This window comes from Paenarthrobacter ilicis, from assembly GCF_016907545.1.
GTDB classification, from domain to species: domain Bacteria; phylum Actinomycetota; class Actinomycetes; order Actinomycetales; family Micrococcaceae; genus Arthrobacter; species Arthrobacter ilicis.
The window spans coordinates 3097458-3551923 of the sequence record NZ_JAFBCD010000001.1 but is presented as its reverse complement, the minus strand read 5'-3'; the positions used below and the strand labels follow the sequence as shown (position 1 = coordinate 3551923).

At 63.2% G+C, this 454466-nt stretch carries 423 protein-coding genes, 2 tRNA genes, 3 pseudogenes and 3 riboswitches (2 of these 431 cut by a window edge); of the genes and pseudogenes, 209 read left to right on the top strand and 219 right to left on the bottom strand.

The features are described 5' to 3' along the window. The 6 genes from JOE60_RS16225 to xylA form a co-directional block, all read right to left on the bottom strand. Positions 1–119, bottom strand: partial view of an L-ribulose-5-phosphate 4-epimerase gene (locus JOE60_RS16225; protein ID WP_167267671.1) — the start only. 589 nt of this gene lie to the left of the window's left edge; 119 of the gene's 708 nt are visible here — the first part of the coding sequence; the start codon lies at positions 117–119; its stop codon lies beyond the left edge, outside the window. Next, on the bottom strand, positions 116–1909 hold the full coding sequence (gene araB / locus JOE60_RS16220; protein ID WP_239528892.1) for a ribulokinase: 1794 nt from the start codon (positions 1907–1909) through the stop codon (positions 116–118). The genes JOE60_RS16225 and araB overlap by 4 nt, the downstream gene beginning before the upstream one ends. Positions 1910–2114: 205 nt before the next feature. Continuing rightward, on the bottom strand, positions 2115–4085 hold the full coding sequence (locus JOE60_RS16215) for an FG-GAP-like repeat-containing protein (protein ID WP_167267669.1): 1971 nt from the start codon (positions 4083–4085) through the stop codon (positions 2115–2117). A 75-nt stretch (positions 4086–4160) separates the two neighbouring features. Further along, the gene (locus JOE60_RS16210; protein ID WP_167267781.1) at positions 4161–5147 is read right to left on the bottom strand and encodes a LacI family DNA-binding transcriptional regulator; all 987 of its coding nucleotides are present in this window, start codon (positions 5145–5147) and stop codon (positions 4161–4163) included. Between the two features lie 69 nt (positions 5148–5216). Then, positions 5217–6641 carry a xylulokinase gene (gene xylB, locus JOE60_RS16205; RefSeq protein ID WP_167267667.1) on the bottom strand — a complete coding sequence of 475 codons (1425 nt, stop codon included), beginning with the start codon at positions 6639–6641 and terminating at the stop codon, positions 5217–5219. A gap of 84 nt (positions 6642–6725) precedes the next feature. Next, the gene (gene xylA / locus JOE60_RS16200; protein ID WP_167267665.1) at positions 6726–7913 is read right to left on the bottom strand and encodes a xylose isomerase; all 1188 of its coding nucleotides are present in this window, start codon (positions 7911–7913) and stop codon (positions 6726–6728) included. Positions 7914–8048: 135 nt separating this feature from the next. On the opposite strand from xylA, the gene JOE60_RS16195 reads away from it, so the two are divergent. The 4 genes from JOE60_RS16195 to JOE60_RS16180 all read left to right on the top strand — a co-directional run bounded on the left by JOE60_RS16195 (position 8049) and on the right by JOE60_RS16180 (position 11224). Beyond that, the gene (locus JOE60_RS16195; RefSeq protein ID WP_167267663.1) at positions 8049–9260 is read left to right on the top strand and encodes an ROK family transcriptional regulator; all 1212 of its coding nucleotides are present in this window, start codon (positions 8049–8051) and stop codon (positions 9258–9260) included. A 141-nt stretch (positions 9261–9401) separates the two neighbouring features. Further along, positions 9402–10496: a YihY/virulence factor BrkB family protein gene (locus tag JOE60_RS16190; RefSeq protein ID WP_167267661.1), complete on the top strand. Its 1095-nt coding sequence runs from the start codon at positions 9402–9404 to the stop codon at positions 10494–10496. A gap of 14 nt (positions 10497–10510) precedes the next feature. Further along, entirely contained in the window at positions 10511–10720 is a 210-nt protein-coding gene (locus tag JOE60_RS16185; RefSeq protein ID WP_167267779.1) for a hypothetical protein, read from the top strand. Positions 10721–10774: 54 nt separating this feature from the next. After that, the gene (locus JOE60_RS16180; protein ID WP_167267659.1) at positions 10775–11224 is read left to right on the top strand and encodes a group II truncated hemoglobin; all 450 of its coding nucleotides are present in this window, start codon (positions 10775–10777) and stop codon (positions 11222–11224) included. A 243-nt stretch (positions 11225–11467) separates the two neighbouring features. Here the strand turns inward: JOE60_RS16180 and JOE60_RS16175 are convergent, their stop codons facing one another. Genes JOE60_RS16175 through JOE60_RS16165 form a run of 3 tightly spaced genes read right to left on the bottom strand, consistent with a single transcriptional unit; the run spans position 11468 to position 14690 of the window. Next, positions 11468–12310: a sugar phosphate isomerase/epimerase family protein gene (locus JOE60_RS16175; protein WP_167267657.1), complete on the bottom strand. Its 843-nt coding sequence runs from the start codon at positions 12308–12310 to the stop codon at positions 11468–11470. Continuing rightward, positions 12307–13521 (bottom strand): dihydrodipicolinate synthase family protein, encoded by a 1215-nt coding sequence (locus JOE60_RS16170; RefSeq protein ID WP_167267655.1) that lies wholly within the window; start codon positions 13519–13521, stop codon positions 12307–12309. The genes JOE60_RS16175 and JOE60_RS16170 overlap by 4 nt, the downstream gene beginning before the upstream one ends. Beyond that, on the bottom strand, positions 13521–14690 hold the full coding sequence (locus JOE60_RS16165; protein WP_142937728.1) for a Gfo/Idh/MocA family protein: 1170 nt from the start codon (positions 14688–14690) through the stop codon (positions 13521–13523). The genes JOE60_RS16170 and JOE60_RS16165 overlap by 1 nt, the downstream gene beginning before the upstream one ends. 217 nt (positions 14691–14907) lie before the next feature. Here JOE60_RS16165 and JOE60_RS16160 point away from each other — a divergent pair, with 217 nt between their 5' ends. Beyond that, entirely contained in the window at positions 14908–15945 is a 1038-nt protein-coding gene (locus JOE60_RS16160) for a substrate-binding domain-containing protein (RefSeq protein ID WP_167267653.1), read from the top strand. Then, positions 15942–16688 carry an alpha/beta hydrolase gene (locus tag JOE60_RS16155; RefSeq protein ID WP_167267650.1) on the top strand — a complete coding sequence of 249 codons (747 nt, stop codon included), beginning with the start codon at positions 15942–15944 and terminating at the stop codon, positions 16686–16688. Before JOE60_RS16160 ends, JOE60_RS16155 begins: the two co-directional genes overlap by 4 nt. On the opposite strand, the gene JOE60_RS16150 is transcribed toward JOE60_RS16155, so the two are convergent. Together JOE60_RS16150 and JOE60_RS16145 are read right to left on the bottom strand one after the other, a co-directional pair. Beyond that, complete coding sequence (locus JOE60_RS16150) at positions 16685–17458, bottom strand: sugar phosphate isomerase/epimerase family protein (protein WP_167267647.1); 774 nt, start codon at positions 17456–17458, stop codon at positions 16685–16687. The two genes, JOE60_RS16155 and JOE60_RS16150, sit on opposite strands and share 4 nt — an antisense overlap. Before the next feature lie 184 nt (positions 17459–17642). After that, positions 17643–18497, bottom strand: coding sequence for a LysR substrate-binding domain-containing protein (locus tag JOE60_RS16145; protein WP_167267645.1), 855 nt, complete (start codon positions 18495–18497; stop codon positions 17643–17645). 178 nt (positions 18498–18675) lie between these two features. Between JOE60_RS16145 and JOE60_RS16140 the strand changes: the two genes are divergently transcribed. Further along, positions 18676–20061: an MFS transporter gene (locus JOE60_RS16140; protein ID WP_167267642.1), complete on the top strand. Its 1386-nt coding sequence runs from the start codon at positions 18676–18678 to the stop codon at positions 20059–20061. Positions 20062–20111: 50 nt separating this feature from the next. Here JOE60_RS16140 and JOE60_RS16135 read toward each other — a convergent pair whose 3' ends face one another. The 4 genes from JOE60_RS16135 to JOE60_RS16125 all read right to left on the bottom strand — a co-directional run bounded on the left by JOE60_RS16135 (position 20112) and on the right by JOE60_RS16125 (position 23182). Then, positions 20112–21269, bottom strand: coding sequence for a Rossmann-fold NAD(P)-binding domain-containing protein (locus JOE60_RS16135; protein WP_167267640.1), 1158 nt, complete (start codon positions 21267–21269; stop codon positions 20112–20114). Continuing rightward, on the bottom strand, positions 21266–21400 hold the full coding sequence (locus JOE60_RS18520; RefSeq protein WP_011776304.1) for a hypothetical protein: 135 nt from the start codon (positions 21398–21400) through the stop codon (positions 21266–21268). Before JOE60_RS18520 ends, JOE60_RS16135 begins: the two co-directional genes overlap by 4 nt. A 153-nt stretch (positions 21401–21553) precedes the next feature. Beyond that, positions 21554–21627 (bottom strand) — tRNA-Gly (locus tag JOE60_RS16130). Positions 21628–21715: 88 nt separating this feature from the next. Continuing rightward, entirely contained in the window at positions 21716–23182 is a 1467-nt protein-coding gene (locus JOE60_RS16125; RefSeq protein WP_167267638.1) for a M15 family metallopeptidase, read from the bottom strand. A gap of 218 nt (positions 23183–23400) precedes the next feature. Between JOE60_RS16125 and JOE60_RS16120 the strand changes: the two genes are divergently transcribed. Continuing rightward, positions 23401–23844, top strand: coding sequence for an SRPBCC family protein (locus tag JOE60_RS16120; RefSeq protein WP_167267635.1), 444 nt, complete (start codon positions 23401–23403; stop codon positions 23842–23844). 3 nt (positions 23845–23847) lie between these two features. Here the strand turns inward: JOE60_RS16120 and JOE60_RS18425 are convergent, their stop codons facing one another. Then, a complete protein-coding gene (locus JOE60_RS18425; protein WP_338112576.1) occupies positions 23848–25833 on the bottom strand; it encodes a CAP domain-containing protein in 1986 nt (661 codons plus the stop codon). Positions 25834–26042: 209 nt separating this feature from the next. Here JOE60_RS18425 and dcd point away from each other — a divergent pair, with 209 nt between their 5' ends. Continuing rightward, on the top strand, positions 26043–26618 hold the full coding sequence (dcd, locus tag JOE60_RS16110) for a dCTP deaminase (protein ID WP_011776299.1): 576 nt from the start codon (positions 26043–26045) through the stop codon (positions 26616–26618). Between the two features lie 13 nt (positions 26619–26631). Here dcd and JOE60_RS16105 read toward each other — a convergent pair whose 3' ends face one another. The 3 genes from JOE60_RS16105 to JOE60_RS16095 form a co-directional block, all read right to left on the bottom strand. Next, on the bottom strand, positions 26632–27831 hold the full coding sequence (locus JOE60_RS16105; RefSeq protein WP_167267633.1) for a cation:proton antiporter: 1200 nt from the start codon (positions 27829–27831) through the stop codon (positions 26632–26634). Positions 27832–27836: 5 nt separating this feature from the next. Further along, complete coding sequence (locus JOE60_RS16100; RefSeq protein WP_167267631.1) at positions 27837–28319, bottom strand: cation:proton antiporter regulatory subunit; 483 nt, start codon at positions 28317–28319, stop codon at positions 27837–27839. A gap of 65 nt (positions 28320–28384) precedes the next feature. Further along, positions 28385–29788: an MFS transporter gene (locus JOE60_RS16095; protein WP_167267629.1), complete on the bottom strand. Its 1404-nt coding sequence runs from the start codon at positions 29786–29788 to the stop codon at positions 28385–28387. Between the two features lie 205 nt (positions 29789–29993). Here JOE60_RS16095 and JOE60_RS16090 point away from each other — a divergent pair, with 205 nt between their 5' ends. The 6 genes from JOE60_RS16090 to mnhG are packed head-to-tail and all read left to right on the top strand — an operon-like array spanning position 29994 to position 36287. Next, positions 29994–33011, top strand: a complete 3018-nt coding sequence (locus JOE60_RS16090) for a Na+/H+ antiporter subunit A (protein WP_167267627.1) — start codon at positions 29994–29996, stop codon at positions 33009–33011. Continuing rightward, on the top strand, positions 33008–33502 hold the full coding sequence (locus JOE60_RS16085; RefSeq protein ID WP_167267625.1) for a Na(+)/H(+) antiporter subunit C: 495 nt from the start codon (positions 33008–33010) through the stop codon (positions 33500–33502). The genes JOE60_RS16090 and JOE60_RS16085 overlap by 4 nt, the downstream gene beginning before the upstream one ends. After that, on the top strand, positions 33499–35067 hold the full coding sequence (locus tag JOE60_RS16080; protein ID WP_167267623.1) for a Na+/H+ antiporter subunit D: 1569 nt from the start codon (positions 33499–33501) through the stop codon (positions 35065–35067). Before JOE60_RS16085 ends, JOE60_RS16080 begins: the two co-directional genes overlap by 4 nt. Further along, positions 35064–35630 (top strand): Na+/H+ antiporter subunit E, encoded by a 567-nt coding sequence (locus tag JOE60_RS16075; protein ID WP_167267621.1) that lies wholly within the window; start codon positions 35064–35066, stop codon positions 35628–35630. Before JOE60_RS16080 ends, JOE60_RS16075 begins: the two co-directional genes overlap by 4 nt. Continuing rightward, positions 35627–35905, top strand: coding sequence for an MrpF/PhaF family protein (locus JOE60_RS16070; protein ID WP_167267619.1), 279 nt, complete (start codon positions 35627–35629; stop codon positions 35903–35905). The genes JOE60_RS16075 and JOE60_RS16070 overlap by 4 nt, the downstream gene beginning before the upstream one ends. Then, positions 35895–36287 (top strand): monovalent cation/H(+) antiporter subunit G, encoded by a 393-nt coding sequence (mnhG, locus tag JOE60_RS16065; RefSeq protein WP_167267617.1) that lies wholly within the window; start codon positions 35895–35897, stop codon positions 36285–36287. Before JOE60_RS16070 ends, mnhG begins: the two co-directional genes overlap by 11 nt. 72 nt (positions 36288–36359) lie before the next feature. Here mnhG and JOE60_RS16060 read toward each other — a convergent pair whose 3' ends face one another. After that, entirely contained in the window at positions 36360–36620 is a 261-nt protein-coding gene (locus JOE60_RS16060) for a DUF4235 domain-containing protein (protein ID WP_167267615.1), read from the bottom strand. Between the two features lie 36 nt (positions 36621–36656). Then, positions 36657–37334: an NUDIX hydrolase gene (locus JOE60_RS16055; RefSeq protein WP_167267613.1), complete on the bottom strand. Its 678-nt coding sequence runs from the start codon at positions 37332–37334 to the stop codon at positions 36657–36659. A gap of 153 nt (positions 37335–37487) precedes the next feature. After that, positions 37488–37624: riboswitch (TPP riboswitch) on the top strand. A gap of 74 nt (positions 37625–37698) precedes the next feature. On the opposite strand from JOE60_RS16055, the gene JOE60_RS16050 reads away from it, so the two are divergent. From JOE60_RS16050 to JOE60_RS16040, 3 genes are read left to right on the top strand one after another with little or no spacing between them, the layout of a single operon-like run. Further along, positions 37699–38319 carry an ECF transporter S component gene (locus JOE60_RS16050; protein ID WP_167267611.1) on the top strand — a complete coding sequence of 207 codons (621 nt, stop codon included), beginning with the start codon at positions 37699–37701 and terminating at the stop codon, positions 38317–38319. After that, positions 38319–39881 carry an ABC transporter ATP-binding protein gene (locus tag JOE60_RS16045; RefSeq protein WP_167267609.1) on the top strand — a complete coding sequence of 521 codons (1563 nt, stop codon included), beginning with the start codon at positions 38319–38321 and terminating at the stop codon, positions 39879–39881. The genes JOE60_RS16050 and JOE60_RS16045 overlap by 1 nt, the downstream gene beginning before the upstream one ends. Then, positions 39878–40672 (top strand): energy-coupling factor transporter transmembrane component T family protein, encoded by a 795-nt coding sequence (locus tag JOE60_RS16040; RefSeq protein ID WP_167267607.1) that lies wholly within the window; start codon positions 39878–39880, stop codon positions 40670–40672. The genes JOE60_RS16045 and JOE60_RS16040 overlap by 4 nt, the downstream gene beginning before the upstream one ends. A 15-nt stretch (positions 40673–40687) precedes the next feature. Here JOE60_RS16040 and JOE60_RS16035 read toward each other — a convergent pair whose 3' ends face one another. Further along, positions 40688–41302 (bottom strand): GNAT family N-acetyltransferase, encoded by a 615-nt coding sequence (locus JOE60_RS16035; RefSeq protein ID WP_167267604.1) that lies wholly within the window; start codon positions 41300–41302, stop codon positions 40688–40690. Between the two features lie 33 nt (positions 41303–41335). Next, positions 41336–43459 carry a penicillin acylase family protein gene (locus tag JOE60_RS16030; RefSeq protein WP_167267602.1) on the bottom strand — a complete coding sequence of 708 codons (2124 nt, stop codon included), beginning with the start codon at positions 43457–43459 and terminating at the stop codon, positions 41336–41338. Positions 43460–43560: 101 nt separating this feature from the next. Between JOE60_RS16030 and JOE60_RS16025 the strand changes: the two genes are divergently transcribed. Further along, on the top strand, positions 43561–44301 hold the full coding sequence (locus JOE60_RS16025) for a siderophore-interacting protein (protein ID WP_167267599.1): 741 nt from the start codon (positions 43561–43563) through the stop codon (positions 44299–44301). 53 nt (positions 44302–44354) lie between these two features. On the opposite strand, the gene JOE60_RS16020 is transcribed toward JOE60_RS16025, so the two are convergent. Together JOE60_RS16020 and JOE60_RS16015 are read right to left on the bottom strand one after the other, a co-directional pair. Further along, the gene (locus tag JOE60_RS16020) at positions 44355–44852 is read right to left on the bottom strand and encodes a hypothetical protein (protein WP_167267596.1); all 498 of its coding nucleotides are present in this window, start codon (positions 44850–44852) and stop codon (positions 44355–44357) included. After that, the gene (locus JOE60_RS16015; protein WP_167267594.1) at positions 44849–45814 is read right to left on the bottom strand and encodes a DUF6973 domain-containing protein; all 966 of its coding nucleotides are present in this window, start codon (positions 45812–45814) and stop codon (positions 44849–44851) included. The genes JOE60_RS16020 and JOE60_RS16015 overlap by 4 nt, the downstream gene beginning before the upstream one ends. Before the next feature lie 209 nt (positions 45815–46023). On the opposite strand from JOE60_RS16015, the gene JOE60_RS16010 reads away from it, so the two are divergent. Then, on the top strand, positions 46024–47547 hold the full coding sequence (locus JOE60_RS16010; protein ID WP_167267592.1) for a UDP-N-acetylglucosamine 1-carboxyvinyltransferase: 1524 nt from the start codon (positions 46024–46026) through the stop codon (positions 47545–47547). Between the two features lie 104 nt (positions 47548–47651). Here the strand turns inward: JOE60_RS16010 and JOE60_RS16005 are convergent, their stop codons facing one another. The 4 genes from JOE60_RS16005 to JOE60_RS15990 all read right to left on the bottom strand — a co-directional run bounded on the left by JOE60_RS16005 (position 47652) and on the right by JOE60_RS15990 (position 50563). Then, positions 47652–48476, bottom strand: a complete 825-nt coding sequence (locus tag JOE60_RS16005) for an endonuclease domain-containing protein (protein WP_204814949.1) — start codon at positions 48474–48476, stop codon at positions 47652–47654. A 210-nt stretch (positions 48477–48686) separates the two neighbouring features. Beyond that, positions 48687–49895 (bottom strand): O-succinylhomoserine sulfhydrylase, encoded by a 1209-nt coding sequence (locus JOE60_RS16000; protein ID WP_167267587.1) that lies wholly within the window; start codon positions 49893–49895, stop codon positions 48687–48689. After that, positions 49896–50306, bottom strand: a complete 411-nt coding sequence (locus JOE60_RS15995; protein WP_167267584.1) for a rhodanese-like domain-containing protein — start codon at positions 50304–50306, stop codon at positions 49896–49898. Continuing rightward, positions 50303–50563, bottom strand: a complete 261-nt coding sequence (locus tag JOE60_RS15990) for a DUF1737 domain-containing protein (RefSeq protein ID WP_167267582.1) — start codon at positions 50561–50563, stop codon at positions 50303–50305. The genes JOE60_RS15995 and JOE60_RS15990 overlap by 4 nt, the downstream gene beginning before the upstream one ends. Before the next feature lie 13 nt (positions 50564–50576). Beyond that, positions 50577–50690, bottom strand: a riboswitch (SAM riboswitch). A gap of 165 nt (positions 50691–50855) precedes the next feature. On the opposite strand from JOE60_RS15990, the gene JOE60_RS15985 reads away from it, so the two are divergent. From JOE60_RS15985 to JOE60_RS15970, 4 genes are all read left to right on the top strand, one after another. Further along, positions 50856–52184 carry an NtaA/DmoA family FMN-dependent monooxygenase gene (locus JOE60_RS15985; protein WP_167267579.1) on the top strand — a complete coding sequence of 443 codons (1329 nt, stop codon included), beginning with the start codon at positions 50856–50858 and terminating at the stop codon, positions 52182–52184. Then, positions 52184–53731: an aromatic amino acid ammonia-lyase gene (locus tag JOE60_RS15980; RefSeq protein WP_167267577.1), complete on the top strand. Its 1548-nt coding sequence runs from the start codon at positions 52184–52186 to the stop codon at positions 53729–53731. The genes JOE60_RS15985 and JOE60_RS15980 overlap by 1 nt, the downstream gene beginning before the upstream one ends. Positions 53732–53841: 110 nt before the next feature. Continuing rightward, positions 53842–54843 (top strand): PLP-dependent cysteine synthase family protein, encoded by a 1002-nt coding sequence (locus JOE60_RS15975; RefSeq protein WP_420851416.1) that lies wholly within the window; start codon positions 53842–53844, stop codon positions 54841–54843. A 78-nt stretch (positions 54844–54921) separates the two neighbouring features. Next, positions 54922–55404, top strand: a complete 483-nt coding sequence (locus tag JOE60_RS15970) for a carboxymuconolactone decarboxylase family protein (RefSeq protein WP_167267574.1) — start codon at positions 54922–54924, stop codon at positions 55402–55404. Between the two features lie 133 nt (positions 55405–55537). On the opposite strand, the gene JOE60_RS15965 is transcribed toward JOE60_RS15970, so the two are convergent. After that, positions 55538–56986, bottom strand: coding sequence for an amino acid permease (locus JOE60_RS15965; RefSeq protein ID WP_167267572.1), 1449 nt, complete (start codon positions 56984–56986; stop codon positions 55538–55540). A 226-nt stretch (positions 56987–57212) separates the two neighbouring features. Then, on the bottom strand, positions 57213–58148 hold the full coding sequence (locus tag JOE60_RS15960; RefSeq protein ID WP_167267570.1) for an aminodeoxychorismate lyase: 936 nt from the start codon (positions 58146–58148) through the stop codon (positions 57213–57215). A gap of 85 nt (positions 58149–58233) precedes the next feature. Here JOE60_RS15960 and cls point away from each other — a divergent pair, with 85 nt between their 5' ends. Continuing rightward, entirely contained in the window at positions 58234–59709 is a 1476-nt protein-coding gene (gene cls / locus JOE60_RS15955; RefSeq protein WP_167267772.1) for a cardiolipin synthase, read from the top strand. Positions 59710–59722: 13 nt separating this feature from the next. Here cls and JOE60_RS15950 read toward each other — a convergent pair whose 3' ends face one another. From JOE60_RS15950 to JOE60_RS15940, 3 genes are all read right to left on the bottom strand, one after another. After that, positions 59723–61750 carry a chorismate-binding protein gene (locus tag JOE60_RS15950; protein ID WP_167267567.1) on the bottom strand — a complete coding sequence of 676 codons (2028 nt, stop codon included), beginning with the start codon at positions 61748–61750 and terminating at the stop codon, positions 59723–59725. Further along, positions 61747–62307 (bottom strand): low molecular weight protein-tyrosine-phosphatase, encoded by a 561-nt coding sequence (locus JOE60_RS15945; RefSeq protein WP_167267565.1) that lies wholly within the window; start codon positions 62305–62307, stop codon positions 61747–61749. The genes JOE60_RS15950 and JOE60_RS15945 overlap by 4 nt, the downstream gene beginning before the upstream one ends. A gap of 77 nt (positions 62308–62384) precedes the next feature. Further along, positions 62385–62990, bottom strand: a complete 606-nt coding sequence (locus tag JOE60_RS15940) for a TetR/AcrR family transcriptional regulator (protein ID WP_167267562.1) — start codon at positions 62988–62990, stop codon at positions 62385–62387. A gap of 100 nt (positions 62991–63090) precedes the next feature. Here JOE60_RS15940 and JOE60_RS15935 point away from each other — a divergent pair, with 100 nt between their 5' ends. The 4 genes from JOE60_RS15935 to JOE60_RS15920 all read left to right on the top strand — a co-directional run bounded on the left by JOE60_RS15935 (position 63091) and on the right by JOE60_RS15920 (position 65224). Further along, positions 63091–63402, top strand: a complete 312-nt coding sequence (locus tag JOE60_RS15935; protein WP_167267560.1) for a putative antibiotic biosynthesis monooxygenase — start codon at positions 63091–63093, stop codon at positions 63400–63402. Positions 63403–63707: 305 nt separating this feature from the next. Next, complete coding sequence (locus JOE60_RS15930) at positions 63708–64040, top strand: hypothetical protein (RefSeq protein WP_167267557.1); 333 nt, start codon at positions 63708–63710, stop codon at positions 64038–64040. Between the two features lie 126 nt (positions 64041–64166). Further along, positions 64167–64493 (top strand): hypothetical protein, encoded by a 327-nt coding sequence (locus tag JOE60_RS15925; RefSeq protein WP_167267555.1) that lies wholly within the window; start codon positions 64167–64169, stop codon positions 64491–64493. A 101-nt stretch (positions 64494–64594) separates the two neighbouring features. Beyond that, positions 64595–65224 (top strand): hypothetical protein, encoded by a 630-nt coding sequence (locus JOE60_RS15920; RefSeq protein WP_338112575.1) that lies wholly within the window; start codon positions 64595–64597, stop codon positions 65222–65224. Positions 65225–65262: 38 nt separating this feature from the next. Here the strand turns inward: JOE60_RS15920 and JOE60_RS15915 are convergent, their stop codons facing one another. The 9 genes from JOE60_RS15915 to uriH all read right to left on the bottom strand — a co-directional run bounded on the left by JOE60_RS15915 (position 65263) and on the right by uriH (position 73485). Further along, positions 65263–66249 (bottom strand): sensor histidine kinase, encoded by a 987-nt coding sequence (locus JOE60_RS15915; protein WP_167267553.1) that lies wholly within the window; start codon positions 66247–66249, stop codon positions 65263–65265. Continuing rightward, entirely contained in the window at positions 66242–66916 is a 675-nt protein-coding gene (locus tag JOE60_RS18545; protein ID WP_167267550.1) for a response regulator transcription factor, read from the bottom strand. The genes JOE60_RS15915 and JOE60_RS18545 overlap by 8 nt, the downstream gene beginning before the upstream one ends. Positions 66917–66921: 5 nt before the next feature. Continuing rightward, on the bottom strand, positions 66922–67545 hold the full coding sequence (locus JOE60_RS15905; RefSeq protein WP_167267548.1) for a DedA family protein: 624 nt from the start codon (positions 67543–67545) through the stop codon (positions 66922–66924). Then, positions 67545–68168 (bottom strand): phosphatase PAP2 family protein, encoded by a 624-nt coding sequence (locus JOE60_RS15900; protein WP_239528889.1) that lies wholly within the window; start codon positions 68166–68168, stop codon positions 67545–67547. Before JOE60_RS15900 ends, JOE60_RS15905 begins: the two co-directional genes overlap by 1 nt. Before the next feature lie 231 nt (positions 68169–68399). Further along, entirely contained in the window at positions 68400–68804 is a 405-nt protein-coding gene (locus tag JOE60_RS15895) for a GNAT family N-acetyltransferase (protein WP_167267546.1), read from the bottom strand. Positions 68805–68926: 122 nt separating this feature from the next. Beyond that, positions 68927–69793 (bottom strand): GyrI-like domain-containing protein, encoded by an 867-nt coding sequence (locus JOE60_RS15890; protein ID WP_167267543.1) that lies wholly within the window; start codon positions 69791–69793, stop codon positions 68927–68929. A 262-nt stretch (positions 69794–70055) separates the two neighbouring features. Continuing rightward, the gene (locus JOE60_RS15885; protein WP_167267541.1) at positions 70056–71033 is read right to left on the bottom strand and encodes a ribokinase; all 978 of its coding nucleotides are present in this window, start codon (positions 71031–71033) and stop codon (positions 70056–70058) included. Further along, a complete protein-coding gene (gene uriT, locus JOE60_RS15880; RefSeq protein ID WP_167267539.1) occupies positions 71030–72472 on the bottom strand; it encodes a uridine transporter UriT in 1443 nt (480 codons plus the stop codon). The genes JOE60_RS15885 and uriT overlap by 4 nt, the downstream gene beginning before the upstream one ends. After that, on the bottom strand, positions 72472–73485 hold the full coding sequence (gene uriH / locus JOE60_RS15875; protein WP_167267766.1) for a uridine-preferring nucleoside hydrolase UriH: 1014 nt from the start codon (positions 73483–73485) through the stop codon (positions 72472–72474). Before uriH ends, uriT begins: the two co-directional genes overlap by 1 nt. A 211-nt stretch (positions 73486–73696) precedes the next feature. On the opposite strand from uriH, the gene JOE60_RS15870 reads away from it, so the two are divergent. Then, positions 73697–74734: a LacI family DNA-binding transcriptional regulator gene (locus JOE60_RS15870; RefSeq protein WP_167267537.1), complete on the top strand. Its 1038-nt coding sequence runs from the start codon at positions 73697–73699 to the stop codon at positions 74732–74734. A gap of 18 nt (positions 74735–74752) precedes the next feature. Here JOE60_RS15870 and JOE60_RS15865 read toward each other — a convergent pair whose 3' ends face one another. Beyond that, positions 74753–75376: a LysE family transporter gene (locus JOE60_RS15865; RefSeq protein WP_167267535.1), complete on the bottom strand. Its 624-nt coding sequence runs from the start codon at positions 75374–75376 to the stop codon at positions 74753–74755. A 171-nt stretch (positions 75377–75547) separates the two neighbouring features. Here JOE60_RS15865 and JOE60_RS15860 point away from each other — a divergent pair, with 171 nt between their 5' ends. Beyond that, positions 75548–76621 carry a DNA polymerase IV gene (locus JOE60_RS15860; RefSeq protein WP_455650726.1) on the top strand — a complete coding sequence of 358 codons (1074 nt, stop codon included), beginning with the start codon at positions 75548–75550 and terminating at the stop codon, positions 76619–76621. 51 nt (positions 76622–76672) lie between these two features. On the opposite strand, the gene JOE60_RS15855 is transcribed toward JOE60_RS15860, so the two are convergent. From JOE60_RS15855 to JOE60_RS15825, 7 genes are all read right to left on the bottom strand, one after another. Then, entirely contained in the window at positions 76673–77656 is a 984-nt protein-coding gene (locus JOE60_RS15855; RefSeq protein WP_167267533.1) for an aldo/keto reductase, read from the bottom strand. Between the two features lie 75 nt (positions 77657–77731). Continuing rightward, the gene (locus tag JOE60_RS15850) at positions 77732–78049 is read right to left on the bottom strand and encodes a hypothetical protein (protein ID WP_167267530.1); all 318 of its coding nucleotides are present in this window, start codon (positions 78047–78049) and stop codon (positions 77732–77734) included. An 83-nt stretch (positions 78050–78132) separates the two neighbouring features. Beyond that, positions 78133–79545, bottom strand: coding sequence for a C40 family peptidase (locus JOE60_RS15845; protein ID WP_167267528.1), 1413 nt, complete (start codon positions 79543–79545; stop codon positions 78133–78135). A 179-nt stretch (positions 79546–79724) separates the two neighbouring features. Next, positions 79725–80903, bottom strand: a complete 1179-nt coding sequence (locus tag JOE60_RS15840) for a DUF6596 domain-containing protein (protein ID WP_167267762.1) — start codon at positions 80901–80903, stop codon at positions 79725–79727. A 45-nt stretch (positions 80904–80948) separates the two neighbouring features. Next, positions 80949–81308: a YciI family protein gene (locus JOE60_RS15835; protein WP_167267526.1), complete on the bottom strand. Its 360-nt coding sequence runs from the start codon at positions 81306–81308 to the stop codon at positions 80949–80951. A 122-nt stretch (positions 81309–81430) separates the two neighbouring features. Further along, positions 81431–82249 carry a methyltransferase domain-containing protein gene (locus JOE60_RS15830; RefSeq protein WP_167267524.1) on the bottom strand — a complete coding sequence of 273 codons (819 nt, stop codon included), beginning with the start codon at positions 82247–82249 and terminating at the stop codon, positions 81431–81433. Positions 82250–82311: 62 nt separating this feature from the next. Continuing rightward, a complete protein-coding gene (locus tag JOE60_RS15825; protein ID WP_167267522.1) occupies positions 82312–82869 on the bottom strand; it encodes a MarR family winged helix-turn-helix transcriptional regulator in 558 nt (185 codons plus the stop codon). A gap of 164 nt (positions 82870–83033) precedes the next feature. Between JOE60_RS15825 and JOE60_RS15820 the strand changes: the two genes are divergently transcribed. Beyond that, complete coding sequence (locus tag JOE60_RS15820; protein ID WP_167267520.1) at positions 83034–85208, top strand: MMPL family transporter; 2175 nt, start codon at positions 83034–83036, stop codon at positions 85206–85208. A gap of 51 nt (positions 85209–85259) precedes the next feature. Here the strand turns inward: JOE60_RS15820 and JOE60_RS15815 are convergent, their stop codons facing one another. Both JOE60_RS15815 and JOE60_RS15810 read right to left on the bottom strand, forming a co-directional pair. After that, entirely contained in the window at positions 85260–86117 is an 858-nt protein-coding gene (locus tag JOE60_RS15815; protein ID WP_167267519.1) for a prephenate dehydratase, read from the bottom strand. Between the two features lie 73 nt (positions 86118–86190). Then, the gene (locus JOE60_RS15810) at positions 86191–87603 is read right to left on the bottom strand and encodes an aldehyde dehydrogenase family protein (protein ID WP_167267518.1); all 1413 of its coding nucleotides are present in this window, start codon (positions 87601–87603) and stop codon (positions 86191–86193) included. A 162-nt stretch (positions 87604–87765) separates the two neighbouring features. Between JOE60_RS15810 and JOE60_RS15805 the strand changes: the two genes are divergently transcribed. After that, the gene (locus tag JOE60_RS15805) at positions 87766–88407 is read left to right on the top strand and encodes a LysE family transporter (RefSeq protein ID WP_167267517.1); all 642 of its coding nucleotides are present in this window, start codon (positions 87766–87768) and stop codon (positions 88405–88407) included. Positions 88408–88409: 2 nt separating this feature from the next. Here the strand turns inward: JOE60_RS15805 and JOE60_RS15800 are convergent, their stop codons facing one another. Both JOE60_RS15800 and JOE60_RS15795 read right to left on the bottom strand, forming a co-directional pair. Continuing rightward, positions 88410–89036: a DUF4230 domain-containing protein gene (locus JOE60_RS15800; protein ID WP_167267516.1), complete on the bottom strand. Its 627-nt coding sequence runs from the start codon at positions 89034–89036 to the stop codon at positions 88410–88412. A 172-nt stretch (positions 89037–89208) separates the two neighbouring features. Then, positions 89209–89799, bottom strand: coding sequence for a TetR/AcrR family transcriptional regulator (locus tag JOE60_RS15795; RefSeq protein ID WP_167267515.1), 591 nt, complete (start codon positions 89797–89799; stop codon positions 89209–89211). Between the two features lie 123 nt (positions 89800–89922). Between JOE60_RS15795 and JOE60_RS15790 the strand changes: the two genes are divergently transcribed. Together JOE60_RS15790 and JOE60_RS15785 are read left to right on the top strand one after the other, a co-directional pair. Next, positions 89923–91893 (top strand): primary-amine oxidase, encoded by a 1971-nt coding sequence (locus JOE60_RS15790; RefSeq protein WP_167267514.1) that lies wholly within the window; start codon positions 89923–89925, stop codon positions 91891–91893. 18 nt (positions 91894–91911) lie between these two features. Continuing rightward, positions 91912–92370: a hypothetical protein gene (locus JOE60_RS15785; protein WP_167267513.1), complete on the top strand. Its 459-nt coding sequence runs from the start codon at positions 91912–91914 to the stop codon at positions 92368–92370. Between the two features lie 31 nt (positions 92371–92401). Here JOE60_RS15785 and JOE60_RS15780 read toward each other — a convergent pair whose 3' ends face one another. Continuing rightward, positions 92402–93310, bottom strand: a complete 909-nt coding sequence (locus tag JOE60_RS15780) for a sigma-70 family RNA polymerase sigma factor (protein WP_167267510.1) — start codon at positions 93308–93310, stop codon at positions 92402–92404. Between the two features lie 17 nt (positions 93311–93327). Then, complete coding sequence (locus JOE60_RS15775) at positions 93328–93786, bottom strand: carboxymuconolactone decarboxylase family protein (RefSeq protein ID WP_167267508.1); 459 nt, start codon at positions 93784–93786, stop codon at positions 93328–93330. Between the two features lie 94 nt (positions 93787–93880). Between JOE60_RS15775 and JOE60_RS15770 the strand changes: the two genes are divergently transcribed. Then, positions 93881–94918 carry a zinc-dependent alcohol dehydrogenase family protein gene (locus JOE60_RS15770; RefSeq protein WP_167267505.1) on the top strand — a complete coding sequence of 346 codons (1038 nt, stop codon included), beginning with the start codon at positions 93881–93883 and terminating at the stop codon, positions 94916–94918. 24 nt (positions 94919–94942) lie between these two features. Here JOE60_RS15770 and JOE60_RS15765 read toward each other — a convergent pair whose 3' ends face one another. Together JOE60_RS15765 and JOE60_RS15760 are read right to left on the bottom strand one after the other, a co-directional pair. Then, positions 94943–96169, bottom strand: coding sequence for a pyridoxal phosphate-dependent aminotransferase (locus tag JOE60_RS15765; RefSeq protein ID WP_167267503.1), 1227 nt, complete (start codon positions 96167–96169; stop codon positions 94943–94945). A 75-nt stretch (positions 96170–96244) separates the two neighbouring features. Then, positions 96245–97222 (bottom strand): AraC-like ligand-binding domain-containing protein, encoded by a 978-nt coding sequence (locus JOE60_RS15760; RefSeq protein WP_204814947.1) that lies wholly within the window; start codon positions 97220–97222, stop codon positions 96245–96247. Positions 97223–97420: 198 nt separating this feature from the next. Between JOE60_RS15760 and JOE60_RS15755 the strand changes: the two genes are divergently transcribed. Continuing rightward, positions 97421–98947 carry a GMC family oxidoreductase gene (locus JOE60_RS15755; RefSeq protein ID WP_167267501.1) on the top strand — a complete coding sequence of 509 codons (1527 nt, stop codon included), beginning with the start codon at positions 97421–97423 and terminating at the stop codon, positions 98945–98947. Between the two features lie 11 nt (positions 98948–98958). Here the strand turns inward: JOE60_RS15755 and JOE60_RS15750 are convergent, their stop codons facing one another. Further along, positions 98959–100548: an alkaline phosphatase D family protein gene (locus JOE60_RS15750; protein ID WP_167267499.1), complete on the bottom strand. Its 1590-nt coding sequence runs from the start codon at positions 100546–100548 to the stop codon at positions 98959–98961. A 99-nt stretch (positions 100549–100647) separates the two neighbouring features. On the opposite strand from JOE60_RS15750, the gene JOE60_RS15745 reads away from it, so the two are divergent. Further along, the gene (locus JOE60_RS15745; RefSeq protein ID WP_239528888.1) at positions 100648–101094 is read left to right on the top strand and encodes a hypothetical protein; all 447 of its coding nucleotides are present in this window, start codon (positions 100648–100650) and stop codon (positions 101092–101094) included. Here the strand turns inward: JOE60_RS15745 and JOE60_RS15740 are convergent. From JOE60_RS15740 to JOE60_RS15730, 3 genes are all read right to left on the bottom strand, one after another. After that, the gene (locus JOE60_RS15740) at positions 101079–103523 is read right to left on the bottom strand and encodes an HAD-IC family P-type ATPase (RefSeq protein ID WP_167267497.1); all 2445 of its coding nucleotides are present in this window, start codon (positions 103521–103523) and stop codon (positions 101079–101081) included. The two genes, JOE60_RS15745 and JOE60_RS15740, sit on opposite strands and share 16 nt — an antisense overlap. A gap of 82 nt (positions 103524–103605) precedes the next feature. Continuing rightward, positions 103606–104415, bottom strand: coding sequence for a CPBP family intramembrane glutamic endopeptidase (locus JOE60_RS15735; protein ID WP_167267495.1), 810 nt, complete (start codon positions 104413–104415; stop codon positions 103606–103608). A gap of 107 nt (positions 104416–104522) precedes the next feature. Continuing rightward, entirely contained in the window at positions 104523–105455 is a 933-nt protein-coding gene (locus JOE60_RS15730) for an NAD-dependent epimerase/dehydratase family protein (RefSeq protein ID WP_167267493.1), read from the bottom strand. A 142-nt stretch (positions 105456–105597) separates the two neighbouring features. Here JOE60_RS15730 and JOE60_RS15725 point away from each other — a divergent pair, with 142 nt between their 5' ends. The 7 genes from JOE60_RS15725 to JOE60_RS15695 all read left to right on the top strand — a co-directional run bounded on the left by JOE60_RS15725 (position 105598) and on the right by JOE60_RS15695 (position 112283). Then, positions 105598–106359: a TetR/AcrR family transcriptional regulator gene (locus JOE60_RS15725; protein ID WP_167267491.1), complete on the top strand. Its 762-nt coding sequence runs from the start codon at positions 105598–105600 to the stop codon at positions 106357–106359. Between the two features lie 17 nt (positions 106360–106376). Continuing rightward, positions 106377–107162 (top strand): oxygenase MpaB family protein, encoded by a 786-nt coding sequence (locus JOE60_RS15720; RefSeq protein ID WP_167267489.1) that lies wholly within the window; start codon positions 106377–106379, stop codon positions 107160–107162. Then, complete coding sequence (locus JOE60_RS15715) at positions 107155–108045, top strand: DUF817 family protein (RefSeq protein ID WP_167267756.1); 891 nt, start codon at positions 107155–107157, stop codon at positions 108043–108045. The genes JOE60_RS15720 and JOE60_RS15715 overlap by 8 nt, the downstream gene beginning before the upstream one ends. Before the next feature lie 199 nt (positions 108046–108244). After that, the gene (gene dnaK, locus JOE60_RS15710; protein WP_167267487.1) at positions 108245–110107 is read left to right on the top strand and encodes a molecular chaperone DnaK; all 1863 of its coding nucleotides are present in this window, start codon (positions 108245–108247) and stop codon (positions 110105–110107) included. A 2-nt stretch (positions 110108–110109) separates the two neighbouring features. After that, complete coding sequence (locus tag JOE60_RS15705) at positions 110110–110769, top strand: nucleotide exchange factor GrpE (RefSeq protein ID WP_167267485.1); 660 nt, start codon at positions 110110–110112, stop codon at positions 110767–110769. Positions 110770–110860: 91 nt separating this feature from the next. Continuing rightward, positions 110861–111844, top strand: a complete 984-nt coding sequence (locus JOE60_RS15700) for a DnaJ C-terminal domain-containing protein (RefSeq protein WP_167267484.1) — start codon at positions 110861–110863, stop codon at positions 111842–111844. 10 nt (positions 111845–111854) lie between these two features. Then, positions 111855–112283: a heat shock protein transcriptional repressor HspR gene (locus JOE60_RS15695; RefSeq protein WP_167267481.1), complete on the top strand. Its 429-nt coding sequence runs from the start codon at positions 111855–111857 to the stop codon at positions 112281–112283. A 1-nt stretch (position 112284) separates the two neighbouring features. Here JOE60_RS15695 and JOE60_RS15690 read toward each other — a convergent pair whose 3' ends face one another. The 3 genes from JOE60_RS15690 to JOE60_RS15680 all read right to left on the bottom strand — a co-directional run bounded on the left by JOE60_RS15690 (position 112285) and on the right by JOE60_RS15680 (position 113965). Then, on the bottom strand, positions 112285–112683 hold the full coding sequence (locus JOE60_RS15690; protein WP_167267116.1) for a flagellar basal body-associated FliL family protein: 399 nt from the start codon (positions 112681–112683) through the stop codon (positions 112285–112287). Between the two features lie 113 nt (positions 112684–112796). Next, positions 112797–113213 carry a hypothetical protein gene (locus tag JOE60_RS15685; RefSeq protein ID WP_167267479.1) on the bottom strand — a complete coding sequence of 139 codons (417 nt, stop codon included), beginning with the start codon at positions 113211–113213 and terminating at the stop codon, positions 112797–112799. 101 nt (positions 113214–113314) lie between these two features. Beyond that, a complete protein-coding gene (locus JOE60_RS15680; RefSeq protein ID WP_167267477.1) occupies positions 113315–113965 on the bottom strand; it encodes a CG0192-related protein in 651 nt (216 codons plus the stop codon). Between the two features lie 106 nt (positions 113966–114071). Here JOE60_RS15680 and JOE60_RS15675 point away from each other — a divergent pair, with 106 nt between their 5' ends. Continuing rightward, a complete protein-coding gene (locus tag JOE60_RS15675) occupies positions 114072–114416 on the top strand; it encodes a hypothetical protein (RefSeq protein ID WP_167267475.1) in 345 nt (114 codons plus the stop codon). A 99-nt stretch (positions 114417–114515) separates the two neighbouring features. On the opposite strand, the gene JOE60_RS15670 is transcribed toward JOE60_RS15675, so the two are convergent. The 6 genes from JOE60_RS15670 to JOE60_RS15645 form a co-directional block, all read right to left on the bottom strand. Continuing rightward, positions 114516–116270: a glycoside hydrolase family 35 protein gene (locus JOE60_RS15670; protein ID WP_167267473.1), complete on the bottom strand. Its 1755-nt coding sequence runs from the start codon at positions 116268–116270 to the stop codon at positions 114516–114518. 17 nt (positions 116271–116287) lie between these two features. Next, positions 116288–116995, bottom strand: coding sequence for a DUF624 domain-containing protein (locus tag JOE60_RS15665; protein WP_338112574.1), 708 nt, complete (start codon positions 116993–116995; stop codon positions 116288–116290). A gap of 5 nt (positions 116996–117000) precedes the next feature. Then, on the bottom strand, positions 117001–117939 hold the full coding sequence (locus JOE60_RS15660) for a carbohydrate ABC transporter permease (RefSeq protein ID WP_167267469.1): 939 nt from the start codon (positions 117937–117939) through the stop codon (positions 117001–117003). Beyond that, positions 117939–118865, bottom strand: a complete 927-nt coding sequence (locus tag JOE60_RS15655) for a carbohydrate ABC transporter permease (RefSeq protein WP_167267467.1) — start codon at positions 118863–118865, stop codon at positions 117939–117941. Before JOE60_RS15655 ends, JOE60_RS15660 begins: the two co-directional genes overlap by 1 nt. 8 nt (positions 118866–118873) lie before the next feature. Beyond that, complete coding sequence (locus JOE60_RS15650; protein ID WP_167267465.1) at positions 118874–120154, bottom strand: ABC transporter substrate-binding protein; 1281 nt, start codon at positions 120152–120154, stop codon at positions 118874–118876. 61 nt (positions 120155–120215) lie between these two features. Then, positions 120216–121229, bottom strand: coding sequence for a hydroxyacid dehydrogenase (locus JOE60_RS15645; protein WP_167267463.1), 1014 nt, complete (start codon positions 121227–121229; stop codon positions 120216–120218). A gap of 161 nt (positions 121230–121390) precedes the next feature. On the opposite strand from JOE60_RS15645, the gene JOE60_RS15640 reads away from it, so the two are divergent. The 4 genes from JOE60_RS15640 to JOE60_RS15625 all read left to right on the top strand — a co-directional run bounded on the left by JOE60_RS15640 (position 121391) and on the right by JOE60_RS15625 (position 127328). After that, the gene (locus tag JOE60_RS15640; protein ID WP_167267461.1) at positions 121391–123367 is read left to right on the top strand and encodes a heparinase II/III family protein; all 1977 of its coding nucleotides are present in this window, start codon (positions 121391–121393) and stop codon (positions 123365–123367) included. Further along, entirely contained in the window at positions 123360–124508 is a 1149-nt protein-coding gene (locus tag JOE60_RS15635) for a LacI family DNA-binding transcriptional regulator (protein ID WP_167267459.1), read from the top strand. Before JOE60_RS15640 ends, JOE60_RS15635 begins: the two co-directional genes overlap by 8 nt. After that, positions 124508–126403: a DUF2264 domain-containing protein gene (locus tag JOE60_RS15630; RefSeq protein ID WP_167267457.1), complete on the top strand. Its 1896-nt coding sequence runs from the start codon at positions 124508–124510 to the stop codon at positions 126401–126403. Before JOE60_RS15635 ends, JOE60_RS15630 begins: the two co-directional genes overlap by 1 nt. A gap of 124 nt (positions 126404–126527) precedes the next feature. Next, positions 126528–127328, top strand: coding sequence for a GNAT family N-acetyltransferase (locus JOE60_RS15625; RefSeq protein WP_167267455.1), 801 nt, complete (start codon positions 126528–126530; stop codon positions 127326–127328). Positions 127329–127396: 68 nt separating this feature from the next. Here JOE60_RS15625 and JOE60_RS15620 read toward each other — a convergent pair whose 3' ends face one another. Then, the gene (locus tag JOE60_RS15620) at positions 127397–130897 is read right to left on the bottom strand and encodes a discoidin domain-containing protein (RefSeq protein WP_167267452.1); all 3501 of its coding nucleotides are present in this window, start codon (positions 130895–130897) and stop codon (positions 127397–127399) included. Between the two features lie 272 nt (positions 130898–131169). On the opposite strand from JOE60_RS15620, the gene JOE60_RS15615 reads away from it, so the two are divergent. Together JOE60_RS15615 and JOE60_RS15610 are read left to right on the top strand one after the other, a co-directional pair. After that, entirely contained in the window at positions 131170–131844 is a 675-nt protein-coding gene (locus JOE60_RS15615) for a GntR family transcriptional regulator (RefSeq protein ID WP_167267450.1), read from the top strand. Further along, positions 131841–133016 carry an MFS transporter gene (locus JOE60_RS15610; protein WP_167267449.1) on the top strand — a complete coding sequence of 392 codons (1176 nt, stop codon included), beginning with the start codon at positions 131841–131843 and terminating at the stop codon, positions 133014–133016. Before JOE60_RS15615 ends, JOE60_RS15610 begins: the two co-directional genes overlap by 4 nt. A gap of 93 nt (positions 133017–133109) precedes the next feature. Here JOE60_RS15610 and JOE60_RS15605 read toward each other — a convergent pair whose 3' ends face one another. Further along, on the bottom strand, positions 133110–136556 hold the full coding sequence (locus tag JOE60_RS15605) for a DEAD/DEAH box helicase (RefSeq protein ID WP_167267447.1): 3447 nt from the start codon (positions 136554–136556) through the stop codon (positions 133110–133112). A gap of 164 nt (positions 136557–136720) precedes the next feature. Here JOE60_RS15605 and JOE60_RS15600 point away from each other — a divergent pair, with 164 nt between their 5' ends. Beyond that, a complete protein-coding gene (locus JOE60_RS15600) occupies positions 136721–137566 on the top strand; it encodes a DMP19 family protein (RefSeq protein WP_167267445.1) in 846 nt (281 codons plus the stop codon). An 87-nt stretch (positions 137567–137653) separates the two neighbouring features. Here JOE60_RS15600 and JOE60_RS15595 read toward each other — a convergent pair whose 3' ends face one another. Continuing rightward, positions 137654–137857, bottom strand: a complete 204-nt coding sequence (locus JOE60_RS15595) for a hypothetical protein (protein ID WP_167267113.1) — start codon at positions 137855–137857, stop codon at positions 137654–137656. 201 nt (positions 137858–138058) lie between these two features. Between JOE60_RS15595 and JOE60_RS15590 the strand changes: the two genes are divergently transcribed. The 3 genes from JOE60_RS15590 to JOE60_RS15580 all read left to right on the top strand — a co-directional run bounded on the left by JOE60_RS15590 (position 138059) and on the right by JOE60_RS15580 (position 140361). Beyond that, entirely contained in the window at positions 138059–139000 is a 942-nt protein-coding gene (locus JOE60_RS15590) for a hypothetical protein (RefSeq protein ID WP_420851415.1), read from the top strand. A gap of 201 nt (positions 139001–139201) precedes the next feature. Further along, on the top strand, positions 139202–139699 hold the full coding sequence (locus JOE60_RS15585; RefSeq protein WP_167267441.1) for a sigma-70 family RNA polymerase sigma factor: 498 nt from the start codon (positions 139202–139204) through the stop codon (positions 139697–139699). Further along, positions 139696–140361, top strand: a complete 666-nt coding sequence (locus tag JOE60_RS15580; protein WP_167267439.1) for an anti-sigma factor family protein — start codon at positions 139696–139698, stop codon at positions 140359–140361. The genes JOE60_RS15585 and JOE60_RS15580 overlap by 4 nt, the downstream gene beginning before the upstream one ends. Here JOE60_RS15580 and JOE60_RS15575 read toward each other — a convergent pair. Genes JOE60_RS15575 through trmB form a run of 3 tightly spaced genes read right to left on the bottom strand, consistent with a single transcriptional unit; the run spans position 140358 to position 142161 of the window. Further along, positions 140358–140840 (bottom strand): type II toxin-antitoxin system RatA family toxin, encoded by a 483-nt coding sequence (locus JOE60_RS15575; RefSeq protein ID WP_167267437.1) that lies wholly within the window; start codon positions 140838–140840, stop codon positions 140358–140360. The two genes, JOE60_RS15580 and JOE60_RS15575, sit on opposite strands and share 4 nt — an antisense overlap. Before the next feature lies 1 nt (position 140841). Further along, the gene (locus tag JOE60_RS15570; protein WP_167267435.1) at positions 140842–141234 is read right to left on the bottom strand and encodes a hypothetical protein; all 393 of its coding nucleotides are present in this window, start codon (positions 141232–141234) and stop codon (positions 140842–140844) included. Between the two features lie 21 nt (positions 141235–141255). Beyond that, on the bottom strand, positions 141256–142161 hold the full coding sequence (gene trmB / locus JOE60_RS15565) for a tRNA (guanosine(46)-N7)-methyltransferase TrmB (protein WP_167267433.1): 906 nt from the start codon (positions 142159–142161) through the stop codon (positions 141256–141258). 71 nt (positions 142162–142232) lie between these two features. On the opposite strand from trmB, the gene JOE60_RS15560 reads away from it, so the two are divergent. The 4 genes from JOE60_RS15560 to JOE60_RS18415 all read left to right on the top strand — a co-directional run bounded on the left by JOE60_RS15560 (position 142233) and on the right by JOE60_RS18415 (position 144280). Further along, positions 142233–142637, top strand: a complete 405-nt coding sequence (locus tag JOE60_RS15560; protein ID WP_167267431.1) for a VOC family protein — start codon at positions 142233–142235, stop codon at positions 142635–142637. Continuing rightward, a complete protein-coding gene (locus JOE60_RS15555) occupies positions 142634–142912 on the top strand; it encodes a winged helix-turn-helix transcriptional regulator (RefSeq protein ID WP_167267429.1) in 279 nt (92 codons plus the stop codon). The genes JOE60_RS15560 and JOE60_RS15555 overlap by 4 nt, the downstream gene beginning before the upstream one ends. Before the next feature lie 68 nt (positions 142913–142980). Beyond that, positions 142981–143667, top strand: coding sequence for a hypothetical protein (locus JOE60_RS18420; protein WP_239528887.1), 687 nt, complete (start codon positions 142981–142983; stop codon positions 143665–143667). Then, positions 143648–144280 (top strand): FG-GAP repeat domain-containing protein, encoded by a 633-nt coding sequence (locus tag JOE60_RS18415; protein ID WP_239528886.1) that lies wholly within the window; start codon positions 143648–143650, stop codon positions 144278–144280. Before JOE60_RS18420 ends, JOE60_RS18415 begins: the two co-directional genes overlap by 20 nt. A gap of 12 nt (positions 144281–144292) precedes the next feature. Here the strand turns inward: JOE60_RS18415 and JOE60_RS15545 are convergent, their stop codons facing one another. Next, the gene (locus JOE60_RS15545) at positions 144293–144775 is read right to left on the bottom strand and encodes a hypothetical protein (protein WP_167267427.1); all 483 of its coding nucleotides are present in this window, start codon (positions 144773–144775) and stop codon (positions 144293–144295) included. Between the two features lie 11 nt (positions 144776–144786). Further along, a complete protein-coding gene (locus tag JOE60_RS15540) occupies positions 144787–147507 on the bottom strand; it encodes a carboxypeptidase regulatory-like domain-containing protein (RefSeq protein WP_167267425.1) in 2721 nt (906 codons plus the stop codon). A gap of 117 nt (positions 147508–147624) precedes the next feature. Between JOE60_RS15540 and JOE60_RS15535 the strand changes: the two genes are divergently transcribed. The 3 genes from JOE60_RS15535 to JOE60_RS15525 all read left to right on the top strand — a co-directional run bounded on the left by JOE60_RS15535 (position 147625) and on the right by JOE60_RS15525 (position 149769). Next, a complete protein-coding gene (locus tag JOE60_RS15535; RefSeq protein WP_167267423.1) occupies positions 147625–147864 on the top strand; it encodes a DUF1272 domain-containing protein in 240 nt (79 codons plus the stop codon). Next, on the top strand, positions 147861–148421 hold the full coding sequence (locus tag JOE60_RS15530) for a pyridoxamine 5'-phosphate oxidase family protein (protein ID WP_167267421.1): 561 nt from the start codon (positions 147861–147863) through the stop codon (positions 148419–148421). Before JOE60_RS15535 ends, JOE60_RS15530 begins: the two co-directional genes overlap by 4 nt. 70 nt (positions 148422–148491) lie before the next feature. Next, positions 148492–149769 carry a CynX/NimT family MFS transporter gene (locus tag JOE60_RS15525; RefSeq protein ID WP_167267419.1) on the top strand — a complete coding sequence of 426 codons (1278 nt, stop codon included), beginning with the start codon at positions 148492–148494 and terminating at the stop codon, positions 149767–149769. A 76-nt stretch (positions 149770–149845) separates the two neighbouring features. Here JOE60_RS15525 and JOE60_RS15520 read toward each other — a convergent pair whose 3' ends face one another. Next, complete coding sequence (locus JOE60_RS15520; protein WP_167267417.1) at positions 149846–151138, bottom strand: MFS transporter; 1293 nt, start codon at positions 151136–151138, stop codon at positions 149846–149848. Positions 151139–151169: 31 nt separating this feature from the next. Beyond that, positions 151170–152387 carry a M20 metallopeptidase family protein gene (locus JOE60_RS15515; protein WP_167267415.1) on the bottom strand — a complete coding sequence of 406 codons (1218 nt, stop codon included), beginning with the start codon at positions 152385–152387 and terminating at the stop codon, positions 151170–151172. Between the two features lie 140 nt (positions 152388–152527). On the opposite strand from JOE60_RS15515, the gene JOE60_RS15510 reads away from it, so the two are divergent. Then, positions 152528–153565: an Lrp/AsnC family transcriptional regulator gene (locus JOE60_RS15510; RefSeq protein WP_167267413.1), complete on the top strand. Its 1038-nt coding sequence runs from the start codon at positions 152528–152530 to the stop codon at positions 153563–153565. On the opposite strand, the gene JOE60_RS15505 is transcribed toward JOE60_RS15510, so the two are convergent. Both JOE60_RS15505 and soxR read right to left on the bottom strand, forming a co-directional pair. Beyond that, entirely contained in the window at positions 153562–154275 is a 714-nt protein-coding gene (locus JOE60_RS15505; protein ID WP_167267411.1) for an SAM-dependent methyltransferase, read from the bottom strand. The two genes, JOE60_RS15510 and JOE60_RS15505, sit on opposite strands and share 4 nt — an antisense overlap. Before the next feature lie 27 nt (positions 154276–154302). After that, positions 154303–154776 carry a redox-sensitive transcriptional activator SoxR gene (soxR, locus tag JOE60_RS15500; protein WP_167267409.1) on the bottom strand — a complete coding sequence of 158 codons (474 nt, stop codon included), beginning with the start codon at positions 154774–154776 and terminating at the stop codon, positions 154303–154305. Between the two features lie 66 nt (positions 154777–154842). Here soxR and JOE60_RS15495 point away from each other — a divergent pair, with 66 nt between their 5' ends. Further along, positions 154843–156246, top strand: coding sequence for an MFS transporter (locus tag JOE60_RS15495; protein ID WP_167267407.1), 1404 nt, complete (start codon positions 154843–154845; stop codon positions 156244–156246). A 351-nt stretch (positions 156247–156597) separates the two neighbouring features. Continuing rightward, positions 156598–158319 carry a DEAD/DEAH box helicase gene (locus JOE60_RS15490; RefSeq protein ID WP_167267405.1) on the top strand — a complete coding sequence of 574 codons (1722 nt, stop codon included), beginning with the start codon at positions 156598–156600 and terminating at the stop codon, positions 158317–158319. Between the two features lie 68 nt (positions 158320–158387). On the opposite strand, the gene JOE60_RS15485 is transcribed toward JOE60_RS15490, so the two are convergent. The 5 genes from JOE60_RS15485 to JOE60_RS15465 form a co-directional block, all read right to left on the bottom strand. Further along, positions 158388–159038 (bottom strand): MBL fold metallo-hydrolase, encoded by a 651-nt coding sequence (locus JOE60_RS15485; RefSeq protein WP_167267403.1) that lies wholly within the window; start codon positions 159036–159038, stop codon positions 158388–158390. A 4-nt stretch (positions 159039–159042) separates the two neighbouring features. Beyond that, positions 159043–160047 (bottom strand): aldo/keto reductase, encoded by a 1005-nt coding sequence (locus JOE60_RS15480; protein ID WP_167267401.1) that lies wholly within the window; start codon positions 160045–160047, stop codon positions 159043–159045. A gap of 207 nt (positions 160048–160254) precedes the next feature. Beyond that, positions 160255–160632 (bottom strand): DMT family transporter, encoded by a 378-nt coding sequence (locus JOE60_RS15475; protein ID WP_239528885.1) that lies wholly within the window; start codon positions 160630–160632, stop codon positions 160255–160257. Between the two features lie 2 nt (positions 160633–160634). After that, positions 160635–160949 (bottom strand): DMT family transporter, encoded by a 315-nt coding sequence (locus tag JOE60_RS15470; RefSeq protein ID WP_167267399.1) that lies wholly within the window; start codon positions 160947–160949, stop codon positions 160635–160637. Positions 160950–160959: 10 nt separating this feature from the next. Then, positions 160960–161025, bottom strand: a riboswitch (guanidine-III (ykkC-III) riboswitch). Between the two features lie 57 nt (positions 161026–161082). Further along, entirely contained in the window at positions 161083–161703 is a 621-nt protein-coding gene (locus JOE60_RS15465) for a HutD/Ves family protein (protein WP_167267397.1), read from the bottom strand. Positions 161704–161798: 95 nt separating this feature from the next. On the opposite strand from JOE60_RS15465, the gene JOE60_RS15460 reads away from it, so the two are divergent. Continuing rightward, positions 161799–162395, top strand: a complete 597-nt coding sequence (locus JOE60_RS15460) for a phosphoribosylanthranilate isomerase (RefSeq protein WP_167267395.1) — start codon at positions 161799–161801, stop codon at positions 162393–162395. Between the two features lie 127 nt (positions 162396–162522). Further along, positions 162523–162924: a YccF domain-containing protein gene (locus JOE60_RS15455; RefSeq protein ID WP_167267393.1), complete on the top strand. Its 402-nt coding sequence runs from the start codon at positions 162523–162525 to the stop codon at positions 162922–162924. Between the two features lie 15 nt (positions 162925–162939). Here the strand turns inward: JOE60_RS15455 and JOE60_RS15450 are convergent, their stop codons facing one another. From JOE60_RS15450 to JOE60_RS15440, 3 genes are all read right to left on the bottom strand, one after another. Then, positions 162940–164604: an exo-alpha-sialidase gene (locus JOE60_RS15450; protein ID WP_167267391.1), complete on the bottom strand. Its 1665-nt coding sequence runs from the start codon at positions 164602–164604 to the stop codon at positions 162940–162942. Between the two features lie 64 nt (positions 164605–164668). Continuing rightward, the gene (locus tag JOE60_RS15445; RefSeq protein ID WP_167267389.1) at positions 164669–165538 is read right to left on the bottom strand and encodes a DUF4031 domain-containing protein; all 870 of its coding nucleotides are present in this window, start codon (positions 165536–165538) and stop codon (positions 164669–164671) included. A 131-nt stretch (positions 165539–165669) separates the two neighbouring features. Continuing rightward, the gene (locus JOE60_RS15440) at positions 165670–167004 is read right to left on the bottom strand and encodes an FAD-binding oxidoreductase (protein WP_167267387.1); all 1335 of its coding nucleotides are present in this window, start codon (positions 167002–167004) and stop codon (positions 165670–165672) included. 262 nt (positions 167005–167266) lie between these two features. On the opposite strand from JOE60_RS15440, the gene JOE60_RS15435 reads away from it, so the two are divergent. The 4 genes from JOE60_RS15435 to JOE60_RS15420 are packed head-to-tail and all read left to right on the top strand — an operon-like array spanning position 167267 to position 170373. After that, positions 167267–167677, top strand: coding sequence for a TOBE domain-containing protein (locus JOE60_RS15435; protein ID WP_167267385.1), 411 nt, complete (start codon positions 167267–167269; stop codon positions 167675–167677). A gap of 23 nt (positions 167678–167700) precedes the next feature. Then, positions 167701–168492 carry a molybdate ABC transporter substrate-binding protein gene (gene modA, locus JOE60_RS15430; protein ID WP_167267383.1) on the top strand — a complete coding sequence of 264 codons (792 nt, stop codon included), beginning with the start codon at positions 167701–167703 and terminating at the stop codon, positions 168490–168492. Between the two features lie 7 nt (positions 168493–168499). Continuing rightward, entirely contained in the window at positions 168500–169309 is an 810-nt protein-coding gene (locus JOE60_RS15425) for an ABC transporter permease (RefSeq protein WP_167267381.1), read from the top strand. Beyond that, on the top strand, positions 169306–170373 hold the full coding sequence (locus tag JOE60_RS15420) for a sulfate/molybdate ABC transporter ATP-binding protein (protein ID WP_167267378.1): 1068 nt from the start codon (positions 169306–169308) through the stop codon (positions 170371–170373). Before JOE60_RS15425 ends, JOE60_RS15420 begins: the two co-directional genes overlap by 4 nt. 24 nt (positions 170374–170397) lie before the next feature. On the opposite strand, the gene JOE60_RS15415 is transcribed toward JOE60_RS15420, so the two are convergent. Continuing rightward, positions 170398–171015: a pyridoxamine 5'-phosphate oxidase family protein gene (locus tag JOE60_RS15415; RefSeq protein WP_167267376.1), complete on the bottom strand. Its 618-nt coding sequence runs from the start codon at positions 171013–171015 to the stop codon at positions 170398–170400. A 147-nt stretch (positions 171016–171162) separates the two neighbouring features. On the opposite strand from JOE60_RS15415, the gene clpB reads away from it, so the two are divergent. Continuing rightward, positions 171163–173820, top strand: a complete 2658-nt coding sequence (gene clpB, locus JOE60_RS15410; protein WP_167267374.1) for an ATP-dependent chaperone ClpB — start codon at positions 171163–171165, stop codon at positions 173818–173820. A gap of 22 nt (positions 173821–173842) precedes the next feature. Here the strand turns inward: clpB and JOE60_RS15405 are convergent, their stop codons facing one another. Then, positions 173843–174796 (bottom strand): septum formation family protein, encoded by a 954-nt coding sequence (locus JOE60_RS15405; RefSeq protein WP_239528884.1) that lies wholly within the window; start codon positions 174794–174796, stop codon positions 173843–173845. 241 nt (positions 174797–175037) lie between these two features. On the opposite strand from JOE60_RS15405, the gene JOE60_RS15400 reads away from it, so the two are divergent. Together JOE60_RS15400 and JOE60_RS15395 are read left to right on the top strand one after the other, a co-directional pair. After that, entirely contained in the window at positions 175038–175262 is a 225-nt protein-coding gene (locus tag JOE60_RS15400; protein ID WP_167267372.1) for a DUF3073 domain-containing protein, read from the top strand. 187 nt (positions 175263–175449) lie between these two features. Next, entirely contained in the window at positions 175450–176220 is a 771-nt protein-coding gene (locus tag JOE60_RS15395) for a VOC family protein (protein WP_167267370.1), read from the top strand. Between the two features lie 79 nt (positions 176221–176299). Here JOE60_RS15395 and purM read toward each other — a convergent pair whose 3' ends face one another. Together purM and purF are read right to left on the bottom strand one after the other, a co-directional pair. Next, complete coding sequence (gene purM, locus JOE60_RS15390; RefSeq protein ID WP_167267369.1) at positions 176300–177448, bottom strand: phosphoribosylformylglycinamidine cyclo-ligase; 1149 nt, start codon at positions 177446–177448, stop codon at positions 176300–176302. After that, the gene (gene purF, locus JOE60_RS15385) at positions 177445–179073 is read right to left on the bottom strand and encodes an amidophosphoribosyltransferase (RefSeq protein WP_167267367.1); all 1629 of its coding nucleotides are present in this window, start codon (positions 179071–179073) and stop codon (positions 177445–177447) included. Before purF ends, purM begins: the two co-directional genes overlap by 4 nt. Positions 179074–179231: 158 nt before the next feature. On the opposite strand from purF, the pseudogene JOE60_RS18410 reads away from it, so the two are divergent. Together JOE60_RS18410 and JOE60_RS18405 are read left to right on the top strand one after the other, a co-directional pair. Then, positions 179232–179696, top strand: a pseudogene (locus tag JOE60_RS18410) (SRPBCC family protein); the annotation flags it as partial. Positions 179697–179726: 30 nt separating this feature from the next. After that, on the top strand, positions 179727–180173 hold the full coding sequence (locus tag JOE60_RS18405; protein ID WP_239529111.1) for a VOC family protein: 447 nt from the start codon (positions 179727–179729) through the stop codon (positions 180171–180173). A gap of 1 nt (position 180174) precedes the next feature. On the opposite strand, the gene JOE60_RS15375 is transcribed toward JOE60_RS18405, so the two are convergent. The 4 genes from JOE60_RS15375 to JOE60_RS15360 form a co-directional block, all read right to left on the bottom strand. Further along, a complete protein-coding gene (locus JOE60_RS15375; RefSeq protein ID WP_167267363.1) occupies positions 180175–180507 on the bottom strand; it encodes a hypothetical protein in 333 nt (110 codons plus the stop codon). A 91-nt stretch (positions 180508–180598) separates the two neighbouring features. Then, positions 180599–180940 carry a hydroxyisourate hydrolase gene (gene uraH, locus JOE60_RS15370; protein ID WP_167267361.1) on the bottom strand — a complete coding sequence of 114 codons (342 nt, stop codon included), beginning with the start codon at positions 180938–180940 and terminating at the stop codon, positions 180599–180601. Next, the gene (uraD, locus tag JOE60_RS15365; protein WP_167267359.1) at positions 180937–181446 is read right to left on the bottom strand and encodes a 2-oxo-4-hydroxy-4-carboxy-5-ureidoimidazoline decarboxylase; all 510 of its coding nucleotides are present in this window, start codon (positions 181444–181446) and stop codon (positions 180937–180939) included. Before uraD ends, uraH begins: the two co-directional genes overlap by 4 nt. A gap of 155 nt (positions 181447–181601) precedes the next feature. Continuing rightward, positions 181602–182438, bottom strand: coding sequence for a phosphatase PAP2 family protein (locus JOE60_RS15360; RefSeq protein ID WP_167267357.1), 837 nt, complete (start codon positions 182436–182438; stop codon positions 181602–181604). Positions 182439–182631: 193 nt separating this feature from the next. On the opposite strand from JOE60_RS15360, the gene JOE60_RS15355 reads away from it, so the two are divergent. Further along, positions 182632–183726, top strand: coding sequence for a pyridoxal-phosphate-dependent aminotransferase family protein (locus JOE60_RS15355; RefSeq protein WP_167267355.1), 1095 nt, complete (start codon positions 182632–182634; stop codon positions 183724–183726). Positions 183727–183841: 115 nt separating this feature from the next. Here JOE60_RS15355 and JOE60_RS15350 read toward each other — a convergent pair whose 3' ends face one another. The 14 genes and pseudogenes from JOE60_RS15350 to JOE60_RS15285 all read right to left on the bottom strand — a co-directional run bounded on the left by JOE60_RS15350 (position 183842) and on the right by JOE60_RS15285 (position 197547). Continuing rightward, on the bottom strand, positions 183842–184105 hold the full coding sequence (locus tag JOE60_RS15350) for a hypothetical protein (RefSeq protein ID WP_167267353.1): 264 nt from the start codon (positions 184103–184105) through the stop codon (positions 183842–183844). Between the two features lie 8 nt (positions 184106–184113). Further along, positions 184114–185199 (bottom strand): C2 family cysteine protease, encoded by a 1086-nt coding sequence (locus JOE60_RS15345; protein WP_167267351.1) that lies wholly within the window; start codon positions 185197–185199, stop codon positions 184114–184116. An 88-nt stretch (positions 185200–185287) separates the two neighbouring features. After that, positions 185288–185629: a hypothetical protein gene (locus tag JOE60_RS18400; protein ID WP_239528883.1), complete on the bottom strand. Its 342-nt coding sequence runs from the start codon at positions 185627–185629 to the stop codon at positions 185288–185290. A gap of 396 nt (positions 185630–186025) precedes the next feature. Beyond that, positions 186026–186445, bottom strand: a complete 420-nt coding sequence (locus JOE60_RS15335; protein ID WP_167267347.1) for an ATP-binding protein — start codon at positions 186443–186445, stop codon at positions 186026–186028. Next, complete coding sequence (locus JOE60_RS15330; protein ID WP_167267345.1) at positions 186438–186770, bottom strand: STAS domain-containing protein; 333 nt, start codon at positions 186768–186770, stop codon at positions 186438–186440. The genes JOE60_RS15335 and JOE60_RS15330 overlap by 8 nt, the downstream gene beginning before the upstream one ends. Then, positions 186760–188736 (bottom strand): glycosyltransferase family 2 protein, encoded by a 1977-nt coding sequence (locus JOE60_RS15325; protein ID WP_167267343.1) that lies wholly within the window; start codon positions 188734–188736, stop codon positions 186760–186762. Before JOE60_RS15325 ends, JOE60_RS15330 begins: the two co-directional genes overlap by 11 nt. A 19-nt stretch (positions 188737–188755) precedes the next feature. Continuing rightward, entirely contained in the window at positions 188756–189862 is a 1107-nt protein-coding gene (locus tag JOE60_RS15320; protein WP_167267340.1) for a PP2C family protein-serine/threonine phosphatase, read from the bottom strand. 178 nt (positions 189863–190040) lie between these two features. Next, the gene (gene bcp / locus JOE60_RS15315; RefSeq protein ID WP_062068067.1) at positions 190041–190508 is read right to left on the bottom strand and encodes a thioredoxin-dependent thiol peroxidase; all 468 of its coding nucleotides are present in this window, start codon (positions 190506–190508) and stop codon (positions 190041–190043) included. A gap of 81 nt (positions 190509–190589) precedes the next feature. Further along, complete coding sequence (locus JOE60_RS15310) at positions 190590–191360, bottom strand: winged helix-turn-helix domain-containing protein (protein WP_167267338.1); 771 nt, start codon at positions 191358–191360, stop codon at positions 190590–190592. A gap of 11 nt (positions 191361–191371) precedes the next feature. Further along, positions 191372–192721: an allantoinase AllB gene (gene allB / locus JOE60_RS15305; protein ID WP_062068064.1), complete on the bottom strand. Its 1350-nt coding sequence runs from the start codon at positions 192719–192721 to the stop codon at positions 191372–191374. Next, entirely contained in the window at positions 192714–193883 is a 1170-nt protein-coding gene (locus tag JOE60_RS15300) for a glycerate kinase (RefSeq protein WP_167267336.1), read from the bottom strand. Before JOE60_RS15300 ends, allB begins: the two co-directional genes overlap by 8 nt. 24 nt (positions 193884–193907) lie before the next feature. Continuing rightward, positions 193908–195683, bottom strand: a complete 1776-nt coding sequence (gene gcl / locus JOE60_RS15295) for a glyoxylate carboligase (RefSeq protein ID WP_167267334.1) — start codon at positions 195681–195683, stop codon at positions 193908–193910. A gap of 133 nt (positions 195684–195816) precedes the next feature. After that, positions 195817–196698 (bottom strand): annotated as a pseudogene (locus JOE60_RS15290) (2-hydroxy-3-oxopropionate reductase); the annotation flags it as partial. A 45-nt stretch (positions 196699–196743) separates the two neighbouring features. Beyond that, the gene (locus JOE60_RS15285; protein ID WP_167267330.1) at positions 196744–197547 is read right to left on the bottom strand and encodes a hydroxypyruvate isomerase family protein; all 804 of its coding nucleotides are present in this window, start codon (positions 197545–197547) and stop codon (positions 196744–196746) included. 229 nt (positions 197548–197776) lie between these two features. Here JOE60_RS15285 and JOE60_RS18395 point away from each other — a divergent pair, with 229 nt between their 5' ends. The 4 genes from JOE60_RS18395 (at position 197777) to JOE60_RS15275 (ending at position 201717) form a co-directional block, all read left to right on the top strand. Further along, positions 197777–197941, top strand: coding sequence for a hypothetical protein (locus JOE60_RS18395; RefSeq protein ID WP_239528882.1), 165 nt, complete (start codon positions 197777–197779; stop codon positions 197939–197941). 42 nt (positions 197942–197983) lie between these two features. After that, complete coding sequence (locus JOE60_RS18390) at positions 197984–198337, top strand: hypothetical protein (protein WP_239528881.1); 354 nt, start codon at positions 197984–197986, stop codon at positions 198335–198337. Further along, the gene (locus JOE60_RS18385; protein WP_239528880.1) at positions 198334–199173 is read left to right on the top strand and encodes a hypothetical protein; all 840 of its coding nucleotides are present in this window, start codon (positions 198334–198336) and stop codon (positions 199171–199173) included. Before JOE60_RS18390 ends, JOE60_RS18385 begins: the two co-directional genes overlap by 4 nt. 261 nt (positions 199174–199434) lie before the next feature. After that, a complete protein-coding gene (locus tag JOE60_RS15275; protein ID WP_204814946.1) occupies positions 199435–201717 on the top strand; it encodes a hypothetical protein in 2283 nt (760 codons plus the stop codon). Between the two features lie 681 nt (positions 201718–202398). Here JOE60_RS15275 and JOE60_RS15270 read toward each other — a convergent pair. The 4 genes from JOE60_RS15270 to JOE60_RS15255 all read right to left on the bottom strand — a co-directional run bounded on the left by JOE60_RS15270 (position 202399) and on the right by JOE60_RS15255 (position 207094). Continuing rightward, positions 202399–204087: a GmrSD restriction endonuclease domain-containing protein gene (locus JOE60_RS15270; protein ID WP_167267326.1), complete on the bottom strand. Its 1689-nt coding sequence runs from the start codon at positions 204085–204087 to the stop codon at positions 202399–202401. 232 nt (positions 204088–204319) lie between these two features. After that, the gene (locus JOE60_RS15265) at positions 204320–204967 is read right to left on the bottom strand and encodes a DUF3223 domain-containing protein (RefSeq protein WP_167267324.1); all 648 of its coding nucleotides are present in this window, start codon (positions 204965–204967) and stop codon (positions 204320–204322) included. Between the two features lie 210 nt (positions 204968–205177). After that, complete coding sequence (locus JOE60_RS15260) at positions 205178–205984, bottom strand: abortive infection family protein (RefSeq protein WP_167267322.1); 807 nt, start codon at positions 205982–205984, stop codon at positions 205178–205180. Between the two features lie 246 nt (positions 205985–206230). Then, entirely contained in the window at positions 206231–207094 is an 864-nt protein-coding gene (locus tag JOE60_RS15255; RefSeq protein WP_167267320.1) for a TIGR02391 family protein, read from the bottom strand. A gap of 387 nt (positions 207095–207481) precedes the next feature. Between JOE60_RS15255 and JOE60_RS15250 the strand changes: the two genes are divergently transcribed. The 9 genes from JOE60_RS15250 (at position 207482) to JOE60_RS15210 (ending at position 216292) form a co-directional block, all read left to right on the top strand. After that, on the top strand, positions 207482–207763 hold the full coding sequence (locus JOE60_RS15250; RefSeq protein WP_167267318.1) for a hypothetical protein: 282 nt from the start codon (positions 207482–207484) through the stop codon (positions 207761–207763). A gap of 124 nt (positions 207764–207887) precedes the next feature. Continuing rightward, positions 207888–208334, top strand: coding sequence for a hypothetical protein (locus JOE60_RS15245; RefSeq protein WP_167267315.1), 447 nt, complete (start codon positions 207888–207890; stop codon positions 208332–208334). Between the two features lie 551 nt (positions 208335–208885). Then, on the top strand, positions 208886–209881 hold the full coding sequence (locus JOE60_RS15240) for a LacI family DNA-binding transcriptional regulator (protein ID WP_167267313.1): 996 nt from the start codon (positions 208886–208888) through the stop codon (positions 209879–209881). Positions 209882–210081: 200 nt separating this feature from the next. Continuing rightward, positions 210082–211398, top strand: a complete 1317-nt coding sequence (locus tag JOE60_RS15235) for an extracellular solute-binding protein (RefSeq protein ID WP_167267311.1) — start codon at positions 210082–210084, stop codon at positions 211396–211398. A gap of 2 nt (positions 211399–211400) precedes the next feature. Continuing rightward, positions 211401–212330 (top strand): carbohydrate ABC transporter permease, encoded by a 930-nt coding sequence (locus JOE60_RS15230; RefSeq protein WP_167267309.1) that lies wholly within the window; start codon positions 211401–211403, stop codon positions 212328–212330. Further along, positions 212327–213226, top strand: a complete 900-nt coding sequence (locus JOE60_RS15225) for a carbohydrate ABC transporter permease (protein ID WP_167267307.1) — start codon at positions 212327–212329, stop codon at positions 213224–213226. The genes JOE60_RS15230 and JOE60_RS15225 overlap by 4 nt, the downstream gene beginning before the upstream one ends. Before the next feature lie 37 nt (positions 213227–213263). Continuing rightward, positions 213264–214367, top strand: a complete 1104-nt coding sequence (locus tag JOE60_RS15220; RefSeq protein ID WP_167267305.1) for a Gfo/Idh/MocA family oxidoreductase — start codon at positions 213264–213266, stop codon at positions 214365–214367. A 1-nt stretch (position 214368) separates the two neighbouring features. Beyond that, positions 214369–215118, top strand: a complete 750-nt coding sequence (locus tag JOE60_RS15215) for a ThuA domain-containing protein (RefSeq protein ID WP_167267303.1) — start codon at positions 214369–214371, stop codon at positions 215116–215118. A 4-nt stretch (positions 215119–215122) separates the two neighbouring features. Beyond that, positions 215123–216292 (top strand): Gfo/Idh/MocA family protein, encoded by a 1170-nt coding sequence (locus JOE60_RS15210; RefSeq protein WP_167267301.1) that lies wholly within the window; start codon positions 215123–215125, stop codon positions 216290–216292. 10 nt (positions 216293–216302) lie between these two features. Here the strand turns inward: JOE60_RS15210 and JOE60_RS15205 are convergent, their stop codons facing one another. Beyond that, positions 216303–216740, bottom strand: a complete 438-nt coding sequence (locus tag JOE60_RS15205; RefSeq protein WP_167267299.1) for a hypothetical protein — start codon at positions 216738–216740, stop codon at positions 216303–216305. 203 nt (positions 216741–216943) lie between these two features. After that, a complete protein-coding gene (locus JOE60_RS15200) occupies positions 216944–217258 on the bottom strand; it encodes a hypothetical protein (RefSeq protein WP_239528879.1) in 315 nt (104 codons plus the stop codon). 253 nt (positions 217259–217511) lie between these two features. Here JOE60_RS15200 and JOE60_RS15195 point away from each other — a divergent pair, with 253 nt between their 5' ends. From JOE60_RS15195 to JOE60_RS15135, 14 genes are all read left to right on the top strand, one after another. Beyond that, positions 217512–218396 (top strand): TY-Chap domain-containing protein, encoded by an 885-nt coding sequence (locus JOE60_RS15195; RefSeq protein WP_167267296.1) that lies wholly within the window; start codon positions 217512–217514, stop codon positions 218394–218396. Positions 218397–218590: 194 nt separating this feature from the next. Then, positions 218591–219607 (top strand): daptide biosynthesis RiPP recognition protein, encoded by a 1017-nt coding sequence (gene mpaB / locus JOE60_RS15190; RefSeq protein WP_167267294.1) that lies wholly within the window; start codon positions 218591–218593, stop codon positions 219605–219607. After that, positions 219607–220896, top strand: coding sequence for a daptide-type RiPP biosynthesis aminotransferase (gene mpaD / locus JOE60_RS15185; RefSeq protein ID WP_167267292.1), 1290 nt, complete (start codon positions 219607–219609; stop codon positions 220894–220896). The genes mpaB and mpaD overlap by 1 nt, the downstream gene beginning before the upstream one ends. Then, positions 220893–222104: a daptide-type RiPP biosynthesis dehydogenase gene (mpaC, locus tag JOE60_RS15180; protein ID WP_239528878.1), complete on the top strand. Its 1212-nt coding sequence runs from the start codon at positions 220893–220895 to the stop codon at positions 222102–222104. The genes mpaD and mpaC overlap by 4 nt, the downstream gene beginning before the upstream one ends. 4 nt (positions 222105–222108) lie before the next feature. Next, on the top strand, positions 222109–222252 hold the full coding sequence (locus JOE60_RS15175; protein WP_167267289.1) for a daptide-type RiPP: 144 nt from the start codon (positions 222109–222111) through the stop codon (positions 222250–222252). 45 nt (positions 222253–222297) lie between these two features. After that, the gene (locus JOE60_RS18505) at positions 222298–222423 is read left to right on the top strand and encodes a daptide-type RiPP (RefSeq protein WP_275588146.1); all 126 of its coding nucleotides are present in this window, start codon (positions 222298–222300) and stop codon (positions 222421–222423) included. A gap of 43 nt (positions 222424–222466) precedes the next feature. After that, positions 222467–222604: a daptide-type RiPP gene (locus tag JOE60_RS15170; protein WP_167267287.1), complete on the top strand. Its 138-nt coding sequence runs from the start codon at positions 222467–222469 to the stop codon at positions 222602–222604. An 80-nt stretch (positions 222605–222684) separates the two neighbouring features. Then, a complete protein-coding gene (mpaM, locus tag JOE60_RS15165; protein WP_167267285.1) occupies positions 222685–223500 on the top strand; it encodes a daptide-type RiPP biosynthesis methyltransferase in 816 nt (271 codons plus the stop codon). A gap of 59 nt (positions 223501–223559) precedes the next feature. Next, the gene (locus JOE60_RS15160) at positions 223560–224711 is read left to right on the top strand and encodes a YcaO-like family protein (RefSeq protein WP_338112572.1); all 1152 of its coding nucleotides are present in this window, start codon (positions 223560–223562) and stop codon (positions 224709–224711) included. Continuing rightward, positions 224708–226387: a daptide biosynthesis intramembrane metalloprotease gene (gene mpaP, locus JOE60_RS15155; protein ID WP_208381522.1), complete on the top strand. Its 1680-nt coding sequence runs from the start codon at positions 224708–224710 to the stop codon at positions 226385–226387. Before JOE60_RS15160 ends, mpaP begins: the two co-directional genes overlap by 4 nt. After that, positions 226384–227094 (top strand): ABC transporter ATP-binding protein, encoded by a 711-nt coding sequence (locus tag JOE60_RS15150; protein WP_167267280.1) that lies wholly within the window; start codon positions 226384–226386, stop codon positions 227092–227094. Before mpaP ends, JOE60_RS15150 begins: the two co-directional genes overlap by 4 nt. Further along, positions 227091–227828 carry a hypothetical protein gene (locus tag JOE60_RS15145; RefSeq protein ID WP_239528877.1) on the top strand — a complete coding sequence of 246 codons (738 nt, stop codon included), beginning with the start codon at positions 227091–227093 and terminating at the stop codon, positions 227826–227828. Before JOE60_RS15150 ends, JOE60_RS15145 begins: the two co-directional genes overlap by 4 nt. Further along, complete coding sequence (locus JOE60_RS15140) at positions 227829–228437, top strand: hypothetical protein (RefSeq protein WP_167267277.1); 609 nt, start codon at positions 227829–227831, stop codon at positions 228435–228437. Between the two features lie 210 nt (positions 228438–228647). After that, complete coding sequence (locus JOE60_RS15135; RefSeq protein WP_167267275.1) at positions 228648–229271, top strand: NUDIX hydrolase; 624 nt, start codon at positions 228648–228650, stop codon at positions 229269–229271. A gap of 52 nt (positions 229272–229323) precedes the next feature. Here JOE60_RS15135 and ggt read toward each other — a convergent pair whose 3' ends face one another. The 5 genes from ggt to JOE60_RS15110 form a co-directional block, all read right to left on the bottom strand. Further along, positions 229324–231168: a gamma-glutamyltransferase gene (ggt, locus tag JOE60_RS15130; protein ID WP_167267272.1), complete on the bottom strand. Its 1845-nt coding sequence runs from the start codon at positions 231166–231168 to the stop codon at positions 229324–229326. Between the two features lie 152 nt (positions 231169–231320). Further along, complete coding sequence (locus JOE60_RS15125) at positions 231321–231764, bottom strand: hypothetical protein (RefSeq protein WP_167267269.1); 444 nt, start codon at positions 231762–231764, stop codon at positions 231321–231323. Positions 231765–231803: 39 nt separating this feature from the next. Then, a complete protein-coding gene (locus JOE60_RS15120) occupies positions 231804–232757 on the bottom strand; it encodes a hypothetical protein (RefSeq protein WP_338112571.1) in 954 nt (317 codons plus the stop codon). A 64-nt stretch (positions 232758–232821) separates the two neighbouring features. Next, positions 232822–233724, bottom strand: a complete 903-nt coding sequence (locus JOE60_RS15115) for a diacylglycerol kinase catalytic domain-containing protein (protein WP_167267267.1) — start codon at positions 233722–233724, stop codon at positions 232822–232824. Between the two features lie 9 nt (positions 233725–233733). After that, positions 233734–234750 (bottom strand): SPFH domain-containing protein, encoded by a 1017-nt coding sequence (locus JOE60_RS15110; protein WP_167267265.1) that lies wholly within the window; start codon positions 234748–234750, stop codon positions 233734–233736. A gap of 103 nt (positions 234751–234853) precedes the next feature. Between JOE60_RS15110 and JOE60_RS15105 the strand changes: the two genes are divergently transcribed. Further along, positions 234854–235585: an NUDIX hydrolase gene (locus JOE60_RS15105; RefSeq protein ID WP_167267262.1), complete on the top strand. Its 732-nt coding sequence runs from the start codon at positions 234854–234856 to the stop codon at positions 235583–235585. Positions 235586–235598: 13 nt separating this feature from the next. On the opposite strand, the gene JOE60_RS15100 is transcribed toward JOE60_RS15105, so the two are convergent. Further along, on the bottom strand, positions 235599–236258 hold the full coding sequence (locus JOE60_RS15100) for a nucleoside/nucleotide kinase family protein (RefSeq protein ID WP_167267260.1): 660 nt from the start codon (positions 236256–236258) through the stop codon (positions 235599–235601). Between the two features lie 350 nt (positions 236259–236608). Here JOE60_RS15100 and JOE60_RS15095 point away from each other — a divergent pair, with 350 nt between their 5' ends. The 7 genes from JOE60_RS15095 (at position 236609) to JOE60_RS15065 (ending at position 243622) form a co-directional block, all read left to right on the top strand. Then, complete coding sequence (locus JOE60_RS15095; protein ID WP_167267257.1) at positions 236609–236767, top strand: hypothetical protein; 159 nt, start codon at positions 236609–236611, stop codon at positions 236765–236767. After that, a complete protein-coding gene (locus JOE60_RS15090) occupies positions 236764–237033 on the top strand; it encodes a hypothetical protein (RefSeq protein WP_167267254.1) in 270 nt (89 codons plus the stop codon). Before JOE60_RS15095 ends, JOE60_RS15090 begins: the two co-directional genes overlap by 4 nt. Before the next feature lie 183 nt (positions 237034–237216). Continuing rightward, positions 237217–237591, top strand: coding sequence for a hypothetical protein (locus JOE60_RS15085; protein ID WP_204814945.1), 375 nt, complete (start codon positions 237217–237219; stop codon positions 237589–237591). A 117-nt stretch (positions 237592–237708) separates the two neighbouring features. After that, positions 237709–238221, top strand: coding sequence for an SRPBCC family protein (locus tag JOE60_RS15080; RefSeq protein ID WP_167267249.1), 513 nt, complete (start codon positions 237709–237711; stop codon positions 238219–238221). A 129-nt stretch (positions 238222–238350) separates the two neighbouring features. Beyond that, positions 238351–239832: a CYTH and CHAD domain-containing protein gene (locus JOE60_RS15075; RefSeq protein ID WP_167267246.1), complete on the top strand. Its 1482-nt coding sequence runs from the start codon at positions 238351–238353 to the stop codon at positions 239830–239832. A gap of 77 nt (positions 239833–239909) precedes the next feature. After that, the gene (locus JOE60_RS15070) at positions 239910–241658 is read left to right on the top strand and encodes an ABC transporter ATP-binding protein (RefSeq protein ID WP_167267244.1); all 1749 of its coding nucleotides are present in this window, start codon (positions 239910–239912) and stop codon (positions 241656–241658) included. Continuing rightward, a complete protein-coding gene (locus JOE60_RS15065; RefSeq protein ID WP_275588144.1) occupies positions 241655–243622 on the top strand; it encodes an ABC transporter ATP-binding protein in 1968 nt (655 codons plus the stop codon). The genes JOE60_RS15070 and JOE60_RS15065 overlap by 4 nt, the downstream gene beginning before the upstream one ends. Positions 243623–243792: 170 nt before the next feature. Here JOE60_RS15065 and JOE60_RS15060 read toward each other — a convergent pair whose 3' ends face one another. Beyond that, positions 243793–244365 carry an MOSC domain-containing protein gene (locus JOE60_RS15060; protein ID WP_167267242.1) on the bottom strand — a complete coding sequence of 191 codons (573 nt, stop codon included), beginning with the start codon at positions 244363–244365 and terminating at the stop codon, positions 243793–243795. Between the two features lie 181 nt (positions 244366–244546). On the opposite strand from JOE60_RS15060, the gene JOE60_RS15055 reads away from it, so the two are divergent. Beyond that, on the top strand, positions 244547–245326 hold the full coding sequence (locus JOE60_RS15055; protein WP_167267239.1) for an alpha/beta fold hydrolase: 780 nt from the start codon (positions 244547–244549) through the stop codon (positions 245324–245326). Here JOE60_RS15055 and JOE60_RS15050 read toward each other — a convergent pair. Continuing rightward, complete coding sequence (locus JOE60_RS15050) at positions 245323–245922, bottom strand: TetR family transcriptional regulator (RefSeq protein ID WP_167267236.1); 600 nt, start codon at positions 245920–245922, stop codon at positions 245323–245325. The two genes, JOE60_RS15055 and JOE60_RS15050, sit on opposite strands and share 4 nt — an antisense overlap. A gap of 80 nt (positions 245923–246002) precedes the next feature. On the opposite strand from JOE60_RS15050, the gene JOE60_RS15045 reads away from it, so the two are divergent. After that, positions 246003–246782 carry an SDR family NAD(P)-dependent oxidoreductase gene (locus JOE60_RS15045; RefSeq protein ID WP_167267233.1) on the top strand — a complete coding sequence of 260 codons (780 nt, stop codon included), beginning with the start codon at positions 246003–246005 and terminating at the stop codon, positions 246780–246782. Between the two features lie 3 nt (positions 246783–246785). On the opposite strand, the gene JOE60_RS15040 is transcribed toward JOE60_RS15045, so the two are convergent. Further along, on the bottom strand, positions 246786–247256 hold the full coding sequence (locus JOE60_RS15040; protein ID WP_167267744.1) for an NUDIX domain-containing protein: 471 nt from the start codon (positions 247254–247256) through the stop codon (positions 246786–246788). A 361-nt stretch (positions 247257–247617) separates the two neighbouring features. Between JOE60_RS15040 and JOE60_RS15035 the strand changes: the two genes are divergently transcribed. Then, on the top strand, positions 247618–248862 hold the full coding sequence (locus tag JOE60_RS15035) for a hypothetical protein (protein WP_239528876.1): 1245 nt from the start codon (positions 247618–247620) through the stop codon (positions 248860–248862). Between the two features lie 103 nt (positions 248863–248965). Here the strand turns inward: JOE60_RS15035 and JOE60_RS15030 are convergent, their stop codons facing one another. From JOE60_RS15030 to JOE60_RS15005, 6 genes are all read right to left on the bottom strand, one after another. Continuing rightward, on the bottom strand, positions 248966–249139 hold the full coding sequence (locus tag JOE60_RS15030; RefSeq protein WP_167267231.1) for a hypothetical protein: 174 nt from the start codon (positions 249137–249139) through the stop codon (positions 248966–248968). A 7-nt stretch (positions 249140–249146) separates the two neighbouring features. After that, positions 249147–250277, bottom strand: coding sequence for a glycosyltransferase family 2 protein (locus tag JOE60_RS15025; protein ID WP_167267228.1), 1131 nt, complete (start codon positions 250275–250277; stop codon positions 249147–249149). A 251-nt stretch (positions 250278–250528) separates the two neighbouring features. Beyond that, complete coding sequence (locus tag JOE60_RS15020; protein ID WP_208381520.1) at positions 250529–250699, bottom strand: hypothetical protein; 171 nt, start codon at positions 250697–250699, stop codon at positions 250529–250531. A 260-nt stretch (positions 250700–250959) separates the two neighbouring features. Then, a complete protein-coding gene (locus JOE60_RS15015) occupies positions 250960–252180 on the bottom strand; it encodes a metal-dependent hydrolase family protein (RefSeq protein ID WP_167267223.1) in 1221 nt (406 codons plus the stop codon). 1 nt (position 252181) lies between these two features. Next, entirely contained in the window at positions 252182–252682 is a 501-nt protein-coding gene (locus JOE60_RS15010) for a GAF domain-containing protein (RefSeq protein ID WP_167267221.1), read from the bottom strand. An 11-nt stretch (positions 252683–252693) separates the two neighbouring features. Next, positions 252694–254088, bottom strand: a complete 1395-nt coding sequence (locus JOE60_RS15005; protein WP_167267218.1) for an MFS transporter — start codon at positions 254086–254088, stop codon at positions 252694–252696. Positions 254089–254196: 108 nt separating this feature from the next. Here JOE60_RS15005 and JOE60_RS15000 point away from each other — a divergent pair, with 108 nt between their 5' ends. After that, positions 254197–255075 (top strand): SIS domain-containing protein, encoded by an 879-nt coding sequence (locus tag JOE60_RS15000; RefSeq protein WP_204814944.1) that lies wholly within the window; start codon positions 254197–254199, stop codon positions 255073–255075. Between the two features lie 16 nt (positions 255076–255091). Here JOE60_RS15000 and JOE60_RS14995 read toward each other — a convergent pair whose 3' ends face one another. The 4 genes from JOE60_RS14995 to JOE60_RS14980 all read right to left on the bottom strand — a co-directional run bounded on the left by JOE60_RS14995 (position 255092) and on the right by JOE60_RS14980 (position 258546). Next, entirely contained in the window at positions 255092–255796 is a 705-nt protein-coding gene (locus JOE60_RS14995; RefSeq protein ID WP_167267213.1) for a glycosyltransferase family 2 protein, read from the bottom strand. Positions 255797–255831: 35 nt separating this feature from the next. After that, entirely contained in the window at positions 255832–257196 is a 1365-nt protein-coding gene (locus tag JOE60_RS14990; RefSeq protein ID WP_167267210.1) for a bifunctional PIG-L family deacetylase/class I SAM-dependent methyltransferase, read from the bottom strand. Continuing rightward, positions 257190–258290, bottom strand: coding sequence for an acyl-CoA dehydrogenase family protein (locus JOE60_RS14985; RefSeq protein WP_167267208.1), 1101 nt, complete (start codon positions 258288–258290; stop codon positions 257190–257192). The genes JOE60_RS14990 and JOE60_RS14985 overlap by 7 nt, the downstream gene beginning before the upstream one ends. A gap of 100 nt (positions 258291–258390) precedes the next feature. Beyond that, entirely contained in the window at positions 258391–258546 is a 156-nt protein-coding gene (locus JOE60_RS14980) for an FG-GAP repeat domain-containing protein (RefSeq protein WP_275588143.1), read from the bottom strand. A 179-nt stretch (positions 258547–258725) separates the two neighbouring features. Between JOE60_RS14980 and JOE60_RS14975 the strand changes: the two genes are divergently transcribed. Beyond that, positions 258726–261017, top strand: a complete 2292-nt coding sequence (locus JOE60_RS14975) for a SulP family inorganic anion transporter (protein WP_167267206.1) — start codon at positions 258726–258728, stop codon at positions 261015–261017. A 227-nt stretch (positions 261018–261244) separates the two neighbouring features. After that, positions 261245–261841, top strand: coding sequence for a DnaJ family domain-containing protein (locus JOE60_RS14970; protein ID WP_167267203.1), 597 nt, complete (start codon positions 261245–261247; stop codon positions 261839–261841). A gap of 114 nt (positions 261842–261955) precedes the next feature. Here JOE60_RS14970 and JOE60_RS14965 read toward each other — a convergent pair whose 3' ends face one another. Together JOE60_RS14965 and JOE60_RS14960 are read right to left on the bottom strand one after the other, a co-directional pair. After that, complete coding sequence (locus JOE60_RS14965) at positions 261956–263284, bottom strand: ammonium transporter (protein WP_167267201.1); 1329 nt, start codon at positions 263282–263284, stop codon at positions 261956–261958. A gap of 176 nt (positions 263285–263460) precedes the next feature. Next, complete coding sequence (locus JOE60_RS14960; RefSeq protein WP_167267740.1) at positions 263461–264696, bottom strand: MFS transporter; 1236 nt, start codon at positions 264694–264696, stop codon at positions 263461–263463. Positions 264697–264868: 172 nt separating this feature from the next. Between JOE60_RS14960 and JOE60_RS14955 the strand changes: the two genes are divergently transcribed. Then, complete coding sequence (locus JOE60_RS14955) at positions 264869–265600, top strand: glutamine amidotransferase (protein ID WP_167267198.1); 732 nt, start codon at positions 264869–264871, stop codon at positions 265598–265600. Positions 265601–265674: 74 nt separating this feature from the next. On the opposite strand, the gene JOE60_RS14950 is transcribed toward JOE60_RS14955, so the two are convergent. Both JOE60_RS14950 and JOE60_RS14945 read right to left on the bottom strand, forming a co-directional pair. Then, positions 265675–267720, bottom strand: a complete 2046-nt coding sequence (locus JOE60_RS14950; RefSeq protein ID WP_167267195.1) for an FG-GAP-like repeat-containing protein — start codon at positions 267718–267720, stop codon at positions 265675–265677. 156 nt (positions 267721–267876) lie between these two features. Next, positions 267877–270060 (bottom strand): transglycosylase domain-containing protein, encoded by a 2184-nt coding sequence (locus JOE60_RS14945; protein ID WP_167267193.1) that lies wholly within the window; start codon positions 270058–270060, stop codon positions 267877–267879. A gap of 219 nt (positions 270061–270279) precedes the next feature. On the opposite strand from JOE60_RS14945, the gene JOE60_RS18380 reads away from it, so the two are divergent. After that, positions 270280–270768: a DUF5956 family protein gene (locus JOE60_RS18380; protein WP_338112569.1), complete on the top strand. Its 489-nt coding sequence runs from the start codon at positions 270280–270282 to the stop codon at positions 270766–270768. Next, entirely contained in the window at positions 270765–271268 is a 504-nt protein-coding gene (locus tag JOE60_RS14940; protein ID WP_204814942.1) for a DUF6301 family protein, read from the top strand. The genes JOE60_RS18380 and JOE60_RS14940 overlap by 4 nt, the downstream gene beginning before the upstream one ends. On the opposite strand, the gene JOE60_RS14935 is transcribed toward JOE60_RS14940, so the two are convergent. From JOE60_RS14935 to JOE60_RS14925, 3 genes are read right to left on the bottom strand one after another with little or no spacing between them, the layout of a single operon-like run. Next, positions 271262–272056: a methyltransferase domain-containing protein gene (locus JOE60_RS14935; RefSeq protein ID WP_167267188.1), complete on the bottom strand. Its 795-nt coding sequence runs from the start codon at positions 272054–272056 to the stop codon at positions 271262–271264. The two genes, JOE60_RS14940 and JOE60_RS14935, sit on opposite strands and share 7 nt — an antisense overlap. Positions 272057–272069: 13 nt before the next feature. After that, entirely contained in the window at positions 272070–273029 is a 960-nt protein-coding gene (locus JOE60_RS14930) for a methyltransferase (protein WP_167267186.1), read from the bottom strand. Beyond that, positions 273026–273799 (bottom strand): hypothetical protein, encoded by a 774-nt coding sequence (locus JOE60_RS14925; RefSeq protein WP_204814941.1) that lies wholly within the window; start codon positions 273797–273799, stop codon positions 273026–273028. Before JOE60_RS14925 ends, JOE60_RS14930 begins: the two co-directional genes overlap by 4 nt. Positions 273800–274016: 217 nt before the next feature. Between JOE60_RS14925 and JOE60_RS14920 the strand changes: the two genes are divergently transcribed. Next, positions 274017–275429, top strand: a complete 1413-nt coding sequence (locus tag JOE60_RS14920) for an MFS transporter (protein ID WP_167267180.1) — start codon at positions 274017–274019, stop codon at positions 275427–275429. Between the two features lie 23 nt (positions 275430–275452). Here JOE60_RS14920 and JOE60_RS14915 read toward each other — a convergent pair whose 3' ends face one another. The 10 genes from JOE60_RS14915 to JOE60_RS14870 form a co-directional block, all read right to left on the bottom strand. Further along, complete coding sequence (locus JOE60_RS14915) at positions 275453–276121, bottom strand: hypothetical protein (protein ID WP_167267178.1); 669 nt, start codon at positions 276119–276121, stop codon at positions 275453–275455. After that, positions 276118–276459 (bottom strand): PadR family transcriptional regulator, encoded by a 342-nt coding sequence (locus JOE60_RS14910; protein ID WP_167267175.1) that lies wholly within the window; start codon positions 276457–276459, stop codon positions 276118–276120. The genes JOE60_RS14915 and JOE60_RS14910 overlap by 4 nt, the downstream gene beginning before the upstream one ends. 77 nt (positions 276460–276536) lie before the next feature. Next, positions 276537–277292 (bottom strand): hypothetical protein, encoded by a 756-nt coding sequence (locus tag JOE60_RS14905; protein ID WP_167267172.1) that lies wholly within the window; start codon positions 277290–277292, stop codon positions 276537–276539. 42 nt (positions 277293–277334) lie between these two features. Then, positions 277335–277835, bottom strand: a complete 501-nt coding sequence (locus JOE60_RS14900; protein ID WP_204814940.1) for a sensor histidine kinase — start codon at positions 277833–277835, stop codon at positions 277335–277337. 152 nt (positions 277836–277987) lie between these two features. Further along, positions 277988–279562: a carbohydrate-binding domain-containing protein gene (locus JOE60_RS14895; RefSeq protein ID WP_167267170.1), complete on the bottom strand. Its 1575-nt coding sequence runs from the start codon at positions 279560–279562 to the stop codon at positions 277988–277990. A gap of 26 nt (positions 279563–279588) precedes the next feature. Beyond that, positions 279589–280377: a polyphosphate polymerase domain-containing protein gene (locus JOE60_RS14890; RefSeq protein ID WP_167267167.1), complete on the bottom strand. Its 789-nt coding sequence runs from the start codon at positions 280375–280377 to the stop codon at positions 279589–279591. Then, complete coding sequence (locus JOE60_RS14885; RefSeq protein ID WP_167267164.1) at positions 280374–281060, bottom strand: DUF4956 domain-containing protein; 687 nt, start codon at positions 281058–281060, stop codon at positions 280374–280376. Before JOE60_RS14885 ends, JOE60_RS14890 begins: the two co-directional genes overlap by 4 nt. After that, the gene (locus tag JOE60_RS14880; protein WP_167267161.1) at positions 281057–282214 is read right to left on the bottom strand and encodes a GtrA family protein; all 1158 of its coding nucleotides are present in this window, start codon (positions 282212–282214) and stop codon (positions 281057–281059) included. The genes JOE60_RS14885 and JOE60_RS14880 overlap by 4 nt, the downstream gene beginning before the upstream one ends. After that, complete coding sequence (locus JOE60_RS14875; protein ID WP_167267159.1) at positions 282211–283191, bottom strand: phosphodiester glycosidase family protein; 981 nt, start codon at positions 283189–283191, stop codon at positions 282211–282213. Before JOE60_RS14875 ends, JOE60_RS14880 begins: the two co-directional genes overlap by 4 nt. Before the next feature lie 85 nt (positions 283192–283276). Next, a complete protein-coding gene (locus JOE60_RS14870) occupies positions 283277–283864 on the bottom strand; it encodes a DinB family protein (RefSeq protein WP_167267157.1) in 588 nt (195 codons plus the stop codon). Positions 283865–283937: 73 nt separating this feature from the next. Between JOE60_RS14870 and JOE60_RS14865 the strand changes: the two genes are divergently transcribed. After that, positions 283938–284246: an MmcQ/YjbR family DNA-binding protein gene (locus JOE60_RS14865; protein WP_167267154.1), complete on the top strand. Its 309-nt coding sequence runs from the start codon at positions 283938–283940 to the stop codon at positions 284244–284246. Between the two features lie 10 nt (positions 284247–284256). Further along, a complete protein-coding gene (locus JOE60_RS14860; RefSeq protein WP_167267152.1) occupies positions 284257–284568 on the top strand; it encodes a hypothetical protein in 312 nt (103 codons plus the stop codon). Between the two features lie 72 nt (positions 284569–284640). Here JOE60_RS14860 and JOE60_RS14855 read toward each other — a convergent pair whose 3' ends face one another. From JOE60_RS14855 to JOE60_RS14840, 4 genes are read right to left on the bottom strand one after another with little or no spacing between them, the layout of a single operon-like run. Continuing rightward, the gene (locus JOE60_RS14855; protein WP_167267149.1) at positions 284641–285453 is read right to left on the bottom strand and encodes a bifunctional allantoicase/(S)-ureidoglycine aminohydrolase; all 813 of its coding nucleotides are present in this window, start codon (positions 285451–285453) and stop codon (positions 284641–284643) included. 14 nt (positions 285454–285467) lie between these two features. Continuing rightward, on the bottom strand, positions 285468–286730 hold the full coding sequence (locus JOE60_RS14850; RefSeq protein ID WP_167267146.1) for a DUF6986 family protein: 1263 nt from the start codon (positions 286728–286730) through the stop codon (positions 285468–285470). Then, on the bottom strand, positions 286730–288343 hold the full coding sequence (gene aceB, locus JOE60_RS14845) for a malate synthase A (protein ID WP_167267144.1): 1614 nt from the start codon (positions 288341–288343) through the stop codon (positions 286730–286732). The genes JOE60_RS14850 and aceB overlap by 1 nt, the downstream gene beginning before the upstream one ends. A 34-nt stretch (positions 288344–288377) precedes the next feature. Beyond that, entirely contained in the window at positions 288378–289778 is a 1401-nt protein-coding gene (locus JOE60_RS14840) for an NAD-dependent malic enzyme (RefSeq protein ID WP_167267141.1), read from the bottom strand. A gap of 220 nt (positions 289779–289998) precedes the next feature. On the opposite strand from JOE60_RS14840, the gene JOE60_RS14835 reads away from it, so the two are divergent. Further along, positions 289999–290754, top strand: a complete 756-nt coding sequence (locus tag JOE60_RS14835; protein WP_062071662.1) for an IclR family transcriptional regulator — start codon at positions 289999–290001, stop codon at positions 290752–290754. 128 nt (positions 290755–290882) lie between these two features. Here the strand turns inward: JOE60_RS14835 and JOE60_RS14830 are convergent, their stop codons facing one another. Both JOE60_RS14830 and pucL read right to left on the bottom strand, forming a co-directional pair. Next, the gene (locus JOE60_RS14830) at positions 290883–292400 is read right to left on the bottom strand and encodes a nucleobase:cation symporter-2 family protein (protein ID WP_204814939.1); all 1518 of its coding nucleotides are present in this window, start codon (positions 292398–292400) and stop codon (positions 290883–290885) included. A gap of 173 nt (positions 292401–292573) precedes the next feature. Beyond that, on the bottom strand, positions 292574–293488 hold the full coding sequence (gene pucL / locus JOE60_RS14825) for a factor-independent urate hydroxylase (protein WP_204814938.1): 915 nt from the start codon (positions 293486–293488) through the stop codon (positions 292574–292576). A 370-nt stretch (positions 293489–293858) separates the two neighbouring features. On the opposite strand from pucL, the gene JOE60_RS14820 reads away from it, so the two are divergent. Both JOE60_RS14820 and JOE60_RS14815 read left to right on the top strand, forming a co-directional pair. Then, complete coding sequence (locus JOE60_RS14820) at positions 293859–294035, top strand: hypothetical protein (protein ID WP_167267136.1); 177 nt, start codon at positions 293859–293861, stop codon at positions 294033–294035. A 505-nt stretch (positions 294036–294540) separates the two neighbouring features. Then, on the top strand, positions 294541–296091 hold the full coding sequence (locus JOE60_RS14815) for a hypothetical protein (RefSeq protein ID WP_239528872.1): 1551 nt from the start codon (positions 294541–294543) through the stop codon (positions 296089–296091). Positions 296092–296184: 93 nt separating this feature from the next. On the opposite strand, the gene JOE60_RS14810 is transcribed toward JOE60_RS14815, so the two are convergent. Then, positions 296185–297531 (bottom strand): 8-oxoguanine deaminase, encoded by a 1347-nt coding sequence (locus JOE60_RS14810; RefSeq protein ID WP_167267133.1) that lies wholly within the window; start codon positions 297529–297531, stop codon positions 296185–296187. A 411-nt stretch (positions 297532–297942) separates the two neighbouring features. On the opposite strand from JOE60_RS14810, the gene JOE60_RS14805 reads away from it, so the two are divergent. From JOE60_RS14805 to JOE60_RS14785, 5 genes are all read left to right on the top strand, one after another. Next, a complete protein-coding gene (locus JOE60_RS14805) occupies positions 297943–298437 on the top strand; it encodes a nucleoside deaminase (RefSeq protein WP_167267131.1) in 495 nt (164 codons plus the stop codon). Positions 298438–298451: 14 nt separating this feature from the next. After that, a complete protein-coding gene (locus JOE60_RS14800) occupies positions 298452–300014 on the top strand; it encodes an NCS2 family permease (protein ID WP_167267128.1) in 1563 nt (520 codons plus the stop codon). Positions 300015–300349: 335 nt separating this feature from the next. Further along, positions 300350–301651 carry an XdhC family protein gene (locus JOE60_RS14795; protein ID WP_167267732.1) on the top strand — a complete coding sequence of 434 codons (1302 nt, stop codon included), beginning with the start codon at positions 300350–300352 and terminating at the stop codon, positions 301649–301651. After that, positions 301633–302562, top strand: coding sequence for an FAD binding domain-containing protein (locus tag JOE60_RS14790; RefSeq protein WP_167267126.1), 930 nt, complete (start codon positions 301633–301635; stop codon positions 302560–302562). The genes JOE60_RS14795 and JOE60_RS14790 overlap by 19 nt, the downstream gene beginning before the upstream one ends. Continuing rightward, positions 302552–305356: a molybdopterin-dependent oxidoreductase gene (locus tag JOE60_RS14785; protein WP_167267123.1), complete on the top strand. Its 2805-nt coding sequence runs from the start codon at positions 302552–302554 to the stop codon at positions 305354–305356. The genes JOE60_RS14790 and JOE60_RS14785 overlap by 11 nt, the downstream gene beginning before the upstream one ends. A gap of 31 nt (positions 305357–305387) precedes the next feature. Here the strand turns inward: JOE60_RS14785 and JOE60_RS14780 are convergent, their stop codons facing one another. The 3 genes from JOE60_RS14780 to aceE form a co-directional block, all read right to left on the bottom strand. Next, positions 305388–305855 (bottom strand): GNAT family N-acetyltransferase, encoded by a 468-nt coding sequence (locus tag JOE60_RS14780; RefSeq protein WP_167267121.1) that lies wholly within the window; start codon positions 305853–305855, stop codon positions 305388–305390. A 9-nt stretch (positions 305856–305864) separates the two neighbouring features. Next, positions 305865–306503, bottom strand: coding sequence for a nicotine blue oxidoreductase (gene nboR / locus JOE60_RS14775; protein ID WP_167267118.1), 639 nt, complete (start codon positions 306501–306503; stop codon positions 305865–305867). A 112-nt stretch (positions 306504–306615) separates the two neighbouring features. Continuing rightward, complete coding sequence (aceE, locus tag JOE60_RS14770; protein WP_204814937.1) at positions 306616–309381, bottom strand: pyruvate dehydrogenase (acetyl-transferring), homodimeric type; 2766 nt, start codon at positions 309379–309381, stop codon at positions 306616–306618. A gap of 292 nt (positions 309382–309673) precedes the next feature. Between aceE and JOE60_RS14765 the strand changes: the two genes are divergently transcribed. The 4 genes from JOE60_RS14765 (at position 309674) to JOE60_RS14750 (ending at position 314604) form a co-directional block, all read left to right on the top strand. Continuing rightward, positions 309674–311242 carry an NCS1 family nucleobase:cation symporter-1 gene (locus JOE60_RS14765; RefSeq protein WP_167264120.1) on the top strand — a complete coding sequence of 523 codons (1569 nt, stop codon included), beginning with the start codon at positions 309674–309676 and terminating at the stop codon, positions 311240–311242. Between the two features lie 72 nt (positions 311243–311314). Continuing rightward, entirely contained in the window at positions 311315–312073 is a 759-nt protein-coding gene (locus JOE60_RS14760) for an aspartate/glutamate racemase family protein (protein ID WP_167264118.1), read from the top strand. A 33-nt stretch (positions 312074–312106) separates the two neighbouring features. Further along, complete coding sequence (locus tag JOE60_RS14755; protein ID WP_167264116.1) at positions 312107–312874, top strand: SDR family oxidoreductase; 768 nt, start codon at positions 312107–312109, stop codon at positions 312872–312874. 242 nt (positions 312875–313116) lie between these two features. Continuing rightward, entirely contained in the window at positions 313117–314604 is a 1488-nt protein-coding gene (locus tag JOE60_RS14750; protein ID WP_167264114.1) for a cation:dicarboxylate symporter family transporter, read from the top strand. A 62-nt stretch (positions 314605–314666) separates the two neighbouring features. Here JOE60_RS14750 and JOE60_RS14745 read toward each other — a convergent pair whose 3' ends face one another. Then, entirely contained in the window at positions 314667–315071 is a 405-nt protein-coding gene (locus JOE60_RS14745; RefSeq protein WP_167264113.1) for a sterol carrier family protein, read from the bottom strand. 24 nt (positions 315072–315095) lie between these two features. Continuing rightward, positions 315096–316112 (bottom strand): asparaginase, encoded by a 1017-nt coding sequence (locus tag JOE60_RS14740; protein ID WP_167264111.1) that lies wholly within the window; start codon positions 316110–316112, stop codon positions 315096–315098. A gap of 118 nt (positions 316113–316230) precedes the next feature. Here JOE60_RS14740 and purD point away from each other — a divergent pair, with 118 nt between their 5' ends. Both purD and JOE60_RS14730 read left to right on the top strand, forming a co-directional pair. After that, entirely contained in the window at positions 316231–317541 is a 1311-nt protein-coding gene (purD, locus tag JOE60_RS14735; protein ID WP_167264109.1) for a phosphoribosylamine--glycine ligase, read from the top strand. A gap of 2 nt (positions 317542–317543) precedes the next feature. Next, positions 317544–318482: a phosphoribosylaminoimidazolesuccinocarboxamide synthase gene (locus tag JOE60_RS14730; protein ID WP_167264107.1), complete on the top strand. Its 939-nt coding sequence runs from the start codon at positions 317544–317546 to the stop codon at positions 318480–318482. 3 nt (positions 318483–318485) lie between these two features. On the opposite strand, the gene JOE60_RS14725 is transcribed toward JOE60_RS14730, so the two are convergent. Continuing rightward, positions 318486–319754 carry a helix-turn-helix domain-containing protein gene (locus JOE60_RS14725; protein WP_167264106.1) on the bottom strand — a complete coding sequence of 423 codons (1269 nt, stop codon included), beginning with the start codon at positions 319752–319754 and terminating at the stop codon, positions 318486–318488. Positions 319755–319879: 125 nt separating this feature from the next. Between JOE60_RS14725 and JOE60_RS14720 the strand changes: the two genes are divergently transcribed. Together JOE60_RS14720 and JOE60_RS14715 are read left to right on the top strand one after the other, a co-directional pair. After that, complete coding sequence (locus JOE60_RS14720) at positions 319880–320095, top strand: hypothetical protein (RefSeq protein WP_167264104.1); 216 nt, start codon at positions 319880–319882, stop codon at positions 320093–320095. A 228-nt stretch (positions 320096–320323) separates the two neighbouring features. Beyond that, a complete protein-coding gene (locus JOE60_RS14715) occupies positions 320324–320704 on the top strand; it encodes a helix-turn-helix domain-containing protein (RefSeq protein WP_167264102.1) in 381 nt (126 codons plus the stop codon). 9 nt (positions 320705–320713) lie between these two features. On the opposite strand, the gene JOE60_RS14710 is transcribed toward JOE60_RS14715, so the two are convergent. From JOE60_RS14710 to JOE60_RS14665, 10 genes are all read right to left on the bottom strand, one after another. Further along, entirely contained in the window at positions 320714–321583 is an 870-nt protein-coding gene (locus tag JOE60_RS14710; RefSeq protein WP_167264100.1) for a nucleotidyltransferase domain-containing protein, read from the bottom strand. 19 nt (positions 321584–321602) lie between these two features. Beyond that, entirely contained in the window at positions 321603–322475 is an 873-nt protein-coding gene (locus tag JOE60_RS14705; RefSeq protein ID WP_167264098.1) for a nucleotidyltransferase, read from the bottom strand. Continuing rightward, positions 322475–323389: an S-4TM family putative pore-forming effector gene (locus tag JOE60_RS14700; protein ID WP_167264097.1), complete on the bottom strand. Its 915-nt coding sequence runs from the start codon at positions 323387–323389 to the stop codon at positions 322475–322477. Before JOE60_RS14700 ends, JOE60_RS14705 begins: the two co-directional genes overlap by 1 nt. Beyond that, the gene (locus JOE60_RS14695; RefSeq protein ID WP_204814936.1) at positions 323386–326166 is read right to left on the bottom strand and encodes a restriction endonuclease; all 2781 of its coding nucleotides are present in this window, start codon (positions 326164–326166) and stop codon (positions 323386–323388) included. The genes JOE60_RS14700 and JOE60_RS14695 overlap by 4 nt, the downstream gene beginning before the upstream one ends. Beyond that, positions 326150–328132 carry a site-specific DNA-methyltransferase gene (locus JOE60_RS14690; RefSeq protein WP_167264095.1) on the bottom strand — a complete coding sequence of 661 codons (1983 nt, stop codon included), beginning with the start codon at positions 328130–328132 and terminating at the stop codon, positions 326150–326152. The genes JOE60_RS14695 and JOE60_RS14690 overlap by 17 nt, the downstream gene beginning before the upstream one ends. 646 nt (positions 328133–328778) lie before the next feature. Then, positions 328779–328855, bottom strand: a tRNA-Pro gene (locus JOE60_RS14685). Positions 328856–328953: 98 nt separating this feature from the next. Then, a complete protein-coding gene (locus tag JOE60_RS14680) occupies positions 328954–330783 on the bottom strand; it encodes an ABC transporter transmembrane domain-containing protein (RefSeq protein ID WP_167264093.1) in 1830 nt (609 codons plus the stop codon). Continuing rightward, complete coding sequence (locus tag JOE60_RS14675) at positions 330780–332579, bottom strand: ABC transporter ATP-binding protein (protein ID WP_167264091.1); 1800 nt, start codon at positions 332577–332579, stop codon at positions 330780–330782. Before JOE60_RS14675 ends, JOE60_RS14680 begins: the two co-directional genes overlap by 4 nt. Before the next feature lie 341 nt (positions 332580–332920). Continuing rightward, positions 332921–333859 (bottom strand): metallophosphoesterase, encoded by a 939-nt coding sequence (locus JOE60_RS14670; RefSeq protein ID WP_167264089.1) that lies wholly within the window; start codon positions 333857–333859, stop codon positions 332921–332923. 4 nt (positions 333860–333863) lie between these two features. After that, positions 333864–336119: a transglycosylase domain-containing protein gene (locus JOE60_RS14665; RefSeq protein ID WP_239528870.1), complete on the bottom strand. Its 2256-nt coding sequence runs from the start codon at positions 336117–336119 to the stop codon at positions 333864–333866. A gap of 37 nt (positions 336120–336156) precedes the next feature. Here JOE60_RS14665 and JOE60_RS14660 point away from each other — a divergent pair, with 37 nt between their 5' ends. Genes JOE60_RS14660 through JOE60_RS14650 form a run of 3 tightly spaced genes read left to right on the top strand, consistent with a single transcriptional unit; the run spans position 336157 to position 337780 of the window. After that, positions 336157–336312: a Sp36 family protein gene (locus JOE60_RS14660; RefSeq protein ID WP_011775990.1), complete on the top strand. Its 156-nt coding sequence runs from the start codon at positions 336157–336159 to the stop codon at positions 336310–336312. A gap of 2 nt (positions 336313–336314) precedes the next feature. Next, entirely contained in the window at positions 336315–336851 is a 537-nt protein-coding gene (locus JOE60_RS14655) for a RidA family protein (protein ID WP_167264085.1), read from the top strand. 17 nt (positions 336852–336868) lie between these two features. Beyond that, entirely contained in the window at positions 336869–337780 is a 912-nt protein-coding gene (locus tag JOE60_RS14650) for an NUDIX hydrolase (protein WP_167264083.1), read from the top strand. A 145-nt stretch (positions 337781–337925) separates the two neighbouring features. Here the strand turns inward: JOE60_RS14650 and JOE60_RS14645 are convergent, their stop codons facing one another. Next, positions 337926–338603 (bottom strand): Crp/Fnr family transcriptional regulator, encoded by a 678-nt coding sequence (locus JOE60_RS14645; RefSeq protein WP_011775987.1) that lies wholly within the window; start codon positions 338601–338603, stop codon positions 337926–337928. Between the two features lie 231 nt (positions 338604–338834). Between JOE60_RS14645 and JOE60_RS14640 the strand changes: the two genes are divergently transcribed. Then, positions 338835–340019 carry a MarP family serine protease gene (locus tag JOE60_RS14640; RefSeq protein WP_167264082.1) on the top strand — a complete coding sequence of 395 codons (1185 nt, stop codon included), beginning with the start codon at positions 338835–338837 and terminating at the stop codon, positions 340017–340019. 128 nt (positions 340020–340147) lie between these two features. Then, on the top strand, positions 340148–340612 hold the full coding sequence (gene aroQ / locus JOE60_RS14635) for a type II 3-dehydroquinate dehydratase (protein ID WP_167264079.1): 465 nt from the start codon (positions 340148–340150) through the stop codon (positions 340610–340612). A 309-nt stretch (positions 340613–340921) separates the two neighbouring features. On the opposite strand, the gene JOE60_RS14630 is transcribed toward aroQ, so the two are convergent. The 4 genes from JOE60_RS14630 to JOE60_RS14615 all read right to left on the bottom strand — a co-directional run bounded on the left by JOE60_RS14630 (position 340922) and on the right by JOE60_RS14615 (position 346592). Further along, positions 340922–343114, bottom strand: a complete 2193-nt coding sequence (locus JOE60_RS14630; protein ID WP_167264077.1) for an alpha-galactosidase — start codon at positions 343112–343114, stop codon at positions 340922–340924. Positions 343115–343270: 156 nt separating this feature from the next. Further along, positions 343271–344626 (bottom strand): ABC transporter substrate-binding protein, encoded by a 1356-nt coding sequence (locus tag JOE60_RS14625; RefSeq protein WP_167264076.1) that lies wholly within the window; start codon positions 344624–344626, stop codon positions 343271–343273. A 70-nt stretch (positions 344627–344696) separates the two neighbouring features. Beyond that, positions 344697–345623: a carbohydrate ABC transporter permease gene (locus tag JOE60_RS14620; RefSeq protein ID WP_167264074.1), complete on the bottom strand. Its 927-nt coding sequence runs from the start codon at positions 345621–345623 to the stop codon at positions 344697–344699. A 9-nt stretch (positions 345624–345632) separates the two neighbouring features. Further along, positions 345633–346592: a carbohydrate ABC transporter permease gene (locus JOE60_RS14615; protein WP_204814935.1), complete on the bottom strand. Its 960-nt coding sequence runs from the start codon at positions 346590–346592 to the stop codon at positions 345633–345635. A 207-nt stretch (positions 346593–346799) separates the two neighbouring features. On the opposite strand from JOE60_RS14615, the gene JOE60_RS14610 reads away from it, so the two are divergent. Both JOE60_RS14610 and JOE60_RS14605 read left to right on the top strand, forming a co-directional pair. Beyond that, a complete protein-coding gene (locus JOE60_RS14610; RefSeq protein ID WP_167264072.1) occupies positions 346800–347999 on the top strand; it encodes a Gfo/Idh/MocA family protein in 1200 nt (399 codons plus the stop codon). Between the two features lie 14 nt (positions 348000–348013). Next, positions 348014–349033, top strand: a complete 1020-nt coding sequence (locus JOE60_RS14605; RefSeq protein ID WP_167264070.1) for a LacI family DNA-binding transcriptional regulator — start codon at positions 348014–348016, stop codon at positions 349031–349033. A gap of 28 nt (positions 349034–349061) precedes the next feature. Here the strand turns inward: JOE60_RS14605 and JOE60_RS14600 are convergent, their stop codons facing one another. From JOE60_RS14600 to acs, 4 genes are all read right to left on the bottom strand, one after another. Next, complete coding sequence (locus JOE60_RS14600) at positions 349062–350432, bottom strand: FtsX-like permease family protein (protein ID WP_239528869.1); 1371 nt, start codon at positions 350430–350432, stop codon at positions 349062–349064. Next, entirely contained in the window at positions 350425–351207 is a 783-nt protein-coding gene (locus tag JOE60_RS14595) for an ABC transporter ATP-binding protein (protein ID WP_167264068.1), read from the bottom strand. The genes JOE60_RS14600 and JOE60_RS14595 overlap by 8 nt, the downstream gene beginning before the upstream one ends. Positions 351208–351291: 84 nt before the next feature. Next, positions 351292–352080: a DeoR/GlpR family DNA-binding transcription regulator gene (locus JOE60_RS14590; RefSeq protein WP_167264066.1), complete on the bottom strand. Its 789-nt coding sequence runs from the start codon at positions 352078–352080 to the stop codon at positions 351292–351294. A gap of 153 nt (positions 352081–352233) precedes the next feature. Further along, a complete protein-coding gene (gene acs, locus JOE60_RS14585; protein ID WP_204814934.1) occupies positions 352234–354237 on the bottom strand; it encodes an acetate--CoA ligase in 2004 nt (667 codons plus the stop codon). A gap of 472 nt (positions 354238–354709) precedes the next feature. On the opposite strand from acs, the gene JOE60_RS14580 reads away from it, so the two are divergent. From JOE60_RS14580 to JOE60_RS14570, 3 genes are read left to right on the top strand one after another with little or no spacing between them, the layout of a single operon-like run. After that, positions 354710–356002 (top strand): ribosomal eL19 family protein, encoded by a 1293-nt coding sequence (locus JOE60_RS14580; RefSeq protein ID WP_167264064.1) that lies wholly within the window; start codon positions 354710–354712, stop codon positions 356000–356002. An 11-nt stretch (positions 356003–356013) separates the two neighbouring features. After that, entirely contained in the window at positions 356014–356808 is a 795-nt protein-coding gene (nth, locus tag JOE60_RS14575) for an endonuclease III (protein ID WP_167264062.1), read from the top strand. Then, positions 356805–357482, top strand: coding sequence for an NUDIX hydrolase (locus JOE60_RS14570; RefSeq protein WP_167264060.1), 678 nt, complete (start codon positions 356805–356807; stop codon positions 357480–357482). Before nth ends, JOE60_RS14570 begins: the two co-directional genes overlap by 4 nt. A 9-nt stretch (positions 357483–357491) precedes the next feature. Here JOE60_RS14570 and JOE60_RS14565 read toward each other — a convergent pair whose 3' ends face one another. Then, complete coding sequence (locus JOE60_RS14565; RefSeq protein WP_167264059.1) at positions 357492–359177, bottom strand: bifunctional 3'-5' exonuclease/DNA polymerase; 1686 nt, start codon at positions 359175–359177, stop codon at positions 357492–357494. Positions 359178–359279: 102 nt separating this feature from the next. Between JOE60_RS14565 and ssd the strand changes: the two genes are divergently transcribed. The 7 genes and pseudogenes from ssd (at position 359280) to JOE60_RS14530 (ending at position 364489) form a co-directional block, all read left to right on the top strand. Further along, positions 359280–360455, top strand: coding sequence for a septum site-determining protein Ssd (gene ssd / locus JOE60_RS14560; RefSeq protein WP_167264057.1), 1176 nt, complete (start codon positions 359280–359282; stop codon positions 360453–360455). Between the two features lie 5 nt (positions 360456–360460). Continuing rightward, positions 360461–361753 (top strand): TadA family conjugal transfer-associated ATPase, encoded by a 1293-nt coding sequence (locus tag JOE60_RS14555; RefSeq protein WP_167264217.1) that lies wholly within the window; start codon positions 360461–360463, stop codon positions 361751–361753. Positions 361754–362037: 284 nt separating this feature from the next. Next, positions 362038–362577: a type II secretion system F family protein gene (locus JOE60_RS14550; RefSeq protein ID WP_239528868.1), complete on the top strand. Its 540-nt coding sequence runs from the start codon at positions 362038–362040 to the stop codon at positions 362575–362577. Next, positions 362577–363191 carry a type II secretion system F family protein gene (locus JOE60_RS14545; RefSeq protein WP_167264053.1) on the top strand — a complete coding sequence of 205 codons (615 nt, stop codon included), beginning with the start codon at positions 362577–362579 and terminating at the stop codon, positions 363189–363191. The genes JOE60_RS14550 and JOE60_RS14545 overlap by 1 nt, the downstream gene beginning before the upstream one ends. Positions 363192–363417: 226 nt before the next feature. Then, positions 363418–363573 (top strand): annotated as a pseudogene (locus tag JOE60_RS14540) (DUF4244 domain-containing protein); the annotation flags it as partial. After that, positions 363570–364094, top strand: a complete 525-nt coding sequence (locus tag JOE60_RS14535) for a TadE family type IV pilus minor pilin (RefSeq protein WP_420851399.1) — start codon at positions 363570–363572, stop codon at positions 364092–364094. The pseudogene JOE60_RS14540 and the gene JOE60_RS14535, both read left to right, overlap by 4 nt. Next, complete coding sequence (locus tag JOE60_RS14530) at positions 364091–364489, top strand: Rv3654c family TadE-like protein (RefSeq protein ID WP_338112516.1); 399 nt, start codon at positions 364091–364093, stop codon at positions 364487–364489. The genes JOE60_RS14535 and JOE60_RS14530 overlap by 4 nt, the downstream gene beginning before the upstream one ends. Before the next feature lie 44 nt (positions 364490–364533). Here JOE60_RS14530 and JOE60_RS14525 read toward each other — a convergent pair whose 3' ends face one another. Together JOE60_RS14525 and JOE60_RS14520 are read right to left on the bottom strand one after the other, a co-directional pair. Continuing rightward, positions 364534–366876 (bottom strand): DEAD/DEAH box helicase, encoded by a 2343-nt coding sequence (locus JOE60_RS14525; RefSeq protein WP_167264051.1) that lies wholly within the window; start codon positions 366874–366876, stop codon positions 364534–364536. 93 nt (positions 366877–366969) lie between these two features. Then, a complete protein-coding gene (locus JOE60_RS14520; protein ID WP_167264049.1) occupies positions 366970–367665 on the bottom strand; it encodes a GNAT family N-acetyltransferase in 696 nt (231 codons plus the stop codon). 138 nt (positions 367666–367803) lie between these two features. Between JOE60_RS14520 and trhO the strand changes: the two genes are divergently transcribed. Beyond that, positions 367804–368700 carry an oxygen-dependent tRNA uridine(34) hydroxylase TrhO gene (gene trhO / locus JOE60_RS14515; RefSeq protein WP_167264047.1) on the top strand — a complete coding sequence of 299 codons (897 nt, stop codon included), beginning with the start codon at positions 367804–367806 and terminating at the stop codon, positions 368698–368700. An 8-nt stretch (positions 368701–368708) separates the two neighbouring features. Here trhO and JOE60_RS14510 read toward each other — a convergent pair whose 3' ends face one another. Together JOE60_RS14510 and JOE60_RS14505 are read right to left on the bottom strand one after the other, a co-directional pair. Further along, entirely contained in the window at positions 368709–369239 is a 531-nt protein-coding gene (locus tag JOE60_RS14510) for a hypothetical protein (protein ID WP_167264046.1), read from the bottom strand. 62 nt (positions 369240–369301) lie between these two features. Continuing rightward, positions 369302–369745 (bottom strand): hypothetical protein, encoded by a 444-nt coding sequence (locus tag JOE60_RS14505; RefSeq protein WP_167264212.1) that lies wholly within the window; start codon positions 369743–369745, stop codon positions 369302–369304. A gap of 93 nt (positions 369746–369838) precedes the next feature. Here JOE60_RS14505 and JOE60_RS14500 point away from each other — a divergent pair, with 93 nt between their 5' ends. The 7 genes from JOE60_RS14500 to proC all read left to right on the top strand — a co-directional run bounded on the left by JOE60_RS14500 (position 369839) and on the right by proC (position 378707). Beyond that, the gene (locus JOE60_RS14500) at positions 369839–371485 is read left to right on the top strand and encodes a DUF7059 domain-containing protein (RefSeq protein WP_167264044.1); all 1647 of its coding nucleotides are present in this window, start codon (positions 369839–369841) and stop codon (positions 371483–371485) included. A gap of 59 nt (positions 371486–371544) precedes the next feature. Further along, complete coding sequence (locus tag JOE60_RS14495; RefSeq protein ID WP_314326477.1) at positions 371545–372183, top strand: helix-turn-helix domain-containing protein; 639 nt, start codon at positions 371545–371547, stop codon at positions 372181–372183. Between the two features lie 125 nt (positions 372184–372308). Beyond that, positions 372309–375032 (top strand): type I DNA topoisomerase, encoded by a 2724-nt coding sequence (gene topA, locus JOE60_RS14490; RefSeq protein WP_167264040.1) that lies wholly within the window; start codon positions 372309–372311, stop codon positions 375030–375032. An 85-nt stretch (positions 375033–375117) separates the two neighbouring features. Continuing rightward, a complete protein-coding gene (locus JOE60_RS14485; protein ID WP_167264038.1) occupies positions 375118–375552 on the top strand; it encodes an SseB family protein in 435 nt (144 codons plus the stop codon). Between the two features lie 77 nt (positions 375553–375629). Beyond that, positions 375630–376757: a Ppx/GppA phosphatase family protein gene (locus tag JOE60_RS14480; RefSeq protein WP_167264036.1), complete on the top strand. Its 1128-nt coding sequence runs from the start codon at positions 375630–375632 to the stop codon at positions 376755–376757. Between the two features lies 1 nt (position 376758). Beyond that, positions 376759–377589, top strand: a complete 831-nt coding sequence (locus JOE60_RS14475; protein WP_167264034.1) for a sugar phosphate isomerase/epimerase family protein — start codon at positions 376759–376761, stop codon at positions 377587–377589. A gap of 287 nt (positions 377590–377876) precedes the next feature. Then, positions 377877–378707: a pyrroline-5-carboxylate reductase gene (gene proC / locus JOE60_RS14470; protein WP_167264032.1), complete on the top strand. Its 831-nt coding sequence runs from the start codon at positions 377877–377879 to the stop codon at positions 378705–378707. A gap of 20 nt (positions 378708–378727) precedes the next feature. Here proC and JOE60_RS14465 read toward each other — a convergent pair whose 3' ends face one another. Both JOE60_RS14465 and JOE60_RS14460 read right to left on the bottom strand, forming a co-directional pair. Then, complete coding sequence (locus tag JOE60_RS14465) at positions 378728–379414, bottom strand: potassium channel family protein (protein WP_167264030.1); 687 nt, start codon at positions 379412–379414, stop codon at positions 378728–378730. Beyond that, positions 379407–380840, bottom strand: coding sequence for a TrkH family potassium uptake protein (locus JOE60_RS14460; RefSeq protein ID WP_167264027.1), 1434 nt, complete (start codon positions 380838–380840; stop codon positions 379407–379409). The genes JOE60_RS14465 and JOE60_RS14460 overlap by 8 nt, the downstream gene beginning before the upstream one ends. Before the next feature lie 103 nt (positions 380841–380943). Here JOE60_RS14460 and JOE60_RS14455 point away from each other — a divergent pair, with 103 nt between their 5' ends. The 3 genes from JOE60_RS14455 to gdhA all read left to right on the top strand — a co-directional run bounded on the left by JOE60_RS14455 (position 380944) and on the right by gdhA (position 384338). Next, the gene (locus JOE60_RS14455) at positions 380944–382170 is read left to right on the top strand and encodes an acetoin utilization protein AcuC (protein WP_167264025.1); all 1227 of its coding nucleotides are present in this window, start codon (positions 380944–380946) and stop codon (positions 382168–382170) included. Between the two features lie 86 nt (positions 382171–382256). Then, a complete protein-coding gene (locus JOE60_RS14450; RefSeq protein WP_167264022.1) occupies positions 382257–382793 on the top strand; it encodes an ArsR/SmtB family transcription factor in 537 nt (178 codons plus the stop codon). Positions 382794–383000: 207 nt separating this feature from the next. Further along, on the top strand, positions 383001–384338 hold the full coding sequence (gene gdhA, locus JOE60_RS14445; RefSeq protein ID WP_167264020.1) for an NADP-specific glutamate dehydrogenase: 1338 nt from the start codon (positions 383001–383003) through the stop codon (positions 384336–384338). An 82-nt stretch (positions 384339–384420) separates the two neighbouring features. On the opposite strand, the gene JOE60_RS14440 is transcribed toward gdhA, so the two are convergent. Next, a complete protein-coding gene (locus tag JOE60_RS14440; protein WP_167264018.1) occupies positions 384421–385749 on the bottom strand; it encodes an alpha-hydroxy acid oxidase in 1329 nt (442 codons plus the stop codon). Positions 385750–385840: 91 nt separating this feature from the next. Between JOE60_RS14440 and JOE60_RS14435 the strand changes: the two genes are divergently transcribed. Next, positions 385841–386539, top strand: coding sequence for a FadR/GntR family transcriptional regulator (locus tag JOE60_RS14435; RefSeq protein ID WP_167264017.1), 699 nt, complete (start codon positions 385841–385843; stop codon positions 386537–386539). A 68-nt stretch (positions 386540–386607) separates the two neighbouring features. On the opposite strand, the gene JOE60_RS14430 is transcribed toward JOE60_RS14435, so the two are convergent. Further along, positions 386608–387639: a LacI family DNA-binding transcriptional regulator gene (locus JOE60_RS14430; protein ID WP_167264015.1), complete on the bottom strand. Its 1032-nt coding sequence runs from the start codon at positions 387637–387639 to the stop codon at positions 386608–386610. 180 nt (positions 387640–387819) lie between these two features. Between JOE60_RS14430 and JOE60_RS14425 the strand changes: the two genes are divergently transcribed. Genes JOE60_RS14425 through JOE60_RS14405 form a run of 5 tightly spaced genes read left to right on the top strand, consistent with a single transcriptional unit; the run spans position 387820 to position 393757 of the window. Beyond that, entirely contained in the window at positions 387820–389250 is a 1431-nt protein-coding gene (locus JOE60_RS14425; protein ID WP_167264013.1) for a Gfo/Idh/MocA family protein, read from the top strand. A 29-nt stretch (positions 389251–389279) separates the two neighbouring features. Beyond that, positions 389280–390278 carry an NAD-dependent epimerase/dehydratase family protein gene (locus JOE60_RS14420; RefSeq protein WP_167264007.1) on the top strand — a complete coding sequence of 333 codons (999 nt, stop codon included), beginning with the start codon at positions 389280–389282 and terminating at the stop codon, positions 390276–390278. Continuing rightward, positions 390275–391180, top strand: a complete 906-nt coding sequence (locus tag JOE60_RS14415) for a 5-dehydro-4-deoxyglucarate dehydratase (RefSeq protein WP_167264006.1) — start codon at positions 390275–390277, stop codon at positions 391178–391180. The genes JOE60_RS14420 and JOE60_RS14415 overlap by 4 nt, the downstream gene beginning before the upstream one ends. Then, the gene (locus tag JOE60_RS14410; protein WP_167264003.1) at positions 391180–392325 is read left to right on the top strand and encodes a mandelate racemase/muconate lactonizing enzyme family protein; all 1146 of its coding nucleotides are present in this window, start codon (positions 391180–391182) and stop codon (positions 392323–392325) included. The genes JOE60_RS14415 and JOE60_RS14410 overlap by 1 nt, the downstream gene beginning before the upstream one ends. After that, entirely contained in the window at positions 392306–393757 is a 1452-nt protein-coding gene (locus JOE60_RS14405) for an aldehyde dehydrogenase (NADP(+)) (RefSeq protein ID WP_167264002.1), read from the top strand. The genes JOE60_RS14410 and JOE60_RS14405 overlap by 20 nt, the downstream gene beginning before the upstream one ends. 90 nt (positions 393758–393847) lie before the next feature. Here JOE60_RS14405 and JOE60_RS14400 read toward each other — a convergent pair whose 3' ends face one another. From JOE60_RS14400 to JOE60_RS14390, 3 genes are read right to left on the bottom strand one after another with little or no spacing between them, the layout of a single operon-like run. Beyond that, positions 393848–394969, bottom strand: a complete 1122-nt coding sequence (locus JOE60_RS14400) for a M24 family metallopeptidase (RefSeq protein ID WP_167264000.1) — start codon at positions 394967–394969, stop codon at positions 393848–393850. Next, complete coding sequence (locus JOE60_RS14395) at positions 394966–397029, bottom strand: DUF6807 family protein (RefSeq protein WP_167263998.1); 2064 nt, start codon at positions 397027–397029, stop codon at positions 394966–394968. Before JOE60_RS14395 ends, JOE60_RS14400 begins: the two co-directional genes overlap by 4 nt. Then, positions 397026–398210: an acetylxylan esterase gene (locus JOE60_RS14390; RefSeq protein ID WP_167263997.1), complete on the bottom strand. Its 1185-nt coding sequence runs from the start codon at positions 398208–398210 to the stop codon at positions 397026–397028. The genes JOE60_RS14395 and JOE60_RS14390 overlap by 4 nt, the downstream gene beginning before the upstream one ends. 369 nt (positions 398211–398579) lie before the next feature. Between JOE60_RS14390 and JOE60_RS14385 the strand changes: the two genes are divergently transcribed. The 3 genes from JOE60_RS14385 (at position 398580) to JOE60_RS14375 (ending at position 402016) form a co-directional block, all read left to right on the top strand. Beyond that, positions 398580–399524 carry a carbohydrate ABC transporter permease gene (locus JOE60_RS14385; RefSeq protein ID WP_167263995.1) on the top strand — a complete coding sequence of 315 codons (945 nt, stop codon included), beginning with the start codon at positions 398580–398582 and terminating at the stop codon, positions 399522–399524. Further along, positions 399517–400452, top strand: coding sequence for a carbohydrate ABC transporter permease (locus JOE60_RS14380; RefSeq protein WP_167263993.1), 936 nt, complete (start codon positions 399517–399519; stop codon positions 400450–400452). The genes JOE60_RS14385 and JOE60_RS14380 overlap by 8 nt, the downstream gene beginning before the upstream one ends. A gap of 202 nt (positions 400453–400654) precedes the next feature. After that, complete coding sequence (locus JOE60_RS14375; RefSeq protein WP_167263992.1) at positions 400655–402016, top strand: ABC transporter substrate-binding protein; 1362 nt, start codon at positions 400655–400657, stop codon at positions 402014–402016. An 87-nt stretch (positions 402017–402103) separates the two neighbouring features. Here JOE60_RS14375 and JOE60_RS14370 read toward each other — a convergent pair whose 3' ends face one another. Next, positions 402104–404122 carry a beta-galactosidase gene (locus JOE60_RS14370; protein WP_167263990.1) on the bottom strand — a complete coding sequence of 673 codons (2019 nt, stop codon included), beginning with the start codon at positions 404120–404122 and terminating at the stop codon, positions 402104–402106. A gap of 238 nt (positions 404123–404360) precedes the next feature. Between JOE60_RS14370 and JOE60_RS14365 the strand changes: the two genes are divergently transcribed. From JOE60_RS14365 to JOE60_RS14340, 6 genes are all read left to right on the top strand, one after another. Further along, positions 404361–405653 carry an ABC transporter substrate-binding protein gene (locus tag JOE60_RS14365; RefSeq protein WP_167263988.1) on the top strand — a complete coding sequence of 431 codons (1293 nt, stop codon included), beginning with the start codon at positions 404361–404363 and terminating at the stop codon, positions 405651–405653. Between the two features lie 35 nt (positions 405654–405688). Continuing rightward, positions 405689–406639, top strand: coding sequence for a carbohydrate ABC transporter permease (locus tag JOE60_RS14360; RefSeq protein WP_167263986.1), 951 nt, complete (start codon positions 405689–405691; stop codon positions 406637–406639). Continuing rightward, positions 406636–407556: an ABC transporter permease subunit gene (locus JOE60_RS14355; protein ID WP_167263984.1), complete on the top strand. Its 921-nt coding sequence runs from the start codon at positions 406636–406638 to the stop codon at positions 407554–407556. The genes JOE60_RS14360 and JOE60_RS14355 overlap by 4 nt, the downstream gene beginning before the upstream one ends. Positions 407557–407568: 12 nt before the next feature. Further along, positions 407569–408213, top strand: a complete 645-nt coding sequence (locus JOE60_RS14350) for a Poxvirus protein I5 (RefSeq protein ID WP_418789521.1) — start codon at positions 407569–407571, stop codon at positions 408211–408213. A gap of 60 nt (positions 408214–408273) precedes the next feature. Continuing rightward, the gene (locus tag JOE60_RS14345) at positions 408274–409566 is read left to right on the top strand and encodes an MFS transporter (protein ID WP_167263982.1); all 1293 of its coding nucleotides are present in this window, start codon (positions 408274–408276) and stop codon (positions 409564–409566) included. Positions 409567–409704: 138 nt separating this feature from the next. Continuing rightward, on the top strand, positions 409705–410997 hold the full coding sequence (locus JOE60_RS14340; protein ID WP_167263980.1) for an ABC transporter substrate-binding protein: 1293 nt from the start codon (positions 409705–409707) through the stop codon (positions 410995–410997). Positions 410998–411043: 46 nt separating this feature from the next. Here the strand turns inward: JOE60_RS14340 and JOE60_RS14335 are convergent, their stop codons facing one another. Together JOE60_RS14335 and JOE60_RS14330 are read right to left on the bottom strand one after the other, a co-directional pair. Next, on the bottom strand, positions 411044–414142 hold the full coding sequence (locus JOE60_RS14335) for a family 78 glycoside hydrolase catalytic domain (RefSeq protein ID WP_167263978.1): 3099 nt from the start codon (positions 414140–414142) through the stop codon (positions 411044–411046). Further along, the gene (locus JOE60_RS14330; protein WP_167263976.1) at positions 414139–416181 is read right to left on the bottom strand and encodes a DUF6807 family protein; all 2043 of its coding nucleotides are present in this window, start codon (positions 416179–416181) and stop codon (positions 414139–414141) included. The genes JOE60_RS14335 and JOE60_RS14330 overlap by 4 nt, the downstream gene beginning before the upstream one ends. Positions 416182–416345: 164 nt before the next feature. Here JOE60_RS14330 and JOE60_RS14325 point away from each other — a divergent pair, with 164 nt between their 5' ends. From JOE60_RS14325 to JOE60_RS14310, 4 genes are all read left to right on the top strand, one after another. Further along, the gene (locus tag JOE60_RS14325; RefSeq protein ID WP_167263974.1) at positions 416346–417353 is read left to right on the top strand and encodes an acetylxylan esterase; all 1008 of its coding nucleotides are present in this window, start codon (positions 416346–416348) and stop codon (positions 417351–417353) included. A gap of 221 nt (positions 417354–417574) precedes the next feature. Beyond that, positions 417575–418711, top strand: a complete 1137-nt coding sequence (locus JOE60_RS14320; RefSeq protein WP_167263972.1) for a 3-deoxy-7-phosphoheptulonate synthase — start codon at positions 417575–417577, stop codon at positions 418709–418711. Between the two features lie 185 nt (positions 418712–418896). Then, on the top strand, positions 418897–419109 hold the full coding sequence (locus JOE60_RS14315; protein ID WP_167263970.1) for a helix-turn-helix domain-containing protein: 213 nt from the start codon (positions 418897–418899) through the stop codon (positions 419107–419109). A 165-nt stretch (positions 419110–419274) separates the two neighbouring features. Further along, positions 419275–419373 carry a 30S ribosomal protein bS22 gene (locus JOE60_RS14310; protein ID WP_003792170.1) on the top strand — a complete coding sequence of 33 codons (99 nt, stop codon included), beginning with the start codon at positions 419275–419277 and terminating at the stop codon, positions 419371–419373. Positions 419374–419510: 137 nt separating this feature from the next. On the opposite strand, the gene JOE60_RS14305 is transcribed toward JOE60_RS14310, so the two are convergent. Together JOE60_RS14305 and JOE60_RS14300 are read right to left on the bottom strand one after the other, a co-directional pair. Further along, positions 419511–420476, bottom strand: coding sequence for a DUF559 domain-containing protein (locus JOE60_RS14305; RefSeq protein WP_167263969.1), 966 nt, complete (start codon positions 420474–420476; stop codon positions 419511–419513). Between the two features lie 241 nt (positions 420477–420717). Beyond that, entirely contained in the window at positions 420718–421536 is an 819-nt protein-coding gene (locus tag JOE60_RS14300) for an HAD family hydrolase (protein WP_167263967.1), read from the bottom strand. A 189-nt stretch (positions 421537–421725) separates the two neighbouring features. Here JOE60_RS14300 and JOE60_RS14295 point away from each other — a divergent pair, with 189 nt between their 5' ends. Both JOE60_RS14295 and JOE60_RS14290 read left to right on the top strand, forming a co-directional pair. Next, complete coding sequence (locus tag JOE60_RS14295) at positions 421726–421980, top strand: glutaredoxin family protein (protein ID WP_167263965.1); 255 nt, start codon at positions 421726–421728, stop codon at positions 421978–421980. 76 nt (positions 421981–422056) lie between these two features. Beyond that, on the top strand, positions 422057–422764 hold the full coding sequence (locus JOE60_RS14290) for a redox-sensing transcriptional repressor Rex (RefSeq protein WP_167263963.1): 708 nt from the start codon (positions 422057–422059) through the stop codon (positions 422762–422764). Positions 422765–422830: 66 nt separating this feature from the next. On the opposite strand, the gene JOE60_RS14285 is transcribed toward JOE60_RS14290, so the two are convergent. The 3 genes from JOE60_RS14285 to JOE60_RS14275 all read right to left on the bottom strand — a co-directional run bounded on the left by JOE60_RS14285 (position 422831) and on the right by JOE60_RS14275 (position 425319). Further along, the gene (locus tag JOE60_RS14285; protein WP_167263962.1) at positions 422831–423577 is read right to left on the bottom strand and encodes a hypothetical protein; all 747 of its coding nucleotides are present in this window, start codon (positions 423575–423577) and stop codon (positions 422831–422833) included. A 264-nt stretch (positions 423578–423841) separates the two neighbouring features. Beyond that, positions 423842–424552, bottom strand: coding sequence for a hypothetical protein (locus JOE60_RS14280; protein WP_167263960.1), 711 nt, complete (start codon positions 424550–424552; stop codon positions 423842–423844). 215 nt (positions 424553–424767) lie between these two features. Further along, entirely contained in the window at positions 424768–425319 is a 552-nt protein-coding gene (locus JOE60_RS14275) for a YceI family protein (RefSeq protein WP_167264208.1), read from the bottom strand. Between the two features lie 207 nt (positions 425320–425526). Here JOE60_RS14275 and JOE60_RS14270 point away from each other — a divergent pair, with 207 nt between their 5' ends. The 5 genes from JOE60_RS14270 to ccsB are packed head-to-tail and all read left to right on the top strand — an operon-like array spanning position 425527 to position 430340. Then, positions 425527–426192 (top strand): histidine phosphatase family protein, encoded by a 666-nt coding sequence (locus JOE60_RS14270; RefSeq protein ID WP_167263958.1) that lies wholly within the window; start codon positions 425527–425529, stop codon positions 426190–426192. Positions 426193–426195: 3 nt separating this feature from the next. Continuing rightward, positions 426196–426804 (top strand): TlpA family protein disulfide reductase, encoded by a 609-nt coding sequence (locus JOE60_RS14265; protein WP_167263956.1) that lies wholly within the window; start codon positions 426196–426198, stop codon positions 426802–426804. A gap of 4 nt (positions 426805–426808) precedes the next feature. Beyond that, positions 426809–427564, top strand: a complete 756-nt coding sequence (locus JOE60_RS14260; RefSeq protein WP_017199149.1) for a cytochrome c biogenesis CcdA family protein — start codon at positions 426809–426811, stop codon at positions 427562–427564. Next, positions 427564–429273, top strand: coding sequence for a cytochrome c biogenesis protein ResB (gene resB / locus JOE60_RS14255; RefSeq protein WP_167263954.1), 1710 nt, complete (start codon positions 427564–427566; stop codon positions 429271–429273). The genes JOE60_RS14260 and resB overlap by 1 nt, the downstream gene beginning before the upstream one ends. After that, on the top strand, positions 429273–430340 hold the full coding sequence (gene ccsB, locus JOE60_RS14250) for a c-type cytochrome biogenesis protein CcsB (RefSeq protein WP_167263952.1): 1068 nt from the start codon (positions 429273–429275) through the stop codon (positions 430338–430340). Before resB ends, ccsB begins: the two co-directional genes overlap by 1 nt. A 72-nt stretch (positions 430341–430412) precedes the next feature. Here ccsB and JOE60_RS14245 read toward each other — a convergent pair whose 3' ends face one another. Further along, the gene (locus tag JOE60_RS14245) at positions 430413–430829 is read right to left on the bottom strand and encodes a PLD nuclease N-terminal domain-containing protein (protein WP_167263950.1); all 417 of its coding nucleotides are present in this window, start codon (positions 430827–430829) and stop codon (positions 430413–430415) included. Positions 430830–430917: 88 nt separating this feature from the next. On the opposite strand from JOE60_RS14245, the gene JOE60_RS14240 reads away from it, so the two are divergent. Further along, entirely contained in the window at positions 430918–431229 is a 312-nt protein-coding gene (locus tag JOE60_RS14240) for a DUF4229 domain-containing protein (RefSeq protein WP_167263948.1), read from the top strand. 15 nt (positions 431230–431244) lie between these two features. Here JOE60_RS14240 and JOE60_RS14235 read toward each other — a convergent pair whose 3' ends face one another. From JOE60_RS14235 to JOE60_RS14210, 6 genes are all read right to left on the bottom strand, one after another. Beyond that, a complete protein-coding gene (locus tag JOE60_RS14235) occupies positions 431245–432126 on the bottom strand; it encodes a 1,4-dihydroxy-2-naphthoate polyprenyltransferase (RefSeq protein ID WP_167263946.1) in 882 nt (293 codons plus the stop codon). Between the two features lie 61 nt (positions 432127–432187). After that, on the bottom strand, positions 432188–433318 hold the full coding sequence (locus JOE60_RS14230) for an AMP-binding protein (RefSeq protein ID WP_167263944.1): 1131 nt from the start codon (positions 433316–433318) through the stop codon (positions 432188–432190). Positions 433319–433326: 8 nt separating this feature from the next. Then, positions 433327–434277 (bottom strand): 1,4-dihydroxy-2-naphthoyl-CoA synthase, encoded by a 951-nt coding sequence (locus JOE60_RS14225; protein WP_167263942.1) that lies wholly within the window; start codon positions 434275–434277, stop codon positions 433327–433329. A gap of 21 nt (positions 434278–434298) precedes the next feature. After that, complete coding sequence (locus JOE60_RS14220) at positions 434299–434736, bottom strand: VOC family protein (protein ID WP_167263940.1); 438 nt, start codon at positions 434734–434736, stop codon at positions 434299–434301. Positions 434737–434858: 122 nt separating this feature from the next. Then, on the bottom strand, positions 434859–435587 hold the full coding sequence (locus tag JOE60_RS14215) for a CPBP family intramembrane glutamic endopeptidase (RefSeq protein ID WP_167263938.1): 729 nt from the start codon (positions 435585–435587) through the stop codon (positions 434859–434861). Positions 435588–435633: 46 nt separating this feature from the next. Continuing rightward, positions 435634–436884, bottom strand: a complete 1251-nt coding sequence (locus JOE60_RS14210) for an Nramp family divalent metal transporter (RefSeq protein ID WP_167263936.1) — start codon at positions 436882–436884, stop codon at positions 435634–435636. A gap of 281 nt (positions 436885–437165) precedes the next feature. On the opposite strand from JOE60_RS14210, the gene JOE60_RS14205 reads away from it, so the two are divergent. Then, entirely contained in the window at positions 437166–438629 is a 1464-nt protein-coding gene (locus JOE60_RS14205; protein WP_167263934.1) for an amino acid permease, read from the top strand. Between the two features lie 170 nt (positions 438630–438799). On the opposite strand, the gene JOE60_RS14200 is transcribed toward JOE60_RS14205, so the two are convergent. Further along, entirely contained in the window at positions 438800–439669 is an 870-nt protein-coding gene (locus tag JOE60_RS14200) for a DUF1295 domain-containing protein (protein WP_167263932.1), read from the bottom strand. Between the two features lie 50 nt (positions 439670–439719). On the opposite strand from JOE60_RS14200, the gene JOE60_RS14195 reads away from it, so the two are divergent. From JOE60_RS14195 to paaZ, 11 genes are all read left to right on the top strand, one after another. Then, on the top strand, positions 439720–440199 hold the full coding sequence (locus JOE60_RS14195; RefSeq protein WP_167263930.1) for a MarR family winged helix-turn-helix transcriptional regulator: 480 nt from the start codon (positions 439720–439722) through the stop codon (positions 440197–440199). Beyond that, complete coding sequence (locus JOE60_RS14190; RefSeq protein WP_167263928.1) at positions 440196–442064, top strand: AMP-binding protein; 1869 nt, start codon at positions 440196–440198, stop codon at positions 442062–442064. Before JOE60_RS14195 ends, JOE60_RS14190 begins: the two co-directional genes overlap by 4 nt. Continuing rightward, positions 442061–442483 carry a DUF2177 family protein gene (locus JOE60_RS14185; RefSeq protein ID WP_167263926.1) on the top strand — a complete coding sequence of 141 codons (423 nt, stop codon included), beginning with the start codon at positions 442061–442063 and terminating at the stop codon, positions 442481–442483. The genes JOE60_RS14190 and JOE60_RS14185 overlap by 4 nt, the downstream gene beginning before the upstream one ends. A 48-nt stretch (positions 442484–442531) precedes the next feature. Continuing rightward, positions 442532–443185: a pentapeptide repeat-containing protein gene (locus JOE60_RS14180; protein ID WP_167263924.1), complete on the top strand. Its 654-nt coding sequence runs from the start codon at positions 442532–442534 to the stop codon at positions 443183–443185. Between the two features lie 130 nt (positions 443186–443315). Then, positions 443316–444542: a thiolase family protein gene (locus JOE60_RS14175; protein ID WP_167263922.1), complete on the top strand. Its 1227-nt coding sequence runs from the start codon at positions 443316–443318 to the stop codon at positions 444540–444542. Continuing rightward, positions 444542–445354, top strand: a complete 813-nt coding sequence (locus JOE60_RS14170; protein WP_167263920.1) for an enoyl-CoA hydratase/isomerase family protein — start codon at positions 444542–444544, stop codon at positions 445352–445354. The genes JOE60_RS14175 and JOE60_RS14170 overlap by 1 nt, the downstream gene beginning before the upstream one ends. Further along, positions 445351–446232, top strand: coding sequence for a 3-hydroxyacyl-CoA dehydrogenase family protein (locus JOE60_RS14165; RefSeq protein WP_167263919.1), 882 nt, complete (start codon positions 445351–445353; stop codon positions 446230–446232). The genes JOE60_RS14170 and JOE60_RS14165 overlap by 4 nt, the downstream gene beginning before the upstream one ends. Positions 446233–446258: 26 nt before the next feature. After that, a complete protein-coding gene (locus JOE60_RS14160; protein WP_167263917.1) occupies positions 446259–446855 on the top strand; it encodes a GNAT family N-acetyltransferase in 597 nt (198 codons plus the stop codon). A gap of 126 nt (positions 446856–446981) precedes the next feature. Then, positions 446982–447716, top strand: a complete 735-nt coding sequence (locus tag JOE60_RS14155) for a tyrosine-protein phosphatase (RefSeq protein ID WP_167263915.1) — start codon at positions 446982–446984, stop codon at positions 447714–447716. 42 nt (positions 447717–447758) lie between these two features. Next, positions 447759–448760 (top strand): glycosyltransferase family 2 protein, encoded by a 1002-nt coding sequence (locus JOE60_RS14150; protein ID WP_167263913.1) that lies wholly within the window; start codon positions 447759–447761, stop codon positions 448758–448760. 253 nt (positions 448761–449013) lie between these two features. Further along, positions 449014–451113 (top strand): phenylacetic acid degradation bifunctional protein PaaZ, encoded by a 2100-nt coding sequence (gene paaZ, locus JOE60_RS14145; RefSeq protein WP_167263911.1) that lies wholly within the window; start codon positions 449014–449016, stop codon positions 451111–451113. 299 nt (positions 451114–451412) lie between these two features. Here paaZ and JOE60_RS14140 read toward each other — a convergent pair whose 3' ends face one another. Genes JOE60_RS14140 through JOE60_RS14130 form a run of 3 tightly spaced genes read right to left on the bottom strand, consistent with a single transcriptional unit; the run spans position 451413 to position 453852 of the window. Then, positions 451413–452012, bottom strand: coding sequence for a TetR/AcrR family transcriptional regulator (locus tag JOE60_RS14140; protein ID WP_167263909.1), 600 nt, complete (start codon positions 452010–452012; stop codon positions 451413–451415). Positions 452013–452036: 24 nt separating this feature from the next. After that, positions 452037–453383, bottom strand: a complete 1347-nt coding sequence (gene paaK, locus JOE60_RS14135) for a phenylacetate--CoA ligase PaaK (RefSeq protein WP_167263907.1) — start codon at positions 453381–453383, stop codon at positions 452037–452039. Positions 453384–453390: 7 nt separating this feature from the next. Next, complete coding sequence (locus tag JOE60_RS14130; RefSeq protein ID WP_167263905.1) at positions 453391–453852, bottom strand: hotdog fold thioesterase; 462 nt, start codon at positions 453850–453852, stop codon at positions 453391–453393. 108 nt (positions 453853–453960) lie between these two features. Between JOE60_RS14130 and JOE60_RS14125 the strand changes: the two genes are divergently transcribed. After that, positions 453961–454466 carry the 5' portion of a GNAT family N-acetyltransferase gene (locus JOE60_RS14125; protein WP_167263903.1) on the top strand. 64 nt of this gene lie beyond the right edge of the window, so the window shows 506 of its 570 coding nt (coding positions 1–506); the start codon lies at positions 453961–453963; its stop codon lies off the right edge, out of view.

Here is a 454466-nt window from a genome sequence, read left to right as displayed (position 1 = left end):
GGGATCCTGGCCGATACGTTGCCGGCGGTCCACACCACCAGCTGGTACCGGGTCAACTCGGCGTGGAGCTCGCAGACGTCCTTGCGGACCTTGGCGATGGTGTCCAGAAGCTGGCTCATGCGGACACCCGCTCGGCAGTGTCGGAGCCGGCAGTGTCGGAGCCGGCAGCGCCGGAGGAGGAGTTCGACGCCGGTTGGGCGGCACCCGCGCTGGCGCTGGTTGCAGGGCTGGTGCCGCGCGCCTGGCGCTGGATCGACTTCAGGCGGTGCATGACGTTGTTGGTTCCCCGGCCGAAGTAGTCGTGCAGTGTCTTGTATTCCTGGAACAGGACCTCGTACGCTGCCACGTTTTCGGGAATTGGGGTGTAGACGGCACCGGGAGCGGCGGACATGGCGGCAGCGGCTTCGCGGATGTCCTTGTACTTCCCAGCAGCTACTGCGGCGTGGATCGCGGAGCCCAACGCAGGACCCTGTTCAGAGCCGATCGTGGAAAGCTGCAAACCGGTGATGTCCGCGTAGACCTGCATGAGGAACGTGTTCTTCAGCAGCCCACCCGCCACAATGAACTCCTTGACGGGGACGCCGGAATCGCGGAACGCATCCACAATGGTGCGTGTGCCGAACGCGGTCGCTTCCAACAGGGCACGGTAGGTGTCTTCAGGTTTGGTGGCCAGAGTCTGGCCTACCACCACCCCTGACAGTTCGTGGTCCACCAGCACCGAGCGGTTCCCCGAGTGCCAATCCAATGCGATCAGGCCGTGCTCGCCAATGGCCTGTGTCCTTGCGAGATCCGTGAGGTACTCATGGATGCTCTTTCCCTGCTTTTTGGCAGCCTGGTGATATTCGGGCGGCACACCGTTTTTGGTGAACCAGCCAAAGATATCTCCGACGCCTGACTGGCCGGCCTCGTAACCCCAGAGTCCGTCCACGATTCCGCCGTCCACAACCCCGCACATGCCGGGTACTTCGCGCAGGACATCGCCGTTCATGACGTGGCACGTGGAGGTGCCCATGATCGCAACGAGTTGTCCCGGCTCAACGGCGTTCGCTGCGGGTGCACTGACGTGGGCGTCCACGTTGCCCACGGCTACCGCGATACCAGCCGGGAGGCCTGTCCAGGCAGCAGCTTCCTCTGTGAGGTAGCCTGCGGCGTCACCCAGCCGACCAATGGTGTGCTCCAGCTTTTCTGCGACGAACCCTTGGAAATCAGGGTTGAGGGCTGCAAGGAAATCCTCTGACGGGTACTTGCCGTCCTGGTAAATGCCCTTGTAACCCGCGGTGCAGGCATTGCGGACGTAGTTGCCGCTCAGCTGCCAGACGATCCAGTCGGCCGCTTCAACCCAGTGGTCCATGGCGGCATAAACTTCAGGATCTTCCTCAAGGAGCTGCAGTCCCTTGGCGAACTCCCACTCAGAGGAGATCAATCCGCCGTAGCGGGGAAGCCAGGCCTCGCCACGTTCTTCAGCCAGCTGGTTGATCCGGTCAGCCTGCGGCTGCGCAGCGTGATGGCGCCACAGCTTCACGAAAGCATGGGGTCGGTCAGCGAAACGCTCCAGTTCGTTCAGCGGAGTTCCGTCGGCCGTTTCAGGGACCATGGTGCAGGCGGTGAAGTCGGTGGCGATGCCCACCACGTTCTCCGGGTTGATCCCGGCTTCGGCGACGGCGGCCGGTACGGCATTGCGCAGGACATCGCGGTAGTCGTTGGGTACTTGCAACGCCCAGTCTGCGGGGAGGCGCAGCCCGCTGCCGGGGAGCGTGTCAGCCACCACTGCGTGCGGGTATTCAAACACGCCGCTGCCGAGCTCGGCGCCATCCGAGACACGCACAACGACGGCGCGCCCGGACAGGGTTCCGTAATCCACGCCGATGACAAACTGCTCATCGAGCGGGAGGTTTTCAGAGGTATTCATGGGGTCTCCATCCGGCTGGCCAGGGCCTCATTGCCGGGGGTCGGGGTGGAAAAGTGAAGGACGTCTGTAAGCAATTGTTAGCGCTCACAACTTTGATGTCAAGAGCGCCAATGTGAAAGGCCGGATGCCTTCAGCGCTATGGCAAGTACATAGCGGCGAAGGTATCCGGCCAGCCCTTAGGTTCGATTGGGTGTGGTAGGTGACCCTAGATGAGGGCGGTCATTACATTCCAGCCTTGGCCGATCTGGGACCTGGACTTCCATCCACCGCGACCATCGCCCGGATAGAGCCACAAATTGCCAGCCAAGTCCCTGCCCATAACGTCAACATTGCCGTCGCCGTCGAAGTCTCCTGGACTCGTCATCGAATTCATAATGTTCCAACCTGAACCGACCTGAGTTCGCGCGTTCCAGCCGCCCTTACCGTTGCCGGGATAAAGCCACAAGGTGCCGCTGCTGTCCCGGGCCAGGACGTCGGAGTGACTATCACCATTAAAGTCACCTGTGCCGGTGATCGACGTCATAACGTTCCAGCCCTGACCAATCTGGGAGCGGGGATGCCAGAAATGGTCATTGTCACCGGGATATAGCCAAAGGCTTCCGTTTTCTTCGCGTGCCAACACGTCAACCGAGCCATCGCCATCAAAGTCTCCGGGAGTAACCAGGGCATTCATGACATTCCAGCCGGTTCCAGCAGGCCATGGGATTGCCCAACCATCCGCTGTTCCGCCATATTGCCAGAGGCTGCCCTTCGCATCGCGGGCCATCACGTCTGACCATCCGTTTCCGTTGAAGTCCCCGGGGCTGATGATCGCGTTCATCGAATTCCACCCCTGGCCGACTTGGCTCCGTTGTTGCCATCCGCCCTTTCCATCTCCGGGATACAACCAGAGTCGGCCGTCCGCATCCCGCGCCAGGACGTCCGACTTATGGTCACCAGAGAAGTCTCTCGAGGGGCGGGTTGCCGCCACAGTGATTGCAAGCTGAGGGGATACAGAATCGGTTCCTACCCCGTTGCTGGCAGTGATTCTGAAGGTAAAAATACCCTTGGCGTTCAGTCTTCCCGAGAGCAGTCCCGTTGTTGGCTCCAAGGCCAGGCCGGGCGGCAGCGACCCGTTGGTTACAGCGAAGCGGGGAGCAGGTGACCCGGTTGCAGTAAAGCGCTGTGAATAGCTGTCGTCAACCGATGCGTTGGGAAGGCTCCCCTGTAGGGTCAGCTTAGGAGCAGATGATGGGGCGCCCTCCCGAATGACGGAAATTGCACCTGTTTGCTCACTCGCGACAAAAACATTGCCGCTGCTGGTATCGACGGCGATGCCCCGAGGCTGAGCAGCCACCGGGAGGGTAGAAACCACGGCATTTCCCCGGAGCATGGCGACGGTGCTCTCTCCGGCGTCAAGTATGTAAGCAGTATGCGAAGAAGGGTCCAGTGCGATGTCCGCTGGGGTATACCCCAAAGGTATGGTCGCCGCAATACTCATTCCATTTACGATCGAAATTGCGTTGTCGTCCATGCTGGCAACGTAAAGAGAGCGTGTCGCCTGATCTACTGCGAGAGCAGTCGGATTTCCGGGAACCTTGATCGTACCCACGACCTCGGACCCGTTCAGAACCGTCACCGTTTTCGTCGAAAAACTCGCAACGTAGGCTGTGCCCGTTGATGAATCCACGGCAACATCCGTGGGATCCCCATCGATGATGACAGTGGAGGTGACCGTGGTGCCTTGGATGACGGAAACCGACCGCCCAACGGTGTTCGTCACGTAGACGGCGTGGGTCTTCGAGTCGACTGCGACGCTGAAGGGACGCAGGCCAACGGGGATCGTTGCCGTTACCTTATTGTCCCTAATGACGCTTACGTTATTGCTGTCCATGTTGCTGACGTAGGCAGTATGGGTTGCCGGGTCAACGGCGACGTCCCATGGGCGCTCGCCCACTGGAATTGTGGCCACCACCGAAGTTCCGCTAACGACGGACATTGTGTTGGTCCAGCTATTAATGGCGTACAGCGTTTGAGTGGTCGGATCAACCGCCACAGACTTTAGGCCTTGGTCAAGAAGGATGTTGCTGACCACCGCTGGTGCGGCGGTTGCAGGGGACGGCGAAAGTGGTGACGCTGCAAGCACAACGGCCAGTGCGACGGCCGCCGTGGCGCTGCGAGGGGTAAGGGTGCGCATGAAACCAAAGACTAACGCCAGGCGTCTGACATCTTGCCATCCAACTACCGTTTTGGCGGCGAAGCCTTGGCTGGCTTACTTGGTGGGAGGCTGGGCCGTGGTGGAGCGCACCACCAAGTGGGGAGTGACGGTCGCGGCCTCAACGGTTGTCCCACCGTCGAGCCTGTCCAACAGCAGCCGTATGGAGCGCTGCCCCAACTCCTCGAAGTTTTGGGCCACTGTTGTCAGGGGTGGGATGAAATAGGCCGATTCGGGTTGGTCATCGAAGCCCACCACACTGATATCCTCCGGAACCCTGACGCCGGCTTCGTGGAAGGCACGGAGCACACCCAGGGCCATCTGGTCGTTGGCCACAAAAAGCGCGGTCACTGTGCGGTCGCGGGCAATGGTGAGCCCTGCCCGATAGCCGCATTCCGCGCTCCAGTCGCCCTCGATCAAGGTCTGCGGCTCGAATCCAGCGTCCGTCAAGGCCTCCCTCCAGCCCTCGATGCGGGCTGCGGCATCAATCCAGTCGGCCGGTCCGGACAAGTGCCCGATGCTGCTGTGGCCGTGGTCCAGCAAGTGCTGAACGGCCAGGCGTGCCCCCTCGCGCTGATCCACTGTGGCACCACTCAGCTGCTCATCACCGCTGGAACCCACCGCCACCAATGGCACTTGGGCGGCAATATCCCGGAGGACTTCAAACGTTCCCGGGTGCGGCACGGTGACCACAATGCCGTCCACGCCTTGATCCATGAAGTGGGCCACGGCGTCTTTGATGGTCTCCGGAGTGACTTCCCTCAACCCGGCAACACTCACAAAATACCCTGCGTCCCTCGCTGCCTGCTGCACGCCCAGGAGGGTGTGGGATGGCCCGTACTGGGCCATCTCACTGCCCAGCACACCTATGGTTTGGGACCGCCGCGTGACCAGGCTGCGGGCGGCTGTGTTGCGGCGGTAGCCAAGCTCAGTGATGGCATCTTCCACGCGCTCGCGGGTCTTGGTGCTCACGTTGGGATGGTTATTGAGCACCCTGGAGACAGTCTGGTGAGACACCCCTGCCACACGGGCTACGTCTTCCATGACGGGCGGGCGGGCTGATGTGGATTGTTCAGAGCTCACCCTGTCACGATAAAGCACCCAGGCCCCTGATCAGCCAGCGGCTACCTTCGCGGCGTAATGACGGTAGGTTCCCAAGAACGCTGCTGGCTGCTCCGTACCCCGCGCCTGCACGTTGACGCCCTCCAGCTGCCAGTCGGGCAAGTGACCGGTGAGGACGGCGGCTGCCTGCCGGGCCGCACCATCAGCAACGTATTCGCCGGGCGTGGGCACGAACACCGGCAATCCGAACGCTGCCGCTGCCACAGTTTGCACCGCTTGGGACTGCGCGCCGCCGCCCACCAGGATGACGCGCCGGGCTGTGACGCCTTGACGTTGAAGTGCCGCCAGCCCATCAGCCAGGGAACACAGCACACCTTCGATTGCTGCCCGGGCCAGATTGGCGGGAGTGTAGTTGGACAGTGTGAGTCCATGAAGGGAGCCCGTGGCATCCGGGAGATTGGGCGTCCGTTCGCCTTCGAAGTAAGGGACCAGGGAGAGGCCGTCGGCACCTTCCGGGGCCGACAATGCGAGCTCTCCCAATTCCTTCAGTGACACTCCCAGCAGGGTTGCCGTGGCATCAAAGATCCGGGTGGCGTTAAGGGTGCATGCCAGGGGAAGGTAGTTGCCGGTGGCGTCCGCGAATCCCGCCACCAGGCCGGTTGCATCCTGCGCGGGCGTGTCCGACACCGCGAACACGGTCCCGGACGTGCCGATGGAAATCACGACATCCCCGACGCCGGCGCTCACGCCAAGACCTGCTGCTGCGTTGTCACCGGCCCCTGGTCCTATTAAAGCGCCGCCCGGGGTCTTGGCAGCAACGTCCATGGGGCCAACAACGGCTGGAAGAACAGGAACGTGGCCGAGGGTGTTTTCCAGGACGTCCGGCAGGTATTCACCCGTACTTGCCGAGAAGTACCCGGTGCCTGAGGCGTCGGAGCGATCTGTCCGCAGCATGTCCAACGAGCCGGTCCCGGGACCGTGGCCGGCCAGACGCCATGACAACCAATCGTGGGGGAGGCACACCGCCGCTGTCCGTTGCGCGCTTTCCGGTTCGTTCCGCGCCAGCCAGTGCAGCTTGGTAGCGGTGAGCGAGGCCACGGGGACAGTACCCGTGGTGGCGGCCCAGAAGGATGCTCCCGCTGCGGCGTCACCATTGCCGGCGTCAAGAATCAGTTGCTCCGCATCGGGTGCGGAGCGGGTGTCGTTCCACAACAGTGCGGGCCGAACCACTTCCCCGTCCTGGTCCAGGCACACCATGCCGTGCTGCTGGCCGCCCACGGCCAAGGCATCTACATCATCCAAGCCTCCGGCCTGGGCAATTGCTTCCTGGAGTGCGGCCCACCAATGTTCCGGATGGACCTCGGATCCTTCCGGGTGGGACGCGCGGCCTTGGCGGACCAGCGCGCCGGTATCAGAATCCCTGATGACCACCTTGCATGACTGGGTGGAACTGTCGATCCCGGCTACGAGAGGCATGAATATTCCTTTGGGACGCGGGTGGGCGTGCTACGGGATGAGCCCGGCACGCCCACCAGCGGTGTTATGGCGGGTGGATGCAGACTAGCGCGAGCCGAGCAGGTGCTCGATGGCCAGCTGGTTGAGCCGCACAAAAGCGAAGGAGCGCTCCGCAGCCTGATCGGCGTCGAAGGTCTCAAAGGCGGTGGCGTCGGCCAGAAGGTCGGCAGTGGTCTCGCCGGCGTTCAGGGTGGGCTCACCCAGTTCGAAGACGCCGGAGGTGGCCAGTGCTTCCTGGACCTCGGGATCCGCACGGAAGGCCAAGGCACGTTCCTTGAGCAGCAGGTACATGGACATGTTGGACTTCGCGGATTCCCACACGCCGTCGTAGCCATCGGTGCGGGAAGGCTTGTAGTCGAAGTGTCGCGGGCCGTCGTACGTGGGTCCGCCGTTCGGGAAGCCGTTCTCCAGGAGGTCCACGGTAAAGAAGGCACTGGTGAGATCGCCGTGGCCGAAAACCAGGTCCTGATCGTACTTGATGCCGCGCTGGCCATTGAGGTCAATGTGGAAGAGCTTGCCGGCCCACAGGGCCTGGGCGACGCCGTGGGTGAAGTTCAGGCCTGCCATCTGCTCGTGGCCGGTTTCCGGGTTGAGACCAACAATGTCGCCGTGTTCCAGTTGCGCGATGAAGGCAAGGCCATGACCCACCGTGGGAAGGAAGATATCGCCGCGGGGCTCGTTTGGCTTGGGCTCCAGGGCGATCTTCAGCCCGTAGCCCTTTTCCTTGATGTAGCCCGCAGCGGTGTCCACGCCCTCTTTCATGCGGTCCAGCGCTGCGGACAGATCCTTGGAACCGTCGTATTCGCTGCCTTCGCGGCCGCCCCACATAACAAAGGTCTCGGCTCCCAGTTCGGCAGCGAGGTCGATGTTCCGGAGGATCTTGCTGAGCGCAAAGCGGCGAATGGAGCGATCGTTGGAGGTAAAGCCGCCGTCCTTGAAAACGGGGTGGCTGAAGAGGTTGGTGGTGACCATGGGGGTCTTCAGGCCGGTCTCGGCCAAAGCGGACTTGAAGTTCTTCAGAATCAGATCGCGCTCGGACGCCGTGGCGTCGAAGGGGATCAGATCATTGTCATGGAAGGTGATGCCGTAAGCGCCAAGCTCGCTGAGCTTGTGGACGGCTTCCACGGGATCCAGCGCCGGACGGGTTGCTACGCCGAAGGGATCGGCACCTGTCCAGCCGACAGTCCAGAGGCCAAAGGTGAAGCGATCCTGGGGGGTGGGCTGCGGGGTCATTTTGCTCCTTTGCAAAGCACTGGGGGCGAAGGGCAGATAAGCGCTTCAATTAGTTTTCAATCTGAACTATATGGGGGATGATGGATCATGGTCAATGGAAGTCGGAAAGTTTTTCAGAACCCGGGAAGGGGTCCCATGCCTGTGAACGAGCCCCACTCTCCGGGTCGCGTCGGTGACGTCCGTCGTCGGAATCTCTCGCTTGTCCTGGACTCCATTGCGCGGACCGGGGACGCCAAACCCAGTCGGGCGCAGCTCGCGGCAGGAACCGGCCTGACCAAGGCGGCTGTTTCCAGTCTGGTGGCAGACCTGGTGGAATCCGGCCTGGTGTCGGAAGTGGGCCTTTACCGCGATGGTGAGCGGGGCCGGCCCGGGCAGGGTTTGGAGCTGAGTACCCGTCGTGGCGTGGTTGGCATGGAAATCAACGTTGATTACTTGGCCGTTGGCCTGGTGGAGCTCGGCGGGACGCTGAGGTTCCACACGCTGGTTGAGTCGCCCAATAGAGGATTGTCTCCCGAGGAAGTCATGAAGCGGCTCGGAGTCCTGGCCGTGCAGGCCAAAGCAGCTGCGGAGGACCATGGCATCGCGATTCTGGGCGGCGGTCTGGCAGTGCCGGGGCTGGTGGATGAGGACAGCCACACGGTGTTGTCCGCCCCCAACCTGCAATGGGAGCGCGAACACTTGAACCCTGGCCGGCTCTTGGACGGCGCGCCCTTGGGGGTCAGGCTGTCCAATGAGGCGAACAGTGCCGCCCTCGGAGAGCTTTGGTATGGCGGCGGTCCCTCCGATTTTCTCTATGTTTCCGGTGAGGTGGGCGTAGGTGGTGGCGTGATCATCGGCTCCGAGCTGTACCTGGGGCCGGGCGGGTCGGCCGGTGAACTTGGCCATATTGTGGTCCACCCCGATGGGCCCCCATGCTCCTGTGGCGGACGGGGCTGCCTGGAGACCTTTTCGGGGCAGGAAGCGATCTTCGAAGCTGCCCGGATTCCTTCGGGAACGTTGGCGGAACGGACAAGTCTTCTGTTGGCCGCCTTGGCGGCCGGGGAGCCCCTGGCTAGTCAGGCAGTTCACGACGCCGGAAGGTACTTGGGCGTGGCGCTCGCGTCCTCGGCACGCCTCATGGACATTGAGGCCGTGGTGCTGGGCGGGCATTTTGCCATTCTGGGCGAGTGGCTCAGGCCCGCCCTGCTGGAGAGCCTGGACAAATACGCGCCGGGTCTCCTGGATCCGGCCAATTTGACGGTGTCCGCGCTGGAGCACTCCGGGACCATTCTTGGTGCGGCCGGGCAGGTCATCCGGTCCGTCATCGAGTCGCCTTTCGAGTTCCTGCTGGCCACCAAACTGGCGTAGCGTGTAGGCGGCCCGGGGCGCCAACGCGGGCTCTGGAGGGATTTGGGCCGCAAACTTGCCGAGGAAGCTTCGCATAATTGATCAGCATGCTTACCATTGAGTGATCAGTTGTACGTACCCTCCGAAACGAGCGAGTGCCCTATGGCCACACAAGACTCAGCCCACACCAGTACGGCAAAAGCGCGCACGGCGCCTACTCCGGAGGACTCCCGGAAGCCGGACAGTCCCAACGATCTCGCGAAACCCACATGGACGTACATAGCAAAAAGGACGCTCCGCGAGTTCATCAAGGATCAGTGCCCTGATACCGCTGCCGGCCTCACCTACTACGGAGTCCTGGCGCTTTTCCCCGCACTTCTGGCTCTGGTCTCCCTGCTGGGGCTTTTCGGTGATGCCGGAAAGACCACCAGCGCCCTCCTGGACATTGTGCAGCAGTTCGCCCCGGGCCCCGGTGTGGATACCATCCGCCAGCCGATCGAGGAACTGACCAAGTCCAGTGCGGCCGGCTTGACCTTCGTCTTCGGCCTGGTAGTGGCACTGTGGTCCGCATCCGGTTACGTTACGGCCTTCAGCCGGGCCATGAACCGCGTTTACGAAGTGGATGAGGGCCGTGGTTTCGTCAAGCTGCGCGGCACCATGCTGGCCGTTACCGTCGTCGCCGTTGTTGGTGCTGCGCTGGTTGCCGCCATGCTGGTCCTCAGCGGTCCCGTGGCCGAGGCAATCGGCGGCGTCATCGGCCTGTCCGATACCTTCCTCACCGTCTGGAACATCGCCAAGTGGCCCGTCCTCGTCATCATTGTTGTGGCCATCATTGCGGTGCTTTATTACTTCACCCCCACTGTGAAGCAGCCCAAATTCCGCTGGATGAGCATGGGCTCCCTATTCGCCCTGGTGATATTCGCGCTGGCTTCCTTGGGCTTTGGTTTTTACGTAGCCAACTTCAGCAACTACAACAAGACCTACGGTGCGCTGGCCGGCGTGATCATCATGCTGCTGTGGCTCTGGATCCTGAACATGTCCCTTCTCTTCGGCGCCGAGTTCGATGCCGAAATGGAACGGGGCCGCCAGTTGCAGGGTGGAATCAAGGCTGAGGAGAGCATCCAGCTGCCGCCGCGCGACACCAAGAAGAGCGACAAGATGCAGGAAAAGGAAGACCAGGTCATTCGGGACGGCGAAGAAATCCGCGAGACCCACGGTGGCGAGACCCACGGTGGCGAGCCGAAAAGGAACAAGTAGTGAAGGTGGCCGCGATGAGTGCCGGCATGCAACAGAAGAAGCTCAAAGCCGTCAAGGGCGGGGATAGTCTCCGGATCGGTGGCCAGACTTTCCGGGTCAACTCCGTGGAACCCCAAGAGGGTTCAGGCAACATCAGGCTTGAACTGGAAGGGCGCGACGGCGGCTCCGTCACCTTTATCGGACTGCCGAAGGCCAAGGTGCACCTCGCTGCACAAGCCTCCTGAATTCGGCAGCGCTGAAGCTTCCCGTCCGGGCTGAACTCGTGCCATGGTTTCACCATGCAAACGGTGTACGAGGCGGCTGGCGGTACGGACTTCCTTCTGGGTCTGGCTCAAGCGTGGCACGTCAGGGTGGTTGAGGACGAGGTGGTGGGCCATGCCTTCCGTCACGGGGTGCACCCTGAGCATGTCCAGCGTCTGGCGGCCTACTGGGGCGAGGCTTTGGGTGGTCCGCGGCTGTACTCGGGAAACTACGGTGACCAGACCTCTGTTGTGAAGATGCACAGTGGAAACGGTCCTCATGAAGAGATGAATAGGCGGGCGATCGAGTGCTTTGACCAAGCGCTGACAGATGTAGGAGTGACAGCTGACCCGCTCCGCGAAACCCTTCATGACTACTTCGCTTGGGCCACCAACAACAGCATGGCCCGCTACGAGCGTTCTGCTGACGACGTCCCGTCCGGGCTGCGGATACCCCAATGGTCGTGGGGCGGTCTGGTTCCAGGCTGAAGCCCGGATCCCTCCCCAACAAGGGTGTGCCGCCACCACCTTGTTTCAGCCTTCAACCCGGGAGAAGCACCCTCCCAGCGGCGTGTCTCCTCAGTGGGGACGTCAAAGTGGGTGGTGGCGGCACGCCCTTGGCAGCTCCCGGGCACCAAAAAGCGGGCCCCTGCCGTGACCTTGGCAGGAACCCGCTGGTTTTTGGAGCGATCCTCCCGCGGAGCTTAGGGCATCCGCGGGAGGATCACGTTGTTAGGCGAACGGGAGGACGAGCTCCGCGTAGCGCTGCTTCATGGTTTCCAGGACGGTATCGCCATCGGCGTCCCAAATTTCCTGGTTGAAGATTTCAACTTCAATGTCTCCCTTGTATCCGGCGTCCCTGACCCAGGTGCCGATAGTGGCGAAGTCAATGACGCCGTCGCCCATCATGCCGCGGGACAGCAGTGCATCGGCTGCGATCGGCAGGTTGAAATCGCACACCTGGTAGGAGGCAATGCGGTTTTCGCGGCCGGCACGTTCGATCTGCGCCTTCAGTTCCGGGTCCCACCAGACGTGGAAGGTGTCGACGGCGACGCCAACAGCCTTCACGTCGTACGGCGCGGCGAGATCCAGGGCCTGGCCAAGGGTGGAGATCAATGCGCGGTCCGCGGCGTACATCGGGTGCAGGGGTTCGAGCACCAAGCGGATGCCGTTTTCGGAGGCGAAGGGAACGAGTTCCTCGAGCCGGTCCGCCACGCGCTGGCGGGCAGCCACCACGTCCTTCTCTCCGGGAGCAAGCCCGCCAACCACCAGGAACAGTTCCTGGGTGTCCAGCGCTACTGCTTCGCGGACGGCCTCAAAGTTGTCGGCCAAAGCGGCGGCCTGTCCCTCGGCGTCCGCAGCGGTCAAGAAGCCACCGCGGCACAACGAGGAAACGCGGAGTCCTGCGTCCTTGATGAGCTTGGCTGCCTTATCCAAGCCAGCTTCGGCCACGCGGTCACGCCACGGCCCGATCGCGGGGATGCCAGCGCGTGCGCAACCGTCAACGGCTTCGGCCAACGTCCACTTTTTGGTGGTGGCGCTGTTCAGGGAGAGTCGTGAGAAGTCCGTGCTCATGCGCCTACTCCGTTGATCCGCAGGAAGTCGGACATGCGGAACGCCGCCAGCGAGGGATCCTTCAGCAAGCCCGCCTGGTCTGCCAGTTCGAAGGTCTTGGCCAAGTGCAGGACCGATCGGCCCGAGTGGAGGCCACCCACCATCTGGAAACCGGGCTGCTTGCCGTTGAGCCAGGACATGAACGCGATCCCGGTCTTGTAGTAGAACGTGGGTGCGCTGAAGATGTGCTTTCCGAGCTCGCGGGTGGAGTCCAGGATGGCGCGCCCTTCGGCGCCCTGGCCGGCGTCGTACTTCTGCAAAGCAGCTGAAGCGGCCGGGTAGATCGCAGCGAAGATGCCCAACAGGGCGTCCGAGTGGTGCGTCTGGTCGCCGTCGATCAGTTCCGGGTAGTTGAAGTCGTCCCCGGTGTACAAGCGCACACCGGAAGGCAGGGCCGCGCGGAGGGCTACCTCGTGCGAGGCGTCCAGCAGCGAAACCTTTACGCCGTCAACCTTGTCCGAGTGTTCGCGGATCAGGCTGAGGAACGTTTCGGTGGCCACAGAGACGTCGTCGGAGCCCCAGTAGCCTGCCAGTGCGGGGTCAAACATGGTGCCGAGCCAGTGCAGGATGACGGGCTGGTCAACTTCGTGCAGGAGTGTCGAGTAGACGTGCAGGTAGTCGTCGGCGCCGTTGGCAACCTTGGCCAGGGCGCGGGATGCCATGAGGATGACCTTGGGACCGGCCTCGCTGACCACCGCGATCTGCTCGCGGTAGGCGTCGATGACAGCCTGGATTCCTGCGGCCCCGGAAGGGAGGGTGGCGATGTCCAGCTGGTCCGTGCCGGCGCCGCAGGACACGAGGTCCCGGACGGACTTTCCGGCGATGGCGGCGTTGCCCGCTGCCACGACGGAAGCGGCCTCGGTGCCGGTCCGCTTGATGAGCTGCTGGGTCGCGGCCCAATCCAGGCCCATGCCGCGCTGTGCGGTGTCCATGGCATCGGCAACGCCCAAGCCATAGGACCACAGCTCGTGCCGGTACGCCAGGGTGGCGTCCCAGTCGAGCTGGGCCGGGGCGCCGGGGGTGTTGTCCGCGGAAACCTCAGGGATGACGTGCGCTGCGGCATAGGCGCGGCGGGCCGTCAAGGGAGCAGTCGGCCTGGCCCACGATGTGGCCGCCTGAAGGCGGTACTCGCGGGTGCCGCCGTCGTTAGTGGGAAGAATCAGTGACGTCATTAGAGGGTGATCTCCGGGATGTCGATGGTGCGGCGTTCAGCCGAGGACTGCAGGCCGAGCTCGGCCAACTGCACACCACGGGCTGCGGAAAGCAGGCCGAAGCGGTGCTCGCGGCCGGCGACGACGTCGCGCAGGAACTCTTCCCACTGCAGCTTGAAGCCGTTGTCCAGTTCAGCGTTGGCGGGAACTTCCTGCCACTGGCTGCGGAAGGATTCCGTGACGGGCAGGTCCGGGTTCCAAACAGGCTTGGGGGTGTGGGCGCGCTGCTGCGCAACGCACTTGTTCAAACCGGCGACGGCGGAACCGTGCGTGCCGTCGATCTGGAACTCAACCAGTTCGTCGCGGTAGACGCGAACGGCCCAGGAAGAGTTGATCTGGCCGATGACGTCGTCGCCGCCAGGGGTTTCGAGTTCGAAGATGCCGTAGGAAGCGTCGTCCGCGGTGGCCTTGTATTCCTTGCCGGCCTCGTCCCAACGTGCGGGGATGTGCGTGGCGGTCTTGGCGTTGACGCTCTTGACCTTGCCGATGATGCCTTCAAGGACGTAGTTCCAGTGGCAGAACATGTCAGTGGTCATTCCGCCGCCGTCTTCCTTGCGGTAGTTCCAGGAGGGGCGCTGTGCAGCCTGGACGTCGCCTTCGAAGACCCAGTAGCCGAACTCGCCGCGGATGGACAGGATGCGGCCAAAGAAGCCTTCGTCCACCAGGCGGCGGAGCTTGACCAGGCCGGGGAGGTACAGCTTGTCGTGCACAACGCCTGCGGTGACGCCGGCGTCCTTGCCGATCTGCGCGAGCTCGATTGCCTCTTCCAGGGTCTCGGCCGTGGGCTTCTCGGTGAAGATGTGCTTGCCGGCGCGCATGGCCTTCTTCAATGTGGCGGCGCGGAGGCTGGTCATGGAAGCGTCGAAGATGATGTCAACGGTGGGATCGGCGATGACGGCGTCCAGGTCGGTGGTCCATTCGGAGACCTTGTGGAGCTCGGCGAGTTCGCGGATCTTGGCTTCGTTGCGGCCCACCAGGATCGGTTCAACCTGAACCTTGGTGCCATCTTCCAGCGTGAAGCCACCGGCATCGCGGATGGGCAGGATGGACCGCAGCAAGTGCTGGCGGTAGCCCATACGGCCGGTGATGCCGTTCATGGCGATGCGGATCGTCTTTGTTTCGAAGCCCATGTTTTCTCCAAGTGCTGGGTTGTGCCTGCCGCTACGGTGCAGCAGTAGATGCCGAGTGTGTGGGAAAGCGCATTCCCATTGCTAAAGATCATGCAACACGGCGGGGCGACTTGGCAAGCGCTTTCCGGAAAAGAGCCAGGGAACTGCGATAATTTCTTCAAGCGCCAGCCTCGACGCGTTCGCAGCGAAGGAGGCGCTCGCAGAAAAGGAGGGCCGCGTGGCCGCCAGCACACTCAGTGAAGTAGCCCGTTTGGCAGGAGTTTCCCTGGCCACGGCGTCCAGGGTCCTCAACGGGTCCTCCCGAAAGCCGGCCGAAGGCATTGCCGAGCGGGTACGGGAGGCAGCCGACAAGCTCGGCTATGTGCCCAATGCCCAAGCCCAAGCCTTGGCAAAGTCCAGCTCCGGGCTCATCGGCCTGATTGTCCACGACATCGCCGATCCCTACTTCTCCGCGATAGCACGTGGCGTGCAGGAAGCTGCCCGCCAGCAAAACCGGATGGTGCTCTTGGCCTCCACGTCAGGCGATCCGGCGGATGAGCGGGAAGCTGTTGCGGCTTTCGCGGCCCGCCGTGCAGACTCCATTGTGATTGCCGGATCCCGTTCAGAACGCGCGGAGGATCAGCAAGGAAACGCCCTCCTGGCCGCGGAACTGGACCGGTACTGCCGCAACGGCGGGCATGTGGGCGTGCTTGGCCACCCGGTTGTAGGTGCGTCCGCAACCGAGGGGTACCACGTGGTGAAGGTTCCCAACGAGGAACTCGCTTCCGGTCTTGCCTCTGAGTTGGCCGCCTCCCACGATGGCGATTTCCTGATCGTTGCCGGGCCTGAGGGCTTGTATACCTCCGATGACAGGGTCCGGGGGTTCCAGCGCGGGCTCGCAGATGCCGGACGTCCAGCGGCTGAGGTGGTCCGGACCGGCTTCAACCGGGCCGGAGGTTACGAAGCCGGCAAGGCCCTTGCCGCGCGGATCACGTCGTCCAAGCGGCGGCTTTGCATCTTTGCCGTCAATGATGTGATGGCCATAGGAGTCACAGCGGCATTGCGTCCGGAAGGCGTGTGGATTCCCCGCGACGCCACCATCGCTGGCTTTGACGACATTGAAACGCTCCGGGACTTCCGCCCGGCATTGTCCACGGTGCACCTTCCCCTGGAGGACCTGGGCCGGCTCGCAGCGGGTGATCCGGACACTCCACCAATGAGCGGCACGGTCAAGCTCCGCCGCAGTACGGAAGCCCCGGTGGAATCGCAGGCATGACAGTGCCGCCCCTCACGGCGCCCCGTGGACTTACGGTGATTCCCGCCGTCGGGCGTTCCGGCAAGGCGGCGCCAGCGGTCCTGGTACTGCCCGGCGGAGGCTACGCGAAAACGGCTGACCACGAGGCCGAACCCGTGGCAGAGTGGCTCGCTTCGTTGGGCATCCATGCCTTCGTGCTGCGGTATCCGGTGGCGCCGCATCGGCATCCGGCGCCGCTGGCCGCCGCGAAGCAGGCCATGCTGTGGATCCGGAGTGGCGCTCACGGAGTCACTGTGGATCCGAATCGTGTGGGCGTCCTTGGCTTTTCTGCGGGCGGGCATCTTGCCGCTGCGTTGTCCGTGGGGGTTGCCGTTGGCGATGCCTCACTGGACCTTGCCGGGGCTCATCCGGACCTCAGCATCCTCTGCTATCCGGTCATTTCCTTCGTGGACGCGGTTCATCAGGGGTCGGTGGACAACCTGGCCGGCGCGGATGCAGCCACGGATGTTCTGCAGGCGTTGTCTGCCGAACTGCACGTCACTCCGGCAACGCCCCCGGCGTTCATCTGGCACACGGCCGACGACGAATCCGTCCCCGTCAGCCACAGCCTGGCCTACGCAGGAGCGCTCAGCAGGGCAAGGGTTGCCGCGGAGCTGCACGTGTTCCCGAACGGCATCCACGGCATCGGCCTCGCGGCCGGAACTTCCGGTGCAGATCAGTGGACCGCGCTCTGCGCCGCGTGGCTCGGGCGGATGTGGGCTTAGTCCTCGCCCAGGGTGATGGTGTGCAGGAAGGCAGCATCGTTGAGCACGTTGTCCGGAAGGTCGTCCTCGACGAATTCCAGCATGATGTCCATGTCCGTGCCGTTGCCCCGCAGGACATCGGTGACGGTCTGCCACAGCAATTTCCGGTTCCTCAAGGGGAAGCGCTCGGCTTCCGGCCCCCAGGAGAAGCAGTGAATGCCCACCACATGCGGCAGGACCTGGTGGAGGGACTCCAGCGCCTGCTGGTCGGAAAGTCCGACGGCGGGCTGCCAGTACGTGCCGACGTTGGGGTGGTTCACCCGGTCCAGCAAGTCGAGTGTGGTTCCGGGGGAGTCGGTGAGGGTGTTCCCGTGATACTCGAAAGCAACCGCCACTCCGCGCTGCCCGGCCAGATCCGCAATGCGTCGCGCGTCCGCCACTACGGCATCCCAATGATTCTGATCCGCATCAGCTGAGCCCAGTTCCCCGGCCCAGACGCGGACTCTGGGTGCTCCCGCTGCGACGGCCAGGTCCAGCTCGCGCTCGAAATCGCCGGATGACCCGACGCGATAGTAAGTGCCCAGGGAGAGGACTTTCATCCCGGCCTCTTCGGTGGCCTTCCTCGCGTGCGCTGCTGATTCGGTATCGCTGACGTGGACGTCGGTGCCCCATTCGATTCCCGCCAGGCCTGCCTCCGAGGAAATTCGTACCACCTCGTCGATTCCCTGTGCGCGGAGGGTGACGGAACAAATGCCGGGCGTGAGGTCAGCCAGCGTGGTGAGGTCGATCATGCTTCACAGGATACCGGGAATGCGCTTACCCGGTAAGGGTGTATCAATTGGTGGGCGGACCCGACGCCCCCCTTTCCGCCGGGCGCGCCCGTTGCGCGCCGGCACCGCACCCTTTCGCGCCCCGCGCACCCGAGGTTCATGGTGCAAATGGCGGAAACGGGTGCGGCAGGCCGTCCGGCAACCACTAGTTCGACTTACTCAGTGTCCGGCCCATGATGGCCTGGGTGAGGGCATCGATGACTTCGGCGTTGGCCAGCGGGTTGCGGATCAAGGTGAAGTCGACATCACCCACTGGCGGGAGGCCGAACCGCTGGGTGATCACTTTCAGGTCCTCGGGCACCAGGGACGCCGGCATCACAGCTACTCCGATGCCCGCCCGTACTGCTGCAAGTACTCCGCTGATCTGCTTGGTGCTGCACGTAATACGCCACGTTCTGCCCTCGGCCTCCAGGGCGTCGATGGCCAGTTTTCGGCTAAGGCTGGGCGCCGGGTAGGCGATGAGCGGGACCGGGGCTCCGGGCTCAAGGATGGTTTGCTCGACGCCCACCCACGCAAAGTTGTCGTGTCGGACCACCGTGCCCTCCTTGGCTCCGGCCACCCACTTCACGAACACCAGGTCCAGCTGCCCGGCATTGAGCCGCTTGTAGAGCTGGTCACTCTGGCTGACGGTGAGCTCCAGGTTGATTTGCGGGTACAACTGCCGGAATTCGCGGAGAATCCGGGGGAGGCCGGTGATGGCGAGGTCGTCGGCGGTGCCAAAACGGAGCCGCCCGCGCATGGCTGAACCGGAAAAGTAGCGGGCGGCGGAGTCGTGGGCTGCCAGGATGCTGCGGGCAAATCCGGCCATGGCATCGCCGTTGTCGGTGAGCCTGACTTCACGGGTATCGCGCGCCACGAGCACGCGTTTGGCGGCGGCTTCCAGCTTGCGGACGTGCTGGCTGACGGTTGGTTGCGCGAGTCCCAGGCGTTCCGCCGCCTTGGTGAAACTCAGGGTTTCTGCGACGGCAAGAAAGGAGCGGAGCTGGACAGGTTCGAACACGATACTCCTAAAGCGCAGGTCAGCGCCGGGCCGGAGTACTGCGCCGCTTCCCCTTGTGCTGCAGGCAGCCCATTGCATTCCGCAATGCTAGTTATAGGCGCAATACGCTTCCATAATTGCTGCTGGCAACCATAGCGTTAAACGCATCCCACCGAAACTCTCAATCCGAGGACTACTTTTGGCACCCCCACCGCCTGCAGCGGCAAACGTCAGCCAGCCCGTCATCGATTCCCTGTCAGCACCTCAGCCTGCCGACACCGTCACCCAGCCACTCGCCGTCGTGAGCGAAAAGCTGCCCTGGCGGCACACCTTCATCTCCCTGAAGGTCCCCAACTTCCGGATCTTCGCGATTGGCCACTTCATCGCCGTGATCGCCATCTGGATGCAGCGCATTGCGCAGGACTGGATGGTGCTCCAACTTTCCGGGTCCGTCACCGCCGTAGGAATTACGGTGGCGTTGCAGTTCATGCCGTCACTTTTCCTTGGCCCGTGGGGCGGCATGATCGCCGACCGCTTCGCCAAGCGCAAGATCCTCATCATCTGCCAATCGGCGGCCGCGGTACTCGCCGCCCTCCTCGCGGTGCTGTCCCTGAGTGGCCGCGTCGAGGTATGGCACGTCTACGTCATCGCGCTTGCCCTCGGCTTCGTGACCGTGCTGGACCAGCCAGCCAGGCAGGTGTTCGTCAACGAGCTCGTAGGACCCAAGTACCTGCGCAACGCCATCAGCGTTAACTCCACAACGTTCCAGCTTGGAGGCCTGATTGGGCCCGCCCTGGCCGGTGTGCTGCTCACGGCAGTTGGTGCCGGGTGGGCGTTCGCCGCCAATGCCGTGGCGTGCTGCTCCACCGTGGCGATGTTGCTGATCCTCCGCAAGGACCAGCTGCACCTCAGCCAGCCCACGCCGCGCAAGAAGGGCATGCTCCGCGAAGGACTCAACTACGCGCTGAGCAAGCCCACCATCTACTGGCCATGGTTGATGGCCGGCTTCGTGGCAGTTTTCGCCATGAGCCTGCCGGTTCTGCTGGCCGCCTTCGCGGACCACGTGTACGACGCCGGTGCCGGAGGCTACGGCCTGCTGAATGCCATGGTTGCGCTCGGTGCACTCGCGGGAGCGGTAGCGTCCACGCGACGCCGCCAGTTGCGGTTGCGCTCTGTAGTGACGTCGGCGGGTCTGTACGGCCTGATGCTCTGTGTGTCCTCATTGATGCCAACCATGGTGTGGTTCAGCGTCACCATGGTCCTGGCCGGATTCTGGTGCCTGATGTTCCTCACCGCGGCCAACCAAATGGTCCAGACCAGCTCTAACATGAGCATCCGCGGCCGTGTGATGAGCCTGTACCTGGTGGTGCTCATCGGTGGACAGGCCATTGGCGGTCCCATGATGGGGTGGCTGGCCGAGCACTTCGGTCCGCATCTGGCCGTCCTGGTCTCCGGCGGTGTGCCGGCCATCGCAGCTGCGGTAGTCGCCGTCGTACTGGCCCGGAAGTCGTCCCTGCACCTCAAGGTGGACCTGCGCGACCGGCGGCGCGTGCTGCGGATCGTGGACCGGGCACAGGCAGCTTAAACGTAACCAGCGCCTGCGGTAGGACCGCGGGCGCTGGTTTGAGGGCTTCGTCAGACCGCCGGCAAGTGCGGATACTCCGCCGAGCGTCCTTGGAATTCCAGGATGTCCGGGTTGCGGATCACGCCCTCGCGGATTTCGATGGCGCGGGAGATGGTCTCGTTGCCATCCCATTCGCCCGGTCCCGCCACCACTGTTTCCAGGAAGGGGAGCAGGGCCTCGCTGATTTCCCAGCTTGCCGAATTCCACAGGTAGGACGGGCTGTGGTCCACGGCGTAGTAGTTCACGTGCCCGCCCACCCGGAACATGGGCTCATCAAAGGTGGTGGTCCGGGCCCAGCTGAACCCCATGCCCTCGTCGCAGGAAACGTCCACAATGAGGCTGTCCGGCTTGAACTCCGTCAGGTCCTCGGTCCGCAGATAAGTCAGCGGTGCATTCGGGTCCTGCAGGGTGCAGTTCACCACGATGTCCGCCGCTGCCAGGAACGGCGCAAGGGGTTTGCGGCCCTTGTCCGTGATCACTTCGCTGAGGAACGGCGCCTTGCTGTCATGGTCGAACTGCACGATCCGCACGGAGTGGATCGGAGACCCGACGGCGGCAACGCCACGGTTGGTCAGGACCTGGACGTCGTGGATGCCGTGGGCATTCAGTGCCGTCACAGCGCCCCGCGCCGTGGCCCCAAAGCCAATGACGACGGCGCTGAGCCGGCGGCCGTAGTCGCCGGTGGAACCAGTGAGTGCCAAAGCATGCAGCACGGAGCAATAGCCTGCGAGCTCGTTGTTCTTGTGGAACACATGCAGGCCAAAGCCGCCGTCGCCGGCCCAGTGGTTCATGGCTTCGAAAGCGATGAGCGTGAGCTTCTTGTCGATGGCCAACTGGGTGATGGCGCGGTCCTGCACACAGTGCGGCCAGCCCCATAAGGTTTGGCCGTCGCGGAGTTCGGCCAGATCCTGGGCCTGCGGCTTGGGCAGCAGAATGACGTCGCTGCCTGCAATCAACTCCTGGCGAGTGCCGAGCCCGCCCACCAACGTTTCGAGCTTGCTGTCCGGGACACCGAAGCGTTCGCCGTAGCCGAACTCAAAGCGCAGTTGTCCGCGAACCTCCGGAGCAATGCGCTCCAAATGCTGCGGGTGGATCGGCAGGCGCTGCTCGTGGGGTTTCAGCGAGGAAGCGAGGACGCCGATGCTCAGCTGGCCGGTTGGCGCGGTCACTTCTTGTTGCCGGTAGAAGGCTTTGCGGCCTCGGTGGCGGAGGACTCGGAAGCCCGCTTATCCGCACGTTTTTCCTTGATGGATTTGCTGGATTTCTTCGACGCGGTTTGGCGCGGTGATTTGTCGCCCATGATGGCTCCCTTAGAGCGGAATCGAAATGACTCCTGACTCCTGACCATACACCCCCACAGGAGGCGCGGTGCCGGGCTGTCAGGTGAGTACCGTCGTCGGGCATTCAGTGCCTTGACGCAAAGAACCCCGGATCGCTGGATCCGGGGTTCCCTTGGAGCGGGCGACGGGAATCGAACCCGCGTATCGAGCTTGGGAAGCTAGCGCTCTACCATTGAGCTACGCCCGCACTGCCCGGTAAGAATCCCCCGAGCGAGTCCTAGCTTAGCGCAGATGCGGAGGCCCTCATGACAGGCACACCGCCCGCAGGAGCCAGCCTATTTGAAGAGCTTCAGACTGTTCCATCCCGAGCCGACCTGGCTGTAGGTAGTCCACTGGCCACGGCCCAGACCGTAGTTGTACAGATTCCCGTCGGCTGTCTGGGCAGTGATGCCACGGGTGCCGGCACCGGTGAGCCCAAAGCTGGGGGCCAGGACGCGCATGTACTGCCAGCCCGTGCCCACCGTGGTGGCCGGACCGTAGAAACCAGCCCAGCCATCGCCGCGGTAATTGACCAAAGAACCGGAGGGAGTCCTGGCCAGGATGTCGTTGGCGCCATCGCCTTCCCAGTCCGCGATGGTCAGCTCCAGGCCGTTCCAGCCGGTGCCAATGGTGCGGGGATTGCTCAAGGCTCCACCAAAGGTGTTGGGGTAGTAGCGGAGCACACCGTCCGGGAAGTACCCGACGACGCCGGGCCGGCCGTCCGCATGGGTCCACTTGCCCACGGTGATGGTCATCCGGTCCCAGCCGCCGTTGCCCACGATCACCTGGTTGGCAAAGCCCCCGCCGGGAAGGCCGCGGAAGACGCCCAGGGATCCGTTGTTCCACTGCGCCAGGAGGTCATAGACACCATCAATGTCCCAGTCCACCACGAAAGCCTGCTTCAGGCCGGTCCAGCCCGATCCGATCTGGACCGCGCCCATGTAGCCGCCGGCCGCCGTCGCCGGGTACCTCAGCAGACGGCCGGAAGCGTCTGCCGCCACCAGGTCGGCGCCGGATTTGATGCTGGCTGACACCGCCGTGTTGCCGGCAAAGTACTGCTCCAGGGTGGGGAAGCCGCGGCGGTTCATGTCGGTGGCCAGGGCGACGCCCACGTAGCGCAAGTGCCATGGCTCGTAGCTGTAGCCCGTGATACCGGTGTAGCCGTTGGGATAGCGGACGATGAAGCCGTACTTGTGGGCATTGGCCGCGACCCATTTACCAGCGGCAGTGTCACCAAAGCAGGTGCTGAGGCCGCAGGAACCGGCTGCGTTGCCGATGTCCATGGCCAGGCCTGTCTGGTGCTCGCTGTAGCCGGGGCGGGCGGAAATGGTGTCCGCATACGCCTGGCCGTAAATGCTGACGTAGTACGCATAGACCTGTTGCTGCTGGGCGTAGGAGCGGTAGCCGCTCACGATCGACAAGCCGCCGGTTCCGGCGTCTGCCGCGCCTTGGAACAGGCCGTTGAGCCACGCGGCAGCTTCGGCGCGCATGTACTGGCCCGAGCCACGTGCGTTGACAAGGTCCGACGGCGCGTAGCTGGCAGGGTTCAATGGCCGGGATTTGTTGACCAACACCGAGTAGTTGGTGGGGTCGCCTATGGGGTCCACGCTGGGAAGGGGATTAACCGTGGCTGGGACGGCAGCCGCCGTTGCGGGAGCTGCCGAAACAGCGCCGCCAGCCACTGCAACGGCCAGGAATACCGCACAAGCGGCCACCCGCCGTCGGAATTTACCTCTACGCCCTTGGCGATCCTGACCCTGCATGACGTCCCCCCACTTTTTTCGTTTTTCCAACCGGAGGCACTCTACCGTGTGCCCGGGCAGGTGTCAGCGGTGACTTTATTGGTACGTCAGATAACCATTCGGTCAAGGCTCGCTTCCAGGGGACCCAAGCGAAGTTCTGCTGGCTACGCTGAAGGTGTTAGCTGCTGTGTAGGGGGAACCGGGCTACGTCACTGATCCGTACGCCGAAAGAGGTTTCCATGGCCTTCGCAGACCATGAAGTGGTGATTCACCGGGACGCCATGACCATTTACGCCTTCCTGATGGACGGACTGAACAACTCACTGTGGCGCTCGGGGATCCGCAGTATTTCCCTCCGATCCGGCAGCCGCGGGCAAAAGGGCGCCCTCTACCAGCAGACCATCAACGGTCCAGGTGGCCGGCCCGTAGCAGCGGACTTCCAGATCACCGAAGCACGGCCCGGGGCCGAAGTGCGGTTTGCCGTGGTGGCCGGACCTGCGCGGCCCACCGGCGGTTACTACCTCAGCACTGAAGGTCAGAGCACGCGCCTGCGGTTCGCCCTGGAGTACCACCCCAAGGGGCTCCAGAAGCTGATGAACCCCATGATCCAAAAAAGCATGGAACAGGAAGTGGCACAGTTGGAACAGCTGAAAACCGTGATGGAATCGCGGTCGGTGGCCTGAGCCCTACTGGGCCAGCCTGAAACCGCCCCAGCCGCCACCCACTGCAACAGGCGTGGTCAGCCTTCCTGACGTGAGATCCCAATATTCCAGGACCCCGTTGGTACCCAACCCGGCCACACCGGAGGTGCCCGCTCCATTGACTCCTTGCAGGGAACGCAGCCCGGAGTAATCCGTCCACGCCGCGCCCACCACCGGCCGGGCCTCCTGCTTGGGAGTACCCAGGCCGCTGCCGCGATACAGCCGCAGGTAGCCGTTGGGTTCAACGGTCAGCAGGTCCTGGAACCCGTCCGCGTTGTAATCCACCATGCTGAGCCTGACCGCCCTGTTGCCCGTGCCGATCGCTGCCTGTGAACGGATGAACGTGAGGCCCGCATTCCTGTACAACCACAAACCACCCGAGGCATCCATGGCGACAATCTGCGGCAGGCGGTTGTTGGCACACCAGTTGCCGATGGCAAGGTTCAGGGACTGCCACCCCTGGCCAAGAACGCCCGGGGAACCAAAGCCGCCGCCTACCCTTCCCGGGTAAACGAGCAGCGCGCCATCGGTTCTTTGGGCAATCAGATCGAAGACGCCGTCACGGTCCCAGTCGGAGACGAACAACTCCTTGAGGCCCGTAAAGCCGACACCGATCTTCTTCGCGGCACCGTATTTGGCGTTCCCCAGGGACGGATACGAGTACACCGTTCCGTCCGGGCCCACAGACACGAGGTCGGCAGCGCTGCTGATGGAGGCCGCACCCAGGTTGACCGTAGGGGGCTGATGCTTGTCTCCGGGCTGGCAAACTGCCACCGGATCGGTGGGCGGTGTGGGCGTGACGGTCCCGCCGCCAGGGGAGTTGGTGGTCCCGGCAGGGAGTGTGGTGTAGCCGAAGAAGTTCACCACACCCCAGATGGTGAACCTGTTGGGCGTGGTCTGCCAGTTCCCGTCAGTGTAGGTAATGCCGATGCCCATGACGTTGAACCGCGGATCCCGCAGGAGGGCATCGTGGCCCGGTGACTGTTTCCACCATTCCACAAGCTGTGCGGCATCGCGGTCCCACCGGACGGCGATGACTTCACCAGCGCCGTTGTTCGGGTTCAGCGCGCGGGGGTCCGTCCAAAAGTTGGGCCGGTGCTGGATGACTTCGCGGCTTGCGATGTTGTTGGACCAGTCCTGCGCCAAGCTGGCCACCGTTGCGTGGTACTTCACCGGCGCCAGGCCCAGCGATGCCCGGTAACTGTTGATGGCGTTGAAGACCGTGAGGATCGCGGCCGCGTTGCTGTCAGGGAGGAGGGCAAGCGAGCCGTTGTCCGGAGCGGTTTCCTTTTGGGGCGTCTTGCCGGGGAAAGGCGCGGAGGGTGTGGGCGTCGTTGTTGCTGTGGGGGTGGCGGTTGCTGTAGGCGTAGGCGTGGGCGTTGCGGATGCGGTCGGCGTTGGCGCAGCGGAGGCGCTGGCTGATGTCTCGGCCGGGGACGGCACTGTTGCCCCCGCCTTCGGATCCTCCTGCTTCGAGTCCGCCGCCTTCGCGGTGGCCTCCGACGACGGTGCAGGCGCCACTGCGGCAGAGGTGTCCTTGGGGGCCGGTGCCGGTTCAGTCACCGCAGGATCGCTTGTGCCGGGAGTCGGCGCTGAGGGGTCGTCGGGTCCCCACGAAGGGCCGATATTGGGAACCGGTGGGGGAGTCTCATAGGTGGGGTCGACGGCGATTGGTCCCGTTCCGGGGCCCGTCACCTCCGGTTCCGCAGTGCCGGGAACCGGTGCCGGTTCCACGATGGGTTCCGTGGTGCCGCCTTCTGAAGCGGCAACTGACGGTGCGGTACCCCCTGAAGTGGCCGGAGCCGGCGTCGTGGATTCAGTGGGCCCGGTCAATGCGGACGGAACCCCGGCGGAGGAACTGGTGCCGCCGGGGACCGCTTGGTTCGAGGGGATCAGCTGGCTGGAAGCGGCCACCCCAAGAGCCAGCACTCCGGCCAGCACAATAGCGGCAGGCGCTGCCAGTTTTTTCACAATTACCCCGCGAATGCTCGTTGCCCCCACCTACGGGCGCGGTTGTATATGTCCGGGACTATAGTCGCACGCGTCGGTCCGGACAATGGAAGCCGATGACTGCATGGTGTCCTCGCGCGTTGGCGCATGGGTCCGCTGCGCTGGCGCACAGGTCCGCTGCGCGTCGGCGCATAGGGTCCCGGTGGGGTCCATGGGGTATTTTTGATGCTGTGCTGATCTCTGACCGCGATATTCGTGCCGAAATAGACTCCCAACGGATTGTTCTTGAACCGTACGACCCCGCGATGGTCCAGCCGTCTTCCGTGGACGTCCGGATTGACCGGTTTTTCCGGCTCTTCGACAACCACAAGTACGCCCACATTGACCCGGCCGAGGAACAGCCTGAGCTGACCCGGTTGGTTGAAGTTGAGGGCGATGAGCCTTTCATTCTGCACCCTGGTGAGTTTGTGCTCGGCTCGACGTACGAGACCGTCAGCCTGGCCGACGACATCGCGGCCCGGCTCGAAGGAAAATCCTCCTTGGGGCGCCTGGGCCTCCTGACCCACTCCACCGCCGGGTTTATTGATCCCGGCTTCTCGGGTCACGTGACCCTGGAGCTGTCCAATGTGGCTACCCTGCCCATTAAGCTGTGGCCCGGCATGAAGATCGGCCAGCTGTGCTTCTTCCGGCTGACGTCCTCGGCCGAGCACCCCTACGGTTCCGGCGAATATGGAAACCGTTACCAGGGCCAGCGCGGTCCTACCGCCAGCCGCAGCCACCAGAACTTCCACCGGACGTCCATCTAGGACTGCCCAGCGCCTAAGCCGGGGCCCGCTCCGGTGAACGCGGCGGCGCGCCGGGGGACTTGCGGAGGGCCTTGACCACGGGCTCCACGAAGCGTGCTGCCAGCGGACCCAAAATGGCCATGATCAACACGTAGGCCGTGGCCAGCGCTGCGAGATCGTGGGGGACGACTCCCGAAGCCACGGCCAATCCGGCAATGACAATGGAGAATTCTCCGCGGGCAATCAGCGCGGCACCTGCACGGAAGCGGCCTGGAACGGCAATGCCGGCTCGTTTGGCTGCCCAGAACCCCGTGATCATCTTGGTGATGGTGGTGAGGACGGCCAGGACCAACGCCCAACCCAGCACCGGTGGGATGGAGGTGGGGTCCGTGTTCAGGCCGAACGCCACAAAGAAAATCGCTGCAAAAAGGTCCCGGAGTGGCTCCAGGACCCTTGTTGCGTTGTGGGCAGTTGCTCCTGAGATGGCGATGCCCAACATGAACGCACCCACAGCGGCGGATACCTGCAGCGCGGAGGCAATGCCGGCTACCAGCAGGGCAAGGCCCAGCACGTTGAGAAGGAAGACCTCGGAGTTCTCGCTGTGCACCGCTTGGGAAACCCGGTGTCCGTACTTCAGCGCTATGACCAGGACTACCGTGACCACTGCCAGGGCGATGCCGACGGTCTGGAGCCCGCCCAGGAAGCCCACCCCCGCCAGGATGGCTGTGAGGATGGGGAGGTAGATGGCCATGGCCAGGTCTTCGAAGACCAGGATGGACAAGACCACCGGGGTCTCACGGTTACCGATCCGGCCGAGGTCCGTGATGACTTTGGCGGCAATCCCGGAGGAGGAAATGTAGGTGACGCCGCCCATGACGATTGCACCCACCAGCCCCCACCCAAGGAGCACCGCTATGCCGGCCCCTGGAATGAAGTTCAGGACGAAGTCCAGGACACCGGCTTGCCACGACCTGCGAAGGCCGGTGACAAGCTCGGATGCCGTATATTCCAATCCGAGCATCAGCAGCAGGAGGATAACGCCGATTTCGCCGGACAGATGGGCGAACTCGTGCATGCCGTCAAGCTTGACGAAGCCGCCGGCTCCGAAGGCCAGCCCACCCACCAAGTAGAGAGGGATGGGTGACATGCCAATACGGCCCGCCAATCGAGCCAGGAGGCCGAGGCAGAAAACGACGGCCCCCAGTTCAACGAGGGCTAGAGCTAGCGGATCCATTCCGCTCAGCCGTTGCGAAGGATGCCGGCTGCCGAGTCAAGACCTTCCTGCGTGCCGACTGCTACGAGCAAATCACCAATGTGGAGAACGACGTCGGGTGCAGGCGAGGGGACAACCTCACCTTCGCGCATGATCGCGACGATGGAAACACCACTGCGGGTACGGATCTGTGCCTTGCCCATGGCCTGGTTCACGAAGGGCGAGTCAGGGGTAATGGAGAACTGCCGGGTAACGATCCCGGGAATCTCCCGGTGGGCTTCCGCCAACTGCATGGCCAGGATCTGACCGCCCAACAGGTTGCCCAGGGCCGTCGCTTCGTCGGCAGTCAGGGGAATGGACGCCTGGCAGGTATCGGGGTCATCCCAGGTGGAGACAAAAAGCTGGGTCTCGCCTTCCCTGAGTTCCACGACACCAATGCGGCGGCCCGAGGCCGTGACGAAGTCCTTGCGGACGCCCAGGCCCGGGAGTTCGGTTTCTTCCACGTTCATTGCTCCACCCTAACTCTGATGGACCGGAGTGCTACGGCGTTCCGTACGCATGGGGTCCTATGTAGTTAACGCTCCGGTACCACAGCTATTTCCGTTCGGGCCGGTGGTTTTACCGGCAGGATCACCAGGAGCCCCGCCAACAGCACCACCATGATCCCCAGGATTCCCCAGCGCTGGGCCTGTCCTTCGGCAACCAGCGGTGCGGCGATGGTGATGCACAGGGTAAACAGGGTGGGTGCCAGGAAGCTGACTGCCCGTCCAGTAGTGGCGTACAGGCCGAACAGTTCCCCGGACTCTCCGGCGGGAGCCAGCCGTGCCAGGTAGGCGCGGGAGGACGACTGGGCTGGGCCCACAAACAGGCAGAGCATCAGGCCGAAGATCCAGAAGGTTGTACTGCCCGGCCACTCATTGCCGAAAAATACGTAGTTCCCGTTGCCCAGGACCAGAATGAACGTTCCGGCGATGAGGAGTCCGATCAGGGAGAGGACAATGACCGCCTTGGGTCCGATCTTGTCGTCAAGGAATCCGCCGATGATTGCGCCGACCGCCGCCACCACATTGCCGAAGATCGCGAAGAAAATGACGTCTTTCAACTCAAACCCGAACGTGCCGGCGGCAATGACGCCGCCGAAAGTGAAGACCGCTGCCAGCCCGTCACGGAAAATCGCGCTGGACAACAGGAAGTAGATGGTGTGGGGACTGGTTTTGTAGATGGCCCGGATCCGTCGCAGCAGCAGCTTGTAGGAGGCCAGGAAACCCAGGTGGGCCCCTTCCTTCTTCACGGAAACCTCGGGAACAGCGAACATCACGGGGAGGGCAAAGATGAAGAACCACAGCGCTGAGAAAATCGCGACCAGCCGGATGTTGAGGGAATCCTGGGTGGACGCCCCAAACCAGTCAAAGGATGGCTGCACGAACAATTGGAGAACCAACAGAAGCGCCACAATGCCGCCCAGGTATCCCATGCCCCAGCCGAAGCCACTGACCTTGCCGATGTTCCTGGGGGTTGAGATCTGCGCCAACATGGCGTTGTAGTTGACTCCGGCGAACTCAAAGAAGATATTGGCCAGGGCAATCAAGCAGACCCCCAGCAGGAGGAACTCCGGCCGGGGAAAGACGAAGAAGCAGAGCGCAGTGAGCACGGCCGTGGCGGCGGTGTTGACGCCAAGCCATAGTTTCCGCCTTCCGCCTGCGTCCGATCGTTGGCCCGTGACCGGCGCCAGCAAAGCGATGGCCAACCCGGCAACGGCCAACGCCGCCCCAAGCGCTGCCGATGCGGCATCCTCTCCTCCGAAGGCGTTGGAGGTCAGGTAGACGGTGAAAACGAAGGTGGTCATCACGGCATTGAAGGCTGCTGATCCCCAGTCCCACGACGCCCACGCCAGGATTTGCCCCTTCTTGGAAGCGGCAGGCCCGGAGGCGAGCTCAGAGGTTGGATGGGTGGCTTCGGGAACAGCGGCCGCGTTCATAGCTCGATGCTATAGGGGCAGGTGGAACGTTGGGGTGGTCGACAGACCGCTATGTGGAGAACACAGTGGTTGAAACGTGACCTGCGCTGTCAGCGGAAGGCCAGATTCGGTGTGACCGTCTTGATAAACTGGACGCACCGAACCCAACGTAAGACCCGCCGGCTCCAACTTTTGACAATTCATTCCTGACTTTGCGGAGATAACAGTGCTCTCAGTTCTCGCCATCACCTTTGTAGCGGCAACTGTGGCGCCCTTGATCTTCAACAAGCTGGGCCGGAACGCGTTCTACGTGCTGGCAGCAGTTCCGGCGGGGTCCTTCATATGGTTGGCCCTGCAGTACCCGGCGGCATATTCCCCGAACGGCATGGAAGAAACTCTGCCGTGGATCCCCACACTCCAGCTGGAACTGGCCTTCCGGATGGATCCGCTGGCTTGGTTCATGTCCCTGCTGATCCTGGGTGTCGGATCCCTGGTGCTGGTCTACTGCGCACGGTATTTCAAGAACAAAGATGCCAACCTTGGCACGTTCGGAGCCCAGCTCCTTGCGTTCGCCGGGGCCATGTTCGGTTTGGTGACGTCCGATGACCTGTTGATGTTGTTCATCTTCTGGGAACTCACCACCATCCTGTCCTACCTTTTGATCGGCTACGCCCGCACCCGTCTGGCCGCGCGCCGCTCCGCGCTGCAGGCACTCATGGTCACCACGGCGGGCGGTCTTGCCATGCTGGTGGGCCTCATCATCCTCGGCCAGGCTGCCGGAACCTACCGCATCTCCACCATCGTGGACCAGGCCGGGACGCTCATGACCGGCCCCATGCAGGGCGCCGTGGCTGCCGCCGTCGTGCTTGTCCTGTCCGGTGCGATCACAAAATCAGCCTTGGTTCCGTTCCACTTCTGGTTGCCGGGCGCCATGGCTGCGCCCACGCCCGTGAGTGCGTACCTCCACGCTGCGGCCATGGTGAAGGCCGGTATCTACCTTGTGGCCCGCTTGGCTCCCGGGTTCTCGGAATCGGAGTTCTGGCTCCCGCTGGTGCTGGGGCTCGGACTGGCCACCATGCTGGTGGGCGGCTACAGGGCGCTGCGGCAGACCGACATCAAACTCATCCTGGCCTACGGCACGGTCAGCCAGCTCGGATTCCTCACCATGGTGGTGGGGTTGGGGCGTCCGGATGCCGCATTGGCCGGGCTGGCGCTGCTCCTGGCGCACGGGCTGTTCAAAGCCACGCTGTTCCTGGTGGTGGGAATCATTGACCACCAATCAGGTACCCGTGATATCCGCAAGCTGTCTGGCGTCTTCCGCTCTTCCCGCGCCTTGGGCGTAGTGGCCGCGATTGCTGCCGCCTCCATGGCCGGGGTTCCGCCGCTGGCCGGATTCGTTGCCAAGGAATCAGTCTTCGAAGCGTTTGTCCACTACGGCACGGGCCACGACGCCCCGGCCTGGGGCATCTGGATTCTGGTGGGACTGGTCATCGGTTCCATCCTCACCTTCGCGTACAGTGCGCGCTTCATGTGGGGTGCCTTTGCCGTGAAGCCCGGGGTGGAGACCACCCCGTTCAAGCCCATCAAGCCGGCCTTCCTGGCCGCGCCGGCCATCCTGAGCTTCCTGACCATCGTTTACGGCTTGTGGCCGACGCCGGTGGACACCTGGGTGCAGCCGTACGCAGCGCTGTTTGCCACCAAGCCGGACGCGGCGGACGCCGGACACCTGGCTCTGTGGCACGGCATCACGCCCGCGCTGGGCCTGACAGCCATCACGTTCGCGATTGGCGCCGCCATGTTCTACGGACGCAACGCCGTGGCCCGGATGCAAGGACGCGTTCCGGACTGGGTGGATGGGGACCGCGCCTACCAAAACACCATCGGTGCGCTGGATGACGTAGCCGTGTGGATCACCGGCCGCACCCAGCGTGGTTCGCTCTACTTCTACCTGGCCGTAATCCTCACAGTAGCCTTCGCCGTTCCGGCGACTGCCTTGATTGTTGCCAACAAGCCATTGCCCGACGGCATCTACCTCATTGACCCGAACTCGCCGCTGCAGATTGTTGCCGGAATCGGCATCGTGGTGGGCGCACTGGCCGCAGTCCGGGCCAACAAGCGCTTCCTGGCCGTGCTGATGGTGTCCGTCACCGGGTACGGAATCGCACTGATGTTCGCGCTCCAAGGCGCACCGGACCTGGCCCTGACCCAGATGCTGGTGGAGACGATCGTCCTGGTGGCGTTCGTGCTGGCCATGCGCAGCCTGCCCGCAGAACTGCGGGACAGGACCGGCGGCCGCCTCCGGGTGATCCGCGTCATCATTGGCGCCGCATTCGGCATCACCATGATCTTCGTTGCCATATACGCCATGGGCGCCAGGGTGGCAACGCCCATTTCCCTGGATTTCCCGCGCTTGGCGTACGAGGGCGGCGGTGGCCTGAACGTGGTCAACGTGACCTTGGTGGACATCCGCGCCTGGGACACGTTTGGTGAGATCTCTGTCCTTGCCATTGCTGCCACCGGTGTTGCCAGCCTGATCTTTGTCCGCAGCCGCGGCGACCGGATCAAGACTTCGGAAGAGGTTCCGGAGGGAAGCGTGGGGCGCCGTCCCGGCGTCGAGCCTGATTCCCGCGCCAGCGTCACGCTGGCCGTAGCCAAGAAGTTCACCGACGTCAGCCGCGATGCGTGGCTGGTGGCAGGCCGTACGCTGGCGCCGGAACGGCGATCGATCATTTTCGAAGTCGTGACCCGGTTGATTTTCCACTCAATGATCGTTTTCTCCATCTACCTTCTCCTGGCCGGCCACAACCTTCCGGGCGGTGGCTTCGCAGGCGGCCTGACGGCCGGCCTTGCCCTGACCATCCGATACTTGGCCGGCGGCCGTTTCGAACTGAGCGAGGCTGCCACCATCAGTGCGGGGACCCTGCTGGGGGCAGGACTCGCGACGGCGGCAGCGTCCGGTTTGGTGCCTCTGTTCCTGGGCGGCCAGGTGTTCCAGAGCGCCATCATCGAGTTCTGGCTGCCGGTGTTCGGTGACATCAAGTTCGTCACGTCCACCATCTTCGATATTGGCGTGTACATCGTGGTGGTGGGGCTGGCACTGGACGTCCTCCGCAGCCTCGGTGCCGAAATCGATGAGCACTTCGACGGCAAGGGAGCGCCCCTGGCCGAAGAGGACGCCGCGATGCTGGCTGGCGAGGCCGCTGAATCCTCCGCGACTGTTGCGGCCCCGAAAGGCACATCATGAGCATCAACCTGACCCTCCTCATTGTCATGGGTGTGCTCTACGCCTGCGGTATCTATCTGATCCTCGAACGCAGCCTGACGCGCGTGCTGCTGGGCTTGATGCTGCTGGCCAATGCCACCAACCTCCTGATCCTGTGCACAGGCGGATACGCGGGACTGGCCCCGCTGTTCAGCAAGGAAACCAACCCCGAGGCCTACAGTGATCCCCTGCCGCAGGCGCTGATCCTCACCTCGATCGTGATCTCCTTCGCTGTCACGGCCTTCATGCTGGGCATCATCTACCGCACCTGGGTCTTGGCCCGCCAGGACGAGATCCAGGATGACCTTGAAGACGTCCGCGTGGCCAAGACACCGAGCTTTGATGCCGAAGATGACGCGATTGTTCCGTTGGAAACCTCGGAATTCGCAGTCACTCCGGTTGCCACCACCGACCGGAACAGCCCGGAAGCCACCGAAAAGCCGCACACCACTCCGGAAGGAGGCAGCGCGTGAACCTCGCAAACCTGTCGCCGTTAGCTGTCCTCCTGCCCATCATGGGTGCTGCTTTGGCGTTCCTGCTGATCCGGCACCAGACCGCCCAGCGGGTAGTGAGTATCAGCATCCTGAGCGCCACGTTGCTGTTGGAGTGCTTCCTCCTGATGTCCGTGTGGGACGGGGGCACCACGTCCGTGACCCTGGGCGGTTGGTTGCCGCCGTGGGGCGTTGTCCTGGTGGTGGACCAGTTCTCATCCCTGATGCTGGTGGTCTCCACCGTTGTGAGCCTGGCCGTCCTGATCTACGCCACAGGACAGGGAATGGCCGACGGCGACCATGAAGCGCCTGTCTCCATCTTCCACCCCACCTACCTGATCCTGGTGGCGGGTGTTTCCAACGCCTTCCTCACCGGAGACCTCTTCAACCTTTACGTCGGCTTCGAGATTCTGCTGACGGCGAGTTACGTCCTGATGACACTGGGCGGGACAGGTCCGCGTATCCGGGCCGGTGTCACGTATGTGGTGGTGTCAGTGGTTTCCTCCGTGCTGTTCCTTGTGGCCATCGCCATGATTTACGGCGCTACCGGAACAATCACCATGGCGGACCTCGCTGTGAAATTGGCTGATCTGGACCAAGGCACGCAGAACCTACTGCACGTGATGCTCCTGGTGGCCTTCGGTATCAAGGCTGCCGTCTTCCCGCTGTCGTTCTGGCTTCCCGACTCGTATCCAACAGCCCCGGCGCCGGTCACTGCCGTGTTCGCGGGCTTGCTCACCAAAGTGGGCGTTTACGCCATGGTCCGCACCGAAACCCTCCTGTTTCCGGGGGACACCCTCAACGTTCCGCTGATGGTGGTGGCGCTGCTGACAATGGTGGTGGGCATCCTGGGTGCCCTGGCCCAAAGCGACATTAAACGTTTGTTGTCGTTTACCTTGGTGAGCCACATCGGGTACATGGTGTTCGGACTGGCCATGAGCTCTGTCATGGGGTTGGGGGCTGCCGTGTTCTACGTGGCCCACCACATCACCGTGCAAACAAGCTTGTTCCTGGTTACCGGGCTCATAGAACGCCGCGGGGGCAGCTCCTCGATCGACCGTTTGGGTGGATTGGCCAAGTTGTCGCCCTTACTGGCGGTGTTGTTCTTTGTCCCTGCCATGAATCTGGCCGGCATTCCGCCGTTCTCCGGGTTCCTGGGAAAGCTGGGACTCCTTCAGGCAGGCGTGGAGCTGGGCACACCGTTGGCCATCACCCTGGTGGTGGGCGGAGTAGTCACCAGCCTGTTGACCCTGCTTGCCATAGCCCGTGTGTGGAACAGGGCCTTCTGGCGTAAACCTGAAGACGCCGAGTATCCGGATCCTGCCCTGCTGGCCACCAAAAACGTGGGCGTGCTGCCGCGGACCATGGTGGGCTCAACCGCTGCGTTGGTGGTGTTCGGCGTTGCACTGACCGTCTTTGCCGGCCCGCTCTTCCACATGTCCGACGGTTCCGCGGAGATCATGTTGGACCGGTCAGCCTATATCCACTCGGTCCTTGGCGACTCCGTCCAGGTTCCGCCGCCGGTGCAGACAGGGGGTGCCAAATGAGCCGCAAGCCGATCTCGTTCCGTACAGAACTTCCGCTGCTCATCTGGTTGGTGATCGTGTGGGGTGCCCTGTGGCGGGACTTCAGCCCGGGAAACCTCCTGTTCGGCGCGATCATTGCCGTAATGGTGGCCAAGTTCTTCTACCTCCCTCCCGTTGAACTCAGCGGCAGGTTCAACGTCCTTCGGGCTTTCGCTTTCGCCATGATGTTCCTGGGCAAAGTGGTGGCAGCGAGCTTCCTGGTGCTGTACCTGGCCACCGTCAAAGGACCAAAGGTGCGCAGCGCCGTCGTCGCGGTTCCGTTGCGCAGCCGCTCCGATCTGATGGTGACGGCCACCGGCCACGTCATCTCGCTGATCCCTGGTTCGCTGGTGGTGGAAGTGGACCGGTCAACGTCCACCCTGTACCTTCACGCGCTGAACATCTACACGGAAGCTGACATCGAGGAGATCCGTCAGGAAGTGCAACGCATTGAGGCAGGATTGATCCGCATCATGGGCACCCATCAAGAAGTAGAGGAACTCGGAAAAGAAGCCCCTGCGGGCACGGAAGGGGCAACGCTGTGAAGGACTTTGTTCTGATCGCGACGGCGGTGATCCTGGGTTTGGCCGCTGCCGGCGCCATTGTGCGGATCGCCATTGGCCCGTCCCTGCTGGACCGCGTGCTGGCATCCGATGTTCTGCTGGCCATCCTCGGCGCGGCACTGGCTGTGGACATGGCCGTGAACCGGCACCTCAACAACCTGATGCTGCTGGTGGCGTTGGCCGTGATTGGTTTCATCGGATCAGTGACCGTTGCCCGCTTTGTGGCCGAGCGGAGGGAACAGAACAATGAGTCCTGACGCCACCGGAATCGATGTTGTTATTGACGTGGTCACCGCTGTTTTTCTGGTGGTGGGAGCTCTCATGAGCCTGGGTGCGGCCGTGGGTTTGCTGCGCTTCCCGGACCTGATGAGCCGCATGCACGCCGCCACCAAGCCGCAGGTGCTGGGTTTGTTCCTGATGTTGTCCGCAATAGGGCTCCAGATGCGGACCTGGTGGGTGTGGCCGGTCCTGGTGGTGGCGTGGATCTTCCAGTTGCTCACGGCGCCGGTGTCCGCCCATATGGTGGGGCGCTCGGCCTACCGCACCAAGCACGGGCACCGCGAAATGCTCACCAAGGATGACTTGGAAGCCGTCGTCCAGAGGGCAGCTGCCGGGCAAGAGCCTCACTCTGACGTTTAAGGACAACGCGGGGTCATTCAGGGCCCATCCCAACTGCTGGGATGGGCCCTGAATGACCCCGCGTTGTGTTTCTTAGACGATGTCCTGTGACTTGGAGAAACGGGAAATCGCGCGCTGGGTGCCCCTGCTGGCGAGCACCTGGATCAGCGAGCTGACGATGGCAGAAATCAAAGCGAACGTCAGCGCGGAGCGCAGGCTCGATTCCATGTCATCGTTGCCCATGGGCGGCTTGTTGCCAGTGGCTTTTTCCCACCCTTTATTGACGAGTTTGGTTCCAACGAAGCCTGCTCCGAGGCTCACTCCGGCACCGATCAGCTTGAAGAAGAGATTCATGACCCAAGCCTAGCCGTACCAGCAAGCCCCGCCGCGCTACTCCCGGTTTTCGCGCTCCTTAAGGAAAGCAGCCAGGGAACCCGGCGGTCCCAGGACAGGCGCTACGGAGTGCTGGGCGGACCACACTGCATCCACGCTGCTGAAGCCTGCAATTTCCTTCAGCAGGTAATACGTGGGTGGCATCATCTTCAGCGATCCAGTGGCCTCCGCTTCCAGGATCCCCGCCACAGGCATCCACAGTGACTGCCACGCCTCAGTGGTTTGGTGCTGCGGTTGGTGGCTGGACAACGGCCTTGCCACATAGAAGAAGGTATCGAACCTCTTGGGCATGTCCACCGGAGTGATCCAGTTGGCCCAAGGGCGCAGATCCTCCGGCTCGATGGTGAGCCCCGACTCTTCCTGGACCTCCCTGATGGCGGCTGCCAACACGGTGCCGGCGCTGACATCCGCCTGCCCAGGATCTGCGTTGAGTGAAGTCTCCTGCCAGTCCGCGGCGTGACGCTTCAGGAGGTCCGCCGGATAATCCCACCCGGAACTGTCCGCCGGATCAACCCGCCCGCCGGGAAAAACCACCATGCCCGGGGCGAAGTCCATGGTGTTCACCCTGTGCTGGACGAAGGCTTCCAGTCCATGGTTGGCGTCGCGGAGCAGGATCACGCTGGCGGCCAGGCGCGGCTCGGCCGCTGCGGGCTGGGAATCGGCAAGGTCTGTCATGAGGCCATTCTCTCAGGTGCGTTGTGAGGCCTGCTCTGCGCTCCACGCGGCGTGAATAGCGCGTAGAGCGGGCCTCGCAACGGATTTATGACCAACCCCATGACCCCTGAAACCCCGTCAGGTGTAAACTGAACCCGCCCACAAGGGCAAGATTCATAACGACAGGGGAGCGCCGCCGTCGGACCTTGCAGCGATGCAGGTGACGCGAGGGCGCTGAGAGTGCGGACAGCCGCAGACCCTCGAACCTGATCCGGTTAGTACCGGCGCAAGGGAGTCGAGCTTCTCAGAGTGTCCGGATCAGGGCTGCGCAGGCAGTTGCGATCCGGGGAGCACTTTCCCCTCCTGTAACCTCAGGAGGCAGAAGATGACCACGGTAAGCGTGAAGAAGACCAGTTATAACTGGCGTGTAGTAGACATTGTGGTGGCGGCCTTGATCGCGATCGCCGGCGGCGTGATTTTCTGGGCCTGGTCCCAGGGTGCAGCGCTTGTTTCCATTCCCCTGAACGCCACGTATCCGCCGCTGACCGGCTTGCTTGCCGGTGGTTGGATGATTCCCGCAGTGCTGGGCATGCTCATTATCCGCAAGCCCGGCGCGGCGCTGTTCTGCGAGGCCGTGGCAGCTACAGGTGAGCTGATCATGGGCTCCCAGTACGGCACCACGGTCCTCATCTCGGGAATCCTGCAGGGCCTGGGCGCCGAATTGATCTTCGCGGCGTTCCGCTACAAGAAGTTCAACCTGCCCACATCCCTGCTGGCCGGTGCCGGTGCCGGGCTCTTCTGCGGCCTCAACGATTCCTTCCTTCCTTGGGGTTGGAACATCGCCTACGAGGCAATCGACAAGCTCACCTACATCACCTTCACCACGGTGTCCGGCGCGATCATTGCTGGCGGACTGTCCTGGCTGGCCACCAGGGGACTGGCCACCACGGGTGTGCTCAGCTCCTTTGCCTCGCGCAAGGCCGCGACGGAGCCAGCCTTCCGCTGATGCGCGACACCACCACCAGCGGTAACCCTGCACGGCCTGCCGCCATCGCCGCCGAGGGCTGGGGATGGCGGCACTCCGGCCGGTCCCAGCCTGCCATCCACGGCCTGGATCTGCGCATCGAACCGGGGGAGCGCGTCCTGTTGCTGGGCCCCTCCGGTGCCGGCAAGTCCACGCTCCTGCATGCCCTGGCCGGGGTACTGGGGGACGAAGAAGACGATTCCGACGAAACCGGCACACTGCTGATCGACGGCGGGGCGCCGCGCGGGCAGAGGGGCCGCGCCGGCCTCATGCAGCAGGACCCCGAGACGCAGGTGGTGCTCTCCCGCGTTGGCGACGACGTCGCGTTCGGCGCCGAGAACCTCGCCGTTCCACGGGACGAAATCTGGGCCCGCGTGCACGAAGCGCTCGACGACGTCGGGTTGCGTACCGCAGCCGGCGTCGGTGTGGCCCTGGATCACCCGACGGCGGCACTCTCCGGAGGGCAGAAGCAGCGGCTGGCGCTCGCCGGCATTTTGGCGATGCGTCCAGGACTCCTCCTGCTGGACGAGCCCACGGCCAACCTGGATCCGGCCGGGGTTCTGGAAGTCCGTGACGCGGTGGCCCGTTGCCTGGACAAGACCGGTGCCACGCTGGTTGTGGTGGAGCACAGGGTCTCCGTGTGGAAGGACCTGGTGGACAGGATTGTTGTCCTGCAGCCGGGTGCCCAGGGCGGCGGTGTGTTGCTGGACGGTCCGCCTGAACAGGTGCTGACCGAAGCCCGGACCATGCTGATGTCCGCCGGGGTGTGGGTTCCGGGGTACGTCCCCACGACCCGTGCCCGCAGCAATGAATCCGTCACGGCGCCGCTCCTCCTGGCAACCCAGGATCTCGCGGTGTCCAGGGAGAAACCACGCCGCAAGGGTTTCAAGACCATTCCTCCGGTTCCGGTTCAAGCCGGCATCAGTGCCCAGGTCCGGGAAGGGCGTGCCCTCACCATCACGGGTCCCAACGGTGCGGGAAAATCGACGTTCGCGCTGACGTTGGCCGGCCTGCTGGCACCCGTATCCGGCACGGTGAGTGCCGCCGTCGAGCTGTCCGCGGGCGCCGGAATTGACCCGTATGCGTGGAAGGCGAAACAGCTGATCCCACGGATCGGAACGGTGTTCCAGGAGCCGGAGCACCAGTTTGTCACCGGCAAAGTGCTGGACGAGTTGATGTTCGGACCCAGGCATCTTGGCCATGGCCAGGAGCGCGTGGACGAATTGCTGGAACGGCTGAGGCTCACCCACTTGGTGGATGCCAACCCGTACACCCTGTCCGGCGGCGAAAAGCGTCGCCTAAGCGTCGCCACGGTGCTGGCTGCCCACCCGAAGGTTCTGGTGTTGGACGAGCCGACGTTCGGCCAGGACGCCAACACTTGGGCCGAGCTGGCGTCCTTTCTGTCCGAGTTGCTGGATGCCGGAACGTCCGTGGTGTCCGTAACCCACGATCAGGAGTTCAGCGCGGTGCTGGGCGGAACCGAATTGCGGCTGGGACCCCTGCGGCTCACTGAAGCAACACCCCAGGAAGCAGGTGCGGCATGAGGGATGCCTTGAACCTGCGGGGTAACCACGCCCTCCTGACCCGAGCCAACCCCCTGGCCAAGTTCGCGGCGGTTTTCCTGATCTCCCTGGTGCTGGCACTTTCCATTGACTGGGTGTCCGCGTCCACGGCGCTGGTGGCGGAGCTGGCCCTGTTCCCACTGGCCGGATTGACGTTGCGGCTCTTGTGGCAGCGGGCCTGGCCGCTGATCATCGCGGCAGCCATCGGTGGCTGGAGTACAGCGATCGTGGCAGCTGACAGCGGTGCTGTACTGCTCGACGTCGGGCTCTGGTCCATCAGCGAAGGTTCCCTTCAGCTGGGGCTGGGTTTCATGCTGCGCGGTTTGGCGATTGCCCTTCCGGCCATCCTCCTGATGACCTGTACGGATCCCACGGACCTGGCCGACGCGCTGGCCCAGAAGGCCAAATTGCCGCACCGGTTTGTGCTGGGATCCCTGGCGGCGATGCGCCTTGTGGGCCTCATGGCTGACGAATGGCAGACGATCGGCATGGCGCGGAGGGCCCGGGGCGTCGGGTCCCACGGCGGGCCCTTGCAACGGATCAAAGCAACGCTGGGGCAGAGCTTCGGATTGCTGGTCCAAGCTGTTCGCCGGGCGTCGCGGCTGGCGGTGACCATGGAGGCACGCGGTTTTGGCGCTGGTCAGCGGACCTGGGCGCGCGAATCGACGTACTCATTCCTGGATGCGTGGGTGCTGCTGGGCGGGGTGGTCATTGCCGCGGGTGCCGTGCTGACCGCAGTGGGTGCCGGGACCTGGAGCTTCGTCTGGCGGTAGGCCCCGGCATTGGCCTTATTGCTTTGCCTGAACCTCATCCTGCTTGTCCTGGACTTCGTCGAACCCCGCACGGGTCAGGAATCCCAGCTGGGCTTCCTTGTCCGCGAGCTGGATGATGGGCCCGAACTCGAAGCAGGTGGCTTCCAAACGGCGGAGCGCTTTGGCGTTGCGGGAATCGGGCTCCACCACAATCCTGTCCTTGCCGGGCAGGGAGAACATGTACTTGATGAGCGAGGTTGCAAGCCGCGGCGTGAAGTGCGGAATGGGACGCGTGGCCGGAGCCAGCAGCAGGTGCATCCCTATGTCTTCTTCCCGCGCGGGGTAGGCCTCGCCCACGGGGTCGTGCAGTGGCTCGTACGTTTGGAACAGGGCCAGCGGCTCGCCATCGAGGACCACCAGGAAGGCGTGGTGGGTTTCCAGGGAGTCCAGGAACTCGTAGATTTCCTGGACGTGTTCGCGGGTGTGTCCGGTCATCCCCCAGAACTTGGCCCGGGGCTGGGTGACCCACTCGTAGAGAAAGTGGATGTCCTGGCTTGGATCCAAGGGCACAAGCCGCAGGGAACCCCAGCCCTCCAGCTCATCGGAGTAAACGGGTGTGCGGACAGAGAAGTCCGGTGCTGTGGTGTTCATGTTTCCTTCAGGTTCTTTCCGGGGGGCGGGTGGTCAGGCTTTGGTTAACCGGGACCAGTCGGTCATCACAGGGATCAGTTGGCCGGTGGTCCAGAGCGGCAACTGATCGGTAAAATGCTTGTCCCCTGGCGTCCCTGCGGCGCCGAAAGGAACGATCCAGCGGCTGTTGGCACGGTCAGCCAGGTCCCAGACGTAGCGGGCCACGGGGCCCCGGAAGTTGCGGTCGTCCACTCCGGGAAGGCTTTCGGTGCAGAGCACGCAACCGGTGTCTCCGCTGAGGGATGCGGTTGGCGCTGCGCTGGCCAGTGGTACTGGAAGGTCATGGATGGGGAGCAGCTGATGCCGTTCGCCCCATCGCGCAGGGGCAGCTGTTCCGGCGGCAGCCTCCAAAGCAGCGACCACCTCCTCCTGGACGTTGATCCCCACCTCTTGGCCCCGCTGCAGCAGCGTCTCCAATGCGAAACCCACCCTGGATGCCACGGACAGCCACGGGCCAAAGAGCGACGGGTACCCGGTGGGCCGGTCCAGCCCCGCCAGTGCCGGGTGTGCAGCAAACCGCTGCACCAACGCGCCCCTCCAGGCAGCGAAGGCTGACGCCTGTTGGCTGCCGGCATCCATCCGGCCGTCCCAGGCCAGCAGTTCGGTCCGCAGGGCTGATGCTGCGGGGGACAGGATGCCCGGTGCGGTGTTGGCCGCCAGGGACCGGAACAGCGGCCATGGTCCCAGCCCGGTGTCCATGTGGATGGCCTGCATGGTCTCCACACCAACGGGTCCTTCGGCAGCCTCAAGCAGGGTCCGGATCCGAAGTGCGCGGTGGGCCGGTGCGAACTCCATGGCGATTGCGTCGCCGCCCCCGGACGCCCGATCGTTGGCACTGACCGCAAACCCGTTCACCGTGGCAGATGCGAGGGGCACGTACTCCTGATTCCTCGAGGGCGCAGGCTTCCCCGAGTATGCCGGCTCCCAGGCCGGGACGGGCAGGCGACGGTTCTCCGGATTGCGCGCAGGAACCAGGCCGGCCACCAGGTGCCGGACCGAACCACTCGAATCCCCGGCGATCACGCTGTTCACCGGCTCAACCCAAGCCCCCAAAGCTGCCTCGACGTCATCCACGTTCCGGCTCCGCAACAACGGCAGGAGCGACTCAAAACCCAAACGCCCCTCCACCGCCGCCGGGAAGCGCAGACTCAAGGCGCCGCCGTCGGGCGTCCTGGAAATGACCGGACCCCGCGGTGTCTTGATCACCTCCACGGGGACGTCGTCACCATGGCGGACGCGGATAGTGTGATGGCTGACGACGACGGTCTCCCAGCCTGTTCCTCCCCGCGCCTCCACGCGTTCACCCGCGGAGTCCTGGACCCTGCGCAATTGTTCGTTGAAGAGGTCCTGGTAGTCGGCCATGGCGTTGGTGATGGCCCACGCGGTGTGCCCGGTGTGGGCGAAGTGCGGGAGGCCTGGAACTCCGGGGAAGGCAAAGCCGATAGCGTCGAACTCGGGACATGCCAACCGCACCTGCTGGTAGACGCCGGGCAATTCCATGAGTCGGTGCGGATCTCCGGCAATCAGGGGAAGCCCGCTGGACGTCCGGGACCCGTGGGCGGCCCAGGCATTGCTTCCGGACCACACCGGAGCCTCGATGCTGAACAGTTGCACGGCGTCCTCGCCCACTGTCCGTTGCACGTGGGCGCGGAACAATTTGTTGGGGAACGTGGAGAACAGGATGTGGTGGACCAGGAAAACCCCCAGAGGAGTCCACGGATTCCACGGTTCGGGAAGGCTGCTGGAGGCCACAAATTCGGGGCTGTTGCGGAGTCCTTCCTCCAGGGCCCGGTTGATACCTGCAACATAGTGCCCGCACCATTCCTGCGTCCCGGCGTCGAGGTTGTCAAAGCAGCGGCGGGCGGTGTCATCCAGCAGGGCCTGCCGGGCAAAGCGATCCCAGGTGACGGCCTCCTGTCCCAGTACCTCGGCTGTGCGGCCCTCGGACCGCCACCGTTCCATTTCAATTTGCCACGACCGGTCAGTGGCAGCGTTGTGGCCCTGGAGGAAGGCAAGCTGGTTGGCGGATTCGGCCCACAGGTGCGGTATTCCCCAACGGTCCCTGTACGTTCCTGTGCCGCCTGCCGGGGCGGTGTGCTGCATAGGGGCAGGCGTCATATTTCCGGGTCACTTTCGGACTTAGGTTAGGCTTACTTAAGCTCAAGATAAATGGCTTTGGCCCGGTTCACAAATCGCGGCCGTTCGTGAAGGAGTGTTGCTTGAAGCGCAATTGGGAAGGCGTCGTCCTCAAAGTCATGGGCGCCCGCGACTTCACCCTGGAGGTCACGGGAAAGGAGGAAATCACCCCCGATTTCCTGCGCGTCCATGTCCGCGACGGTGGCCTCCTGCAACGCAGTGGCCTTCATCCCACCATGTGGATCCGCCTGTGGTTTGACGATTCCGGCAAGGCCCACCAGCGCGCCTACACCCTGGTCAACGCCGACCCGGCAGCAGGAACGTTTAGCATGGACTTCGCCATGCACAACGGGGTAGCGGCGGACTGGGCGTGGGCCGTGCAGCCCGGAGAGACCATCGAGGCCACCGTCCAGGGCAGTTCTTTCACCTTTCCCGCGCCGGCTCCACGCCGGATGTGGGTAGTGGGCGATCCCGCCTCCATCCCGGCCATCAACTCGTTGCTGGACGAGCGGGAGCTCACCGCAGCGGGCGCGGCCCCCGTGACCGCCTGGCTCGAATACCAGCACGACGCCGATCCCTCGCTGGAGGTGCGGACGTCAGCGTCCGACGTCGTCACCTGGGTCCCGCGCAAACGCGACGGTGCCGCGTTGGTGGAGGAAGTCTGTGATGCGCTTACTGCGGACAGCGTGTCCGTGGACAACGACTTCTTCTGGGTGGCCTGCGAAGCTTCCAGCACGCGGGCCATCGTCAAGCATTTGCGGAAGACGCTGGGCGTGGACAAGCGCAGGATCGATGCGTTGGGGTACTGGCGCGTCCAGGAATGACGGTCGCGTCCGTGAACGTGTGTGTGCCGCGGTGTTGCTGGGGGCTTGGAGGCTTACTCGCGCCAGTTGAGGAAGCCCTTTTTTCCCTCCGGCGGGGTGAGGACCACGTCACGGCCGTATTTCCTTTTCGCGTCGGCGCCGAAGAAGGCATCCGGGACGATGCGGATGGCCTTCGCCACCTTTCCGTCCTTCAGGAAGACGAACAACGCTGGCGAGGCCGTGTAGCGGTTCTCCTTGGTCAACGGCTCGCCGAAGGCTGCTTCGATGTCCTTGGCCGGCGTCCCCTCCGTCACGAAACCGGCTTGGTCCCACTCGAAGTCCGTGGCGTCAGCCAGCTTCAGTGCCGTCCCGTTCTTCGCGGACTCAAGCACCTGGCTGTTGAGCTTCTCGTTCGATTCGGGCATGACGGATCCTCCTAGTGAGCAGGCGGCCAAAGCGCAGGCCAGGATGACAGCGAGCAGGCCGGCCAGGGTGGCGCGGCCCGCAAAAGTAGTGCGGGCGCCGGACGTCCCCGATCGTCGTCGAGCCTGTTTTTGGTGTTGGAACTTCACGAGGTGGTCCTGGACTCGTCGTTGAACTCCGGGTCTTCGCCCGGGGCGGGCTCGGCATTGTTGGCGTCGCCGGTCTGGTCCATGGGGACCTCATTGGACGGGTGGGGCAGCATGTCCTGTCCCACCACCACGGTGTCGCCGTTGTTCACAGCTTCCTCGATCAAGTCCGCAAGCTCCTCAGCGCTGGCATCCGGATTGGCTATGGCCACGTTGCGGCCCACTTCATTGTTGTACAGGTCCATGGCTTCGCGGGGTGCGGGGTTGCCCGGGAGTTGCTCGTGGGCAGTGGCGTAGTCCTCCGCCCAGTCCGCGCCGAACTCCTTGACCATGAGGGCATTCCAATACGCGTGCCGGAAGGCGTCGTTCTGGTCATCGTTGCGGTCGGCACTGGGGAAGCGGTCATCGGCAACGCTGAAGGCGTCATCGTGGATGCCCTTGAAGGCGTTCATCTCGAAAGGACCCAGGCCGTTGAGGAGCTCTGCTTCCTTTTCGGTGACCTCCCTTTGGTCAACAATGAAGCGCAGTGGGTCCCAGTCTCCGGGCCACATGGTGGTCTCGGCGTCGCTGACCTGGTAGTTGTCCAGGATCTCCTGCGGGGTCGGCTGGCCGGGATTGGGATTGGCTGCGGTCTTGGCGGTGGCGTCGTTCCCTGGGCCACCGGAACTGCCTGGGCCGCCGCCTTCCGTGGAGGTGGAGGACTGCTGGTCGGCATTGGCAAGCGCGGACTGTGAAGCCTCTTCCAAGCCCCGCGTGGTCCGATCCAGCAACGGCCTCAGGCGGCCCTGCCAATCCGCTGCAAAACGCTTGGCATCCTGGCCCTGCCAGCCGCCGCCTTGGCCGGTCAGTCCTTGGCCGATCAACGAGTCGAGCTCCCGGGCGCGGCTGGTCAGCAGTGACGCACCGTTGGCCAGGGCCTTGGAGAGCGCTTTGAGTTGGTTGACGTCGGCGCCGTAGAAAGGCATGTTTCCCCCTGAGCTTTCCCTCCATGCTTGGGTATTGTTCCCCGGACCGCAATGGGCACTTCTGCCCGTCTCCGAATGGGGAAGGCCACCACCCGTGGCGACAAGCCGCCGTCGCCCCTTATATCTCACGGAACGGGTATGGTGTGACTTTTGCCGCTCCATACATCGAAAGCTGGCCACTCATAGCTCACCTGTGATATTTCTTGGATATGACTCAAGCTACGCCAGAACATGTAGGCCTTTTGCTCCGCGATGCGCGGGGCGAGAAAGGCTGGACGCAAGGGCAGTTGGCAACTGAGCTGGGAACCAGCCAGAGCGCAATCGCCCGGATGGAGCAAGGTAAACAGAACCTCAGTCTCCGGATGATCGAGCGCCTCGAGGGGATCTTCGGGCGCTCCATCGTGAAGGTGGGCAAGCCTCAGATGACCCATCTCCGGGTTGAAGGCGGACGCACTCTCTCCGGCGAAGTGGATGTCAACAGCAGCAAAAACGCGGGTGTGGCGCTCCTGTGCGCCAGCCTCATCAACCGAGGTACCACCACGCTGCGCCGCCTGGCGCGCATTGAAGAAGTCAACAGGATCGTGGAGGTCCTCACGTCCATCGGCGTGGAGTGCACCTGGCTGAACGGCAGCGATCTCCGCATCCGGCGGCCCGAGGTCCTGGACCTCGAATCCATGGACGTGGACGCCGCCCGCCGTACCCGCAGCGTCATCATGCTCCTGGGCCCTCTTCTGGACGAGACCAGCGAGTACCTGCTTCCGTACGCCGGTGGCTGCGATCTGGGTACCCGCACCGTGGAGCCGCACATGCAGGCACTGCGCGAGTTCGGCTTGTCCGTGGAAGCCAAGTCAGGCTTCTACTCCGTGGAAGCACCGCCGGCAGACGCGGACCACCGTTCCTTCGTCCTGACAGAACGCGGGGACACTGTCACGGAAAACGCCATCATGGCGGCCGCGCACCGCAAGGGCACCACCGTGATCCGCAACGCCAGCCCCAATTACATGGTCCAGGATCTCTGCTTCTACCTGCAGGGCCTGGGTGTGGAGATCGCCGGAGTCGGCACCACCACGCTGAAGATCACCGGACGGCCGGCGATTGACGTGGACATCGAGTACTTCCCGTCCGAGGACCCCATCGAGGCCATGAGCCTTATTACCGCCGGCATTGTCACCAATTCCGAGGTAACCATCCGCCGGGTGCCCATAGAGTTCATGGAAATCGAGCTCGCCACCCTGGAGCAGATGGGCCAGAAAATGGAGATCTCCGGCGAGTACATGGCCCGCAACGGGCGGACCCGGTTGGTGGACGTGACCACCAAGCCCTCCGAGCTCAAGGCACCGCAGGATAAGATCCACCCGATGCCTTTCCCCGGGCTGAACATCGACAACTTGCCCTTCTTCGCTGTGATCGCTGGCAACGCCGAAGGCCAAACCATGATCCACGATTGGGTCTACGAAAACAGGGCCATCTACCTGACGGAGCTCAACAAGCTGGGCGCACAGGTTCAGTTGCTGGACCCGCACCGCATCTACGTGAACGGGCCCACCAAGTGGCGTGCTGCGGAGATCGGCTGCCCGCCAGCCCTCCGCCCTGCCGCCTGCCTTCTCCTGGCCATGCTCGCCGCACGCGGTACCTCCGAGCTGCGCAACATCTACGTGATCGAGCGCGGCTACGAGGACCTGGCCGAGCGGTTGAACACCATCGGTGCCAAGATCGAGTACTTCCAGGACTAAGCTCCAGCCCTTTTTGCTGGATCATCGGCCTACGCACGTGGTGGAACCCCGGAACTCCGGACTCTCCTCTTGCTGCCCTGGCCGATGATCCAGCAGAAATTCGTTCAAGCCCGCGCCTGCGGTTTTCCTCGCGCCAAGAGCCTGCGGATCTGGGCCATGACCTCGTCCGGAGAATTCCAGATCTCTTCCGGGGCAAAGGCCAATGTTTGGAATCCCAGGGCCTGCGCGGCGTTCAATCTGCCCATGTCCTTTCTCCACGCAGCCCTTGAGCTGTGAAACTTATAGCCGTTGACCTCCACGATCAACCAGTCGTCCACCAGCGTGTCCACCCGGCCCACGCCTGGGATGCGGACTTGGCGTTTGAAGGAAAGTCCCTCCGCTTCGAACAGTATTCGGGCGCTGATTTCCGGGACGGATTCGGACAGGCCATCGGCCATGCGCAACCTCCTCCTCGCATTTCCGAAGTAGTTGGCTGTCAGCTCACTTTCAAGGACGTCCCGGGCAACTCCGCACTTTTTCATCGCCGACTCTGCCATTGCAATGGCATCGACGTCGGACAGGCAAGTCAAGGCATGGATGACAGTGTCTTCCAAGGAGGCGACGGGCAAGAGTCCCTCCGAACCCAGCCGCAGGCCACCATGCCGTATGAATCCACCGCCGCGGTTATGCCTTGTTGCCAAGTGGAGACGTGTTGGCTGGTCTTTGAGCCAGAGCCCATAGCGGACGGCCGCACTGGCGCACGTGAGGTATCCGTTGTGCACAAGAGCAGAGAGATACTCCTTATCCGCGGAAGGTAATGCCCAGATGCCGTGCCGGGGTTGGTACGCTCCGTCCATCTTCCGGAGTTCCGCTGGTCCGTAACCGTGTCCTCTAAGGAGACTGACTTTTGCCACTCCACCCACTGAAACCAAGAATTCGTGTGCGTCCATAGGGACAGCCAGCCACGGCGCGAGACTGTTGGGACCGGGGAGCCTGTCTTATGTGGATAAGGTCATGGCAATTTCTGCTGAATCATCGAATTCCCCACTTGGTGAAACCCTGGAAGCCCGTGCTTCCGCCCCACTGTCCTAGGCGATGATCCAGCAGAAAGTGCCGCGTTGGCCTACCGATGCCCGGCGAACCACACCATCGTGGCGGCCCTACACCTGTTTGAGGGCTTTTTCCAGGTCCAGAATCAGGTCCTCAACGTCCTCAAGGCCCACGGACAACCGCACCACGCCATCGCTCAGCCCAATTGCTGCGCGACCCTCCGGGCCCATGGCGCGGTGGGTGGTGGTGGCCGGGTGGGTGATGAGCGACTTGGAGTCACCCAGGTTGTTGGAAATGTCGATGACCCCCAGGCCGTCCAGCAAAGCGAAGGCGGCTTCTTTTGCGGAACGCCCGGAGGACGGGGACAACTCGAAGGTCAGCACTGTTCCGCCGGCCTTCATCTGCTGTGCCGCGAGCTCATATTGCGGGTGGGACTTCAACAGCGGGTACTTGACCCAGCTGATGGCGGGCTGCTGCTCCAGCCATTCCGCGATCTTCAAGGCGGAGGCCGAGCTGTGGCCCACACGCAGGCCCATGGTCTCCAGGCCCTTGGTCAGCACCCATGCGTTGAAGGCGGACAGTGCGGGGCCGGTGTGCCGCATGAGCTGCTTCACGGGCCCATCGATGAATTCCTTGGTACCCAGGATTGCGCCACCCAGGACGCGTCCCTGGCCATCAATGTGCTTGGTCCCCGAGTACACAATCACGTCAGCGCCCAGGTCGCCACAACGCTGCAACAGCGGCGTGGCAAACACGTTGTCCACCACCACGGTGGCTCCGGCAGCATGGGCCAACGCGCTGACCGCTTCAACATCCACGATTTCCTGCATGGGGTTTGACGGCGATTCGAAGAACACCGCAGTGGTGGGCTCAGCCAGGGCTTCGCGCCACTGGTCCAGGTCCGGGCCATCAACAAACACCGTTTCCACGCCCCAGCGCGGCAGGATTTCGTTCAGGATCACAAAGCAGGAGCCAAACAGTGACCGGGCGGCCACCACACGGTCGCCTGCTGCCAACAGGGCACCCAATGCGGTGAAGACCGCGGACATGCCCGACGCGGTCGCAAAGCAAGCTTCGGTGCCTTCCAGCAGTCGGAGGCGCTCCTGGAAGGTGGCCACCGACGGGTTGCCGTATCGGGAGTAGACGAATCGTTCGTCCTCGCCCGTAAAAGCGCGCTCGGCTGCTGCCGCGGATTCGTAAACGAAGCCGGAGTTCAGGAAGACGGCCTCGGACGTTTCCTGGAAATTGGTACGGTCAAGTCCACCGCGTACGGCCTGGGTGTCGGGGCTCCAGCCGGCGGCGTCGGGATTGAAAGTCATTTAGTTGGTCCCCAGGTTCGTCGGCAGGCCGCGGTTTTTCCAACCATTGACAGTGCGCTCGCCATAGCGGTCCGGCTCACCTTCAAAGCCTTCAAGAACGTTGTAGGCGGTGAAGCCGGCCTGCGTTGCTGCCGTGGCGGCGGAGATTGACCGCTGCCCTGAACGGCAAAGGAACACCAGTTCGACGCCGTCACCCTCCGGAGCCTGCTGCTGCAGGTCCTCGATGAAGCTGGGGTTGGGGATTCCTCCGGCGAGGTTCCACTGGATGAACAGGGGATCGTTCTCCGTTGCCTTGGTGTCCGGGATGCCGATGTGGGCCCATTCGGCTTCGGTGCGGACGTCCACCAAAATGGCGCCCTCCTCAAGCTTGGCCCACGCATCCTGCGGGTTCAGGTCACCTGCGTAGCTCATGCGTGTCCCTCGAATGCTTCGTCGTCGCCTTCCAATTCGTCGACGGCGGTTGCCACCGCGGCGTCGGCACTCGCGATGGCGGCGGGCAGCACAACGGCTTGGGCAACAATGACCTGGGCACCGTTGAACGTTGCTGCCGGGCTGCCATGGAGGACGTAGCCTTCAGCCAGGGCCGCGCTGATGCGCTCGCAGAATTCGCGGTTATCCGGGCCCGTTATCAGGCGGTAGGAAAGTTTTTCTTCAGTGGGTTCAGGCATAGCTGGTGCTCCTCAGTCACGCTTGCAGTTCGAATTTGTCCGATACGCCGAGTAGTCACCTGAGGCACCCCGCCGGAGAGAGGGTTGCCGACCAGCAAGTCAGGGCTTCGCGCTGGTACTCATTACTCAAGAAAAACGTAGCATTTCGCAGCGCTTGGGCGCACTTGGAGGCAGAATCACCACCGTCATGTTGCGTAACCGGCAATGCCTTGGGCTGGGTCCTTTTGTGACCTCCCGGGAGCATAATTGACGCAGTACGTCCCCCTGTAACTTCGCAAGAAATCAGGTCGCGGTGAACGGACAGAGCAGTTCTACACTCGAGCCCATGCTGCATTTTGGATGGTTTGTAGGCCACGGATTTGGCGTCCAGGGCTGGGGAACTCCGGGCTACAGCCTGGGCTATGACTGGAAGAAGCCAGCCCTGTACCAGGAGGCGGTGCGCGCGTTCGAGCGATCCGGCCTGGACCTGTTCATCATTGAGGATTCGCTGACTGTTCCGGACACCTACGGGGGCACGGCCGAGGTTTCCCTGGCCCACGCATCCTTCGCGCCCAAGCACGATCCTTTGGCGTTGGTTCCGTACCTGCTCTCAGCCACCCAGCACCTGGGCATTGTTCCCACCGTCAGTGCTTCCTTCTACCCGCCGTTTACTGCTGCACGGCTGCTGGCCACCCTGCAGCACTTCTCCGACGGCCAGTTGGGCTGGAACGTGGTGACCTCCGGCAGCGACCTCGCCGCGCAAAACTACGGGTTGGACCAGCAGATCGAGCACGACCTACGGTACGAAAAGGCTGAGGAATTCGTGGACGTGGTCAGGCAGCTGTGGCGTAGCTGGGAACCTGACGCGATCCGTGAGGACAGCTCCGCCGGCGTCTTCGCCGATCACAACAAAGTGCATCCCATCCATCACACCGGTGATTTCTTCTCCGTCCGGGGCCCGCTGAACACTGCACCCCTGCCCGAGGAGCCCGTGCTGGTTCAAGCCGGCGCCTCTCCCCGCGGCAAGGCTTTCGCAGGTGGGCACGCGGACGTGGCCATCGCCTTGGCCCGCGGTGTGGACGGCATGAAGGCCTACCGTGATTCGATCCGTACCGAGGCCACCAAGGCAGGAAGGGATCCCGACGCCGTCAAGGTACTTTTTGTTCTGAAGCCCACCGTGGTGGGAACCACCGCTGAAGCCCGGGAACTCCGTGCCCAGCGGCGGGAACTGACCCAGCGCGACATCGACAGCCAGCTGAATTCCATCTCCTATCTTTCGGTGATCGACTTCAAGCAATTCGACCTGGACGCTCCGTTGCCGGAATTGAGCACCAACAGCAATCAAGGCACGCTGGAGCACTTCGCCAAGGCGGCTCCTCCCGGGTCCACGCTCCGGCAGATCCTCCAGGCCCGCAGCGGCGGCGCTGGCGATTCGATCATTGGCACCGCGGAGGAGATTGCCGATTATCTGGAAGAAACGGGTGCTGCCGTGGGCGGCGACGGTTTCCTCTTCTCCGGCTTCGTGGATCCCGCCACAGTCCACGGCGTTCTGGACAAGCTCACCCCCGAGCTGCGCCGCCGCGGCCTGTTGAGGAAGAGTTACGGCAACGGTGGCTTCCGCCAGAACCTCCTGGATTTCTGATGGCGTCACATGACACTCTCCTGCTGGGAACGGCACATGTCCGTGCTGGGGATATTGCCCGGGCTGCGTCCGATTCCCTAGCACGGGTGGAGCTCACCCAGGACGTCCTGGCCCTCATTGGCCGATCCCGTGAAGTGGTGGAGCGCGCTGCTTCCTCCGGTCAACGCGTCTATGGGCTGAACACCCTGCTGGGGTCGGGCCGGGATACGGCTGTGGAGGAGAAGTCACTCCTGGCCTATCAGGTCCAGGTGGTCAGGTATCACAACAGCGGCGTGGGCCAGTACCTGGACCGCGCCGCCGCGCGCTCCATCATCCTGGCCCGCCTGGTTGGATTCAGCCGCGGCGGTTCGGGCGTCCGGGCCAGCACCGCCCGGTTTTACGCCGAACTCTTCAACCGCGGAGTCTTCCCCGCCATCCCGCGCGAAGGATCCGTGGGCTCGTCCGACCTCACCCAGCTGGCCGCCGTCGCCGCCGTTGCGCTGGGTGAGGGGCAAGCCTTCCAAGCCGATGGCACCGTGGTGCCCGGGGCCAAAGCTCTCGCCGACGCCGGCCTGCAGCCCCTGCAACTCGGGGCCGGAGAAGCGTTGGCACTGGTGAGCGCCAACGCGTACTCCGTAGGTGCGGGGACGCTCGCCCTGGTGCGATTGCAGCACCTGGCCGGGTTGGCCGACGTCGCACTGTCACTCTCGCTTGAGGCGATCGCCAGGTACGACGACGGCGGCAACCTCAGCCCGTTCTCGCCCGCCATCCAGGCGGCCAAGGCGGTGGACGGACAGAAGGAGTCGGCTGCGGCGGTGCGGCGGTTGCTCAGCGGTGGGTGGTTGGAGGACGTCCGTCCGGAAGTTTCCGTGCAGGACCCGCTGTCCTTCAGGGCGGCGCCGCAAACCCACGGCGCCTTCCGGTCCCTGGTAGCCGGGCTCGAACTCGCCTTGGAGGTTGAGCTCAATGGCCGGGGCGACAATCCCTTGGCGGACGTGGACTCCGGGGTGATGGTGTCCGGCGGGAACTTCCAGCCCCTGCAGTTGGCGCTTTCCTTTGAAGGCCTCCGGCTGGCGGTGGCCCATGTGGGGATCTCCAGTGAGCGGCGCATTGCCAAGCTGTACCCGCCGCAGCGTGCCATCCGCGCAAAACTCTTGGGGGAGGCGGCAAAATCCGGTCTGGTCCAGGAAGAATTACCTGGCTTGCTCTGGTATTCGGCGGCCGGTTTGTTGGCTGAACTCAAGTTCCTGGCAGCCCCGGCAACCCTTGGCGCTCCCACCTTGTCGGCCGACGTCGAGGACCATTCAACCCTGGCGCCGCTGGCTCTTCAGTACCTCGAAAAGTCCTTGGATTCGTTGGAAAAATTGCTGGTTATCGAAGCGCTGACGGCGTCGTACCTGCTGATCGGGGCCAAAGATGGGCGGCCGCTTGGCCAAGGGACCGGTGCGGTGGTGGGCAGGCTGGCCGATCTCCTGACTGATCGTCCCGCAGCAGCTGACCTGGTGGAACGGGCGCGCGCCTTGCTGCGGGAGGCAGCGGCCGGGCTGGAAGGAAAGTGGGAACGGTGAGCACAACAACCGGTAATCGCGGCAGGCATGCTGCAGAGTTTGCCCCGGACGGGTTCCGTGGTGCGGTGCCGGGTGGGGCTTCAGAGGACAGGGCGGTTCTAAACAAGTCCATCCTGGAAAGCGGGTCCATCCTGGAAAAGGTGGGCAATACGCCCCTGGTGAGGTTGGAGGCCCTGGGCCGCGGGCTGGGCAGCTCCATCCACATCAAACTGGAGTCCGAGAATCCCGGCGGTTCCATCAAGGACCGTACGGCCCTGAGCATGGTCCGGGCGGCCGAGGAATCAGGGGAATTGCGGCCAGGGGCCACCATTGTGGAGAGCACCTCCGGCAATACCGGGATCGGGTTGGCTCTCATTGGCCGGCTGACGGGACATCCCGTGGTGGTGATCACCGGCGACACCATCTCCAAGGAGAAGCTTGCGGCGCTGCGCAGCTACGGAGCCCGGGTGATCCTGACGGATTGGAATGCGCCGCCTGAATCGCCGGAGAACGCGCGAGCTTTGGCCGCCCGCATCACGGCGGAGACGCCGGGAGCCTGGCGGGCCATGCAGTTCGACAACCCGGCCAACCCGCTGGCTCATTACAGAACCACCGGCCCCGAGATCTGGGAACAGACCGGCGGTACCATCACGCACTTCGTAGCCGGCATTGGAACAGGGGGGACCATCAGCGGCAACGGGCGTTATCTCAAGAAACAGGTGGCGGCGACCCGCCCCGGCGGGCATATTGAGGTGGTGGGAGCGGACCCTTACGGGTCGGCCTACAGCGGAGGGCATCCCGGCGAGATCCTGGTGGACGGGGTAGGCAATTCGTGGCCCGAGTCCCAGTGGCCCCAAATCTTTGACCGCTCCGTGGTTGACCGTTTCCTCCGCATTCCCAATGACGAGGTGTACACCACCGTGCACCGGCTCCTGGACGAGGAAGGCCTGGCACTGGGGCCGTCTTCCGGGCTGACCGTTGCGGCTGCAGTGCGGGTTGCCCGTGCTGCCCCGCCGGGCTCTGTGGTGGTGGCCATAGCGCCCGACGCCGGGACGAACTATCTGAGCAAGGCCTTCAACCCGTCGTGGCTGGCCCGGCACGGCATACGCCTGGCCGCCGACACCCCGGACTGACCCTCTCTCACATCCCGCCGCCTTTTTGGCGTCCCTCTCTCACATAACTGCCCACGGGGGGTGCGTTAAACTCCAACCATGCCCGAACAGGAAACAAAACCGCGCCTCGCCGGTTACTTGGACAAGCAGCAACCTGATCTCTACGCGACCCTCAGCCACTATTCACATCAGCTGGTGGAACAGGCTGACAGCGTGGGAATCCCGCGCCGGACCCTTGAACTCATCAACTACCTTTGCTCGCAGATCAACGGGTGCGCTTTCTGCTTGGATCTCCACCACCGGAGGGCACTGAAGTACGGGGAAACGGAACAACGACTGTCCTTGGTGGCCGTCTATCGCGAGGTCCAGTTGTTTGAACCTGCGGAGGTGGTGGCCATGGAGATCGCCGAGCAGATCACGCGCATGTCCTCATCCAGGCCCAGCCCGGAACTCTTCGAGACGGCGCGCCAGCACTACACTGACCAGCAAATCAGCGTGTTGTGCATGGCAGCAATTGGAATCAACGCCTTCAACAGGTTGTCCATCCTGAGCGAGCACCCGGTCAGGGCCGCCAAGAACTAGCCGTACCCCGCGTCACGGCCGGGCCGGGTGTGCCGCCGCCACCCACTTTGGTTACATTGACCGGCGTCGTACATCTTTGAGACGGCGTGTCGACGGCGGGTGGTCACCAAAGCAGGTGGCGGAGGCAACCGGGTCAGTGAACCTCAGCGTCCGCCCGCGTGAGCGAGCGGCGTCGCCCGTATTTGAAGTAGAAGAATGCGTAGCACGCCCCCACGAACGGAACGCCGAACAGGAGTGCCGCCACCTGGTTGGGATCAAAGGCGATGCCAATCAGGGACACCAGGCACAGCGCAAACGCCAGGATGGGAACCAGTGGGAAGAGCGGTGCCTTGTAGGGGAGGGTGGAGAGATCGCCGCCGTTCCTCACGAAGGTCCGCCGGTAGATGAAGTGTGAAGCGACGATCGACATCCACACCCCAACTGTGGCGAAACCGGCCACCGAAACCAGGACCAGGTACACGGTTGCCGGTGCCACCACACTGCTGATCAGGGATGCCAGCCCACCCACCATGCTCACGCAGAGCGCGATCAACGGGATGCCGCGCTTGGTCAGCTTCTTGAAGGCCTGCGGCGCGTGTCCCTCGTCCGCCAGGGAGAACAGCATGCGCGCGCAGGAGAACAGTCCGCAGTTACCGGCCGAAAGCAGGGCCGTGATGATCACGAAGTTCATGATGTCAGCTGCGTACGGGATGCCGAGCATGGAGAACACCGTGACAAACGGGCTTTCGTCCACACTGACTTGCTCGTAGGGGATGGTGGCGGCGATGACCACAATGGCGCCCACAAAGAAGATCATGAGGCGGATCACCGTGGTCCGCATGGCCTTGGGGATGTTGGTCCCGGGGTTGGCGGTTTCGCCGGCGGCCACACCGATCAGCTCAGAGCCGGAGAAGGCATAGAAGACTGCCAGGCAGGTGACAAAGACGCCGGTAAACCCATGGGGAAACAAGCCGTCCGGCGTCATGAAGTTCTCCCCGAACGAAGGGAAACTGCCCGGTGCCAGGGGGTGGAAGCCGGCAAGTGCCGCGCCGCCCAGAATGATCAGGCCGACGACGGCGGCGACCTTGATGAGCGCGAACCAGAACTCCGATTCGCCAAATACGCGCGATGAGATGGCATTCAGTGTGAACAGGACCGTGGCAAACACAAAACACCAAATCCAGACGTCCACACCCGGGAACCAGCGTTGCATGAGCAGGCCGGCGGCTGTGAATTCGGAACCCAGTGCTACTGCCCAACACAGCCAGTACAGCCACGCCGTAGCGAATCCGGTAGCTGGACCAAGGGTGCGGGCGGCATAGATGTGGAATGCGCCTGAGACGGGGAACGCAACAGCGAGTTCTCCGAGGCAAGCCATGACCAGATAAACAACAACTGCGCCGATGAGGAACGCAAGGACTGCTCCGAGCGGGCCAGCGGTGGCAATGGTGTAACCGGAACTGACGAAAAGGCCTGAACCGATCACGCCACCCATGGCGATCATGACCAGGTGCCGGGCCTCCATGGACCGGCGAAGTCCTTTGTTTGAGGCTTCTGCCTCAAGTGCCGATGCTTCGGCTTTTGTGGGGGAGCTCAGTCCCATATTCCCTCCGGGAAGTTAGCCAGCAAAGTCTGAAGTCATGCCAGTGGACGTGATCCAACTAACACGAGAACAAGGTTCATCACACGGGTGATGTCCAGTTCAAGGAGAGTAAGAAATCGCGGTTGAGCGCAGGGTAAGTACCGGCTGGAGCCTAAGCGTTTCTTATCTATAGGTAACGCAAGCAATTTGATTACTTGCGGCCTGCTATGTTCCTTCCGGAGCGGATTTACTCGATGCCCGCGAAGAGCTGGTTCAACTCGGCCGTCAGCTGCTTCCGGACGGACGGCGTGCCTATTTCCTGGCCGTTGATGTGATTCACGGGTGCTATCAGGCGGATGCTCGAGATGAGCCACACTGCGTCAGCGTCGAACAGGTCCTGCGGAACAAGCGGGCCATAACCAAGTTCCCAACCGGCGGCTTTGGCCGCGGCGAACAGCGCGCCCTGGGATGTGCCGGGAAGAATGCCGCTGTCGTGCTGGGGAGTGATGAGCCGGCGGACGGTCTTTTCCGAGCCGTCGTCCGACTTTTCGAGATGTGCCAGCAGCACTGTTGACGTTGGCCCCTCAAGGACCCTGCCATCGGTGGAGGTGAAGATGGCGTCATCGGCACCCTGTTTGTGGGCGTAGCGCAGCGCGGCCATGTTCACCGCATAGGACAACGTCTTTGCACCCAGGAGCAACCAGGGAGCGCGCTCGCCGGCCTCGGTGTCAAAGCCACGGTCCAGGAGGACGACGTCGATGCCCGTCTCCCGCTGGCGTCGGCTTCCCGCGGGTGATGGCGACGCCTGGACCCAGCACGTGGGGGTGGTTGCCCCTTCAACGCCGCGGGTAACGATCAGCTTGACCACTACCTCGTCCTCTTCGGGCGACGGCGCCGGATGCACCTCACGGAACTCGTTAAGGGCGGTGTCGATTGCCTTCCGCCACACGTCCTGCTCCGGAAGTGCCAAATCCAGGGCTGCTGCGGAACTGCCCAGCCGGTTCAGGTGGGCTTGGACCTTGCGGGGCCGTCCCTGGACAGCCAGCAGTGATTCGAAAACACCATCGCCCCGTGTGGCACCAAGATCGGTGGCCATGAGCTGGGGTTGGCTGGAGTCCGCAACGCGGCCGTTTTCAAAGGCAGGGTCAAGGAAAACCAAGACCGTTGGAGCAGGTGACGTCATGCCCCCAGCTTAGTGCTGGACCGCTGATTCCGGGTTTGCCGGATAGGCTGTGGTCACTGTTGTTCACGGAATGCGGGGTTTGTCGGTGCTCTTTCCTTTCCCTTTTGGCCAGGAATGGACCTGGTGGTTGGGCGTCTGGGCGATCGTGGAAGTCATCATGCGCATCGTGCTGCTGGGAGTCATCCCCGGTAACCGTCGCCCCACCACGGCCATGGCCTGGCTGTTGGCTGTGTTCCTGATCCCGTCTGTGGGCTTTGTGCTGTTCCTCCTCTTCGGCAATTTCAAGTTGTCCCGCCGGCGCAGGGAGCAGCAGGAAGAGGTCAACCGGCGCGTCCGGGCGGTGACCTCCGATCTTTCCGACCCTGTGAGCGTCTATTCCGGCCCGGAGTGGGTGAAATCGGCGGGGGAGTTGAACCATCGGCTGGGTTCCTTGCCTATGGTGGACGGAAACAAGGTTGAGCTGATTCCGGGCTATGAAGAGTCCATCAAGGCCATGGCAGAGGCCGTCCGGGGTGCCAACACCTACGTCAACGCCGAGTTCTACATCATGAGCAGCGACTCTGTTACCAATGAGCTGCTGACGGAGCTGGAAAAGGCGGCTGAGCGTGGAGTTACGGTCAGGTTGCTCTTTGACCACATTGGAACCCTGCGGGTCAAGGGCTACCGACGCCTGATCAGACGGCTCAAGGCAGGCAAAATCCAGTGGAAGCGGATGCTCCCGTTGCTGCCCATCCACGGTCAGTGGCGACGCCCGGACCTCCGGAACCACCGCAAGATCATGGTGATCGACGGCCTGGTGGCTTTCACCGGCTCCCAAAACCTGATTGAACCGTCTTACAACAACCCCAAGCACCACAAGGTAGGACGCAAATGGGTTGAGCTCATGTCCCGGCTTGAAGGTCCCATTGTTGCCACTCTCAACGTGGTGTTTGCAACGGACTGGCTCAGTGAGACGGACGAGTCGCTGGAGGATCAGCTTCGCATTCCCACCCAGCCGACGCCACCAGGCAAGGTCACGGCCCAGGTTGTCCCGAGCGGCCCTGGATTTGCCACCGAGAACAACCTGCGGCTGTTCAACACCCTCATTTACTCGGCACAGCACAGAATTTCCATCTGCAGCCCGTACTTCGTACCGGACGACTCACTCCTGTATGCCATCACAACGGCAGCCCAGCGCGGCGTGGACGTGGAGCTTTTCGTCTCCGAAAAGGGTGACCAGTTTTTGGTGCACCATGCTCAGCGCTCCTACTACGAGGCACTCCTGGAGGCTGGGGTCCGGATCTACCTCTACCGGGCACCGTACGTCCTCCATGCAAAGCACTTCACCATTGATGACGAAGTGGCGGTTCTTGGCTCCAGCAACATGGACATGCGCTCCTTCTCCCTGAACATGGAGGTTTCGGTGATGCTGCTGGGTGCCGAAACCGTGAACCTCATGCGGGCCGTGGAGTCCACGTACCGCGAGGTGTCCCGTGAGCTTATGTTGGAGGACTGGACGGACAGACCCCCCTTGGCCAAGTATGTGGATAACGTGGCCAGATTGACCGCAACGCTCCAGTAACCCTCAACAGGGCTTACTCGGGGAATGCCGATCCCAGTGTGGACAGGACGCCAAAGGCCTTGGTCCGGATTTCGTCGTATTCGTCATCTGCGGTGGAGTCGGCTGTGATCGCGCCGCCCACGCCCAGACTCAATACCTTGCCACCACCATCGGCGGGGCTCACCACCAGCGTCCGGATCACCACGGCAAGATCCGTGGCGGCGTTCAGTGAGAAGTAGCCGATGGCGCCGGAGTAGAGGCCCCGGGGCCCAGCCTCAAGCTGGTCCAGGATGCCCATGGTGCTGATTCTTGGCGCACCGGTCATGGAACCGGCAGGAAAAGCGACGGCCACTGCCTCGGCCCTCGGCGCTCCCGGGATCAACTGCGCGTCAATGGTGCTGACCATTTGGTGGACCGTTGCGTAACTCTCAATGGCACAGAGCCGACTGACTGTCAGGGATCCAGGGACGGCGAAATGGCTCAGATCGTTGCGCAAAAGGTCCACGATCATGATGTTCTCGGCGCGGTCCTTCAGGGACGTCTCCAGATCGTGCCTGAGCGTCAGGTCCTCGTCCGGATCAGCAGCCCGGCGGCGGGTGCCCTTGATGGGCTCGGCGCGCATACCGCCGTCGGACGCTATTCTGAGGAACCGTTCCGGCGAGGTGCTTGCGGCAACCAAGGGGCCGAATCGCAGAAAGCTGGCGAACGGAGCCGGGTTCCGGCGTCGAAGTTCCAGGTAGGTGGCCCAAGGGTCCAGGCGGTCGGCGGGGGCCTGGAGCATGGTGGTCAGGCAGACTTCGTAACTGTTGCCCTGGCTGATCTGGTGTTGGGATTCGGCGATCTTGCGCTTGTAATCCGTTGCGGAATCGCGGCTGGTGAAGCCAGGGCCCGGCAACGGCTGTCGGCCGTCGTGGCCTGGATCGACGGCGGTGCCGACGGCGGTGCGCGCCTCCTGCAGCCAGGCGTCGGCGTCGGGGGCTTCCAAGGCCAGGAGCCACACCGCCTTTTGGTGATGGTCCAGCACCACCGCGCGGCCCGCGAAGAGCAAGGCTGCGTCCGGTGTGGGGGCCTGAACGTCGCTGCCGCCGGTTTCACGTTTGAGTTCGTACCCCAGGAAGCCCAGCCAGCCCAGGGTGAACTGGCATTCGTAGCCCTGGGGAGCCCGGACGGCCCGCCGGCCCCACGCGGAATCGAGCCACCGGAAGAACGGCCCGGGGATGCTTGCGGTGGCCGTCCCGACCGTGACCCCAGTGGAGCCGGAACTGTGGGTCGCCACCTGGCCGTACGTGCCGCCGTCGTCGGCCATGATACTGAAACGGCTCCGCTCTGCTGCCTGGGCCGATCCCATGACGGCCGCCGCGTTGGAGGAATCGAGCCACACCGCGTTGCTGGACGTGCCGTACAGCGATTCGAAGAGCGTCGGAGCATCGGGGGTGGCCTCGAGTCGTTCCGCACGCAGTTGCACGCCGCGGCGGTCGCTGAGTTCGGGAGCCAGGACCGCCGTCAACGCAGGCAGGTACTTGAGTGCTTGCAGGACGTGATCCGGGGCGTTTCCGTCGGCACGGTTCAGCACCCGGACGTCGGCCGCGGACGCCACCGGATCCTCCGCCAGCCACGCATCTTCCTGCGCCGCCCAACTGTCCCAGTAGGGTTCGTAGGTGCTGCCGTCGCGCATTAAGGCTCGACGACGGCGATCGTCGCCGGAAGCCTCCACCCACACCACGGCGTCGAGCATGGGCCGCGCAGCTTCAGCGGCCGCTCCCACGCCCTCAACGATGACAATTTCGGCGGGCAGCGTGACCCGGGACCCGCCGTCGTAGTGTTTTTCCCAATCCCAGCTGGTCCACTCGGCGGCTTGGCCTGCGCTCAAGGGCTTGAGGACCGTGGCGACGTACCGTTCAATGCCGGGCATGAGCCCGTTCCATCCGGGATAGATGTCCTCAAGATGAAACAGGGAAACCCTGTGGTGCTGCCGCAGCCTGGCTGCCAGCTCAACGGCCAGAGTGGTTTTTCCTGCACCGGACCTGCCGTCAACAGCGATGATCACGGGTGCAGGGTTCATGTCATAGAGGTTACCTGCTGGGGCTGGGGGGTTTCGGTTTCGTCAGCGTCGCGGATCGCCGTTTTCACGGACTCCACGATTCCCGGAATGGCGGCATGGATCAAGGTCCAGGTGGCATCAAAGTCTGCGTGGCCGCCGTACCATGGATCTTCAATACCCAGGTCCAGTGAGCTGCGGCCTGCCGTGCCGGGATCGAAGCTGCGCAGCATCCTGACCTTTTCCAGGGCCCTGGAGTCGGGAGCGTTCTCTTGCAACCAGCCAAAGTGGTCAACATCCAACGCCAGGATCAGGTCCCTCCCGGCGAACCATTCCCTGCGCCACTGACGGGCGACATGGTCCTCGGAGGGTATGTGTTTGGCGGTCAGAACGCGCGCGGCCCGGGGATCTATGGGCCGTCCCACCTCATACCCGGTGGTACCCGCCGAATCCACCACCACGACGTCGCTGAGCCCTTCCGCTGCGAAGGCTTCGGTGAGCATGAGGGCTGCCATGGGGGAGCGGCAGATGTTTCCTGTGCAGACCGTAATAATGCGGTATGGGCTCGACGTTGAGTACATGAGGCAAGCATGGTTGATGGCACCCCCTCTTGGCTAGGGGCTACTTCACAGCCGAGTCACTTTAGGTGTCAAACCTGTCACAAAGGCGCTGTTTGTGCCGCTTCGGCGGCCAGCGCTGCGGCCATCAGGTGGACGGTGCGTACGACGGCGGCGCGCCGCCTTTCGGTGCGGCCCGGGTTGTCGCCGGCCATCAGCCCGTCCAGGGCCGGCAGTACGGGAGCGGAATCGCACAAGCTGACGATGGTGATGAGGAGATCGCCCGCATCCTCCCGCGAGATGCCGGGGAGGGCTGCGATGGTGCTGTTGACCTTTGATGCACAGTTGGCCATCCGCTTGGGCAGTCCAACAACATCGGTCCCGCGTTCCAACCCCTCCCAGAACAGCAGCCGGGGAGCAGTGGCATCCACTTGGTGGTGATCGAACAGGCGGCCGGCGTAGTCAGCCATGGCTTCCGGGCCCGAGCCCTCGATTGGCACCTCGTCCATGAGGTTGCTCAGCGCCGTGACAATGACGGTGTCAAACAGGGCGTTCTTGTTGCCGAAGTACTGGTAGATGCGCTCTTTGTTGACGCCTGCCTCAGCTGCGATGCGGTCTATGCGGGCGCCTGCCAGGCCGCGGGTGCAGAACTCAGCGGTGGCTGCTTCCAAGAGCAATCCTTTGGTGCGTTCCGTATCCCATGCCATGCGGTCATATTAGCATTTCCCAACCATCTGGTTGTAATTTTCCGGCGAGTGGGGTTATGGTGAATCCAGTCAATTGCAACTATCTGGTTGGAGAAACATCATGGCCACTCCTGAAACGGCCCCGCCCGCCCTCGCCGAGCCAGCTGCGCCCATGCCCCCGAAAGCCCCCTCGGTCCACATGCGCGCCCTGATCACATGGCTGGCGATCTTCCCGCTGGTTTCCATCGGCATGATGCTGCTGGGGCCCCTGATGGAGCCATTGCACCCGGTCCTCCGCGCCTTGATGCTGACGGCTTTGGTCGTCCCCGCAGCGGTGTATGTTGTGGTTCCGCGCCTCATGGCCGGGCACGGTGCCATCAGCCGGAAGGCAGCAGAACGGTCCAGCCAACGCGCTGCCCGTCGGTCCGCCTAAGGAGTTTGGAGCGGGCTCTATCGCCTGAAAGACCTCGTCTCGACGGTTCATCGCCAGCCGCAGGGCCTCGAGGATCATCAACTCTTCCCTCATGTGCCGCTCATGCTCGCTCATTCCGAGATTGTTGCATGGCAGGGGTGATGGTGCCTGCACTACCCCGTGACCAGCGAAGCTAAGCTGGCCGGGTGGGCACGGAGGTTGGAAAGAGCAACGACAAGTACGAATGGCAGGCCTGGCCAGCCGATTCGCTGGAGGGTATGCCTCCGAAGCGGCGGCGACTCGTTGTATGGGGACTGTGGTTGTTCATGTTGCTGAGCATTGTGCTGAGCAGTGTTCTGGAGGCCGCCGATGTGCCGGAACCGGGACGTTCGTTAGTGGTTCTGGTCGGTGTCGCCGCCTTCTTCGGTCCGCTCCTGCGGGGGGCAATAATGGAGACCCGCCAGCTGCGCACCGAGGGCATCATCCTGCCGGCTATTTCAGTGACCCGTAAAGTGCTTGTTTCGGCGGCCGTCATGACGACAGTTCTTTGGATCTTTTTCGTCATCCTTGGAGCTATCGGCAGACCCATGAATCCAGTGGTGCCCCTGGTAGGAACGTTGTGGTTGGCATTCCAGTTGCTCCAGCGAAGGTCTGCATGAAATAAAGGCGACTGGAGAAAATCAGGTCTCGTGACGGTGCCACGGTTGCCGCACTTGAGTAACGCGGCCTTTCCGCCAAAAATACGTTCTTCCCTGATAGAGCCCAACTCTCATTATTGTGGGCACATGGGGCCTACGTATGTGCGCGACGTGAAACTGCTCATCAAACCCGTTTTTGAATCGATGTTGAGCGAAGCTGAGCTCCGCACGCTGACGTGGCGCGTCGAGCGGATAGCTGACTATCCCGCCGGGGCTGACCTGCCCGGCGACGCCCTCGTCCGCTCCAACGAAGAGTGGGTCCGGTGGGAGGTGCGCGGGGAATCCGGTGGGACCGGCAGCCTTCGCCTGGAGGAGGGCCCCGACGCCCTTGTCCGGTTCGTGCAGAGCGAATTTCAAGATTTCATCGCTGAGAGTCGATTCGGGTGGGGTGAACTTCGCGCGTTTCGCGCATAGGGTTGTGGTTGCCTGGGATGGACCCGTGGCCAGTTTTTGGGGGACTTGTGCGGAACACGGCTTTACGACGGCGGTACCACCGTCTGCTTTCGGCTGCGGCGGTGGTGGTACTCGCCGCAGCCTCGGCTGGCGGGCTTGCCGGGTGCCGCGTCGTGAAGCGACCCGCCCCGCCATACCCGGCGGTGGAGTGGCAGGGCGGCGCTCCCACGGGGCCACTGGAGGCCGATCCTTGGATACAGGCCACAAGAAAGTTCCTTGAGGCAGAAGCAGTCGCCCGCAATCTCAATGATTTTTCGATTCCAGAACTGGTCAAGACGGCCAGTCTGGATGTTCGAAGCCGCGCAGCCAGGCCCGCATTCAACGACGTCAAGCAGAAACGGCGGCCGGATATTTTCCCTGGGCCGACACCTTTCATGCCCCTGTCCGTGGCGCCCAATTTCAGGGGCAGCCCCGACCGCGCCGCTGTCAGGGGATGCAAGGCAACACGTTGGTCCTCGGAAGAGGGGGGAGTGCCTGCCAAGGTGAAGGGCTACGGCGTTGAGTACCGGATGGAGCGCCTGCCTGACGGAACCATGAGGGTAGAGTCCACGGCGGGAGTTCCGAGCCTGAAATGCTCTGGCGTAACGCTCCCTGTGGCCTTGTTTGTCCCAGCGCCCGAGCCCTCCGACGTCACGGACGTCAAGGACATCGTTATTGCTGAACGCAGCGAACTCGATCCTGCCGGCAAGTAATTGAAGTGCCCACGCCGGCTGATTGCCGCGTGCAGTTCCTAGGTGGTGGCCGAGGGCAGCGTGATCCTCATGCTGGTGCCGGTGGGCCCTGTAAAAGCGACGTCCGCGGAGCCGCCAGCAGCGATGGCGATCTCGCGAACCAAGGATAAACCGATGCCGAAGCTCTGAGGTTGTTGGCTTGTGCGTGGGTGGTTTGTTCTGGCAAAGCGGTCAAAGATGCGGTCCGGCTCGATGCCAATGATGCCCCCGCCGGTGTCAGTCACTGTGATCACTGCATGGTTTTCCGCCGTGCTGGTGGCGACGATGATGCGGCCCCCACGCGGTGTGTGGGCCAGTGCGTTCTCGGCCAAGGCGAGGACAGCACGGTGTAGTCTCTGGGGGTCAATGAGCGAGCGGGTTTTCGCGTTGCTGATGCACTCCAGTGCTATGCCCTGTTCGTTCGCCAAAGGACCAAGACTTTCCACGACGGCTTGCACCACTTCGTCGATGTTGGCAGGTGCAGCGATTGGTTCGAGGGCTGGCCTGGTGGCTTCCTCCAGGAGCCCGTTGACGATCCCGGAAAGAGCGGCCGTGTCCTGTCGGATTTGTGCAAGAACATGCCCTGAAGGTGAATCTGAAGGCGTGTTCCGTTGGGCCAGTTGAATTCTGGCGTCCAGTATTGCCAAGGGCGTACGCATTTGATGGCTTGCGTCCTGGACAAAACGTCGCTGCAGATCCAAAGCCTCGCTGAGGGGGCGGATGGCGCTGCGGGCGCTGACCCACCCGACGCCTCCGGCCAGCAGGATCCCGGCCAACCCCGCGATCAGCATGGCCTTGATCAGGTCTTTGGTGTCCAAGTAAGCGTAGAGACCGCCAGGCTCGGTTGGTTCAGGTTTGCCAGCCTGGCCCAGAAGGTAGATGGTTGCTCCAGCCAGTAGGCATAAGACCAGCAGGGCACACGCGGCGCTGATTCTCAACGCGATCTTCTGCGAGGCCCTGCGCAGGGTCGCGTTGTCCCGTTCGCTGACCACAGGGGACTCAGTCATGGGCTTCGCCTATCTGGTATCCAATACCGTGGACGGTCCGGACAAGCGACCGCGTGGTTTTCCGGCGGAGGTGGTGGACATGGATGTCAATGACACCAGGCAGTTCGCCTTGACTGTTGGTGGCAACAAGGAGTTCATCCCTGGTGAACACCCGGCCAGGCTCCCCGGCCAAGACCCTCAGCAACTCCGCTTCCGCGCCGGTCAAAGAGGCATGGAAACCGTGAAGGGAGTTCATGGACCTGTTGGCCGGGTCAAGTTCCCAGTCGCCGACAGTGAGGATTCCCGGGTTTTGGGTATAGCTGCGCGTCAAAGCCCTCAGCCGTGCCGCCAACTCCATGGCGTCGAAGGGTTTGGTCATGTAGTCGTTCGCTCCGGCGTCGAGGCCCCGAACTTTTTCGTCGACCGCGCCCAGAGCAGTGAGGATGAGAATCGGCGTTGTGATGCTTTTGGTGCGAAGAGTCGTGATGAGCTCGATCCCGTCCATGTCTGGGAGGCCGCGGTCAATCACCAGGACGTCCCAGTTCGTTGAGAGTGCTTGCTGTAAGCCTTCCCGGCCTCGGCTGACCAAGTGCACCGTGAAGTCGGGCTCAAGGAGTTCAGAGATCAATGGACCTAGGGCAGGGTCGTCTTCGACGAGAAGAACGGACGGTTTGGCGTCATTGGTCACAGAATCTATTCTTGCTTGGCAGAGGCCCCGGCAGGGTGTGAGCGCCGGCGTTTCAAGTATTCGATGCCCCACGGCAGGATCGAAATGAGGACCATGGCCACGGCTATGACATCGATGTTCTTTGCGACAATTTCGAAATGTCCGAGCCACGAGCCAAGGAGCGTTACGGAGCTTGCCCACAGGATTGCTCCTGCGATGTTCCAGAGGGCAAACGACTTGTAGTGATATCTCGCTATTCCGGCGCTGAGGGGAGCGAATGTGCGGACTACCGGTACGAATCGGGCCAAAATCAGGGCTGGTCCACCTCGGCGTCGGAAGAAGTCCTCGGCCTTTACCAAGTGTGCGGTCTTGAGAACCCGTGCGTCATCAGAGAACCAGCGGCGTCCGAAGCGACGTCCCAGTAGAAATCCCACTTGGTCACCCGCAATGGCGGCGATGGACACCACTGTTATGAGCGCCGGCAGCGTCAGATTGAGTTGTTGGTGGAGGAGCCCAGCCGTGAACAACAGGGAATCACCAGGCAGGAAGGGGAATAAGACCCCCGACTCGATGAAAATCATCAAGGCCACCACACCCAGGGTCGCCGGGCCCAATCCTTGGAGCAGGGTGGCCGGATCAAGTGCTTCCATTACGGCTTCCTTCGTTCGTGGAGGTGTCGGTAGGCGGGACGGGCGTGCAGCTTGGCGAAGAGCGCTGGCGCGTGGCGGTTCCACATTCCGGCCATGATCAGGATTGCAGCGATGCTGGCTGGAAATGAAGCGACGACGTCCAGTGGGTAATGCGCGCCGATGTAAACCCGGGACCAGCCGACCACCACAGCCACCACGGCGCCTGTCCACAATGCCGGTTTCGCCCATTTGGTGCCCCGCAGGGTAAAGAACACCGCCAAAGCCAGGGCAACTGCCAACGCTGTATGACCACTGGGAAAGCTGTTGGATGCCGGTTCGGGAACCAACGGGTCGAACAGCATGGCCGGGTCCGGGCGGATCCGTCCGATGACCAGCTTGAATACTTGGCAGGTCAGCCATCCCGACGCCACAGTGAGGGCGAAGAGCGCAGCCTTCTGTAGGGATCGTTGCGCCAGCAAGAGGTACAGGCTCGCTGTGATCGTGATGAGGCCACCAACCACCGGGCCGAATATCACGTTCAATGCCAGTGCGAGCGCGGTCAGAACCGGGAGGTGGTTCCGGCTGAGCAGCTCATCCATGGTCAACTCAGATGACGTGATGCCAGGGTCCAGTCGGATCGTCATTCCAGCTAAAATGACCACCGCTGCAAGTACCAGACCCAGCAAGAGCCAGTGACTGGGCAACGGCAACAGCCGTGGAGCTTGCTGGTAAGGCATGGACATCGAAGACACAATGACCCCTCTGGAGAACGAATCGTTTCTTCGATTCTGGGGCCCTGGCTTTAAGAACTCGTAAAGAAAAACGGGGACCTTGGAGCTCCCCCAGGACACGCCCAGTGGAAGCCATGAAGGCTCTCAAGCCGGGTCGGTCTCCATGCAAAGAAGGCGTGGCCGGTCTTCCCAGGATGGGACAGGAATGAATCCACGCTTCGCATACATTCGTATGGGATCGTCACGCCAATCCCACACCGTCAGACGGATGGGAAGGTCCTTCTCCTGCATGGCGGCATCCATTAAGGCAGAGCCCACCCGGTGTCCCCGCGCATCGGGTTCAACCCAAAAACGCTTGATTTCACGGGTTGCGGCTGTCTTCTGCACCACCACTACTCCGGCTGGCGCGTGCCCGAGCTCAGCGATGTACACCGCCGCGTTCCGGTATGCCACCTCTGGAGCATCGATTTCGTCGCGATAACGATCGGGGAGGACCGTGTCATCGAAAGTGCCACCCAAGTGGGCGGCTTTCTCGCGTTCCGTCTCCATGAGATAAGCCTCGACCAGCCGACTCACAGTCCGCGCGTCCGGCCCACTCAGATCCGCCGATCGAACGGTGCGCACTCCTGACCCGGTTTCCATGGCTTCATTCTGTCAAAGGCCGAGGGCCCTTAGGAGCGTTCAATGGGTAGCCATAGTTCGCAGCTCGCTTCCGTGAAGTCAGCCGTGCGATCCAGAACCGCCACTATCGAGGGACCAGGGCGCAGCCGCCAGGGATTGGAGGGAAACCAATCGTTAGCAGTTGCGGCCCAAGTGGATTGCAGGACCGCCGGATAAGCCCCCTCAGCGTGGAACAAAGCCCACGTGCCTGCGGGTACCTCGATCACGTCAAGGCCCTCGGGCACCGGTGCGGTTTCAGCGATAGCGACGCCGTGAAGGTAGGTAAGCTCGCTGCCCTCTTCATAGTCGGGGTCGACGTCGGCGCTCACCTGGAGCAGGCCCCGGGGGTCAGTGCCGCTCAGGCCTTTCAGCCGGGCGTGTTCCTCCAAGGGCAGAGAGGCGATGTGCGCCTGGATATGGGGGTTGTTGCCGCGGTGAATAAGGGGCACACGGGCAGAATGGCCGATAAGCCGGAATGCCGGCCGATCCACGATGCGGGTCTTCATGGTTGCGTTCCCTTCAACGGTCAGGTGGAACCTGAGCTGCGGTTGTGTATGAAGGGGGCCGCCATTCCGGCGAATATCGCCAGCGTTGACGCCGTGCACTGAACGGAATGCCCGGTTGAATGCCTCGGCAGAGCCATAGCCGTAGCGCACCGAGATGGCCAGCAGCCCGTCTTCTCCCAGAATGTCGGTCGCGGCGACAGTCATGCGGCGTCGTCGGACGTATTCGGAGAGGGGCATACCGGCCAATGATGAAAACATCCGACGCAGGTGGTATTCCGACATGCCCAGACTGACCGCCAAACGATCAATGTCGATTTCCTCAGCAAGGTGGCCCTCGATGTAATCGACCAGTTGGTTCAGTGCTTGGATCACGGTTCTCCCTTCGATTTCAAGTCTGCCCGCCTGATTCTTCCGGAACCCTGCAATTGCGGTCCGAAATTGTCGGTGCTCATCTTTGGTCCAAGGCCGGGGCGTGGCGTGGAACAAGGAAGACACCTTCAACGCGCGCCACTCGATCCCGGTCACGGACCTGCCCGCGTGGATCGAAGAGAACCTGGCAACAGAGGCAGCTTAAAGAAGTGAAGCCAGCGGCCCGCCGGAGGGCGGGCCGCTGGCTTAACTCATCTCAGGTGAATCAGCCGAGGTCTGCCTGCTTCCGCAGCTGGTCAACCTCAGCGGCGGCCGGGTAAGCGGCCTGGGTGCCCTTCTTGGTGGCAGCCAGTGCGGCGGCCACGGATGCGAAGGCTGCTGCATCGGCCAGTGAATCGCCTGCGGCCAACCGAGCGGCGACTCCGCCGGTGAAGGCGTCCCCGGCGCCGGTGGTGTCTACGGCGGTGACGCGGGTGGGCTCAATCCGGGTGATCTGATCTTCGCCGCCGGCCAACGAATCCAGGACCACGGATCCTTGGGCGCCCAGTGTCACCAGGACGCGCTGCATCCCGCGATCAGCGAACAGGCTCCGGACAGGCTCCCACGCTTCGGCCTCAGCGTCGGCGCCGGGGATCCCGGCTTCCGTCCCCAGGAACAGCGAGGCTTCGTGGGCGTTCACCAGCAGGACGTCACTCAACCCCACCAGCTCCTCCGGCACCTCAGCGTACGGCGAGAGGTTGAGCAGAACTGTTGCGCCGGCGTCGTGCCCGGCTTGGGCCGCCGCCACAACGGTGTCCGTGCCAACCTCCAGGCAGAGGCAGACGACGGCGGCGTCCCCAAAGACGTCTGCGCCCTCCACATCTGCGGGCGCCAGTGTGCCGTTGGCACCTGCGGAGATGATGATGCTGTTTTCGCCGCTGCTGTCCACCGAAATCACGGCCACCCCGGTGGCGACGTCGGACCGGCGGACGCGGGACACATCCACGCCGGCGCCGGCTGTGGAGTCCAGGAGCATGGTGCCGTTGGAGTCCTCGCCCACCGCGCCGATCAGGCTGACACTGCCGCCCAGCTTGCTCGCAGCCACTGCCTGGTTGGCGCTTTTGCCGCCGGGATTGACGGCGAATCCGTTCCCGTGAACGGTCTCACCGGGGTTGGGAAGCCGGTCCGTGTAGATGGTCAGGTCCGCGTTAAGGGAGCCGACGACGACGATTCCTGCCTTGGATGCGTTGGCTGTGGTGCTCATGCGGTGACCTCTTCCTCCGAGGAAACCTCGGCTTCAACGGGCTTGGGGATGAGCAGCGATGCTGCGAAGGCCGCAAGGGTGATGGCAAGTCCCACCACAACGACGGTCAGGTAGGACGCCTTGGCGTCGCCCAGGGAGGCCGTGGCCACCAGGACGGCCGGGAGGACCAGGAAGCTCAGCCCGGCGCCCAGGTTGAAGGCGCCGGCGTTCATGCCGGGAAGGAATCCGGGGTTTCCCTTGGGGGAGAGCACCACGCCGAGTCCATTGAGCATGATGTTGACCGTACCGGCGTACATGATGCCCAACAAGGCGGTTCCAACAATCATCATGGGCAGGCTGCTGAGGCCGAAGAACGCGATGATGGCCAGGGCAACAACACTTCCGATCATGCCGATCCGCAGGACCTTGGTGTACCCCAATACGGGAGCCAGGCGGCCGCTGATGGGACCGAAGACCCAGCCCAGCAGGGCATACGGTGTGAGGATGATCAGGGACATCTCTGTGGGACCAACCCCGAAACCGGGCTCAGCGGCCTGCACATAAGCAGGAACGATTCCGTTGATCACAGCGAAAATGCCGGTCATGGTGAGTGTGGTGGTCAGCAGGGGCGCCCACGTGGAGCGCTGGCGCAGGTGCACGGTTTCCACCATGGGCTGCTTGGCCCGCTTTTCAACGGTCCAGAACGCGTAGAACGCGACGGCGGCAATCACCGTGAGGACGATCGCGAGGGTCAGGGTGCCGGAGTCGAAAGCGGAAGCAAGCTTGGCGCCCTCGTTCAATGCAGTCAGCAGGGCGCCCACGGCAATCACGATGCAGAACACGCCCAGCCAGTCCATGGTGGTGCCCGCGGCGGGCTTGCTCTCACCGGCAAGGACGGCGATCAGGACAGTCGCGGCCAGGGCCAGGGCCACCATGAGCCAGAAGATGCTGCGGAAGCCGAAGGTCTCGGCGAAGTAGCCACCAACAAAGGAGTCAACACCAGCCACGCCACCGTTGACTGCGGTGATGAGGCCCATCAGGGTCCCGTACTTGCGCGGGTTGCTGACAGCGGAGCGGAGCATGATCAGGCACAAGGGAACCGTGGGACCGCTGACGCCCTGGATGATGCGGCCAACGAACAGCCACGTGACGTCCGGGGCCAGCGCGGCGATGACGGAACCCACGGCCATGAGGAGCATCATGCCCACAAGGATCTTCTTGCGTCCCACGATGTCGCTGAGCCGGGGCAGGAAGAGGGAGAACAATGCTGCGGCGGTGAAGAACCAGGTCTGCGAAAGCCCGATGGTGGCTTGGTCGGTCTGGAGTTCGTTGCCCATGGTGACCAGCGCGGGGCTGAGCATGGAGGCATTGAGCTGGAAAGCGACACAGGCGGCCAGCAGGGCCACCATCAGCGCGGTGACGTTGCCGCGGGTGGACTTGGTGGTGGAGAGGGTGGACATTACTTTGCCTCTCCTGCCAGAACGGTGCCAGCAGCCATGCCGGCGTCAGCGCCGCCGTCGAGCGTTGGCTCGCCAATCCTGACAATCGCGTCGGTGACCAAATCCCAGAACTTCTTGTGGTCCAGGTCCACGGCCACGGAAGTGTGGCAGTCCTCCGGTGCCGGAGCGCGGAAATCAGCCACTGTCATGCCAAGCGTGAGCTTGCCCTGGAGTTCGATGTCCACGGGGACCTTGCGGGTGGTCATGACGGAGGGGTCGATCACGTAGGCCACGGCGCAGGGATCGTGGACGGGCGGGAAGTCGAAGCCTTGGGCGTCCTTGTACGTCTTCTGGAAGAAGTCCATGAGTTCCATGACGAACTTGGCCGGCTTGGTGCCGATTTCGGCTATTTTCCGGACGACTTCATCCGTGGCCAGCGCCTGGTGCGTGAGGTCCAGTCCCACCATCACCACGGGCCACTTTTCGTTGAAGACGATGTGTGCAGCTTCGGGGTCGATGATGATGTTGAACTCCGCCACGGCGCTCCAGTTGCCCACGTGGTAGCCGCCGCCCATGAGGACAAGTTCCTTGACACGCTCAACGATGCGTGGCTCCTTGCGGGCTGCCATGGCGATGTTGGTCAGGCCGGCGGTGGGAACCAAGGTGACGGTGCCCGGCTCATGCGCCATGACGGTGTCAATGATGAGGTCGACGGCGTGGCGCGGGTCCAGTTCGATGGCGGACTCGGGCTGCTCGGGGCCATCCATGCCGGAATCGCCGTGGATGGCGGGTGCGGTTTCGATGGTGCGGACCAAGGGACGGTCGCAGCCGGCGGCGAAGGGAACGCCGGTGATGCCCGCGATGGTGGCCACTGAAAGGGCGTTGCGGGTGACTTTTTCGAGGGTCTGGTTGCCCACCACGGTGGTGACCGCCAGCAGCTCGATATCAGGGTTGCCGTGTGCCAGCAGCATCGCCACGGCGTCGTCATGGCCGGGATCGCAATCGAGAATGATCTTCTTGGGTGCCGGCGTCATGGTGTTGGGGTCCACGTTTTTCTCCACGTCATTGGGGCCTGCCTGGAACTTTCCCGGGGCAGGGCAGTAAGCATTCAGGGAGATTCTGGCACTGCTTTGTGCGGTACGTCAAGCGCTTAACGTTGCTGCGGGGAATGCGGAAACGGGGAAGCGTCAAGCGCTTGATGTCTTGCCGCAGGTCAGAGCGGCGTGCGACCGCTACGATCGATGCATGGAATCCCTGGAACGTCGCCAAGGCCACCCGCCCCGCTCATCCCGAGTGACGGCTGCGATGGTGGCCGCCCGTGCAGGTGTTTCCACGGCCACCGTGTCCCTGGTGGCCAACGGGAAAACCCAGGGCCGCGTTTCCGAGGACAACATCTCACGCGTCCGCACGGCGATCGCGGAGCTTGGCTATGTTGTGGACAGCATCGGAAGCTCACTGGCGCGGGGCGTCAGCTCCATCGTCATCCTGGTGACACCGGACGTGTCCAACCCGTTCTTTGCCAACGTGATTGCAGGGGTGCGTGAGTCCCTGGGTGCCCGGTACCAACTTTTGCTCTCCGTGACCGACGCCGGTGAATCACCGCAGGCCGACGACGTCCGCAAGCTCCTGGCCCTCCGCCCCGCCGGCTTGCTGGTTGGTGCCCCCAGCGCGGAATTCCTGGAAGACCTTTCCGCGGCCGGACCGCTGGTGCTGTTGGATGCGCCGGGCCTGGAGTCCTATGCGCCCTCCGTGAACCTCGATGTTGCCCAGGGCGCCCGCGAGCTTGCCCGGCACTTGGCGTCATCCGGCCATACGCGGGCCGCCTATGTGGACGGCATCACGGGCACGGCCACGTTCCAACTACGGCGTGAAGCTTTCCTGGCCGAGGCCGCTTCATGTGGCCTGTCGGTGGCTGACGGGCACGTGGTCAGCACCGCGATCGACGTCGGCGCTGCCGCAGCCGCCTTTGCCCAAGCCTGGCCGGAGTGGCACCGCCAGGGGGTCACCGCCGTCGTCTGCGGTACCGATACGCACGCCTACGGCGTGCTGCAGGAAGCGCGGGTGGAGGGCGTACGGATTCCTGAGGAATTGGCGGTGGCGGGCTTCGACGATCTGCCGTATTCGGCTACCAGCAACCCAAGCCTCACCAGCGTGCATCTTCCTGCCACACCGCTGGGGAGGAAAGCGGGGGAGCAACTGCGGGGTCTCATGGAGGGCCGTCGGCTTGAAGAACCGCACGTGACCTTGGAAAGCTCGCTGGTGGTGCGGGGATCTACCGCCTGAACAGGCTCAACTGCCTGATTAGTGGATGACCGCCAGCAGGATGCCCACCAACACGAAGAGGCAGCCGAAAATCCGGTTGAGGATGATTTGGCCGCGGCGATCGTGGGTGAAGCGTTGGAACGTCCGTGCCGCCATGGCAAAGAAGAACCACATGACCATGATGTCAATGGCAATCACCGTGGCGGCAAGCACCACATACTGCTGAAGCAGGGGTTCGTTTGGCCTGATGAACTGGGGCATGAACGCCAGGAAGAAGACAATTGCCTTCGGGTTCAGCAGGTTCACCCAAATCCCGCGCTGGAACATGGAGAGGGCGGACTCGTTCTTTTTGTCCTCGACCTTTTCCTCGTCCAGATCCGGCTTGTGCAGGAACTGCCGGATGCCCAGGTAGACCAAGTAGGCCGCGCCGGCGTAGCGGATGACGTTGAAGATCACCGGGGAGTTGGACACCAGGACGCCAACTCCCAAGGCCACAACCAGGATGTGGATCACCAGGGCAACCTGCTGTCCGAGAATGCCCCAGATGGAGCGTCGGAAGCCGGAATTGAGTGAGTTGCTCATGGTGAAGATGGCGCCGGCGCCGGGAGTGAAGCTGATGAGGGTACCGGCACCAACAAGGGCCAGCCACAAAGAAAATTGCACACCCCAGCTTAAGCCGTGGAAGTGGGTCCACCGGACGCGTCCCGCCACCACCCACATTGGCGGCGGCAACCAGGGAATCCACCCGAAAAAGGTTGATTCCAGCGCAACCGCTGCTCAAAGTGGGTGGTTAAGGTACAGCCAGGGCCGCGCCGAATAGGGCAAACTGGTCCCGTGAGCGGAATCCCGTGGGTGCTGCACGTTGACCTTGACCAATTCATCGCTGCGGTGGAGGTCCTCAGGCGGCCCGAACTCGCCGGAAAACCGATCATTGTTGGCGGCAGGGGAGACCCCACGGAACGCGCTGTGGTGTCCACGGCGTCCTATGAGGCACGGGCCTTCGGGGTGGGATCCGGTATGCCGCTGCGGATAGCGGCCAGGAAAGTTCCGGATGCCATCATCCTGCCCGTGGACAAGGATGCTTATCTTGAAGCGTCGGACCAGGTGATGGCAACGCTGCGGGAGCAGCCCGGCGCCACAGTGCAGGTCCTGGGCTGGGACGAGGCCTTTGTTGGCGTGGAAACCACGGATCCGGAAGCTTATGCACGGAAGATCCAGCAAGCCGTGCTGGAGCACACCCAACTGCACTGCAGCGTGGGCGTCGGAGACACTTTGGTCCGAGCCAAAAATGCCACGGATTTCGGCAAACCGGCGGGAATTTTCCGGCTGACCAAGGACAACTGGCTGGACGTCATGGGAGCCAAGCCCACCAAGGAGCTGTGGGGTATTGGACCCAAGATCTCGGCCCGGCTGGGCAAGCATGGGATCACCACTGTCAGTGAACTCGCAGCGGCGGACCCCCAATCCCTGGTTCCGGAGTTCGGTCCAAAAATGGGGCCTTGGTACGCACAGCTGGGCCGCGGTGAAGGTGCCACGGAGGTGGACGATACCCCGTGGGTGGCCCGTGCCCACGGCCGCGAGACCACGTTTCAGGAGGACCTGACAGAGCCGGCGCAAGTGGAAGAGGCCATCAAGGAGCTGACTGCCAGGGTCCTTGAAGATGTGGCAGCCGAGGAGCGTCCCGTGATTGGTTTGACCCTCAAAGTCCGCTACAAGCCGTTCTTCACCAAGACCTACGCCAGGAAGATTCCGGAGACCGGCAGCGGCGATGAGGTCCTTGCGCGGGCCTTGGAACTGATGGAGAAAATCGAACCGGACCGGCCCATCCGACTTTTGGGACTGCGGGCGGAAATGGCCATGCCGGACGAGGCCCGCAAAGGCCATACGCCAACCCGCAGCGGCTGGTGACGCCGTCGAACGTTCACTAACGGTACATGCACGCACGACGGCGGCCAGCGGCTACCAGCGCGGGTGAACCGCTTCGCGGAAGTGGCGATCGTAGATGTCCTTGACCCCGTCCACCAGTCCGGCGCCGACGATCTGCATGTCTCCTGCCTCGGCGTTGGCCTCAGCCTGCTGGGCTGACCGCGCACCGGGAATGACCGTGGTGACCCCGTGCTGGGCGATGATCCAGGCCAGTGCCGCTTGCGGCGTGGTGACGCCTTCCGGGACCAGGTCGCTGAATTCCCGGGCAGCTTTCACGCCGCTCTCAAAGTCCACCCCGGAGAAGGTTTCTCCTACGTCGAAGGATGAGCCGTCCCGGTTGTAGTTCCTGTGATCGTTGGCTGGGAATTGGGTGTCCGCGGTGTATTTCCCTGACAGAAGACCGGAGGCCAGGGGAACACGGGCGATGATGCCTACGCCGGCCTCCTGTGCCGCGGGCAGGACCTCGTCCAGGGGCTTGAGGCGGAAGGCGTTGAGGATGATCTGGACTGTTGCGGTGTTTCCACGCTTGATGGCTTCCAGTGCCTCGTCGGTCCGTTCCACGCTGACGCCGTAGTTCCGGATGGCCCCTTCGCTGACCAGCGTATCCAGGGCGTCGTATACCTCGTCGCTGCTGTACACGGCGGTAGGCGGGCAGTGCAGTTGGACCAGATCCAGGGTGTCCTGCTGCAGGTTCCGGCGCGACCTGTCGGTCCAGGCACGGAAGTTCTCCAAGGTGTAATTGCCGGGTATCTGGTCCATGCGCCGTCCCATTTTGGTGGCAACAGTGATGGACAGTTCCGGATTGGAGCGGAGGAACTTTCCGATGATTTCCTCGCTGCGTCCGTCGCCATACACGTCCGCGGTGTCAAAGAAAGTGACACCCAAACCAGCCGACGCGTCCAGGACGGCCATGGCGTCGGCCTCGCTGACGTCGCCCCAGTCCGCCCCGAGCTGCCACGTGCCCAGCCCTACGGTGGAAACTGATCGGCCGGTCCTGCCAAGTATGCGCTGTTCCATGGGTTCGACTATATGCTGCCTGGTTGGGACTATGGCCGAAAAAAGGGAACCAACGGGCAACTCCGCGCTGGATCCTCAGTTCGGGAAGCGCCGTTTGTTCGCTTGGCGGACCAGTTGAATGAACCCAAAGACGAAGACTGCTTCGACGAGCACCATCAGGCCGAGCAGCAGCCACTGACTTTGGGCGATGAAAACCACGGCCCCCGTGATCACCAGGGTGGTTCCGAGAACCAGCGCATACACGGCGAATCCAAAGGCGACTTTTGCGCTGCGCACACCCGTTCTGAAGCCGAAGCCTGATGGTTCGCGGCTTGGACGGCCACTCACGTGGCCGTCGGGGGCAGGTTTAAGGTTGTCGAATTCCGCCCAGAGGTCCGGGTCAGGATTGCTCATGCCTTCATCATCCCGCAGCCCACCGCAGTTTGGTCACCAACCCGGTAAAGGTGGCGGGTGGTCCGGCGTCCTTGGGTCGGTGCCTAGTATCTGGCCGCGTACGGGTAGAGCTCCATGCCCACCATGGAACTGATGCTCGAGACTGTGATGCCTTCCTGTGGGTTCAGGGCTTGCACCACCTGGCCGTTCCCCAAGTAGATGGCCACGTGATAGAAGTTGGACGGCGAGCCCCAAACCAACAGGTCGCCGCGGCGGGCCTGCGAGAGTGGGACGTGGACCGGAGCAGCGGCGTACTGCTGCGAGGCAGTTCGGGGCAGGCGCATCCCCGCTGCGGCGAAGGCATTCTGGACCAGTCCTGAGCAGTCAAAACCGTAGGGCCCAGTACCACCCCACTGGTAGTAGAACGGCGCGCCCACCTTACCCAAGGCTATGGAAATTGCTGTTTCGTGCGAGCCCGGCGAAGGTGCGGGCGCGGGTGCAGGTGCTGGTGCTGGCTCGGGTGCTGGCGCGGGCGCGGGGGCTGGTGCTGGCGCGGGCGCAGGTGCTGGTGCGGGCGCAGGCGCTGGTGCGGGCGCAGGCGCTGGTGCGGCGGGACCCTGGACCGGGGCTGCCGGTGCCGGGGCAGCCGGAGCGGGAGTTCCCTGCGAAGCGCCCGAATCTTGGCCGGCCTGATTCCGCGCTCCCTGGTCAGCAGCGGCGGTCAGTGCCGTGAGCCGTGCCTCTTCACGCTGCCGGTCCAAGGCATCCACCCGGGCAGACTCAAGCGCCACAGTGGTGTTGCGGAGCTCGGCCAACTGGTCCACCAGTGTGGTCCGCTGTTCTTTCGCGTCGGCCACGGCTTTGAGCTGCGCCGCATTGGCCTGTTCCGCTTGTGTCTTGCGCTGCTCGGCTGTTTTTGTCGCGTCTTCTGCGGCCTTGGTGGCGTCATCCGCAGCTGCCGACATGGAGCGGGATGCCGCGGCGGCGCTGATGGCGGCCTCAAGATCGCGGTTTCGCCTTGCTGTGAGGGCCTCCAGCGTGGCCGCCTGCTGCAGGCTTTCGGTGCCGCCGGCCAGCGTTGCGAGGGCGGGATTCAGTCCGCCATTCCGGTACAGGTCTCCGGCGATCTGCCCCACCTGTTTGCGTGTCTTGTCCTGCTGTTCCCGGGCAGCCGCGGCCTGGGTGCCGGCGTCGGACGCGGTCTTGGTCCTTTGCTGGAGTTCCACCAGGGCTTCGCTGTAGGCGTTGTTGGCCTGCATGGCAGCTGCTGACGCGGCCTGCTGGGAACCTGCTGCGTCCGCAAGGACCCGCTCGATGGTGCTGACCTGTTCCGCCGTCGCTGTCTCACTGGCTTTGGCTGCCGCGATCTCCTCAGGCGAGGGCACATCTGGAGACGCCCGGACGCTGAGGGCGGGGGTCGAAGCGGGCACGGCCCCAGCAGGAGTTACCACGGCGCCAGAAAGTACGACGACGGCACACAGCACCGCCGTCCTGCGGGCAGATCGGGACAAAGCCATGTAAGGAAACCTCGAAACGGTACGGGGGAGCGAGGTTCCGGATGTGGCGCGACTGCGCACCTCGGAGGCTCCCGGCAGTCTGAGGCTACGTGAGCACTTGCCCATTGGCAACAGCAGTCACATCAGTAACATAAACCACAACGTTGTCATTCGCGACGACCCAGCGGGCGTGTCCCGGGTCAAGCCCCCGCGGCGTCCAGCCCGGCAACCTTCCCCAACAAGTAACGCCGTTCCTGCAAGCTGCCTGTTTTCTTGGCGGCTGTCAGATAGGCGGCCCTGGCTTCGTTGGGAAGGCCCGCCATCTCATACAAGTGACCACGCACAGCCTCCAAACGGTGGGATTTTCCGAGTGCAGAGTCCAACCCGGACAGCAGCTCGATCCCGGCATGGGGCCCTCTGACCATTGCCACAGCGACACCGCGATTCAGTGTGACCACGGGGCCCGGGGCCACGGCTTCAAGTACCGTGTAGAGCGCCAGGATCTGCCGCCAGTCCGTCTCCTCGGCAGTAGGCGCTTCGGAATGCACAGCGGCGATCGCCGCCTGCAGCTGATAGGGCCCAGCCGCGCCCCTTCCCAGCACGGCAGACAGCAGGGCAACGCCTTCCCCGATCTGCCCGCTGTTCCACAAGCTTCGGTCCTGCTCCGCGAGGGGAACCGGCGTTCCATCGGCCAATGTACGTGCCGCGCGCCTGGAATCGGTGAGCAGCATCAGCGCCAGCAGACCCGTAACCTCGGGCTCATCCGGAGTGGAAGTGAGCAGCAAACGGGTCAGGCGGATCGCCTCGGTGGTGAGGTCCTCGCGCTGGAGGGACGGGCCCGAGCTTGCAACGTAGCCTTCGTTGAAGATCAGGTACAGGACGTGAAGTACGACGCCGAGCCTCGCCTTCCGCTCGGAAGCAGGCGGCATGCGGAACTCAGCGCCCGCCTTCTGGATGCTCTGCTTGGCGCGGCTGATGCGCTGGCCCATGGTCGCCTCGGGAACCATGAAGGCTGAGGCGATTTCCGCCGTCGTGAGTCCGCCAACTGCCCTGAGCGTCAGTGCCAGCTGCGACGGTGCCGAGATGGCGGGGTGGCAGCAGAGGATCATGAGGGTGAGGGTGTCGTCCCGATCCGGGGCGGAATCCAGCGGGACCTCCATGGCGGCTACCCGTTCCTCACGGGCGCGCCGGGCATGATCGCTCCGCCAAGCATCGATCAACCGCCTGGACGCCACCGCTGTCAACCACGCCTGTGGGTGCTCAGGAAGTTCGGAAGGCCACTGGAGGGAGGCCTCAAGGAGAGCCTCCTGAACGGCATCCTCGCACGCGTCAAACTGCCTGTACTTGCGCACCAGCATGCCAAGGACCCGCGGCGCCAGGGTGCGCAGCAGGTCCTCGAGCGATGTGTCGGGTGGCTGGTCCAGTCAGACCTCCGGAGGTCCATCGGCCAGCGGGCGGAGCTCAACCACTTGGGAGTACTTCACAATGCTGGAGCAGATTTCCACGGCGCGTTCCTCGCTGGCCACGTCAACCACCCAATAACCCACCAACGATTCCTTGGACTCGGCGAAGGGGCCGTCCGTGGTGATCACGCCATCGGGGGTCTGCTTGACCAGCTTGGCGGCACTGCCGTCGGCCAGGCCCGCATTGAAGACCAGCTCTCCGGACTCGGTGAGGTCCTTGTCGATCTGGATCATGAAACCGATCATTTCCTTGATCCATCCGGGGTCGGCCGTCTCCATCATGCCTTCTGCCGAACCGAACATCATGATCATGTATTTCATCTGAAACTCCTTGAGAGGGCACCTCGTGCGGGTGCTTTCACTGGTGGGTCGGAACAGTGCAGGGCATTTCTACATGCTGAATGAATTTTCCTTGGTTATTTTCCGGGCAGCCTTTTCCGCGGTCAGGCCCTGGCGATTACTTCGCCGTTGGGAATGAGGAAATAGCCGTCATCGGTGGCGCCCCACCGGTGCCACCCCGCCGCAATCCTGGCCAGGTCCGCCTCGTTGGCCAGGCCGTATTCCAGCGCTTGTTCGGCGAATGCCGAGTGCAATACCCGTTCGCTCCATACCCGGGCCTGCCACGCACGTTGTTGTGCGGTGGCGTACAACCAGTTGCTGCTGCTGGGCCCCACTTGGGTGAAACCCGCCTGCTGTGCCCACGAGACCAGTCGTCGCCCGGCGTCGGGTTCAGCCCCGTTCCGCCTGGCGATCTTCTGGTACAAATCCATCCACTCATCAAGCTCCGGCAGCTCCGGGTACCAGCTCATCCCATGGAAATCAGCGTCGCGCACGGCAACAATGGCGCCGGGCTTGGCTACCCGGCGCATTTCACGCAGCGCAGCGACGGGGTCCGTGAGGTGCTGCAGGACCTGGTGCGCGTGGACCACGTCAAAGGATTCGTCCTCGAAGTCCAGGTCGTAGATGTTGCCGGTCTGGAAGGAGACGTTGTCCACGCCGCGCTCGCCGGCCAGCCCGGTTGCCTGGGCCACCACGTCAGCTGATCGGTCCAGGCCGATCACCTGCGCCGGGGAAACCAGCCCCGCGAAATCGCAGGTGATGCTGCCCGGTCCGCATCCGACGTCGAGCACGGTGGTCCCGGGAGTGAGGTAGGGCATCACAAAAGCCGCAGAGTTTTCCACTGTTCGTGATGCGTGGGCACGGACAACCGACTCGTGGTGTCCATGGGTGTAGACATCTTCAGGCTGCTGCTGCGCGTTCATAGGGAAACGCTACAACTTGGTGGCGGTGTTTCGGCGGAACGTGCTGCAATGGGCGCAGTACTTCAGCCGGCTTCCGTGCCTGTGGCTTCGTCCCGGGCAGCCAGGGTTGCGTCCACCATGTCCGTCATGAAGCGGGTCACCACATCCAGCTCTTCAGCGCTGTAGGTGGCCATGGCCCGGCCCATGTGGATAGCCAGCGGCATGAACATGGCACTTCCGTCCTTGTAGGCCTTGGGGGTCATGTGGAGCTGGACCTGACGCCGGTCCGTGCCCAATCGTTCGCGGACCACGTGGCCGGAGGCATGGAGCCGGTCCACCAAAGCGGTGGTGGCGGGTGAACTCAGCCGCAGTTCGGAGCGCAGCACACCGGGGGTTACCACTTTGCCTGCCGCGGAGTGCCGCATGATGACGGCCAAGGCATTGAGGTCCGTGCGGTGCATGTCGTTCGTGCCGCCGGCCGCGTCCACGTAGTGGTTGGCCTCCAACGTGAAGTCCTGAAGGAGTCGCACCAACTCCTGCGGTGCCGCATCCTGTGGCCTGCCGCCCCCGGGTGCGCCGCCGGGAGTGTGGCGGCCGGGTTCGCCGGCGTCGTCCGGGCGCTGAACCACTGGGTCAGTCATAGCGCCCTCCTGCCGGCGTGAGTAGTGGATTGTTGCCTACCGGATATTACTCCCGGCAGGGGCTGTTGAGCTCATCCATAGTTAATCACTCTTGGAATAGTTCCATCATAGAGATAATCTATGCTGGAATAAAGATCCTCCGCATCCCCACAGAAGAAGGACACATGAACGCGCAGAAAGTTCCGTTCTGGCTGAGATGGCTGGTGCCCGTGGTGCTGGTCATCACCTGGCTGGGCATTGCCGGAATCGGCGGCCCCACATTCGGGCGGCTCAGTGAAGTCTCCTCCAACGATCAAGCCTCCTTCCTGCCCGCCGGTGCTGAAGCCACCGAGGCCGGCGAATGGCAGGCCAAGTTCAGGGATTCCGAAGAAATCCCCGCCGTGGTCATCGTCGAAAACGACGCCCCTTTCACCCCGGCCCAACTGGCTCAAGCAGCCAAGCTCAAAGGCGACATTGACGCACTCAAGCTGGGGAGCGCCGTCGTCGGCCCCATTCCTTCCCAGGACAGCAAGGCTGTGCAGTTCATTGTCCCCATGGCGTCCTCGGACGAGCTGAGGGAGAAGGTCAAGGAACTCCGTGACGTGGTCCAGCCCGGCGCCCCCGATGGCATGAAGGCCTACGTCACCGGCCCGGCCGGCCTCACGGCGGATCTGGTCAACGCGTTCGGTGGCATCGACGGCATCCTGCTGCTGGTGGCACTGGGCGCCGTGTTCGTGATCCTGTTGCTGGTGTACCGGTCCGTGGTGCTCCCGCTGGCGGTACTTTTCACCTCGGTGTTCGCCCTCTGCGCGGCGATTCTGCTGGTCTTCGGCATGGCCAAGCTGGGCTGGATCCAGCTCAACGGCCAAAGCCAAGGCATCCTGTCCATCCTGGTGATCGGCGCGGCAACGGACTACGCACTGCTGTACGTGGCGCGCTTCCGTGAAGCACTGACCCACACCACCAACCGCACGCAGGCCGTCATCACCGCGTGGAAGGCGTCCTTCGAGCCGATCCTGGCCTCGGGCGCCACCGTGATCATCGCGCTCCTGTGCCTGCTCTTCTCAGATCTGAACTCCAACAAGGCGCTGGGGCCCGTGGCTGCGGCCGGCATCCTCTGCTCGCTGTTCGCCGCGCTCACTCTCCTGCCCGCGCTCATGGCACTGCTGGGCCGCGCCGCTTTCTGGCCCTTCCGTCCCAAGCTCCTTCCCGACGACCAGCGCGAACCCGAGCTGGTCACCGGCCTGGAAGGACAAAAGGGTCTGTGGAAGGGAGTCGGCACGCTGGTTTCCAAGCGCCCGCGCGTGGTGTGGATAGCGTCGGTCCTGCTGCTCTTGGTGGCATCCGCCGGTGTTCTCCAACTCAAAGCAAACGGTGTCCCGCAAACGGACGTCATCCTCGCCAAGTCGGACGCCGTGGACGGCCAGGACGCTCTGGCGCGCCACTTCGACGCCGGCAGCGGCAGCCCCGCCGTCGTGGTGGCCTCCCAAGGCTCCGCGCAGCAAGTCCTGGACAAGGTCAAAGCGGCCGACGGCGTGGGGGACGCCTACCTGTTGGCCGACGGGAACGTCCCCATCACCGGAGCCCCGGGCGCCCCCACCGAACCCGCGGTCCGTGATGGCAGGGTGCTCATCAACGCCACCCTGAACTCCGCAGCCGACTCGATCGAAGCCGAGAACGCAGTGAAGGCACTGCGAACCGAGGTCCGCGACGTTGATTCCCAAGCCTTGGTGGGTGGGGTCACGGCGACAGCCCTGGATACCAACACCACCGCCCAGCGCGACCTCCTGGTGATCATTCCGGTGGTTCTGGTGGTGATCCTCTTCATCCTGATGCTCCTGCTGCGATCCGTGGTGGCGCCGGTGCTGCTGGTGCTGTCCGTGGTGCTCTCCTACGCTGCAGCCCTGGGCGTCTCTGCCTGGGTGTTCAACGGGATTTTCAAGTTCTCCGGAGCTGATGCCACCGTTCCGCTGTTCGGATTCGTGTTCCTTGTTGCGTTGGGTGTGGACTACAACATCTTCCTGATGAGCAGGGTGCGCGAGGAATCGTTGAAGCATGGAACCCGGCCGGGCATCCTCCGCGGGCTGGCCGTGACCGGTGGCGTGATCACCTCCGCCGGCGTGGTGTTGGCGGCCACGTTCGCGGCCCTGGGTGTCATCCCCATCATGTTCCTGGTGCAACTGGCATTCATTGTGGCATTCGGCGTGCTGCTGGACACGGTCCTGGTCCGGTCTCTGCTGGTTCCTGCGCTGGCTTACGACATTGGCAGCAAGATCTGGTGGCCCAGCAAGCTTGGACGGTCCCCGCGCGATGCCGTGATCCGCGAGCATGAAGAAGAAGGCGCCCCCGTGGGACGCTGAGTGTCCTCTCCTGTGGTCCGGGCCTCGGCCCGGACCACAGGATGCAGGCGCCTACGCGCTGACCGTGTTCCGTTCCCGGTAGCCATCAGCGGCGTAGACGCCCAACACCCGGACCTCGGTGGTGAAGAATTCCAATTCCTCCAAGGCACGCCTCAACCGTGGGTCTTCCGGGTGCCCCTCCACATCGGAGATGAACATGGTGGCTGCGAATTCGTCGCCCACCATGTAGCTCTCCAAGCGCGTCATGTTGAGGCCGTTGGTGGCGAATCCACCCAGCGCCTTGTACAGGGCCGATGGAACGTTGCGGACGCGGAATACAAAAGTGGTGATGGCCGGGGCGGGCAACTCTTCCTTGGTGGGAAGCTCGCGCTCGCGGGCCAGCACCACAAAGCGGGTGGTGTTGGTGGGGTCGTCCTCGACGCCGGACGCCAGGACTTCCAGACCGTACAGCTGGGCGGCCAAAGGGGGAGCCAGGGAGAGTTTTCGGGGATCGTTCCAGTCGCGTACCTCGCGCGCCGACCCGGCCGTGTCGCCCGCAATGACCGGCTTCAGGCCTGCTTCGCGGATGATCCGCCGGCACTGGCCCAGCGCGTGGATGTGGCTGTGGACCTCGGTGGCACCCTCGATGGTGCTGCCCGGAATCCCCAGGAGATCAAAGCGGATGGGCAGGAAGTACTCGCCCACAATCTGCAGGTTGGACTGGGGGAGCAGGACGTGGATGTCGGCTACGCGTCCTGCAATGGAGTTCTCGATCGGGATCATGGCCAGGTCCGCGGCCCCGGAGGAGACCAGCTCAAAGGCGTCCTCAAAGCTTGCACACGGGACGCTCTCCATAGCGGGGAACATTTGCTTGCACGCGAGATCCGAGTTGGCTCCCGGCTCACCTTGATACGCAATCTTCTGGGACATGGTGCCCATAATTTCATGCAGTGAGCCGGGCCACCCAAACGCGTCCACGCTATGGCCGCGGGCAGGCATCGCGTCAGCCGTTGATCACCTGCGGAACGCCCAATGCCTTCAGGCCTTCGGCGCCGAATTCCAAGCCGTAGCCTGATTGCTTTGCCCCGCCGAACGGCACCCGGGGGTCCACGGCACCGTGCTTGTTGATCCACACGGTTCCGGCCTGGATGCGGGCGGCGACTTCCCGTGCGGCACCCAGGTCGGAGGACCAAACAGAGGCGCCCAGTCCGACGTCGAGCGCGTTCGCCTTGGCCACCGCCTCGTCAACGGTGCTGTATTTGATGATCGGCAGTGCCGGGCCAAACTGTTCCTCGGCCACCAGCGGATTGTCATTGTCGATGTCCGCCACCAGGGTGGTGGGGTAGAAGTTGCCGGGCTGGTTGTCGTCGGGGTTTCCGCCCACCAGGATCCGGGCGCCGGACTCGCGGGCGGCGTCCACCAGCCGGGCAACAATGTTGTACTGCTGCCGGTTCTGCAGCGGACCAAGCACATTGTTCTCATCCAGCCCGTTGCCCATGGGCATGGCGGCGGCAACAGCGGCGAGCTCGGAACAGACGGCCTCGTACTGGGACTCGTGGACGTACAGGCGCTTCAGGGCGGCGCAGGTTTGTCCGGTGTTGATGAAAGCGCCCCAGAACAAGCCCTCCGCAATTGCCTTGGGATCGGAGTCTGGCAGCACAATTCCGGCGTCGTTGCCGCCGAGCTCCAGCGTGAGCCGCTTGACGGTGTCCGCAGAGGACCGGATGATCGCCTTGCCCGTAGCTGTGGACCCGGTGAACATCACCTTTCCAATGGCATCGTGTGAGGCCAGCGCTTCGCCGACGTCGCGGCCGCCCGAGACTACGGACAGCAGGCCCTCAGGCAGTTCCTGGTTGATGATGGAAATCAGCGCCAGCACGGACAGCGGAGTGTATTCGGAGGGCTTGACCACCACCGCATTGCCCATGCGGAGCGCTGGCGCGATCTGCCAAATGGTGATCATCATGGGCCAGTTCCACGGGCCAATTGCACCCACCACGCCGATGGGCCGGTAGTGCAGTTCGGCGTGCGTTTCGCCGTCATCAACCACCACCTCGGGTTCCAGCGGAGTGCCCGCGGTGGCACGGAGCCACGCGGAGCAGGCGCCCACTTCGAAGCGGGCATTGGGGCCGTTCAGCGGCTTGCCTTGCTCGCGGGAGAGCAGCCGGGCAAGTTCTTCGGCGGAACGTTCGACGGCGTCGGCTGCTTTCAGGAGCGCGGCGGACCTGGCGTCGTGGCCCAGCGCAGCCCAGGCAGGTTGCGCTGCGGCTGCTGCGTCGATTGCGGCCTGCAGGTCTTCCACGGTGTGAACGGGTGCCTCGCCAACAGCCTCGCCCGTCGCAGGGTCAAGAATGGTGCGGCTGTTCTGGCCGGCGGCCGGGGTGATCGAGGCCAGCAGGGCGTCGTAAGTCTCCATTGGTACTCCGCTCAGGTAGTAAGTCGTGGCGTCCGGTGGGGCACGCAACGTTTGTTTCCAGTGTGGTGGGAGTCACTTGCGGTGTGCTTGTCGTTGAACGAACAGCCCTTGACGGGAAGTGAACGCTTTCCGTCCCGGCAGCCGTGCCTGATAATCGAGCTTGTGAGCCTCGCTTCCCTCGCAGCCTTTGCCGGCCTCTGCCTTGTCCTTTCGGTGACTCCCGGTCCCGATACGTTTCTGGTCCTCCGGATTGCGCTGAACAGGCCAAGTGCGGGCATTGCCGCGGCGGCTGGTTCAGCTGCGGGTGCCATTGCGTGGGCTGCGTTGGTGGGCGTTGGGTTGGCTGCGATCCTGGAGCAGTCCGCTGAATTGTTCCGGTGGGTGAAGATCGCGGGCGGCCTGTACCTGCTGTACCTGGGTGTCTCGTCATTCATCAAGTCCCGGAAGGCGGCCAAGGCAGGCATGGACGGTTCCGGCGGGGAGGAGCCCCTCCCGTACAGTCGGCTCTCAGCCCTGGGCGCCGGCGCGCTGTCCACGCTGCTCAACCCCAAGGTGGGACTCTTCTACCTGGCCGTGGTTCCGCAATTCATCCCGCACGGGGGCGACACCATGGGCACTTCCCTGATCCTGGGCCTCGTTGTCGCGGTCATCGCCTTCGCCTACCTCTCCATGATCGCCGTTGTGGCGTTCAAGGCGATGCGGTGGCTCAAACGCCCCAAGGTGGGCACCGTCGTCGAGCGCGTCAGCAGCGGTGTGATCGCCGGGCTGGGCGTGGGCGTGGTGGCGTCGGGCGCCACGAGCTGAATTTACTGTGCGAATTCAAATACGAGCTGGATTTTTGGATCCACGCTCGCGACTATTCCAGAGTAAAAGGCTTGGGCCTGTTCTCGAAGGGCGTCGTGGTTTTGAACAATGTACTTCTGCTTGTTTTCGTCGCTGAGAATGTTGGTGATCATGCGGGTTTGGACCGCTGCCGGTGTTAGCCAACTGAGCGCCTCGCTGCTTTCCAGAGGATCCTCGAACACGGGATCCTCGTAGCCAATCCCGACGAATTCGGGGATGGTCACCCGATATGAGTCTTTACCGGTGGGTTCGATTTTCACCTTTGACCCGTCGACGCCGAGTTTTGCATCGAACTTATACTGGATCAGCGTGGTCTTCTCGCTGGCAGGTACAACCACTCCGAGTATTTCGCCTGAACTTTCGTGTCGTGCCACCCCCTCAATGTGCAGGCTGACCAGGGCAACCTCTTGCACCCGGGTGACGGACTGTTGCACCTGGGAATCGCGTTCGCTCGAGTTGCTGCCGAACAGTGAATTGAGAGCCAGGGCATTCAGGGCGCCTGAAGCGAAAATTGCCACGATTCCTGCAATAACCAGTGGAGTGACCAAGACGAGTGGCCAGAGTAAAACCCTTGCTTTGAAAAACTTCATTACTTTTTCATTCCCCGGTCTTTGATGTCGAAATGTCTTCGAAGTTGCGCGGCGGTCGACCGCCTCAACAGGGCACTGTTCCAGTCCTTTCGAACCATATAAAGGCGGACAGGTGCAGGTCGACTGTTACGTAATCCGCAGCTCGGCCGCGGCCGGCGTCACGGATGCGAGGTCAAACAGCCAGCAGCGCCAGGTAGTTGTCCAACTGCCCCGCGAGATCCTGCGAAAAATGTTCTGCAGGGGACAGCGCCACCACGATCTGCGCGCCGAGCATCATGTTCAGCAGGTGATCGGCGACGGCGGCGTCCCCGATGGGCGCCTTGATCTCACCGGCCGCCCGGGCTGCTGCGGCGTGGGCAGTGATGGTGGTGTGCCACTGGCTCATGGACTCGCTGTGAAGGATGGCCATCTGGGCGTCGTTCAGTGCCTTCTGCCAGAAGGGAATCACGATCCGGGCTTCGTTGACGCGTTCCTCATCCAAGGGCAGGACTTCGGCGCAGAATGCGCGGAGAGCGGCCACCCCGGAGAGCCCCTCCGTCATGGTGGCGATGCGCTGGTTGGTGCGGTTGAAAACGTGCCCGAAGGCCGATGTGAGAAGCAGGTCCTTGGTGGGGAAATAGGGCTTGAGCGCGCCGTTGGCGAAGCCTGCCTCCTCGGCTATCTCCCGCATGGTGGCCCCTTCCATGCCCAGCCTTGCGATGATGCGCCAGGTAGCGTCCACCAGTTCGAGGCGTCGTTGATCGTGGTCCACAATCTTTGGCACTGTTGGGGCTCCCGGGAAAATAATCGGCGAAAAGGTCTTGTGACCCATCTTACGTTTTGGCTATTCTCTACAACTATAGAAAATAAACTCCGACCCATCACCGGTCCCGGACAAGAGGCAGCCATGACGCCCACAGCAACTGAGACAGTCGCCACCGAGCAAGCACAGTACGGCCTGGCAACGGGCGCCGAGATTTCCCAGGTACAGGGGATCCTGCAGGCCGCCGGCCATTTGGGCGCTGAGAAGCGCATCGCCTACCTGGGGCTGGTGGACCCCTCCCGTGGCGCCCCCGGGCTTGAACGCCGTTTCCGCGTCTTCATCCACGACATTTCCGGTGGAGCTCCTACGGACGTCGTGGTCTCCGTAACCCGCGGCGAGATCGTGTCAGCACTCGAACTGGACACCAAGGTCTCCGGTGAACTCCCCGTCCTCGAGGAAGAGTTCGAGGTGGTGGAGGCGCTCCTCGCCACCGATGAGCGGTGGCTCACAGCGCTCGCAGCCCGGGACCTGGACGTGGAGAAGGTCCGTGTTGCTCCGCTGTCCGCCGGCGTCTTTGAATATGAAGACGAAAGGGGCCGGCGCATCCTCCGTGGGCTCGCGTTCGTGCAGGACTTCCCGGAGGACAGCGCTTGGGCGCACCCCGTGGATGGACTCGTAGCCTACGTGGACGTGGTCAACAAGGAAGTCACCCAGGTCATCGATCTGGGCGTCATGCCGATCCCGGCAGAGCACGGAAACTACACGGATCCTGAACTGACCGGCCCTCTCCGCGAAACCCAGAAACCCATCAGCATCACGCAGCCCGAAGGCCCCAGCTTCACCGTCACGGGCGGCAACCACGTGGAGTGGGAAAAGTGGAGCGTGGACGTCGGCTTCGACGTCCGCGAAGGAGTTGTCCTCCACAACCTGGCTTTCCAGGACGGCGAGAAGAAGCGGCCCATCATTAATCGCGCGTCCATTGCCGAAATGGTGGTGCCCTACGGCGATCCCTCGCCCATCAGGTCTTGGCAGAACTACTTCGATACCGGCGAATACCTGGTGGGCCAGTACGCAAACTCCTTGGAACTGGGCTGCGACTGCCTGGGCGACATCACCTACCTCAGCCCTGTCATCAGCGACGCTTTCGGCAATCCCCGTGAGATCCGCAACGGCATCTGCATGCACGAGGAAGACTGGGGCATCCTGTCCAAGCACTCCGACCTCTGGACCGGCATCAACTACACCCGCCGCAACCGTCGCCTGGTGATCTCCTTCTTCACCACCATCGGCAACTACGATTACGGCTTCTACTGGTACCTCTACCTGGACGGCACCATCGAGTTCGAAGCCAAGGCCACCGGCGTCGTGTTCACCAGCGCGTTCCCGGAAGGCGGCTCGGAGAACATTTCCCAGCTGGCTCCCGGGCTGGGTGCACCGTTCCACCAGCACCTGTTCAGCGCGCGCCTGGACATGGCCATTGACGGTTTCATCAACCGTGTGGAGGAAGAAGACGTGGTCCGCCAGGCCATGGGCGAGGGCAATGAGCGCGGCAATGCGTTCTCCCGCAAGCGCACGCTCCTGGCGAAAGAGTCCGAGGCCGTCCGCGAAGCCGACGCAAGGGCTGGCCGCACCTGGATCATTTCCAACCCTGGGTCCACAAACCGCCTCGGCGAGCCCGTCGGTTACAAACTCCACGCCGAAAACCAGCCCACGCTCCTGGCCGATCCGGGGTCATCCATTGCCAAGCGCGCAGCCTTCGCCACCAAGGACGTATGGGTCACCCGCTACGCCGACGACGAGCGCTACCCCACGGGCGACTTCGTGAATCAGCACTCCGGCGGTGCTGGCTTGCCGGCTTACGTTGCCCAGGACCGCGAGATCGACGGCCAGGACATCGTCCTCTGGCACACGTTCGGCCTGACCCACTTCCCCCGCGTTGAGGATTGGCCCATCATGCCCGTGGATACCGTGGGCTTCAAGCTGCGTCCCGAGGGCTTCTTCGACCGCAGCCCCGTTCTGGACGTGCCGGCCAACGCCTCAGGCTCGAGTTGCCACAGTGCCGCCGGCGCCACTGGCGAGCACCACGACGGCGAAGCCGCCGGGCACTGCCACTAAAACCGCTCCGGGAACACCATGACCACGACGACGGGACGGGTCCGGTTCGCCGGGCCTGTCCTCCATCCCCGTCTCTGTGCAGCATTGACCGCGGCCTCCTGCGCGGCTCATCTGTGGCTGGCGGTGTCCGGGAATCACGGGGTTTGGCTGGGCTTCCTGATGATCGCCATGGCGGCGGTATGCCTGCCCTGCGCAGTTCACATCTGGCGCCACAGCCGTGTGGGGTCGCTTCACCAAGTAACCGCTGCGGCCTTGGTGATGGTGGCACTCCACGCGGTCCTGCTGCTCGGAGCGGGAGGCGCCGGCCACAGCCATGGCGGCAGGCCGGCGTCGAGCGTTCCTGAAACGTCCGGTGCAGCGCAGCTGCTGCTGGTCATCGGCCTGGAACTGACGACGGCGTTGCTCGCCGCGACGCTGGTGGCTCGCCTCCGCCGGGCCCAGAGTAGGCGGGTTCGCGGGAATCCTGCCACGTCGTAGGGAAGCGTCCAACGAACTGGAAGGCTTCCCGCTATTTCGCGCCCGCAGACAAGGAAACGCGCGTCAGCTTGTCCGGATTGGAGAGTTGCCGCAGGCCCCGGATGGACCCGTCCGGGGCCACGTATATTTCAATGACGTCCGAGCGGCCGTGATGTTTGAGGACCAAGGCTGATCCGCTGTTGATCGCCACAACCCAGGCCCGGACCGGTTCCTCGGGATCGGCGGCGATGGCTTTTCCCAGGATGCCCGTAAAAAAGCGCGCGATCCTCTCCGCCCCAAACAGGGGGTTCACGGCGCTCTTGACCTTGCCGCCGCCATCAGCCCAGAGGACGGCATCGCGGTGGAGCAAGGACACTACGGTGTCAATCTCTCCCTGTTCGATCGCGTGCACGAGCTTCTCCAGGACCGCGCGGTCTTTGGCCCGTGGAGCGGGAGCGTTGGGATCGATGTCCAGGCGTCGTTCGGCACGGGAGATCATCTGGCGAACGGCGGCTGGCGTCTTCTCCAGGATCTCCGCGATTTCCGGAGCCGGCAGGCCGAAAGCGCGGTGCAGGACCAGCGCAGCCCGTGCCTCCGGTGCCAGTTGTTCCGCCAAATGGAGCAGGGTCAGTGACAACAGCTCGCGGTTGGCTACGGCGTCTTCGGGGAGCAGGGAAGTGTCAACCGGTTCGGGCAGCCACGGCCCGGTGTACTCCTCCCGGACGGCAGCGAGCTGGCGCACGCGGTCGATGGAGCGCCGTACGCACACAGTGGTCAGCCACGCCGGCCAGGATTCCACCCGGCCCGCGGAGGTGTTCCGTTCCTGCCGGACAGCGTCAATCGCTACCTCAGAAACGACGTCCTCGGCATGCCCGAAGTCGCCCAGCATTCTGTAGGCGATCCCCAGGAGACGGTTCCGTTCGCCCTGCCACGCCGCCGTGGCTGACACCGCAAGAGTCATGCTGCCAACGCTACCTTTCAGATGACCGGGTTCTTCTCATCCACGGGTGGTTCCATCTGTGTGCTGATGGCAATGCGGTTCCACACGTTGATGGTGGAGATGGCCATGATGAGTCCGCCCATCTGGGAGTCGTCAAAATGGGTGGCGGCGTTGTTCCAGATCTGGTCGGTGACGGTGTCAGGGCCCAGCTGGGTCACGGCATCTGTCAGAGCCAGGACAGCTTGTTCGCGGGCATCGAAGAACACCTTGGAGTGTTGCCACGCTGCCACTGCATGCAGCTTCCTTTCCGGGATTCCGCTTTTGCGGCCTTCGGTGGCGTGCATGTCCACGCAGAATCCGCAGCCGTTGAGGATGGAAGCGCGGAGCTTGATGAGCTCGTACAGGTCCGGATCCACGGACTTGCGGGCGTAGCCTTCAAGGCCAATGACGGCGGCGTAGCCAAGCTTGTTGGTACGGCCGATGTTGATGCGGGTCATGCTGACGTCCCTTCAGAGATGGTGGCTTACATCAGGAATGTCGGAGCGGATCCCGGAAGTGTGACAGTTCCGGCGAATTGTTAGAGTCAGAGGCGTGCGAGCAATAGTGTTTGATGAGGTCCGGACCCAGCCCGACGTCAGGGAGGTCGCCATACCGCAAGCCCCCCACGGCGGAGTGGTGGTGAAAGTGCTGGCAACAGGCATGTGCCGTAGCGACTGGCATGCCTGGGCCGGCCACGATGACATCGCCATGCCTCACGTTCCTGGCCACGAGCTTGCGGGCGTCATCGCCTCGGTAGGCGAGGGCGTGGAACTCTGGAAAGAGGGCGATCGTGTGACGGTCCCGTTCGTTTGTGGTTGCGGGAAATGCGAGTGGTGCCTCGCCGGTGAAGCGCAGGTGTGCCCCGACCAGCAGCAACCAGGCTTCACCCACTGGGGTTCCTTTGCCGAGTACGTGGCCCTCCACGCAGCGGACAGCAACCTGGTTGCCATCCCTGACAGCGTTGAATATTCGACGGCGGCAAGCCTGGGCTGCCGCTTCGCCACCGCGTACCGTGCGCTTGCTGCCCGGGCCAATGTCCGCGCCGGCGAGTGGGTCACCGTGGTGGGAGCGGGCGGCGTGGGGCTGAGCGCCGTGATGATTGCCAAGGCCATGGGAGCCCGTGTGGTGGCCGTGGACCGCAACCCTGAAGCCCTTGAGGTGGCGTCCCGTCTGGGTGCTGAGCACACGGTTCTTGCCGATGGCTCTGACATCCCGGAAGCCATTCACGCACTGACCGGGGGAGGCGCGCACGTGGCCGTTGATGCCGTGGGAAGCGAACAGACCTGCTCCGACGCCATCCTGAGCCTCCGCAGAAGGGGCCGGCACGTCCAGATTGGCCTGCTTCCCTCGATCAACGGCAACCCCCAGGTGCCCATGGCCCGCGTTATCGGCTGGGAACTGGATCTCCTGGGCAGCCACGGCATGGCCGCTGTGGACTACCCGGGCATGATGGCGCTGATAGAAGCCGGTTCATTGCAGCCCCAGTTGCTGATTGAGCGAACCATTGGCTTGGAAGAAGCCGCCACGCTGTTGCCCGGGTTCGATACGGCAAGAGTGGCGGGTATGACCATGATCGATCCGGCGCTCTAAGCCCTCAATTGCGACCTGGCTGGGTTAGTTGGCCGGCCGGTTCCGGTAGGCCGCCAGGAAGTGTGAAATCCGGCGGACCGCTTCTTCAATGTCCCGCTCCGCAGGCAGGATGACAAAGCGGAAGTGGTCCGGGGTGGGCCAGTTGAAGGCCGTGCCGTGGGAGACCAGGATTTTCTGTTCCTGCAGCAATTGCAGTACGAACTTCTCATCCGAGGCGATGGGGTAGAGCTCCGGGTCCAGCCGGGGGAACAGGTACATGGCGCCGGCGGCGGGGACGCAGGTCACCCCGGGGATTTGGGTCAGCAATTTCCAGGCGAGGTCGCGCTGTTCCCGCAGGCGACCGCCCGGACTGATGAGGGCCTCTATGCTTTGGTACCCGCCCAGGCACGTTTGAATGGCGTGCTGCGCAGGAACGTTGGAGCACAGGCGCAGGGATGCCAGCAATTCCAGGGATTCCCTGTACGCAGCGGTAGCGGTGAGGGGACCGGTCACGGCCACCCAGCCCGCACGGTAGCCCGGCATGCGGTAGGCCTTGGACAGCCCGCTGAAGGTCAGGACACAGATGTCATCGGCAATGGACGCTGTGTGGATGTGTGGTGCGTCGATGTACCGGATCTTCTCGTAGATCTCGTCAGAGAAGAGCACCAGGTCATGCTTGCGCGCCAGGTCTGCGAACTGCTCCAGGATGTGCCGCGGGTACACGGCGCCCGTGGGGTTGTTGGGGTTGATGATCACGATTCCCCGTGTGCGCGGGGTGATTTTGGCTTCGACGTCGGCCATGTTCGGCCACCAGTTCTCGTCCTCATCGCAGAGATAATGCACGGCCTTGCCGCCAGTGAGCGTTACCGTGGCAGTCCACAACGGGTAGTCCGGGGCGGGGATGAGGATTTCGTCGCCGTTCTCCATGAACGCCTGCAGGGTCATGGAGATGAGTTCGCTGACGCCGTTCCCGATGAAAACGTCCTCAACGCCAATATTCATCAGCCCACGGGTCTGGTAGTACTGCGAGATGGCGGTGCGGGCTGAAAAGATGCCTTTTGAATCGCTGTAGCCCTGGGCTCCACGAAGGTGGTGGATCATGTCCACCACCACTGACTCCGGCGCCTCCAGGCCGAACGGGGCGGTATCACCGAGGTTCATCTTCAGGATCCGGTGGCCTTCGGCCTCCATGGCCTTGGCCGCTTGAAGGATTGGCCCCCGGAGTTCGTACCGGACATTCTGGAGTTTGCTGGAGTGCTGCATCTGACGCATGGTTGATCTTTTCACGGTCCTGCCCGCAACGGGCAAACTTGTCCGGGATGCGTCGGGGCGGAGGGGGCGGACGGCTTAGGCGGGTCTGTACGAGTACCGGTATTCGGAAGGGGAATAGCCGAACGCGGTTTTGAAGGCCCGGGAAAAACTGGAAGCATCCGTGAAACCCCAGTGCATTCCAACTACGGACACGGGCCGCGTCTGGAGGCGGGGATCCACCAGATCGGAACGGCACTTCTCCAAGCGTTGCCGGCGAAGCCAGGCACTCACGGTATCGTCCCGTTCTTCGAAGAGCTTCTGGAGATAGCGCACCGAAACATTGTGGGCGGCGGCGATCTGGTTGACCGTGAGTTCGGGGTCACCCAACCGCGCCCCGACAAATGCCTCCACCCTCTCCATGAGTGCCAGCCGCTCCGGGGAAAGGGGCGACGACGGCGGGACCCGCTCGGCGAAAACTGCCGAGATCAGGTTCAACAGGGCGTCCGACACCGTGGCTGCGTCGGTCACCGTGTCCTCGTGGAGCTGTTTGGCGATGGCACCCAGTAACGCGGAGGTCAGCGAGCCCAGTCCTTGCCGCCCGGAAATCCTGGACGCCGTGAGGCCGGCGATGCTCTTGCGGTTCAGGTGGAGTGCTTCGGGCGGGAACATCACCACCATCATCCGGAACGCGTCATCGAAGTAAAGATCGTAGGGCCGGGTGGTGTCGTAGATGGCGAAGTCGCCGGGAGTCAGCGCCGCTTCCCTGCCATCCTGCGCCACCACGGAGTAGCCGCGCAGCTGAAGCCCCAACTTCACCAGCCCGGGATCGTTGGCTTGGATCTGGCGGTGGCCGCGCCTTACGTGGCTTGCTGTCCCTGAAACGGCACTGAGGAACACCGGTCCCACCGATTGGTTGATCAGCCCGCCCCCAAAGCCCTCCGGATCCTTGGCAACCACGGACAGTGGAACGAAGGCCTGGTTGACGGCTTGGTTCCACGCGTCAAAGCGCTCGGTCCTGGCCAAGGAAGTGGTGGTGAACTCTTCCCGGGGCTGCCTGGCAATGGCACCGGTCACGTCATCTCTCCTTTGAAAGCGGCATTTCCAGTGTCCCATGAACGCATCCGCCACAGTGATGCCGCTCACAAGAGTGCGGGTGGTGCGCAGTGCTGTGCGTCCCATGCCAAGAGCCCCAGTGCCGGTCCGCGGCAAACTGCTGGGGACGGCACTGCGATGCCGGTCCTTGTTTCACGGCCCCGTTCGAGGAGGAACCCCATGGCTGACAACACATCTCATCATTCCGACTACGTGGTGGTCGGCGCAGGCTCCGCAGGCAGCGTCATAGTCCGCCGCTTGCTCGACGCCGGCCATACGGTCCACGTCCTTGAAGCCGGTTCGGTGGACTCCGATCCCAATATCCACAACCCCCAGGGCTGGCCGAATCTCCTGACCGGGGCCAACGACTGGGCTGTCATGACCACGCCGCAGAAGCACGCGAACAACCGCAGCCTGTTCTGGCCCCGGGGCAGGGTCCTTGGCGGCAGCAGCTCCCTCAACGGAATGATCTACATCCGCGGGCACCGGACCGACTACGATGCCTGGGCCGCCCAGGGTGCAGAGGGCTGGTCCTGGGATGAGGTCCTGCCGCTGTTCAAGAAATCCGAGGACCACGCCGATGGTGCCAGTGAGTTCCACGGAAAAGGAGGCCCCCTCCACGTTGAGCGCATCATGGAGAGGCACCCGGCTGCCCAGGCCTTCGTGGACGCTGCTGTCTCCCTCGGCCACACGGAAACCGATGATTTCAACGGCATCCAGATGACCGGCGTCGGCTTCAACCACACCACCACCAAGGACGGCAGGCGTGCCAGCGCCTGGCAGAGCTTTGTTGCGCCGGTGCTTGACCACCCGGGCCTCAAGGTCACCACGGATGCGCTGGTCACCAGGGTGACGCTCGACGGCGGACGGGCAACCGGCGTCGAATACCAGCTCGATGGTGAGCTGCTTCAGGCGGAAGCCGGCGCGGAAGTCATCATCAGTGCCGGCGCCATTGGTTCCCCGAAGATCCTGATGCTGTCCGGCATTGGACCATCCGCCCATCTCCGTGACGTGGGCATTGATACCGTGGTGGACCTGCCGGGCGTCGGTGAAAACCTTCACGACCACCTGCTTGCGGGCAACATTTACGAGGCATCCGCACCGCTGGTGGCGGGCCGCCATAATTTGTTGGAAAGCCAGCTGTACGCGCACAGCAGCCAAACGGAAGAAGAAGCCCCGGACCTGCAGCCCTTGTTCCTGCACCTGCCGTATCCCACCGACGGTGGCCCGGCACCGGAGCATGGGTACACCATTGCACCGGGAATTGTCCGGCCGCGCTCCCGCGGCACGTTACGGCTGGCATCGGCGGACCCCGTGGCAGCACCCTTGGTGGACCCGAACATCCTGGCCGAGGAATACGACGTTGAGGCCTTGGTGGACGCCATCATTCTCTGCCGCGAGATAGGCGCCCAGGATGCCTTTGCACCCTTCCGCAGAGGTGAGTTCACGCCGTCGTCGGCTCCTGCATCCCGCGACGACGTCCGGGCCTTTGCCCGTCAAGCTGCCGGCACTTACCATCACCAGGTTGGCACCTGCAAGATGGGTGTGGACGATTTGTCCGTTGTGGATCCGCAGCTCAGGGTCCGGGGTGTTGCGGGCCTCCGGGTGGCCGATGCCTCCATCATCCCGGCTGTCCCCAGCGGCAACACCAACGCCCCTGCGATCATGATCGGCGAAAAGGCTGCCGGGCTGATGCTGGGCGACTAACCCTGGCTGGGTCAGGCGAGGCCCGGTACACCGTCCTTGATGGTGAACGACTTCCTGGTGCTGGCCGGAGCGCCCGGAGTGGTGACGTAGTCCAGCACGCGGAAGTCCGCGGCCATGGCGTCCTTGGTGATGCGCGTGTTCACGTAGCCGCGGTTGTCGTTGTAGAACTTCAGGTGCGGGTTCCACGCCATGGTGGGATCTGTAGTGGAGCCGTTTCCATCTCCGGTGGAGGTGATCGACGAGCACACCAGTTCCGACCCAACCACTGGTGACGCCGGGTCCTTGTAGTCCACTTTGAGGTCGGTGGCCCAGTGGCGGTGTACGTCGCCGGTCAGCACGACGGCGTTGCGCACCTTGGCGTCCACCCACCCCTGGGTGATGCGGCGGCGGGACGCGGCGTAACCGTCCCAGCCATCCATGGAGACGTCGTCGATGTCCGGTGCCTTGTCACGGTCCCGCTCGGCGAAGAAGACCTGCTGGCCCAGGATGTCCCAGCGCTGCGTGGAGTTCCGGAAACCGTCCAGCAACCACTTTTCCTGCTCGGCGCCGGTGATGGTGCGGTTCTCGTCCAAGCGTTCGGCGACGTTCTTCCGCCAGCCGTCGCCGGCGAGCTGATCGTCCCGGTACTGGCGGGTGTCCATCATGTGGAAGTTTGCCAGCTGGCCCCACTGGATGGTGCGGTAAATCTTCATGTCGAAGCCTGCCGGGACCGATGACGGGCGCAGTGGCATGTTCTCGTAGTACGCCTGGAACGCTGCTGCGCGGCGCTGCCGGAAGTGCTCAGTGGTGTCGTTCAGCTGGCCCGCATCGCTGTTCTCCGGAATGTCGTCTGCCCAGTTGTTGTCCACCTCGTGGTCATCCCACACCACCAGCCAGGGCGCGATTGCGTGCGCAGCCTGCAGATCGGCGTCGGCCTTGTATTGGGCGTGCCGCTGGCGGTAACCCGCGAGACTGACTGTCTCCGGGCCCTCATGATCACGGGGGTTGCCGCCGCCGATCACGTAGCTGTCCTTTTTGTACTCGTAGAGGTAGTCGCCGAGGTGCAGCACCAGGTCCGGGTGGTCCTCTGCCAGCCGCTTGTAAGCAGTGAAGTAGCCGTGCTCGTACTGGGCGCAGCTGGCGAACGCCATGGCCAACGCGGTGGGAGTTTCGCCTGGTGCCGGGGCCGTCAGCGTGCGGCCGACCTCGCTGAGGTGGCGTCCGGTGCGGAAACGGTAGAAGTATTCGCGGCCCGGCCGCAGGCCCTTCAGCTCGACGTGCACGGAGTGGGCGCTTTCGATCCTGGCATGTTCGACGCCGCGGGCTACTACCCTGCGCATGGCCGGGTCTTCGGCAACTTCCCACGCGACGGCAACGTTGCGGGACGGCATGCTCCCCAGGCCGTCCCCGGCCACGGGGTTCATCGCCAGCCTGGTCCAGATGACAAAGCCGTCCGGCCATGGTTCGCCCGACGCGATGCCCAGCGTAAACGGATCGGTGCGGAGACCGGCGTCGTCCGCTGTTGAAACCGCGACGGCGGTCTGCGGCAGGGCGGCCACGCCGGCGACGATTCCAGCACCGAGGCCGGCTGAGATGAGGGATCTGCGGGAGATTTTTTCCATGTTCAGACCCTAGGAACGCCGGGTTGACTGGATTCAAGAGCGACGTGAATGAGCGGTAAATTATGTGACAAAAGCTGTAACTCCGGGTTGGAGTGGAGTATGCCTCGTCTATGCTCGGACCATGACGGGGATCACGCCATGATGACGGGGGAGCGCTCACAGCGGCCCGGTACGGTGACATTTGCGGTGGTGCTGATGTACATGGCCGGCATCACCCAGATTCTCCTGGGGATCCTCACTATTTTCCTGCGGTACGCCCCGGATGCGCAGTCCCAAGGCGTCACGTTGCCCATCACCCTGCTTGGTGCCGGCATGGTGTTGTTTGGCCTTCTGGTCATCGGGTTGGCATCCGGGGTGGCGCGCGGAAGCAGCGCCGCCCGCCAGGGAGCAACGGCGGTCATGCTTCTGGGCCTGGCGTTCGCCGTGCTGGACCTTCTGGTTGCAGCAGATGGTGACTGGTCCGCTGTGATCAGCCAGTCCATAGCCAGTTTTGCCGTGGTGGTGCCGCTGTGGACAGGACGCGGACGGCGCTACTTCGAGCGGTGATGAAGCACTTCTTGGGCGTCCCTGTAAGCGACGCGCCGGTGGACAAAGCGCACCACCTCCACCAGCCCTATGCAGGCCCCTGACGTGGCCAGGATCAGCAGTGCTGTGGGGAGCGTCGGATCGGTGAATTGCAGGAAGTTCCGGGCAACAGGAACCGAGTACACCAGAACCAGCCCGATCATCATGGCCCCGATCACCATCCCCTTGAAACGCGTGACCGGACGCGAGAGCACCACCAGGATCCAAATGCCGATGATGGCCAGGATCAGCGTGGAGCCCGTCCGTATCTCAGCTTCGGGAATCTGCAGGTTCGCTGCCAGGCGGGCGTAGGCAGCGAGGCCCAGCGTCACGGAAACACCTGCTGGAACGGCGAAGGTGAGTGACCGACGGAGGAAACCCGGAATATAGCGCTGCGCGTTGGGCAGCAAGGCCAGGAAGAACGCCGGGATGCCGATGGTCAGGCCATCAGTGACGGACAGTTGCCGGGGAAGAAACGGAAAGGGAAGAAGCAGGATCCCGAACGCGATGGCCAGGAACGTGGCATAGGCGGTCTTGGTGAGGAACAGCATGGAAACGCGCTCAATGTTGGCGATGACCTGGCGACCCTCCGCCACCACGCTGGGCAGATGGGAGAACTTTCCGTCCAGAAGCACCAGCCGTGCCACCGCCTTGGTGGCGGCCGCCCCGGAATTCATGGCCACGCCGATGTCGGCTTCCTTGATGGCCAAGGCGTCGTTCACACCGTCTCCGGTCATGGCTACGGTGTGGCCGGCTGACTTCAAGGCCACCACGATCCGCTTCTTCTGGTCAGGAGTCACCCGGCCAAAAACCACGTTGTTGTTGATGGCATCCAGGAATTGCTGGTCATCTTCCGGCAGCTCGCGTGCATCGAAGCCGTGGGGCGCGTCCAGGCCGACTTCACGGGCGATCGCGGCCACGGTCTGGGGGTTGTCGCCGGAAATGATCCGGACATCGACATCCTGTGCCGCGAAATAGGAGAGGGTTTCCGATGCATCGGGACGGATGTTCTCCTTGAAAGTCAGGAGTGCCACGGGTGCTGCGTCCGTGGGGACGGTTTCATCATGGGTGGGCGTGCCGTGGGCCAGAACCAACGTACGCCGGCCGGTTGCTGCCAATTCCGCGGCTTTGGCGGCCAGTTCCAGCCGGGCGGGGTTGGAATGCTGCGCTGTGTGGGAACTTTGCGCAGGGAACACCATCTCGGGGCCTCCCAGAATCCACATCCCGTCGTCGAACATCACAGCGCTCCACTTGCGAGCGGAGTTGAAGGGAACCCGGTCCGTGGGCGGCGCCAGCGGTTGATCGTGGAAGTGGCCCGCCAGGCTGCGGGCCGTGGCATTCGCATCGTTCTGGATGCCGTACCACGCCAGCACCGATTCCCACCCGGACCGTGTGGTCAAGGGATGTGCCGCATCAAAAACGATGTCGCCCTGGGTGAGTGTCCCGGTCTTGTCCAGGCAGATGATGTCCACCCGCGCCAGGCCTTCCACCGCGGGCAGCTCCTGCACCAGCACCTGCTGACGGGCCAGCTTCACGGCTCCCACGGCGAAGGTAATGCTGGTCATGAGAACTAGTCCCAGGGGGACCATGGCGACGACGGACGCGATAGTGGCGGTGGCAGCATCCCTCCACGAGCCACTCGACACGGCCTCCGACCAGCCGCCTTGGGCCATCATCTGCGCGTTCAAAACCAACAACGCCACTGGACCCACAAACCAGGTGACCCACTTCAGTACCCGGTCAATGGAGGAGCGCAGCTCTGAAGCAACCAAGGAGAAGCGTTTGGCTTCCGCGGCCAGGGAGTTGGCAAAAGAATCCGCACCCACCTTGTCCACCAGGGCGCTTCCTTCGCCGGCAACCACCACCGAGCCGGACAGCACACGGTCATCCTCCGCCTTTTCCACGGCGTCGGACTCACCGGTGAGCATGGACTCGTCCACTTGAAGGCCCCTCGAGGCCAGCACGACCCCGTCGGCCGGCACCTGGTCCCCGGCCCGGAGGACCAGGACGTCGTCCAGCACCACATCGTCCAGTGCTATGTCCGTTTCCGCCCCATCCCGCAACACCCTGGCATGCGGTGCGTTGAGGAGGGCCAGGCGGTCCAAAGCACGTTTGGCCCGGTATTCCTGGACGCTGCCAATCACTGCGTTGGCAATAGCGCTGAAACCAAACAGGGCGTCCTGCCAGCGGCCGATCGCGAAGAGGACAATGAAACAGGCCAGGATGATTCCGTTGAACAGCGTGAGCACGTTGGCGCGGACAATGCTCCATACGCTGCGGCTGGTGTCCTGGACAAACACGTTGGTCTTACCGGCGGCAACCCGTTCGGCAACGTCTGCGGTGGTCAGCCCCTGCCCGACGGCCGCCTCTGGCTGGATGTCCGCCCCCGTGTGGTTCCTCTGCTCCGGCACCTAAGCCCCCGTCGTCGAGCCCTCCCGGCAATGGTCCTGGCACCGGCTATGCGATGGAATTGAGTATGCCAGCCGTGGCGCCCTATGTCGCCGGTACTGTGGCCGGGGCGTCACTCCTGCCCCGGATGAAGAACAGCGATCCCAGCCCCACCACTATCACCACAATGTTGCCCAATCCGGCGAACGCAGCCAGCGGCGAATCCACGGAGTGGGCGCTCTGCAGGAAGATGCTGGGGTCCGTGCTGGCGTGGAGGAGGATCGGAACTATCAGCCTGCCCGTCAGCCTGTAGGCCAGGTACATGCAGATGCCGAAAGCAAAGGTGTAGAGCAGCTGGAAAGCTGTCACAATCAACGTCTGCCCGGAGAGCAGATTGCTGGCGTGCAAACCGGCGAAGACTGCACCAGAGATCGCCGCCACTGTGATTTCCCGGTAGCGGGCTTGGTGCAGGAGCTTGATGACGTAACCACGGGTGAGCGTCTCTTCAGCAAAGCCGATGAAGAGCCCCGACAACATCCACGCTGCCACTGTTTCCAGGCCGGCGGCGTTGTAGTCGACGGTGGCCATCCGCAGGATGTTGAACACAAGGACAACCGCGATCGCGATCCACATCCATCCGCTGCCGCGGAGAGGTTGGCGGCCAAACAGTTCCTTCAGCCACCCCATGGACCACCCGAACGCCACCAGGAGAAGGCATCCCACCAGAATCGGAAGAAGGATCCCCACAAAGATGGCTCCGGGCCCGTTGCTGTCCGGCATTCCGGCAAGCAGTGGCCCCAAGGGGAGTGAAAGCAGGTTGTACAGGATCAGATAGCCTGCGGCCAGGACCAGAGCGCGCCACCATCCGCCCTTTTCCCAGAACGATGTCCAGCCTGATGCTGCGGTATTTGCCATGATGCTGCCCCTGGTGCCTGTTTGGCTGTGCCGGAAACCGGCAATGGGGCGAAGTTACCCCAACAAGAACTTATCCCACCCGCGGGAAGCGCCGATGGGTGGCGGTCCTACGTGTCCTGCCTTGCGGCCTGACGCCACCACGTCATCGTTGCCGTTGCCGCTTCCGCGAGGGGAGTCGGTTGGAGGCCAAGGAGTCGCTGGCTTTCCGATGAATCCATCACGAACGGGTGCTCAAACTGGTACAGCATTTCGGCCAACTCACGCATGTCCGTGGAGACGATCCCGGCCGCCCGCAGCACCCATCCGGGCACGGCGCTCACCTTCGGCGCTGCAACACCGGCGGCCTCCGCGTGCGCTGCAGCCATGTCGGCCTGGGTCACGCCACGACCGGTGGGGGCGTGCAGTACGGTGTTCCACAACGCGGGTTTCCGCGCTGCCGCAATCATGGCAGCGGCGAGGTCCGGGACGTAGGTGAAGGAGTGCGGCTGCTTGGTTGAGCCGATGAACTGCACTGTCTTGCCTGCCAGGATGGGGGTCACCATGCGTTCGCCGGCATGCGCCATCTTCACACGCGGTCCGAAGAAGTCGCCGGCTACAACGCTCACGGTGTTGGCCGCATGCGCCTGCCGGGCTGCGAGCAATGCGGTGCGGATGCCGCGCTTACCGCCGCTGGCCGTCCTTGGACTCGACTCGGTCATGACCCGGTCCGGCTCGCTGTAAGAGTACAGACTTTCGGGAAAAACGACGACGGCGCCCGCAGCTGCCGCGGCATCCATCACCACGTGCTCGGCCCGGGGGAGTTCCGCTGCCCAGGCTGCTGCGCGGTAGGCCGATCCGTGGATGCAGTGGAAAACGGCTTCGGCACCCGCCACAGCCTCAGCCAACCGCAGGGGATCGGAGGCATCTACCCGCATGCGCTCCACCAAGGGGTGGTCCGGGCCGCTGCCGGAGCGCGTCAATATTCGTACCTGGTGGCCTTGCTCTGCCAGTTGTTCAGCGACGGTGTATCCAACGGGACCTGCTCCGGTGACGACGTACATGATTCCTTCTTCGGGGTTTATGGTCTGGAAATCTAAAACAAGAGCAGTGCTCTCTGAATTCAGAATGACGCTCGCGGGAACCCATGTCAAGAGCAGTGCTCTTTTTTGTTGACGGCGCTCTCGCTTATGGCATGCTATGGACATGACGTCTGCCGAGTCCGCCGTAGTCCTGGCCACAGCCAAGTCCAACGCCAATGTGAAGCCCCCAACGCCGCGTGAACGTGCCCGCACGCAGACAATCGCCGACATCATCCGTTTGGGCCGGGAGCACTTGGCGCTCCACGGCGCTGCCGCCCTGTCCCTGCGCGCCGTGGCGAGGGATCTCGGCGTCGTGTCTTCCGCTGTGTACCGCTACGTGGAGAACCGCGATGAACTCCTCACGCTCCTCCTCATCGACGCCTACAACGAGCTTGGTGATGAGGTGGATGTGGCCGTAGGCGCGGTTTCGGAGCAGGATTTTGCCGGGCAATTCAGGGCCCTGGCCCATGCCGTCCGGGCATGGGCCAGCCGTGAACCCGCCAGTTACGCCCTGCTGTTTGGCAGCCCCGTCCCTGGGTATCAAGCGCCGGGGGAGCGCACCACCATTCCGGGAACGCGGGTCATTGTTCGCTTGGTCGGTATCTTCGATGCCGCCTATCGCGCAGGTGCGCTCAACGCCGAGGTGCCTCCCGCCGTCGTGATTCCTGCCGCGTTGGCCGAAGACCTGGCGGCCATTCGCGCCGGGATGAATCTCGAGGCGCCGGACGCGGCATTGGCGCGGGGTGTCTTGGTGTGGACGTCGGTGTTCGGGGCCATCAGCTTTGAAGTATTCGGTCAGTACGGCGCTGATACATTTACCGCCCGAGACGAGCTTTTTGAGCATCAGCTGGCCGTTCTTCAGGGCACGGTGGGGCTCCAAGGCTAGGGCGATACAGTATTCAGATGGTTCGCGGACTGGCTGACATCGGTGCGGAGGGTGTCCTCCTGGCCGGCGCGGGCCGCGCCATTCTCCTCCAGATTGCCGATCCCCGGGTGGGTCACGGCATAGCTGAACACAGCAATTTTGCAGAGCGGCCCCTGGACAGGCTCCGCGCCACCATGACGTACGTGTATGCGGTGATTTACGGTTCCGAGGAGCAGCTGAATGCGGTCCGGCGTTTCGTCAACCGGGCCCATGCTCCGGTCCGCCGCGGAGCGGACGCCGCCACTCCGGGATACAACGCCTTCGACGCCGGCTCGCAGTTGTGGGTGGCGGCCACCCTTTACGACACTGCCGTGACCGTTTACCAGCAGGTTCACGGAGAGCTCGACGACGATGCTGCCGACCGTATCTACCGCGAGTACGCGCGGATCGGGACCGCATTGCAGCTTCCTGAGTCACTGTGGCCGCCGGATAGGGCAGCCTTCACGGAGTATTGGACCACCCGGGTGGCGGGGCTTGCTCCGGATGCGCAGGCCCGGAAAGTGGCGGCCGACCTCCTGTGGCCGTCCAAGGGCCCGTGGCTCCTGCGGTTGGGAATGCCTCTTGCACGTTTCCTCACGGCGGGCCTGCTGCCGGATCATGTGCGCAAAGGCTTCGGCCTCGAATGGAGTGCGCGCCGCGAACGGCGGTTCCGCAGGACCATGAGAGTGCTGGGCGTGATGTACCCACGGTTGCCGCGGAAGCTCCGGCAGTGGCCCCGTGACCACTACATGGGCCAGCTCGACGCTGGGGCGCATGGTGCGTAACCCGACCTCGGTGGAGCAGGCCATTGACGCCCTCGCCCACCGCTATCTTGACCGTTCGCCGGGGCGCATGCGGGCCGGGCTCACCGAGTTTGTGGTGTTCGGGCTGAAGCAGGCGTGGGCCTGCATCTTTGGCGCAGCGTTGCTCGCGGTGATCATTGGTGCCAGGCTCTGGTATCCCCAGGATGCGGGGCTGGCGCGCAACGATTTCCTGACCCTTGCTGCCGTCGTCATCCAAATCCTGATGATCGTTTTCCGGTTGGAAACCCTGCGGGAACTGCGCGTGATCCTGCTGTTCCATGTGGTGGGCACAGTGATGGAGCTGTTCAAAACGGACGTCGGCTCCTGGGCCTATGAGGCTGAGGGCTTCCTGCGCATCGGTGCTGTGCCCCTGTTCAGCGGCTTCATGTACGCGGCGGTTGGCTCCTACATGGTGCGGGTGTTCCGGTTGTTCGACCTCCGCTTTGACCGGTACCCACGGCGTTGGATCACGGCTTTGGTGGCGGGGGCGATCTACGTGAACTTCTTCTCGCACCACTACATCATTGACCTGCGCTGGGTGCTGCTGGCCGCCGTCGTGCTTGTCTACGGGCGGTGCGTGATGCATTTCCGGGTGTTCCGGCGTCGATTCCGTATGCCCATCGTGGTGTCCTTCGTGCTGGTGGCTCTGTTTATTTGGTTTGCGGAGAACATCGGGACCTGGTCGAGGGCGTGGCTCTATCCGAACCAGTTGGATGGCTGGCAGGCCGTCTCGATGGACAAATTGCTGGCCTGGTTCCTGCTGATGATCATCTCCGTGGTGCTGGTGGCGTGGGTGTACAAGCCTGAGCCGCTGGCCCGGGATGAGCAGTTCACCGTAGGCGAAACCAGCCCCGCAGCCCCGTGATTCCGGTGGTTTTCTGTTCCCGAAATCCAAAGTTGAGCGCACTCCACTCAACTTTGGATTGACATCTTTCTGAGGCTGAGTACAGTTGAGTGCAGAACGCTCAACTAGCCGATTGTTGAGTGGGCCCCGGCAAGACATCCGCCCTGTGGAGTGCTGCCGGGCGCAATCTCCAACATCGGCCATTGAAAGGAAACAAGATATGTCACGTGCAGTAGGTATCGACCTCGGAACCACCAACTCCGTGGTCTCTGTTCTCGAAGGTGGCGAGCCCACCGTCATCGCCAACGCAGAAGGCGGCCGCACCACGCCGTCGGTGGTTGCGTTCTCCAAGTCCGGCGAAGTCCTGGTTGGCGAAATCGCCAAGCGCCAGGCCGTCAACAACATCGATCGCACCATCGCTTCGGTCAAGCGCCACATGGGCACCGACTGGAACGTCGCCATCGATGACAAGAAGTACACGCCGCAGGAAATCTCCGCGCGTATCCTCATGAAGCTTAAGAACGACGCCGAGAGCTACTTGGGCGAAAAGGTCACCGACGCTGTGATCACCGTCCCGGCTTACTTCAACGACGCCGAGCGCCAGTCCACCAAGGAAGCCGGCGAAATCGCAGGCCTGAACGTTCTCCGGATTGTCAACGAGCCGACTGCGGCCGCACTGGCCTACGGCCTGGACAAGGGCAAGGAAGACGAACTCATCCTGGTCTTCGACCTCGGTGGCGGAACCTTCGACGTCTCCCTCCTCGAGGTTGGCAAGGACGAGGACAACTTCTCCACCATCCAGGTCCGCGCAACCGCCGGTGACAACCGCCTCGGTGGCGACGACTGGGACAACCGCGTTGTCGAGTGGCTCCTGGGCCAGCTGAAGGTCAAGGGAATCGACCTCTCCAAGGACAAGATCGCCCTCCAGCGCTTGCGTGAAGCTGCTGAGCAGGCCAAGAAGGAACTGTCTTCCTCCACCAGCACCAACATCTCCCTCCAGTACCTCTCCGTCACCCCCGACGGCCCGGTCCACCTGGATGAGCAGCTGACCCGTGCCAAGTTCCAGGACCTCACCAAGGACCTGCTGGACCGCACCAAGAAGCCGTTCAACGACGTCATCGCAGAAGCCGGCATCAAGGTTTCGGACATCGACCACATCGTCCTCGTCGGTGGATCCACCCGCATGCCTGCTGTTTCCGAGCTCGTCAAGGAACTCGCCGGCGGCAAGGAGCCCAACAAGGGCGTCAACCCGGACGAAGTTGTGGCCGTTGGTGCCGCACTGCAGGCCGGTGTCCTGAAGGGTGAGCGCAAGGACGTCCTCCTCATCGACGTCACTCCGCTGTCCCTCGGCATCGAAACCAAGGGTGGTGTCATGACGCACCTCATCGAGCGCAACACCGCCATCCCCACCAAGCGTTCCGAGACCTTCACCACTGCTGACGACAACCAGCCGTCCGTGGCCATCCAGGTCTTCCAGGGCGAGCGTGAGTTCACCCGCGACAACAAGCCGCTGGGCACGTTCGAACTGACCGGAATCGCCCCGGCACCCCGTGGTGTTCCGCAGGTTGAGGTCACCTTCGACATCGACGCCAACGGCATTGTCCACGTGTCCGCCAAGGACAAGGGCACTGGCAAGGAACAGTCCATGACCATCACCGGTGGCACGGCACTGTCCAAGGACGACATCGACCGCATGGTCCGTGAAGCCGAGGAGCACGCAGCCGAGGACAAGGCACGCCGCGAAGCTACGGACACCCGCAACTCCGCAGAGCAGCTCGCCTACTCCGTGGACAAGCTGATCGCCGACAACGACGACAAGCTGCCCGAGGAAGTCAAGACCGAGGTCAAGGCCGACGTCGACGCCCTCAAGTCCGCACTGGAAGGCACCGACGACGCCGCTGTGAAGACGGCGTTCGAGAAGCTGCAGGCTTCCCAGACCAAGCTCGGCGAAGCCATCTACTCGCAGGCCTCCGCAGCTGATGCTCCGGGTGCAGGTGCTGAAGGTGCTCCTGCCGGTGAAAAGGCCGCCGACGAGGACATCGTCGACGCCGAGATCATCGACGACGACGAAGCGAAGAAGTAGCCATGCCTCACCACGGCAACGAAGCAGAGCACTCTGAAGGCAACGAGCCGCGCAAGCCGATCATTCGGGACAACCGCAAGGTTGATCCGGAGACCGGGGCGGCCCGTCACGCCGACAGCGAAGCCGCGGCTCCCGCGGACGGCAACGCCGCTCCCACGGATGGCGATGCCCTCTCCCAGGCTGAGGAAATCCTCAACGGGGTAGAGGTGCCGGCCGAGGAATCGGTAGCCCCCGGTGCTGCAGCTGAAGCCCAGGCAACGGAGCTCCGCAACGACCTCCTCCGCCTGCAGGCTGAGTACGTCAACTACCGCAAGCGCGTTGAACGCGACCGCGCCGTAGCAGGAGAGATGGCCGTGATCGGCGTCCTCAACTCCCTGCTCCCGGTGTTGGACGACATCGACGCCGCACGCCAGCACGGTGACCTTGAAGGCGGCCCCTTCGCTGCCATCGCCACCAAGCTGGAGACCGCGCTGAAGACGTACGGACTGGAACGCATCGCGGACACCGGAGTCGAATTCGACCCCACCGTCCACGAGGCACTCATCCAGCAGCCGGGCGAAGACATCCAGGTGGACACGGTCAGCCAGGTCTTGCGTTCCGGTTACCGCTCCGGCGAGCGGGTCCTGCGCGCGGCCCAGGTTATTGTGGCTGTCCCGGCCTAGCACCACCCCGCGAGATGGCAGTTCGTGACAGTGTTTGAACTAAACATTGGCATGAACTGCCATCTTGTTCCGACGACGAAAGGAAACGCTCTTGGCCAGCCAGGACTGGGTTGAAAAGGATTTTTACGCGATCCTTGGTATTGCCAAGGACGCGTCCGACGCGGACATCAAAAAGGCTTACCGCAAGCTTGCCCGCCAGTACCACCCGGACACCAATGCCGGGGATGCTGCAGCGGAGAAGAAGTTCAAGGACATTTCCGAGGCCTACTCGGTGTTGTCGAGTCCTGAGGACCGGCAGCAATACGATGCCATCCGTGCCATGGGAGGCGGAGCCCGGTTCGCCCCGGGTGCCGGTGGTCGTGGTGGTGCAGGTGCCAACGGCGGGTTCGAGGACCTGTTCGGCGGCTTGTTTGGCGGCGGGCCCGGTGCCCGTCAGCCGGCCGGTGGTGGAGGTATTCCGCCCGAGTTCGCAGACCTGTTCGGCGGCGGCTTCGGCGGCGCTGGCCCCACGGGGTTCCAGCGCGCACCGCAGAAGGGCTCGGACCGGACCGCCACTACCTCCATCTCCTTTGCCGGTTCCATCAAGGGCACCACGGTGAGCCTGCGTGAAAGCAACGGCAACGTGATCGACGTCAAGATCCCCGCCGGCATCAAGGACGGTCAAAAAGTCCGCCAGCGCGGCAAGGGCAACACTGGTCCTGCCGGCAACGGCGACCTCATCATCACGGTCAGCGTGAAGCCGCACGACTTCTTCCACCGCGACGGCGACAACATCCGCATCCACGTGCCCGTCACGTTCGCGGAGGCTGCGCTGGGTGCCACTATCGAGGTGCCAACACTCGACGGCGACACCGTCAAGGTCCGCGTTCCGGCGGGAACACCCTCAGGCCGAACCCTTCGGGTCAAGGGCCGTGGCGTGAAAACGTCCAAGGTAACCGGCGACCTGTTGGTGACCATCGACGTCGCGGTACCGCAGAACCTGAACAAGGAAGCGGAGGAAGCTGTGAAGGCATTCGCTGCCGCCACCACCGACGCGGACCCGCGTCATGACCTGGCCGCAAAGGCCCGGTTGTAAGGAGGCGGTCATGGCAATCGACGTCAACCAGCCGATCTTTGTCATCTCCGTCGCTGCGGAGCTTGCCGACATGCATCCGCAGACGTTGCGCCAGTACGACCGTTTGGGCATCGTCTCGCCCAGCCGCGCCCCCGGAAAGTCACGCCGCTACTCGCAGAACGACGTCAATAAACTGCGTGAGGTCCAGCGCCTTTCGCAGTCCGGCGTCTCCCTGGAGGGTATTAAGCGGATCCTGGAACTCGAAAACCAGGTGGCAGCGCTGCAATACCGGGTGAGCGAGTTGACCGAGGAACTCTCACGTCGCCGCTCTCCCGTGGACGCAAGGGTTTTTGCCGCTGGAGCTGCCGGAGATGTTGTGAGCTTGGCCCGCGGCCAGCGACCCCGGGCGAGGTCGCAGGCCGTGGTGGTGTGGAGGCCCCGCCAAGGCGAAAGTCTCTAGGCTAAGCCCGGGACCTGTCCCAGCTGACCACAACTACTGCCGCGCCGTCGTCGGTCCGGTCAACGCTGGTGACAATCTGGGAGTCTGAAGCGCCCATGTCCCGGATCTGTTGACGGTACTCCTCCAGGTGGCCCTCCAAGGATTCCTCGGTCCATTCGCCCGGACGCATCCTGGTGGAGATCTCCACAGGCTCTTCATGGACCAGGATCTCTTGGGGCGGGTTGGGCTGTGAAGGTTTGGACGTGGATGAAGCCTGCGGCACCAGCATGCGGAAGGCGAAGATCCCGCCAGCTACACCAGCGACGAGTCCCGCTGCGATCAGCCACAGCGTTCGGCCCGGTCCGCGGCCAGCGGCAGTGGACTTCGGCAGTGTGGTCTTCTGGGTGGTTCTCTTTGCCATGGGAATTCATCTTTCCGGTGGGCGTTCAGTGTCCGTGCATACGGCGGGCAGTGGTCATGCAACTCCATCGTAAGCATGCTGAGAACCCGTGGTAAGTAGGGCCCGCCCACGGCTTATGGGACAGGCGGCATGGGGGGAGCTGGCGGCTCCTGCCGTTTCGGCTCAGGTTCGCCCGGAGGCACCATCATCCGCCAGGCCAGCACCGCACCAACGCCCAGAATGGCACCGGCCACGGCGATCACCCAGGTGCCCCGGCGTGAGCGTCGCTGCGGGGACTTCCGGCTCAGCGCCCGGGTTGCTTTCTTGACAGCCGTGGCTGCTGTGCGTTGAGCTTCCTTGGCCGATTTCTTGTTGCCGGTCAAGGTGAGCATGACGCCGTAAACGACGCCCGGGACATCTGCGTGGTCGATGCGGGACAGCGCCCACCTGACCACGGCATCGGCTTGGGACGACGTGCCTTCTGCCGCATGTGTCACCCACTCGCGGGCTAGGTCCTGGGCGGCGGGAATGATGTTCTGCGGTTTGTTCATGGTGCACCCCTAACGGAGTAAGTGGCCTCGTTGGCCAGCCTACGCCCCGAGTCCCCGCGGCCAACAGGTGCCCAGGAGTAACTGGGAAGGAACGTTGAATGTCAGTCGCGGATCACGGCTGCCAGCTCCACGGGCTTCTCCAGTCCGGCCCACTGGCCGTTCAGCGTCAGTTCTCCATGCAGCTCTGGAGCGGCAGCAGAGTTCACGGCATCGTGGGCAGCAACGTCAAGGACCCGGGCCACCTTCAGACGGAGACCCCCGGCATCAATGATGGTCACGCCACTTCCCGAGACCGGAGCCGAGGCACTCAAGGCGGGGACGCCGCCGTCGAGCGTTCCACTGCCCTTGACCGTCACGCTGCTGGGGCGGGGATCAGACTCGCCCTCCACCATCAAGGGTGCTTCCTGCTGGCCGGTGATGATGGCGGTTGCCAGAGCTTTGACGTACACGGGATCTGCGCAGGCGTCGTACACCCAGCGCTTGCCCAGGACGGAATGGTCCATGGTGCCGATCAACCATTCGCTTGCACCGGCGAGCTCGTAGCCGCGGTAGCTCAGGGGGACCTGGTAGATGCGGTCTCCGGTGGTGACAACGTGGGTTTCCAGGCCCACTTCACCGGCGGGATCATCGAACCGGTAGGCGCCGATCAGCTCCGGTGTGCCCTCCTGGATGAACCAGGGCTGGTCCGGCAGGTAGTCAGCGATGAGTTCGAGCTTGGACGGGGACAATGTTGCCTTGTGAATGATCGCCATGACACCCAGCCTAGGGCAGGGCGCAGCCCGTTATGAATGGAGTCCGATGCGCGGCCTTACGCCTGCTCTGTTTACAATCAAAGGGACGTCGACCATCAAGGGAATCATGAAGAAACTCACCACTGTCCTGATCGCTGCCGGACTTATTGCCACGGCATCCGCCTGTTCCGCTCAGCAACAGCTGACCACCGCAGAGACCTGCGACCGTGTGGGCGTCGTTGCTGCCGGCATCCCCCAGAGCCAGAGCAAGACCGCAGCCAACCGCGTTGCCAACGCCATGCGGCCCATTGAGCCCGTTGCTTCCTCCGACATGAAGCCGGTTGTCACGGCCATCACGGAGTACATGGACGAGCTGTCCAAGGAAACCCCGGACGAGGCAAAGCTGGGCGAGCTCGGCCAGGCCTACCAGGAAGCCGGCACCAAGTATGGCGAGCTCTGCCGCGCACAATAGCGCCGCCGCTCGCTCTCTCACATAACAGCCTGAAAACCCGAACGCTCTCTCACTTGGTGAGAGAGCGTTCGGGTTTAAGCGGTGGGATGTGAGAGAGCGTTACTTTTCGTCGGGGCCGAGGTCGGGGCCGACGGCGAACGTTACCTTGCGCGTGGCGCTCCCGTGCAGTTCCAGGATGGCGAGCTCGTTGGCGCCTTCCCGAATGAGCGGACCGGGAACATAGAGCGTGCGCTGGGGTCCGCGGCTCCAGTACCGTCCGAGGTTGAAGCCGTTGATGAAGGCGTTGCCCTTGGTCCAACCGTCCAGGCGAAGGAAACGGTCGCCCGGCCCGTCAGCTTCGAAGGTGGCAAAGGAGATGGACGGACCGGCCACGCTGGCATCCGGGCGTTCCGCGTCGCGCAGCGGTTCCTTGGCGGCACGGAAGGCCTCCAGGGAGTCGAGTTCCACGGCCGAGACGTCCCACCCCAGCACCTCACTGCCGTTCAGCATCGCGGGACCCATCAGGCCCTTGGCCTCGCCGATCCGTTGGCCGTAGTTCACCCGGCCCTGGTCCTCCAGCAGGACCTGCAGGCGGCCGCCGGAGGGGATCACCACGGAACGCTCGCCCATTTCGCGGCTTAACACGCCCACAGGAACGCCGTCCAGGAAGAACTGTGCCCTGTCGCGGATCTCCGTGAAGGACAGGACCCCGCCCTCCGGCAACGTGGCCTGGTAGAGGTAGAAGCCCCGGTAGGACCCGGTCACTTCCACCGGTGGGACAGAGCCAGGAACCAGCTGCGTGGCCACCGGAACGTCGAGCAAGAACACAGTGAGAGAGACCTCGACCGAAGATTCCGGAACAGGCGTCCGCCCAAGCGGCACCTCGGAAGGAACCGGGAAGTGCTTGGCGATGACGTCCCGGAACGCGAAGTACTTTGCCGTGGGGTGTCCGTCTTCCGACAACGGCGCGTCGTAGTCGTACGAGGTAATGGTGGGCTCGTAAATACCCTTGTCGTTGGCGCCGTTGGTGAACCCGAAGTTGGTTCCGCCGTGGAACATGTAAATGTTCACCGAAGCCCCGGCTGTCAGCAGCGCATCCAGCTCGGCGGCGGAAGCAGCGGCGTCGGTGGTGTGGTGGTGCGTGCCCCAGTTGTCGAACCAGCCGTTCCAGAACTCTGCGCACATCAGAGGGCCGGTGGGCTGACGATCCCGCAGGAAAGCCAGCCGCTCATCCGCGCGTGACCCAAACGTTCCTGTCTTGTGGAGTTCGGGCAGCGAGCCGTCCTCGATCATGGTGCCGAAAGGCTGGTCGCAAGTGAACAGCGGAACATCAACACCCAACCGCTTGGACAGGTCCACCAAGTGCTGCAGATAGGCCTTGTCGCTGCCGTAAGCGCCGTACTCGTTCTCGATCTGGAACAAGACCACGGGGCCGCCCCGGGTGATTTGCCGCGGCACCACAACCTCCAGCACGGACTCCATGTAGGAGGAGACGGCGGCAAGGTAGCCGGCTTCGCTGCTGCGCACTCCCACGGTGGGATCGGTGAAGAGCCAGGCAGGAAGTCCACCGTTGTCCCACTCGGCACAGATATACGGCCCGGGACGCACAATGGCCTGCATCCCGGCGTCGGCCACCAGGTCCAGGAACCGGCCAAGATCCAGCCCACCGTCGCACACAAAAGCGCCGGGAACGGGGGAATGCTCATTCCAGGGCACATAGGTTTCGATGGTGTTCAGACCCATCAGCCGGGCCTTCTCAATCCGGTCCGCCCACAAGTCCGGGTGGACCCGGAAGTAGTGGATGGCTCCGGAGAGGATACGGAAGGGCTGATCGTCCAGGAGGAAGTCCTGACGGCCGATTGCGAAGGTCTGCAACTAAAAATCCTAAAAAATCAGGCCGAACGGAGAACGGCATGGAAAGCGTACTGTGCGTTGCTCCAGATCACGAACAACAGCGGGGCCGGAGCCAGGGCAACGCCAAGGACAGGCTGCATCACGGCCGCGGACACGATGATTCCCAGCAGGATCAGCATGGCTGCGCTGAGGTACCAGCGCTGAACCACCAGATACAGCGAGGCTTTCAGCACGCTCTTGAGCTTCGCCTCGGGCAACAGCACGACGCCGGCAATCGCCGTGACGGTGAGGCTCACCGTCACGGCGGCTGCTACGACGATCAAGGGCACCAAAACTGCGGCGCCCGGGATGGCCTGGTTCTGAACGACGGCCAGGTCCACGCCCAGGAACATCAGGAGGGCCACCGCCCCGACGCCCAACAGCGCGGCCTTTCCGAAGCTGCGCTTGTACCCGCGGAGGAAGGCCGCCACGGGCTTGACCGCACCGCCGTCGTCGTTCAATGCCTTGAAGGCCGCGAAGATACCGGCCAGGGACGGTGCGACGGTGACGGAGAGCGCCAGGAAGAAGGGCCAGGCTGCCGCCGGATCTGCCACCAGCGCCAGGGAGAGTACCAACGGGGCGTTGGCCAGCGCCATCAGCACATTTCCGGCGAGGAAGGTGTAGATAAAACCAAAGATGCTGCCAAAAGCCTCGAACCCCGGGCTGGGGATTCTGCCTGCCAGGCCGCGCCGTTTTGTTCCACCCACAACACTCATCCTTTCATCCCGCTGGTGGCGATGCCCTGGATGAAGTAGCGCTGGCCGATCAGGAAGATGATCAGGATGGGGATCACGGAGATCACTGAGCCGGTCATGATCATGGCGTATTCGGCGTCGAACTGGCCCACGAAGGACCGAAGGCCCAACTGGACGGTCCAGAGGCGGTTGGAAGTGAGGTAGATGAACGGGCCCATGTAGTCGTTCCATGTGTTCACGAACGTCAGCAGCGCCAGGCTGGCCAGGGCCGGCTTGGACAGCGGAAGGATCACCCGCGCCCAGATGCCGTACTCGCTCAGGCCATCGATCCGGGCAGCCTCGCAGAGCTCATCCGGGATGGTCATGTAGTACTGGCGCATCAGGAACACGCCGAACGCGCCGAACGCCTGCAGGAGGATCAAGGCGTTGAAGCTGTTGGTGAGGCCCAGGTTCTGCATCATGATGTACTGCGGCACCATGTAGGCCTGCCACGGAACCGCGATGGTGCCGATGTAGGCGAGGAACAACACGTCGCGGCCCGGGAAACGGACCTTGGAGAAACCGTAGGCAGCCAGCGAACCCGTCAGGACCTGGAGGCAGGTGATGATCACTGCCAGGTAGAGCGAGTTCTGCAAGTAGCCCATCATGGGGATACGGGTCCAGATGTCCGTGTAGTTGCTCCACACAAACTCCTGCGGAATCCACTGGATGGGAACGGTCAGGACCTGGTTGTTCTCCTTCAGCGAGGAAGAAAGCATCCAGATGAACGGCACCATGAGCGCCACCACCAGGACCACCAGGACGCCGTAGATCACGATGTTGGCGGTCCGCTTTTTTGCTTCGCGCGGGGAGCGCTTACGGTCCGTACGACGACGGTCTTCCGCGCTGGGCGCCGACGGGGAAGGGGCGGCGTCTTTCAGGTGGGTGGCTTTGAGGTCTTCGGCCATGTTGGTCATCAGCGTTCCCTCCGCTGTTGGATCTTGAACTGCAGGACGGTGACCGTCAGCACGATGATGAACAGGACCAGCGAGATGGCCGAGGAATACCCGAACTTACCTTCGCCGATGCCCTCCTGGTAAATGAGCTGCGAGAGCACCGTGGTGGAGCGTCCCGGGCCGCCGTTGGTCATGACCACAATCAGGTCGAACACCTTGAAGCTGGAGACCGTCAGCATGACCACCACAAAGAACGTGGTGGGGCGCAGGGACGGGATGGTGACATTCCAGAACCGTTGCCAGGCACTGGCACCGTCAACCTCGGCGGCTTCGTAGAGCTCGGTGGGAATCGCCTGCAGGCCGGCCAAATACAGCACCATGTAGTAGCCCATATCCCGCCACACACTGGTGATGATCACGGCGGGGAGGGCCCAATCGGAACTGGAGGTCCAGCCCGGTGGGTTGGCAATGCCGATGGCGCCCAGGAACTGGTTGATGGGGCCGCTGTCCGGGCTGAACAGCATGTTCCAGACCACGGCCACCGCAACCAGGGAGGTGATGTACGGGAAGAAGATAGCCACCCGGAAGAAGCCGATGCCCTTGAGCTTACGGTTCAGCAGCATCGCCAGGATGAGGGCCAGCGCCATGGTGAGCGGCACGTGGCCCAAAGCGTACACAACGGTGTTGCGGAGGGCGATCCAGAAGGAATCGGAGGCGAACATCCTCTGGAAGTTGGCCAGGCCAACCCACTTGGGTGAGCTGAACGAGGTCCACTCCATGAAGGAAAGCGCGAACGCGGCAATCACCGGGATGAGGGTGAAGGCCAGGAAGCCAAGGAAGTTCGGAAGAATGAACGTCCACCCGATCAGCGTGTTGCGCCGGGCCTGCTTCCTGTTGCCCCGGCTGTGAACCGGGGCAACAGGCTTGGTAACGGTTTCGGTTGTCATGGCGGAGGTTACTGTCCCAGGACTTCGCTCTTGACGCGCTTGCCCATCTCAGCAATGCCATCAGTGACGGAGCGCTCGCCCACCATGATCAGATCGTGCTCCTGGTTGAGGATCTTGTCCGTGGCGGCTGACTTGTCGCTGACGGGCATTTCCAGCTCGGTGGTGTCCGGCGTGAAGGCCTTCTTGGACAGCTCGTCCGTGGGCATGCCGTCCAGCTTGAAGTACTCAGCGGTGATGGAATCGTTCTGCAGGGCAGGGACCACGCCGATCTTGGAGATCGCCTTGGCGCCTTCTTCACCGGCAGCCCACTCGATGAACTTCTTGGCCTCATCGGAGTGCGTTGCGTTCTTGTTCACGGCGAAGGCCGTGGGCGAACCGAACGTGGTGACCTTGCCGTCGTCGTTCTTCTGCGGCATCGGAGCCAAGCCCCAGTTGACGTTGGTCTTGCCGTCCTTCTTGGCCTGGAGGATGCCGGCGATGTACCAGGTACCCATGGGCATCATGGCTGCCTGGCCGGACTCGAACATGGTGCGGTAGCTGGTCTTCTGGCTCTTGGCGGTGCCGAAGTCCAAGGTGGCGCCGGACTTCTGCAGGTCCAGTGCGGTGTTGTACTGGTCCTCCATGAAGCCGTAGTCGCCGCTGTTTTGGTCAGCACCGTTCTGGGCCGCTGCGATGGCCTGGACCACCGAACGCCAGATGTGGTGGTAGGTGCCGTACACCTTCTTGCCGCCGCTTTCGGAGGACAGCTTCTTGGCGATCTCCGTGTACTTCTCCCACGTCAGGTCCTTGGGGTCCTCGATCCCGGCGGCCTTGAACAGATCCTTGTTGTAGTAGAGCAGCCAGAAGTCCTGGCGGTAGGGAGCGGCGAAGTACTTGCCGTCCATGTTGAAGGCATCCATTCCGGCGAGGTTGTCCTTGCCCACCTTGTCCACCACGCTGTTGATCTCCTGCAGCTGGCCGTTGTTGGCGTAGCGGGAGTAATCGATCACGTTCTTCATGGTGAGCACGTCAGTGGTGTCACCGCCGGCCAGCATGGTGGTGACTTTCTGGGGATAGTCATCGGCCAGGATGTCCACGGGCTCAATGTCGATGTTCGGGTTGGCAGCCTCGTAGCTGTCAAAGAGGGCCTTGAACTCCGGGGTTCCCTCGTAGTTCCACACCGAGACAGTCAGCCTGGTTTTGCCTTCGGCCGCCTGCGGTTCGGCGGGACCTGCAGCGCCGGCACAGCCGGTGAGTCCGAGCCCTGCAGTCACCGCAAGGGCGATTGCGGCGAGGGTTGTGCGCTTCATTGCGTTCTCCTTTAGTACTGGGTATTAAGTCTGCCGCAGATGCGGCATGTGGTTTTGGGGGTCAGGCGCTGAGGCCAAGATCTGCGTGGACTACCTCGGCCAGGAGGTCCTTGCCGGCGAGGTACCGTTCAAGGTCATCCAGCGCGGCATCGGACATCCGGCGGGTTTCGGTTCCCAGTGATCCCGCGATGTGCGGAGTGAGGATCACGTTGGGGAGGTCGTAGAGGATGGAGTGGGCCGGAAGGGGTTCGGGTTCGGTGACATCCAACAGCGCTGTGATCCGGCCGCTCCTGCATTCGGCTTCCAGCGCCGCAGTGTCCACCAGGGAACCACGCGCGGTGTTGATGAGCGTTGCGTGGTCCTTCATGGCCCTGAGCTCCGGGGTGCTGATCATGTTCCGGGTCTCCGGGAGGGCAGGTGCGTGAATGGTGACAACGTCGGACACCGGCAGGAGTTCCCGGAGGCTGACCAGCCTGCCGCCTGCTGCCGCTACCTCGAGGGGATCGGCGTAGGGATCGCTGACCAGGCAGGTGACGTCCTGGAGTTGCTGGACGAGCTGGACCACGCGGCGGCCGATGCGCGAGAAGCCCACCACGCCAATGACGCGTCCAATGTTCCCCAGCTCGCCGCGGCCGCCAAGGTAGCTCCAGTCGTCCCGGTAGGTGCGGGCATCGTTGGAAAGAACATGGGCCCTTTTGCCTGCCAGGACTATTGAGGCGAACGTGAACTCGGCTACGGGGATCGCGTTGGCGTCGGCGCCGTTGGTGACGGTGATGCCGCGGTCCCACAGTTCCTCGCTCACAAAGCTGCGCACTGTTCCTGCACAGTGGAACACTGCCCGGAGCTTGGGCATGCGTTCCAGGCGTTCTGCATTGAGCTGCGGAACTCCCCAGCTTGTCAGCAGGATTTCCACTTCTTCCAAGCGGTCCGCCAGATGCGGTTCGTCCAGGGATTCCGTCCACGGCTGCCCGCCAAGGTCCACCATTCCGGCCAGCCGCTCCATTCGTGTGGAATCAAACTGGTCAGCAAAGGTTCCGCTATTCATGACCAGCAGTGCCTGGGGCTTGAGCGACATTGAGGGGATCCTCCCTTCGGAATTTCGTGGTCTGTTCGACCGTAATTTATGTGTTGCATCACATCTAATAATCAGTACATACTCATAAACAAGACAGTTCATCCAACTCAAACGAACTTGATCTGAAACGTTCAAATTCGAACAAATGAGAGAAGAATACTATGGCAACCGGCACCGCTGCCGTTGATGCGCCGCCCCTGATATCAGCCTGGGGAGACCGCGCCGAGGCGGACTCCCTCACAGTCCTGCTGGCCGGGGCCCGTGATCGCCTCACCATCCGTCCCGCGTCCGACGCCGGGTGGCAGCGCACTGCCGGGGCGCCCCTGACCGGACTGCGCGCCCAGGCCCACACCGAAAAAGGGACACCCTGGCCACAGCCGCTGGTGTCCCACTACGCCCGCTACTTCCGTGACGGCAACCGCACGGCGTACGAGGGTCTCGTGGCGAGCCGGCAGCAGCGGCTGACGCGCGCCGTCGTCATGGCTTTGGTTGATGGTGGACCGGGCCGCGACTGGCTCGACGAAGTGATCGACGGCGCCTTCCTCCTGTGCGAGCAGAGCTCCTGGAGCTGGGCAGCCCACGATGACGTGTTCACGCGCAACGGAGAAGTTGTGCCGGACCACAACCGCCCGTACCTGGACCTCGGCGCAGGTGAGGTAGTGGCCCAGCTCGCCTGGCTTGACCATGTCCTGGGTGCACAGCTTGATGATAGGGCCCCGGGGCTGCGGAAACGGATCCGGCTGGAAGCGCACCGGCGGGTGATTGGACCGTTCCTGGATGATCTGGACTGGCATTGGCTGGGCCTCCAAGGCGACGTCCATAACTGGAACCCCTGGATCCACTCGAACATCATTGTTGCCGCGCTGTTGCTGGTGGATGATCCGCAGGTTCAGGCGCAGGTTGTTGCCCGGTGCGTTGAAGGCCTGGACCGGTTCCTGGCGTCCATCCCCGCGGACGGGGCAATCGACGAAGGCTTTGCCTACTGGTGGAACGGTGCGGGCCGCGCGTTGGAAGGCCTGGCAGTGCTGGAGCAGGCAACCGCCGGGGCCCTTAACGCGGACCTGCCGGTGATCCGGGAACTGGTGGCATTCCCCGCACGCATGCACCTGGGACACCGCTGGTTCCTGAACGTCGCCGATGGCCCGGCCCGTGCGCACCCCGGACTTCCGTGGGACATGCTGCACCGCTGGGCCAGCCGGCTGGGTGACGCTGCCGCCGTCGAGCTTTCCGCAACGTTTGCTGCAGCCGAACCCGAGCCCAACGCCGCCGCCGGCCTGGGCCGCGTCCTGACCTCCCTTACCCAACTAGGTCGCAATAGTGCGCGTTGTGAGCCCCCACAACGCGCACAAATGTCACCCAGTTGGGTGACGTACTTGCCGTCCGTGCAGATCATGGTGGCTCGCCAAACCCCCGGAACGTCCGCCGGGCTCACCCTCGCAGCGAAAGGCGGGCACAACGGCGAACACCACAACCATCGCGACGTCGGCTCCGTGGTGGTGGCCCTGGATGGCGTACCGTTGCTGGTCGACGCCGGGCAGCCCACCTACACCGCCCAGACGTTCGGACCTGACCGTTACGGGATCCGGGCCATGCAGAGCGCCTGGCACAGTGTTCCCGCGCCGTTCGGGCTGGAGCAGGGGACGGGTTCGGCGTTCGCAGCGACAGTCCTGCAGGAACCCACCCCGGAGGAGCCCATCCTGGAGCTGGGACTCGGTGCGGCCTACGGGCTGGACCATCCCGAGCAATGGATCCGCACCTCGCTGCTGAATCGGGACGCCGCCACAGTGGTGATTGATGACCGCTGGAACCTGCCGTCGTCCCCACCCGAGGGAACGCAGCCTCCCCAGGGAACGCCCGACGTCGACATCACCTACCTGGTTGCCGGCACCGTCCGCTTGGGTAGCGACGCGACGGCCACCATCACGCCGGACGGCATCCCCACGGTGGAAACCGGCAGGGGAGTCCACCTCCGTTGGAAGCCTGCCACCGCCGTCGTCCTTATTGACGAATGGTGCCTGGACGATCCGCTGCTCGGAGACATCTGGGGCGAAAAGCTCACCCGGATCCGGTTCCGCATGCCCCAGGAAAACCGCGCTTCCGGCGCATTCACCCTCACCGTGGAGGCCATTTATGACTAGCGAATCAAGCCCGGAAACCGGGAGGTCGCTCTTCTCGCTGCAACGGCGTGAGCGCCTCATGGAGGAGCTGCGCGCCCACGGGGCCATCACGGTGCGGGACATTGCCGTGAAGCTGGGCGTCAGCGAACTGACCATCCGGCGCGACGTGAACACCCTGGCCGACGAGGGCCTGGTATCCCGTGTGCACGGCGGTGCCACGCTGCCCAGTCCCCTGGACCGCTCCGCGGCAGTGGGCAGGCCTTCCGCGCACAGTTACTCAATCGGCATGGTGGTTCCTTCCCTGGATTACTACTGGCCTCAGGTAATTTCCGGTGCCCGCGGTGAGGCTGAGGTGCAGAACCTCCGAATCCTTGTGCGCGGCTCGGCCTACGATGCCGCAGATAACCGCCGGCAGGTCCAGGCGCTGCTGGACACCCAAAATATCGACGGCCTGATTGTTGCCCCGGACATGGGTGGCGCCCACGGAAAGGAGCTGCTGCGGTGGCTCAATGCCCTGCCCATCCCGGTGATCATGGCTGAGCGTCGGGCGCCGTCGGAGATCCCCTCCCATCGCCTGGAATGGGTGGCCACGGATCACTCCTTTGGGGCGGGAATGGCCGTCCGGCACTTGTGGCAGGAAGGGCACCGGATGATCGGTTGCCTCACGGATTCCACCAGCCCCACCAGCCCCCACGTGGTGCGCGGGTGGAAGCAAGCCCTTGCCGCGCTGAAAATTCCCTTGGACAAGTCCATCCATGAGGATTCGGCCAAGCTGGACAACGGCGAGCGCGCAAAGCACTTTGACCATGTTTTGGAGTTGTGCCGTTCATCCGGAACCACGGCCATGCTGGTGCACTCGGATACCCAGGCCGTCGCGTTCGTGCAGCACTGCGTGGACCGCGGCGTGGATGTTCCCGGTTCCATGGCGATCGTTGGTTACGACGACGAAGTGGCCTACCTCGCCGAGCCCGCGATTTCCGCCGTTCGGCCACCCAAGAGCTACGTCGGCAAGGTGGCGGTGCAACTCATGGCTGCGCGCCTGGCCGAAGGAAGGATGCGCCCCGTGCATCGCATAGACCTGAACCCCGAACTGATTGTGCGGGAGTCGTCCCTGGGGGCTCCCCGCGGCCTGGCCGATGTCGCGCTGGAGGACTCCCTCTGATGCCTCTTGTCCTGCCCCCTTTGGACCACGGGCTGTCCCCGTACACCGGCCTCACCAGGGACCACTGGGCTGCCTACGCGGATTACCTTCTGCGATCTGCCCACCGCTTTGGGTCCGCGGACCACGCCAACATCCACCTTCCCGGGGCCAACAGCCGGTACGGTCCGCGGAGCGATTCGTTGGAAGCCTTCGCACGGACATTCCTACTGGCCTCGTTCCGCATGGCCGGCGACCCGGCCACCACGGGCTGGATTGCCGAGTGGTACGCCGCAGGGCTCGACGCCGGTACGAACCCCGCCAACCCGGACCGGTGGCCAACCCCGGGTGAGCTGGGGCAGGCGAAGGTTGAGGCGGCGTCGTTGGCTGTCGGCTTGGCGCTGACCCGGGACATGGTGTGGGACAAGCTGCCGGGGCGCGTCCAGGAGCAGCTCATCGCGTGGTTTGAGACCGTGATCGGTGAGGAGTACCCGCCCATCAACTGGGTATGGTTCCAGATTGTGGTGGAATCGTTCCTGGCTTCCGTGGGCGGGCGGTACTCGGATGAGGACATCGACGCCGGACTGGCCGTCCACGATTCGCTGTACCGGGGCGGTGGCTGGTTTGCCGACGGGCCTGAGCGAGCTTACGACCACTATGTGGGCTGGGCGTTCCAGGTTTATCCACAGCTGTGGGCCATGATGGCGCCGTCGGATCCCAGGGTGGTAGCCCGCAAGAAGCTCGACGGCGAGCGGTTGGCGGAGTTTCTGGGCGACGCCGCCTACCTTGTGGGTGCGAACGGTGCCCCGCTCATTCAGGGCCGCAGCCTGATTTACCGGTTCGCGGCCGCAGCGCCGTTCTGGGTAGGGGAGTTGTCCGGCAATACCCCTTTGGCGCCGGGACTCTCGCGCCGGGCGGCCTCCGGGATGCTCGATTACTTTGCCCGGAACGGGTCCATCACCGGGGACGGGCTCCTGTCCATCGGCTGGCATGGCGAGTTCGCCGGAATGAAGCAGGCCTACTCCGGTGCTGGATCGCCGTACTGGGCTGCGAAAGGAATGCTGGGGCTGGCGATGCCGGCGGACCACCGCGTGTGGACGTCCGTGGAGGAGCCCCTGCCGGTGGAAGTGGGTGACACTCAGCGGTTGATTGCTGCGCCGGGCTGGCAGGTTGACGGGACTGTGGCCGACGGTGTTGTGCGCATCCGGAACCACGCCACGGATCACGCTGTTCCCGGCGCGGTGCTGGCAGATTCGCCCCTGTATGCGCGGCTGGGGTACTCCACGCACACGTTCCCGGACCTCACCCCGGAGTCCTTGGATAACGCGGTGACGTTTGAGGACTCCACCGGGCGGCTGACCCACCGGACCGGATTCGAGCACTGCGGATCGTTGACTGAAGATGGCGTACAGATCGGGGCCTCCCGCTTCACCGCCCACTGGATCCAACCGGATCCCGACTCCGGGCCGGACCATGGCAGCGGCGTTGCCGGGATCGCCACGGCCGGGCCTTCCGTCACGGTGGTGTCGGTGACACGCGGTGCGGTGGAGCTGCGGCTGGTCCGTGTCAGCGGGGTTTCCGGGGTTTCTGCCAGCACTGGTGCGTCCCTGCGGATCGGTGGCTGGCCCGTGGATTCGGCCTCTTCCATGGTCAGTACCGTGCAGGCTGTGCCGGGGTTCGGTTCGGCTTTGGATACAGCCGGGACCTTTGTCCGTTCCGGCGCCCACCCCATGGGTTTGGAGCTCACCATTCCGTGGGTGGGAACTCCGGGCGCCGCGCACGACGGGGACTATGCCGCCGCTGTGCTTCTCACCGGTGACGGAGATGCTCCAGCGACGGTGACGTACAGCGATGGCCACTTCGAATTCCCCGATGGCACGCGGCTGGCCGGTGACCTGCTCGATCGGTTCGATAGCTAGGTCTGCGAAATTTGCTGGATCATTCCATGTGGCACCGTGCTCCTTCCACGTGGTTTCGCGGTGACGTGTGGTTGCGGCAGCGAGTGATCCAGCAGAATTCATCGCTGCCGAGTAGGCTCGCGGGATGACGGATTCCGACACCAAAGCCCGGCTCCTTGCCGCCTATGACCAGCAACTGCGCACCGATGCCGAGACGCCAAGCGCTGTTGCGGTCAAGGGACTTGGCCCGCTCCGGTTGGTGACCTTCAGGGGCGGCCGTGGCTTCATCACGTACCAGGACCTGGCTGGCGCGGATGAGGAGGGCATCCGCGGCTTGGTGGAAGGGGCTCTATCCTTTTTCGAAGATCAGGCGGAGATCACCAGGATCGAGTGGAAAACCCGCGGACACGATCACGCTCCCGGGCTTCACGAAGCCCTCACAGCCCATGGTTTCACGGCGGATGAGACCGAATCGATCATGATCGGTGATGCCCGGGCCCTCACCGCGGACGTCCCTTTGCCCGAAGGTGTGACCCTGCGCCGGGTGGTGGAGGAAGCGGATGTGCGGGCCATGAGTGCCATGCAGGACGAGGTATTCGGCGATCCTGTTTCGGAGGAGATGGCCGATGCCTTGCTGCACCGGCTCTCGCTGGACGACGGCATGGAACTGTGGGTTGCTGAAGCTGACGGCAAGATGGTGAGCGCCGGACGATTGGAGCCTGTGGAAGGCACCGACTTTGCCGGGATCTGGGGTGGGGCCACCCGGCCGGAGTGGCGGGGCCGCGGAATCTACCGGGCCCTGACAGCCCGCCGCGCCCACGCAGCCTTGGCGAAGGGCAAAACACTGATCAACAGTGATTCCACCGAATACTCCCGCCCTATTCTGGAGCGCTCTGGACTGCTTAAAGTGTCCACCACGACGCCCTACCGCTGGGTGCGTGGCTGAGAAGGAACGAACGCAGTGAGGCCCCCTTGGACAACCATCCAAGGGGGCCTCACTGTGAGTGTCAGGACCTACTTACCAGCCGCGAAACTGCTCACGCACTGTCCTTGGTTCTTGTAGACAGGCGACGGACTGGTGGTCCAACCGTTGTTCTTGCACGCATCCTTGCCGGTGGAGACAACCACCCGGTACACCTTCACGGTGCCGTCCGGGGCGGTTACGGTGACTACCGCCGAAGGGCTGTCCGCGGTGGGCTGCTGGACCGTCACCTTTGCGTTGGTGTCCAGCGGGTAGCCGACGACGGCGGGTGTCGCCGTCGGTGCCAGCACCGGGTAGCCGGTGGTCCCGGGAGTGAAGCCCACCACCGAGGCCTGGTTGACGAGTAGCCTGCCGAGGTCGGCCAGTCCGGCATCAGCCAAACGGGTGCCGGCGATCGCCACCTCCGCGATCTTGGTGTACGAGCCCGGGGTGGCGAAGGCAATCCGGATGCCCCGCGTTGTTACGGCATCAAAGGACACCGTGGTGGGGGAGGAGAGGGAGAGGCCGTTGATGGTTCCCGCGGACGTGTTCTTCCATGCCCCGGCTGCGTCCTGGTACTGGACCGTGAGGCTGGCCGCGGCCTTCTCCGCAGACGTGATGGTCACCGAGGAGACGGTGTAATCGCGGGCGAAGGCGTAGCTCAGCGAATCGCCCGCCCGGCCGCCGCTCACCCAGTTGGACCATCGGGTGGACGCATTGCCGTCACACGTGTTCCTGGCGATGTACGAGCCTTCGGTGTAGCTCGCTGAGGCCGTGGTCCCGGGTTCGTCCTTGCAGATGTTGGTGACAGGAACACGGTCCACCACAATCACGGTCAGGGTTGCCGGAAGTCCGTTGGCGTTTCCGGGCACCGTCACGGTTCCCGGAGCTTGCAACTCGGTTCCGGCCAGGGAAGACCAATCCCAACTGACGTTCAGCGGGTTCCGTGCCGGTCCGTCGGCGATCTGGCCGGGAACAGTCGCCGGAGCCGCGGCTTGCACCGAGGCCACGGAGGACCCCACGCCAACCGTCACGGAAACGGGATCGGTGGCGAGGTAGGAACCAACGGTGACTGTCAGGACGGCTTCGAATGTTTGGCCGTACGGGTCCACGCCGGAACCATGCACGGTCACCTTCCCGGCCTTTTGCCACGAACCAGGATCCGCCGGTGTCCATGTAACAGCCAGTGGTTTGCCGGGACCCGCTCCATAGACCGGGGTGACAGTAGCGGGAAGGGCCGGCACCGTCCCCACAGGCGTGCTCAGCTCTAGAGGCGAAACCCCGAGCAGCTTCAACTCTGCGATGTCCGTGAAGCCCCACGCCTGGTGCGGGTTGGCCAGGGCCGTTGCGGTGGTGCCCGTGGAGGACGCCAGGCCAACGGCTGACCCCGCCGCGGTTTGGTTACCGGATACCTGGAGGGCGATAGCGGCGGCGGCGTTCACCAGCGTCCACTGCTTGCCGTTTTCCGTGGTGACCATCCACTGTGCAGAAGGAGTGGCTTTGGCCTGTTCCAGCGTCATGGACGCCACGGAAGCAGCGCCCGATTGGCTGCCGTTGAGCACCCCGCCGTTGCCGGTGAGGACCCGTCCGTCCTTGGTGGTAAGAACCCAGCGGCGGTCATTGGCAAACTCGTTGCCTGAGCCCACGGCGTTGCCTGAATCCACTGAGTTGAACGTCCACATCTGGGGAGCAATCCCCGCGGCATCGGTTCCCAGGTCCTCGATCGCAGCCGTGCCGTTCGCACGAGCGGTCAGGTACTTGCCGCTCGCCTCTCCGCTGAGGTGGTAGCTGTGGCCGTCCTTCACAGGTGCGGCGTCGTCCGAAACTCCGCTGACGCCGTCGACGACGAACGTCACCACGGACGCGGCAGGAACCTCCAGCGTTGCCGACTTGGCGGCAGTGTTCACAGCCACTGGTGCGCCCTTCACCAAGGCGTTCTTCTCGATGTCGTCCAGCGGCGATTTGGTGGTGACCACAGGCGTCACTTTGGCGCCCGGGGCGATGTTGCCGAAGCGGCTGAGGTCCAGGGTGACCTTTTCCGGCGTCGGCGTGTCATTGAAGTGGACCAGCGTGGCGCCGTTTCCGTCGGCGCGGAGTGCGCTGGCGGTCTTGGGATCGTTGTTCTGGATGAGGAAGTCGCCGGGGCGGATGTAGTGCGTGAAGTTGCGGGTGGTGTTGTACTTCTGGTTGGTCAGGACCTTGCACTTGGCGTTGTCCATGGTGGCGCCGTCGTTGATCCTGCGGTTTGAGTAGCCTTCGCGTCCGGCGTAGTTGCAGTCGAAGTCCACGTAAATGGAACCCCAACCCTTGTCCGCCTTCTCTTGTTTGTACGTGTCCTCCACAGGCTGCCAGAACACCCAGGCGTTGGGATCCAGCTCGCGCAGGTCGTTGACCATCCGGCTGGCGATGCCCAGGCCGTTGGTGATGTTGGAGCGGTCCCAGCCGCTGGTGGAGTCACCCAGGGCCGGATTTCCGGTCCAGAAGCCGCCCACTTCGCTCATCCACAGTGGCTTGTCCGTGGAGCTTGCCAGGTCCCGGACACGGCGACGGTCATTGGTGCCGTAGGTGTGGACGTTGAGCTGTGCCACGGCGTCCTTGGCTTCCTGGCTGTATCCGTTCCAGTTGGTCATGAACTTGGTGGGGTCGGTCTCGTCCATCGCGGAGATCACGGCGCCGGTGATGCCCTTGGCCAACTCCGCGGCGAGCAGCTTTGTCACCCGGTCCTGTGCAGCCGGGTAAATCAGTGCGCCCTCCTGTTTTTGCGTGTACGTGGTGGGTGGCTTTCCGGTGGCGGCGTTGATGTCCGTGCCCCAGTATCCGGAGTTCGGCTCGTTGAATGGGTCAACGGTGTCCACTGTGATCCCGCTGCCCTTTTCGAGAAGTTCGACGGCGTGCCGCATGTACGCGGCGAACTTGCCCTCCGCTTCGGGCAGCAGGTTCTCGCCCTTGGCCGTATTGACCTGCCCGGAGACGTACCCGCTCTTGGTCATGAACCACGGCGGCGAGTTGCTGAAGGCTTCCCAGTGCGTGATCTGCTGGTCCTCGGCCAGCCGTTCCACCCACCAGCGCTGGTTCTTGTCCGCGTCCGGGTTGTAGGAGGCGGGATCGTCCGGGTTCCAGGCCTTGAGGAACGCAAGCTTGTTGGCCTGCGTTGCGTCCACGCTGCCGTCAGGTTTGTAGAGGTTCGACGCCGGTTGGCCGGGTGTCGCTTCCTTGACCGGTTTCCACCAGCCCTCCACAGCGCTGCCGTCGTTGAGGTAATCCTTGACGTCCGATGCGTTGCCGCCGCCCACGTTATAGCGGGCAATGTTGAGGTTCAGGCCGTCCTCGCCGAAGACCTTTTGGTACAACTCCTCACGCAACTCCGGGGAGTATCCCGCCGTCGCGTTCGCGAACCACACCAGGCTGGTGCCCCATCCTTCAAATGCTTCGCCGCGGCTTGCGGGGTTGGGAGTGATGGTGATCGCGGTGGTGTCTGCGGCCTGTGCTGCGGGGGCTGCCGGCAGGAGTGCCAGGCCGGCTGCTGCGGTGACGGCTGCAGCCAAGGCGGCCACTGGCCTTCGGATTCTGTGTGCGGATAACGCCATGGAGGGACCTCATCGTCGAGTTTGTTTGGGGAGCTGCAGGTCGGGTGCTTGCTGCGGGTGCCGGCCCGGTCCGTTCAACCTTGCCGGGCACCCCGAGACTATGAGCCTGCGTGGGTGCTCACAATGCACTCGAACATGCTCGAACGAGCTTGATCCGAACCGCTCCCGATAGTTGCTTACCGGTGCTGCGCGAGTACGTGTATAAATGTATACAAGTACACATTTTGATGAGGACCCCCATGCCACCAGCACCACGCAACACCGGAGCGCACGTGGTGTACTCCGAACTCAAGCGCCAAATCCTCACCCTGGAGCTCGCCCCAGGCGAACGGATCTACGAGCCCGCCATGGCAGCGGCCCTGAATGTCAGCCGCACGCCGTTGAGGGAAGCGATCCGCAGGCTGATCTCCGAGGACCTCCTGGAACAGCAATCCACTGGGGGAGTGCTGGTCCCCACCCTGGACGCCACAGCTGTTTCCGAGCTGTACGGCGTCCGTGCAGCGCTGGAATCCCTCATGGCCCGCGAGGCCTGCGCCAACGCAACCCCCGGAGACCTCCAGAAGCTCAACGACATCCTGGAACGGAACGCCGCCATGGTGGGGTTTGCCGACGAAGCCATGCGGTACGGAGTGGAACTGCACGCAACCATCGCCAGCATTGCGGGCAACTCCTGGGCCAAGCGCTTCCACGAGCAAGTGGCAGGGCACGTCCAGCGATACCGGCACTTCACCAACAACTCCGCGGACCGGCGGGAAGAAGCCCTGGCCGATCACCGTGCGCTGGTGGAAGCCATCGCCTCGCAACAGCCGGACAAGGCCGCCAAGACCGCCTTTGACCACGTGATCGCCGCCCGCGACGAGACACTGCGGGCCATCTCCGGATCGGGGCTCCACAACGACGCCGGCCCGCAGTGATCGGCGAACTCGGCCGGCGCTCATCCACGGCCCTGCTGGTCCATTCGGCGTTGATCCAGGCCGTGACCTTCCTGGTGCGTCCGGCCGCCACCTATCGTGCCCTGGAATTGGATGTCCCGGCCTTCGCGCTGGGTGTCCTTGCTGCCAGTTACGCAGTCTTTCCCCTGCTGCTTGCGCTGCCCATCGGCGGACTGGTGGACCGCCTGGGCGAGCGCAGGCTCATGGCGATCGGGTCCGCCGTCGTCATGGCGTGTTCGGCGTTCCTCCTGTTATGGGGAACGTCCGTGCTGGCCCTGGTGGCCGGCACAGCCCTCCTGGGCGCCGGGCAATTGGCGTGCGTGGTGGGGCAGCAGGCGGTGGTAGCCAACAACGCCGCGGCCTCCCGGTTGGACTCTGCCTTCGGATACCTGACGTTTGCTGCCTCCTTGGGGCAGGCGCTGGGTCCGCTGGCGATCTCCGTGGTGGGCGGCGCGTCCGTGCGTCCCAATACGCAGGCGATCTTCATCTTGTCGGTGGCGATGAGCCTGGTGATGTTCCTGACCACGTTCGTGATCTCCCGACGTGTCAGCGGGCGGACCACCCCAGCGAACGGAACCCGCCCCAAGGGCAACGCCATGTCCCTCCTCAAGACCCCGGGCGTCGCCCGTGCCTTGGCCACCAGCGCCACCGTCCTTGCCGTTGTGGACCTGACAGTGGTCTACCTTCCCGCGCTCGGTGCCGAACGCGGACTCACCGCAGCAACCGTGGGCCTGATGCTCACTGTCCGTGCGGTCTTTTCCATGATCTCCAGGTTGGGGCTCGGCCGGGTGTCCCGGAAGCTCGGACGCATGAAACTCCTGGTCCTCAGCCTGGGGGTCTCCACGGTGGCGCTCGCGGTGGCGGCCATCCCCATGCCCGTGTGGTTGCTTTTTGTGGTCATGGCCTTCCTGGGCCTGGGGCTCGGCATTGGCCAACCGCTTACCATGTCCTGGCTCTCGGCCCAGGCTCCGGAGGGGCAGCGCGGAAGGGCCTTGGCGTTGAGGCTCGCGGGAAACAGGGTGGGCCAAGTGGTCCTGCCCAGTGCCATCGGCGTGGTGGCTGTGGGCCTGGGTGCTGCGGGGGTGTTTTTGGCGTCCGCAGTTGCCGTGGGCGGGACCATGCTGCTGCTGCGCGGAGTGCGGCTGGATGATTAGCACTCCAGTCACCCGAGAGGCTGTCTGAGCCCATCCCGGCCATGCACTGGCCGCGTGTTCGCCGGCCTCCTGGATTGCGAGGCCGGCTGAAGCTTACTCAGCGAACAGCGCCGCCAGGTCATCCGCCGTCAACGAACCCCCGGTCAACGCGTCGCCCTCCATCACATCGGCGAACAGCTGCGACTTCTTGACCTTCAACGCCATGACCTTCTCTTCGATGGTGTCCTTTGCCACCAGCCGGTAGACCATCACGTTGCGGGCCTGCCCAATGCGGTGGGTCCGGTCCACGGCCTGAGCTTCGGAGGCCGGGTTCCACCAGGGGTCCAGCAGGAACACGTAATCGGCCTCGGTCAGGTTGAGCCCAAACCCGCCTGCCTTCAGCGAGATCAGGAACACCGGAGCGGAGCCGTTCTTGAACTCGCTCACCACGTCTCCGCGGTTGCGGGTGGAGCCGTCCAGGTAGCAGTACTCCACACCTTCGGCGTCCAGGCGCTCGCGGACTTTGCCCAGGAACCCGGTGAACTGGCTGAAGATCAAGGTCCGGTGGCCCTCGGAAATGATGTCTTCCAGTTGTTCGAACAGCACGTCCAGTTTGGAGGAGCGCACCCCTGACAGCGATGAGTCCACCAGCGACGCATCCAGGCTCAGCTGCCGCAGCAACGTCAACGACTGGAAGATCGTGAACCGGTTCTTGTTCACGTCATCGATCAGGCCCAGGATCTTCTGCCGCTCACGTTGCAGGTGGGTTTGGTAGACCTTCTGGTGGCGCGGATTGAGCACCACCTCAAGTATTTGCTCCTGCTTGGGTGGCAGGTCCTTGATGACTTGCTCTTTTGTGCGGCGCATCATGAGCGGACGCACACGACGCCGGAGCTTACCCAGCTGCGCGGAGTCGCCGTTCTTCTCCACCGGCTTTTGGTAATTCTCGGCGAACCGTTTGGGGCTGGGGAACAGGCCCGGCGCAACAATGGACGTCAGCGCCCAGAACTCCATGAGGTTGTTTTCCAGCGGTGTACCGGTGATGGCCAGCTTGAAACGGGCGGGCAATTTGCGCGCACACTGATACGCCTTGGACTGGTGGTTCTTCACGAACTGCGCCTCGTCCAGCATCAGCCCGGCCCACGGGAAGGACGCGTAGGCATCGTAGTCAATGCGGAACAGGGCATAGGAGGTAATCACGACGTCGGCACCCACCAACGCGTCCGACGGTGTCAGGCCGCTCTTGGCGAAAGTTTCACCGACCGTCCTGACCACCAAGCCCGGGGCGAACCGCTGGGCTTCGAGGGCCCAGTTGCTGACCACGCTGGTGGGGGCCACCACCAGGAAGGGGGCCCGCGGAGTCTGGTCATCGGCAGGCGCCTGGTCATCCCGGGCCAGAGGGGCGGCCGTTTCCGTGGCCAGGTCCTTCGCCGCGCACATCAGCGCAATCGCCTGGACAGTCTTACCCAGGCCCATGTCGTCAGCCAGCACGCCACCCAGGCTGTGCTTGTACAGGAAGCTGAGCCAGTTGAACCCTTCCAGCTGATAGGGACGCAGCTCAGCGTTAAGTCCGGCCGGCAACGGCAGCCCGGTCACGCCGTCGTCGAGCAGTCCGCCCACAGCCTCGCGCCACGCGGCGGCTTGCTCGTCCACGATTCCCAGTTGGGCGAGTTCGTCCCAGAGGCCTGCCTGGAAACGGCTGATCTGCAGGGTGCCGTCCTTGTTGTCCGGGTTGTCCTGGAGGGAGCGGGCCTCGTCAATCAGTGCGCGGAGCTGGTGAAGCTCGGGAAGATCCAGCGAGAAGTAGGCGCCGCTGGGCAGCAGCATCCGGCTCATGCCGGCGGCCAGGGCGGAAAACACCGCGGCGAAGGACACAGGCTCGCCTTCGAGGGTGATCACAATGCCGAGATCGAACCAGTCGCCGCTGGCCGTCTCCGTGGTGGAGATGGAGACCACAGGGGCTTCAGCGGCCTCGCGGTAATCGGCGATCTCGCCGGAGGTTTCCACCACGACGTCGGGCAGTTCCTTCAGCGCGGGCAGCACCTCCTCGGTGAAGGCCAAGGTGTCCAGGCCGCTGAGCTCGGCCGACGCTGCCAGCCGTGGAGCGCCCCAACCGCCGGTGGAGGACTCGGCGAGCGCCGTCACCACGTCCCACGGACGCCCCAACGATTCCAGGATCCGGGCTTCCTCGGCGTCATCCCGGTAGCCACGGTCATCCGGGTGGCGCCAGAGCGGCTGTGCCGTGACCAGCGTGCCGGACTTGTAGTGCCATTCCCAGTGCAGCCGGACCTTATGGTCGTTTCCGTAGTTCGCCAGGAGGGACAGGGTGGGGACAGCCAGGGTGGGCAGCTCAACGGACTCATCCGCGGCTTGCACGGGAGTGGACTGCCGAAGCTTCGGGTAGAAGGACGTCAGGAAGCGGCCCTCGTCCTCGGCCGGGATCTGGAGTGTTTGCCCCTCGGTGATGAACTCCAGCAACTCATCGGTGATTCCGCCGTCAAGGGGAGCCAGGGTGATCAGGTTGTTTTGCTGCGGGACACCGGGCAGGGCGTCACCGGAATGCGTGAAGAAGATACCGTTGGCCGGCTTGCCGAGGAAGCCCACAGTTCCGGCATCAACCGGCTCACCACCGATGGTCACGGACGGCGCAAGCTGCAGCCCGCCGTCGGGCGTTTCGCTGGTGTTGTGGCCAACGCGCGCCAGGCTCAGTCCGACGACGGCGGGCTGGGTCTCCACGCGGACAGGCTCACTCCCAGCCGAGTGGATCAGGTGGATGCCGGCCTTTGTTGCCTCCGCCAGAAGGGTCCACAGGTTCTTGGCGGTGAAGTCGTTAAGGCTCAACCACATGGCGCCGGAGGGTTGTTGGCGGCCGTTGGGTGAGCCGTGGGCGGCCAGGAAAGTCTGGAGCCATTCCACCTGGACCTCGTTGAATTCGCGCCGGAAGCTCACGTAGCTGAGGTTGTTCCAGGAGATGTCGCCGCGGATCCATTTGCCCTTGGCGCCCATCATCACGGGGCGGGCCTTGAGCTGGCGGACACTGCGCATGGGGTCGCGGCGGCCTGTGTAGGAGAAGTGAGCGGCGGGCTCTTCCACTTCGAACTGCAGGGCAAGCGGGATGCCGGCGGCACTGGGAGCGCTTCCAGGTTTGGTGATCAACCTGTTGAGGGCTTGTTCCCATGCGGGGCGGACGGCGCCGTTCTGCTGGGGGCGTGCAGTTTGGATTCCCGGTGCCTGGGACAGGAGCTGGGCGCGGATGGTGGGGTGGTCCTCCGCCGTGAACAGCAGCGCGGCCACGTGCTTGCAGTCTTTACGGACAGGGCAGCTGCAAATACCTACGGTGCAGCTCCAGCCGCTGGGCTTGCGGACCAGTTTTGCCGACGTCGAGTATGGTTGTGGGCCGCTGCCGCGTACTTTGCCGAGGAGGAGCCCGGTGCCCGAATCGAACGAAATCCCGGTGACGCGGCTGCCCATGGCATAGGCCAGTCCGGCCGCCAGGGAGCGGTCGTTAATGGCTGGAGTCTGAATGGCCAGTTCCCAGGTTTCGTCTGTGTGGGACGGCATGCGTCGGGCTACTTTCGGCAGGAGGTTATCTGTTCAATCTTAGTCAGCAGAAAACGGCTCCCAAACTTCGCCCTCCGTTAACCCCAACCTCGATTCCGGTGGACTTCCCACGCGTACGTTGGGAGGGTCCGGAGCACCACCAGTTTCAGCAGTGAGGATTTCCCATGACTACCAACCAGTACCCCGTTGTCCTGAACAAGACCAGCTTTGCGGCCGGCACTGCGGATGTTGTGGATTCCAACGTCAACGTGGTCAATGAGATGTACCAGGAACTCCTGAACAGTGACGAGATTGCTGCAGCAGCGCTCAACAGCTACTACGTGGACTTCTACCTGACCCAGGCGCTGTCCGGCGGTTTCGCCCAGTACGTCTTCACGGCACCGGAACGTGAAGAAGTGGATGCCTTTGTCCGTGCGGGGCTTTCAGAAATGGGCGCCGACCGCCACCTCGATTTGTTCAACCGGACCGCGGCTGCCTTTGACGCACTGACAGAGGACGAAGCCGAGGCCTACCTCGATGGCGAATTGGACGAATCCGAGACCCCTCCCGCGTCCGTTGTTGCCGTGGATGAGCTGGATGGCGAGTTCGAAGCCCTCCTTGAAGAGGAAGACATCATGGAGCTCAACGCCGCTTACCTCCGTGATCAATCCGAGCTCCTGGTGCTGTCCGACGAGGAAATCGAGGCGCACATCGCCGAGCGTGTTGCCCAGGTGCCGGACCTCGCCGAGCGCCAGGCCGAAGCCGAAGAAGAAGCTTTGGCCAACGCTCCCGAGTTCGAGGTGATCATCCGCGAACTGTGCGATGTTGCAGGGTACTCGTTGGAAAAGATCACCATGGGCGATCCCAACTACCAGCACGACGGCGAAACCACCTTGGCCTGGCACTTCACCACCGATCACGGCGACTACATCATGGTGGAAGACGACGACGAGGCGTACATGATCCACCCGGAGACCAAGGAGATCATCGCGGCCGTGGAGTTTGAGGAGCCGGAGTTCGCTGACGCGTAGGTCCTTCTTTTCGCCGGGATCGCCGGAACGCTGCAGGATCGCCGGAGAGTTCCGGCGGTCTGGACGCGTTCCGGCGATCTCGGCGCTTTAGCGTGCTTTGGCCTGGCGGAACTTGAGGAAGCCCCAGACGATGGATGCCTGCCAGCAGACCAACAGGCCCACCCAGATCCAGTCCAGGCCACGTTCAGTGGCATTGATGATCATGGCGACGAGCCCCAAGGTCCACGCGAGTTCCTGCACCCCCAGGAACGTCAATGTTGGTGCCTTTTTTCTGCTGATGTCCTGTGTCATGTTCTCTCCCCAGTGAGTAGCCTGCAGTCTAGCCGACCCGTTTGTGGGCGTGGGATCCCGGGTTCGCGGGAAGCCCGCGTTTTCGTGCGGAGGCCTCCAGCGAATTCACCGCATTCCCGGAGTTTCGGCGCGGCGCTTTCCACATAGCCGAAAATGCCCGTTCCGACCACGGTCCGCGGTGGCCAAGCTGAACCGATGGACATGCCATCAATAGACAAAAGCAGCACTTCGGCCCCTAATCTGCCATTACGTGGGTACATGTGGCGGACCGATGAGTTGCTTCGCATGGGCTTCAACAGCCGGCGCATCAGGGATCTAGTGGGTTCGGGTGGGCTGCTCCGGTTGAGGTACGGCTGCTATATCCGGGCCAGCACGTGGGAATCGCTGAGCCCCGGCGGGCAGGCAAGGGAGCGGATCATGGCCCACGCCCACGGGACTTTGACCACTTCCACGGGCGGCTTCGTCTACAGCCACCTCTCGGCTGCCCGTCTTCATGGACTTTTTCTGTGGGGCGTTGACCAGAAGGTGCACATTCTGCACCCGGTGAGACCTTCCGCTGACCGGTGGGGCAAGGATGTGCGAGCCCACACCGAGAGTCTCAGTGAGCACCAGGTTGAGTTGATCCGGGGACTGCGGACAACCACCTTGGAACGGACACTTGCTGATTCTGGCAGGATGCTGAGCTACCCCAAAGCCTTGGTGGTCATGGATCACGGGCTACGAAAGGGCGCCGATATCACCGCGCTTAAGGGCATTGCGGCAATCTCGGATGGGAAAAGAGGCATCCGCACCCTGCGCAAGGCTTTGGACAACGCGGACCCGCGCTCCGAGTCGGCCGGCGAGACACTTACCCGTGAACTCATTCAGAGGCTCCGCATCAAGCCGCCGGAGCCGCAGGTGGAAGTGCAGTCCAGGGTGGGCCGCCACCGCATGGACTTCGCCTGGAAAAAGGAGAAGTTGGCTCTTGAATTCGATGGGCGGACCAAATACTTCGACTACCAGCCCACCGACGAGGTGATCTTTCAGGAACGGCGGCGCGAGAAAGCCCTGGTGGAGGAGGGCTGGCGGTTCATCCGCATCGAGTGGAAGGACTTATTCCAGGAGCGTCTCTTCAAGGAGCGCATCCTCCGAGCACTGAGATAACGACGCCGGCACTCGAGTTCGCGGGAAGCCCGCGTTTTCGTGCGGAGGCCTCCAGCGAATTCACCGCATTCCCGCGAACTCGAGAAGGAGAGAAGGTGGGGAGCCTGCTGGTGAAGAATGGTCTATGGGATTGAACCTTTCCTGCGCGGCCGGCGTCGTACAGGTGTAGGGCAACAGGGACGGGGCGCGGAGGAGGTGGCTATGCCGTTGGACGAGGATGTGGTGGCGGCAATTTACCGCGACCACGGGACGGCTTTGAAGCGCTTTGTCCTCAGCTGCACGTCGGACGCGAACCTGGCGGACGATGTTGTGCAGGAGACCATCCTCAAGGTCTGGCAGCACGCACCGCATATCACGGGCAGCCTGCGGAGCTACCTGTTCCGGACAGCCCGCAACGTCATCATTGACAACTACCGCAAATCCCAGCGCCGTCCACTGGAGACCGGCGAGCACGACCTCCCGGACCGCGCGGCATCCGAGCGCGTGGACGAGCTCCTGAACCGGGTCCTCATGGAGGAGGCGCTGCTACGGCTCAGCCACGAGCACCGCGAGGTTCTGGTGGCACTGCATTACCAGCGGTTCACGGTGGTGGAGGCGGCACTGCAGCTGAACATCCCCGCTGGAACGGTGAAATCCCGGGCTTTCTATGCGGTGAAGGCCCTCCGAACAATTCTTGATGAAATGGGGGTGGAACGATGACCGGCAACTCCGTCCACCAACTGCTGGGAGCCTACCTTCTGGGCGGGTTGGAACCGGGTGAGGAGCGCGCCTTCGAGGACCACCTCACTGTCTGTTCCGAATGCCGCGCAGAGCTTGAAGAACTGGAATCCTTGCCGGCGCTCCTTGACGCCGTTCCCGCGGCCGACGCGATCGCCCTCACCACGTCGGGCACCTTGGAACCGCTGGAGGCATCAGCTGATCCGTTGCCCAAGAGAGTCCTGGTGGACTTGTCAGCGCGCAGGCGCACATCACGACGCCGGTGGGCGGCTTTGGTGGGCGCCGTTGCGGCTGCGTGCCTGGCAGCCGGAGTCCTGGCAGGGCCGCTGCTGAACCAGCCAGCAAAACCCGATGCAAGCTACTCGGTCCAGTCGGACAACGGATTGCAGCTCACCGTGGGAATGGTCAAGAAGACGTGGGGCACCGAGCTGGAAGTCGAAGGCCGGAGCATGCCCTTGGAAGGGACGCTTTACCTGTGGGTCAAGGGTCGTGACGGGGCCGAGGAACGGACCTGCGGCTGGACGGCGACGCCCAGCGGCCGGATCAGGATCACCGGTGCCACACCGGTTCAGTTGGCGGGAATCGCGGGCGTAGAGCTCCGCGATGAGGCGGAGAAGACCGTGGCGGTGATCTCGGTTCCCTAGCCGGCGCTTTGTGCCCGCAGTTCGGCCACCAGATCCGGGTCTTCGCAGGCGCGGGCGAAAGCTTCGATCCGGCGCTCGATCTCCCTGCCCAGCAGCCAACCGCCGATCCGCTCAGCCACGGGCTTCAACAGGGCCGGGCGGCACGAAAAGGTGTACTTCCAGACCGCCCGGGTGCCGCCGTCGTCCGCTGTGAAACGCCAGCCGCCGCCAAAGTTCTCAAAGAACCACGGCCCGGAAACCATGGTCATGCCCACGTTCTTCGGGGGCGCGTAGGACACGTATTCGCTGACCATTCTCAGGCCCATCCGGGAGACTGTCCGTGTGCGGACGCCCTTTCCGGCCGCCGCAGCGCCATCAAGGAACGCCTGGGAAGAAATGAACGGGTCCCATTTGAGCCTGAATTGTCCGGTGGTCTGCGACAAGGCAAAAGCCGTGGCCGGGTCCAGGTGGATGAAGCGTTCGGCGCGAACCTGTGGCATGTCAGCTCCCCTGCCCGGCGCCGATAACAAGGAACACCATGAAAGCAACACCAAAGACGTTGACTGCCATGATGGCCAGCCCAATGATCCCCGTGATCCGTCCGGCATTCATGCCACCGGCGCGGAACACCGCGATCAGCCCGCTGATAACGGCCACCAAGGCCAGCACGACCGCTGTTCCGGCCAAGGCCAAAGCGCCGAACCACCAACCGTCGTTGCCCGGGTTGTACCGGCTCATGGCGGAAGCCACTGCGGCGATGCCCAGGGGAACACTGACCACCGCTGCGATGGGGGAGAGCACCGCAGCGACAATGCTGGTAATCCCGGCGCCCAGCCCCTTGGTACGCGAACGCCGGGGCGGTTGGTAATACCCCGACTGCGGCAGATAGCTCATGATTCCCCCAACGTGGGTCCGTTAGATCTTGCGGTACGTGAGGTCGAAAATCATGCGCCCGGCCTCGTGGGCCTTGTTCTCAAAGCTGGTCCGGATGCGGCCCTCGAACCGGGGAGCCCAGCCGCCTTCCTCGTCCACGCCCTGGTTGGGGCCCGTGTGTTCGGTGCTGACCGGGGCGCGGCCTTCCCGCACAGGGGCGCCGCCCACCACGGATTCGACGCCGGATTCCCACACTTGCGTCAACGGGCTCTCCTCGCCGCTGCGCTCGCCTTCGTGCATGTTCTCGAATTCAGTGGAGTCTGCAAGGACTTCCCGGACGTGCACGGCGTAGTTGGACCAGTCCGTGGCGATGCGCCAGTAGCCACCCTTTTGCAGTGCCTTGGCGGCAACCGAGGCGAACGCGGGCTGGATGAGGCGGCGCTTGTGGTGCCGTGCCTTGTGCCAGGGGTCCGGGAAGAACACCCACAGCTCGCTGACGGAGCCCTCGGGGAGCATTGACTCCAGGACTTCCGGGGCGTTGGCTTCCACCACCCGGACGTTGGTCAGGCCGCGGCTGTTGATTTTGATGATGGTGTTGGCCAACCCGGGCGTGTAGACCTCCACGGCCAGGAAGTCCTTGTCCGGGTTCTCCTCGGCTGCGTGCACCACGGCGTCGCCCAGGCCTGAGCCGATCTCCACGATCAGGGGAGCCTTCCGCCCAAAGACAGCCTCGGCGTCGAACGTGTAATCCGGGTGCACCGAGGTATTGGCGACGTGGCGCGGGACCTGGACGGCCCAGCGTTCGGCATGCTCTTCCCATGCTGCCTGCCTGCGGCCCTGCAAACGGGTTCCGCGGCGCACAAAGCTGACAGGCCGGCCGCCGTAGGTACCGAACGAGGCCTGGGTGCCGGGCGTGACTGGTCGCGGGGAATCTGGGGTTTCACTCATCCCTTCCAGAATACTTTGGTTCTTGCGGGAGGGTCTTGACGGGGCACTTGCATTTTGCAAGTATGTGCCGCATGAGCCTCTTTATCACCTGCCCCGTAGACAATGTCCAACGCGCCACCGACTTCTACACAGCCCTCGGCTGGAACCTCAACCCTGAGATGTCCGATCACAACGTGTCCTGTTTTGCGATCGCTCCCGACCAATACGTGATGCTCGGCAGCCGCGCCATGTACGCGAGCGTCGGGGGTTCCGAGGACCTCATCGGCGGACCGGACACCCCCTCCAAAGTGACGGTCTCCTTCGACATGGACAGCCGGGAAGCGGTGGACCTGATCATTGAGCGTGCCGCAGCTGCCGGTGGCCGGATCGGAGACACCGATGACTACCCCTTCATGTACCAACGCCAATTCGATGACCCTGATGGCTATCACTACTCGCCGTTCTGGATGAAGCCGGACGCCGCTCCCACAGCGTGAGCAACCTCGCCGCTGCCCTGGACATAGTGGGAGCGCGGTGGGCCCTGCTCATTGTGGAACGTCTCCTGGAGGGACCCCAGCGGTACGGTGACCTGCAACGCGACCTTGGAGTGCCAACCAACATGCTGGCCACCCGCTTGCGTGAGTTGGAGGCCGCAGGGGTGCTGGTCCGGCTGCCACTGAAGCACAACACCCGCGCTTACGCGTTGACCGATCGGGGCCGCGCCTTGGGTGAGGCGATCGACGCCTTGGCACGTTGGGTAGGGCAGGATTAGGGCAGGTGGGGGTGTTGACGTGCGCTGCTGCCATTGTCAGTTCCGGACTTCAACAGGAATGAGCCCGCGTGACCACCTCCACACCATCCAGGAAAACAAGGGTCCAAGGCCTCGCGGCGTTGGCGACGGCGGGCGCCCTGGTGGGCTTGATCGTGGCCGGATCCGCCGGGGCCGGCGCAGCGCCGGCCGCCGCAGCGGGCCCCGCACCGCAGCACCATATTGATATGGACGGGATCGTGTCCATGGTGGGCATGCCGTTTGTGGGGTCGGAACTGCGGATGGGTGCGCCCGCGGAATTTACCGGCTGCGACAAGACCCCTGAAGCTCCCGACGGCTACACGATCGAGTGGCTCAGCAACGGCACCCCGCTGAAGGCCGCACGCCAGAAAGAAGTCCTCAAGATTCTGCCGGAAGACCGTGGGAACCGCCTTTCCTTCAACGTCTACGCCACCACTCCGGAGAAGAAGCAGTGCGGAGATGCACTGCGTGGCGATGAGAACACCCTGCTGCACAGCAAGGAGACGGACCCCATCTCGGCATCCAACCGGGCCATGGGCTGGACCGGACGTGGGAACTACGAGTTGATGGGACGCACGGCCGGTGGTGACCTGGTCCTGTATCCGCGGACGTATACCTATGGCCTGGGACCGTGCGACGTGGGGCTGTGCCCCAGCTATGAGGCGGCCCAGTGGGATAAGCCCAGGCTGGTGGGCACGGGCTGGAACATGTTCAACATTGTGTTCTCCCCGGGGTGACTTTGACGGGGACGGAAACAACGATGTCCTTGGCAGGGACGAAGACGGCGACTTGTACCTATACCCGGGTGACGGTGCGGGCGGTTGGAAAGGCCGGTCCCTGGTTGGCACGGGTTGGGACATTTTTGACAGCATCCTGGGCCCGGGAGACTTCGACGGAGACGGCATCAACGATGTCATGGCGCGTGACGCCGAAGGTGACCTTCACCTGTATCCCGGCGATGGCGACGGCGGATGGCAGGAACCCAGCGTTGTGGGGACCGGTTGGCAGGTCTTCGACAAGGTAGTTGCTTCCGGTGACCTCAGCGGTGACGGGAATGTGGACCTGTTGGGACGCGACTTCGACGGGTACATGCACCACTACCGTTCAGACGGCAGAGGGGGTTTGGAAGGTGCCGGCACCTGGGGGCCCGGATGGGGGTCCATGGTGGACGTCCTCGGTGTGGGCAGCTATACCCACAACCTGGGGGAGGCCATCCACTGGGGTCACAACGTAACCCGGAACGACTTCGTAGCGATCAACGCTGACGGAGATCTCCTGAAGTACTACGGCTTTGTTCCCACCTCCCAGACCATTGGGACAGGCTGGGGCATCTTCCAGTCGCTTATCTAGGCGGGAGCCGGGCTAGCCCGCCGGCTCCTCGGGAACCGGCGCCGGCCATGTGCCATACCGCCGTTCCAGGTCCTTGGAGGAGAGTTCCAGGGACGAACCTCCTCCGTACACCTGCGATTCGATGCCCAGTGAGGCAAGAATTTTTTGTGTTCCCTCCACCGTTTGGCCGGGGCCTTCGAAAGTGAACCGAACGAAGCGTCCGCGATCCACCTCGTCCTGTGAAGCAAGCTGTGCCAGGGCGTAGTTGATCAGGCGTGCGGGGTCTCCGGTAAAGTCGTCGGTCGCCGAAAGTTTCGCCTCCACGTAGGGTGTGGTGCCGTCCCAGGCCCGCCCGGCTGTGAAGTCGACGCCCGGAATTTTGGCCACTTCCCCTTCGACGACGGCCAAGGGACGGGCCGTCGTCGAAGGGGCTCCAACGGTGCAGGCGCTCAGGAGGATGGACGCGATCACTGCGATGATCCACAGGACCGCGTTCTTCGTGTTTTTCGCCGCCACTATGTTCGGGATCAGCCGATCAGTGCCGTGGCGGCCGAGTAACGGGCCAACGAGGTGTAGGCCGTCTTGGAACCGGTGACCCGTACTTTGATGGCGCTGCCCTTATCGGCAGCAACCAGCGTGTACGTCGAGGCAGTGGCACCCGTGATGGCTGTGCTTCCGCGGTACCACTGGTAGGTGAGGGTCACGGGAGCCGGCCCCCAGGTGCCGGGAGTGGCAGTTACTACGGAGCCAACCTTGGCCGTTCCGCTGACCGTCGGCGTGGGCCCGGTCAAGGTACCCACCGCTACTGCTGCGGTGGCAGCGGACGTCTTGGCCGCCGTCGTAAATCCGGATTTTGTTCCGGTGACCTTGACGGTCATGGTCTTGCCCAGATCGGCCGAGGTCAGCGTGTAGGTGGCGGCGGTTGCGCCGGTGATGGCGACGCCGGTCCGGTACCACTGGTAGGTCAGGGTCACGGGGGCGGGGCCCCACGTGCCGGGAGCCGCGGTCAGAACGGCACCAACCTTGGCCGTCCCGGTAATGGTGGGAACCGGAGCGGTCAACGTGCCCACCGTTACTGCTGCGGTGGCAGCGGACGTCTTGGCCGCCGTCGTAAATCCGGATTTTGTTCCGGTGACCTTGACGGTCATGGTCTTGCCCAGATCGGCCGAGGTCAGCGTGTAGGTGGCGGCGGTTGCGCCGGTGATGGCGACGCCGGTCCGGTACCACTGGTAGGTCAGGGTCACGGGAGCGGGGCCCCACGTGCCGGGAGCCGCGGTCAGAACGGCACCAACCTTGGCCGTCCCGGTAATGGTGGGAACCGGAGCGGTCAAAGTGCCGGCAGCAACGGCTGCGGTGGCGGCGGACGTTTTGGCGGTGGTGGTGTATCCGGCCTTGGTTCCCGTGACCTTGACGGTCATGGTCTTGCCCAGATCGGCCGAGGTCAGCGTGTAGGTGGCGGCGGTTGCGCCGGTGATGGCGACGCCGGTCCGGTACCACTGGTAGGTCAGGGTCACGGGAGCGGGGCCCCACGTGCCCGGCGTTGCCGTCAAAACTGAGCCCACCTTGGTTGCCCCTGAGATGGTGGGAACCGGAGCGGTCAAGGCGCCGGCAGCAATGGTGACGCTGGCTTGGCCTTGATAGGGCTGGAGCGGCCAGTCATAAATGCTGAGCCGTGCAGTGACCTTCTTGCCGGCATCGGAGGCCTGGACCGCGAAGGACTTACTGTTGGTCCGGTAGTCCTGAACGCCGTCAACGAACCAGTCGTAATAGGGGCCGAAGTCGGGAGCGGGAGTCAACGTCCCGTGGTCCACGGTGAGCGTGTTCCCAGCGCTCGGGGTCCCGGTGATGGTGAAGGGCTTGGACGCTGTCACTGCCTGGGCACCTGATTTTCCAGCGTGAACCACGATTTCGTGTGTGACGTACCCGGTTTTGGTACCCGTGACTTTGGCCCAGATGTCGTACCCGGCATCGGCCGCCGTCGGTACGTATTCCGTGCCGGTGGCACCGGCAATGTTCTGGAGTTCGGCGCCGTCCGTGGCGCGTTGCCACTGGTAGGCCAGGGTCACAGGGGCAGGTCCCCAGATGCCGGGATCAACCGTCAGCTTCTGGCCCGCCTGGGCAGAGCCGTACACGTAGGGATTGCCGGGGGTCAGCGACAGGCCGGCTACTTCCAGCTGCATGGTCAGCTTGATCCGCTGGCCGGCGGCTGTTGCCGTGAGCACGGTGGCGGTGTCCTTGGTGGGAACGTTGTCGAAGCATTCTGCCTTGTACCGCTTGTCACGGGGTGTGCCTTCGTAGACAGTGTCATTGACGCAGAGCTTGTACTTTTTGCCGACGATCATGCGCCAGTAAATCTTGCCCTCGGCGTTGGAGGTCAGCGGGCCCATCTGCGGTCCATCCCAGGTGCCGGTGGCGTCGTTGTAGACCCAGGGGACGTAGCCGACGTCGGCAATTGGTGCACCTGCGGTGTCCACCACGGTGGCTTCCATGAGGGTCTCGTCCTTCAGGACGAAGTTCACATTGGTCCAGGCAACTCCGGTGGGGACAGTGGCGGCGGTGTAGGTGTCCGCCGTGGCCGTCCCGGTCCAGTACTGCTCGAGGTAAAGCCGCTTACCGGACTCGTCGCGGACGCTGATGTAGGCCTGGTTGGGCGGAATTTTGGTCAGCGTGAAGTTGCCGTTGGCGTCCGGCTTGGTGCTGCTGACCTGGCCGCCATTGCTGGGTGACGCCGAGACGGACACGTCCGTGACCGGCTGGCCCGCCTTGTTGGTGACCCGGCCCGTCATGCTGCCATAGGCTTCCAGCTGCGGGTTGAACGTGGTGGTGGGGGCAGCATCGGTGACGGCCACCGGCGTCGAACCGTAAGAACTGGACGAGTTTCCGTTCCATTCCTCGGCGTAAGTGGCCGCGCAGGGGCTGTTGCTGCAGGTGGTGCGCATCTTGTAGCTGCCGGCTGCCGGCACCGTGAAACTGTAGGTGCCATCGGCAGCGGTCCAGGAGCCGGCTACATAGTCGGCACGGTCATCGTTGGTGTACGCGCCCACAAATACATCGGCAAGCGCCGTGGCTGTCCCTGTTGCCGTCGGTTTCCCTTTGACCGTCCCTTTGAAGGTATACGTAGCGGCCGAGGCCGGAGCGGCGCCCGCAATGAGGCCCGCGGCCACCAGGACCAAGGCCACTGCAACGGCCCATATCCTTTGCCGCGCATTGTTGATCGGATGGTCGGTTGCGGTTCGCGGCAACGGCATGGGTAAGGTCCTTTTCCCCAAAAAGTGACTGAAGGGACCGAGCGGTCCACTGCCATCGTAGGTGCCGGGACGTGGCCGTGCCATGGGGAGTTGTCCCCCTGTGGGTAGAGTTGCCTGATGCTGGAGATCCGCCCGAACTGTGAATGCTGCGATCGCGACATCCCGCCATCCGGCGAGGCGTACATTTGTACGTTTGAATGCACGTGGTGCCCGGATTGCGTTGACCGCTTCCCCAACCGTTCCTGCCCCAACTGCGGCGGGAACCTTCAGCTGCGCCCGGTCCGGCCGGCTGCCGCCTTGCTCAACAATCCAGCCAGCACCACGCGCGTTGTGTCTCCCGGTTGCCTGGGCCAATGAGTGCAAGCGAGCGGACGTTGGAGCTGGTCCTGGGTTCCTTGGTGGCGGCCACGGAGGGGCGCACTGCCTTTACCCTCGGTTTCCTGGGCACTACGGGTACGGACGGAGGACCGCGGGTCCGGGCTGTCATCCTTCGGGATGTTGACCGCTCCGCCGGGCACGTCATGGTGGCCACCAACGCACTGTCAGACAAGGTTGCGGAAATGGGCCACCAGCCACGGGTGGCGCTGACTTTGTACGACGACGACCACGGGGTTCAGCTCCGCATCAGGGGGACCGCTGAGGTGGTCAGGGACCAGATGGAACGACGCCGTGCCTGGGAACGGTTCAGCCCTTCAAGCCGCCATCTCTACGCATCCCGGCTTGTTCCCGGAACTCCCATTGCGGACCAGCCTCTTGACGGCCAGGATGCTGATGAGACGGCCATGGAGCGATTTGCCTGGATCAGAATCGACATGACGCATCTTGACTGGCTGGACCTGTCAGGCGATCCCCATATCCGTTGGCAGTTCACGCGTGACGGCAGCAGGTGGCGCGGGCAGGAAATTGTTCCCTGACCCCGGTCACATCCCGGAGCCGTGACTTCCTGCTGGGGCACGGAACGCCTCGGCTGACAGAATAGGACGTGTGACCTCTTCCCAGCAGCCCGGCTACCCCGCGGACCACGCCCCACCGTCAATCGCGGTGGACGCCGAAACCAACGAAGAACCGCCTGCGGACCCCACCGTGCTCCGCGGTAAACGCGGCCTGGTTTACCTTGGCCTGTGCCTTGTCCTGATTGGGTTGAACCTCCGGACGGTCTTCTCGAGTTTCTCCGCGGTACTTCCGGAAATCACGTCCGACGCCGGCCTGCCGGGCTGGGCGCTGGTTGTCCTCACCACCGTGCCGGTCACGTTGCTGGGCGTCTTCGCACCTTTGGCGCCTGTCCTTGCCCGCAGATTCGGGGCGGAGAGGGTACTCCTGGGCGCCATGGTTGTTCTAACGGCGGGGTTGCTCCTGAGGCCGGCCGCAATAGGGAGCCTCGGTCACCTCCCGACACTCCTGGCGGGAACGGCAGCCTGTGGCGCAGCCATTGCACTCTGCAATGTGCTCCTTCCCGGTGTGGTCAAAAGGGACTTCCCGCACCGCCTTGGCCTGATGGGCGGCCTCTATACAACGGCGATCTGCGCTTCGGCTGCCCTTGGCGCGGGCTTCACGTATCCGGTCTTTACGGCAACCGGCCACTGGACCTCGGCGCTGTGGTTCTGGGCGGTGCCTGCCGCCGTCGTACTTTTGCTGTTCCTGCCGCTGGCAATCCGCCAGCCAGCGGTAAAGCACCAGGCCATCCACGGCGGCGTTCAGGTGTGGCGCTCGGCCGTGGCGTGGCAGGTCACCCTTTTCATGGTGCTGCAGGCCATGATGTCCTTCAGCGTGTTCGCCTGGATGGCGCCGATTCTTCGCGAGCGGGGTGTGGACGGTGGAACTGCCGGGCTGATCGTGTCGGTGTCCATTGTGCTGCAGATGCTGGGCTCGCTCTTTGCTCCTGCGCTGGCCACGCGCTTCAAGGATCAGCGGGTCATCAACATGGTGGTGGCACTGATGACAGGCGGCGGTTTTGCGCTGACGATCTTTGGCCCGACGGAACTCATCTGGGTGTGGACCGGGCTCAACGGCCTGGGTCAAGGCTCCCTGACCGCTGTGGCCCTGACCATGATCATGGTCCGCACCCGGGACTCCCACACTGCGGCCAACCTGTCCGGGATGATGCAGGGAGTGGGCTACGGGGTGGGTTCGGCCGGCACGTTGATGGTGGGCCAGCTTCATCAGGCCACGGGCGGCTTTGCTGCAGCAGGAATCCTGTTCCTGGTGATTGGGGTACTCGCCGCGTTCTTCGGCTACCGCGCAGGCCGTGACCGCTTCGTTTAACGTTGTGAGGCCCGCTCTGCGTCCCAAAAACCCAGGAAAGGATGCAGAGCGGGCCTCGCAACGAAAGCCGGAGTAGCTAGACGGTGAGGTCCTTGCCCTTGGTCTCCGGGATGGAGAAGGCGAAGGCGATGCCCACCACCAACAGGATCACCGCATACACGTTGAACAGGTAACCCTGCCCGATGCTGCCAAGCCACGTCTGCAGGTACGGGGCTGTGCCACCGAATGCTGCAACGCAGATGGAGTAGGGAACTCCGACGCCGATGGTTCGGATGTGGGTGGGGAACAGTTCAGCGTAAACAGCGGGAACAATGGCTGCGCTGCCTGCAATGAAGAACAGCATCACGGACATGGACACTGCCAGTTGCCACGGTGAATCCTTCAGCAGCCAGGTCATGGGGAAGTGCAGGAGCGCGGCGCCGGCGGAGGATGCGATGATCACGGGCTTGCGGCCAATCCTGTCCGACAGCTTGCCCCAGAACGGCAGGGCCGCGATGAACACAACGTTGCCGATCACACCGGCCCACAATGCCGCACCGCGGTCCATCTTCAGCGCGCTGGCAGCATAGCTCGGAGCCACCACGCCCCAGATGTAGTACACCACTGTGAGGCCAACGGTCAGGCCGATCACCTGCAGCGCCTGCTTGCGGTACTTCACAATCTGCGGCCACATGGGAAGGCGGTTTTCATTCGGCTTCTCGGCAACGAATGCCTCCGTTTCCTTCATTTTGGCCCGCATCACCAGGGCGTAGATACCCAGTGCGCCACCGATCAGGAAGGGGATGCGCCAACCCCAGGCGCTCATGTCGTCCTTGCTCAGGACATTGGTCAGGATGGCGCCCAGCAGCGTTCCGGCCAGGATTCCGGCCGTGCCGGAGGTGTAGATGAGCGTTGCCCAGAAACCGCGGTGTTCTTTGGGTGCCATCTCTGACAAATACGTTTGCGACGACGGCAACTCACCACCGTGCGCCAGGCCCTGGATGAGGCGGGCCACCAGGAGCATCACCGACGCGAAGGCGCCCACCGCGGCGAAGGTCGGGGCGATGCCGATCAGGAGGCTGCCAACCGCGGCGAGCGCCACGGCCACGGTCATGGACGTTTTGCGGCCCACCCTGTCGCCGATCCAGCCGAATACGAATCCGCCGAACGGCCGGGCAACGAACCCGACAGCGAAGATCGCCAGGGTGGACAGCATGGCCGAGGTGGGATCGGCCTGGCTGAACAGTGCGCTGGCAATGAACGGCGAGAACGTTGCGTAGATGGCCCAGTCGTACCACTCCACGGCGTTGCCGATTCCTGTGCCGATCAGTGTGCGCTTGTGCGAGGTGTGAGCCTTGACGTCCGGGGACGTTCCTGCGGTGGTGGTCATGTGATTCTCCAAGAAGGGGACGGGCTGGGAGTCAGTTGCCGGCGAGGGCAGCGATGCGGGACACGGCGAGTTCGGCATACAGCGCGGCACCGTCGGTGAGGACGCCGTCGTCGAACATGGCGTAAGGGGAGTGGTTGAACGGCGACGCGGTGTGGTCGGCGCCGGGGGCGACGGCACTGAGTCCCACAAACGTGCCGGGAACTTCGGCGAGGACCCGGGAAAAGTCCTCGGAACCGCTCAGGGGAGTTGCCATCCGGCTGTGCCGGGACTCACCGAACATTCCGGCGATGACCTTTTCCGCGGTGGTGGTTTCGTCGTCGTCGTTGATGGTGAGGGGGTACTCCTCTTGGTAGTGCACATCCGCCTCCAAACCGTGGGCTGCCGCGATGCCGAGCAGAAGCCTGGGTACTGCTTCCATCATCTTCCGGCGGGACTCTTCGGAGAAGGTCCTGATGGTGGCCTCGATGCGGGCGGTCTCGGGGATGACGTTGCGCTTGGTTCCAGCATGCAGGACACCGACGGTCAGGACTACGGGATCGAACATGTTGAACTGGCGCGTGACCATGACCTGCAATGCGGTGACCATTTCCGCTGCAGCGGTGACGGGGTCCTTGGCGGAGTGCGGGGCCGAGCCGTGGCCGCCCGCGCCCAGCACGGTGACAACCAGTCCGTCAGAGGAGCTGAGCATGACGCCCGGCTTGGTGACGAACTGGCCGTGGGGCTCCAGGGCGGAGAATACGTGCATTCCGTAGGCGGTGTCAGCGCGTTTGCCTGCGGCGTCCAGGACACCTTCCTTGATCATGTAGCTGGCACCGTCGAAGCCTTCCTCGCCGGGCTGGAACATGAGGATGACATCGCCGGCCAGCTGATCGCGACGCTCGGCCAGAAGGGTGGCCGCACCAGCGAGCATGGAGGTGTGGAGGTCGTGTCCGCAGGCGTGCATGGCACCGTCCACCCGGGAGGTGTAGTCCACCCCGGTGCGTTCCTGCACGGGGAGGCCGTCCATGTCCGCACGCAGCAGCACTACGGGCTTCTCGGCAGAATCGTGGTGGGCGCCGCCGCGCAGGACTGCGGTGACCGACGTCGTTTCCTTGCCGAGCGTGATCTCGTAGGGGAGGCCGTCCAGGGCCTTGAGTACCTTCTCCTGGGTGCGGGGGAGTTGCAAGCCGATCTCCGGTTCGCGGTGGAGGTCATGGCGGAGACGGACGATGTCTTCCCGCAGTTCCTTGGCGTCAGCGGCGATGGTCATTTATTCTCCTGGTGAGTCCGGGTAAAGGTTCCTCCTGCCATTCTGGGGTGATGCTACTCACATTCTTGAAAACATCTGTAAATATGCAATGAATAGCGTTTATTCGCAGGAATCATACTTTCTCGTGAGATGATTCGCAGATGGAGCTCAGCGAAGAAGACCTGCGACTCATCAACGCTCTGCAGATCGCGCCCCGGATCAGCTGGTCGGATGCCGGCGACGTCCTGGGCGCCCACGCCACCACCCTGGCTTCGCGGTGGGACCGTTTGCGGGCCTCGGGCTCCGTCTGGACCACTGCCCACCTCATGGGGGATCCCAAGGACATGTGCCTGGCCATGGTGGACCTCGACTGCGAAATGCACCTGAGGCCGGACGTCATCTCTGCCGTCTCCAAGCTGCCCGAAGTCATCACCGTGGAGGAGGCCGCCAGCAACCGCGACCTCACGCTGACTGTGATCACCCAGGACCTGGACCAATTCAGCAACCACGTGTTGCCGAAGCTTAAGGACATCCGGGGACTGACCAAGTACCAAACGGCGCTCTGTACCCGAATCCACACCAGTGGCTACGCCTGGCGGTTGAATGTCCTCACCAAAGCGGAGCAGCAGGCACTCAGGGCGCTCGCGGGACCTGAGTCAACCAGCCCGTCGTCGCCGGACGGCATGGTGGTCCCGCTCCCCGACAGCCACTTGGCGCTCATCCCGTTCCTGGCCCGCGATGGCAGGGCCACCGCTGCAGAGATCGCCCGATCCCTGGGGCGCAACCCGGCCACTGTGCAAAGGCAGTTGACGCGTGTCCTGGCCAGCCGCATGCTGTCCTTCCGGTGCGAAGTTGCCCAGCAGTTCTCCGGCTTTCCCGTGACTGTCCAATGGTTCGCGAATGTTCCGGCCGGCCAGCACGAGGCAGCAGCCACCGAGTCGCGATCCATCCGGAACGTCCGCTTCTCCGCCTCCACCACCGGCCGCACCAACTTCACCATGATCATGTGGCTCCGGACCCTGGCCGAAGTCATGGACATGGAGTTGCTGCTCCAGCAGCGCATTCCGGGGATAGAGCTGGTGGAGAGCGTCGTGATGCTCAATACCGCCAAACGGGTGGGCTGGATGCTGAACCCGGACTCGACCGCCACCGGAACGGTGTTCCCTCCCTACAGTGAGCTCCTGCCGGCCGGCGTCTAGGCGTGCTTCGTGGCCCGCAGGACAGCGTCCACGGTGGTGCCTGACTCGCCGTTGTGGCCATCAACAGTCCGCGCCCGATCCGTGAGGACCTCAACTGACCACTGCCCGGCCTCCAGCTGCAGCTCATGGGCCAATTGCTCCGGGGTGAAGAGCATGCCGGAATCGTGGTGGCGGCTCCACTCCGGCAGTCCTTGGGGGTGGTGCCCAACGATCAACAGCGTCCCTCCGGGAGCCACGGCTGCTGCGGCTTTCACTGCAGAATCCTGCCAAGGCAACAGCGGGGAGTGCAGGAAATGGGATGACACCAGATCAAATTCAGGCTCCGGATCCCACTCCGTGAGGTCCTGCTGCTGCCAGGTGATCCGGCCCGCGTACTCCGTTTCCGCGGCATGGGCTGCTGCCCGTTCAAGCGCGACGGCGGACACGTCCAATGCGGTGACGGTCCACCCTTGCGCTGCCAACCAGAGGGCGTCCCCGCCCTCCCCGGAGCCCAGATCCAGCGCCGTTCCCGGCTTCAGTCCAGTGACCTCGGCAACCAACTGCGGGTTGGGTTTCCCGCTCCAGATCCTGGCCCGTTCCCGGTACATGCCATCCCACATGTCCACGGCATTGTCCGCGTCCTCGTGGAGGTTGAGTCCGGTCTGTTGGGCACCACCATGGGTGTGTTCGCCGTGCTGGTGAGTTCCGGCGTCGCGCGGGTTTTCAGTCATACGCCAAGCGTGCCGTGTGGAGCGCGCTCAAGGCAACGGCTGTTGCTGGTTCGGCAAACTCCAGCGCTGCGCTCCCGCCCCGGACGCGCCAAGCTCGTCCGACGGGTTCTGCAGCGTGCAAGACTTCAGGCTCAGGCAGCCGCAGCCGATGCATCCGTCCAGATCGTTGCGCAGGTGTTGGAGGGCTGCGATCCGCTGGTCCAACTCCTCGCGCCACCTCAACGACAGTTTGGCCCAGTCGCGCTTGGTGGGAGTCCGGCCGTCCGGCAACGAGTCCAGCGCCTCCCGGATGTCCTTCAGGGGGAGGCCCACCCGCTGCGAGGTCTTGATGAACGCGACGCGCCGCAGTGTGTCGCGCCGGTACCGCCGCTGGTTGCCCGCTGTCCGCTCGGCTTCGATGAGCCCGTTGCGTTCGTAGAAGTGAAGGGCCGAAGCCGATACTCCACTGCGCTCGGACAGCTCACCGATGGTGAGCGGCCGGTGCGTTGTGGCCTGTTGCATGGGTTCGCTTCCGTCGCGGGGTGATGGATTGACCTCAACATTAGTTGAGGTTCTAGGCTGGCGTCCATGACCTCTGACACCTCAACGGCCGGCATACTGCGCCGTCCATACCTGCTGGCCACCGTGGGTGCCTGCGCGCTGGTGTTCCTCAGCGCCTTCGAATCCCTCGCGGTGACAACCATCATGCCCCTGGTCAGCCGCGACCTGGATGGAGCCAGCCTCTACGCGCTGGCCTTCGCTGGGCCATTGGCAACGGGCGTGATCGGCATGGTGGGCGCCGGAAACTGGTCGGACAGGCGGGGGCCCGCCGCACCGCTGTACACGTCGGTGGCACTGTTCGTGCTGGGCCTGCTGATTGCGGGAACCGCAGAAACCATGGAGATGCTGGTCCTGGGGCGGCTGGTGCAGGGCCTTGGCGGCGGAGCGATGACCGTAGCCCTCTACGTGCTGGTAGCCCGGGTATATCCCGCGGCCCTGCACCCCAAGATCTTTGCCGCCTTCGCCGCGTCCTGGGTGGTTCCTTCCCTGGTGGGCCCGTTCGCCGCCGGCGTTGTTGCCCAGGTCAGCAGCTGGCACTGGGTCTTCCTTGGCGTGGTGGGCCTGGTCATTCCCGCGCTGCTGATGGTGGTTCCGGCAGTGCGCGGGATGGATACGCGGCCTCCCGCGGAACCTGTCCCCTGGGCCTTCGGCCGAATGGGCTGGGCCGCACTTGCCGCCCTAGCCGTCCTGGGGCTGAACCTCTCCGCAGAGGTGCCGGGAGTGGGCGGGGTGCTTGCCGTCGTCGCGCTTGTCCTGGCTCTGGTGGCGTTCCGTCCGCTGGTTCCACGCGGAACCCTCACGGCCAAGCGTGGGCTTCCCAGCGTGATCCTGGTCCGCGGGCTGGCGTCTGCCGCGTTCTTCGGCGCGGAGGTGTACCTGCCCTACTTGCTGACTGAGCGTTACGCCTTCACGCCGACGTTCGCCGGCCTGACCCTCACCGGCGCTGCGCTCGCCTGGGCCGGCGCGTCAGCCATCCAAGGCAAGTTGGGGTCGCGGCTGGCCGACGATCTGGCAATCAGGATCGGCGCCATGCTGGTCCTGGTGGCGATCATCTCAACACTGGTCACTGCGGCGTTTGCCCTGCCCGCGGCCGTTGCCATTGCCGGGTGGATCCTCGCCGGTGGCGGGATGGGACTGATGTACCCGAGGCTCTCGGTGATGACGCTGGCTTTGTCCACCGAGGAGAACCAGGGCTTCAACAGCGCGGCCATGTCCATCTCCGACTCCCTGGGCGGGGCGCTTTCTCTGGCGGCCACGGGCTTGGTCTTCGCAGCGTTTGCGGCCAGCCCCTTCGCTGCCGTTTTCGCGCTGACCGCAGTGATCGCCGTCGTAGGAGTGGTGATGGCGCCCAGGGTGGCCGCCCGCAGTGTCGAGTCCGATGCCCGGCGCGCAGCCCCGGACGCGCAACCCGAGCTGACGCACCACACCTGACACGTTGTGGGGCCCGCTCTGCACGTTTTAGCGACCCTGAGTCGCGCAAAGCGGGCCTCGCAACGCGGGCCTGGCCAGCCCCGATGCAGGGCCCGCGCCCGGATACTGCTAAGATGGGCTTACTTGATGTGCAGTGACGCCCTGAAGCAGGTGGCCCGACAGGCTACGCGACAGGGCAGTTTTCATGTGAGAGGCACATCCTGCGTCGATGAACGCGTTCCATTTGGTCCCGGCCACCGCTGTTGAAGCGAATCGGTAGACCACCTGAATTTTCCTCGGCGAACCCCTGGCCCAACCGGCGTCGGGGGCCGATGTCCGATTGTGGACACCGCCCGAAAGACATTTAAGTACATGACTACTTTTGCTGCCCTTGGCACGCCCAAGGCCATTGCTGAATCCCTCGCCGCAGATGGCATCGAAGAGGCATTCCCCATCCAGGTGAAGACCCTCCCGGACACGCTCGCAGGCCGCGACGTCCTGGGCCGTGGCCGCACCGGTTCCGGCAAGACCATTGCTTTCGCCATCCCGCTGGTGGCCCGCTTGGCCGAGCGCGAAGCAAAGCACTTCCGCAAGCCGGGCCGCCCCATGGGCCTGGTCCTTGCACCGACGCGTGAACTCGCAACCCAGATCAACGCCACCATCGAGCCGCTGGCCAAGGCCATGGGCCTGAACACCACGGTCATCTACGGCGGCATCTCCCAGGCACGCCAGGAAAAGGCGCTGCGCGCCGGCGTCGACATCGTCATCGCCTGCCCGGGCCGCCTGGAAGACCTGATCCGCCAGCGCATCCTGACCCTCGAAGCCGTTGAGGTCACCGTGCTGGACGAGGCAGACCACATGGCCGACCTCGGGTTCCTCCCCGTGGTCAAGAAGCTCATGGACATGACCCCCACCCAGGGTCAGCGTCTCCTCTTCTCCGCCACGTTGGACAACGGTGTTGACAAGCTGGTCAACCGTTACCTGTCCAACCCGCTGACGCACTCCGTGGACGATCCCCAGGCCGCTGTCACCACCATGGAACACCACGTCCTGGTGGTCAACGACCAGACCGTCAAGAAGCAGCTCATTGTTGAACTGGCCTCCGGCGCCAGCCGCCGCGTCCTCTTCATGCGGACCAAGCACCACGCCCGCAAGCTTGCCAAGACCCTCACGGACGCCGGCATCCCCGCCGTTGACCTTCACGGCAACCTGTCGCAGAACGCCCGCGACCGCAACCTTGCCGAGTTCTCCAACGGTGACGTCCGCGTCCTGGTAGCCACCGACGTCGCAGCCCGCGGCGTGCACGTTGACGACGTCGAACTCGTCATCCACGTGGACCCGCCCACAGAGCACAAGGCATACCTGCACCGCTCAGGCCGTACGGCCCGCGCAGGTTCCGATGGCACCGTGGTCACGCTGACCCTCCCTGAGCAGCAGAGCGACGTCAAGAAGCTCATGAAGGCTGCCGGCGTTGACGTTTCGTTTGAACGCGTGACGGCCAACTCACCGTTGGTTGCCGACCTGGTTGGCGACATCGCGGACAAGGTCGATCCCCGAACCCGTGCCGCGCTCCTCGCAGCCAAGGCACCGCAGGGTGGCGGCACTTCCACCGGCGCCAACGCACAGCGCAAGCGCGCCCGGCGTTCAACCCAGGGCGCACCCACCGCTGGTGGGCGTGGCGGTCGCAACGGACGCGGCAAGGTTGCTGCTGAGCCGGTTCGCACGGACACCAACCGTGCCGATCGCCGGGCAGCAATGAACGACGACGTCGCCCGCAGCTCACGCGGTCGCGGCAAGTCGGGTGCCACGCACCGCAACGACGTTCCCGGCTCGCAGGGCCAGAACGGCCGCAGCGGTCGACCGGCTACCGGCCAGCGCTCAGCTTCGGCTCCGCGTACGGCATCCACCACCTCGACGCGTACGGGCGGGAACAAGGCCGTATGGTCCTCCGCTACGGGCGCTACGTCCGGCGGATCTTACGGTTCAGGTGCTTCCGGCAACTCCGGTCGCGGTGGCTCGGGCGCAGGTCGTCCGGTACGCAGCGGCCCGCGCCGTGCATCTGCTCCGGCCTCGAACGAGCGTCGCGGACGCTAAGTCTCACGTTGTGAGGCCCGCTCTGCGCGCTTTCCGGAAGGAATAGAGCGCAGGGCGGGCCCCGCAAGTTACCAGCCCCGGGCTCGCCATTCCTCAAGGTGTGGCCGCTCGGCACCCAGGGTGGTGGGCAATCCATGGCCCGGGTGCACCAGGGTTTCGTCCGGATAAGCGTCGAACAGTCGCTCTTGCACGTCGTTCAACAGAGAAGTGAAGCGTGCAGGATCTTTCTGTGTGTTGCCGACGCCGCCCGGAAACAACGAGTCGCCACTGAAAATGTGGGCTGGCCCGTCCGGATCCTGGTACACGAAGGCGATCGAACCAGGGGTGTGTCCACGCAGGTGGACCGCCGTGAGCTCAACATCGTCAAACCGCTCAACGTCGCCGTGGCCGAGGCGGACATCCACCGGAACCGGCAACGCATCGGCGTCGTCCGCTCCAGCGGAAGTAGCCGCACTTGTGATGGCCACCAACTCCTTCAGCGCACGGACATGGTCCCAGTGCTGGTGGGTGGTGGCAATCCGGGCCAGTGCGGTGGGTTGGGCCGAATCGGCGGCGCCGTCCTTCAGGAGTTGCTGAATGGCCGGGAGGTCGTCGGCGGCGTCGATCAGCACCTGTGTTCCTGTGGACTTTGAGGTCAACAGGTACACGTTGTTGTTCATCTCGCTGACCGAAATGCTGCGGATGGTGACGTCACGGAGTGAATGAATAAGCGAGTCCATGCGTTCAGCCTACGTTGTCGGCTTCGCGGCCTTCCGACACCCAGTTGGGGTCGGAGGATCGTGAACCCACGACGGCGGAAGCTGCTTGGTCAAGCACCTCAAGGTGCGCTTCTCCCAGTTGCAGGGACAGCGCGCCCAGGTTCTCGTCGATCCGGTGCGCTTTGCGTGTGCCGGGAATAGGAACCACCGGAATCCCAAGGCGCTGACCTTGGGTGAACAGCCAAGCCAGGGCTACCTGGGCCGGAGTTGCCTCCAGTTCACTGGCTACCCCGCGGACCGCGGCCACGACGGCTTGGTTCGCATCAAGTGCCTCGACTCCAAAACGGGGGACCCTGTGGCGGAAATCGTTCTCGCCGAGGTCACTCGCGCTGATGGTTCCCGTGAGGAACCCGCGGCCCAGTGGCGAGTACGGCACGAATCCAACGCCAAGATCCTTGGCTGCAGGAACAACGTTGAGCTCAACATCCCTGCTCCAGATTGACCATTCACTCTGGACCGCGGCAATGGGATGGACGGCGTTGGCCTGCCTGAGCTCCCCGGCAGTCACTTCAGACAAGCCGAGGTGCCGGACCTTGCCCTCACGGACCAGCTCCGCCATGGCCTCCACGGTTTCCACTATCGGAACGCGGAGGTCACGGCGGTGCATGTAGTAGAGGTCAATGACGTCAGTGTCCAGGCGGCGGAGGCTCGCCTCCACCGCTTGCCTGACGTAGGGTGCATCCCCGCGGACTCCCGTGTATCCGTCCGCGGGGTTGCCCTCAATACCGAACTTGGTGGCCAGCTGGATCTCATCCCGACGAGCTTTAAGCAGCCTGCCCACGAGTTCTTCGTTGCTGCCCGCCCCATAGATATCTGCGGTGTCGATGAACGTGATCCCCGCATCCACCGCATGCCTGAGGGTCTTGAGGCCTTCCTCTGGATCGATGCCCCCGTACACCGGGGTCAGGGCCATCCCGCCGAAACCGAGGGGACTGGCTGTGAGGCCATCGCCAAGCTGAACTGCCGTCATGAACGTCTCCCATGTGCGTAGGTGTTCTTGACGTTGTGAACCGGGCTACGGGCGCGGGTATTCCTGCACACGCCCGGGAAACCGGCCCCCGGACTTCCCCGCGCCCGGACATCCCCGCGCCCGATTCGACGTCTTGCTGCGCATTCGATGGTAGGAGACGCCTAATGCGCAGCGATCCGTCGATTCGGAGGGCACGCGGCACGGCAGCTACTCGGCCTTGGCTGTGGCTTTCCCAGACGGCAGCGCCTTCAAACCGGCTGCACAGCCCACGATTCCCGCAATGAACAGCAGCTTCAGCGGGCTGGCAGACTCCACGCCTGTGACCATGGCCCAGCCAACGGTCAGTGCTGCGCCGATGCCTACCCACACCGCGTAGGCAGTGCCCAAGGGGATCCGTTTGACCGCGATGCCCAGGCCCAGCATGCTCAGGATGGCCGTGATGGCGAAGACCACAGTGGGGACCGGCTGGGTGAATCCCTGCGAAAGCCCCAAGGCAGTAGCCCACACAGCTTCCAGGACAGCGGAGGCCAGGAGGATTGCCCAGGACATTCCGGTGTTTTTGTTGTCGTTGTTTGCAGCAGTCATGGCTAGGACACCACCTTCAGGCCGATCACGCACGCGCCGATGCCGGCGAGCAGAAGGAGCCGGGCCGTCGTCGCGGGCTCAACCTTGGTAACCATCGCGTACGTGGCCGTCAGAACTACACCGACGCCAACCCATACGGCATACGCGGTCCCTGTGGGAATGGTTTGCATGGCTATTGCCAACCCGGCCATGCTGGCAATCACGGAGACCAGGAACACCACAGTGGGAGCCGGTTTACGGAAGCCTTTGGAACGGTGGAGAGCTGCGGCCCAAACGGCCTCAAGAGCTCCCGAGAAAATGAGGATAATCCACGACATGACGTTTTCCTTTGGCCAGTCTTGTCGCGTTCCGGGTACTGAACCGTCGTCCGGAGGTTCCAGAGCGGAACCTTCACTTCAGGCTAGCAACTCCCGGGCGGGCTGGCCACCTCTGGTGGCTAAGGTCACCACATCAGCCGTTGACGGGGTCGATCGAAATGACCGCGATGAATCCGCGGCCTGAGATCTCCGGGCTGCTGGTATCCGAGCCCACCACGGCGTCGTACCGCGACAACTCGACAGGTTCGCCGGCGCTGTGAGCCGGGGAGCCGCCGTCGGCCCCTTCATCAACAGCAGCCCCGGGCGCGACCGTGGCCTTACCCTCCAGCAGGACGGCCAATTGGCCCTCGAAGACCGGGTGCGCGCGCTTCTTGGAGATCTCCACAATGGACGTGTAGCCCTTGAACGCGCCTTCCCGGGTAATGACGTTCAGGTCCCGGATGTCGCCAGTGGGAAGAGCTCCGGAAGCGGCCGCTTCACCCGAAAAGCGGAACGGACGGTACTTCTCCAAAGGGTGCTCGGAGCCGTCAACGGTGAGGAGCAGCAGCTCGCCCTCGATCACGGTAATCACGCGTTCCATACCCGGGAACCCGGAGAATTCGCCTGCCTTGGAGACCTCCGCAATGCTGACCCGCCAGTCCCACGCGCCGTCCTGGGCAGAAGCAGCGCTGGGGTGGCTTGCGAGTTCGCGGGTTACGCCACCTCCGTTGCGCCACGGTTGGGGACGGATGCTGGCAAAGCGGATAATCTCCATACCGCCAGCCTAGTGGTGGACGCCGGTTCTGCGTTCCCTGCCGGGCTTGCTACCGTCGTATGTGGAAAAGGTTTGCAAACAAGGTGGAGGCCCGGATGTTCGTCAAAGTGTGCGGTTTGAGCACGCCCGAGTCCGTCAGCCAAGCAGTGGACGCCGGAGCAGACGCCGTGGGTTTTGTCCTCACCAAGAGCCCCCGCGAGGTGGCCCCGGATCAGGTGCGTGTTTTCCTGCCGTTGATCCCTGAAACCGTGAAAGCCGTGGCGGTGTTCCGGGATGAATCTGCCGAGCAGGCCGTTGCCATTGCCAAAGAAGCCGGCGTGGAATGGGTTCAACTGCACGGTCACCGTTCCGCCCACGACGTCACAACGGTGCACGACGCCGGGATGCGGCTTATCCGCGCGGTCACCATGGGTGCCTCCCAGGATGAGTTCGGTGATCTGGGCGAGGACCTGTTCCTGATTGATGCTGCCGTGCCGGGATCTGGAGAAGCCTGGGACTATGCCTCGGTGCAGGCTCTGGGATTGGACGGCCGCCAGTGGTTGCTTGCAGGTGGGCTCGAGCCGGGGAACGTCGCTTTCGCAGCAGCGGCAGCCGGCGCATGGGGCGTGGACGTGTCCTCCGGAGTTGAAGAATCCCGCGGCGTGAAGGACCTTGCCAAGATCCAGGCGTTCGTCGAAGCTGCCAAAGCCTGACCCTCTCTCACATCCCGCGCCTTCCGCACGATTCCTCTCTCACATCCCGCGGCTTCCCATCAATTCAGGGAAGATTCAGGGCAGACCCCTACCCTTTTTGTCTGAGCAGCAAGGCAGAATGAACAGTATGAAAACGCTCCTCAACATCATCTGGCTGGTCTTCGGCGGATTCTGGCTGGCGCTGGGATACTTTGCAGCCGGCATCATCTGCTGCGTGCTCATCGTGACCATTCCGTGGGGCATCGCCTCGTTCAGGATCGGCGCCTACTGCCTCTGGCCTTTCGGGCAAATGGTTGTTGAGAAGCCGGGCGGTTCGGGGGCCTTCGCCTTGCTGGGCAACGTTGTTTGGCTGCTGGTTGCAGGCATCTGGATCGCCATCGGCCACGTTGTCACGGCCTTTGCCATGGCCATCACCATCATCGGAATTCCGCTGGCCATCGCCAACCTGAAGCTGATTCCGGTGTCGCTGATGCCGCTCGGCAAGCAAATCGTGCCCACCAACAGGCCTTTCGTCAGCACCTACCGCTAGGCCGGAGCCGGCGGGCTATGACGCAACAACATCACCGGTGAGCAGGTCAAAACTGAACCCGCGCTCCATCCGGATCCGCCCGCCGTCGGCCTCTACAGCGAAGAGCAGGTCAAGCGTGTCACGGGACATGTCAGCTGCAGTGATTGTGTAGGTCGGCGTGAAATAGAGGGCCTCCTGGCCCGGATTTAGATCCGTGGACGGGAAGCCGGCTGCATGGCTGTGCGGTCCCAGGAGCTCGACGCCGGTAGCCGGTTGGGTGCCCACGTTGCGGGCCCGTCCGGTGAAAGCGAGGATGTCCCCGGCCTTGTAGCCCTGGATGACGGGTCCGTAGTTGAGGTCCTGGGCTTCCCGCGTTCCAAGGACCTGGTCCCCGGCATAGCCTTGGCCGATCTCCTTCCACGTTTGAACATCCCATTCGCCGGCGCTGGTGGAGGGGAGCACGTGGAAGTCGCCGGCGTTCTGCCATACTGCGGGCCTGCCTGGGGTGATGGACCGCAGCTCCATGTCGAACACCAAGCCAGGGGATTCCAGAACATGCGGAACAGCCCGGGGTTGAGCGGCGAGCTGCCCGGTGAGTTGCTCGGCAGGTATCGATGCGAACACGATCTCGCGGTAACCCTGCCGCTCGTACAGCACACCGATGTTCCCATCCGGCAGCCGCGTAACCGTCGAGTAGGCGGAACTTCCTTCACATAGCAACAGCTTGGCCGGCCAGGTGGCGCCGTTGTCCGTGGAGAGGCTCACGACCGTGTTGCGGCGCAGGTGCGGGTCTTGATTGTTGCTTGCGATCAGCCACGCTGAGGTCTTGGGCGTCGCGTAGGTAACCACACCGGGGAGCCCATCAAAGCGCGCCACGGAGCCGTTGTCACTCGGGTCGGGTAGTTCCGGGACGGGCTGCAACGGGCTCCACGTCTGACCGCCGTCCTCGGAAACAGCAGACAACCTGTACGGCGTAGCCCGCGAATGCAGGAGCAGCCGGCCATCATCCAAACAGACAACCTTGTTTTCGTTGGGTCCTACCCCGGCGGGACCCGCTCCGATCAGGCCTCCGAGGGCCCAGGTATCACCGTGGTCGTCGCTGAACGCGGAGGCGGCCATGATGGCGCCGTCCACCAGGAGTACAAACTGCTGCACCAACCGGCCTGTATAGGGGCCAACGTGTATTTGGATTCCTTGGCCAGCGGCGGCGAAAAGGCCCGTGGTGGCACCGTGCTTGAGCTGTCCGGTGAGCCGGCGATGCTGCCACGTGTCGCCGTCGTCGTCTGAGAAGCTGACGTCCGCGTGCTGCACGTCGTCGTCGGGCGTCAATCCGGCAACGGCCTCGAAGAAGCCTGAGTGGGTACCGGCGGCGTGGAACATGAAGATGCGCCCGGTCTCAGTGTCAACCAGCAGGCTTGGATCGCCGAATCCGTGAAGACCTGAACCCGTGCGGACAAGCTGCTGAGGCTCCCAGGTAACTCCGTTGTCGTAGCTGCGGCGCAGGAGGAGATCGATGGGATTGGGGAGGTCGTCCAGGTTGGGCCGGCCGTCGTAAGCGGCCAACACAGTGCCCCGCGTGCTGACGGCGAGGGCGGGGATGCGGTACTGGCGGTAACCGCCGACGCCACGGACAGCCAGGACGTGCTCGACGTCGGGCACGGCCAGCGGGAGGTGAGGGAATGCCTGGAGGTAGGAGGTCACACCTCTATGCTAGCTTGGCCCCGTCCGCGCCGTTGCGGTGAACCGTGTTCGCTTGGGGCTACGCTCACGCGAGCTCGCCGGCCAGGTTGCGCCGGGCGGAATCCAGCCATAGTTCCTTGGCGCGTTCGCCGTGGAACAGCGGGTCCAGCCTCAGGAGGTCACTCACGACGGCGGCGCGCCCCCTCGCGAAGTCGTCGTCGCTGACGTGGGCGTAGTCTTCGCGGACGGCGGCACGATAGCGCGCATAGGATCGCTGGTCACCGCCGAGCACGGAGAGGTCCGCGTCGCAGAGGAGGGCTCCTGCGGAGTCACCTGTCTTTGGGCGGTGGGTGGAGGTGAGCCGGACAAGGCGGGCCACCTCCGCTACCTCGTGGGGATCCAGGCCAGTGGACGTTAGCCGGTCCTCTGCCAAACGGGCCGACTCTTCTTCGTCCTGCCCGGCGACTCCTTCATAGACGGCGTCGTGGAACCACGCAGCCAGGGCGACGGGCCGCGCAGGCAGGGCAGGTTCGGCCAGCAGATCCAAGGCCTCAAGGACTGCGAGGAGATGTGTCCGGCTGTGATACTTCCTGTGGTCCTCTCCCCAGCGTTCCAGCAGCTCGAGACCCAGCTCTTCGTGGCCGGGATAGGTGCTGTTCCAGCGTTCCATCAGAGGTACTGTCAAAGCCTTGCTCCGTTCACGAGCGGGGATGCGGAGTCCGCTGGCAATGAGCTTGCGTACCAGGATGCGGGCCTCCACGGGGATGGCGCCCGCGGAAACGAGGTCGTCGTATCGGCGTTTGGGGACGTCGTAGTGGTCTCCGTCGAAGGCTCGCTCGGGAACTCCGGCGGCAGCCGCGAAGGCATGCAGCTCCTCCAGCGACGTGTCCGAAACGAGGTGAGAAAACACTGTCCCGTGTGCCGGCCACAGGGGCGGATCGACGTAGATGGCCATTGCCAAAGTGTAATCCCGGGCGATCCTTCCCAGTTGCCGGCCATCGGGACGTCTACCGCCGTGCTGCCGTCCCGGAAGTACAGGCTTCTCTGCCCGCGCTGATCACGGCAACTGGGAAGGAGTGATGAAACTCAGTGCTCAGCCGGCAGGATGTTTTGGTTGCCGCGGAACACGTTGTCGGGATCGAACTGGCCCTTCACCAAGGACAGCCGCCGGTAATTCTGTTCGCCGTAGGCCGCCATGATCCTGTCCTGCCCCTCGTCGCCGATGAAGTTCAGCCACACACCTCCCGTGGTGTGTGGCGCGATGTCCTGCCGAAACTGCTTGACCCAGGCCTTTGCCTCCTGCCCGCCCTCACGGGTTTCGGACAAGCCGAACGGGTGGCTGACCCACGAAGCTCCGCGGTTCTGCAACGGCGTGTTCACCGCAGCGGGTCCGGAAACGGCTCCGCCCCACCGTGCCACCAGCTGTTGCGAGTTCGGGCCGGGAAGGCGTTGCGCCGAGTCCACCAGAACGTCCAGTGCATCGTCGCTGAGCTCGTTATGGTAGTCGGCGCTCCAGTAGTTGTAGTGGTCCGGCGGGTCGTCGATCATGCACTGGAAGTCGGCGTATTCCATGGGCGTGACCAGGTCCACCGAGGGGCTGAGGTCTTTGAACGGCTTGGCGTGTTCCTCGCCGGCCCCAACATCGCCCGCGTAGAGGTAGGCCATCCCGACCGCGAGCTTGCCCACCATGTCTTCCGGGACGAACTCTTCCGGTGGGGCGGTGAGGTATACCAGGGCGGTTCCGACGGCGTCGGGCGCTTCCAAAGCAATCTGCCGGTAGGCGCGCGACAGATCCGGTGCGTCGTCCCCGGGGAACAGCATGAGGCCGGCCATCACAGTGGGGCCCACATCGTGGAGCTGGAACGTCAAAGACGTGGCTACGCCGAAGTTTCCGCCTCCACCGTGGAGCGCCCAGAACAGCTCGGAATTCTCATCCCGGCTGGCGGTCACGCGATCGCCGGAGGCTGTGACCAGGTCTACGGCGAGGAGGTTGTCGCACGCGAAACCGTACGATCGCTCCAGCCATCCTGAGCCCCCGCCCAAGGTGAATCCAGAGACACCCGTGGTGGACGCCCGGCCGCCCGTGACCGCCAAACCGTGCAGTTGCGTGGCGCGATCGAATTCGCCCCAGGTGAGCCCGGCGCCGGCCGTGGCAGTTTTGGCCTCAGGGTCTACGTGGATCGACTTCATGGGGCGGACGTCAACCACCAGACCGTCGTCGTTGGTGGACATGCCCGCCACCGAGTGCCCGCCCGAACGCACCGCTACGTCCAAATTATGGTTGTGCGCATAGTTCAGGGCCTCGGCAACCTCGCCGGGATCGGAGCACTGGGCAATGACGGCCGGCCTGCGGTCGATCATCGCATTGAAGAGTTTTCTGGCTTCGTCATAGTCCGGACTGTCCGGACGGATCCATTCCATGGGATGTTCCTTTGAAAGTGAAGCTCTCCCCCAGATCAGGGTACGACGGCAAGACCCTTGCGGCTAGAGTCCGACGGCGGCGGCGCACCACTTTTCCGCCATGCGCACCAGTGCTTACGGGCGCGTCGTGCGCCACTGGGTGCGATGGGAGTACCAAAGGGGTGCATCAGGCGGGAAAAGGCGCGCTGCAGCCTCGAAGTCATATTTCGTTTGCGGAACATTTAGGGCAACTAAAGCGCAAATACGGAACTAAACTCGTCCCATGCCGCAAATACGAATTTCCGAGGCCGCCCGCTTCCTCGGCGTCAGTGACGATACTGTGAGGCGCTGGACGGAAAACGGGACGCTGACTGCCCAGAAGGACGGCGCAGGACGCCTGGCCGTGGACGGGCTGGAGCTCGCCACGTTGGCCCGGGATCAGTCCCACCTCCCAGATGATCCTTCCCGCCCCGGAAGCTCGGCCCGGAACCGCTTCGTCGGTCTGGTCACAGGCATCACCGCAGACAAGGTCATGGCCCAGGTTGAGCTCCAGTGCGGTCCGTTCCGGGTGGTATCGCTCATGAGCAGCGAGGCAGTCCGTGAGCTCGGGTTGGAACTCGGATCCGTCGCCACAGCCGTGGTCAAAGCCACCACTGTCATCATCGAAACTCCGCAAGGAAAGAGCATCATATGAGGACCCTTCGCCTAAAGATTCGCATGAAGAAGAGCATCGTGGGCATGTCGGTAGCGGTTGGATTGGCAGGCGCCCTCACGGCCTGCGGCTCCACCGCCCCTGCCGCAACGCCAACGGGCAACAGCAGCACATCCCAACTGAGCGGAACAGTGACCGTCTTCGCAGCCGCATCCCTCAAAGCCACGTTCACCCAACTGGCCAAGGACTTCGAGGCGAAGAACCCGGGCACCAAGGTGACACTGAGCTTCGCAGGCTCCTCGGACCTGGTCACGCAGATCACCCAAGGCGCTCCGGCGGACGTCTTTGCCTCGGCGGACACCAAGAATATGACCAAGTTGTCAGACGCCAAGCTGCTGGACGGCACCGCGACGAACTTCGCCACCAACGTCCTGGAGATCGCTGTCCCACCCAGCAACCCGGCGTCGATCACTTCCTTCGCGGACCTGGCCAAGCCCGGCGTGAAAGTAGTCACCTGCGCCAGCCAGGTGCCCTGCGGCGCTGCTGCGGATACTGTGGAGAAGGCCAGCGGCGTCACGTTGAGCCCTGTCAGTGAGGAATCGTCCGTCACGGATGTCCTGGGCAAGGTCACCTCGGGCGAAGCAGACGCCGGCCTGGTCTATGTCACGGATGTGAAGGGAGCGGGGGACAAGGTGAAGGGCATAGCGTTCCCTGAGTCGGACAAGGCCGTGAACACCTACCCCATTGGCACCGTTACCACCAGCAAGAACAAGGAGCTCGCAGCCGCCTTCATCGCGAGCGTGACCGGGGAAGCCGGACGCACAGTCCTTTCCGACGCCGGCTTCGGCGCACCGTAGGCAACGCATGACGTCTACTCCGGGTTTCCACGGCATTCCCCGCTGGCTTTATGCCGTGGCCGCTGTGGGCGGGCTGCTGGTGGTGCTGCCCCTGGTGGCAATCGTTGCCAGGGTGAATTGGCCGGAGTTCATTCCGCTGGTTACCTCGGACTCATCGCTTGCGGCCCTGGGCCTCAGCTTGCGGACATCCTTGGCCAGCACCGCCCTCTGCATTGTGCTGGGTGTTCCCTTGGCGTTGGTCCTTGCCCGTGCTGACTTTCCGGGACAACGCTTCCTGCGCTCACTGGTGCTGTTGCCATTGGTGTTGCCGCCGGTGGTTGGCGGCATTGCCTTGCTGTACACCTTTGGGCGGCAGGGCCTGCTCGGAAAGTCGTTGGAGCTTGCAGGCATCCAGATCGCCTTCTCCACCACCGCGGTGGTCCTGGCCCAGACGTTCGTCGCGTTGCCCTTCCTGGTGGTGAGCCTGGAGGGTGCGCTGAGGTCCGCGGGCAGCAGGTATGAGGCCGTTGCGGCCACGCTGGGTGCCGGTCCCACCACGGTCCTGAGGAGGGTGACGCTGCCACTGGTCCTTCCCGGCCTGGCCTCCGGCGCGGTGCTGTCCTTTGCCCGCAGCTTGGGCGAGTTCGGCGCCACGCTGACGTTCGCGGGGAGCCTTGAAGGGATCACCCGGACCCTGCCTCTGGAGATCTACCTGCAGCGCGAAACCGACGCCGATGCCGCCGTCGCGTTGTCACTGGTATTGGTGGCCGTGGCGGTTGCAGTGGTGGGCCTGAGCCATGGCCGCCGACGAGCCGCGGCACCAAGGGTGGCATCATGACGTTCGAACTGCAGGCCAGCCTCCGTTCCAGGAATTTCGAGATGTCCCTCAACCTTGCCGAGGGCGAGACTGTGGCCATCCTGGGTCCCAACGGCGCCGGCAAGTCGACTCTGCTGGCCGTGATTGCGGGCCTGCTCCGGCCTGATTCCGGGTCAGCAACCATTGGCCAACGGGAGTTGTTCACCCTCGACGGCGGCACTCACCGTTGGAGCGCACCGCACCAACGGGGGATTGCACTCTTGGCCCAGGACGCACTCCTCTTTCCGCACCTGAGCGTGCTGGACAACGTTGCCTTCGGTCCGCGGAGCGCCGGAATATCCCGGGCGGCGGCACGTGAAACGGCCAGGCATTGGCTGGCTGAGGTGGATGCCACGGAGCTGGCACAGCGGAAGCCGGCCCAGCTTTCGGGCGGCCAGGCGCAGAGGGTGGCCGTGGCCCGTGCCCTCGCGGCAGAGCCGGAGCTCCTTCTCCTGGACGAACCCATGGCAGCCCTCGACATCCACGCAGCACCGTTGCTCCGCCGCGTGCTCAAACGGGTTTTGCGGGACCGGAAGGCCATCATCGTCACCCACGATGTCCTGGACGCGTACATGCTGGCGGACAGGGTGCTGGTGGTGGAGAACGGACGCATCGCGGAAAGCGGACCAACGCGGCAGGTCCTTGAGCGGCCCAGAAGCCCCTTCGCCGCCGGACTCGCAGGGCTGAACCTCGTCACCGGAACCATCACCGAGGATGGAATGACGACGCCGGATGGCCGGGTTTTCGCGGGCCATCATGACTCCGGGTGGTCACCCCTGCCCGGCCAAGCGGGCGTGGCCGCGTTCCCGCCGTCGGCCGTTTCCGTCTTCTTGGGCGACGTACATGGAAGCCCGCGAAATTCGTTCCCCGTGAGCATCACGGACCTTGAACCCCACGGCGACCAGATCCGGGTGCGGGCAACCTCAGGGCAGCACGCATTGTCCGCGGATATCACTCCGGCGGCATCGGCAGATCTGGGGTTGGTTCCGGGAATGGATGTGAGGTTTGTGGTGAAGTCGGCGCTGGTTTCCGTGTACCCGGCCTAACCGGCCGCCCGACACAGTCGCTGGCTAGTCGCGGTACATCCCGTCGGCGTAGGACGGGCCGTAGTAGTCCTCAAGCTCCGACAGGGGTGTTTCGGGTTGGGTGTAGCTCTGTGCCAGGACGGCGATGCTGGGCAGGCCGTCCGGGTTCCAGGTTTCGGGCTGCCACAGCCCGCTCCGCATGAACGCCTTCCCGCAATGGGTGAAGACTTCCTCCACGGTGATCACTACGGCTGCCCGTGGCCGGTGGCCCTTGACCAGCATCTGGTCGAAGAAGTCTGCATTGCCCACAACCTGGGCTGTTCCGTTGATGCGGAGGGTGTCCGTCCGCCCCGGCACTACGGACAACAGGCCAACATTGGGGTTCTGCAGGATGTTGTGGAATCCGAACGCGAGCCTGTTGCCGGGGCGTTCCGGGATGGCGATGGTGGTGTTGTCCAGGACTTTGATGAACCCTGCGGGGTCTCCCTTGGGTGAGGCATCCACCCGTCCTTCGGAATCAGTGGTGGAGAGGACGCAGAAGGGGCTGGCCGCCAGCCATTGCCGGTCGAAATCGCTGAGGGTGGAACGAACTTTCTTGCGGGTGCGGTCCAGGGGGAGGCCAATGATCTTCTCGAGTTCCGCGGAGGTGGTGATCGTGTCCATGGCCACAGCCTACTTCCCCTCAAACCGGCGGCCACTGGACACCCCGTTCGCCGTGGGCAAACATGGAACAGAGCGGCCCCAAAAGCAAACTTGAGCGTAGTAGACTCAACTTTGAAAGCATCGGTCTCATCAGAAAGGGAGCACTCTTTGGACGTCAAATTCACCACCAAAAGCCAGGAGGCCCTTTCTGCGGCCGCCATGAATGCCTCCACTGCCGGCAATCCGCAGGTGGAGCCCGCGCACCTGCTCAAGGCCCTGATGGACCAGCGCGAAGGAGTTGCCGTGGCGTTGCTGCGGGCAACCGGCGCGGATCCGGATGCCGTGAGCGTCCAAGCAAGCTCGGCCATCAAGGCCCTGCCCTCAACATCAGGCAGCTCCGTCCAGCAGGCGCAGCTGTCGCGTCAGGCCATGCAGGCCATCCAAGCTGCCCAGAACGAGGCAGACAAAATCGGCGATTCCTTCGTCTCCACCGAGCACCTCCTGTTGGGCCTCTCTGCCGGAAGCGACGCCGTCGGAAAGTTAATGCGCGACGCCGGCGCCTCCCATGAGGCGCTTCTCGCCGCACTGCCGGGTGTCCGGGGCGACAGGAAAGTGGATTCTCCCGACCCGGAGAACACCTTCCAGGCCCTGGAGAAGTTCGGCACCGACCTCACGGCCGTTGCCCGTTCCGGCAAGCTGGACCCCGTGATCGGCAGGGACAGTGAAATCCGCCGAGTAATCCAGGTCCTGAGCCGACGCACCAAGAACAACCCTGTGATCATTGGCGAGCCCGGCGTGGGTAAAACAGCCGTGGTGGAAGGGTTGGCCCAGCGCATTGTTGCCGGCGACGTCCCGGAAAGCCTGCGCGGCAAGACCCTCATCGCCTTGGACCTTGCGTCCATGGTGGCCGGTGCCAAATACCGCGGAGAGTTCGAGGAACGGTTGAAGGCCGTGCTGGAGGAGATCAAGAACTCCAATGGCCAGATTGTCACGTTCATTGACGAGATCCACACCGTGGTTGGCGCAGGTGCCACGGGAGACAGCGCCATGGACGCCGGGAACATGCTCAAGCCCATGCTGGCCCGCGGCGAACTGCGGCTGATTGGCGCCACCACCCTGGACGAATACCGCGAGAATATCGAGAAGGATCCGGCACTGGAACGCCGCTTCCAGCAGGTGTACGTGGGCGAGCCCAGTGTGGAGGACACCATCGGTATTCTCCGCGGCCTGAAGGAACGTTACGAGGCCCACCACAAGGTTGCCATCGCGGATTCCGCCTTGGTGGCGGCCGCTGCGCTGTCCAACCGCTACATATCGGGCCGGCAGCTGCCGGACAAGGCGATCGACCTGGTGGATGAAGCCGCGTCCCGCCTCCGGATGGAAATCGATTCCGCGCCGGAGGAGATCGACCAGCTCCGCCGGGCCGTGGACCGTTTGACCATGGAAGAGCTGGCGCTCCAGAACGAAACAGACCCCGCGTCCGTGGAACGGTTGGCCGCGCTCCGGGCAGACATGGCGGACAAGAAGGAAGAGCTGGGCGCACTCAACGCCCGCTGGGAAGCAGAGAAGGCCGGACTCAACCGTGTGGGTGACCTCAAGGCAAAGATCGACGAGCTGAGGTCCGCGGCGGACAAGTCGCAGCGCGAAGGTGACTTGGAATCGGCGTCGCGCATTCTTTACGGCGAGTTGCCCGCGCTGGAACGTGAGCTGAGCGCCGCCGCGGAAGAAGAGGCCCGCACCAATGGCGACAACAAACCCGAGCTCATGGTGGCCGAAGACGTCACTGCGGACGACATCGCCGAGGTTATCTCTGCGTGGACCGGCATTCCCGCCGGCCGGATGCTGCAGGGCGAATCACAGAAGCTCCTGCACATGGAGGAGGAGTTGGGGAAGCGGCTGATTGGACAGGCAAAAGCCGTCCAAGCCGTGTCCGACGCCGTCCGGCGCGCACGGGCAGGCATCAGCGATCCCAACCGCCCCACGGGCTCGTTCCTGTTCCTGGGACCCACCGGCGTCGGCAAGACCGAGCTTGCCAAAGCTCTGGCGGACTTCCTCTTTGACGACGAGCGCGCCATGATCCGAATCGACATGTCAGAGTACAGCGAGAAGCACGCTGTGGCCCGTTTGGTGGGAGCGCCTCCGGGTTACGTGGGGTACGAGGAAGGTGGCCAGCTCACCGAAGCAGTCCGCCGCCGCCCGTACTCCGTGGTGCTGCTGGACGAGGTGGAAAAGGCCCACCCCGAGGTCTTCGACATCCTCCTGCAAGTGCTCGACGACGGCCGCCTCACCGACGGTCAGGGCCGCACCGTGGACTTCCGGAACACCATCCTGGTGCTGACATCCAACTCCGGAAGCCAGTTCCTTGTTGACCAGACCATGGATGCCACAGCAAAGCGTGAGGCCGTCATGGCCGTGGTCCAGGCGTCCTTCAAGCCGGAATTCCTGAACCGCCTGGACGAGATCGTGCTCTTTGATCCGTTGTCAGTTGAAGAGCTGGCCCGGATCGTTGAGCTGCACGTTGGCGAGCTCACCTCGAGGCTGCGCGACCGCCGCCTCAGCCTGGAAGTCACCGATGGCGCCCGCGCCTGGCTGGCCATGTCCGGGTACGATCCCGCCTACGGAGCCCGTCCCCTCCGCAGGCTGGTTCAGCGGGAGATTGGTGACCGCCTGGCCAAGGAGATCCTGGCAGGCGAAATCACGGACGGCGACACCGTCCTGGTGGACACCGCGGCCGATCTTGACGAGCTCACCGTTGACGGGCTGGAGTCGATGGCGGCGTTTGATGGCACAGCGGCAGGATCGGGCCTTACCGTTCGCCGAAAATAGATGGAGTTTGGGGAGCCGGCAACTACTTTCTGAGGATTTCTTCCTTGATGGTGTTGCCGGAATCCACCACGATGAAGCAGTCAACGCGGCGGTCTCCCTGATCCCAGCTGGTGGTGCTCGGGTAAACGTTCTGCTGCAGCAACACGTAGTTGTCGGCAGCATCGTTGAGCTTCACTGACTTGCAGACTTCGCGGCCCTTGTCCCGGAGCGCGTTTGTTCCCGGGAAGGAATCGTCCTGTGGGTACGTGAAGACGGCGCCAAGCTCGGCCGAGTGCTCCGTATCGCAAGCCACGGCCTTCGCCTTGGTTGAGTTGGGATCGAAGTCGGCAAAGCAGTCGCCCACTTGGAAGTCCTTGGCATCTGCTTCGCGGGGGAGCGGCCCCTGGGAGGGTGTCGCGCTGGGGCTGGGTGCTGCGGTGGTGGGCCTGTTGCCCAGGAGGCTCAGGAGCACCCAGATCACGATGCCGATCAGGATCAGGATTCCCAGGACGATTCCGCCGATCACCAGGCGCTGGCGCTTGATGGGATCGCCTTGGGGTTGCTGCTGCTGCCAATTCTCCGGCGGGCCTGATGGCTGGCCGGGGTACGCCGAAGGGTAGGTGGGGCCGCCGGGGTAAGTGGGGCCGCCGGGGTAGGTGGGGCCGTCTTGGTAGCTCGGTCCACCGGGGTAGCTCGGTCCACCGGGGTAGCTCGGTCCGCCGGGATAGCTCGGTCCGCCGGGATAGCTCGGTCCGCCGGGGTAGCTCGGTCCGCCGGGGTTCGCGTGCGCGGCCTGCTGTGCTGGCTCTTCAGTGCCGGGAGGCACGGCTGGGTCGGGTTGTTCGGAAGGGTTGGGAACGAAGTCCGGGTCCAGATCCGGTGCGGGATCGGCAGGCAGTCCGGACGGTGGTTCGGAGGGGGCAACAGGTGGCTGTGGTGCATCCCCGCCGGGCTCGTGCGGTGAATCGTCGTGCGGGGGAGTCTTATCCTGGCTCATATTCTGGGGTGTGCCTTCCTGCTGTGGGCCGCATTGAGGCCGACTCTACCGAATTTTCACGGTCGTGGAGGCTTGCGGGCGCCCCTTTTGGCAGGTGTGGCCGGAGGCACGTGCTCCGGTGGCACGCGGGGACCCTGGAAAGCATGTAATCTAGACATACGACAAATTGACCAAACATTCCGGGGCCTCACCGATAGCCAAGGTGACCACCTCCGGTCCAAGTACAAAAGGGGGTCACGCCATGGGGCGCGGCCGTCAAAAGGCAAAAGCTACCAAGCAGGCTCGGGACATCAAGTACTACTCCCCGAACACTGACTATTCGGCACTTGAGCGGGAGCTCACGGGTCCGTCCAGTCGTGTCAAGAGCCACTTCCCGGACGATCCTCCGGAGCCGGATTACTCGGCCTACGAGGATAAGTATGCGGAAGACGATGAGGACGAGGTAGACACCCGTCGAATCGTATAGCTGACCGCAGCAAACAGGTGCCGTTGGCACTGGGTTGCGGACCGCCGTCGTACATAAGGTCATCGCGCATCTTCGGACGCCGTTCATCTTTTCGAAAAGGGCCCACAGGGCACGCCATTCATCGGCGTACCCTGTAGGCCCTTTTCTGCGTAGGCTTGGGAGAATTGCAGTGAAAGGGCTGGACGGAATGACCGAACGTACCCACTACGCAAGTGGCGAGCCCTGCTGGGCGGATCTGCAGACCCGCAATGTAGCAGCGGCCAAGGACTTTTACCATCAGGTGTTTGGGTGGCGCTACCAGGACCTGCCCACACCGGATGGCCGCAGCTATGCGCAGGCGTTCGTGGGCGGCAAGCTGGTGGCGGTCATTGCTCCGCAGAGTCCGGTACAGGAAGCAGCGGGGAACCATGGTCAGTGGAATGTGTACCTGGCTGCCACTGACACGGAGGAAATCGGCGAGGACGCCGGGCACGCGGGCGGCAAGCTCCTGTTCGGTCCGGAGCCTGTAGCCGACACCGGGGTGCTGGCGTTCGTTGAAGTGCCCGGTGGCGGGACCACGGGGATTTGGCAGGCGGGGAGCCATCTGGGCAGCCACCTGTACAACGAACCTGGTGCGTTGACGTGGGCTGAACTGCTGACGCCTGAGCCGCAGGCCGCCGTCGCGTTCTTCCAGCAGCTGTTTGGTTATGAGGTCACCGAATACCCGCAGGACGACGGCGGAACCTACAGCACGCTGATGATCAACGGTGACGAGGTGGCCGGCGTTGTTCCGGCGGGGTCTGCTGGGGATGCCGGGTGGGAGATCTACTTCGGGGTGGCTGACGTACGCAAGGCCGTGGACGCTGTGATGGCGGCCGGGGGAGAGGTCCTGGTGGCGCCGGAGGAGAGGCCGGAAGCGGGATCGCTGGCCTCTATCCAAGACCCCCAGGGTGGAGTCCTCAACCTTATTCAGGTGTAGGGCCCTCAACCTTATTCAGGTGTAAACGAAAAGAGCGGCCGGGCAGCAAAAGCTGTCCGGCCGCCCTTATGGGATTCGCTTAGGCGTACGCGTTCACCAAACGTACGGCGCCGCCGTCGACACCCTTGGCACCTTGGACGTAGTCCGGGCCGGTCTTGTCGATCGAGTCCGAGTTGGCCGAAACCGTACCCATGACCCAGGACGGCAAGCCGCGGTCGTTGAGGCGGGCAACGGCTGCGTCGGCAACCTCGGGGGACACGATTGCGATCATGCCAACGCCCAGGTTCAGCGTGCGCTCCAGGTCGGCCAGCGGGACGTTGCCCAGCTCGGAAACCAGCTTGAAGATGGCCGGGAGTTCCCAGGTGTTGCGGTCAACGGTGGCAACCAGGCCCTGGGGCAGGACGCGTGCCAGGTTGGCGGCCAGGCCGCCACCGGTCACGTGGCTGAACCCGTGGACTGCTGCGCCGCCGGTCAGGGGGAAGGTGCGGGCGAGGTCCAGGCAGTCTGCGGCGTAGACGCGGGTGGGCTCCAGGAGCTCTTCGCCCAGCGTCCGGCCGAGCTCGGAGACCTGGCGGTCCAGCGCCCACCCGGCGTGGTTGATGACGCGGCGGACCAGTGAGTAGCCATTGGAGTGCAGGCCGGAGGAAGCCATGCCAATCACCACGTCGCCTTCGCGGACGCGGTCCGGGCCCAGGAGGGCGTCGGCTTCAACAACACCGGTGGCGGCACCGGCCACATCGTATTCGTGCTCGCCCAGCAGGCCGGGGTGCTCAGCAGTTTCGCCACCCACCAGCGCGGTTCCTGCAACCGAGCAGGCAGCGGCGATACCGCGGACAATGTCAGCAATGCGCTCCGGAACAACCTTGCCGCACGCGATGTAATCGGTCATGTAGAGCGGCTCTGCGCCCACCACAACGATGTCGTCCACCACCATGCCCACCAGGTCAAAGCCGATGGTGTCGTGGATGTCCATGGCTTGCGCAATGGCAACCTTGGTTCCAACGCCATCCGTGGAGGTGGCCAGCAGCGGCTTCTTGTAGGTCAGCAGCTTGGAGACGTCGTACAGGCCGGCAAAACCGCCGACGCCGCCAATCACCGAGGTGTTGTGGGTCGCCTTGACGGCGTCCTTCATCAGTTCAACGGCGCGGTCTCCCGCTTCGACATCGACGCCCGCGGAGGCGTAGGTGATGCCGGCGTTGTTCCCAGCGGCGGGTGTTGCGGAGCTCATACAGACTCTTTCTTGTCGGCGTCGGTCAAACGATCAGCGTCGGTAAGCAGGTTTTCGAATTCGGCGTCAGGTCCGGGGTCGCAACCAGTGGCGCCCGGCTTCTCGGCAGGGTCCTCGGTGTCGTCCACGGCATCAGACTCGGAAGCGGGCAGCCCGCCAAGGTCCGTGCGCTCCAGCAGGTTTTTGCCCAACTTGTCTGCGTGCGGCAGCTCGATCGGGTACTTGCCCGTGAAGCAGGCCGTGCAGAGGCGTTCGCGCGGCTGCTGGGTTGCGCCGATCATGCCGTCTTCTGAGATGTAGGCCAGCGAGTCGGCACCAATGGCCTGCGAGATTTCCTCAATGGTTGCACCGTTGGCGATCAACTCTGCGCGGGACGCGAAGTCGATGCCGTAGAAGCAGGGCCACTGGACCGGAGGGGAGGAGATCTTCACGTGCACGGCTGCCGCACCGGCTTCGCGGAGCATCCGGACAATAGCGCGCTGGGTGTTGCCGCGGACGATCGAGTCATCCACCACCACAATGCGCTTGCCACGGATCACGGATTCCAGGGCGTTGAGCTTCAGGCGGATACCCAGCTGGCGCAGGGTCTGCGACGGTTGGATGAACGTACGGCCCACGTAGGCGTTCTTGACGAAACCGTGGGCGAAGGGGATGCCGGACTGTTCCGCGTAACCAACTGCGGCGGGGGTGCCGGACTCGGGAACGGGGATCACCAGGTCGGCCTCGTGCGTGTTCTCGCGGGCCAGCTGGCGGCCCATTTCCACGCGGGCCTCGTAGACGGAGCGGCCGGCAATGGCTGCATCCGGGCGGGCCAGGTAGACGTACTCGAAGACGCAGCCGGCGGGGGTTGCCTCGGCGAAGCGCTGCGAACGGACGCCGTCCTCGTCGATGGCGATGAACTCGCCGGGCTCGATCTCGCGGATGAAGCTGGCGCCAACAGTGGCCAGGCCGGCCTGCTCGGAAGCAACAACCCAGCCCCGGTCCAGGCGGCCCAGACACAGCGGGCGGATGCCGTACGTGTCGCGGGCTGCGTAGAGGGTTCCTTCATCCATGAAGACGAAGCAGAAGCCACCCTTGATCTTGGGCAGCAGCTCCAGGGCGGTCTGCTCCAGGGTCTTGCCTTCTTCGCCCTCAAGGAGTGCGGTCACCAGTGCGGTGTCCGAGGTGTTGCCCTGCTTCATCTCACCGGTCAGCTGGCCATCGTTGCGCTCCAGGATCATTTCGCGGAGCTCAGCGGTGTTGGTCAGGTTGCCATTGTGGGCCAAGGCAACAGTGCCTGTTGCGGTAGCGCCCAAGGTGGGCTGCGCATTGGCCCAGTGGCTTGCACCGGTGGTGGAGTACCGGCAGTGGCCTACGGCCAGGTGCCCGGTAAGGGTGTTCAGGGTTGTCTCATCGAAGACCTGGGACACCAGGCCCATGTCCTTGTAGACATTGATGCGCTTGCCGTCACTGGTAGCAATACCAGCCGACTCTTGTCCGCGGTGCTGCAGCGCATACAGCCCGTAATAGGTGAGTTTTGCTACTTCTTCACCGGGAGCCCAAACCCCAAAGACGCCACAAGCGTCCTGGGGGCCTTTTTCGCCGGGGAGAAGATCATGAGAAAGTTTTCCGTCGCCACGTGCCACTGGTCGATTGTCTCATGTTGTGGCCGTGGTACGTTCCCCCGCCGCCTATGTGACCCTTCGAAGAAGCATGTTCCCGCGGAAATGCGGCGTGTTTCACATCCACAACCTCGCTGGGGTGCCCTTGTGTGGGCATCCTCACATGGTTAGCGTGGGCGGCAATGGAAAAAGACCCGCACACCCTTCAGGAAGGCCGGGACCGGTCCTTCACCCTCACCGTCGCGGCAACCCGGCGCCAGGTCTTCAAGGCGTGGACTGAGCCGGAGCATCTTGCATGGTTTTACAACCCGGAGATGCCCACTCCCGCTGAGCCCATCGAAGTGGATCTCAGGGTAGGTGGAACGTGGAAGCAGCACATGGTGGTCAACCCGGACCTCAGCTATCCCACGGGCGGCGTGTATTTGGATATTGAGCCGGACAAGAAGCTCGTCTTCCGCTGGGGAGCTGTGGGTGGGTGGCCCGAACTCGACGGACAGGCTGCCCTCACTGCCCCGATTGTTACGGTGCAGTTGGCCGATTCCGGTGCAGCCACCGAGGTAGCCCTCACGGTTGAATTCCCGGAACAGTTCACTGTGGAGGAGGTTCGGCAGCAGATCGACGGCGGCACCCGGGCCGGGTGGGCAGCCACCCTTGATCGCGTGGCCGGCAGCAGCGCACTGGTTTCGACGCCGGGTCCCGGTCCTTTTGCGGGGCCGCGCCTCTACCTGCTCTTCCCGGGAACGGCACAGGAGGCACTGACCTTCTATGCCGGCATCTTTGGCGGGGAGCTCTCCCTGCACAGCTACGGGGATTTCGGCCGCAATGACGGTCCTGCCACGGCCATAGCCCACGGCGAGCTCAGCGGAGCGGTGTCGTTGGCCGGAGCGGATGCTGCGGAAGGGGAAAACGCGGTGCAGATGCAGGGTGCCATGCTTTCGCTCCTGGGAACGGCGGAATCGTCCACGCTGCACCGCTGGTTCGATCAGTTGTCCGAGGGCGGCTCTGTGGTTGATCCGTTGGCGCCGAAACCGTGGGGAGCTTCAGACGGCCAGGTAGTGGATCGCCACGGCTTGCATTGGCTGATTGGCTACGAGCCCGAATCGGTGCCGGAGCCGGAAGCGTGACTTAGCGGCCGCCGTCGTTCTCTGCTCCCTCGTCCGGAACCGAATCCGGGACGGCTTCCACTACGGCGTGCTGTGTGCGCTTGACGCTGATGCGGTCCAGGATCAGGGCCAGGATCGAGAAGAGAATGACGCCGCCGCCCGCGCAAACGATCAGGAAGAAGCCGAAGACCGTGCTGGCGTCGAAAGCGGGATCGGCGGGACGGCCGAAGGCGATGATCGCTGCCACAATGGCGCCCACCACCGCGCCCAAAATCATGAAGGGTACAAACTTGGGTGCCCGGCGGACCGTGATCTCGCGGCGGTCGGTAGTGGGGGTGGTGTCCTCTGAAGCCATGGGTTAAAGCCTACCGTTCCCGGCCCACGTGACAGTTAATGCCAATGTTCCTGGCGAACATTGGCATTAACTGGCAACTCGGCGGGGTGGGTTAGCTACCGCGGTACGTGGAGAACGCGAACGGACTCAGCAGCAGGGGGACGTGGTAGTGCTCGCCGGCATCCGAAACTGTGAAGTTCAGGTCCACTTCCGGGAAGAACGTCTCGGTTCCCAGACCGTCGTAGTAGGCGCCCGTGGCGAAGTTCAAACGGTAGGCGCCGCCGGGAATCCGCTCCGGGCCGAGCGTCTTGATGCGGCCGTCGGCGTCGGTTTCGCCCTTCGCCACCAGGGTCCAGTCGTCACCTTCGCGGACGTAAAGTACGACGGCGACACCCGCCGCCGGGCGGCCGGAACCGGTGTCCAGGATATGGGTTGTTACCTGTGAAACGCTCATGCGTTGACTCCTTCGCTGACCAGTCCGGAGAGGCGCAGCAGTGCGATCTCGCGGAGCTGGCCGGCCACGATTGTGTCTTCTTCTTCGGGGGTGTGGGTGATGCGTTCCTGCAACGTGCTGAGGATTTCCTCAGCGCTGCGTCCGGCAGCACGGATCAGGAAGACCCGGCCGAACTTCTCCTCGTAGGCCCGGTTGCCTTCGGCGAGGGCGGCAGTGGTGTGGTTGTCGCCGGGGTCCACTCCGGCTTGCTCCGAGCGCGACATGGCGGCCTCGGTGGTTTGTGCCTTGGGTCGTTCGCCAATCCGGGGGTGGTGTGCCATGGCGGACTCCACCTCGGCAGAGGTGAAGGGTTTGGCCGCACTCCGGGCCTGGCCCAGCAGCTCGTCAACGCTGGCATAGGGGCGCGCGTCCACGATGGTTTCCACCCAGCGGCTGATGTCCAGGCAGGGGGTGAGGATCCGGGTGGCCTCGTTGCGGTCGACACTGTTGAATACTGCAAGCTCCATGCTTGTTATCCTCGTGCAAAATGCTGGCATCCATGGTGTGGGCTATGCGGAACCCCGAGGTTTTTACGGGGGAAGCACGTTGCTTCAAACTTCCGCATCATGGAACTGTTATTTCAGCATGCGTAATTCAGTGTTGCCGAGTCACGGCGTCGGTGTCAAGAGACTACCGTGTCCTGACTGTGGTGTCGGCGTGCCCGGACGGTCAGATACAGTCGATGCGCCGTGATCACCAGTGCCAGCCAAGCTATTCCTATGGCCCACGCCGCCAGCACGTCGGTCAGCCAGTGGTGGCCCAAATAAACGCGGCTAAGTCCCATGGTGGCCGCGAAGACCGCGGCGATCACAATGGTGATGACGCGGGCCCGCGTGGTCTTGAGTCGCAAAATGATCAGGTAGGCCACGATTCCTGCGATCACCATCGAGTTGAGCGAATGGCCACTGGGGAATGACGCGGAATGCTCGTAGGGCGGGATGGCATCCACTTGGTCCGGGCGCGAGCGGCCGAAAATCGGCTTGCCAAGAATGGTGATGATCAGTGATCCCAGGCCTGCTGAAAGCATCAAGATCACGGGCGTCCAGGACTTCCGCCGCCAGGCAAGGAAAATCATGATGGCCGCCGCAATCAGTGGCATGCCCAAGGTTCCGCCGATGTTCGTATAGGCGGTGACGGCCGCATCCAAGGCCGGCGAGCGGACTGATTTGGCAGTCGCCAGAGCCGGATCGTCCAAGGCTGCCACGCCGTCGGCCTCTGTTACCGACTCGTAGACTTCGCCGAACACCCATGTCAGCGTAAAGGTGATGACCAGGCCGATGGCCATGGTGATGATGAGCGCCGCGTAGGGGCCGAGGATCCTGGTGATGCCTTCGGCGCCCTTGGCCATGGTGCGGCCCACGGGAGTTTTCCAGCGGGTGAGGTCCTGTCCGGCAACAAATCTGTCCTGGTGGATCTCGCCCGTTACGCCCGTTTCCGGCGACTCGTTCCGTTCAGTCACTCTGGTCCTCTGTCCGCGCCGGCCTGGGTATTGGTGAGCAACCTTAGCAGTTTGGCCTTGGAGGATCCTGGGTGATCGGCCCGGAACGTTGCGAGGCCCGCTCTACGCACCCTACGGGTGTTTTGGGGCGCAGAGTGGGCCCCGCAACGTTGGGTGGGGCAGAATGACCTCAACCAGCTGAAGGAGTTCGCACATGCCAGAGATTCTCACCTCCAGGTTCCTGTTCGGTCCTGGCCCCAGCAACTGCTACCCGGAAGCGATGGCCGCACTGGCTTACCCGGTGCTCGGGCACCTGGATCCTGTGTTCATCGAGCGGTTGGACCACACGTGCGAGGGTCTCCGGGCGGTGTGGGGGACCAGTAATGCGCGGACCCTGCCGTTGAGCGCCACCGGTTCCGGCGGCATGGAAGCGGCTTTCGTGAACACAGTCTCCGACGGCGACGTGGCAGTAATCGCTGTCAACGGACTCTTCGGGGCGCGGATGTGTGAGGTAGCCAAGCGTTGTGGAGCAACGGTGGTCCGGGTGGATCACGAATGGGGCCAGCCGGTGGACGCTGACCGGGTTCTGTCAGCGCATCCGAATCCCAAGGTGATCGCCGCCGTCCACGCCGAGACTTCGGTGGGGGTGCTCTCCGACATCGCGGCCCTCGGCGCAGGCAAGGGTGACGCGCTGCTGATTACCGACGCCGTCACCTCCATCGGCGGACTGGAACTCCAGGCAGACGACTGGGGGATCGACGTCGGATACGCCGGAACTCAGAAGTGCCTCGGTGTGCCGCCGGGACTCTCGCCGTTCACCGTCTCCGACCGCGCGTTTGAACGCCGCGTGAAGGATCCGCGGTCCTGGTACCTGGATATCGGGCTGCTCGGCGGTTACGTGGGCGCGGCCAGCGGCGCACGGACCTACCACCACACCGCGCCGGTCACCATGATCGCCGGGCTCGAAGCTGCGCTGGACCGGATCCTGGCCGAGGGGCTGGAGGCTGTGCAGGCACGGCACCACGCCGCCGGCACCGCCTTGCAGGATGGCCTGCAGGAAATGGGACTGGAGCTGTTCGCCGCCGAAGGGTCCCGGCTGCCCAGCCTCACCACCGTGAAAGTGCCCGACGGCGTCAGCTCGGCCGCCGTCCGCGCTTACCTGCTGGAGCACTTCAGCATGGAGATCGGCTCAGGGGTGGGAGAGTTCGCAGACACCGTGTGGCGCATCGGCATGATGGGCCCGAACGCCAACATTGCCTCCGTGACACTGGTGCTGGGTGCGCTGAAAGAGGCCATCGCCAAGGCCTGACCCGCAAACCGTCCCTCTCTCACATCCCGCTGGCTTTGGGGCGTTGCTCCCTCACATCCCGCCGGCTTTGGGGCGTTGCTCCCTCACATCCCGTCGGCTTTGGGGCGTCCCTCTCTCACCTCCCGCCGCCGTACTTCAACGTCACGGACGCGAGGGCCGGGTCGTCGTCGGGCTGGATGTCGGTAACCGTGAGTAGTCCGGCGCCCGGGAGCGTGACGGACTGACCCGCCCGGAAAGCCTGCTTGCGCTCCTGCCCGGCGGTCCGGATCCAGAACTGCACGGCGGGAGCTCCCTCGGCGATGCCAATCTTCACCACGCCCACCTTCACGCCGTCGAAGGTTGGCTGCATTCCTTGCTTCACGGTTACCAGCTGTTCCACGGCCATCCCTACTTCACATCCACGGAGTACACGGAGTCGAAGTTCTCCTTGTACTCATCTTCGGTCAGTTCCAGTGTTCCGGACTTGTGGTCGCTGTCGCCCTCCATGTAACCGCCGGAAGGCCCCCACGGGTTGGCCAACACGATCACTTTTTCGCCGTCGTCGTTGGTTTTCACATCCACAACAACGTACGCGTGGTTGGGGACCACGTCTGTGCGGTTGACCTCTTCAGATTCCCAGAACCAATCGAAGTCGTCGTCTTTCACATCTTCAGTGCCCACCGATACCGCCTGGCCGTCGGAAAGCTTGTCCTCGATCTCGTCCAGGTTCAGCTCGCCGTCCTTGTCCGCGGACTGTCCCGTCATCAGCTCCATGGCCTCATTGCTGAACCCGCCGTCGATATCGTCGTAGGAGCCGCCCCGGTGTTCCGCGGCAGCGCGTTCGTAGATGGACAACCAGTTCGGTTCGCCGTCTGCGCCGCGGACTCCGCCCTCCGTTGACTTGGCCTCCACAGTGACTTCCACGGGTTCGCCGTCCTCGTACAGGGTGACCACCCAGTGCGTCGGTGGGTCTCCGACGGGACGCATGTGCGATTCGAGGAACTCGTCCAGTTTTCCCTGGCGCTCCAGTTCCTGGGCCACGGAACCGATCCCGGCCAGCAACCAGCAATCGCCGATCTGGCCCTGATTGATGTCGCTGGGATCACCGGCGTCGGGGTCGTTCCGAACATCGCCGGGGACATCGACGTCGGGCGCGTCCGGGTTCAGGGGGCCGGGGTCCCCGGGCGGGTTGGACTCGCCCCGGCCGGTCCGATCCGACCCGGACGACCCGGAGCTGGACTTGTCCTGCTCCTCGGCATTTCGCGACAATTCCGTGGCCTGGTTCCGCAATTCGGCGGAAATCCTGATCAGCATGGGCCGGTGCTCGGAGTTCCACGACGCTCGGAAGGATGCGGCATCGTGGCCATCCCATCGGGCGTTGGTGATGAGGCTTCCAAGCTCTTGGGACAGCGAGGTCATTCGCTCGGAGTGCCGGGACATGGTCTTGGCCAACGTCCGCAATTGTTCAACATCAGCACCGTAGAATCCCGGCATTGTCCTGTCCCCCTTGGATATTGTGGCCATGAAGCCAAGGTCACCGTAACCGCGTGGCTTCCCTGACGCGATGGATAGAACTTCCCTGTCAGCCCGTGGGAGTCGCCGTGGTCTCGCAACTTTCGGCTGTGACCGGCACCGTCATCCGCAGGAAGGCCGGGCTTTTCGATTCGATGGTGATGGTTGCGCCGGTCCCGTCCGTGCTGCGGGCCACCACCCAGCCACCAGGGACGGGGTCGGTTCCGCCGAACGCGGGGAAGCCGTGCTTCTCCAGGATGGGGTCTGCCGCATCGAAAACAGCCTCGAAGTTCTTGGACGGCGCAACAATGTCCGCGCTGCTTTTCATGCTTTGTGGAAGGAATATGCACGTGCCGTCTTTGCTGTTCACCACGCTGGAGGGATCATCCGGGGCCCACGTGATGCCTGGCATTCTGGCTTCCAGTGCCGCGACGAGTTCCTTGGTCAGGGCGTCGTATTTTGTGGTGCTTTCCGCGAGAGATGCCGGGGCGGCCGTGACGGGTGGTGCCGAGCTTGGCTTCCGGGTGGGACCGTCCGGGGGAGTGGCGCAGCTGGATAGTGCTGCTGCGCACCCCGCTAGCGCAGCCGTTAGTCGCAAGTTTCGCTGCGCGGTTTTGCGCATGGGTCCCCCAACTTCATAAATCGCTCGACGGCGGTACTCACCGAATGGTGTCACACATGCCCTCCGTCGGCGATGGGCAGAACACCCCTCCGCCTGCTGTGGGGTAGGGATGTGAGAGAGGGATGGGTGGGTGGGGTAGGGATGTGAGAGAGGGATGGGTGGGTGGGGTAGGGATGTGAGAGAGGGTCAGGTGTTGCGGGTGAGGATCCAGGTGTTGGTGCCGTCCTGGCGCTCGAATGTCACGGTGGTCACCAGGGCTTCGATCAGCGCCAGCCCACGTCCGGATTCGGCATCGGAACCTGGCATCGAGGCCTGCATGTCGTTGGCGAAAGGCTCCCGGGCGTTGAACGCACTCACCCGGGCCACCAAGCGGGCGGGCCACACGCTGATATCCACGTCGATCTCCACGGGCTTGTCCGCCACGGGAAGCGCGTGCTGCACAATGTTGGCTGCGGCCTCGATCACTGCCGTGGCAAACGTCATCCGATCCACATCCGGCACAAAGGAAGCGTCCTCCCACAGGGCATCGAGCTCGTCGTGGATGGCTTCAATGGCGTCGTCGTTGGACTGGCCGTGGAACCCCCTGCGGGCAATCACCTCAGTCATCGCCGAATGCAGCTTCAGCCGTGGGGTAGGCAGTAAGCACCCGGTCCATGTTGGTCAGTTCCAGGACCATCTTCACCTGGGGCTGAACGCCGGCGATCCGGAGGTCACCGCCTGCCTGACGTGCGGCCTTGAGACAACCGATCAGGGCGCCCAGCCCGGAGGAATCCATGAAGTTGGTTTCGGCCAGGTTGACCACCACGCGGTTGGAACCCGCTGCCACAACCTCGTTCACTACCTCGCGGAGCTTGGGGGCAGCCACCATGTTGAGCCTGCCAACGCTCTTCACTTCTGCGTAGGAGTCGTTGACCTCGTAGCTAAACTGCATCTGCGTTCCTCTCTTCGGGGCGCTGGGGCCCAACATCTTCGGGGACGAATCCCTTGTACAAAACTGCCTTGACCAGCACGCTCAGCACCACGAGGTCGTAGGCCACCCAGGCCACGTTCACCAGGGTGCCCAACGGCTCTGACAGCCCGGTGACAAGGCGGGCCACGCCCACCACCAAAGCAATGGCCAGCAGCACAGCAACGATGATCTGCGGACGGATCAGGCTCCAACTTGGTCCGCCGCTCTGGCGGGCTTTGGGGGTGACGGCGAACCCCAGGGGACGGCCGAACCAGACGTTACGTGCCGCCGTCGTACATGCTTTGATCCACGTGGGGAACAGCGCCAAGCTGTACTGCTGCCCGCGCCAGGTGGGAATTCCGTGCCCGGCCACCACAAACAGGAGCTGGTTGACCACCATGAACGGGATGAAGCGGATGAAGAAGTCGTAGCTGAGGCTGCTGACCGGGAGGATCCCCAGTGTCAGGTAGATGATGGGAGCAGCGAAGTACACCACGGCAGCGAACCCACTGAGGTAGCTCCACATGGTGGAGAAGTACATGAGCCGCTGGCCCCACGACATCCGGCGCTGGATCAGCGGATTCTCGCGGAGCAGCACCTGCATGGTGCCCTGTGCCCAGCGGAGCCGTTGCGTCAGCATGGTTTTGAGGTCCTCGGGCGCCAGGCCGTTGGCCAGGATCTCGTGGTGGTACACGCTCTTCCAACCCAGGCCGTGCAGGCGCATGGACGTCGCCATGTCCTCGGTGACGGAGATGGTGGCAAGCGGCATGATCGGCTGGGCTTCGTCGGTGCGTTCAACGGAGATGGCGTCCAGCACCGCGTGGACCGATTCCAGCGCGCCCAGCGGTGACCAGTCGCGGCCGGACATGCGGTCGACGGCGTCACTGGCCACTGTGGTGACGCCGGACTCGCCGACGTGGGCCAGTTCCATCGCGGCAATTTCTTCGAGGTCGGACTGCAGCGCGGAAAAGTCCGCTGCCACCAGGGTCCGGACGGCATCGTCCACTTTGCGGCGCACGCGGTAAGTAATCTCGCTGAGGGAAGCACCGGCGTCGAGCTCCTGCTGAGCGGATTCGGTGGCGGCTTCCACCTGCGTCAGCATGTCGGCCACCAACGGGTTCTCTGCTTCCGCGGACCGCCGGGCCTTCTTGATGGCCGAGCGCGACGCGCCCAGCGCCCGGCGGACGCTCTTCTCTGTGGCTTTGACGTACCCCACCAGGCCCAGCTGCATGAGCCCCTCGCGGCGCAGGATGGCGTTGGAACCGCAGAAAAACGCCGCGTTCCATCCGTCCTTGCCCTGCTGGATGGGCCCGTAGAACAGGGGAGCCTGACTGCCCAGGGGATCGTCTGCGGGGACGTTGGTGAAGTACTGCGGTGTTTGGACCAGCGCCACTCGATCATCGGTGAAGTAGCCCAGCGTCTTGTCCAGGATGTCGGGCTCGGGGATCTGATCGGCGTCGAGAATCAACAGGTACTCGCCGGAGGTGACCATGAGCGCGTTGTTCAGGTTGCCGGCCTTGGCGTGCCGCGGCATGTCCGGTGTCCAGTCCGCGCCCCGCGTCACGTATCCAATACCGTTCGACTCGGCCAGTTGCCGCATCTCCGGGCGGTTGCCGTCGTCCAGGATCCAGGTGCCGTGGGGCCAGCGGATGTTCTTTGCCGCCAAGGCGGTGGTCATCACCAGGTCCAACGGCTCGTTGTAGGTGGTGATGAAAACGTCCACCGTTGCGTCCTCCGGCGGAGGGGGCGGCGGCTTGCGGATTTTCAGGTTCCATACCGTCAGGCCGAACAGCATCACGTCAATGAGGCTGTACGTCTCCGCGATCACCAGGGGCAGCGCGATCCACCAAGCATCCCAGTTCAGGGAGGCAAACCAGCGCCACGCCACATAGTTGACGCCCAGAATGACAGTGAGGAGAACAAACAACCGGGTCCAGAAACGTGTCACACTTCCCCCTTGTTGTGGCTCAGTTGGCGCGGCGGACGACGACGGCGGTCACGTCGTCTTCGGCGGTGGCAGCCGGTGCCAACTCCAGGAGTGCGGCGCAAATTTCGTCCGACGTTGTTCCGTTGCGAGCCACCTTCTCAACGTTCCGGATGAAATCTTCGAGGGACCTATGGGCGTCCAGTACTCCGTCGCTGACGATCACCAGGGAGTCGCCGGGAGCCAGGTCCAGCTCGGAAGCGGGCCAGTGCTGCCCCTCCAGAATTCCCACGGGAGGCCCGGCCGACACCAGCCGCTGGGCTTCCCCGTCAGCCGGGACGTACAGCGCAAGTCCGTGTCCGGCGTCGATATAGCTGAGCTTGCCGGAGGCGCTGTCCAGCCGCGCGTGGAACATGGTGACGAAGGAGCCGGACTGGTCCAGGTCCGAGCTGATGGTGGCGCTTGCGGAGCCGAAAGCGTCGTCGATCCCGGGGGTGTCGGCCACCGAGCGGATCACCGCGCGGACGGTGGCGGCGATCAGGGCGGCGCCCATTCCCTTGCCCATGGCGTCGGCGAACGTCAGGTGCATTCCGTCACGGGTCTGGTACCAGTCGTAGAAATCCCCTCCTACACTGCGGGAGGGGCGGAAGGCCCCGGCGACGTCGTATCCGTCCAGGCGGACTGTCTCCCGGGGGAGCAGGCTTTGCTGCACCACGGCGGCCCGCTCCAGCTCGTCCGTTTGGCGCTGGTCCACCGCCGGCGCGGCGGGTGTGCGGGCCCGGCGGAACAGGGCGCGGATGCGGGCTTGGAGTTCCTTGGGGCTGAAAGGCTTGCTGATGTAGTCATCCGCGCCGGTGTCCAGCCCGTTCAGGCGGTCGATTTCGTCAGCACGGGCGGTGAGCATCAGGACGTAGGCATCGGAGAATTCGCGGAGCCGGCGGCACACTTCCATGCCATCGATGTCCGGCAGGTTGATGTCCAGCGTCACCAATTCGGCATTGGTTCTACGGACAGCCTCGACGCCGGACAGGCCGTCCGGTGCCTCGGTCACCACAAAATCGAGCTGCTCGAGTACCAGGACGAGGAGGCCGCGGATATCGGCGTCGTCTTCGACGACAACTGCGTGGCGTACGGGCGTAGGGGAGACCATGGCTCCATTAACTACTGCGGCTGGGGTTTTGTCACGTTTAGTCAAGGAATGCGTAACGCCCGCTCACAGGAGTGAGCGGGCGTTACAAGAATTGTGCAGTTATGTGAGAGAGGGATCCACTCAAGCACGCGGGATGTGAGAGAGGGACGCTCTGGAACCCGCGGGATGTGAGAGAGGGTTAGACGCCCAGCTCTTCGCGCAGCGCCTGGACGTGGCCCTGGGCCGCCACCTGGTACTGGGTGAGCTTCACGATGCCTTCGCCGTCCAGGACAACGGTGGAGCGGACAAGGCCTTCGTGGATTTCGCCGTCAACCAGCTTCTCGCCCCATGCGCCATATGCCAGGGCAACTTTGTGGTCTTCGTCGGAGAGCAGCGGGAAGGTCAGCGCAAATTCACCAGTGAACTTGGACAGGGCCTCCGGAGCATCCGGGGAGATCCCGATGACGTCGTAGCCCTTGCCCTGGAGGCTGGCGAGGTTGTCGCGGAAATCGCAGGCCTCGGTGGTGCAGCCGGGGGTGGCAGCCTTCGGGTAGAAGTACACAATGACGTTGCGTCCGCGGTAATCGGACAGCGAGACCTTGGTGCCGTCGGCGTCGAGCAGCGCGAAGTCAGGTGCTTGCGTTCCGACGAGGAGTTTCTGGGTCATGGCGATCCTTTACGTTTCACCGGCAAACAGCCGGCATTCATCATTCAAAAAACGGATTGTCTAACTGACTGAACAGCGAAGCTAGATGCTGTATTCCGCAGGTCCGCGCACCGTGGCATAGGGGCCTGGCACGAACTGGTAGCCGCCACCACGGACGGTGGCGACGGTGTGCCGGGCGGAGCCGAGCTTCCGCCGGACCCTTCCAACATAAACGTCGATCGAGCGAAATGCCGCGCCGGGAAGGTCAAATGACTCCAGGAAGCGTTGCAATTCTTCACGTGCAATGGCGCGGGAGCAGTTCACCACCAGGTACCGGAGCAGCTTGTATTCCATGCCAGTAAAGGAAACCGGCTCACCGTCCAGCAGGACTACTTCAGCGGCGAGGTCCACCGCAAGTTGGCTGCGGCGGCTCGCCAACGTTACGGGCTCGACGGCGGTGCTGCCGCCCGCTTCGGTGCCGTTGCCGCCGTCGGAAGTGGCTTCAGAACGGGCTTCCGCGAGGGCGTCGGCGAGCGTTACCGTTGCTGAATCCGGACCGTTGGTACCGGCGTCGGCGGCTTCCTGCGGAGTGCCGCCCCAGGAAGTGTCGCCGACGCCGGAGTGCTGTGCCCCGGTGGCGGGCCAGATGCGGACTTCCGCCTCCGGGGCAAGTTTCATGGCACGGGCCAGCACAAGGCGTGCCGCCCGTTCCCAGACTTCAGGATCAATGTCGTCACCCTCGGCAGGGTTGACCCAGAGCGCCAGCCCATGTGCTGTCAGGCCGTTCCGATCATTCAAGCCAGCCCGCCGTCCCGAGACCCCGCGTGCGGCGGGTCCTCGCGACGGCGGAGGCCCGTAGGCATTGACTGCCATGACAGTGGGTCCTAAACGTTGCCGCGGCGGAGCAGCTTGCCGCCGGGGTTCTGGCCGTCGATCGGGGTGCCGCGCAGGTAGGTCTTGCGGACGACGCCGGCCAGGGGACGGCCGTCGTACGGTGTGATCGGGTTCTTGTGCTTGAGCTTACTGACGTCCACCACGAAGGCTTCGTCCTGGGCGAAGATGGAGAAATCGGCGTCGTAGCCCAGGGCCAGCTGGCCCTTGTTGTGCAGGCGGGCCAAAGCGGCGGGCTTCTCGGCCATCCAGGAAACCACCTGTTCCAGCGGGATGCCGCGGTGACGGGCTTCGGTCCAGATGAGGGACAGGCCCAGCTGCAGCGAGGAAACGCCGCCCCATGCCACTGCGAAGTCGCCGTTTTCCAGGTCCTTGAGGTCCAGTGTGGAGGGGGAGTGGTCCGAGACGATGCAGTCGATGGTGCCGTCCTGCAGGCCCTTCCAGAGGAGCTCGCGGTTGGAGGCTTCGCGGATGGGCGGGCAGCACTTGTAGGCCGTGGCGCCGTCCGGGATTTCTTCGGCCATGAGCGTCAGGTAGTGCGGGCACGTCTCAACGGTGAGGTTGACGCCGTCGCGCTTTGCCGAAGCGATCATGGGCAGTGCGTCGGAGGAGGAGAGGTGCAGGATGTGGGCGCGGGCGCCGGTCCAGCGTGCGCGTTCGATGACCTCGGCAATTGCCTTGTTCTCAGCGCCGCGGGGGCGGGAGGCGAGGAAGGTTTCGTAGTGGTCGCCGCCGGGGTGCGGGGCGCGGTCAATAGCGTGGGAGTCCTCCGCGTGCACGATCATGAGGGAGTCGAAGGACTTGAGCTCAGCCATGTCCTCTTCCATCTCATCTGCGTCCAGGTGCGGGAACTCGTCCACGCCGGAGTGCAGGAGGAAGCACTTGAAGCCGAACACGCCTTCGTCGTGCAGCGGGCGGAGGTCGCTCTTGTTGCCCGGGATGGCACCGCCCCAGAATCCGACGTCCACGAACGCCTGGTCCTTGGCGACCACGCGCTTCTGCTCCAGGCCGTCCACGCTGGTGGTGGGCGGGATGCTGTTCAGCGGCATGTCGATGATGGTGGTGACGCCACCGGCAGCTGCGGCGCGCGTGGCGGAGGCGAAGCCTTCCCACTCGGTGCGGCCGGGCTCGTTGACGTGGACGTGGGTGTCCACCAGGCCGGGGAGGAGCGTTTCGTCGTCTGCGAGTTCGATGACCTCGTTGCCGGTCAGGCCGTTGCCGAGGGGTTCGATCGCGACGATGACGCCATCGCGGATGCCAACTTCGCGGGCTGCGATGCCTGCGGTGGTGAGGATGCGCTGGCCCCGGATAACGAGGTCATAGGCGCCGATTGCTTCAGACATTGAGGTACTCCTTGTTGTCGGTCCGTTCCGCCAGGTACACGCCTATGTGCTTACCTAATTGTTCAAGCAACGGACCTGCTTCTGCGATACATTTTTGGACATCTTTTTCCAGATCGGTCAGTGCGTGGACCGTGTGGAAGCCGGCGTCCGTGAGTTGTTCCCGGCTCAGGGTACTCCGGCCGCAGACTGCGATCACGGGAACCCCGTTCCGCTGCGCTGCACGGGAGACGCCCATGGGCGTTTTGCCGAGCAGGCTTTGCTCGTCCAGGCTGCCTTCTCCGGTAATCACCAGATCGGCGCCCTTCAGCCGCTCTTCCAGCTCAGTGAATTCAAGCACGACGTCGATGCCCGGCCGCCGCTCTGCCTTCAGTGCCGCGATGGCAATGTAGCCAACGCCGCCTGCCGCTCCAGCACCTTCTGCCTTGGCAGCAAACTTGGCATGTTGCCCGGTGGTGGCGGAGAGGACGTCGACGAAGTGTTGCAGCGCCTTGTCCAGGGAGGTGACGTCGTCCGGCGTCGCGCCCTTCTGCGGACCGAAGATGGCTGGGGCTCCGCTGGCCCCCAAAAGGGGATTGTCGACGTCGGACGCCAACACGAACTCCGTTGCTTCGACGCGGACGTCGAAGTTGGAGAAGTCGATGGAGTTCAGCTGTGCCAAGGCGGCACCGCCGCCGGGGAGCTCGTTGCCGTTCTTGTCCAGGAAGACGGCGCCGAGGCCCTGCAGGACGCCTGCGCCGGCGTCGGTGTTGGCGCTGCCGCCCACACCTAGGATGATCTTGCGGCAGCCGAGGTCCAGCGCGGCCCGGATGAGTTCGCCCGTGCCGATGCTGGTTGCGGTTTTGGCCGTCTGGGACGTGGGGCCGTCCGGGAGGAGGGCGAGACCGGAAGCTGCCGCCATTTCGATGACAGCTTCCTGGTCCCGCACCGCAAAGTCGGCCTTCACTGGCTCGCCGAGCGGGCCGGTGACGGTGGTGGTCCGGCGGGTGAAGCCGGAGCCGATGGCGGCGTCGATGGTTCCTTCGCCGCCGTCGGCCACCGGAATGCGTGTTGCTTCAAAGCCGTTGTGCCCGTAGCCCGCCAGCAGCCCTGTTGCCAGGTGCTCGGCGACGTCGGGCGCGGACAGCGAGCCCTTGAATTTGTCCGGGGCGATGACAACACGCATTCCGGTGCCTCCTTACTGTTTTCTCTAGGCCTTGGTCAGGATCGCGGTGGGTGCGTCCGCCGCGGTCTCTGCCAATTCTTCGAACTCGTTCACGCCGCTGATCTCAACGCCCATGGAGATGTTGGTGATCTTTTCCAGGATCACTTCAACAACCACGGGAACCTTGAACTCGCCCATCAGTGCCTTGGCCTTGTCGAAAGCGGCAGGCAGATCGTTGGGGTCCTCAACGCGGATGGCCTTGACGCCCAAGCCCTCGGCAACCTTGATGTGGTCCACGCCGTAGCCGTTGGTCTCCGGGCTGTTGATGTTCTCGAAGGCCAGGGAAACGTTCTGTTCCATGTTGAAGCCGCGCTGGCTCTGACGGATCAGGCCCAGGTAGCTGTTGTTCACCACAACGTGGATGTACGGCAGGTTGAACTGTGCGCCCACGGCCAGTTCCTCGATCATGAACTGGAAGTCGTAGTCACCGGACAGGGCAACAACGGTGGCGTCCGGGGTTCCACGAACAACGCCCAATGCGGCGGGACCGGTCCAACCCAGCGGGCCGGCCTGGCCAGCGTTGATCCACTTGCGGGCACCGAACACGTGCAACATCTGTGCGCCGGCGATCTGCGAGAGACCGATGGTGGACACGTAGGTGGTGTCGCGGCCGAAGGCCTTGTTCATCTCCTGGTACACGCGCTGCGGCTTAATCGGCACGTTGTCGAAGTTGGTCTTGCGGTGCAGGGAGCCCTTACGCTCCTGGCACTCGGCAACCCAGCCTGAGTAGTCCGGCAGGGTCTTGGCAGCTTGACGTTCGCGGGCCAGCTCCAACAGACCGTCCAGCGCCGCACCGGCGTCGGACGCAATGCCCAGGTCCGGCGAGAAAACGCGACCGATCTGCGTCGGCTCAATGTCGATGTGCACGAACTTACGGCCGGCCGTGTAGGTGTCCAGGCCGCCGGTGTGGCGGTTGGCCCAACGGTTGCCGATGCCGATCACGAAGTCGCTCTGCAGGAACGTCTCGTTGCCGTAGCGGTGTGAGGTCTGCAGGCCAACCATGCCGGCCATCAGTTGGTGGTCGTCCGGGATGGCGCCCCAGCCCATCAGGGTGGGGATTACCGGAACGTTCAGGATCTCGGCCAGCTCAACCAGCTGGGTCGAAGCGCCGGCGTTGATGATGCCGCCACCGGCAACGATCAGCGGGTGCTTGGCTGCGGTCAGCAGGTCCAATGCCTTTTCCAGCTGCTTGCGGGAAGCCTTGGGCTTCTCCACCGGCAGGGGCTCGTAGGCGTCGATGTCGAACTCGATCTCGGCCATCTGAACGTCGATGGGCAGGTCCAACAGAACCGGGCCCGGACGACCAGAACGCATCAGCTGGAACGCCTTCTGGAACGCACCGGGAACCTGGCCCGGCTCCAGAATGGTCATGGCGAACTTGGTCAACGGCTTGGCGATGGACTCGATGTCCACAGCCTGGAAGTCTTCCTTGTGCAGCTTGGCAACGGGTGCCTGGCCGGTGATGCAGAGCATGGGGATGGAATCCGCCCATGCTGCGTACAGGCCGGTGATCATGTCCGTGCCAGCGGGGCCCGACGTGCCGATGCAGATGCCGATGTTGCCATCAGCTGCGCGGCTGTAGCCGTCAGCCATGTGGCTGGCGCCTTCAACGTGGCGGGCCAGAGTGTGGCGGATGCCGCCGTGGGCACGCATTGCTGAGTAGAAGGGGTTGATCGCTGCGCCGGGCAGACCGAAAGCTTCGGTTGCGCCTTCCTTTTCCAGGATGGCTACGGCCGCATCAACGGTGCGCATCTTTGCCATGGTGTACTCCTTGTTTTTTGCCCTTTCGGGCGAAGTCTGTGGTGTTTTTGGGTGTGGTGAGGGAGCCGCCGTCGTTTACTTACGACGGCGGGTTCCCTGCTTTGTGTTGCTTAGCTGGCTTTTGCCGGGGTAATTACTTGCGGCCGCTGAGCTGGAGGACCTGCTTGAAGAGGCCCGAGTGGTCGAGGCCGCCGTCGCCCTGGTTGACGGTTGCGGCGACGAGCTGTGCGACGACTGCGCCGAGCGGGACAGTGACGTTGGCTTCGCGCGCTGCGGAGGTGACGATGCCGAGGTCCTTGTGGTGGAGGGCCAGGCGGAAGCCGGGGTCGAAGTTGCGGTCGAGCATCTTCTGACCCTTCTGCTCGAGGACCTTGGAGCCGGCCAAGCCGCCGCCCAAGACCTTCAGTGCTGCGTCGGTGTCTACGCCGTAGGCCTCAAGGAAGGCGATGGCCTCGCCGAGGACCTGGATGTTGACGGCCACGATCAGCTGGTTGGCTGCCTTGACGGTCTGGCCGGAGCCGGACGGGCCGACGTGGACGATGGTCTTGCCCACTGCGTTGAGGACATCCTGTGCTGCCTCGAAGTCTGCAGCTTCGCCGCCGACCATGATGGACAGGACGGCGTCGATTGCGCCCTGCTCGCCACCGGATACGGGAGCGTCGAGCGGGCGGATGCCGGCTGCTACTGCATCTTCGGAGAGGCGCTTTGCGACGTCCGGGCGGATGCTGGATGCGTCGATCCAGATGGTGCCCTTCTTCGCGTTGGCGAAGACGCCGTCCTTGCCGCTGACTACGCCCTCAACATCGGGGGAGTCCGGGACCATGGTGATGACGACGTCGGCGTCCTTGACTGCGTCCGCGATGCTGGTGGCACCCTGGCCGCCCTCGGAAACGAGCTTGTCGATCTTGTCCTGGCTGCGGTTGAAACCGGTGACCGTGTGGCCGGCCTTGACGAGGTTGATGGCCATGGGGAGGCCCATGATTCCGAGTCCGATGACTGCAACGTTGCTCATTGTGGTTCTCTTTCTGAAAGTCTTTTTTAGCTCAGGTGTGCTGGATGCTTAGTTGGCGTTGGCGCGCTGGCGGATGGCCCAGCTGAAGGCCGTTTCCTGCGGTTCCTTGTACTCGAGGCCGATGTAGCCGTCGTAGCCGAGTTCGCGGCTGCGGGCGATCCATTCGCCGAGGGGGAGCGTGCCGGTGCCGGGAGCGCCGCGGCCGGGGTTGTCGGCGATCTGGATGTGGCCGAAGTCCTTGGCGTGGTTCTCGATGACGGATTCGACGTCGTCGCCGTTGACTGCCAGGTGGTAGAAGTCGGCGAGGAGCTTGATGTTCTGTGCGCCGGATTCTGCCTTGACGCGGGCGATGACCTTGAGTGCGTCTTCGGCGGTGAGGAGCGGGTACTTGGGTGCGCCGCTGACCGGTTCGAGGAGGACGGTGCCGCCGATGCGGGCGACGCCTTCTGCTGCTGCGGCGAGGTTCTTGGCGGCGAGTTCGTCCTGCTCTTCAGGGGTGAACTCGTCCTGGCGGTTGCCATAGAGGGCATTGAAGGCCTTGCAACCCAGGCGCTCACCGATGCCAGCTACGACGTCGATGTTGTCCTTGAACTCGGAGCAACGTCCCTTCCAGGAAATCAGGCCGCGGTCACCGCCAGGCATGTTGCCAGCGTTGAAGTTCAGGCCCGTGAGCTGAACGCCTGCGTCCTTAATGGCGGTTTCGAATTCGGTTGTTTCTTTGTCGGTGGGAACCGAAGTGGCGAAGGGCCACCAGAACTCGACGGCGTCAAAACCGGCTGCCTTCGCGGCGGCGGGGCGCTCGAGCAAGGGCAGCTCCGTCAGGAGGATGGAGCAGTTCACTGTGTACGTCATCGTAGGTCCTTCCGAGGAGGGGCTTGGATCTATCTTCGCTTGCTTGGCTGAGCCTTGGTACTTGGCTTCAGTTTCCGCTTAGTGGAATTTAGATTCTGCTTTATGAAAAGTTTAGGGAAGGTGGGGGTGGGAGTCAAGGGGGCGACGAGACTCATGGAAAAGGTCCGCGGGGGTGGATCCGTTGCCTCATTGGAAAAGGTCCGGTTGGGGCTAGCCGCGGACATTGGTCATGGGCGTCATGGAACTGCGCCGACTGGGCATGGTCAACAAGCCCGCCGTCATCGTCCCGAACCACATGCTCGAACAATTCGCCCGTGAATGGCTGCAGATCTACCCCCGGGCGCGGATCCTCGCCGCATCTTCGGCTGATTTGGCAGGTGACAAGCGCCGGTAGTTCGTTGCCCGTGCAGCCGCGAACCAGTGGGACGCGGTGATCATGACCCGCACCGCCTTCCAGCGGGTAAGCCTCATCCCGGAAGCCGAAGCCGCCTGCATCAACACTGAAGTCATCCAGATGCGAGCCGAGCTGGAAACCGTCGATAACAACGGCCAGGACAACGGACGAGCCAACGCCAGCATCATCAAACGGCTGGAAAAGGCAGTCCTGGCCCAGGAAAAAACCCTCAAAGCCAAACTCGACACTCCCGCCGACCCGGCATCAGCTTCGAGGAAACCGGCATTGAGTACCTCGTTGTGGACGAGCTGCACGACTACAAGAACTTGGAAACACCGTCGAACATCCCCGGCGCCGCGATCACAGGCTCAGCCCGCGCACCCGATCTTCACATGAAGACCGAGTTCCTACGCGAACGCGAAGGACGGCGCGTGATCACCGGTGTCACAGCAACACCGATCGCGAACTCCGTCATGAAAATGTACGTCATGCAACGCTACCTGCGCCCGGACCTGATCCAAGCAGCCGGAATCAAGGACTTCAACACCTGGGCCGCCACGTTCGGCCAAGTCGTTGAAGAAATGGAACTCTCCGTCGCCGGAGGTGACCGGTTCAAACTCAAGAGCCGGTTCGCGAAGTTCCAAAACGTCCCCGAACTGCTGAAGATGTTCCACACCTTCGCCGACGTCAAAACCGCCGAAGACCTCAAACTGCCAGTCCCAACGCTCGCCGCCCGCGACGGGGACGGGCTCCGCCAGCCGAACATGCTCGCCGTCGAACCCAGCCCTGAACTGCGTAACTACATTCAGGACATCGGCAACCGCGTCGACGCTATCCAGCAACGTCTTGTCGCCTCTGAGGAAGACAACATGCTCAAAGTCTCCTCAGACGGCCGCAAAGCCGCCCTGGACATGAGGCTCGTGGATCCCGCACTGTTCCAGCACGGACCCACCAAGATCAGCGCCACAGCCGCCCTGCTGGCCAGCGTGTACGAGGAACACAAAGACCGCATCTACACCGACCCCTCCACCGGGGAAACGGATCCGGTCCCCGGCGCCCTGCAACTGGTCTTCTGTGATTTCGGCACACCCTCGGAGAAGTGGAACGTTTACGGCGAACTCAAAGATCAGCTGCGTCGCCGTGGTGTGCCCGAACACATGGTCCGGTTTATTCACGAAGCCAAGAATGACAACGAGAAGGGTCGCCTGTTCGCAGCTGCCCGCTCCGGATAGATCGCAGTGCTGGTTGGGTCAACATCGAAAATGGGTGTCGGGACGAACATTAGAAGTTTCATGCACTTTGCCGGAGTATCTGCCCTCATCTTTTTCAGTCCCTATGAGTGGTGGCGTGCCTTCAACAACGCCCGGTTGTGTCGGTGCGTCACGGCTTCGGTCCTAAGAGATCGGTACTGATCCGCAGCCCGTGAATAGACGACTGTCCGCGATATGAGGGGCTGCGCCTTCCTGGCATTGCTGAGTCAGTACGATCAAATCATGAGAACTGAGATGGCAGAGGCCCGGGGGAAGGTAACAGTCCGTCCATGGCGGACTGGCTTGCTGGTAGACACAAAATCTCGAGTCGAAGTCCGTGAAGCAATTGCGAACCTCAGCTCGGTATGGGGCGGACGGTCCATGCCGATCTTTGATAAGAACGCAGACATTGAGTCGCTGGAAAAGATGGGAGAGATGTTCGATGTCGACTCGATGTATGCCGAGAATGCAGAGGGTCCGCTCGCCGAGTTTTTGAGGAAGCCGGGTTGGGGTTGGCGAGGTGGTGGGCCATGGGGACCGTTCGGCGAAGAGGGGGAGGAAAGGTTCCGAAAGGGACTTCTTCCGCTTCGGGAAATGCTTGATCCCGTCAAGCTTGTTCAACCCGTTTGGTCTCCGGAAGACCCTGCAGATCTAGTGCTGGCCGCGCTGTGGGGACTCACGGACAGAATTGGTGCACAGTGCCTGCGCCTGCCGCTTTCGGAATTCCTACCGGGGAGGGACCTGGGCGCAGTAGAATGCGCCGCGCTAGCCAAGTCAATGGTGTACACCGACGCCGGCACCCTAATACACCATCGGGGGATTGGGGACAGCATATTCATCCTGCAGCCCGACCTCCCGGGCGACATTGTGGCCTTCTGGAACGCACGAGCATTTGGTTGCAACGTAATTGGAATTCCATCTGAAGGGGATCCGGATCTAGTCAATTTTCTACTCTCCCAACGACTTCCTCGCCACAGAGTGACGATCGGCGGGGAGGAGCAGGAAGTTCTGTTTATCACTGGGGCTGACAAGGCATCGGCTGAAGTGATGAAGGCGATTGAAGCGGCTGCGCATGCCGATGGACTTACGGTTCAGGAAGGGCACTCAGAGTTACTGTCATCCTTCATTTTTGAAGGGCTGGATACAGACTTCACTAAGACCGTTCGAGTGGATTTCCGTCCAGAGGCCCACGGCGTTGATGTTGACCTGCCACAAGTGCCTCTAATGGGTAGTTCCAGACGCTCGTTCATGCGGGGAATTGTGGCTGCGGAAGTTGAACTACGAGAGATCCGCGGCCAAGACCCCCGGTTTACAGCTCAGATCCCACCGTTCCGCCGTCACGCAGCGCTGCTCCGGGACCGGTATAACGTTCACGGCCTTGAACATGTTCGGTCTAGATACGACGGTGTTGTCTTTGGTCTGGATGCCACCTCGGAGCACCTGAGATTTCCCTTTTTATTCTGCCAAGACGTCCTAGGCCTGTTGTTCGACAGCAAAGCGGCCAAGATCAGTCAGTCGGACGTCGGAAAGTTTCAGACACGCGCCGCAGAAAGATTTGGCGGCCCCTATAGCGGAACCTTTAACCAGGCTGGCGTAAGAGCTGCTGTGACGTTGGCCGCAGGAAAGGCGGCCGGCATATCACTTCCCCACCTCCGCAATTGCGTAGAAAAAAACAGAGGGAAATGGCCCCACCCTGTCATGGACAGCGACCTGACCCCGCAAGAGTACGCAACCCGAGCTGTGAACCACTTGTTTCACAGCGGGCTTTTCGTTCCAACCTTAAGAGTCCACTGCAGTCACTGTCGCGTTGACAGCTATGTATCTGTGGAAGGACTGGGTCCTTCAATGTTGTGCGAATTCTGCGGACAGACATACAACTTGGCGCTTTCCCATAGTCTGGCCCTCCCCGAGTGGCGCTACCGACTGGCTGCGCACCTTCGCGCGGACCAGATTGAAGCGCTTCTGCCAGCACTTGCCACTACTTCGGTCCTGCAGCAACTGCGCCATACCGAAAGCATTCCGCCTCTGGTGCTCGGATTTGAGATCACAGTAGAAGGACGAAAGGTCGAAGCAGACATTGCCACCTACCTTGCGGAGCGAGAGTGGCTAGCAGTCCTAGGAGAGGTCAAGACTGCAAACAGAATCGATGCCAAAGACATCGCAAACCTCGAGTTCCTCCGGACAAAACTGACCAAAAATAACGTGAGATCGCTCCTGATCTTCGCAACGCTGAAAACCGAACTCTCTCCGGAAGAGCGTCAAGACCTGCGCGCACACGTTGAACGGTCGACCATGATCAGGACTTCAAGCGGGCAAAACGCTCCCAACCTCCCATTCATTCTAACGGGACCCGACCTTTCACATACCTGGTGGGACGAGGACCATCCCTGGCGGTGGGAGAAGCGGAGTCAGAACGGCATCTTTGACACCGCACTGATCTCATGCGAACGGAATTTGGGACTCGCTAGCTACACGTACGACGAGGACCCCGAGGGAGCAGGCCTTCATTTCATATGGGCTGACTAAACAGGTAGGTCAGAAACGACCGTTTTTGAAGGGACCAGAACAAGCAGAGTCAAAGCAGCGGAGTGTGTTCGTTCGGATGTCTCAGAACTCAAAGCCGATATCAAAGTTGGTCACATCGAGTATGGAAGGTTTGTGACCTCCTGGACATGCCGGCCCAGCGTCAAGACGAGCCATTCGAGTTAGACGGACCCTTAGCCCCAACGCTTCCGAGGGACGTTGGCGCGAACGTCTGCAGCCTGAGTCTCATCCAGCACCCAGCGTTGGTACTTGGGGTGGTCTGGGTATTTCTTGCGCAGGTAGTCTCGCACGACCTTCCCCGGCCTTTGCTCGTTGGTATAGCCGAGTTCTCGAGCAAGTCCAGAAGGGTCATATGTAGCCACGACACTGAGTCTAGTTGTAGGACGGTGCCTAGATAGGACCGGTTCGGCGTCGGCGCAGCCGTTTGCCGTCTGGAGTCCTGCGTTGTCTTGAAAAGGTAATGCCTTCTGAGACAGGGCTGCAGCTGCGGCCTGCACGCCAGCTACTCAGGATCTCCGCGCACCATCGCGTCTCGTTTAGTCGTCTCGCCGTGAAGCGTCTCAGTATTGACGGGGAAGGGGTTCCCGAGCGGTGGAACGTAAGGGGGATCCCTCACTGGACATCCGGAATCGCGGGGGTGATGGCGTCTTCGAACGGGCGTAATTATTGGATTTCGCTAAGCCCGAGGAACTTGTTGATTTCTCTGGTTAGCGCATTGCGCCTGTTTTCGATGAATTTCTCGAAGCGTTCGGGGGCACCCGTTCCGTCTGGGAACTCGACCAGCTGTGCCTTCAGGACCTTTTCAGGGAACCAAGAGGCGTACTCCATAGGAGCTTGGGCGCTGATTTCTTTGTTCGTCCGGGCCCCAATGAAGGCAAGGTTGGCGATGTCGTCAACGAGACGAGGGTCGAGGTCTTTTCTCGCCTCGCGCATGTATGCTTTCGGGAAGATGTGGTGGAACTCGATCTTGTCCGCTTTGTCAGCGTGTTTCGGACTGATCTTGAGGTTTGTTGTCCAGTCTTGGGCTCCGTTCGCGCGGAATGCCAGAAACATCGTCTTAAACGCGCCGCTTCGCGCAGTACGGCCCGCCAGATCGGCGGGGGTGAACGCAAGCCTCCCGACTTGTTGGACAAGCCGCTGGTTCAGTTCGGCTGCCCCACCACCCTCCCTGAGCGCGGCTAGATCCTGGTCCAGAAGAGTTTCGCTGGAGCCGCGCGAGTATCGGCCTTTGGCGTTCGCTGTCAGGAACCATTGGGAGAAGTTCTGAGCGTCTTCTGGTGCACTCCTGTAGCCGCGCTGGTCCGCCCAATAAGCGAGGGTAATCAGAAGGAATGGAGAGGAGAGCAGGGATGGGCTGTCGATGTGAAGGTTATTCTTGGCGAAATCGATGGCGAAGTTCAGCGCGCGCATGGTCCGCTCCCAGCCGTCCTCGAGTTGGCTGCGGCTCAGGGAGCCTACTGTAAGGAACCTCGACTGGCCTGTGATGAGGGAGACGAGGGTCTTGAGGTGGACACCGAGATCGAGATCGAACCCGCGGCCGGCAAGCAGAGCTTGGTATGCGTTGAACATCGCCAAGGAGCCATTCCATTTCGCGGTTATCTGCGCCAGCGCCAGGTCAGAGCTGCGCAGCTTGGTGCCCAGCGAGTTGACCCGAACGAAGATCTCAGTAACTTCCTCGTAGGATTTCGTGGATTCGAGGACATCGACACGGTACTCGTAGTTCTCGATCGCTTTGAGTGCCTTTAGTCGGGCGCTGTACTTGCTATATCTGGGGTCGCCAAAGCCGGTTAGCCCGACCTGTTGGAGGATCTCTCCCTCCTCCTTCTTGAACACGTCAGTCACTCTTATCCAGTTGGGCAGGGCAAGCAATTGGTTGCTCGCCACGACGAAAGTGCGGCGCTTGACTCGCGTCAGAAGGTCGTCTTCTGCCTCATCCGGATCGTCCGCATCCTCGTTGCTTTCTGAATCATCCCCGACTTCCGTGATGAATGTCAGCTCATCGGGATGATCGAGGTTGAAGAGGATCTCTACAGGCCGGCTTCTATTTTTTACCTTCACTGGCTCGCCGCGCAGGACCGCCGACAGTGACGTAAGGCGCTGCTGTCCGTCCAGAAGCAGCAGAGGCTTCATGCCGCCCGCTTCCGTGGCCACTGCGAAATCGGTCGTTTCCACATGTCCGGCTGGCTCCCAGGTAAGGATGACTCCAGAAGGATAGCCTCGATAAAGAGAGTCGAGGAGGTCACGAACTTTCGTGGCGGTCCAGACGTACTTCCGCTGCATCTCAGGGAGTTGGAGTTCTCTCCGGGCGATCTTCTCGACCAGTACACTCACTTTGTAGTCAACCTTCGCCACGTAGTCGTTCTCCTGATCCGCTATCTAGTTCGGGCAGCAATTCTCAGTCTCGACAATAGCTGCCACCGAGCCTTCGTGACCGCATCTGGCGGTCGCTCCGCAATTCTGCAAGCGAAAGCGCTCTGTGACGTCTCCGAACGCCCTCGAAGGATCTTTCAGCACACATTGGCGGGAATCCAAAAGCCCGTACCTGTCGAAGTCAACTGGTCGAATAAGCGAGCTCCACCAGGTCCTAACGCTCGCGTCGCAAAACGATCGCCAATCCCTCCAAGTGTCCGTTCTGAAACTCTCTCCACCGGTCAGCAAGATCGCGGTCCGCCAGTCGGAATCCGGATTCCGTATCGTGCTTTATCAGTTCAACGGCCTCGTAGGTCAATCCTTCGGACGCCAGGAACCTCTGGTGCAGCTGTGCCCTCGGCGGATTCAAGTGCACGACATCGGCCATGGTCTTCTCTGGGATCTCCCTTGCAGTCAATGCACACTGAACTGGCCCGCTGGCAAATGCAGCTGTACGGAAGTTGCGAGTAATCTCCAAAGCCTCTCTGGTCAGGGCTTCTGCCACCAACGCTTGTTGCTTAGGTGGGCTTATGACATCCGTGTAACTGAAAAGGACAAGTTCGTCCCGGTCGCGTTGCTTCGCGCGGAAGCCCTTCGATGTGTATCCGAGATCTTTGTTCGAGGCAACAACCCAGTATTCGATTCCGTCGCCGATCTTGTCAGCAGCCGCAGGGTGCTCCCTAGCTAAGGCGGTGAGCAGACTAGACACGAATGAGTCTGTGACTCTTTCGTCGGCTTCGAGCTCCTCTAAAACGGTCTTTAGGAGTTCCCGGACCTCGCGTTTCGTGCGGAAGCTAAATTCTCCGACCTCGTACTTTTTCATTGCTCCCAGCTTCTGTACTCGAACTATCGTCTGAACCATCATCTCCGTGGAAATCGTCGAAGACCACTTCCAAGCTGACCTTTTCCTTCAATCAAGGCATCTGGGTGCTTCGGCTTGCCAGCCACCGTCAACAGGAACACGGTCAGGCCTGCATGGTCACCGAGGCCGTCTTAGGCCACCTGGACCCTCCAAAGACGTCACCACGGCTGCCTATTTGCCCATTTGGCGGTCATGAGTTGTGAGCATTAGCTCGGCCACGTGCGTTGCTTCGCGGATTACGTAGCGCGCCGCTTCCGTCGTGACCCCTGTAGGGAGTGTTCTGCCGTGGCCCGTTCCCTGAAGATTCCGCAGCTCGTTGACGGCAATAACTGTTTTCTTGGCAGACCTGTAAATTTCGCGGATCTGTTTTGTCCCTTCCGCGGAATCACTGACGACAGCAGGAAGCAGAGCCAATCGTTCAAACGACAGGTCCACTAGGCCTGGGAAAGGGATACGTGGGTCTGGATACAAACCACCTTCCTCTAGTACAAACTTGGCGATTGCCTCGATCAATTCTTTGGCGCCTCCGAGCAACGCTGCCGGGTCGTCTATGTTCCTACGCAGTCGTTCCAGCTGCTCGTCTAAGGCTGACCGTCCACCGGTTTCAAGATCGATCTTCCCCAAATGCTCCAGCCTCCCGTCTTCCGACAGCCCCCAGCCGGCGTGCGTCAATGCTGCGCGTAGGCCGTTGACCCGTTGACTATCCTGTGACGTGCTGAAACTACCGTGCAGCCGAAGCGCGTCGAGTAGCTCCTCGCACAGCTTTCGAGCGCTGGCGGCCTTACGCGCTCCGGCCCGACAAACAGCGAGCACGCGGTGCTGCTTGTTTGGGGTTTGAGTTGTGGGGTTGTAAGGGTCATGCTCCGATAACCCTGAGGCTACAAATGCCTGCGTAAGTACTGTGTGGGAAGGCCCTTCGCCTCTGAAAAAAAATTGCCCAATAGCTGCGGCGATCTCGCCGTTAAGGGGTGCGCTCATGACCCAATTGTCGCTGAGTAGGCACGATAGCCCTGCTTGTGTTTGGGCTGGAGCCTCACACGAGGCAACAGTGGATATTCCGCCATACTGCAGGATTTCAAGGCATCGTGGCCGGCTGCTCGGAATCCTGCACGGTTGACTTTTCGAGCGTGACGGTGGTTTTTCGACGACATCGCCTCCGATGACAGCCACCCAATCCTGCAACTTAAGGTGCACAACGCTCAGCGGGCGACCGTAACCGTTCCTCTAGCGGACAGGATCGCTTTCGAAGCGGTCTACCTGGCACTGGTCAAGTAGGTGAGCGAGAAAGCTATACGCGGCAAGGCGCTCCATTGCTTGCTGCTCAGTGAGCTCATCTCTGGTGTGGGTAGTCACATTTCTAACAGTCAGATTCAGCCCTGTAGCTAAGGCATTCAATGCTTTCGCGAGAGGTTCGAGGCCGCCGCGCATGCTCTTGGCCGTTTTGTCGTCGGCCGGTCCGGGCCAGACAAGCTTGGGTCGACCAGAGCCAGCCTCACCTGATGACAGAGTCTGCTGCCAGAACACGGTGTCGTCGACGTCATTGCGGCCAAGCTTTTGCTTCCAGTGGACGGTCAGCCCTTCAGCAGCTTCGCGGACGGCAACTCGGAACTGGTGAGCTGTCCAGTGGGCAGCTGCCCCGGACCAGATCACGGGGTGCAGGTGGGCAGGGGAAAAGCTTGGCAGGCTCGAGTCGGCGGTGCTCTGCGCGTCGATGAGCATTGCTTCTAGCCGTCCCTTGACGTTCGCGCTGGTCATCCGAACATCGCGCGGTGCAAGAGGAGCCCTCGGGGATGACATGAACGACCAGTTTGAAATGGGATCGATAAGACCCAGTCCTGCAACGGAAATGTAGGCACCAGTTACGGCGACCGCGCGTGCTGCGAGCCCGGCGGCCTCCGCGACTTCGAGCTCGAGGAGGAGGACCTGTGAAGAATCAACTCCGTCTTTTTTCCAGACAGTTGGGAAAAGACCACGGGAAGAAACATGGTCAGATTCTTGTTGCGTTTCCATCCACGCGTTGAAGGCCGCATCGAACCGACCTACAGCGTTGAGTAGGCGTCGCAGATAGTCCTCACCGTAGTCGCTCAAAATTAACCCTCGTGTTCAAAGCTTGCGTCTCATGTCCAAGCTTCAGATTATGCCGAGTCACCACCAAGGTGCCCGTTGGCCGGTCTCTCACCGTGCCAGCGAAGCGCTCATGGGGAAACGGGTCGGGAGACATCCAACATAGCGGCCCCTTGGGGGATAGCGGCCCCTTGGGGGCAGCGGGGCCGGCGTGATTCGGCTACCTCTGACCTGCATCTTCCAATGCCCACCATGTATCAGACGTTCCGTGTACAAGAAGTTAGGTGCAACCGATCGTTTGTGCCACCCTTCCCAGCAAGTAGCAATCAAACGTTGAGCAGAATTACAGCTGGGAGACGATTCGTTTCCTCCCTTGGGTTAGCCGGGCATCGGGTGCTGTAGCATCGCGATATGGCTACTAAGACGACATGGATATCCGACGGCGATGAGTGGGTATTTGAGGAGGGCGAACTCGCGAAGGTAACGCTGCGAGGCCAGAGTCGCCAGATATCTGCTGATTTCCGAGTACTGAAAGTCATCAACGGGGCTACGGTAGAAACCGACTTGAAGGGTCTTTCGAGGTACGGCTGGCTTGGACCCGTCGTGAGTTGGGCGGGAGATTTCAAGCTTGAGGTCGACGATAGCGACGGTGACACTGCAAGCTCCGGCGAGGGCGAGGAACCCATCAGCTGACTTTGGCCCGCAACTGTGATCGCAGCCAGTGGAAACCTGAGCGCGTAAAGATACTTAATGATTGAAGAAAGTGCCCTGCGCCTGGCGCGCCCTACCACCCCAGATCGGACGGCGAGTCTGAAGCATGACCAAGCTTAGGTGGGTGCTGGCGGAAACGACCCTCGTCAATGGACGGTGGCAGCCCAACTACGCCGATGATATCGGCTTTACTCCCTCCATGTGGTTAGAGCGCTCAATGGGGCGCACCGATCACCAATGGCGGTCGTACTCGCTAGACGGAGACAACGAGGTGGCGCGCATGCTGCTAACCCCCACGTACTCGAGCCACACGCATAGGCGGGCAACCCGAGCCGTCTTACTCGACGCGATCGAGGTTCGTGCGGACATGCAGCGCAGCGGGGCTCAGATCGGCCGGATGGTCATTAAGGAACTCGTGGATGATTACCGCAATTGGGAGATCTATGCTGGTCCCACTGAGTCATCGGCGCTTTTCTGGGACAAGAAGCTAGGCTGGCCCAGATGCGACTGCAACGATTGCTACGGCCGCGACTTCGTCGTCTGGCGGCCGTAGCGGTACCCGGATGAGTGGAATGCGTCTTTAGTTCGATCTCCGGCCACAATATGCGCCAAACGAACTTCCGCCCTAAGCCCATTGGCGTAACGATCACTACCGAGCGTCGCCACGAAGCGTACAAAATCCACATCCGCGAGACTGGGCACCTTCAAGCCACTTGCCAAGCCTGGCTGTCCCGTCCTAACAAACGATCCTTTGACAGGAGCCCTCTCCTGACGTCATGGTCAATCCATATGCCCTTGTATCAGTGGTTTGCGATGTCCGAGCAAACTGTCTCATGTTGATTTTCTCAATGTTGATGAGTTCACGCCTTTGACGAGACTTTGGCAGGTGGTGTTGGTTCGTTGTTTAGCGTAGTGGCACGGCACGCCCCATCCCCGAGTCGGTACCCTTATGACCGCTTTCAGTGATCGCGCCAGCGGTGTAACTTCGACTGACCCATCAGCCCACATCGCTCTCCATACTCCAGATATGCTGAGGAGCGCCTGTGGGCACGGAAGTTGCATGGCGGCAAGGACCATCGTCACTGCTCGCGGAAGGATAATCGTATGGCTCGGCCCACAGTTCAGGACGTCGCCAAAACGGCGGGTGTGTCCGTGGGGACGGTGTCGCGCGTTCTGAATGGTAGTTCGGCTGTCAGTTCGTCGGCCAAGGAGAAGGTCAACGCCGCCATAAAGGAGCTCAGCTACCGCCCTCTCGCCTCAGCAAGGGATCTCCGGAGAGACCGCACAATGCGCGTCCTGGCACTCGCCAAGAACCTGGATTCGCTCGTGATCAGTGAAGTTTTCCGAGGTGTCGGCGACGCCGCGGCGGACTCGGGCTACGTCAGCCTCATTGCAGCGACCGACGGAGACCTCGACCGCGAACAGCAACTCGTCGACATGCTGCGCAACGGCTCCGTGGACGGCTTGGTGATCTTCTCGCCAACGATGCCGGACGATGACGTCAACACAGTTGCCGAGCAAATGAGCGTTGTCCAGGTCTGTGAAATCGTCGACGCCGAGGCGGCATTCGGTGTGTCGATCGATGACCGCCAGGCCGCTTACGACATCACCAAGCACCTCATTGACACCGGTGCCAAGAAGCTGGCCATGCTCGCTCATAGAGGCGCCCGCTCCGGCCGGCTGCGCGAGGAGGGCTTCCGCCAGGCACTCAAGGAAGCAGGCTTGGAAGAAGACCAGATCCTGCTGGGAGAGGGCAACTTCGGGTTCCACGCCGGTCGTAGTCTCACAAAGAAGCTCCTGGAGACGAAAGACCTTCCGGATGCAGTCTTCTGCGGAACCGACGTAGTCGCAGCAGGTTGCGTCCGTGAACTCACGGACGCCGGACTACGAGTTCCACAAGACATTGCCGTAGCCGGTTTCGACGACTCGGCCCAAGCAGAAATGTGCGTCCCGGAGCTGACCACCGTCCGTCAACCCGCCTACGAGATGGGCCGCGTGGCCTTCGCTGAACTCCTGGAGCGGATGACCGTCGAGGGTTCACATCGCAAGGGACGAACCTTCCTCCCGCACGAACTCGTCATACGAGACTCCACCAAATAAAGAGGGTTGACAGCCCTCCGTGGTCCCTGTCACACTACTTTGGAATCGATTCCACGGCCGTAAGGCCGATTCTTTTGAACACATTTGGAATCGATTCCATGGATCACAAGAACCACCGGCAAAGAAGCCACCCTCAGTACGCGGGACAGCCAAAACGCGTCCTGAACCCCACTCGCCCACAGCCACCAAAGGAGCCACTTGTGGACTTGAACCGACCTGCTCTCCCGCTCCAGACCAGCGCCGCATCACCGCGAAACCGAAAAGCACTGGCAGCGACCGCACTAGCCGCGGCCCTCCTCCTCAGCGCGTGCGGCGGGGGAGCCGCACCCCAAGGCGCCGAGCTACCGGCAGCTGCCGATCCGGCGTCGGGCGCTAATGCCAGCGGTGCCGTCAACATATGCGGCGTCAAGGACGCGAGCGGCATCTACAAGGGCACGGCGGAGGCGTTCACCAAGGCAAACGGCAAGGTCACGGCCAAGTACACCGAGATCGGCGCCACCACGGATGAAGCCCGCACGCAGATCGTGCAGCGGCTCGAAGGCAAGTCCACCGAGTGTGACCTCTTCATCACGGACGTCATCTGGACCTCCGAGTTCGCCTCCCAAGGTTGGCTGTTGGACCAGACCAAGCTGGTGGAGGCCAACAAGGACCGGCTCATTCCCTCCACAGTGGAAACCACCAAGTACCAGGACAAGTACTGGGCCTCGCCGTTCTTCACCAACGCGGGATTGATCTACTACCAGAAGGACAAGGTAGCCAAGCCCGAGTCCTGGCAGCAGCTCTACGCGGAAGCCGCCAAGGCTCCCGGCAACGGCTTCGTCTACCAGGGCAAGCAGTACGAGGGCCTCACGGTGAACTTCCTCGAAATGCTCTACAGCGCAGGCGGCGAAGTGCTCAACGAGCAGGGCGACGTCAAGATCGACTCCAAGGAAACCCGCGACGTCCTCAACTTCATGAGCGACGGACTCAAGAACGGTTCCGCCGACCGCGCAGTCCTGACTTACAACGAAGACCCGGCCCGCCTCGCCTACGAGTCCGGAGACTTCGGATACCAGCGCAACTGGCCGCACGTGTACCGTCTGCTCAACGCGACACCGCTGGCATCAAGCATCGCGGTCGCGCCGCTGCCGGCTTGGGAAGGCGGCAAGGCTTCCGGCGTGCTGGGCGGCTGGAACCTCGCGATCTCGGCCCACTCCACCAACCAGGCCGGGGCTGTCGCGTTCATCGACTACGCCACCAGTCCGGAGTGGCAGAAGCACGTGGCCATGGACTACTCCCAGGCACCCGTCAACGAAGCTGCCTACTCTGACGCTGCGGTACTGCAGAAGATGCCGTTCGCCACGGAACTCCTCGCCTCGGTGAAGGGTGCCAAGCCGCGCCCGATCTCCCCGGTCTACCCCCAGATCTCCCAGGCGATCTACAAGAACGTCTACGCCGTTCTTTCCGGCACCGCATCCACCGAGGAAGCCGTGCAGAAGATGACCGAGGAAATCACCACCGCCAAGGCGAGCTTCTAGTCATGACCATCAAAACAATCCCGCCAAGCCGCACAAGCGGTCGCGACCGCGCCGAACGCAAGCTCGCGTTTCGCATGACCGCTCCGTCGCTGGTCATCATGGCGCTGGTGGCGGCGGTCCCCATCGGCTACGCGATCTGGCTCTCGTTGAACCAGTACAGCGTCCGCACCGCAGGCCTGTCCCGCTTTGTCGGACTGGAAAACTACATCACCGCCCTCACCAGCAGCGAGTGGTGGGCGGCGTTCGGCCAGACCTTCCTCTTCGCGGGTCTCTCCGTCAGTTTGGAACTCGTCCTCGGCACGGCCATGGCGCTCCTGCTGAACCTCGCGTTCAAGGGCCGCGCCGTCCTGCGCACCGTGGTTCTGCTGCCGTACGCGATCATCACCGTGGTAAGCGCCATCACTTGGCAGACGATGTTCCAGCCCAACATGGGCCTGGTCACCAACGTCCTCTCCACGCTGGGGCTGCCGGGCGGCGACGTTGTCTGGCTCGGTGAGCACGGCTATGCGATGGCCGTGATCGTCATGGCCGACGTCTGGAAGACCACGCCCTTCGCGGCGCTCATCATCCTGGCCGGCCTGCAGGTCATCTCCGCCGAAACGTACGAGGCCGCGGAACTCGACGGCGCCAGCAAATGGCAGACCTTCGTCAACATCACCCTGCCGCTCCTGCGCCCGGCAATCGTCCTCGCCGCGATCTTCCGCACCATGGATGCCCTCCGCGTCTTCGACCTGCCGTTCGTCCTCACCCGCGGTGCCAACGGCACCGAATCCATGTCCATGCTCGCCTACACGCAACTGCGCGAAAACCGGCTGGTGGGCGAAGGATCGGCGCTGTCCATCCTGACCTTCCTCACCGTCATGGCGGTCTCGGTCATCTACGTCCGCTTCGCCGGCGGCAACATCCGCGACGTCGCGAAGGAGGAACAATGAGCACGCTGATTGCAGAACGCCCGACGGCGGAACTCGCCACGCGCCCCAAGGCGCCGAAGCGTCGCTTGCGTGGGGAATCGAAACTGCATCCACTGGTGTGGGTGTTCGTGGTGGCCGTCATGGCTTTCTCGCTCATCCCGTTCTACTGGCTGGTGAACACCTCGCTCAAGAAGGGCGCGAGCCTGTCCCAAGGCGAGCTCTTCCCGAGCCAGCCGACACTCGAGAACTATCTGGTGGTCTTCCAGAACCCCGAGTTCCTCCTGGCCTTGCGCAACTCGGTGATTATCGCCGTCGTGACTACAACCGTGGCGCTGGTGTTCGCGTCCTTCGCCGCCTATGCGCTGGCCCGGTTGAAGATGCGCCGCAAGGCGATGATCCTGACGCTGATCCTCTCGGTCACCACGTTCCCGGCCATCGCCATCGCGGCGCCGATGTTCTCCATCTGGCGCGAGATCGGGCTGTACGACACCTTGCTCGGCCTCATCATCCCGAAGCTGACGTTTGCGTTGCCGCTGGCGATCTACACGCTGACGTCGTTCTTCAAGGAGATCCCGCGTGAGCTGGAGGAATCCGCGTACATGGATGGCGCTACGCCGTTTGTCGCCTTCCGCAAGGTGATCCTGCCGCTGGCGGTTCCCGGCCTGGCGACCACGGCGATCCTGGTGTTCATCTCGGTCTGGAACGAATTCCTCCTGGCCGTCACTCTGACCACCTCTCCGGAATCCCGTCCCGTCCCGGTGGCGATTGCCTTCTTCAGCGGCACCAGCGAGTTCGACCAACCCCTCGGCACCATCAGCGCAGCGTCGGTGATCATCACTGTCCCGCTCGTGATCCTGGTGCTCGTGTGCCAGAAGCGCATCGTTTCCGGCATGACGGCCGGCGCCGTCAAGGGCTAACCCCAAACCTAGTAACAACAGAAAGAACAGGAACAACGTGAGCATTCAGCAGCAGGCCCCGTCCACAACCCTCAAGGTGGGAGTTGTGGGCATCGGTTGGGCCGGCCAGCAGCACCTCAAGGCGTACAGCAATATCGACGGCGTCGAGATCGTCGCCGTCGCCGGTATGGAACCTGATCTTCTTGCCCAGCTGAAGGAGGAATACAGCATTCCCCACGCCTTCGCCCGCTGGGAGGACATGATCGAGCTCGAAGGCCTGGACGCCGTCAGCGTCGCCGTGCCGACGTTCCTGCACGCACCCATCGCGATTGCGTCGCTCGAGCGGGGACTGCATGTGCTGAGCGAAAAGCCGTTGGCGCGCAACGCCGTCGAAGGTCAACAGATGGTGGACGCCGCCCGTAAGGCCGGCCGCGTCCTGGACGTCGCGTTCAACCACCGCCGCCGCGGCGACATCCAGGCGCTCAAGGAAGTGATAGACGCCGGGACGCTGGGTCGCCCGTACTACGCCAAGGCATCGTGGCTCCGGCGCCAAGGCATTCCGATGCTGGGCAGCTGGTTCACCAACCCGGAACTCGCCGGTGGCGGTCCGCTTGCTGACATCGGCGTGCACGTCCTGGACTACTCGCTGCACCTCCTGGGCGAGCCCAAGGTGCTGGCCGTCTCGGCGTCGACCCATTCCGAACTCGGCCCGCGCGGCCTCGGCGGCAACGCCCGCTACACGGCGTCGAACTCCAGCCACAAGTTTGAAGTGGAAGACTTCGCCTCCGCGTTCATCCGGCTGGAAGGCGGCGGGACCCTGATCCTGGAAGCTGGTTGGGCCACGTACCGCGACGAGCGGGACCTGATGGACTTCACCGTTTACGGGACCGACGGCGGAGCGGACTTGCGCTCGGTCGGCGCCTCCGAGAACCCGGTCGCGGATGTCCATGTTTTCACCGAGAAGGACGGTGAGAACGCCGACTTCGAGGTGGTGGCCGAGCCCGGGCGAGCCCACCAGGCCGTCGTCGACGATTTCATTGCCGCCGTCCGCGGTGGCGAGACCGTGTGGGGAAGCCACGACGGTTCGCTCGCCCTCAGCCGGGCCCTGGTGCTCGACGCCTGCTACAAATCCGCCCTCGAACAACGTGAAGTGGTGCTCTGAAATGTCTGATGCGAAATTGAAGATTGTTGTCTGGAACGAGGCCGTTCACGAGGCCCGCAACGAGCCCGCCACGATCGGCGAGATGTACCCCGAAGGGATCCACGGCGCTATTGCCGCCGGACTGCGCGGCTTCTACCCAGACTCCGAAATCACGACGGCCACCTTGGCTGATCCCGAGCACGGGCTCTCCGAGGAAGTCCTGGAGCAGACCGACGTGCTGCTGTGGTGGGGGCATATCGCCCATGGGGAAGTCGCTGAGGAAGTAGTGGAGCGCGTACAGCGCCACGTCCTCGGCGGCATGGGCTTGGTGGTGCTGCACTCGGGGCACTTCGCCAAGATCTTCACCCGGCTGCTGGGCACTACATGCTCGCTGAAATGGCGAAATGAGGGCGAACGCGAGCTGGTGTGGACGGTCAAGCCGTCGCACCCGATCGCAGCCGGCGTTGAGAGCCCGATCGTCATTCCGCAGCAGGAAATGTACGGCGAACTGTTCGATATCCCAGAACCCGACGACCTGATCTTCATCAGCTCGTTTACCGGGGGAGAGGTGTTCCGCTCCGGTGTGACCTTCTCCCGCGGCAAGGGCCGGATTTTCTACTTCAGCCCCGGCGATCAGGAATACCCCGTGTACCACCAGCCGCAGATCCAGAAGGTCATCGCCAACGGGGTTGGCTGGGCGGCGCAGCCTGGTGTCTTCCGGGAGGCGCCCGAGGTTTCCAACCCTTCGCGGGGCTGGTTCGAGGGGGCGTAGGACGATGAGCACTTCCCTTCCTCCCGCGGGCCGTCCGCTGGGTGTGGCCGCCATTGGCTACGCCTTCATGGGCAAGGCCCACTCGAATGCGTGGCGGAACGTGGCCAGCTTCTTCGACGTCCCGGCCTTCGAACAGAAAGTGCTGGTTGGCCGGGACGCCTCGGCGGTGGCCGAAGCCGCCGCCAAGTACGGTTGGGCCGAGTCAGCTACCGACTGGCGTTCCGTGATTGCGCGGGACGACATCGACATTGTGGATATCTGCGCGCCGGGTTGGATGCACGCGGAGATCGCTCTGGAAGCTCTGGCTGCCGGGAAGCATGTGCTCGTGGAGAAGCCGCTGGCCAACACTCTGGAAGAGGCTGAGTTGATGGCGGACGCTGCTGCTTCGGCGCGCGCCCGGGGCGTGCAATCGATGATCGGCTTCAACTACCGTCGCGTCCCTGCACTCGCATTGGCCCGCGAACTGATTGCCGAAGGACGTCTCGGAACCGTGCGGCACGTCCGTGCCGCCTACCTGCAGGACTGGCTTTCCGACGTCGACGCCTCCATGAGCTGGCGGCTCCGCAAGGAGACGGCCGGGTCCGGGGCGCTCGGCGACATCGCCTCCCACGCCATCGACCAAGTCCAATACCTGACGGGTCAGACCGTTACTGAGGTGACCGGAACGTTGAGAACTTTCGTGGCCGAGCGCCCCGGTGCCGCTGGGCTGGAGAAAGTGACAGTCGACGACGCCGCGTGGGCCACTTTGGGCCTGACCGGCGGCTTCAGCGCGTCGGTAGAAGCGTCACGAGTGGCTACGGGACAGAAGAACTCACTGAAGATAGAAATCTATGGATCGTTGGGGTCTTTGACGTTTGATCTGGAGAACCTGAACGAACTCGGCTTTCTGGACGCCACACTTCCCGTGCGGGAGCAAGGGTTCCGGCGGATCCTGGTCAACGAACCCGAGCATCCTTACGCTGCGGCGTGGTGGCCACAGGGGCACATCATCGGTTGGGAGCACACGTTCACGCACCAGGTCCGCGACTTCCTCCTTGCCGTTCGCGACGGAAGCCAGCCATCGCCGTCGTTCGATGACGGGCTCCAAATCCAGCGGGTGCTGGCCGCCGTCGAGGAGTCGGCACGGAACAGGAGTGTGGTGACGGAGGTGAAGGAACCGGTTCGGGTTAGTTAGGAGCTTCGGGTCAGGGCCGCTTGCGGCTCGCGATCACGTCAGAGAGCTGCTGAACATCGGCGGGGTCCGCGTCCGTGGCCAGTGCGACGTAATGATCCATGACGGCTGGCCTGTAGCGCACTGGCAACGTCTGTCCTGGGGCGAGTCGAGTGAGAGCGGTGATGGTTAGGCTTTCGTCCGCGATACCGCGAAAGGAAATACCCTCGGCAGTCTCCACATCGAACATCATGACGACGCGTGGGTTGTTGTTGACCTCGCGCCAGTCGACGAGGACTCCGAGCGCAAGCGTCCCAGTACGCAGTTCCGCAGTGCGCTTCCGAGCTTCACTGCTTAGGAGTGGATTCGGGGCGATTCCAGGGAAGTTGGGTCCGACGCCCAGCGACTCACGACTCAAGTCGGGCCTGAGCTGCTCCACCAGACCCTTGAGCTTCTTCTTCGAACCGAACATCCTGTTTTTCCCCTCGTGGTCCTGAATATCATCGCCAGGACCGGCGACGAGACTGAACGAACCGATACGTCACCCAAGCAATTACCGCTACCGCCACACCAATTGCGAACGCTGCCAAGTGACCCAGGGGGACACTTTCATGGGTCGACGCTAACACGGCCCACACCAGCGTGACGGGAGCCTGGCATCCGCAGCCGATGCAGCTAGCCGAGCGCCAGGACGAACTCCTCAACGCGACTGAAAACAACTGTCTGGGCTTCCTGCCAAGCCCGCCAGTCGCCGGGGATCTGCAATGAATGATCGGCTCCCGGAATTTCAACGTAAGTCCCCGCCCTCTCAGACGTTCCCCCGCCGTCCCACAGTGTGTCCTGCGAACCGCCAATGAACAGGTCGTTCTTGGAAGACGTCTTGAGCGTGCGTTGGACCAGTGCGTCGTTAAGCAGCGGCGTCAACCAGATCCCGGGGATTCGGGCTTCCTCAGCCCAAGGGAGGCATAAAGTACTAAATGACTTAGCCACAATCAAACGTTGGCCGGCACTGGGAGAGTCCGCAAAAGCCTGCTTCGCAGCGTTGGCAGCAAAACCATGAGGGTCGGCCGCGGGTGAATCGTCGGGAGTCCACCGTGCAGCTTGGACATGCCACCCCAGGGCTCCCAGCATCTCACCCACCCAAAACAGAACCGGGATAGTCTCCTACACTGAACCAAAAACCTCAGCGCGATGGTCCACACTCCAGTAGGCGTTGACCTCGACCAAGAATCGGAGTGGTGACATGAGCCTCCTTGGCAACCAGCCGCCGTCGGGCGCTTTGTCGGCAGGAACCTATGCGCTATACGGCGGCGTCGAGGTCCGGCTGGATCGACGGGGCCAAGGCTGGATACTCCGGGCCAATGAACGGACTCCGGGATTCACCCGGAATGAGCACGGCCAGTACGTGAAGCTCATCGCCGTGGGTGATCCGCTGGACCTCGAGTGCTTCAGGCTTAAGTACCACGGCACCTACCGAGGCCTCGCCTTTGAGGTCCAATCCCTTGGAGAGCCAGTCATGGCTTGGACCAGAGACTCGAGGTCACTTGCTGAGGGGTTCAAGCAAGTTGATCGTGGCGAGTACAGAAAGACCATCTCTCTAAGCGATCCGGACCTGGAAATCACCACGGTCAGGACCCGCATCCCGGCGCCTTGGATAGATCATCAGACGCCGGCCTGGAGCGACTACAGGGACCGGTTGGTGGAGGCGTTCCGCGGTACCAACGATCGCGTCATCGTCATCATTTCTTCCACCGCAGACCCCAAGCGGTACGTGCAGTTCGCTGGCCAGTCCGACGTCCTGGACGCCGAGGCTCCCGGTACGAACGTGGTGGCGGAAGCCAAGCAGCAGGTAATGGCCGACGCCGGATGGTCGGCGCCGGGACCAGCTCAACCAAACTGGACTTCTTCGCTTGAACTGCCGGCGTTGACCTCCGAGTACAAAGCCTTGGCCGACCGCTGCGTAGCGGCACTCCGTCATTCGTACGGAATAGCGCACCCCTCGGAGCTGGTCTACAACGCGTGGCGCGAGCCGGAGCAGATGCCCGCCGGTGTGACGTGGTCCGCGGACCAGGTGAAGCAACTGGACCGGGGGGCCAAGGCTGTGGAATTCCCAAGCCTCAGCCGCTGACGTCAACCACCTAGACGCCCTCCCACAACCCACTAGGTACCCCTAAATTTCCCCCAAAGGGGCCCTTTTCACCACCTAGTTGATTAATTCCGCCCTGTGGCACCAAAACCCACCCATAGTGTCCTACTCGAAACGCGATCCCGGATCATCAGCCGGGGCAGCGGCAGGACAACACAACTATTGGGGTTGGGGAAATGAAGCTGAGTCAGCAACAGAGCATTGCCGCCGCCGTGGACCAGTGGATCACCGGCATCCCGGGCCGGATTCCAGGGCATGTCATTTTTGTGGAGAACCGGGGGCACACCCAGTACGCCAAGTCGCTTGCAAATGAGGAATCACGCGTCCTGGTGCTCAACGGCGACCGGGATGACACCGGAATCATCCCGGTGGTGGGGACTTTTGACGTAGCCGGAGAGGAACTCCTGGTGGATGGCAGCCTCAGCCTGGAAATCCAGGACTATGTAGCCATCCCGTTCGTCAACCTGGTGGGTGTCACGGTGGTCCGGATAACCACCAAAGAGGACTGGCAGTCGTTCTTCGACGACGCCGAGGAAGCCTGCCGGTCGGGACACTTTGTCCCGCAGCTCACCGAGGTCAATGCCGTGCTGGCTGAGCGCGGCCTGCTGTCAGGGGTCCGGAACCTGAATCTGGCGCGGCTCCACATCACGTGGGACGGATCCATCCTCAGCGGCCCCTACGGAACCAAAATTGGCAGGGTGGGGGACAGTTTGACGGACCTCCGGATCCGGTCCATCGCCCTGCGGCCCGAAAGCGCTGTGGCCGGGGTCTATTTTCCTTGGGACCTCTTCGATTCCTTGGCCGCCAAGCCGTGGATCCCCAGGTATCTGGCCGCTTTGGATGCATGGAAGTTCATCCCCCATGTGGACCGAGCCGGCACCAAATTGATCGGCTTCGGTGCCAGCGTTTACGGTGCTGCGCTCCATGAAGGCCTGCCCCAAGCCGATGCCCCGTTCATCGTGAAACGCGGAACCGAGTATTCCCTCCTGGACACCAGCTCAGGCAGGCGATTCACCATAGGACCGGACGCCGCGGCGATCGTGGAGGCCATCTCCAACCTGGGTGATGTGGACGCAGCATCAAAGGTAGTGGCCTCCGTCCTTCGTGTCTCCCTGTCCCTCGCCGAAGAATCCGCCCGCGCGGTCCATGCCCGTTTCCAGGACCTCGGCATCGATATGGTGGGTGCCCGCTGATGACGGTTGAACCCATCCTGCCAACGCCCAGGACGCAATTGCCGCTCTGGGTACCGCTGGTCACCCAGCACGACTTTCCGGTGAAGACCCACACAGCAGTCAGTGCCAGCGGCGTGCACGTGACCTTCGAGGACAAAAAGCAGCGGATCTGCGGCAAGAGCGGTCTCTGGAATGCCAACCTTGGGTTCGGCAACACTGCTATCGCTGAAGCCATTGCAGGCGAACTGGCAGCGGCGTCCTATGTGCCGCTCTTTCGTGCCGCACACCGCAAAGCAATTGAGGCATCGCGGGCCTTGCTGAACCTGCCGGCCCACCCATTCCATCGTGTGATTTTCTCCACCTCCGGCGGCGCGGCCAATGACGCCGTCATGAAACTGGCACGCCAATACTTCGTGCTGGAGGGGGAACCCGAACGGAAACTCATGGTGGGCCTCAAAGGCAGTTATCACGGGCTCACGTACGGCAGCCAAGCACTCAGCGGTGACGAGCTGGGCCAGGCCGTTTACGGCGTGGACCGGCGCAATATCCGGCACATCAACTTCATGGACAACGCTGCGGAACTGGAACGGTTGGTCCAACGCGAAGGCCACCGCATCGCAGCAGTAATGGTGGAACCAGTCCTCGGCTCAGGGGCGGAGACAGTCCCGGACGTGTTCCTTCAGGAACTGATGAGGCACCGGAAGCAACACGGCTTCCTTGTAGTGGCGGACGAAGTAGCCACAGGATTCGGCCGGGTGAACGGGTGGTTTGCCTCCGATGAGTGGGCAGAGGCACCGGACGTCCTGGTGACGTCCAAAGGCCTGACCAACGGAACCTGCGCCTGCGCGGCAGTATTGGTGGCCCACAGAATCACCAAGTCCTTCGATCAGCACGAATCAGTTTTGGTGCACGGCGAAACCCAAGCGGGAACACCGGCCACCTGCGCCGCCATCCTCTCCACCATCGCGGAAATGAACAGGCTGAACCACCCGCTGCTCACCAAGCAAGTGTCCGTGGGCCTGGACAACCTCATCGTCGATCTCCAGGGCATGAAAGGCGTGGGCAACTCAACCGGACGCGGTGCCATGCGTGGCATCAAGCTCCACTCCAACAATGGCCTGCCACTGTCCTCCAACGGGGTACTGGCGGTGGTCAAGCGCATCCACAAGGCGGGCGCCCTGGTGCAGCCCGGCCCGGGCCGCATCCAGCTCTTGCCGGCGTTGACCTACACGGAGGAAAACTTCGCGGAGCTCAGGGCCGCCATCAAAACCGGCCTGACCACCGCCCATTTTGACGGGGTGTTCGCATGATCGCGGACCGGACCTGGAAGACCCGATGCGTCATCACCGATGAGGGGCGCTCGTCCAGGGTGGTGGGCGGGCTGACCCGGGGCAAAACCGGCCTGGTGGTGGACGCGGCCCTGCCCGGTCACCGCAGCAAGCTGTTGGCCGGTGACCTTAAGGGGGCACCCGTCCTGGAGCTCACGGCCGCTCCGGTGACCGTCGAAACCCTGCGACTGGTGGGAAGTTTCATCCGCGAGTACGGGCTACGTACCGTGGTCGCACTCGGCGGCGGCTCCATTCTGGATGCCGTGAAACTGGCTACGCTGTTCACCGCGGATCCCAGTTTGGCCATTTTCGCCGAGCGTCACGCCAAGCGTTCGGGGCTGCTGGTCCTCCCTCCCATGAACAACCCGTTGGACCGCGCCAAGACTGTCCTCCTGCCGTCCACTGTGGGGACCGGAGCGGAAGTCAGCGGCGTCGCGTGCCTGGACACCGCCGTCGGACGCCGCTTGGTGGTCTCGCGCAACCTGGCGGGTGACGCTGCGGTGCTCGAGGCCGGCCACTTGGCTACGCTGCCACGGCACCTGCTGTTCGAAGGGCTGTTGGAGGCGTTTCTCAGGGTGGCGGGCACCATGATCGGCAGCACTGCCACCATGTTCGACGGCGATGGTTACGTGCTGCTGCAAAGAATCGTTGCGCTGGGCGAACGTCTGACGCGGGAAGACACCCCGCAACTCCGGCTGTCCGCCGCCCACCTCAGCCTGGAGACGCACACGGGCTGGGCGCTGGTGGGGCGTAATCCCTACGGGGCCAAACATTGGTACCTGGCCAACGAGCTCGCGTTTATCACGGGCACACGGAAGATGGTGGCGACGGCCTCCGTGATCGGCCCCATCTGGGAAGAGATCCAGAATGGCGCCTCCGGCTGGGGGAGCGATGCCCGGCTCCGGGAACTCTGGTCCATGGTGACTCATTCCGATGCTGCGTTGGACCCCGATCCCGCCCACGGCATCAACGAGCTCATGTGGCGATGGGGCATCACCGGCCTGCAATCCATCAGCGAGGAAACCCTGGTGGGGACCACCGAGGCCGCAATCGCTAACTGGGGCGGCGGCCTCCCCATGCTGCGCGGACTGGACACAGCCCAGATCAGGCATGTCCTCAACGCCGCTGCGGGCCAACAACACTTGCCAGGCCCAACGGGCACTCTACGAGCGGCAGGGGAGAGGAGGTGAGCACATGAACAGCAACGCTGCACTCAAGGCCTTGGATCTTCGCATCCAGGAACTGGAGCCCATGGACGTTCCGGATGACTGGGACGAACGGATCAAGGGCATCACCGCCGGGCTGGCACTGGTGGGAATCGCCGTCGGCATTACCTGATCGGTGACCGCCCGCTAACCAAGTACGCGAAAGGAGGTGAAACGCATGCAGCAACAGCTCAACCTCTCCATCCAGGAGGTGGAGTCCCTGGACACCCCGGACTTCCAAAACTGGTTCATCGGGGTATCGCAGGGAGTCGCGATCGGCCTCATCGCCGTCAGCATCACCTAGCCCCATCCTTGGCCGTTCCATCAGCAGCATGAAAGGAAAAGCAATGACCGCTTACCCCGCCCTGCAACTCTCCATCGAAGAGCTGGAGAACCTCGACACACCGGACGATACACCGTGGTACATCCGGGTCGGTGACGTGATCATCATCGCCGGCGTCGTGGTTGGCCTGGCCGCCACGTAACCAGTGCACGCGGGTGGACCTGGGTTCCACCGCCACCCGCGTGCATTCCCGGACCATCACCCTTCTGGAGAAACGAGCTGATGAAAACCGCACCCGACAAGACGGCTGACGCGATCCTGCGCGTCCTTGGGCATCTGGATCCACCCCAGGATCTGTACAGCGTCCCTGGTTCCCGCCTGTACGACCAAGTCACGGCGAATGACCTCACCGAACTCCCCGAAATCCTCACTGCAGCGCGAAAAACCGAGGGACCAATCCTTGAACTGGCGGCCGGTTCCGGACGAATCACCCGGCCGCTCCTGGCGCTGGGACGTCCGCTGACCGCCGTCGACTCTTCCCCCGAAATGCTCGACCTGCTCAAGGCAAAGGTGGCAACCCAGGCGTTCAATCCGCGCCGTGTTGCTGTTGAGTTTGTGGAAGGGGACATGTCCCGCTGTGCGTTCGACGCCGGCTACGGTTGCGTTGTCCTGGGCGCCAGTTCCATCACGCTCCTTGACCAGCCGGCCCGGCGTGAGTTGTTCCACAACGTCCGCGCCTGCCTGGCCAAAGACGGCCGCTTCCTGCTGACCGTCCTGAATGCGGACAGCCACCCTGAAGTGATTGACGACGGCGGCGCGACAGTTTCGCCGTTTGGCGACGACTCATTCCTGATCACCTCGGAAAGCCGGGACGCTGCCAACGGCGCCCGCCATGTGACCATGATCCACGTCAGTTTCAACGAGGGCGGCACGTACAGAACCTCCGCCTTTTCCAGCGACATTGCCCTTGTCAGCAACCAGCTCATCGCCGACGAGATGGCTGCGGCGGGACTCACCATCCAGGAGCGGCGTCCTGTTCGCCTGGTGACGCCCGCCGCCGGGTTGAAGGACATTGAGCTGTGGGTGTGCGGCGCATGAGCCCTGACCCGATAAGGACATTGGACCCGGTCAGAACACTCGATCCCTGCTCCGGATTGGTGTCTGAATCCTCCGTTTACGTTCCCAACAGTGTTGGCCTGTGGCGGACTGTGGGTGTGTTGGCGGGCGCCAAGGCGTCCGGTTTCGCCGGCGCGGTGGGTGCTTTCGATATCAACAAGCGCGCCTCCATGACGCGTGGTGCCGGTGAAGCTGTTGAGCGCTTTGCGCTGATCCCCAAGCAGGCAGATGATGTCCACCTCTTGGTCCACCAGGCCGCATTGGAGAAGCGGATCGATTTTGTCACTGCAGGCCTGGGCCGGGCATCGGCGCTGGCATACGAGCTCCCCTGGTATCGCGCAGCCAACCTGGCCAACGGCAAGGAAACCCATATGCCAGCGCCCTTGGTGGACTACGCGCCGAAGATGACCTCCACTGCCGGGGCCGCCAATTTATGGGATCCGTTCTTTGACCCGTCTCCCAACGGTGCAGCGTCCGGGCCCTCCGAGGAGTTCGCGCAGCTGGCCGGTATCTCCGAGGTCCTGGAGCGGGATGCCTTTCTCTCCGCCTGGCAGCAGCAGGCACCGCTCCGGGTGGTTGACGTCCCGGAACTTCCTGACACGCCGGACGCGGCCGGGCTGCTGAGGCTGCTTGCCGCCGGGAAAGCCGTGGGAGTGATGCCAACACTGGCTTTCGTCCCCACCGAGGGGAGTCCGTTGGTCACTGCCGTGTGCATCATTACCCAAACCGCCGGCTCCCGGCCCTTCGCGGCTGTGGGCTTAAAAGCATCGCCGGATCCTTTGCGGGCCCTGGTGGGAGCACTCCAAGAGGGACTGCAGATCCGCGAACTCTTCCTGGCACGGACCCCGGCAGCAGTGTCCCCAACGGCAGTGACCGACGATGATACGCGCGCGGAGTTCTGGACAACGCCGGCCGCCATCAGTGCGATGAGTGAGTGGATCCGGTCCTTCGCACCCGCGCGTCTTCCGGCCCAACACCCTGCGCCCACCGTCACCACCCTTGTGCAGCATCTGGCCCAGCGCTCCATCCCGGCGCTCTGGGTCAGCCTGACGCACCGCTTGCCGGACCACATCCGGGGCATGGGCTGGGTGGCCGGAAAAGCGATCTGCCCAGGAGCCGTGCCTTTAACCATGGACGAAACCAAAGGGCTCCCCCGCCCCGGACAGTCCCCCATCCCGCACCCCTTGATATGAGGTGGATCAAGGAACCCCAAGCTGCCGGACCAGCCGTCGAATGGCCCGTCCGGTTGGCCCCCGCTGCTTCCATAGACCAGCCGCTGCAGGAGGGCGGGCCGTGGATCGTGGCGATCAACGGTGTGCCGAAAGCCCGGGTCTCTGCCGACGTCGCACTTTTCCTCAAAGCCTTGGACGGGCGTATGGATCCGGCCCAGGTGGCCATCCGTCTGGGGTCGCCGTGGACTGCTGCGGACGTCATGGGAATCGTCCGGCGCTTGGCGCCCACTGGAATGTTCGACGACGGCGCCAAGCCGGCTTCGCTGCGCAGGGTCCAGTTCCGGGCCCCACTGACAGTGCAGTTCACACTATTTAACCCAACAAAGCTTTTACGCAGTCTCCGGCCGGCCGTTGCGGTGCTGATGCGCCCGATGGGAGCCGTTGCCGCACTCCTTCTTTTGCTCGCCGGATTGGTGGGAGCTGTTGCGGCCGGCCCTCAGATGTGGACGGTGCTGGCGTCTCCGCTCCCCATCGAGGCCTACCTTTACGTTGTGATGGCCATGTTCATCTCCACACTGCTGCACGAACTGTCACATGGCATGGCGCTGACATACTTTGGCGGAACCCCGCGGCGGATCGGCATCATGCTGTTCTACTTATCGCCGGCGTTCTTTTGCGATGTCACGGACGGGTGGCGTCTGGGATCGAGGAAGCAGCGGGTGCTGATAGCCATGGCTGGCCCCTTGGCGCACGTCGCCTTGGGAAGCATTGCCCTGGCAACCCAGATGGTCCTGCCTGAGTCAGCTTTGAAAGAGGCCGCCGTCCTCTACGGCATGATTTGTTACGCCGTGGCGGTGCTGAACCTCTTTCCGTTCATCAAGTTGGACGGGTACGTGGCTCTGATGTCGGCACTGGATGTGCCGCACCTCCGGCAGAAGTCGCTGGATGCTCTGGGCGACGTGGCGCGTGGCAGCATCCTGGGCGCCCGGCGTGAGCACCCAGGCCGGGGTTTCCTGCCGTGGTTCGGCCTGGCATGCTTCGTGTCCGGCGTCATCTTCATGGTGGTGGGCTTCCAACGGTTGTTGCCCATCTTCCTGCAACTGGGCTTTGCCGGGCACGCGGTGGTGTTCCTGGTTCTCTGCCTCCTGTTGGTGATGGCCGGCAGGGGGATTTACCGGTTCTTTCGAGCCGGCGCTGCAAACGGGAGCCCTCTGTGGCGTCGAACCGTGGTGTCATTTCTGGGAATCGCGGGTGCCGCGGCGCTCACTGCGATCATCCCCGTCACGCCGGTGACCGTTGCCGGGTATGTGTACAACCACGGTGAACTCAGCATCGTGGTGCCGCTGGGAAGCCCTGGCGCCGGCTTCACCGCAGGGGATCACGTGACCCTGCAATCCCAAGGGATGATCATCCACGAAAACCTGGGCCACGCCACCCTGGGTGACCGGCCGCCGTCGGACATTTCCGCTCCGTTGGACACCGTGGTTCCCGTCGCGCTGGACCAACAAAGCATCCCGGCCGTTGCCTACCCGGCCACGCTGGAGTCCGGCATCAACCTCTCGTCCTCGGGAAGGGCCGAAATCGTCAGCCAGCACTCCACCAGCCTGGGGCAGTGGTTGTGGGACTCACTGACCAGTTCGCCGCTGTGGCCGGCAGGCCCGGTTCACCCATCCGACGCAAGGAAGGCGCAGCCATGACCATCCACGCAAGCTTTGACCACTTCAGCAAAAAGCGGGGGAACCGCTACGCGGTAGAGGACCTCACCTTTGATGTTCATGCGGGCACCGTGGTGGGTCTTATGGGGCCCAACGGAGCCGGGAAAAGCACCGCGCTGGCCGGCCTCACTGGACTGTTGGAACCAACGTCCGGCCGCGCCTTGGTGTTCGGGTCCGATTACCGTGCCCTGAAAAGCCCGGCCACCTCCGTGGGGGTGAGCTTGGACGGCATGGAGGTGGAGCCGGGGCTGACCGGGCGCCGCCACCTAAGGATTTACCAGCTGGCCGCGGGAGCCGCTTCCGCGCGGGTGGACCACGTGCTGGAACTGGTGGATCTGACTGCTGACGCCGGCAGGAAGGTTGGTGATTACTCGCTGGGGATGCGGCAACGGCTGGGCATTGCCTCCGCACTGATCGGCGATCCCCGGCTGCTGGTGCTGGACGAGCCGGCCAACGGGCTGGATCCGGAGGGTATTCAATGGCTCCGCCGGTTCCTCCGCGAATTCGCTGCCGGTGGTGGGAGCGCTCTGGTCTCCAGCCATCAGCTCACCGAGCTGGAACAGGTGGCGGACCACGTGGTGATCCTCAAGCAGAAGATGCTGTTTACAGGGACGCTGCGCCAGGCGAAATCCATGGGCAACGGCAGCCTGGAATCCGCCTACTTCGCCATCCTTGAGGCCGCCCCATGAGTGTTGATTCGAAGGCACTGATTCGGGGCTTGGGGTCTGAGCTGCTGAGGTACGTCAGCGGATACTCGGTGCTGGGCACCCTTGCCTTCTGCATTCTGGTGCCGTGGTTTGTGGCCAACTTTCTGGGCTGGCCGGATCAAGCCAAGAGTGCCCAGGATGTTGCGATCTTCTGGGCCATCGCGGTCAGCCTGGTACCGGTGGCTGCATTCGCCGGCAGCTATGTGGTGACCAGGGAAGCGTTTTACCGCACGCTTCGGCGGAGCATCGTAACGTGCGGGGCCACTGCCTTGGTTCACAGCAAATGTGCCGCAGCGCTGATCATTGGGCTACTGACCGGCCTGGTTGGCCTGATCCTCTGGGGCTTAAGCGTGGCTCTTGCTGCTGCCCCCGGCCTGGCCCCACTGTTGGTGACAGCGGAATCCGTGGCCGGAGCGCCGGGCGTGCTGCTGGCGTGTGTACTGGGGGCCGCATGGGGTTGCTCGTTGGGGTGGATCATCCAGCACTACTACGCGACCACCATCCTCACCCTGGTGGTTCCGGTTGCCGTGGAACTGCCCCTTCTGATCAATAATCCCGACGTCGGACGTTGGCTCCCGTCCGGCGCGTTGGCAGGTGTGGCCGGGCTTCCTGTGGAGGGGCTCCTGGATCCTTTTCCGTCCTTCTTCGTCTCGCTTGCCTGGCTCATCCTCGCCGGCGGGTGCGCCTTGTGGTTTGTCCGCTCCAGGGAGCCGTGAATGGGCGTTTACAAGGCAGCATTCAGTGCAGACGTGCTCCGGCCAGTGTTGTGGAAAGGGGCGGTCATCAACACCTTGCCAGCATTGGCTGCCATGGTGATGGGGGTGGAAACGGCGTTGCCCCTCGTCCTGACGGTCTCCGCAATCCTGGGGTCCTGGGCGTTCACTGCGGACTACCGCTCGGGGAGTTTCCACCGCAGGGTGCTCCTGTTCCAGCGGGTTCCGGCGTGGACCGCGCGGGGAGCCAGCTGCGCCTTGGCCGCATTCCTGAGCGGGGGAGTTGCAGGCGTTGGCGCGGGCCTTCCTGAGGCACTGGCGCTCGCCGGTGCCGCAGGAATGGGAGCACTGTGGGGCTTTGGCCTTGGTTCCCTTATCCGGAGCCACCTGGTGAGCCTCTTCGCCGTTCCCCTCACCCTCACACTTCCCCGCATCCTTCTTGGTCCCGAGGGGCAGTACTCACAGTTCGTCTTCCCGGTGCTGGCAGCCGACTGGGCTCAACAAGCGGCTGTCAACATACCGGCGTCGGGGTCTTTTTTCGGTGCCGTGGGCTGGCTTGTACTGGTAACAGCGGCAGCCTTGACGGTTTTCACCAAGCGGGACCTCCGTTGAATGAACTTACAAATAGAAAGAATGTATTGTGAATCAAAAGGCATTGCTGTGGTTGTTGCTTTCCTTAGTGATGGGTGGATATGCGGTCTCAATTTTCTTCTCGCATGAAGAACAGTCAATATGGTCCACGATTTCCGGAATCATCGTGTCCGCTGCGTCGTTGGTGATGGTGTGGAGATTCAGCCGGGAGCTCAAGAACAATCGCCCACGTTGAGCGAGCCACAGGAACTGTTGAGCGCGCAGGACGAACTGTGGCGCAAACTCTGGTCCACACGCGCCTACAAAGGTTTTGTCACCGTTAACAAGGACACCTATTTGGAGGCCGACGGGTCGGTTTCCGAGTGGGACGTGATCGCGGGACCGGACTCTGCCGCGATGCTGGCCTTCACCCCTGGCGGCGCGGATGTGGTTCTTTTTGAGCAGTTCCGCGTAGGGCCTGGCAAGACACTCCTGGAACTTCCGGGTGGATACGTGAACCACGGCGAAACACCCCAGGACGCAGCCCACCGGGAGATGGCCGAAGAAACCGGCTACAAGTCATCCGCTGTGTACTACGCAGGATCCGAATGGTGGTCCGCCCGTTCTTCCCGCAGGAAACACGTGTCCATCGCGGCAGAAGCCCGCCCCGAAGGCGCCCCGCAATGGGACGCTTCCGAGGCGGGCTTTGTGCGGCTCCTCCCCAGCCAGGACCTGATGGAATTCCTGCTGGCGGGCGAGCTCACGGATGCAGGGTTGGCATGCCGGGGACTCCTGAAGTTTGCGGTCAGCGCCTCTCTGGACCCTGCACTGCAGAAGCTCCAAACCGTGGTGCGGAAACTCCTCCCCGGCGCCTAACCCCCCCACCCGTTCCTCTCTCACTTCCCGCCGTGTTTCCCGGATTGCTCTCTCACTTCCCGCCGTGTTTCCCGGGTTGCTCTCTCACCACCATGGCCGACCCACCACCCCGACGGGTTGGTTCGGCCACAGCCGTGGTGGAACCGTCCTTATTGAACTCGATCGCCGTGGCCGCCCCGATCTCCGCGGCGGAGGTGAAGGCATCCCCGGCAGGGACCAGAGTGTGTCCCAAGGCCGTTAGATCCTTGCCATAAGCATCAATGAATGCGGGCTCGGAGCTGACGGTGGCACCGTTACGTGGCGCGGCACGTGGTGCGGTCAGAGCTTCCGGTGCAGTCATGCCCAGGTCCACGCGGTTCACAATGGTTTGGAGCACCGTGGTGATGATGGTGGATCCGCCGGGTGAACCCAATGCCAGGAACGGTGCGCCGTCCTTCAGGATGATGGTGGGCGCCATGGATGAACGCGGACGTTTGCCGGGCTGAATTCGGTTGGGATCCGACTCGCTGTACACCGTGCTGAAATCCGTGAGCTCATTGTTGAGCAGGAATCCACGCCCCGGCACCACAATTCCGGACCCACCCGTTTGCTCAATGGTCAGCGTGTACTCCACCACGTTGCCCCACTTATCGGACACGGTCATGTTGGTGGTGGAGATGTTTTCCGTATCCGTCTCGTCGGCGAGTGGCGCCGCAGAAGCCGGGCACACGCCGTCGTACGATTTCACATCACCGGGCGCCACAGGCTTGGGGGCAGCCGCCGTCGGGCTGATCCGGCAGGAGCGTTCCTTCGCGAAAACCTGATCCAGCAGCGCCTTGGTGGGAACATTCACGAAGGCCGGGTCGCCCACATACGCACCGCGATCCGCAAACGCCAACGAGCTCGCTTCGAAGTAGTGGTGCAGGGCATCGGCCGGCTTCATCCCCTTGAGGTTGTAGTTCTCCAGGATGTTCAGCGCCTCGCCAACCGTGGTTCCGCCGCTGCTGGACGGGGCCATGCCGTAAACGTCGTATCCGCGGTATTCCACTTTGGTGGCGTCCTGATCCACCACTTTGTATTGGGCCAGATCCTTGGCGGTCATGCTGCCCACCGGAACCGGAAGCTCTGTGGTGGTGGTTTTGGGTGGTGCCTGCACGGTCTTGGCGATCTCTTCCGCCAGCGGCCCGCCGTAAAACGCCTTGGTGCCTTCTTTGGCGAGCAGGCGGTACGTCGCCGCAAGATCGTGGTTCTTGAAGACGCTTCCGACGGCGGGAGCGTCACCACCGGGCAAGAACAGGTCCCGCGTGGAGGTGAACGCGTCAAAACGCAGTTTGTTGTCCAACGTTTGCTGCCGGAACGTCTCATCCACCACGAAGCCGCGGTTGGCCACATTGATGGCAGGTTTCAAGGCATCCTTTAGATCCAGCGTTCCCCAGCGCTTCAAAGCGCGCTCCCACGTGGCGGCGGTGCCGGGAACGCCAACTGACACTCCGCTGGTCACCAGGTCCGGGGTGAATTTGTAGGGTTCTTTGGTGGCGGGATCGATGAAGGCGTCTTTAGTGATGGCGGCGGGAGCGGTTTCTCGGCCGTCGATGGTGCCCACCTGTTTGGTCTTGGCATCGTAGAAAACGAAGTACCCGCCGCCCCCAATGCCCGCACTATAGGGTTCGGTTACGCCGAGGGTGGCTGCCGCTGCAACAGCGGCGTCGGCTGCGTTGCCGCCCTTCCTCAGAACTTCGATGGCGGCTGCCGAAGCCTCGGGGTCAACCGTGCTGACGGCTCCGCCGTAGCCAGTGGCCGTTGGGGTTTTGTCCGTTTCGCGGGGATCGGCGAACGCGGGGCCGGCCATCGCTCCGCTGGTCGCAGTCAGTGCCAAGGCCGCCGTTACAGCAGCCAGTTGACGTCTCACATGTGTCATGGTTCCTCCCAGAATTGTTCCAGACGATGATGTGGTGGACGGTCCGGTCACCCTACCCCGGCCCCCACAGCGGAACAACGGTTGACTCTCCGCCAACCGTTGCTCTCTCACATCCCGCTGCATCAACCGGGTTGCTCTCTCACATCCCGCGGCTAAAAGGCCAAGACCCTGCCCACCAACACATTGGAGTGAATCTTGCGCCAGCCCTCCGACTCGAGGGCCTGGGTATCAAAATTGTCGGTCACCAGCTTCACCGTCGGCTGCCCGATGTGGCTCACCGTGACAATTTCGCGGTCATTGATGATCCCGTCGCTGCAGCCAATAACCCACTGGTCAGGCTTGAGCGCAGGGACGGCGGCGACGCACACAACGGAGTGGTCCTGGCTCTCAGCCCCCAAGTACCGAACGTCCGCATCTTCAACCAGAAGCCGGTAATTCGACGGCATATCCGGGTCTGAGCTTTTGACGTTGGCGGGCAGGTCATCGCGTGCGTCGGCGGCCCGTTGGATTGCGGCGATTCCTGTGTAGCTGGTGCAACCGGTCAAGGCAACCAGAGCGGTCCCTGCAATAACGGTCAGCAACAAGCGGTGTTTCATATGTTCCCCCAAACATGTTTGTCCCCACCCTACAAGGATCTAGCGGGCTTCTGACGAATCCACACGACCCCGGCGATCAAGCACCATACGGGCACCAACACCCAGCACTCCGATCACCAGGGCGAGCAGCATTGTTGGCAGCGCGCCGCCGTCGGGTCCTAATGCCCGCACCAAAACCTGGCGACCCATCAGCACCATTTCCGGAATGTCGCCGGCCAAAACCCGGGTCCCCAGCACGGATTGAACGGCCGTGAATACGGCCGGGATCAGCCAGAGGAACGCGAGATTGAGCACCCACGCCACAGCCCGGCTGGCTGGCTTCAGCCCGCACCATGCCAGGGCACAACCCACGACGACGGCGGGAACCCACCGCGCGATGGTGGGCACTGCCGTGGGCACATTGACGAAGCCCATCACGCCTACCACCCAGAGAACCAGCCATGAAGTGAAGGGAACGGCCAAGAGCCCGAACGCAATGGTGGCGCCAAGGGTGGACCGTGAAGCGATGAGCAGGAGGGCCAGAACCGCCGCCACTATCGATGCAATAACCCCCGCCAGGAGTCCACCGAAGTACATGCCGGCCAACGTCCCGGTTGATAGTCCGGCCTGAAGGACGCTGAACGATTGAACGGTGGCCGTGAAGTGGACAACAAGCACCCCAGCGACGGCACACCCGGTCACCAGCCCGCGGCGGGCGGGGGACCAGATGCGCACAGCCAGGCCTGCGAGGGCGCCGCCCACCGTCAGCATGGCCACCAGGGTGGTGGCTTCATATTGACTGAGTGGGAGCAGGGCCGGAGGCATCTGGGCCGGCATGACCTGTGTTGCCCAGAGATTCTGGAGAGGCAGTTGCGCGCCGGTGATCCACCACGGTGCCACGCCCGCGATCCCAGCCAGCAGCCCGATCAGCCAACCCCACGCGGCGTCGCGCCCCGGAGCCCGTGAAGGCCGCACCGGAGGGGTCTGGCCCGTAGCTTGGGCAGGGTAGCTCACGGAAGCTCCTCAGTAGATGAAAGGTTGAGGAAGTATTCTACATCGACTGGATAAAGTGGAGATGTCAGGCAACCAGCCGCAGCGGCCTCTGCCCCAATTGCACCGTGATTTCCTGCCCCCACGAGGCCACCAGCCGGTCGTCCTCCATGCCATCGCCGAACACCACCAACTGATCGGATGCCACCGTGATCCGGAGAACCTCGCCGGCCTCCAGCACGCCTTCCGTCAAGGCGGCTCCCGTGACCGGTGACGGCCAGGCTTCGCGGACAAACCACGCGAGCCGGGGATCCGTGGGGGCGGGCAGTGCGCGGCCGCCGCGCTCCAACGCGATCGATGCGCACCAGCCGGTTGCCCCGGTGCCCGTGGAAACGATGAGCCCCGACGACGATTGCCGCTCGGTCTGTCCGTCGGGGGAGGTGAAACTCGGTGCCGTCACAACGTACTTGGCCGATTGGTGCGAGGCGTGTCCCACAAAAACTTCGTTGAGCGCCGAAAGTTGTTGCCCGTCGTCGAGCGTTGCCGTCACGGTGGTGAGGTTCTGGCAGCGGAGCTGTCCAACGTCCCCGGCCCGCAGCAGAGCGGCGGCGGCCCCGGGGGAGTGGCGTACAAGAACCCCGGGGTTCGCGCCGGGCTCGGGGTCGACGCCGATCACGGGCTGACCGTTCAGGTACTTGGCGACGTTCGCCACCAGGCCGTCCTGCCCCACCACCACAATGATGTCTTCCGCGGTGATCAGGAACCGGCTGAGATCCGCGCGCTCCACCTCGGCTTGGCGCCACTCCGCAGGGATGGAAGCGCGCACGGTGGCCAGTGCAGCCGTCAGGTGATCGTGCCTGTCCTGCACGTCCTGGATGCTGCGGCCTCGGGTGCGGAGGAAGAATTCGGCCTGGCCGCGGGTGGCGTGCCGGTCCAGGAGTTCCTGGAGCTCGGTCCGCCGGTGGACAAGGACGATGCGCGGGGTTGCCATGGTGTGACCTTACTTCTCTGCAGGCGTGGCGGCCTGGTCCTTGAACAGTCCGGCGAGTGCTCCGCTGAGCAGGTCCGGGGTGATGGTCAGGTTGCCGATGTTCGGCAGGCTGCCGGCGGCATCCCTGAACGCGAGGGCCATGAGCGTGGACTGCTCCATGCCACGGTAGACCTCCATGGTGGCGGCTTCCTTGGCTGCCGCGGCTTCACCCACCAGGCGGATCTGCTGGGCTTCGGCGGCGGCGCCGATTCCCTTGCGTTCGGCGGCGCTTTGGGCCTCGATCAGGCCTGCGGCGGCCTTCTCTTCGGCGGCACGGCGGGCGTTGGCGCCTTCCTGCGCCACCAGGTTCTCGCGGCGGACGGCCAGTTCGATCTGGCTGGCCATCTCGTTCTCGGAGATGGTGCGTTCACGTTCGACGGCGACTGCCCGCCTTTCGTAGACAGCCCGGTCCGCTTCGGCTTGGAGTTGCTCGCGAACCGGAGTCTGCAAAGCCCTCTCCACGTCTGATTCCGGCCGCACGGCGAGCACCTGAACACCCAGGATCTCGATGCCCGTGGACTGGAGCCGCGCATCGGCCCGGAGGGCGTCGGTGAGGACCAGCCGCAGTTGGCTGACTCCGCGTTCCAGGGCCTCACCCAGGGTGGTGGTGGCGATCTGGTCAATGGCGTGGCTTTGGCAGAGCTGCCCAATGATGGTGGCCACCTGCTCGCGTCCCGTGGCCGGCGCCGATCCCGTTGTCTGCAGACCGAAGTCCAGCCGGGTGGAAACAGCCACGGGGTCGATGAAGCGGTAGGTCACGTTGGCTTGGACGCTGACGTCCTGGTGGTCGCGGGTGATTGCGTGGAACAGGGTGGGCAGTTCCTGGTCGTCCACGGGGACTTCGGAGAGGACCGAGTTGGCGGGGCGGAACCAGAACGCCTGGCCGACTCCCTGGTGGCGGACGGTGCCTTTCTGCAGGTGGACCACGTAGCCGGTGGGGCTGCCCAGGAAGTGGCTGATCCAGGGGTAGCGCTTGATGTTTGCCATGATGTGCTCCTCTTCATTGTTTTCGTCAACATGACGATAAAGCAACAGTAGAACCGTATCGGCTTTATTGTCAACATGACGATAACTCCCTTAGAGTGGAGCCATGCCGCAACATCCTGAGCCCCAGCGCTTTCCTGTCACCGTGGACGTCGTAGCCCTGACCGTGCGTGGGGGAGAGTTGAACGTCCTGCTCATCACCCGCCTCATCGAACCCTTCAAAGGCAAGGCCGCGCTGCCCGGCGGCTTCGTCCTGGCGGGCGAGGACCTGCTCCAAGCGGCGGGCCGGGAACTGGCGGAAGAGACCGGCGTCGAACGCTTGCCCGGCCACCTGGAGCAACTGGCGAGCTACGGACCCAAGGGCCGCGATCCCCGCGGCGATATCCTCACAGTGGCCCACCTGCTGCTTGCGCCGGACTTTCCGGTGCTGGCGGCCGGCAGCGATGCGGAACATGCGGCCTGGTACCCGGTGCGGGAAGTGGTGGGCGGCGGGTTGGAGCTTGCCTTCGATCACGCGCGGATCCTGGACGACGCCCTCGAGCGCGCCAAATCAAAGCTGGAATACTCGCCCCTTGGCGCAGCCTTCTGCGGCGAAGAGTTCACTATCGCACAGCTCCGTGCCGTCTATGAGGCCGTGTGGGGCACCCGCCTGGACCCGCGCAACTTCCACCGCAAAGCCACGGGCACGCCCGGCTTCCTGGAGGACACCGGCACCATGACCACGGGCGACGCCGGACGGCCCGCCGCCCTCTTTCGGCTCACCCCCGAGGCGCGTACGACGCCGGGCCAAGCCACCCGCGCGGTGCTTAACCCGCCGCTGATGCGGCCAAGGGAGTAGGCGGTGGGCCTGGCTAATTCCGTCGCTGGCCCGCGCCGTCGTTGCTGCCCCGCGACGGAGAAGCGAGGTTGCGACGGGTTTGCAGGAGATCCATTACCTGGGCGTGAACGGCTTCGGGCGTGCCGGATGCGTCCACTACAAGGGCATCGGAGAGCTTCGGAAGGGAGCGGTACGCATCCCTGAACGCGCGCAGGTCCGCCAGGGTCTCCCGGTCCGTTCCGCGGGCCGTGACCCGTTCATGGGCAATCGCCGGATCCACGTCGAAGTGAATCAGCAGGTCCGGCGCGGGGAGTTTGGTCAGCAGCCAGGGGAGCAGGCGCCCGCGTGGCAGGCCGTTGGCGTCCCTGAGAGCCAGTTGGCAGTGGAGGTGGCGGTCCATCACCACCAGTCCGTCGAAACGGCTGGCGCGGGCGTGGTTCACCAGCACGTTAAAGAGCCGGATGGTGGTTTCGATTGCATCGGACACCCGGGATGGCAGCTGCCGGTTCATCCGATCAGTAAGCAAGGACAAGTGCCTGCGGCCGGCGTGATTGCTGAGGAGCAGGGATTTGCCACCACCGGCCAGCGCCGGATCACCTGCAAGCGCCGGATCACCGGCCCGTGCCGAACTGACCAAGGCGCGGGCCGCCGTCGTCTTCCCTGAACCGTCGATTCCCGTCAGGACAATGAGCATGAGGCCTCCCCTCGTTGCCCTTCCAACGAAGGTGTGGTCCAGGTTGTCCCCCGGTGCGGCGCAGATCACGTCCCTGACCCGTGCGGACGGGTCCAAAAGTTTGGCGACAAAACTTTACTAAGTTTCCTGACCAAAATGCTTCGTACTGCCGTCCGCCGCGCCTATCATGATGCTGTGAACGCACTTCTTCCGGAAAGCTGTTCAGTTTGATTCCTTTTCCGAGGGGTGGGTAAGCCAAAAGGGGATGAATTTCCCCGAACGGTGCCCGTTGGCATGGGTGGCGCTCCCTCGGGAGTACCAGCGGACGCCTTCCTGAATAGAAACTATTTATTGAAGGGATGCGTAGCTCAATGAACACACTTCTGATAATTGCCGGTGTTATTGCCATCATCTTGCTTTTGGTGGGCGGTTTGAACCAAGCGTTGAGTTTCCTGTTGTGGGTGGGAATCATCTTGCTGGTCCTGGCCCTCATTGGCTGGGTTGTCGGCCGGGGTCGGTCCCGCGTATGACCACGGACTCCAACGAAACTGCAGGCAGCACTACGGTTCGGGATGGAACCACTACGCCCGGCAACCCCATCCCCAGGGATCCCGAACCCCCGGGGCGTGAGTATGTAGCGCCGGAGATCGCTGTGGATCCGCCCGCGGACTCGGGGGAGGATGCTGCGGATGCTGGGCAGAGTGAGTCATCCGGCCCGCCGGGCCCGGCGGAAGAAAAGGACAATGCAACAGCAGACCACCGGGGGTTGACAGCGGAAACCAACCCCACGGACTGACCAGGATGTGGGGCGGCCGAGGGCAGGAATCTCCTGCCCGCGGCCGCTCTTTTTAACGCCCCCTTTGCTATTGCTAAGTTTGCTGACTATTTTGGTAGTAAGGCATGGATCCACCGCCGCACAACTTCATAGCTTTTGAAGAGTTCCATATACACGTTCACCGCTTTGGAAAGGACAGGTCGCATGGACAAGCAAAATGCCACACCGGAAGAGGAAGTCGGAGGCTACGGCACGCCCACGGCAGAGCAGGAAGCCGGCGGGGGCCAGGCACAGCCCCGCGTTGAAGAAGACCTCACGGACGCCGGTCTGAGCCAGGACAGCCCCGATGGCGAAACATTTGCCACCGGCGCGCCCAACCTCAGCCACTTGGACCCGGAAGACTCCGACAGTTCGGGTGAGCCCGGAGCCGGACGCTTCGGCGGAACCGAGGACCAGTCCCACGCAGAGCAGTCGCTCCAGCCGGACGGCAACGACGAAACCCTGCCCGATGGCAGCGGCAACGATCTTCCCCAGGAAGAGTCCCCGAACGATGACGACGAAGATTTCGACGCCGGCTAAACACCACGCTGGCGCGCATAGGCTGGCGCGCCACCTGTTAAGCAGCCAGCGGGCTGGCGCGCCACTCGAAGTACCGCAGTATCCGCACCCGAGACACAATCGAAGGAGCAGTCATTCATGGCAACCGTCAACAAATCGATTGACGTTGACGTCCCGGTATCCGTGGCGTACAACCAATGGACCCAGTTCGAGACATTCCCTGAGTTCATGAACGGGGTTGTTGCCGTTGAGCAGATCGACGATACCGGACTCCACTTCTCCACGAATGTTGGCGGCATCAAGCGCCAGTTCAATGCGCAGATTGTGGAGCAGGTCCCGGACACCCTGGTCAGTTGGGCCAGCGTCGATGGTCCGCGCAACGGCGGTTCCGTGAGCTTCGAAGCGCTGGAGCCCTCAAAGACCAGGGTCTCGGTGGAGATCATCTGGGAGCCGGAAACGGTGACGGAGAAGGCAGGCTCGGCCTTGGGTGTGGACGGCATGCGGGTGGGGGCTGATCTGGACAAGTTCAAGAAGTTCATCGAGGTCCAGGGCCATGAAACCGGCGCCTGGCGCGGAGTGGTCAAGGGCGGCGATGTGGATGACGCAGGTGATGCTCCCTTGGAACCCACCCCCCGCTCTCTTGATATCTAGCGGGATGCCCAGGACTCGTCCACACTGGGTACTGCATTAAGTAAAAGCTCCAACGGGGGCCGGCCCACCATCTGGGCCGGCCCCTGCGGCATCCCTGGAGCCCGTCACTATGAAGGAGCAACGAAGCCCATGGCAACGTCCAGCAACGTAGAGACCGAGCGGAAGTTCGACGCCAGCGCTTCCACGCCGCTTCCGGATTTCCGCCGGATCGCGGGGGTGGCACGGGTTGGCGAGCCCATGGTGCACCACCTCGAAGCCGTCTACTTTGATACGGAGCAGTTGTCATTGGCGGCGCACAAAATCACCCTGCGGCGCCGCACCGGCGGGACGGACGCGGGTTGGCACCTCAAACTTCCCCATGGCGCAGGCAGCAGGACCGAGGTCCACGCAGCCCTGGGCTCCGTGGATGTGGTCCCGGACGAATTGTTGGAAAGGGTGTTGGCCTACACCCGCGGCCGGGCATTGGCTCCCGTGGCCACCCTGCACACCGAACGGACAAGCTACGCCCTCTATGCCGCGGACGGTACCCGCACTGCGGAGTTCGTGGATGACCAAGTGACTGCCCATGTTGCTGCGGGGCAGCCGCGCGAGGATGCCTGGCGCGAATGGGAAGTTGAGCTGGCAGATGCGCACAGCGCTGACCATGAACTGATGGAGACCCTTGCCGGCCAGTTCGTTGCCGCAGGTGCCGTGGCCAGCAAGCGCAGTTCCAAATTGGCAACGGCCCTTGGCGATGCGTTGCCGAAGACCAAAAAACCACAGCGCTCAGCGGTGATCGCTTACCTGGAAACGCAGCTGGCTGAATGGATGCTCCAGGATGCCCACGTCCGCCAGGACAGGGACGATTCCGTCCACCAGTTGCGCTCCGTGATCCCCCGTATCCGGTCTGTGCTGCACAGCTACCGGACCCTCTTTGAGGAGTCACAGGCAGTGGCTTTGGAGAGTGAGCTGAAATCCCTGGCTGAAACACTGGGCCGGTACCGTGACAACGAGGTCCTCCACCACCGCCTGCGGACCAGCCTGGAGGTCCTGCCTGCAGAGCTCCTCAGGGGCAGCCCACTGGAGGACTTGGACCAAAGGATGCAGCTCAGGGCGGACATTTCCAGGGCGGCGATAGGGGAACGGATAACCAGCCCCCGCTACTACCGGCTGTTGGAGAATCTTGAGGCGCTCATTGATTCCACTGCGTTAAAAGGCAAGGGTGCGGGACGAAAGGCCACCGCCAAACTGGTCAACAAAGCTGCCAAACGGCTCGCCGCGCGGCATGAAGCCGCGGTGCGTGCCGCCGTCGGGCCTGATCGTGACCATGCGTTCCACGAGGTCCGGAAGGCCGCCAAGAAGCTGCGGTTCGCGGCAGCCGCCGTGGACGGTGTCCACGGAAAGCGTGCGACGGCCATGGTGAAGGCGGCGCACAAAGTGCAGTCGATCCTGGGGGAGCACCAAGACAGTGCCATGGCCCGTGAAGAGTTGCTGCGGCTGGGATCAGGCGCCGGTGAGGCCGGATTTACCTACGGCGTCCTGTATGCGCAGGAACGGCAGGCGGCTGATTCCGCACAGCAGGAGTACCTGAAGAAGGGTGCGAAAGCGCGCAAACTGCGCCTCAAAAACTGACAGCATTTTCTCTAGTTGCCCTCAGCAACCAGACGTAAACTGGCCTTCGGTTACCGCTGCGTTCGCTGGGAGTTGGCATGCTTTGGAAGGTCCTGGTCCGTTTTCTGCGGCCGCATCAACGGCTGTTGATAGCCGTGGTGGTGTTCCAGTTGGCGCAGTCCGTCGCGTCACTGTATTTGCCGACCCTCAACGCGGACATTATTGACCACGGCGTGGCCACAGGGGATACCGATTACATCCTCCGCATGGGTGGCCTGATGCTGTTCATCACGCTGTTGCAGATCCTCTGCGCCGTGGTGGCCGTGTACTTCGCTGCGCGGGCCGCCATGGGTATGGGCCGCGACGTCAGGGAAGCCATTTTCACCCGGGTGGGCGAATTCTCGGAGCAGGAAGTCACCAAGTTCGGGGCGCCGTCACTGATCACCCGCTCCACCAATGATGTTCAACAGGTCCAGCAACTGGTTCTCATGTCCTGCACGCTCATGGTGACCGCACCCATGTTGAGCATCGGCGGCGTGATCATGGCAGTGCGGCAGGACGCCCAACTGTCGTGGTTGATCGCGGTCTCCGTGCCGGTGCTGTTGGTGGCGGTGGGGCTGATCGTTTCACGGATGGTGCCGCTCTTCCGGAAAATGCAGGTCCGGATCGACGCCGTCAACCGGGTCCTGCGCGAACAGCTCACCGGTATCCGCGTGGTGCGCGCGTTCGTGCGGGAGGACATGGAAACAGCCCGGTTCGGGAAAGCGAACGACGACGTCACGGACGTCGCGCTGCGGGCCGGCCGTTTGATGAGCCTCATGTTCCCTGTGGTGATGCTGGTGATGAACGTTTCCAGCGTCGCGGTGATCTGGTTCGGTTCCTTCAGGATCGAGGACGGATCCATGCAGGTGGGCACCCTGATCGCGTTCCTGAGCTATCTGATGCAGATCCTCATGTCCGTCATGATGGCCACGTTCATGGCCGTGATGATCCCCCGCGCGTCCGTTTCCGCCGACCGGATCGGCGAGGTGCTGGAGACCGACTCCAGTGTCCAGCCGCCGTCGAACCCGGTGTTGTTGACGGGCAGCCGCCGCGGCGGGCTGGGCGGGGAACTGGAAATGCGCGACGTCGGATTCGCCTACCCGGGCGCGGAACAGCCGGTGCTGAGTGGGGTAACCTTCACCGCCCGGGCCGGGCAGACCACCGCGATCATCGGCAGTACAGGAGCCGGGAAAACCACCTTGGTGAACCTCATGCCGCGCTTGTTCGATGCCACCAGCGGATCCGTGCGCATGGATGGCGTGGACGTCCGTGACCTCCACCCGGACCACCTGTGGGGCCATATTGGCCTGGTACCCCAGCGTCCCTACCTTTTCTCCGGCACAGTGCGGAGCAACCTCCAGTACGGCAAACCGGATGCAACGGAGGATGAGCTGTGGCAAGCGCTCCGCGTGGCGCAGGCCGAGGACTTTGTCCGTGACATGGAAGGGGGACTGGACGCCGCCATCTCCCAGGGCGGCACCAACGTCTCCGGCGGTCAGCGGCAACGGCTCGCGATTGCGCGGGCGCTGGTCAAGAAACCGGAGCTCTACATTTTTGATGATTCCTTTTCGTCCCTGGACACCGCCACCGATGCCCGGCTGCGCCAGGCACTCAAGCGCCACACCAACGGCGCCACGTTGGTGATCATCGCCCAGCGCGTGTCCAGCATCGCGGATGCGGACCAGATATTGGTGCTCGACGACGGCAGGATCGTTGGGCAGGGAACCAACGACGAGCTGCTGGAGACGTCCGAAACCTACCGGGAGATCGTGTCCTCCCAGCTCGCCGCAGAGGAGGCAGCATGAGCGCCCCCGCAGCAGGACCCCGCGGTCCTCAACGGCCGGCCATGGGACCGGGCCGCGGAGGACCCTTCGCCGGGATGAACATTCCTGCGGAGAAAGCGTCCAACTTCGGCGCCTCGGCGCGTCGCCTCCTGGGGACACTGCATCCTGAACGTGTATGGCTGACCGTCGTCCTGGTCCTCGCAGTGGCCAGCGTGGCCCTGAGTGTGATCGGCCCGCGGCTGCTGGGCGAAGGCACCAACCTGATCTTTGCCGGCGTCGTGTCCAAGCAACTGCCTGCAGGCGTCTCCAAAGACGACGTCATTGCGGGCCTGCGCGCCTCAGGTGACAACAGCAAGGCTGACATGCTCAACGCCATGACCCTGACGCCCGGCGTCGGAATCGACGTCGCTGCCTTGTCCTCCGTGCTGCTGTGGGCGTTGGCGCTGTATGTTTTGGCATCAGCGTTCGGCTGGATGCAGGCGTACGTGCTCAATGGCGTTGTCCAACGCACCGTGTACCGCTTGCGTGAACGGATCGAAGCGAAAATACACCGGCTGCCCCTGAGCTACTTCGACAAAATCCAGCGGGGAGAACTGCTCAGCCGCGTCACCAACGACGTAGACAATATTTCCCAAAGCCTCCAGCAGTCCATCAGCCAAGTAGTCTCATCGCTGCTGACAGTCCTGGGCGTGCTGGTGATGATGTTCATCCTCTCGCCCCTGCTGGCCCTGATCGCCCTGGTGACCATTCCCTTGACCCTGGGTATCACCATGCTGATCGCCAAACGATCCCAAAAAATGTTTGTGGCGCAGTGGAAGAACACCGGTGAACTCAACGGCCAAATCGAGGAAACGTACACCGGGCATGCGCTGGTGAAAGTGTTCGGACGCCACAGCGAGGTGCAGGAGAAGTTCCGGGCCAAGAACGCCGAGCTGTATCAGGCAAGCTTCGGAGCACAATTTGTGAGCGGGCTGATCATGCCCGCCATGACGTTCATCGGGAACCTGGTGTACGTGGGGATTGCAGTGGTGGGTGGGCTGCAAGTAGCCTCCGGCGCCATGCAATTGGGCGATGTGCAGGCTTTCATCCAGTACTCGCGGCAGTTCACCATGCCCTTGGCGCAGCTGGGGTCCATGGCCAACATGCTGCAATCCGGGGTGGCATCGGCCGAGCGTGTGTTCGATCTGCTGGATGAAGAGGAAGAATCGGAGGAGCCGGCTGCTTCCGCTTCCGGTCCTTCGAGTGGCCGGCTCGTGTTCGAGAATGTGTCCTTCCGCTACTCACCGGACAAGCCGCTCATCACGGATCTCAGCTTGGTAGCCGAACCCGGCCAGAGCATCGCCATTGTTGGGCCAACCGGGGCAGGAAAGACCACCCTGGTGAACCTCATGATGCGGTTCTACGAACTCGATTCCGGGCGCATCACCCTGGACGGAGTAGACATCGCGTCCCTCTCGCGGCAGGAATTGCGCTCGCGGATGGGCATGGTGCTGCAGGATACGTGGCTGTTTGGCGGGACCGTCCGGGACAACATCGCCTACGGCAGGCCCGCCGCTTCCGAAGCTGAAATACATGAGGCCGCCCAGGCAACTTACGTGGATCGCTTTGTTCGGTCCTTGCCCGAGGGGTATGACACCTTGCTGGATGACGAAGGCGGGAATGTCTCCGCTGGCGAAAAGCAGTTGCTGACCATAGCCCGCGCCTTCCTCTCGCGGCCGTCCGTGCTGATCCTGGATGAAGCCACCAGCTCCGTGGACACCCGGACAGAGGTGCTGGTGCAGAAAGCGATGAACGCGCTGCGATCTGACAGGACCAGCTTTGTGATCGCCCACCGGCTTTCCACCATCCGCGACGCCGACCTCATCCTGGTGATGGAGGCCGGGCAGATCGTGGAAAAGGGAACCCATTCGGAGTTGCTGGCCACGGGCGGGGCGTACTCGCGGCTGTACGAGGCCCAGTTCGCGGCGCCGGTTGCTGAGGTGTGAGGTGGCGCAGTCTCAGCTGCGTGACTTTGACGGCACCGCCCTTCCCAACCCGGCCGCGCTGCATGGAGCCCGGCTTCGGCTGGGCATTGGCCTGCGATCAAGCAGCCCGTTTGCTGAAGGGTGCCGCCTTGGCTGCGGCGGAGAGAAAGCAAGCAAAGTAGGTGTTGAGGTCACGGCAACCGCGACGGTCGCAGCACGTTGGCTTCGCCGGCCTTGCCGTGATCGAGTGGAACCGGGCTGACCAACACAGCCGGCCCGCGATGCAGCAAGCCACCGGCAATCACCTGGCATCGGACGCCACCTCGCCCCCGCATCGCTTTATGTGCTCCCGGGGCCAGCATCTGGTCCATCCAGGCGCAGGGGTGGGCAGGGCGTCCTGCCCTCAGACGCACCTCATCCTCCAAAGACTCAATAACGAATTCTTTCCCCAGCAAGGGTGCCAGCTCTACTCCCCGAAGGATGACGTTCCGCCGCGTCAAGAGCGGATCGAAGGGCCCGGCATCGAGTTCGGCCGCGATGGACTCGAGGGCTTCCATGGCAAACAACGTCACGGCGGCGTCCATATGAGCCGCTTTGCCGAAGAACCTGTCGCCAACAATTCCTTTGCCTGCGACCAACTCGGCCTGCTCCGCGTCAGTAGTGGGAACGTCTGCTGCTCCTTCCCTGGCGCGACCAAAATAGGCGTGGGCCGGCGACACAAGAAGGTGCACTACCTCGACGTCGTACCTGTATTCAGCGGTCATTGTTCAACGCTAACCCGGGAGCGGGCGCCAGCCCACCACTACGTTCCGGCGATCATCCTGACGTTTGCAGTTCCAGATTGCCAGGACTTTCGACTGCGCCATTGAGGACATCTTTGCCGCTGAATAAGGCGTTGTGTCCTGCGCCGCAGCGTTTTGAGCGCCGTCCGGATACTGTGGCACGGTGAACTTTGCTGAGGCGGCCGACGGCACTGAACTCGCCTGGACCTCGCAAGGCGAAGGCGAGCCCATGCTGGTGATCGCCGGGCAGGCCACGTCCATGGACGGTTGGGGCCCGACGGCGGAGCTTCTGTCCCGCCATTACCGCGTCATCCGCTTTGATCACCGGGGGATTGGTCGGAGTGGGAAGGGCGGCGCCGGACGCTACGCGACGCGGCTCCTCGCGGAAGATGCGGTGTCCGTCCTCGAAGCCGCCGGAGCGGATTTAGCACACGTGTACGGTCATTCGATGGGCGGACGTATTGCCCAGTGGCTGGCCATCGACTACTCGCAGAAGGTCCGCACGCTGATCCTCGCCGCAACGAGTGGCGGAAGCTCGCCAGACGCCGGAACCCAGCCGGACAAAGCAGCATTGGAGGCCTTGGTCAGTGGTGACATGTCCCGGCTTGAGCCGCTCTTCTTCGACGCCGAATGGGCACGGAACAATCCTGCGGCGGTTCACACGTTCTTCAACTCCCACGCGTCGGCATGGGCCAAGGCGCGACACTTTAACGCCAGCCGCGAGCACGATGCCTGGAGTCATCTCAGTTCCATCCAAGCCCCCACGCTGATCCTGCACGGTACTGAAGATGCGTTGACACCCTTGCCCAACGCACTCCTTCTGCGCAAGAACATCCGTGCCTCCGTTCTGGTGCGGGTGCCCGGGGCGGGTCACGGACTGCATTTGGACCATCCCGAGACGGTTGAGTGGATCCGGCAGTTCATCGCCAGAAAGAGCGGCTAGCCAGCGGCGACGTTCAAGACCTCCAGTGCGGCCAGTAGGTATGGGGTTGGGTCTGGCTCCGAGCCCGCGGCCCACTGCATCCATGCTTCGAAGGTGGCAGCGAGGTACGCGGCGCTCAGGTAGCGTGCCGCCGAGTCGGAAAGGCCACTCTCAGCAAGGAAGGCCAGAGCCCTTTCGCGCTGCGGTGCCAGGGACTCGTAGCTGCGGCTGGTCAGTTCAGGGTGCTCGGCAATCAAGCGGAGTCTGCCGCGGGTGACGGACAGGTCCGGTATGACGGCGACTCCGGCGATCGCCGCCGCGCGCAACCCGGCCAGCACGCCGCCGTCGGACTTTCCGGGACTGTGGAACGAGCCGAAGGCGAGCGTCGAAGCCTCCACTACCGGTTCGCTTCCGCCCCACACGAGGTCGGCTTTGCTGCCGAAGTATCGGTAGAGGCTCTTGCGCCCGATTCCGGCTGCCTTGGCGATGTCCTCCATGGAGGTGTTCTCATAGCCGTGCTCTGCGAAGAGGCCCAAAGCCAGTCCGGCCACGGCGTCGGGGTCGATGGTGGCGGGTCGACCGCTGGGGCGCGGGGGTTTGGCATCTTCCGAAGTCATTCCTCCAGTATTCACTCTTACATAATGACACAGAGTGTCATAAGCTGGGTGGACCACTCAGCAATCATCGGAAGGACATCATGGGCAACGACGCTTCATGGCAGGAGGCCATTACCTCCGGCCGTTTTGCCGGCAAGACCATCATCGTCACGGGCGCAGCCTCGGGAATCGGCCAGGCGACCGCGTTGCGGATTGCGAAGGAAGGCGGCAAGGTCATTGCTGCCGACATCAGCAAGGAGCGTCTTGACGCTCTTGTGGAGGAGAATGCTGACCTGGACCTGATACCGGTGGCGGGCGACATCTCCACTGAAGAAACGGTGGCTGCCGTCGTCGCCGCTGCGGACGGGCGTGTGGACGCCTTGGCCAACGTTGCGGGAATCATGGACAACTTTGCGCCGATTCACGAGGTTGATGACGAGCTCTGGGAGCGGGTTTTCCGGATCAATGTCACGTCCCTCATGCGCCTCACCCGCGCAGTGGTACCGCTGATGCTCGATGCGGGAACGGGCTCCGTCGTGAACGTTGCTTCCGAGGCAGGCCTGCGTGGTTCGGCCGCCGGGGCCGCCTACACCGCGTCCAAACATGCGGTGGTGGGCCTGACCAAAAATTCTGCCGTGATGTACGGGCCCAAGGGGCTGCGCTTCAACGCTGTGGCTCCGGGGCCAACCATCACCAACATTGTGGCGAACTGGGGATCACAGCTGGCTGCTGAACGCCTGGGTCCCCTGATGCAGGCGACTGTTCCCACGCCCGCCACGGCTGCACAGTTGGCCGCCTCCATCACGTTCCTGCTCAGTGACGACGCCACCAACGTCAATGGTGCCATTTTGGCATCCGACGGCGGCTGGTCGGCTCTCTAGGGGTCACCCACCGAGGTGCCGGACCAGGGCGTCGACAATGGGCAGTTGGCCCTTGACGAGCTTGGTCCGGGCCACGGATACCGGAAACCACCGGGCATCATCAATTTCCGGAAACTCTTTGATGGCTCCCGAACCTTTGGGCCATTCCATGGGAAACGTATTGCTGCGGATTTCCCGGGGCTGGAAATCTAGCGCATCAGCGGCGAAGGCAGTGATGAGTTTTCCCGAAGGTTGGCGGAAAATCCCCAACTCCACGTAGGCAACCGACGGCGGTGGGGTGCCGATTTCTTCGGTGAATTCACGGTGCGCGGCGGCCAGTGCTTCTTCGTCATCAGCGAATTCACCCTTGGGAATTGACCATGCATGGGTGTCCTTGCGGGCCCAGAATGGCCCACCCATGTGCGCAATCCACAGGTCGATTTCGCTGTCCGCTTTCCTACGGTAAAGGAGTATGCCTGCGCTGCGGATAGTGATGACGGCCTCCGGCTGGGATGCTGCTCTGAAGTGTCTGACCAGGTCAAGGGTACTCCGCAGCAGCGGGCCCGTTATCGAATTGATGTGAAACGGTGCAATTCCTCCCGTCATTTTGCTTCCGACAGTAGCCTGCCTAATTGATAATCAAGGAGTTGCACGTTCCGGAGGGGCGGAACGTCACTGCGGTCGCCGGACTCAGCCGGCGACGTCTGGGCGCATCATATGGAGGCATAGCATGTCTGTTTCAGTGGGTCTACTTCCACGTGGGGGAAGAAAAGCAATGAGTTTGGCCGTCTTGATGACGGTGGGTTTATCGATGTTCACCGGCATTGGGCAAGCCCAAGCGGCGGATAATACGCCCATGGCAGATGATCCGGGCCCCGTGGGCAGCTTCGCTTGGAAAGGGTTCAATTGGCAAAAGCGCTTCTGGGGTGGGGCGCCCATGTTCAACGCAAGTTGGGACGCCAACAACGTCAGCGGCCCCGATGCCAACGGGTATGTGAAACTGTCCATTACCAACCCCACGGGCTCGGCTCCCGTGGGTGCGGAGTTCCAGTCCACCCGCGAGGGTTTTGGGTACGGGACCTACAGCACCACGGTGGAAAAGGACGTCAGCGCATTGCAGAAGGAAGTGGTGTGGGGCTGCCTCTTTACTTACGATCCCGCAGCCGATCCCGGCTATACCGAGATTGATCTTTGCGAAGCTTCGGCGTGGGGCGGCGGCGCAGCCTATGGCGAAGACTGGCCCGTAACGCAGGGGCACGGTTACTGGTTTGATGCCACGCAGCCCCCTGGCCAAGGCAACAACACCGTCACTTTCGATGTTACGAGTGCCCCGATCCTCACGCACAGGATGGTGTGGGAACCGGGCAAGATCACCTTTGAAACGTTCGCGGGGGAGGACTACTCCGGCACTCTCCTGAAAAGGACGGTCCTGCAGGGCGCAACGGTTCCGGTCCCGGCAAAGGAACAAATCCACTTCAACCTTTGGGTGACGGGTGGCGGCGGAGGCGACCCCACTCATGTTGCTCCGGAAACTGTGACCATCAGGGACTTCTCCTTCGTGCCTGGTATTCCCCTCACCGCGCCGACGCCCACTGTGACAGGAACTGCGGCCGTGGGTTCAACCCTGACCGCAGCGCCGGGAACGTGGACCACAGGGACGTCGCTTAGCTACCAGTGGTTCAAGAACGGTATTGCCATTGCCGGTGCCACCGCTCCAACCCGTGTCCTTGCTGCCACGGACCAAGGGGCCAAACTGACTGTCCGGGTGACGGGCACCAAGACCGGCTATGCAACGGCCACCAAGGAATCCAATCCCACGGCTACGGTGGTGGCCGGAACACTCGTGGCACCAACACCAACCATTTCGGGGACGTTGGCGGTGGGCTCCACACTCACGGCAAACCCGGGCACGTGGACATCGGGAACCACGCTCACCTACCAGTGGTACCGTTCCGGGGTTGCTATCGCTGGGGCCACAACCAAAACGTACGCGCTGGTGGGTGTTGATCAAGCTGATGCCATGAGCGTGAAGGTCACGGGAACCAAGGCCGGCTACACCACGGTCTCCAAGACCTCGGCAAGCACGGCTCCCATTTCCTAGGGACCCGATCAAAGGAAGCAAATCACACGGGTAATACAACAGGCCCGCAGTATTGAGTCGCGCTGGGGGGTATGCGACCAACCTGCGGGCCTGTTGGGCTTTGTTAGTCCTTCTGTGCCCGGACCGGAACGATCCTCTTGACGGCCAGGCCCAGGGCCAGCATTGCGAAGGCGGCCAGCGCGAACCAGAAGAGGTCTCCGGCGCCGGTCATGGCCAGAGCGCCCGAGCCCATTCCGGCTGCGGTGGCTCCTGTGAGGGGGGCTGCTGTGTTGTACATGAGTCGTCTACCAAACTTTCTTTCTGTTGAGTGCTGAATCCAGGTATGCCTTTGCGTGCACGGCCTGAAGAAACATATCGATCACGGTTTCGTACATGGTTGCGGCGAGCAGCATGTACTTCCAGCCCCGGAACCGCACGGTAACTACGCGTTCCAGGATGAATATTCCGGTAACTGCTACCCAGAAGGGCTGGAGGTTCAATCCCATTCCTGAGACCAGCGCAAAAATGATGGAGCCGAAGTAGGCCACCGTCACCAGGACGCCGATCATGGAAAGGAACTGGCGTCCCCAGTACGGCCTGGTGATTTTGGTCCAGCCGTACTGCACGCAGTTCTCTACGGCGCCGCGCTTCCAGCGGAGCCGCTGGGCCCACAGTTCACGCCACGTGGGCATGACCTCGGTAACCAGGGTGCAGTTGGAAGGTGAAGCGATCCGGTAGCCCAGCGTCAGCAGGGCGAAGGAGAGTTCGTTGTCCTCGGTCAGCACCGAGGTGTCGTAGACGCCGCCCTTGCCGTTTCCGGGAGGGAGCGTGCCCTGCAACCGGGAAGCAACCACGTCGCGGAGCGTCTTGACCCGGAACAGTGCTGCCGTTCCGGTGACCACCAGGCACTTGCCGTGGAGGCGCTTGACGTCGCGTGCGTAGCGGGCGTATTCGTTCCGCTGCAGGTGTCCCACGAAACCGCCGCCGGGACCACCGCTGAAGACGCCGCCCACGGCGCCCAGGAGGTCGTCCTTGAGGAGGTTCTTTGTGGCGTTCTCAATGAAGTCCAAGGCCAGCTGCGAATCGGCGTCCTGCACCAACACCAGGTCCTCGGGATCGGCGCCGGGGAGCAGCTCGCTGAGGGCGAAGTTCAGGGCGCCGGCCTTCTTGTCCTTGTTGCCAACAGTCCGGATAACTTCAACGCCCTGGGCCAGGGCCAGTTCCTCAGTGTCATCTGTGCAGTTGTCCGCAACAACAATGATGCGGTCCGGCCGGCGGGTTTGGTTGTTCAAGGAGGTCAGGGTCTCGGTGATGCCTGCGGACTCGTTGTGTGCCGGGACCAGCACCGTGACCACTCCACCGGCGGCGCGGTGGGACGCACGACGCATGGCCGCTGTCTCAGTTGTGTCTGCGTGGACCGCGATTTCCGTAAGCATTGTGATCCCTCCGTTCGTGCGTTGAAGTGTTGACTCACATAGATTTCCAACGGCAACGCAAGAAAGGGACACACAAACGGTCAAGTAAATCTCAAGGTTCACTCAAGGTTTCTTAAACGGCATAACGAATGGCCCGGCGCGGGCACTTAGCAGGATTTAAGAGGGGATAACGGCGGCGGCGGCCGCTTAAACGCAAGAGGACGACGCCGGGAGGTTCCGGCGTCGTCCTCTTGCTGTTTGGCGTGGGCTGCTTAGCGGCTCAGGCTGACGGTGAAGGTTTTGGGACCGCTGAGGGTCACCGCAATTCCGCAGTTTTCCGCTGCGGCACGGTGTGAGAGGGACTGAACGGCGGCATCGATGGTGTGATCGATGGACGCGTTGTCCCAGATTTTCAGCGTGATGGAGTCAGTATGTGTCGTCATTGTCATTACTTTCACTCAGGCCGGTGACAGCCCCAAGCTTCTTTGCCCGGGGCCCGCATCCTCGTCGGTGAGGATTGCTGATTCAGCTTGTATGGGAACGAATTCCCTCATTCATGGTTCATGCTGCCCGGTGCCGTTGACAAGTCAATTCGAAGAAGTGTGACCGAATACACGTTCCCGCGCCCCCACGCCGTTCCTCTCTCAGATCCCTTCGGGCCCTGACGTGAAAGGCCGGCCCGGGGGCGCTCCGGCAATCAACGTCAGTCCACAACCCGACCATTCTGAATCAGGACATCCAGGTGATCGGCAATATCGGCCAGAACGGAAATGTCGGCCACCGGATCGGCGTCCAGGATCAGCATGTCCGCATCCGCGCCCGGGGCTATGACGCCAAGTTGGCCCTCGCGCTCAAGCAGACGGGCCGCCGTCGTGGTTGCAGCGCGAATGGCGTCGATGGCCGGCTGGACCTTACCCAACAGCCTGAATTGTTCGTTCTGGTGGCGGTGCATGCCGCCCAAGAGATCGGAACCGAAAGCCATTTTCACGCCGGCTTCGTGCGCGCGGCCGATCGCTTCGAGGCCGCTGGTGAGCACGGAGTCCACCTTGGCCCACATTTCCTCCGTGAGCCCGAACTCCTTGCCCTCTTCCTTCAGCGCCCAGTAAGTAACCAAAGTGGGGACCAGGAAAGCGTCCTTTTCCACGAACAGTTTGAGGCTTTCGTCGTCAAGAAGGTTGCCGTGCTCAATCGAACGGACGCCGGCTTCAAGCGCACGATTGATGGCCCGGCCGGTGTAGGCGTGGGCGGCAACGTAGCGGTTGGCAGCCTGTGCCTCCTCCACTGCTGCGCGCATTTCTTCCATGGAGTACTGGGTGGAATCTATACGGTCCGTGGGCGAGGAGACACCGCCGGACGCCATGATCTTGATGTGGTGGGCACCCTTGCGGATCTCGTCGCGGGCGGCAGCGCGAACAGCGTCAACACCATCGGCCACCCGTCCGATCCCGCAGCACCCCCGGCCGTTGGGATCATGGTCCTCGCCGGGCAGGCGCATGTCCCCATGGCCGCCGGTCTGGCTCAACGCATGGCCGCAGAAGTGGATTTTCGGCCCTTCCAGCAGGCCTTCTTCCTGTGCCATTGCCAGTCCGAAATCCGCCCCGGAGAGATCTCGGACAGTGGTAAAGCCGCGGCGCAGCATCTGTCCCATGATCCGGGCCGTCTGCGCGTAGACATAAGAGGCCGGTGTGTAGGTGAGCGAGCGGAAGTCGGCGCTGGATGCCACCACGTGGACGTGGGCATCGATCAGGCCCGGGATGACAAACTTGCCTGTGCCATCGATGACCCGCGCGCCGGAAGGCGCCTCAACATCACGGCCGACGCTGCTGATCTTCCCGTCAACGCTAACGACGTCGGCAGTTGAGTAGGTGCCCGCCTCAACGTCCAGGACGCTGGCGTTGCGGATGACAAGTGGGGCGGTGCTCATGCTAAACGGTGTCCTTCGCAGGTGCTTCGGTGGATTCGGGGGCTTTGGTTTCGGTGGGATGAGCTTCAAAGGCCTGCACAAGGGCGGCCAGGTTCTGGTTGATGACGCCGACGGCGGTGTCCACGCTGTGCTGCGTGTACTTGCCTTCTGCGTCCAGGAGGGCCAACACACCCACGACGTTGTTGTGGTGGTCGAGCACGGGGACGTTGATGACCGCCCCGCAGCCGAGTTGCTGGATGAGTTCGGAGTCTGCAAAGACTTCCCGCAACGCCGTCAGATCGGGTGCCAGGAACGGCTCCTTCTCTTCGATGACCGTTCCCAGCCAGCCGGGCGAAATCTCCACTGTCTTCTCGCCGCCTACCGGGTACTCGTCCGGGTGGCTGGTGAAAAGACGCTTGAGGCTGGAGCGTTGCGGGATCCACTGCAGTGCGGTGAAGAGGACGACGCCGGGATCTTTCCGCAAAGTCTGGAATGCCTGGTGAAAGGTTCTGTCGGTTGTCATGAAGTGTCCGCTCATTTGCTGATGGTTCCTGCTGTTGCCGGATCATTTCCGGTACGGGCGTTGATGTCCTCCAAGGACTTCCCTGCCGTGGAAGCTCCGAAGATCACCACTCCCAGCACGCCAATGGTCAGCACCACCGTGGTCATGGTGAACACTCCACCGAAGCCGAGGGAGGCGGCGAAGATACCGATGATGGACGGTGCCAGGATGCTGCCGATGCGGCCCACGGCGCTGGCCAGGCCAACACCCGTGGCGCGCATCCAGGTGGGAAAGAGCTCCGGCGTGTAGGCGTAGACGCCGGCGTAGGTGCCGTTCAGGAAGAAGGACAATGTGGCGGCAGCCAGCAGGATCATGCCGGAGTCGTTGGATTGGCTCAGCCAGAACGCGCTGATGGCAGATCCCGCCAGGTAGAGGGCGATGGTGTTCTTGCGATCAATCCGGTCGCACAACCACGCAGCGGAGAAGTAGCCGGGGATTTGTGCGAGGTAAATAAGGATGGAGAACTCGAAGCTCTTGGTGATGGTGATGCCGCGGCCCACCAGGAGGGTTGGGATCCAGGAGAAGAAGCCGTAGTAGGAGAAGGTGATGACGAACCAGATCAGCCAAATGACTGCTGTCCGGCGGCGCATCGCCTTGGACCACATGAACTTCAGGGCATTCCAGATGCTGATCTTCTGTTCGTGCTTGGTGATCTCTTCCTCGACTGCCGGCAAGGGAGCAAGGGGCTTCCCGGTAGCTTTCACGACGCTCTGCTCAAAGCGGTCCACCACTTCGGTTGCCTCTGCGATGCGGCCTTGGCTGATGAGGTAACGGGGTGATTCGGGCAGGCTTCGACGCCACCAGAGCAGCAGGAGGATGGGAACTGCCGTGATGACCTGTGCCCAGCGCCAGCCGTCCTCGCCCAGCGGAACCACGAAGCGTCCGATCAGTGCGGCGGCTACGAAGCCGAAGGAGAAGAAGCCGGCAAGGGTTCCAATGAACCAGCCACGGCGCTTCGGGGGGATGAACTCGGACAGGAACGGTGCGATGATCACGCTTTCAGCGCCTGCCCCCAATCCTGCAAAGATCCGTGCAATCAGGAAGATTTCGAAGTTGGGGGCCATCGCAGCCACGATCGACATGAGGCAGTAGAACGCCAGAGCCCACAGCATGACCTTCTTGCGGCCAAATCGGTCGCCCATCCACCCCGCCAGGATGGCGCCGAAGAAGAAGCCGAATGGCGCTGCGGAGCCCACTAATCCGAGGCTGGCTGTGCTGAGGCCCCACAATTCCTGGATGCGCGGGAGCAGGAAGGCAACCACCGCCCCGTCCATTCCGTCGAACGAGTAGCCAAGGCCTCCAATGAGGAGAAGCTTGTAGTGTGGTCGACTGAGAGCGAGTCGATCCAAGCGTGCTGTAAGAGACATGGTGATTCCTGCCAAAGTGGGCCAAGTTGTACATTTTGAGGAATATGCACAGATCCGTGCAGATGCGATGTATCGAAGTTAAGGCCAAAGTGTGAGGTAGGTCAATAGGTGGAAGAAGATTTCGACTCGTCAACGTTGACCGAGTGGCTGGACAGTCGTGTCCAAGGGCGCAAGCTCGCAGCACGCCAAATGCAGGTGATAGGCATCCTGCGGTCCCAGCCCCGGCTTGCGTCCTACGGCTCTGTCAGCGACATCGCAGCCGTGGCCGCGTCGAATGCTTCAACCGTCACCAGAACCGCTCAAACACTGGGATTCAAGGGGTGGGCAGACTTCCAGTTCGAGCTGCGGTCACGGTTCCTGGCATCGCTGAGCGCTGTGGAAGTTGCCGCTGAACACAACGGCCACATCAGCAGTCCGGCGCAGGCAGCAGTCTCCACTGATCGTGCCAATCTGGCCCATTTTGAGCGCACTTTGGACGCCGAATCCATCCACAATATTGCGACGGCGATTGCGGGCGCACGGCAAACGTTCATTGTCGCCGCCGGCAGCTATGCCATCCCCGGCAAGGCCCTAGAACACAACGCGATAATTGCCGGGTACAACGTGCGGCTCCTGGATGCCGACGTCGCCGCGCTCACCAACGCCATCGCCCGGCTCGGCGCGGAAGACCTGGTGAGCGCCATCAGCCTCTGGAGGGTTTATGACAGCACCATGCGCGCCGTCGAGATCGCCCATAACCTGGGTGCACCCATTGTGTCCATCACGGACAGCGCGGGTTCGCCGGTGGCAGTCCACGCTGATCACCGGATCGTGGTGCCTACGGAGGGAGCTGGTTTCTTCCCATCCCTGACAGGTGCCGTCACCGCGGTCCAGGCGATCGCCGTCGAGCTCGCCTCCCTGGATCGCGAGCGCTCCAACCAGAACATCGCGGCCTCGGAGCGCACCTGGGACCAGATGCGCATCATGCATCCGCGCTCAAGTTCCTAGCAGTGGGACGGCCGCACTAACCGCCGGTGGCAGCAGGAAGCTCGGTTGCCAGGGACCGCAAGTAGGCGCCGAAGCCCAAGGGTGCACGGCCGAGGGTCCGTCCGGAAGTGATCACGCGGATAGTGTCCGTGGACCGCACGTTGAAGCCCTGCCCGTGAAGCTTTTCCACCAGCTCGCGGTCCTCGTGCGAGCTCAGGTCCGGAAAACCGCCCGCCGCCAAGTAGGCCGAAGCCCTGATTCCCAGGTTGGCCCCGTAAACGTGTGAATGGTTTTCGCGGAACGGGTGCAGTTCCAGCCAGCGCCGGAGGACGGCCTGGTCCAGGTCGCGGGGTTCGGGTTCTACAGAGCCCAGTATGGCGTCCACTCCGGTATTGGCCATGTCCAGTTGGCGGCTGAGCCAGTGCCGGGGAACCATGGAATCAGCATCGGTGTTTGCAATCCAGACGTCCTCAGCGCGGATCCCGGGAAAGAGTTGCAGAATCGAGCGGACGCCGTGGGCTCGGCTGCCGCCGACGTTGCGAAGCTGCACCTCAGCGACGTTCACGCGGGGATCAGCGGACGCATGGGCCAGCGCGATGTCTGCTGTGTTGTCGTTGCAATGATCCAGGATGATCGTTGCGGCCGCCGTCACCCGTGGATGTGCGGTTTGCAGCTCGTCCAAAGCAACCCGGAGCGCAGCCAAGGCCGCCCCCATGTGGTCTTCCTCATTGTGGGCGGGCATCACCACCCCCACGCCACTGATCCGTGCGGGGCGTATCAAGGCGCGGCGTCCGGTGCCAGGAGGACCTCCGCCACGAAGTCCTTTTCCTCGTAGAGCCCGTATGTGGGCCATCCGAGTTGTTGCCGGGCCATCGCATGGACGGACGTGGCATCCAATTCCCAGCCGGAGATGGGGTGCCGCCAGTGGCACAGCAGCAGTGTTCCGCCGGGGCGGGTTGACTCCTGGATGCGTGCCAGCAGCCCGGCGAGTTCCTCGGGCGAAAAGTAGTAGCCAACCTCGGATAAGACGATCAGGTCAAAGGTTCCGGAGGGCCATTCCCGGGGAAGCGTGAGGTGCTTTGCGTGGGCGGAGGGGAACGCCTCCAGCCGTGTGGTGGCCTGCGAAACGGCGGCGGAGCTGGCGTCCACGCCCAGGAATTCCTGGCATCGCGGTGCCAGGGCCTCGCTGAGGGTGCCGATGGAGCACCCAATCTCCAGGGCAGACGCGTACGTTTCCTGCGGGAGTGCCGCCAGGGTGAGGGCACGCTTACGCCGCTCGTACCAACTGGTGGTGTAGTTCCAAGGATCGTCTTCCCGGTTGTGCACCTCGTCAAAAATCCGCTCTGCGTCCGCAGCGCTGTTGGTGCCGCGTTGCGACGGATGCCAGGCAAAGGTCTCCCAGGGCCGGGCGAAGTGTTCCTGGAAAGCATCGGACAGCAGCACTTCGTCACCGGGCAGCTCTGACAGGGGTTCGGTTTGGGATGCATGGGCACGCATAGCTTGAGCTTTGGCGTGCTGTTCACTTCTGCTCAAAGGAACCCGAACCCAGGAACGCCACGTGTCGACGGCCGGATTGGCCCACAGCCAGTACCAGATGGGAAATTCCAACAGTCCATAGCCGTTGCCCTGGGCCATCCTTGCCGCCAGGGCGCCGAGCGTGTCGTGATCGGTGTGCCCATCGGACCGGTACGGTGCCACCAGCACCACGTTCTCAGGGTCCTTCCCACTTGCTGCCACGGCATCCAGAATGGAGCCGGCGATGCTGTCCGTGTGGGCTGCCAGTTGCCCGTCCGGGAGCTTCAGGTACGTCCAGGTAGCTGCGGGAGCCAGCAGTGGCACAGCCGATCCGAACTCTGCGAGCCTCACAGCGGCAAGCTGTTCCGGCGTCGTACTGGGCGAGTCCGGGTGCGAGGCCTCACCGGCGGTGCAGAGCAAAACTCTGACGTCCGCGCCGGCGGCGTGCAGCTTCCGCATCAGTCCGCCGGCGCCCAGGGTTTCATCGTCCGGGTGGGCTGCGATCACAACGAAGGTCCGTGCCGCCAACTCGGCCGCGTCGAGGGGGAGTTCCGCAAGGGCGGCAACGCCGGATGCAGCCCATTCAGCTTCGGGTGTACCGGCGTCGGCGTGGGTGAAAGCTACCATCCTGTGTCGCCTTTCAGTGCCATCGAGCCGAGCTGGGCATCGTCACGCATGGCGTGGTGCTGCCGGACGTACAGCGCCAGGTCAGCCATGCGCTTTCCGTACGTCTCGTCGAAAGCCAGCGGTGCCGGGCCACGGTTTTGGGAGACAAGCGCCATGACGCGCTCGACGGCGGAGGCAACAGTTCCGCGGACACGCAGCGCTTCGCTCCACGCACTGTTGTCCGCTGCGCCGTCGTCGTCCGGCACACCACCCGCCGTGGCGGGCCTGTCCAGGCGGCCGGCGTCAATCCGCTCGGCAGCCTGGGCAAGGTAGCCTGTGGCCGAGGTGATGATGCGGTCCACTTCGCCCAGGGAAGCCAACGCGATCTGATCAGGTTCCCGGCCGTTATCCGCGGCCTTGGACAAGGCGTTCCGGTAGTCCCGGGCCACAGCGACCGCGCCGCCCAGCCAGCACGCGGCCACGCCCATACCACCCCATGCGAAGCCCGGGCGTTGAAAGTACCAGTCGTCGCCGCCCACTTCAGCTGCAGGGACGTGGTCAAAATGCACTGTGCCGCTGGGGATTTCCTTGAGGCCGCGGCTGGTCCATGCGGGAGTTTCCACGCTCACGCCGGGGTGCCGGAGATCCACGGCGAACGCGGCCCGGGTGCCATTTGCTGTGTGGGCAGTGATGACAGCGCCGTCCAGGTGGGCCGCCAAGGAGCACCAGGGCTTGGAGCCGTTGAGGACAATGGCCCCTGATTCATCGCGATCAGCAGTGAGCTTGAGCCCGGGGCCCTCGGCAGCGAAGACCCCCCAAGCGCCTGCCGGTTGGTCCATGCCTGCCTGCGCCAGGATTCCCACCGCGTCCAGGTGTGGTTCCAGGATTCTTCCGGCGGCCACGTCCACTGACGTGACCGAGGCCAGCAGCTCCCAAAGTTTTGCAGTGTTCCCTTCGCCCGGCTGCGGGGCAGTCCGGCCGATCTCAGCAGACACAGCCAGCAATGCCGGGACGTCGGCCACGGATTGGCGAACCTTTTCCAGCATGGGTTCCAGCGCCTGGAGCTGGACTGGCTCCGAGCTGATGCGGACGGGGGTGGCAAGGGCGTCGCTCATGGACCCAGCCTATGCTAAGTAGCCTTACGGTGGGGGCTGAGGCAGAAGTGGGCGACGGCGGGAGGACCCGCCGTCGTCCACTGTGTTTTGGTTCCCGGTGCTAGAGGATCAGGTTCATGGTGTTCCAGCCGGTCCCGGCCTGCATGCGGGGGAGCCAGCCTCCTTGGCCGTTGCTGGGGTAGAGCCAGAGGGCGCCTCCGGCGTCCCGTGCCAGCAGGTCCACATGACCGTCGCCGTTGAAATCCACCAAGCTCAACCCCCAGCCGACCAAAGCTCCGGACCCCTAACGTGCTCCACCCCCGCCAAAGTTCCCTTTGGTCCCTACATGAAGCGCATATTCACAACTTTTGTCATGCTTGTCACAAGGAGTTGTCATTAAAGGTGACAGGTTCCGTAGCTTGGAGGAGTCAGCAGTCCCGAGCCCCAGGAGCACCCGTGCCACACCCCAACGATTCCGCGACCGTTCCCACCGACTCCCACAGTCCGCCGGGCACCAAAGCGCCGGGAACTAAAAAGCCAAGCTTCCTCAGCAACCTCGGTGCCGACCTGCCCGCATCCCTGGTGGTCTTCCTCGTGGCACTCCCGTTGTCCCTGGGCATTGCCGCCGCCTCCGGAGCGCCCATCATGGCCGGCCTCATCGCCGCAGCCGTGGGCGGCATCGTGGCTGGCGCCTTGGGCGGTTCGGCACTCCAAGTGAGCGGACCCGCCGCCGGCCTGACTGTCGTCGTTGCCGGTCTTGTTGCCGAGTTTGGCTGGCAGGTGACGTGCGCCATCACGGCAGCCGCCGGCGTCGTGCAACTCCTGATGGGGTTCAGCCGCATTGGCCGCGCCGCGCTGGCAGTGTCGCCTGTGGTGGTCAAGGCGATGCTCGCGGGCATCGGCATCACCATCATCCTGCAGCAACTCCATGTGCTGCTGGGTGGGGAAGCGGCGGGGTCGGCGGTGGAGAACCTGACCGGCCTGCCTGCGGCGATCACCAACGTTGAGCTGCACTCTGCGCTGCTGGGCCTGGGTGTGGTGGCGATCCTGATCGCTTGGAAGTACCTCCCCGCGGCGGTGCGGAAGATTCCCGGGCCGCTGGCCGCCGTCGTCGCAGTGACCGCTCTGTCCGTCGCGGTGGCGCCGGGTGTTGAGCGCATCAGTTTCAGCGGCTCCATTTTCGACTCGATCGCGCTTCCCAGCCTGCCCGACGGCAATTGGCGCGCCGCTGCCATGGCCGTGATCACGGTGGCCCTGATCGCAAGCATCGAATCGCTGCTGTCAGCTGTGGCTGTGGACAAGATGCACGGCAATTCCCGCACCAACCTGAACCGCGAGCTGGTGGGCCAGGGTTCCGCCAATATGGTGTCCGGCATGCTGGGCGGTCTCCCGGTGACCGGCGTGATAGTCCGCAGCGCCACCAACGTGGAAGCCGGAGCGAAGAGCCGCTCGTCCGCCATCCTGCATGGTGTGTGGGTGCTGGTGTTCTCGGCGTTGTTCGCAGGGCTCATCCAACTCATTCCCCTGTCCGTTCTGGCCGGCCTGCTCCTGGTGATCGGAGCCAAACTCGTCAAAGTGGCCGATATCCGCACCAGCCTCCGTACCGGCGATCTCCTGGTGTACAGCGTTACCTTGGTGTGCGTGGTGGCCCTGAACCTGCTGGAAGGGGTCATTATTGGCCTGGCCCTGGCCGCATTGTGCGTCCTGTGGCGGGTGCTTCGCGCACGAATCAACGCCCATGAGCCCGCCGCCGACGGGCAGCCGTGGCGGGTCACCATCGAGGGTTCGTGCAGCTTCTTTGCGCTCCCGCGGCTCAACCGGATTCTCCACTCCGTGCCTGAAGGCAAGGACGCGGTGGTGGAGTTGAACGCCGACTATCTGGACCATGCCTTCCGCGAAGCCCTCATCGCGTGGCAGGCCCAGCACCGGAACACCGGCGCCACCGTCGCGATCGAGGAACACGGAACCACCGCCTTCGCCGACGCCGAGGACAACACGCCCCAGCGCCAGGAACCGCAGGAGTTCCCGCTGCCGCCACGCGCCTCATGGTCGCCAGCTGCTGATCACGCCAACGACGACGGCGGCCCGCGGCTGCCGCTGCGGTCAATCCTCCTGGGCATCGACAAATACCATCGCCGCCACGCGGAGAAAGTCCGCCCACTGGTCCAGGATCTCACCGAGGGCCAGAACCCGGACACGCTCTTTGTTGCCTGCGTCGATTCCCGGGTGAACCCCAACCTGATCACCAGCAGCGGCCCCGGCGATCTCCTCACGCTCCGCAACATCGGGAACGTGGTGTGCAGGGACCGGCATGATGCCTCCATCGACTCCGCGTTATCCTTCGCGGTGGCGGCATTGTCCGTGGACTCCATCGTGGTGTGCGGGCATTCCAATTGCGGAGCCATGAAGGCCGTCATAGCTGATGCCGAGGGTTCAACGCCGGCACTGGGGGATGGCTTCGACTCCTGGCTGGACCACGCCCGGCCCAGCTACTCGGCACTGCTGGCGGGCCACCCGGTGGCCGTGGCTGCAGCTGCCGAGGGGTACAGCCGCTTGGATCAACTCAGCATGGTCAACGTTGCCCTGCAGCTCGGAAAGCTGGAGGACCACCCGGTCACGGGGCCGGCCTTGGCTGCAGGAAGTGTTGCGGTCACGGGACTGTTCTATGACATCTGCACGGCGCGGGTCGTCCTGGTGACTCCCGAGGGGATTGAGCAGCTGGACCCGGCCATGGCCGTCCGGGTGTAGTTTCTCCGGCGGCTTCGGCGCTCAACCCGGCCACCCGGCGTCGAGCGCTGTCCGCCGCCACCCACTTTGCCCAGCCGCAGGCCCCGACACGCCGTTCTCCATGGCGCGTCGGGGCCGTTCCGGTTTCAAATGAGGTGGTGGGGGTACCGCCTTGAACCACAGCTGGAATACTGGAAGCTGAACCAGGATCCCGGCAGGCAACGCTGCAGCGTGAGGAGGCGGCCCCCATGAACCCCGAGAACAGCGCCTTCCGGCGGAAACTCGAGCGCGGCGCTGAGCTGAGGGCTGTACGCGGCTGGGGTGGTAGCGCGGAAGAGGACGCCGAAATCGAGGCCGCGGATGCTGAGGAGCGGGAAAAGCGCCGGAAAGTGGATGACGCCGCCCGCGTTGAATACCTGATCCGGGACGCCATGGAGCAGGGCAAGTTCGACAACCTGAAGTACGCAGGAAAGCCGATCCCCGGGCTGGGCGAGCACTACGACCCCGACTGGTGGGTCAAGGGCCTCATCCAGCGGGAGAAGCTCAGCGGCATCGGACCGCCTGCCATTCTGTTGAGGATCGAAGACTCCGAACTCGATGCCAAGCTGGACCGGCAGTACACGGAGAAACAGGTCCGGGACATCCTTGAGGACTTCAACAAACGGGTGGTCGAGGCCAGGCGGCAACTCCAAGGTGGCCCGCCTGTGGTCACCAAGCTCCGGGACGTTGATGCAGAGCTGGAACGGTGGCGCGAGCGAAGGGCCGCCGCAGCGCCACCCGAGCCGGGAACCCGCCCGGACAGCAATCGGACGTGGTGGCAGCGGATCTGGAACGGCTCGGGCTGAATTTCTGCTGGATCATCGGCGGCCTGCCGCTAGGGCAACCCCGCAAATTCAAGGCTTCAACGTGCTGGGTGGGCGAATGATCCAGCAGAATATGTCCGCTGTCTTGTGGTTCCGCTAGGCGAAGCTGTCTTCCTTGGCCTTGGCTGGTTCAGCGGGGGCGGATGTGCGCTTCAGAAGGGAGCTAAGGTGTTCCTGCTGCTGGCGGAAGTGTCCGTGGGCCGTGAGGCCGAACTCGTAGGCGGATTCGGCGTGCTGGGTGAGGTCCACGCCCACTACTTCGTGCTCGTGGGTGACCCGGAAGCCGATGGTCTTGTGGATGGCCTTGCCGATCACCAGCGTGCCCAGGCCGGACAACAGGATGGTGGCCACTACGGCAACGGTCTGCGCGATCAACTGCTGGGGCCCGCCGCCGTAGAAGAGGCCACCGCCAACGCCGCCAACCGGGAGGGCGATGAAGCCCAGGGAGAGCGTGCCAATGACACCGGCGCCGAAGTGCACGCCAACAACGTCCAGGGAATCGTCAAAACCGAACTTGTACTTCAGGTCCACGAACACCGCGCAGGCCGCGCCTGCCACCAGGCCCAGGCCCAAAGCTGCCAAGGGGCTGATGTTCGCACAGGACGGGGTGATGGCAACCAACCCGGCAACAACGCCGGATGCCGCACCCAGGGACGTGGGGTGGCCGTGGCGGACCTTCTCAACAACCAACCAGCTCAACATTGCTGCCGCGGGGGTCACAAGAGTGTTGATCCAGATGAGCCCGGCCTGCTCCACCGTGGTTGCTGCGCCGCCGTTGAAGCCGAACCAGCCGAACCAGAGGATGGCCGCGCCGATCATGATGAACGGGACATTGTGCGGGCGGTGGTTGGGGTCTTTGGCGAATCCGTGACGCTTTCCCACGATCAATGCGAGGACAAAAGCTGCGGTTCCGGAGCTGACTTCAACCACTGCGCCACCGGCGAAGTCGATCACCTGGCCGAACATATGGGTCAGGGCGCCGCCGGCACTCATGAGCCCGCCACCCCAGATCATGTAAGCCAGGGGGCAATACACCACGGTGACCCAGATCGGCACGAACACCGCCCAGGCGCTGAACTTGGCACGGTCGGCGATTGCTCCACTGATCAGGGCAACGGTGATGATGGCGAAAGTTGCCGCGAAGCCTGCCTTCAGGAGGTCCGGTGAACCCATGAGGTCCTGCAGGCCGAAGTGCGCAAAGGGGTTGCCGAACAGGCCCAGGACACCGTCGCCCGTGGTCATCGAGTAGCCCCACAGGACCCACACCACGCCAACGATTCCCGCTGAGATGAAGCTCATCATGATCATGTTGAGGGCAGCTTTGGCGCGGGTCATGCCGCCGTAGAACAAGCCGAGGCCGGGGGTCATGAAAAGCACCATTGCCGATGACAACATCAGCCAGACGTGTTGCGCAGAGATCTCCACCTGCGTTTCCCTTCTGATCAAGCCTGTTCGAAAACGGGCCTGATGATGTCCGGCCCTCACTGCCCCCCGATCAATATTCGGTGAGCTATGTTTCAGACGCAGAAGAGTCAAGTTGCAGGAAAGTTACAGAAATCCGCGTTTCGTGAAGATCACGTCACTGGCATGTTTCAGGAATGTTAACGGCGCTTCTCCAGCGGTCCGGCAGGGTAACCACCGCGTCGGCTGGCGATGATGATGACCAAAGCGACCGCCGTCGGCAATGCAGCCGCGAGCGGTACCAGTTGCGCTCCCACGGTTGTCAGTGCGAAAGCGCCATAGACGGCACCGATGGCGATGCCCAGCTGGATGGTCACCACGGTAAGGCCGTTTGCCGCGTCCTTGTGCTCCCCGCCGGCCTTCAGGATGGCGGCCTGGTTGTAGATGCCCACGGCCCCGAACGCGATTCCCCACAGTGTCATCAACGCGAAAGCGCCCACCCAAGTGCCACCCAGTACCGGCAGCAGGGCGAAGGCCAGCGTCAAGAGTCCGACGGCGGCAATCACCGACGTGCGCGGGCGGGCGTCCGCTGTCATGCCGGCAATCCAGATGCCGACCAGGCTGGCGACGCCTACCACCGAGAGGGAGAGGCTGGTGGCGGATTCGGGGAGCCCGGATGCCAGGAGGAAGGGCGCAACGTAGGTGAAGAGCGTGAAATGGGCCAGCAACAGGAGCGGCCACGCGATGGCGATTGCCACCACGCCCGGCAATTTCAGGGCGGCGCGAAGGGAGGGGGCTTTTTGGCTTGCGTGGTCGTGCGCGCCGGGGAGGAGCCAGAAAGCCAGCACGGCCAACAGGACGCCGACGCCTGCAAGGACAAGGAACGAGGCCCGCCACGTCATGAGTGAACCCATGAGCGTTCCGATGGGAGCACCCACCGCCAACGCAATGCTGTTGCCGCTGAACACCACAGCCATGGATTTACCAACGGAATGCGCAGGAACTATCCGGGCCACATAAGGAGCCATGCTGGACCAGAGCATGCCGTGGGCTATACCGCCCAGGAGCCGTGCACCGATGGCCCAGCCCAGAGTGGGACTGAGCGCCAGAAGAACATTGCTGAGGGCAAAGGCCAGCACGGTGGCGATGAGCAAGGTTTTGCGGGGAACCCGGCCTGCCAGGAAGCGGGACAGCGGCAGTGCGGTGAAAACGATGATTGCCGCGTAGACAGCAGTCAGGGCACCCACTGACGACTCGCCCACCTGGAGTTCCCGGCTGATCTGGGGCAACAGACCCGAGGGCAAAAGTTCCGTGGTTACCGCTGTGAAGCCGGCTGCAGCAAGAACCAGCAGGCCACCCCACGGGATCTTTTTGGGAGCATGGACCTGCGCGGTGGTGGTGCGTTCTTCTTTCGTCCCGGGCTGGGCTGCTCCGATGACGGAAGGGTCCTGCTTCAAAGATGGCTCCTCATGGCTGAGTACGGTGATGGATCAGAGGGGAATGTATATAACGCTACGGTTCCGCAGGCGCTTAAGGGAGTCACTGACAGTCACCCCTTTGCGGCAACGCACTTTGTCACTCAACCATTCCTTGGAGCACACTTGCCCTGTGAAGCCCTTTCTCTTGCTGGCCACCCGCGCCGAAGATGCCGCAGCTGATGATGAATACCAGGCCTACCTCCGGTACTGCGGCCTGGAGCCTGATCAGCTGGTCCGGTTGCGGTTGGAATCGAACCCCCTGCCGGCGTTGGAACTTTCGGACTACTCCGGGGTGATTGTGGGTGGCAGCCCTTACACCTCCAGTGATCCTGTGGAGGAAAAGAGCGCAGCCCAGATCCGCGTGGAGGCTGAACTTTCAGGGCTCCTGGACACGATAGTGGCGCAGGATTTCCCGTTTCTGGGTGCTTGCTACGGGGTTGGGACGTTGGGAGTCCACCAGGGAGCTGTGATTGACCGGCAGTTCGGTGAACCCGTGGGGCCAACGGACATCGTGCTCACTGACGAGGGTCAGCATGATCCTCTGCTAAAGGGAGTCCCCCGCACCTTCGAGGCTTTCGTGGGGCACAAGGAGGCCTGCAGCCAGCTGCCCCCGGGCGCGGTCCTCCTGGCGAGTTCCCAGGCCTGCCCGGTCCACATGTTCAGGATCAAGAACAACCTCTATGCCACACAGTTCCACCCCGAACTCGACGCCGACGGCCTTACTACCCGCATCAACATCTACAAGGGCTCTGGCTACTTCCCGCCCCACACCGCCGACGAGCTCATCGAAACCGCCCGGCAATCCTCCGTGACAGAGCCCATGCGTGTCCTGAGGAACTTCACGGAGTTGTACGCGCGGTAGCCCACCCGTTGTGGGGCCCGCTTTGCGTGCCTCGAGCATGGGGAAGCGCGCAGAGCGGGCCCCGCAACATCCCGTCAGCTGACGGCTGTCACCGAGTTCCAGCCCGAGCCAAGGTGTACCCGGGGGAGCCATCCGCCCTTTCCGTTACCGGGATAGAGCCAGAGGGTTCCTGCACCATCGACAGCGTGGACGTCGGCTGTTCCGTCCCCGTTGAAGTCACCCGCTCCGAGGATGGTTGTCATCCCGTTCCATCCGGATCCGACCTGAACACGGGGCTGCCAGAAGTAGTTGCCGCCCCGCGGGTACAACCAGAGATTTCCGGAGGAATCCCGGGCGAGGAGGTCGGGAGTGTCGTCGCCGTTGAAGTCACCCGGTGCAATAATGGCGGTCATCACGTTCCACCCCGAACCAATGTTGAAGGGACCCATCCAACTCCCCTCCAATGTTTGGTAGTACACCCAAAGGTTTCCCGCTGAGTCACGGGCAACGATGTCTTCCCGGGAATCGAAGTCCATATGGCCCGGTGCAAGGATGGCAGTGATTCCATTCCATCCCGGACCAACCTTCAGTCGTGCCGTCCATCCTCCCTTGCCGTCACTGGGGTAAATCCAGAGAGTCCCTGACGAATCACGGGCCAGGATATCTGCGTTCCCATCTGAGGTGAAGTCGCCGGTGTTGATCGTTGACATGGTCTCCCAGCCATACCCGATCGGCTTGAAATCCCAGGACCAACCGCCCATGCCATTGCCCGCATACAATGACATGGTCCCGGCGCTGTCCCGCACCAGAACATCCGCTTTTCGGTCACTGTTGAAATCATTCTTTGCCCGCTCGATGCTGAGCGTTAAGTGGTCAGTCACCACTGCGGGGTCAATGCCGTTTGACGCTGTAACCCTAAAGGAGTATCGTCCCGGCATTTCTGGTTTACCGCTGAGTTCCCCGGTCTCGTCATTCAACCGCAATCCCGGAGGCACTGATCCATCAGAGACCTGGTACTTTGGCGCGGGCGATCCTGTCGCAGCGAACTTGAAAGAGTAGGAGACCCCCACCGCGCCTTGGTCGGGAGGAGCGGACTGAGTGAACTTCGGTGCGGCGTCGTTGCCGTCGATAACGGTGACGGTGTCGCTGCTGCTGTTGGCTACATATACCCGACCGGTCGCCTGGTTGACGCCTACGTCCTTCGGAGAGTACCCAGTTGGCACTCGGCTGAACGTTCCTCGGACGCCGTCAAATACGGTCACGTCAGCACTGGCTCCAGCCGCGAAGACCTTATTTGTTCGTTCGTTGACGGCCACGGCATAAAGCGAGCCAGGAACCTTCAGGTAGGAGACCGCATCAGTGTCTCCCTCAACCACCATCAGCTTGTCGGAGAAACCGGTGCCAACATACAACTTGTTGGTGGTCTCATTGACGGCTAGTCCAAACCCAATGGTGTACTGATCCAGGTTTTTGGGAGTGTTTGTTGCGCCGTCAATTACCGCGACGGGGCCGGCATAGCTTGCGACGTAAGTCTTGTTGGCTCGTTCATTAACCACTACAAGTTCTGGCGCCCAACTGCCCGGAAGCGGGATGTTTGTCGCAGTGTTTGTAAGCCCGTCGATAACTGTTGCGGATTTCGTGCCGGAGTTGGCTACATAAATCTTGTTGGTTTTCTCATTAACTGCAATCCCGGCGGGGTCCTTTGCCGTCGGTATTACAGTTGTGGCTAGAGTCGTTCCGTCGATGACAGTTACGCTCGGAAGGTCGCCGTTGGATACGTAGATCTTGTTGGTTTTCTCATTCACTGCCAGCTGGGACGGGTATGCCACCGCGATGTCAGTCACCTCTTCGGTGGTTCCATCAATCACCGAAACGGTTTGGCTACTCCTGTTAGCCACGTAGATTTTATTGGTGGCTTGGTTGACTTCCACGTCGTACGGTGCCGAGCTCACCTTGATGGTTCTGGTGTTGTTACTCGCGCCATCGATCACCGTAACCGAGCTGGACTCGTGGTTTGCGACATAGATTCGATTGGTTGTCTCGTTGATGGCCAGGCTTTCTGGCCCATCCCCGGCAGGCACGTCCACGACCCGCACAGCAGCCGAAGCAGGCACTGCGAGTGCTAGGGATGAAGCGCTCAAAACCAAAATAGTGGCCAGTGCGGCACGTGCCTTAGTCCCTACGCGATGCATCCGTATACCCCCATGGAAAACTGAGGCCACCATTGCCCACGCGAATTATATCGGTCTGCTGGTCCCACGGGGCCGCCCCGCCGAGCCGGGGCCTCGTAAACGCCCCTAGCGGCGTGGGGTGACCGGCACGGGGGTAACCGGGGCCGGCGGTGGCGGGGGTGCAGGTACCGGGAAGGCGCCACTTGGGTACAGCGCGGTTGCTTCCATCATGTAATTGGCCCACTGCGGCCCGGCGATCATGTAACCGTCCAGGGACTTGTAGAACTTGTTGTTGATCGTGACGCCCTGCCCGGCGCGCTGCTGCCCGGCTGAGGTGTCGCCAAAGAACGACGCCGTAGCCAGGGTTGTTGTGTAACCGGCAACCCAGGTGGCGCCATTGTTGTTGGACGTTCCGGTCTTTGCTGCCACCGGGACACGGCTCTGGACCTTGGGTTCGATGTAGACGCCCGAGCCCATTTTCAGCACGTCCTGCAGAACAGCCGTCACACCGCGGGCCACTGCAGGTTTTACGGCGTCCCGGCATTGGGGCGTTTGAGCTTCGAACTGCCTGCCTTGGGCGTCCCGGATCTCCGTAATCGCGATGGGCGCGCAATAAGTGCCATCGTTGGCGAAGGTTGCGTATGCGCTGGCAAGCACCACGGGCGCAACGCCAATGGACCCCAGGAGGTTTCCTATTTGGTGCATGTTTACCGGGGCATTATCCAAACCGCTGTGGAGACCTACAGTGTCCACCATTCGTTGAATGCCGCAGAAATCCAGCTGTGCGGCAGTGGCGAACGTCGCCGTATTGATGGAGTTGTACAGGCCGTAATTGATGGGCATGGAACGGTAGTAACCGGCGTCGTTGTTTTGCAGGTCATCATCGGCGCCAAGATTGGCCGCCTTTTGGGCTGTGCTGTAGCCGCCCATCACCTTCCCGCAGCTGTCACGCCACGGGAAACCCACGGGATAGACCCGTCGGGAAGCATCCACCACCCCGGTGGGATTCTTGCCTTCGTTGAGCCATTCTGCGTAGATGAAGGGCTTCATGGTTGAACCGGGTTGGAATCCTCCGGCACCGTTGAGGTCGTAACCATTCTGGTCCTTGGCATCCACATTGAAGTTTAGTTGGGTGTCGTATTTTCCTTCCTCGGGAACGAACACCGTGTTTTGGGCCATGGCCAGGATTTTGCCGGTGCCGGGCTGGACCGTGGTCATGGCCGCACCCCATTTGTCAGGGTTTTCGCCGGCCGAGGCGTCAACCTGTTGCTGGGCTGCTGCCTGGAGCCTGCTGTCCAGAGTGGTGGTGATGGTGAGTCCACCCCGATAGAGGAGCCGTTCACGTTCATTCAGGGTGGAACCGTACTTCTGGTCGTTGAGGATCAGGTGGGAGACGTAATCGCAGAAATAGGTGGCAATCGACGCGCCGGCGCAACCCTGCAGGGAGGGCGTGATGTTCAGTTCCACCGGTGTTGCCGCTGCCACCCCATGATCAACGGCAGTGATTTTTCCCTGCGCCAGCATTCGGTCCAAAACCAGGTTTCGCCGGACCCGGGCCGCTTCCGGATCCACAGTGGGATCGTAGATGCTGGGTCCATTGACCAGGCCGGCCAGGAGAGCAGCCTGGGGGAGGGTCAGATCTTTGGCCGAGGTGCTGAAGAAGTACCGTGAGGCTGCCTCGATTCCATAGGCGTTCCTGTTGAAAAAGACGATATTGAGGTAGCCCTCAAGGATCTGGTCCTTATTGAAGCGCTTCTCCAGCTCAAGGGCGAGCTTGACCTCGCGGAGCTTGTCTCCTACGGTCTTTTCACCACTGAGGACAACATCCTCCGGGCGTCCGTCCGACAACCGGGATTCGTTGAGGACGTTGGTGACATATTGCTGCGTCAGCGTCGATGCGCCTTGGCGGGTTCCCTTGGTGAAGTTGGATGTCAGCGCCCTCATGATCCCCTGCGCGTCCACACCAGGATGCTCATAGAAGCGGCTGTCCTCAATGGCCACGATAGCTTCCCGGATGAACGGTGACATCTCGCTCAGCGGGACTTTCACCCGGTTCTCCGCATAGAACGTGGCGATGTGCTGGCCGTCAGCGGAGACCACCGTGCTGGACAGGGAAGGGGAATCGACGTTCAGTTCGCTGGGCAGGCTTTCGTAGAATCCAATGGATCCGCCCACCGTGGTGCTGGTGAAGGCAACTACCGGAACCACGAAGCCGGCAATCAGGACACCGCACAGAATACTCACGATGAAGTAACCGATGATCCTCAGAAGGACCCTGCCCAGACCAAGCTTTGGACCAATCCGTGCCATTTCCGTGCCAATCCGTAGGGATGTCCGGCTGAAAAGTAGCTACAGAATACGTCGGCCTGGGCCGATGTTCCATGGGTCGGCAAGGGAAAGCGGGCCGCAATTCAGGAAGACCAGTGCCCGTCGGTCTGTACGTTGAGGGTGCGAGGCAAAAGTCCCGTATCTCTTTGGCGTCCTCGGGGAGCGCACGAGCTGTTTGACACCGCCCTCCAGTCGTGAAGGATGGTGGGCATGACGGATGAGGCGTGGGCATGCCCTGAATTGTCGGAAACACCTCAGGATTGGATAGTTGCCACAGAGAACGGCTGGGGGGCTTTGGTTCTGTGGGCTGCAGGACCGGACCACTCAGCGAGGGTTCGCGCAGCACCAGGCCCCCGGTACGGTGTGATGTCACGACGGCTTCCAGAAGGCGGGGAAGAAAGTCGGCCCTACAAGTTGACGGCGGCCGACCTCTCGTTGATCGACGACGACATTGATGAATACCTTGCAGAGGCGGGCATCCCGCCCCGCCCCCGGGGATTCGACTGGTACATACAGCGTCCCTCCATTGTCGGAGTAGACGACGAAGCATTCTGGGCTGAAATTTGGGAAGCAGCAACCGAAGGTCTTCCTGCCACTGGAGCGCGGCCATCGGCATTGGCAGGCCCTGTAGGGGTAACTATGGCTGGATTCTATAAGTGCGAGAACCTGGAACGAGGACAAAATTCATGACGTGGAAATCGATGCCGCCAGCTGAGGTCTGCGACACCATGGACTTCTGGATCACTTCACCCTGGCCTTTGTCGGAGGACGAGGTCCAACAACGTGCTGTGGAGCATTTCGGTTGGACTATCGAAGTCGAGAATGACACGCCATATCTCATGAACACGGTGTCCAACTTCACCCTTCCGGACGTGATGACCGTCCACTCCAAAGGCGTAATGATGCAGATAGAACTGGATACAACGGACAACATCCGGGAGGTTACGCCCGTGTCAACAGCGTTTCTCAATGATGCCTTCACGCTGATGGTCCGGGAAGGCCAAGCGAGGTGGGGAAAGCCAACCGTAAAGCGGCGCGGTGTCGGCACAGCAGCACGGTGGGACGTCGACGGCGGGGCAAGAGTATCGTTCCACTTCCTTCCCAGGGGTGTTTCCGCAAAGTACGAGACGCCCCAGGGTGCGGAGCTTGACCGGAAGACCGCAGACCTTGTCATAGGCCGGGGTCAGTGATCCATGGCGGACTCCTGGCGGACCAGGCAGAAATACGCCATACCTAGAACGCCTCGGTAGCCATCTTCGTAGGCTGCTCGCTGTTCCTCGTATCGGCTACGGACCTGTTCGGCGGCGGGATGGTCGTCGTCGTGCGCTTCGAGCCATCGGGTAAACCGGTGTCGATATCCAGCCTCGAAGACGTCCCACTCTTCAAGGCTTGCTTGGTCGTCGTCCTCCACTTCGAAACCAGCAGACCGGATCTGATCGCGCAAAGCATCGTGAGTCAGGAACTCGTCATCACGCCCAGAGAGCGGCGCTGTGGCAGCCGGATGAGGCGTTGCTGACCAGATCGCCTCGCTGTAAACGAGCCGGCCGCCCGGACGCACCAAGCCGTGCAGGGCCTTCAGGGCTGCGGCGTAGTCCAGTGGCTGGCCATCCTCTACCGGCAGCCCCCAGATCTGGCTCGCCCCAATGCAAATGACTGCATCTGCGGGGCCACCCAGGGATTCTTGCCCAGGCATCGAATGAAACGTCGCTCTGCCGGGCAGTCCGCGAACCAAGGCTTGTTGCCTCGCCCGGTCGATGAACGTGGCAGCACTGTCTATCCCACGCCCTTGGGCCTGTGGTGCCGCCGACAAAACCCTAAGTAGCAACTCACCCCACCCGCATCCCATGTCCAGAACTTCCGCCGGAGCTGGGTCGGACAGGAAAGCCACCATATGTGCGGCGCGTTCCTCGGAGAGGGGAGTGAGCCACGTGAGGGACTCGTAGAGGGGCGGCAGTTCCGGGAATGTCCTATCGCTCACATCAACGATGTTCTCACGGCCCATAAAGCGGGTCTTGGGTGTTCGAGTTTCGTGTTCCCGGCAGGCGGGGGACCCAACAGCTGACAGTTCCGCGGTATTTCTGGAATTCGACGCCGAATCGTTCTTGTAGGTCTGATTCCTCGAGCGGCCTCACGGCGTAATTCCACACCAGGGATCCCGCGACTGCGTATGCAACCACAAGCCAGGAGTGGAGCATCAGGCCGATCGCTGCGCCTTGAACGATCCCTGCTACGGCCATCGGATTACGAACCCATCGGTACGGCCCTGCAATGACCAAACGGTTCGCCGTCGCCGATGGCAATGGCGTTCCGTCCCCCAGTGTGGACATTGTTACTGCTGACCAAATCCCAAGGGCGCTGGCCAACACCAGGAGCACGACCCCGACTTCGCCCGCAAAAGAAGGAAATGAAAGGCCTACAGTCCAGCGCTGTTCAACGGCCGCCAAAACACCGGGGATTATCACAAGGAATAAACCCCAGAAAAAGATGAGTTGGCCAAACGTTGAAACGACGTGTTTCGCGGACTTAGCGCGGCTTCTGGCGGGGCGGAAGGCAAAGGGGCCGCGGACAATTCGCTCAGTTGGTACACGTCCCAGCACGATGAGGCAAAGAGCGATGACCGAGCCGCCGGCAGCAGCCGCCATGATCACAACGCCCCACCCCGCTTCAGTTGTGGCCGTAGCGTAGACGGCCAAAACAAGGGACACGACGCCGGTCCAACTGGCACTGATTACCGCGGCAAACCTGATACCAAAGGCCGCCAACGCGGATGCCACCACGAACAGTGGAATGTCGAAAACAGCGACGGCGACGGGATCCAAGCTACCCAGAGTCGCCTCGCGCACTCCGGACGAGACAAAAACGGCAATCCACCACAGGGCGCCGGCAATCGCCTGAAGGCCGAAATAGGCTCGCCCCCATTGCGCGCTGCGGGTTACAGCTTCACTCTTCACGGCGACTTCGAAGCGGTGATCTCCCGTGCGGGGACGACCGCGGCATTCAGAACTGCTCTTGTCCCGACGGGCTGTTGGATCTCAACTGTAAAAGGTGTGCCCGGATTTCCTTGGCAAGAGGCCGACGTTGCTCCCGAAGGGCGCACGCCAATGACAACTTCCACGGTGGATTCGGTTTCGGTGAGTTGGACCAGTCCCAATCGCCCTACAGCGTTTTGACCAGAGTTGCAGTCGACTTCGGTGACGAGGAGCGCAATTTTGGTCGACTCGGGGCTGACCGGCTGTGAGGGGTCAAGAGTTACCAAGCCGGCGCTCTTTTCCCCGAGGTCGAGGGTGGGTGCGCACGTTGAGGACTCCACAATGTCCCATACAGGCTTTTCAGATTGTGAGGACATGGAGTTGGTGGAAAGGACTATGTACTCATAGTCACGGATGTCGCCCCGGCCTGTGTCTTGTGGAATGGCCAGCTTATTCATCAGCATCACGCGCCCGGCGCTTTCCTGCGCGATCAACCATTTGTCGGGCATGATCGCGTCGACGCCGCGGCCGGAGAGAGCCGGTGCGGCCTCCGGGCCCAACTCTGTGGCTGGCCTCGGGTTCTCAAGCGCCTGGACTGGGACCTTGTTTCCTTGGCACAGCGCCACGTCGAGTTGGTTTGGGGAAGCCGTTTCAATGGCGGGCATGGCAGGCGACGAACACCCCGCTCCCAACAACGTCAGGACCACGCACGTGGTTGCCGGAAAGAGTGCGTTTCTACGTTGTTCCCCCATGCAGTACAGGGTATGCCTCTCCACGGGGAATGCCATGGCCCAAACGTACTAGGGATCACTCAAAACCCTTGACCAGGCCGCCTCCCAGCCCTAGAGTTCTCTGATATATGAGTCATATGTCACATTGTGATAGTCCCCAGCGGGGACTTGAGCCTCGTGGCCGGACGCCCGCAGGCCATCAGCGAGATGCGCTGAATCCGGAAGGGAACACATTTCAATGACCAATCCGCCAGGGACGACGGCCGCCGTCGATACCTCCACACCCAACGAGACAAGCTCCAGGTTCAAACGCCGCTTCATGTTCCGGCTGGTCGCTGTGTTCATCGGCGGAATGTTCCTGGACGGGTACATCCTCGGAATCATCGGGCCTGTAACCGGGCTGATGAGGACCGATCTTCAGCTGGACGCCCTGTCCCTGGGCTTGATTGCTGCGGGCCCGCTTGTTGGCATATTCGTGGGTTCGCCGCTGGCCGGCTGGGCCGCCGACAAGTTTGGCCGCAAGCCCATGTTCCTGGTGGATATGGGCTTGTTCCTGGCCGCTTCTGCAGCCCAGTTCTTCGTGACTTCCGGGGACGGCGCCGTGATCCAGCTGGCCCTCATCCGGTTCATGATGGGCGTCGCTATCGGAGGCGAATACTCCATCGGTGGGCCGCTGCTGTCAGAATTCTCCCCGCCCAAACTTCGCGGACGACTGCTGGGACTCACGCTCATCGCGTGGTACGTCGGTTTCATGGTGGCGTTCATTATCGGCACACTCCTGCACGACGCCGGCACTCCCTGGCGTTTGGTCATAGGCACCAGCACGGTACTCGCCTTGGTCCTGTTTATCGCCCGCTTCGGCCTCCCGGAGTCGCCCAGTTGGCTCATCACCAAGGGGCGGCGGGACGAAGCGCTCGCCATTGCGCGCAAGTATATTGAATCGCCGCAGATGCTTAACAGCATCACCGAAGAAATCGATCTGCGGATGATCCAGGAGGCCCAGGCTGCGAAGGACCGGACCAAAATCAAGAATGCCTCGGTGGGAATGCTTTTTTCGCGGCAGTACTGGCGGATCACCCTCTTCACTGCAGGTTTCTGGTTCTGCGCAGTTACTCCGTACTTTGCCATCGCAACTTTCGCCGATGAAGTGCTCAGCCAATTCGGCCTGAGCGGCGGTTGGGCCGGGGGAATTGGCCTGTCCGCACTGGCGACGGCGGGCGTCGTCACCACCGTGCTTCTCATCGACAAGCTGGGCCGCCGGATTCTCACCGTTCCCGGGCAGTGGATTTGCGCAGGCATCCTGCTGATCATTGGTCTGTGGGGGAGTGCGCCCGCGATCGTTATCCTGGGCTTGTTCCTCGCGTTCTCCTTCTTCAATGCCGGTTACACCACCATGACCCAGGTTTATCCGTCAGAGGTCTTCCCAGGCCACCTGCGCGGTATCGGCACTGGCTTCGCTGCGGCCTTCAGCCGCGTCGGCGCCGCGCTCGGCACGTTCGCTCTGCCATGGGCGATCACCAACATCGGAATGGGCCCAAGCATGGTGGTGGCCGCCGTCGTCGCGCTTTTGGGTGCTGTCCTGTCGCAGTGGCTCGCACCTGAGACCAAGGGGCGTACCTTGGCGGAGATCTCAGCAGACCTCAAGCATTGAAGTCAGCACTCTAGGGGCGGAGTTCATCCCACATAGGTGGTGCCGTCTTCGTGGGTGTAGATGACCCTGCCTCTGTGGTCCACGGGGAAGCTGTCAATCATCTTCCCCGTGGCGGTGTCTATGATCACCACGGAACTTGTGGGCCATGACGGGTCCGGGACGGCGGTGTAGTCGGTGTCGTCCGGTGTCAGTTGTTGGCCCGCTTCATGCTTCGCCCGGTTGAAGTAGTCCACAACGGTTCCCGTGTTGGTGTTCACAGCCACTATCTCCGGAGGACCCGCCGGGGTGCCATCGAGGAACGACGAGTTCCACCAACCTTCGTACCCTCCAATGTTTTCCTCGGCCATGGCGGCCCTAAGCTGCGCACCGTCCGTGATCGTGGCCGGTGTATTCGCCTGGATGCCGCCGACGACGATTGCGGCCAACGCCGCGACTGCCCCTACAGCTCCAAAAACCAGCTTCATATTGTCCCCCTTGATGATTCGTGACATGGAAAGGCTGCCACGGCGTTTTAGTTCGAAAAGTCTGGACGCAGCGGAGGAACGCACCGCGCCAACAAGCAGCGCGGAGCGTGGAATTCCCATGCCGGGCCCGTCGATGAGATCGGACCGCCACTGCTCCTCGCGGATTTCCCTTAGCCCCGCAGGCGTCAGTGCCACGCAGAGAGTGATGACGATGTCCTCGCCCTTCATGCGGTGATCCATCCAGGGGCGGCGGCAGAGGCCGGTGACGGAGCAGGCGATGGTTGAGCGACGGTTTTCGACTTTTGCGCCCGGACAAAATCCTGGGCCAGCGGTCGAGCCTCGCCCAGCAAACGGTAGTAGCGCCGCCGGGGTCCTTTCCGTTCCTCGGTTGTATCCCATTCCCCTTGGACCCAGCCGGCTGCTTCGAGTCGTTCCAATATGGGATACACCGTGCCAGGCTTCTTGCCAGTGACTTTGATGATCTGCAGCCCCCAAATACTCTCTGCAGACAGCAAAGCCTCAAGGACCAGCGCGGTGGCTGGCGTGACCCGTCCCAGACTTTCCATGGATTAAATCTAGCTATATAGATTTAGAAGTCAAGGCGATATTCAGGTCTCCAAGGATCCACGCTTCAGCAGGCCGCTCACCAGAGGGTCAACGGAGTCCGCTCCCGCAATCCGATCATGGCTTCCCTGAGGTCCGGATTATCCCGCCAGGACGGTAAACCGGCGGTGACACTGGATCCGATGAAGTCCATCATCTCCAAAACCCTGAACAGGCCAACGCCCTCAGGTGACCATCGAGCCTCGGGCGTGATCAGGGGCGTGGGGTGTGCCTGAACGCCCTGCGGCGGTGTGACGTCCATTGCCAGAATCGGGATGACCTGTTTAACCCCCGGCAGCGTGCTGAACCGGCGGGCCCCATCGGCGAGGCCTTCATGGTTGCGGCTGAAGAGGGCCTTGGACCCGATCCCGAACCGCCCGTTCCGTTTCTGCGTCCAGCCCAGCGAGAGTCCGGGCCAACTGACACCGTTGGGATCAATCAGGAAGATGGTGGAGCCGTGCAGGACGGCGTGCTCCAAGGGGAATTTGGTGTTCAAGGGTCGATTCGGTGTCCCGGGCGCCCGCAACCGGTGGAAGACTGTGACGCCGGGAATGACGGTTAGCATGTTGACCAGGGCTCCACTGATCCAAAGATGGCTGACGCAGCCGTCGCTGGCCCCTCTGCCCCACGGGGATGTGACTTGCCGGTCGCCGTAAACGCGCTGCCTTGGCCCGGAATCGTTGGACTGGTAGGAGCGGTAATCGGCGTTTCTCCAGGCCCAATGCGCGGGATCGATTTTGTACTTTTGCAGCTGCGATTCAAGGCTGTAGGGGTCGTGCGCGCCGTGCTTGACCAAAAATATCCTTTCCCGGATGACTCGGCCAGAGCATAAAGCACCTCAATCCAGTGGCAGCGTCACCCTCACACTGGTGCCGCGCCCGACTTCCGAGTCGATATCAACTGTCCCACCGGCGTCGTGCACCGCGATGGACATCATCAACAGACCGAAGCCGTGTCGCCGGCCGCTGGGCGCCGCGTGGATTTCGAACCCGTTGCCATCATCGGCGATGGTGAGCTGTATACCGTGGTAAACCGCGTTCAAGTGGACGGTGAGCTCGCTGGCCTCGGCGTAGTTGAGGGTGTTGCTGAAGGCTTCCTGCGCCACGTGGTACAGCAACGCAGCTGCCGAGGAGGAGATCTCGATGCCGTGGTGGGGGGTGTGCCAGCCAACGTGAACCCCGGTACGCCGGAGCGGTTCCGCCAGCCTGTCGATGCATCCGGCGACTCCCAGTGCATGGAAGTCCACCGGGTGCTGGTCCTGGATGATGCCCTTGACGGACATCACCTCGCTGAGGGTTGCTGACTGGTCCATTGTGTCCCCCACATCGTTGTGTGCCATACAGGAAGTTCGTTGCCAAAGCCCCGGAGTATTGGTGCTTTGCCTGTTTCCAGCGTGGCTCCGGCACATCAAGGTAGCTTTCCGTTTTGCTCAATTTCCCATCAAGTTTCAGGACCAGCCAGCGTTCCCTTGCAGCCGCTGATTGCGGGATGCTAGCGGCGGGCTCCTCCGCCTCCGGGACCCTGTGCCTGCGTGTACTGGCCGGCGGTCACGGTGCCCTGTTCCCGGGCCCCGTCAATGGATCCGGTGGTAAGGCCGGCCTTCGCCTCCGCGCTTCCGCCGGTGTACACGGTGTACGTTTCCCCGGCCTTGATCCCGGCAGCGGAGTACACCAGCGACGCCGTGGTTTTGGTGGTGACAAACGTCGCTGCCTCGGCACCGGTGGAGTCGACAATATGGATGGCAGTTCCGGCTGCAACGTCGGAGTCGAAGGTCAGCTGCACCCCTGATTGGGTGGAGGTGGTGCCCGGCGTAACGGCCATCCCGGCACTTCCTGCGGCGGCCACGGTCCCGCCGGTGACGGTGAGGTCGCCGTTGACGTCCAGGGCACCATTGCCGTCATTGGTGGGCCCGTTGACCACCACGGTCCCGCCGGAAATTGTTGCGCTGCCGTTGGAGTCCAGGCCGTCACCTTCGGCGTTGATGGTCAGGGTCCCGCCGGAAACGTCAACGGTGTAGTCGCCCGCCGTTTCGCCTCCGCCCGGTCCGCCCATGCCGCCGGCCGCGGCACCGGTATCCGTTGACGTTGAGGAACCACCTGATGCGTTCACGCCGTCGTCGTTGGAGGTGACTGCAACGTCTCCGCCGGAGATGGCGATGTGCTGGGCTTCCAAACCTTCCTCGGACTCGGCCACGGTGACCGTCCCCCCGCTGATGGTCAGGTTGTTGTAGGCCTTGACGCCGTCGTCACCGGCCTTGACGGTGAGCGCGCCGCCGCTGACCAGCAGCCAGCCGCGGCCGTCGTCGGCGTCGTTGTCCGATTTCACGCCGTCCCCGCCGGCGGTCACCTGGTACGCGCCGTCCAGGAGAACCGTGTAGTCCTTGCCCCGGATCCCGTCGTCCTTCGCATCTACGGTCACCTTGCCGGATGCCAATACCAGCCCGTCCTTGGACACGATCCCGTCGTTGTACTTTCCGTTGACGCTGAGCGAGCCGGGGCCGGCGATGGTCAGGTCTGCCATGGAGAAGAGCGCTGCATTGGGTGCGTCGTCGCCTTGGTCAGCGTAGGTGGTGGCATCCGTGAGGGTGTTGGTGGAGCCGTCTTCCAAATAGACGATTGCCTCATCGGCGCTTTGCACCACGAACGGTGAACCCGCGGAGTTGCCCAGGCCTACCCCGTCCAGGATGATGCGCACAGTGTCGCTGTCGCCCGCAGCAACCACGATCTTTCCGTCGCTCAGCGACCCGCTGAGGCGGTAGGTTCCGGCCGCGCTGATGGTGACCGTGTTGCCGTCAACCGTTACGCCAGTGGAGGACGACGACGTCACTTTGCTGCCGCCGTCGGCCAGGCTGACTGCCACTTCAGACGCGGCGTCCCACGTGAGGTCGTCACTGTCGTAGTGCGTGTCCTGGTCGATGGTGGCGACGGGGATGGCCTGCTGTGTGGAGGTGGTGGATGTACCGGTGGTGCTGCTGGACGTTGAGCTTGTGGTGGCGGCGGAGCAGCCTGCCAGCGAGATGGCCAGGGCTACGGCGGCAACGGAGAGGGAGGAACGGAAAGATCGCATGGTGGTTTCCTTTGTACGTGGGGGGATCAGATGGCGGGGCGCAGGGACATCCGGCGCCGGAGAGTTTGGTGCCAGCGGTTGGCCGGCAGTTCAGGGTGGAGTGCAGCCATTCCGGTGGCGAACTTTGAGATGCGGCAGGGTCGGACGCCCTGGGCCCACAAGTGCCTGTCCAAGGGTCCGGGGGCAGAGCCCGATTTGGTCTCAATGACCACGGCGTCGTCCAGCATCCACGGCTGGCCGTCGGGGCGCTGCCAGGTGACGGCCGAATCAATGGTGGCGCGGCTGCCCGCCCCAGGGAGGTACAGCGTGGTGCGCTGGTAGCGGGTGGCGAGCACCGGTGCCAAGGGCCCGGACATGGTCTGCCCGATTGCTGCGGCCAGAGTTTCGTTGACGTAGGCCAGGCCCTCGTCGGTGAGCCGGTCACGGTCGCACAGTTGGTAGGGGATGCGTTCCTTGACCGTGGCCTCGCGGGCCCCCTCGGTCTTGACCTCCAGGAAGCTCACGGCACTGTCCACGTAGGTACGGGTGCGGATTTTGAAGCGGCGCCGCCTGCCATGCGCCGCACGCATGTAGCTGTCCAGCGCGGCAGTATCGAAATACACGGAGTCGTAGTCGAAGATCCGCTTGCCGTCCATTTCCAGCACGCGGGCTTCAGCGGTGAATCCTTCCAGGATCCGCCGTGCCGTAGCCGATGGCACCAAGTATTTCCGGTCCACCCGGGTCAGCAGCGCAGCCTCCGTGGTGAGTTCTTCAAGTCCGACGGCGGGCAGCTGGCCCAGGTGCGGAAGGACCTGTTGGGCGTCCACGCGGCTCATGCCACACCGGCTGAGGTGGGGGCGGATGAACGGGTGGGCTGCGGTGTGGGGAGTTCCTGGGGTGCCGGGAGTTCCTGGGGTGCCGGGCTCAATGCGCCAGCAGGATCGTGGAAACCGAGTGCGGACTGGTCTGCCATCGCACGGCGGACCGCGTACCGTACGTCCACGATCGTTTTGTCATTCACCAGGTCCAGTTCCTGGATGGTGGCCGAGTGGACGGTTCCGTGAAGCACCTCTTCCAAGCGTGCGTAGAGCTCGGCTTCTCCAGCGATTGCCCGGTCCAGCACCACGGTCTGATGCCGGTAGGCGGGGAGGACCCTTGGGTTGTCGCCCACGAACATCACCAGCAGGACCAGCGCCATGAGGGACAGGGTCAGCCAGAGCGGCTCCACGCCGATGCCGGCGATCAAACCCAAAGCCAGCGCAGAGAAGTAGTAAGCAACTTCGTGCTGGGAAAGCTCTGTGGATCGGAGGCGGATGATGGACAAAACCCCGAACAGGCCCAGACCCAAGCCAACACCCGCCGCAGACCCGGACAGGGCCGTGGCCACTGCCAGGACGCCGACGTTCATGCCCAGGTAAGACACCACCAGGTCCCGTCGCCGGTGCCGGCGCAGGTAGAGGGCCAGGGTGAGGATGGCGATGGCTGCAAGGTCTGCCGCAATCAGGATCAGGGTATTCATCGGTTGCTCCGAAATCTCTTGGGGGATTGGTCTCCACTTTTCCGGGGGATGCTGTGCTGGAACTGTGCCGGTACCAAGCCGGGCATATGTGTTTTCCCGCGGTGCCCGGATTCCTCTCCGCGACCGGATTCCTGCCCGCGCCGGGTGAACAGCACCCGCTGCTGCACCGCATAGCTGACGCCCAGCAGGGCCAGTTCCGTGAGGATCTTGGCGGGCAGGTCCGGGACGGCCAAGGACGTGAGTCCCCACAGCGCCGCATAGTTCGCGCCGAGGAGCACCAGCACCAATCCCACGTACCCCACAGCCGCGGCACGCAGGGACGTGTCCCGGCCATGCTCAAAAACCACCCGGCGATTCACCATGAAGTTCAACGAGGCACTGATGACCCGTGCCCCAAGGACCGCCAGCAGCAGGGAATCCGTGACTCCTAAAAGAACCAGGAACAGCACCAGATCCACCACGAACGCAGACAGGGACGAGCCCAAAAATTTCAACAGGGGTGCATAGATCCGGACCGAATCGGCGATCGGACGGAAGTGGGACCCTGAATTGTCATTCAGGTACACGGTGGCAATCTCCACGGCGTCTATCCCGTAGCCCACCTGCTTGGCTTCCAACAGGAGGTTCAGCTCATACTCGTAGCGCTGCCCTCCCACAGAGAGAAGCCACGGGATCATGTCCGCCCGGTAGCCCCGCAGGCCCGTTTGGGTGTCGCGGATTTTCTGCCCCGTGGCCAGCATGAACAACCAGCGCGTCACCGTGTTGCCCACCCTGCTCCGCGCAGGCACATCTCCCGTGAAGGACCGGCACCCCAGGACCACGGCAGCCGTAACCCTGCTGACCCGGTCTGCCACAGCAAGGATGTCGGCCACGCCGTGTTGGCCGTCGCTGTCCGCGCACACCACGTTGTGGCCGGGGAACCGTTGTGCAATGAACGCAAATCCGGACTTCAACGCGCGGCCCTTGCCGCCGTTCTCCTGGTAACTGAGCACATGGCACCCAAGCCGGGCAACGGCGTCGAACGTTTCCTGATAGCCCGGCCCTGAACCGTCATCCACCACCACCATGGTGAGCCACGGGTCAGCCGCCTGGAGGTTCCGCACAAGCGTGATGAGCTGGTGGTCAGGCTCATACGCCGGTATCAGGATGATCATGACTGGGCGATGTAGAGGATGTCCGAGGTCCCGCGCTCTTTGTTTTCGCCGAGCGGGTTGTTCACCAGGGAGCCGTTGAAGTACATGGTGGACGAGCCGCCGCCATCAATGTTGTACGCCGTGGTGGCACCCAGGTCCTTCATGATCTGGGCCAGTCCGGTCATGGTGACACCGGCGCTATAGCCGGGGCTGCGGCCGTCCACCACCACGAACACCAGATGGTTTTCGTCAACGACGCCCACCGCCGTGCGCGGCTGTTCGCCTTGGATGGAGTGGTTGCCGAAGTTGGTATCCACCTCCACGTCCTCAATGCCGGAGGCGATCTGACCGTTGTCCAGCAGCGAGGGCCCAAAGGAGAGAGTGTTCCACACACCGTCCGCGATGAGCTGCCCAGCAGTGGTGGTGGTCTCGTCGTACACCTTCACGGTGCCGTCCTTATAGAAGGCGAGACCCTGGCGGGCGCCCTCATCCCGGTACACCACGCCGTTGCGGATCACGATCCCCGTGTCCCGGAAGCCGTAGTAGTCGCCATTGATGGCGAAGATCGCGTTGTGGTCTTCGGCGATCGCGGACGTAGTCTCGGTGATGTTCTCGCCATAGGTATCTTCGGCGAATGCCGACTTCAGCGTGGTGGCGTCATCAAGCACGACGTCGGCAACGTAGTACGTGACGGTGTCGTCACCGCTGCCTGTGGTCACCGTGGAGATGGTGACTCCTGTGCCGCCCTGGGTGTACGAGGTATCCGTGACCACAGCGCTCGCCGACGTGTCAGCGGACGTGTCGTCCGTCGTCGTGGTGGTACCGGCCTGGCTTGCCTCGTACTCCGAGACATTGGTGATTTGAGCGTGCGGAATGACGAAGCGGTCCAATGCCCACGCCGTGGCACCACCGGCAGAGAGAGTCACCGCCAAAACGGCGGAAATCACGGCGCGCCGTGTCCGGCCGCCCTTACGGTTATCAGTCTGTGGAGTAGTCATGCCCCATTTCTACGGAGCAAGGCTACGCCGGAGGTTTGCCCAACGTATGCGTGGGCTGTGAAGGCCTACCAGCGCCCGTGATTCTTCACCAGTGCTTGCGGTCCGCCTCCAGGGCTGCTTCCTCAAGACGGTAGCGGTGCGCGGCCAATTCCTCCGAATTGCGGGGTGGAATGTTGGGATCGTTGGGCCGCTGGCCCGCCGTTCCGTCGATGAACTCCCGGATGATGTCAGCGTGACCTGCATGCCGGGCCGTCTCCACGCACATGTGCACCAGGATCTGGTGGAGGGTCACGTCCTTCTTCTCCTCGGACCACCATGGCACCACCCCCGGAGCGTCAAGGGCCAGGGCCTCGATGGTGGCGTCACTGTGTGCGGCGGAGAAATGATGGAACTCCACGATTTCCGTGAGGGACTCGCTGGCCGGTGCCCACATGTCGGCGTCGGGCTCGGCGTCATCGGCCAGCCACGGCAGATCAATCCCACTTGGCCTGCCGAAGGTTTCACCGAAATATCCCAGTTCCACCGAGGCCACGTGCTTCACCAATCCCAGGAGGTTGGTGCCCGTGGGAGTCATTGGCCGGCGGGCGTCGTACTCGCCCAGGCCTTCGAGTTTGCCCAGCAGGTCCGCCCGGCGGCTCCGGAGATAGTGCAGCAACGTCGCTTTTTCGTCCATGGGTGCACTCTACCTGCGGGGCGGTGCGCCCTTCTCCCTTGCTGCGGAGTGTCCACCGGTGCCACAGTGAACCATGGCCACAGAAGCTGATGTCCGCAAGGTTTGCCTTGGCCTGGCCGGGGTAACGGAACGACCCAGCTGGGGCCAACCCGCGTGGTTCGCCAAGACGCTCATGGCCCGGATGTGGGAGGACGGGGTCCTCACGGTGAAGACCAACGAACGCGAGGCGCTCGCAGCCATGGAGCCGGACACCTATTTTTGGACGCCGCACCACGAACGGTCCCCGCAACTGCTGCTGATTCGGTTGGAAAGGATTGACGTGGACGAGCTCGACGAACTGCTGCAGGAGAGCCACCGAATCGCCGGTGGGCACGCAGGTTAGACTCGGCCCCATGGGGGACAACAACACACTTGGGGAACACAACCGCCCGACGCCGGGACGCGCAGTCCGTGCCGTCGTCGTGCCTTTGCTGGGGCTGATCGCCGTGATCGTGGGGCTGGCGGTGGCGTGGACCAACCAGCAGGCGAGCTTCGGATGGTTCGCCTATGCGCCCCTGAGCGACACCGTCTTCCTGGGGAACGGTATGACCATGGTCAGTCAAGGGACGCAGTTCGGGCTCGCCGTAACAGTCCTTGGCCTGCTGGTCCTCGCGTTCTGGGCGGGGCTCAGAATCGGCCGCCGCAGAATCGGCCAGGACCGCTGAGTTCGCCGGAAAACGACGAAATCGCCGGAGAGCTCCAGCGAACTGGCAGCTTTCCGGCGATCTCGGCGCGAATCAGGTGAGTTTCACCTGGCGGTTCATGTCCTTGTACAGCAGGTAACGGAACTCGCCCGGACCACCCGCGTAGCAAGCCTGCGGGCAGAACGCGCGCAGCCACATGAAGTCGCCGGCCTCCACCTCAACCCAGTCGTTGTTGAGCAAGTACATGGCCTTGCCCTCCAGCACGTACAGGCCGTGTTCCATGACGTGGGTCTCCGGGAAGGGGATCACTCCGCCGGGCTGGAAGGTGACGATGTTGACCTGCATGTCGTGGGCGAGGTCGCTGGAGTCCGTGAAGCGCGTGGTCTTCCAGACGTCGTCCGTGTCCGGCATGGAGGTGGGCTCCACGTCCTTCTCGTTGGTGACGAAGGACTTGGCCTCGAAACCTTCAAGGCGCTCGTAGGCCTTGCGGATCCAGTGGAAGGAGACAATGTCGTTGGAGACGTTCTCCAAGCCCCACTCTGCTCCAGCGGCCAGGTAGGCGTAGCCGCCCTCCTCGAGGTGGTGCAGTTCGCCGTCGAGGGTCAGGTTGACCTGGCCCTTGGTGACAAAGATGACGCCTTCAACGCCGGACTCGAACTCGGCCTTCGGTGCGCCGCCACCCGGAGCGATCTCAACGATCAGCTGAGAGAACGTGGTGGCAAAGCCGGAGATCGGCCGCGCGATGATCCACGAGCGCGTATTGGAGAATCCCGGCAGGTTGCTGGTGACGATGTCCGTCATGACGCCCTTGGGGATCACCGTGTACGCCTCGGTGACGATGGCCCGTTCCGTGGTGAGTTGGGTCTGCGGCGGCAGGCCGCCTTGCGGGTAGTAGTACTTGCCCATGCGAAATGCTCCTATCAGTGCGAAGTTGGTTGCGCGAGCCGCGGGTGCGCCAGTGCGGTCAGCTGTGAAAGTTCGACGCCGGCAAGCGCCTTGACCTCGTCGGTCCCCACCGCGCCACACTGGACACCGCGGAGGACGAAGCCGGCCAACGCGCGGGCCGTGGCGGGCTCGTCCATGACGCCGCCTTCGGTGCGCTCCACGTAGTTGCGGAGGCGCAGGGCCGCAGCGGGCAGGCCTTCGCGGTAGAAAGCGTACGACGCCGAGAAGCGGCTGGGCAGTTGCGCGGCGTGGAGGTCCCAGCCTTGGTAGTACCCGTTTTCCAGGGACCTGCGGACCAGCCGGCCATGCAGCTTCCAGGCGTCTTCCACAGCGTCACCCACGGGGATGATGTTGGTGGAACCGTCGGAAAGGCGAATGCCCGTGCCGGCAACGGCCAGTTGCATGACCTGCTTGGCGAAGTCGGCCACGGGGTGCTCCATGGACTGGTATTCCGCAGAGATGCCAAGGGACGCGCTGTAGTCGTAGGTCCCGTAGTGCAGGGCGCTGATACGGCCGGGCACCACGTGGGGGAGTTGGGCTACCGGCGAGTTCCCGTCAGCGCCGATGATGAGCTGCGGCGTTTCCACCTGCACCTCAAAACGGAGCCGGCCAGCGGGGAGTCCCAAGACTTCCTCAAGGCGGGACACTGCGAAGTCCATGGCCTGCACCTGGGCCACCGTGGTGACCTTGGGCAGGGTAAGGATCAGCCCTGCGGGGAGTTCTCCGGCTGCAGCCAACGTGGAAACGAAGAGGTCCAGCGTCCGCAGGCCACGTGCCCGGGTGGGGGCTTCGAAGCACTTGAAGCGGATGCCGATGAACGGCGGAGCTGTTCCGGCAGCAACTGCAGCGGCAACGGCGTTGGCGGCAGCAACGGCGTCGGCGTCTTCTGCCTCATCGCCGCGATCGCCGTAGCCGTCCTCGAAGTCCAAACGCAGGTCCTCGATCGGTTCGGCCGAGAGCTTCGCAGCTACACGCTCCGCGACAGCGGAAGCCAGGTGAGACTCCTGGCCCAACAGCTGACCGAGCTTTTCCAGGCCACCGTGGGCCTCCGCCGTCGCCAGTGCCTGTGCGCCCCAGTCCGCCACGAAGGTGGGCGTAAAGCGGTCGGCCGGGATATAGACGGTGTGGATGGGCTGGCGCGAGCCGTCGTCGCCGGGGTAATTGCGGTCCAGCAACTGGTCGGTCGCTTCAAGCTGCGACTCGATGTGGGCCAGGTCTGCGGGCGTCAAGGAACTCATCAGCCCACCAACTCATACGCGGGCGTGGTGAGGAAGTCCGTGTAATCGTCGGACAAGCAGATGTCCTCGATCAGCTTGGACGCAGGCTCGTAGTACTTTGCGAAGTTCTCGTCGCCGAATTCAATGCGCAGGCGTTCGGTTTCCTCGCCCAGGATCCTGGTCACCAGTTCGCGGGTCACAGTGTTGCCCGTGTCCGCCAGGATGGACTTGTTCCGCAACTGCTGCCAGACCTGCGAGCGGGAGATCTCCGCCGTCGCGGCGTCTTCCATCAGGTTGTGGATGGCAACGGCGCCGCTGCCGGAAATCCACACACCGGTGTAGGCGACCGCGACGTACAGGTTCAGGCGCAGGCCTGCCTCGGTGACGGTGCCGCCGGCGGAGGCGACGTCGATGAGCTGCTCGGCCGTGACGTTCACCTCGGGGCGCTGCTTGTCCAGCTGGTTCTTCTTACCGCCGTTGGCAGGGTCGCCCAGCACCGAGTCGAAGACTTCGCGACAGGTGGGGACCAGGTCCGGGTGGGCAACCCAGGAGCCGTCGAAGCCATCGTTTGCTTCGCGGGTTTTGTCGGCGCGGACCTTGTCGAAGGCTGCGGCGGTGACATCCGGCTGCTTGCGGTTGGGGATGACGGCGGCCATGCCACCCATGGCGAAGGCGCCGCGCTTGTGGCAGGTCTTGACCAGGAGTTCGGTGTAGGCGCGCATGAACGGTGCCGTCATGGCCACGGTGGCGCGATCCGGGAGCACGAACTCTTCGCCGGCATCACGGAAGTACTTGATGATGCTGAAGAGGTAGTCCCAACGGCCGGCGTTGAGGCCGCTTGCGTGGTCACGCAGTTCGTAGAGGATCTCGTCCATTTCGAACGCTGCCGGGATGGTTTCGATCAGCACGGTGGCGCGGACGCTGCCCTGGGGAACGCCGAGGTAGTCCTGGGCGAACACAAAGACGTCGTTCCACAAGCGGGCCTCAAGGTGGCTCTCCATCTTGGGGAGGTAGTAGTACGGGCCGTGACCGTTTTCCAGCAACTGCTTGGCGATGTGGAAGAAGTGCAGGCCGAAGTCCACCAGCGCGCCCACGGCGGGGGAGCCGTCCAGCAGTATGTGGCTTTCCTCCATGTGCCAGCCGCGGGGGCGGGCCACCACAACTGCCAGGGGAGCGTCCATGCGGAGACGGTACTCCTTGCCCTCGGGGGAGGTGAAGCTCAAAGTGCCCCGGGCAGCGTCGCGGAGGTTGAGGATGGCGTCGATGACGTTCGGCCACGTGGGCGTGCTGGCGTCTTCGAGGTCAGCCAGCCACACCTTGGCGCCGGAGTTCAGCGCGTTGATGGCCATCTTGGCCGGGGTGGCCGGTCCCGTCATCTCAACGCGGCGGTCCTGCAAAGCTGCCGGTGCTTCGGCAACCTTCCAGTCGCCGTCGCGGATGTCCTGGGTCTCCGGGAGGAAATCAAGGCGGGAGGTGTCCGCAACCTGCTGGCGCTTGGCCTTGCGGGCCTGCAGAAGGTCATTGCGGGTGCCGGCAAAGCGGTTGTGCAGTTCTTCGATGAAGGCCAGTGCCTCCGGGGTGAGGATCTCCTCGGCGCGATCGATCGGCCGGGGATCAGTGACTGTAATAGCCATGTGAGCGGATTCCTTTTTCTAGGGTGCGCTGGTGCTACAGCGCGCTGGCGGCGTTTGCGTGCGCGGCGGCTGCCACCGCAGCAGCAACATCGGCAGCAACATGGGGATCGAAGACGCTGGGGATAATGTAACTCGCGTTGAGCTCATCGTCAGCCACCCGGTTGGCGATTGCCTCGGCGGCGGCCACCAGCATGTTGGGCGTGATGTCCGATGCCCCTGCGTCCAGCAGCCCGCGGAAGAAGCCGGGGAATGCCAGCACGTTGTTGATCTGGTTGGGGAAGTCGCTGCGGCCCGTGGCCACCACGGCGGCGTGCTTGGAGGCGATGACCGGATCGATTTCCGGAGTCGGGTTGGCCATGGCGAACACAATCGCGTCCTCGGCCATGGAGGCGACCTGCTCTTCGCCGATCACGTGCGGTGCGCTGACGCCGATGAAGACGTCTGCTCCCTTGAGGGCGTCGTGCAGGGTTCCGGAGAAGCCTTCTTCGTTGGTGTTCGCAGCAATCCAGCTGCGGTGCTCGTCGCCGTATTCCTCGCCGGAGTGGATGGCGCCGGAACGGCCGGCGGCGATGATGTGCTGCGCGCCCTGGGCCTTGAGGAGTTGGATGATGGCCGAGCCGGCAGCGCCGACGCCCGACACCACGATCTTCACCTCGGAGAGCTTCTTGTCCACCACCCGCAGGGCGTTGACCAGGGCAGCGAGCGTGACGATCGCGGTGCCGTGCTGGTCATCGTGGAAGACGGGGATGTCCAGTTCTTCGCGGAGGCGGTTCTCGATTTCGAAGCAGCGCGGTGCTGCGATGTCTTCGAGGTTGATGCCACCGTAAACGGGAGCCATGGCCTTGGCGATCATGATGATTTCCTCGGTGTCCTGGGTGTCCAGGCAGACCGGCCAGGCGTCAACGTTGGCGAACTGCTTGAACAGCGCAGCTTTGCCTTCCATGACCGGAAGGGCTGCGGCGGGGCCGATGTTGCCCAGGCCCAGTACGGCCGAGCCGTCGGTGAGGACGGCGATGGTGTTGCGCTTGACCGTCAGGTTGCGGGCGGCGGCCGGGTCTTCTGCGATCGCCATGCAAACGCGGGCGACGCCGGGAGTGTAGGCACGCGAGAGGTCGTCGCGGTTGCGCAGGGCTACTTTGGGGACGACCTCGAGCTTGCCGCCGAGGTGCATGAGGAAGGTGCGGTCCGAGACGTGCTGGACGGTGACGCCGTCGAGTGCGTTCAAAGCGTCCTTGACGCGTGCCGCATGGTCGTCGTCGGTGGTGTTGCAGGTGACGTCAACAACGATCTTCTCGTGGTGGGATTCCGTGACGTCCAGCGCGGTGATCGCCGCGCCGGCGGCACCGACTGCCGCGGCGAGTTCGCTGGTTGCGGTGAAGCTCGACGGTGCGGCGACGCGCAGGGTGATCGAGTTTCCGGGGCTCGGATTCGCCATTGAAATTCCTCCTGTTAGGCCCGTTCCCGGGCCGCCGTTCCAACTAAATGTTTTCGTATTATGGATATTATTATCTACAAAGTGGAAACACAACCCCCTGCTTGGTCATGTTCGGTGTCATCGCGCCGGTTGCATGCGTGCTGTATGTTGGGTGTTCTAAGCAATTCTTTTCACGATGTGGATAAGAGTTGTCGGAATCTGAGTCATTGGAGACAAGGGAATGGCTGAAAAAGCCTCCGGAGGCGTGCAGTCCGTTGAGCGCGTCTTTGAACTGCTGGAACTGATCACGGACGCGGGCGGAGACGTCACGTTGAGCGAACTCTCGTCGTCCACTGACCTGCCCCTGCCTACCATCCATCGCCTTTTGCGGACCCTGGTGTCCCTTGGCTACATCCGGCAGCTGCCCAACCGCCGCTACGCCCTGGGCCCGCGGCTCATCCGCCTCGGCGAAGGAGCCAGCAAGCAACTCGGCGCCGTGGCCCGTCCGCAGCTCAAGACCCTGGTGGAGCGGCTGGGCGAGACGTCCAACATGGCCGTCCTGGACTCGGACATGGTCATTTACGTGGCACAGGTCCCGTCCATGCACTCCATGCGCATGTTCACCGAGGTTGGCCGGCGCGCCCACACGCACGACACCGGCGTGGGCAAAGCAATTCTCGCCCAGCTGGATGACGAAGTGGTCCGTGGCATCGTGGCCCGCACCGGCATGCCCACTCCCACGGCCAAGAGCATCGGCGACATCGACTCCCTGCTTGCGGACCTGGCGCTGATCCGTGAGCGTGGGTACTCCATTGACGAGGAAGAGCAGGAGCTCGGCGTACGGTGCTTCGCCATGGCCGTTCCCAACGCTCCCACTCCCACCGCAATCTCCGTCTCGGGACCCATTACCCGCGTGGACCAGAGCTTCGCAGACCGCGCCGTGCCCATGCTGCGTGAGGCGGCCAAGGCGATCTCCGCAGAGCTCAACCAGAACTAAACCCCGCCCAGTGGGCATCTGATGGCAGTGTTCCCAGCGGACATTGCCATCTTTTGTCATGCCGTTAACCACGAAAGGCGGCAGCGTCCCCGGGGGAAACGCTGCCGCCTGCCGTTCGCTTAGCAGTGTCAGTGCTCTGACGCGCTGGACGTTTTGAGTGGGACCTCGTTGCCGTCGGCGTCGATCAGTTTGCCGTTCTCAAAGCGGTCGCCTTCGCTGAGGCACTTGATGTCCTCTTCGCTGACAATCCGGTCCGTACCTGCAACGAACACCGACTGGTTGTCCGAGTTGCCGGCCTTGAAGTGGTTGAAGAGGATGTTCAGCAGGATCGCCATGACCGCTGCCGAGCTGATGCCGGAGTGGAAGATCGTGGAGAACCAGGAGGGGAACTGGTCGTAGAACTTCGGTGCGGCGATGGGGATCATGCCGAAGCCGATCGATGCCGCCACGATGATCAGGTTCATGTTGTTCTTGTACTCAACCTTGGCCAGGGTACGGATACCGCTGGCGGCAACCGTACCGAACAGCACGACGCCGGCGCCGCCCAGGACGGGCGTCGGAACCGCTGCCACAACGCGGCCCAGGATCGGCAGGAGGCCGAGGATGACCAGGATGAGGCCGCCGGCGCTGACCACGAAGCGGCTCTTGATGCCCGTGATGGCAACCAAGCCAACGTTCTGGGCGAAGGCGCTCTGCGTGAAGGAGTTGAACAGCGGGGAGATGGCGCTGGAGAGCATGTCTGCGCGGAGGCCATCGCCAATGCGGCGGGAGTCCACTTTGGTGTCCACGATCTCGCCCACGGCGATGATGTCCGCAGAGGTTTCGGTGAGGGTCACCAGGATGACAATCAGCATGGAGATGATGGCTGCGACCTCGAAGGTGGGGGCGCCGAATGCAAACGGCGTGGGGAATGCGACGATGTCGCCCTGGCCCACCTTGGAGAAGTCAGCCATGCCCGCCACCAGAGCGATGATGGTGCCGATCACCATGGCCAGCAGGATGGAGAGCCGGGAAATGGCGGCGTTGCCAACCTTGCTCAGGAGGAGGACAACACCCATGGTTGCTGCGGCCAGGCCGATGTTGGCCATGCTGCCGTAGTTGTCGGCCTTGGCGTTGCCACCCATGGCCCAGTTCGCGGCCACCGGCATCAGGGTGAGCCCGATGGTGGTGATTACCGTGCCGGTGACAACGGGCGGGAAGAATTTGATGATCTTGGAGAACAAGGGAGTGATCGCCAGGCCTATCAGCGAGGCAACAATCACCGATCCGAACACCGCTTGGATCCCGCCGCCACCTTGGACAATCGCCACCATGGTGGAGACGCCGGCGAAGGACACGCCCTGGACCAGCGGCAGCTGCGAGCCGAACCACGGGATGCCCACCGTTTGAAGGATGGTGGCGAGCCCGCCTACGAACAAACAGGCGGCGATCAACAGGCCGATGTCCTGTGAGTTCATGCCGGCCGCCGCGCCGATGATCAGGGGCGGGGCAATGATTCCGCCGTACATGGTGAGGACGTGCTGGAAGCCGTAGGCGAAGGTGCTTCCTATGGAGAGTCGCTTGTCCTCGGGCCGCTCGGGTCGCCCTGCGCGTTCTGCGCGGGACGAGGTGGTATTCGCGGGGCGGGACTTCTTCTTGATGTTCATGGCAGACTTTCTGGGTTCATGGCAGACGTCTTCGTCTGGCTAACTGTGTCTGGCTAACAAAATCCGGGGTTATTGGGTTTTTGGGGTCGGGCTTGTGCACAGGCGCTGCCGCTCAAGGGGGCCCTTGAGGGCAGTGCCTGCGCACAAACTCCGGGTCGGCTTGCGCCGGTTGTTTAGCAGAAGCCGGCGATGCCGCTCCACGCAACAGGTGCAGCCGTGGTGTTGTCACGCTGAACCGTTGCTTCGATGAGGCCGTACGGGCGGTCCGCGGCGTAGAAGACCTCATTGGGGTTGTCCAGGCCGAACGGGCTGAGGTCAACCAGGAAGTGGTGCTTGTTGGGCATGGAGAACTTGATTTCATCCACTTCGCTGTGTGCTTCGAGGACCTTCTTGCCCATGTCGAACAGCGTCTGCTGCAGGGCGTGGGAGTAGTTCTCGGTGAAGCCTTCCAGCAGGAGCGCCTTGATGTCCTCGTAGCTCTTGTTGAAGTCGGTGGATGCGACGTCCAGGTTGGTGTTGTAGCGCCAGCGGGCGGAAACGTCGGTGGCCAGGATGCGGTCCGTGGTTTCCTGCAAGGTGGTGTACTGGTCCCGCGGGAAGCCCACGAAGCCGGACTCGGTGGTCTTCAGGACGGTCAGGTCCTTGAGGCCGGAGACAACATGGGTGGTTGCGCCATCGCGGACGACGACGGCGGTGCGCACCTCTTGTCCGTTGCGCACGAAGCTGTGGTTGTGCTCCGAGCCATGGGCCTGGATGCGGTCCCAGCTGTAGGCTTCGGCTTCCCAGCGGCCGCCCGTAACCCAGTCGAATCCACCTGTGAAGTGGTCGGCGAGGCGAAGGAGGAAGGACTCGGGAGAGCCTACGCCTTCACGTGCAAACGCGTAGACGGTGTTCTTCTGGGTGTCCGTGGCAACTACGTGCCCGTTGTCGCCCTGGAGGTGTGCGGCCTGGAAATCGCCACGCAGCTGCGAAGTGACGTTCAGGTCTTCGATGTGGTGACGGTCCGTATCCCGGGTGACTTTGACGACGCGTACTTCTGCTTTGCCGTACTGGTTTTCGCCGAGGACGATGTTGTTGCTCATGGTCATATCCCAACTTCTGTGAGGTGGAACCTAGGTTCCATCAATGAAATTAAGCGCGTGTTTCCACCGCGTTTCTGGTGGAGTCGACCCAACAAAAAAGAGCCGACATCCATTGATGCCAGCTCATTACGACCCTGCCTGCTGCTCCCAGGTTACGTGACCTGCGCCACGAACTCATTCGAGAGTAGCGCATGATTTCAGCTTGTGTATATGGGTTCCCGGGGATCGTTATGAAGCATCCAAATGTGACCGGGGCAACTCCGCCGGCCTCCGCGGGGGTCTTGACGGCTGGTTTGACGGCTGCCTACACTTTCCACATAACAATAATAGTTTTCCGAAGAGCGGAAACTGTGTGCATGAGAAAGAGGAGGAACAGATGGACTCGAAGGATACGAACAGCGTCGTGGAATTCCCGGCGCCGGGCCAGGAGCTGTACCTGCCTTTCGGTGCAACGGATCCGGACTTCTACATTCCGGCCGACTGTGACCGCAAAGCGAGCGGATTCTCCCGCTGGCTGCGCGCGCTCCCTGTCTTCGGCCGGCAGCGCCCCTGAGACCCTGCATCACAGGGGCGCGGACTCTGCGCAACAGAGCCAAGGAAGCGGGCGATACCTGGGGAGGTGTCGCCCGCTTTTTTGTGCGCGTTGTCGTGCCGGTCTGAGATCGCCGGAAGCCCGCCAAAGCGCCGGAAGGTTCCTTGCGAAGTGGGCGCGTTCCCACGATTTCGCGTGCGCAGGGGTTCATTTACTCGGAATCGGGCTCGTCACATTCTGGGGCACTGTGGCGTGGGTCACGTATGCTGGGGTGGCGGCCGAGGTTGTGTTCCAACCTGGCGCAGCAGCCCTATATAAAGGGGTTGTACTTGCTGGCTCGATGGCGCCGGATGCACTGTCCGAACGTGTCACACCGCAGCAGGTCGAGCGGTGTCGACGCTCGTCATCGGGTAATGCCGGGCAGTAATCCCGGCCGATATGTCCTGCCTTGCAGGCAACAGAGAACCGGTTGGGGAGCCGGTAACGCAGCAGCCCCTCTTGGCTGCTACCCCAAAGGAATACCGCCATGAAACTCAAGGTCTCACTGTTTATCGCCGTCATAGCAATAGCTCTGACCGGATGTACGGAGCCCGGCACGCCACCGCCCACAGGAAGTCCCACTGCCACATCCACTTCCGAGCCGGCGCTCACCGCCGAGCCGACGCCGGACCCGACCGAAACCGTGACGCCCAGCGCCACGGCCTCGCCAACACCCACACCGACGACGACGACCTCGTCCAGTCCGACGCCGACGGCCACGTCCAGTCCAACGCCGACGACGACGGCCTCGTCCAGTCCGACGCCGACGCCGAGTGCGACGACTGCAACCCCAACGCCCACACCCACCGCCACGGCCTCGCCAACCCCGACGCCGACCCCCACACCGACCCCGACCCCCACGCCAACACAGGGCACGGGCGCCCTGGCCAACCTTGCCCGGATCCCTTGGGACGGCGGGCCCGCGTACTGGGCCAAGTTCCCGGGCGCCGCGAAGCTCAACAACTCGAATCTGTTCCCCATCAGCGTCTACTACGGCAAACCTGAGCATGCCGCCCAATTGAAGGACATCGGCGTCAACGTCTACCAGAACGCCGAGCATGATGGCTCTTCCATGGCATCAATTACGGACACCGGAATGCTGGTGATCGCAGGGACCGAATGGTCGCGCGCCGAAGTGGGCACCAATCCGGGAGTAGTGGGTTGGGATACCTATGATGAGTGCGACATGCTGGGGCTGGGCTGCGATGGCGCAACCTATGCACAGAACCTTCAGCAGATGAGGGATAAGGTGGCCCAGATCCGCGGGTTCAACGATGGCAGGTTTGCGTTCGCCAACTACTCCAAGGGCATCCTGGGAACATACTGGGCTCCGGGATTGATGGATGATTTCATGTCCGCGGTGGACGCCGCGTCCGTGGACAACTACATGTATGCCCGCGCCGACCTGCAGGATGAGTTGAACCGCACCCCATCATGGCCGCAGGGCGCGTCAACTGCCACATCGGCGGCTTACGGCTGGCAATTGGATCAGATGCGGTCATTCCAAACACCCCCAGGCGTCCATCCGAACTGGATTTTCGTGGAGTCGGCCAAGCCGTTCCTGAACGCCTTGAATGACCGGACCATCACGCCCGAGCAGATGGAGGGCGCCATGTGGTCCGGCATCCTCCATGAGGCCCGCGGCATCAGTATCTTCCAGCACAACAACAACGGCCAGTCAGGATTCGGGACGTATTCCCTGGTCCAAGCCCCGGCTGATCGCAAGGCAAAGATCAAGGCGGCCCTCGCCGGCATCCAAGCGCTGGCACCTGTCCTCAACACCCAGAGCTACGTATGGAACGCAGGCGCGGCGGGTACGGACACCATGTTGAAGGCAAAGGATGGGAGTGCGTACCTTTTCGCCGGCATCGGTATAGGCGGCGCGACCGGCTCCAAGACCTTCGCCCTTCCTGCCGGGATCACGGGCACGCAAGTGGAGGTTGTGGGCGAGAACCGGACCATCGCCGTCCAGAACGGTAAGTTCACGGATTCTTTCGCCAACGAATACACGCACCACGTATATAAGGTCACCATCTAGGCGCTCGAAATCGCCGGAAGAGTGCGAAATCGCCGGAACGTTCCCTGCGAAGTGGCAGCGTTCCGGCGATTTCGCGCAGCCAGCGGCCAAAAGCTACCCGTTCACCAGCTTCCGTGCCGCTGCGGAGTGCTCGGCGATGAGCCCCGCAACGTCCAGCCCGGGAATCGCGCCATCAACAACCCGCCAAACACCGCCCACCATCACCCGGTCGGCACGGTCGGCCCCGCAGAGCAACAACGCTGCCACGGGGTCGTGGCTGCCGGAGAACCGGAGCTCGTCCGGCTTGAACAGCGCCAGGTCCGCCTGCAGGCCGGGAGCCAGCTGGCCAATATCGGACCGGCCAAGAACCGCAGCCGACCCACGTGTGGCCCACCCCAGTGCACGTTCCACGGGCACGGATGCGCCATACCGCAAGCGCTGCAAGTACAGGGCCTGGCGGGCTTCAAGGATCATGTTGGACGCGTCATTGGACGCAGATCCGTCCACTCCCAGCCCCACGGGAACGCCCGCGGCCTCGAGTTCCAGCACCCGCGCAGTCCCGGAGGCCAGGCGCATGTTCGACGTCGGGCAGTGGGCCACCGCTGTTCCTGCAGCTCCCAGCCGCGCGATTTCCTCGTCATTGAAGTGGATGCCGTGTCCAAGCCAGGTACGTGAACCCAACCAGCCCACGGATTCCAGGTAGTCCACTGTCCGTAGCCCGAACATGGACATGCAGAAGTCTTCCTCGTCGATTGTCTCGGCCAAGTGGGTGTGCAGCCGGACGTCGAACCGCTCCGCCATGGCCGCTGATTCGGCCATGATTTCCTTGGTCACCGAGAAGGGTGAACACGGGGCAAGGGCGATCTGCACAACAGCGCCATCACCGGTTTCGTGATACTTGCGAATCAGCCGTTCGCTGTCCGCAAGGATCGCCTCAGGTGACTGGACCGTGGTCCGGGGCGGCAGCCCGCCGTCGTCCTCTCCCAGGGTCATGGACCCGCGGGTCAAAGTGGCCCGCATCCCCATGGACCGGACTGCGGCCACCTCAATGTCGATCGCGTCTTCCATGCCGTCGGGGAAGAGGTAATGGTGGTCCGCGGCGGTGGTGCAGCCGGACAGGAGGAGCTCGGCCAGAGCCACCTGGACAGCAAGTTCAAGGCTGCGCGGGGTAAGCCGGGCCCAGACGGGGTAGAGGTTCTGCAACCAGGGGAACAGGGGAGCGTTGGCCACGGGACCCCAGGCGCGGGTGAGGGTTTGGTAGAAGTGGTGGTGCGTGTTGATGAGCCCGGGCAGCACCACGTGGGCGGAGGCATCGAAGACGGTGCAGGGAGTGGACGGCTGCCGGCCCGAAGGCACCAGCTCAATGATGGTGCCAGCGTCTGAGACCACCAGTCCGCCGCCGGCGTCGTGGTCATTTGCGGTGAAGATACCCAGCGGGTTCTTGATCCAAAGGGGGGTCATGACAGGTTCCTTGTCTGGTCGGCGTGTAGGCGTTCCAGCTCAGTGAGGTCCTGTCTGCTGATCCAGGAACCGGGTCGCGCAGAGTGACGCCGGTCCCACACAGCGTAAAATGGGCGACGGCGGCAGTCAACGCCGGGGCGCGGCCGGCGGTCATATTTGGCGGCGCCACCGCTGACGAAGTAATTTCACATCACGAAATTAAGTTTTCAAAAAACTATGGCGCGGCTCACAAACGTGGTGCTACGCTCTAACTGCCAAAGGCGGGCACCCGGACCCGGGGAAGCTATCTACCAGGCGCAACTTAACCTTCATCGCACATGCTGAAGCCTGGTAACCAAGCTAACTGGAGCTCCTCTCTGTAGCGCCCCCAAACAGGTCACCTGGCTTCCTCAGCACTAAGGAAGTCGCAACATGAGTAAAACCGTCACGGCCGAGCAATTCCTGGCCACTTCCATTGAGCTGGCAACAGCCAATGTCCTGAACAGTGGTGGCCCCTTCGGCGCCGTCATTGTCACCGCGGACGGACGAGCCTTCGAAGGCGTCAACCGCGTTACAGCTACCAACGATCCCACCGCACACGCAGAGGTCACGGCCATCCGTAACGCCTGCCGCGAACTGGGAACCTTCGATCTCAGCGGGGCAACCCTCTACACCAGCTGCGAGCCGTGCCCCATGTGCCTGGCTTCAGCGCTCTGGGCACGCGTCGACCGCGTGTTCTTTGCCGCAGACCGTCACGACGCCGCATCCGTTGGCTTCGATGACGCAGTCTTCTACGAATACTTTGAGAACGACAACCGGGACGCGCTGATGCCGGTAGCCAAGCTGGAACTGGGCGACCCCCAGGCTCCGGCGGCCCTCCAGCCGTTCACCACATGGAACACGCTTGATTCCAGGATTGATTACTAAGGCCCGGTGCTGACATGACAATCCTGGATCCCGCAGAAATGCAGACCGCAGCTGAAAAGCAGGCTGCGCTGCTCCCCAACGGGGGCAAGAGCGCAGGGCCCACAGCGGCAAATGACCGGAAAGCGGCAAACGGCAACGGCAAGAAGCCGCCGCACTTCCTGGACAAGTTCTTCGAAATCACACAACGTGGCTCCACGTTGGCCCGCGAGTTCCGCGGCGGCCTGGTCACGTTCTTCACCATGGCGTACATCGTCATCCTCAACCCGCTCATCCTGGGAGGCTTCTCCGCAGAAAACGCACCCACCGACGTCGCAGGGGGCTGGCTCTCTGCCTCGCAAGTAGGTGCAGTGACCGGCCTGACCGCCGGCGTCATGACCATCATCTTCGGGCTGGTGGCCAACCTTCCCTTCGGACTGGCCGCAGGCCTGGGCATCAACTCCTTCCTGGCCGTGGCAGTCATTCAGGAAGTCACGTGGCCCGAAGCCATGGGCCTGGTGGTCATCAACGGCATCCTGATTGTCCTCTTCGGTGCCACCGGCGCCCGGACAGCCATCTTCAAGGCAGTGCCCAAGGAACTCAAGGCCGCCATCACCGTTGGCATCGGTTTGTTCATTGCCTTTATTGGTTTTGTGGACTCCGGATTCGTTCGTCCTACCGCGGGCGGTCCACCGGTCCAGCTGGGCAACGATGGTTCCATCACCTCCATCCCCACCCTTGTTTTCATTGTGGGCCTGCTGGCCATGGGCATCCTCGTGGCACGCAAGATCCAGGGCGGCCTGCTGATCGGGATCGTCGCCACCACAGTCTTGGCCGCCGTGGTGGAGGCCGTGTTCAAGATTGGTCCCGGCAGCGCCACCAACCCGGGCGGATGGCACCTGAACACCCCAGTGCTGTCCGGGCAGTTGGTATCCGTTCCGGACCTGAGCCTGGTGGGCCAGTTCGATCTGTTCGGCTCGTTCGCCAGGATCGGCGGGCTGGCTGCAACCATGCTGGTGTTCACGCTGGTGTTCACCAACTTCTTTGATGCCATGGGCACCATGACCGGCCTTGCCAAGAGTGCCGGAGTGACGCACAAGGATGGAACGTTTCCCAAGCTGAAGTCCGCCTTCATTGTCGAAGGCATGGGCGCAGTGGTGGGCGGTGCAACGTCCGGGTCTTCCAACACGGTGTACATCGACTCTGCTGCCGGAATTGGCGAAGGCGCCCGTACCGGACTCGCTTCGGTGGTCACCGGCCTGCTGTTCCTCGGATCAATGTTCTTCACGCCGCTGACCTCGGTGGTTCCGCTGGAAGTTGCCGCTGCAGCCCTGGTGGTGGTGGGCGCAATGATGATGGCGCAGATCCGCGAGATCAAGTTCACCAAGTTCTCCATCGCGTTGCCGGCCTTCCTGACAATCGTCACCATGCCGCTGACCTATTCGATCGCCAACGGGATCGGCGTCGGTTTCATCTCCTTCGCCGTGATCAGTGCGGCGTCGGGGCGGGCCAGGAAAGTCCACCCGCTCATGTGGGTGGTCACCGCGGGCTTCATCATCTACTTCGCCCGGGGTCCCATCAACACGCTGATGGGCGTCTAGCCCGCGCCTGCCCGGTAACCGGGCGCACCCCGTGCCGGCGGGTCATCCGGCACTTCGATCGGCGGTCCGTTGAAACCCATCCGCATGAATAGGCGTCTGCCGTCAGGATCCTCCCGGGGCACCGGGAAGCCCGACGGCGGGCGGCGGGTGGATGCCGACGCTCCGCTATGGAGCGGGGGCAGGGAGATGAAGCCCTTGCCCCCGCTCCCATGAACTCTTGCTCACAAGCCGCGACTACCCCTCAACAGCCTCCGGGAATGAGAACATGGGGCAAGATCGCGCACTGCTCCGGCCGGGCCAACCAGCTGGAGCACCTGATAAAAGGACGTGTTGCCTTGCTGGATCTGATGCCCTCTTTGGGCGGCTGGCGGCCTGCGGTCACGGGCCGGCGATGCGCCGTAGCCACGATTGTGGGCACCGGCGGTTCCGTGCCGCGGCCCATGGGAACCTCCATGATGGTGTCTGAAGACGGCGAAATCCTGGGCAGCTTGTCCGGTGGTTGCGTTGAAGGTGCCGTTGTTGAGGCTGCCTTGGAAGCACTGCGCGACGGCGGCCCCCGCCTTGAGTCTTTCGGCTACAGCGCCGAGGACGCGTTCGCCGTCGGACTCACCTGTGGAGGGGAGCTGGAAGTCCACATCCAGCCGCTCGTCGCCGGACTTCCGGAGCTTTCGGCCCTGGCCGGCCCCTCACCCAGCGCCCGCCCCTCACCCAGCACCTCACCCACGGTTGCCCCCGCTGGGCCAGCCGTGGCCCTGATCCGCAGGCTCGACGCCGGGGGAGGAGTGGTCCTGGTCAACGATCCTGTCCGGTTCCGCGCCATGGAATCCAAGGAGTTGGCGCATCTTGTGGGAGACCATCCCTCCACAGTTTTCGCCGCCGCGGCGCAGATCGAGCCACTCCTTCAGGGTGGCCGCACCGGCCTTGTCCGTTTGGCCCCGCCGGAGGCTTGCATCGACGGCTGGGTTACCACCGAACGGCTGGCAGCCCCGCCCCGTGAGGTGGAAGAGCCGCAACCCATCACCTTGTTTGTGGAGAGCCGCCTGCCGGCTGCCCGGATGGTGATTTTTGGAGCCAACGACTTTGGTGCGGCCTTGCTCCCGGCCGGCCAACTCCTTGGCTACAACGTGACCTTATGCGATGCCCGTCCGGCCTTTGCCCGGCAGGGCCGCTTCGCCGGGGCGGATGCCGTGGTGACTGAATGGCCACACCGCTACCTGGAAGCCGAGGCAGCCGCGGGACGCATCGACTCCAGGACAGTTGTGTGCGTCCTGACCCACGACCCCAAATTCGACATCCCCCTGCTGCAGTCCGCACTGACAATGAACCTGGCCTACCTCGGCGCCATGGGGTCCCGGCGCAGCCACCACCAACGGATCGAGGCCCTGGTTGACGCCGGCACGCCCACGGAATCGTTGGAACGGCTGCATTCCCCCATCGGCCTGAACTTGGGAGCTGTGACTCCCGCGGAAGTGGCTGTTTCCATCACGGCCGAGATCATTGCCGAACGCGGAAGCGCCAACCGGAAGACAGCAGCAACCCCGGGTTTTCCCAGCCTGAAAGACAGCAGCGGCCCCATCCACGCGGCGCCCGCTCCCCACCACTCCCTCCAGGAGGACTCATGGACATCAACACCGTAGAGGCCGTGCTTCCCACCACGGATCCTGCGCAATGGCGCGAAGGCGATGCCTGGCTTGCCGGCGGTACGGTGCTTTTCTCGTACGGCAGCACGGTGCTGACGCGCTTGCTGGACCTGGGCCAAGCCGGGTGGCCGGCCATCAGCGTGACGGACCAGGGAATCGACATCGCAGCAACCTGCACTGTTGCCGAGCTCTACGACGTACCGCTTTCTCCGGAGGTTGCAGCCCGCGAATGGCCCGGGCTGGCGTTGTTCCGTCCCAGCTGCGACTCGTTTGTGGCCTCTTTCAAGATCTGGAACATGTCCACGGTGGGCGGCAACATCTGCACCGGGTTGCCGGCCGGACCCATGACTTCACTGTGCGCGGGGCTGGACGGCATTGCCACCATCCTCAGCCCTGACGGCAGCAGCCGCGAAGTCCCGGTGGCAGAAGTGGTGACCGGCGACATGCGCACCGCATTGGCTCCGGGGGAGTTGCTTCGCAGCATCCACCTGCCGGCAGAGGCGCTGGCGGCAACTGTGGCGTTCCGCCGCTTGTCACTCAGCAACCTGGGCCGTTCCGGTGTGCTCCTGATAGGGCGGATGGACCCTGTTTTCGGGATGGTCATCACGGTGACCGCATCCACCAAGAGGCCCGTCCAGCTGCGGTTCCCCGCCGGCGCGGTTCCGGACGCCGGGACCCTGGCCGCCGCCGTCGAACATTCCATCCCCGCGGAGCTGTACCACGACGACGTCCACGGACTTCCCGAGTGGCGGCACGACATGACGCTCAAACTGGCCGAAGAGATCCGGGCGGAGCTGCTGGATGAGTCCATGCATGTCTCGGGCGATTTCTGGCCCCCACACAACACCTCGCCCCAGCCGTCCACCCAACCCGTTATCCAGCAGAAGGAGGCCCGTCATGGCAATTGAGATCAACGGCTCTGACTCACAGGCCACACCCCGCCCCGGCCAATGCCTCCGCACTTTCCTCCGCGAAGAAGGCAACTTCGGTGTGAAGAAGGGGTGCGACGGCGGCGACTGCGGTGCGTGCACCGTGCACGTGGACGGCAAGCCCGTGCACACCTGCATCTACCCGGCAGTCCGGGCCGATGGCAAAGCCGTGACCACCATCGAGGGCCTGTCCCAGGGCGGCGAACTCCACCCTGTCCAGGAGCAATTCCTGGAGGCACAGGGCTTCCAATGCGGTTTCTGCACTGCCGGCATGATGATGACCGCGGCGACGTTCGACGACGAGCAACGCGCCAACCTGCCCCGCAACCTCAAGGGCAACCTCTGCCGGTGCACCGGCTATCGCTCCATCGCGGAAGCCGTGTGTGGTCACGACTCCAATCACCAGCACGACGCCGGAACTGACGTTTCCGGGGCACAGTTACCGGCCGTGCCGCCCACCCCCGGACAGCTCGGCGACAACGTGCCGGCTCCCGCAGGCCAGGCCATTGTTACCGGTACTGCCCGCTACACCCTGGACGTGCCTGCCGAGGAGCTTCCGGGCCTGCTGCACATGAAACTGCTCCGTTCCCCGCACCCATATGCGCGGATCGTTTCCATCAACAAAGCCCCGGCCCTGGCCATTCCGGGCGTAGTGGCCGTGTTCACCCACGCGGATGCTCCGCAGCTTTTGTTCTCCACCGCCCAGCACGAGAATTACACGGACGATCCCGATGACACCCGGGTCCTGGATGATGTGGTGCGTTTCATCGGCCAGCGGGTTGCCGCCGTGGTCGCCGAATCGGTGGGTGCCGCGGAGGCCGGAGCCCGGGCGCTGGAGGTTCAGTACGAACTTCTGGAACCGGTGTTTACCCCGCAGGACGCGCTGCAGCCGGGCGCCCCGGCACTTCACGGCGAAAAGGACGGCGAATCGTCCCGCATTTCCCGGCCACTGAACAACGTGGTGGCCGAGGTGCATGCGGAACTGGGCAGCGTAGCGGACGGATTCGCTGCCGCCGACGTCATCCATGAACACACGTACCAAACCCAGCGGGTGCAGCACGTAGCCATGGAAACACATGCCTCCATTGCATGGATTGACGACGATGGCAGGCTGATGGTCCGTTCCTCCACCCAGGTCCCGTTCCTGGTGAAGCGGACCTTGAGCCGGCTGTTCAATCTGCCGCCGGAAACCGTCCGCGTGGTGGCAGGCCGGGTTGGGGGTGGCTTCGGCGGAAAACAGGAGGTCCTCACCGAGGACCTGGTGGCCTTGGCGGCATTGAGCCTCAAGCGCCCCGTCCAACTGGAATTCACCCGTACCGAGCAGTTCACTGCAACCACCACCCGCCACCCGTTCACCATCCACGTGAAGGCGGGTGCCAGCAAGGATGGGCTCCTGACAGCGCTGCAACTGGATGTGGTGACCAACACCGGCGCTTATGGAAACCACGCTCCCGGCGTCATGTTCCACGGCTGCGGCGAGTCCCTGGCCGTCTACAAGTGTGTGAACAAGAAAGTGGATGCCCACGCCGTCTACACCAACACCGTTCCGGCGGGCGCGTTCCGTGGATACGGGTTGAGCCAGATGATCTTTGCCATCGAGTCCGCCATTGACGAGCTTGCAGTGGGCATTGGGATGGATCCGTTGGAGTTCAGGCTCCAAAACATGGTCCGGCCCGGGGACCACATGCTGTCAACTACTCCCGAACCGGAAGAGGATGTCCACTACGGCAGCTACGGCCTGGACCAGTGCGTGTCCTTGGTTCGCGATGCCCTGGACCGTGGCAAGGAGCGCTACCGCGCCGCGGGGTTGGACGATCTTGGCCCGGAGTGGATGGTTGGCGAAGGTTCGGCGCTGTCCATGATCGATACCGTGCCGCCGCGCGGCCACTTCGCCCACACCCGGGTGAGCCTGGAAGCGGACGGCCGGTTCGCCGTCGACGTCGGAACTGCGGAGTTCGGAAACGGCACCACCACCGTGCACGCACAGTTGGCGGCCACTGCGCTGGCGACGTCCGCGGACAAGGTGGCCGTGCGTCAGTCCGACACCGACCTCGTGGAGCACGACACCGGTGCGTTCGGTTCGGCCGGAACCGTGGTGGCCGGAAAAGCCACACTGGGCGCGGCGCTGGAACTTGCCACCCGCATCCAGACCGTGGCCGCGGCACTGACCGGCGCCGCCTTGACGGACTGCCGGTTGGTTGACGGCGGTGTCCAGTGCGGTGACCGGACGGTGACGTTGAAGGAGATCGTCGACGCCGGCCGCCTCCAAGGCGTCCGGCTCGCCACGGATGGGAACTGGGGAGGAACGCCGCGCTCGGTCGCGTTCAACGTCCACGGTTTCCGTGTGGCCGTCAACCGGGGAACGGGTGAGCTGCGGATCCTGCAGAGTGTCCAGGCCGCGGATGCCGGCGTTGTGGTGAACCCCCGGCAATGCCGCGGGCAGATCGAAGGCGGCATTGCGCAGGCCCTTGGCGCGACGCTGTACGAGGAAGTGAAAGTGGACCACGGCGGCCGCGTCACCACGGACATTCTTCGGCAGTACCACATCCCGTCATTTGCCGACGTGCCGCGGAGCGAGGTCTATTTCGCCAAGACCAACGATTCCACCGGTCCCCTGGGTGCGAAGTCCATGAGTGAAAGCCCGTTCAACCCGGTGGCGCCTGCGCTGGCCAATGCCATCCGCAACGCCACCGGAGTCCGCTTCGGTGAGTTGCCCATTGCCCGGGACAAGATCTACCTGGCCCTGCGCGACCGAACCACCGCCTCCGTCTGACCCAGCCGCCTCCGTCCAACCAATCTGCGACCTACTTGGCTGGAAGGGGGAGTTCCATGAAGACGCTGTTGGGGTCCAGGGTGTACTCCCCAAACGGCGGGCACTCCGTGAAACCGTGGCGCTGGTACAGGCGGCGGGCCGGGGCGAAGTAGTCCTCGGTGCCGGTTTCCAGGCTGACTTTGTCGAATCCCCGGCTCCCGGCTTCGGCCACGATGTGCTCCAGCATAAGGGTGGCAACGCCGCGGCCCCGGGCAGAGGCAGTGGTGCGCATTGATTTGATCTCAGCCCGGGCATCGGACAGGGCCTTCAATGCTCCGCAGCCAAGAAGCACGCCGTCCTCGCGCGCTGTCCAGAACGTGATGGACTCGTGGGACAACGCCGAATGATCCAGGGCATGGACGCTCTCCGCCGGGGAGGTGGCGAACATGTCTGCCAGGTGCTCACTGAGCAGCTGGTGGACGTCGGGGCGTGCGGGATCGTCGGTTTCGATGCGGATCATGCACCAAATTTACCCGTCCAAAAGATGCAACTGGTCCTTCGTGTCCAGGTCCTCCCCGGAGCAGAGGTCGCTGCAGTCCACCAGGTCCACCAGGCCGGGATGCGCTTTCAGGTAGGACCGTGCCCCGGTGTCACCGCTGGCGGCCGCGGCCGCCGGGTCGCGGAGCCCGACGTCGAAAATCACCGGGTGCCGTCGCTTCAGCTGGCCGGACGCGTCAGGATACGCGGCGGCGGTGACCCTCCCGGGATGGTGGCTGCCCAGCAACCTGCTGACCGCCGTCGGGGTCAGGCCAGGCTGATCCACCAGTGCCACCAGGATGTTGTTTCCGGCCGTAGCTGCGTCATTTCCTGCCCGGAACGAACCGGCCATTCCCTTGGCCCAATCGCCGTTTTCCACCACCGTGTACGGCGAAAGGTCGGTCCTGCTGAGGACATGATCGGCCTCGGCGCCCAGAACCACCACCACCTCGCGGCAGCCGCCGTCCAACAAGGTCCCGGCCAGCACCTCCACCAGTGTTCGGCCGCGGAAGGGCAGCAGTGCCTTCGGGCCACGGCCCAAGCGCGTGCCGGCGCCCGCCGCAAGCAGCACGCCAGTGGTGGGCGTCGTGCCGGATTGAGTCATAACCTCACCATACGCGCGGGGGTCCATGGGGTCTCTAGCTCCTTCGCAGGCATTTATCCGTGATCTACCAATATCGGTTTAAAACGGCACATGGCGGCAGCGTTCTTAGAGAACACTGCCGCCATGCATGGTGATTGGATCAGGCGTCTCCGCCTGAACCGCCGGTGGTGCCGGCGTTCACGTCCAGCAATTTGTAGCGGTCAATCGCGTACGACGGCGCCCCCTCCTCAATCTCGCCCCTCGCCGCCAGCATCTGGAGGGTTTTGGTGACGATGGAGTGGGTGTCGTTTTTGAAGTAGCGGCGTGCGGCTTGGCGGGTGTCGGAGAAGCCGAAGCCGTCTGCTCCGAGGGAGGCGAAGTCGTTGGGGATGAATTGGCGGATTTGGTCGGGGACGGCTTTCATGTAGTCGGACACGGCGATGACGGGTCCGGTGGTCTCTTTGAGTTGTTCGGTGATGAAGGGTGTGCGGGTGGGTTGGCCGGGGTTGAGGAAGGTGTGTTCTTCGGCGGCGAGTCCGTCGCGTCGGAGTTCGTTCCAGGAGGTCACTGACCAGACGTCCGCGGCGACTCCCCAGTCCTCGTTGAGGATGCGGGCGGCTTCGATGGCCCAGGGGACGGAGACGCCGGAGGCGAGGATGTTCGCGGTGGGCCGGTTCCCGTTGTTCCCGTTGCTCTCGCCGGTGGGGGCTTCTGCGAGGCGGTAGATGCCTTTGAGGAGTCCGTTGATGTCGAGGTTTTCGGGTTCAGCGGGTTGGGTGATGGGTTCGTTGTAGACGGTGAGGTAGTACATGACGTTTTTATCGTCTGAGGCGTCGCCGTACATTTGTTCGAGGCCGTGGCGGATGATGTGGCCGATTTCGTAGCCGTAGGCGGGGTCGTAGGTTTTCACGGCGGGGTTGGTGGAGGCGAGCAGGGGTGAGTGTCCGTCGGCGTGTTGGAGTCCTTCGCCGGTGAGGGTGGTTCGTCCTGCGGTGGCGCCGATGATGAAGCCGCGGGTCATTTGGTCTGCTGCTGCCCAGAACGAATCGCCGGTGCGTTGGAAGCCGAACATGGAGTAGAACACGTAGATCGGGACCAGGGGTTCGCCGTGGGTGGCGTAGGAGGTTCCGGCGGCGGTGAACGCTGCGACGGCTCCGGCTTCGTTGATGCCGGGGTGGATCAGTTGTCCGGCGGGTGATTCTTTGTAGGCCAGGACGAGGTCGCGGTCCACGGAGAGGTAGTTCTGGCCTTTGGGGTTGTAGATTTTCGCGGTCGGGAAGAACGCGTCCATCCCGAAGGTCCGGGATTCGTCCGGGACGACGGGCACGAAGCGTGCGCCGAAGTTTTTATCCCGCATGAGGTCCTTGAGCAGCCTCACGAAGGCCATGGTGGTCGCGGCTTGTTGTTTACCGGATCCGCGTTTGGCTACGTCGTAGGATTTCGCTTCGGGGAGGGTGACCTCGGTGTGGGTGCGGCGGCGTTCGGGGACGAACCCGCCGAGCTCTGCCCGGCGTTCCATGAGGTATTTGATTTCGGGGGCGTCCATGCCGGGGTGGTAGTACGGGGGCCGGTAGAGGTCAGCGTCGAGTTGGTCATCGCTGATGGGGATCCGGAGGTGGTCACGGAAGGCTTTGAGGTCTTCCATGGTGAGCTTCTTCATTTGGTGGGTCGCGTTGCGGCCCTCGAAGTGGGGTCCGAGTCCGTAGCCCTTGACGGTTTTGGCCAGGATCACGGTGGGTTTGCCCTTGAACTCCGTGGCGGCTTTGTAGGCGGCGTAGACCTTGCGGTAATCGTGGCCGCCTCGTTTCAGGCCCCAGATCTGTTCGTCGTCCAGGTCCGCGACCATGTCTTTGGTGGCCGGGTTCTTCCCGAAGAAGTGTTCCCGCACGAACCCGCCGGACTCGGCTTTGTAGGTTTGGTAGTCACCATCGGGGGTTTCGTTCATGATTTTCACCAACGCCCCGTCGGAGTCTTTCTCCAGCAGGGAATCCCATTCCCGGCCCCAGACGACCTTGATCACGTTCCAGCCCGCGCCGCGGAAGAACGCCTCGAGCTCCTGCATGATCTTGCCGTTGCCGCGCACCGGCCCGTCCAGGCGCTGGAGGTTGCAGTTGATCACGAAGTTCAGGTTGTCCAGGTTCTCGTTCGCTGCCAGTTGCAGCAGGCCACGGGACTCGGGCTCGTCCATTTCCCCGTCCCCCAGGAACGCCCAGACCTGCTGATCAGCGGTGTCTTTGATCCCACGGTTCTGCAGGTACCGGTTGGACTGGGCCTGGTAGATCGCGTTCATCGGGCCGATACCCATCGACACGGTCGGGAACTCCCAGAAATCAGGCATCAGGCGCGGGTGCGGGTACGAGGACAGGGCATGGCCCTCCTTGGACTTCTCCTGCCGGAACCCGTCCAAATCCTCTTCCGTCAAACGCCCTTCCATGAACGCCCGCGCGTACATCCCCGGCGACGCGTGGCCCTGGAAAAACACCTGGTCCCCGCCCGAAGGGTGGTCCTTGCCGCGGAAGAAGTGATTGAACCCCACCTCATACAACGTCGCAGCACCGGCATACGTGGAAATATGCCCACCCACACCAATATCAGCCCGCTGCGCACGATGAACCATCACCGCAGCGTTCCACCGCATATACGCCCGGTACCGGCGCTCGAACTCCTCGTTCCCCGGGAACGGCGCTTCCTGATCCACCGGGATCGTGTTCACATAATCAGTCGTCGTCACCATCGGCACACCCACACTCCGGGCACCAGCACGCTGCAACAAACTCCGCATAATAAACTGCGCACGCTCAGTACCCTGCTCCGCGATCAACGCATCAAGGGACTCAATCCACTCCGCAGTCTCTTCCGGATCACGATCAGGCAGCTGGGCAGTCAACCCGCTGAGGATGTGTGAGGTCTCTTCTCCTACAGCCACGTCCAACCTCTCTTCATTGAATGTCTGGGCGCTTGCTCTGTGGGGGCGCTCATGGAATTTCGTATTGTGAGAATAAAATTCTGCAATTCGAGATTACGACGAGCGGATCGACAGCGTCAATATGAGGCATCCCCCATCGCCAGCCAATTGGGGCTCCGCGACCGAAGCAACCGAATGTGACCCCGCATACACCCGCGGCACCTTGACGGTGCGTGACGTGCGTCATAGAGTGCTTTCACTATTCAATAACTAGTTTCCATAATGTGGAAGCAGTACGAAGTGGAGATCCACGATGCAGACGACTTCATCAGTCGGCGTCACTGGGACTCCGGAAGAAGACCCACAACACGGCGGCCCCAACCTCCAAACCGTAGGAAATACGGAATTGTGCGCCATTGCTTCCGAAGCCTCAGGCCGTACCATCAGCCCCAATCTTTACAACATTGACCTCGCTCCCACCAAGGCCAAAGGCCGCAATTGGACCAGCTACAGCATCTTTACCCTCTGGGCCAACGACGTCCACAGCCTGGGTAATTATGCCTTCGCCATTGGCCTCTTTTCCCTGGGGCTGGGTGGCTGGCAAATCCTGGTTGCACTGGGGATCGGAGCAGTCCTGCTCTTCGCCCTCCTGAACTTCTCAGGATTCATGGGCCAGAAGACCGGCGTCCCGTTCCCGGTCATGAGCAGAATCAGCTTTGGCATCCGTGGCGCACAAATTGCCAGCCTGGTCCGCGGCGCTGTCGCCGTGGCGTGGTTCGGCATCCAAACCTACTTGGCTTCCGTGGTCCTCAGGGTCCTCCTGGTAGCAGTAGCCCCTGGCCTTAAGGACCTGGACAGCAACTCCATCCTTGGCCTGTCCACTTTGGGCTGGTTCTCCTTTATTGCGCTGTGGATTGTGCAGTTGGTGATTGTCAGCTTCGGCATGGAGATGATCCGCAAGTACGAGGCCTTCGCAGGGCCGGTCATTCTGGTCACCATGGCAGCAATAGCCGTCTGGGTGTTCATCGAGGCCGGCGGAGCCATCCAGTGGAGCGGCATCAAGGGCCTTGAAGGTGGCGAGATGTGGTTGACGATCTTTGCCGGAGGCGCCTTGTGGGTATCCATCTACGGAACGTTTGTGCTGAACTTCTGCGACTTCACGCGCTCCTCCACGTCCAGGAAGTCGATCGTCAAGGGAAACTTCTGGGGCATTCCCATCAACATGCTGGTCTTCGGTGCGATCGTGGTGGTCATGGCCGGTGGGCAGTACAAGATCAACGGCACTGTGATCGAGAGCCCTTCGGACATTGTCCAGAGCATCCCCAACACGCTCCTCCTGGTCCTGGCCTGCCTCGCATTGTTGATTCTCACTGTCGCGGTGAACCTGATGGCCAACTTCGTGGCTCCGGTTTACGCATTGACCAACCTCTTTCCGCGCCACCTCAACTTCCGCAAGGCAGCGTGGGTCAGCGGCACCATCGGCTTGGTCATCCTGCCGTGGAACCTTTACAACAACCCGATTGTGATCGTGTACTTCCTGGGTGGCTTGGGCGCCTTGCTGGGTCCGCTCTTCGGAGTGATCATGGCGGACTACTGGCTGGTCCGCCGCGGCCAGGTGAACGTCCCCGAGCTCTATGTTGAGGATCCCAAGGCAGCCTATTTCTACAAGCGTGGCGTGAACCCCAAGGCCATCATCGCCATGATCCCCGCCGCCGCCATAGCGATCGCCATTGCGTTCATCCCGGGCCTCGCCGCAGCAGCCCCGTTCGCTTGGTTCATCGGCGCAGGCGTTGCTGCCCTGACGTACTTTGCCGTGGCGGACAGGAAGCAGCTTCACGACGACGTTTCCGGCGAACCGATCGCCGTCGCCAGCACTCACTAATCCAAGAAGCACGGCAAGCCCGCCCCTCCCGTCCCCGGGCAGTCGGCGGGTATTGCCGTTGAAAGGCACTCCATGCGCATTCTGGTAGCAAACGTAAACACCACCCAATCCATGACCGATTCCATAGCCGCCCAAGCCCGGGCGGCAGCAGCGCCGGGCACCGAGATCATCGGCATCACGCCACGTTTCGGCGCTGATTCCTGTGAAGGCAATTTTGAAAGTTACCTGGCGGCGATCGCCGTCATGGATGCCGTGGTCAACTATCCGGAGCCGTTCGACGCCGTCATCCAGGCCGGCTATGGCGAGCATGGCCGTGAAGGCCTGCAGGAACTTCTGGAGGTACCGGTGGTGGACATCACCGAGGCAGCCGCCAGCACTGCCATGTTCCTGGGCCACAAGTATTCGGTGGTCACCACCTTGGACCGCGCTGTGCCCTTGATTGAGGACCGGTTGAAGCTGGCTGGGCTTGAAGCCCGCTGCGCCTCCGTCCGGGCCAGCGGCATGGCCGTCCTGGAGCTGGAGGAATATCCGGAGCGAGCCGTCGAGGCCATTGTGGGCCAGGCCGAAGAAGCCGTCACCAAGGACAAGGCCGAGGTGATTGTCCTTGGCTGCGGCGGGATGGCAGGGCTGGATGACCAGATCCGGCAGCGTACCGGTGTCCCCGTGGTGGATGGCGTCGCCGCAGCAGTCACCATTGCGGAATCCCTGGTGCGCTTGGGCCTGTCCACGTCCAAGGTGCGAACCTACGCCACGCCCCGCCCGAAGACTGTCATAGGCTGGCCGATAACCTCCGCACTGCAGTCAACGGGCCAGCCGGAAGCCGCACGCTGACGCTGGCCGCAGCATCTCCCGAAAGGCAACCACATGACTGACTCCAACGCGCCCACTAACGCTAGGGTCGCCGTCGTCACCGGCGCCGGCTCCGGCATTGGACGGGCGGTGGCCCGGCTGATGCTGGCCGACGGCTACCGGGTGGCGCTGGCCGGCCGCCGCGAGGGACCGTTGCGCGAAACTGCGGGCGGGAGTCCGGAAGCGCTGGTGGTTCCGTGCGACGTCACAGCGCCCGACGACGTCGCGCGCCTTTTCGGGCAGGTGCGGCACCGCTGGGGCCGGGTTGATGTGCTGTTCAACAATGCCGGCATCTTCGGGCCGTCCGGGGATGTGGGTGACCTGGACGTGGAGCAGTGGGAGGCCACGCTGCGCGTCAACGTCACCGGTTCCATGCTGTGTGCCGCCGAGGCCGTGCGAACCATGAAAGTCCAGGAACCGCAGGGTGGCAGGATCATCAACAACGGCTCCATTTCCGCGCACTCGCCGCGTCCCTTGTCCGTGGCTTATACGGTGACCAAGCACGCGATGACGGGCCTTACCAAGAGCATCGAGCTGGATGGGCGGGCATTCGGCATCACGTGCGGGCAGATCGACATCGGCAACACCCGGACCGAGATCATGGACACCATCGGGGTGGGCTCGGGGGCGCTCCAGGCCGATGGCTCACGCAAAGTTGAACCCATGTTTCCCGTGGACGACGCCGCCCGAGCCGTGCTGCTGATGGCCAACATGCCGGCCTCTGCCAGCGTGGGCTCCCTGGTGGTCACGGCGTCGGGCATGCCGTTTGTGGGCCGCGGCTAGCTCCATCAGGTCCCGCCACCACCTACTTTGACCTCCAACAACCCGCGACACGCCTGCCTAGGGGCGTGCCGCGGGTTTTGCGTGTTCAAAGTGGGTGGCAGCGGCACGCACCCCTTCTTCCAACCGAATATGACTTCCATAATATGGAATTTCAATCTCCCCTTGCGGAACATTGTGAGCGAGCTTACATTTGAAAAACCCCACAAAATGTGAGGCTGTTCACAACTGATTGGTTCAGAGCAATGAAGATCCCAGACTCCGCGGCGCTGAAGGCGAGTTCGGCCCCGCAGAAGAAGAAGCCACTGTACAAGTCGCTCTTCTTCCAAATTCTGATCGCCGTCGTCGCAGGTGTACTCATCGGCCATTTTTGGCCGACTATCGGGTCCGCCCTCCGGCCACTGGGTGATGGATTCATTCAACTCATCAAGATGATCATCGCCCCGCTGATTTTCCTCGTGATCGTCACGGGCATCTCAGCAGTCGGCGACGTCAAGGCGGTCGGAAGGGTCGGGGTCAAAGCGCTCCTGTACTTCACCGGCGCCACTCTTTTTGCCCTGGTCTTCGGACTCATCGTGGGAAACATTGTCCAGCCGGGTGCCGGCCTGAACATCGATCCCTCCACGTTGTCGCAGGACGCCCTCAACGCCAAAACCGGAAATGCGCCTCCCAAGGACGCCGCGGCATTCATCCTGGACGTCATTCCCGTCAGCGTGATCGGTGCTTTTGCCAACAACAGCCTTCTTCAGGTGCTGTTCTTCTCGGTCTTCTTCGGTGCCGCCATTGTGGTAATCGGCCGCGAGCGTTGCCTGCCGGTCATCAGCCTCATGGAAACCGTCCTGGAACTGATCTTCAAGATCATGTCCTGGATCATGAAAGTTGCCCCCATCGGCGCCTTCGGAGCCATGGCCTTCATCATTGGCCAATACGGCATCGGCACGCTGAGCACCTATGCCCTTTTGATTGCAGCCTGCTATGCCGCGGCCATTGTGTTCATTGGCCTGCTGTTCCTGGTGGCGTGGGGATTCGCCCGCGTTCCGCTGTGGTCATTCCTCAAGTACACCCGCGAAGAATTCCTGCTGGCATTGGGCACGGCGTCCACTGAAGCAGTCATGCCACGCATCATGACCAAGCTGACCAACGCCGGCTGCTCACGGGCAACCACCGGCCTGGTGGTGCCCACGGGCTACTCCTTCAACCTGGACGGTGCTGCGATCTACCTTTCGATCTCGCTGCTGTTCCTGGCCCAGGCGTTCGGCCACAACTTGGATCTCGGCCAGCAACTGGCAGCCCTGGGTGTGCTGCTCCTGACCTCCAAGGGCATGGCAGGCGTACCTGGTTCGTCCTTCCTGGCACTCTCCGCGACCGCTGCCGCCTTGGGCATCTTCCCGGTTGCCGGAGTTGCACTCCTCCTCGGCGCCGACCGCCTCATGGACTCCATGCGCGTGGTGGTCAACCTGCTCGGAAACTGCGTGGCAACGTTCGTGGTGGCCAAGTGGGAGGGCCAGTTCGACCGCAGCGTCATGGTCCGCGCCTTCAACGGTGAAATCACCAATGAGGACACCGCCATCATGCTCGGCAAGGAAGACGTCTACGCACAGCAGGAGCTGGAGAGGCTCAGCCAAGGCCAGAACCCGTCGCCCAAGTTCCGCGGCGGCCCTACCTCTGATCAGCTGCCGCAGTTCGAGATGAGCAAGCGGGGGAAATCCACGGAACCGATTTGCCCCGACTAACGTCAAACTGCAGTACCTGAACAGCCGATGCCCGCCGGATAGCCCCGGAGGGCATCGGCTGCTTAAAGCGGGAGCAGCGCGGAGAGGTTGGCCCGCAACCCTGAGGCGGCCACTCGTCCGGCGGAAACGGCGTCAGCCCAAGAGGTCCGGCCCGTCACCAGCGACAGCCAGGTGGCGGCGTCGCACTCAATGACGTTCGGGGGAGTGCCGCGCGTGTGGCGGGGCCCTTCAACGCATTGGGTCACGCCGAACGGCGGCACGCGGACTTCCACCGAATTGCCTGGCGCGCGTGCGGTGACTTCCTCCAGCGAGTAGCGGACCGCCGTCGCAATCAACGTGCGCGACGGCGGGGTCCCGGCCTCGGCGGTTGTCCCGCCAGCGGTTTCGGAGCGTTCGACGGCGGTTTGCCAGGCTGCCAGGGCAGCGCGGCCTTCCTCGATATTGACTCGGCGTCGTGCAACAGCCATGGGTGTTTCCTTTTCCTGTCCGGGTTAGTCGAGGAGGGCGGAGACGGCATGGCCCAAGCGGATCCTGCCTACCTCATGGCCGCCGCCGAGCACCGGCTCCACTACGCGTTCCAGGACGTTGGAGACCGCGGGGATGTCCACAGCGCCGCTGACGGCCAGCAGCGTCAGCCCAACCAGGGTGGTGGCGCGGAGGTTGCCGTCCAAGACCTTGACCGCCACTGTGGCGCCGGTGGGCGTGGCCATGACGAGGACGCCTTCGGCACCGATCTTCGCAAGGACTTCCAGTTCCTCCATGACCACCGTGTTGGACTCGCCCTTGCCTTGGACCGCCCAGGGGTAGTCGAGCATGGACGTGGCGATGGTGGCGGCGCGGGCGTTGGAAGAGGAATCGCCGGGTGATTTGGCCAGCTTGGAATACGCGCGGGCAAGGCCGGTGAGCGACAACGCTGCCACGGGCGCCCCGCAGCCATCGATGCCCAAGTGGGAGATGGTCTCCCCGCTGTATTCCTCAATGGCGGATCGGACGCGCTGCTGCAGCGGATGGTTCGGCTCAAGGTAGCTGCGGAGGTCCCAGCCGTTCTCCGTGCAGGCCCAGAGGAAGGCGGCGTGCTTGCCGGAGCAATTGAACGCGAGCTTCGACTGCCCCCGCTCGGAGCGCACCAGCCAGTTGCGTGCCGTCTCATCCTGCGGCCACGCCGTAGGGCACAGCAGGTTTTCCTCGCGGACACCGGCGGCCTTCAGCATGCCTTCCACGACGTCCATATGTTCCAGGGAACCCGTATGGCTGCCGCAGGCAACGGCTACCTGCGCACCGCGGAGCGGGACGCCGGACTGCATGGAGGCCAACGCCTGGAAGGGTTTGAGCGTGGAGCGGGCATAAATGGGGGCATCAATGTCACCCAGCCGGGTGACCACGGAACCGTCTCCGGCCAGGACCACGGCGGCACCGACGTGCCGGGACTCGATGAAGCCGCTGCGTTCAATCACTGCCAGCTCCACGGCAGAGTCTACGTTGAACGTTTCGTGCGAACTCATAGGCATCCAACAAGTCTATGGGGCGCCAGGGACGCCAAGGTCCCCACCGGGCCAGGGGCGCCGGCAGGGTCCGGTGCGTGACACAGCTTAGGATGCTCGCCTTTCACAAAGTACCCTTGAAGCCGTGAAGGTACTCGTCATTGGCCCAGGCGGCCGCGAACACGCCATTGTCCGCTCCCTGCTTGAAGATCCCAACGTTTCCGAGGTCCACGCGGCCCCGGGTAACGCCGGTATCAGCAAACTGGTTCCCACCCACGCGGTGGACGGAAACAACCCGGAAGCCGTGTCAGCCCTCGCCACCAAGCTGGGCGTTGACCTTGTGGTTGTTGGACCCGAGGCCCCCTTGGCCGCCGGGGTTTCCGACGCCGTACGTGAGGCCGGCATTCCTGTCTTCGGCCCCAGCAAGGAAGCAGCGCAGCTGGAGGCCTCCAAAGCGTTTGCCAAGCAGATCATGGCCGAAGCCAACGTTCCCACGGCCATGGCCCGCGTTGCCACCAACGCCGAGGAAGCCGCAGACGCACTGGACACGTTCGGGGCTCCCCACGTGGTCAAGGATGATGGCCTGGCCGCAGGCAAGGGCGTGGTGGTCACCAACAACCGCGACGAAGCCCTGGCCCACGCCCAGTCCTGTTTCGACGCCGGTGGCACCGTGGTGATCGAGGAATTCCTGGACGGCCCCGAGGTCTCCCTGTTTGTCCTCTGCGACGGCCACACCACTGTTCCGCTGTCTCCCGCACAGGATTTCAAGCGCATTTTTGACAACGATGAGGGCCCCAACACCGGTGGCATGGGTGCCTACACCCCGCTGGAGTGGGCTCCGGAGGGCCTGGTCCAGGAAGTCATTGATCGCGTGGCCCAACCCACGGTGGACGAGATGGCCCGCCGTGGCACCCCCTTTGTGGGCGTGCTCTATGTCGGCCTGGCACTCACGTCCCGCGGCACGCGCGTCATCGAGTTCAACGTCCGCTTCGGTGACCCGGAAACCCAGGCTGTCCTGGCGCGCCTGAAGACGCCGCTCGGTGCGCTTCTCCTGGCAGCTGCCAAGGGCGAACTGGACACCGCAGAGGAGCTGCGCTGGTCCAAGGACACGGCAGTCGCCGTCGTCGTTGCCGCCGAAAACTACCCCGACACGCCCCGCACCGGTGACCGCATCCGCGGCCTCAAGAAGGTTGACGAGCTGGACGGCGTCCACGTGGTGCATGCAGGCACCAAGCTGGATGAGGACGGCAAAGTTGTCTCGGCAGGCGGCCGTGTGCTTGCTGTGGTGGCGCTGGGTTCGGATCTGGTGGAGGCCCGCGAGAGGGCGTACGACGGCGTTGAGCTGGTTCAGCTTGAAGGCTCACAGTTCCGCACGGACATAGCAAGCAAAGCCGCCCGCGGCGGGATCAAAGTTCCGTACGCGGGTACAGGAACCATCCCGAAAGTGAAGGCGTGAGCATGAGCGAATCCCTGCCCACCGGCGGCTTCGAAACTGAAACACTTGAGCTTCCGGGCTGGAAGCACGTGTATTCCGGCAAGGTCCGCGATCTGTACGTTCCGGCCGACGAAGCCATCACCGAGCGTCTTGGCCAAGAGTGTGTTCTGGTTGTTGCCAGCGACAGGATCAGCGCCTATGATCACGTCCTGACCAGCGAGATCCCGGACAAGGGCCGGGTCCTGACGCAGCTGAGCCTGTGGTGGTTCGATCAGCTGGAAGTTGAGCACCACGTATTGGCGTCCACGGTGGAAGATGGCGTTCCTGCCGCGGTCGAGGGCCGCGCCATGATCTGCAAGAAGCTGGATATGTTCCCCGTGGAATGCATCGCACGCGGCTACCTCACGGGCTCCGGGCTGGCCGAGTACAAGGAATCGCGCACCGTGTGCAGCATTCCGCTGCCGGAGGGCCTGGTTGATGGTTCGCGGCTGGAGAAGGCACTCTTCACGCCGTCCGCCAAGGCCGAAGTCGGCGAGCATGACATCAACATCACCTACGACGACGTGGTGGCCATGGTGGGCGATGACATTGCTGCCCGCCTCAGCGAACTCACGTTGAAGATCTACACCCGCGCCGAAGAAATCGCCCGCGAACGCGGCATCATCCTTGCCGATACCAAGGTTGAATTCGGCATCGATGCGGCCACCGGGGTCATCACCCTGGGTGACGAGGTCCTCACCCCGGACTCTTCGCGGTTTTGGGACGCCGCAACGTACGCGCCGGGGCAGTCGCAGCCTTCCTATGACAAACAGTATGTCCGCGACTGGCTCACCTCGGCTGAGTCCGGCTGGGACAAGTCCTCCGACACCCCGCCACCGGCACTGCCTGCAGAGGTCGTGGAGCGTACACGCGCCCGTTACGTGGAAGCCTACGAGAAGCTGACCGGCCGGACTTTCGCCTGACCGCTAGCTCGCTTGTGAGTGCTCTTTGGCGGCGCGGCGTTCTGCAAGGCGGATTTCCAGCACGGCGTCCATGGCCTGCTGGACTCTGTCCGAGGCGCCGGCGGCGCTGAAGTCGTGCTGGGCCTCCTCCAGGTACTTCAGGGCCTCAGTGGGTTCGCCGGCGGCTTTCAGCGACTTGCCGAGCAACAGCGATACCTCGCCGGCGGTGTGCCGGGCCAGGGCTTTGCGGTCTGCATGGATTTCGCGGAGTTTGTCCACTGCAGCGGGGATGTCGCCCGTGAGGTACAGCCAGCGGGCACGAATGAACGCGACCTCCAGTTGGTCCGTCTTGTTGCCGCCAACAATGGACAGCGCCAGTTCGGCCCGCTCAATGGAGGTCAACGTTTCCGGTTCAACGATGCCCGAAGACAAGCGGACAGCTGCGGAGGCCTTATTGAAACGGGCCCACAGTTCAATGTCGTTGGCGGGGGAGAGGAGCTTGGCAGCACGCTCGTGGTGCTTGATCCCCTCAACGTAGTCGTGCCGCATGAAGGCCACGTTCCCCACCACCCAGGCAACCTCGCCGGCCAGTTGGGACATGGAGTGTTCATCCATGTGCTCAATCATGGCCAGGCAGTAGGTCCAGGCCTCATCCAGTTTGCCGCTCTCGGCAAGAGCGCCGATCAGTGCGCGGTGCGCACCGATGATCAGGGTTGACCCCTTGGGCAGCTGCTCGGACAGCTTCACGGCCTGCTTGGCATGCTCGACGGCGGTGGCCAGCTGCCCTTGCCCGTGACACACTGCGGCGAGCATCTGCCATGCCCGCACACCCAGGCCTGCGGACTCCGTGGCCATGGGGTGCTCCAGGAGGTGCTCAACTATCTGCTGGCACTCTTTCAGGTGGCCCTGCTTCATGACGCACTCGGCCTGCATGTAGGTCATGTTCCACCAAGCGCTGTTGTTCTTGGCTTCCAGGGCGATCTGGGCTGCGGTGGCGGCGTGGCTGGCGGCCAGTTGGTAGTCGCGCAGGTCCCAGGCCTGGCGGGCGTAGAGTCCGGCAAGGACGTATTCAGCATCGCTGACGGAGACGGGTTGGCTCCACGCTTCCAGCGCCTTCGGTGCCAGCTCAAGCCTGCGGGCCAGTTCTTCAATGACCTCAGCCGTGGGCTCACGCCGTCCCGTTTCCAACAGGGAGATGTAGCTGGGGGAGTACAGGTTTTTGCCAAGCTCCGCCTGGGTCAACCCACGTTCGAGCCGTTCGGCACGCAGCTTCTCGCCGAATCCGTTTCCCACGGGTTCCTCCTACAGGTGTCTTTTGACCAAAACCTTGACAGTCTCTGTGGAAAACATTTTACAATGTATGTCAACAGGGACCGTGTAATTTCCGTAACGAATCCGACTCGCATTGAGGAACTATCATGTTCAAGAAAATTATTGCCTCAGCGGCCTTGGCCGGCGCGCTGACGCTCACAGTTGCGGCTCCTGCAGTCGTTTCCGCGGCCTCCACCGTGGACTCCGGAAGTGTCAGTGCAATCGGCAACTGGCCTGATCCCATGCGCATTGCTGCACCCACCAAGTCCGCCGACACCACGTTCGCCCCCAGTTCCATTGGCAACTGGCCTGATCCAATGTAACCCAAGCTGTACAAGGAACCCCGGAGCGCACCAAGCTGCTCCGGGGTTTCTTTTTGCCAATTCAGAAAGCGGAAGGATAATCACCGGGAAGCGCAGCGGACTAAGTCCATTGCTGTCCGGGGGGTGTTTCAGGGCAACAAAAATGGCGCCGATTTCTCGGCGCCATTCTCATATTTGGTCGAGGTCCTAGGATGCTATTCGAACCAAAGCGGCCCCAGGATCGAGCGGATGACGACCATTGCGGCCGCCCTCAGGCGCATGGACTCGGGCCAGATCAAGCCGCGTAAGGAGCAGCCAGTTCGCAAGACTCAGCGCTATCGCCTTGCAGATCGCTTCACGGCGGACGAGCTAGCCCAGCTTGTCGCTCGATATCAAGCTGGCGAGATGAGCACGGCATTGGCTCGTGAAAAAGGTATCGCCAAGTCGACGTTCCTGCGCCTGCTCGCGGAGCATGGCGTCGCTTCCAGGCCTCGTGGTCTAACGCCAGCCAAGGAGAAGGAGATTCTGCGGCTTCGCAAGCAGGGGATGGTTATCCGCGACATCGCCAAGCGGGTTGGATGTAGTTACGACACGGCACGGCTCTTTCTGCTGGGGCAGAGCCAGGTCTAGGTCCTGGGTTCAGTAGTATGCGGGGAACTTGTCGTTGAATACGAGATCCCATTGATCGAAGGCCTCGGAAATCTTGCCATTCTTGTTGAGCTCAAGAGCTTTGTTCGCTCGCGTGCATGCAGTGGCCAGCCTGGAACGTGCAATTGTATAGTTTGCTTCGCTAGAGCATGCCTTGATGCGGCCCGTTCTTCCTGTGGGATCATTCATGTCCGCAAGTGAACTGCGCTGAAGGCTGTTCAGGAAGTAGCAAAAATCTAGTGGATAGATGATGGATGACTGTGTAGCCATGTGCTGGGCAGCGCGCATCTCAAGATAGAAGGATGAGATTGGGACGTCTCTGTAGTACTTCCACGCCTTAGCGAGGCGCGCGAGTTGCTTAGCTCCGCCCTTAACCCCTGCCTTGTTGTTGCAATCGTTCACATACTTCAGATGCGCTTCGGGGGTCGACTCCATCCACTCAGTAGCAACACCCGGGATGTCGAACCTCATCCCTTCATCGGTTGAGAGATCGGCATAGGCAGGAATAATTTCGACTCGTTCGTAGCCTTGGCCAAACTCGAGGACAACCGCTGGCCTCGAAGTATGTATATACGTGTATGGAAACCGTTCTTGCAGTGCGTCGCGCACTGCCGTAAGGGTAGACGATGCATAGGTTGGTTTGGTGGTCTTCAGTGAAACGAAGTAGTCCACGTCGCTCTTGCCGGTAATACCGGTGCCATGCTTGAACGAGCCACTTTCAAACATGCGGTAGAGTCCGAACGTGCTGTCCAGCTTGCTATAGATGGTCTGCCGATGTGACGCAGCCTTCGAGCGCTCATTCGCTGTAGGAATTAGTCGGTCGATGAGAATGTTGAATGCTTCGTCTACGGTTTTCGCCATGTCGCCCCCGGTTGCTTATTTAGTTGGTTGGAAAAGTGGAGCCCAAGATAATTCCCCATAGTCTTTTCGACTCCGCATGGTCACCTCGTGCTTCTGCATCTAGTGCTTTGGTGGCACGCTCAGCAGCAGACTTGAAGGAGTCTTGAATCTCCTTTCGATCAGCCCAGGAGAGACCTGTTGACAAAAGTCCGGAGTGGGCGCCAGGGTCACTTACATCGAGATTTGTAGGTGCCCATTGAAAGAACTTGGCAAGAGCGTCCTGTCGATTTCCATTCAGTGAGGTGAAGGCATTCGCAGCCATAGTTTCCAGGTGGAAAGACTTGATTCGTTTGGAATGGGCGTTATTCCACTTCTTTAGCAGCCGCACCAGCGGAGCTAGGTTGTAGCCGAGCTCCGCGTTGCGACCAGCGAACCAGCTGTTAGCAACTGTCGGTGCGGTTTTTATCCAGCCGCCGTCGCCTTTCGGCAAACCGTAAACGTCGCCGCCGTGCCAGAAGACTGGAGCCACATCTACATGGCCACTACCCTTGAAGAAGATGCGGACGGCTTGACCCCGAGCGCCTACCTGCGCTGATTCTATGCCGTCGTAGGCCCGCCGGATTCGATAAAGAAATGACTGCGAATCAAAGCGGTACTTATTCCAAGCTCCTTGTTCGTTGGAGAAGATAGCAAGTACGTCGATGTCATCTAGGGGGCGGATAATGGTCCCTTTGGCGGCTGAGCCCATTAATATAGCGCGTGAGAAAGGAAGATCGCTTGTCGACGGAAAAGCTGCGGTTAAGTTCTCGATTACTCGGTCCTTGCGACCCTGGATGATCGACGTCTTTTGATAGTCAGTGACGGTGATGTCGTCGAGGAATGTTGCCATCGCTTGGCTAGTCGTCTGTGTCATTATTTTTTTTCTTTGCGCTTGCTTAGTCGGCGGGCGGTAATGGCCATAGCTGCCTCGTTCTTTTTGCGGCGGAGTTTATAAATGAAATCCGGTACGTCGGGTGCAGATTTGCGTGATTCGTACAGACGTTCCTGCCAGATGATGATGTCGTCTGGGCCTATTGGATCTTCATCACTTGTGAGTCGCTTTTCTATCGAGCGAGCAAGGTCGGCCCGTTCGAGCGCCGATTTCCGGACACTCATGAGGTATTGCACTACGTCCAGGAATGCCGGCAGTAGAGGAAGAACGATGCCTAGCAGGAATGCCGATAGAGACAGGTTAACCGCTAAGCTCAAAACGATCAGGAATATCATCCAGGCCGCCGTCAGTGTCGACCACCAGATCCCGGTCGTGCGTAACAGTCGGTCTGTATAGGATGCGTTTGATCGTTGCGCGATTGGAACCGCTGAGAGACCTGGCTCTTCATCTGCGATCCCTGTGTACCAGTCAATAAGTTCTTCTTTGGTAGCAATTGCGACCAGGCCCTCATCTGGACCTGTTATGTCGGCAATATCTTCAAGAGACGGCATTGTCGACTCCGCCACGCTGTTCGGCATTCCGAAGACATCCCGGTCGAATTGCTCGCGAAGTGCTGTCGCATGTGCGCTGATAGACGACTGACGAACCAAGAGTACAGTTCGGCCGAGAAACAGCCATGCTCCAGCAATAGCACCGGCGGCGACGGCTAGCCCTGGCCAAATTATCGAGATAACAGGCGCGGCAAGTCCGATGACAAGCATGCCAATCCAGCGAGCTCCTAGCCATCGTTTTGCCTTGCTGTAGAGGCGACGCTGAGCGATCAGAAGTCGTAGCGCCTCCGTCTCATTCTGGCGCTGCTTTAGAACCTTGCCACTTGGCGGTTCGTAGTCACTCACGCGGCGTCCCCATCCGTATCTTCAATAAGTAGCCCATGCTTGTCTGTTGTGTATGTGTAATCGACAGGCCCTACCGGCGCCGCAGCGAAGTGCTTTCGAGCAAATCGAATACGCATAGCTTCGTCCCAGTCGAGATCATCGAGATTCCGAGTGTCCTTGGTTTCCCTCACGAGGTACAGCCGTTGAGTTCCAGTCTCGTCATGCACAATTGCCCAGTCCGGCGAATATTCTCCAACTGGTGTCCGTACCTTGAATCGGCGCGGCAATTTAGTGAACAGCTTGATCTGGTCTCGACTGTTCTCAAGCTGGGCGGCGAACGCACGCTCCACGTGGCTGTCATAGTCAACGTAGTCGAAGAGGTTAACACCGTCTTCAGGCGCAAGTGCTAAGCCGTTCTTAGGATCTGGATCGCCTGGCTGGGGCTGTGGTGGGTTCTTGGATTCGACTTCAAGGAAGACCACCTCGGCGTCCCACCACGCAGCTTCGTCCATCGGTTCATAGCTAATGCCCTGAACCATCTGCTCAATCGACTCAACGCGTATCGCGCTGGCAACGATTCGAGCCCATCGGTCGGGATCGTCCAGGACGTGCCGGGTGAGTTCGGCTGGGATCGAGCGGACAATAGACGCGATAGTTGGCCGCGTCAGCTGCAGCGGGAACTTGCCATACTGCAGCTGGTCTTCGATCAGCTGCACGATGTTCGGCAGGCGTTGTCCGACATTTACGATACGTTCGCCACGAGATTCGGCGATAGAGGACTCTGGAGTGATAACCCTGCCAGCGTCATCGTACGTAAGGTCGGCTGACTGGACGACGTTCGCCCTGAGCTGGATTGTACGAAGCTCTTCAAGGTGCTCCGAGGAAGCAACAATTTTCGGCAAGGTGCTCTGGTCTATCGAAACCCGGTACCGGGCCTTGTACCGGATGCGACTCCACAGGGCTGCAAACTCCGGACTGTCGAACAGTGCCGGCCGTCGGCGAACCAGTACTTCGTGGTCGGCGTTATCCACTTGCGGTGCACTATCGCCCGAGCCGCCTGTCGTTGAGGCATACTCAGCGTTCAGCCCCTCGGTGAACTCCGTGAAGGATTCATCGACGATGAGGGTGAGTCGATTGATAGACGGATCGATGACCCGATGGCCGTCCTGGTTTACGGGTAGCCGGAGGCCGCGCCCAATCTGTTGGCGACGCTCAAGCTCCGAGCGGGTATGTCGCAGGAATCCAACTTGGAAGACGTTGGGGTTGTCCCAGCCCTCCTTCAAAGCTGAATGCGAAAAGATGAACGCACGGGGATTCGCGCGATCTAGAATGAGTTCTTTGTTGGCGATGATTTCCTGGTAGGCACGTGCCTCAAACTCTGCCTCCGATGCTCGTCCGGCCGTATCCTTCAAGATTCCCTTCTTTGTGGAAGGGAAGTAGGCGACGCGCAGCTCTGCTGGGTCGGGCATCTCGCTTTCTGGCTTGCCTGCGCGGGCCCACTCCTGACGGAAGAGCTCATCGAACATGTCCGGTAGTACAGGGTTGTCGCCAGCGTAGTCGGCCACGTGCTCTACGAAGAATAGCGACAGTACCTTTACGTCGCGCCCCATCGCATCAATCTGACCTTGGCGGCTGAGATGCTGCCGAATGGTGTGGCGTAGCTGGTCACGCCACACAGCTAAGTGATCAACGCCCGTTTCCTGTCCTGACTGAATGGTTAGTCCGTTTTCGAAGATCACACGGTCAGGCTTACGTTCGATACTGTCGACGACCAAGCCGTGATACTGAGCCAGGCCTCCGGATTCCTCAAACAGGTCCGTGCCGTTTTGGAGAACTATGGGAGTGCGCTTAGCTCCATTCTGGCTAGCCATGTCAATGACGGCTTCGGCCATCAGGCGTTTTCGTACACTTCTCAGCTTGACGAGGCGGACATACGGTTTGCCGTCCTCCCCGGCAACAATGCCTTTCACAGACACCCGCTTAACAAGGCCGGCTTCGGCTGCCTGCTTTGGACCGAGACGATGGACGAGGTTGTACAGGTCCTTGTGGGTTGCGCTATAGCGGAGTGCGACCAAGGGATTTAGCGTTGCTATTGCCTGGCGGCGCAGGGGGGTGCCCATGTTCTGCGGTTCGTCAATAAGAACGACGGGGCGTGTCCTGGCGATGTGCTGGACACCGCTCATTGCCTCGCCCCAGAGCTGTGGCTGCTCTGCACTGGCATAAAGGGTGTTTGTCTCGGGCTTGTCGAGGGCCTGGACGCTAGCGATGAGGAACTGCACTCCGCTAGAAGGTTCGCTGAAGTCGTTCAGGGCAGAGTTTTCACCGAGGACACCCCACTTGTACGGCACGCTGGGATATTTCAGGCGAAAGTGCTCTTCGGTCTGCTCGAAGGTCTTGACGACGCCAGCGCGAATTGCGACGGAGTGAACTAGAATGACAAACTTCCGGAGCCCATAGAGCTCAGCGAGGCGGAGTGCGGTTGAAATGTAGACGTATGTCTTGCCGGTACCTGTTTCCATCTCCACTGAGAAATTTGGGAACTCCCGGTCTTGTCCCTGCAAGTCTGTCTCAGCTAAGAGCGCGAGTTCATTCTGTTCGTCGACGGCCTCGCGAGTGGTTATCGCAGCCAGGTTGGATTCCAGGACGGCGCGTTCAACTGCGAATCCATCGTGGCCTTCGGCGCCGGGTGCGCGTCCGGCGAGCACGTCACGAGGTGGGGTTAGCGCCCCTTCGAACAGATCAACAACCGCCGAGACGGCTGCAGACTGGTGGGGTTGATCATCAAAGCGAAACTTCACGAGGCACCCGTTCCAGGAGGATTAGCTTTGACTGCAGGCGTGGAGCAAGTGTCAGTGTGACGGCATCTTGAACCTTGTCGCCGCGAAGAATTAGGGTGTCGTCGTCGCTCAGATTGAGGGCATCCGCAGTAGCAAGGTTGAACTCGTCTAGTGAGATGAGGAGTCGCCCTGAACGCTCCGATGTATCGGCTGAAACGAATTCATAGGTGGTGACACCGTCAATTTCGTGGGCTTCCACACGAGCATCCAGGTGTGTATCGGTTGCTTTGATCGCTACCTCCCACGCCACATGGAGTGGGTTGGCGCCCTCGATAACTGGGGATTTTTCAGAGTGATCGAGTACCTGCTCAAGGTAGGTCTGACCGGTCATTTCCGGAGTGGCGACAATTGGCTTCTCAACGAGAAGACGTGTTTCACGAGTACGGAAAATCCTGAATGCGAGTTGCTGAGCATCTGTCGTGTCACCTTGCAACAGGTTCGCAGATCGCCGCAGGCGCTCAGCGGTTACTTCGAAGATCGTCGAGAATCCCGCTTCTATGGCATTCTTGCCAGACTCCTCTGAGGTGTCCGGCACTTCCGGAACCTGCACGAGAATCCAGCGGCGAGTCTTACCGTCCTTTGGGTTTTGCTGCCAAACAGCGTGGCCGGTTGAACCTGATCCAGCGAAAAAGTCCAGGATCAAGTCGTTGTCGCCGGTGAGCGCGTGAAAGAGCCTGGCCAGCACATCCGTACTCTTCGGGTCGTCAAACACCTTTGATCCCATGAGGGTGTCGAGGCTTGTCGAAGCATTTCTGCGGTCGCGATAAAACACGGAGGCGGGAGCCCACTCTTCGCGCATGTGGAGGTACGACTTGATTTGCACACGTTTCGTTTTATCTTCGGGATAGATGAGACGACCTTCCGCGTCGAGCCGTTCCATGGTCTTACGCTCGTAACGCCAGCCGTTGGCTGGTGGGCTATAGCCCTTCCAGTCGTAAATAAGGTTCTCGCGGTAATTCGGGCTTGAGATGTTATCGGAGAACCATACGCCCTTGTCATCTACACGGTTGTAGTGCGCGTGTGCTTTTGAGGGATCCTCATCAGCAAGGGACTTGTACCAGTCCCGAAGTCCCGCAGTCATTGCTTCATAGTCATCGGCGAACTGGGCACGAAGTTCTTCTACTTTCGCATAGATTGGCTCCAGCCCTTCTTTGCGTTCGCGCCAGCGCACGTCATTGGCCTTGAGGTATGAGCGGTCACGAGCATAGATCAAGATGTAGTCCTGCCCGCCACCCGTTAGCTTCGCATCACCCTTTCGTGCACCTCGCCAAGTCATCATGTCGACAAAGTTCTCAGGGCCAAAGACGGCATCTAGAAGAATTCGGAGGTGGTGAACCTCGTTGTTATCGATGGACAGCGCGATCATGCCATCGCGACGCAGCATATGTCGCGCAAGGGTCAGTCGCGAGAACATCATCGTTAGCCATGGCGCATGCTTGCGACCGCCAGTTTCGATTCTGCTGGTGGTGGCGTTGCCTTGTTCGTCAACTTGCCCAGTTTCCTGGAGATACTCGCTCTCCGGAACCGCGAAGTCGTCGTTGTAGGTGAAGGTGTCACCTGTGTTGTACGGAGGGTCGACGTAGATCAGTTTGACTTGGCCCGCATAGCCATTCTTCAAGAGCTTCAGTACCTGGAGGTTGTCACCCTCGATGAGGATGTCGCGGGCGTCCTTCCAATGAAGGGAGTCATCGACATCCGGAACCAGAGTGGCCGTAGTGGCTGAGCGCGCATCATCTCGCGCCCGCTCAATGCCAGGCCAGCTGAAGGTGAAGGCAGGCTTCGGTTTTGGGCCAGCGTCCAAGACTTGAAGGAGTGAGCTTGCGTCCAGTTCGCCATCTCGGAAGGCCTCCGGAATGAGGTCGCGAAGCTTATCTAGTAGAGCTTCGTGCTCGTCTGTGGTTGCTACCGGGACGTTTGTAATGGACATGCGGGCGTTTGCTCCTGGCGATCGTCGTTGTTGCTCTTCACACTACTAAGGCACTCGGACAATCGGCTGCTTGACCCGGGGATAGGGGGAAGGTCACACGGCGTCAGGACCGCCGTTAGCTGACGCACATGTTTCTGTACCCGTTATAACACAATTCGGTGGTTTATTTAAGCTTCAAGTTCTCTAGGCACCTCCACAGAACGAGGTGTATCGGGCCCGGAGTCAAAGCACGAAGCTCGCCGCCTCTGCGGTCATCTGTATGGCCAGCTGCTTACCAAGGCGCTCGATCAGATTGCCGACCCGAAGGCGTACTACGAGAAGGCGACTGACAAGGTCCGGAGGCTCCTCAACGAATCCTTCTTCTTGCGGTTCTTTGTCTATCAAGACGGCGCGGTTGGTGCGGATTTCAATGAACCATTTGACGACATCTTCGCCGCCCAGACCGCCTTCCGATCGTCCAAGACGCCACAGGCGGTATCTGGTCCAGGATCGTCCCCATCGTCCCAAATAGGACCGTTTTTGGGCGATTCAGGCGTACTTGCGCGGCATTTCCCGGGTACCAAAAATGGCGCCGATTTCTCGACGCCATCTCTGTTGTTCAAACTTAAGTCGGTCTATTCAAACCATGGTTCGAATAAAGCGACTCTGGTCGGGATGACAGGATTTGAACCTGCGACCTCTTCGTCCCGAACGAAGCGCGCTACCAAGCTGCGCTACATCCCGATCCGCTGCGAAAGCAACTGTTCAAGGATAGCTGAATCGCTGCTTGATGCGAAATCGGCGGCCCATGCCGCTGGTCACGGCACGTGGGTCACCCGCGATCACACCAGGGATTCGCGCCAGGCGCCGTGCAGTTGGGCAAACCTGCCACCGCCGCTGATCAGCTCTTCCGGGGATCCGTCCTCCACGATCCGGCCGTCGTGGACCACCAGCACCCTATCCGCGGTTTCCACGGTGGAGAGCCTGTGGGCGATGATGATTGCCGTTCGGGCCGATGCCTGTCCGGAGCCTTCCAGGAGGTTGGAAAGGCCCTGTTGGACCATGCGCTCACTGGGAATGTCCAAGGAGGACGTGGCCTCGTCCAGGATCAGGACGGCCGGGGCAGCCAGGAAAGCACGGGCAAATCCAATCAGTTGGCGTTGCCCTGATGACACACGGCCACCGCGCTTGTTGACATCAGTGTCATAGCCGTCGGGAAGGCTCATGATGAACTCGTGTGCGCCAACGGCCTCGGCGGCCGCTTGGATTTCGGCGCGGGACGCCTCAGGCCGGCCCAAGGCGATGTTGTCCGCCACGGAACCACTGAAAAGGAAGGCTTCCTGGGTCACCATCACCACCGCGCGGCGCAGGTCGGTGGTGGCAAGATCCCGCAGGTCGATGCCGTCCAGCGTGATGGCTCCGGAGGTGACGTCGTAGAAGCGTGCCACCAGTTTGGCCAGGGTGGATTTGCCGGCGCCCGTTTGCCCCACCAGCGCCACGGTCTGGCCTGCCGGGATGTGCAGGTCCATCCGGGGGACCACTGTGGTGCCGTCGTTGTAGCCAAACTCCACTCCGTTGAAGGAGATCTCACCACGGGAGCTTTTCAACGGAACCGGGTTCTTGGGCGGGCGCACCGTGGGAACTTCCTCCAGGAGCCCGGATACCTTCTCCAGCGCGGCTTGCGCACTCTGGAAGGAGTTGTAGAACATGGCCATTTGGTCCACGGGTTGGAAGAAGCGCTTGGTGGAGAGGATGAGGGCCAGCAGGACGCCGACCGCCAGGTCACCGCTGAGTACCCGGAAGCCGCCGAAGAGCAGGACCACTGCCACGCAAACATTGCCGATCAACACCAGCCCGGGCTGGAAGATTCCGTTCAAGTTGATGGAGCGGACGGTGTTCTTGCGGTAATCCTCAGCAAGCTTGCCGTACTGGCCGGCGTTTTCCCGTTCCTTGCGGAAGGCCTTGACGGCGCGGATGCCGGTCATGGTCTCCACGAAGTGCACAATCAGCCGCGCAGAGACCACCCGTGACTCACGGAAGGCGATCTGCGAATGCTTCTGGTACCAGCGCGCCAGGAAGAACATGGGCACACCCGCAGCCAGCACAATCAAGCCGCTCTGCCAGTCCAGGGCAAAAATCGTGAAGGCCGTAAACACCATGAACAGCATCCCGGAGGCCAGGGAACTCACCCCGGAGTCCAGCAGTTCGCGCAGCGCTTCCAGGTCAGAGGTTTGCCGGGCAATGATGCGTCCGGACGTGTACTTTTCGTGGAACTCCAGGCTGAGCCGCTGGGTGTGACGGAACACCCGCACCCGCAGGTCCAGCAACATGGCCTGGCTGAGCCTGGCGGTAGAGGTCACATAAAGCGCCGTCATTCCGGCGGTGGCAATCGCAGCGGCCAAGTACAGCACACCCACCAAGACCAGCGGGCCGTCGTCGCCCGATTGCAAGGCAGGCAACGCTGTATCGATGCCAAAGGCGATCAGCGCCGGTCCGGCGACCCTGGTCAACTGGGAAACCACCACCATGAGGATGGTCAGCCAGAAACGCAAGCGCACCGGGCGGATCAGGGAGGCAAGCAAGGCGAGCGACCGGCGTCGTACCGCTTTGCTGTCTGCCTTGGTGAGGAGTGTGTTGTCCTCGTTGGCGGTTCCAAACGTTGCTGTACTCACCGGCGGGCCTCCTCAGCTTCTTCGAGCTCATCCAATTCGGTGTCCAGGTCCTTGGGACCGGCGTCCAGGCTCGCTATGACGTAGCGGTAGTGATCGTTCGCGGCCAGCAGTTCCGTATGGGTTCCGACGGCGGTGATGGTTCCGTTTTCGAGCAAGGCAACCCGGTCAGCCAAAGCCACGGTGGAGGGACGGTGGGCCACGATCAGCGTTGTGGTCTCCCGGAGGACGTCCCGCAGGCGGGCTTCCACCCGTTCCTCCGTGTTGACGTCCAGCGCGGACAACGGGTCATCAAGTACCAGGACCTTGGGTTTCGCCGCGATGGCGCGGGCCAGCGCAATGCGTTGCCGTTGACCGCCGGAAAGGCTCAACCCTTCCTCACCGATCAAGGTGTCCACGCCATCCGGAAGTGAGTAGGCAAAGTGTGCTTGCGCCACATCCAGTGCTTCATCCAGTGCTGCCTCGCTGGGATCGGGGGCGCCCAGCAGCACGTTGTCCCGCACCGAGCTGGAGAACAGGGTGGTGTCCTCGAACGCCACAGCGACAATCCGGCGCAGCTCTTCGATGTCGTAATCGCGGACGTCCACGCCGTCGATGGTGACCGCGCCTTCGGTGACGTCGTACAAGCGGGGGACCAGTTGCAGCAGCGCGCTCTTGCCGCTTCCCGTAATCCCTACCAACGCCATGGTTTCGCCGGGCCGAATATCCAGGGTGACGTCCCGCAGGAGCGTGCCGCCGTCGTCGAACCCGAAACCGGCGTGCTCAAAGCGCAGGGCGCCCTTGGCGTCCTGCGGAACCGCGGCCTGGTCCGGTGAGGTGATGGTGTTTTCCGTGTCCATGACCTCGAAGTGACGGTCCAGGGCCGTTTTGGCGGTCAGCGCCATGGCCAGCAGCATGCCGGAGAATTCCACCGGTGTGGCCACCACTGCGGCGGTTGCGAAGAACGCCACCAACGAGCCGATGCTGAGCTGGTTGCTGGCTGTGAGCATGATGCCCACCACCAGGCCGACGCCCAGCGCCAGCTCCGGGAGGAGGGTCACCACCAGCGTAAAACCCGCCTGCTGCTTGGCTTTCGCGATTTCCGTTTGGCGCAGTTCCTCGGCTTGGCCGTTGAAATTCTCCAGCGCTTCGCGGCTCCGGCCAAAGGCTTTCAGCACTCGGATCCCGTGGACGGATTCCTCCACGGTGGTGGCGAGGTCGCCGGCCTGGTCCTGGCTAAGCCGCGCCACCAAACTGAAGCGCCGGCGGAAACGGAAGGAACTGATCATGATCGGCACGGCAGCACAGAGGAAGATGAGCGCCAGCTGCCAACTCATGGTGAACATGACCCCCACGCCAATAAGCACCGTCAGCGTGGTGACCACCAGCATGATCGCTCCGAACGCCATCCAGCGGCGCAGGAAACTCAGGTCGGTCATGGCGCGGGACAACAACTGTCCCGAACCCCAGCGATCGTGGAAGGCCACAGTGAGCTGCTGAAGGTGCCCGTACAAGGTGACGCGCATCCGCGTTTCCACTGTGGTGGCGGGGTTGATCACGAACTGCCGGCGCAAAGCCACCAGTCCGGCCTCGGCGACGCCCAGGACAAGAATCACGACGGCGGCAATCCAGACGGCGTCCGCGGAACCGCCGGGCTGGAGGGAGTTGTTGACCAGCACCCGGAGAACCTGGGGGATGGTCAGGGCGACGATGCTTGCCAGCAAAGCGCAGATCAGGCCAATGAACAGGCGGGGAAGGATGGGCCGCACGTGTGGATACAAGCGGCCTACGGAGGTAAAAAACGATGTTTGTTTGGACATGCCCGCTTCTCAACAGCTGGATCTTCAGATGGTGCGGAGGTAGTTTCCCGTAGCAACTACCCTATGCCATGCCGTGATTCGTTTCACAGGAGTTCGCAACACCGCGGAAATGTTGGGAACAGTTATTGAGGATCGTAATGTTGGGAAGACATGATTCTTCTGATCTCAGGCAGAGGAGCCGGATCCTTCCAGATTTGCGCTGAGCCACGTAGGCGACGGCGGGTTGGGGGAGATGGTGCTCTCCATCCAGACCATTCTCATATGGTTCGTTGTAGGTTTTGCCGAGTTTATCCTCGCCATATTCGCGCCGAAACATCTCCGCCGCCAAGGAAAGCCGAAGCTCACATGAGGGTGAGCAGCACTGCTTCCGGGCGGCAGGCAATGCGGGCCGGCGCGAAGCGTGAGGTGCCAATGCCGCCCGAGACGTTCACCGGCGTCGTAAAGCTGTCGCTTTCCCAGTCATGAAGGCCCTTGGCGCGCCACGTGGGGAGATCGCAGTTGGAGACCAATGCCCCGAAGCCGGGGAGGCAGATCTGGCCACCGTGCGTATGGCCGGCGATGATCAGGTCAGCCTGGGCTTGCGTGAAATGATCCAGAACCCGCTGGTACGGAGCATGGACCACAGCAACTTTGACGTGCGGCCGCGCATCCTGGTTCCTGGTACCACGGGGCCACCCGGCATAGCGTTCACGATTCAGATGGGGATCGTCCACGCCTGAGAAGTCGAATCGCAGACCATTGAGCACCACCGACTGGGCACGGTTTGTCAGGTCGATCCAGCCGCTCATGCCGAATGCGGACCGGAGCTTGGGCCAGTCCAGCTTGGTGGGCTCTGTCCTGTGTTTGGACGGTCCACGGAAATACCCGGCCGGGTTCTTGATCCTCGGAGCGTAATAGTCGTTTGACCCCGGTACGAACACTCCGGGGAATTCCAGCAACGGCCTCAACGCATCGATCAGCGGATCAATGGCCTGAGCGTGGCTCAGGTTGTCGCCCGTGTTCACAACAAGGTCCGGCTTAAGGCCGGCGAGGGATTTCAGCCATTCGGCCTTTTTCTCTTGGCCGGGCACGAAGTGGATGTCACTCAAGTGCAGGACTCTGAGCGGACCGAAGCCCTCCGGGAGGATGGGAAGGGTCTCGTGGCGAACCTCGAATTGGTCCTTCTCCCACCAACCGTAGGCGGCGGCCGCCGCGCCCGCCGTCGCACCGATTGCTGTGGTGACGGCGAAACCGCGCCCGACGGAGCGGACGCGGTTCGCCAAGGTGTTTCCCAACGACACGCGGTTAGTCCTTGCCCGGGCCGTTGTTGTTGCCTTGATTCTGCGTTGGGGGCGCCGGCGTGGAGTTCCGTTGCGGCGCTGCACCACCCAATAGGTTGGACGGCGGTTGCTGGAACGGGTTTGTTCCGTAGGCAGGGGCAACCGACAGCATGTAGTTGGTGAACTGCGGACCCGCAATCATGTAACCGTCGATTGACTGGTAGAACTTGCCATTGACGGTGATGTTCCGGCCCGGGCGCAGCTGGTTGTCCAGCGGATCGCCGAACCAGGAAGCCGTTGCAAGGCCGGTGGTGTAGCCGACAACCCACGTGGAGCCGTTGGAGTCGTTGGTGCCGGTCTTGGCCGCAACCGGGAAGTTGTTCCTGGTGGAGAGGGCTGGCCGGATCAGCGAACCGGAGCCTGCATTGAGAACTTCCTGCATGGCGTACGCAACACCGCGGGCGACCTCCGGCTTAATGGCGTCCTTGCAGTTCGAGGACTGCGCCGGCAACTGGGCTCCGGTCTGGTCCTTCACCGAGGTGATGGCGATCGGTTCACAGTACTTGCCGTCGGCAGCGAACGTTGCAAATGCGGCCGCCATGGTGAGCGGTGCTGTCTGGGTGGCGCCGATCAGGTTGGAGAGCGTGGTCATGGGGACCTTGGGGTTGGGATCCGTGATCTTGCCGGTTTCATCGCGGGCGGGAAGTCCGCCGTGGATGCCCGTCGCGTCAACGATCCCCTGGATGCCACAGAGATCCACCTGGGAGGCTGATGCGAAGGTGGCCGTGTTGATGGAGTTCATGAGGCCGTAGAGGACCGTCATGTTCCGGTAATAGCCGTCGTCGGAGTTCTGCAGATCGAAACTTCCGGGAACGCTCTTGTCATAGAAGCCATTAACAGGCGTCGGGCAGGTGTTCCGCCATGGGAAATTCTGCGGGTAAGTCCTGCGGGACGCATTGATGTTCGTATTCATCGACTTGCCCTCGTTCAGCCACTCGGCGAACGTGAAGGGCTTCATGGTGGATCCTGGTTGGAAGCCACCGATGCCGTTGAGGTCATTGCCGTTCGCGTCCAGAACGTCAACATTGAAGTTCTGGGTCTGGTCAAACTTGCCCTCTTGCGGGAGCCATACGGTGTTCTGCGCCATGCTGACGATCTGCCCTGTGCCCGGCTGGACGGAGGTGATGGATGCGCCCCACTTGTCAGGGTTGGCGCCTGCAGTGCCGTCCACCTGTTGCTGGGCTACGGCCTGGGCCGTGGGATCCAGGGTGGTCTGGATGGTCAGGCCACCACGCTGCACGCGCTTGATGCGATCTTCCTGGGTGTCCCCGTAAGCCGGGTTGTTGAAGAGCAGGTGAAGCACGTAGTCGCAGAAGTACGGGGCCATGGTTGCGTAGGCGCAGCCCTGGCGGGCCGGAGTGACCTTGGTGGTCACCGGGGTGGCCACGGCTTCGTCGTACTCAGCCTTGGTGATCTTGTTCTGGTTCACCATGGCGGCCAGGACAAGGTCGCGGCGCACCTTGGCGTTGTCCGGGTTGGTGATCGGATCAAACGCCGAGGGGCTATTGACCAAACCTGCCAGCAGGGCTGCCTGCGGGAGCGTGAGATCCTTCGCTGACGTGCTGAAGAAGAACTTGGACGCAGCTTCAATGCCGTAAGCGTCGCGGTTGAAGAACACGATGTTGAGGTAGCCCTCGAGGATCTGTTCCTTGGAGAACTTCTTCTCAAGCGCGATGGCAAGCTTCATTTCGCGAAGCTTGTCTCCAACGCCCTTGTTCACACCGTTGAGCTTCACGTCAGCGTCGTTGCCGGACGCCACCAGTGACTCATTGATGACGTTGTTCACATACTGCTGCGTGATGGTGGACGCGCCCTGCTTGTTGCCCCGGGCGGTGCTGACGATGGCCCGGAGGATACCCGTGGTATCAATACCGCCGTGTTCATAGAAACGGCTGTCCTCGATCGCGATGACAGCGTCCTTGATATAGGGACTCATTTGGTCCAGCGGCACCTTGGTCCGGTTCTCCGCGTAGATCGAAGCGATCTGAGTACCGTCCTTGGCCAGAATCGTGGTGTTCTGGCTGGGCGGATCCACCTGGAGTTCAGCCGGCAGAGTGTCAAAAAACTGGATTGAACCGCTTGCGGCACTGCCTGAGACGGCCGCGGCGGGGACAAGAAGTCCCGCTACCAGGACGCCACAGATTGCACTCACGCCAAGGAAACCCAAAATCTTTCCGAGGGTGGTGGCAGTGTCGAACAGTGGGTTCTTGCGAGTCACCATGTTTTCCAGTTTACCGGCAAGGGCTAGGCTTTCTGTCATGACCAAATGGGAGTACGCCACGATTCCGCTCATTATTCACGCCACGAAGCAGATTCTGGACCAGTGGGGCGAGGACGGCTGGGAGCTTGTCCAGGTTGTCGGTGGCCCCGACGGCAAAGGCCTCGTTGCATACCTGAAGAGGGAGAAGCAGTAACCATGACCACCCCCGCAGAAACCACCTCTGCCGCGGAATCCGGCGCACCCACCTCTGCTGTGGAGCAGCGTCTGGCTGAACTCGGATTGACCCTTCCTGAGGTCGCCGCGCCCGTGGCCGACTACGTGCCGGCCGTCGTGTCCGGCAACTACGTTTACACGTCCGGTCAGCTGCCGTTTATTAACGGCAAACTCGAAGCAACCGGAAAAGTCTCCCTGGGCGAGCTCGGTACCTCGGACGAGCCCACGGTGGATCCTGACGACGCCAAGCGTTACGCCGCAGTGTGTGCCATCAACGCCCTTGCAGCAGTCAAAAGTGTGATTGGCGACTTGGACCGCGTCACCCGCATCGTCAAGGTGGTTGGCTTCGTTTCCTCGGATCCCACGTTCACCGGCCAGCCCGGTGTCATCAACGGCGCGTCCGAGCTCCTTGGCCAGGTCCTTGGTGAGGCGGGCAAGCACGCACGCTCCGCCGTCGGCGTCTCCGTCCTCCCGCTCGACTCTCCTGTAGAAGTCGAACTCATCGCTGAATTCAGCTAAGGAACCGGTTCAAAGAAGTGCCGCAACTTGCGCGTCGTTTGTTCGTGTTGCCCCCCGCACTTGAGGGGGCAGCACAGAACTGGCTTGATCTCGGTGAGCGGACCCCCCGGGCCGCACGCCTTGCCTCCTCTGTAGTCCTCTTGCGTGATTCGCCCACCGGTTTGGAGACCTGGCTCGGTTACCGTCCCGGGTCCTCCCCATTGGGCGTTGTGGCGTTCCCGGGCGGTTCCCTGGAGCCGTCCGACGACGAGCCCGTCGGTTGGTTGGGCCCCTCACCCCAGTACTGGGCTGACCAAATGGGAACTGACGACGTCGGACTCGCCCGCCGTCACGTGGTGGGCGCCATCCGCGAACTTTTCGAGGAAACGGGTGTTCTGCTGGCAGGTCCGGATGCCTCGTCAACTGTTGAGTCCAACTCCACCGTCGACTGGATGCGTGCCCGGGAAGCCGTGGCAGCCCAGGAGAAATCATTCACTGAGATGCTTTCCAAGCGCGGGCTTTCCCTTCGAACGGATTTGCTCAAACCCCTGGTGAACTGGCTCAGTCCGGACTTCGCACACACCCGCTTCAACACCAGGTACTTTGCCGCAACTGTTCCCGTGAACCAGCAGCCGTCCATTCTTGGCAGCAAGGGTGTGTGGGGCCGATGGGTGTGCGTGGCCGATGCGATCGCACGCCGCGAAACAACTGCGTTGGGTGACGAGGTCGGACAGCCGAATACGGTGGGCCTCAAGCTTGGCCAGCTCCTGGTGCCCGGCTCCGAGATCATGCTGGAGAAAATGGGTGCCGCCAACGGCTGTATCGCGTACCTGAGCTACAAGCGCAAAGCGCACGTGTACCAGGCCAAGCTGGTGCAGGAGAACGGCGAACTCATGCTCGAGGTCGAAGCTGCCCGGACAGTGGCCGGCGAACCCCAGCGCGAACGCTAGCCCCTCTCTCACTTCCCGTCGCCTTTCGACCGTCGCTCTCTCACATCACGTCGCCTTTCGAGGGTTTCTCTCTCACTTCACGTCCCCTTTCAGGCAAGAAAAAGCCGCCCCTGTCAGCAAACCGGGGCGGCTTTCTTGGTATCGCTTAGCGTGAACGCTGGCGGAGGCGCTGCATGTCGAGAATGACGACGGCGCGGGCTTCCAAACGCAGCCAACCTCGCTGAACGAACTCGGCCAGTGCCTTGTTGACAGTTTCGCGGGAAGCGCCCACCAACTGGGCAAGTTCTTCCTGGGTCAGCTCGTGGGCAACCAGAACTCCGTCCGTGGCGGGACGGCCGAAGCGGTCTGCCAGATCCAACAATGCCTTGGCAACGCGGCCGGGTACGTCCGAGAAGACGAGGTCGGACAGGGAATCGTTGGTGCGGCGCAGGCGGCGGGCCAGGGCCTGCAGCAGCTGAGCCGAAACTTCCGGACGCGTGCGAAGCAGCGCATTGAGGCTCTCGTTCTTGAGGCCGGCCAAGCGGGTTTCGGAAACGGCGGTGGCCGTTGCGGTCCGTGGGCTGGGATCAAACAGGGCCATTTCGCCGAAAAGCTCGCCCGGTCCGAGGATGGCCAACAGCGACTCGCGGCCGTCGGGGGAGGTGCGGCCAAGCTTCACCTTGCCGGAAACGATGAAGTAGAGCTGGTCACCCTGATCGCCTTCGCGGAACACTGAAGCCCCGCGTGAAAGGTCCACCTCAGTGAGTTCGTCCGTCAGCAGGCGGAATGCGTCGTCGTCAAGGGTGGCGAAGAGGGGTGCGCGGCGCAATACCTCGATGTCCATGAAATCTCCTGAATATAAGTTTCGGTCGTGGCGCTCCAGCCATTGTTTCAGAATTTTTTGGCTTCTGTGACGTACTTGGCACGTGAAACGCTGAAACGGCGCGGGTTTTGTACTTTTGACGCTGCAGAACTGGTCTTAATCCGTCGGCTGACTGCTCATGCCCGGGGTACTAACGGTTTGTTGTCAGAGTCCACAACTACAATTGGCGCTACCCGGCTATGAGGAGCATTGGTGTTTGGCTTGACGATATTGGATCTGGCATTGATCCTGATGCTGCTTTCCTACCTGATCTATGGCCTGCGCAACGGTTTCATGGTCACGCTGGGCGGGATCGCCGGGTTTGTGGTGGGCGCGGTCGCTGCCTTCATGGCTGTGCCGATTGTCAGCGGCTGGGTGACCGACAGCGGTTGGAGGCTGACCGCCACGGTGGCTGCCGCCGTCGTGCTTATTGCCGTGGGGCATGGGCTGGGAACCATGATTGGGCGCAAGATCCGCCAAGCGGTGCGGATCAAGCCGATTCACGCCGTGGACCGGCTGATCGGTGGCGTGGTGAGCGTGGTGGTGGCTGCGCTGGTGATGTCCATGCTGGCGTTCAGTGTGAGCTCGCTGGGTGTGCCGTTTGTTTCCCAGCAGTTGGCCGAATCGCGCGTCATCCGTTCCATTGACAACATCACGCCGACGCCCGTCAAGACCACCATGGCACAACTGCGGTCCACGGTGATCGGCGAGGGCATCCCGACGCTCATTGAGGGTATTGGGCCCGTAACGCCCGTGCCGGTCCCCAATGAGTCCACCGACACCCCCGCCTTGAACCAGGCCGCCGAGTCGGTGCTCAAGATTGCCGGAACCGCCTACGAATGTGGTCAGAACCAGACCGGTTCCGGATTCGTCGTTTCTCCCGGGCGGGTGGTCACCAATGCCCACGTTGTGGCGGGAGTCTCGCGGCCGGTGGTGGAAGTTCCCGACGGCGCCGCGTTGCCGGGTCGGGTGGTTTACTTCGACCCCCAGCGGGACATCGCCGTTTTGGCCGTGGACGGCCTGAAGTCCGCGGCTCTGCCACTGAGCGACAACTTGCCTGTGGGAAGTTCGGCCGCGTTCGCCGGCTATCCGCACGGTGGCCCGTTCCAGTCCAAGCCTGCAACCGTCCAAGGGATCTCACCCATTCTGGTTCCGGACATCTACGGCAACAACCCGTCGCCGGAACAGGTTTACAAGCTTGCGGGCGACGTGCAGCCGGGTAACTCGGGTGGGCCGTTGCTGACCATGCAGGGCCAGGTGGCGGGACTGGTTTTCGCTAAGACCACCACCGATGCTGCCTTGGGGTTCGCCCTCACCATGGAGGACTTGCAGCCCGTTGCCGCGCAGGCCCCTGGTTTGAGCAACCCGGTCTCCGCGGGCCAGTGCACCCGCAAGTAACCGTTCCTCTCTCACATCCCGACCCGAATGGGCGGTTCCTCTCTCACATTCCGACCCGAATGGGCGGTTCCTCTCTCACTTTGTGGGCGTAATTCCCGGTGGCTTCCGCGCGGCTATAGATTGGGGTCATGACTGAAGCCACTCCCGCCGCCGAAGCCGGTCGCGGCACCATCCTTGTGATTAACGGACCGAACCTCAACCTGCTGGGCACCCGTGAACCGGAGAAGTACGGCACCTCGACGTTGGCCGATGTGGAACAGCTCGCCATGGCGGCAGCTGCATCCCATGGCTTCACGGTTGATTGCGTACAGTCCAACCACGAAGGCGACCTCCTGGACGCTATCCACGCGGCCCGCGGGTCCGCCGTCGGGATCGTCATCAACGCCGGGGCCTACACTCACACTTCCGTGGCATTGCGTGACGCGTTGGCGGCAGTTGAGCTGCCCGCCGTCGAGGTCCACATCACCAATGTGCACCAGCGCGAGGAGTTCCGGCACCACTCTTACTTGTCAGGCGTCTGCAAGGCGATCATCGTGGGAGCCGGAGTTCTCGGCTACAAACTGGCGATCGATTACCTTGCGGACGTTGCCTGACCGACGGGAAGTGAGAGAGGGACCGTCCCTGACCGACGGGAAGTGAGAGAGGGACCGTCCTTTGGCGACGGGAAGTGAGAGAGGGACCGTCCCTGACCGACGGGAAGTGAGAGAGGGACCGTCCCTGACCGACGGGAAGTGAGAGAGGGACCGTCCCTGACCGACGGGAAGTGAGAGAGGGACCGTCCCTGACCGACGGGAAGTGAGAGAGGGACCGTCCCTGACCGACGGGAAGTGAGAGAGGGACCGTCCCTGACCGACGGGAAGTGAGAGAGGGACCGTCCTTTGCCGGCGGGATGTGAGAGAGCGTCAGAGGGCGGTGAGCCGCAGCAGGATGGCGTGCTCCGGGTTCAACGCCGGCATGGGCAGCCCCACCTCGGCCAGGAACCGGCCATTAGCCTGGGCGCCTGTAGCAATCCACGGAGCCGGTTTGGCTTCCATGAACGTGTGCCCATGGTCGGCGTCCTCTGGGGACGGGAAGATGGCCTCCACCTTGTAGGTCTGTGCCGGATTGAGCCCGGGGAGCGCAACCCGGCCGGGCTTCTCCGTGAATCCCGTCCGGGTCTTGACCACCGCGAACAGCGCCGCCGTGCCGCCTGCTGGAGTGCCGGCGTCGTGCGCCGCAGCAGCGTCAACAACTCCGTGAACCATCAGCGACTCATCCGCGACGTCGGCGCGAACCATCCGCCCACTGTGGATAAGATCCCGGTGCTCCTTGTAAAGGCCGATGAAACGCTTGAGCTCCTCACGTTGGGCCCCCGTAACCGAGCGGACGTCCCACTCCATGCCGAAATGGCCAAACAGGGCTGTGATGGCGCGGAACGAAAGGTCATGCGTGCGTCCGGTGGTGTGCGAGGTGTCCGGTCCAATGTGCGCACCCACCAACTCAGGCGGCACCACAAGGCCTGTCCAGCGCTGGATGGTCTGCCGTTCAAGGGCGTCGTTGCAGTCCGAGGCCCAAATCCTGTCGGTACGTTCAAGGATTCCCAGGTCCACGCGCGCGCCGCCGGAGGAGCAGCTCTCAATTTCCACGCCGGGGTGCGCCGCCCGCAGAGCGTCGAAAAGCCTGTAGGCAGCGAGGGTTTGCCCATGCACCGAAGCGCGGCCGGCATGGCCATGCTCCAGGAGATCGCGGTTCTGGTCCCACTTGAGGTAGCTGATGTTGTTCTCGCTCAGCAAGGCGTCGATCCGCTCAAAGACGTAGTCCCAGGCCTCCGGATTGACCAGGTCGATCACGTGCTGCTGCCGCCACTCCAGGGGGAGCCTGCCGCCGTCTTTATGGGAAGCCGCAGAGGGACCCACGATCCACTCCGGATGCGCCCGGGCAACGTCGGAGTCCAGGTTCACCATTTCCGGCTCCACCCAGAGCCCGAACTCCATGCCGCGGGATGTCACAGCGTCAATCAACGGAGTGAGGCCGCCCGGCCACAGCGTTTCGTCCACGTACCAGTCACCCAGCCCGGCGTGATCGTCGCGGCGCCCGCGGAACCAGCCGTCGTCGAGCACAAATCGCTCAACGCCCAGGTCCGCAGCGGAGTCAGCCAGCTCAACCAGCGTGTCCAGGTCGTGGTCGAAGTACACAGCTTCCCACGTGTTGAGGACTACTGGGCGGGGACCTGCGACATGGTGCGGACGGGCGCGGAACCAGCTGTAGAAAGCCTCGCTGATGCCATCCAGCCCACGGTCCGAGTACGCAGCGAACAATGCCGGCGAGGTGTAGCTCTCGCCGGGCTCCAGCACCACTTCGGCCGGCCCCAGGAGCTCGGACCCGCCCACCATGGTCCGGCCGTGGGAAACGCTGTCCACAAATTGCTCATGGTTGCCGCTCCAGGCCAAGTGGGTTGCCCAGACTTTGCCGTGCCTGTTCCCAAAGCCGGCGGTCCCGGCAGCGAGCAGCAGCGAGGAGTCGTGGCCGGTGCGGCCATGGCGACCCGTCCGGACCCACGTGCCTTGCTGGATCGCCTGGCGTTGCGGGTGGTTCTCCCTGCACCAGCGGCCGGTCAGGTCCAGGAGTTCGACGGCGTCTGGCGCCACCGGGAGCATGGTTGCCAACTCGTCCACCTGGTAGGGCGACGTGCCGTCGTTGGTGGCGGTATGGCGCATTTCCAGTAGTCCGCCCGGGTGCAGGGTGAGGTTGCTGGTCACCGTGATGCCGGCGTCGGGATCTGCCTGAACGATTGTTGCGGAGGACCCGACGGCGGTGCTTCCGTCCGTGGCCGCACTCACCACGCGAAGGCGAAGCGAGAAGTCGGGGCCGGGGACGCCACCTGTGATCCGGTGGCCCCGCAGGGCAGGGCGGCCCTGCCACGATGACGACGCCTGGGGGAGAAGGCCCACAGGGACGTTGGCGTCGACGGACGAGGGTGTGATCGGTTCGGTGAGAAGCGCCAAATCCGGGAGGGAATCGCCCAGATCTGCTCCCCAGTGGATGATCTCAGCCTCTCCGCAGAGGGTGCTGATGACCAGGCTGGTACCTGCGGAACGGAGGTGGAGCGGTTGCATGGGTGATGTCGCTTTCATGTCGATGCGCCCCGAGGCGGGGCAGGTACGTGTGTTGCGAGGCCCGCTCTGCGGGATTCGGGTGGCTTATAGCCCGCAGAGCGGGCCTCGCAACGGGATGATCTACTCGAGTTGAGTCTATGAGTGATGAGAGGCGTTCTACTTGAAGAGCGCGTTGACTTGTTCGTTGGCGGCTGTCAACGAACTGGCCGGTGCCTTGCCGGCGATCACGGCATCCATGGCCGGCTTCATGATTCCGGAAACCTTGGAGGCGTTGTCGGTGATCGGCAGCATGAAGGTGGTCTTGTCCTTCACATGCTGGGTGAAGGCGCTGACGTCCACGTTCTTGGCCTTGAAGGCTTCCGCGGCCTTCTCGGAAGAGGTGGTGATGGCCGGGAAAACGACGGCCTTGGACGCTACGACGTCCTGGCAAGCGGAGGAGCCAAGGTATTCAACCCACTTGATGGCGGCGTCCTTCTTCTTGGTTCCGGCCCACACGGAATCGGCCAGGCCGTTGAACATGGAGGCGCGCTTGCCGTCGGGACCCTGGGGTGTGGGGGCGATGCCGAGGTCGATGCCCTTGTACCCGGTGTACTGGCCGATCATCCAGGAGCCATTGCTGTTGATCGCGGCCTTGCCTGCTCCGAAGTTGTCGGCGGCGTTGGCACCAACGGTGGTTTCGAGCTTGGGCATGTAGCCCTTTTCGGCAAGCGAGGCCCACCAGCTGATGGTGTCCTGGAGCTTCTTGTCGTCGTAGTTGAAGTGGGTGCCCCACGGGTTCTTGTCCGTGGTGGTCCAGCCGGTGGTGGCGGACAGGTAGCTCCACTGCGTTTGGCCGGCGTTCTCAGCATCGGAGCCCGGCAGGCCCAATCCGTAGACGGCGACGTTGTTCTTGTCGAAGCCGGCCTCGTCGCCGCGTTTGCCGTTCTTATCAACCGTGAGGTGGGCAATCACCTTCTGGTACGTGCCGCCGTCCTGCGCGTTCCAGGTCAGGGAGCCCATCTGTTCCGGGGTTATGCCGGCATCGGCGGCCATCTTCTGGTTGTAGAACAGTGCCACCGTGTCCCAGTCCTTGGGCAGCCCGTAGCGTTTCCCGTCCTGGCCCACCCAGAGGTCGGCGAGGCCTTCGTTGTACTGGGAAAGGTTGACGTTGTCCTTGGTCATGGCATCATCCAAGGCCACAAGCTGCTTGGTCTTGAGGAAGTCCGGGTACTTGGACAGGTGGTCCGTGAAGACGTCCGGTGCAGTGCCGGAGGCCATGCCGTTGGTGAGCTTGGACCAGTAGTCGTCCCATCCGGTCTGGGTGATCTTGACGGTGATGTCCGGGTTGGCTTTGGTGAAGTCGGCGGCACACGTCTGGTAGGCCGGAAGCTGGTTGGCGTCCCAGAGCCAGTAATTGATCTCGCCCTTGGCAGAGTCTCCACCGGCGCTTGAACTGCCGCCCGAGCAAGCGGAAAGTGCCAGGACAGCGGCTGCAGCGACGGCGACAGCGCCGATTGCCTTCTTTTTCATCATGGTTGGTCCTTTCGGGACAGGGGGGTGCGTGCCGGCACATGCCGGTTTCTGCGAGTGGAAGGAGAAAGAATTATTTGGTGCCGTTGAAACCGATGGAGTTAACGATCCGTTTTCCGAAGATGGCGAAGAGGATCAGGACGGGCGTGGCTGATACCAGCGTGGCGGCCATGAGCCCGGACCAGTCCGGGGCACCTTGCGGGGACTGGGATTTGAAGACTCCCAGCCCTACGGTGAGGACCCTGGATTCCTCTGAGGTGCCTACCAACAGGGGCCAGAAGTACTCGTTCCATTGCCCCATGAACGTGAGCAGCGCCAGGGTTGCGATCGGGGCGGCGGCGTTGGGCATGATGATCTGGAAGAAGATCCTCCAGTGTTTGGCGCCGTCCAGCATCGCAGCTTCTTCAACTTCCCTGGACATGTTCAGGAAGAACTGGCGCATGAAGAAGATCGCGAATGGGGTCATGAACAGGTAGGGCAGGACGAGCCCCAGCATGGAGTTCAGCAGGCCCAGGTTCTTGATGAGCAGGAAGTTGGGGAGGGCGGTGAAGATGGGCGGGACCAGCATGGTGGCCAGGAACAGGGAGAAGACCACGTCGCGCCCTTTCCACCGCAGCCGGGAGAAAGCGTAGGCGGCCATTGAGCTGAAGAACACTGCGCAGGCCGTGGTGATGCCGGAGAAGAGCAGCGAGTTCCAAAGGTATTGCCAAAAATTGATCGACGCGCCGGAGCCGCCTTCTGCGATGGCTTCGGAGGCGCTCTGGAGGCCGAAGACCCGCTTGAACGCGCCGAGGTTGAAGTCTGCCGGCAGGAGGTTCGCGGAGTTCGCAGCGAGGGAACCGTTGGACGAGAGGGCTGTGCGAAGCACCCAGTAGAAGGGCAGGATGCTCACGGCGACGGCCAGGACCAGGAGGGTCAGGGCGATGGCGCGACGCCAGTTGAAGGGACGGCTGGCGGGGCGACGGTGCCCGGCGTTCTTGGGGGAGGTAAGAGTGGTCATGGCGTGTCCTTAGTCCAGGTCCGACTGGTTGCCGCGGAGGAACTTCATCTGGATAAAAGCGACGATGGCGAGGATGAGGAAGAGGATGACGGCCAGGGCGGATCCGTAGCCGAAGTCTTGTTCGTTGAAGGCGCGTTGGTAGATGTAGAACTGCAGCACCCGGGTCGCGTTGACGGGACCGCCGGCCGTGGTGACGGCAACGGTGTCAAAAACCTGGAAGGAACCGATCACGGTGACCACCAGCACCAGTACCAGGACCGGTCGCAGCAGTGGGAGGGTGATCCGCCAGAAGGTGCTCATGGCCTTGGATCCATCGATGCTGGCGGCCTCGTAGACGTTGTTGGGGATGGCTTGGAGTCCGGCGAAGATCAAGAGTGCCGTGTATCCCATGTGCCGCCACGTGTTGATGAGTGCCTGGGTTGGGATTGCCCATTGCTCGCTGCCAAAGAATGCGACGCGGGGCAGGCCGCTCCATTCGATGATCTGGTTGATGATGCCGATCTGGTAGTCAAGCATCCAGAACCACAGCAGGGCCGCAATGACGTTGGCCATCAAGTAGGGCATCAGGAGCGCGCCGCGAATGAGGGTGGACTTCGCCACTCGGTGCATCAGGATTGCCAGGCCCAGGGCCAACGCCGTTTGCAGGACAATGTTGATGAGCACGTACTCCGCAGTGACGCCCAAGGCATTCCAGAACAGTGGATCCTTGGCTATGCGTTCGTAGTTCCGTGCGCCAATCCATTCCGGGTCGCCCAGGATGCTGTATTCGGTGAAGCTGAGGTAGATGCCCCGGATGGTGGGGACGAGGTAAAAGAGGATCAATCCGACCATCGCCGGAGCGATGAAGAAGAGCGCCACCTTCAGGTCTCCGATACCCCGGAACCCGTTGGATGGTTTTCCCCGCTTACGTGATGTGCGCGGCGTCAAGGCTGACGGCCCCGGGTCCGGTTGCTTGGTGAGCGTGGTCATCGTTGACCCTTCCTGGCTGTGATGTGGATTACAACTGGATTGGAATCTACACGAGTAGATTTAGGTAAAGCAAGCCCTACCTCAAGATTTTGATCATTAATGTTCAAAAATGTTATTTCTGTTGACTCGTGTAGATCACGCTGCGAGACTCGTCCGTACACAGCACAGCGCGGCGGCCGCCCACGGCGCCCCCAGGAAAGGCAAACAATGACGTTTTCGATCGGTGTCCTTGGCGCAGGCCAGTTTGGCAGTCAGTTCGCCCACCTCTTCAAGCTCCATCCGGGGGTCAGCGCGGTGTACGCGGTGGATGAGCTGCCCGGGAGGGCGGTCGCGGCGCAGGACCGTTGGGGTTTGGATGGCGTGATGGGCACCTTTGAGGAACTGTTGGAGTCCGACGTCGATGCTGTCGCCATCTTCACGCAGCGGTGGACCCACGGCCCTCTTGTGGAGCGCGCCCTGCGGGCGGGCAAGCACGTCTATTCCGCCGTTCCCATGGCCGTCTCCGAAGAAGAAATAGCGCGGATTATCGAGGCAGTCCGCGAGACCAAGCTTGTGTACGCGATGGGAGAGACCAGCTACTACAACCCCGCCACCGTGTTCGCCCGCCAACAGCACCAGGCCGGAAAGTTCGGCCGGATCTTCTACACCGAGGGCGACTATGTGCACGACATGGACCTGGGCTTCTACGAGGCCTACCAGTACAGCGGAGGCGAGCGGTGGAAAGAGACCGCCAGCTACCCGCCCATGCTCTACCCGACCCATGCCATTGGTGGGGTCCTGGGTGCAGTACCCGGTCATGCTGTGAGCGTGAGCTGCATTGGCGTCAAGGACCAGCGCGGTGACGGGGTTTTCGACAAGGACGTGAGCATGTTTGCCAACGACTTCTCCAACGCCTCGGCCCTCTTTGAAATGAACGACGGCGGAGCGATGCGCACCAACGAGATGCGCCGGGTGGGGTACCCCTCCCACATCAGGGAATCCCGTTTCCGCTTCTTCGGGACCGAGGCAAGTTTTGAGCAACTCGCCACCACCACCGTGTGGCAGGACAAGACGTCCGTGGAGGACGTCTCCGAGCAGGTGGAAACCAAGCCGACCATGTCCCTGGACGATCCATCGCTGGCGGAGGTGGCACCCGAACTGCGCGATGCCTTCATTTCCGGCCTGGCACCCGTCCACGATCAGTCGAGGCTTCCGCAGGAATTCCTGGGTGCACCCAACGGGCACGAAGGAAGCCACCAATTCCTGGTGGACGACTTTGTCACAGCCGTGAACAACCGCACGCTGCCACCGGTCAACGCGTGGGTGGCGGCCAGGTTTACCCTTCCCGGAATCGTTGCCCACGAGTCCGCGCTCCGCGGTGGGGAGCGGCTCCCCATCCGCGACTTCGGTGACGCCCCTGTGGAGTAGCTAGCATTTACCCCATGACTACAACAGCTGTACAAACCCCGCGCGGCCCGGTTACACGCAAAGACGTGGCCCGGTACGCCGGGGTGAGTACCGCCGTCGTAAGTTATGTGGTGAACGGTGGGCCCAAGAATGTTGCCCCGGCCACGGAAGCCAAGGTGCGCGATGCCATCCGGGTTCTGGGCTACCGCCCCAACGCTGCGGCCCGGGCGCTGAAGCTGGGTTCCAGCGAGACAATCGGCGTTGTTGTTCCGGACAACACCAATCCCTTCTTCACCCAGCTGGCCCACGAGGTGGAAATCGCAGCATCCGAACTGGGCTTTGGCATGGTGCTCACCAACTCGGACGGGAGCCTGACGCGCGAACGGAAGAACATCCGCACCCTGGCCGCACGCCAAGTGGACGGGGTGTTCCTTGCCAGTTGCGTCTTCGACCCCGATGTCACCGAGCTTGAAGCCTCCGAGATCCCGTCAGTGCTGTTGAACAACGCGGGATCCCAACCAGGCTTCAACAGCGTGGGAGTCGATCTCGAAGCCGGAGCCCGGGCCGCGGTGGAACATCTGATCGGACACGGGCACACCAACATCGGCCTGGCGATCGGCACCAACACGGGCAACCAGCTGGACGGGCGCGAAGTTGGCTGGCTCGGAACGCTGCGTGACGCCGGCCTCCCGGAAGGCCCCATGATGCACGGTCCCTTCTCCCGGCCTGGTGGGTACGAGGTGGGACAACGCTTCTTGTCAATGGCCAACAGGCCCACAGCGATCTTTGCCAGCAATGACATGCAGGCGATCGGCATTCTCCGGGCCCTTCATGAAGCGGGAGTCCGCGTGCCCGAGGACGTGGCGCTGGTGTCCTTTGACGGATCCCTGGACTCCGAATACAGCTGGCCTGCCCTGACCACGGTGTCGCAGCCGGTCAGGGCCATGGCCGAAGCCGCGGTGCGGGCACTGGTGGGCAAGGGGCGCGGCGAAGAGCTGCAGCATCACCTCCTGCCCACCCAGCTGATCATTCGCCAGTCCTGCGGCTGCAAATAAACCGCCACCCCGGCGCAGGGGCCGCAGCTCAGGAGTCCATGCTGGCGTACCGCTCCGGGCGGGACAGCACCTGGCCGATCTGGGCGGTGCCCGCAGCCACGGCAAGCCGCACCAGCAGGAACCCCGCCGCGAACACCCCGCCGATGGTCAGGAGCACCACGGGTTGGGTCAACAAAGCGACGCCGGTCAGCGGCAGCACCAGGACGGCAGCTGCCGCCGCTGAAATGCCCGCCACCAGAAACAGTGGGGACATCACGGCTTTGACCCTCGCAGCCACCATGAGCTCGCGCGGCATCCCCACCCGATCCAACGCCACCAGGGTGGACGCCCGGTCCAGCACCGCGGCAGCCTGATTCACGCCGGCGGAGCACGCCACCATCAGGAATGATCCCAGCAACGTAATCATCACACCGGTGTTGATGTCCCGCACCAGCAGCGTGGTCTCGGCATCTGCGCTGGTACCCATGGCACCGGCCACGGCCATGCCCACACCCACGAACACCCCCACAAAGCTGGTCATCGCGACGCCGCCAACTTGGCGCCACGATTCCTTGGGGCTCTCCAGCACCGTGCGGGCCGCCAGCAGCTGTTCAGGCCGTTTGGCGTGTTTGAGCTGGGAGGATGCGCGCAGCCGCAGGATCCACGGACCCATGAGGTTCAGTGCCAACAGGGCCAGCCCGAAGCACCCGCCCATCACCGCGATGATCACAATGAACGCTCCAAAACTGCTGAGCATCCCCATGGCCATCACTCCCACAACCACCACAACAGCTGCGATGAGTCCGCGAACCCAGTGCGCGCCGTCGGCCGTCTGCCTGGTCCGAACGCCCAGCGGTGTCAGGACAACTTTCCGGAGACCCAACGCGGCGCTGGCGGCGGCCAGGACGCACACGGCCAGGACGCAGCCCATGATGGAGGGAACCGACAACCACGCATGGCTTCCTATCGCCTGGCCGCGGAACTGGATCAACCCCAAAAACGGAGCGGTGCAGGCGTAGAGACCCGCACCTGCCACGGCTCCCACCGCGGCCAAAACGGTGGATTCGATGACGGTCATCCACACCACCGTTGCGCTGTTGGCTCCGAGCAAACGCAGGGAGGCCAAACGGTCATCACGACGGCGGGCGGCCAGTCGGGCGGCAGAGGCACCCAACGTCAGCAGCGGGATCACCAACAAAACCATGGCGACGACGGCCAGGGCTTGGTAGGTGCCCGCAATACTGTCCGACCATGACCAGAAGACCTGCGATCCGCCTGCCACGGTGAGCAGCAGGGCCGTGACCGTTCCGAACGCAAGGATGGGAAGCCCGGCGTCGCGCAGGCCGGATTCGCGGAAGCTGTTGCCGTTGCTACGTGCCAAATACGGGGTAAGGCGCAGGGCCATGGTGAGGCTAGACATTGAAGGCACCCTTGAAGTTGGTGTTGGGCGCCGCAGGAGCCTGCTGGGGGAGGGCAGGGGCATGTGGTGGCATGGCGGGCGCCTGGGAAGGGCCTCCGTTGTCCGCCACGATCCGCCCGTCCCGCAACTCGACCACGCGCTCGCAGCGGGCGGCGACGTTGGGGTCGTGGGTGACCACCAACAGTGTCCGTCCGTTGGCCGCAACCGATCGGAGGAGGACGTCCAGCACTTCCTGCGAGGTTGTTGAATCAAGGGCTCCGGTGGGCTCGTCGGCGAAGACTACCCGCGCGCCGGTCACTTGGGCGCGGGCTATGGCCACGCGTTGCACTTGTCCGCCTGACAACTCGCCCAGGCGGCGTTGTTCCATGCCGGCCAGGCCCAGGGCGCCCAGCCATTCAGCAGCACGGGACTCAGCGGACTGCCGGTCCGTGCCATTGAGCATCAATGCCAAGGCCACATTCTCCAACGCAGTGAGCTCCGGCAGCAGCATGCCCTGCTGGAAGACAAAGCCGAATTCCTCCCGACGCAATCGGGACAACGCTGCGTCTCCCAAATTGTCCAGTCGCAGGGCGGACGACGGCGTGTTCAAGGTGATCGCACCGGCGTCGGGCCTCAATATTCCGGCGAGGCAGTGCAGGAGGGTGGTCTTTCCCGAGCCCGACGGCCCAATGATGGCAATGGACTGGCCGGCGTGCGCCGTGAAGTCGACATTGTCCAAGGCAGTGTTGCCGGGATAGTGCTTGGAGAGCTGCTGCGCGTGAAGGATGGCGTTCATATAACTACCATCGCCTTCAGGGCGCCGTTGCCGCGTCAGTCCACCGGCTGAACTCCGCGGACCTGCCTCCACCCGCGGTATGAGTTACGGGGCCGCGATCCGCAGCTTGGCCACGTTCTCGGCCAGTACCCGCCGGGCGTCCTCGCCCAGGAGCGAGTCCGTGATGAGCTCGTCAGCTTCTTCCAGTGGAGCTATGGAGGCGATGCCCATGACACCCCACTTGCTGTGGTCCGCAAGGATCACGGTGCTCCTGGAGGACGCCATGAAAGCACGGTCGGTCTCGGCTTCCAGCAGGTTGGGGGTGGTAAACCCGGCCCGGGCGTCCATCCCATGCACGCCAAGGAACAGGGCATCCAAGTGGAGTTGCTTCAGTGACGCCGTGGCAATGGGGCCCACCAACGCATCAGAGGGAGTGCGCTCGCCGCCAATGAGAATCACGGTGGAGCCGAATCGACCGGGACCGGATGATGCACCGTGGTGGAAGAGATCGGCGATGCGCACGGAATTGGTGACCACCGTGATGCGCGGCCCGTTCACCAGTTCCTTGGCCAGCGCCCAGGTGGTGGTTCCGGCGCCCAACCCGATGGCCATGTCCTCTTGGACCATGGAGGCCGCTTCCACCGCGATTGCCTGCTTTTCAGCCATCAACTGGGTGGATTTGAGTTCGAATCCAGGCTCGTGGGTGCCCGCGTCGCCCGGCAGTTTGGCTCCACCGTGGATGCGCTCCACGCGGCCGGTTTCCTCGAGCGCCTCGATGTCACGGCGCACCGTCATGGGGGAGACCCCCAACAGGAGGGCAAGGTCCGTGACCCGGACAACGCGTTCGCGCTGAACGGCCTCGAGGATGGCGGAGTGGCGTGCTGCCTGAAGCATCAGGGCCTTTCTGGGAACCTCGTCAAGCGTCGTGCTGAGTCTGGCTCCAGTGTAGGGTGCGGCGCCGCTACGGGCCGGTAAGGCACCGCACCACTGTCATAACGACGACGGCGCCGCTCGCCATGGGAGGTGAGCGGCGCCGTCGGGCAGTGCTTACTTGCGGAGCGACTCCGCGATCTGGGCCATGATGCCGGGGTCCGCCAGGGTGGTGGCGTCGCCGGTGTCGCGGCCTTCTGCGATGTCCTTCAGGAGGCGTCGGACGATTTTGCCGGAACGGGTTTTGGGAAGTTCCGGAACGATCAGCAGTTGCTTGGGCTTGGCGATGGGTCCGATTTCCTTGCCCACGTGGTTGCGCAGCTCCAGCACGGTTTCATCGCCCTTGTCCACGGCGTCACCACGAAGGATGACGAACGCGACGACGGCCTGGCCGGTGGTGTCGTCAGCGGCGCCTACCACTGCGGCTTCGGCAACGGACGGGTGGCTGACCAGCGCGGACTCGATCTCCGTGGTGGAGAGCCGGTGCCCGGAAACGTTCATGACGTCATCCACGCGGCCCAGGAGCCACACATCGCCGTCTTCGTCCTTCTTGGCGCCATCGCCGGCGAAGTACATGGCCTCGAAACGGGACCAGTAGGTGTCCTTGAACCGCTCCGGGTCGCCCCAGATGCCACGGAGCATGGAGGGCCACGGTTCGCGGACCACGAGGTAGCCGCCTTCGCCATTGGCCACCGATGCGCCGTTTTCGTCCACCACGTCCACGGCGATACCGGGCAGCGGGACCTGCGCAGAGCCGGGTTTGGTGGCCGTGACGCCGGGCAGCGGCGCGATCATCTGAGCACCGGTTTCGGTCTGCCACCAGGTGTCCACGATCGGGGCCGGGTTCTCTTTGCGCTCACCGTTCTTGCCGGCGTTGCCGCCGATCACGTTGCGGTACCACATCCACGCTTCGGGGTTGATGGATTCGCCCACGGACCCCAGGACGCGGATGGAGGAGAGATCGTACTTGTCCGGGATCTCCCGGCCCCACTTCATGAACGTCCGAATCGCGGTAGGTGCGGTGTAGAGGATGGACACCTTGTATTTCTCCACGATTTCCCACCAGCGGCCCTGGTGCGGGGAGTCGGGGGTGCCTTCGTACATGACCTGGGTGGCGCCGTTGATGAGCGGCGCGTAGGTGACATACGAGTGGCCGGTGACCCATCCGACGTCGGCGGTGCACCAGTACACGTCCGTTTCGGGGTGGAGATCGAACACGGCCTTGTGCGTGTAGGCGCCCTGGGTGAGGTAGCCGCCGGTGGTGTGCAGGATGCCCTTGGGCTTGCCGGTGGTGCCGGAGGTGTAGAGGATGAACAGCGGGTGTTCGGAGTCATGCCCGACGGCGGTGTGCTCGGTTGCGGCTTTGTCCACCGTGTCGGACCACCAGAGGTCGCGGCCCTCCACCCAGTTGACGTCCTCGCCGTTGCGCTTGACCACCACTACGTTCTGGACCGTGTGGCCCTCTTTGGACAGGGCTTCGTCCACGGCCGGCTTCAATGCACTGGGCTTGCCACGGCGGTACGTGCCATCGGCGGTGACCACCAGCTTGGCTTCGGCGTCCTCGATCCGGGAACGCAGGGCGTCCGCAGAGAAGCCGCCGAACACCACGGAGTGCACTGCGCCGATCCGGGCGCAGGCAAGGAGCGTAATCACGGCTTCAGGGATCATGGGCAGGTACACGGCCACCCGGTCGCCCTTGGCAACGCCGAGTGCCTCAAACGCGTTCGCTGCCTTCTTGACCTCTTCGGTGAGTTCGGCATAGGTATACGTGCGGGTATCGCCAGGTTCGCCTTCAAAGTAAATGGCGACTCGATCTCCCAAGCCGTTTTCCACATGGCGGTCCAGGGCGTTGTACGCGGCGTTGACTTCTCCGCCCACAAACCACTTGGCGAACGGCGGGTTGGACCAATCAAGGGCTTCGGTGAAGTCTTTGTCCCACGTCAGCAGCTCGCGGGCCTGTTTGGCCCAAAACGCGGGGCGGTCAGCCTCGGCCTCTTGGTAGGCGTCCGCTGTTGCCACCGCATTCGCGGCAAACTCCGCAGACGGTGCAAACTTGCGGTTCTCGTGGAGGAGGTTTTCGAGGGCCTCGACGTGTGTGGATCCGGTGGTGTCCTGGGACATGGTGAACCTCATTATTCATCGATCTTTGCTGCGGCTGATTCCGCAGGATCAGCACGAAAGCCGCGTCACGGCGTCGTGCGTGTCCAGTGGAAGGTCCGCAGAGTGCTGTCCGCCAACAACACTAGCGCTTCGAAAGGTCCTACGTGTGCGTGGTCACAAACACGGCAGTGAGCGGCGCTTTTTTAGCGCCGAATGGCGCCGGGTGTGGTGGGGAAACGTTTACATGACGCACAACGACCCAAGGGCTTCTCTGTTGTCGGCCGCCTGCTTTCCGGGGTAAGCACTGTAAGGCACCTTGGAGTTTGCTGTGGGCGGAGCTGAATGGCCGTTTCCCGCTGGAACCCTGTCAGTGGGGTGGCATAGGCTGAAAAGGTCTTGGGACGCATCTTCTGGCGTGTCCGGTCATCGCACTCATCAGTCGCGAAGTACCGGGCCGGACTGTCCAAGGCGCCGCCATACGAAGGAGAAACAGATGAACCAGCTGAGCCCAGGCCCGCACGATTCCAACCCGACGGGACCGGACACCAAAGCTGGAACGGCCACCCCTGCAGGTGCCAAGGATGCCGCAGGCCCCCGGGCCACGCCGGCTGCCACCGGGGCTCCCGCTGCCGGCAACCCAGGTAAGTATGACGCCGCCGCCGGGCCTTTCACTATCCGCGACCTGACGGTTTTTGGTTCGGTCCTTCTGATGTTCGTGGGCTCCCTCTTGCCCATGTTCGGCGAGCGGTACAACCTGTGGAACCTCGGAAACCTGTTCTTCATCCTGTTGGGCATCATCCTGCCGCTGATTGTGGTGGCTCTCTTCGTCGCCCGGCGTCTGCAGCCCACAACGGTCATTCGCGTGGGGTCGCTGTCCATTGACCAGTTTGCCTCCGTGATTGCTTCCTTCGCCTTCCCCTTGTTCTTCCTGACAATCGCCAACTCCTACAACGGCAGTGTGCTTCTGGGAATGGTTGGATCCGTTGGCCTGCTGGCAGCCACTGTGCTGGCACCGCACTTGCCCTGGCTATCTGCTGATTTCAAAGGACGCCAGGAGGTTCCGGCCCACGTAGTTGCCCGCGAGGCCGCTGTTCCCAGCCGCAAGCCGGCGGCCCCCAAGGAAGCCAAGCCTGGTACTTCTTCAGCCTCCACCGCGGCCTCCAGGACCTACACGCCGCCCGCGTCCTCCAACACCTACACGCCGGCGGCGTCGGCTGTTGTGCCGGCTGCAGCAGGGGCGACGCCGGGCGGTACTTCCGCGTCGTCCGCTGAGTCAGCACCCGCCGTCGTTCACGCTGCCGACGCAGATTCCCGCGAAGCCGCAGCGCCGGCAACCTCAGGAGACTCGCCCGCTGCTCCCGCGTCTGCAAGCACGGACATGACTGCAAGCACCGGGCCTGCTACTACGCAGGCCCACTCCACGCAGGCTCCGGCCGCGCATGCTCCGGCCGCGCCGGCTCCGGCCGCGCCGCAGCAGCCGTGGGCGGCCACCATGGCCACGCCGGTGGTCTCCGGCGATACCCGCAAGGTGAGCGACTCCATTGGTGCCACGGTGGACCCCGCCAGCCGGCCCGAAGAATCGGATGGCCCGGCGTATGAGGCCTTCTGGTTTGCCGTTGCGCAGCCCCGTACGGCCTACGACGAGCACTCCGGCGCTCCGGCCTTCACCATTGAACCCGGCGGCTGGGTGCTCGCTCTTGAGGATCGCGGCCACGAATTCCTGGTCCAGGATACTGACGGCAAGGTTGGGGTCCTCCGGGATCTCAGCAACGTAGAGCGCGGTTAGGCGAAAAGCCCGTGGCCGCCACCGGAGCAGGCTCCCTGCTTGCACTCAAACGCAGGGCCCGCAAGATCAACAGGGTCCTGGCAGACAAGTACCCTTACGCGCACGCGGAACTCGATTTCCGTAACCCGTTTGAGCTTGTGGTGGCCACGGTGCTCTCTGCCCAGACCACGGATGTGATGGTCAACCAGGTCACCAAAATTCTCTTTGCACGGTATCCGGATGCCCGGGCCCTTGCGGAAGCTGACCAGTTTGAACTGGAGACCATTCTTCAACCCACGGGTTTCTTCAGGGCAAAAGCGCGCAATGTCCTGGCTCTCAGCAACCGTCTGGTCGATGAGTACAACGGCGAGGTTCCCGGCCGGTTGGAAGACCTGGTGACCTTGCCCGGCGTCGGCCGTAAAACGGCCAACGTGGTTCTGGGAAATGCCTTCGGCGTTCCCGGCATTACTGTTGACACGCACTTCGGACGGTTGGCGCGGCGGTTCAATTGGACCGATTCCGAGGACCCCGTGAAGATCGAGTTCGATGTGGCAGAGCTCTTCGAACCCAGGGATTGGACCATGCTGTCCCACCGTGTGGTGTTCCATGGCCGGCGGATCTGCCATGCCAGGAAGCCCGCGTGCGGTGCATGCCCGGTGGCAAGCCTCTGCCCAAGTTACGGCGATGGGGAGACTGATCCCGTCAAGGCCGCCAAGCTTTTGAAGTACGAGCTCGCGCCGGGGAATGAAGCCTTGCTGGAGAAACTGTTGGCGGAGACGGACAGGGCGGCTGAGATCCGCATGGAATCGCAAAGGAGGCCTCAGTGACGGCCCTAGAGGACCTGACGGCCTTGGTTGAACGGGTGGAAGCCGGCCAGCAGAAACACTCTGAATTGTGGGACCAGCTGCCCGTCAACGCGGAGACCAACCGGGCCGCGGCCGTCCTGATGCTCTTCGGCGCACTGGATGATGTTCCCGCCCAGTCCGGCCGGGACATTGCTCCTGCCGATCTTGATGTGCTGCTGCTGGAACGGGCCCACACCCTGGATGACCACCCCGGCCAGGTGGCGTTTCCCGGCGGCAGCGTGGACCCTGAAGACGACTCGGTCATAGCGGCTGCTTTGAGGGAAGCGGTGGAGGAAACCGGTCTGGATGCCAGCGGTGTCCGGGTTTTGGGCGAGATGCCCGAGCTTGGCCTGATCCGCAGTAATTTCCGGGTGACTCCCGTGCTGGCCTGGTGGGACTCGCCGTCACCGGTCCGCGTGGTGGACTTCGCGGAATCGGCGCAGGTATTCCGCGTTCCGGTCCGCGACCTCCTGGACCCCGCCAATCGCGTCACCGCCACCATCACCCGCTTCGGCCGTACCTACACCAGCCCAGGCTTTACTGTTAACGGTGTTCTGGTGTGGGGCTTCACCGGAATGGTGCTGAGCGGGCTCTTTGACGATCTCGGCTGGACTGTCCCCTGGGACCCCAGTAAGCAGCAGGACATCGACCTCTGACGGGCTGTTCTACTTCGCCTTATCGTAGGAATCCACCACGGCCAGGCTCACAGGAAACTCCACTGGAATCCTGCCGAACATCAATTCCTTGGCTGCGGCCGCGGACTCCTCGATGATCCTGACGCACGCGTCCACCGCCGCATCTTGGGCATGGACCATGACCTCGTCGTGAAGGAAGAAGACGAGTTCCCCGGAAGGTGAGCCTTCCAAGCGCGCGGCGCGCAACCGCCGTCGTAATTCCGCCAGCCAGCAGGCCGCCCACTCTGCCGCGGAGCCTTGAACCACAAAGTTCCGTGTGAAGCGGCCGCGGGACCGCGCAAGATTGTCCGCCCGGCGCTGTTCCTCCGCGGTGGTGGATTGCTGGCTCCGTCTCCAGGCGTTCGACGGCGGTGGGCTGCTGCGTCCCAAACGCGTCGTCACGGTCCTCCCGGCTTCGCCCTGGCGCGCGGCCTGCTCAACGAACCCCACGGCGTGTGGATAGGTGCGGGTGAGCTGGGGCATAAGGCGACCGGACTCGCCAGTGGTGGCGCCGTAGATGGCGCCCAACAAGGCCATCTTTGCCTTGGCCCGGTCCCCGCCGAAACCCTGCGCAGCAATGCCCGCGTAGAGGTCCTTGTCCCGGGCAGCCTCGGCCATCCGCGTGTCTTGCGCCAAAGCCACCAGCACCCGCGGCTCCAGCTGTGAGGCATCGGCCACAATCAATTTGTGGCCGGGATCGGCATGCACTGCGGCCCTGATATTGCGCGGAATCTGAAGCGCGCCGCCGCCTTTCGATGCCCAACGGCCTGAGACAACCCCGCCCACCACGTACTCAGGGTGGAATCTACCGTCCCGCACCCAAGCGTCCAGCCATGCCCAACCGTTGGCGGTATGAAGCCGCGACAGCTTCTTGTAAACCAGCAGCGGCTCCATGGCCGGGTGTTTGTATTCCTGGAGTTCCCACTGGCGGGTGCTTTTGACCTCAATGCCGTTGCGGTGGAGGGCGCGCATGAGGTCCTGCGGCGAGTCCGGGTTCAGGCTGGGGGAGTTGAGCAGGGTCCGGAGCTCGGCGCAGAGCGCTTCCAACGCCGGCGGCCTGTGACCGGGTTGTGGCCGCGACCCCAGCACGTCGGCCAGGATTTGTTCATGGAGATCCTCACGCCATGGAACACCGGTGTGCTGCATCTCCGCGGCAATGATTGCCCCGGCCGATTCTGCTGCGAGCAGCAGCTGAAGGTTCCGCTGCTTCTCTTCTGCTGCTTGTGAGACCGCGAGCTGCTGGGCCGCGAACTCTTCCCTGAGCTCCGCCAGTCCTGCCCGGGGAACCTGCGGCGTGATGTCATCGAACAAGGCGCCCTGATCCACAGGCGGCGGCGGAGAGAGAAGTGTGCGGGGCGGGGTCGAGTCGTCGTCCTGGACGATCTTGACCGCGTTGCGGGCATAGTCCGTGTGCGCGGTGAGTTCCGAATGCGCAAGGATGGCGGCGCAGAGGGCCAGATCGTGGCACCGCTCCACCTCAACGCCGTTGGCCAATAGTCCGGGCAACCAGTCCTGGGTACGGTGCCACACCCATCTGGGACGCTGGGTTTCCAGCTCAAGGACGACGCCGGCCAGCTCGCCTCGCGTGACAAGCCGGGGGTCTGCCGTTGGTTTACCTGAAGGTGAGATCCTCTGTATGGCTGCGCCGTCCAGGTGGGCGGCGAGCAGCAAATACATGCCTCCTATTCTGCCCTGCCCTGCGGGGTACCTGTGCTGAGTTATGCACATAGGGGAGATTGCGGCTTATGGTCCGCCCCCAATTCCTCGAATGTGGGTGTCATGAGCATGGAGAACAGCAGGCGACGGAACAACAACAGGCACGCAGGAGTGGTTTCGGAGAGTCAGTGGCTGCCGCCGGTCACGGTCCGCACTCTTTTGGTTTCCAGCGATGCCTATCTTCAGGAAGAAGCCAAACGGATTGTGGCGGCTGCCGGCGGCGAATTATGGATTGCCGCGGACGAGGACGCCGCAACCCGCCACTGGGACAGCTCGGATGTGGTCCTGGTGGGGAGCGATATCAAGGAGTTGCCCCCGCGAAGGCGGCCGCCCACGGTTCTGCTCGGCAGGAACGGCGAAGGAGACAGCTTGTGGGGAAAAGCCACTGCCCTCGGGGCTGAGCGGGTGGCGGTGCTCCCCGACGCCGCTGCCTGGCTCGCCGAATACTTGCTCATCACGGGGTCGCCGGAGCCTGGCGGTGTGGTGACCGGAGTCATTGGGGGCTGTGGCGGAGCGGGTGCCAGCACCACAGCGGTGTGGCTTGCCCAGGCAGCCGCCGCCCACGGCATCAGCACCCTGCTGGTGGACGGCGACCCATGGGGCGGGGGTCTGGAATTGGCTGTGACGGACCACGATGTCCCGGGCCTGCGGTGGCCGGACTTCGCCGAAACCGTGGGCAGCATCGATCCCACACAGTTCCGCGATTCCCTTCCCGTGGTGGGAGGGTTTTCCTGCCTTTCCTGGCCTGGCACCCCCGAGGCTTTTGGGATTCCGGGGTCCCGTGCAGTGGAGGCCGTGATGGACGCCGCCCGGAGGGGCTTCGAACTCACGGTGGTGGACGTAGGGCGGGATTCGGAGTGCATCATGGGCTTCGCCTGGGGATGCGACACCATGCTGCTGCAGTGCCTGGCCTATCTCAAACCCGCGGTGGCAGCTGCCCGCGTCCTCTCGCTAATGCCGTATACGGACGCCGGCCTGCTCATCCGCGGAAATGCGTCAGCGTCAGTCGACCCGGTCATGATTGCTGAGTCCTTGGGAGTGCCCCTCAAAGGGGTGGTTCCGGAGGTGCGTGGGGTACCGGAGGGAATGGAAGCGGGCAGGCTGTTGGATTTCGGGCGCCGCAAACAGGTGCGACGTTTTGCCGACGCCGTCTTGAACCTGCCCCGGGATGGGGCGGCCCCCGAGACCGGTTTCGGGGTAAAAGGTGCCGGGCCGGAAGTGAAGGGCAGAGGACGGTGAACCGGCTGTCCGGGACTTCGCGCTCCTCCGCAGATTCCAGCCGCAAGCAGGGGAGGAGGCTGGACGCCGTTCTACTCGAAACTGTCAGGGAGTCCGTCCTGGCAGGCGCCGGACCAGTGACTGCTTCCACTGTGGCCGCCGCCGTTCAGGCGAGCGGAAAGTTGTTGGGCGCCGCTGGAGCATTGGAGGCAGCAGAGTCGATCAATGCCGAACTCAACGGGCTCGGACCGCTCCAACAACTGGCCCAGGATCCTGCGGTGACGGACATCTTTGTCAATGGGCCGGAATCAGTGTGGTTTGATCGCGGGCGGGGACTCGAACGGTCTACGGTTCATTTCGACACCGAACAACAGATCAAGTCACTGGCCATGCGCTTGATCTCCGCTGGTGGGCGTCGGCTGGATGATGGTTCGCCGTGCGTGGATGTCCGGCTGAACGGGGGCTACCGCGTTCATGCGGTGCTGGCTCCCATCTCCACAGCGGGCACCTTGTTGTCCGTCCGCATCCGCCGTGAAGAGGTCTTTACTTTGGCTGAACTCAGGGCCGGCGCCATGTTTCCGCAGGAAGTGGAGGCGGTACTTCGCGCCATCATGTCCCGGAAACTGAGCTTCCTGATCAGCGGAGCCACGGGATCGGGGAAGACAACGCTGCTTTCCACCATGCTCGGCCTCAGCCACCCTGCGGAGCGGCTGGTTCTGATCGAAGACGCTGCGGAGCTGAACCCCGTTCACCCCCACGTTGTCACTCTCGAATCACGCCACGGAAACCTTGAAGGCGGCGGTGCTTTGGATCTCGGTGAGCTGGTGCGCCAAGCCCTTCGCATGCGGCCGGACAGGCTCATTGTGGGTGAGTGCCGCGGGGCAGAAGTCCGGGAATTGTTGACGGCCCTGAACACCGGACACACTGGCGGTGGCGGGACCATCCATGCGAACACTGCCGAGGCCGTGCCCGCGAGGCTGGTGGCTCTTGGAGCCCTTGCCGGGCTGAGCGCCGAAGCAGTGCGGCTGCAGGTTTCCAGTGCACTGGACGTCGTGATCCATGTGGACCGTACCCCGCGGGGCCGCAGGATCACTTCCATTGGCGTACTCACTGACTCCCCTGAGGGGCAGAAAGTCTCACCGGCGCTCAGTTGTGGTTTTGCGGGATCAGCCCCTGAGCCGGGTGTTGCCTACGGGCCGGCCTGGCCGGAGCTCGCCACCCGGCTGGGGCTCACAGACAGCAGCGGCGGAGCGCCTGGGGCGCGGCGAAGTGGACGCCACTCCGGACAACCCACCCGCGGAAACTCAGTGCTGGCATGATCGTTGCGATGGTGCTGGTCGCGGCAAGCGCTGTTTGGCTGCATTTCACAGGAAAGCGTGCTGACCGGCGTCGGCTCCGGCAGGCTCTTGGTCCAGCGGCTGCACGGGATCGGGCGAGTCGCTTCGCAGGTTTGACGTTTCCGTACGGCAAAAAGCGCCCCGAGGCTTTGTCCTTGGTGGTTCTTGTCCAGCAGTTTGCGGCCCTGCTCCGGGGCGGGCGGGGCTCTGCGCAGCTCTGGGAGGAGTTGTGGTTGGTGCATGCTGGCCCTAACAAATCAGCATCCATGCAGAGCCCAACCCTGCGGCAACGGATCAGGCAGTCCGTGGAAGGGTCGAATGCCGCCGGTGCTGCAACTGCGTTGTCGGAGGAATCCAAGGCAGTGCTTGCAGCAGCCCGCGCCGCGTCCGCCGTGGGTGCCTCTCCTGCCGCAGCAATCCGGTCCTCCACCGCCCGGAGTTACCCCCGACGTGGCAGCTCCGAGCGGCGTGTGTGGATGGAAATCGCAGCGTGCCTGGAGGTAGCCGAGACCAGCGGCTGCCCCCTGGCAGACCTGCTCACCCGCTTCGCCGCCCAATTGGTTGCGGAGGAGGACGCCGAGGCCGCACGTCAAACAGCTCTCGCCGGTCCCAAGGCCACGGTGAAGCTGCTGTCCTGGCTCCCCGTCCTGGGGCTGGTCCTTGGCATGGCCCTGGGCGTAGATCCGGTGGGAATTCTCCTGCAGAACATCGTGGGCGTGGCAACCTTCGGCACGGGAATCATGCTGACCGTGGCCGGGCGTGTGTGGTCATCGCGGTTGGTGGCTGCTGCTGCGGGAGGAACCTGATGGCAGGCTCCTTCCCGCTTCTGATGGTCCTCATCCTGGTGATGGCATCCATCATTTGCTGTTCGGATGCGGCTCGAAATGCAGGTGCCAGGCGGCGCTGGCTGGTGATGCACGGACGATCGCAGGCTGTGGCGCATCCTGGGGATGCCCCGGAATCCGCGCGCCTTGACGGGACTCCTGATGGGCTTGGCGATACTGCCATGATGCTGGAGTTGGTGGCGTCCATGCTGGATGCCGGGGCGGGTATTGGGAGGTCGCTTGAGCTCATAGCCCGTTGCTCACACCCGACCGTGGCCACATCTCTGAGACCCGTTGTAGCTGCTCTGGCCATGGGCGCCGACTGGGGGACCGCCTGGGGGTCTCCCGTGCCCTACCCGCCGGAGGTAGCACGGCTGAAGGAAGCACTCGCTTTTGCAGCCCTGACAGGAGCGCCATCGGCAGCCATTCTCTACGCGCAGGCCGCGCGTGAGCGGAGGGAGCAGTTCCGGGCGGCGGAGAAGAGGGCGGCGGCCTTGGGCGTGAAACTCGTGGTGCCGCTGGGTCTTTGCTCCCTGCCCGCCTTCATCTGCTTGGGAATTGTGCCCGTGCTGATCGCCATGGTGCCTGCCGGTTGATCACGGCTGGTTGATCACTGCCGCTTGTCCGACCAATCCTCCACACAGGGTCCAATGGCCCGGGTTTTCCACTTGCGGACGGCAGCTCCTACCCCGGCGGATCCCATCGCGGAAGAGTCAGGGGTGCAGGCAGAAGCGCCTGTCCCGTCGAAAGGAAACAGAAATGAAAACCCTCGTCAGCACGTCAGCCCCTGAAGACAGGTTCTCTCCGTCAACCCGTCGTCCACGCTTTGGTTCTGAGGCGGGCATGGCCACCGCGGAGTACGCCATAGCCACCTTGGCTGCGGTCGGCCTTGCCGGTTTGCTCGTGGTCATCCTGCGCAGCGAAGAGGTCCGGGGCTTCCTGCTCAACCTGATCCGCACCGCGCTGTCGATGCCGTGAAAGCCGCGCCTGCCGGCACCGTCGCTTGTGCCGCGGCCGCCGCCTCTGCCGCGGCCATCGCTTCTGCCGCGGCCATCGCTTCTGCCGCGGGAGGGGTGCCGGGTTTTAGGGGATGCCGCGGCACCGGTGCAAACCAGCGCGGTGCGGTCACGGCGGAGTTTGCGGTGGCTTTACCAGCGGTGGTGCTGCTCCTGGCCATGTTGCTGGCGGGAGGTGCCGCGGGTATCACCCAACTTCGTCTCGAAGAAGCTGTGAGGGCGGGAGCCAGGGCATCGGCCCGCGGTGAGGCCCCTGCCGCCGTGGAAGGGATCGTGAGACGGCTGGCCGGGGACGCGGTGATCCCGGGTCTCGCCGTTGAAGGACAGTGGCTCACAGTTACTGCATCTTCACCCGTGGGCGGGGCTTTGGGGTCGTTGGTGCCGTGGACCCTCACCGCCTCCGCCTCTGCCATTGCGGAGAGGGACCTGCCGTGGACCCTCACCGCCTCCGCCTCTGCCATTGCGGAGAGGGACCTGCGGTGAAAGTAATCCGCAGGAGCGGTGGGTCGGAAGCCGGGACCGCCGGTCAGGCCACGGTCAGTTCCGAAAGCGGCTCCGGAACCCTCCTCGCCCTTGGCCTGGGGACGGTGGTGATAGCGATGCTGGTTGGAGTCCTGCTGTTGGCGCAGGCGGGGGTCCTGGCTTCCCGTGCCGCTTCGGCGGCGGATCTCGCGGCATTGGCCGGGGCCGATGCGGCCCGCGGCCTGTCCGCGGGGGAGCCGTGTGCCGTGGCTGCGGAAGTGGCCGGACGTCAGCATGCCACCTTGAGCACGTGTGCAGTGGTGGCGGGTGAGCAAGTGGAAGTTACCACGGAGATACCGCATCCGCTCCGGTGGGGCGTGGCGACAGGGCGAGCCAAGGCTGGGCCTCCTCCATAGAAGAAACCTAATGCTGCCTGTGAGGAGCCCTACCTCCCAGAGGATCAGATGGATTCCTTCAGGAGGACGTCCAGCAGCGTGATGGCGGCTGCCTTGTCCAGGGGATTGTTCTTGTTGCCGCATTTGGGGGACTGAACGCAGGACGGGCAGCCGGCCTCACACTCGCAGGCTTTGATGGCATCCCGGGTAGCGGACAACCAGGTCTTGGCTTTCTCGTAGCCCCGCTCGGCGAACCCTGCGCCGCCGGGGTGGCCGTCGTAAACAAAGATGGTGGGCATGCCGGTGTCAGCGTGCAGGGCAGTGGAGACACCCCCAATATCCCAACGGTCGCTGGAAGCCACCAAGGGCAGGAGCCCAATGGCTGCGTGCTCGGCGGCATGCAGCGCACCTGGGAATTGTGCTTCCACCAGACCTGCTCCATGCAACGTCCTGTTCTCAACCACAAACCACACGGCTTTGGTGAAGAGATCCCTTGCGCCGAGCTCCAGCGGTTCCTCGCCGAGGATCTCGTTTGATATCAGTGCCTTGCGTTGGAAGGAGACCACTTGCGTTGTCACTTTGACGTCGCCGAAGTGAACGGTGATATCGCCCCATTGGACGGAGCGGGAGGTTTCCAGCACTTCAATCTGGGTGACATCGCGGGCTGTGGTGTAGAAGTCCGGATTGACCCGCCGGACCATGACGCAATGGTCGGCTTCGTTGAGGTCTTCCACCAGGTAGCTTTCACCCTGATGGACGTATATGGCGCCGGTGTGCGCTTGGTAGTGGGTTTGCGGAGAATCCATGGTGCCCAGAAGGGAGCCGGTTTCCGTGTCCACGATGCTGACGGGCCCGCCACCGTCTGCCCGGAGATTCACCATTCCCGCTGCGCTTTCGGGATGGGTCCAGAACCATCCGGCCGGACGTTTGCGGAGATAGCCCTGGAGCACCAAGCGGTCAAGAAGGCCCTCGGCCGTGGGGCCGAAAAGTTCCAGTTCCGCAGCACCAATCGGCAGTTCGGCGGCCGCCGCGCAGAGGTGGGGTCCCAGAACGTACGGATTGCCGGGGTCGAAGACCGTAGCTTCAACGGAGACGTCGAAGATGGCTTCCGGATGGTTCACCAGGTAGGTGTCCAAGGGGTCATCGCTGGCCACAAAGGCTGCGATTGCGTCCTGGCCCGCGCGCCCGGCCCGTCCGATTTGTTGGAACAGGGAGGCGCGCGTTCCTGGCCAGCCGGCTACCAGAACGGCATCGAGGCCGGAAATGTCTATGCCCAGTTCCAAGGCCGAGGTGCTGGAAACCCCCAGGAGCTGGCCGGACCTCAAAGCCTGCTCCAAGGCTCGCCGTTCTTCAGGCAAATAGCCGGACCTGTAGGCAGCCACCCTGCCCGGAAGGCTGGGGTCCACCTCATCCAAAAGACGTTTGGTGATCGAGGCAATGGATTCGGCGCCTCGGCGGGACTTGATGAAGGCGATTGTCCTCACCCGGGAGGACACCAGGTTGGCAAGGATGTCGGACGTTTCGGCGACGGCGGTCCGGCGCTGCTTCGCACCATTTTCGCCTTTGACGTCGGTCAGGGCGGGTTCCCAGAAGGCCACTGTGGTGGAACCGTGCGGGGAGCAGTCATCGGAAACTTCGCGAACCGGTGCGCCAATAAGCCGGCCAAATGAGACTGCCGGGTCGGAGGCCGTTGCGGAGGCTGCGATGAACACCGGCTCCGGAAAGGTGGTTCCTGCACCGTAGTAAGCACAGATCCTGCGGAGGCGTCGCATCAGGTTTGCGACGTGCGAGCCAAAAACTCCACGGTAGCTGTGGGCTTCATCCACAATGACGTAGCGGAGACGGCGGAAGAACCTTGCCCACCACGTGTGGTTGGGAAGGATGCCAAAGTGCAGCATGTCCGGATTGGCCAGGATGAAGTTTGCGTGATCACGGATCCAACGGCGCGAGGACATGTCGGTGTCGCCGTCGTAGGTTTCCGCCCGGACGGTAGGCAGCTTCAGTGAACGGATGGCGGCGAGCTGATCGGCGGCCAGCGCTTTGGTGGGCGAGAGGTACAAAGTCACGGCGCCGTCGTCGTGAATTTTGCCCGGCTCTGAGAGAACCCGCAGTTCAGAGCGATGTATCGCATCCAGGGTGGGCAGCTGGTACGCCAAGGATTTGCCGGACGCAGTGCCTGTGGCAATAACCACGTGCTGGCCCGAGTGGGCAAGGTCGGCAGCCTGTACCTGGTGCCGGTAGGGCTCCGGGATTCCGAGATTCCCGTAGGCGTCCACAATGTCAGGGTGGACCCACGCGGGCCAGGGTTCGTTGACGGCCTTCCGGGCAGGAATGGTGTGGACGTGACGGAGCTGCTCCGGGTCCTGGGTCCGGCCCAGTAAGGAGATCAGCGAATTCGGTGCGGCCACCGAATCATTCTGTCACTGTCCGCCTCTGCGGATTCACCGGGGAGGCAAAGCGCCGCAGCCCGGGGAAGCAGCGCCGCTGGCCGCCTCGTGCCCTTACGCCCCTGAGAGATCCGATCCTTCTGAACCGCTGGCAGACATCATCAGGACGTGGCACACAACTTCCCAACCAAGGTGGGAATAGAGCTTCTGCCCGTCAAGGGACGCCAGAAGAAGGCCGTTTTGGACGTCGTGGGAGTATGCCTGTGCGGCCAGGGCCTTCATGATGAAGCTGCCCAGACCGCGGCGCTGGAATTCCGGCTCGGTGACAATCTTGTCGAAGATGGCTGTCCCGTTGACCACATGCACGCGGCCGCTGGCTGCCACCTTCTCGCCGGAATGAACAACAGCGTGGTGGACACCGTTGGACTCGGAGACGGCCAGCTCCAGATCGTCGTCCGGCAGCCATGGATCCTCGGCGTCCTGGGTTTCCATGTCCACGATCATCATGGTTTGCGAAGCAGAGGTCACGGAGAGGCCGTGCTGTCCAGCCAAGTACTTATAGCGCTGCACGTCGTTGGTCAGGATCGTCAGGATCCGGCTGGGTGCTTCTGCTGTTGTGGAGGCGAGGGTGCTGAACTCCTCGTTGGATGGATCGTGGGCAAAATACTCCCAGTCGCCGGTTTTGTCGGCACGTAATGCGGCAGGGAAACGGCCCTCATGGCGGGACTCGTAGCCGCGGCAACCGGACCAGCCGGCCACCCAGACCTCCAAGAGGTGCGGAATGTCTTCAACCAAGGCGTCTGGATTCATGTAGTGAGAGTATGCCAGTGCTCCGGGAAGCAACAGAGAGATGCCAGCCCCGGGATGCAATTGTGACTTCTCCTCCACCAGGGCATCTTGAGCAGCGCTGAAAGCACCCGATTTTTCGGCACCAAGTACCCTTTAACAGTGGCTTTGAACCGAATTGTGCTCTTCTATGGCTTTACCCCGATTGCCGACCCTGACGCCGTGCGTCTGTGGCAGCGTGCGCTGTGCGAAAAACTGGGGCTGACGGGCCGGATCCTCATTTCCAAGGACGGCATCAATGCCACAGTGGGCGGTGAGCTCGGCAACATGAAGCAGTATGTGAAGACCACCCGCGAGTACAAGGGCTTCCACGACATTGATTTCAAATGGTCGGACGGGAGCGCGGCCGATTTCCCCCGCCTCAGCGTCAAGGTCCGTGATGAGATCGTCTCCTTCGGGGCGCCCGGTGAGCTCGCCGTGGACGCGAACGGTGTGGTGGGTGGCGGCAAACACCTGAAACCCGAGGAACTCCACGAGTTGGTGGATGAGAAGAAATCCAGCGGCGAAGATGTGGTGTTCTTCGATGGGCGCAACGCCTTTGAAGCGCAGATCGGTAAGTTCAAGGACGCAATCGTTCCGGACGTGGACACCACCCACGACTTCATCAAGGAACTCGAGTCCGGCAAGTACGACGACCTCAAGGACAAGCCGGTGGTCACGTACTGCACCGGTGGCATCCGCTGCGAGGTACTCTCCAGCCTGATGGTCAATCGGGGCTTCAAAGAGGTGTACCAGTTGGACGGAGGGATTGTCCGCTACGGCGAGACCTTCAAGGACAAAGGGCTCTGGGAAGGGTCCCTTTACGTGTTCGACAAGCGCATGCACGTGGAGTTCAGCGAGGAAGCAAAAACCATTGGCCAGTGCGTGCGATGCTCCGCGCCCACCAACAAGTTTGAAAACTGCTCCAACCCCAGTTGCCGCACCTTGACCCTTTACTGCGCCGAGTGCGCGTCCAGCCCGGAAACGCTGCGGTGCCCTGATGGGTGCGCCGCCGTTTAGCTGCGGCTTTACAACTTACTGACCCGGTAGGCGAAGTTGGCGTCTGATCTGGACCCCACGGTGATGGAAAGTACGGCATCTGCTTCGAGCTGAACCACGCTCACCCTCGCGCTGGCGCAACCGAGCGTCAGGTCCACCAAGGCGGCCTCGCCCACGTTGACCGAGAACATAACCCTTCTGGTGCCCCGGCATGCCAATGTCACTGCGTAGGTGCCACTGGGAAGTTGGACCGTCTGTTCCGATTTCGCCTCGCCGGGGCTGAGGTAGCCGCTGCTCGAGTAAAACGATTTGCCCTGGGATTCCGGCAGGGCGGAGCGCGCCCATTTCTCCAACTCGTCACCCATGACTGTCTGTTCCAGAGCTGGGTCGGGCGGCAGCACAATGTTGCTGGGCGCTGAGGTGGGAACGGCACCCGGGCCGGCGTCGCCGTCGTAGGTGTATTCGCAGGCGGTCAGGCCGCCGCACAGCACCAAGACAAGTGCGACGGCGGCTCTTGCCGGGCGTCGCGACGTCACCGAGTGAGCCGCTTTGCTCCCCATGAACCGACTTTACGCCGCTGCTGCGCCCTGTTGAAGAGATGGAGCTGGCAGAGGTTGAGCGGCTAGTTGACTGCCGGCACCAGCTGGTAGGCAAAAATGAGCGGGGCGTCCACGCTGCTTGCGGTGATGTTCAGGGTGCCTGTCCGGGGAACTTTGATCTTCACAACATCCTTGCTGGCATTGCATGCGGCTGCGGCGTCGGCGATCTTGCTACCGTCCAAGGAAACCGCGAAATAGGCCTTGCCTCCGCCATCGCAGGACATGGTGAGCGTGTAGCTGCCTGCGGGAACGTTGGCCGCATCTTTTGGCATGGGATCCCGGTTGAGGATTTTGCCGGAGTCCTCCAAAACTTCTGTCCCGGTTGAGGGCAGGACCTTGGCCTTCCACGCGGGAACGTCCGCATCGGCGATGTTGACCGGCGCCTGGCAGGCGGAAACTGCCAGGACAGTCCCGGCGATCATGGCTACAAGGGCAGGGCGGCGCCTTGTGGAGGAGAAGTTGAGCATGCCTTCAACGCTACCGGTTTCCACCAGCGGTCTTTGTCCACATAGCGCTGAGGGGACCGCGCTGCCATTTCCCGAAGCTCCTAGACTTGCACAGTGACCAACACCCAGTACTTCTTTACCAACGGCAATACCGACGATGCTCCGCGGAGCGATCTTCCCGATCTGCTCGTGGCGCTCGCCGGCGACCTCCGGGCCATCTCCTACACGGTTGACGGCGTCGCCGCACTGTTGGGGGAGTCCGCTTCCGAGGCTTTGGGTAGGGACCAGCTGATACCTGCACTGCTGGCCAGTGAAGTCGTCGAAGAGTCGGGAACGGAGCCGGAACGGGCTCTGGCTGCGGTCATCCGCCTCTGGCTGCTTGCAGTACCTCAGACGATCGTTGCCCTGAACGAGGCACTTCCCGTCATCACCGTCGGCGGATTGGTGGAGCTGGGGCTGGTCACTGTGGACTCGGGACTGGTGCATGCCACAGTGGATCTGCGTCCGTACGGCTGGGATCCCGACCCGGATGGCAGCGGTGGCGCAGACCTCTGGGTTGCCAGCGATCTCGCCGCACACCAGCAGCCTGGGGTGTTGAGGCACGACCACGTTTTGGGCATCGGGCAGGCCTCCACCACCTTGGTACAAACCACCATCCGGCATCACACGGAGCGCGCCTTGGACCTGGGGACTGGCTGCGGTATCCAAACCTTCCACTTGCTGCACCACTGCGACCACGTCACTGCCACCGATATCTCGGAGCGTGCGCTCGCCTTCACGCGGTTCAACCTGCTGCTCAACGCCTCTGAGCTGGGGCTGGACCCGGAACACCCCGAGGCCAGGGTGACCCTGAAGCTGGGCTCTCTCCTGGAACCGGTGGCGGGTGAACGCTTCGATGTGGTGGTGTCCAACCCTCCATTTGTGATCACACCCCGGACGCAGGACGAATCGTCCGCGGAGCAGTTCACCTATCGGGACGGGGGCCTGCCCGGGGATGACATTGTGGCGTCTTTGGTGCAGTCACTCGGTTCAGTCCTTGAACCCGGTGGAATGGCACAGATGCTGGGAAACTGGGAGGTCACGGCAGGATCGGACTGGAAAGACCGTCCCGCCGCATGGTTGCAGGGCTCCGGCCTGGACGTGTGGTTCATCCAACGGGAGCAGGTGGGCCCACAGCAGTACGCTGAGACGTGGCTCCAGGATGCCTCACAGAACCGCGAAGACAGCCACTACAAGAACGCCTACGCGGCCTATCTCAAGGACTTCGAGTCAAGGAACGTTGAGGGCATTGGATTCGGCATGGTCTGGTTGCGCCGGCCCGCCACACCGAGCCCCACCATCAACCGCTTCGAAGAAATCACCTACCCCATAGAACAACCGATCGGCCCCCACTTGGGAAACTTTGTGGAACGGGCAGACTGGCTGGCAGCAAACGACGTGTCCGAGGCCCATTTGGTGGTTGCCGGGGACGTGACAGAAGAGCGGCATCAGCGCCCCGGGGCTGATCACCCCGGCGTGATCCTCCTTCGGCAAGGGGCGGGCCTGCGCCGTACCAATCTGTTAAGCACAGAGTTGGCCGGTTTCGTGTCGGCGTGCGATGGCCAGCTCTCAGTGCGCCAGATTGTGTCAGCACTGGTTGCGCTGTTGGGCGGGGGCGATGACTTCGATGACGTGTCCTTTAGAGACGGCCTCATCAGGGATGTCACCAACCTGGTCCGGGATGGCTTCCTGATCCCGGATGTCCCACAGGCCGGGACGTGAAAAAGGATGTGGGGCCGGGTACCCCTGGTTCCGGAAGTGACCCTGACTACACTGTTCAAGTGATTGCGAACAACGAGACATCTCAAACGTCAGGCGACGTTCCTCCTCGGAAGCGGGCCGAAAAGAAGGTTGAGATCACTGACCCCAAGGCCATCCGTGCCTTGGCGCATGCTGCGCGCCTCGAGGTCATTTCCGAGCTTTATGCCACACAAGTCAGCCACACAGCTACGGAACTGGCTGCTCGGACAGGGCTCACCCCCAGCGCCATGAGCTACCACTTGCGCGCCTTGCAGAAGTGGGGAATCGTGGCTCCGGCGGAAAATGCAGGGGATGCCAGGGAACGGCGGTGGAAAGCAGCGGGTACGGACTTCACCATCTCCGGAGGCAGTGTTGCCAGTCCGGAGATCGCAGTGGTGGACCTGGAACTGGACGCTTTCCGGCGGCGTGCTTCGGCCTTCGCGAAGGCGCGCGGGGAACGGCGCCAGCGTGGCGATGCAGCGGAGGAACCGGCAGCAGTGGTCCTGTCCAGCAACCTTTTATACCTGACCAACCCGCAGCGAAAGGAGCTTAAGGATCGAATCCGTGAGATCCTGCGGGAGTATGAACTCGAGGACCCGACCCGGATACCCGAAGGTGCCGAACGTGTGGCAACCTTGTGGTCAATGATCCCGGACGACCGCGTAGCACCCGGGCACTAAGAGCCCAACCGGGCCCTCTTATCACCGTGTGGGCTGCCCTGCAAAAACGCAGGATTGCCCAAACTATGGTGAACTAGGCCAATATGGGCACCAGCCCAATGACACATTTTTTCTGTAGGAGCACCGTGCCCAGCAAGGCAAAAACCGGCAAGAAACTCGTGATCGTGGAGTCTCCGGCCAAAAGCAAGACCATCGCCAAGTATCTCGGCGAAGGCTTCATCGTCGAGGCATCGATCGGCCACATCCGTGACCTGCCGCAGCCCTCCGACCTCCCTGCAGAGCTGAAGAAAACCCCGCTGGGTAAGTTCGCCGTCGACGTCGAAAATGACTTCAAGCCGTACTACGTCGTTTCCCCCGACAAGAAGAAAAAGGTTGCCGAACTCAAAGCCCAGCTGAAAGACGCTGACGAGCTTTATCTCGCAACCGATGGGGACCGCGAAGGCGAAGCCATCGCGTGGCACCTCCTTCAGGTCCTGAAACCCAAGGTTCCCGTTTACCGCATGACCTTTGGCGAAATCACCAAAGAGGCCATCCACCGCGCCATGGGAAACCTGCGCGACGTTGACACCGCCCTGGTTGATGCCCAGGAAACGCGCCGTATTCTCGACCGCCTCTATGGTTACGAGATCTCGCCGGTTCTCTGGCGGAAAGTTGCCCGCGGACTGTCCGCTGGGCGAGTCCAATCAGTGGTCACCCGAATGGTTGTTGACCGCGAACGTGAGCGCATGGCCTTCCGTGCAGCGTCCTACTGGGACCTCACCGGCCAGTTCGGCGCGGACTCAGGATCGTTCAAGGCCAAGCTCGCCGCAGTGGACGGCTCGAAGGTAGCCAGCGGCCGCGACTTCAACGACAACGGTCAGCTCACCTCTTCCAATGTGGTGCACCTCAACGAGGAACTGGCAATGTCCTTGGCATCCGGCCTGGAAAACGCCGAGTTCCGGGTCCGTTCCGTTGACACCAAGCCGTACACCCGCCGTCCCGCCGCTCCGTTCACCACCTCCACGCTGCAACAGGAGGCCGGCCGCAAGCTGCGTTTCTCGTCCAAGAGCACCATGCAGGTGGCCCAGCGACTCTACGAAAACGGCTACATCACCTATATGCGTACGGACTCGTCCGCATTGAGCGATGAAGCGCTCACCGCATCCCGCCGCCAGGCCGCCGAACTCTACGGGCCCGAGTACGTTCCCCAAAGCCCCCGGGTGTACGCCAACAAAGCAGCGAATGCCCAGGAAGCCCACGAAGCCATCCGTCCCGCCGGCGACTCCTTCCGGACTCCGGCGCAGGTTGCCAAGCAGCTCAGCGGTGACGAGTTCCGCCTTTACGAGCTCATTTGGAAGCGCACTGTCGCCTCGCAAATGGCAGATGCCAAGGGCTCCACGGCCACCATCCGCCTTGGCGCTGTTGCCGCTGACGGCCGGGACGCGGAGTTCAGCGCTTCGGGAACAGTTATTACGTTCCCCGGCTTCCTCGCTGCATATGAGGAAGGCAAGGACGAGAGCCGGGGGGATGACGAGTCGGACGAGGCCCGTCGCCTGCCGAACGTTGCCAAGGGAGACGCCCTTACTGCCCAGGACATCGTGGCAGTTGGCCATGAGACCTCCCCGCCCCCGCGGTACACGGAAGCATCACTGACGGCGGAGCTGGAAAAGCGCGGCATCGGACGCCCGTCCACGTACGCCTCCACGATTTCCACCATCCAGGATCGCGGCTATGTCCGTAAGCAGGGTTCCGCCTTGGTGCCCAGCTGGATTGCTTTCTCCGTTATCCGCTTGCTGGAACAGCACTTCACGGATTACGTGAACTACGAATTCACCGCTGACATGGAAGGCGACCTGGATAAGATCGCCAACGGCCAGGCAGCGGGAACGGCGTGGTTGAAGCACTTCTACTACGGTGAAGATGCCGATCCAGGGCTGCTGAGTATCGTCAATAACCTCGGCGAAATCGACGCCCGAGAAATCAACTCCGTGCCGATCGCTGACGGCATCACACTGCGGGTGGGCAAGTTCGGCCCGTATCTGGAAAGCTCCATCCCTACAGTGGACGAGAAGACCGGTGAAGTTGTTGAAGCTGCCAGGGCCAACGTTCCAGAGGACCTGGCGCCGGACGAGCTGACGGCAGCCAAAGCCAAGGAACTGATGGAGACGGCAGCGCCGGAGGAGCGTGTCCTGGGAACGGACCCGCACACCGGCCACACCGTGGTTGCCAAGAATGGCCGCTACGGTGCCTACGTCACCGAGATCATTCCGGAGATGACCGAAGAACAGCTGGCCAACCAGCCTGTTGAGTATTACAAGAACGGCAAGCCCAAGCCGCCGAAGAAGCCCGTGAAGGCCAAACCGCGCACGGGATCGCTGTTCAAGTCCATGACGGTGGACAGCGTGACGCTGGAGGAGGCACTTCAGCTTATGAGCCTTCCCCGGGTGTTGGGCGAGGACGCCGAAGGCACACCCATCACGGTCCAGAACGGCCGGTTCGGTCCGTACCTAAAAAAGGGCACCGATTCGCGTTCCATCGGCTCGGAAGAGGAGATCTTCACGATCACCTTGGAGCAGGCGCTGGAAATCTACTCGCAGCCCAAGCAGCGCGGCGCCCGCTCCGCTGTTCCACCGCTGGCCGAGTTCGGCCCGGACCCGGTGTCCGAGAAAAACATCGTGGTGAAGGAAGGCCGCTTCGGTCCCTACATCACGGACGGCGTCACCAACATCACGGTGCCCCGCACCACGTCCCTGGAGGAACTGACCAGGGAACGTGCAGTTGAGCTCCTGGCGGAAAAGCGTGCAAAAGGACCGGTCAAGCGGACTACCACCCGCAAGGCGCCGGCACGCAAGGCTGCAGCCAAGAAGTAAGGCTGCACCTGTAGAGCAGCGCACGGCACGGCCGGGACAGCAAGCGTGAATTGCGTCCCGGCCGGCATCGTGGTCGAGTAGAAGCATGACTGAACAGACCGTTTCCCCGGACAACGCCCCTTTGAACGAGCTCGAAGCCCAGCTGGCTTTGGCCGAGCAGCCGGACGCCAACCCCGTGGATGTCATCCTCGCTTTCCTCAACAACGAGGTCTACCTGGTCAGTTCCGAAGAGGTGGACGGCCCGGATTCCGCCGTGGAACCGTTGGTCCTCGCCAACGCCGAGGGCAACCCGGTCCTGGCGGTCTTCAGCCACCCGAGCCGGGTTGACGAGCGCTTCCTCGAAGCAGCACCGCACGTTCTTGGCACCATGGGCTCGGCCATCCTGGGCAACATCGGTGACGAACTGGGCATGGTGATCAACCCCGGCAGCGAGTTCGGCTTCGAGATCGATCCCGAAGGCATCGCAAACATCCGCCGTGACTTCAAGCGTGCCGATGAGGCCGCCGGGCCCGCCGAATAAGGTCATCCGGAAACCCGGGGCAGGAAACGTGGCAGCCAAGTTGCTTCACTGCCTTGGGTTCGGGGAATAATGGCAGAATGCGTCTTGGCGTTCTCGATATCGGGTCCAACACCGTCCACCTTCTTCTGGTGGACGCTCACCCCGGCGCGCGCCCGGTAGCTTTCGCTTCGCACAAGCGTCCGTTGTCCCTTGTGCAGTACCTCGACGGCGACGGAAACATCAGTGAGGACGGCCAGCGGGAACTCATTGAGTTCGTCCTGGAAGCCTGGGAGTTCGCGGGCACACACAAGGCAGAAGACCTCCTTGCGTTCTGTACATCCGCCATCCGTGAGGCCACCAACGGCACGGAGGTCCTGGCCCGGGTCAAGAGGGAAACCACGGTGACCCTGCAGGAACTCACCGGCAGCGAAGAAGCCTCCATGACGTTCTTCGCTGTGCGGCGCTGGTACGGCTGGGGAGCCGGTCCCATCCTGGATCTGGATATCGGCGGCGGGTCCTTCGAAATGGCGTACGGAACGGACGAACTCCCTGAGCTCGCCACGTCCGTCCCCCTGGGAGCCAGCCGGCTGACGCGTGATTGGCTGCACGATGACCCTCCTACTGCCAAAAGCGTGAAGGAGTTGCGGCGCTACATCCGCTCAACCCTGAAGCCCGTGGTCCGGGAATTCGACAACCTGGGCCGGGCCAACCTGGTGGCCGGCACCTCCAAGACGTTCCGTTCTTTGGCCCGCATTGCCGGGGCAGCCCCCAGCGGCGCCGGCCCTTATGTGAAACGTGAACTCCACGGCGCGGACCTGGGGCTGTGGGCGCAGCGCATTTCCGCCATGACAGTGGAGGATCGTCTGTACCTACCGGGTGTTTCGCAGGCGCGCGCCCGCCAGCTTCTGGCTGGTGCGCTGGTGGCGGAGGCTGCTCTGGAGCTCTTTGCTTTTCCCACCATGGAGATTTGCCCGTGGGCGCTCCGTGAAGGCTTGATCCTGCGACGCCTGGACCAGTTGGTTTTTGAAGAAGCCCTGGACCCGGCGCCCCACGTGGGCAAGCGAAAGAAGGACAAATCCAAGAAAAAAGCGGCCAAGGATGGCGGCCAGCCAACAGATAGTGACGAGGCCCACCCCATGATTGAGAAGTTCCCTGTACCTGTGAATACACCCGCACCAGCACCAGCACCTATCCCGGTCCCCATGGCCGGCGGGCTGGCCTCCTGAGATGAGCAACGACGTCGAACCTGCGGTGAATGACCGTCATATCCCCGTGGCGCTGTCCAGCGCCTCTGTCTATCCGCTGAGCGTCCACGACGCATTTGCCGTGGCCCAGGACCTGGGCTACGAGGGCGTGGAGGTGATGGTCACCAACAACGCTGTGAGCCAGAACCCTGACGCACTGGTGCAGCTCAGCCACCGCTACCACCAGAAAATCGTGTCCATCCACGCGCCTACCTTGCTGTTGACGCAGCAGGTGTGGGGTACTGCGTGGAGCAAGATCGAGAAGTCATGCCAGATGGCCGCCGAGGTGGATTGCGACACCGTGGTGGTCCACCCGCCGTTCCGCTGGCAGTCCAACTACGCGGAGAACTTCGTCGAAGGTGTCCGGGAAATGGCCGAGACCTACCAGGTGCGGATCGCTGTGGAGAACATGTACCCGTGGCGGGTGCGCGGCCGCGAGGCTGTTGCGTACCTTCCACACTGGGATCCGCTGGGCCAGGATTACGACGACGTCACATGGGACTTCTCGCACGCCGCCACTGCCGGGGCCAACAGCCTGGAAGCGATCAAGAAGCTGGGCAGCAAACTCCGGCACGTGCACCTCACGGACGGTTCGGGATCCGGCAAGGACGAGCACTTGGTGCCTGGTACGGGAACACAACTGTGCGCTGAGTCCCTCCAGCACCTGGCTGCGAGCGGTTTCGACGGCGTGGTGGTTGCGGAAATCTCCACCCGGAAGGCCAAGGTTGCGGGGGAGCGCGAGGAAATGCTGGCCGAAACCTTGAGGTTCGCCCGGCAGCACCTGAGCGTCCCGCTGGTCCGCAGCGCCGACTAGCATCGCCCACGGTTGGCGGGTCCGGATAACGGGCCCGCTGGCCCGGCACGCCCTGTCGCTGTTAAAAGCGAAAGCACCGGCGGCCGAATCGGGAAATGGGGGAAAACCCGCCCGGCCACCGGTGCTGCTGGCGGACATCCCCATGCCCGCCTCATCACTCGCACCCTCAATGAGGTAATAACTACATTAGGGACGCTCCTTGGGTGCCGCCTGCAATAACCTTGGGAACAAGCTGGGAATCCTGAAGTTGTTAGACCCGGTCCAAGGCCAACTGCAATGATGGAGCCATGAGCAACCGAATCGCATTCCTTGGCTGTGGATCCATGAACGAGGCTATTATGGGCGGTCTGCTGGCCGCCGGTACTGACCCGTCCGACGTCGTCGCTACCGTCCGCCGGGCAACGCGCGCTGAAGAGCTGGCGCAGCGTCACGGTGTCACGGCGATCGCCGGCGAGGAAGAACCGGACAACAACCAGCTGGCAACCAAGGGCTCCTCCATGGTGATCCTGGGAGTCAAGCCGGTGGGCATCCTGGATCTGGCCCGTGAGATCGGCCCGGCACTGGCGAAGGACACGATTGTTGTCAGCGTCGCAGCGGCCGTCTCCATCGCCCAGATGGAAGCGGCGCTGCCGGAGGGGCAGCCGGTGATCCGCACCATGCCCAACACCCCGGCGCGGCTGGGCCGCGGCGTCATCTCAGTGTCCCCTGGAACCCATTGCACGCCGGAGCAGCTGGAATCGGCCAAGAACGCCCTGGCCGGGGCAGGCACAGTGGTGGAGATTCCTGAAGAGCAGGTAGACGCACTCTCGGCCATCAGCGGCTCGGGACCGGCCTACGCTTTCTACTTGGCTGAGGCCATGGCCGCGGCCGGCGTCGAGCTGGGCCTGGACCAGGATCTGTCCGTGATGCTGGCCCGTGAGACGGTGGCCGGTGCAGGGTTCATGCTGGCGGAGCCCGGCGCGGATCCCACGCAGCTGAGGGTGGCTGTCACCAGCCCCAACGGCACCACGGAGCGGGCCATCATGGCCTTCGACGATGGCGGGATCCCCAAGATCATCGCCGACGGTGCGCGCGCGGCAGCAGCCCGCGCAGCAGAAATCACCAAGCAGCTCGGCTGACCGCCAAGGAAGACTGACCCCTAGGGACGGGCTGCGAAGCGCTCCAGCAAGTCCACGTGTCCGGATACGATCAACATGTCGTGTCCGGACACTTTGGTTTCCGGCCGCGCGTACGTGAAGTCTTCGCCGGGGGTTTTCACGCCCACAATCGTCACACCGTATTTGGAGCGGACCTTGGACTCTTCCAGCGTGAAGCCCACGGTCTCCTTGGGCGGGTACATCTTCACGATCGCGTAATCGTCGTCGAATTCGATGAAGTCCAGCATGCGGCCGGACACCAGGTGCGCAGCCCGGACGCCCGCATCGGCCTCGGGGTAGATCACGTGGTTGGCCCCGATCCTGGTGAGGATCTTGCCGTGCGAGGGCGTGATGGCCTTGACCCAGAGGTGCTGGATTCCCAGGTCCACCAGGTTCACGGTGATGAGCACCGAGGATTCGATGGACGTTCCAACGCCCACCACGGCGGAGCTGAACTCCTGTGCGCCCAGCTGGCGGAGGGCGTCGATGTTGGTGGCGTCGGCCTCCACCACGTGCGTGAGGACCGGCGCCCATTTCTGCACCAGCGTCCGGTCGCGCTCGATCGCCAGAACCTCGCGGCCCTGCTTGACCAGCTGCTCAGCCGTGGCGGAGCCGAACCGGCCCAGTCCAATGACCAGTACCGGGGCGTTGTGGGCGGGGCGGTTGGCCGCCCCTGTGCTGTTAGCCAATGATTGGCCTCTCTTCCGGGTAGTGGAACAGCTGGCTGCGCTGGCGCAAGGCCAGCCCGGCAGCAAGGGTTACGGTGCCGACGCGGCCCGCGAACATCAAGGCTGTGAGGACGTAAACGCCCGACGGCGGCAACTCGGCACTGAGGTTGGTGCTCAGTCCCACGGTGGCAAAGGCGGAGATTGATTCAAAGAGCACCCGGTCCAGCGAAGCGCCGCTGATGGACAGGAGCAGGAACGCCGCGACGGACACCAGCGTGGCGCCGGCCACGATCACCGAGATGGCAACCCGCATGGTGCCTTGGGGGATGGTCCGTCCGTACACTTTCACGTCGGCGTCGCCACGTGCTTCGGCCATGATGGCCAGGAACATGACGGCAATGGTGGTCACTTTGATGCCGCCGGCAGTTGAAGCGGAGCCGCCGCCGGCAAACATCAGGGCATCAGTGAGCAGCATGGTGGTGGAGTCCATCTGGTTCTGGTCCACCAGGTTGAATCCGCCGGACCTGGTCATCACCGAGGCGAACAGGGAGTGGATGATCTTGTCGCCGACGTCCATGGCGCCGATGGTCCGGAGATTGTCCCATTCCATCAACGCCCAGAGGAAGGTACCGGCTGCCAGCAGGATGAAGGACACCTGGATGGTGAGCTTGGTGTGGAGGTTCCACTTCTTCCAGTTGAGTCCGTTCTGCTGCAGCACCATCACCACGGGAAAGCCCAGGCTGCCCAGGAAGACACCCAGCATCAGCGGTACCAGGATCCACAAGTCTGTCTCGTAGGGGACGATTCCGTCCGAGTGGGGTGTGAAACCGGCATTGTTGAAAGCGGAAATCGAATAGAAGACCCCATGCCACACCGCTTGCCAGAAGTCCTCGCCCAGCACAATGAAGCGGGGAACCAAGGCCAGCGCCAGAGCAGCTTCGATCACCACGGATGTCACAATCACAATCCGGAGCAGGGTACCTACCTCGCCAAGGCGTCCGGCGTTGTTCATGGCCTCCTGGGCAATCAGCTTGCCGCGCACGCCCAGGCGCTTACTTACCATCAGTGCTAGCAGGGAGGCCAGGGTCAGGGTGCCCAAGCCGCCAACAAAGATGCCCACCAGGATCACCAGCTGGCCAAAGAACGTCCAGTGCGTGGCGGTTGATACAACGGTCAGTCCAGTGACGCACACGCTGGATACTGCGGTGAACATCGCTTGGTACAGGGGCGTCACCTGCCCACTGGTTGAGGCGGCAGGCAGGGACAGCAGCCCGGTGAAAACCAGAATGACGACGGCGAAGACCGTCAGAGCCAGCCGGGCGGGGGAGGTGTTGGCAATGTTGTCAATGAAGTCGCGGACCCGGGTGAAGATCCACAGGCCTTCCCGCTCCTGCTGGTTGGGTTGCCAGTGGGCCGGGCTCGTGGACCGCGACTGGCTTTGAGACATGGCGCTCTTCCTCGGTTTGAACAAGCTTTCCTGAGTAGTAAACCACTATTCCCACGGCCTCACCGGGCGTCGGGGCACTCCGGCCTCGGGTAGCCTGTTCTGGATGAACTCCAGGCCCGGGACAACAGCGTCCAGCATTACGCGCTCCGCACTGCCATCCACGGTGGTGTGGGACCCGGCCATGACCGCGTACAACTTCGGCCCGGGCCATCCCATGGCACCGCAGAGGCTGGAACTGACAGCCCGTTTGGCTGGTTCTTTGGGACTGTTCGACCACCCGCATGTGGCGGTGGAGGCACCCACGGTGGCCACCGACGTCGAGCTTCACACTGTGCACAGCCGGGAGTACGTGGAAGCAGTCCGGCGCGTCAGCGTCGATCCCTCCCATACAGACCAGAACCGCGGCCTGGGCACCGAGGACGATCCCGCGTTCGCGGGTATGCATGAGGCCAGCGCACGGTTGGCCGGTGGTTCCCTTGTTGCAGCGGATGCCATTCTCAGTGGCCGGGCAGTGCGCGCGGTGAACTTCAGCGGCGGAATGCACCATGCCGCCCGGGACCGCGCCAGCGGATTCTGCGTCTACAACGACGTCGCGCTGGCTATTCAGAAGCTCCTGGACGGCGGTGTGCAGAGGATCGTCAGCATCGATGTGGATGCCCATCACGGGGACGGGACACAGAGCATTTTCTGGAATGATCCCCGGGTCATGACCATCAGCCTGCACGAGACGGGACTGACCCTGTTTCCCGGGACAGGCTTCGCCAACGAGACCGGCGGCCCGGAGGCGCCCGGAACGGCCGTCAATGTTGCCCTCCCCACCTTCACCGGCGATGCCGCCTGGCTGCGCGCTTTCCATGCCGTGGTGCCACAACTGGTGGGAGCGTTCCAACCCGAAGTGATTGTGAGCCAGCACGGCTGCGACTCCCATCGGGACGACCCCCTGACGCACCTGACCCTGAGCGTCGACGGGCAGCGCGAGGCCGCGTCCGCCGTCGCCAGCTTGGCGGCCCGCTTCTGCGACAACCGCTGGATCGCCACCGGCGGCGGCGGGTATGACGTGGCCGGCGTGGTCCCGCGGTCGTGGAGCCACCTGATCGGCATGGTGACGCAGCGGCCTGTACCGCTCAAGACCCTGGTGCCGGAAGCCTGGCGGACGTATGTGAAGGAAACGTACGGCGTGTGGGCACCGGAAAAGATGGGCGACGACGTGGACGTCTGGTGGCGCTCGTGGGAGGTTGGTTATGATCCCGCGGACGAGGTGGACAGGACCGTCATTGCCACCCGCAAGGAAATTTTCCCGCTCTACGGCCTGGACCCCTGGTTCGACTGACGTTCCGTGGACGCCCTCTGAGCTCAAGGCGGCCTCCCAAGGAAACAGGGATGCCATCCGGCGTATATGTCGCTAGGGTGTAAGGCATGGTGACTGACGACGTATTTGCCGTCATAGCTGAGGCAACCAGGCGCGACATCCTGGTCTCCCTCCGCTCTGGGGATAAGGCTGTAGGCGAATTGGTGGAGGAACTGGCTGCCAGCCAGCCCACCATCTCCAAGCACTTGAAAGTGCTCCGCGAGGCGGACCTCGTCAGCATGCGCGCGCAGGGCCAGAAGCGTTTCTACGCGCTGAATCCCAAGCCCCTTGCCGGCGTCGCCACTTGGTTGGAAACGTTCGACGTCGGCACGCCAGCGCCCGCAGCCGCTGCGCCTGTGGAGGTTGTTCCGGCAGCCCCGGTTGCTGAAGCGGCGGCAGAACCGCCGGCCACGCGGACGGAGGCCGTGAACCAGGCAGCCAAGGTTCATGCCAGTGCCACGCCGGTGGCCATCGATCTGAACTCGGACGATACCGTTCCGCAGCAGATTGGCCGGACTGTGGGCCGTGCCGCCACCAAGGCTGCTGACCTTCTGGCGAATCTCCCCAATCTTCCCAACCTCCCAAAGTTCGGACGCAAGCGCTGAACGTCGCCACCTAACGTGATACTCCTCACATTGTGAGGTGTTGTTCACCTCATGTTTCCTTGAGATGTCAACGATTTTCTACGGTTGTGTTAACTGGGCTCCGGGGGTCACATTCCCTTCAGATGGAGATCCCATGTCCTCGGATGCGACCATGGGCGGGACTGAATCAACCCGCCGCTTGCCGGCGCACTGAGGATAGGAAATCGCATGGATTCAAGGCTCGAAGCCGTCCGGGACACCGTGTTGGCCCGAAACCCGGGGGAGAAGGAATTCCACCAGGCCGTGGTTGAGGTCTTCGAAAGCCTTGGCCCAGTCCATGACCGCCACCCTGAGTTCCTGGAAGGTGCCGTCCTTGAGCGCCTGTGCGAACCCGAACGCCAGATCATCTTCCGGGTCCCGTGGACCGACGATGCCGGGCGCGTCCACGTCAACCGTGGGTTCCGGGTGGAATTCAACTCGGCCCTCGGGCCGTACAAGGGCGGCCTCCGATTCCATCCGTCGGTATACCTGGGAATTGTGAAATTCCTTGGCTTTGAGCAGATCTTCAAGAACGCCCTCACCGGCATGCCGATCGGTGGCGGCAAGGGTGGTTCCGACTTCGATCCCCGTGGCCGCTCCGACGCCGAGATCATGCGGTTCTGCCAGTCCTTCATGACCGAGCTCTACCGCCACATTGGTGAATACACGGATGTTCCGGCCGGCGACATCGGCGTGGGCGGGCGCGAGATCGGGTACCTCTTCGGTCAGTACAAGCGCATCACCAACCGGTACGAATCCGGCGTTCTCACCGGCAAGGGGATTTCCTGGGGCGGCTCGCTGGTACGCCCGGAAGCCACCGGCTACGGCACGGTGATTTTCGCGCAGGAGATGCTCAAGACCCGCGGCGCCACCTTCGACGGGCAGCGGGTGGTGGTTTCCGGGTCCGGCAACGTGGCCATCCACGCCATCGCGAAGGCTCAATCCTTGGGTGCCACCGTGGTTGCCTGTTCCGATTCGGCCGGTTACGTCGTGGATGAGGCGGGGATCGACGTCGAACTCCTCCGCCGGATCAAGGAAGTGGAACGCGGACGCCTGACGGACTATTCGGAGCGCCGCCCGGGAGCCAGCCATGTGGTGGGCGGGTCCGTGTGGGATGTCACCGGGACGGTGGCCCTGCCGTGTGCCACGCAGAACGAGCTCGACGGCGATGCTGCCGCCAAGCTGGTCAGCAACGGCCTGATCGCGGTGGCTGAGGGCGCCAACATGCCCTCCACGCGCTCGGCCGTCTCGGTCTTCCAGGAGGCCGGTGTCCTCTTCGGGCCCGGCAAGGCGGCCAACGCCGGCGGTGTTGCCACCTCCGCACTGGAGATGCAGCAGAACGCCAGCCGGGATTCGTGGTCCTTTGAGCATACCGAGCAGCGGCTCACGGAGATCATGGTGGGCATCCATGATCGCTGCGCGGCCACGGCGGCAGAATACGGTGCACCCGGAAACTATGTGGTGGGCGCCAACATCGGCGGCTTCGTCAAGGTAGCCGATGCCATGCTGGCCCAGGGCCTCATTTAGCCCCCTTCGTGCCCAACTGAGTCGCAGCAGTGCGCGTTATGAGCTCTCAAAACGCGCACTGCTGCGACCTGCATGGGTGCGGTTAGAGCTGGAGCAGCCGAACGTGGTCCGGGTTCAGGTCCGCCACCTTGCTGACGCCCAGGAGTGCCATGGTCCGGGTCATGTCCTTCTCCAGGATCTGGATGGTGCGGTCCACGCCTTCACGTCCACCGGCCATGAGGCCGTAGAGGTAGGCGCGGCCGATCAGTGCGAAGTCGGCGCCCAAGGCCAGCGCTGCCACGATGTCCGCGCCGCTCATGATGCCCGTGTCCAGCATGATGGCGGCCTTGCTGTTGTCAGCCTTGAGTGCCGAGGTAACTTCCGGCAGCAGGTGGAAGGGGATGGGTGCGCGGTCCAGCTGGCGTCCGCCATGGTTGGACAGGATAATTCCGTCAGCGCCGTGGTCCACCACCCGGCGCGCGTCCTCAACGGTCTGGATGCCCTTGACCACCAGCTTGCCCTTCCAGGTTTCACGCAGCCAGTCCAGGTCCTCATAGGTCAGCGTGGGATCGAACATGGAGTTGATCAGGTCAGCCACGGTGCCGGTGTAACGGGACAATGAGGCGAACGTCAGGGGCTCGTGGGTGAGGAAATTGAACCACCAAGCAGGCCGGTAGGACGCATCAAGCACGGTCTTCAGGGTCAGTGCCGGGGGAATTGTCATGCCGTTGCGTACGTCGCGGAGGCGTGCGCCGGCAACCGCGGTGTCCACAGTGACCATGAGTGTGTCGTTGCCGGCTTTGGCTGCACGATCGATCAGTTCCAGCGAGCGGTCCCGGTCCGTCCACAGGTACAGCTGGAACCAGTTGCGGCCGTTCGGGGCGGCGGTGGCCACGTCCTCGATGGACGCCGTGCCCATGGTGGAGAGGGTGTACGGAATGCCGGCGGCTTCTGCTGCCTGGGAGCCTGCGTACTCGCCTTCGGACTGCATCATGCGGGTGAAGCCCGTGGGTGCTATGCCGAACGGGAGCCGGGATTCCTTGCCCAGAATGTCCGTGCGGAGATCAATCTTTGAGACGTCGCGGAGGATGCCCGGCCGGAACTCGATGTCCTGGAAGGCTTGGCGGGCCCGGCGCAGGGTGATTTCCTCCTCTGCCGCGCCGTCGGTGTAATCGAAAGGCGCTTGGGGGGTGCGGCGCTTTGCCATGTCGCGCAGTTCCCAGATGGTGCTGGCGCGCTTGAGCCGTGCAGTCTTGCTGAACTCCGGCTTCTTGAACTGCATGAGCGGAGCAAGATCGGCCACCTTGGGTACGCGGCGCTTCAGTGCCGGAGGTTGTGCGGCGACGGCAGGCCGGGGCGCGCGGTCCACGTTCTGGTCGCTCCCGGCGTCGGCCGGTGCAGCCGTAACTTTGGGGTCGAGGGTGTCGGTCATGCGGTTCTCCCTTGAATTCATGGCGGCGTGAGCCTGTGGTCCAACCACACTGTAATCCATGTGGTTGGACCACATCAACTAGTATTCCGGTATGCGTACCCACGAGTTGGTCCTGCAATGGATCGAGAAGCAGTTGTCTGACGGAGACCTCGCCCTGGGCGGACGGCTGCCGGGTGAGCGCGCCATGGCCGAGCAGCTACAGGTTTCCCGGACCTCCGTGCGTGAAGCCGTCAGGATCCTTGAGGCGATGGGGGTGGTCCGGGCCGGGGTGGGTTCGGGCAAGGATGCCGGAACGGTGGTGATTGCCGAGCCCGGCTCCGCGTTGGGCTCCACCCTGAGGCTGCACGTGGCCACCCGGCACCTTCCCGTGGCGGACATTGTGGAAACCCGGGTGTTGCTGGAATCCTGGGCGGCCCAGCGCGCCAAGTCCGATGCCCCGGAGCTTCAGGAAGCGGCAGAGTTGTTGGACCATATGGATGCAGCGCCGGACGTGGAGACGTTCCTGGCCTTGGACGCCCGCTTCCATGTGGCCCTTGCCCGCGCAGCCGGCAACTCGGTGGTGAGCGCCATGATGTCTTCTCTGAGGGGCGCGATCGAGGGTTACGCCAGTGGGCTGACCGCCAATCTTCCCGATTGGGAGGCAACGTCCGCCAGGCTGCGTGCGGAGCACCGTGCCATTCTGGCAGCGGTGAACTACCACGACGGCGGCATGGCGGCTGAGTTGGTGGCTGCCCATATCCAGGGCTTCTACAAAGAGGCCGGAGTGGGCTCGGGAGTCCCCCGCCTCTAGATGCAACGCGGGGTCACTTAGGGCCCATGATGACCCTCAGGATGGGCCGCAAGTGACCCCGCGTTGCTTTAGGAGGCGGGGGTGAGGGCCGGCGCTGCGGTACTCTTTCGGATCTCCATCCGGGGGGAGAATCCGTCCTGGGCCTGGACGGTGGCATCGCCGGTGTGCTGGATCTGCTCCCGCATCCGCCGCCATGCCAGGCTGCCCAGCTCATTGATGGGTACGGCGGCCGTGGTGAGCGGCGGGGTGGTGTATTTGGCGAACGGGATGTCGTCAAAGCCGGTCACTGAGATGTCTTCAGGGACGCGCAGGCCATGCTCGTGGAGGCCACTGAGCAGTCCCATGGCAACCAGGTCGTTGAAGGCCAGGATCCCGGTTGCCCCGCTGGAAATGATGGCTTCCGTGGACTCGTGCCCGGAATCAAAGTTGGACCCGCCGGAGAGCATCTGCAGGTCGATCTCCGGATGCTCGTTCCGGAATTGCTCCAGGCCCACCAGTCGCTGGCGGTTGGAAGCGCTGTGCTCCGGCCCTGACAGGAACGCAAGGCGGCGGTGGCCAAGGGAAACCAGGTGGTGCGCCAATTCCTGGATGCCTTGGCCGTAGTCCACGCTAAGGCTGGGGGTGTTGGTGGAGATGGTGGTGCGGTTGATGAGCACCAGGGGATGCAGGGTGGGGGCGAGTTCTTCCAGCTCGGCGTCCGACATGCGGGGGGCGCACAGGACCACGCCGTCGCAGCGGCGCCTCGCCTCGCCGGCAAGGATGGATTCTTCGCTGGTGACTTCCGAGGAGTCCGCGATCAGCACCCGGTAGCCGTCCTGGGCTGCCGCGATACTCAGTCCCCGCAGGATGGCCTGGAAGGTGGGGTTGGCGAGGTCCGGCACCACAATGCCGATGGTGTCCGTCTTTCCGAGGGCCAGTGACCGTCCCACGGGGTTGGGCTGGTACTTCAGTTCGGCGGCAGCAGCCCTGACCCTGGCGGCGATACCCGGGTCCACGGCGGCGTTACCGTTCATGACGCGGGAAACGGTGGCGTGCGAGACGCCGGCCTTCTCCGCGACGTCGGCTATGCCCACCCGCCTATTGGTGTTCCTGCGTGCCATGTGGCCCCTTCCCATTGGTCGTCGTCCTTCAGCTCCGTCGTTGGAGCAGTGGTTGACGTGACCACCAGAGTCTTGATACAAAGCTTATAACGCTCTGAGAAAACGCTTTCTCATGATTCTTCCCATATAAAGCCGGGCCGTCAAGCGGTTCGATCCTGCCTTCTGAAAGGGGCATACTCCATGGTCAACACAGTCAACGTGGACCCAGTCGAGACCCGGACCGCACCAGCCCAAGCATCGGCCCCGGCTAGTTCGGGTAATTCGGGCAAGCGGACACGGATCGCCCTGATCGGAACCGGCGGCCGCTCCGAGATGTACATCAGGGCCATCTATGGACAGCATGCGGACGTCGCCGAACTCGTCGCGCTTTCCGACGTCAACCAAGGACGTGTGGATTTCTACCAGGACCTGATCAAGGAGCTCGGTGGAACCGAACCGGTGGCCTCCTTCGAACCCGGCCACCTGACAGACTTCATCCAGTCCAACGCGATCGAACGCGTCATTGTCACCACCCCTGACTACACCCATGCGGACTACATCGTTGAAGCGCTTGAGGCGGGCGCCGACGTCGTGGTTGAAAAGCCGCTCACCATCGACGTTGACGGTTGCCGCCGCATCACAGAAGCCGTCGCCAAAACCGGGAAGAACGTGGTGGTCACGTTCAACTACCGCTACTCGCCCCGCAACAGTGCGCTCAAGGAAGTTATCCAGAACGGCGTGATCGGCAAGGTCACGTCCATCGATTTCAGCTGGGTCCTGGATACGGTGCACGGCGCCGACTACTTCCGCCGCTGGCACCGCGAGAAGAAGAACTCCGGCGGCCTCCTGATCCATAAGGCCTCGCACCACTTCGACCTGGTCAACTGGTGGATCAACGATGTCCCCGAGCGCGTATTCGCCTCCGGCGGCCTGCGCTTCTACGGCGACAAGAACGCTGCAGAGCGTGGGCTGGGAGCCCGCCCCGAGCGCGGCACCGTGGACGGCCTTGACCACGATCCGTTCCGTTTGGACATGCGCGAGGACCAGCGCCTCAAGGCCCTGTATTACGACAATGAAAAGTTCGACGGCTACATCCGCGATCAGGACGTTTTCACCGAGGGCATCACCATCGAGGACAACCTCGCGCTGGTGGTGGATTACCAGGGCGGACCAACCCTGAGCTACTCCCTGAACGCCCACAGCCCGTGGGAGGGCTACCGCGTTACCGTCAACGGCACCGAAGGCCGGGCCGAGCTCGAAGTGGTGGAGCGTGCCGCCGTCGAGTCCAGCACCGACAAGAAGACCGTGGTGGATCCCAGCGCGACACCCATCGAGGAAGATGACGCCGTGCGCCGCAACGGCGAACGCCTGGTTGTCCAGCGCCACTGGGAAGCTGCCTACGAAGTCCCCATTATCAACGGCGAAGGTGGCCACGGTGGTGGCGACAACCTGCTGCTCTCGGACCTCTTCAACGGTCCCGGCGTGGACCCGCTGGGCCGCCCGTCCGGCTACATCGATGGGCTCCGTTCCGTGTCGGTGGGCATCGCCGGCAACAAGTCCCTGGACACAGATCTGCCCGTCCGTATCAGTGAGCTCGGCCTCGGCGCCGACCTCAGCCGCAGCCAGGCCTGACCGGTTCACTACCAAACAAGGACAAGACCATGAGCAGGATTTTTGTCACCGGCGGCTCCGGCCGGTTGGGCCGCAGCGTGGTTGCCGGATTGGCCCAGGCAGGCCACAACGTCATCTCGGTTGACCGGGATGCCATCCCGGCAGAACAGCTTCCGGCAGGCGCCGAACAGCACACCGCCGATCTGTTGGCGCCTGGGGAAGCTGAGCGGCTCATCCGGGAAACAGCGCCCGACGCCGTCATCCACCTCGCTGCTATTGCCGTACCTTTCAGCGCACCCGAGGATGTCATTTTCAGTACGAACACCCGGCTCGCCTACGCGGTGGTCAGCGCTGCCACCGATGCCGGCGTACCGAAGATCGTGACGGCAAGCAGCCCCACCGCCCTGGGCTACGGTTCACCGGCCGGGTGGCTGCCGCCGTCGTTCCCCTTGGACGAGGAGACGCCGCCCAAGCCGTGGAACGCCTATGCGCTGTCCAAGCTGATCGCGGAGCAAACCGTGCAGATGTTCGCAGCGGCCCAGGGGGACAAGATCCGGTACGCCGCCTTCCGTCCTTGCTACGTGTTGTCCCCGGAAGAGTGGGAAGGGGCCCTGACGCAGCAGGGCCACACGGTCCGCGAGCGCCTGGATGATCCTGCGCTTTCCGCGCCGGCGTTGTTCAACTACGTGGACGCACGGGACGTTGCCGATTTCCTGGACGTCCTGTTGGAGAAGATGGATTCCATTCCCAACGGCCAAGTGTTCTTTGTTGGCGCGAAGGATGCTTTGGCCACGGCGCCCCTGGCGGAACTGTTCCCCAGGTTCCTGCCCGGCAGCGGACCCCTCACCGAACACCTGGCCGGCACCAGTCCGGCATTTTCCATCAATAAGGCCCGGGAATTGCTGGGGTGGGAGCCCAAGCGTTCCTGGCGCACCGAACTTACGCCTCCCTACCAGGGCACCGACACAGCAGCATCAGAACAAGAAGCACTCAATGACGAGAATCCCGCGCGCCTGGTGGCAGCGGGAGCAACAAAGGAGACACCATGAACTTCGACGGCGTACTGTTCTTCCCCGTCACACCCTTCGCCGAGGACGGCACAGTAGATGTGGCGCTGCTCAAGGAGCACATCACCTCCCGCCTTCCGTTCGGCCCGGGTGGGGTGTTCCCCGCTTGCGGTACCGGTGAATTCCATGCCCTGTCCATTGATGAGGTCCGGACCGTGGTGACTGCCGCCGTCGAGGCCGTCGCCGGAGCGGTGCCGGTGGTTTCCGGTGCGGGTGGTCCGCTGGGCCACGCGATCGCCGCCGCCAAGGTTGCCGAGGAAGCCGGCGCGGATGCCCTTCTGGTGCTCCCGCCGTACCTGGTGACCGGCCCCACCGATGGCGTGGTGGCTTACGTTGAAGCCATTGCTGCGGCCAGCAGCCTGCCGGTGATCGTGTACCACCGCGGCACTGCGAAATTCACGGCGGAGGCCATCACCCGCCTCACCGCCAACCCCAAGGTGGTGGGCTTCAAGGACGGAATCGGCGATGTGGGACTGGCCCAGGAGATCGTGTCGGCCATCAACGCCAGCGGTCGCACGGACTTTGCACTCTTCAACGGCTTGCTGACGGCAGAGCTGACCCAAGGCGCCTACCGCGGCTTGGGCATCCCGCTGTATTCCTCGGCTGCGTTTGCCATGGCCCCGGAGATCGCCAAGGCCTACTACGACGCCTATGTCTCCGGTGACGAGGACCGCCGCAACGCACTCCTTGAGGGCTTCTATGCTCCTCTGGTCCGGCTCCGCGACCAGACCCCCGGCTTTGGTGTTTCCCTGATCAAGGCCGGCCTCAGGCTCGCCGGGCTCCCGGTGGGCCCGGTCCGCCCGCCGCTGGTGGATCCCACGGAAGAACAGCTGCTGGAGCTCAAGTCCATCCTGGCCAAGGGCCACGAGCTGGCCGGCCGCTGATGCCCGCCCGAATCACGGGCCTCGCAACCCGGCTGATCACGGTACCGCTGCTGCGCAGCTGGGGTGTGGAGGCGCCGGAAAACCATGTGATTGTCACCGAACTGACCACGGACGACGGCGGCACCGGCCACGGTTTCTCCTGGACGCCAACCATTGGCCCCAAGGCGGTCAAGGCCCTCCTTGATGACGACATTGCCCCGTTCATCCTGGGGTTGGAAGCGAACGCGGAGATCGTCTGGGATCAGGTGTGGAAGCGGCTGCACGAGGCCGGCGGGGGTGGCCTGACCACCATCGCGATGGCCGGAGTTGACCTGGCACTCTGGGACCTGAAGGCGCGGCAGGCCGGCACGTCCGTCACAGGACTTCTGGGCCAGCGCCGGAAGTCGGTGGAGGTGTACGGCTCCGGAGTGAATCTGCACTACACCCTGGAGCAGTTGGTGGAGCAGGCGCAGCGCTGGGTCGATGCCGGCCACAAAACCGTGAAGATCAAAGTGGGCAAACCCGAGCTCCGGGAAGATGCCGAGCGCGTTGCCGCCGTCCGGCAGGTCATCGGCCCGGACCGGTTGCTGATGATCGACGCCAACCAGCGTTGGGACCTGGCCCATACCTTCCGTGCCTTGGATGTTTTGGGGGAGTACGGACTGGAATGGCTGGAAGAACCCCTCCGCGCCGACGATCTGGGGGCCTACCGCCGCCTGCGCAAGCAGTCCCCGGTGCCTATTGCCCTGGGCGAGAACGTCCACACCATTTACCGCTTCCGTGACTTCATCGAGGCCGAAGCGGTGGATATCATCCAGCCCAACATCGTCCGGGTGGGCGGCATTACGCCCTTCCGGAGGATCGTTGAGCTGGCCCGCGCCAACAGCATCCGGGTGGCGCCGCACCTGCTCCCGGAACTCTCCGGACAGTTGGCCCTCACCCTGGCCGAGGCGGTGAGCGTGGAAGACGTGGAAGACGCCTCCTTCGAGCAACTCGGAATCTTGGCCGGACCCTCCCCTATACGGATCAGTAACAGCAGGCTGAGCTCCGCCGGCCTTCCAGGGCTTGGCTTCGACTTCGGCGCGAAGCCCAACACAAATGAGACGGCCCCACACAGCTCCGCCCTTGAGAGTAAAGGAAACCGCATTGAGTACAGCAACTCTTGACCTGACAGCCATCACCGCCGCAGCCACGGAAGCCGCAAAGGTTACCGCAACGGCTTCCGACGCCGAGCGCGCTGCCTGGCTGAAAGCCGTCGCCGATGCCTTGGACGCCAACGTCACTGAACTGGTGGCCATCGCCGATTCCGAGACGAGCCTCGGCACCGTCCGGCTCACAGGGGAGGTGGCAAGGACCAGCGGGCAGCTGCGGTTGTTCGCCAACGTGATCACGGAGGGCTCCTACCTTGAAGCCGTGATTGATCACGCGGACCCGTCCAGCACCCCGCCCAAGCCGGACCTGCGCCGGATCCTGCGGCCCATCGGCCCGGTGGCCGTGTTCTCTGCGTCCAACTTCCCGTTCGCTTTCTCGGTGGCCGGTGGCGACACCGCCTCGGCGCTCGCAGTGGGCTGCCCGGTGATCGTCAAAGCACACTCGGGCCACCTCCGTTTGTCCGAGCGGACCGCGGAGATTGTCAGCGAAGCCTTGGCCAAGGCCGGGGCGCCGGAAGGAATCTTTGCCCTGGTGAGCGGGCGTGAGGCCGGTACTGCCTTGGTCCAGGATCCTGCCATTAAAGCCGTTGGATTTACAGGGTCCATCCCGGGCGGGCGCGCGCTGTTTGATCTGGCAACGTCCCGGCCCGAGCCCATCCCGTTCTACGGCGAACTGGGCAGCTTGAACCCCGTGGTGATCACTGCGGATGCCTTGGCCCAGCGTGGCCGGCAGCTGGCTGAGGGTTTGGCTGGGTCCTTCACCATGGGCGCGGGCCAGTTCTGCACCAAGCCCGGACTGGTGTTCCTGCCGGAAGGGACGGACTTTGCGGCCCAGCTGGCAGAGGCAAGCAAGGACAAGCCCACAGCAGCAATGCTCACGGAGCGGATCGCAGAAGCGTACCCGGACGGTTTGAAGAACGTAGCCGATCAGCCGGGAGTGGCCGTTGTCAGCGGCACCGTGGAACAGGACAGCCTGGCCGACGGCGCCGCACCCGTGGTGTTCTCCACCAGTGCAGCCAACGTCCTGGAGCGTCCGGACGAGCTGCTGGAGGAGTGCTTTGGCCCCACCACCTTGCTGATCGAATACTCCAGCCAGGAGGAACTTTCCGCAGCGTTGGCAAAGGTTCCGGGCAGCCTGACCGGCACGGTCCACGCCCAGCCCGGCGAGGATGTGTCCGCGCTGGTGGAGCAGTTGAGCACCCTGGCGGGAAGGGTCCTGTTCGATGGGTGGCCCACAGGCGTGGCCGTTAACTGGGCGCAGCAGCACGGTGGCCCGTACCCGGCCACCACGTCCCTGTTCACCTCGGTGGGCGCCACTGCCGTCCGCCGTTTCCAGCGTCCGGTGGCGTACCAGGACGCCCCCGAATCCGTCCTGCACCCGGCCTTGCATGACGCGAACCCGCTGGGCATCCCGCGGCGTGTGGACGGCGTCCTCACACTGGGCTAACGCACCCGCAGGACAGACACAAGGGGCGGGGTCACCATCACGGTGACCCCGCCCCTTTCGCGTTGGGTGCAGGAGAGCTGGGTGCAGGAGTTACGGGCGCAACGTCAGGGGCCGACGGCGGCCGTCCACCAAGGCGGTTGGCCAGCGTTCGTCCACGGTCAGGACGCGCACGCCGGAATCCGTGAGCAGCACCGTGTCCTCGATTTTCACGCCGGGCCCGGACGGGTTCCACGTGAAGGGCTGGTTGGCCACAATGCGGTCAGTGACTTCGGCGGTGACCCGGGGGTCACGGCCCGCGTATCCGGCCGGCCCGCCCTGGTGGTGCAGCGTCCACTGGTCATCACCGAATCCGTGCCGGGCATAGGCGGACCTGATCTCCGCGAAGACTTCGTTGAGGCGGGTGCCGGGAACGGTGGCCCGGAAAATATCGGCCTCAACTGCCGCGATGCGGGCCTCGGCGTCCAGTTCCTCGGCCGTGCCGGCGTCGAAGGCCACCCAGCGCGTGATGTTGGCTACCAGGCCATTGCGGCGTGCGCACACCACGGCCATGGTACGCCGGCCGATGGGGGAGTGCGTGGCCAGCGGGTGCCGGAAATCGCTGCGGGCAGCACCATTGCAGAGCAGCACCAAGGGCTCGGCGCCCATACCCACCACGGCGGAGGCCAACTGCGAAACCAGCTGGAATTCCGTGGTGTCCGGAGTGGCGTTGGCCAGGACATCCGTCATGGCCGCAGCAACCTCGGCGGACAATGCAGCGTACCGTGCAGCTTCTGCCGGAAGGAGGTGCTGCCGGGCAGCCCGCAGTTCAGTGGCCACGGAGGCTTCCACCAACGGATCGCCATCTGCAGCCAACCCTGCCGCGGTGGCGTGGAGTTGCCCGTACCAGGGAACCGTCAGCAGGTTCACCCCTGCCGGGAGCTCCTCTGCGGCGATGCGGCCGGCCTCATTGGCGAACGTCACCAGATGATCCCCCGTGCGGTCCACCAGGAGCGCGGCAATGGGATCACCAGCCAAACTGATGTGCACCCGGCTCCCATCCAGATACCAGGTCAACGCAGTGTTGGTGGTGAGCAGCAACGAGTCACGGCCTGCAGCATCCAGAATGTCCAGCACCCGTTGGCGCTTCACTGCGCGGTCGGCCACATTGCCGGGAGCAGTGCGTGTCTGGTCAGCCGCGGCCTGGGACGGCGTGGTCTGAGTGGTTGTGGTCATGCCGTTTCCCCCAAGGGTGAGATGAGTTGTTCAATGTCTTGTGTTGCCAGGAAGCCGTCCGTGACGATCACGGTGACGCTCCTGTGGACAGGCTGCCCGGGATGGGCGGGGACGGCGGAGTCCCATGCCAGCGACAGGCCCACACCGGGATAGCCCGCGTGCCGCACGAACCAGGGATCCGGCGCCTGTGGCGAGGCCAGGAAAACAAGGGTGGCGGGGTGCCCCAGCCCGGCGTCACCGGCCACGTGGGAAGCGGCGGCGGTTCCGGCGTCGAACGTTCCGGACCATGCCAGCCACGGCGCAACGCTGCCATGCACGGCGTCCTCGCCGCGGGCGTCCGAGGTCCAGATGGTGGCATCGGACACCTGCGGCAGCCGCCAGAAGAAACCGCCGTAACCGCCTTGCGGCCTCCCGTTGGAGCCCGGGCTGCCCAGCAGCACCGTGTCCCCGATTGCAGATTCCAGCGTGAAGTCCAGCGTCAGTTTCCACGCGGAACTCCCGACGGCGGACCACGTCCACTGCCGCTGTTCGCGGAGTACGGGCACGCCGTCCGGTCCAACCCAGCTCAGCTTTTCCTGCCGGATACCAGGGGACTCTTCAACCGCGTCAGTGCGGATCCGGCCATGGTCCTTGCGCCAGACGTACGCCCCGGCATCCCGCGTGTAGGTCCTGCCGCCCCAGAAATTGATGCCGTTGACGTCCTGGAGGGCAACACCGGCGCCCAAGTGCCACACATGGTCCTCCGGCACGTGGTCCGTGACCACGGTTCCCGCCAGCGTCCGCACCGGGTGGAGGTAGGGGCGGGGGGAGGACGTGGGACGGACCGCTGAACCGTCCTGGACTGTTGCCACCGGCACGCCGTCCACCGTGAAAGCGGGCTTGGGGGAAGCGGCCCACGGCGTTTCCAACTCCGCAAACGTGGCTTCTCCCGCGGCAGCCCGGCGAATGAGCGACTCAATATCGTGCACCACCGGGTGTGCGTCGTCGCCGTCGCCCTCCCAGCTCACGTAGTCCGGATCGATCAACCGGGGAGCGTCAGCGGTGCGGACCGCTTCCAGCACGGTGACGTACGCGCCGGCCGCACTGAGCGGGCTGAGGAGATCGCCCTCACTGCGGGCAGTCAGGAGATTCTCCAGCAGGTCCCTCCGCCCGTAGGTCTCCTCCCGGGTCCCGGAGGCAGCAGCAATCTGCACACGGTCCTCCGTGTAAAAGAACGTCAGGGTCCCCAGAGTTCCGTGGACTGTCACCGTGGGGGATTGCTGCGCAGGAGCGCACAACGTCAAGGCACAGGTCAGCGCCGTCCCACCTGTGGTCCGAACCTTGACCACGGAGGTGTCATCGCTTTCAGTGGTGTTGGCCCGGTACAGGTCAGTAACCACCAACTCCACGTCCTGCGTGCTGCGGGCGCCCGCCACATGAAGGCCGGTGGCCACAGCATGGGCCAATGCGTTGGTGACCACGCCATCCACCACGTCCACACCGTTCAGGCTCCTTTTGCCCGCCCACCGGGAACGCTTGAAGTACGCCCGGGTCCGCAGCCACAATCCCGTGGCACTGATGCCACGGACATGGCCGATCTCTCCGGAAGCAACCAATGCCTCTAGTGCGGGCAGCGCCTCCGATCCCAGGCTCTGGAACCCCACCTGGACCAAAACCCCGGCGCTCGCGGCCGCTTCCAGGACCTCCGTGTACTGGGCCATGGAGGCCACGGGCGGCTTTTCCAGGAACACGTTGGCGCCAGCCCTGATGGCGGCCAAAGCCAGGGGTGCGTGGGTCTGGATGGGCGTTGAGATGATCACGATGTCCGGGGCACTCCCGGCTGCCAGGAGTTCGTCCAGCGAGGTATACACCCCAACTCCGCTTCCCAGGGTGCCGGGAGCCGGCGGATGGGGGTCGGCCACGGCTACCAGCTCAAGCAGCCCCAGGGAACCGAGCCTGCCCAGATTGTCCAGGTGCCGTGCACCAAAGCCGTGCACACCCACCAGGGCGATGCGGGGGAGTCGCGGTGTGCTCTCCATGGGGGTGTTTTCCGCAGGTGTGTAGGTCAGGGGCTGTGTCATGGGGATGTCCTTGCCGGAGCGGGTGGGAAAGGTGTGGGAGTCCCTTGGACCTGCAGGGCGGCGGCCAGGAAGGCTGCGGCCTCTTCCTGCATGGCGGGAGAAAATACGTGGGCTTCATTCCAGAAGGTTCCGGTGTAGCGCCCTGCCAGTTGCGCCAACAAGAGGGCATCGGCGTCGCGCATGCCCTGGGCCGGGAACAACGGATCGGCAAGGGCATACTGGACCAGGACCTGACCTGCTGCCGTAACCGCCAGGTCCGGCCAGTCTTTGATGGCGGCCAGCCCGGAAGAGTGGAGCAGCCACGAATGTGCGTCCAGGTATGCCGGGAGCAGTGACCCATAGGTGGTCATCATGCAGGTCACCACGTAGCTGCGCACTGCAGGACTGAGGGCGGAAAGAACCAAGGCCCGGCCCCCTCCGCCGGAAAAGCCCAGGCACCCCAGCCGCTCCGGATCCACACCGGGAAGGCTCCCCAGAACCTCCAGTGCAGCGAGGTCGTCATGGGCAACGGTGCCGGCCACGCTGGTGCCCAGCAGGGCTGCTGCTTTGGCCACGGTTTCCTCGTGGGAGCCGGCCGCCGCGTTGTAAAGGTCCGCGGTGGTTGGTACGACGCCGGCCTCCCGCCACAGTGCCTGCTGTCCGGAGACGGCGCCGGCAGTGCGGTAGGGCAACGGATCCAGGGCGAACCGCCGGCTGCCCCACAGGAAGGCGTCGTGGGCCAGGACAGCGAATCCCTGCTTGGCCAGCCACGTTGCCAGTGGCCGGCCACCATACAACGCGGACCGTTCCCCCAGGGGCGGCAGTTCCAAACCTGCCTCCACGTTCCGCGGCAGCTGAACCAAGCGCGCCGCGCCGTGGTGTTTGACGCCGCCGTGGCAATGCAGGGCGAGCACCCCCGGGAGTGGGCCTGCAGGGTGCGCCGGCCGCACGAACCATGCCGTGGTTGCCGGGCCGAAACCCAACTGCCAGGTCAGCTGGGAGGTGATGACGTCGTCGTGCATCTCCTCCCACAGGACGGTGTAACCGGGGGTGTCGGTCACCGCGGGCACCCCCAGGGCGTCGGCGATTTCCTGCGCGGCCCGGCGGGGCGCACTGTGGCGGGCCCCGCGGGCATGGCCGGGCCAGTCTTCGTAGCCTCCCAGGGCGCTGGGACGCCGGGTGGTGGCGTCAGCTGCGGTCATGGCAGCGGCAGATGGTGGGGAACAATGGTGTCCTGCCTTGGATGCTAAGTGGTGTGGGGAAGCGAACGCCGGGCTTCTTCAGCGTGGAGAAATGTTACGGAAGAGCTTCCTAAGAAAACGCTTTCTCAAAAATTAGCAAAAGGCTGTACATGGGTCAAGAAAACGTTTACTTTGGTACGGAGCCGCTGAAGTCCGGGAACTGATCCTGGTAGATCAGGGGACCGCCCAGTGAACGCAGGCGTCCCGGACGGCAAGCACCAACCACACTTGAACTCCGTGGATGGCCACGATGACCAAAGGAGACCACATGGCCACTTATCACAGCACGGGGACGCCGCAAGGCGTTCGCGCTCCGGCGAGGGGGCAGCAATGAGTGCCATTGGTGAACTCTCCTCCCTGACCCGCCGCAAGGGTCCCATGAGCAAGGAAGAGAAGAAGGCGAACGGCCGCGACAACAAGGCCGCCTACATCTTCCTGCTGCCGTGGCTGGTTGGCCTGGTGGCCATCACCGTGGGTCCCATGTTGATGTCGTTGTACTTGTCCTTCACGGACTACAACCTTCTCCAGCCCCCCGAATGGGTGGGCATGGACAACTTTGTCCGGATGTTCGGCGATGCCCGGCTCCACAACTCCCTGCGGGTCACCTTCACCTACGTTCTGGTGGGCGTTCCGTTGCAGCTGGCAGTGGCATTGCTGATCGCACTGGTCCTGGACAAGGGGCTGCGGGGGCTGCCCTTCTACCGCTCCATCTTCTACTTGCCGTCCCTGCTGGGTGGCTCCGTTGCCGTTGCCATCCTCTGGAAGCAGATCTTCGGCACTACCGGCCTGGTGAACCAGGTACTGGCCATGGTGGGCATCGAAGGCCCGGGCTGGATCTCGGATCCCAGCACCGCACTTGGCTCCATCATCCTGCTGCACGTATGGACATTCGGCGCCCCCATGATCATCTTCCTGGCCGGCCTGCGCCAGATCCCCAACATGTATTACGAGGCAGCCGAAGTCGATGGTGCCACCACGCTCCAACGGTTCTGGCGGATCACGCTCCCGCTGCTGAGCCCCATCATCTTCTTCAACCTGGTGCTCCAGATCATCGGCTCCTTCCAGTCGTTCACGCAGGCGTTCATCGTCTCCGGCGGCAACGGCGGCCCTTCGGACTCCACCATGTTCTTCACGTTGTACCTCTACCAAAAGGGCTTCGGCCAGTTCGATATGGGCTACGCCTCGGCAATGGCCTGGGTGCTGCTGCTCATCATCGGTGTCTTCACCGCCATCAACTTCGTCGCTTCAAAGTATTGGGTGTTCTACGATGACTAAACTCCAGAGCCTTCCGGCGGCCTCTTCCGACGCCAAGGCAGGCAAACCAGAAAAGAGCCCCCGCCGCCGTGAATCACGCGGCAGCCTGGCCTTCAGCCGCAGCGCCCGCATCAAAGGGCTGGTGAAGCACGCCATCCTGATCATTGTGGGCCTGGTGATGATCTACCCGCTCCTGTGGATGGTGGTCTCCTCCCTGCGCCCCAATGACGTGATCTTCCGCGAACCGGGCCTGTGGTTGAACAGCCTGGACATGAACAACTACACCGACGGCTGGTCCGCGCTGACCCACCCCTTCGGCCACTACATGATCAACTCCGCGATCGTGGTGCTGGGCTCCATCCTGGGTAACCTGATCTCCTGCTCCATGGCCGCTTACGCCTTCGCCCGCCTGCAGTTCACCGGCAAGAAGATCTTCTTCGGCATCATGCTGTTGACCATCATGCTTCCGTTCCACGTGGTGATCGTCCCCCAGTACATCCTCTTCTCCCAGATCGGCTGGGTGAACACCTTCTGGCCGCTGATCGTCCCCAAGCTCCTGGCCACGGACGCGTTCTTCGTCTTCCTCATGGTCCAGTTCATCCGCGGCATCCCCAAGGACCTGGATGAGGCGGCCCGCATCGACGGCGCCGGCCACCCCAGGATCTTCCTGCGCGTGATCCTGCCCCTGATGGTCCCGGCCTTGGCCACTACCACCATCTTCACCTTCATCTGGACGTGGAACGACTTCTTCGGGGCCCTGATCTACCTCACGGACCCGGACATGTTCACCGTTCCCGTAGCGCTGCGCGCATTCGTTGACGCGCAGTCGGCCACCAGCTGGGGCTCGCTCTTCGCGATGTCCATCGTGTCCTTGTTCCCGGTCTTCCTGGTGTTCCTGTTCGGCCAGCGGTTCCTTATCAAGGGCATCGCCACCACGGGTATCAAGTAGGCCGCGGGTATCAAGTAGGCCACGTCACCTCATGCGACCGGCGCCGGTGGGGCGGTTCGCGCCGCCCCACCCGCCGCCGTCGAGCATCAACAAATGTTACAAGTTGGTGTCTTGTCATACAGGAGTGTGACTTGTATCATATTCATAAGCAAGAAAACGCTTTCCCATCTCGCATCAAGATCAATGAGGATCGGAGTCATCAGTGCCGGTAAACCCCAAGGGTGAAGCAGTCGCCCCCGTTGCAACAGCAGCGGCCAGTGCCCGTAAGACCAAGCGCAAACTGCGCGCATCCGCCTTGGTGGCGGCAACAGCAGCAGCAGTCCTGGCCCTCACCGCTTGCGGTGGCGGTGGATCGCAGGCCAAGAGCGCGGACGGAAAGGTGGAGCTTCGCTTCGCATGGTGGGGCGGCGACAAGCGCGCCCAGGTCACCCAGGCCGCCATCGCTGCGTTTGAAGCGGAGAACCCCAACATCAAGATCAAGCCGGAATACGGCGACTGGAGCGGTTACTGGGACAAACTCGCTACCCAGGTAGCTGCCAATGACGCCCCGGACATCATCCAGATGGACGAGAAGTACATTACCGAGTACTCCACCCGCGGCGCGCTGCTGGATCTGTCCAAGTACCAGATCGATACCTCCAAGCTGGACAAGGCCGCACTGGATGCAGGCAAGGGGGAGAAGGGCCTTACCGGCATCGCCGCCGGCATCAACGCGGCAACCATCCTCGCCAACCCGGCCGTCTTCCAGGCTGCAGGGGTAGCCATCCCGGATGACAAGACCTGGACCTGGGAAGACTTTGAAAAGGTGGCCGCAGAAGTCACCGCCAAGTCTCCCAAGGGAACCTACGGCGCAGCTGCCTACGGAACGGATGAAGCATCGCTGGGAGTATGGCTCCGGCAGAACGGCAAGTCCCTCTACACCGATGACGGCAAGCTCGGCTTCGAGCCCTCGGACATCTCCGAGTGGTGGTCCTTCCTGAAGGAAATGAGCAAGAACAAGGCTGTCCCGTCCGCTTCCGAGGTTGTTGAGGCCGAGGCAGCCCCGCTGGACCAGAGCGGCCTGGCCACGGGCAAGAACGGGCTGGCTTTCTGGTGGTCCAACCAGCTCCCGGCCCTGGAAAAGGCAGCCGGTGGCGAACTGCAGATCCTGCGCTTCCCGTCCAAGACCGGCAAGGCTGAGGACGCGAAACTCTGGTACAAGGCTTCGCAGTTCTGGTCCGCATCCTCGCGCACCAAGCACCCGGAGGAAACAGCCAAGTTCATTGACTTCCTTGCCAACAACGTCAAGGCCGGGGAAGCCCTGCTGGCTGACCGCGGCGTGTACCCGAACTCCGACGTTCGCGAAGCAATCGCCCCCAAGCTCGCCAAGGCGGACGTGAAAGTGGTGGACTTCATCGACCAGATCAAGCCTGAGCTCGGCGACGCCCCGGCGGCCCCGCCCAAGGGTGCCGGTGCCATCCAGGAAATCATCAAGCGCTACACCTCGGAGGTCCTCTTCGAGAGGCTCTCCACCGATGAAGCGGGCAAGAAGGCCGTAGATGAAATGAAGTCGGCCATCAGCTGACGCTGATCTGACCCCGACCGACAGCAGGCGCCCCGGGCGAATCATTCGTGATCCGCCCGGGGCGCTTTTGTTGTGCCCTGCTTTGGGTCAGTCTTCGGCGATCACGGCCACGGCTCCGGCGGGAACCACGCCACTGAAGCGTGCGCCGCCCAGCAGCTCAACGCCGTCGGCCTTCACCGGCTGGTCGCCGAGGCTGTGGTTGATGGCGAACAGGAACGTGCGGCCGTCAGCGCCGCGCCGCCGGATAAGTTCGACGCCGGCAGCAGCCTCGGTCACGGCGGTCACCCCGGCGTCGTCCAGGAGCCGCGCGGTCAGGGCATCCACGCCATCGGCATCGGGAAGCGTGGCGAGGTACCAGGCGGACCCCTTTCCGGCCGATCGCCGCGTGAGGGCCGGGACGCCGTCCAGGGGGTAGTCCGTGAAGGTTGCCAGGACCTCCGTGGAATCCCCGGCAGCAACGTTTTCACTCCACACCGATCCAACGGTTCCATCGCTCAGGGTCACGGAACCGCCCGGGAACAAGGGGTGGAATTCTTCGCTGCGGATGCCCAGCACGTCCTTGAAGGCCCCAGGGTAGCCACCCAGGCGGACATGGTCCCGTTCATCCACGATGCCGCTGAAGTAGGTCACCAGCACTGTGGCACCGGCCTCTGCGGCTGCCGCGATGGAGCCCGCAGCGGCATCGGTAACGGCGTAGAGGGTACACACCAGAATGAGGTCGTAACCGGAGAGGTCGCCGGACGGGTGTACGAAGTCCGCCGTGACGCCGCGCCAGTACAGGGACCGGTGGAAGGCGCGCATGGCGTCAAGGTACTTCAGCGAATTGCTGGGGTGGGAGTCCAGTTCCGATGCCCACCAGGACTCGTAATCGAAGAGGATGGCAACCCGGGAATCCACCCGCGAGCCCTTGACGGGTTCCAGTTTGGCCAGGGCGTCGCCCAGGTCCACCACGTTCCGCCACACCTGGGTGTCGCGGCCGCCGTGGGGAACCATGGCGGAGTGGAACTTTTCCGAACCCGCTTTGCTCTGCCGCCACTGGAAGAACATCACGGCATCGGCCCCACGGGCCACGTGCGTCAGCGAGTTCCGGAGCATCTCGCCGGGCATCTTGGGCTGGTTGTGCGGCTGCCAGTTGACGGCGGAGGTGGAGTGTTCCATGAGGATCCACGGGGCGCCGCCTGCCACGCCGCGGGTGAGGTCCGCGCTGAAAGCCAGCTCTATGTTGCGCTCGGGATCCGCAGCCACCAAGTAGTGGTCGTTGGCGATCACGTCCATGTCCTGTGACCAGTCGAAGTAGTCCAGGGTTTTGGTGGCACTGGAGACCATGAAGTTGGTGGTGGCCGGAACGTTCGGAGTGACGTCGCGGAGCACTGCCAGAAGTTCGCGGTAGAAGTCGATGAACACCCAGGAATTGAAGCGCGCAAAGTCCAGTTGCTGGCCAGGGTTGAGGGTTGTGGGTGCGGCGCCGGGAGGGATGACCTCGGCAAAAGAGGCGTAGTGCTGGGACCAGAAGGCGGTTCCCCAGGATTCGTTGAGGGCCTCGATGGAACCGTAGCGGCGTTCCAGCCAGGCACGGAACGCGGCGGCGTCCTCTTCGCCGTAAAACTCGCCCACGTGGCAGCCCAGCTCGTTGTCCACGTGCCACAGGGCCAAGGCCGGGTGGTCCTTGTAACGCTCGGCAATCACGCGCGTCATGCCGGTGGCATACCGGCGGTAGACAGCGGACGACGGCGTGTAGTGGCGCCGGGATCCGCGCTCCAGCCGGGTTCCTTCGGCAGTAACGGGGAGGATTTCAGGGTACTTGCGGGCTAGCCACGCCGGCGGTGACGCTGTGGCGGTGGCCAGGGCCACTTTGATTCCTGCCTCGTGGAGGTTGTCCAGGACGGTGTCCAGCCAGCCGAAGTCGTAGTCGCCTTCGCTGGGCTCCAGCAGCCCCCAGGAGAAGATGGCCACGCTGAGGAAGTTCACGCCGGCTTCCTTCATGAGCACGATGTCCTCGGCGCGGACATCCTCCGGCCACTGCTCCGGGTTGTAGTCGCCGCCATACCCGAGGCCGTTGATGGTGTCCCAGATGTTCGGTCCGGGCGTTGTTGCGGGGGAGGTCAAGGGGGACTCCTTTGTCAGGGTTGGTTTGGCAGGGTTGTGGTGGCTGGGCAGGGTCGCGTCGTGTGGAGCTTATCCATGCAGCGTACCGGTGAAACCGACAAGAACCAGCTTCTTCGGAAAACGCTTGCCCAGTTATCGGAAAGCAGCTATTGTATCGATTCAGAACGAGTGTAAGCGAGATCACTGCAACGTTGTAGAGACCCTCTGAAGCTTGCACCAACTGAGCAAGGAGGCTCTCATGATTGATAGAAGGAAATTCCTCGGTACGGTGGCCCTGGGTACGGCATCCGCCGCGTTCCTGGCTGCCTGCGGCCAGTCGGCAAGCTCCTCCGCGGGCCAGACCGGATCAGCGGAGAACCCCGTCACCATCACCTACACCTGGTGGGGCAATGACGACCGTGCTGAGCGCACTCGCAAGGCAATTGCGCTGTTTGAGTCCAAGAACCCGGACATCAAGGTCAACGGCAACTTCTCCGACTTCGCCGGGTACTGGCAGAAGCGCGCCACCGAAGCCGCCGGTGGTGGCCTGCCGGACGTCATGCAGTGGGACCTGTCCTACCTTCGCGACTACGGCCAGAGGAACCAGCTCCTGGACCTGGGGACCGTGAAGATCAACACTGACACCTTTGAAAAGTCCCTCCTGCCCTCGGGCCAGATCCGCGGCAAGACCTACGGCATCCCCACCAGCACCAACGCCTTTGCGGTGTACTACGATCCCGCCAAGCTCGCCTCCATGGGCATCGCGGAACCGGATGGCACCTGGACCTACAAGGAATTCAATGCCTTCCTTACCGAGGTTGGCCAGAAGGGCAATGGGACGCTTTTCGGCGGTACCGACTACACCGGTATCTGGTGGAACTTCAACATCTGGCTGCGGCAGAACAACATCAAGGCCTTCACCGATGACGGCAAGCTCGGCTTCAGCAAGGACGACCTGAAGAAGTGGTGGAACCTCAGCGCCGATCTCCGCGGCACCGGTGCCATTGTGGGCGAGGACAAGACCACCCAGTTGCTGCCCAAGTCCCCGTTCGGGTCCAACGTCACCGCCACCGAGGTCACCTGGGACAACTTCATGGCCGGCTACCTCGCGGACAGTGGGGCGAAGGAACTCAAGCTGGTCCCCGTCCCCTCCGATGATCCGGACAACCTTGGCCTCTTCCTCAAGCCCTCCATGCTCATGGTGGCCAGCGCCAAGACCAAGTTCAAGGATGCAGCTGCCCGCTTCATCGACTTCATGGTCAACGATCCCGAGGTAGGCCAGATCTTCAAGACCTCACGCGGCGTCCCGGCGTCGAAGACCCAGCGTGACGGAACCACCTTCGAAGGCACGGACAAGCTGGTGGTGGACTACGAGAAGTCCATTGAGAAGTACCTGAAGGACGCCCCCGAGCCGCCCATCGTGGGCTTCGGCACCCTGGAGTCCACGTTCAAGCGGGTCAGTTCCGACCTGAACTACGGCAAGCTCACCATCGACGGCGCTGCCGACGCGTGGTTCAAGGAAGCCGAAGACCTCATCAAGCAGAACGCCTGATCCAGGCTTTCACGACACCCTGACGGACTGATCCTGTGACGCAAAGCCCAACCCTGAGCAGGCGTGCCGCCTCAGCTCCCCCGACGCCGCGCAAGTCGCGGCGCCGGGGGGCTGATGCCCGCGCCGGCTACACGTTCCTGTTGCCGTGGCTGCTGGGATTCATCGCCCTGACCGTGGGCCCGATGATCTCCTCGCTGTACCTCTCCTTCACCAACTACAACCTGTTCGACGCCCCCAAGTGGATCGGCTTGGACAACTACACCACCCTGTTCCAGGACGAGCGCTTCCTCCAATCGGTGGGCGTCACCCTCCAGTACGTGGTGTTCGGTACGCCGTTGAAGCTGGCCGCGGCGTTGGCCATCGCCATGCTGCTGAACAGCAAGCGCAAGGGCCAGGGCTTTTACCGCTCAGCCTTCTACGCACCTTCCCTGATCGGGGCCTCCGTTTCCATCGCCATTGTGTGGAAAGCCATGTTTGGTGACTCCGGCCCGGTGGACCAAGGGCTCTCCTTCTTTGGCCTCAACCTGGGCGGCTGGGTGGGCAACCCGGACATGACCATGGGCATGATGATCCTCCTGACCGTGTGGCAGTTCGGTGCCCCGATGGTGATCTTCCTGGCCGGACTCAAGCAGATCCCCGCGGACTTGTATGAGGCCGCCTCCATGGATGGCGCAGGACCGGTGCGGAAGTTCCTCAACATCACCTGGCCCATGCTCTCTCCGGTGATCTTCTTCAACCTGCTCATGGAAACCATCCACGCTTTCCAGATCTTCGCCTCGGCCTACATCATCTCCAACGGTGAAGGCGGCCCCGCAGGCTCCACCCTTTTCTATACCCTTTACCTGTACTTGCGCGGTTTCAGCGATTTCCGGATGGGCTACGCCTCGGCAATGGCCTGGCTGCTGGTGATCGTGGTCGGCATCATCACGCTGATCTTCTTCAAGACCTCCAAGTCCTGGGTCCACTACAGCGGTGATTCAAAGTGACAACAATGGCAACCCCCACCCAATCCACTCCGCCGGCAACGCAGGCTCCGGTGTACAACCCGAAGTCCGAGTCCGTCACGGCCAAACGGATCAAGAGCGCCATCTTCCATATCGTGGCGCTGGCCTTGGTGGCCATGGTCCTTTACCCCGCGCTGTGGATGATCGCCTCATCCTTCAAACCGAACTCGGAGATCGGCGGCGCCAACAACGCCCTGTGGTCCGCCAACTTCAGCTTCGACAACTTCGCAACAGCCATGGACGGTATCGGCGGCGTCTCCACGCTGACGTTCTTCACCAACTCCCTGATCCTGGCGGTTGGCGCGGTGGTGGGCACGGTAGTTTCCGCCTCGATTTCCGCCTACGCCTTCGCCAGGATCAATTTCCCTGGCCGAGGGCTGTTCTTCGGCATGATGATCGCCACCCTGCTGCTGCCGTTCCACGTGGTGATCATTCCGCAGTACATCGTGTTCCAGCAGTTGGGACTGGTGGACACGTACGTGCCGCTACTGATCGGCAAGTTCCTCGCCGCGGATGCATTCTTTGTTTTCCTCATGGTCCAGTTCATGCGGGGGCTTCCGGCGGGACTGGACGAGGCCGCGCGCATTGACGGTGCCGGGCATGCAAGGATTTTCGGCTCCATTATGCTCCCGCTGATGAAGCCCGCGTTGATCTCCACGTCCATTTTCTCTTTCATCTGGAGCTGGAACGACTTCCTGGGACCGTTGCTGTATCTGAACACCCCGGAGAAATACCCGCTGCCGCTGGCGCTGCGCCTGTTCGTGGACCAGACCCAGAGCTCCGACTATGGCGCCATGATCGCCATGTCCGTGCTGGCCCTGCTTCCGGTGCTGGTGTTCTTCCTGGTGTTCCAGCGCTACATCGTCGAAGGTGTTTCGACGCAGGGCCTCAAGGGCTAGGGGACAGAAGAAATGAGCACTATGGATGCCACAGGCAAGTCGTCGGGGAAGCCCGGAATTCCGGTCAACCGCTTTGCGCTCTTCGCCGAGACCATCCTGGCGGGAGTCATCGTGCTCCTTCTTTCCATCCCCTTGGTGACGGCGCCGGCTGCCTACGCGGCCGGCGTCGCCCATCTGGAAAGGCACCTCAGCGGCCGGGATGATTCCCTGCGGAGCTTGTGGGGGAACTTCCGCAAGGCGCTGCCCGGCAGTTGGAGGTTGGGAATCACGACGGCGGCAGCCGCCGTCGTGATTGTCCTGAACCTGCTGCTGGCGCTGGTGGGGCAACTGCCGGGCCGGGCCGCGATTCTTCCTGCCACGGTTGTTCTGGCCGCGGCCGGGGCGGTGCTTCTGCTCCGGACTGCTGCCCAGTGGAGCGGTTTCGGTGACGCTGGAACAACCGCCGAACGTTCCGGGCGTGAGCGTTGGGCCGCTGCCTATTCCTCGGCCAAGCAGGACTCGCTGCGGGACTGGAGCGGTTCGCTGCTGCTCCTTGCCGCCGTGTTCATGGCCGTGGTGTTCGTGTGGATGCTGCAGGCACTGTTCGTCATTGTGCCCGGCACGCTTGTCCTGGCCGCCGCGGCCATCAAAATCCGGGCCAACCACGCTGCCCGCTGAAGCCTGACCCCTTGAAGACCCACCGCTGACTTCCATTCGCTGAAACGAGCAGACCGCCCCGTGCCGCCGCGCCCCTTTGCACCGCGCCCCTCTTCGCCCAGTCCGTTATCCTCGGTTGGCCAGCCGCCGGACCGTTCCACGGAAACCTGGCACTACCCGTTGCGGCAACACAATTACCGGATTTTCGTTGCCCTCTCGCTGGTCAGCAGCGGCGGCGTGTGGATGCAGCGGCTGGCCCAGGACTGGCTGGTGCTGCAACTGACCGGCAGCCCGGCGGCGGTGGGCCTGGCAGTGGCTCTGCAGTTCCTTCCCATGCTGGTGGTGGGCCCGCTCAGCGGAGTTCTGGTGGACTTGTTCCCCAAGCGCCGCATACTGCTGGTGTGCCAGTCCGTTGCCGCGGTGTTGGCTGCCGCCCTGGCCGTCTGGAATGCCATGGGTGGCTCCGATGTGTGGGTGGTGTACGCCTCCTGCGTGGTCCTGGGCATCACCAGTGCCATTGACGGGCCGGCACGCCAGGTGTTCGTCAATGAAGTGGTGGGCGACTCCGGGTTGCCTGCAGCGATCGGCCTCAACAGCGCCATTGGCCAGCTGGGTGCCATGGCCGGACCCGCCCTGGCAGGCATGATCATTGCCGCCGCCGGGCCGGCGGCGGCGTTCGCCGGCAACGCGGTCCTGTGCGTGGCGGTCCTGGTGATGATCACAGCCATCAGGCCGGGGGAGTTGCATCACTCCGCGGAGCACCTGGACCCCGACGCCCGGAAGGGCCGGGTCCTGGCAGGGTTCCGCTTTGTCCGTGCCCGGCCGCCCCTTTTGCTGACCATGGTGCTGGCGGGGCTGCTGGGGGCCTTCGGCATGAACGGTCCCGTGGTGCTCGCAGCTTTCGCGGACCGCGTGTGGCACAGCGGCCCGGCAGGGTTCGGCCTGTTCAACACTGTCAGCGCCGTGGGAGCGTTGGCCGGCGCGTTGGTGGCTACCCGCATCAAGCGCTTTGGCCGCAAGGGGATCGTGGCAAGTGCCGGGCTCTTTGGCCTGAGCCAGTTGGTGGCGGCCCTCATGCCAAGCCAGGAGTCCTTCGTGGTGATGCTGGTGGTGGTGGGCTTCATGACCCTGGTGTTCCTCACCAGCGCTGCCACGGCGGTTCAGCTCGAGGCAGGTGCCAGCGTCCGTGGCCGGGTCCTGGCGTTGTACTTCCCGCTGCTCCTGGGCGGGCACGCGCTGGGCGGCTTGTTGGCCGGATGGCTCACCGAGGACTTTGGCGTCCGCACGGGATTGGTGGTCACGGGCGCGCTGGGCATGTTGTCCGCGGCGGTGATCGGCTTGCTGTTGTGGCTCTACTCCCGCCGCCGCGCCTAGGGGCGCCACGGAAGTTTGAGCACTTTTGTTAACTGCTAATCCAAACAAACAAAAACTCCCTTGACGAGTGACGCAGCCCACATTTAGGCTGAGAAAGCGTTTTCTGCCCGTAGCGCACGACTCAGATAAGGACGTTTGATGTCTACTCGAGCACGAAAAAATCCAGCCGCCAAAATCGCTGCAGCGGCGGTCGCCGTCGCCATCGCCATGACTGGTTGCGGCAGCGGATCCCAGCAGGCCTCCTCGGACGGCACCGTCACCCTTCGCTTCAGCTGGTGGGGTTCGGATGTGCGGCACAAGATGACCCAAAAACTCATTGACGCTTTTGAAGCGCAGAATCCCGGCATCAAAGTCAAAGGCGAATACGGGGATTGGTCCGGCTATTGGGACAAACTGGCCACACAGGTCGCTTCCCAGGATGCCCCGGACATCATTCAAATGGATGCTGCCTACTTGGGGGAGTATGCCGAACGCGGTGCACTGCTCGAGCTGAAGGACGTGGATCTGGCCAAGTTCGATTCAGCAGTGGCAGACGCCGGAAAGGTTGAAGGCAAACAGTACGCGGTCACTGCCGGGGTGAACGCCCAAGTGGTCCTGGCGAACCCGTCGATCCTCAAAGCCAGCGGTGTCACACTGCCCGATGACAAGACGTGGACGTGGGACGAGTACAACAAGGCAGCGGCCTCCATTACCGAAGGCAGTAAGAGCGGGGTTTATGGTTCGGGTGCTGTCAGCGGTGACGCACCCATGAACCTCTGGTTCCGCCAGCACGGAAAATCCCTCTTCACCGCCGACGGAAAATTCGGCTTTGACGAGGGCGACTTGACGGGATGGTACGAATACCAGGCAGAGCTCCGTGATTCCAAGGCCGTGCCGCCCGCATCCGTGATGACCGAGGACGCCACGGCTTCCGTTGATCAGCAGGGACTGGCAACCAACAGGTTTGGGCTCGCTTGGTACTGGTCAAATCAACTGAGCGCCCTCACCAAAGCTTCAGGGCAGCCATTGGAGATCCACCGTCCACCGAGCACGGACGGCAACTCCGCCAGTGCAAAGCAGTTCTACAAGTCCTCCCAGTTCTGGTCCGCGAGCTCACGGACCAAGCACCCGGCGGAGGTGCAGAAATTCATAGACTTCCTCGCCAACAATGTGGAGGCCGGTGAAATTGCCTTGGCCGATCGCGGTATCCCGGGCAACTCGGAGGTACGGGCAGCGGTCCTTCCCAAGCTGACGCCGGAGGACGCCGCCACCGCCAAGTTCATCGATGAAATCTCCTCCGAACTGGGAGATGCCGTGCCGGTACCGCCTGCGGGCTCCAGCTCCGCCGTCGAGGCTTTCGGCCGCTACGGCCTGGAAGTCCACTTCAACCGGTTGTCTCCCGCCGAGGCCGCCAGGAAAGCCATGGACGAAGCGAAGAGCTCGCTGAGCTGACACCTGCCGGGACGACAGTTAACGCCAATCCCCGCGGGGGTTGGCGTTAACTGTCATCCCGCGGGAGCACTACGTGGGCCGTGACTCCTGGAGGGACCGTGTAGTCCAACTCCATGCCTGCCGGAGTGCGGCGCCAGGAAACCGAGACAGTGCCGCGCTGCGTCGGTACGCGGCCCTCGGCATGTTCCAGCCGGCACACCGGTGGTTGAATCACGACGGCGGACGCTCCCGGAGCGGTGACGCGGACGCCGAGGAGGTACTCAAGGATCTCCCGGACCACTGATGCCGACCACGCGTGTGACTGGCTGTAATCAGTGCCCTCATCAAGCTCCCAGGCCTCCCACGTGAAGGAGGCTCCGGCGTCCAACTGGCGGGCCCACCCGGGCTGGCTGGAATCTGTGAGCAGGTTCAGGACATCGTCCACCCGCCCCTGGGACAGCAGTGCGCGGAACAGCCGATGCACGGTCATGGGACCTTGGCGCATCCCCATGCCGGTGATCCGTTCGGCGTCCTTCGCCGCGTGTTCAGCTGTGGTGATCCCCATGGACATCGGGAAGGAGGTCGCATGCTGTGAGGCATGACGGCTCGGCTGGCCGTCTGCGTAGAGCCCGTCCACCATCACACCGTCCACCCGGAGCCGGGCGTTGATCTGTCCGGCAAGCGATGCCGCCGCCCCGGCGAAGCGGGCCGCCTCCAGCTCCAGGCCAGCAGACGCGCAGAGCCGGCTGACGACGTCGAGCACCGACCATGACTGGGCGTTGACCGTGGTGCGCGCCGCGCAGTCCATGTCGTAGCCGAAGCGACCAGGCGCCGGCCAGTCCACAATCCCGTGAAGGTAAGGCCCTCCACCGCCACCTAGATCCGTGACAAGCCCGGCTGTGGGACCGTCCATGGGGATGTGCCGGAGGACGTACTCCGCGGTGTCCTGAAGCTGCGGAAGGAGCTCGGCCACCAAGGCGTCGTCACCACTCAGCCGGTGGTACTCCTCTACCCACTCGGGCATCATGAGCGAGAAATCGGGGATGTCGCGCTTGCCGTCGCCGTTGGGATAGACCGCGTTGTACCGCCCACGCTCTTGTGGTGAATCCCAGTAGCGGCGTGCCGATCCTGCGAACTCACGCAAGGCCTTGGCCGTGAACTGGCGCTCACCAAACAGGGCCATGGTGGCGTAGGAGATATTCGCGGCGTCGCCCAGGAACTGGCCCTTTTCGCGGGTGGGCGTGTCGACAAACTGCTCCTGGACTCCCAGCAGTGCAGAGTCCCGCAGGAGTGTGAAAACCCGGTTCAACGTGTGATCGGAACTGTGGAAACTGCCCTCCTCCGGGTGCTCGGCATGGATCACGGTTGCGCCCACAGTGCCGAGGTCTGCAAGCTCCACGCCAGGGATTTCGAGGTAGCGGAAGCCCAGGTGCACGGCTGCCTCGTAGCGTTGGGGGCCTTCTATTTGGGTGTAGGGGAAGGACATGTCCGTGTTCTGGCTGGGTGTCTTTCCGGTGTCCACGCGACCGTCGGCACGGAGGTTGTAGCCTGCGCGAATCATCACGGTCCGTCCATGCTCGCCACGGAGAAACTCCACCACCGGCCGGCCGGGAGTCACGGCGCCGAAGTCCGCCACAGGAGTTCCGTCATCCGCGGTGAAAATCCCGACGGCGGCTGCGTAGTTGCATGCGACGCTTGCACCGTTGGGCCGCAGGAGTGGGAAGTCGGGGACAGGGTGGGTCCCCAGGGAGATTGCCGGGTGCCATTGCTGTGGTTCCGGCAAGGCTGTCGCATCGAAATGCTCGATGGGATCGCCCTCATCGTTCCGGTATCCGCCCTGCCGGTAGGGACCTTCGGCCACCAGCCACCCAGGTCCGGATCCGAACACGTCCCGGGTGCCGTCGTCGTACTCCACGCTCAGCTGGGCCAGCAGGCCCGGGCGTCCGGCCGCGCGGCCCTGGCCGGGTCCATACCAATGGGCGACGGCGGTCAAGGTGGCGGTGTCGCTGCTCTGCAGGGCTTCAGTGACATCGGCGGCGTTGTAGAACTGCTCTCCCGGATAGCCGAAGTTGGTGGTTTCCAAGCACGGGCTGCCGTTGATGGTGAACGCGGCATGGTGGCTTGCAGCGGCGTAAAGGCGGGCTCTGGCCACAGTGCCTTTGAGTGTGATGGTTGCTTGGGCGAGGGTCCACTCATCGGGCTGCCGAAGGCGAGTGGTGGTGATCCAGCCCGTGAGCGCGGCGGGATTGGTGAAGTCTGTGTCGAGGACAGTGGTCCCACCGCGCTGGACCCGGGCCCACAAATACTCGGCTTGGCTGCGTGGTCCTTGATGGAACGCGATGCCGCTGCGGCCGGTGCCGGGGACCCTGGTGTCCAGGACCATGTCACCGTCAACGCTGACCGTGATGCGTTCGCCGTCGTCCGCGATGGCCAGATCCCGCCAACCGTCTTCCGGAAGTGCCCCGGCACGGGAAACGCCGGTGGCCCCGAACTCCGGCGTTTCAGCCAACGCCTCGGTGGGCGGGGCCGACATTGCGCCGATCTCCCACTCAGGGGCGGGGCGCAGGAGCGCTGACCGGTTCGGTTTGATCTCCAGGAGCAACCCGGAACCAGGCCCGTCGCTGCGAAGGAGTATCCCGGCGGCCCCCAGGCGAAGGCGGAACCGTGCGGTGACGAGTGTGCTGCCTCCGGCTGTGACAGGCCACGGAAGGAAGGGGGAACTGCCCACACGCAGGAAGCCGTCCACCACTTCCAACGGCGCGCGTCCGCCGGGTTCCCGATGAATCCACTCTGCGGTCCAGCCGTTCGCTTCCGGAAGGCCGGTGCTGAAGCGGGCCGGTTGGCTGGGATCACCTGTTGTTCCGGTCGCATCCGTGAGCTGCACAGTCCACTGGTAGTCGTTGTCCGGGGCCAGGTCCGGGCCTGTGTAGGGGCGGTGGTGCTGCTGGTGCGTGACAACGGTGCCCGAGTCCCATATGTCCCCGCCGGTGTGGTCCTGCACCCTGAGGCGATATGCGGTTTGAACCATTTGCCCCGCGCTCGCGGAGGGTCCAGCATCCAGCAACCAGCCAAAAGCCGGTGCGGCCGGAGCCGTCAGGCACCGCACGGCACCATCCACGGTGAGGTCTGTGGCCGTGAGTGGGGTTGCCGCCGGGCCCCTGCTCATCGGCCTGAAACCAGGCCTTCGATGTCGCTGTGCGTCAGGGTTCCGTCGCTGATCCACACCGTGGTGCTCCGGGTGAGGGATTCGCCTTCCGCCAGTTCCACCGCCGTGTCGCATGCCAGGGCGGAACCCACGGCTGGGTAGTCGCTGCACCGCACAAACCATGGGTCCGCAGACTCGCTGGGTGCGCCGAACACCAGAGTGGCAGGGCCGCCGTCGAACTCTCCCGTCCACGCGAGCCACGGCGACACGGAACCATGCACGGACGGCTCACCCTCGGCTGTGGAAGAGAAGACGCGAGGGGACGCGTTGACGGGGAGGCGCCAGAAGAAACCGCCATAGCCGCTGCCGGCGGCACCATGCGAACCGGGGCTGCCCAGTGCAACATCCACGACGGCGGTGAGCCGGGTCTGGATGTCGAGTCGCCAGGTGCGTCCGTCCAGTAGGGTACGGCTAAAGGAGCGCTTTTCCTTCAGGACCAGTCCGCCATCAGCCGCGAGCCAACGGAGATGGAGCGTGGTGAGGTCTCCTTCGCGGAAGAAATCCGAGGTCTCGATCCGGCCGTGGTCCTTCAGATCCACGTACTTACCCGCTGCCCGGCGGTAGCTGCGGCCGCCCCAGAAGTTGCTGCCGTTGACGTCCTGCAGCGCGAATCCGGCGCCGAGGTGCCAAACGTGGTCCGAGGGCAAGTGATCCGTGACCACAACTCCGGCCGGGGTGGTCACCGGGTGCAAGTATGGCCTGGGGGAGAGGTCCGGCTCAAGGTTGCTTCCACTCCGGAGGACCGCGGTGGCCCTGCTCTTGGCGAAGGCAGCTTCGGGGGAGAAGAGAGCCTCGGCACTTCCGGTGCCGGGCCGCGCCCAGGGAAGTCCCAACTCGGAGAACGTGGCGTGGGCGCGGGTGGCACGTTCCAGGATGTCCTCGATGGCGGGGATCACCGCATGCGCCTGGTCACCGGTTCCCACCCAGTTCACGCAGTCCTCCGGAATCAGCGCAGGTGCCTCTGCTGTCCTGATGGCTTCCAGGACGCACATGAACGCGCCGGCGTCGTGGAGCGGGCTCAGCAATGGCGTGCCTTCGGACAGGTGCTGGAGGAGGTTCTCGGTGAGGTCGTCGCGACCGAAAAGGTGGGTGGTTTCGCCGGCTTCGGTGCGGACGGTGACACGGTCCTCGGTGTAGTGGAAGACTGCCGCGCCTTCAGTGCCGTGAAGCGTCACATAGGGTTCCACTGATTCGGTGGCGCAGAGGGTGAGCGCGCAGGTGATGGGCAAGCCGTTGGTGGTGCGCAGGCGGATCACCGAGGTGTCGTCGGCTTCGATGTCGTTGGCGCGATAGAGGTCGGTTTCCACTGTTGCCAGGTCCCCGACGGCCCGTGCTCCGGCGATGCGGAGCGCCGTGGCGATCGCATGGGCCAGTGGGTTGGTGGCGACGCCGTCCACCACATCCACGCCGTCGAGGCTGCGCTTGCCTGCCCAGCGGGATCGCTTGTAATACGCCCGGTCCCGAACCCAGCGGCCCGTAGCTGAGATCCCTTTCAAGGTGCCGATGCCCGGCAGCTCTTCGGAAGCCTGACCACCGGCCAGCTTTTCCAATGAAGCCAGCGCATGGGAGCCGAGGCTCTGGAACCCGATCTGGACACTGCGGCCACCCTTGGCTGCCGCTTCCTGGAGGCGAACGAAGTCGCTCATGGAGGCCACGGGGGGCTTCTCCAGGTAGAGATCCGCTCTGGACGCGAGCACGGACAGGGCCAGCGGGGCGTGGGTCTGAATGGGAGTAGCCACAATGATGACGTCCGGGTGGTGGTCACCGGCCAGAAGCTCATCAAGGTTTCCGTGGACAGCCGTGGTTTCCGGTAGATCTCCGGGGGCAGGCGGATTCGGATCGGCCACCGCAACAAGGTCCACCCTGCCTATGGCAGTGAGCCGATCGAGGTTGCGGAGGTGGTGCGTGCCGAAGCCGTGGACTCCCACCAAAGCGATCTTGGCCGGCGCAGTGGTTGGTGCTTCTGCCTGTGCTTTTGACTCGGCGGAGGTGGTTTCCATGGATCTCCTGGGCTGCGCGGGTTTGGGTAGCTTAGGGCAGGCAAACGCTTTCCCTCATGTGCTGCTGCCCAGTCTAGACCTTGGGCATCCGTGAATGTAACGATTCAAAGGAAATGTGTTTCATCCCCTCGGAAAGTGGTCCCGGTACGACGTAGGATGTCTCCATGCCTCTCTTCGACCTGCCCCTTGAGCAGCTCCGGACCTACACATCCAGCACGTCTGCACCAGCGGACCTCGGCGCCTTTTGGGACCGGACCATCGCGGAGGCACGCGAGCTACCGCTCAATGCGGTGTTTGAGCCCGTGGACAACTACCTCAGCGTGATCGACACCTTCGATGTCACCTTCTCCGGCTTCGGGGGAGACCGCATTAAAGGGTGGTTGCATCTACCCTCCGGCGTTGAGGCGGGGACCAGGCTTCCCGTGGTGGTGGAGTACATCGGCTACTCCGGCGGGCGGGGCCTGGTCAACCAGAACACCCGTTGGGCCCAGGCAGGTTACGCGCACTTCATCATGGACACCCGCGGCCAAGGCTACGGCGGCGTCTCCGGCGACACCCCCGATCCCCATCCCTCCGCGGGTGAGGTGAACTACGCAGGCCTCATGACCCGTGGATCCGGGCACCAGGACGATTACTACTTCCGGCGGGTCTACGTTGACGCCTTCCGCGCGGTGGAAGCGGCGCAGAGCCATGCCGCCGTCGACCCCTCCCAGGTGATCCTCACCGGCGTGAGCCAGGGTGGCGGTATTACTGTTGCCGCCGCCGGCTTGGTGGCCGGACGTCTGGACGGCATAGTTGCCGCCATGCCGGACGTTCCCTTCCTGCAGGACTTCCCCAGGGCAATCGACATCACACCGCGGGGCCCGTACCCGGAAATTGCGTCGTTCCTGGGCCGTCACCGGGACAAGTATGAACCAATGCTGGCAGTCCTGAACTACTTCGACGGCGTCCACCTGGGGCGGGCTGCCTCCGTTCCGGCGCTGTTCTCCGCCGCTCAAATGGACGATATCTGCCCGCCGTCCACAGTGTTTGCGAGCTACAACAACTACGGTCTTGATGCCGGGGCGCCGGAGAAGGACATGGAGGTGTACCGCTTCAACAACCACGAAGGCGGACAGGAGCACCACTGGATCAGGCAATTGCAGTTCCTGCGCAAGCTGCTGTCCTCATAGTGGACACAATTTGGCGGGTGTGACCGTACGTGATTATGGTGTGGCTATGACAAACCGTTGGTATGCGTATTTTTCGTTGGCTCTGGAGGGGCCCGCGTCTAACTGACACGCATCCAACTTTCCTTCAGAGCCAACAGGGCAGAGATCATTCTCTGCCCTTCGCCATATCCGGCGGGTTCTGACAAGGGGCCCGCTCCGCATCCCGGACAGGACCCAAGAAAATGACCAGCATCTCCGCAGAACCCGCACCGCTCCAGCAGGACGGCTCAAACCAGCCCGCCACCTCCAACCTGCGGGTGGCCCGCTTCGAGCCGCTTCCGGCGCCCCAGGACCTCATCGCAGAGTTGCCGTTGGACGCCCGCTCAGCTGCCGTCGTCGACCGTGGCCGTGACCAGGTCCGCGCCATCATGGACGGCGTGGACGATCGCCTGTTGGTGATTGTGGGCCCGTGTTCCATCCACGACCCCAAGGCCGGGCTCGAATACGCCCGCCGGCTGGTCAGCCAGGCCGAAAAGCACAAGGAAGACCTGCTGATAGTGATGCGGACCTACTTCGAGAAGCCCCGCACCACCGTCGGCTGGAAGGGCCTCATCAACGATCCCCACCTGGACGGCAGCCACGACATCGCCGCAGGCCTGCGCGCCGCCCGCGGCTTCCTCAAGCAGGTCACCGCCCTGGGCCTGCCCACCGCCACCGAATTCCTGGAGCCCATCAGCCCGCAGTACATGGCGGACCTCGTCTCCTGGGGTGCCATCGGCGCGCGGACCACCGAAAGCCAGATCCACCGCCAGCTGGCCTCCGGGCTGTCCATGCCCATCGGTTTCAAGAACGGCACCGACGGCGACCTCCAAGTGGCCATCGATGCGTGCGGCGCTTCTGCCGCCGAGCAGGCTTTCCTGGGAATCGACGACGACGGCCGCGCGGCTTTGGTGGCGACGTCCGGCAACCCGGACACCCACGTGATCCTCCGCGGTGGACGCAAGGGTCCCAACTACTCTACCGACGACGTCGCAGCGGCCTCGGCCAAGCTCGCAGCCAAGGGGCTGAACCCGCGTCTGATTGTGGACGCCAGCCACGCCAACAGCGGCAAGAGCCACCACCGCCAGGCAGAGGTTGCATTGGAAATCGGCGCGCAGTTGGAGACGGGTGCTGCCTCGCCCGTTGCCGGTGTGATGCTGGAGAGCTTCCTTGTGGGCGGGGCGCAGAACCTGGATACCGCCAAGCAGTTGGCCGGTCAGCAGGAGCTTGTGTACGGCCAGAGCGTTACTGACGCCTGCATGGAGTGGGATGTGACGGCGTCCGTCCTGGAGCAGCTCGCCGCCTCGGCCCGCAAGCGCAGGGTCGCAGCCGGCGCGTAGCGGCTTGGGTCTCGGGTGCTTGGCCCGAGACCCGGTTGCGAAGCGGGCTACCAGTTGCTGGCGGCTCTTTCACATTGGCCCCATCAGCCTCTAGAGTATCTAGCACATGGTTGTTTGATGGCTCAGCATCGGCACACCGTTCCACTGGGGGTGTCCTACTGTCTGAGAGCAAAGGAATATGGGAAATGTCTGCGGAGACTAACTTCTCGAATGCGCGTTTCATGACGGTGGCTGAAGTCGCCGAGGTCCTGCGCGTTTCCAAAATGACCGTGTACCGCCTGGTTCACTCCGGAGAAATGCCTGCCGTCAGGTTTGGCCGCTCCTTCCGTGTCCCCGAAGAAGCTGTTGCACAGTACCTTAAAGGCGCCGTGGTGGATGGGCAGTCCGAGACCGCCTGAGACGTCGCAGTGACCGTTGAGCGGGTAGTGGTCACAGGGTGCCTCTTTGAAGCGGTACTCTGTTAAGGAACGTTTTACGTCAATGTAAGAATCTGTCAGTTGTACTTGTCTGCTTCCGCGGATCTGTTCCAACAGACAGGAACTTCTAGTTTGTAAGGAACTTTCGTGGGTTCAGTTATTAAGAAGCGCCGCAAGCGTATGGCCAAGAAGAAGCACCGCAAGCTGCTTCGCAAGACCCGCCACCAGCGTCGCAATAAGAAGTAGAGATACTTCATCAAGCGTGAATGCCCGTCGCCTTTCGAGGTGGCGGGCATTTTTGCACCCCCCGTCCCTCTCTCACGTCCCGCCGGGTTTTTCCCGTTGCTCTCTCACTTCCCGCCGGGTTTTTCCCCGTTGCTCTCTCACTTCCCGCCTGACCTGAAGCCCGCCGCAACTGCTGGATCGGTCCAGGCACGGCGAAGAGTCCATTTGATTTTCTGCGCCGCGCGGTCGAATCCGTCAGCCAGATCCTCCTTCCCGAACACCAGGACTGTCCAGCCCGCCGCTTCGAAGGCTTTGTCGCGGCGCCGGTCCCGGGCCCGCTGCTGGTCCTCAAGGTGATGTCCGCCGTCGTACTGGATGGCGACCCTATACTCGCGATAGCCGAGATCCGACGACGGCGAGAAGGGGTCGTTCTCGCGAAGCTTCACCTGAAGTTGGGGTTCAGGCAGATTGAAGTCCAGCATCGCCAACCGCAGCAAGGTTTCCGGCGCTGAGTCGGCGCCAATACGCATGAGGTCCAGGGCTTCCCGTGCGCGGACCACTCCCTGCCTGCGTTTGTGTCGGTCAACCAAGGACCTCAGACCTTTCGGCGTTTGGAAGGGTTCGCGCCTGCCCTCCAGATCCGGCCGCGGAATGCGGATGAGTTGATCTGCCATGCAGGTCAGATGATTCAGGGGCAGAACACTTGCCAAGTCCAGCCACGTGCGCGATCTGGTGCTGATACGCATCCCGTGAACCACTTCAACTTCCCCGTCGTGCACCAGAACAGTGTGCCCAACGATGCCCTTGCGCCGGACCGATGGGAGCTTTCGCGGCTTGCTCAAGTGAAGTTCGTCGGAGTCGGAGAACCATGGCGGAAGCACCAGCCCGTGGAGCCGCGCTGCCGTAATGTGCGAAATCCAGGCTCCCGGGGTTGCCGATGACAAAGACCTTGCCGCTTCGGCGAGATCAAAATCCCAAGATTCGGTTCGGTAGACGCCACGACTGACAGATGCCACGGCATTGCTCCGCCACAGCTGAGGTGGCCTGATGCCAGCAGCCATGGCCTCGGCCAGGGTGAACGGGGCGGAGGGAATAGCCGGCGCGGCGGAGGAGGTCTTCTGCATACCGGCATTGTTACTTGAATCGCCTTTGAGGCGCAGAAGTTATCCACAGGTAGTTCCCGAAGCGGCATTCGGCGAGGAATATTCGACGGCGGCGCTAGGGATGTGAGAGAGGAGCCGCAGGGTGGGGTGGGGATGTGAGAGAGGAGCCGCAGGGTGGGGTGGGGATGTGAGCGAGGAGCCGCCGGGAGGGGTGGGGATGTGAGAGAGGAGCCGCAGGGTGTGGTGGGGATGTGAGAGAGGGCTAGAGCCGCGGTCCGCGGAATCTGGAGAAGCCGCGCCACAGGCCGTAGACGGCGCCGCCAACCGTGGCTGCCTTCAGACCGAGAGTCGCGGCACGCCGGCCGGACCGGAAGTCGTATACGGGCCAGTTGTTGTCGCGGGCATGCTTGCGCAGCTTGGCGTCGGGGTTGATGACCACGGGGTGCCCCACCAGTGTGAGCAAGGGAATGTCGTTGGCTGAGTCGCTGTACGCCCAGCAATGTTCAAGGTCCAAGCCCTCGCGATCGGCGATGAGCTGGACAGCGATTGCCTTGGCCGGCCCATGCAAAATATCGCCCACGAGTTTTCCGGTGTACATGCCGTCGTGAACTTCGCCCACCGTGCCCAGCGCGCCGGTCAAACCCAGACGGGTGGAGATCACGGTGGCCACCTCAATGGGAGTGGCGGTGACCAGCCACACTTTGCGTCCCACTCTGAGGTGCTGTTCGGCGAGGGCTTTGGTTCCGGGCCAGATCCTGGACTCGATCATCTCGTCGTAGACTTCTTCGCCCAAGGCCTTGATGTCGGCCACGGTGATCCCTGCGGCGAGCGTCAGCGCGGAATCGCGCACGGAGTGAACATCCTCCATGTTTTCGCCACGCATGACGAACTTGAACTGCTTCCAGGCGAAGCCGGCCGCCTGCGACAAGGTGAAGGCTTTGCGTTCGTACATTTTCCGGGCCACGTGGAAGAGGCTGGCACCTTTCATCAAGGTGTTGTCGACGTCGAAGAATGCAGCTTCGCCGGTGTGCTTCTGCGCTTGGGCAGTTGCGGCAACAGCGGCGTTCTTCTCGTCGGGCATGCCTCGAGTCTAGTCAATGACAGGCGGGCCGCGTGTTGGGCGCTGATGTGCGCCGCGCCCGACGGGATGTGAGAGAGGGATGGTGGATGGGGGGTGGGGATGTGAGAGAGGGATGGTGGATGGGGGTGGGGATGTGAGAGAGGGACCGGCGGGTGGGGTGGGGATGTGAGAGAGGGATAACGTGGGGGCATGGCAATTCCCGACGTCGTCCTCCTCACCAAAGCTGACTGCCACCTCTGCAAAGAGGCGCGTGCCGCCGTCGAGCGTGTTTCATCGGGCCTGGGTGTGCCGTGGCGCGAGCAGCAGATTGACGAGGACCCGGAACTGCGTGAGCGGTACGCAGAGGAGATCCCCGTGGTGCTGGTGAACGGCATCCAGCGGGATTTCTGGAAGATCGATGAGCAGCGGCTGGCCCGCACCTTGAAGAAGGCCATGGAGGGCTGAGGGTGCGGTTACCCGTAAGTAATCGCTTTGGTTGAGTCTGCCAGGGGGTCATAGAGTGGAACAACAAAGCGACGCAATGGAGAAGACCGTGACTGCGCTTGAACCGTCCCCGGATACCAACACCGAGGACAGCGAACCTGCCGCCAAGCAGATACCGCCCGCGGCTGTAGCCCGGATGACCCTCTATTTGCGCGCGCTCAACTCCCTCTTGGCAGAAGGCGTGGAACGGGTTTCTTCAGAAGCCCTGGCGGAAGCGTCCGGCGTGAGCTCTTCCACCCTACGCAAGGATCTTTCCTACGTTGGTTCGTACGGAACCCGCGGTGTGGGCTACGAGGTCCAGAACCTGAGCCGTCACATCGCGGCCGCGCTGGGTCTGACCCACGATTGGAAAGTGGCCATTGTGGGCGCCGGTAACCTCGGCAAAGCTCTGGCCCGCTATGGCGGTTTTGAGTCCCGGGGTTTCGACGTCGTGGCTATTTTTGATGCTGATCCCATGGTGATCGGCAACGAGGTTGGTTGGCTGAGGGTCAGCGATTCGGCCGAACTGGAACGTGTCCTGGAACGCACGCACACCAACATGGTGGTGTTGGCCCTGCCCGCTACGGTGGCGCAATCCGTGGCTGACCGGGTGATCGCTGCCGGGATCCGCAGCATCCTCAGCTTCGCGCCGGTCCTGTTGCAGGTCCCTCCGCACGTTAACCTCCGCAAGGTGGACATGGCCACCGAGCTCCAGATTCTGGCGTACCACGCACAACGGGCGCAGGCTCCGGGCCAGGCCGTCTAGCCTGATCCGGACCTGCGCCCGTTGTGGTTGGCCGCTGTGCGGCCCGGCCCGAAAGCCAGGTGGTTTCTAGCGGCTGTAAGGGTTGGCGAACGGCTGCGGCTTCCGGAAGTACGGGGCCGACGCCGGCAGGTACAGCATCACAATGGCTGCAACTCCCAGCAGGATGACGATCAGCTGCAGGATGCCGTAGCCGGAACCGAACTGGAAGACGCTGGTGAGGCCCAGTACGGAGATGGCAGCAAACACGGTGCCGAGGATGCGTGCCCAGTTCTTGCCCTTGCGGACCGGGAAAGCAACCAGGGCGTAGAGGCCCAGGGAAACGACTGCACCAATCACGGCACTCACACCGATCACGCCGCGCATGCCCTCCATGCTGCCCTCAGGGAAGTCCGTTCCCTGCTGGGCGGCCTGCTGGTTCATGGCGTTGATGAAGGCGTCGGCACCGGTGGTGGCCAGCAGCAGCGAGCTGATGGCGGACAGAATGCCGGCAGCAACAATCATCCAGAAGGCGTAGTTGACCATGGGCGGCATGGCAACAGGAGCTGCCGGCTGGCCGGGCCAGTTGGAGCCCTGCCCGTACTGCGGTGCTGCCGGTGCCTGGCCGTACGGCGAAGCCTGCTGGCCGAACTGCGGCGCGCCGGGTGCGCTCTGCTGTCCGTACTGGGGCGCTGCCGGGGGAGTGGACTGCTGTCCGTACTGGGGCGCTGCCGGGGGAGTGGACTGCTGTCCGTACTGCGGTGCAGCCGGCGGGGTGGACTGCTCCGGCTGGTTAGAGTCGCCCGGGTTCGACGGCGGGTAGGGAGGGTTGCTCATGGCATTCCTTTGCTTGTTCGACTGCTGGTACGGCCGCCGGGATCAGCAAAATGACCCTGCCCCCAGCGTGGTTCTGCTAACACCGTACCCTTACGCCCCGGCGCCTGAGCACAGTACACGCAGGTTTTCGGCGTGCTGGCGCCAAAAATCATCACGGAGGAGTACGCCTGCATGATGAAGGCCGCGGGGATTCCGGGGAATCCATCCGCGGCCTTCAGCCAGTGGGCCTGCCGTGATGCTCGACGACGGCTGCCGGCTTTGGTTTTAGACCTGGCCCTTGACTGCCTTGAACCAGAGCTGGGAGTTGGGCAGCCACATCAGCACTACGGCTACGGCGCTGACCAGGAAACCGAACCAGTTGCTGCCCAGGCCGGTGCTGGATCCGCCGGCGCTTGCTGCGCTGAAGATGGTGAGGAGCAGCGACGCAGCGGCAACGATTGTCAACGCCAGGCGCGCCCATTCCTTGCCTTCCTTCATCTTCATGGCCAGGATCACCTGCGCCGCCGCCAACGCGAGGGTCAGCAGCAGGATGATCAGCAGGATCGCAGCTATTCCGGGAGCGAAAGCGAAGAGGGCAACAATGGCAAAGAACCCAATGACTCCGAACAGGAGTCCCAGGAGGCCTGAGATGACCCAGATGAAGTAGGACACCTTCAACTCGGTGGGCAGGCCCTGGGTTTTGAACATCCCCGAGAATCCACCTTGCGGCATGACGTCGTTGAAGTTGCGTGGACCATCGGTGGGCATTTCGAAGTGGAAGCCGGGTTGCCCGGGCGCAGGTTGTCCCTGCCCGGGGCCTGGGTTGGGCGGAACAGCACCGGGCTGGGAATACTGGCCGGGTTGCGACGGCGGTTGGTAACCCTGGGGTGGCTGGTAGCCCTGCGGAGGCTGGTAACCCGCAGGAGGAACATTGCCGGGCTGCGGAGGCTGGGAGCCGGGCTGCGGAGGCTGTGGTGCTTCATCTGGGGTACTCATGGCATCACTTTAGACCGCAGGTTGAAGGATGCCTAGGAAATTCGGAGCCAACTCGCAGCCAAGTCCCGGGGAGGTGAAGAACAATTGCGCAGGTGGAACCGCAGAATGCACAACGGCACCCCTGCAGCGTGATGCTGCGGGGGTGCCGTCGCGTTGGTTCTGCCGTGGCCCCGCCCAAGGCCCATGAAGGGGCCCGGGCTGAACCGCGAGGGGAATCAGGCCGCTGCGGGAGCGATGAAGGCGAGTTCCAGGTTGATGACAACCTTGTCGCTGACCAAGACGCCACCGGCTTCGAGGACGGCGTTCCAGGTGAGGCCGAAGTCCTTGCGGCTGATGGTGGTCTCGCCGGAGACGCCTGCACGGGTGTTGCCGAACGGGTCAACAGCTACGCCGTTGAATTCGGTCTCGATGGAGACCTCCTTGGTGACACCCTTGATGGTGAGATCGCCCACGAGGTCGAAGCTGTTGCCGTTGGCCTTGACGTGGCGGGAAACGAAGGTGATTTCCGGGAACTTCTCAACATCGAAGAAGTCTTCGCCCTTGACGTGGCCGTCGCGGTTGACGTCGCCGGAGTCAAAGCTGGCGGTCTGGATGGTGGCGTTGACCTTGGAGTCGGCCAGGGATTCGCCAACCTCGAGGGTGGCTGCAGCGTCCTTGAACTGGCCGCGGACCTTGCTGATTCCTGCGTGGCGGACGGTGAAGCCGATTTCGCTGTGCGAAGCGTCCAGGGTCCAGGTGCCGGTGGTTACGTCTGCGGGAAGGGTCATCATGATGTTGCTCCTATGGGTTGTGGAAGGTCTTGCGTGTTTGCCGGATTGAAGCCATTGCTTGAAGCATCAACCGAGCTTCGTACCCAGTATAAACATGCATATGCATCTTTTATTCCAACTGCAGGGAACATTTCGGAAAAATTTTGAGTTCTACTGTCGGTAGAAGATTTCGGATCGCTCCGCTTCTTTGAGAAACTGGTAAACATGCCCCAAGCAACTGTCCATCTGCTTCGCCATGGCGAGGTCCATAATCCTGACGGCGTCCTCTACGGACGGCTGCCTGAATTCCACCTCTCCGAACGGGGCAGGGAGATGGCGCGCATGTTGGCCGGCCACTTCACGGCCCGCGCCAATGATGGCGCCAAGATCGTGCACCTTGTGGCATCGCCCCTGACGCGCGCGCAGGAAACAGCCATGCCCACCGCCGAGGCCCTGAACCTGGAAATCCACACGGAGCCCCGGATCATCGAGGCCGAGAACCACTTCCAGGGGCTCCACCCCACCAGGAGTGAGTTCCTGAAGCCCAAGCACTGGTTCTACTTCCGCAACCCCATGCGCCCGTCCTGGGGTGAACCGTACAAAGCACAGGCCGCCCGCGTCCTGGCCGCCGTTGAAGATGCGCGGCTTACGGCCCTGGAGTTGGGTGGCGATGGCGCCGAGGCCATCCTGGTGAGCCACCAGCTGCCCATCTGGTCCACCCGCCTGACAGCGGAGGGGCGACGCCTTGCCCACGATCCCCGCAAGCGCGAGTGCACACTGACCTCCCTCACCTCCCTGACGCTCGACGGCGACGGCAAGGTTGTGCGCGTTGAGTACAGCGAGCCCGCTGCCGTGCTTCTTCCCGGCGCTGCCAGCACCCCGGGGGCATAGGACATGGACAACATCAATCCTTCACGCCGCGGCGTGCTGACTGCCGGCGGCGTCCTCCTGGCAGGACTCACCATGGGCTTGTCCGCCTGTGCCCAGGAAGATGCGCTTGCCAAGCAGGCCAGGGCAGGGGACAACAAGAACTACGTGGCCGGCGATGGCTCCGTCACGGAGTTCGCCAAGGCTGACCGCTCGGCTCCCGTGGAACTCAAGGGAACCCTGTTCACCGGAACCCAGGTGAAGCCCGAGGACCTGCTGGGCAAGGTCACGGTGCTGAACTTCTGGTTCGCTGCCTGTGCTCCCTGCCGCATTGAAGCACCCCAGCTTGAAGCCCTGCACCAGGAGTACAAGGACCAGGGCGTCCAGTTCTTCGGCGTGAACCTTCGCGATGAGCAGCCCACGGCAGAGGCTTTCGACAAGACGTTCAACATCACCTACCCCAGCTTCAATGACAAGGACGGTGCGGTGCTGTTGTCCGTGTCCGGCATTGTTCCCCCCGGCGCCGTTCCCACCACCTTGGTGTTGGACAAGGACGGAAAAGTGGCGTCCCGTGTTCTGGGCGAGATCGAAAAGAGCACCTTGAAGGCCCTCATCACCTCAGCTGTGGCCGAGTAGTCCCGTGAACAGTCCTTTCGCCGAGACGATCCTCAACGGATCCCTGCTGCTGGCCGTGCCGGTGGCATTGCTGGCCGGGCTGGTCTCCTTCCTTTCCCCCTGCGTGCTGCCGTTGGTTCCCGGGTACCTGGGCTACGTCACTGGACTGACCGGCGTCGACCTCCAAAAGCAGCGGCGCGGCCGCATGCTGGCGGGCATCGGCCTGTTCGTCCTGGGCTTCTCGGTGATTTTCGTCCTCCTGGGCGGCGCGTTCGGCCAGCTGGGCACCCTGCTGACCGGGCCGCAAAATGCCTGGATCACGCAGCTCCTGGGCATCCTGGTGATCATCATGGGAGTGGTGTTCATGGGTGGTTTCGGCTGGCTCCAGCGGGACGCGAAGATCCATGCCAAGCCTCCCGCCGGACTCTGGGGCGCACCCCTTCTGGGCCTCACCTTCGGTCTGGGGTGGGCGCCATGCATTGGGCCCACGTACTCCGCGGTACAGTTGCTGAGCCTTTCCGGGGGATCGTCGGCCGCCAAGGGAGCTCTTCTGGCGTTCGTATACAGCCTGGGCCTGGGCATCCCATTCCTCCTGATCGCCCTGGCAGTACGCCGTGGCATGGGAGTCATGTCCTTCTTCCGCACGCATCGGCTGGCCATCCAGCGGATCGGCGGAGGCATCCTGATTTTGCTCGGTATCCTCATGGCCACCGGAGTGTGGGGCACCTGGGTGACCGAGCTGCAGTACTGGTTCCAAAACGATGTGAAGTTGCCGATCTGATGAGTGAGTCCGTGAAAGCCAAGAAGAAGTCACCATCTGCCGGCGACACCACCCCGGCAGAAGGCAAACTGGAGCAAGCCAAGGCCGAGGCAGCGCTGCCGGCGCTCGGCGCCAGAGGTATGCTCCGCTGGGCATGGACACAGCTCACCAGCATGCGTACGGCGCTGTTCCTGCTGTTGATGCTTGCCGTGGGCGCGGTTCCCGGGTCCCTCTTTCCTCAGCGTGCCGCCAACCCGGCCGTGGTGACGCAGTACATCAAGGACAACGCGTCCTACGGCCAGTTCCTGGACGCGCTGCAGATGTTCGACGTCTACTCTTCGGCCTGGTTCTCTGCCATTTACATCCTTCTGTTCATCTCCCTGATCGGCTGTGTCACCCCGCGCGCCATCGCCCACTACAAGGCGATGAAGTCCCAACCACCGCGCACCCCCAAGCGCCTTTCGCGCCTGCCGGAGTACGGCACCCTGGCGGTGCCCGCCGACGCCGGGATCCCGGCGTCGAAAGCCATCAATGATGCCGCCGGGCTGCTGAGGAAGCGCGGCTACCGCGTTGAGGTCAGGGACGCCGACGGCGGCCTTCCGTCCCTGGGTGCCGAGCGCGGCTTCCTGAAGGAAGTGGGCAACCTGGTGTTCCACACCTCCCTGATCGGCGTGCTGGTGTCCGTGGCCATCGGCGGCCTGTTCGGCTACAGCGGCCAGCGGATCCTGGTGGAAGGCGACACGTTCGTGAACACCCTGGTGGGCTACGACCAATTCACCCCGGGCACCAACTTCATCAGCAGCAACCTGCAGCCGTACTCCATGCAGCTGGACAAGTTCGAGGCCAAGTTCGACCGTGAGTCACCCGGCAAGGCAGGCCAGCCGATCGACTACACCGCAGAAGTCACCACCAAGGAGACCCCGGACGCCCCGGCCAAAAAGGAAACCCTGAAGGTCAACGATCCCGTGTCCTTGGGCGGCACCAGCCTCTACCTCACGGGTAACGGCTATGCGCCCATGGTCACCGTCCGCGACGGCGACGGAAACGTTGCCTTCCAGGGCCCGGTGATCGCCAAAGTCCAGGGTGACAACTACTACTCTTCCGTGGTTATCAAGGTCCCGGACGCCAAGCCGGAGCAACTCGGATTTGTTGGCTTCTTCCTTCCCACGGCCATGGTGACCGAGGAAAAGATCTCCTACAGCGGCGCACCGGAACTCATCAACCCGCAGCTGAGCCTGAACTCGTTCTACGGGGACCTGGGCCTGGACAAAGGTGTACCCCAGAACGTGTTTGAGCTGGACGTCAAAGACCTCAAGCCCCTGAACAGCCGCACCATGGCGGCCGGTGGCCTTACCCTCACCCCCGGTGCCACAGCCAACCTTCCCGACGGCAAGGGCAGCATCACCTTCGACGGCGTGAAAAAGTACATCGGTGTGGACATCCACCACAACCCCGGCCAGCTGTATGCCCTGATTTTCGGCCTCCTGGCCGTGGCCGGTTTGATGATTTCCCTGTACGTCAACCGCCGCCGTGTGTGGGTCCGCACAGGAACCCACGAAGATGGCCGGACAATGGTGGAGTACGGCTTGCTAGCACGCGGTGAGGATCACCGGCTGGCCGGCGAGGCCGCGGCCCTCCGTGAACTCTTCGCCCGGGAATGGAACATCCCGGACACGCCACCGGCACCCCCCACAACAGCAGTCTCTTCCTCAACCTCGAAGGACCAGTAATGCCAGTCATCAACGAAACCCTGGGCCAGTACAGCGAGCTGTTCATGCTCCTGGCCGCCGGCACGTACACCGTTGCGTTCATTGCCTTTGCCTGGGACCTGGCGAAGAGCAGCAAGACGTTCCAGACCGTGGACCTCAAGGCCGCCGCCACCACTGCGGGGGAGCGGGTAACGGTTGCTGCCGGGCGCGTCAGCGCTGGCCTGAACGGCGCCGACGCCGGTGGGCCGGCAGGCCGTGCCGAGCGGCCGACGTCGAGCCTCACCGTTGAGGGCGGAACCGCTGCGGGCGACATGAAGTACGCTGCCGAACGCCGCGTCCCGGCCCGGATCGCCGTTGCACTGACCGTGCTGGGTGTCCTGATCCACGCTGCAGGCGTGATCACCCGCGCCCTGGGTGCGGGCCGCGTGCCGTGGGGCAACATGTACGAGTTCCTCACCACGGGTGCTTTTGTTGCTGTGGCCGTCTTCCTGGTGACGCTGATCCGTCGCGACCTGCGCTTCCTGGGCACCTTTGTGCTGGGCCTGGTCATCATCATGCTGGTGGCCGCATCAGTGTCCTTCTGGACCCCCGTTGGCCACCTGGTTCCTGCGCTCCAGAGCTACTGGCTGATCATCCACGTTTCCATCGCAGTGCTCTCCGCGGCGCTGTTCACATTGACCTTTGCCATGTCGGTCCTGCAGTTGCTGCAGTCCTACCGGCAGAAGAACCTGGGCCTTGGCCGCAAGGACAACCTGGCGTTCCTGCGGGTGGTTCCCAACGCGTTGAGCCTTGAAAACCTGTCCTACCGCATCAATGCGATTGCCTTCATCGGCTGGACCTTCACGCTGATGTTCGGTGCCATCTGGGCCGAAAAGGCCTGGGGCCGCTTCTGGGGCTGGGATCCCAAGGAAGTCTGGACGTTCGTGATCTGGGTTGTTTACGCAGGCTACTTGCACGCCCGCGCCACCCGCGGTTGGACCGGAACCCGCGCAGCCTGGTTGTCGATTGTTGGCTACGCCTGCGTGATCATCAACTTCACGTTGGTCAACACGGTGTTCCAGGGGCTTCACTCCTACTCGGGACTTTAATCCCCCCGAGGGGACTTGGTCCCGGACGGAGCCGTGCGGCGCCCGGGGCCCGGCTGAGCCGGCGCCGGGGGCCTACTTCAGCTCGTCCGTGTCATGGGAGTCCGGCTCGCTGTGTTTGTCATTGCCTGTGGGTTGGCCGTCCGAACTGGACGCGCCTTCGTCACGGGCTTTGGCGTCCAGTTCGGCCTTGAGCTTCTTCAGGCGCTCGTCTTCGGCCTGGTTGCGACGCCGGGCCTCCAGGTTGCGGAGGAACTCGGGGTCATCGTCCGGGGCCACCGGTTGACGCCGGGCCGGCGCGGTCTGGGGCTTGTTGTAAGGCCGGCCGAAGATGAACCACAGGATGGCCCCGAGCAGCGGGAGGATGATCATCACAATGATCCAGGCGGGTTTGGAGATCCCACGGGTGAGCCGCCCGTCGGTGCGGATGACATCCACCAGGGCATAGACGAAGATGACAAGGACAACAACTACACCTATAACGCGGGGCATGCATCAAGTCTAGTCGCCGGAAGGCGTATAGAGGTTGCCCCTGCCCGGCCGTGATGAGAGTGCAACCATCCCGGGCGGCTAAACTTGGGTGGTGGCTTTCTTGAAGTATTCCCTCATCCGTTTGGTGCTGTTCGCGCCGTTGTTCGCACTCTTCGTTTTTTTGGGGGTTGGCACGTTTCTGGCGGTGGTCTTCGCCGGGCTGATCGCGTTCGCCATCAGCTACCTGTTCTTCCAGAAGCAGCGCGATGCCGCCACCGCTTCAATGCGGGAACGCTTCTCCGGACGCGCCAAGCCCATCCGCACCGCCGGTGAGGTGGAAGACGCAGCGGCCGAGGACAGCCTGGTAGAGAAAAACCCGGACATTGCCGTGAACAACGACAAACGTCCGGGCTCCGTCTAAAAAGCTGTCGGCGTCCTAGAATCCGTGGCTGAGGATCAGTCCCAGTGAGAACAGGACGCTGTATCCAAGGTTGATCAGGCCCGTCTGCTTGAGGACCGGAATGAGGCTCTTGCGCTTCTTGCCGTTGACCATCAGCCAGGCGGGCATCAGGCAGGCCGGGATCAGCAGCAGGACAATGAGCATCCAAGGCTTGGTGGGGGCCAGGATGAGCACCAGCAGAATTGCGACGGCCAGCATCAGTACATAGCTTTCCCGTGCGTGCCGGTCACCCAGGCGAACTGCCAGGGTGCGTTTTCCGGCTGCCGTATCCGTGGGAATGTCGCGGACGTTGTTGGCCATCAGCAGTGCGCAGGCAATCAGCCCGGTACCTATTGCGCCGATCACCGCGGCCAGGCTCACTTGGCCGGCTTGGGTGTACGTGGTGCCCAGCGTGGCCACCAAGCCAAAGAACACGAAGACGAATACGTCGCCCAGGCCCATGTAACCGTAAGGGTTTTTGCCGCCCGTGTATCCCCACGCTGCCAGTACGCAGCCGATGCCCACCAGGATCAGCCACCAGGACTGGGTGATGATCACCAGGATCAGGCCGCACAGCATGGCAGCCCCGAAGAGGCCGAACGCCGCCCACTTGACCTGCTCAGGCCGTGCAGCCCCAGAACCCACCAGGCGCAGTGGTCCCACCCGGTCCTCGTCCGTGCCGCGGATGCCGTCCGAGTAATCGTTGGCGTAGTTGACCCCGATCTGGAGCAACAGGGCCACCAGGGCGGCCAGGATCGCGTTGGGCAGCTTGAACGCCTGGAGCTCGTACGCCGCTGCCGAACCGATCAGGACAGGCGCGATCGCCGCGGGCAGTGTGCGGAGCCGGGCCCCTTGAATCCATTGTGCAGCTGTCGCCACGTGCAGTACCTCGTGTATTTCGCGGTTGATCGTAAGTCAGGTTCGGGAAGGAAGAACTTGTCTATTGTCCCCGATGCAGCTCCGAAAGCCGGTCAATCATGGCCAGGCGGTCCGGTTTTCCGTTGGGAAGCATCATCAGTTCCTTGTCCACCAGCACTGTTTTGGGCGCCAAAGCGCCCAGTGCAGCTTCGCGTTTGGCAGTGAAACCCTGGATCCCCTCCGGCGTCGGATCCTCCATGGCAACGAACGCGGCAACGGCCTGTCCCCACTCGCGGGACGGAACGCCGGCCACAAAAGCCGCGGTGACGCCGTCGAGCTCTTCCAGCTTGCTCTGGATGAACGCGGCGGAGGCTTTGACGCCGCCGGTGATAATGACGTCGTCCGCGCGGCCCAGGATTGTTAGCTTGCCGTCAGCGGAAAGCTCGCCGAGGTCTCCGGTGACGTACCAGCGCACGCGGTCTTCTTCGAAGAACGCATCCTGGGATGCATCCAGGTAGCCCGCGGCCACCGTATCGCCGCCCAGCAGTACCCGGCCTTCCAGCCCGCCCTCGCCAATGCGGACCTCGACGCCGTCCAACGGCTCGCCGTCGTAAACGCACCCGCCGCAGGTCTCGGCTGAGCCGTAGGTGGTGACCACCGTGAGTCCCTGCGCCCGGGCGGCACTGAGCAGTTCGCCCGAGGCGGGTGCTCCGCCCAGAAGAATGGCGTTGAAGCGGCGCAGTACGGCCAGGGTCTCCGGGGCGGGGGAGTCCAGGAGGCGTTGCAACTGGGTGGGCACCAGTGAGGTGAACCGGATCTTGTCCGTGAGCTCCTGGGCCGCTGCCGTGAAGGCCTCGGGCGTGAAGCCGTTGCTAAGGTCCATGGCCCACGGGCGGGTCCCGGCGTAGAGGGAGCGGACCAGGACCTGCACACCCGCCACATACTGCAGCGGGAGCGCGAGCAACCACTGGCCCTCACCGCGCAATGCCATGGCCGTGGCCACCGAGGACGCAGCCAGTGCGTCAATGGTCAGCACGGTGGCTTTGGGAGTGCCCGTGGACCCGGATGTGCGGACCACCACTGCTGCCTCTTCGACGCCGGTTTCCACACCCACGGCTTTGGGTCCGCCGTCCTGGTCCACGACGATTTCGACGGCGGGGCCCTCACCGTGGAGGGCAGCCATCAGGGCTTTCAGTATGGGATCGATGTCCACCGGGTGTCCTAGAAGTAGTAAGGGAAGTTGGACCAGTCGGGATCGCGCTTTTGCAGGAATGCTTCCTTGCCCTCCACTGCCTCGTCCGTCATGTAGGCCAGGCGGGTGGCTTCACCGGCAAAGACCTGCTGCCCCGCGAGGCCATCGTCAGCCAGATTGAAGGCAAACTTGAGCATGCGGATGGCCTGCGGTGATTGGCGGGCAATGTCCGCGGCATACTCCAATGCGACTTCCTCAAGGCGTTCGTGATCCACGGCCTCGTTGACCGCGCCCATCCGGACCATGTCATCGGCGGAGTATTCGCGGGCCAGGAAGAAGATTTCCCGCGCGGCTTTCTGGCCGATCTGGCGGGCCAGCAGCGCTGAGCCATATCCGGCGTCGAAACTTCCCACGGTGGCGTCGGTCTGCTTGAACTTGCCGTGCTCGCGGGAGGCGATGGTGAGGTCGCTGACCACGTGCAATGAGTGGCCGCCGCCGGCTGCCCAACCATTGACGACGGCGATGACAACCTTGGGCATGGTGCGCATGAGCCGCTGGACTTCAAGAATGTGAAGGCGGCCGGCCCGGGCGGGATCGATGCTCTCCTGGGTTTCCCCCTCTGCATAGCGGTAGCCGTCCCGTCCGCGGATCCGTTGATCGCCGCCGGAGCAGAAGGAGTGCCCGCCGTCTTTGGGGGACGGGCCGTTGCCGGTGAGCAGGACCGTAGCGACGTCCGGGGTCATGCGGGCGTGGTCCATGGCGCGGTAGAGCTCGTCCACGGTTCCCGGGCGGAAGGCGTTGCGGACCTCGGGACGGTTGAAGGCGATGCGGACCGTGGGCAGGTCCTTGACGGTGCCGTCGGTTGAACGCTCAACCTGCCGGTGGTAGGTCATGTCCTTGAAGTCGTCGAAGCCGGACACAGTGCGCCAGCGTGAGGGGTCAAAGACGTCGGAAACCTTGGCAGGGAGATCGTTGTTCACAGTCCGAGTCTAGTAATGGCGCTAGCTGATGCAGAACTCGTTGCCCTCGGGGTCGGCCATGGTGTGCCATTCGTGCGGACCCTGGTTGGCTGTCCAGAGGTGTGTGGCTCCGCGTCCCTCAAGCTCCGCGCGGACTTGGTCCTTGTCCCTGCCGTTGAGCCGGACATCCCAATGCACACGGTTTTTGACGGACTTTTCGTTGGGGTCGGTTTGGAACAGGATCCGCCGTCCGGTGGTGGGGTCCGTGTCCTCCGCCGGGACAATTGCGCAGCCTTCTGCCCACACCAATTTGCCGTTGTGGGTGATGGTTTGGTCTTCCGTGGCGTGGCCCTGCTCGATCATGGAGCGGATAAAGGCCTCGTCCTGGGCCTCCACGGTCCATTCGAGGGTTTGGGCCCACCAGTCGGCGAGTTCGTGGGGCTTCCGGCAGTCCACTACAACCTGGATATTCAATGTCATGCCTTACAAGCTATTCCCGACGGCGGCCGCTGGGTAGGGGGCCGGGTCACCTTCCGTCCTGCGCACCCAACTGGGTCGCATTTAAGCGCATTCTGGGCGCTCAAAACGCGCTTAAGTGCGACCTAGTTGGGGAGGAGCTCCGCGGGAATGGCGTAAATGAGAACCACGGCCATCAGGTTCTTGGCCGAGTGGACGAAGTAGGAGAACATCAGGTTCTTCCCGGTCCACACGTAAACGGCCACCAACACCACGGCCATACCCAGATACGGTGCCAGCGCGGACAGCACCAGTCCTTCGCGGCCAATAACGTGGATGGAGGCGAAGACCAGCACGGAGATCACGCAGCAGACCCAGATGTTCACATAGCGGGAGAGCTTACCGATCAATAGATGCCGGAACAGGTATTCCTCAACAAAGGGGCCCAGCACCACCAGCAGCGGCACCATCAGCCAGGCGGGCACCTGTTGCAGCAGTCCCTGGATCCCCAACTGGTTCTCCGAGGTCTGGGCGGTACCGAACGCCGCCACCAGGACCGCGGTGAGGATCAACATCACCACGATGGCCAGCGGTACCATGCCCAGGGTGAACCACGGCCTGGTGGCCAGAATCTTCAGGTCCCGACCCGCCACCCGCCAGGCAGAGGCCACAGCGAATATTCCGACGCCGGCATAGAACACCGCGTTGACGGCGTAGGAAGCCGTTGCCGGCTCGGAGAAGAGCTGGAGCATCAGGCGTTCAACCGCTTCGCCACCAAAGGAGAAGTAGAGCGTGAACCCCAAGTAGACGGCAACAGCCAGTGCATCGAGGGCCGTGAACCGGTACGGATTGGCTTTCGCGGAAATGGTGCCCATGGGAACAAGCCTAGCTTTGGCCAGGGTCAGGACTGCCCGGCCAGGGTCAGGACTGCCCGGCCAGGGTCAGCGCAATGAGGACGCAGTTCAATCCCACGATCAACCCGGCGCTGGTCCAGCCCGCAATCTTCAGCGCCGTCGAGTCAACATGGATACCCATGACCTCACGTTTTCCGGTCAGGCGGATCAGCGGAATGAGCGCGAACGGAATGCCGAAGCTCAGGAGGACCTGGCTGAGGACCAGGGCAAGGGTCGGTTCGATGCCGGCGCCCAGGATTACCAGCGCGGGGATCAGGGTAATCACGCGCCGGAAGATGAGGGGAATGCGGACTTTCAGGAGGCCGCCCATGATGGTGGCCCCGGCATAACAGCCCACAGACGTGGAGGCCAGGCCCGAGGCCAGCAGCCCGATCGCGAAGATCACGCCGATGGCCGGTCCCAGGGCGGAGGTTACTGCGGCGTGGGCTCCTGCAATGGTGTCCGTTCCCTCAATCCCGCGCAGGCTCGAGGCCGCGAGGAGCAGCATGGAGATGTTGACGACGCCGGCCAGCAGCAGGGCGCCCACCACATCAAAGCGGGTGGCGCGGATCAGTTGGATCCGGACCTGGGGGTTCTCGGAGAAGCCGTGGCGGTCCCGGGCCAACGCCGAGTGGAGGTAGATGGCGTGTGGCATCACGGTGGCACCCAGCATGCTGGCCGCCAGGAGGACGGTGTCCGGTCCTTCGAAGCGCGGAACCAGGCCGCCCAGTGCGCTTCCGGCGTCGGGCGGATTGACGAACAGCCCGGAGACGAATCCCACGGCGATGATTCCCAGAAGGACCAGGATGGCGGATTCAAAAGTCCGTTGCCCGCGCCGTGTTTGAAGCGTCAGCAGCAGCATGGAGGCAACGCCCACGATCACGCCGCCCGCCAGCAGGGGAATTCCGAACAGCAGGTTGAGGGCCACGGCGCCGCCAATGACCTCGGCCATGTCTGTTGCGCCGGCTACGATTTCGGCCTGCACCCAGTACAGGCGCCGGCGTTTGGTTCCCAGCCGCTTTCCCAGAATTTCAGGCAGGCTGAGGCCGGTGGCCAGGCCGAGTTTGGCCGATTGGTACTGCACCAGGACGGCCATGGCATTGGCGGCTACAAGAACCCACACCAGAAGGTAGCCGTAGTTGGCGCCGGCAGTGAGGTTGGCGGCGACGTTTCCGGGATCAACATAGGCGATTGCGGCAACGAACGCGGGCCCCAACATCATCAGCCGCGTCCACAACCTGGCGGGAGCGGCACGGGTTTGCAGGGTTGGTGCAGCCATGGGACTCCTCGTCATTGGGGGTGGTGTTCTCCTCCGAGGATACCGGATATTTAGGCACACCGAAAAGTATTACTTAGGCGTCCCTCTGTAGCCTGCGTCACGGATGTTCCGTCACATGCCGTAAGATGGACGGGTTGCGCGAAGCTTCGGCATTTTGCGTCGTTTGTCACACTTCGGGATCCCTACCGAGCGATTACTCGAATTTTGTGTCTCAAAGATGCCAATGTCCCGGTCCACGGCCGCAACCCCTACAGCAACACCCCGACCCACAAGGAACAGCTGTGCCGCAAAGTACTCCCACAGATCTCAAGAATTCATCGGCCTCATCAAAGGCTGCTGGTTCCACCCTCAGCGCCGAGGGCTACCAGAAGACCCTGAGCCGCCGCCACGTCACCATGATCGCCATGGGCGGCGCCATTGGCGTCGGCCTTTTCATGGGTGCGGGTGGCCGCCTGGCCTCCACCGGGCCGGCCCTGATTTTCTCCTATGCCATTGCCGGCGTCATCGCGTACCTGCTGATGCGTGCCCTTGGCGAACTCATCATGTACCGCCAGACCTCAGGCTCGTTCGTGAGCTACGCCGGTGAGATGTTCGGCAAGAAGGGTGCCTACCTTTCGGGCTGGATGTACTTCATCAACTGGGCCATGACCGGCATTGCCGAGCTCATTGCCATTGGCCTTTACTTCCAGTTCTTCTTCCCCAACGTCCCCATTGAACTCTCTGCCATTGCAGCGCTGGTGCTGCTGGTGGCCGTGAACCTGTTCAGCGTAAAGGCCTTTGGCGAGTTCGAATTCTGGGCTTCCTGCCTCAAGGTGGGTGCAATCGTCATCTTCCTGGCGGTGGGTACCTTCATGGTTGTCACCAACGCCAAGGTTGGCGAAGGCCACGCCTCGGTAGCCAACCTCTTCCACGAAGATGGCGGCATGTTCCCCAAGGGCGGACTGGTGATGATCCTGGTACTCAACGCCGTGATCTTCGCTTACAACGCCATCGAGCTCGTGGGCATTACGGCCGGCGAGATGGAGAACCCGGAACGCGAAGTTCCCAAGGCGATCCGCGCCGTCGTGATCCGCATTGTTGTTTTCTACGTTGGTTCCGTGACCCTGCTGGCCATGCTGCTGCCGTCCGACCAGTACGTGGCCGGCACCTCGCCGTTCGTGACGGTCTTTGGCCAGATGGGCCTCGGCTGGATGGGCGACGTCATGAACATGATCGTCATCACCGCCGCGCTGTCTTCCTGCAACTCGGGCCTGTACTCCATTGGCCGCATTTTCCGCACCATGGCCAACAACGGCCACGCTCCGCAGTGGCTTACCAAGATGTCCACCCGCCACGTGCCGTACGCGGCCATCCTGGCGATCGGCGGCGTCTACCTGGTGGGCATTCTCCTGAACATCTGGCTGGGTGGCTCGCACGCGTTCGATCTCGCCCTGAACACCGCGTCCATCGGCGTGATCTTCACGTGGGGCTCCATCTTTGCCAGCCAGATCGCGCTGCGGAAGAAACGTGGCAAAGTCTCCAGCCTGCCGATGCCCGGTTCGCCGTGGACCAGCTGGGTGGGCCTGATTGCCCTGCTGGCCATCACCGTTCTGATCGGTTTCGATTCCATGACGGACAAGGCCACGGGTGAGGTCTTCCTGCTGGGTCTCTGGACCCTCGCCACCATCCCGTTCTTCGCCTTGATCCTGTGGCTCGGCTGGCAGAAGGTCAAGAACAACCAGCCCAAGAGCGAGCTCTTCAGCTAGGTTCACTTCTTAAAGCGCGACGGCGGGTGCCTCCTTGTGGGGGCACCCGCCGTTTGCGTTGTGGCCCCTTTCGTTGTGGGGCCCGGTATACGTGCTATTCGTGGCGCGAGGGGCGCAGAGCGGGCCTCACACAAGGGGGGGGCCTTGGCGTTGTGGGGCCCGGTCAGCGTCTATCCGAGCTTGGGAATCAGGACGGGAGTGTTTTTCTTGTAGGCCTCGTAGTCCGCCTGGCCGCCCCAGTGCTTGTCCGCTTTCTTTTCCAGCAAGGGGATGCCGCTGACTTTGAGCAGCAACAGCGCCACAAAAACAGGGGAGATCATGGCAACCCACTGCCAGCCCTGCAGCACGGGTGCGGCGATGATGGCCACTCCTACCCACAGCAGGATCTCGCCGAAGTAGTTGGGGTGGCGGGATTTGGACCAGAGCCCCGTGGAGATGAACTTGCCCTTGTTGGCAGGGTCCGCCTTGAAGCGGCTCTTCTGCAGGTCCGCGACAACCTCGATGCCGAAGCCAACAACCCATAGCACCAGGCCCACGATTGCCAGCCAATCCAGGCCCACTTTTTGGGAGCTGGTGATGGCGATCCATGCTGCGGCTGCAGTGAAGACCACCCAGAGGCCCTGGACTGTCCAGACATTCAGAAAGCGGATCAGGGACGGCTTGATCTCGTCAAAGCGGTCATCCTTGCCTGACTTGCTGATCCTGCGGGACAGGAAGGTCCCCAGGCGCAGGGCCCAGATGCTGACCAGGGCAGCCAGCAGGATTCCGCGGGCATCAATTCCCGGCGTCAGGAGTGCCAGGATCACGGTGATCACCACATACGTCAGGGATCCGGTGAGGTCGAAGAACTTTTCCGTCTGCGCTTTGAAGGACGGAATGAACACCAGCCATTGGATGATGAACGCAGCTGCCACGGCGATCGCGAAGATCGGGAAACCGCCCAGGGTGGCCCCGTTCTGGCTGCCTGCCCAGGCCAGCAATGATCCCAGCACCACAACCACCGGGAGGGCGATCAGCCTCTTTTTCTCTGAATCCTGCATCTTTTACCTAGTCTGTTTGGTGTTCAAATTAATTTGATTACTATATAAACATGCAAAACCCCGATAGCGCCAACACCGGACCTGTCCATCCGGTGGCAGCGACGCTCCATGCGCTGCTGGCCTTGGCCAACCAGACCGAGCGCGAGGCCTCCCGAAGCCTCGGCCTCAACCTCACCGATTACCGGGCCCTCACTGTCCTGGCTGAGTCCGGACCCATCACAGTGGGAGCCCTGGCAGCAGAGATGGGCGCAACTGCCGCCACCACCACAGCGGTGGTGAGCCGCTTGGAGGCGCACGCATTGGTTGAGCGCCTGCGCGGTTCCGAGGACCGGCGCCACGTCCACGTGGCCGTGACCGAGGACGCCTCGGGGAGGCTCGCCGCGCTGGCAGGTCCCGTGCTCCCGGCTGCAAGCGCCCACCTGGAAGGATTGGCCCCTGAGCACCAGCGGGTCATGGGTGACTTCCTCAACGACATGAAGCAGCTCATGGAGCAGCATCTCCAGACCTTGGCAGGGAAGGAATCACTGTGAAGGAATTCAGCACGCCACCGTTGGTGGACATCTCCGGGTACCGCAACGCCACTGACCTTTTGATACGCAGGGTCCGCAGCAGCCCCGGGCACAATGCGTTCGAGGTGCGGGGGGAAGGTGCTGACATTGGCGCCCCGTGGCGTCAGGTGACAACGGCAGAATTCGCCCGGGAAGTGCAGGCGCTGGCCAAGGGCTTCATTGCGGCCGGAATCAAGCCGGGGGAGTCCCTGGCCATCATGTCCCCCACGCGGTATGAGTGGGCCCTTGCCGATATGGCGGCGTGGTTCGCCGGCGCCGTCGTGGTTCCTGTGTACGAGACGTCGGCGCTGCCGCAGGTGGTGGCCATCCTGGCGGACGCTGATGTGCGCCTGGCTGTGGGCGGAAGCGGAACGCATGCGGCACTCCTGGAGAGTGGTTTCGCCGAAGCTGGAATCCAGGCCTTGGGGGTGTGGACCTTTGATGCCCGCCCCAACGCGGACCTCAGCCACCTGGTGGAGCTGGGCGTCAGTATTCCGGACAGCGTGGTGGAGGAGCGGCGGCTCCTTGCCGGACTGGACTCTGTGGCCACCATTGTTTACACCTCCGGCACCACGGCCGCTCCCAAGGGTGCGTTGATCACCCATGGCAACTTCGTGGGCCAGGTGATGAACGTTGCTGCGGCCTACACAGAGGTGGTGCGCGAGGGCGGAAACACCATCATTTTCCTGCCCATGGCGCATGTGTTGGCGCGGGGGCTGCAGTTGATCTGCCTGGCCAATGGGATGCGGATCGCCCACCTTTCCGATCCCCGTGACGTGGTTCCCGCGCTGGGGGCGCTGAAGCCGACGTTCCTGGTGGTGGTTCCACGGGTCCTGCAAAAGATCCAGGCATCGGCCGCGGCGGCTGCCACCCAAAAGGGGCTGGGGCGGGTTTGGGCATCGGCCCAGCGGACTGCTGTGGAGTGGGGCCGTCACGCGGAAGCGCTCGACGCCGATCCTGCCGTCCGCGCTCCGCTCGGCTTGCGGTTGAGGCATGCAGTGTTCGACAGGCTTTTCTACTCCCGGCTCCGTGCGTTGGTGGGCGGGCAGCTGGGGTACCTGCTCTCCGGCGCCGCTGCCTTGGATGCCGAGCTGTCCCTGTTCTTCAGGGGGCTCGGCCTGCCCGTGGTGGAGGGGTACGGCCTGACGGAAACAACCGCGCCCCTGACGGGCAACCTTCCGGGCGCCATCACCGCCGGAACAGTGGGTGTGCCCATGCCGGCTACCACCATCCGCATTTCGGAGACCGGCGAGGTGCTGGCCAAGGGTGTTGGTGTCTTTGCCGGCTATCGCCGCCAGGAGGACAACGCCGCAGCCTTCACGGACGGGTTCTTCCGCACGGGGGACCTCGGCGTTCTGGATGGCAAGGGGCAACTTACCCTGCAGGGCCGGATCAAGGACATCATTGTCACCGCGGGCGGCAAGACCATCACCCCGTCCATTTGGGAGGGCTACGTTGAGGGCGATCCTTTGGTGGCCCACGCAGTGATGGTTGGCGAGGGCAAGCCGTATCTGGGTGGCTTGGTGCTCTTGGATCCGGAGTCAGTGGCGGCCTGGGCCGAGCGGGAGGGCATTACGGATTTGAAGGGCCTGACCATCCCCGGGGATGGAGGTGCTGTGCAGGTGGATGACGCCCGCCTTTTGACCGCGATCGGCAAGGCTGTGAGTGCTGCGAACTCCAGGATTGCGCGGTCTGAACAGGTGCGGCGGTTCGTGCTGCTGCTGACGGACCTCAGCGAGGCCAATGGAATGGTGACTCCCACCATGAAACTGAAACGCGGAGCCTTCACGGAGCGTGTCCATCACATCGTGGACAGCCTTTATACGGACGTGAGGGGCCAGCGATGAACCGCAAAGTGGTGGATTGGCTGCGGGCCTACGCGGTGGCGGCCGTCATTTTCGCTGTGATTGACGTGGTCTGGATTGCCCTTGTGGTGCTGCGCCAGTATCAAAGCCAGCTGGGGGACCTTCTTGCCTCTTCGCCCAATCCTGTGGGCGGAATCCTCTTCTACCTGCTTTTTGTTGCCGGCATGGTCCACTTTGGGATCCGGCCGCTGGACAAAGAAACCACGGTAGGCAAACGGGTGCTTTCTGGCGCCCTGTACGGCTTCTTCACCTACTGCACCTGGGCATTGACCGCGCTCGCAGTCCTGAGGGACTTTCCCGTCCTGGTGGCCGTCACGGATATCGCCTGGGGCACCGGGGTCTGCGGCTTGGTGACCTGGCTGACAGTGAAGGTTCTAGGCAGGCGCCTCCGGAGCCGTTAGCGCCGCTTGCGGGCCAGGACTGTCGGTGGGCGGGTTTAGGCTCGATGCATGAGCTTAAAGGTAGTGGCACCAAAAATTTCTCCCGTGCGGTTGGATGAATTGCGCGACGACGACGCCCCGGACTTCCAGCGCGGCGAACGGTATGAGGGTGTCCGGTTCACGCGGGTTTCCGCGGACGGCCAGGAACTCAGCGGTGCGGATTTCATTGAGTGCGAATTCAATAGAGTGTCCTTCAACGAAGCCCAGCTCCGGGGTGCAACCTTCCGGGACTGCGTCCTGAGCGAGCCTTATGCTCCTGTGTTCATGGCAGCGCGGACTTCCTGGCAGGACGTTGAGGTGTCCAATCCGCGGTGGGGTTCGGCGGAAATGTATGAAGGCAGCTGGCGCTCGGTCAGTATTGAGGGCGGCAAGCTGGACTATGTGAACCTTCGCAGTTCCAAGCTCATCGATGTCCGGATATCGGACTGCATCATCAATGAGTTGGACCTGGGCGGATGCAGCGGAACCAGGGTGTCCTTGAAGAATTGCACCATCGGGACCCTGGACGTCACCGGGGCAAAGTTCAAGGACGTGGATCTGAGGACGTCGGAATTCCGGGGCATTAACGGATTGGCGGGCCTGGCCGGCGTGGTGATTGACGATTACCAACTGAGCCTCATGGCACCCCTGCTGGCCGGCCACATGGGGATCCGGGTGGTCTGATGCGATGTGGGCGCGGGCCGGCAGGTGTCGTCATCTGTTGACCGGCCCGCCCTGCCGTGTAATCTTTATAGAACGAACGGTCGGTATATTATTCCGCGCCGGCCCTTTCACTTTTGCGAAGGATGTTCTCATGGTCGAGGCTTTTCTTGTTGGCGGCGCACGCACGCCTGTCGGTCGCTACGGTGGAGCGCTGTCCTCCGTCCGTCCGGACGACCTCGCAGCTTTGGTGGTCCGGGAAGCGGTGGCGCGTGCCGGCGTCGATCCCGACTCCATCGATGAGGTCATCCTGGGCAACGCCAACGGCGCAGGCGAGGAAAACCGGAATGTGGCCCGGATGGCCACCATCCTGGCGGGCCTCCCGCTCCACATTCCCGGGATCACCGTGAACAGGCTCTGCGCGTCAGGGCTCAGCGCCATCATCATGGCCAGCCAGATGATCAAATCCGGTGCTGCGGACATTGTGGTTGCCGGTGGCGTCGAATCCATGAGCCGCGCGCCGTGGGTCCAGGAGAAGCCCGCAACAGCCTTCGCCAAGCCCGGCCAGATTTTCGATACCTCCATTGGCTGGCGCTTCACCAACCCGCTGTTCTCCAAGGGCGGGCTCTCCCGGGATGGCAAGATGACGTACTCCATGCCGGAAACCGCAGAGGAGGTGGCCCGCGTGGACGGGATCTCCCGCGAAGATGCCGATGCCTTCGCCGTGCGCTCCCACGAACGTGCGCTGGCTGCCATCGCCGGAGGCCGGTTCGCGGACGAAATTGTTCCGGTCACTGTCAAGACCCGGAAAGCGGAAACCGTGGTGGACACCGATGAAGGCCCACGCCTGGGGACCACCATGGATGTCCTGGCGGGCCTCCGTCCCGTGGTGGCCGGCGGCTCCGTGGTGACGGCCGGCAACTCCTCCACCCTGAACGACGGCGCCTCCGCCATCATCGTCGCGTCCGAGGCCGCCATCAAGAAGTTCGGACTGACGCCCCGTGCGCGGATCGTTGATGGTGCCTCGGCAGGCTGCGAACCGGAAATCATGGGGATCGGCCCTGTCCCGGCCACCCAGAAGATCCTGGCACGCACGGGCCTCACCGTGGACAAGCTTGGTGCCGTTGAGCTGAACGAAGCTTTCGCCACACAGTCACTGGCCAGCATGCGTCGCCTTGGGTTGAACCCGGACATTGTGAACAACGACGGCGGCGCCATCAGTTTGGGTCACCCTCTCGGTTCCAGCGGCTCCAGGATAGCCATCACGCTGCTGGGCCGCATGGAACGCGAACTGGCTTCCGCAGCAGGTCCCAAGCTGGGCCTGGCCACCATGTGCATTGGCGTGGGCCAGGGCACCGCGATGCTGCTGGAAGGCGTGTAATGGCACTGAACCCGGAAGACTTCACCACCCTGCTCCTGGAAGAACGGGAGGACCGGCTCACAGTCCTGCTGAACAGGCCGGACGTCCGGAACGCCATCGACCAGACCATGGTTGATGAGCTGCACGCAGTATGTGCCGAGCTGGAACGGCATCCCAAAGTCCTCATTATTGCCGGCACGGACGGAGTGTTTGCCTCCGGCGCGGACATCGGACAGCTGCGGGAACGCCGCCGGGACGACGCCTTTCAGGGGATCAACTCCACCATCTTTGTTCGCATCGCCAAGTTGCCCATGCCCGTTATTGCCGCGTTGGACGGTTACTGCCTGGGCGGTGGGGCCGAGCTCGCCTATGCCGCGGACTTCCGCATCGGAACGCCCGGTGTCCGCATTGGGAACCCGGAAACGGGGTTGGGGATCCTCGCTGCCGCCGGTGCCTCGTGGCGCCTCAAGGAATTGGTGGGTGAACCCAAAGCCAAGGAGATCCTGCTGGCCGGGGCGGTGCTGCGGGCCGAGGAAGCCCTGCGGATCAACCTCATCACCGAAATCCATGAGGCTCCGGAGCTGATGGACGCCGCCCACAAGCTGGCCGACAGGATCGGCAGGCAGGACCCCTTGGCCGTGCGGATCACCAAGTCTGTTTTCCACGCACCGGCCGAAGCCCACCCTTTGATTGACACCCTGGCCCAGGGCATCCTCTTTGAATCCCAGGCAAAGTTTGACCGCATGCAGGCGTTCCTGGACAAGAAGTCATCGAAAACCGCCGCCGACCCCTCCAGCGCAACCGCTGCCGACCAGGACAGGAACCAGAAATGAGCACCACATCCACCACCCCGCCCGTTGCAGGAGTGCCCCACGTAGTCGGTGTCCTGGGCGGCGGCCGGATGGGTGCCGGGATCGCCCACGCGTTCCTCACCAAGGGCGCCACCGTGATCGTGGTGGAACGTGACCACGAGGCAGCCGCCGGTGCCCAAGGCCGTGTGGCCGAGGCCGTGGCCAAATCCGCGGAACGGGGAACCCTGAGCGAGGCTCCCGAGGCAGCCATGGCACGGTTCAGCACCTCCACGGACTACGCATCCTTCACCCACTGCGGCCTGGTGGTGGAAGCCGTGCCGGAGGACTACCAACTCAAAGTCACGGCACTGAAAGCCGTGGAGGACAACCTCTCAGCGGACGCGTTCCTCGCCTCCAATACTTCCTCGCTCTCCGTGACGGACCTCGCCAAGGAACTCCGGCGCCCTGCCAACTTTGTGGGATTGCACTTCTTCAACCCGGTGCCTGCTTCCACCCTGATCGAAGTGGTGCTGGCCCAACAGACCTCACCCGAACTCGCTGCAGCGGCGAAAAGCTGGACCGAGGCACTCGGCAAGACCGCCGTCGTCGTCAATGACGCGCCCGGTTTTGCGTCCTCACGGCTGGGCGTTGCCATTGCCTTGGAGGCGATGCGCATGGTGGAGGAAGGCGTCGCGTCTGCCGAAGACATCGATGCCGCGATGGTGCTGGGCTACAAGCACCCCACCGGTCCGTTGAAGACCACGGACATTGTGGGGCTGGACGTGCGGCTGGGCATCGCAGAATACCTGCACTCCACCCTGGGCGACCGGTTTGCGCCGCCGCAGATCCTGCGGGACAAAGTAGCGCGCGGCGAGCTGGGCCGGAAGACGGGCAAGGGCTTCTTCGACTGGAACGGCTGATCCTTCCGGGCGGTTAGGCTGGCCGGGTGACTTCTTTTGAACCCATCACCCTCACCGGCAGGCTCGTTACCTTGGAACCGCTGAGCCAGGACCACCATGACGGCCTGGTTGAGGCGGCACGCGACGGCGATCTGTGGAAGCTCTGGTACACGTCCGTGCCCACGCCCGAGGGCATGGCTGCGGAGATCCAGCGGCGCCTCGACCTTCACGGCAAGGGGTCCATGCAGCCCTTCGCCACGCGGTCCAACGCCACGGGGAAACTCATTGGCATGACCACTTACATGAATATCGACGCCGTGACACCCCGCGTGGAGATCGGTTCCACCTGGAATGCGGCGTCTGCGCAGGGAACGGGAACCAACCCGGACTCCAAGCTGCTGCTCCTGCGGCATGCGTTTGAGACCCTGGGCTGCCCGGCCGTGGAATTCCGCACCCACTTCCTGAACCATCAGTCCCGGGCTGCAATTGCACGGCTCGGGGCAAAGCAGGACGGTGTGCTCCGCAACCACTCCCGGTCTGCCGACGGCGCGCTGCGGGATACCGTGGTGTTCTCCATCCTGGAGCACGAGTGGCCCGCGGTGCGCAACGGCTTGGAGTACCGGTTGGCCAAGTACGGAGCGTAGTGGTGCCTGCCCGCAAATCCGTCGCTTGCCCGCGACTCCGTTGTTGGGCCGCGACGCGATAGCGGGTTGGCAACGATCTTGGCGCGTGGGCAGTGCCTGCCGCGCCCGGTGTGCTTAGCTGGTTTTATGGATGAGACCACCTCCACCCATCAACGGATCCACTGGGACGGCGCCGTCAATGCCTGGCGGATCGCCGGTGACCTCTACCGGATGGGCCGCCATGAGTGGGTCACTGAAACCGGGTGGCGGCAGATGTACGACGACGGCGTCCGCACCGTGATCGATCTCCGCGCCGCACGGGAACTGACGCCGCGCGAGTCAGACTCCGAGGTGCCGGATGCAGTGATGGCGCGCATCGACGTCGTCCATTGCCCCACGGAAGATCCGGACCACAGCCGGTTCGCCGAGCTGTTCGGGCACTACCTGAAGGAACCGGAGCAGTACGCCGACTACCTGCACTTGTTCGCTGACAAGATCGCCGCGGTGTTCAAGGCCATCGCGGCCTCTCCGGGCAAAGTGGTGGTGCACTGCTCTGCCGGGCGGGACCGCAGCGGAGTGATCGCACTGATGCTGCAGCGCCTGGCCGGGTACAGCAATGAGGAGATCATCCACGGGTACGAGCTTGCCGCGAGGGGGATCAACGAGAGGCACCGCACCCATGGCGCGCCGCACGCCCACGACCCCTACCTGTCCGACGCCGAGCTTGAAGAATTGCTGACCCAGCGCCGGTCCAGCCTCCAGTCGTTCCTCGATTCACTGGACCCCGGGCAGTTCCTGTCAGCACATGGTGTCAGCGGCCCGGAACTGGCAGCCATACGTTCCAAAGTGGACGGCCACGGCGCTGCTACCATGCAGAGTTGAACCACTCCCCACCCTTGTTGCCAAACCCCTGGATGGAACCGCATGAGCCATGGCGCCCGCGTCACCATTGTGACCCGAACCAAGAACCGCCCCGTCTTCCTCGCCCGTGCGTTGGATGACATTTTCGGTCAAACCTTCCAGGATTTCGAGCTCGTCATTGTCAACGACGGCGGCAACCCGGCCGACGTCGATCACCTCACCTCCCAGCGGAGCGAGGTTGAGCGGAACCGCATCACCACGTTGCACCACCCGGAATCGGTGGGCATGGAGGCGGCGTCGAACGCGGGCGTGAAAGCGGGTTCGGGCGAATTTGTGGTGATTCATGATGACGACGACTTCTGGGCGCCCGACTTCCTGGCCAGCACCGTTGCGTACCTCGATCAGCCCACGCAGGCGGAGGAAACCGGTGTGATGGTCCGGACGGAGATCGTCATCGAGGAACTGGTTGATGGTGCCATCGAGCCGGTTCGCCGGGAGATCTTCTGGGCGGACATGCGCCAGATCACCCTTGCGGACATGCTGAAGATCAACAGGGCCGTCCCTATTTCCTTCCTGTACCGCCGCAGCCTCCATGACGCCGTGGGTTACTACAACGAGGAACTGCCGGTGGTGGGGGACTGGGAGTTCCATTTGCGCGTCCTGAGCCACGCCCGCGTGGGATTCCTGGACGGCGAACCGCTGGCCTTCTGGTCCCAGCGCCCTGAATCCGCGGGTCATGATGGCAACAGCATTTTTGCGAAGGCCGCGGAGCACGCCCACTACGACGCCCTGGTCCGGGACCAGCACCTCCGCGAAGGGGTGGCGCAAAACGGCTTCGGCCCCCTGCTGTACCTCACGCAAGTACTGGCCGGGCAGGAAGAACTGATCCTGGCCCAGCAGCGGAGGTTGGACGAAACCAATGACAAGCTGGATCGCGTTCTGGAGCGCCTGGACGCCCTCAACCATGCGGCCGCTGACATGAGACAGACCGTGATTGACAGGACCAGCGTGGGGGAGTTCCTCAAAAAGCCCCTGCTGCTGGCGAAGAAGTTCACCTCCCGCTAGGTCCCTCTCTCACGTCCCGTCGCGTTTGGCGGGTCCCTCTCTCACATCCCGTCGCGTTTGGCGGGTCCCTCTCTCACGTCCCGTCGCGTTTGGCGGGTCCCTCTCTCACTTCCCGCGGCATCCCCAAAATTCTGCTGCACTCTTTCCGGCATTCATGTAGGCTGTATATATTACCGAACGGCCGGTCAGTAATGTTGGCACCAGCCAGCAGTGACCGTGCCGCTTTCATGTGCCTTGGAAGGACCCGTCGACGATGACCACTACTGCAGTCGCCCCGGAAACCACAGCCGTTGACACCGTGCCCAGCTATGTCCAGGATTCCTGGTGGACCCCCGGCCAGGATGCCAAGACCGTCCCGGTCCGTGATGCCAGCACTGGAGAACTCCTGGCGAACGTCAGCACAGACGGGCTGGACCTGTCCGCCGTCGTACATTACGGCCGCACCACCGGCCAAACTGAACTCGGGAAGCTGACTTTCCACCAGCGCGCCCTCAAGCTCAAAGAGCTTGCCATGTACCTCAACGGCCGCCGCCAGGAACTGTATGCATCGTCGCTGCAGTCCGGCGCCACCAAGATCGACAACATGATCGATATTGACGGCGGCATCGGCGTTCTCTTCACGTTCGGCTCCAAGGGCCGGCGCGAACTGCCCAACTCGCAGGTGATCGTGGATGGTCCCATGGAGACCCTTTCCAAGGACGGCTCGTTCGTGGCCGAGCACATCTACACCCGCATCCCGGGCGTGGCTGTGCAGATCAACGCCTTCAATTTCCCCGTCTGGGGCATGCTGGAGAAGTTCGCGCCATCGTTCCTGGCCGGCGTTCCCACCATTGTGAAGCCCGCGACGCCCACCGGATACGTGGCTGAGGCTGCGGTGCGGGCCATCATCGAATCCGGCATCCTTCCCGCCGGCGCCCTCCAGCTGATTTCAGGTTCGGCCCGCACGCTCCTGGACGAGCTGGACTACCGCGACCTCGTGTCCTTCACCGGCTCGGCGTCGACGGCCAAGTCCCTCAAGTCCCACCCCAACGTGGTTCAGGGCGGAGTCCGTTTCACCTCCGAGACCGACTCGCTCAACGCCGCCATCCTTGGCCCCGATGCCGTGCCTGGAACGCCGGAATTCGACGCTTTCATCAAATCGGTCGTCACCGAGATGACGGTCAAGGCCGGCCAGAAGTGCACCGCGATTCGCCGTGTGATCGTGCCCCAGGCGCTGACCGCCGACGTCGCGGCCGCCGTCGGAGCCCGCATTAACGAGCGCGTTGTGGTCGGCGACCCCCGCGCTGAAGGCGTCACCATGGGCGCTTTGGCCTCGCTCGATCAGCTCGCCGACGTTCGGGCTGCTGTTCAGTCAATGCTCGACGCCGGTGGGGAACTTGCGTACGGATCTCTCGATTCGCCGTCGGTCACCTCGGTCGGGGGAGCCGTGGGCGTTGTGGAAGATGGCGCGTTCATGTCTCCGGTCCTCCTGAGCTGGACCGATGCGGAAGCTGAGGAAGTGCACTCGCTGGAGGCCTTCGGTCCCGTTTCCTCGGTGATCGGATACTCGGATATTGCCGATGCAATCCGCTTGGCGGCCAAGGGTTCGGGCTCGCTGGTTGCCTCGGTCTGCACCAACGATCCCGCCGTGGCGCAGGAACTGGTGTTGGGAATCGCGGCCCACCACGGTCGCGTCCACATGCTGAACCGCGAGGACGCCCGCTCGTCCACCGGCCACGGTTCGCCCGTGCCGCACCTGGTCCACGGTGGGCCGGGTCGCGCCGGCGGTGGCGAGGAACTGGGTGGCATCCGCTCTGTCCTGCACCACATGCAGCGCACCGCGATCCAGGGTTCGCCCAACATGCTTACCGCCGTCACTGGTGTTTGGCACACGGGAGCGGACCGAAACTTCACTGTGGAAACTGAAGGCGAGCACCCCTTCCGGAAGCACTTGTCCACGTTGCGGATCGGTGATGCCGTGCGTTCCGAGCTCCGGGAAGTGAAGCTGGAGGACATCACGGCCTTCGCAAACTCCACGGGCGATACCTTCTATGCGCACACCAACCAGGAAGCGGCGGAAGCCAACCCGTTCTTCCCGGGCATCGTTGCCCACGGCTATTTGCTGCTCAGCTGGGCTGCGGGATTGTTCGTTGAGCCCGCTCCGGGCCCCGTCCTGGCCAACTACGGACTGGAGAACCTGCGTTTCATCACCCCTGTAGCCGCCGGCGATTCCATCCGGGTCACCCTGACCGCCAAGAAGATCACGCCGCGTGAAACCGATGAGTACGGCGAGGTTGCCTGGGATGCCGTGCTGACCAACCAGAATGACGAAATCGTGGCCACCTACGACGTCCTCACCCTCGTCGAAAAGTAGCCCTCTCTCACATCACACCGCTCCCGGGGCGTCCCTCTCTCACATAATGTCGGGTTTCCGAGGTTCCTCCCGCACGTAGTTGCCGAATAGACGAAACGCTTCTCCCGTTGCCGGAGAAGCGTTTCGTCGTTTCAGGTCGGCTTTTGAGTTGCTAGCGGATGCGTAAAGGGTTCAACCCGGGATGGTCGGTCAATGCGCTGTGTCCGTGCAGTGCGGTGGGGATGTGAGTGAGGAACCGGGGAAGCGGGTGGGGATGTGAGTGAGGAACCGGGGAAACGGGAGGGGATGTGAGAGAGGGATCAGGTGGTGTGGAGGCCGTCGAACGCCATGGTGATCACGTCGTCCGCGAGCTTCTCCGGGGACAGCGAGCCGCCGGGCTTGTACCACTCCACAATCGAGTTGATGGTGCCGAACAGCAGCCTTGTGACGGTGCGGGGATCGATGTCCTGCCGGAGGGACCCATCCTCCCGAGCAGCGGAGATCAGGGCAGCCACCTTGTGGTCGAAGGCGCGCCGCCGTTCCAGGGCATCGCGTTCAATCTCGGTGTTGCCCCGCAGGCGCAGCAGCAGGGTGACGAACGGCAGCCGGTCCACCAGCACGGCAATGGTCTGCCGCAGCACAAACTCCAGACGCGCATCGGCAGGCCCGGAGGTAGCAGACGGCTCCTCGAGGATCGCCTCCAGCCCGCCCAGTGCGTGGTCCAGGGCGAGCTTCAGGAGATCGCCCTTGGACGGCACGTGGTGGTAGATGGCTGACTTGGAGATCCCAAGGTTCTCGGCCAGGATGCCCATGGACGTTGCGTCGTATCCGTGGCGGTTGAAGACGTCGACGGCGATGCGGAGCACGGACTGCTGGTCGTAACCGGGCCGTCCGCGCTTGGTGGTGGTCTCAGTAGGCATGCTGGCATTTTCTCATGAAGTAACTCAGGCCTTGGGACGGAGATCGTAGATGCGGCGGAGCTTGCCGTTGGACCTCTCCAGTGAACCCGGCTCCACAACGTCAACTACGCAGGATGACCCAACGTGAATCTTGATCTGCTCCCGCAAGGTGTGGGCCGCCGTCGTGCTTGCCTCGGTGGTGACTGTTTCGCGGCGCTCGATCCGGACTGTCAGCGAGTCCATGCGCTTGCCTTCGGGCCGTGTGATTTCCAACTGGAAGTGCGGACTCAGCTCCGGGATGCGCAGGGCGATTTCCTCGATTTGTGACGGGAAGAGGTTCACGCCGCGGAGGATGATCATGTCATCGCTGCGGCCGGTGATGCGGCCCATGCGGCGGTGGGCGGGGCGGGCCGTGCCGGGGAGAAGACGGGTGAGGTCCTTGGTGCGGTACCGGATGATCGGCAGCGCTTCCTTGGTGAGGGAGGTGAACACCAGCTCGCCCGGTTCGCCATCCCCCAGGACGCGCGTGTGGTCGAACGGGTCGATGATCTCCGGGCGGAAGTGGTCCTCCCAGATGTGGCAGCCGTCCTGCGTTTCCACTGCTTCGCCGGCGACGCCCGGGCCCATGACTTCGGAGAGCCCGTAGATGTCCGAGGCCTTGATGTTCATGGTGACTTCGAGTTCGTGGCGCATTTCTTCGGTCCACGGCTCGGCGCCCAGCACCGCGTATTTGAGGGACGTGGACGTGGGGTCGATCCCCATCTGGGCCATGGCGTCGGCGATGGTCAGCAGGTACGTGGGCGTGGCCAGGATGGCGTCCGGCTTGAAGTCCTGGATGAGCTGGATCTGGCGTTCGGTCTGGCCGCCGGAGATGGGGATGACGGTGCAGCCCAGTGCTTCGGCGCCGGCGTGTGCGCCGAGTCCGCCGGTAAACAGGCCGTAACCGTAGGCGTTGTGGACCTTCATGCCGGGCCGTACGCCGGAGGCGCGGAAGGAGCGGGCCACCAGGGTGGCCCAGTTGGCGAGGTCGTTTTTGGTGTAGCCCACCACGGTGGGGCGGCCGGTGGTGCCGGAGCTCGCGTGGATGCGTGCCACCTGGTCCTGGGGAACCGCGAACATGCCGAACGGGTACTCCAGCCGGAGGTCTTCTTTGGTGGTGTACGGGAACTTGCCGAGGTCGCTCAGTTCACGCAGATCCGTGGGGTGGACGCCGGCTTCGTCGAACTTCCGCTTGTACAGTGGCACGCGATCGTAGGCGTAGGCCACGGTGTGCTGGAGGCGGGTGAGTTGGAGGGCTTCGAGTTCGTCGCGGGAGATGGTTTCCTCACGGTCCAGTTCGGAGGCGCCGGCCTGGGCGGAGGTGGCGGGTGCTGCCACGGTGTTCTGCGTCATGGTTTTCCTACTTCTTGGTGATGGTGCGGCTGCGGCCACGGAACTCGGCAATGAGTTCGCCGGGCGCCTCGGAGGAGGGGGCTTCGTCAGGGGATGCCGCGAAAATTTGGATGTCGTACAGGCCGCTGCGGCCTGTACTTGCGCGGCGGTTTGCGACGGCGGTGATCACCTGGCCTTGGTAGGCCGGCTTGATGAAGTTGATGTCGACGCCGGACGCTACCGTGATGTTGGCGGCTTCCTGTGGCGTGGGGCTGGCTGGGTTGCAGGCCAGCGCGAAGGCGGTGTCGCCGAAGGCGAAGATCATTCCGCCGTGTGCCATGCCGAATCCGTTGAGCATTTCCTGGCGGAGGGACATGCGGATGGTGGCGTGCCCGTCGTCGACGGTGAGGACTTCGATGCCCATCCATTCGGACGCGTAGTCGTTCGTCAGGATCTGGTGCGAAGCACCGGAGAGGGTTGTTTCAACCATGCGTCATTGCCTCCAGCTTTATTTACCGAATGTTCATTAGGTAATCCCAGATCGCGCCCAGTGTCAAGACCGGACCACTATTCACCAGGACCTAGTAGCCTCAGGAGCATGCCCGATATTGAGCTCCCCATCACCACCGACCGCCTGATCCTGCGGCGTTTTGAAGCCGAGGATCTTGAGCGGTTCCACAGCTACCAATCGCTGCCGGAAACTGCCAGGTTCCTGCTCCGCAAGGAGCTGACCATGACCAAAGCCATGGAGGCCCTGGGCCGCTACGCCAACTTCGAATTCAAGCAGGAGGGCGACTGGCTGTGCCTGGCCATTGAGAGCAAGGACCGGCCCGGGCTGATGGGTGAGGTGGTGTTGAAGTGGCTTGAGGGTACCGGCCAAGGAGAAGTCGGTTGGATCCTGCACCCGGATGCACGCGGCCAGGGGATCGCCACCGAGGCCGCCGGTGCTGTCCTGGACCTGGCGTTTGGACAGCTCGCATTCCACCGGATTGATGCCAAGCTGGACGCACTGAACACGGGCTCTGCGGGTATTTGTCAGCGCCTGGGCATGCGTCTGGAAGCCACCCTGGTGGACAACTGGCATTACAAGGGCCAATGGGCCAG

Excerpts from the sequence above, each read along its gene's own strand:
- JOE60_RS15395 (WP_167267370.1), top strand. The coding sequence starts at position 175,450 with ATGACCGAACGTACCCACTACGCAAGTGGCGAGCCCTGCTGGGCGGAT.
- JOE60_RS14855 (WP_167267149.1), bottom strand. The coding sequence starts at position 285,453 with ATGGGCAAGTACTACTACCCGCAAGGCGGCCTGCCGCCGCAGACCCAA.
- JOE60_RS14215 (WP_167263938.1), bottom strand. The coding sequence starts at position 435,587 with ATGGGCACCATTTCCGCGAAAGCCAATCCGTACCGGTTCACGGCCCTC.
- JOE60_RS15720 (WP_167267489.1), top strand. The coding sequence starts at position 106,377 with ATGGTTCGCGGACTGGCTGACATCGGTGCGGAGGGTGTCCTCCTGGCC.
- JOE60_RS15515 (WP_167267415.1), bottom strand. The coding sequence starts at position 152,387 with ATGACCATCGCCGCTGACGCCAAGGAACTGCGGGAAGACATCGTCCGT.
- JOE60_RS14925 (WP_204814941.1), bottom strand. The coding sequence starts at position 273,799 with ATGGGGGAACAACGTAGAAACGCACTCTTTCCGGCAACCACGTGCGTG.
- JOE60_RS15240 (WP_167267313.1), top strand. The coding sequence starts at position 208,886 with ATGGCTCGGCCCACAGTTCAGGACGTCGCCAAAACGGCGGGTGTGTCC.
- JOE60_RS14165 (WP_167263919.1), top strand. The coding sequence starts at position 445,351 with ATGAGCACCACATCCACCACCCCGCCCGTTGCAGGAGTGCCCCACGTA.
- JOE60_RS14185 (WP_167263926.1), top strand. The coding sequence starts at position 442,061 with ATGAACCGCAAAGTGGTGGATTGGCTGCGGGCCTACGCGGTGGCGGCC.
- JOE60_RS16190 (WP_167267661.1), top strand. The coding sequence starts at position 9,402 with ATGGCCACACAAGACTCAGCCCACACCAGTACGGCAAAAGCGCGCACG.
- JOE60_RS14900 (WP_204814940.1), bottom strand. The coding sequence starts at position 277,835 with ATGGCACACAACGATGTGGGGGACACAATGGACCAGTCAGCAACCCTC.
- JOE60_RS16035 (WP_167267604.1), bottom strand. The coding sequence starts at position 41,302 with ATGAACACCACAGCACCGGACTTCTCTGTCCGCACACCCGTTTACTCC.
- JOE60_RS16015 (WP_167267594.1), bottom strand. The coding sequence starts at position 45,814 with ATGCCTTTCTACGGCGCCGACGTCAACCAACTCAAAGCGCTCTCCAAG.
- JOE60_RS14915 (WP_167267178.1), bottom strand. The coding sequence starts at position 276,121 with ATGAAGGGCGAGGACATCGTCATCACTCTCTGCGTGGCACTGACGCCT.
- JOE60_RS14350 (WP_418789521.1), top strand. The coding sequence starts at position 407,569 with ATGAGCACTATGGATGCCACAGGCAAGTCGTCGGGGAAGCCCGGAATT.
- JOE60_RS15085 (WP_204814945.1), top strand. The coding sequence starts at position 237,217 with ATGGACAAGCAAAATGCCACACCGGAAGAGGAAGTCGGAGGCTACGGC.
- JOE60_RS15940 (WP_167267562.1), bottom strand. The coding sequence starts at position 62,990 with ATGGCATGGGATACGGAACGCACCAAAGGATTGCTCTTGGAAGCAGCC.
- JOE60_RS16185 (WP_167267779.1), top strand. The coding sequence starts at position 10,511 with ATGAGTGCCGGCATGCAACAGAAGAAGCTCAAAGCCGTCAAGGGCGGG.
- resB (WP_167263954.1), top strand. The coding sequence starts at position 427,564 with ATGAGTGAGTCCGTGAAAGCCAAGAAGAAGTCACCATCTGCCGGCGAC.
- JOE60_RS14380 (WP_167263993.1), top strand. The coding sequence starts at position 399,517 with ATGACTAAACTCCAGAGCCTTCCGGCGGCCTCTTCCGACGCCAAGGCA.
- JOE60_RS15080 (WP_167267249.1), top strand. The coding sequence starts at position 237,709 with ATGGCAACCGTCAACAAATCGATTGACGTTGACGTCCCGGTATCCGTG.
- JOE60_RS15585 (WP_167267441.1), top strand. The coding sequence starts at position 139,202 with ATGCCGTTGGACGAGGATGTGGTGGCGGCAATTTACCGCGACCACGGG.
- JOE60_RS14415 (WP_167264006.1), top strand. The coding sequence starts at position 390,275 with ATGAACTTCGACGGCGTACTGTTCTTCCCCGTCACACCCTTCGCCGAG.
- JOE60_RS14220 (WP_167263940.1), bottom strand. The coding sequence starts at position 434,736 with ATGACATTGAATATCCAGGTTGTAGTGGACTGCCGGAAGCCCCACGAA.
- JOE60_RS14720 (WP_167264104.1), top strand. The coding sequence starts at position 319,880 with ATGTTCAAGAAAATTATTGCCTCAGCGGCCTTGGCCGGCGCGCTGACG.
- JOE60_RS14860 (WP_167267152.1), top strand. The coding sequence starts at position 284,257 with ATGGGGGACAACAACACACTTGGGGAACACAACCGCCCGACGCCGGGA.
- JOE60_RS14245 (WP_167263950.1), bottom strand. The coding sequence starts at position 430,829 with ATGCCCCGCGTTATAGGTGTAGTTGTTGTCCTTGTCATCTTCGTCTAT.
- JOE60_RS16085 (WP_167267625.1), top strand. The coding sequence starts at position 33,008 with ATGAGCATCAACCTGACCCTCCTCATTGTCATGGGTGTGCTCTACGCC.
- JOE60_RS15070 (WP_167267244.1), top strand. The coding sequence starts at position 239,910 with ATGCTTTGGAAGGTCCTGGTCCGTTTTCTGCGGCCGCATCAACGGCTG.
- JOE60_RS15330 (WP_167267345.1), bottom strand. The coding sequence starts at position 186,770 with ATGCAGTTTAGCTACGAGGTCAACGACTCCTACGCAGAAGTGAAGAGC.
- JOE60_RS15455 (WP_167267393.1), top strand. The coding sequence starts at position 162,523 with ATGAAAACGCTCCTCAACATCATCTGGCTGGTCTTCGGCGGATTCTGG.
- JOE60_RS14600 (WP_239528869.1), bottom strand. The coding sequence starts at position 350,432 with ATGTCTAGCCTCACCATGGCCCTGCGCCTTACCCCGTATTTGGCACGT.
- JOE60_RS16050 (WP_167267611.1), top strand. The coding sequence starts at position 37,699 with ATGACCACGGTAAGCGTGAAGAAGACCAGTTATAACTGGCGTGTAGTA.
- JOE60_RS15245 (WP_167267315.1), top strand. The coding sequence starts at position 207,888 with ATGACCAAGCTTAGGTGGGTGCTGGCGGAAACGACCCTCGTCAATGGA.
- JOE60_RS15635 (WP_167267459.1), top strand. The coding sequence starts at position 123,360 with ATGACTAGCGAATCAAGCCCGGAAACCGGGAGGTCGCTCTTCTCGCTG.
- JOE60_RS14665 (WP_239528870.1), bottom strand. The coding sequence starts at position 336,119 with ATGGTGACTCGCAAGAACCCACTGTTCGACACTGCCACCACCCTCGGA.
- JOE60_RS15520 (WP_167267417.1), bottom strand. The coding sequence starts at position 151,138 with ATGACCACCACCGCAGGAACGTCCCCGGACGTCAAGGCTCACACCTCG.
- JOE60_RS14820 (WP_167267136.1), top strand. The coding sequence starts at position 293,859 with ATGGACTCGAAGGATACGAACAGCGTCGTGGAATTCCCGGCGCCGGGC.
- JOE60_RS14365 (WP_167263988.1), top strand. The coding sequence starts at position 404,361 with ATGATTGATAGAAGGAAATTCCTCGGTACGGTGGCCCTGGGTACGGCA.
- JOE60_RS15215 (WP_167267303.1), top strand. The coding sequence starts at position 214,369 with ATGTCTGATGCGAAATTGAAGATTGTTGTCTGGAACGAGGCCGTTCAC.
- JOE60_RS14150 (WP_167263913.1), top strand. The coding sequence starts at position 447,759 with ATGAGCCATGGCGCCCGCGTCACCATTGTGACCCGAACCAAGAACCGC.
- JOE60_RS15535 (WP_167267423.1), top strand. The coding sequence starts at position 147,625 with ATGCTGGAGATCCGCCCGAACTGTGAATGCTGCGATCGCGACATCCCG.
- JOE60_RS15175 (WP_167267289.1), top strand. The coding sequence starts at position 222,109 with ATGAACAGCAACGCTGCACTCAAGGCCTTGGATCTTCGCATCCAGGAA.
- JOE60_RS15355 (WP_167267355.1), top strand. The coding sequence starts at position 182,632 with ATGCCAGAGATTCTCACCTCCAGGTTCCTGTTCGGTCCTGGCCCCAGC.
- JOE60_RS15440 (WP_167267387.1), bottom strand. The coding sequence starts at position 167,004 with ATGGAATGGATCCGTCCGGACAGTCCGGACTATGACGAAGCCAGAAAA.
- proC (WP_167264032.1), top strand. The coding sequence starts at position 377,877 with ATGAGCAACCGAATCGCATTCCTTGGCTGTGGATCCATGAACGAGGCT.
- JOE60_RS14885 (WP_167267164.1), bottom strand. The coding sequence starts at position 281,060 with ATGAATACCCTGATCCTGATTGCGGCAGACCTTGCAGCCATCGCCATC.
- JOE60_RS15345 (WP_167267351.1), bottom strand. The coding sequence starts at position 185,199 with ATGCCGGGATTCTACGGTGCTGATGTTGAACAATTGCGGACGTTGGCC.
- JOE60_RS14785 (WP_167267123.1), top strand. The coding sequence starts at position 302,552 with ATGGCAATTGAGATCAACGGCTCTGACTCACAGGCCACACCCCGCCCC.
- JOE60_RS15300 (WP_167267336.1), bottom strand. The coding sequence starts at position 193,883 with ATGCGTGTTGTCATCGCCCCGGACAAATTCAAGGGCTCGCTGTCCGCG.
- JOE60_RS15195 (WP_167267296.1), top strand. The coding sequence starts at position 217,512 with ATGAGCCTCCTTGGCAACCAGCCGCCGTCGGGCGCTTTGTCGGCAGGA.
- paaZ (WP_167263911.1), top strand. The coding sequence starts at position 449,014 with ATGACCACTACTGCAGTCGCCCCGGAAACCACAGCCGTTGACACCGTG.
- JOE60_RS15540 (WP_167267425.1), bottom strand. The coding sequence starts at position 147,507 with ATGCCGTTGCCGCGAACCGCAACCGACCATCCGATCAACAATGCGCGG.
- JOE60_RS14895 (WP_167267170.1), bottom strand. The coding sequence starts at position 279,562 with ATGCGATCTTTCCGTTCCTCCCTCTCCGTTGCCGCCGTAGCCCTGGCC.
- JOE60_RS15145 (WP_239528877.1), top strand. The coding sequence starts at position 227,091 with ATGAGTGTTGATTCGAAGGCACTGATTCGGGGCTTGGGGTCTGAGCTG.
- JOE60_RS15965 (WP_167267572.1), bottom strand. The coding sequence starts at position 56,986 with ATGGGACTGAGCTCCCCCACAAAAGCCGAAGCATCGGCACTTGAGGCA.
- JOE60_RS14505 (WP_167264212.1), bottom strand. The coding sequence starts at position 369,745 with ATGCTCAACTTCTCCTCCACAAGGCGCCGCCCTGCCCTTGTAGCCATG.
- JOE60_RS14970 (WP_167267203.1), top strand. The coding sequence starts at position 261,245 with ATGAACCCCGAGAACAGCGCCTTCCGGCGGAAACTCGAGCGCGGCGCT.
- JOE60_RS15115 (WP_167267267.1), bottom strand. The coding sequence starts at position 233,724 with ATGGCAACCCCGCGCATCGTCCTTGTCCACCGGCGGACCGAGCTCCAG.
- JOE60_RS14645 (WP_011775987.1), bottom strand. The coding sequence starts at position 338,603 with ATGGACATCGAGGTATTGCGCCGCGCACCCCTCTTCGCCACCCTTGAC.
- JOE60_RS18505 (WP_275588146.1), top strand. The coding sequence starts at position 222,298 with ATGCAGCAACAGCTCAACCTCTCCATCCAGGAGGTGGAGTCCCTGGAC.
- JOE60_RS14755 (WP_167264116.1), top strand. The coding sequence starts at position 312,107 with ATGACTGACTCCAACGCGCCCACTAACGCTAGGGTCGCCGTCGTCACC.
- JOE60_RS15895 (WP_167267546.1), bottom strand. The coding sequence starts at position 68,804 with ATGGAGACGGAACGCGAGAAAGCCGCCCACTTGGGTGGCACTTTCGAT.
- JOE60_RS15090 (WP_167267254.1), top strand. The coding sequence starts at position 236,764 with ATGACCACGGACTCCAACGAAACTGCAGGCAGCACTACGGTTCGGGAT.
- mnhG (WP_167267617.1), top strand. The coding sequence starts at position 35,895 with ATGAGTCCTGACGCCACCGGAATCGATGTTGTTATTGACGTGGTCACC.
- JOE60_RS14850 (WP_167267146.1), bottom strand. The coding sequence starts at position 286,730 with ATGAGTTCCTTGACGCCCGCAGACCTGGCCCACATCGAGTCGCAGCTT.
- JOE60_RS14285 (WP_167263962.1), bottom strand. The coding sequence starts at position 423,577 with ATGAGCAACCCTCCCTACCCGCCGTCGAACCCGGGCGACTCTAACCAG.
- JOE60_RS14615 (WP_204814935.1), bottom strand. The coding sequence starts at position 346,592 with ATGACCACGCTCACCAAGCAACCGGACCCGGGGCCGTCAGCCTTGACG.
- JOE60_RS15830 (WP_167267524.1), bottom strand. The coding sequence starts at position 82,249 with ATGAACGCGCAGCAGCAGCCTGAAGATGTCTACACCCATGGACACCAC.
- allB (WP_062068064.1), bottom strand. The coding sequence starts at position 192,721 with ATGTCTGAAGCAATCGGCGCCTATGACCTCGTTATCCGGGGCCAGCGC.
- JOE60_RS15015 (WP_167267223.1), bottom strand. The coding sequence starts at position 252,180 with ATGAGCACCGCCCCACTTGTCATCCGCAACGCCAGCGTCCTGGACGTT.
- uraD (WP_167267359.1), bottom strand. The coding sequence starts at position 181,446 with ATGGAGCTTGCAGTATTCAACAGTGTCGACCGCAACGAGGCCACCCGG.
- JOE60_RS14890 (WP_167267167.1), bottom strand. The coding sequence starts at position 280,377 with ATGAGCCGCGTGGACGCCCAACAGGTCCTTCCGCACCTGGGCCAGCTG.
- trmB (WP_167267433.1), bottom strand. The coding sequence starts at position 142,161 with ATGAGTGAAACCCCAGATTCCCCGCGACCAGTCACGCCCGGCACCCAG.
- JOE60_RS15495 (WP_167267407.1), top strand. The coding sequence starts at position 154,843 with ATGACCTCTGACACCTCAACGGCCGGCATACTGCGCCGTCCATACCTG.
- gdhA (WP_167264020.1), top strand. The coding sequence starts at position 383,001 with ATGGATTCAAGGCTCGAAGCCGTCCGGGACACCGTGTTGGCCCGAAAC.
- JOE60_RS15205 (WP_167267299.1), bottom strand. The coding sequence starts at position 216,740 with ATGTTCGGTTCGAAGAAGAAGCTCAAGGGTCTGGTGGAGCAGCTCAGG.
- JOE60_RS15480 (WP_167267401.1), bottom strand. The coding sequence starts at position 160,047 with ATGACGGCAGTTCAGCTTGGCGATGGCCTCACAGCCAGTCCCCTCGGT.
- JOE60_RS15465 (WP_167267397.1), bottom strand. The coding sequence starts at position 161,703 with ATGGAGATTATCCGCTTTGCCAGCATCCGTCCCCAACCGTGGCGCAAC.
- JOE60_RS14130 (WP_167263905.1), bottom strand. The coding sequence starts at position 453,852 with ATGGTTGAAACAACCCTCTCCGGTGCTTCGCACCAGATCCTGACGAAC.
- JOE60_RS14625 (WP_167264076.1), bottom strand. The coding sequence starts at position 344,626 with ATGATGAAAAAGAAGGCAATCGGCGCTGTCGCCGTCGCTGCAGCCGCT.
- JOE60_RS14295 (WP_167263965.1), top strand. The coding sequence starts at position 421,726 with ATGGCAATTCCCGACGTCGTCCTCCTCACCAAAGCTGACTGCCACCTC.
- JOE60_RS14480 (WP_167264036.1), top strand. The coding sequence starts at position 375,630 with ATGCGTCTTGGCGTTCTCGATATCGGGTCCAACACCGTCCACCTTCTT.
- JOE60_RS15650 (WP_167267465.1), bottom strand. The coding sequence starts at position 120,154 with ATGAAGCGCACAACCCTCGCCGCAATCGCCCTTGCGGTGACTGCAGGG.
- JOE60_RS15685 (WP_167267479.1), bottom strand. The coding sequence starts at position 113,213 with ATGAACAAACCGCAGAACATCATTCCCGCCGCCCAGGACCTAGCCCGC.
- JOE60_RS15660 (WP_167267469.1), bottom strand. The coding sequence starts at position 117,939 with ATGACCAACATGGCCGAAGACCTCAAAGCCACCCACCTGAAAGACGCC.
- JOE60_RS14590 (WP_167264066.1), bottom strand. The coding sequence starts at position 352,080 with ATGCTTCAGGCAGCACGCCACTCCGCCATCCTCGAGGCCGTTCAGCGC.
- JOE60_RS15005 (WP_167267218.1), bottom strand. The coding sequence starts at position 254,088 with ATGTCTCTTACAGCACGCTTGGATCGACTCGCTCTCAGTCGACCACAC.
- uriH (WP_167267766.1), bottom strand. The coding sequence starts at position 73,485 with ATGACGCCGGCACCCAAGAAGATCATTCTCGATTGCGATCCCGGCCAT.
- JOE60_RS14875 (WP_167267159.1), bottom strand. The coding sequence starts at position 283,191 with ATGACTACTCCACAGACTGATAACCGTAAGGGCGGCCGGACACGGCGC.
- JOE60_RS14400 (WP_167264000.1), bottom strand. The coding sequence starts at position 394,969 with ATGACCACAACCACTCAGACCACGCCGTCCCAGGCCGCGGCTGACCAG.
- JOE60_RS15025 (WP_167267228.1), bottom strand. The coding sequence starts at position 250,277 with ATGCTTACGGAAATCGCGGTCCACGCAGACACAACTGAGACAGCGGCC.
- JOE60_RS15845 (WP_167267528.1), bottom strand. The coding sequence starts at position 79,545 with ATGGCTTTGTCCCGATCTGCCCGCAGGACGGCGGTGCTGTGTGCCGTC.
- JOE60_RS14580 (WP_167264064.1), top strand. The coding sequence starts at position 354,710 with ATGAACCAGCTGAGCCCAGGCCCGCACGATTCCAACCCGACGGGACCG.
- mpaD (WP_167267292.1), top strand. The coding sequence starts at position 219,607 with ATGACGGTTGAACCCATCCTGCCAACGCCCAGGACGCAATTGCCGCTC.
- JOE60_RS15560 (WP_167267431.1), top strand. The coding sequence starts at position 142,233 with ATGAGCCTCTTTATCACCTGCCCCGTAGACAATGTCCAACGCGCCACC.
- JOE60_RS15060 (WP_167267242.1), bottom strand. The coding sequence starts at position 244,365 with ATGACCGCTGAATACAGGTACGACGTCGAGGTAGTGCACCTTCTTGTG.
- JOE60_RS15835 (WP_167267526.1), bottom strand. The coding sequence starts at position 81,308 with ATGAAATACATGATCATGATGTTCGGTTCGGCAGAAGGCATGATGGAG.
- mpaC (WP_239528878.1), top strand. The coding sequence starts at position 220,893 with ATGATCGCGGACCGGACCTGGAAGACCCGATGCGTCATCACCGATGAG.
- JOE60_RS16120 (WP_167267635.1), top strand. The coding sequence starts at position 23,401 with ATGGCCTTCGCAGACCATGAAGTGGTGATTCACCGGGACGCCATGACC.
- JOE60_RS15095 (WP_167267257.1), top strand. The coding sequence starts at position 236,609 with ATGAACACACTTCTGATAATTGCCGGTGTTATTGCCATCATCTTGCTT.
- JOE60_RS15530 (WP_167267421.1), top strand. The coding sequence starts at position 147,861 with ATGAGTGCAAGCGAGCGGACGTTGGAGCTGGTCCTGGGTTCCTTGGTG.
- JOE60_RS15475 (WP_239528885.1), bottom strand. The coding sequence starts at position 160,632 with ATGACTGCTGCAAACAACGACAACAAAAACACCGGAATGTCCTGGGCA.
- JOE60_RS14450 (WP_167264022.1), top strand. The coding sequence starts at position 382,257 with ATGGTGACTGACGACGTATTTGCCGTCATAGCTGAGGCAACCAGGCGC.
- JOE60_RS14810 (WP_167267133.1), bottom strand. The coding sequence starts at position 297,531 with ATGACCCCCCTTTGGATCAAGAACCCGCTGGGTATCTTCACCGCAAAT.
- JOE60_RS15420 (WP_167267378.1), top strand. The coding sequence starts at position 169,306 with ATGACGTTCGAACTGCAGGCCAGCCTCCGTTCCAGGAATTTCGAGATG.
- JOE60_RS15775 (WP_167267508.1), bottom strand. The coding sequence starts at position 93,786 with ATGACCCGCATCAACATCGGCCGTACCAACAAGCTTGGCTACGCCGCC.
- JOE60_RS16210 (WP_167267781.1), bottom strand. The coding sequence starts at position 5,147 with ATGGAAGACGTAGCCCGTGTGGCAGGGGTGTCTCACCAGACTGTCTCC.
- JOE60_RS14745 (WP_167264113.1), bottom strand. The coding sequence starts at position 315,071 with ATGGCTGTTGCACGACGCCGAGTCAATATCGAGGAAGGCCGCGCTGCC.
- JOE60_RS15630 (WP_167267457.1), top strand. The coding sequence starts at position 124,508 with ATGCCTCTTGTCCTGCCCCCTTTGGACCACGGGCTGTCCCCGTACACC.
- JOE60_RS15400 (WP_167267372.1), top strand. The coding sequence starts at position 175,038 with ATGGGGCGCGGCCGTCAAAAGGCAAAAGCTACCAAGCAGGCTCGGGAC.
- JOE60_RS14420 (WP_167264007.1), top strand. The coding sequence starts at position 389,280 with ATGAGCAGGATTTTTGTCACCGGCGGCTCCGGCCGGTTGGGCCGCAGC.
- JOE60_RS15150 (WP_167267280.1), top strand. The coding sequence starts at position 226,384 with ATGACCATCCACGCAAGCTTTGACCACTTCAGCAAAAAGCGGGGGAAC.
- JOE60_RS15930 (WP_167267557.1), top strand. The coding sequence starts at position 63,708 with ATGTTGCTGAGCATTGTGCTGAGCAGTGTTCTGGAGGCCGCCGATGTG.
- purM (WP_167267369.1), bottom strand. The coding sequence starts at position 177,448 with ATGAGCTCCGCAACACCCGCCGCTGGGAACAACGCCGGCATCACCTAC.
- JOE60_RS14290 (WP_167263963.1), top strand. The coding sequence starts at position 422,057 with ATGGAGAAGACCGTGACTGCGCTTGAACCGTCCCCGGATACCAACACC.
- JOE60_RS14840 (WP_167267141.1), bottom strand. The coding sequence starts at position 289,778 with ATGGCGAATCCGAGCCCCGGAAACTCGATCACCCTGCGCGTCGCCGCA.
- JOE60_RS15570 (WP_167267435.1), bottom strand. The coding sequence starts at position 141,234 with ATGAGCTATCTGCCGCAGTCGGGGTATTACCAACCGCCCCGGCGTTCG.
- JOE60_RS14690 (WP_167264095.1), bottom strand. The coding sequence starts at position 328,132 with ATGTCCATTACAAACGTCCCGGTAGCAACCACAGACGAGCACGAAGCT.
- JOE60_RS15785 (WP_167267513.1), top strand. The coding sequence starts at position 91,912 with ATGACCACGACGACGGGACGGGTCCGGTTCGCCGGGCCTGTCCTCCAT.
- acs (WP_204814934.1), bottom strand. The coding sequence starts at position 354,237 with ATGTCCCAGGACACCACCGGATCCACACACGTCGAGGCCCTCGAAAAC.
- JOE60_RS15945 (WP_167267565.1), bottom strand. The coding sequence starts at position 62,307 with ATGTACTCAACGTCGAGCCCATACCGCATTATTACGGTCTGCACAGGA.
- JOE60_RS14320 (WP_167263972.1), top strand. The coding sequence starts at position 417,575 with ATGACCAGCATCTCCGCAGAACCCGCACCGCTCCAGCAGGACGGCTCA.
- JOE60_RS15925 (WP_167267555.1), top strand. The coding sequence starts at position 64,167 with ATGGGGCCTACGTATGTGCGCGACGTGAAACTGCTCATCAAACCCGTT.
- ccsB (WP_167263952.1), top strand. The coding sequence starts at position 429,273 with ATGCCAGTCATCAACGAAACCCTGGGCCAGTACAGCGAGCTGTTCATG.
- JOE60_RS14920 (WP_167267180.1), top strand. The coding sequence starts at position 274,017 with ATGACCAATCCGCCAGGGACGACGGCCGCCGTCGATACCTCCACACCC.
- JOE60_RS14740 (WP_167264111.1), bottom strand. The coding sequence starts at position 316,112 with ATGCCTATGAGTTCGCACGAAACGTTCAACGTAGACTCTGCCGTGGAG.
- JOE60_RS14880 (WP_167267161.1), bottom strand. The coding sequence starts at position 282,214 with ATGATCATCCTGATACCGGCGTATGAGCCTGACCACCAGCTCATCACG.
- JOE60_RS15010 (WP_167267221.1), bottom strand. The coding sequence starts at position 252,682 with ATGACAACCGACAGAACCTTTCACCAGGCATTCCAGACTTTGCGGAAA.
- JOE60_RS14485 (WP_167264038.1), top strand. The coding sequence starts at position 375,118 with ATGACTGAACAGACCGTTTCCCCGGACAACGCCCCTTTGAACGAGCTC.
- JOE60_RS15110 (WP_167267265.1), bottom strand. The coding sequence starts at position 234,750 with ATGGCAAACATCAAGCGCTACCCCTGGATCAGCCACTTCCTGGGCAGC.
- JOE60_RS14545 (WP_167264053.1), top strand. The coding sequence starts at position 362,577 with ATGGCAGGCTCCTTCCCGCTTCTGATGGTCCTCATCCTGGTGATGGCA.
- JOE60_RS15725 (WP_167267491.1), top strand. The coding sequence starts at position 105,598 with ATGACGTCTGCCGAGTCCGCCGTAGTCCTGGCCACAGCCAAGTCCAAC.
- JOE60_RS15970 (WP_167267574.1), top strand. The coding sequence starts at position 54,922 with ATGCCCGAACAGGAAACAAAACCGCGCCTCGCCGGTTACTTGGACAAG.
- JOE60_RS14660 (WP_011775990.1), top strand. The coding sequence starts at position 336,157 with ATGACCAAATGGGAGTACGCCACGATTCCGCTCATTATTCACGCCACG.
- JOE60_RS15625 (WP_167267455.1), top strand. The coding sequence starts at position 126,528 with ATGACGGATTCCGACACCAAAGCCCGGCTCCTTGCCGCCTATGACCAG.
- JOE60_RS14620 (WP_167264074.1), bottom strand. The coding sequence starts at position 345,623 with ATGACCACTCTTACCTCCCCCAAGAACGCCGGGCACCGTCGCCCCGCC.
- JOE60_RS18395 (WP_239528882.1), top strand. The coding sequence starts at position 197,777 with ATGGGCGTCATGGAACTGCGCCGACTGGGCATGGTCAACAAGCCCGCC.
- JOE60_RS14195 (WP_167263930.1), top strand. The coding sequence starts at position 439,720 with ATGCAAAACCCCGATAGCGCCAACACCGGACCTGTCCATCCGGTGGCA.
- JOE60_RS16060 (WP_167267615.1), bottom strand. The coding sequence starts at position 36,620 with ATGAATCTCTTCTTCAAGCTGATCGGTGCCGGAGTGAGCCTCGGAGCA.
- JOE60_RS15640 (WP_167267461.1), top strand. The coding sequence starts at position 121,391 with ATGGCAACCGGCACCGCTGCCGTTGATGCGCCGCCCCTGATATCAGCC.
- JOE60_RS14800 (WP_167267128.1), top strand. The coding sequence starts at position 298,452 with ATGACAATCCTGGATCCCGCAGAAATGCAGACCGCAGCTGAAAAGCAG.
- JOE60_RS16165 (WP_142937728.1), bottom strand. The coding sequence starts at position 14,690 with ATGGGCTTCGAAACAAAGACGATCCGCATCGCCATGAACGGCATCACC.
- JOE60_RS14760 (WP_167264118.1), top strand. The coding sequence starts at position 311,315 with ATGCGCATTCTGGTAGCAAACGTAAACACCACCCAATCCATGACCGAT.
- JOE60_RS14630 (WP_167264077.1), bottom strand. The coding sequence starts at position 343,114 with ATGCAACCGCTCCACCTCCGTTCCGCAGGTACCAGCCTGGTCATCAGC.
- JOE60_RS15885 (WP_167267541.1), bottom strand. The coding sequence starts at position 71,033 with ATGAGCACCACAGCCAACGCATCCAAGGCAGGAATCGTCGTCGTCGGC.
- aroQ (WP_167264079.1), top strand. The coding sequence starts at position 340,148 with ATGACTGAAGCCACTCCCGCCGCCGAAGCCGGTCGCGGCACCATCCTT.
- mpaB (WP_167267294.1), top strand. The coding sequence starts at position 218,591 with ATGAAGCTGAGTCAGCAACAGAGCATTGCCGCCGCCGTGGACCAGTGG.
- JOE60_RS16075 (WP_167267621.1), top strand. The coding sequence starts at position 35,064 with ATGAGCCGCAAGCCGATCTCGTTCCGTACAGAACTTCCGCTGCTCATC.
- JOE60_RS18390 (WP_239528881.1), top strand. The coding sequence starts at position 197,984 with ATGACCCGCACCGCCTTCCAGCGGGTAAGCCTCATCCCGGAAGCCGAA.
- JOE60_RS15485 (WP_167267403.1), bottom strand. The coding sequence starts at position 159,038 with ATGGACTCGCTTATTCATTCACTCCGTGACGTCACCATCCGCAGCATT.
- JOE60_RS15170 (WP_167267287.1), top strand. The coding sequence starts at position 222,467 with ATGACCGCTTACCCCGCCCTGCAACTCTCCATCGAAGAGCTGGAGAAC.
- JOE60_RS15285 (WP_167267330.1), bottom strand. The coding sequence starts at position 197,547 with ATGACGTACACAGTGAACTGCTCCATCCTCCTGACGGAGCTGCCCTTG.
- JOE60_RS14990 (WP_167267210.1), bottom strand. The coding sequence starts at position 257,196 with ATGGTAGCTTTCACCCACGCCGACGCCGGTACACCCGAAGCTGAATGG.
- JOE60_RS15100 (WP_167267260.1), bottom strand. The coding sequence starts at position 236,258 with ATGCTCATTGTCCTGACGGGAATCGACGGTTCAGGGAAGACGACGGCG.
- JOE60_RS14330 (WP_167263976.1), bottom strand. The coding sequence starts at position 416,181 with ATGGAAACCACCTCCGCCGAGTCAAAAGCACAGGCAGAAGCACCAACC.
- JOE60_RS14210 (WP_167263936.1), bottom strand. The coding sequence starts at position 436,884 with ATGGCTGCACCAACCCTGCAAACCCGTGCCGCTCCCGCCAGGTTGTGG.
- modA (WP_167267383.1), top strand. The coding sequence starts at position 167,701 with ATGAAGAAGAGCATCGTGGGCATGTCGGTAGCGGTTGGATTGGCAGGC.
- JOE60_RS15960 (WP_167267570.1), bottom strand. The coding sequence starts at position 58,148 with ATGACGTCACCTGCTCCAACGGTCTTGGTTTTCCTTGACCCTGCCTTT.
- JOE60_RS14390 (WP_167263997.1), bottom strand. The coding sequence starts at position 398,210 with ATGACCGCAGCTGACGCCACCACCCGGCGTCCCAGCGCCCTGGGAGGC.
- JOE60_RS16105 (WP_167267633.1), bottom strand. The coding sequence starts at position 27,831 with ATGGATCCGCTAGCTCTAGCCCTCGTTGAACTGGGGGCCGTCGTTTTC.
- JOE60_RS16170 (WP_167267655.1), bottom strand. The coding sequence starts at position 13,521 with ATGACGTCACTGATTCTTCCCACTAACGACGGCGGCACCCGCGAGTAC.
- mpaP (WP_208381522.1), top strand. The coding sequence starts at position 224,708 with ATGAGGTGGATCAAGGAACCCCAAGCTGCCGGACCAGCCGTCGAATGG.
- JOE60_RS15645 (WP_167267463.1), bottom strand. The coding sequence starts at position 121,229 with ATGTCGCTCAAGCCCCAGGCACTGCTGGTCATGAATAGCGGAACCTTT.
- JOE60_RS14335 (WP_167263978.1), bottom strand. The coding sequence starts at position 414,142 with ATGAGCAGGGGCCCGGCGGCAACCCCACTCACGGCCACAGACCTCACC.
- JOE60_RS15705 (WP_167267485.1), top strand. The coding sequence starts at position 110,110 with ATGCCTCACCACGGCAACGAAGCAGAGCACTCTGAAGGCAACGAGCCG.
- JOE60_RS16095 (WP_167267629.1), bottom strand. The coding sequence starts at position 29,788 with ATGAACGCGGCCGCTGTTCCCGAAGCCACCCATCCAACCTCTGAGCTC.
- JOE60_RS15905 (WP_167267548.1), bottom strand. The coding sequence starts at position 67,545 with ATGGAAGCACTTGATCCGGCCACCCTGCTCCAAGGATTGGGCCCGGCG.
- JOE60_RS14765 (WP_167264120.1), top strand. The coding sequence starts at position 309,674 with ATGCAGACGACTTCATCAGTCGGCGTCACTGGGACTCCGGAAGAAGAC.
- JOE60_RS15415 (WP_167267376.1), bottom strand. The coding sequence starts at position 171,015 with ATGGACACGATCACCACCTCCGCGGAACTCGAGAAGATCATTGGCCTC.
- JOE60_RS15790 (WP_167267514.1), top strand. The coding sequence starts at position 89,923 with ATGACGCCCACAGCAACTGAGACAGTCGCCACCGAGCAAGCACAGTAC.
- JOE60_RS15990 (WP_167267582.1), bottom strand. The coding sequence starts at position 50,563 with ATGCCTGAACCCACTGAAGAAAAACTTTCCTACCGCCTGATAACGGGC.
- JOE60_RS16195 (WP_167267663.1), top strand. The coding sequence starts at position 8,049 with ATGCCTGTGAACGAGCCCCACTCTCCGGGTCGCGTCGGTGACGTCCGT.
- JOE60_RS15310 (WP_167267338.1), bottom strand. The coding sequence starts at position 191,360 with ATGGCAGTCAATGCCTACGGGCCTCCGCCGTCGCGAGGACCCGCCGCA.
- JOE60_RS14155 (WP_167263915.1), top strand. The coding sequence starts at position 446,982 with ATGGATGAGACCACCTCCACCCATCAACGGATCCACTGGGACGGCGCC.
- JOE60_RS14430 (WP_167264015.1), bottom strand. The coding sequence starts at position 387,639 with ATGGCACGCAGGAACACCAATAGGCGGGTGGGCATAGCCGACGTCGCG.
- JOE60_RS16005 (WP_204814949.1), bottom strand. The coding sequence starts at position 48,476 with ATGGACGCACACGAATTCTTGGTTTCAGTGGGTGGAGTGGCAAAAGTC.
- JOE60_RS14985 (WP_167267208.1), bottom strand. The coding sequence starts at position 258,290 with ATGAGCGACGCCCTTGCCACCCCCGTCCGCATCAGCTCGGAGCCAGTC.
- JOE60_RS15490 (WP_167267405.1), top strand. The coding sequence starts at position 156,598 with ATGACTACTTTTGCTGCCCTTGGCACGCCCAAGGCCATTGCTGAATCC.
- JOE60_RS15020 (WP_208381520.1), bottom strand. The coding sequence starts at position 250,699 with ATGACGACACATACTGACTCCATCACGCTGAAAATCTGGGACAACGCG.
- JOE60_RS16000 (WP_167267587.1), bottom strand. The coding sequence starts at position 49,895 with ATGACTTTCAATCCCGACGCCGCCGGCTGGAGCCCCGACACCCAGGCC.
- JOE60_RS16180 (WP_167267659.1), top strand. The coding sequence starts at position 10,775 with ATGCAAACGGTGTACGAGGCGGCTGGCGGTACGGACTTCCTTCTGGGT.
- JOE60_RS16125 (WP_167267638.1), bottom strand. The coding sequence starts at position 23,182 with ATGCAGGGTCAGGATCGCCAAGGGCGTAGAGGTAAATTCCGACGGCGG.
- JOE60_RS15850 (WP_167267530.1), bottom strand. The coding sequence starts at position 78,049 with ATGAGCAATCCTGACCCGGACCTCTGGGCGGAATTCGACAACCTTAAA.
- JOE60_RS14870 (WP_167267157.1), bottom strand. The coding sequence starts at position 283,864 with ATGGACGAAAAAGCGACGTTGCTGCACTATCTCCGGAGCCGCCGGGCG.
- JOE60_RS15755 (WP_167267501.1), top strand. The coding sequence starts at position 97,421 with ATGGCTGACAACACATCTCATCATTCCGACTACGTGGTGGTCGGCGCA.
- JOE60_RS15375 (WP_167267363.1), bottom strand. The coding sequence starts at position 180,507 with ATGGCTTCAGAGGACACCACCCCCACTACCGACCGCCGCGAGATCACG.
- JOE60_RS15675 (WP_167267475.1), top strand. The coding sequence starts at position 114,072 with ATGAAGAAACTCACCACTGTCCTGATCGCTGCCGGACTTATTGCCACG.
- JOE60_RS15050 (WP_167267236.1), bottom strand. The coding sequence starts at position 245,922 with ATGACTTCGGAAGATGCCAAACCCCCGCGCCCCAGCGGTCGACCCGCC.
- JOE60_RS15225 (WP_167267307.1), top strand. The coding sequence starts at position 212,327 with ATGAGCACGCTGATTGCAGAACGCCCGACGGCGGAACTCGCCACGCGC.
- JOE60_RS15980 (WP_167267577.1), top strand. The coding sequence starts at position 52,184 with ATGGCGTCACATGACACTCTCCTGCTGGGAACGGCACATGTCCGTGCT.
- JOE60_RS15935 (WP_167267560.1), top strand. The coding sequence starts at position 63,091 with ATGGCCACTCCTGAAACGGCCCCGCCCGCCCTCGCCGAGCCAGCTGCG.
- JOE60_RS14170 (WP_167263920.1), top strand. The coding sequence starts at position 444,542 with ATGGCACTGAACCCGGAAGACTTCACCACCCTGCTCCTGGAAGAACGG.
- JOE60_RS18520 (WP_011776304.1), bottom strand. The coding sequence starts at position 21,400 with ATGGGCGACAAATCACCGCGCCAAACCGCGTCGAAGAAATCCAGCAAA.
- ssd (WP_167264057.1), top strand. The coding sequence starts at position 359,280 with ATGAGCATGGAGAACAGCAGGCGACGGAACAACAACAGGCACGCAGGA.
- JOE60_RS15590 (WP_420851415.1), top strand. The coding sequence starts at position 138,059 with ATGCCATCAATAGACAAAAGCAGCACTTCGGCCCCTAATCTGCCATTA.
- JOE60_RS14280 (WP_167263960.1), bottom strand. The coding sequence starts at position 424,552 with ATGAGTACCCCAGATGAAGCACCACAGCCTCCGCAGCCCGGCTCCCAG.
- JOE60_RS15335 (WP_167267347.1), bottom strand. The coding sequence starts at position 186,445 with ATGACTGAGGTGATTGCCCGCAGGGGGTTCCACGGCCAGTCCAACGAC.
- JOE60_RS15105 (WP_167267262.1), top strand. The coding sequence starts at position 234,854 with ATGCCGCAACATCCTGAGCCCCAGCGCTTTCCTGTCACCGTGGACGTC.
- JOE60_RS18385 (WP_239528880.1), top strand. The coding sequence starts at position 198,334 with ATGAAGACCGAGTTCCTACGCGAACGCGAAGGACGGCGCGTGATCACC.
- JOE60_RS14940 (WP_204814942.1), top strand. The coding sequence starts at position 270,765 with ATGACGTGGAAATCGATGCCGCCAGCTGAGGTCTGCGACACCATGGAC.
- JOE60_RS14675 (WP_167264091.1), bottom strand. The coding sequence starts at position 332,579 with ATGTCCAAACAAACATCGTTTTTTACCTCCGTAGGCCGCTTGTATCCA.
- JOE60_RS15730 (WP_167267493.1), bottom strand. The coding sequence starts at position 105,455 with ATGTACGTCGTCACCGGAGCAGGTCCCGTTGGATACACCGTCGCTGAA.
- JOE60_RS15915 (WP_167267553.1), bottom strand. The coding sequence starts at position 66,249 with ATGACTGAGTCCCCTGTGGTCAGCGAACGGGACAACGCGACCCTGCGC.
- JOE60_RS15735 (WP_167267495.1), bottom strand. The coding sequence starts at position 104,415 with ATGGCAAATACCGCAGCATCAGGCTGGACATCGTTCTGGGAAAAGGGC.
- JOE60_RS15615 (WP_167267450.1), top strand. The coding sequence starts at position 131,170 with ATGCCACCAGCACCACGCAACACCGGAGCGCACGTGGTGTACTCCGAA.
- JOE60_RS15265 (WP_167267324.1), bottom strand. The coding sequence starts at position 204,967 with ATGAAAAAGTACGAGGTCGGAGAATTTAGCTTCCGCACGAAACGCGAG.
- JOE60_RS14510 (WP_167264046.1), bottom strand. The coding sequence starts at position 369,239 with ATGGGGAGCAAAGCGGCTCACTCGGTGACGTCGCGACGCCCGGCAAGA.
- gcl (WP_167267334.1), bottom strand. The coding sequence starts at position 195,683 with ATGGCAAAGATGCGCACCGTTGATGCGGCCGTAGCCATCCTGGAAAAG.
- JOE60_RS14705 (WP_167264098.1), bottom strand. The coding sequence starts at position 322,475 with ATGACACAGACGACTAGCCAAGCGATGGCAACATTCCTCGACGACATC.
- JOE60_RS16150 (WP_167267647.1), bottom strand. The coding sequence starts at position 17,458 with ATGATCGACCTCACCACGCTGGCTGACCTCACGCCCGGCATTTGTTCC.
- JOE60_RS15605 (WP_167267447.1), bottom strand. The coding sequence starts at position 136,556 with ATGCCGTCCCACACAGACGAAACCTGGGAACTGGCCATTCAGACTCCA.
- JOE60_RS15035 (WP_239528876.1), top strand. The coding sequence starts at position 247,618 with ATGGCAGATGATCCGGGCCCCGTGGGCAGCTTCGCTTGGAAAGGGTTC.
- JOE60_RS15405 (WP_239528884.1), bottom strand. The coding sequence starts at position 174,796 with ATGAGCCAGGATAAGACTCCCCCGCACGACGATTCACCGCACGAGCCC.
- JOE60_RS15810 (WP_167267518.1), bottom strand. The coding sequence starts at position 87,603 with ATGGAGACTTACGACGCCCTGCTGGCCTCGATCACCCCGGCCGCCGGC.
- JOE60_RS14865 (WP_167267154.1), top strand. The coding sequence starts at position 283,938 with ATGGCCACAGAAGCTGATGTCCGCAAGGTTTGCCTTGGCCTGGCCGGG.
- JOE60_RS15780 (WP_167267510.1), bottom strand. The coding sequence starts at position 93,310 with ATGACTCTTGCGGTGTCAGCCACGGCGGCGTGGCAGGGCGAACGGAAC.
- JOE60_RS15210 (WP_167267301.1), top strand. The coding sequence starts at position 215,123 with ATGAGCACTTCCCTTCCTCCCGCGGGCCGTCCGCTGGGTGTGGCCGCC.
- JOE60_RS15690 (WP_167267116.1), bottom strand. The coding sequence starts at position 112,683 with ATGGCAAAGAGAACCACCCAGAAGACCACACTGCCGAAGTCCACTGCC.
- JOE60_RS14270 (WP_167263958.1), top strand. The coding sequence starts at position 425,527 with ATGCCCCAAGCAACTGTCCATCTGCTTCGCCATGGCGAGGTCCATAAT.
- JOE60_RS15595 (WP_167267113.1), bottom strand. The coding sequence starts at position 137,857 with ATGACACAGGACATCAGCAGAAAAAAGGCACCAACATTGACGTTCCTG.
- xylA (WP_167267665.1), bottom strand. The coding sequence starts at position 7,913 with ATGACCCCGCAGCCCACCCCCCAGGATCGCTTCACCTTTGGCCTCTGG.
- JOE60_RS15800 (WP_167267516.1), bottom strand. The coding sequence starts at position 89,036 with ATGAAGTTTTTCAAAGCAAGGGTTTTACTCTGGCCACTCGTCTTGGTC.
- JOE60_RS15825 (WP_167267522.1), bottom strand. The coding sequence starts at position 82,869 with ATGACTGACCCAGTGGTTCAGCGCCCGGACGACGCCGGCGAACCCGGC.
- JOE60_RS14750 (WP_167264114.1), top strand. The coding sequence starts at position 313,117 with ATGAAGATCCCAGACTCCGCGGCGCTGAAGGCGAGTTCGGCCCCGCAG.
- JOE60_RS15855 (WP_167267533.1), bottom strand. The coding sequence starts at position 77,656 with ATGGAACAGCGCATACTTGGCAGGACCGGCCGATCAGTTTCCACCGTA.
- JOE60_RS16010 (WP_167267592.1), top strand. The coding sequence starts at position 46,024 with ATGACTCAAGCTACGCCAGAACATGTAGGCCTTTTGCTCCGCGATGCG.
- JOE60_RS15260 (WP_167267322.1), bottom strand. The coding sequence starts at position 205,984 with ATGAGCGCACCCCTTAACGGCGAGATCGCCGCAGCTATTGGGCAATTT.
- JOE60_RS14520 (WP_167264049.1), bottom strand. The coding sequence starts at position 367,665 with ATGAATCCAGACGCCTTGGTTGAAGACATTCCGCACCTCTTGGAGGTC.
- JOE60_RS15870 (WP_167267537.1), top strand. The coding sequence starts at position 73,697 with ATGGAATCCCTGGAACGTCGCCAAGGCCACCCGCCCCGCTCATCCCGA.
- JOE60_RS14835 (WP_062071662.1), top strand. The coding sequence starts at position 289,999 with ATGGCTGAAAAAGCCTCCGGAGGCGTGCAGTCCGTTGAGCGCGTCTTT.
- JOE60_RS15600 (WP_167267445.1), top strand. The coding sequence starts at position 136,721 with ATGACTACCAACCAGTACCCCGTTGTCCTGAACAAGACCAGCTTTGCG.
- JOE60_RS15745 (WP_239528888.1), top strand. The coding sequence starts at position 100,648 with ATGCCTCGTCTATGCTCGGACCATGACGGGGATCACGCCATGATGACG.
- JOE60_RS15460 (WP_167267395.1), top strand. The coding sequence starts at position 161,799 with ATGTTCGTCAAAGTGTGCGGTTTGAGCACGCCCGAGTCCGTCAGCCAA.
- JOE60_RS14175 (WP_167263922.1), top strand. The coding sequence starts at position 443,316 with ATGGTCGAGGCTTTTCTTGTTGGCGGCGCACGCACGCCTGTCGGTCGC.
- JOE60_RS15425 (WP_167267381.1), top strand. The coding sequence starts at position 168,500 with ATGACGTCTACTCCGGGTTTCCACGGCATTCCCCGCTGGCTTTATGCC.
- JOE60_RS14385 (WP_167263995.1), top strand. The coding sequence starts at position 398,580 with ATGAGTGCCATTGGTGAACTCTCCTCCCTGACCCGCCGCAAGGGTCCC.
- JOE60_RS15580 (WP_167267439.1), top strand. The coding sequence starts at position 139,696 with ATGACCGGCAACTCCGTCCACCAACTGCTGGGAGCCTACCTTCTGGGC.
- JOE60_RS14455 (WP_167264025.1), top strand. The coding sequence starts at position 380,944 with ATGAACTCCAGGCCCGGGACAACAGCGTCCAGCATTACGCGCTCCGCA.
- JOE60_RS15275 (WP_204814946.1), top strand. The coding sequence starts at position 199,435 with ATGAGAACTGAGATGGCAGAGGCCCGGGGGAAGGTAACAGTCCGTCCA.
- JOE60_RS14715 (WP_167264102.1), top strand. The coding sequence starts at position 320,324 with ATGACGACCATTGCGGCCGCCCTCAGGCGCATGGACTCGGGCCAGATC.
- JOE60_RS15750 (WP_167267499.1), bottom strand. The coding sequence starts at position 100,548 with ATGGAAAAAATCTCCCGCAGATCCCTCATCTCAGCCGGCCTCGGTGCT.
- JOE60_RS14550 (WP_239528868.1), top strand. The coding sequence starts at position 362,038 with ATGCAGAGCCCAACCCTGCGGCAACGGATCAGGCAGTCCGTGGAAGGG.
- JOE60_RS14315 (WP_167263970.1), top strand. The coding sequence starts at position 418,897 with ATGTCTGCGGAGACTAACTTCTCGAATGCGCGTTTCATGACGGTGGCT.
- JOE60_RS14730 (WP_167264107.1), top strand. The coding sequence starts at position 317,544 with ATGAGCGAATCCCTGCCCACCGGCGGCTTCGAAACTGAAACACTTGAG.
- JOE60_RS15995 (WP_167267584.1), bottom strand. The coding sequence starts at position 50,306 with ATGAGCTACGCAGGTGACCTGAACCCGCAGGATGCGTGGGCCAAGCTT.
- JOE60_RS15655 (WP_167267467.1), bottom strand. The coding sequence starts at position 118,865 with ATGACAACCGAAACCGTTACCAAGCCTGTTGCCCCGGTTCACAGCCGG.
- JOE60_RS14565 (WP_167264059.1), bottom strand. The coding sequence starts at position 359,177 with ATGTATTTGCTGCTCGCCGCCCACCTGGACGGCGCAGCCATACAGAGG.
- JOE60_RS16100 (WP_167267631.1), bottom strand. The coding sequence starts at position 28,319 with ATGAACGTGGAAGAAACCGAACTCCCGGGCCTGGGCGTCCGCAAGGAC.
- JOE60_RS16175 (WP_167267657.1), bottom strand. The coding sequence starts at position 12,310 with ATGAGCACGGACTTCTCACGACTCTCCCTGAACAGCGCCACCACCAAA.
- bcp (WP_062068067.1), bottom strand. The coding sequence starts at position 190,508 with ATGACCCAGAAACTCCTCGTCGGAACGCAAGCACCTGACTTCGCGCTG.
- JOE60_RS14790 (WP_167267126.1), top strand. The coding sequence starts at position 301,633 with ATGGACATCAACACCGTAGAGGCCGTGCTTCCCACCACGGATCCTGCG.
- JOE60_RS14655 (WP_167264085.1), top strand. The coding sequence starts at position 336,315 with ATGACCACCCCCGCAGAAACCACCTCTGCCGCGGAATCCGGCGCACCC.
- JOE60_RS15950 (WP_167267567.1), bottom strand. The coding sequence starts at position 61,750 with ATGAACCCTGCACCCGTGATCATCGCTGTTGACGGCAGGTCCGGTGCA.
- JOE60_RS16155 (WP_167267650.1), top strand. The coding sequence starts at position 15,942 with ATGACAGTGCCGCCCCTCACGGCGCCCCGTGGACTTACGGTGATTCCC.
- JOE60_RS14395 (WP_167263998.1), bottom strand. The coding sequence starts at position 397,029 with ATGACACAGCCCCTGACCTACACACCTGCGGAAAACACCCCCATGGAG.
- JOE60_RS15445 (WP_167267389.1), bottom strand. The coding sequence starts at position 165,538 with ATGGCCATCTACGTCGATCCGCCCCTGTGGCCGGCACACGGGACAGTG.
- JOE60_RS16030 (WP_167267602.1), bottom strand. The coding sequence starts at position 43,459 with ATGACGCCTGCCCCTATGCAGCACACCGCCCCGGCAGGCGGCACAGGA.
- JOE60_RS15505 (WP_167267411.1), bottom strand. The coding sequence starts at position 154,275 with ATGACTGAAAACCCGCGCGACGCCGGAACTCACCAGCACGGCGAACAC.
- JOE60_RS15075 (WP_167267246.1), top strand. The coding sequence starts at position 238,351 with ATGGCAACGTCCAGCAACGTAGAGACCGAGCGGAAGTTCGACGCCAGC.
- JOE60_RS14710 (WP_167264100.1), bottom strand. The coding sequence starts at position 321,583 with ATGGCGAAAACCGTAGACGAAGCATTCAACATTCTCATCGACCGACTA.
- JOE60_RS14805 (WP_167267131.1), top strand. The coding sequence starts at position 297,943 with ATGAGTAAAACCGTCACGGCCGAGCAATTCCTGGCCACTTCCATTGAG.
- mpaM (WP_167267285.1), top strand. The coding sequence starts at position 222,685 with ATGAAAACCGCACCCGACAAGACGGCTGACGCGATCCTGCGCGTCCTT.
- JOE60_RS14995 (WP_167267213.1), bottom strand. The coding sequence starts at position 255,796 with ATGCCCGCCCACAATGAGGAAGACCACATGGGGGCGGCCTTGGCTGCG.
- JOE60_RS14140 (WP_167263909.1), bottom strand. The coding sequence starts at position 452,012 with ATGCCTACTGAGACCACCACCAAGCGCGGACGGCCCGGTTACGACCAG.
- JOE60_RS15125 (WP_167267269.1), bottom strand. The coding sequence starts at position 231,764 with ATGAAACACCGCTTGTTGCTGACCGTTATTGCAGGGACCGCTCTGGTT.
- JOE60_RS14305 (WP_167263969.1), bottom strand. The coding sequence starts at position 420,476 with ATGCAGAAGACCTCCTCCGCCGCGCCGGCTATTCCCTCCGCCCCGTTC.
- JOE60_RS15065 (WP_275588144.1), top strand. The coding sequence starts at position 241,655 with ATGAGCGCCCCCGCAGCAGGACCCCGCGGTCCTCAACGGCCGGCCATG.
- aceB (WP_167267144.1), bottom strand. The coding sequence starts at position 288,343 with ATGGCTATTACAGTCACTGATCCCCGGCCGATCGATCGCGCCGAGGAG.
- xylB (WP_167267667.1), bottom strand. The coding sequence starts at position 6,641 with ATGCCTCTCGTAGCCGGGATCGACAGTTCCACCCAGTCATGCAAGGTG.
- JOE60_RS15575 (WP_167267437.1), bottom strand. The coding sequence starts at position 140,840 with ATGCCACAGGTTCGCGCCGAACGCTTCATCCACCTGGACCCGGCCACG.
- JOE60_RS14340 (WP_167263980.1), top strand. The coding sequence starts at position 409,705 with ATGTCTACTCGAGCACGAAAAAATCCAGCCGCCAAAATCGCTGCAGCG.
- JOE60_RS15695 (WP_167267481.1), top strand. The coding sequence starts at position 111,855 with ATGGCAATCGACGTCAACCAGCCGATCTTTGTCATCTCCGTCGCTGCG.
- paaK (WP_167263907.1), bottom strand. The coding sequence starts at position 453,383 with ATGACGCAGAACACCGTGGCAGCACCCGCCACCTCCGCCCAGGCCGGC.
- JOE60_RS15815 (WP_167267519.1), bottom strand. The coding sequence starts at position 86,117 with ATGTCCCAGAAGATTGCGTATCAAGGTGAGCCGGGAGCCAACTCGGAT.
- JOE60_RS14440 (WP_167264018.1), bottom strand. The coding sequence starts at position 385,749 with ATGACCGACACCCTCGACCCCAAAGTTACGGCTGCACCGGCCGACGCC.
- JOE60_RS14910 (WP_167267175.1), bottom strand. The coding sequence starts at position 276,459 with ATGGAAAGTCTGGGACGGGTCACGCCAGCCACCGCGCTGGTCCTTGAG.
- JOE60_RS14475 (WP_167264034.1), top strand. The coding sequence starts at position 376,759 with ATGAGCAACGACGTCGAACCTGCGGTGAATGACCGTCATATCCCCGTG.
- ggt (WP_167267272.1), bottom strand. The coding sequence starts at position 231,168 with ATGACACATGTGAGACGTCAACTGGCTGCTGTAACGGCGGCCTTGGCA.
- dnaK (WP_167267487.1), top strand. The coding sequence starts at position 108,245 with ATGTCACGTGCAGTAGGTATCGACCTCGGAACCACCAACTCCGTGGTC.
- JOE60_RS15900 (WP_239528889.1), bottom strand. The coding sequence starts at position 68,168 with ATGACGATCCGACTGGACCCTGGCATCACGTCATCTGAGTTGACCATG.
- JOE60_RS15140 (WP_167267277.1), top strand. The coding sequence starts at position 227,829 with ATGGGCGTTTACAAGGCAGCATTCAGTGCAGACGTGCTCCGGCCAGTG.
- JOE60_RS16040 (WP_167267607.1), top strand. The coding sequence starts at position 39,878 with ATGAGGGATGCCTTGAACCTGCGGGGTAACCACGCCCTCCTGACCCGA.
- nboR (WP_167267118.1), bottom strand. The coding sequence starts at position 306,503 with ATGGACCCCCGCGCGTATGGTGAGGTTATGACTCAATCCGGCACGACG.
- pucL (WP_204814938.1), bottom strand. The coding sequence starts at position 293,488 with ATGACCATGAGCAACAACATCGTCCTCGGCGAAAACCAGTACGGCAAA.
- JOE60_RS18400 (WP_239528883.1), bottom strand. The coding sequence starts at position 185,629 with ATGCCAGGCATCACGTGGGCCCCGGATGATCCCTCCAGCGTGGTGAAC.
- JOE60_RS14815 (WP_239528872.1), top strand. The coding sequence starts at position 294,541 with ATGAAACTCAAGGTCTCACTGTTTATCGCCGTCATAGCAATAGCTCTG.
- JOE60_RS18380 (WP_338112569.1), top strand. The coding sequence starts at position 270,280 with ATGGTGGGCATGACGGATGAGGCGTGGGCATGCCCTGAATTGTCGGAA.
- JOE60_RS15680 (WP_167267477.1), bottom strand. The coding sequence starts at position 113,965 with ATGGCGATCATTCACAAGGCAACATTGTCCCCGTCCAAGCTCGAACTC.
- JOE60_RS14830 (WP_204814939.1), bottom strand. The coding sequence starts at position 292,400 with ATGAACATCAAGAAGAAGTCCCGCCCCGCGAATACCACCTCGTCCCGC.
- JOE60_RS15470 (WP_167267399.1), bottom strand. The coding sequence starts at position 160,949 with ATGTCGTGGATTATCCTCATTTTCTCGGGAGCTCTTGAGGCCGTTTGG.
- JOE60_RS16045 (WP_167267609.1), top strand. The coding sequence starts at position 38,319 with ATGCGCGACACCACCACCAGCGGTAACCCTGCACGGCCTGCCGCCATC.
- JOE60_RS15765 (WP_167267503.1), bottom strand. The coding sequence starts at position 96,169 with ATGCGTCAGATGCAGCACTCCAGCAAACTCCAGAATGTCCGGTACGAA.
- JOE60_RS15320 (WP_167267340.1), bottom strand. The coding sequence starts at position 189,862 with ATGGTCTCCCCTACGCCCGTACGCCACGCAGTTGTCGTCGAAGACGAC.
- JOE60_RS14180 (WP_167263924.1), top strand. The coding sequence starts at position 442,532 with ATGAGCTTAAAGGTAGTGGCACCAAAAATTTCTCCCGTGCGGTTGGAT.
- JOE60_RS14300 (WP_167263967.1), bottom strand. The coding sequence starts at position 421,536 with ATGCCCGACGAGAAGAACGCCGCTGTTGCCGCAACTGCCCAAGCGCAG.
- JOE60_RS14460 (WP_167264027.1), bottom strand. The coding sequence starts at position 380,840 with ATGTCTCAAAGCCAGTCGCGGTCCACGAGCCCGGCCCACTGGCAACCC.
- uriT (WP_167267539.1), bottom strand. The coding sequence starts at position 72,472 with ATGTCCACCCTCTCCACCACCAAGTCCACCCGCGGCAACGTCACCGCG.
- JOE60_RS15435 (WP_167267385.1), top strand. The coding sequence starts at position 167,267 with ATGCCGCAAATACGAATTTCCGAGGCCGCCCGCTTCCTCGGCGTCAGT.
- uraH (WP_167267361.1), bottom strand. The coding sequence starts at position 180,940 with ATGAGCGTTTCACAGGTAACAACCCATATCCTGGACACCGGTTCCGGC.
- JOE60_RS14605 (WP_167264070.1), top strand. The coding sequence starts at position 348,014 with ATGACTACAACAGCTGTACAAACCCCGCGCGGCCCGGTTACACGCAAA.
- JOE60_RS15820 (WP_167267520.1), top strand. The coding sequence starts at position 83,034 with ATGAACGCGCAGAAAGTTCCGTTCTGGCTGAGATGGCTGGTGCCCGTG.
- JOE60_RS14410 (WP_167264003.1), top strand. The coding sequence starts at position 391,180 with ATGCCCGCCCGAATCACGGGCCTCGCAACCCGGCTGATCACGGTACCG.
- JOE60_RS14435 (WP_167264017.1), top strand. The coding sequence starts at position 385,841 with ATGCGTACCCACGAGTTGGTCCTGCAATGGATCGAGAAGCAGTTGTCT.
- JOE60_RS14425 (WP_167264013.1), top strand. The coding sequence starts at position 387,820 with ATGGTCAACACAGTCAACGTGGACCCAGTCGAGACCCGGACCGCACCA.
- JOE60_RS14265 (WP_167263956.1), top strand. The coding sequence starts at position 426,196 with ATGGACAACATCAATCCTTCACGCCGCGGCGTGCTGACTGCCGGCGGC.
- JOE60_RS14200 (WP_167263932.1), bottom strand. The coding sequence starts at position 439,669 with ATGCAGGATTCAGAGAAAAAGAGGCTGATCGCCCTCCCGGTGGTTGTG.
- JOE60_RS15250 (WP_167267318.1), top strand. The coding sequence starts at position 207,482 with ATGGCTACTAAGACGACATGGATATCCGACGGCGATGAGTGGGTATTT.
- JOE60_RS15510 (WP_167267413.1), top strand. The coding sequence starts at position 152,528 with ATGGAGCTCAGCGAAGAAGACCTGCGACTCATCAACGCTCTGCAGATC.
- araB (WP_239528892.1), bottom strand. The coding sequence starts at position 1,909 with ATGAATACCTCTGAAAACCTCCCGCTCGATGAGCAGTTTGTCATCGGC.
- JOE60_RS14595 (WP_167264068.1), bottom strand. The coding sequence starts at position 351,207 with ATGAACGCCATCCTTCACGCGCAGCAGCTCTCCAAGCACTATCCCGGC.
- JOE60_RS15045 (WP_167267233.1), top strand. The coding sequence starts at position 246,003 with ATGGGCAACGACGCTTCATGGCAGGAGGCCATTACCTCCGGCCGTTTT.
- JOE60_RS16215 (WP_167267669.1), bottom strand. The coding sequence starts at position 4,085 with ATGCGCACCCTTACCCCTCGCAGCGCCACGGCGGCCGTCGCACTGGCC.
- JOE60_RS15230 (WP_167267309.1), top strand. The coding sequence starts at position 211,401 with ATGACCATCAAAACAATCCCGCCAAGCCGCACAAGCGGTCGCGACCGC.
- soxR (WP_167267409.1), bottom strand. The coding sequence starts at position 154,776 with ATGCAACAGGCCACAACGCACCGGCCGCTCACCATCGGTGAGCTGTCC.
- JOE60_RS16055 (WP_167267613.1), bottom strand. The coding sequence starts at position 37,334 with ATGACAGACCTTGCCGATTCCCAGCCCGCAGCGGCCGAGCCGCGCCTG.
- JOE60_RS14945 (WP_167267193.1), bottom strand. The coding sequence starts at position 270,060 with ATGGCACGGATTGGTCCAAAGCTTGGTCTGGGCAGGGTCCTTCTGAGG.
- JOE60_RS15030 (WP_167267231.1), bottom strand. The coding sequence starts at position 249,139 with ATGTACAACACAGCAGCCCCCCTCACAGGAGCCACCGCAGCCGGAATG.
- JOE60_RS14780 (WP_167267121.1), bottom strand. The coding sequence starts at position 305,855 with ATGATCCGCATCGAAACCGACGATCCCGCACGCCCCGACGTCCACCAG.
- JOE60_RS14325 (WP_167263974.1), top strand. The coding sequence starts at position 416,346 with ATGCCTCTCTTCGACCTGCCCCTTGAGCAGCTCCGGACCTACACATCC.
- JOE60_RS14610 (WP_167264072.1), top strand. The coding sequence starts at position 346,800 with ATGACGTTTTCGATCGGTGTCCTTGGCGCAGGCCAGTTTGGCAGTCAG.
- JOE60_RS14275 (WP_167264208.1), bottom strand. The coding sequence starts at position 425,319 with ATGACCCTTCCCGCAGACGTAACCACCGGCACCTGGACCCTGGACGCT.